General features: G+C 36.4%; 475 protein-coding genes, 11 tRNA genes, 3 rRNA genes, 1 other RNA gene, 10 pseudogenes, 3 riboswitches and 2 other annotated features (1 of these 505 cut by a window edge). Of the genes and pseudogenes, 126 read left to right on the top strand and 374 right to left on the bottom strand.

Features of this window, described 5'->3' with window-relative positions; translation table 11 throughout:
• Nucleotides 1–438: the beginning of an LLM class flavin-dependent oxidoreductase gene (locus QE429_RS12895; RefSeq protein ID WP_307287431.1), read on the bottom strand. The gene continues 612 nt to the left of window position 1, outside the view; only the first 438 of its 1,050 coding nucleotides appear in the window; it begins with the start codon at nucleotides 436–438; its stop codon lies off the left edge, out of view.
• Nucleotides 439–593: 155 nt separating this feature from the next.
• On the opposite strand from QE429_RS12895, the pseudogene QE429_RS24545 reads away from it, so the two are divergent.
• A pseudogene (locus QE429_RS24545) lies at nucleotides 594–1,299 on the top strand (DUF421 domain-containing protein).
• A 197-nt stretch (nucleotides 1,300–1,496) separates the two neighbouring features.
• Entirely contained in the window at nucleotides 1,497–1,697 is a 201-nt protein-coding gene (locus QE429_RS12880; RefSeq protein ID WP_307287426.1) for a hypothetical protein, read from the top strand.
• A gap of 244 nt (nucleotides 1,698–1,941) precedes the next feature.
• On the opposite strand, the gene QE429_RS12875 is transcribed toward QE429_RS12880, so the two are convergent.
• The 11 genes from QE429_RS12875 to QE429_RS12825 all read right to left on the bottom strand — a co-directional run bounded on the left by QE429_RS12875 (nucleotide 1,942) and on the right by QE429_RS12825 (nucleotide 10,439).
• Nucleotides 1,942–3,138, bottom strand: a complete 1,197-nt coding sequence (locus tag QE429_RS12875) for a thiolase family protein (protein WP_307287425.1) — start codon at nucleotides 3,136–3,138, stop codon at nucleotides 1,942–1,944.
• Nucleotides 3,138–3,812: a 3-oxoacid CoA-transferase subunit B gene (locus QE429_RS12870; RefSeq protein WP_307287424.1), complete on the bottom strand. Its 675-nt coding sequence runs from the start codon at nucleotides 3,810–3,812 to the stop codon at nucleotides 3,138–3,140. The genes QE429_RS12875 and QE429_RS12870 overlap by 1 nt, the downstream gene beginning before the upstream one ends.
• Nucleotides 3,809–4,471: a CoA transferase subunit A gene (locus QE429_RS12865; RefSeq protein WP_307287422.1), complete on the bottom strand. Its 663-nt coding sequence runs from the start codon at nucleotides 4,469–4,471 to the stop codon at nucleotides 3,809–3,811. Before QE429_RS12865 ends, QE429_RS12870 begins: the two co-directional genes overlap by 4 nt.
• A 166-nt stretch (nucleotides 4,472–4,637) precedes the next feature.
• Nucleotides 4,638–4,985 (bottom strand): DUF3870 domain-containing protein, encoded by a 348-nt coding sequence (locus QE429_RS12860; RefSeq protein ID WP_307287420.1) that lies wholly within the window; start codon nucleotides 4,983–4,985, stop codon nucleotides 4,638–4,640.
• A gap of 75 nt (nucleotides 4,986–5,060) precedes the next feature.
• Complete coding sequence (locus QE429_RS12855) at nucleotides 5,061–6,284, bottom strand: NAD(P)/FAD-dependent oxidoreductase (RefSeq protein ID WP_307287419.1); 1,224 nt, start codon at nucleotides 6,282–6,284, stop codon at nucleotides 5,061–5,063.
• 27 nt (nucleotides 6,285–6,311) lie between these two features.
• The gene (locus QE429_RS12850) at nucleotides 6,312–6,599 is read right to left on the bottom strand and encodes a (2Fe-2S)-binding protein (protein WP_307287418.1); all 288 of its coding nucleotides are present in this window, start codon (nucleotides 6,597–6,599) and stop codon (nucleotides 6,312–6,314) included.
• Nucleotides 6,596–6,874 carry a (2Fe-2S)-binding protein gene (locus tag QE429_RS12845; RefSeq protein WP_307287417.1) on the bottom strand — a complete coding sequence of 93 codons (279 nt, stop codon included), beginning with the start codon at nucleotides 6,872–6,874 and terminating at the stop codon, nucleotides 6,596–6,598. The genes QE429_RS12850 and QE429_RS12845 overlap by 4 nt, the downstream gene beginning before the upstream one ends.
• Nucleotides 6,867–8,138: an NAD(P)/FAD-dependent oxidoreductase gene (locus QE429_RS12840; RefSeq protein WP_307287416.1), complete on the bottom strand. Its 1,272-nt coding sequence runs from the start codon at nucleotides 8,136–8,138 to the stop codon at nucleotides 6,867–6,869. Before QE429_RS12840 ends, QE429_RS12845 begins: the two co-directional genes overlap by 8 nt.
• 41 nt (nucleotides 8,139–8,179) lie before the next feature.
• Nucleotides 8,180–8,902, bottom strand: a complete 723-nt coding sequence (locus tag QE429_RS12835; protein WP_307290802.1) for an amino acid ABC transporter ATP-binding protein — start codon at nucleotides 8,900–8,902, stop codon at nucleotides 8,180–8,182.
• Between the two features lie 56 nt (nucleotides 8,903–8,958).
• Nucleotides 8,959–9,615: an amino acid ABC transporter permease gene (locus QE429_RS12830; protein ID WP_307287415.1), complete on the bottom strand. Its 657-nt coding sequence runs from the start codon at nucleotides 9,613–9,615 to the stop codon at nucleotides 8,959–8,961.
• An 11-nt stretch (nucleotides 9,616–9,626) separates the two neighbouring features.
• Nucleotides 9,627–10,439, bottom strand: a complete 813-nt coding sequence (locus QE429_RS12825) for an ABC transporter substrate-binding protein (RefSeq protein ID WP_307287413.1) — start codon at nucleotides 10,437–10,439, stop codon at nucleotides 9,627–9,629.
• Between the two features lie 630 nt (nucleotides 10,440–11,069).
• On the opposite strand from QE429_RS12825, the gene QE429_RS12820 reads away from it, so the two are divergent.
• From QE429_RS12820 to QE429_RS12810, 3 genes are read left to right on the top strand one after another with little or no spacing between them, the layout of a single operon-like run.
• Nucleotides 11,070–12,131, top strand: coding sequence for a glycosyltransferase (locus QE429_RS12820; RefSeq protein WP_307287411.1), 1,062 nt, complete (start codon nucleotides 11,070–11,072; stop codon nucleotides 12,129–12,131).
• A gap of 2 nt (nucleotides 12,132–12,133) precedes the next feature.
• Nucleotides 12,134–13,534 carry a hypothetical protein gene (locus QE429_RS12815; protein ID WP_307287410.1) on the top strand — a complete coding sequence of 467 codons (1,401 nt, stop codon included), beginning with the start codon at nucleotides 12,134–12,136 and terminating at the stop codon, nucleotides 13,532–13,534.
• Complete coding sequence (locus tag QE429_RS12810; RefSeq protein ID WP_307287409.1) at nucleotides 13,531–14,541, top strand: NAD-dependent epimerase; 1,011 nt, start codon at nucleotides 13,531–13,533, stop codon at nucleotides 14,539–14,541. The genes QE429_RS12815 and QE429_RS12810 overlap by 4 nt, the downstream gene beginning before the upstream one ends.
• A gap of 66 nt (nucleotides 14,542–14,607) precedes the next feature.
• Here the strand turns inward: QE429_RS12810 and QE429_RS12805 are convergent, their stop codons facing one another.
• Nucleotides 14,608–15,225, bottom strand: a complete 618-nt coding sequence (locus QE429_RS12805; RefSeq protein WP_307287408.1) for an AmiS/UreI family transporter — start codon at nucleotides 15,223–15,225, stop codon at nucleotides 14,608–14,610.
• A gap of 74 nt (nucleotides 15,226–15,299) precedes the next feature.
• Entirely contained in the window at nucleotides 15,300–16,478 is a 1,179-nt protein-coding gene (locus QE429_RS12800) for a NupC/NupG family nucleoside CNT transporter (RefSeq protein WP_307287407.1), read from the bottom strand.
• A gap of 465 nt (nucleotides 16,479–16,943) precedes the next feature.
• Here QE429_RS12800 and serC point away from each other — a divergent pair, with 465 nt between their 5' ends.
• The 4 genes from serC to QE429_RS12780 all read left to right on the top strand — a co-directional run bounded on the left by serC (nucleotide 16,944) and on the right by QE429_RS12780 (nucleotide 20,293).
• A complete protein-coding gene (gene serC / locus QE429_RS12795) occupies nucleotides 16,944–18,041 on the top strand; it encodes a 3-phosphoserine/phosphohydroxythreonine transaminase (protein WP_307287405.1) in 1,098 nt (365 codons plus the stop codon).
• Between the two features lie 186 nt (nucleotides 18,042–18,227).
• Entirely contained in the window at nucleotides 18,228–18,872 is a 645-nt protein-coding gene (locus QE429_RS12790; protein ID WP_307287404.1) for a cell wall hydrolase, read from the top strand.
• A gap of 221 nt (nucleotides 18,873–19,093) precedes the next feature.
• Nucleotides 19,094–19,921: an RMD1 family protein gene (locus QE429_RS12785; protein WP_307287402.1), complete on the top strand. Its 828-nt coding sequence runs from the start codon at nucleotides 19,094–19,096 to the stop codon at nucleotides 19,919–19,921.
• A 144-nt stretch (nucleotides 19,922–20,065) separates the two neighbouring features.
• Nucleotides 20,066–20,293, top strand: coding sequence for a hypothetical protein (locus QE429_RS12780; RefSeq protein ID WP_307287400.1), 228 nt, complete (start codon nucleotides 20,066–20,068; stop codon nucleotides 20,291–20,293).
• 94 nt (nucleotides 20,294–20,387) lie between these two features.
• Here the strand turns inward: QE429_RS12780 and QE429_RS12775 are convergent, their stop codons facing one another.
• Nucleotides 20,388–20,570 carry a DUF2187 family protein gene (locus QE429_RS12775; protein WP_307287399.1) on the bottom strand — a complete coding sequence of 61 codons (183 nt, stop codon included), beginning with the start codon at nucleotides 20,568–20,570 and terminating at the stop codon, nucleotides 20,388–20,390.
• Between the two features lie 132 nt (nucleotides 20,571–20,702).
• On the opposite strand from QE429_RS12775, the gene QE429_RS12770 reads away from it, so the two are divergent.
• The 3 genes from QE429_RS12770 (at nucleotide 20,703) to QE429_RS12760 (ending at nucleotide 24,474) form a co-directional block, all read left to right on the top strand.
• Nucleotides 20,703–21,434, top strand: a complete 732-nt coding sequence (locus tag QE429_RS12770; protein WP_307287398.1) for a GntR family transcriptional regulator — start codon at nucleotides 20,703–20,705, stop codon at nucleotides 21,432–21,434.
• On the top strand, nucleotides 21,427–22,962 hold the full coding sequence (gntK, locus tag QE429_RS12765) for a gluconokinase (protein WP_307287397.1): 1,536 nt from the start codon (nucleotides 21,427–21,429) through the stop codon (nucleotides 22,960–22,962). The genes QE429_RS12770 and gntK overlap by 8 nt, the downstream gene beginning before the upstream one ends.
• Nucleotides 22,963–23,127: 165 nt before the next feature.
• The gene (locus QE429_RS12760; RefSeq protein WP_307287396.1) at nucleotides 23,128–24,474 is read left to right on the top strand and encodes a GntP family permease; all 1,347 of its coding nucleotides are present in this window, start codon (nucleotides 23,128–23,130) and stop codon (nucleotides 24,472–24,474) included.
• Nucleotides 24,475–24,536: 62 nt separating this feature from the next.
• Here QE429_RS12760 and QE429_RS12755 read toward each other — a convergent pair whose 3' ends face one another.
• The 3 genes from QE429_RS12755 to QE429_RS12745 all read right to left on the bottom strand — a co-directional run bounded on the left by QE429_RS12755 (nucleotide 24,537) and on the right by QE429_RS12745 (nucleotide 26,001).
• A complete protein-coding gene (locus QE429_RS12755) occupies nucleotides 24,537–25,538 on the bottom strand; it encodes an LLM class flavin-dependent oxidoreductase (RefSeq protein ID WP_307287395.1) in 1,002 nt (333 codons plus the stop codon).
• A gap of 146 nt (nucleotides 25,539–25,684) precedes the next feature.
• The gene (locus QE429_RS12750) at nucleotides 25,685–25,831 is read right to left on the bottom strand and encodes a hypothetical protein (protein ID WP_307287394.1); all 147 of its coding nucleotides are present in this window, start codon (nucleotides 25,829–25,831) and stop codon (nucleotides 25,685–25,687) included.
• Between the two features lie 35 nt (nucleotides 25,832–25,866).
• Nucleotides 25,867–26,001, bottom strand: a complete 135-nt coding sequence (locus QE429_RS12745) for a hypothetical protein (RefSeq protein WP_307287393.1) — start codon at nucleotides 25,999–26,001, stop codon at nucleotides 25,867–25,869.
• A 195-nt stretch (nucleotides 26,002–26,196) separates the two neighbouring features.
• Here QE429_RS12745 and QE429_RS12740 point away from each other — a divergent pair.
• Nucleotides 26,197–27,184: pseudogene (locus QE429_RS12740) on the top strand (ring-cleaving dioxygenase).
• A gap of 69 nt (nucleotides 27,185–27,253) precedes the next feature.
• On the opposite strand, the gene QE429_RS12735 reads toward QE429_RS12740, so the two are convergent.
• Nucleotides 27,254–27,733 (bottom strand): GNAT family N-acetyltransferase, encoded by a 480-nt coding sequence (locus QE429_RS12735; protein ID WP_307287392.1) that lies wholly within the window; start codon nucleotides 27,731–27,733, stop codon nucleotides 27,254–27,256.
• 96 nt (nucleotides 27,734–27,829) lie between these two features.
• Nucleotides 27,830–28,009: riboswitch (Lysine riboswitch) on the top strand.
• Nucleotides 28,010–28,134: 125 nt separating this feature from the next.
• On the opposite strand from QE429_RS12735, the gene dapA reads away from it, so the two are divergent.
• The 3 genes from dapA (at nucleotide 28,135) to QE429_RS12720 (ending at nucleotide 30,426) form a co-directional block, all read left to right on the top strand.
• Nucleotides 28,135–29,025 (top strand): 4-hydroxy-tetrahydrodipicolinate synthase, encoded by an 891-nt coding sequence (gene dapA / locus QE429_RS12730; RefSeq protein ID WP_307287391.1) that lies wholly within the window; start codon nucleotides 28,135–28,137, stop codon nucleotides 29,023–29,025.
• Nucleotides 29,026–29,168: 143 nt separating this feature from the next.
• Entirely contained in the window at nucleotides 29,169–29,612 is a 444-nt protein-coding gene (locus QE429_RS12725) for a S1 domain-containing RNA-binding protein (RefSeq protein ID WP_307287389.1), read from the top strand.
• Nucleotides 29,613–29,976: 364 nt separating this feature from the next.
• Nucleotides 29,977–30,426, top strand: coding sequence for a S1 domain-containing RNA-binding protein (locus QE429_RS12720; RefSeq protein WP_307287388.1), 450 nt, complete (start codon nucleotides 29,977–29,979; stop codon nucleotides 30,424–30,426).
• A gap of 153 nt (nucleotides 30,427–30,579) precedes the next feature.
• Here QE429_RS12720 and QE429_RS12715 read toward each other — a convergent pair whose 3' ends face one another.
• The gene (locus tag QE429_RS12715) at nucleotides 30,580–31,221 is read right to left on the bottom strand and encodes a glycosyltransferase (protein ID WP_307287387.1); all 642 of its coding nucleotides are present in this window, start codon (nucleotides 31,219–31,221) and stop codon (nucleotides 30,580–30,582) included.
• A 143-nt stretch (nucleotides 31,222–31,364) separates the two neighbouring features.
• Between QE429_RS12715 and QE429_RS12710 the strand changes: the two genes are divergently transcribed.
• Nucleotides 31,365–32,213, top strand: a complete 849-nt coding sequence (locus QE429_RS12710; protein ID WP_307287386.1) for an HAD family hydrolase — start codon at nucleotides 31,365–31,367, stop codon at nucleotides 32,211–32,213.
• Nucleotides 32,214–32,499: 286 nt separating this feature from the next.
• Here QE429_RS12710 and QE429_RS12705 read toward each other — a convergent pair whose 3' ends face one another.
• From QE429_RS12705 to QE429_RS12660, 10 genes are all read right to left on the bottom strand, one after another.
• Nucleotides 32,500–33,387: an NAD(P)-dependent oxidoreductase gene (locus QE429_RS12705; RefSeq protein WP_307287385.1), complete on the bottom strand. Its 888-nt coding sequence runs from the start codon at nucleotides 33,385–33,387 to the stop codon at nucleotides 32,500–32,502.
• 150 nt (nucleotides 33,388–33,537) lie between these two features.
• On the bottom strand, nucleotides 33,538–34,233 hold the full coding sequence (locus QE429_RS12700; RefSeq protein ID WP_307287384.1) for an LrgB family protein: 696 nt from the start codon (nucleotides 34,231–34,233) through the stop codon (nucleotides 33,538–33,540).
• The gene (locus QE429_RS12695; RefSeq protein ID WP_307287383.1) at nucleotides 34,230–34,598 is read right to left on the bottom strand and encodes a CidA/LrgA family protein; all 369 of its coding nucleotides are present in this window, start codon (nucleotides 34,596–34,598) and stop codon (nucleotides 34,230–34,232) included. Before QE429_RS12695 ends, QE429_RS12700 begins: the two co-directional genes overlap by 4 nt.
• A 136-nt stretch (nucleotides 34,599–34,734) precedes the next feature.
• Nucleotides 34,735–35,613: a LysR family transcriptional regulator gene (locus QE429_RS12690; protein ID WP_307287382.1), complete on the bottom strand. Its 879-nt coding sequence runs from the start codon at nucleotides 35,611–35,613 to the stop codon at nucleotides 34,735–34,737.
• Between the two features lie 132 nt (nucleotides 35,614–35,745).
• Nucleotides 35,746–37,101: a branched-chain amino acid transport system II carrier protein gene (brnQ, locus tag QE429_RS12685; RefSeq protein ID WP_307287381.1), complete on the bottom strand. Its 1,356-nt coding sequence runs from the start codon at nucleotides 37,099–37,101 to the stop codon at nucleotides 35,746–35,748.
• A 235-nt stretch (nucleotides 37,102–37,336) separates the two neighbouring features.
• Nucleotides 37,337–38,056, bottom strand: a complete 720-nt coding sequence (locus tag QE429_RS12680; protein WP_307287380.1) for a DUF421 domain-containing protein — start codon at nucleotides 38,054–38,056, stop codon at nucleotides 37,337–37,339.
• 147 nt (nucleotides 38,057–38,203) lie between these two features.
• A complete protein-coding gene (locus QE429_RS12675; protein WP_307287379.1) occupies nucleotides 38,204–42,547 on the bottom strand; it encodes an alpha-amylase family glycosyl hydrolase in 4,344 nt (1,447 codons plus the stop codon).
• A 370-nt stretch (nucleotides 42,548–42,917) separates the two neighbouring features.
• Nucleotides 42,918–43,607, bottom strand: a complete 690-nt coding sequence (locus tag QE429_RS12670) for a BsuPI-related putative proteinase inhibitor (RefSeq protein WP_307287378.1) — start codon at nucleotides 43,605–43,607, stop codon at nucleotides 42,918–42,920.
• A 151-nt stretch (nucleotides 43,608–43,758) separates the two neighbouring features.
• Complete coding sequence (locus tag QE429_RS12665; RefSeq protein ID WP_307287377.1) at nucleotides 43,759–44,985, bottom strand: DUF438 domain-containing protein; 1,227 nt, start codon at nucleotides 44,983–44,985, stop codon at nucleotides 43,759–43,761.
• Between the two features lie 204 nt (nucleotides 44,986–45,189).
• The gene (locus tag QE429_RS12660) at nucleotides 45,190–45,981 is read right to left on the bottom strand and encodes an HAD family hydrolase (protein WP_307287376.1); all 792 of its coding nucleotides are present in this window, start codon (nucleotides 45,979–45,981) and stop codon (nucleotides 45,190–45,192) included.
• Nucleotides 45,982–46,131: 150 nt separating this feature from the next.
• Between QE429_RS12660 and QE429_RS12655 the strand changes: the two genes are divergently transcribed.
• On the top strand, nucleotides 46,132–46,440 hold the full coding sequence (locus QE429_RS12655; protein WP_307287375.1) for a hypothetical protein: 309 nt from the start codon (nucleotides 46,132–46,134) through the stop codon (nucleotides 46,438–46,440).
• A gap of 71 nt (nucleotides 46,441–46,511) precedes the next feature.
• Here the strand turns inward: QE429_RS12655 and QE429_RS12650 are convergent, their stop codons facing one another.
• From QE429_RS12650 to QE429_RS12630, 5 genes are all read right to left on the bottom strand, one after another.
• Nucleotides 46,512–48,668, bottom strand: a complete 2,157-nt coding sequence (locus QE429_RS12650; RefSeq protein ID WP_307287374.1) for a sensor domain-containing protein — start codon at nucleotides 48,666–48,668, stop codon at nucleotides 46,512–46,514.
• Nucleotides 48,669–48,904: 236 nt separating this feature from the next.
• Nucleotides 48,905–49,072 carry a hypothetical protein gene (locus QE429_RS12645; RefSeq protein WP_307287373.1) on the bottom strand — a complete coding sequence of 56 codons (168 nt, stop codon included), beginning with the start codon at nucleotides 49,070–49,072 and terminating at the stop codon, nucleotides 48,905–48,907.
• Nucleotides 49,073–49,130: 58 nt separating this feature from the next.
• Nucleotides 49,131–50,066, bottom strand: a complete 936-nt coding sequence (locus tag QE429_RS12640) for an ABC transporter permease subunit (RefSeq protein ID WP_307287372.1) — start codon at nucleotides 50,064–50,066, stop codon at nucleotides 49,131–49,133.
• Nucleotides 50,067–50,105: 39 nt separating this feature from the next.
• Entirely contained in the window at nucleotides 50,106–51,056 is a 951-nt protein-coding gene (locus QE429_RS12635; protein WP_307287371.1) for an ABC transporter permease subunit, read from the bottom strand.
• Between the two features lies 1 nt (nucleotide 51,057).
• The gene (locus QE429_RS12630; protein ID WP_307287370.1) at nucleotides 51,058–51,948 is read right to left on the bottom strand and encodes an ABC transporter permease subunit; all 891 of its coding nucleotides are present in this window, start codon (nucleotides 51,946–51,948) and stop codon (nucleotides 51,058–51,060) included.
• Between the two features lie 151 nt (nucleotides 51,949–52,099).
• Between QE429_RS12630 and QE429_RS12625 the strand changes: the two genes are divergently transcribed.
• The 4 genes from QE429_RS12625 to QE429_RS12610 all read left to right on the top strand — a co-directional run bounded on the left by QE429_RS12625 (nucleotide 52,100) and on the right by QE429_RS12610 (nucleotide 56,001).
• Entirely contained in the window at nucleotides 52,100–52,978 is an 879-nt protein-coding gene (locus tag QE429_RS12625) for an ABC transporter permease subunit (RefSeq protein WP_307287369.1), read from the top strand.
• Nucleotides 52,975–53,979: a hypothetical protein gene (locus QE429_RS12620; protein ID WP_307287368.1), complete on the top strand. Its 1,005-nt coding sequence runs from the start codon at nucleotides 52,975–52,977 to the stop codon at nucleotides 53,977–53,979. The genes QE429_RS12625 and QE429_RS12620 overlap by 4 nt, the downstream gene beginning before the upstream one ends.
• Nucleotides 53,980–54,109: 130 nt before the next feature.
• A complete protein-coding gene (locus QE429_RS12615) occupies nucleotides 54,110–54,988 on the top strand; it encodes an ABC transporter permease subunit (RefSeq protein ID WP_307287367.1) in 879 nt (292 codons plus the stop codon).
• Nucleotides 54,985–56,001, top strand: coding sequence for a hypothetical protein (locus QE429_RS12610; RefSeq protein ID WP_307287366.1), 1,017 nt, complete (start codon nucleotides 54,985–54,987; stop codon nucleotides 55,999–56,001). The genes QE429_RS12615 and QE429_RS12610 overlap by 4 nt, the downstream gene beginning before the upstream one ends.
• A 24-nt stretch (nucleotides 56,002–56,025) precedes the next feature.
• Here the strand turns inward: QE429_RS12610 and QE429_RS12605 are convergent, their stop codons facing one another.
• From QE429_RS12605 to QE429_RS12595, 4 genes are all read right to left on the bottom strand, one after another.
• Complete coding sequence (locus QE429_RS12605) at nucleotides 56,026–56,298, bottom strand: hypothetical protein (RefSeq protein ID WP_307287365.1); 273 nt, start codon at nucleotides 56,296–56,298, stop codon at nucleotides 56,026–56,028.
• Nucleotides 56,299–56,391: 93 nt separating this feature from the next.
• Nucleotides 56,392–56,502 (bottom strand): hypothetical protein, encoded by a 111-nt coding sequence (locus QE429_RS24455; protein ID WP_373463197.1) that lies wholly within the window; start codon nucleotides 56,500–56,502, stop codon nucleotides 56,392–56,394.
• 17 nt (nucleotides 56,503–56,519) lie between these two features.
• Complete coding sequence (locus QE429_RS12600) at nucleotides 56,520–56,777, bottom strand: class I SAM-dependent methyltransferase (RefSeq protein ID WP_307287364.1); 258 nt, start codon at nucleotides 56,775–56,777, stop codon at nucleotides 56,520–56,522.
• A gap of 138 nt (nucleotides 56,778–56,915) precedes the next feature.
• Nucleotides 56,916–58,007 carry a CotH kinase family protein gene (locus tag QE429_RS12595; RefSeq protein WP_307287363.1) on the bottom strand — a complete coding sequence of 364 codons (1,092 nt, stop codon included), beginning with the start codon at nucleotides 58,005–58,007 and terminating at the stop codon, nucleotides 56,916–56,918.
• A gap of 199 nt (nucleotides 58,008–58,206) precedes the next feature.
• On the opposite strand from QE429_RS12595, the pseudogene QE429_RS24450 reads away from it, so the two are divergent.
• The 5 genes and pseudogenes from QE429_RS24450 to QE429_RS12575 form a co-directional block, all read left to right on the top strand.
• Nucleotides 58,207–58,254 (top strand): annotated as a pseudogene (locus QE429_RS24450) (hypothetical protein); the annotation flags it as partial.
• A gap of 4 nt (nucleotides 58,255–58,258) precedes the next feature.
• Nucleotides 58,259–58,501: a hypothetical protein gene (locus QE429_RS12590; protein WP_307287362.1), complete on the top strand. Its 243-nt coding sequence runs from the start codon at nucleotides 58,259–58,261 to the stop codon at nucleotides 58,499–58,501.
• 357 nt (nucleotides 58,502–58,858) lie between these two features.
• The gene (locus QE429_RS12585; protein ID WP_307287361.1) at nucleotides 58,859–59,416 is read left to right on the top strand and encodes a CPBP family intramembrane glutamic endopeptidase; all 558 of its coding nucleotides are present in this window, start codon (nucleotides 58,859–58,861) and stop codon (nucleotides 59,414–59,416) included.
• Between the two features lie 128 nt (nucleotides 59,417–59,544).
• Nucleotides 59,545–60,240, top strand: coding sequence for an aspartate/glutamate racemase family protein (locus QE429_RS12580; RefSeq protein ID WP_307287360.1), 696 nt, complete (start codon nucleotides 59,545–59,547; stop codon nucleotides 60,238–60,240).
• Nucleotides 60,241–60,290: 50 nt separating this feature from the next.
• Nucleotides 60,291–60,527, top strand: a complete 237-nt coding sequence (locus tag QE429_RS12575; protein ID WP_307287359.1) for a hypothetical protein — start codon at nucleotides 60,291–60,293, stop codon at nucleotides 60,525–60,527.
• 47 nt (nucleotides 60,528–60,574) lie between these two features.
• On the opposite strand, the gene QE429_RS12570 is transcribed toward QE429_RS12575, so the two are convergent.
• From QE429_RS12570 to QE429_RS12490, 17 genes and pseudogenes are all read right to left on the bottom strand, one after another.
• Nucleotides 60,575–62,110 (bottom strand): amino acid permease, encoded by a 1,536-nt coding sequence (locus tag QE429_RS12570; protein ID WP_307287358.1) that lies wholly within the window; start codon nucleotides 62,108–62,110, stop codon nucleotides 60,575–60,577.
• 20 nt (nucleotides 62,111–62,130) lie between these two features.
• Nucleotides 62,131–62,271 carry a hypothetical protein gene (locus QE429_RS12565; RefSeq protein ID WP_307287357.1) on the bottom strand — a complete coding sequence of 47 codons (141 nt, stop codon included), beginning with the start codon at nucleotides 62,269–62,271 and terminating at the stop codon, nucleotides 62,131–62,133.
• Between the two features lie 161 nt (nucleotides 62,272–62,432).
• On the bottom strand, nucleotides 62,433–63,836 hold the full coding sequence (eat, locus tag QE429_RS12560; RefSeq protein WP_307287356.1) for an ethanolamine permease: 1,404 nt from the start codon (nucleotides 63,834–63,836) through the stop codon (nucleotides 62,433–62,435).
• Nucleotides 63,837–63,956: 120 nt separating this feature from the next.
• The gene (mdh, locus tag QE429_RS12555) at nucleotides 63,957–64,898 is read right to left on the bottom strand and encodes a malate dehydrogenase (protein WP_307287355.1); all 942 of its coding nucleotides are present in this window, start codon (nucleotides 64,896–64,898) and stop codon (nucleotides 63,957–63,959) included.
• A 51-nt stretch (nucleotides 64,899–64,949) separates the two neighbouring features.
• Entirely contained in the window at nucleotides 64,950–65,324 is a 375-nt protein-coding gene (locus QE429_RS12550; RefSeq protein ID WP_307287354.1) for a BMC domain-containing protein, read from the bottom strand.
• Entirely contained in the window at nucleotides 65,299–65,601 is a 303-nt protein-coding gene (locus QE429_RS12545; protein WP_307287353.1) for a EutN/CcmL family microcompartment protein, read from the bottom strand. Before QE429_RS12545 ends, QE429_RS12550 begins: the two co-directional genes overlap by 26 nt.
• Nucleotides 65,602–65,841: 240 nt before the next feature.
• Nucleotides 65,842–66,486 (bottom strand): annotated as a pseudogene (locus tag QE429_RS12540) (phosphate propanoyltransferase); the annotation flags it as partial.
• A gap of 31 nt (nucleotides 66,487–66,517) precedes the next feature.
• A complete protein-coding gene (gene eutM, locus QE429_RS12535) occupies nucleotides 66,518–66,811 on the bottom strand; it encodes an ethanolamine utilization microcompartment protein EutM (protein ID WP_307287352.1) in 294 nt (97 codons plus the stop codon).
• Nucleotides 66,812–66,826: 15 nt separating this feature from the next.
• Nucleotides 66,827–68,350 (bottom strand): aldehyde dehydrogenase family protein, encoded by a 1,524-nt coding sequence (locus QE429_RS12530; RefSeq protein WP_307287351.1) that lies wholly within the window; start codon nucleotides 68,348–68,350, stop codon nucleotides 66,827–66,829.
• Nucleotides 68,351–68,386: 36 nt separating this feature from the next.
• Nucleotides 68,387–69,040 (bottom strand): ethanolamine utilization microcompartment protein EutL, encoded by a 654-nt coding sequence (eutL, locus tag QE429_RS12525; RefSeq protein WP_307287350.1) that lies wholly within the window; start codon nucleotides 69,038–69,040, stop codon nucleotides 68,387–68,389.
• Between the two features lie 14 nt (nucleotides 69,041–69,054).
• Nucleotides 69,055–70,017 (bottom strand): ethanolamine ammonia-lyase subunit EutC, encoded by a 963-nt coding sequence (gene eutC / locus QE429_RS12520; protein ID WP_307287349.1) that lies wholly within the window; start codon nucleotides 70,015–70,017, stop codon nucleotides 69,055–69,057.
• 1 nt (nucleotide 70,018) lies between these two features.
• A complete protein-coding gene (locus QE429_RS12515; protein WP_307287348.1) occupies nucleotides 70,019–71,395 on the bottom strand; it encodes an ethanolamine ammonia-lyase subunit EutB in 1,377 nt (458 codons plus the stop codon).
• Nucleotides 71,392–72,858, bottom strand: coding sequence for an ethanolamine ammonia-lyase reactivating factor EutA (locus QE429_RS12510; protein WP_307287347.1), 1,467 nt, complete (start codon nucleotides 72,856–72,858; stop codon nucleotides 71,392–71,394). Before QE429_RS12510 ends, QE429_RS12515 begins: the two co-directional genes overlap by 4 nt.
• A gap of 131 nt (nucleotides 72,859–72,989) precedes the next feature.
• Nucleotides 72,990–73,493: a EutP/PduV family microcompartment system protein gene (locus QE429_RS12505; protein WP_307287346.1), complete on the bottom strand. Its 504-nt coding sequence runs from the start codon at nucleotides 73,491–73,493 to the stop codon at nucleotides 72,990–72,992.
• Between the two features lie 18 nt (nucleotides 73,494–73,511).
• The gene (gene eutS / locus QE429_RS12500; protein ID WP_307287345.1) at nucleotides 73,512–73,853 is read right to left on the bottom strand and encodes an ethanolamine utilization microcompartment protein EutS; all 342 of its coding nucleotides are present in this window, start codon (nucleotides 73,851–73,853) and stop codon (nucleotides 73,512–73,514) included.
• Between the two features lie 121 nt (nucleotides 73,854–73,974).
• Nucleotides 73,975–74,547, bottom strand: a complete 573-nt coding sequence (locus tag QE429_RS12495; protein WP_307287344.1) for an ANTAR domain-containing response regulator — start codon at nucleotides 74,545–74,547, stop codon at nucleotides 73,975–73,977.
• 2 nt (nucleotides 74,548–74,549) lie between these two features.
• Complete coding sequence (locus QE429_RS12490) at nucleotides 74,550–75,980, bottom strand: sensor histidine kinase (protein WP_307287343.1); 1,431 nt, start codon at nucleotides 75,978–75,980, stop codon at nucleotides 74,550–74,552.
• Between the two features lie 202 nt (nucleotides 75,981–76,182).
• On the opposite strand from QE429_RS12490, the gene QE429_RS12485 reads away from it, so the two are divergent.
• Nucleotides 76,183–76,923 carry a hypothetical protein gene (locus QE429_RS12485; protein ID WP_307287342.1) on the top strand — a complete coding sequence of 247 codons (741 nt, stop codon included), beginning with the start codon at nucleotides 76,183–76,185 and terminating at the stop codon, nucleotides 76,921–76,923.
• Between the two features lie 45 nt (nucleotides 76,924–76,968).
• Here the strand turns inward: QE429_RS12485 and QE429_RS12480 are convergent, their stop codons facing one another.
• The 25 genes from QE429_RS12480 to QE429_RS12370 form a co-directional block, all read right to left on the bottom strand.
• Complete coding sequence (locus tag QE429_RS12480; protein ID WP_307287341.1) at nucleotides 76,969–77,691, bottom strand: CBS domain-containing protein; 723 nt, start codon at nucleotides 77,689–77,691, stop codon at nucleotides 76,969–76,971.
• A gap of 158 nt (nucleotides 77,692–77,849) precedes the next feature.
• Entirely contained in the window at nucleotides 77,850–79,280 is a 1,431-nt protein-coding gene (gene dacB / locus QE429_RS12475) for a D-alanyl-D-alanine carboxypeptidase/D-alanyl-D-alanine endopeptidase (protein ID WP_373463251.1), read from the bottom strand.
• Nucleotides 79,281–79,393: 113 nt separating this feature from the next.
• Nucleotides 79,394–80,668 (bottom strand): glycoside hydrolase family 18 protein, encoded by a 1,275-nt coding sequence (locus QE429_RS12470; protein ID WP_307287339.1) that lies wholly within the window; start codon nucleotides 80,666–80,668, stop codon nucleotides 79,394–79,396.
• A gap of 170 nt (nucleotides 80,669–80,838) precedes the next feature.
• Nucleotides 80,839–83,415, bottom strand: coding sequence for a DEAD/DEAH box helicase (locus tag QE429_RS12465; RefSeq protein ID WP_307287338.1), 2,577 nt, complete (start codon nucleotides 83,413–83,415; stop codon nucleotides 80,839–80,841).
• Between the two features lie 191 nt (nucleotides 83,416–83,606).
• A complete protein-coding gene (locus QE429_RS24445) occupies nucleotides 83,607–83,696 on the bottom strand; it encodes a putative holin-like toxin (RefSeq protein ID WP_373463196.1) in 90 nt (29 codons plus the stop codon).
• A gap of 99 nt (nucleotides 83,697–83,795) precedes the next feature.
• The gene (locus QE429_RS12460; RefSeq protein WP_307287337.1) at nucleotides 83,796–83,987 is read right to left on the bottom strand and encodes a YbxH family protein; all 192 of its coding nucleotides are present in this window, start codon (nucleotides 83,985–83,987) and stop codon (nucleotides 83,796–83,798) included.
• A 118-nt stretch (nucleotides 83,988–84,105) separates the two neighbouring features.
• A complete protein-coding gene (gene ppdK / locus QE429_RS12455; protein WP_307287335.1) occupies nucleotides 84,106–86,775 on the bottom strand; it encodes a pyruvate, phosphate dikinase in 2,670 nt (889 codons plus the stop codon).
• Between the two features lie 2 nt (nucleotides 86,776–86,777).
• Nucleotides 86,778–87,593 carry a pyruvate, water dikinase regulatory protein gene (locus tag QE429_RS12450; protein ID WP_307287334.1) on the bottom strand — a complete coding sequence of 272 codons (816 nt, stop codon included), beginning with the start codon at nucleotides 87,591–87,593 and terminating at the stop codon, nucleotides 86,778–86,780.
• Nucleotides 87,594–87,609: 16 nt separating this feature from the next.
• Entirely contained in the window at nucleotides 87,610–88,251 is a 642-nt protein-coding gene (gene ccpN, locus QE429_RS12445; RefSeq protein ID WP_307287332.1) for a transcriptional regulator CcpN, read from the bottom strand.
• 165 nt (nucleotides 88,252–88,416) lie between these two features.
• Nucleotides 88,417–89,226 carry an Fpg/Nei family DNA glycosylase gene (locus QE429_RS12440; RefSeq protein ID WP_307287330.1) on the bottom strand — a complete coding sequence of 270 codons (810 nt, stop codon included), beginning with the start codon at nucleotides 89,224–89,226 and terminating at the stop codon, nucleotides 88,417–88,419.
• A 140-nt stretch (nucleotides 89,227–89,366) separates the two neighbouring features.
• The gene (locus QE429_RS24440; RefSeq protein WP_373463250.1) at nucleotides 89,367–89,573 is read right to left on the bottom strand and encodes a DUF6241 domain-containing protein; all 207 of its coding nucleotides are present in this window, start codon (nucleotides 89,571–89,573) and stop codon (nucleotides 89,367–89,369) included.
• A gap of 944 nt (nucleotides 89,574–90,517) precedes the next feature.
• A tRNA-Trp gene (locus QE429_RS12435) sits at nucleotides 90,518–90,588 on the bottom strand.
• 4 nt (nucleotides 90,589–90,592) lie between these two features.
• Nucleotides 90,593–90,677 (bottom strand) — tRNA-Tyr (locus QE429_RS12430).
• A gap of 21 nt (nucleotides 90,678–90,698) precedes the next feature.
• Nucleotides 90,699–90,791 (bottom strand) — tRNA-Ser (locus QE429_RS12425).
• A gap of 8 nt (nucleotides 90,792–90,799) precedes the next feature.
• Nucleotides 90,800–90,873: transfer RNA gene (locus QE429_RS12420), tRNA-Met, on the bottom strand.
• A gap of 22 nt (nucleotides 90,874–90,895) precedes the next feature.
• Nucleotides 90,896–90,968 (bottom strand) — tRNA-Ala (locus tag QE429_RS12415).
• 11 nt (nucleotides 90,969–90,979) lie between these two features.
• Nucleotides 90,980–91,056: transfer RNA gene (locus QE429_RS12410), tRNA-Pro, on the bottom strand.
• A gap of 11 nt (nucleotides 91,057–91,067) precedes the next feature.
• Nucleotides 91,068–91,156, bottom strand: a tRNA-Leu gene (locus tag QE429_RS12405).
• 8 nt (nucleotides 91,157–91,164) lie between these two features.
• A tRNA-Gly gene (locus tag QE429_RS12400) sits at nucleotides 91,165–91,236 on the bottom strand.
• A 13-nt stretch (nucleotides 91,237–91,249) separates the two neighbouring features.
• A tRNA-Leu gene (locus QE429_RS12395) sits at nucleotides 91,250–91,334 on the bottom strand.
• 68 nt (nucleotides 91,335–91,402) lie between these two features.
• Nucleotides 91,403–91,478: transfer RNA gene (locus QE429_RS12390), tRNA-Thr, on the bottom strand.
• 324 nt (nucleotides 91,479–91,802) lie between these two features.
• Nucleotides 91,803–91,878, bottom strand: a tRNA-Val gene (locus QE429_RS12385).
• A gap of 12 nt (nucleotides 91,879–91,890) precedes the next feature.
• Nucleotides 91,891–92,007: ribosomal RNA gene (gene rrf, locus QE429_RS12380) — 5S ribosomal RNA — on the bottom strand.
• A 203-nt stretch (nucleotides 92,008–92,210) separates the two neighbouring features.
• Nucleotides 92,211–95,149: ribosomal RNA gene (locus QE429_RS12375) — 23S ribosomal RNA — on the bottom strand.
• Between the two features lie 351 nt (nucleotides 95,150–95,500).
• A 16S ribosomal RNA gene (locus QE429_RS12370) occupies nucleotides 95,501–97,038 on the bottom strand.
• The 16S, 23S and 5S rRNA genes sit together here with 11 tRNA genes alongside, the layout of an rRNA operon.
• Before the next feature lie 349 nt (nucleotides 97,039–97,387).
• Here QE429_RS12370 and QE429_RS12365 point away from each other — a divergent pair.
• Entirely contained in the window at nucleotides 97,388–97,525 is a 138-nt protein-coding gene (locus QE429_RS12365) for a hypothetical protein (RefSeq protein WP_307287328.1), read from the top strand.
• A 49-nt stretch (nucleotides 97,526–97,574) separates the two neighbouring features.
• Here QE429_RS12365 and QE429_RS12360 read toward each other — a convergent pair whose 3' ends face one another.
• From QE429_RS12360 to QE429_RS12340, 6 genes are all read right to left on the bottom strand, one after another.
• The gene (locus tag QE429_RS12360) at nucleotides 97,575–98,345 is read right to left on the bottom strand and encodes a class I SAM-dependent methyltransferase (RefSeq protein WP_307287327.1); all 771 of its coding nucleotides are present in this window, start codon (nucleotides 98,343–98,345) and stop codon (nucleotides 97,575–97,577) included.
• Nucleotides 98,346–98,449: 104 nt separating this feature from the next.
• Complete coding sequence (locus QE429_RS12355; protein ID WP_307287326.1) at nucleotides 98,450–99,202, bottom strand: exodeoxyribonuclease III; 753 nt, start codon at nucleotides 99,200–99,202, stop codon at nucleotides 98,450–98,452.
• A 134-nt stretch (nucleotides 99,203–99,336) separates the two neighbouring features.
• On the bottom strand, nucleotides 99,337–100,125 hold the full coding sequence (locus QE429_RS12350) for a divergent polysaccharide deacetylase family protein (protein ID WP_307287324.1): 789 nt from the start codon (nucleotides 100,123–100,125) through the stop codon (nucleotides 99,337–99,339).
• Nucleotides 100,126–100,246: 121 nt separating this feature from the next.
• Entirely contained in the window at nucleotides 100,247–100,687 is a 441-nt protein-coding gene (locus QE429_RS12345; protein WP_307287322.1) for a peptidylprolyl isomerase, read from the bottom strand.
• Between the two features lie 236 nt (nucleotides 100,688–100,923).
• A complete protein-coding gene (locus QE429_RS24435) occupies nucleotides 100,924–101,376 on the bottom strand; it encodes a CBO0543 family protein (RefSeq protein ID WP_373463195.1) in 453 nt (150 codons plus the stop codon).
• A complete protein-coding gene (locus QE429_RS12340; RefSeq protein ID WP_307287321.1) occupies nucleotides 101,303–102,346 on the bottom strand; it encodes a DUF2515 family protein in 1,044 nt (347 codons plus the stop codon). The genes QE429_RS24435 and QE429_RS12340 overlap by 74 nt, the downstream gene beginning before the upstream one ends.
• A 163-nt stretch (nucleotides 102,347–102,509) precedes the next feature.
• On the opposite strand from QE429_RS12340, the gene shc reads away from it, so the two are divergent.
• Nucleotides 102,510–104,375 (top strand): squalene--hopene cyclase, encoded by a 1,866-nt coding sequence (gene shc, locus QE429_RS12335; RefSeq protein ID WP_307287319.1) that lies wholly within the window; start codon nucleotides 102,510–102,512, stop codon nucleotides 104,373–104,375.
• 40 nt (nucleotides 104,376–104,415) lie between these two features.
• Here shc and QE429_RS12330 read toward each other — a convergent pair whose 3' ends face one another.
• From QE429_RS12330 to QE429_RS12220, 23 genes and pseudogenes are all read right to left on the bottom strand, one after another.
• Nucleotides 104,416–104,922 carry a mismatch-specific DNA-glycosylase gene (locus QE429_RS12330; RefSeq protein WP_307287317.1) on the bottom strand — a complete coding sequence of 169 codons (507 nt, stop codon included), beginning with the start codon at nucleotides 104,920–104,922 and terminating at the stop codon, nucleotides 104,416–104,418.
• A 58-nt stretch (nucleotides 104,923–104,980) separates the two neighbouring features.
• Nucleotides 104,981–105,568 carry a YitT family protein gene (locus QE429_RS12325; protein ID WP_307287315.1) on the bottom strand — a complete coding sequence of 196 codons (588 nt, stop codon included), beginning with the start codon at nucleotides 105,566–105,568 and terminating at the stop codon, nucleotides 104,981–104,983.
• A gap of 343 nt (nucleotides 105,569–105,911) precedes the next feature.
• On the bottom strand, nucleotides 105,912–107,237 hold the full coding sequence (locus tag QE429_RS12320) for a Na+/H+ antiporter NhaC family protein (protein WP_307287313.1): 1,326 nt from the start codon (nucleotides 107,235–107,237) through the stop codon (nucleotides 105,912–105,914).
• A gap of 132 nt (nucleotides 107,238–107,369) precedes the next feature.
• Complete coding sequence (gene abc-f, locus QE429_RS12315; RefSeq protein ID WP_307287312.1) at nucleotides 107,370–109,247, bottom strand: ribosomal protection-like ABC-F family protein; 1,878 nt, start codon at nucleotides 109,245–109,247, stop codon at nucleotides 107,370–107,372.
• A gap of 155 nt (nucleotides 109,248–109,402) precedes the next feature.
• Nucleotides 109,403–109,537 (bottom strand): RAxF-45 family protein, encoded by a 135-nt coding sequence (locus tag QE429_RS12310; RefSeq protein ID WP_307287310.1) that lies wholly within the window; start codon nucleotides 109,535–109,537, stop codon nucleotides 109,403–109,405.
• A gap of 96 nt (nucleotides 109,538–109,633) precedes the next feature.
• Nucleotides 109,634–110,047 (bottom strand): hypothetical protein, encoded by a 414-nt coding sequence (locus tag QE429_RS12305; protein ID WP_307287308.1) that lies wholly within the window; start codon nucleotides 110,045–110,047, stop codon nucleotides 109,634–109,636.
• Between the two features lie 45 nt (nucleotides 110,048–110,092).
• Complete coding sequence (locus tag QE429_RS12300; protein ID WP_307287307.1) at nucleotides 110,093–111,538, bottom strand: S1C family serine protease; 1,446 nt, start codon at nucleotides 111,536–111,538, stop codon at nucleotides 110,093–110,095.
• 163 nt (nucleotides 111,539–111,701) lie between these two features.
• On the bottom strand, nucleotides 111,702–113,132 hold the full coding sequence (locus QE429_RS12295; protein WP_307287306.1) for a sensor histidine kinase: 1,431 nt from the start codon (nucleotides 113,130–113,132) through the stop codon (nucleotides 111,702–111,704).
• On the bottom strand, nucleotides 113,104–113,805 hold the full coding sequence (locus QE429_RS12290) for a response regulator transcription factor (RefSeq protein ID WP_307287305.1): 702 nt from the start codon (nucleotides 113,803–113,805) through the stop codon (nucleotides 113,104–113,106). Before QE429_RS12290 ends, QE429_RS12295 begins: the two co-directional genes overlap by 29 nt.
• A gap of 432 nt (nucleotides 113,806–114,237) precedes the next feature.
• Entirely contained in the window at nucleotides 114,238–115,233 is a 996-nt protein-coding gene (locus tag QE429_RS12285; RefSeq protein WP_307287304.1) for a phosphotriesterase family protein, read from the bottom strand.
• 79 nt (nucleotides 115,234–115,312) lie between these two features.
• A pseudogene (locus QE429_RS12280) lies at nucleotides 115,313–116,286 on the bottom strand (quinone oxidoreductase family protein).
• 11 nt (nucleotides 116,287–116,297) lie between these two features.
• Complete coding sequence (locus tag QE429_RS12275; protein WP_307287303.1) at nucleotides 116,298–117,077, bottom strand: enoyl-CoA hydratase/isomerase family protein; 780 nt, start codon at nucleotides 117,075–117,077, stop codon at nucleotides 116,298–116,300.
• 49 nt (nucleotides 117,078–117,126) lie between these two features.
• A complete protein-coding gene (locus QE429_RS12270) occupies nucleotides 117,127–117,900 on the bottom strand; it encodes an SDR family NAD(P)-dependent oxidoreductase (RefSeq protein ID WP_373463194.1) in 774 nt (257 codons plus the stop codon).
• A gap of 38 nt (nucleotides 117,901–117,938) precedes the next feature.
• Complete coding sequence (locus tag QE429_RS12265; RefSeq protein ID WP_307287302.1) at nucleotides 117,939–119,015, bottom strand: phosphotransferase family protein; 1,077 nt, start codon at nucleotides 119,013–119,015, stop codon at nucleotides 117,939–117,941.
• Nucleotides 119,016–119,069: 54 nt separating this feature from the next.
• Nucleotides 119,070–119,471: an acyl-CoA thioesterase gene (locus tag QE429_RS12260; protein ID WP_307287300.1), complete on the bottom strand. Its 402-nt coding sequence runs from the start codon at nucleotides 119,469–119,471 to the stop codon at nucleotides 119,070–119,072.
• Nucleotides 119,472–119,594: 123 nt separating this feature from the next.
• Complete coding sequence (locus tag QE429_RS12255) at nucleotides 119,595–120,161, bottom strand: TetR/AcrR family transcriptional regulator (RefSeq protein ID WP_307287299.1); 567 nt, start codon at nucleotides 120,159–120,161, stop codon at nucleotides 119,595–119,597.
• 117 nt (nucleotides 120,162–120,278) lie between these two features.
• The gene (locus QE429_RS12250) at nucleotides 120,279–121,892 is read right to left on the bottom strand and encodes a long-chain-fatty-acid--CoA ligase (protein WP_307287297.1); all 1,614 of its coding nucleotides are present in this window, start codon (nucleotides 121,890–121,892) and stop codon (nucleotides 120,279–120,281) included.
• A 76-nt stretch (nucleotides 121,893–121,968) separates the two neighbouring features.
• Nucleotides 121,969–122,721, bottom strand: coding sequence for an SDR family NAD(P)-dependent oxidoreductase (locus tag QE429_RS12245; protein WP_307287296.1), 753 nt, complete (start codon nucleotides 122,719–122,721; stop codon nucleotides 121,969–121,971).
• Between the two features lie 52 nt (nucleotides 122,722–122,773).
• Entirely contained in the window at nucleotides 122,774–123,982 is a 1,209-nt protein-coding gene (locus QE429_RS12240; protein WP_307290797.1) for an acyl-CoA dehydrogenase, read from the bottom strand.
• 169 nt (nucleotides 123,983–124,151) lie between these two features.
• Complete coding sequence (locus QE429_RS12235) at nucleotides 124,152–124,346, bottom strand: hypothetical protein (RefSeq protein ID WP_307287294.1); 195 nt, start codon at nucleotides 124,344–124,346, stop codon at nucleotides 124,152–124,154.
• Nucleotides 124,347–124,665: 319 nt separating this feature from the next.
• Nucleotides 124,666–125,745 (bottom strand): cell wall-binding protein, encoded by a 1,080-nt coding sequence (locus QE429_RS12230; protein ID WP_307287292.1) that lies wholly within the window; start codon nucleotides 125,743–125,745, stop codon nucleotides 124,666–124,668.
• A 150-nt stretch (nucleotides 125,746–125,895) separates the two neighbouring features.
• Nucleotides 125,896–126,873 (bottom strand): alpha/beta hydrolase, encoded by a 978-nt coding sequence (locus tag QE429_RS12225; RefSeq protein WP_307287290.1) that lies wholly within the window; start codon nucleotides 126,871–126,873, stop codon nucleotides 125,896–125,898.
• Nucleotides 126,874–126,875: 2 nt separating this feature from the next.
• A complete protein-coding gene (locus tag QE429_RS12220; protein WP_307287289.1) occupies nucleotides 126,876–127,430 on the bottom strand; it encodes a helix-turn-helix domain-containing protein in 555 nt (184 codons plus the stop codon).
• Between the two features lie 183 nt (nucleotides 127,431–127,613).
• On the opposite strand from QE429_RS12220, the gene QE429_RS12215 reads away from it, so the two are divergent.
• Nucleotides 127,614–128,495 (top strand): VanW family protein, encoded by an 882-nt coding sequence (locus QE429_RS12215; protein WP_307287288.1) that lies wholly within the window; start codon nucleotides 127,614–127,616, stop codon nucleotides 128,493–128,495.
• Nucleotides 128,496–128,532: 37 nt separating this feature from the next.
• On the opposite strand, the gene QE429_RS12210 is transcribed toward QE429_RS12215, so the two are convergent.
• Nucleotides 128,533–128,811 carry a hypothetical protein gene (locus tag QE429_RS12210; RefSeq protein WP_307287286.1) on the bottom strand — a complete coding sequence of 93 codons (279 nt, stop codon included), beginning with the start codon at nucleotides 128,809–128,811 and terminating at the stop codon, nucleotides 128,533–128,535.
• A gap of 185 nt (nucleotides 128,812–128,996) precedes the next feature.
• On the opposite strand from QE429_RS12210, the gene QE429_RS12205 reads away from it, so the two are divergent.
• Together QE429_RS12205 and QE429_RS12200 are read left to right on the top strand one after the other, a co-directional pair.
• Complete coding sequence (locus QE429_RS12205) at nucleotides 128,997–129,710, top strand: class I SAM-dependent methyltransferase (protein WP_307287285.1); 714 nt, start codon at nucleotides 128,997–128,999, stop codon at nucleotides 129,708–129,710.
• A 311-nt stretch (nucleotides 129,711–130,021) separates the two neighbouring features.
• Complete coding sequence (locus tag QE429_RS12200; RefSeq protein ID WP_307287283.1) at nucleotides 130,022–130,273, top strand: sigma-G-dependent sporulation-specific acid-soluble spore protein CsgA; 252 nt, start codon at nucleotides 130,022–130,024, stop codon at nucleotides 130,271–130,273.
• Between the two features lie 225 nt (nucleotides 130,274–130,498).
• On the opposite strand, the gene QE429_RS12195 is transcribed toward QE429_RS12200, so the two are convergent.
• Complete coding sequence (locus QE429_RS12195) at nucleotides 130,499–131,416, bottom strand: YitT family protein (RefSeq protein WP_307287282.1); 918 nt, start codon at nucleotides 131,414–131,416, stop codon at nucleotides 130,499–130,501.
• A 583-nt stretch (nucleotides 131,417–131,999) separates the two neighbouring features.
• Between QE429_RS12195 and QE429_RS12190 the strand changes: the two genes are divergently transcribed.
• Complete coding sequence (locus QE429_RS12190) at nucleotides 132,000–132,788, top strand: GNAT family N-acetyltransferase (protein ID WP_307287281.1); 789 nt, start codon at nucleotides 132,000–132,002, stop codon at nucleotides 132,786–132,788.
• A gap of 31 nt (nucleotides 132,789–132,819) precedes the next feature.
• Here QE429_RS12190 and QE429_RS12185 read toward each other — a convergent pair whose 3' ends face one another.
• Together QE429_RS12185 and QE429_RS12180 are read right to left on the bottom strand one after the other, a co-directional pair.
• Nucleotides 132,820–133,422 (bottom strand): hypothetical protein, encoded by a 603-nt coding sequence (locus QE429_RS12185; RefSeq protein ID WP_307287279.1) that lies wholly within the window; start codon nucleotides 133,420–133,422, stop codon nucleotides 132,820–132,822.
• Nucleotides 133,423–133,553: 131 nt separating this feature from the next.
• The gene (locus QE429_RS12180) at nucleotides 133,554–133,892 is read right to left on the bottom strand and encodes a YmaF family protein (protein WP_307287278.1); all 339 of its coding nucleotides are present in this window, start codon (nucleotides 133,890–133,892) and stop codon (nucleotides 133,554–133,556) included.
• 170 nt (nucleotides 133,893–134,062) lie between these two features.
• On the opposite strand from QE429_RS12180, the gene QE429_RS12175 reads away from it, so the two are divergent.
• The 3 genes from QE429_RS12175 to QE429_RS12165 all read left to right on the top strand — a co-directional run bounded on the left by QE429_RS12175 (nucleotide 134,063) and on the right by QE429_RS12165 (nucleotide 135,419).
• On the top strand, nucleotides 134,063–134,266 hold the full coding sequence (locus QE429_RS12175; protein WP_307287277.1) for a DUF1657 domain-containing protein: 204 nt from the start codon (nucleotides 134,063–134,065) through the stop codon (nucleotides 134,264–134,266).
• A 68-nt stretch (nucleotides 134,267–134,334) separates the two neighbouring features.
• Nucleotides 134,335–134,541 carry a DUF1657 domain-containing protein gene (locus QE429_RS12170; RefSeq protein WP_307287276.1) on the top strand — a complete coding sequence of 69 codons (207 nt, stop codon included), beginning with the start codon at nucleotides 134,335–134,337 and terminating at the stop codon, nucleotides 134,539–134,541.
• A gap of 17 nt (nucleotides 134,542–134,558) precedes the next feature.
• Entirely contained in the window at nucleotides 134,559–135,419 is an 861-nt protein-coding gene (locus QE429_RS12165) for a DUF421 domain-containing protein (RefSeq protein WP_373463249.1), read from the top strand.
• A gap of 78 nt (nucleotides 135,420–135,497) precedes the next feature.
• Here the strand turns inward: QE429_RS12165 and QE429_RS12160 are convergent, their stop codons facing one another.
• Complete coding sequence (locus QE429_RS12160; RefSeq protein ID WP_307287274.1) at nucleotides 135,498–136,466, bottom strand: DMT family transporter; 969 nt, start codon at nucleotides 136,464–136,466, stop codon at nucleotides 135,498–135,500.
• 101 nt (nucleotides 136,467–136,567) lie between these two features.
• Nucleotides 136,568–137,800: an MFS transporter gene (locus QE429_RS12155; protein WP_307287273.1), complete on the bottom strand. Its 1,233-nt coding sequence runs from the start codon at nucleotides 137,798–137,800 to the stop codon at nucleotides 136,568–136,570.
• A gap of 252 nt (nucleotides 137,801–138,052) precedes the next feature.
• Here QE429_RS12155 and QE429_RS12150 point away from each other — a divergent pair, with 252 nt between their 5' ends.
• Nucleotides 138,053–138,667, top strand: coding sequence for a PH domain-containing protein (locus QE429_RS12150; protein WP_307287272.1), 615 nt, complete (start codon nucleotides 138,053–138,055; stop codon nucleotides 138,665–138,667).
• A 41-nt stretch (nucleotides 138,668–138,708) separates the two neighbouring features.
• Here QE429_RS12150 and QE429_RS12145 read toward each other — a convergent pair whose 3' ends face one another.
• Nucleotides 138,709–139,524: a YitT family protein gene (locus QE429_RS12145; protein ID WP_307287271.1), complete on the bottom strand. Its 816-nt coding sequence runs from the start codon at nucleotides 139,522–139,524 to the stop codon at nucleotides 138,709–138,711.
• Between the two features lie 223 nt (nucleotides 139,525–139,747).
• Nucleotides 139,748–139,937: riboswitch (Lysine riboswitch) on the top strand.
• 104 nt (nucleotides 139,938–140,041) lie between these two features.
• Between QE429_RS12145 and QE429_RS12140 the strand changes: the two genes are divergently transcribed.
• Complete coding sequence (locus QE429_RS12140) at nucleotides 140,042–141,523, top strand: amino acid permease (RefSeq protein WP_307287270.1); 1,482 nt, start codon at nucleotides 140,042–140,044, stop codon at nucleotides 141,521–141,523.
• Between the two features lie 126 nt (nucleotides 141,524–141,649).
• Here the strand turns inward: QE429_RS12140 and QE429_RS12135 are convergent, their stop codons facing one another.
• A complete protein-coding gene (locus QE429_RS12135) occupies nucleotides 141,650–141,868 on the bottom strand; it encodes a helix-turn-helix domain-containing protein (RefSeq protein ID WP_307287269.1) in 219 nt (72 codons plus the stop codon).
• A 161-nt stretch (nucleotides 141,869–142,029) separates the two neighbouring features.
• On the opposite strand from QE429_RS12135, the gene QE429_RS12130 reads away from it, so the two are divergent.
• Nucleotides 142,030–142,203: a hypothetical protein gene (locus QE429_RS12130; RefSeq protein WP_307287267.1), complete on the top strand. Its 174-nt coding sequence runs from the start codon at nucleotides 142,030–142,032 to the stop codon at nucleotides 142,201–142,203.
• Between the two features lie 56 nt (nucleotides 142,204–142,259).
• Here the strand turns inward: QE429_RS12130 and asnS are convergent, their stop codons facing one another.
• The 4 genes from asnS to QE429_RS12110 all read right to left on the bottom strand — a co-directional run bounded on the left by asnS (nucleotide 142,260) and on the right by QE429_RS12110 (nucleotide 146,671).
• The gene (gene asnS, locus QE429_RS12125; protein WP_307287266.1) at nucleotides 142,260–143,651 is read right to left on the bottom strand and encodes an asparagine--tRNA ligase; all 1,392 of its coding nucleotides are present in this window, start codon (nucleotides 143,649–143,651) and stop codon (nucleotides 142,260–142,262) included.
• A 223-nt stretch (nucleotides 143,652–143,874) separates the two neighbouring features.
• Nucleotides 143,875–144,756 (bottom strand): alpha/beta hydrolase, encoded by an 882-nt coding sequence (locus QE429_RS12120; RefSeq protein WP_307287264.1) that lies wholly within the window; start codon nucleotides 144,754–144,756, stop codon nucleotides 143,875–143,877.
• A 155-nt stretch (nucleotides 144,757–144,911) separates the two neighbouring features.
• Nucleotides 144,912–145,940 carry an S-adenosylmethionine:tRNA ribosyltransferase-isomerase gene (locus QE429_RS12115; RefSeq protein ID WP_307287262.1) on the bottom strand — a complete coding sequence of 343 codons (1,029 nt, stop codon included), beginning with the start codon at nucleotides 145,938–145,940 and terminating at the stop codon, nucleotides 144,912–144,914.
• Nucleotides 145,922–146,671, bottom strand: a complete 750-nt coding sequence (locus tag QE429_RS12110) for an SDR family oxidoreductase (RefSeq protein ID WP_307287260.1) — start codon at nucleotides 146,669–146,671, stop codon at nucleotides 145,922–145,924. Before QE429_RS12110 ends, QE429_RS12115 begins: the two co-directional genes overlap by 19 nt.
• 223 nt (nucleotides 146,672–146,894) lie before the next feature.
• Here QE429_RS12110 and QE429_RS12105 point away from each other — a divergent pair, with 223 nt between their 5' ends.
• Nucleotides 146,895–147,125, top strand: a complete 231-nt coding sequence (locus QE429_RS12105) for a hypothetical protein (RefSeq protein WP_307287258.1) — start codon at nucleotides 146,895–146,897, stop codon at nucleotides 147,123–147,125.
• Here QE429_RS12105 and QE429_RS12100 read toward each other — a convergent pair.
• Nucleotides 147,122–147,613, bottom strand: coding sequence for a GNAT family N-acetyltransferase (locus QE429_RS12100; RefSeq protein WP_307287256.1), 492 nt, complete (start codon nucleotides 147,611–147,613; stop codon nucleotides 147,122–147,124). The two genes, QE429_RS12105 and QE429_RS12100, sit on opposite strands and share 4 nt — an antisense overlap.
• A gap of 140 nt (nucleotides 147,614–147,753) precedes the next feature.
• Here QE429_RS12100 and QE429_RS12095 point away from each other — a divergent pair, with 140 nt between their 5' ends.
• Nucleotides 147,754–147,888: a BA3454 family stress response protein gene (locus QE429_RS12095; protein ID WP_307287254.1), complete on the top strand. Its 135-nt coding sequence runs from the start codon at nucleotides 147,754–147,756 to the stop codon at nucleotides 147,886–147,888.
• A gap of 25 nt (nucleotides 147,889–147,913) precedes the next feature.
• Here QE429_RS12095 and QE429_RS12090 read toward each other — a convergent pair whose 3' ends face one another.
• From QE429_RS12090 to QE429_RS12080, 3 genes are all read right to left on the bottom strand, one after another.
• The gene (locus tag QE429_RS12090) at nucleotides 147,914–148,528 is read right to left on the bottom strand and encodes a DUF2238 domain-containing protein (RefSeq protein WP_307287252.1); all 615 of its coding nucleotides are present in this window, start codon (nucleotides 148,526–148,528) and stop codon (nucleotides 147,914–147,916) included.
• Between the two features lie 85 nt (nucleotides 148,529–148,613).
• Nucleotides 148,614–150,938: an RNA polymerase recycling motor HelD gene (gene helD, locus QE429_RS12085; protein WP_307287250.1), complete on the bottom strand. Its 2,325-nt coding sequence runs from the start codon at nucleotides 150,936–150,938 to the stop codon at nucleotides 148,614–148,616.
• Between the two features lie 201 nt (nucleotides 150,939–151,139).
• Nucleotides 151,140–151,985, bottom strand: coding sequence for a hypothetical protein (locus tag QE429_RS12080; RefSeq protein ID WP_307287248.1), 846 nt, complete (start codon nucleotides 151,983–151,985; stop codon nucleotides 151,140–151,142).
• Nucleotides 151,986–152,153: 168 nt separating this feature from the next.
• Here QE429_RS12080 and QE429_RS12075 point away from each other — a divergent pair, with 168 nt between their 5' ends.
• On the top strand, nucleotides 152,154–152,687 hold the full coding sequence (locus tag QE429_RS12075; protein ID WP_307287246.1) for a YceI family protein: 534 nt from the start codon (nucleotides 152,154–152,156) through the stop codon (nucleotides 152,685–152,687).
• Between the two features lie 57 nt (nucleotides 152,688–152,744).
• Here the strand turns inward: QE429_RS12075 and QE429_RS12070 are convergent, their stop codons facing one another.
• A complete protein-coding gene (locus tag QE429_RS12070) occupies nucleotides 152,745–153,671 on the bottom strand; it encodes an ATP-grasp domain-containing protein (protein ID WP_307287244.1) in 927 nt (308 codons plus the stop codon).
• 426 nt (nucleotides 153,672–154,097) lie between these two features.
• On the opposite strand from QE429_RS12070, the gene QE429_RS12065 reads away from it, so the two are divergent.
• Nucleotides 154,098–156,503, top strand: a complete 2,406-nt coding sequence (locus tag QE429_RS12065; RefSeq protein ID WP_307287242.1) for an immune inhibitor A domain-containing protein — start codon at nucleotides 154,098–154,100, stop codon at nucleotides 156,501–156,503.
• A 147-nt stretch (nucleotides 156,504–156,650) separates the two neighbouring features.
• Nucleotides 156,651–157,886: an MFS transporter gene (locus QE429_RS12060; RefSeq protein ID WP_307287240.1), complete on the top strand. Its 1,236-nt coding sequence runs from the start codon at nucleotides 156,651–156,653 to the stop codon at nucleotides 157,884–157,886.
• Nucleotides 157,887–157,908: 22 nt separating this feature from the next.
• On the opposite strand, the gene QE429_RS12055 is transcribed toward QE429_RS12060, so the two are convergent.
• The 10 genes from QE429_RS12055 to queC all read right to left on the bottom strand — a co-directional run bounded on the left by QE429_RS12055 (nucleotide 157,909) and on the right by queC (nucleotide 166,331).
• Nucleotides 157,909–158,397 carry a L,D-transpeptidase family protein gene (locus tag QE429_RS12055; protein ID WP_307287238.1) on the bottom strand — a complete coding sequence of 163 codons (489 nt, stop codon included), beginning with the start codon at nucleotides 158,395–158,397 and terminating at the stop codon, nucleotides 157,909–157,911.
• 100 nt (nucleotides 158,398–158,497) lie between these two features.
• Entirely contained in the window at nucleotides 158,498–158,761 is a 264-nt protein-coding gene (locus QE429_RS12050) for a metal-sensitive transcriptional regulator (protein ID WP_307287236.1), read from the bottom strand.
• A 61-nt stretch (nucleotides 158,762–158,822) separates the two neighbouring features.
• On the bottom strand, nucleotides 158,823–160,514 hold the full coding sequence (locus tag QE429_RS12045) for a CoA-disulfide reductase (protein ID WP_307287234.1): 1,692 nt from the start codon (nucleotides 160,512–160,514) through the stop codon (nucleotides 158,823–158,825).
• A 131-nt stretch (nucleotides 160,515–160,645) separates the two neighbouring features.
• Nucleotides 160,646–162,148, bottom strand: a complete 1,503-nt coding sequence (locus QE429_RS12040; RefSeq protein WP_307287232.1) for an aminotransferase class V-fold PLP-dependent enzyme — start codon at nucleotides 162,146–162,148, stop codon at nucleotides 160,646–160,648.
• Nucleotides 162,149–162,286: 138 nt separating this feature from the next.
• Nucleotides 162,287–162,634 carry a hypothetical protein gene (locus QE429_RS12035; protein WP_307287230.1) on the bottom strand — a complete coding sequence of 116 codons (348 nt, stop codon included), beginning with the start codon at nucleotides 162,632–162,634 and terminating at the stop codon, nucleotides 162,287–162,289.
• A 144-nt stretch (nucleotides 162,635–162,778) separates the two neighbouring features.
• Nucleotides 162,779–163,600, bottom strand: coding sequence for a DUF2935 domain-containing protein (locus QE429_RS12030; RefSeq protein WP_307287228.1), 822 nt, complete (start codon nucleotides 163,598–163,600; stop codon nucleotides 162,779–162,781).
• A 53-nt stretch (nucleotides 163,601–163,653) separates the two neighbouring features.
• Nucleotides 163,654–164,382, bottom strand: coding sequence for a polysaccharide deacetylase family protein (locus QE429_RS12025; protein ID WP_307287225.1), 729 nt, complete (start codon nucleotides 164,380–164,382; stop codon nucleotides 163,654–163,656).
• 83 nt (nucleotides 164,383–164,465) lie between these two features.
• Nucleotides 164,466–165,194: a 7-carboxy-7-deazaguanine synthase QueE gene (gene queE, locus QE429_RS12020; protein WP_307287223.1), complete on the bottom strand. Its 729-nt coding sequence runs from the start codon at nucleotides 165,192–165,194 to the stop codon at nucleotides 164,466–164,468.
• Entirely contained in the window at nucleotides 165,187–165,669 is a 483-nt protein-coding gene (gene queD / locus QE429_RS12015; protein WP_307287221.1) for a 6-carboxytetrahydropterin synthase QueD, read from the bottom strand. Before queD ends, queE begins: the two co-directional genes overlap by 8 nt.
• Before the next feature lie 2 nt (nucleotides 165,670–165,671).
• The gene (gene queC / locus QE429_RS12010) at nucleotides 165,672–166,331 is read right to left on the bottom strand and encodes a 7-cyano-7-deazaguanine synthase QueC (RefSeq protein ID WP_307287220.1); all 660 of its coding nucleotides are present in this window, start codon (nucleotides 166,329–166,331) and stop codon (nucleotides 165,672–165,674) included.
• Nucleotides 166,332–166,575: 244 nt separating this feature from the next.
• On the opposite strand from queC, the gene QE429_RS12005 reads away from it, so the two are divergent.
• The gene (locus QE429_RS12005) at nucleotides 166,576–167,364 is read left to right on the top strand and encodes a Cof-type HAD-IIB family hydrolase (RefSeq protein ID WP_307287218.1); all 789 of its coding nucleotides are present in this window, start codon (nucleotides 166,576–166,578) and stop codon (nucleotides 167,362–167,364) included.
• 53 nt (nucleotides 167,365–167,417) lie between these two features.
• Here QE429_RS12005 and QE429_RS12000 read toward each other — a convergent pair whose 3' ends face one another.
• Nucleotides 167,418–168,254: a DMT family transporter gene (locus tag QE429_RS12000; RefSeq protein ID WP_307287217.1), complete on the bottom strand. Its 837-nt coding sequence runs from the start codon at nucleotides 168,252–168,254 to the stop codon at nucleotides 167,418–167,420.
• 241 nt (nucleotides 168,255–168,495) lie between these two features.
• Here QE429_RS12000 and QE429_RS11995 point away from each other — a divergent pair, with 241 nt between their 5' ends.
• The gene (locus QE429_RS11995) at nucleotides 168,496–169,431 is read left to right on the top strand and encodes a MerR family transcriptional regulator (RefSeq protein ID WP_307287215.1); all 936 of its coding nucleotides are present in this window, start codon (nucleotides 168,496–168,498) and stop codon (nucleotides 169,429–169,431) included.
• A gap of 103 nt (nucleotides 169,432–169,534) precedes the next feature.
• The gene (locus QE429_RS11990; protein ID WP_307287214.1) at nucleotides 169,535–170,056 is read left to right on the top strand and encodes a MerR family transcriptional regulator; all 522 of its coding nucleotides are present in this window, start codon (nucleotides 169,535–169,537) and stop codon (nucleotides 170,054–170,056) included.
• 43 nt (nucleotides 170,057–170,099) lie between these two features.
• Here QE429_RS11990 and QE429_RS11985 read toward each other — a convergent pair whose 3' ends face one another.
• Together QE429_RS11985 and QE429_RS11980 are read right to left on the bottom strand one after the other, a co-directional pair.
• Nucleotides 170,100–171,107: an acyltransferase family protein gene (locus QE429_RS11985; RefSeq protein ID WP_307287213.1), complete on the bottom strand. Its 1,008-nt coding sequence runs from the start codon at nucleotides 171,105–171,107 to the stop codon at nucleotides 170,100–170,102.
• 244 nt (nucleotides 171,108–171,351) lie between these two features.
• Nucleotides 171,352–172,602 carry a DHH family phosphoesterase gene (locus QE429_RS11980; protein WP_307287212.1) on the bottom strand — a complete coding sequence of 417 codons (1,251 nt, stop codon included), beginning with the start codon at nucleotides 172,600–172,602 and terminating at the stop codon, nucleotides 171,352–171,354.
• A 170-nt stretch (nucleotides 172,603–172,772) separates the two neighbouring features.
• Here QE429_RS11980 and QE429_RS11975 point away from each other — a divergent pair, with 170 nt between their 5' ends.
• The 5 genes from QE429_RS11975 to QE429_RS11955 all read left to right on the top strand — a co-directional run bounded on the left by QE429_RS11975 (nucleotide 172,773) and on the right by QE429_RS11955 (nucleotide 176,805).
• Nucleotides 172,773–173,759: an NAD(P)H-dependent flavin oxidoreductase gene (locus tag QE429_RS11975; RefSeq protein ID WP_307287211.1), complete on the top strand. Its 987-nt coding sequence runs from the start codon at nucleotides 172,773–172,775 to the stop codon at nucleotides 173,757–173,759.
• 74 nt (nucleotides 173,760–173,833) lie between these two features.
• Nucleotides 173,834–173,959 carry a hypothetical protein gene (locus QE429_RS11970; RefSeq protein WP_307287210.1) on the top strand — a complete coding sequence of 42 codons (126 nt, stop codon included), beginning with the start codon at nucleotides 173,834–173,836 and terminating at the stop codon, nucleotides 173,957–173,959.
• Between the two features lie 155 nt (nucleotides 173,960–174,114).
• A complete protein-coding gene (locus tag QE429_RS24540) occupies nucleotides 174,115–174,801 on the top strand; it encodes an ABC transporter ATP-binding protein (RefSeq protein ID WP_307287209.1) in 687 nt (228 codons plus the stop codon).
• Nucleotides 174,764–175,240: a CBS domain-containing protein gene (locus QE429_RS24535; protein WP_307287208.1), complete on the top strand. Its 477-nt coding sequence runs from the start codon at nucleotides 174,764–174,766 to the stop codon at nucleotides 175,238–175,240. The genes QE429_RS24540 and QE429_RS24535 overlap by 38 nt, the downstream gene beginning before the upstream one ends.
• Complete coding sequence (locus QE429_RS11955) at nucleotides 175,240–176,805, top strand: ABC transporter permease/substrate-binding protein (protein ID WP_307287207.1); 1,566 nt, start codon at nucleotides 175,240–175,242, stop codon at nucleotides 176,803–176,805. Before QE429_RS24535 ends, QE429_RS11955 begins: the two co-directional genes overlap by 1 nt.
• Before the next feature lie 54 nt (nucleotides 176,806–176,859).
• Here QE429_RS11955 and QE429_RS11950 read toward each other — a convergent pair whose 3' ends face one another.
• Nucleotides 176,860–177,477, bottom strand: a complete 618-nt coding sequence (locus QE429_RS11950; RefSeq protein ID WP_307287206.1) for a GntR family transcriptional regulator — start codon at nucleotides 177,475–177,477, stop codon at nucleotides 176,860–176,862.
• 150 nt (nucleotides 177,478–177,627) lie between these two features.
• Between QE429_RS11950 and QE429_RS11945 the strand changes: the two genes are divergently transcribed.
• Complete coding sequence (locus QE429_RS11945) at nucleotides 177,628–178,197, top strand: DUF2238 domain-containing protein (RefSeq protein WP_307287205.1); 570 nt, start codon at nucleotides 177,628–177,630, stop codon at nucleotides 178,195–178,197.
• 15 nt (nucleotides 178,198–178,212) lie between these two features.
• Nucleotides 178,213–178,782 carry a DUF2238 domain-containing protein gene (locus tag QE429_RS11940; RefSeq protein ID WP_307287204.1) on the top strand — a complete coding sequence of 190 codons (570 nt, stop codon included), beginning with the start codon at nucleotides 178,213–178,215 and terminating at the stop codon, nucleotides 178,780–178,782.
• Nucleotides 178,783–178,842: 60 nt separating this feature from the next.
• On the opposite strand, the gene QE429_RS11935 is transcribed toward QE429_RS11940, so the two are convergent.
• From QE429_RS11935 to QE429_RS11890, 10 genes are all read right to left on the bottom strand, one after another.
• The gene (locus QE429_RS11935; RefSeq protein WP_307287203.1) at nucleotides 178,843–180,204 is read right to left on the bottom strand and encodes an aspartate kinase; all 1,362 of its coding nucleotides are present in this window, start codon (nucleotides 180,202–180,204) and stop codon (nucleotides 178,843–178,845) included.
• Between the two features lie 366 nt (nucleotides 180,205–180,570).
• Nucleotides 180,571–181,185 (bottom strand): NUDIX hydrolase, encoded by a 615-nt coding sequence (locus QE429_RS11930; RefSeq protein WP_307287202.1) that lies wholly within the window; start codon nucleotides 181,183–181,185, stop codon nucleotides 180,571–180,573.
• Between the two features lie 118 nt (nucleotides 181,186–181,303).
• Nucleotides 181,304–182,461, bottom strand: coding sequence for a homogentisate 1,2-dioxygenase (locus QE429_RS11925; protein WP_307287201.1), 1,158 nt, complete (start codon nucleotides 182,459–182,461; stop codon nucleotides 181,304–181,306).
• A complete protein-coding gene (locus QE429_RS11920) occupies nucleotides 182,461–183,393 on the bottom strand; it encodes a fumarylacetoacetate hydrolase family protein (RefSeq protein WP_307287200.1) in 933 nt (310 codons plus the stop codon). Before QE429_RS11920 ends, QE429_RS11925 begins: the two co-directional genes overlap by 1 nt.
• 17 nt (nucleotides 183,394–183,410) lie before the next feature.
• Nucleotides 183,411–184,019, bottom strand: coding sequence for a flavin reductase family protein (locus tag QE429_RS11915; protein ID WP_307290795.1), 609 nt, complete (start codon nucleotides 184,017–184,019; stop codon nucleotides 183,411–183,413).
• 105 nt (nucleotides 184,020–184,124) lie between these two features.
• Complete coding sequence (gene hppD / locus QE429_RS11910; RefSeq protein ID WP_307287199.1) at nucleotides 184,125–185,240, bottom strand: 4-hydroxyphenylpyruvate dioxygenase; 1,116 nt, start codon at nucleotides 185,238–185,240, stop codon at nucleotides 184,125–184,127.
• A 240-nt stretch (nucleotides 185,241–185,480) separates the two neighbouring features.
• Complete coding sequence (locus QE429_RS11905; protein WP_307287198.1) at nucleotides 185,481–186,275, bottom strand: ABC transporter ATP-binding protein; 795 nt, start codon at nucleotides 186,273–186,275, stop codon at nucleotides 185,481–185,483.
• On the bottom strand, nucleotides 186,250–187,281 hold the full coding sequence (locus QE429_RS11900; RefSeq protein WP_307287197.1) for an ABC transporter permease: 1,032 nt from the start codon (nucleotides 187,279–187,281) through the stop codon (nucleotides 186,250–186,252). Before QE429_RS11900 ends, QE429_RS11905 begins: the two co-directional genes overlap by 26 nt.
• Nucleotides 187,282–187,392: 111 nt before the next feature.
• Nucleotides 187,393–188,385, bottom strand: coding sequence for an ABC transporter substrate-binding protein (locus QE429_RS11895; protein WP_307287196.1), 993 nt, complete (start codon nucleotides 188,383–188,385; stop codon nucleotides 187,393–187,395).
• A 241-nt stretch (nucleotides 188,386–188,626) separates the two neighbouring features.
• A complete protein-coding gene (locus QE429_RS11890) occupies nucleotides 188,627–188,755 on the bottom strand; it encodes a hypothetical protein (RefSeq protein ID WP_307287195.1) in 129 nt (42 codons plus the stop codon).
• 252 nt (nucleotides 188,756–189,007) lie between these two features.
• Between QE429_RS11890 and QE429_RS11885 the strand changes: the two genes are divergently transcribed.
• The gene (locus QE429_RS11885) at nucleotides 189,008–189,544 is read left to right on the top strand and encodes a cupredoxin domain-containing protein (protein ID WP_307287194.1); all 537 of its coding nucleotides are present in this window, start codon (nucleotides 189,008–189,010) and stop codon (nucleotides 189,542–189,544) included.
• Between the two features lies 1 nt (nucleotide 189,545).
• Nucleotides 189,546–191,012: a cbb3-type cytochrome c oxidase subunit I gene (locus tag QE429_RS11880; protein WP_307287193.1), complete on the top strand. Its 1,467-nt coding sequence runs from the start codon at nucleotides 189,546–189,548 to the stop codon at nucleotides 191,010–191,012.
• A 46-nt stretch (nucleotides 191,013–191,058) separates the two neighbouring features.
• Here QE429_RS11880 and QE429_RS11875 read toward each other — a convergent pair whose 3' ends face one another.
• Both QE429_RS11875 and QE429_RS11870 read right to left on the bottom strand, forming a co-directional pair.
• Nucleotides 191,059–192,219 carry a cation:proton antiporter gene (locus QE429_RS11875; protein WP_307287192.1) on the bottom strand — a complete coding sequence of 387 codons (1,161 nt, stop codon included), beginning with the start codon at nucleotides 192,217–192,219 and terminating at the stop codon, nucleotides 191,059–191,061.
• A gap of 190 nt (nucleotides 192,220–192,409) precedes the next feature.
• On the bottom strand, nucleotides 192,410–195,820 hold the full coding sequence (locus QE429_RS11870; protein WP_307287191.1) for a hypothetical protein: 3,411 nt from the start codon (nucleotides 195,818–195,820) through the stop codon (nucleotides 192,410–192,412).
• A gap of 202 nt (nucleotides 195,821–196,022) precedes the next feature.
• Between QE429_RS11870 and QE429_RS11865 the strand changes: the two genes are divergently transcribed.
• Complete coding sequence (locus QE429_RS11865) at nucleotides 196,023–196,505, top strand: hypothetical protein (protein ID WP_307287190.1); 483 nt, start codon at nucleotides 196,023–196,025, stop codon at nucleotides 196,503–196,505.
• 40 nt (nucleotides 196,506–196,545) lie between these two features.
• On the opposite strand, the gene QE429_RS11860 is transcribed toward QE429_RS11865, so the two are convergent.
• Complete coding sequence (locus tag QE429_RS11860) at nucleotides 196,546–197,058, bottom strand: HD domain-containing protein (protein WP_307287189.1); 513 nt, start codon at nucleotides 197,056–197,058, stop codon at nucleotides 196,546–196,548.
• Nucleotides 197,059–197,174: 116 nt separating this feature from the next.
• Nucleotides 197,175–199,133, bottom strand: coding sequence for a lipoteichoic acid synthase (ltaS, locus tag QE429_RS11855; protein WP_373463193.1), 1,959 nt, complete (start codon nucleotides 199,131–199,133; stop codon nucleotides 197,175–197,177).
• Nucleotides 199,134–199,617: 484 nt separating this feature from the next.
• Between ltaS and QE429_RS11850 the strand changes: the two genes are divergently transcribed.
• Both QE429_RS11850 and QE429_RS11845 read left to right on the top strand, forming a co-directional pair.
• A complete protein-coding gene (locus QE429_RS11850; protein ID WP_307287188.1) occupies nucleotides 199,618–199,806 on the top strand; it encodes a hypothetical protein in 189 nt (62 codons plus the stop codon).
• 88 nt (nucleotides 199,807–199,894) lie between these two features.
• A complete protein-coding gene (locus QE429_RS11845; RefSeq protein ID WP_307287187.1) occupies nucleotides 199,895–200,074 on the top strand; it encodes an H-type small acid-soluble spore protein in 180 nt (59 codons plus the stop codon).
• A 44-nt stretch (nucleotides 200,075–200,118) separates the two neighbouring features.
• Here the strand turns inward: QE429_RS11845 and QE429_RS11840 are convergent, their stop codons facing one another.
• The 3 genes from QE429_RS11840 to QE429_RS11830 form a co-directional block, all read right to left on the bottom strand.
• Nucleotides 200,119–201,267: an acyl-CoA dehydrogenase family protein gene (locus QE429_RS11840; RefSeq protein ID WP_373463192.1), complete on the bottom strand. Its 1,149-nt coding sequence runs from the start codon at nucleotides 201,265–201,267 to the stop codon at nucleotides 200,119–200,121.
• A 179-nt stretch (nucleotides 201,268–201,446) separates the two neighbouring features.
• Nucleotides 201,447–201,995, bottom strand: coding sequence for an RNA polymerase sigma factor SigX (sigX, locus tag QE429_RS11835; RefSeq protein ID WP_307287186.1), 549 nt, complete (start codon nucleotides 201,993–201,995; stop codon nucleotides 201,447–201,449).
• 131 nt (nucleotides 201,996–202,126) lie between these two features.
• Nucleotides 202,127–202,780, bottom strand: coding sequence for a potassium channel family protein (locus tag QE429_RS11830; protein ID WP_307287185.1), 654 nt, complete (start codon nucleotides 202,778–202,780; stop codon nucleotides 202,127–202,129).
• A 288-nt stretch (nucleotides 202,781–203,068) separates the two neighbouring features.
• Here QE429_RS11830 and QE429_RS11825 point away from each other — a divergent pair, with 288 nt between their 5' ends.
• Together QE429_RS11825 and QE429_RS11820 are read left to right on the top strand one after the other, a co-directional pair.
• Nucleotides 203,069–204,559, top strand: coding sequence for a nitrate/nitrite transporter (locus tag QE429_RS11825; RefSeq protein WP_307287184.1), 1,491 nt, complete (start codon nucleotides 203,069–203,071; stop codon nucleotides 204,557–204,559).
• 227 nt (nucleotides 204,560–204,786) lie between these two features.
• Nucleotides 204,787–206,091, top strand: a complete 1,305-nt coding sequence (locus QE429_RS11820; RefSeq protein ID WP_307287183.1) for a NarK family nitrate/nitrite MFS transporter — start codon at nucleotides 204,787–204,789, stop codon at nucleotides 206,089–206,091.
• Nucleotides 206,092–206,108: 17 nt separating this feature from the next.
• Here QE429_RS11820 and QE429_RS11815 read toward each other — a convergent pair whose 3' ends face one another.
• The 3 genes from QE429_RS11815 to QE429_RS11800 all read right to left on the bottom strand — a co-directional run bounded on the left by QE429_RS11815 (nucleotide 206,109) and on the right by QE429_RS11800 (nucleotide 211,535).
• On the bottom strand, nucleotides 206,109–206,933 hold the full coding sequence (locus QE429_RS11815; RefSeq protein ID WP_307287182.1) for a LysM peptidoglycan-binding and 3D domain-containing protein: 825 nt from the start codon (nucleotides 206,931–206,933) through the stop codon (nucleotides 206,109–206,111).
• Nucleotides 206,934–207,179: 246 nt separating this feature from the next.
• The gene (gene fdhF, locus QE429_RS11805) at nucleotides 207,180–209,288 is read right to left on the bottom strand and encodes a formate dehydrogenase subunit alpha (protein WP_373463191.1); all 2,109 of its coding nucleotides are present in this window, start codon (nucleotides 209,286–209,288) and stop codon (nucleotides 207,180–207,182) included.
• Nucleotides 209,289–209,381: 93 nt separating this feature from the next.
• Nucleotides 209,382–211,535 (bottom strand): PAS domain S-box protein, encoded by a 2,154-nt coding sequence (locus QE429_RS11800; protein WP_307287181.1) that lies wholly within the window; start codon nucleotides 211,533–211,535, stop codon nucleotides 209,382–209,384.
• 239 nt (nucleotides 211,536–211,774) lie between these two features.
• Between QE429_RS11800 and yhfH the strand changes: the two genes are divergently transcribed.
• From yhfH to QE429_RS11785, 3 genes are all read left to right on the top strand, one after another.
• On the top strand, nucleotides 211,775–211,909 hold the full coding sequence (gene yhfH / locus QE429_RS11795; RefSeq protein WP_307287180.1) for a protein YhfH: 135 nt from the start codon (nucleotides 211,775–211,777) through the stop codon (nucleotides 211,907–211,909).
• 116 nt (nucleotides 211,910–212,025) lie between these two features.
• Nucleotides 212,026–212,190, top strand: coding sequence for a hypothetical protein (locus QE429_RS11790; RefSeq protein ID WP_307287179.1), 165 nt, complete (start codon nucleotides 212,026–212,028; stop codon nucleotides 212,188–212,190).
• Between the two features lie 15 nt (nucleotides 212,191–212,205).
• Nucleotides 212,206–212,457, top strand: coding sequence for a transcriptional regulator SplA domain-containing protein (locus QE429_RS11785; protein ID WP_307287178.1), 252 nt, complete (start codon nucleotides 212,206–212,208; stop codon nucleotides 212,455–212,457).
• A 44-nt stretch (nucleotides 212,458–212,501) separates the two neighbouring features.
• Here QE429_RS11785 and QE429_RS11780 read toward each other — a convergent pair whose 3' ends face one another.
• Nucleotides 212,502–212,687 (bottom strand): cold-inducible protein YdjO-related protein, encoded by a 186-nt coding sequence (locus QE429_RS11780; protein ID WP_307290788.1) that lies wholly within the window; start codon nucleotides 212,685–212,687, stop codon nucleotides 212,502–212,504.
• Nucleotides 212,688–212,772: 85 nt separating this feature from the next.
• On the opposite strand from QE429_RS11780, the gene QE429_RS11775 reads away from it, so the two are divergent.
• A complete protein-coding gene (locus tag QE429_RS11775) occupies nucleotides 212,773–212,919 on the top strand; it encodes a hypothetical protein (RefSeq protein WP_307287177.1) in 147 nt (48 codons plus the stop codon).
• Nucleotides 212,920–213,202: 283 nt separating this feature from the next.
• Nucleotides 213,203–213,373: a XapX domain-containing protein gene (locus tag QE429_RS11770; RefSeq protein WP_307287176.1), complete on the top strand. Its 171-nt coding sequence runs from the start codon at nucleotides 213,203–213,205 to the stop codon at nucleotides 213,371–213,373.
• A gap of 41 nt (nucleotides 213,374–213,414) precedes the next feature.
• Here the strand turns inward: QE429_RS11770 and QE429_RS11765 are convergent, their stop codons facing one another.
• The 3 genes from QE429_RS11765 to QE429_RS11755 all read right to left on the bottom strand — a co-directional run bounded on the left by QE429_RS11765 (nucleotide 213,415) and on the right by QE429_RS11755 (nucleotide 216,781).
• Nucleotides 213,415–215,340 (bottom strand): endonuclease MutS2, encoded by a 1,926-nt coding sequence (locus QE429_RS11765; protein ID WP_307287175.1) that lies wholly within the window; start codon nucleotides 215,338–215,340, stop codon nucleotides 213,415–213,417.
• A 387-nt stretch (nucleotides 215,341–215,727) separates the two neighbouring features.
• The gene (locus QE429_RS11760) at nucleotides 215,728–216,405 is read right to left on the bottom strand and encodes an LrgB family protein (RefSeq protein WP_307287174.1); all 678 of its coding nucleotides are present in this window, start codon (nucleotides 216,403–216,405) and stop codon (nucleotides 215,728–215,730) included.
• Nucleotides 216,392–216,781, bottom strand: a complete 390-nt coding sequence (locus QE429_RS11755; RefSeq protein WP_307287173.1) for a CidA/LrgA family protein — start codon at nucleotides 216,779–216,781, stop codon at nucleotides 216,392–216,394. Before QE429_RS11755 ends, QE429_RS11760 begins: the two co-directional genes overlap by 14 nt.
• Nucleotides 216,782–216,966: 185 nt before the next feature.
• On the opposite strand from QE429_RS11755, the gene QE429_RS11750 reads away from it, so the two are divergent.
• Nucleotides 216,967–217,569: an SCO family protein gene (locus QE429_RS11750; protein ID WP_307287172.1), complete on the top strand. Its 603-nt coding sequence runs from the start codon at nucleotides 216,967–216,969 to the stop codon at nucleotides 217,567–217,569.
• A gap of 80 nt (nucleotides 217,570–217,649) precedes the next feature.
• On the opposite strand, the gene QE429_RS11745 is transcribed toward QE429_RS11750, so the two are convergent.
• Entirely contained in the window at nucleotides 217,650–217,784 is a 135-nt protein-coding gene (locus QE429_RS11745; protein WP_264760442.1) for a hypothetical protein, read from the bottom strand.
• A 177-nt stretch (nucleotides 217,785–217,961) separates the two neighbouring features.
• Here QE429_RS11745 and QE429_RS11740 point away from each other — a divergent pair, with 177 nt between their 5' ends.
• Entirely contained in the window at nucleotides 217,962–219,581 is a 1,620-nt protein-coding gene (locus QE429_RS11740; RefSeq protein ID WP_307287171.1) for an ABC-F family ATP-binding cassette domain-containing protein, read from the top strand.
• Nucleotides 219,582–219,623: 42 nt separating this feature from the next.
• Here the strand turns inward: QE429_RS11740 and QE429_RS11735 are convergent, their stop codons facing one another.
• Nucleotides 219,624–219,764: a YuzL family protein gene (locus QE429_RS11735; protein ID WP_307287170.1), complete on the bottom strand. Its 141-nt coding sequence runs from the start codon at nucleotides 219,762–219,764 to the stop codon at nucleotides 219,624–219,626.
• Between the two features lie 100 nt (nucleotides 219,765–219,864).
• Between QE429_RS11735 and QE429_RS11730 the strand changes: the two genes are divergently transcribed.
• Complete coding sequence (locus tag QE429_RS11730; RefSeq protein WP_307287169.1) at nucleotides 219,865–220,107, top strand: YkuS family protein; 243 nt, start codon at nucleotides 219,865–219,867, stop codon at nucleotides 220,105–220,107.
• Between the two features lie 42 nt (nucleotides 220,108–220,149).
• Here the strand turns inward: QE429_RS11730 and QE429_RS11725 are convergent, their stop codons facing one another.
• Nucleotides 220,150–220,572 (bottom strand): hypothetical protein, encoded by a 423-nt coding sequence (locus QE429_RS11725; protein WP_307287168.1) that lies wholly within the window; start codon nucleotides 220,570–220,572, stop codon nucleotides 220,150–220,152.
• 101 nt (nucleotides 220,573–220,673) lie between these two features.
• A complete protein-coding gene (locus QE429_RS11720) occupies nucleotides 220,674–221,156 on the bottom strand; it encodes an Hsp20/alpha crystallin family protein (RefSeq protein ID WP_307287167.1) in 483 nt (160 codons plus the stop codon).
• A gap of 146 nt (nucleotides 221,157–221,302) precedes the next feature.
• Between QE429_RS11720 and QE429_RS11715 the strand changes: the two genes are divergently transcribed.
• Nucleotides 221,303–221,560: a hypothetical protein gene (locus QE429_RS11715; protein ID WP_307287166.1), complete on the top strand. Its 258-nt coding sequence runs from the start codon at nucleotides 221,303–221,305 to the stop codon at nucleotides 221,558–221,560.
• Between the two features lie 61 nt (nucleotides 221,561–221,621).
• Nucleotides 221,622–222,281 (top strand): molybdate ABC transporter permease subunit, encoded by a 660-nt coding sequence (gene modB / locus QE429_RS11710; RefSeq protein ID WP_307287165.1) that lies wholly within the window; start codon nucleotides 221,622–221,624, stop codon nucleotides 222,279–222,281.
• A gap of 98 nt (nucleotides 222,282–222,379) precedes the next feature.
• Here modB and QE429_RS11705 read toward each other — a convergent pair whose 3' ends face one another.
• Both QE429_RS11705 and mprF read right to left on the bottom strand, forming a co-directional pair.
• Nucleotides 222,380–223,549, bottom strand: coding sequence for a D-alanyl-D-alanine carboxypeptidase family protein (locus tag QE429_RS11705; protein ID WP_307287164.1), 1,170 nt, complete (start codon nucleotides 223,547–223,549; stop codon nucleotides 222,380–222,382).
• 147 nt (nucleotides 223,550–223,696) lie between these two features.
• Entirely contained in the window at nucleotides 223,697–226,219 is a 2,523-nt protein-coding gene (gene mprF, locus QE429_RS11700; RefSeq protein ID WP_307287163.1) for a bifunctional lysylphosphatidylglycerol flippase/synthetase MprF, read from the bottom strand.
• Nucleotides 226,220–226,484: 265 nt separating this feature from the next.
• Here mprF and QE429_RS11695 point away from each other — a divergent pair, with 265 nt between their 5' ends.
• The 3 genes from QE429_RS11695 to pflA all read left to right on the top strand — a co-directional run bounded on the left by QE429_RS11695 (nucleotide 226,485) and on the right by pflA (nucleotide 230,273).
• Complete coding sequence (locus tag QE429_RS11695; RefSeq protein ID WP_307287162.1) at nucleotides 226,485–226,937, top strand: cupredoxin domain-containing protein; 453 nt, start codon at nucleotides 226,485–226,487, stop codon at nucleotides 226,935–226,937.
• 288 nt (nucleotides 226,938–227,225) lie between these two features.
• The gene (gene pflB / locus QE429_RS11690; protein ID WP_307290786.1) at nucleotides 227,226–229,451 is read left to right on the top strand and encodes a formate C-acetyltransferase; all 2,226 of its coding nucleotides are present in this window, start codon (nucleotides 227,226–227,228) and stop codon (nucleotides 229,449–229,451) included.
• Between the two features lie 66 nt (nucleotides 229,452–229,517).
• Nucleotides 229,518–230,273, top strand: a complete 756-nt coding sequence (gene pflA / locus QE429_RS11685) for a pyruvate formate-lyase-activating protein (RefSeq protein WP_307287161.1) — start codon at nucleotides 229,518–229,520, stop codon at nucleotides 230,271–230,273.
• A gap of 54 nt (nucleotides 230,274–230,327) precedes the next feature.
• On the opposite strand, the gene QE429_RS11680 is transcribed toward pflA, so the two are convergent.
• Nucleotides 230,328–231,902: a Na+/H+ antiporter gene (locus QE429_RS11680; RefSeq protein WP_307287160.1), complete on the bottom strand. Its 1,575-nt coding sequence runs from the start codon at nucleotides 231,900–231,902 to the stop codon at nucleotides 230,328–230,330.
• A gap of 216 nt (nucleotides 231,903–232,118) precedes the next feature.
• On the opposite strand from QE429_RS11680, the gene QE429_RS11675 reads away from it, so the two are divergent.
• Nucleotides 232,119–232,415, top strand: a complete 297-nt coding sequence (locus tag QE429_RS11675) for a hypothetical protein (protein ID WP_307287159.1) — start codon at nucleotides 232,119–232,121, stop codon at nucleotides 232,413–232,415.
• 31 nt (nucleotides 232,416–232,446) lie between these two features.
• Entirely contained in the window at nucleotides 232,447–233,238 is a 792-nt protein-coding gene (gene yidC / locus QE429_RS11670; protein WP_307287158.1) for a membrane protein insertase YidC, read from the top strand.
• A gap of 39 nt (nucleotides 233,239–233,277) precedes the next feature.
• Here yidC and QE429_RS11665 read toward each other — a convergent pair whose 3' ends face one another.
• Together QE429_RS11665 and QE429_RS11660 are read right to left on the bottom strand one after the other, a co-directional pair.
• Entirely contained in the window at nucleotides 233,278–233,481 is a 204-nt protein-coding gene (locus QE429_RS11665; RefSeq protein ID WP_307290785.1) for a DUF6501 family protein, read from the bottom strand.
• A 102-nt stretch (nucleotides 233,482–233,583) separates the two neighbouring features.
• Nucleotides 233,584–235,212: an AMP-binding protein gene (locus tag QE429_RS11660; protein ID WP_307290783.1), complete on the bottom strand. Its 1,629-nt coding sequence runs from the start codon at nucleotides 235,210–235,212 to the stop codon at nucleotides 233,584–233,586.
• A 244-nt stretch (nucleotides 235,213–235,456) separates the two neighbouring features.
• On the opposite strand from QE429_RS11660, the gene sda reads away from it, so the two are divergent.
• Nucleotides 235,457–235,582, top strand: coding sequence for a sporulation histidine kinase inhibitor Sda (sda, locus tag QE429_RS11655; protein ID WP_373463248.1), 126 nt, complete (start codon nucleotides 235,457–235,459; stop codon nucleotides 235,580–235,582).
• A 25-nt stretch (nucleotides 235,583–235,607) separates the two neighbouring features.
• Here the strand turns inward: sda and QE429_RS11650 are convergent, their stop codons facing one another.
• The 11 genes from QE429_RS11650 to trpE form a co-directional block, all read right to left on the bottom strand.
• Nucleotides 235,608–237,017: a HAMP domain-containing sensor histidine kinase gene (locus tag QE429_RS11650; protein ID WP_307287156.1), complete on the bottom strand. Its 1,410-nt coding sequence runs from the start codon at nucleotides 237,015–237,017 to the stop codon at nucleotides 235,608–235,610.
• Nucleotides 237,014–237,691 (bottom strand): response regulator transcription factor, encoded by a 678-nt coding sequence (locus QE429_RS11645; protein WP_307287155.1) that lies wholly within the window; start codon nucleotides 237,689–237,691, stop codon nucleotides 237,014–237,016. Before QE429_RS11645 ends, QE429_RS11650 begins: the two co-directional genes overlap by 4 nt.
• Before the next feature lie 29 nt (nucleotides 237,692–237,720).
• Nucleotides 237,721–237,849, bottom strand: a complete 129-nt coding sequence (locus QE429_RS11640; RefSeq protein ID WP_307287154.1) for a hypothetical protein — start codon at nucleotides 237,847–237,849, stop codon at nucleotides 237,721–237,723.
• A gap of 204 nt (nucleotides 237,850–238,053) precedes the next feature.
• On the bottom strand, nucleotides 238,054–239,130 hold the full coding sequence (mnmH, locus tag QE429_RS11635; protein ID WP_307287153.1) for a tRNA 2-selenouridine(34) synthase MnmH: 1,077 nt from the start codon (nucleotides 239,128–239,130) through the stop codon (nucleotides 238,054–238,056).
• 163 nt (nucleotides 239,131–239,293) lie between these two features.
• A complete protein-coding gene (trpA, locus tag QE429_RS11630) occupies nucleotides 239,294–240,079 on the bottom strand; it encodes a tryptophan synthase subunit alpha (RefSeq protein WP_307287152.1) in 786 nt (261 codons plus the stop codon).
• 1 nt (nucleotide 240,080) lies between these two features.
• Entirely contained in the window at nucleotides 240,081–241,280 is a 1,200-nt protein-coding gene (gene trpB / locus QE429_RS11625; RefSeq protein WP_307287151.1) for a tryptophan synthase subunit beta, read from the bottom strand.
• 1 nt (nucleotide 241,281) lies between these two features.
• Nucleotides 241,282–241,902 carry a phosphoribosylanthranilate isomerase gene (locus QE429_RS11620; protein WP_307287150.1) on the bottom strand — a complete coding sequence of 207 codons (621 nt, stop codon included), beginning with the start codon at nucleotides 241,900–241,902 and terminating at the stop codon, nucleotides 241,282–241,284.
• Nucleotides 241,899–242,690: an indole-3-glycerol phosphate synthase TrpC gene (trpC, locus tag QE429_RS11615; RefSeq protein ID WP_307287149.1), complete on the bottom strand. Its 792-nt coding sequence runs from the start codon at nucleotides 242,688–242,690 to the stop codon at nucleotides 241,899–241,901. The genes QE429_RS11620 and trpC overlap by 4 nt, the downstream gene beginning before the upstream one ends.
• Nucleotides 242,691–243,719 carry an anthranilate phosphoribosyltransferase gene (gene trpD / locus QE429_RS11610; protein WP_307287148.1) on the bottom strand — a complete coding sequence of 343 codons (1,029 nt, stop codon included), beginning with the start codon at nucleotides 243,717–243,719 and terminating at the stop codon, nucleotides 242,691–242,693.
• Nucleotides 243,691–244,302, bottom strand: coding sequence for an anthranilate synthase component II (locus QE429_RS11605; protein WP_307287147.1), 612 nt, complete (start codon nucleotides 244,300–244,302; stop codon nucleotides 243,691–243,693). Before QE429_RS11605 ends, trpD begins: the two co-directional genes overlap by 29 nt.
• Nucleotides 244,299–245,690, bottom strand: a complete 1,392-nt coding sequence (trpE, locus tag QE429_RS11600; protein ID WP_307287146.1) for an anthranilate synthase component I — start codon at nucleotides 245,688–245,690, stop codon at nucleotides 244,299–244,301. Before trpE ends, QE429_RS11605 begins: the two co-directional genes overlap by 4 nt.
• 60 nt (nucleotides 245,691–245,750) lie before the next feature.
• Nucleotides 245,751–246,001, bottom strand: a binding site (T-box leader).
• Between the two features lie 118 nt (nucleotides 246,002–246,119).
• Nucleotides 246,120–246,365, bottom strand: a binding site (T-box leader).
• 190 nt (nucleotides 246,366–246,555) lie between these two features.
• Here trpE and bcbE point away from each other — a divergent pair.
• Entirely contained in the window at nucleotides 246,556–247,839 is a 1,284-nt protein-coding gene (gene bcbE / locus QE429_RS11595; RefSeq protein ID WP_307287145.1) for a bacillibactin exporter BcbE, read from the top strand.
• Between the two features lie 42 nt (nucleotides 247,840–247,881).
• On the opposite strand, the pseudogene QE429_RS11590 reads toward bcbE, so the two are convergent.
• From QE429_RS11590 to QE429_RS11580, 3 genes and pseudogenes are all read right to left on the bottom strand, one after another.
• Nucleotides 247,882–249,745, bottom strand: a pseudogene (locus QE429_RS11590) (PTS fructose transporter subunit IIABC).
• 12 nt (nucleotides 249,746–249,757) lie between these two features.
• Complete coding sequence (pfkB, locus tag QE429_RS11585) at nucleotides 249,758–250,672, bottom strand: 1-phosphofructokinase (protein ID WP_307287144.1); 915 nt, start codon at nucleotides 250,670–250,672, stop codon at nucleotides 249,758–249,760.
• Nucleotides 250,669–251,421 carry a DeoR/GlpR family DNA-binding transcription regulator gene (locus QE429_RS11580; protein WP_307290782.1) on the bottom strand — a complete coding sequence of 251 codons (753 nt, stop codon included), beginning with the start codon at nucleotides 251,419–251,421 and terminating at the stop codon, nucleotides 250,669–250,671. The genes pfkB and QE429_RS11580 overlap by 4 nt, the downstream gene beginning before the upstream one ends.
• Before the next feature lie 304 nt (nucleotides 251,422–251,725).
• Here QE429_RS11580 and QE429_RS11575 point away from each other — a divergent pair, with 304 nt between their 5' ends.
• Nucleotides 251,726–252,019 carry a DUF6509 family protein gene (locus tag QE429_RS11575; RefSeq protein ID WP_307287143.1) on the top strand — a complete coding sequence of 98 codons (294 nt, stop codon included), beginning with the start codon at nucleotides 251,726–251,728 and terminating at the stop codon, nucleotides 252,017–252,019.
• Nucleotides 252,020–252,046: 27 nt separating this feature from the next.
• On the opposite strand, the gene QE429_RS11570 is transcribed toward QE429_RS11575, so the two are convergent.
• From QE429_RS11570 to ku, 3 genes are all read right to left on the bottom strand, one after another.
• Entirely contained in the window at nucleotides 252,047–252,937 is an 891-nt protein-coding gene (locus QE429_RS11570; RefSeq protein ID WP_307287142.1) for an NAD-dependent epimerase/dehydratase family protein, read from the bottom strand.
• A 192-nt stretch (nucleotides 252,938–253,129) separates the two neighbouring features.
• On the bottom strand, nucleotides 253,130–254,092 hold the full coding sequence (locus QE429_RS11565) for a nucleoside hydrolase (protein ID WP_307287141.1): 963 nt from the start codon (nucleotides 254,090–254,092) through the stop codon (nucleotides 253,130–253,132).
• A 124-nt stretch (nucleotides 254,093–254,216) separates the two neighbouring features.
• Nucleotides 254,217–255,065, bottom strand: coding sequence for a non-homologous end joining protein Ku (ku, locus tag QE429_RS11560; protein WP_307287140.1), 849 nt, complete (start codon nucleotides 255,063–255,065; stop codon nucleotides 254,217–254,219).
• A 128-nt stretch (nucleotides 255,066–255,193) separates the two neighbouring features.
• Between ku and QE429_RS11555 the strand changes: the two genes are divergently transcribed.
• Nucleotides 255,194–257,038, top strand: coding sequence for a DNA ligase D (locus QE429_RS11555; RefSeq protein WP_307287139.1), 1,845 nt, complete (start codon nucleotides 255,194–255,196; stop codon nucleotides 257,036–257,038).
• Between the two features lie 9 nt (nucleotides 257,039–257,047).
• Here the strand turns inward: QE429_RS11555 and dapF are convergent, their stop codons facing one another.
• From dapF to QE429_RS11520, 7 genes are all read right to left on the bottom strand, one after another.
• Nucleotides 257,048–258,031, bottom strand: coding sequence for a diaminopimelate epimerase (gene dapF / locus QE429_RS11550; protein ID WP_307287138.1), 984 nt, complete (start codon nucleotides 258,029–258,031; stop codon nucleotides 257,048–257,050).
• An 80-nt stretch (nucleotides 258,032–258,111) separates the two neighbouring features.
• A complete protein-coding gene (locus QE429_RS11545; RefSeq protein WP_307287137.1) occupies nucleotides 258,112–258,900 on the bottom strand; it encodes a hypothetical protein in 789 nt (262 codons plus the stop codon).
• Nucleotides 258,901–259,011: 111 nt separating this feature from the next.
• A complete protein-coding gene (locus QE429_RS11540; RefSeq protein WP_307287136.1) occupies nucleotides 259,012–259,866 on the bottom strand; it encodes a patatin-like phospholipase family protein in 855 nt (284 codons plus the stop codon).
• Between the two features lie 124 nt (nucleotides 259,867–259,990).
• Complete coding sequence (locus QE429_RS11535; protein ID WP_307287135.1) at nucleotides 259,991–260,770, bottom strand: ABC transporter permease; 780 nt, start codon at nucleotides 260,768–260,770, stop codon at nucleotides 259,991–259,993.
• Entirely contained in the window at nucleotides 260,767–261,675 is a 909-nt protein-coding gene (locus QE429_RS11530) for an ABC transporter ATP-binding protein (protein WP_307287134.1), read from the bottom strand. Before QE429_RS11530 ends, QE429_RS11535 begins: the two co-directional genes overlap by 4 nt.
• On the bottom strand, nucleotides 261,675–261,872 hold the full coding sequence (locus QE429_RS11525) for a PLDc N-terminal domain-containing protein (RefSeq protein ID WP_307287133.1): 198 nt from the start codon (nucleotides 261,870–261,872) through the stop codon (nucleotides 261,675–261,677). The genes QE429_RS11530 and QE429_RS11525 overlap by 1 nt, the downstream gene beginning before the upstream one ends.
• A 93-nt stretch (nucleotides 261,873–261,965) precedes the next feature.
• Nucleotides 261,966–262,289, bottom strand: a complete 324-nt coding sequence (locus QE429_RS11520; protein ID WP_307287132.1) for a DUF4870 domain-containing protein — start codon at nucleotides 262,287–262,289, stop codon at nucleotides 261,966–261,968.
• Between the two features lie 187 nt (nucleotides 262,290–262,476).
• On the opposite strand from QE429_RS11520, the gene QE429_RS11515 reads away from it, so the two are divergent.
• Together QE429_RS11515 and QE429_RS11510 are read left to right on the top strand one after the other, a co-directional pair.
• Nucleotides 262,477–263,604 (top strand): amidohydrolase, encoded by a 1,128-nt coding sequence (locus QE429_RS11515; RefSeq protein WP_307287131.1) that lies wholly within the window; start codon nucleotides 262,477–262,479, stop codon nucleotides 263,602–263,604.
• A 304-nt stretch (nucleotides 263,605–263,908) separates the two neighbouring features.
• On the top strand, nucleotides 263,909–264,469 hold the full coding sequence (locus QE429_RS11510; RefSeq protein ID WP_307287130.1) for a GNAT family N-acetyltransferase: 561 nt from the start codon (nucleotides 263,909–263,911) through the stop codon (nucleotides 264,467–264,469).
• A gap of 49 nt (nucleotides 264,470–264,518) precedes the next feature.
• On the opposite strand, the gene QE429_RS11505 is transcribed toward QE429_RS11510, so the two are convergent.
• Complete coding sequence (locus QE429_RS11505; RefSeq protein WP_307287129.1) at nucleotides 264,519–264,677, bottom strand: hypothetical protein; 159 nt, start codon at nucleotides 264,675–264,677, stop codon at nucleotides 264,519–264,521.
• 98 nt (nucleotides 264,678–264,775) lie between these two features.
• Entirely contained in the window at nucleotides 264,776–265,543 is a 768-nt protein-coding gene (locus tag QE429_RS11500) for an SDR family oxidoreductase (protein ID WP_307287128.1), read from the bottom strand.
• Between the two features lie 223 nt (nucleotides 265,544–265,766).
• On the opposite strand from QE429_RS11500, the gene QE429_RS11495 reads away from it, so the two are divergent.
• The 4 genes from QE429_RS11495 to QE429_RS11480 all read left to right on the top strand — a co-directional run bounded on the left by QE429_RS11495 (nucleotide 265,767) and on the right by QE429_RS11480 (nucleotide 267,256).
• On the top strand, nucleotides 265,767–266,009 hold the full coding sequence (locus QE429_RS11495) for a spore germination protein (RefSeq protein ID WP_307287127.1): 243 nt from the start codon (nucleotides 265,767–265,769) through the stop codon (nucleotides 266,007–266,009).
• A gap of 15 nt (nucleotides 266,010–266,024) precedes the next feature.
• Nucleotides 266,025–266,267 carry a spore germination protein gene (locus QE429_RS11490; RefSeq protein ID WP_307287126.1) on the top strand — a complete coding sequence of 81 codons (243 nt, stop codon included), beginning with the start codon at nucleotides 266,025–266,027 and terminating at the stop codon, nucleotides 266,265–266,267.
• Nucleotides 266,268–266,289: 22 nt separating this feature from the next.
• The gene (locus QE429_RS11485) at nucleotides 266,290–266,763 is read left to right on the top strand and encodes an Hsp20/alpha crystallin family protein (RefSeq protein ID WP_307287125.1); all 474 of its coding nucleotides are present in this window, start codon (nucleotides 266,290–266,292) and stop codon (nucleotides 266,761–266,763) included.
• 100 nt (nucleotides 266,764–266,863) lie between these two features.
• Complete coding sequence (locus tag QE429_RS11480; RefSeq protein ID WP_307287124.1) at nucleotides 266,864–267,256, top strand: hypothetical protein; 393 nt, start codon at nucleotides 266,864–266,866, stop codon at nucleotides 267,254–267,256.
• A gap of 28 nt (nucleotides 267,257–267,284) precedes the next feature.
• Here the strand turns inward: QE429_RS11480 and QE429_RS11475 are convergent, their stop codons facing one another.
• Together QE429_RS11475 and QE429_RS11470 are read right to left on the bottom strand one after the other, a co-directional pair.
• Entirely contained in the window at nucleotides 267,285–267,752 is a 468-nt protein-coding gene (locus QE429_RS11475) for a FixH family protein (RefSeq protein WP_307287123.1), read from the bottom strand.
• A 10-nt stretch (nucleotides 267,753–267,762) separates the two neighbouring features.
• The gene (locus QE429_RS11470) at nucleotides 267,763–268,038 is read right to left on the bottom strand and encodes a hypothetical protein (protein WP_307287122.1); all 276 of its coding nucleotides are present in this window, start codon (nucleotides 268,036–268,038) and stop codon (nucleotides 267,763–267,765) included.
• A gap of 99 nt (nucleotides 268,039–268,137) precedes the next feature.
• Between QE429_RS11470 and QE429_RS11465 the strand changes: the two genes are divergently transcribed.
• Entirely contained in the window at nucleotides 268,138–268,383 is a 246-nt protein-coding gene (locus QE429_RS11465; RefSeq protein WP_307287121.1) for a DNA alkylation repair protein, read from the top strand.
• 280 nt (nucleotides 268,384–268,663) lie between these two features.
• On the opposite strand, the gene QE429_RS11460 is transcribed toward QE429_RS11465, so the two are convergent.
• The 6 genes and pseudogenes from QE429_RS11460 to deoD all read right to left on the bottom strand — a co-directional run bounded on the left by QE429_RS11460 (nucleotide 268,664) and on the right by deoD (nucleotide 276,158).
• Nucleotides 268,664–269,485, bottom strand: coding sequence for a hypothetical protein (locus tag QE429_RS11460; RefSeq protein WP_307287120.1), 822 nt, complete (start codon nucleotides 269,483–269,485; stop codon nucleotides 268,664–268,666).
• Between the two features lie 78 nt (nucleotides 269,486–269,563).
• Nucleotides 269,564–270,487 carry a CobW family GTP-binding protein gene (locus tag QE429_RS11455; RefSeq protein ID WP_307287119.1) on the bottom strand — a complete coding sequence of 308 codons (924 nt, stop codon included), beginning with the start codon at nucleotides 270,485–270,487 and terminating at the stop codon, nucleotides 269,564–269,566.
• 96 nt (nucleotides 270,488–270,583) lie between these two features.
• Nucleotides 270,584–271,240, bottom strand: a complete 657-nt coding sequence (locus QE429_RS11450; protein WP_307287118.1) for an LCP family protein — start codon at nucleotides 271,238–271,240, stop codon at nucleotides 270,584–270,586.
• A 206-nt stretch (nucleotides 271,241–271,446) separates the two neighbouring features.
• Nucleotides 271,447–272,958, bottom strand: coding sequence for a lmo1851 family serine protease (locus QE429_RS11445; RefSeq protein WP_307287117.1), 1,512 nt, complete (start codon nucleotides 272,956–272,958; stop codon nucleotides 271,447–271,449).
• A gap of 124 nt (nucleotides 272,959–273,082) precedes the next feature.
• Nucleotides 273,083–275,278, bottom strand: a complete 2,196-nt coding sequence (locus tag QE429_RS11440; protein ID WP_307287116.1) for a heavy metal translocating P-type ATPase — start codon at nucleotides 275,276–275,278, stop codon at nucleotides 273,083–273,085.
• A 174-nt stretch (nucleotides 275,279–275,452) separates the two neighbouring features.
• Nucleotides 275,453–276,158: pseudogene (gene deoD / locus QE429_RS11435) on the bottom strand (purine-nucleoside phosphorylase).
• A 152-nt stretch (nucleotides 276,159–276,310) separates the two neighbouring features.
• Here deoD and QE429_RS11430 point away from each other — a divergent pair.
• The gene (locus tag QE429_RS11430; protein ID WP_307287115.1) at nucleotides 276,311–276,439 is read left to right on the top strand and encodes a hypothetical protein; all 129 of its coding nucleotides are present in this window, start codon (nucleotides 276,311–276,313) and stop codon (nucleotides 276,437–276,439) included.
• 47 nt (nucleotides 276,440–276,486) lie between these two features.
• Here the strand turns inward: QE429_RS11430 and QE429_RS11425 are convergent, their stop codons facing one another.
• The 5 genes from QE429_RS11425 to QE429_RS11405 all read right to left on the bottom strand — a co-directional run bounded on the left by QE429_RS11425 (nucleotide 276,487) and on the right by QE429_RS11405 (nucleotide 279,023).
• Nucleotides 276,487–276,798 carry a YodL domain-containing protein gene (locus QE429_RS11425; RefSeq protein ID WP_307287114.1) on the bottom strand — a complete coding sequence of 104 codons (312 nt, stop codon included), beginning with the start codon at nucleotides 276,796–276,798 and terminating at the stop codon, nucleotides 276,487–276,489.
• A 110-nt stretch (nucleotides 276,799–276,908) separates the two neighbouring features.
• On the bottom strand, nucleotides 276,909–277,679 hold the full coding sequence (locus tag QE429_RS11420; RefSeq protein WP_307287113.1) for a sporulation protein: 771 nt from the start codon (nucleotides 277,677–277,679) through the stop codon (nucleotides 276,909–276,911).
• Nucleotides 277,680–277,690: 11 nt separating this feature from the next.
• Complete coding sequence (locus tag QE429_RS11415; protein ID WP_307287112.1) at nucleotides 277,691–278,485, bottom strand: serine/threonine protein kinase; 795 nt, start codon at nucleotides 278,483–278,485, stop codon at nucleotides 277,691–277,693.
• Nucleotides 278,486–278,499: 14 nt separating this feature from the next.
• The gene (locus QE429_RS11410; RefSeq protein ID WP_307287111.1) at nucleotides 278,500–278,673 is read right to left on the bottom strand and encodes a hypothetical protein; all 174 of its coding nucleotides are present in this window, start codon (nucleotides 278,671–278,673) and stop codon (nucleotides 278,500–278,502) included.
• Nucleotides 278,674–278,849: 176 nt separating this feature from the next.
• Entirely contained in the window at nucleotides 278,850–279,023 is a 174-nt protein-coding gene (locus tag QE429_RS11405) for a YozD family protein (protein ID WP_074432829.1), read from the bottom strand.
• Nucleotides 279,024–279,209: 186 nt separating this feature from the next.
• On the opposite strand from QE429_RS11405, the gene QE429_RS11400 reads away from it, so the two are divergent.
• Nucleotides 279,210–279,377, top strand: a complete 168-nt coding sequence (locus QE429_RS11400) for a hypothetical protein (protein ID WP_307287110.1) — start codon at nucleotides 279,210–279,212, stop codon at nucleotides 279,375–279,377.
• 3 nt (nucleotides 279,378–279,380) lie between these two features.
• Here QE429_RS11400 and QE429_RS11395 read toward each other — a convergent pair whose 3' ends face one another.
• Entirely contained in the window at nucleotides 279,381–280,055 is a 675-nt protein-coding gene (locus QE429_RS11395; RefSeq protein ID WP_307287109.1) for a hypothetical protein, read from the bottom strand.
• A gap of 538 nt (nucleotides 280,056–280,593) precedes the next feature.
• On the opposite strand from QE429_RS11395, the gene QE429_RS11390 reads away from it, so the two are divergent.
• The 3 genes from QE429_RS11390 to QE429_RS11380 are packed head-to-tail and all read left to right on the top strand — an operon-like array spanning nucleotide 280,594 to nucleotide 284,394.
• Nucleotides 280,594–282,129: a spore germination protein gene (locus tag QE429_RS11390; protein ID WP_307290781.1), complete on the top strand. Its 1,536-nt coding sequence runs from the start codon at nucleotides 280,594–280,596 to the stop codon at nucleotides 282,127–282,129.
• A 23-nt stretch (nucleotides 282,130–282,152) separates the two neighbouring features.
• Nucleotides 282,153–283,253 (top strand): GerAB/ArcD/ProY family transporter, encoded by a 1,101-nt coding sequence (locus QE429_RS11385; RefSeq protein WP_307287108.1) that lies wholly within the window; start codon nucleotides 282,153–282,155, stop codon nucleotides 283,251–283,253.
• Nucleotides 283,240–284,394 (top strand): Ger(x)C family spore germination protein, encoded by a 1,155-nt coding sequence (locus tag QE429_RS11380; RefSeq protein ID WP_307287107.1) that lies wholly within the window; start codon nucleotides 283,240–283,242, stop codon nucleotides 284,392–284,394. The genes QE429_RS11385 and QE429_RS11380 overlap by 14 nt, the downstream gene beginning before the upstream one ends.
• A gap of 84 nt (nucleotides 284,395–284,478) precedes the next feature.
• On the opposite strand, the gene QE429_RS11375 is transcribed toward QE429_RS11380, so the two are convergent.
• The 13 genes from QE429_RS11375 to QE429_RS11315 form a co-directional block, all read right to left on the bottom strand.
• Nucleotides 284,479–285,954: a recombinase family protein gene (locus QE429_RS11375; protein WP_307287106.1), complete on the bottom strand. Its 1,476-nt coding sequence runs from the start codon at nucleotides 285,952–285,954 to the stop codon at nucleotides 284,479–284,481.
• 8 nt (nucleotides 285,955–285,962) lie between these two features.
• A complete protein-coding gene (locus tag QE429_RS11370; RefSeq protein WP_307287105.1) occupies nucleotides 285,963–286,109 on the bottom strand; it encodes a hypothetical protein in 147 nt (48 codons plus the stop codon).
• A gap of 132 nt (nucleotides 286,110–286,241) precedes the next feature.
• Nucleotides 286,242–286,469: a YozE family protein gene (locus QE429_RS11365; RefSeq protein WP_307287104.1), complete on the bottom strand. Its 228-nt coding sequence runs from the start codon at nucleotides 286,467–286,469 to the stop codon at nucleotides 286,242–286,244.
• A 113-nt stretch (nucleotides 286,470–286,582) separates the two neighbouring features.
• Nucleotides 286,583–286,867 carry a YokU family protein gene (locus tag QE429_RS11360; protein ID WP_307287103.1) on the bottom strand — a complete coding sequence of 95 codons (285 nt, stop codon included), beginning with the start codon at nucleotides 286,865–286,867 and terminating at the stop codon, nucleotides 286,583–286,585.
• A 12-nt stretch (nucleotides 286,868–286,879) separates the two neighbouring features.
• Nucleotides 286,880–288,304 carry a lysine 2,3-aminomutase gene (kamA, locus tag QE429_RS11355; protein ID WP_307287102.1) on the bottom strand — a complete coding sequence of 475 codons (1,425 nt, stop codon included), beginning with the start codon at nucleotides 288,302–288,304 and terminating at the stop codon, nucleotides 286,880–286,882.
• Between the two features lie 146 nt (nucleotides 288,305–288,450).
• On the bottom strand, nucleotides 288,451–289,851 hold the full coding sequence (locus tag QE429_RS11350) for a sigma-54 interaction domain-containing protein (protein WP_307287101.1): 1,401 nt from the start codon (nucleotides 289,849–289,851) through the stop codon (nucleotides 288,451–288,453).
• A gap of 62 nt (nucleotides 289,852–289,913) precedes the next feature.
• Nucleotides 289,914–290,768 (bottom strand): putative beta-lysine N-acetyltransferase, encoded by an 855-nt coding sequence (gene ablB, locus QE429_RS11345; RefSeq protein WP_307287100.1) that lies wholly within the window; start codon nucleotides 290,766–290,768, stop codon nucleotides 289,914–289,916.
• A gap of 93 nt (nucleotides 290,769–290,861) precedes the next feature.
• The gene (locus QE429_RS11340) at nucleotides 290,862–292,283 is read right to left on the bottom strand and encodes an aldehyde dehydrogenase family protein (protein WP_307287099.1); all 1,422 of its coding nucleotides are present in this window, start codon (nucleotides 292,281–292,283) and stop codon (nucleotides 290,862–290,864) included.
• Between the two features lie 43 nt (nucleotides 292,284–292,326).
• A complete protein-coding gene (gabT, locus tag QE429_RS11335) occupies nucleotides 292,327–293,688 on the bottom strand; it encodes a 4-aminobutyrate--2-oxoglutarate transaminase (protein WP_373463189.1) in 1,362 nt (453 codons plus the stop codon).
• Nucleotides 293,689–293,702: 14 nt separating this feature from the next.
• A complete protein-coding gene (locus QE429_RS11330; protein ID WP_307287097.1) occupies nucleotides 293,703–294,971 on the bottom strand; it encodes a peptidase in 1,269 nt (422 codons plus the stop codon).
• A gap of 30 nt (nucleotides 294,972–295,001) precedes the next feature.
• Complete coding sequence (locus QE429_RS11325) at nucleotides 295,002–295,667, bottom strand: 3-oxoacid CoA-transferase subunit B (protein ID WP_307287096.1); 666 nt, start codon at nucleotides 295,665–295,667, stop codon at nucleotides 295,002–295,004.
• On the bottom strand, nucleotides 295,652–296,344 hold the full coding sequence (locus tag QE429_RS11320; RefSeq protein WP_307287095.1) for a CoA transferase subunit A: 693 nt from the start codon (nucleotides 296,342–296,344) through the stop codon (nucleotides 295,652–295,654). The genes QE429_RS11325 and QE429_RS11320 overlap by 16 nt, the downstream gene beginning before the upstream one ends.
• Nucleotides 296,345–297,700: an aspartate aminotransferase family protein gene (locus tag QE429_RS11315; protein ID WP_307290779.1), complete on the bottom strand. Its 1,356-nt coding sequence runs from the start codon at nucleotides 297,698–297,700 to the stop codon at nucleotides 296,345–296,347. It abuts the gene before it with no gap.
• 191 nt (nucleotides 297,701–297,891) lie between these two features.
• On the opposite strand from QE429_RS11315, the gene QE429_RS11310 reads away from it, so the two are divergent.
• Nucleotides 297,892–299,244, top strand: a complete 1,353-nt coding sequence (locus QE429_RS11310) for a TrkH family potassium uptake protein (protein WP_307290777.1) — start codon at nucleotides 297,892–297,894, stop codon at nucleotides 299,242–299,244.
• Nucleotides 299,245–299,303: 59 nt separating this feature from the next.
• Here the strand turns inward: QE429_RS11310 and QE429_RS11305 are convergent, their stop codons facing one another.
• Both QE429_RS11305 and QE429_RS11300 read right to left on the bottom strand, forming a co-directional pair.
• On the bottom strand, nucleotides 299,304–300,770 hold the full coding sequence (locus tag QE429_RS11305; protein WP_307287094.1) for an NAD(P)/FAD-dependent oxidoreductase: 1,467 nt from the start codon (nucleotides 300,768–300,770) through the stop codon (nucleotides 299,304–299,306).
• 189 nt (nucleotides 300,771–300,959) lie between these two features.
• Nucleotides 300,960–301,118 carry a YjcZ family sporulation protein gene (locus QE429_RS11300; protein ID WP_307287093.1) on the bottom strand — a complete coding sequence of 53 codons (159 nt, stop codon included), beginning with the start codon at nucleotides 301,116–301,118 and terminating at the stop codon, nucleotides 300,960–300,962.
• A gap of 120 nt (nucleotides 301,119–301,238) precedes the next feature.
• Between QE429_RS11300 and QE429_RS11295 the strand changes: the two genes are divergently transcribed.
• Nucleotides 301,239–301,835: a DUF502 domain-containing protein gene (locus QE429_RS11295; RefSeq protein ID WP_307287092.1), complete on the top strand. Its 597-nt coding sequence runs from the start codon at nucleotides 301,239–301,241 to the stop codon at nucleotides 301,833–301,835.
• 8 nt (nucleotides 301,836–301,843) lie between these two features.
• Here the strand turns inward: QE429_RS11295 and msrB are convergent, their stop codons facing one another.
• The 3 genes from msrB to rsgA form a co-directional block, all read right to left on the bottom strand.
• Nucleotides 301,844–302,278: a peptide-methionine (R)-S-oxide reductase MsrB gene (gene msrB / locus QE429_RS11290; RefSeq protein ID WP_307287091.1), complete on the bottom strand. Its 435-nt coding sequence runs from the start codon at nucleotides 302,276–302,278 to the stop codon at nucleotides 301,844–301,846.
• Nucleotides 302,268–302,810 carry a peptide-methionine (S)-S-oxide reductase MsrA gene (gene msrA / locus QE429_RS11285; RefSeq protein ID WP_307287090.1) on the bottom strand — a complete coding sequence of 181 codons (543 nt, stop codon included), beginning with the start codon at nucleotides 302,808–302,810 and terminating at the stop codon, nucleotides 302,268–302,270. The genes msrB and msrA overlap by 11 nt, the downstream gene beginning before the upstream one ends.
• A 271-nt stretch (nucleotides 302,811–303,081) precedes the next feature.
• Entirely contained in the window at nucleotides 303,082–304,128 is a 1,047-nt protein-coding gene (gene rsgA / locus QE429_RS11280; protein WP_307290776.1) for a ribosome small subunit-dependent GTPase A, read from the bottom strand.
• Nucleotides 304,129–304,484: 356 nt separating this feature from the next.
• Here rsgA and QE429_RS11275 point away from each other — a divergent pair, with 356 nt between their 5' ends.
• Entirely contained in the window at nucleotides 304,485–305,237 is a 753-nt protein-coding gene (locus tag QE429_RS11275; protein ID WP_307287089.1) for a DUF4397 domain-containing protein, read from the top strand.
• A gap of 25 nt (nucleotides 305,238–305,262) precedes the next feature.
• Here the strand turns inward: QE429_RS11275 and QE429_RS11270 are convergent, their stop codons facing one another.
• The 6 genes from QE429_RS11270 to QE429_RS11245 form a co-directional block, all read right to left on the bottom strand.
• The gene (locus QE429_RS11270; protein ID WP_307287088.1) at nucleotides 305,263–305,841 is read right to left on the bottom strand and encodes a YpmS family protein; all 579 of its coding nucleotides are present in this window, start codon (nucleotides 305,839–305,841) and stop codon (nucleotides 305,263–305,265) included.
• Nucleotides 305,842–305,847: 6 nt separating this feature from the next.
• Complete coding sequence (locus QE429_RS11265) at nucleotides 305,848–306,672, bottom strand: SGNH/GDSL hydrolase family protein (RefSeq protein WP_307287087.1); 825 nt, start codon at nucleotides 306,670–306,672, stop codon at nucleotides 305,848–305,850.
• 111 nt (nucleotides 306,673–306,783) lie between these two features.
• Entirely contained in the window at nucleotides 306,784–307,362 is a 579-nt protein-coding gene (locus tag QE429_RS11260) for an SCO family protein (protein ID WP_307287086.1), read from the bottom strand.
• 76 nt (nucleotides 307,363–307,438) lie between these two features.
• Nucleotides 307,439–308,590 (bottom strand): Ger(x)C family spore germination protein, encoded by a 1,152-nt coding sequence (locus tag QE429_RS11255; RefSeq protein WP_307287085.1) that lies wholly within the window; start codon nucleotides 308,588–308,590, stop codon nucleotides 307,439–307,441.
• Complete coding sequence (locus QE429_RS11250) at nucleotides 308,568–309,695, bottom strand: GerAB/ArcD/ProY family transporter (RefSeq protein ID WP_307287084.1); 1,128 nt, start codon at nucleotides 309,693–309,695, stop codon at nucleotides 308,568–308,570. Before QE429_RS11250 ends, QE429_RS11255 begins: the two co-directional genes overlap by 23 nt.
• 11 nt (nucleotides 309,696–309,706) lie before the next feature.
• The gene (locus QE429_RS11245) at nucleotides 309,707–311,227 is read right to left on the bottom strand and encodes a spore germination protein (RefSeq protein ID WP_307287083.1); all 1,521 of its coding nucleotides are present in this window, start codon (nucleotides 311,225–311,227) and stop codon (nucleotides 309,707–309,709) included.
• A 189-nt stretch (nucleotides 311,228–311,416) separates the two neighbouring features.
• Between QE429_RS11245 and QE429_RS11240 the strand changes: the two genes are divergently transcribed.
• Nucleotides 311,417–312,307, top strand: a complete 891-nt coding sequence (locus tag QE429_RS11240; RefSeq protein ID WP_307287082.1) for an MBL fold metallo-hydrolase — start codon at nucleotides 311,417–311,419, stop codon at nucleotides 312,305–312,307.
• A 37-nt stretch (nucleotides 312,308–312,344) separates the two neighbouring features.
• Here the strand turns inward: QE429_RS11240 and QE429_RS11235 are convergent, their stop codons facing one another.
• The 7 genes from QE429_RS11235 to QE429_RS11205 all read right to left on the bottom strand — a co-directional run bounded on the left by QE429_RS11235 (nucleotide 312,345) and on the right by QE429_RS11205 (nucleotide 317,120).
• A complete protein-coding gene (locus QE429_RS11235; protein WP_307287081.1) occupies nucleotides 312,345–313,187 on the bottom strand; it encodes a DegV family protein in 843 nt (280 codons plus the stop codon).
• A 325-nt stretch (nucleotides 313,188–313,512) separates the two neighbouring features.
• On the bottom strand, nucleotides 313,513–313,764 hold the full coding sequence (locus QE429_RS11230; RefSeq protein WP_307290775.1) for a DUF2535 family protein: 252 nt from the start codon (nucleotides 313,762–313,764) through the stop codon (nucleotides 313,513–313,515).
• A 137-nt stretch (nucleotides 313,765–313,901) separates the two neighbouring features.
• Complete coding sequence (locus tag QE429_RS11225) at nucleotides 313,902–314,132, bottom strand: eL43 family ribosomal protein (protein ID WP_307287080.1); 231 nt, start codon at nucleotides 314,130–314,132, stop codon at nucleotides 313,902–313,904.
• A 99-nt stretch (nucleotides 314,133–314,231) separates the two neighbouring features.
• Complete coding sequence (locus QE429_RS11220) at nucleotides 314,232–314,852, bottom strand: TasA family protein (protein WP_307287079.1); 621 nt, start codon at nucleotides 314,850–314,852, stop codon at nucleotides 314,232–314,234.
• Between the two features lie 36 nt (nucleotides 314,853–314,888).
• Complete coding sequence (gene sipW / locus QE429_RS11215; RefSeq protein WP_307287078.1) at nucleotides 314,889–315,470, bottom strand: signal peptidase I SipW; 582 nt, start codon at nucleotides 315,468–315,470, stop codon at nucleotides 314,889–314,891.
• A 34-nt stretch (nucleotides 315,471–315,504) separates the two neighbouring features.
• Nucleotides 315,505–316,245, bottom strand: a complete 741-nt coding sequence (gene tapA / locus QE429_RS11210) for an amyloid fiber anchoring/assembly protein TapA (protein WP_307287077.1) — start codon at nucleotides 316,243–316,245, stop codon at nucleotides 315,505–315,507.
• Between the two features lie 278 nt (nucleotides 316,246–316,523).
• Nucleotides 316,524–317,120 carry a CalY family protein gene (locus QE429_RS11205; protein WP_307287076.1) on the bottom strand — a complete coding sequence of 199 codons (597 nt, stop codon included), beginning with the start codon at nucleotides 317,118–317,120 and terminating at the stop codon, nucleotides 316,524–316,526.
• 279 nt (nucleotides 317,121–317,399) lie between these two features.
• Between QE429_RS11205 and QE429_RS11200 the strand changes: the two genes are divergently transcribed.
• Nucleotides 317,400–317,747, top strand: a complete 348-nt coding sequence (locus QE429_RS11200) for a helix-turn-helix domain-containing protein (protein WP_307287075.1) — start codon at nucleotides 317,400–317,402, stop codon at nucleotides 317,745–317,747.
• 108 nt (nucleotides 317,748–317,855) lie between these two features.
• On the opposite strand, the gene tatC is transcribed toward QE429_RS11200, so the two are convergent.
• Both tatC and tatA read right to left on the bottom strand, forming a co-directional pair.
• Complete coding sequence (gene tatC, locus QE429_RS11195) at nucleotides 317,856–318,593, bottom strand: twin-arginine translocase subunit TatC (RefSeq protein ID WP_307287074.1); 738 nt, start codon at nucleotides 318,591–318,593, stop codon at nucleotides 317,856–317,858.
• Nucleotides 318,594–318,689: 96 nt separating this feature from the next.
• Entirely contained in the window at nucleotides 318,690–318,884 is a 195-nt protein-coding gene (gene tatA, locus QE429_RS11190) for a twin-arginine translocase TatA/TatE family subunit (protein WP_307287073.1), read from the bottom strand.
• A 311-nt stretch (nucleotides 318,885–319,195) separates the two neighbouring features.
• Between tatA and QE429_RS11185 the strand changes: the two genes are divergently transcribed.
• Nucleotides 319,196–319,429 carry a hypothetical protein gene (locus QE429_RS11185; RefSeq protein ID WP_307287072.1) on the top strand — a complete coding sequence of 78 codons (234 nt, stop codon included), beginning with the start codon at nucleotides 319,196–319,198 and terminating at the stop codon, nucleotides 319,427–319,429.
• A 105-nt stretch (nucleotides 319,430–319,534) separates the two neighbouring features.
• Here the strand turns inward: QE429_RS11185 and QE429_RS11180 are convergent, their stop codons facing one another.
• The 6 genes from QE429_RS11180 to QE429_RS11155 form a co-directional block, all read right to left on the bottom strand.
• On the bottom strand, nucleotides 319,535–320,026 hold the full coding sequence (locus QE429_RS11180) for a dihydrofolate reductase (RefSeq protein ID WP_307287071.1): 492 nt from the start codon (nucleotides 320,024–320,026) through the stop codon (nucleotides 319,535–319,537).
• Nucleotides 320,023–320,817: a thymidylate synthase gene (locus QE429_RS11175; protein WP_307287070.1), complete on the bottom strand. Its 795-nt coding sequence runs from the start codon at nucleotides 320,815–320,817 to the stop codon at nucleotides 320,023–320,025. Before QE429_RS11175 ends, QE429_RS11180 begins: the two co-directional genes overlap by 4 nt.
• 343 nt (nucleotides 320,818–321,160) lie before the next feature.
• A complete protein-coding gene (locus tag QE429_RS11170) occupies nucleotides 321,161–321,739 on the bottom strand; it encodes a TerD family protein (protein ID WP_307287069.1) in 579 nt (192 codons plus the stop codon).
• Nucleotides 321,740–321,772: 33 nt separating this feature from the next.
• Nucleotides 321,773–322,384: a TerD family protein gene (locus tag QE429_RS11165; protein WP_307287068.1), complete on the bottom strand. Its 612-nt coding sequence runs from the start codon at nucleotides 322,382–322,384 to the stop codon at nucleotides 321,773–321,775.
• Nucleotides 322,385–322,424: 40 nt separating this feature from the next.
• Nucleotides 322,425–323,498, bottom strand: a complete 1,074-nt coding sequence (locus QE429_RS11160) for a toxic anion resistance protein (protein ID WP_307290773.1) — start codon at nucleotides 323,496–323,498, stop codon at nucleotides 322,425–322,427.
• A 33-nt stretch (nucleotides 323,499–323,531) separates the two neighbouring features.
• Nucleotides 323,532–325,169 (bottom strand): YceG family protein, encoded by a 1,638-nt coding sequence (locus QE429_RS11155; RefSeq protein WP_307287067.1) that lies wholly within the window; start codon nucleotides 325,167–325,169, stop codon nucleotides 323,532–323,534.
• A gap of 272 nt (nucleotides 325,170–325,441) precedes the next feature.
• Between QE429_RS11155 and QE429_RS11150 the strand changes: the two genes are divergently transcribed.
• Nucleotides 325,442–325,687: a hypothetical protein gene (locus QE429_RS11150; protein WP_307287066.1), complete on the top strand. Its 246-nt coding sequence runs from the start codon at nucleotides 325,442–325,444 to the stop codon at nucleotides 325,685–325,687.
• Here QE429_RS11150 and QE429_RS11145 read toward each other — a convergent pair.
• The 15 genes from QE429_RS11145 to QE429_RS11075 form a co-directional block, all read right to left on the bottom strand.
• The gene (locus QE429_RS11145) at nucleotides 325,684–326,484 is read right to left on the bottom strand and encodes an HAD family hydrolase (RefSeq protein ID WP_307287065.1); all 801 of its coding nucleotides are present in this window, start codon (nucleotides 326,482–326,484) and stop codon (nucleotides 325,684–325,686) included. The genes QE429_RS11150 and QE429_RS11145 overlap by 4 nt on opposite strands.
• Entirely contained in the window at nucleotides 326,481–327,602 is a 1,122-nt protein-coding gene (locus QE429_RS11140) for a cysteine protease StiP family protein (RefSeq protein ID WP_307287064.1), read from the bottom strand. The genes QE429_RS11145 and QE429_RS11140 overlap by 4 nt, the downstream gene beginning before the upstream one ends.
• 11 nt (nucleotides 327,603–327,613) lie before the next feature.
• A complete protein-coding gene (locus tag QE429_RS11135) occupies nucleotides 327,614–328,963 on the bottom strand; it encodes a phosphoribosyltransferase family protein (protein ID WP_307287063.1) in 1,350 nt (449 codons plus the stop codon).
• On the bottom strand, nucleotides 328,914–330,101 hold the full coding sequence (locus QE429_RS11130) for an HpcH/HpaI aldolase/citrate lyase family protein (protein ID WP_307287062.1): 1,188 nt from the start codon (nucleotides 330,099–330,101) through the stop codon (nucleotides 328,914–328,916). The genes QE429_RS11135 and QE429_RS11130 overlap by 50 nt, the downstream gene beginning before the upstream one ends.
• A gap of 80 nt (nucleotides 330,102–330,181) precedes the next feature.
• Nucleotides 330,182–330,952: a TerC family protein gene (locus QE429_RS11125; RefSeq protein WP_307287061.1), complete on the bottom strand. Its 771-nt coding sequence runs from the start codon at nucleotides 330,950–330,952 to the stop codon at nucleotides 330,182–330,184.
• 129 nt (nucleotides 330,953–331,081) lie between these two features.
• A complete protein-coding gene (locus QE429_RS11120; protein ID WP_307287060.1) occupies nucleotides 331,082–331,663 on the bottom strand; it encodes a TerD family protein in 582 nt (193 codons plus the stop codon).
• A 95-nt stretch (nucleotides 331,664–331,758) separates the two neighbouring features.
• Nucleotides 331,759–332,349: a YpjP family protein gene (locus QE429_RS11115; protein WP_307287059.1), complete on the bottom strand. Its 591-nt coding sequence runs from the start codon at nucleotides 332,347–332,349 to the stop codon at nucleotides 331,759–331,761.
• Nucleotides 332,350–332,493: 144 nt separating this feature from the next.
• Nucleotides 332,494–333,231, bottom strand: a complete 738-nt coding sequence (locus tag QE429_RS11110) for a class I SAM-dependent methyltransferase (protein WP_307290772.1) — start codon at nucleotides 333,229–333,231, stop codon at nucleotides 332,494–332,496.
• A 93-nt stretch (nucleotides 333,232–333,324) separates the two neighbouring features.
• Nucleotides 333,325–333,759, bottom strand: coding sequence for a BrxA/BrxB family bacilliredoxin (locus tag QE429_RS11105; RefSeq protein WP_307287058.1), 435 nt, complete (start codon nucleotides 333,757–333,759; stop codon nucleotides 333,325–333,327).
• Nucleotides 333,760–333,831: 72 nt separating this feature from the next.
• Nucleotides 333,832–334,962 carry a conserved virulence factor C family protein gene (locus tag QE429_RS11100; protein ID WP_307287057.1) on the bottom strand — a complete coding sequence of 377 codons (1,131 nt, stop codon included), beginning with the start codon at nucleotides 334,960–334,962 and terminating at the stop codon, nucleotides 333,832–333,834.
• Between the two features lie 10 nt (nucleotides 334,963–334,972).
• Nucleotides 334,973–336,862: a ribosomal protection-like ABC-F family protein gene (gene abc-f / locus QE429_RS11095; RefSeq protein WP_307287056.1), complete on the bottom strand. Its 1,890-nt coding sequence runs from the start codon at nucleotides 336,860–336,862 to the stop codon at nucleotides 334,973–334,975.
• A complete protein-coding gene (locus tag QE429_RS11090; RefSeq protein WP_307287055.1) occupies nucleotides 336,859–337,509 on the bottom strand; it encodes an HD domain-containing protein in 651 nt (216 codons plus the stop codon). Before QE429_RS11090 ends, abc-f (QE429_RS11095) begins: the two co-directional genes overlap by 4 nt.
• 95 nt (nucleotides 337,510–337,604) lie before the next feature.
• The gene (locus QE429_RS11085) at nucleotides 337,605–338,453 is read right to left on the bottom strand and encodes a DegV family protein (protein WP_307287054.1); all 849 of its coding nucleotides are present in this window, start codon (nucleotides 338,451–338,453) and stop codon (nucleotides 337,605–337,607) included.
• A 136-nt stretch (nucleotides 338,454–338,589) separates the two neighbouring features.
• Nucleotides 338,590–339,123, bottom strand: a complete 534-nt coding sequence (locus QE429_RS11080) for a hypothetical protein (protein ID WP_307287053.1) — start codon at nucleotides 339,121–339,123, stop codon at nucleotides 338,590–338,592.
• A gap of 17 nt (nucleotides 339,124–339,140) precedes the next feature.
• Nucleotides 339,141–340,820 (bottom strand): formate--tetrahydrofolate ligase, encoded by a 1,680-nt coding sequence (locus QE429_RS11075; RefSeq protein WP_307287052.1) that lies wholly within the window; start codon nucleotides 340,818–340,820, stop codon nucleotides 339,141–339,143.
• 240 nt (nucleotides 340,821–341,060) lie between these two features.
• Here QE429_RS11075 and metA point away from each other — a divergent pair.
• Both metA and QE429_RS11065 read left to right on the top strand, forming a co-directional pair.
• Nucleotides 341,061–341,970: pseudogene (gene metA / locus QE429_RS11070) on the top strand (homoserine O-acetyltransferase MetA).
• A gap of 118 nt (nucleotides 341,971–342,088) precedes the next feature.
• A complete protein-coding gene (locus QE429_RS11065) occupies nucleotides 342,089–342,301 on the top strand; it encodes a DUF3892 domain-containing protein (RefSeq protein WP_307287051.1) in 213 nt (70 codons plus the stop codon).
• A gap of 265 nt (nucleotides 342,302–342,566) precedes the next feature.
• On the opposite strand, the gene mntR is transcribed toward QE429_RS11065, so the two are convergent.
• The 3 genes from mntR to QE429_RS11050 all read right to left on the bottom strand — a co-directional run bounded on the left by mntR (nucleotide 342,567) and on the right by QE429_RS11050 (nucleotide 345,689).
• Complete coding sequence (gene mntR, locus QE429_RS11060; RefSeq protein ID WP_307287050.1) at nucleotides 342,567–342,992, bottom strand: transcriptional regulator MntR; 426 nt, start codon at nucleotides 342,990–342,992, stop codon at nucleotides 342,567–342,569.
• A 93-nt stretch (nucleotides 342,993–343,085) separates the two neighbouring features.
• Nucleotides 343,086–345,254, bottom strand: coding sequence for a DNA topoisomerase III (locus QE429_RS11055; RefSeq protein ID WP_307287049.1), 2,169 nt, complete (start codon nucleotides 345,252–345,254; stop codon nucleotides 343,086–343,088).
• A 153-nt stretch (nucleotides 345,255–345,407) separates the two neighbouring features.
• Nucleotides 345,408–345,689, bottom strand: a complete 282-nt coding sequence (locus QE429_RS11050; protein WP_307287048.1) for a hypothetical protein — start codon at nucleotides 345,687–345,689, stop codon at nucleotides 345,408–345,410.
• Nucleotides 345,690–345,972: 283 nt separating this feature from the next.
• Here QE429_RS11050 and cspD point away from each other — a divergent pair, with 283 nt between their 5' ends.
• A complete protein-coding gene (gene cspD, locus QE429_RS11045) occupies nucleotides 345,973–346,173 on the top strand; it encodes a cold-shock protein CspD (RefSeq protein WP_026563856.1) in 201 nt (66 codons plus the stop codon).
• 63 nt (nucleotides 346,174–346,236) lie between these two features.
• Here the strand turns inward: cspD and QE429_RS11040 are convergent, their stop codons facing one another.
• Nucleotides 346,237–346,422 (bottom strand): zinc-finger domain-containing protein, encoded by a 186-nt coding sequence (locus QE429_RS11040; protein ID WP_307287047.1) that lies wholly within the window; start codon nucleotides 346,420–346,422, stop codon nucleotides 346,237–346,239.
• Nucleotides 346,423–346,442: 20 nt separating this feature from the next.
• Complete coding sequence (locus QE429_RS11035; RefSeq protein ID WP_307287046.1) at nucleotides 346,443–347,099, bottom strand: reverse transcriptase-like protein; 657 nt, start codon at nucleotides 347,097–347,099, stop codon at nucleotides 346,443–346,445.
• A 166-nt stretch (nucleotides 347,100–347,265) separates the two neighbouring features.
• Here QE429_RS11035 and QE429_RS11030 point away from each other — a divergent pair, with 166 nt between their 5' ends.
• Nucleotides 347,266–347,673, top strand: coding sequence for a reverse transcriptase-like protein (locus QE429_RS11030; protein ID WP_307287045.1), 408 nt, complete (start codon nucleotides 347,266–347,268; stop codon nucleotides 347,671–347,673).
• A gap of 10 nt (nucleotides 347,674–347,683) precedes the next feature.
• Nucleotides 347,684–348,604, top strand: coding sequence for a DMT family transporter (locus QE429_RS11025; protein WP_307287044.1), 921 nt, complete (start codon nucleotides 347,684–347,686; stop codon nucleotides 348,602–348,604).
• 33 nt (nucleotides 348,605–348,637) lie between these two features.
• Here QE429_RS11025 and QE429_RS11020 read toward each other — a convergent pair whose 3' ends face one another.
• Together QE429_RS11020 and QE429_RS11015 are read right to left on the bottom strand one after the other, a co-directional pair.
• The gene (locus QE429_RS11020) at nucleotides 348,638–348,907 is read right to left on the bottom strand and encodes a DUF6123 family protein (protein ID WP_307287043.1); all 270 of its coding nucleotides are present in this window, start codon (nucleotides 348,905–348,907) and stop codon (nucleotides 348,638–348,640) included.
• 40 nt (nucleotides 348,908–348,947) lie between these two features.
• Entirely contained in the window at nucleotides 348,948–349,439 is a 492-nt protein-coding gene (locus tag QE429_RS11015) for a divergent PAP2 family protein (RefSeq protein ID WP_307287042.1), read from the bottom strand.
• Nucleotides 349,440–349,522: 83 nt separating this feature from the next.
• On the opposite strand from QE429_RS11015, the gene sspL reads away from it, so the two are divergent.
• A complete protein-coding gene (gene sspL / locus QE429_RS11010) occupies nucleotides 349,523–349,660 on the top strand; it encodes a small, acid-soluble spore protein L (protein WP_307287041.1) in 138 nt (45 codons plus the stop codon).
• Between the two features lie 56 nt (nucleotides 349,661–349,716).
• Here the strand turns inward: sspL and QE429_RS11005 are convergent, their stop codons facing one another.
• From QE429_RS11005 to QE429_RS10985, 5 genes are all read right to left on the bottom strand, one after another.
• Nucleotides 349,717–350,610 (bottom strand): 5'-3' exonuclease, encoded by an 894-nt coding sequence (locus tag QE429_RS11005; protein WP_307287040.1) that lies wholly within the window; start codon nucleotides 350,608–350,610, stop codon nucleotides 349,717–349,719.
• 112 nt (nucleotides 350,611–350,722) lie between these two features.
• Nucleotides 350,723–351,550, bottom strand: coding sequence for a sulfurtransferase (locus tag QE429_RS11000; RefSeq protein ID WP_307287039.1), 828 nt, complete (start codon nucleotides 351,548–351,550; stop codon nucleotides 350,723–350,725).
• Between the two features lie 26 nt (nucleotides 351,551–351,576).
• Nucleotides 351,577–355,233 (bottom strand): dynamin family protein, encoded by a 3,657-nt coding sequence (locus QE429_RS10995; protein ID WP_307287038.1) that lies wholly within the window; start codon nucleotides 355,231–355,233, stop codon nucleotides 351,577–351,579.
• Between the two features lie 357 nt (nucleotides 355,234–355,590).
• Nucleotides 355,591–356,160 (bottom strand): isoprenylcysteine carboxyl methyltransferase family protein, encoded by a 570-nt coding sequence (locus QE429_RS10990; protein WP_307287037.1) that lies wholly within the window; start codon nucleotides 356,158–356,160, stop codon nucleotides 355,591–355,593.
• The gene (locus QE429_RS10985) at nucleotides 356,160–357,248 is read right to left on the bottom strand and encodes a type III polyketide synthase (protein WP_307287036.1); all 1,089 of its coding nucleotides are present in this window, start codon (nucleotides 357,246–357,248) and stop codon (nucleotides 356,160–356,162) included. The genes QE429_RS10990 and QE429_RS10985 overlap by 1 nt, the downstream gene beginning before the upstream one ends.
• Nucleotides 357,249–357,926: 678 nt before the next feature.
• On the opposite strand from QE429_RS10985, the gene QE429_RS10980 reads away from it, so the two are divergent.
• Genes QE429_RS10980 through QE429_RS10970 form a run of 3 tightly spaced genes read left to right on the top strand, consistent with a single transcriptional unit; the run spans nucleotide 357,927 to nucleotide 360,242 of the window.
• Nucleotides 357,927–358,076: a cytochrome c oxidase subunit 2A gene (locus QE429_RS10980; RefSeq protein WP_307287035.1), complete on the top strand. Its 150-nt coding sequence runs from the start codon at nucleotides 357,927–357,929 to the stop codon at nucleotides 358,074–358,076.
• Between the two features lie 22 nt (nucleotides 358,077–358,098).
• Nucleotides 358,099–358,575, top strand: a complete 477-nt coding sequence (locus QE429_RS10975; RefSeq protein WP_307287034.1) for a cytochrome c oxidase subunit II — start codon at nucleotides 358,099–358,101, stop codon at nucleotides 358,573–358,575.
• Nucleotides 358,575–360,242 (top strand): b(o/a)3-type cytochrome-c oxidase subunit 1, encoded by a 1,668-nt coding sequence (locus QE429_RS10970; protein ID WP_307287033.1) that lies wholly within the window; start codon nucleotides 358,575–358,577, stop codon nucleotides 360,240–360,242. Before QE429_RS10975 ends, QE429_RS10970 begins: the two co-directional genes overlap by 1 nt.
• Nucleotides 360,243–360,490: 248 nt before the next feature.
• On the opposite strand, the gene QE429_RS10965 is transcribed toward QE429_RS10970, so the two are convergent.
• From QE429_RS10965 to QE429_RS10955, 3 genes are all read right to left on the bottom strand, one after another.
• Nucleotides 360,491–361,405: a DMT family transporter gene (locus tag QE429_RS10965; RefSeq protein ID WP_307287032.1), complete on the bottom strand. Its 915-nt coding sequence runs from the start codon at nucleotides 361,403–361,405 to the stop codon at nucleotides 360,491–360,493.
• On the bottom strand, nucleotides 361,402–362,874 hold the full coding sequence (locus QE429_RS10960; protein ID WP_307290771.1) for a carboxypeptidase M32: 1,473 nt from the start codon (nucleotides 362,872–362,874) through the stop codon (nucleotides 361,402–361,404). Before QE429_RS10960 ends, QE429_RS10965 begins: the two co-directional genes overlap by 4 nt.
• Nucleotides 362,875–363,115: 241 nt before the next feature.
• Nucleotides 363,116–363,352, bottom strand: coding sequence for a DUF2249 domain-containing protein (locus tag QE429_RS10955; RefSeq protein ID WP_373463188.1), 237 nt, complete (start codon nucleotides 363,350–363,352; stop codon nucleotides 363,116–363,118).
• A gap of 128 nt (nucleotides 363,353–363,480) precedes the next feature.
• Here QE429_RS10955 and QE429_RS10950 point away from each other — a divergent pair, with 128 nt between their 5' ends.
• Nucleotides 363,481–363,633 (top strand): hypothetical protein, encoded by a 153-nt coding sequence (locus QE429_RS10950; RefSeq protein WP_307287031.1) that lies wholly within the window; start codon nucleotides 363,481–363,483, stop codon nucleotides 363,631–363,633.
• Between the two features lie 18 nt (nucleotides 363,634–363,651).
• Here the strand turns inward: QE429_RS10950 and QE429_RS10945 are convergent.
• Nucleotides 363,652–366,016 (bottom strand): annotated as a pseudogene (locus tag QE429_RS10945) (nitric-oxide reductase large subunit).
• Nucleotides 366,017–366,230: 214 nt separating this feature from the next.
• Here QE429_RS10945 and QE429_RS10940 point away from each other — a divergent pair.
• The 5 genes and pseudogenes from QE429_RS10940 (at nucleotide 366,231) to QE429_RS10920 (ending at nucleotide 369,015) form a co-directional block, all read left to right on the top strand.
• Nucleotides 366,231–366,924 (top strand): annotated as a pseudogene (locus QE429_RS10940) (Crp/Fnr family transcriptional regulator).
• A 38-nt stretch (nucleotides 366,925–366,962) separates the two neighbouring features.
• The gene (locus tag QE429_RS10935; protein WP_307287030.1) at nucleotides 366,963–367,196 is read left to right on the top strand and encodes a DUF2249 domain-containing protein; all 234 of its coding nucleotides are present in this window, start codon (nucleotides 366,963–366,965) and stop codon (nucleotides 367,194–367,196) included.
• A gap of 40 nt (nucleotides 367,197–367,236) precedes the next feature.
• Nucleotides 367,237–367,443, top strand: a complete 207-nt coding sequence (locus tag QE429_RS10930) for a DUF2249 domain-containing protein (RefSeq protein ID WP_307287029.1) — start codon at nucleotides 367,237–367,239, stop codon at nucleotides 367,441–367,443.
• Between the two features lie 14 nt (nucleotides 367,444–367,457).
• Entirely contained in the window at nucleotides 367,458–368,702 is a 1,245-nt protein-coding gene (locus QE429_RS10925; RefSeq protein WP_307287028.1) for a hypothetical protein, read from the top strand.
• Between the two features lie 13 nt (nucleotides 368,703–368,715).
• Nucleotides 368,716–369,015, top strand: coding sequence for a metal-sulfur cluster assembly factor (locus tag QE429_RS10920; protein WP_307287027.1), 300 nt, complete (start codon nucleotides 368,716–368,718; stop codon nucleotides 369,013–369,015).
• A gap of 41 nt (nucleotides 369,016–369,056) precedes the next feature.
• Here QE429_RS10920 and QE429_RS10915 read toward each other — a convergent pair whose 3' ends face one another.
• The 8 genes from QE429_RS10915 to QE429_RS10875 form a co-directional block, all read right to left on the bottom strand.
• On the bottom strand, nucleotides 369,057–370,985 hold the full coding sequence (locus QE429_RS10915) for an ATP-dependent DNA helicase (protein ID WP_307287026.1): 1,929 nt from the start codon (nucleotides 370,983–370,985) through the stop codon (nucleotides 369,057–369,059).
• An 89-nt stretch (nucleotides 370,986–371,074) separates the two neighbouring features.
• Nucleotides 371,075–372,217: a THUMP domain-containing class I SAM-dependent RNA methyltransferase gene (locus tag QE429_RS10910; RefSeq protein WP_307287025.1), complete on the bottom strand. Its 1,143-nt coding sequence runs from the start codon at nucleotides 372,215–372,217 to the stop codon at nucleotides 371,075–371,077.
• Nucleotides 372,218–372,392: 175 nt separating this feature from the next.
• Nucleotides 372,393–372,790: RNase P RNA component class B (gene rnpB, locus QE429_RS10905), an RNA gene on the bottom strand.
• Between the two features lie 81 nt (nucleotides 372,791–372,871).
• Entirely contained in the window at nucleotides 372,872–373,174 is a 303-nt protein-coding gene (gene gpsB, locus QE429_RS10900; RefSeq protein WP_307287024.1) for a cell division regulator GpsB, read from the bottom strand.
• 41 nt (nucleotides 373,175–373,215) lie between these two features.
• Complete coding sequence (locus QE429_RS10895) at nucleotides 373,216–373,785, bottom strand: SLOG family protein (protein ID WP_307290769.1); 570 nt, start codon at nucleotides 373,783–373,785, stop codon at nucleotides 373,216–373,218.
• A gap of 129 nt (nucleotides 373,786–373,914) precedes the next feature.
• Nucleotides 373,915–374,301: a CotD family spore coat protein gene (locus tag QE429_RS10890; RefSeq protein ID WP_307287023.1), complete on the bottom strand. Its 387-nt coding sequence runs from the start codon at nucleotides 374,299–374,301 to the stop codon at nucleotides 373,915–373,917.
• Between the two features lie 425 nt (nucleotides 374,302–374,726).
• Entirely contained in the window at nucleotides 374,727–375,998 is a 1,272-nt protein-coding gene (locus QE429_RS10880; RefSeq protein WP_307287022.1) for a ribonuclease H-like domain-containing protein, read from the bottom strand.
• Entirely contained in the window at nucleotides 375,989–378,292 is a 2,304-nt protein-coding gene (locus QE429_RS10875; RefSeq protein WP_307287021.1) for a DEAD/DEAH box helicase, read from the bottom strand. The genes QE429_RS10880 and QE429_RS10875 overlap by 10 nt, the downstream gene beginning before the upstream one ends.
• A 126-nt stretch (nucleotides 378,293–378,418) precedes the next feature.
• Between QE429_RS10875 and QE429_RS10870 the strand changes: the two genes are divergently transcribed.
• Nucleotides 378,419–379,117: a Crp/Fnr family transcriptional regulator gene (locus tag QE429_RS10870; protein WP_307287020.1), complete on the top strand. Its 699-nt coding sequence runs from the start codon at nucleotides 378,419–378,421 to the stop codon at nucleotides 379,115–379,117.
• 34 nt (nucleotides 379,118–379,151) lie between these two features.
• Here QE429_RS10870 and hcp read toward each other — a convergent pair whose 3' ends face one another.
• Nucleotides 379,152–380,456, bottom strand: coding sequence for a hydroxylamine reductase (hcp, locus tag QE429_RS10865; RefSeq protein WP_307287019.1), 1,305 nt, complete (start codon nucleotides 380,454–380,456; stop codon nucleotides 379,152–379,154).
• A 184-nt stretch (nucleotides 380,457–380,640) separates the two neighbouring features.
• Between hcp and QE429_RS10860 the strand changes: the two genes are divergently transcribed.
• Entirely contained in the window at nucleotides 380,641–381,123 is a 483-nt protein-coding gene (locus QE429_RS10860) for an Hsp20/alpha crystallin family protein (RefSeq protein ID WP_307287018.1), read from the top strand.
• Between the two features lie 223 nt (nucleotides 381,124–381,346).
• Here QE429_RS10860 and QE429_RS10855 read toward each other — a convergent pair whose 3' ends face one another.
• On the bottom strand, nucleotides 381,347–381,907 hold the full coding sequence (locus QE429_RS10855; RefSeq protein ID WP_307287017.1) for a YppG family protein: 561 nt from the start codon (nucleotides 381,905–381,907) through the stop codon (nucleotides 381,347–381,349).
• 187 nt (nucleotides 381,908–382,094) lie between these two features.
• Here QE429_RS10855 and yppF point away from each other — a divergent pair, with 187 nt between their 5' ends.
• The gene (gene yppF / locus QE429_RS10850) at nucleotides 382,095–382,304 is read left to right on the top strand and encodes a YppF family protein (RefSeq protein ID WP_307287016.1); all 210 of its coding nucleotides are present in this window, start codon (nucleotides 382,095–382,097) and stop codon (nucleotides 382,302–382,304) included.
• Nucleotides 382,305–382,322: 18 nt separating this feature from the next.
• Here the strand turns inward: yppF and QE429_RS10845 are convergent, their stop codons facing one another.
• The 3 genes from QE429_RS10845 to QE429_RS10835 all read right to left on the bottom strand — a co-directional run bounded on the left by QE429_RS10845 (nucleotide 382,323) and on the right by QE429_RS10835 (nucleotide 384,376).
• Nucleotides 382,323–382,694, bottom strand: coding sequence for a DUF1798 family protein (locus QE429_RS10845; RefSeq protein ID WP_307287015.1), 372 nt, complete (start codon nucleotides 382,692–382,694; stop codon nucleotides 382,323–382,325).
• Between the two features lie 81 nt (nucleotides 382,695–382,775).
• Nucleotides 382,776–383,054 (bottom strand): hypothetical protein, encoded by a 279-nt coding sequence (locus QE429_RS10840; RefSeq protein ID WP_307287014.1) that lies wholly within the window; start codon nucleotides 383,052–383,054, stop codon nucleotides 382,776–382,778.
• A gap of 338 nt (nucleotides 383,055–383,392) precedes the next feature.
• Entirely contained in the window at nucleotides 383,393–384,376 is a 984-nt protein-coding gene (locus QE429_RS10835; protein ID WP_373463187.1) for a DUF2515 family protein, read from the bottom strand.
• Between the two features lie 191 nt (nucleotides 384,377–384,567).
• On the opposite strand from QE429_RS10835, the gene recU reads away from it, so the two are divergent.
• Together recU and QE429_RS10825 are read left to right on the top strand one after the other, a co-directional pair.
• A complete protein-coding gene (gene recU, locus QE429_RS10830; RefSeq protein WP_307287013.1) occupies nucleotides 384,568–385,170 on the top strand; it encodes a Holliday junction resolvase RecU in 603 nt (200 codons plus the stop codon).
• A 47-nt stretch (nucleotides 385,171–385,217) separates the two neighbouring features.
• The gene (locus tag QE429_RS10825; protein WP_307287012.1) at nucleotides 385,218–387,803 is read left to right on the top strand and encodes a PBP1A family penicillin-binding protein; all 2,586 of its coding nucleotides are present in this window, start codon (nucleotides 385,218–385,220) and stop codon (nucleotides 387,801–387,803) included.
• A 25-nt stretch (nucleotides 387,804–387,828) separates the two neighbouring features.
• On the opposite strand, the gene QE429_RS10820 is transcribed toward QE429_RS10825, so the two are convergent.
• From QE429_RS10820 to QE429_RS10735, 18 genes are all read right to left on the bottom strand, one after another.
• A complete protein-coding gene (locus QE429_RS10820; protein WP_307287011.1) occupies nucleotides 387,829–388,182 on the bottom strand; it encodes a YpoC family protein in 354 nt (117 codons plus the stop codon).
• Nucleotides 388,175–388,837 carry an endonuclease III gene (nth, locus tag QE429_RS10815; protein ID WP_307287010.1) on the bottom strand — a complete coding sequence of 221 codons (663 nt, stop codon included), beginning with the start codon at nucleotides 388,835–388,837 and terminating at the stop codon, nucleotides 388,175–388,177. The genes QE429_RS10820 and nth overlap by 8 nt, the downstream gene beginning before the upstream one ends.
• A 67-nt stretch (nucleotides 388,838–388,904) precedes the next feature.
• Nucleotides 388,905–389,603 (bottom strand): DnaD domain-containing protein, encoded by a 699-nt coding sequence (locus QE429_RS10810; RefSeq protein ID WP_307287009.1) that lies wholly within the window; start codon nucleotides 389,601–389,603, stop codon nucleotides 388,905–388,907.
• Nucleotides 389,604–389,737: 134 nt separating this feature from the next.
• Nucleotides 389,738–390,928, bottom strand: a complete 1,191-nt coding sequence (locus tag QE429_RS10805) for a pyridoxal phosphate-dependent aminotransferase (RefSeq protein ID WP_307287008.1) — start codon at nucleotides 390,926–390,928, stop codon at nucleotides 389,738–389,740.
• 30 nt (nucleotides 390,929–390,958) lie between these two features.
• Entirely contained in the window at nucleotides 390,959–391,432 is a 474-nt protein-coding gene (locus QE429_RS10800) for a cell wall elongation regulator TseB-like domain-containing protein (RefSeq protein ID WP_307287007.1), read from the bottom strand.
• Nucleotides 391,433–391,446: 14 nt separating this feature from the next.
• Nucleotides 391,447–391,617: a YpmA family protein gene (locus tag QE429_RS10795; RefSeq protein ID WP_307287006.1), complete on the bottom strand. Its 171-nt coding sequence runs from the start codon at nucleotides 391,615–391,617 to the stop codon at nucleotides 391,447–391,449.
• A 124-nt stretch (nucleotides 391,618–391,741) separates the two neighbouring features.
• On the bottom strand, nucleotides 391,742–392,584 hold the full coding sequence (locus tag QE429_RS10790) for a ComEC/Rec2 family competence protein (protein ID WP_307287005.1): 843 nt from the start codon (nucleotides 392,582–392,584) through the stop codon (nucleotides 391,742–391,744).
• Nucleotides 392,585–392,661: 77 nt separating this feature from the next.
• Entirely contained in the window at nucleotides 392,662–395,463 is a 2,802-nt protein-coding gene (gene dinG / locus QE429_RS10785; RefSeq protein WP_307287004.1) for an ATP-dependent DNA helicase DinG, read from the bottom strand.
• A gap of 140 nt (nucleotides 395,464–395,603) precedes the next feature.
• Complete coding sequence (panD, locus tag QE429_RS10780) at nucleotides 395,604–395,987, bottom strand: aspartate 1-decarboxylase (protein ID WP_307287003.1); 384 nt, start codon at nucleotides 395,985–395,987, stop codon at nucleotides 395,604–395,606.
• Between the two features lie 31 nt (nucleotides 395,988–396,018).
• Nucleotides 396,019–396,870, bottom strand: coding sequence for a pantoate--beta-alanine ligase (gene panC, locus QE429_RS10775; protein WP_307287002.1), 852 nt, complete (start codon nucleotides 396,868–396,870; stop codon nucleotides 396,019–396,021).
• The gene (gene panB, locus QE429_RS10770; protein WP_307287001.1) at nucleotides 396,867–397,703 is read right to left on the bottom strand and encodes a 3-methyl-2-oxobutanoate hydroxymethyltransferase; all 837 of its coding nucleotides are present in this window, start codon (nucleotides 397,701–397,703) and stop codon (nucleotides 396,867–396,869) included. The genes panC and panB overlap by 4 nt, the downstream gene beginning before the upstream one ends.
• A gap of 257 nt (nucleotides 397,704–397,960) precedes the next feature.
• On the bottom strand, nucleotides 397,961–398,938 hold the full coding sequence (locus QE429_RS10765; protein ID WP_307290767.1) for a biotin--[acetyl-CoA-carboxylase] ligase: 978 nt from the start codon (nucleotides 398,936–398,938) through the stop codon (nucleotides 397,961–397,963).
• Complete coding sequence (locus QE429_RS10760) at nucleotides 398,923–400,122, bottom strand: CCA tRNA nucleotidyltransferase (protein ID WP_307287000.1); 1,200 nt, start codon at nucleotides 400,120–400,122, stop codon at nucleotides 398,923–398,925. The genes QE429_RS10765 and QE429_RS10760 overlap by 16 nt, the downstream gene beginning before the upstream one ends.
• Before the next feature lie 10 nt (nucleotides 400,123–400,132).
• Nucleotides 400,133–401,257: an N-acetyl-alpha-D-glucosaminyl L-malate synthase BshA gene (gene bshA, locus QE429_RS10755; protein ID WP_307286999.1), complete on the bottom strand. Its 1,125-nt coding sequence runs from the start codon at nucleotides 401,255–401,257 to the stop codon at nucleotides 400,133–400,135.
• Complete coding sequence (bshB1, locus tag QE429_RS10750; protein ID WP_307286998.1) at nucleotides 401,257–401,973, bottom strand: bacillithiol biosynthesis deacetylase BshB1; 717 nt, start codon at nucleotides 401,971–401,973, stop codon at nucleotides 401,257–401,259. The genes bshA and bshB1 overlap by 1 nt, the downstream gene beginning before the upstream one ends.
• Entirely contained in the window at nucleotides 401,963–402,382 is a 420-nt protein-coding gene (gene mgsA, locus QE429_RS10745; protein WP_307286997.1) for a methylglyoxal synthase, read from the bottom strand. The genes bshB1 and mgsA overlap by 11 nt, the downstream gene beginning before the upstream one ends.
• Nucleotides 402,383–402,391: 9 nt before the next feature.
• Complete coding sequence (gene dapB, locus QE429_RS10740) at nucleotides 402,392–403,195, bottom strand: 4-hydroxy-tetrahydrodipicolinate reductase (protein WP_307286996.1); 804 nt, start codon at nucleotides 403,193–403,195, stop codon at nucleotides 402,392–402,394.
• Between the two features lie 5 nt (nucleotides 403,196–403,200).
• Entirely contained in the window at nucleotides 403,201–403,542 is a 342-nt protein-coding gene (locus QE429_RS10735) for a nucleotide pyrophosphohydrolase (protein WP_307286995.1), read from the bottom strand.
• A 202-nt stretch (nucleotides 403,543–403,744) separates the two neighbouring features.
• On the opposite strand from QE429_RS10735, the gene QE429_RS10730 reads away from it, so the two are divergent.
• On the top strand, nucleotides 403,745–404,617 hold the full coding sequence (locus tag QE429_RS10730) for a YitT family protein (RefSeq protein ID WP_307286994.1): 873 nt from the start codon (nucleotides 403,745–403,747) through the stop codon (nucleotides 404,615–404,617).
• A gap of 36 nt (nucleotides 404,618–404,653) precedes the next feature.
• On the opposite strand, the gene QE429_RS10725 is transcribed toward QE429_RS10730, so the two are convergent.
• The 29 genes from QE429_RS10725 to QE429_RS10585 form a co-directional block, all read right to left on the bottom strand.
• Entirely contained in the window at nucleotides 404,654–405,334 is a 681-nt protein-coding gene (locus tag QE429_RS10725; RefSeq protein WP_307286993.1) for a zinc metallopeptidase, read from the bottom strand.
• A 58-nt stretch (nucleotides 405,335–405,392) separates the two neighbouring features.
• Complete coding sequence (gene ypjB / locus QE429_RS10720) at nucleotides 405,393–406,181, bottom strand: sporulation protein YpjB (RefSeq protein WP_307290766.1); 789 nt, start codon at nucleotides 406,179–406,181, stop codon at nucleotides 405,393–405,395.
• 72 nt (nucleotides 406,182–406,253) lie between these two features.
• Nucleotides 406,254–406,847 (bottom strand): lipoprotein heptaprenylglyceryl N-acetyltransferase LhaT, encoded by a 594-nt coding sequence (gene lhaT / locus QE429_RS10715; protein ID WP_307286992.1) that lies wholly within the window; start codon nucleotides 406,845–406,847, stop codon nucleotides 406,254–406,256.
• Between the two features lie 78 nt (nucleotides 406,848–406,925).
• Nucleotides 406,926–407,702, bottom strand: coding sequence for a menaquinol-cytochrome c reductase cytochrome b/c subunit (locus QE429_RS10710; protein WP_307286991.1), 777 nt, complete (start codon nucleotides 407,700–407,702; stop codon nucleotides 406,926–406,928).
• 57 nt (nucleotides 407,703–407,759) lie between these two features.
• Nucleotides 407,760–408,434, bottom strand: a complete 675-nt coding sequence (qcrB, locus tag QE429_RS10705; RefSeq protein ID WP_307286990.1) for a menaquinol-cytochrome c reductase cytochrome b subunit — start codon at nucleotides 408,432–408,434, stop codon at nucleotides 407,760–407,762.
• A gap of 3 nt (nucleotides 408,435–408,437) precedes the next feature.
• A complete protein-coding gene (locus QE429_RS10700; protein WP_307286989.1) occupies nucleotides 408,438–408,944 on the bottom strand; it encodes a QcrA and Rieske domain-containing protein in 507 nt (168 codons plus the stop codon).
• A gap of 141 nt (nucleotides 408,945–409,085) precedes the next feature.
• On the bottom strand, nucleotides 409,086–409,550 hold the full coding sequence (locus tag QE429_RS10695; RefSeq protein ID WP_307286988.1) for a YpiF family protein: 465 nt from the start codon (nucleotides 409,548–409,550) through the stop codon (nucleotides 409,086–409,088).
• 88 nt (nucleotides 409,551–409,638) lie between these two features.
• Nucleotides 409,639–410,205, bottom strand: coding sequence for a ReoY family proteolytic degradation factor (locus QE429_RS10690; protein WP_307286987.1), 567 nt, complete (start codon nucleotides 410,203–410,205; stop codon nucleotides 409,639–409,641).
• Between the two features lie 32 nt (nucleotides 410,206–410,237).
• On the bottom strand, nucleotides 410,238–411,503 hold the full coding sequence (locus QE429_RS10685) for a tetratricopeptide repeat protein (RefSeq protein ID WP_307286986.1): 1,266 nt from the start codon (nucleotides 411,501–411,503) through the stop codon (nucleotides 410,238–410,240).
• Nucleotides 411,504–411,533: 30 nt separating this feature from the next.
• Nucleotides 411,534–412,430 (bottom strand): hypothetical protein, encoded by an 897-nt coding sequence (locus QE429_RS10680; RefSeq protein ID WP_307286985.1) that lies wholly within the window; start codon nucleotides 412,428–412,430, stop codon nucleotides 411,534–411,536.
• Nucleotides 412,431–412,534: 104 nt separating this feature from the next.
• Complete coding sequence (gene aroA / locus QE429_RS10675; protein WP_307286984.1) at nucleotides 412,535–413,824, bottom strand: 3-phosphoshikimate 1-carboxyvinyltransferase; 1,290 nt, start codon at nucleotides 413,822–413,824, stop codon at nucleotides 412,535–412,537.
• A gap of 29 nt (nucleotides 413,825–413,853) precedes the next feature.
• Nucleotides 413,854–414,957: a prephenate dehydrogenase gene (locus QE429_RS10670; RefSeq protein ID WP_307286983.1), complete on the bottom strand. Its 1,104-nt coding sequence runs from the start codon at nucleotides 414,955–414,957 to the stop codon at nucleotides 413,854–413,856.
• Between the two features lie 37 nt (nucleotides 414,958–414,994).
• Nucleotides 414,995–416,083, bottom strand: a complete 1,089-nt coding sequence (gene hisC / locus QE429_RS10665; protein ID WP_307286982.1) for a histidinol-phosphate transaminase — start codon at nucleotides 416,081–416,083, stop codon at nucleotides 414,995–414,997.
• A 65-nt stretch (nucleotides 416,084–416,148) separates the two neighbouring features.
• Nucleotides 416,149–416,511 carry a chorismate mutase gene (gene aroH / locus QE429_RS10660; RefSeq protein WP_307286981.1) on the bottom strand — a complete coding sequence of 121 codons (363 nt, stop codon included), beginning with the start codon at nucleotides 416,509–416,511 and terminating at the stop codon, nucleotides 416,149–416,151.
• 16 nt (nucleotides 416,512–416,527) lie between these two features.
• On the bottom strand, nucleotides 416,528–417,607 hold the full coding sequence (gene aroB, locus QE429_RS10655) for a 3-dehydroquinate synthase (protein ID WP_307286980.1): 1,080 nt from the start codon (nucleotides 417,605–417,607) through the stop codon (nucleotides 416,528–416,530).
• Nucleotides 417,607–418,779, bottom strand: coding sequence for a chorismate synthase (gene aroC / locus QE429_RS10650; protein ID WP_307290765.1), 1,173 nt, complete (start codon nucleotides 418,777–418,779; stop codon nucleotides 417,607–417,609). The genes aroB and aroC overlap by 1 nt, the downstream gene beginning before the upstream one ends.
• 168 nt (nucleotides 418,780–418,947) lie before the next feature.
• Nucleotides 418,948–419,394, bottom strand: coding sequence for a nucleoside-diphosphate kinase (gene ndk, locus QE429_RS10645; protein WP_307286979.1), 447 nt, complete (start codon nucleotides 419,392–419,394; stop codon nucleotides 418,948–418,950).
• 114 nt (nucleotides 419,395–419,508) lie between these two features.
• The gene (hepT, locus tag QE429_RS10640) at nucleotides 419,509–420,471 is read right to left on the bottom strand and encodes a heptaprenyl diphosphate synthase component II (RefSeq protein ID WP_307290764.1); all 963 of its coding nucleotides are present in this window, start codon (nucleotides 420,469–420,471) and stop codon (nucleotides 419,509–419,511) included.
• A 42-nt stretch (nucleotides 420,472–420,513) separates the two neighbouring features.
• Nucleotides 420,514–421,218, bottom strand: coding sequence for a demethylmenaquinone methyltransferase (locus QE429_RS10635; protein ID WP_307286978.1), 705 nt, complete (start codon nucleotides 421,216–421,218; stop codon nucleotides 420,514–420,516).
• A 4-nt stretch (nucleotides 421,219–421,222) separates the two neighbouring features.
• Nucleotides 421,223–422,044 (bottom strand): heptaprenyl diphosphate synthase component 1, encoded by an 822-nt coding sequence (locus QE429_RS10630; protein ID WP_307286977.1) that lies wholly within the window; start codon nucleotides 422,042–422,044, stop codon nucleotides 421,223–421,225.
• A 193-nt stretch (nucleotides 422,045–422,237) separates the two neighbouring features.
• On the bottom strand, nucleotides 422,238–422,474 hold the full coding sequence (mtrB, locus tag QE429_RS10625) for a trp RNA-binding attenuation protein MtrB (protein WP_307286976.1): 237 nt from the start codon (nucleotides 422,472–422,474) through the stop codon (nucleotides 422,238–422,240).
• A gap of 218 nt (nucleotides 422,475–422,692) precedes the next feature.
• Nucleotides 422,693–423,259 carry a GTP cyclohydrolase I FolE gene (folE, locus tag QE429_RS10620; protein ID WP_307286975.1) on the bottom strand — a complete coding sequence of 189 codons (567 nt, stop codon included), beginning with the start codon at nucleotides 423,257–423,259 and terminating at the stop codon, nucleotides 422,693–422,695.
• Between the two features lie 179 nt (nucleotides 423,260–423,438).
• Nucleotides 423,439–423,711 carry a non-specific DNA-binding protein Hbs gene (gene hbs, locus QE429_RS10615; RefSeq protein WP_066060959.1) on the bottom strand — a complete coding sequence of 91 codons (273 nt, stop codon included), beginning with the start codon at nucleotides 423,709–423,711 and terminating at the stop codon, nucleotides 423,439–423,441.
• 370 nt (nucleotides 423,712–424,081) lie between these two features.
• Nucleotides 424,082–425,560 (bottom strand): stage IV sporulation protein A, encoded by a 1,479-nt coding sequence (spoIVA, locus tag QE429_RS10610; RefSeq protein ID WP_307286974.1) that lies wholly within the window; start codon nucleotides 425,558–425,560, stop codon nucleotides 424,082–424,084.
• A 321-nt stretch (nucleotides 425,561–425,881) separates the two neighbouring features.
• Nucleotides 425,882–426,592 carry a hypothetical protein gene (locus QE429_RS10605; RefSeq protein ID WP_307286973.1) on the bottom strand — a complete coding sequence of 237 codons (711 nt, stop codon included), beginning with the start codon at nucleotides 426,590–426,592 and terminating at the stop codon, nucleotides 425,882–425,884.
• 31 nt (nucleotides 426,593–426,623) lie between these two features.
• On the bottom strand, nucleotides 426,624–426,809 hold the full coding sequence (locus QE429_RS10600) for a DUF2768 domain-containing protein (RefSeq protein ID WP_307286972.1): 186 nt from the start codon (nucleotides 426,807–426,809) through the stop codon (nucleotides 426,624–426,626).
• Between the two features lie 292 nt (nucleotides 426,810–427,101).
• Nucleotides 427,102–428,151: an NAD(P)H-dependent glycerol-3-phosphate dehydrogenase gene (locus tag QE429_RS10595; RefSeq protein ID WP_307286971.1), complete on the bottom strand. Its 1,050-nt coding sequence runs from the start codon at nucleotides 428,149–428,151 to the stop codon at nucleotides 427,102–427,104.
• 20 nt (nucleotides 428,152–428,171) lie between these two features.
• Nucleotides 428,172–429,482 carry a ribosome biogenesis GTPase Der gene (der, locus tag QE429_RS10590; RefSeq protein ID WP_307286970.1) on the bottom strand — a complete coding sequence of 437 codons (1,311 nt, stop codon included), beginning with the start codon at nucleotides 429,480–429,482 and terminating at the stop codon, nucleotides 428,172–428,174.
• A gap of 173 nt (nucleotides 429,483–429,655) precedes the next feature.
• A complete protein-coding gene (locus tag QE429_RS10585; RefSeq protein ID WP_307286969.1) occupies nucleotides 429,656–430,264 on the bottom strand; it encodes a YphA family membrane protein in 609 nt (202 codons plus the stop codon).
• 108 nt (nucleotides 430,265–430,372) lie between these two features.
• Between QE429_RS10585 and QE429_RS10580 the strand changes: the two genes are divergently transcribed.
• The gene (locus QE429_RS10580) at nucleotides 430,373–430,513 is read left to right on the top strand and encodes a YpzI family protein (protein ID WP_307286968.1); all 141 of its coding nucleotides are present in this window, start codon (nucleotides 430,373–430,375) and stop codon (nucleotides 430,511–430,513) included.
• A 39-nt stretch (nucleotides 430,514–430,552) separates the two neighbouring features.
• On the opposite strand, the gene fni is transcribed toward QE429_RS10580, so the two are convergent.
• From fni to QE429_RS10505, 15 genes are all read right to left on the bottom strand, one after another.
• The gene (gene fni / locus QE429_RS10575) at nucleotides 430,553–431,608 is read right to left on the bottom strand and encodes a type 2 isopentenyl-diphosphate Delta-isomerase (RefSeq protein WP_307286967.1); all 1,056 of its coding nucleotides are present in this window, start codon (nucleotides 431,606–431,608) and stop codon (nucleotides 430,553–430,555) included.
• A 12-nt stretch (nucleotides 431,609–431,620) separates the two neighbouring features.
• Nucleotides 431,621–432,760, bottom strand: coding sequence for a 30S ribosomal protein S1 (gene rpsA / locus QE429_RS10570; RefSeq protein ID WP_307286966.1), 1,140 nt, complete (start codon nucleotides 432,758–432,760; stop codon nucleotides 431,621–431,623).
• 160 nt (nucleotides 432,761–432,920) lie between these two features.
• The gene (locus QE429_RS10565; protein WP_307286965.1) at nucleotides 432,921–433,502 is read right to left on the bottom strand and encodes a lysophospholipid acyltransferase family protein; all 582 of its coding nucleotides are present in this window, start codon (nucleotides 433,500–433,502) and stop codon (nucleotides 432,921–432,923) included.
• A 2-nt stretch (nucleotides 433,503–433,504) separates the two neighbouring features.
• Nucleotides 433,505–434,179, bottom strand: coding sequence for a (d)CMP kinase (cmk, locus tag QE429_RS10560; RefSeq protein WP_307286964.1), 675 nt, complete (start codon nucleotides 434,177–434,179; stop codon nucleotides 433,505–433,507).
• A gap of 327 nt (nucleotides 434,180–434,506) precedes the next feature.
• Nucleotides 434,507–434,686 carry a YpfB family protein gene (locus tag QE429_RS10555; protein WP_307286963.1) on the bottom strand — a complete coding sequence of 60 codons (180 nt, stop codon included), beginning with the start codon at nucleotides 434,684–434,686 and terminating at the stop codon, nucleotides 434,507–434,509.
• 90 nt (nucleotides 434,687–434,776) lie between these two features.
• Entirely contained in the window at nucleotides 434,777–436,126 is a 1,350-nt protein-coding gene (gene ypeB, locus QE429_RS10550) for a germination protein YpeB (protein ID WP_307286962.1), read from the bottom strand.
• Nucleotides 436,127–436,140: 14 nt separating this feature from the next.
• Nucleotides 436,141–436,995: a spore cortex-lytic enzyme gene (gene sleB, locus QE429_RS10545; protein ID WP_307290763.1), complete on the bottom strand. Its 855-nt coding sequence runs from the start codon at nucleotides 436,993–436,995 to the stop codon at nucleotides 436,141–436,143.
• Nucleotides 436,996–437,148: 153 nt separating this feature from the next.
• A complete protein-coding gene (gene prsW / locus QE429_RS10540; protein WP_307286961.1) occupies nucleotides 437,149–437,838 on the bottom strand; it encodes a glutamic-type intramembrane protease PrsW in 690 nt (229 codons plus the stop codon).
• 74 nt (nucleotides 437,839–437,912) lie between these two features.
• Complete coding sequence (locus QE429_RS10535; protein WP_307286960.1) at nucleotides 437,913–438,869, bottom strand: asparaginase; 957 nt, start codon at nucleotides 438,867–438,869, stop codon at nucleotides 437,913–437,915.
• A gap of 6 nt (nucleotides 438,870–438,875) precedes the next feature.
• Nucleotides 438,876–439,847 (bottom strand): YpdA family putative bacillithiol disulfide reductase, encoded by a 972-nt coding sequence (locus QE429_RS10530; protein ID WP_307286959.1) that lies wholly within the window; start codon nucleotides 439,845–439,847, stop codon nucleotides 438,876–438,878.
• 119 nt (nucleotides 439,848–439,966) lie between these two features.
• The gene (locus QE429_RS10525; RefSeq protein WP_307286958.1) at nucleotides 439,967–441,244 is read right to left on the bottom strand and encodes a Glu/Leu/Phe/Val family dehydrogenase; all 1,278 of its coding nucleotides are present in this window, start codon (nucleotides 441,242–441,244) and stop codon (nucleotides 439,967–439,969) included.
• A 245-nt stretch (nucleotides 441,245–441,489) separates the two neighbouring features.
• Complete coding sequence (locus QE429_RS10520) at nucleotides 441,490–442,071, bottom strand: genetic competence negative regulator (RefSeq protein WP_307286957.1); 582 nt, start codon at nucleotides 442,069–442,071, stop codon at nucleotides 441,490–441,492.
• 84 nt (nucleotides 442,072–442,155) lie between these two features.
• Nucleotides 442,156–442,926 (bottom strand): metallophosphoesterase, encoded by a 771-nt coding sequence (locus QE429_RS10515; protein WP_307286956.1) that lies wholly within the window; start codon nucleotides 442,924–442,926, stop codon nucleotides 442,156–442,158.
• Nucleotides 442,927–442,946: 20 nt separating this feature from the next.
• Complete coding sequence (locus tag QE429_RS10510; protein ID WP_307286955.1) at nucleotides 442,947–443,312, bottom strand: hypothetical protein; 366 nt, start codon at nucleotides 443,310–443,312, stop codon at nucleotides 442,947–442,949.
• 59 nt (nucleotides 443,313–443,371) lie between these two features.
• Nucleotides 443,372–444,004: a CBS domain-containing protein gene (locus QE429_RS10505; protein ID WP_307286954.1), complete on the bottom strand. Its 633-nt coding sequence runs from the start codon at nucleotides 444,002–444,004 to the stop codon at nucleotides 443,372–443,374.
• A 144-nt stretch (nucleotides 444,005–444,148) separates the two neighbouring features.
• Between QE429_RS10505 and QE429_RS10500 the strand changes: the two genes are divergently transcribed.
• Genes QE429_RS10500 through cotJC form a run of 3 tightly spaced genes read left to right on the top strand, consistent with a single transcriptional unit; the run spans nucleotide 444,149 to nucleotide 445,237 of the window.
• Nucleotides 444,149–444,379, top strand: a complete 231-nt coding sequence (locus QE429_RS10500) for a spore coat associated protein CotJA (protein ID WP_307286953.1) — start codon at nucleotides 444,149–444,151, stop codon at nucleotides 444,377–444,379.
• Nucleotides 444,376–444,636, top strand: a complete 261-nt coding sequence (locus QE429_RS10495) for a spore coat protein CotJB (protein WP_307286952.1) — start codon at nucleotides 444,376–444,378, stop codon at nucleotides 444,634–444,636. Before QE429_RS10500 ends, QE429_RS10495 begins: the two co-directional genes overlap by 4 nt.
• 31 nt (nucleotides 444,637–444,667) lie before the next feature.
• The gene (gene cotJC / locus QE429_RS10490) at nucleotides 444,668–445,237 is read left to right on the top strand and encodes a spore coat protein CotJC (protein WP_307286951.1); all 570 of its coding nucleotides are present in this window, start codon (nucleotides 444,668–444,670) and stop codon (nucleotides 445,235–445,237) included.
• 30 nt (nucleotides 445,238–445,267) lie between these two features.
• On the opposite strand, the gene QE429_RS10485 is transcribed toward cotJC, so the two are convergent.
• The 5 genes from QE429_RS10485 to QE429_RS10465 form a co-directional block, all read right to left on the bottom strand.
• Nucleotides 445,268–445,723 carry a DUF2663 family protein gene (locus tag QE429_RS10485; protein ID WP_307286950.1) on the bottom strand — a complete coding sequence of 152 codons (456 nt, stop codon included), beginning with the start codon at nucleotides 445,721–445,723 and terminating at the stop codon, nucleotides 445,268–445,270.
• 92 nt (nucleotides 445,724–445,815) lie between these two features.
• Nucleotides 445,816–446,526 carry a LysM peptidoglycan-binding domain-containing protein gene (locus QE429_RS10480; protein WP_307286949.1) on the bottom strand — a complete coding sequence of 237 codons (711 nt, stop codon included), beginning with the start codon at nucleotides 446,524–446,526 and terminating at the stop codon, nucleotides 445,816–445,818.
• 16 nt (nucleotides 446,527–446,542) lie between these two features.
• Nucleotides 446,543–447,127, bottom strand: coding sequence for a CPBP family intramembrane glutamic endopeptidase (locus QE429_RS10475; RefSeq protein WP_307286948.1), 585 nt, complete (start codon nucleotides 447,125–447,127; stop codon nucleotides 446,543–446,545).
• Nucleotides 447,124–448,623, bottom strand: coding sequence for a RecQ family ATP-dependent DNA helicase (locus QE429_RS10470; protein WP_307286947.1), 1,500 nt, complete (start codon nucleotides 448,621–448,623; stop codon nucleotides 447,124–447,126). The genes QE429_RS10475 and QE429_RS10470 overlap by 4 nt, the downstream gene beginning before the upstream one ends.
• Nucleotides 448,614–449,660, bottom strand: coding sequence for a YpbB family protein (locus QE429_RS10465; RefSeq protein WP_307286946.1), 1,047 nt, complete (start codon nucleotides 449,658–449,660; stop codon nucleotides 448,614–448,616). Before QE429_RS10465 ends, QE429_RS10470 begins: the two co-directional genes overlap by 10 nt.
• Nucleotides 449,661–449,916: 256 nt before the next feature.
• Here QE429_RS10465 and QE429_RS10460 point away from each other — a divergent pair, with 256 nt between their 5' ends.
• Nucleotides 449,917–450,165, top strand: coding sequence for a ferredoxin (locus QE429_RS10460; RefSeq protein ID WP_026573327.1), 249 nt, complete (start codon nucleotides 449,917–449,919; stop codon nucleotides 450,163–450,165).
• Between the two features lie 109 nt (nucleotides 450,166–450,274).
• Here QE429_RS10460 and QE429_RS10455 read toward each other — a convergent pair whose 3' ends face one another.
• The 10 genes from QE429_RS10455 to rluB form a co-directional block, all read right to left on the bottom strand.
• Complete coding sequence (locus tag QE429_RS10455) at nucleotides 450,275–450,859, bottom strand: ECF transporter S component (protein ID WP_307286945.1); 585 nt, start codon at nucleotides 450,857–450,859, stop codon at nucleotides 450,275–450,277.
• A 163-nt stretch (nucleotides 450,860–451,022) separates the two neighbouring features.
• A riboswitch (FMN riboswitch) is annotated at nucleotides 451,023–451,154 on the bottom strand.
• Nucleotides 451,155–451,293: 139 nt separating this feature from the next.
• Nucleotides 451,294–452,031, bottom strand: coding sequence for a peptidoglycan DD-metalloendopeptidase family protein (locus QE429_RS10450; protein ID WP_307286944.1), 738 nt, complete (start codon nucleotides 452,029–452,031; stop codon nucleotides 451,294–451,296).
• A 165-nt stretch (nucleotides 452,032–452,196) separates the two neighbouring features.
• On the bottom strand, nucleotides 452,197–453,390 hold the full coding sequence (locus QE429_RS10445; protein ID WP_307286943.1) for a hypothetical protein: 1,194 nt from the start codon (nucleotides 453,388–453,390) through the stop codon (nucleotides 452,197–452,199).
• Nucleotides 453,365–453,916 (bottom strand): RNA polymerase sigma factor SigX, encoded by a 552-nt coding sequence (sigX, locus tag QE429_RS10440; RefSeq protein WP_307286942.1) that lies wholly within the window; start codon nucleotides 453,914–453,916, stop codon nucleotides 453,365–453,367. The genes QE429_RS10445 and sigX (QE429_RS10440) overlap by 26 nt, the downstream gene beginning before the upstream one ends.
• Nucleotides 453,917–454,196: 280 nt before the next feature.
• Complete coding sequence (locus QE429_RS10435; protein ID WP_307286941.1) at nucleotides 454,197–455,975, bottom strand: ATP-binding protein; 1,779 nt, start codon at nucleotides 455,973–455,975, stop codon at nucleotides 454,197–454,199.
• Nucleotides 455,972–456,688 carry a response regulator transcription factor gene (locus QE429_RS10430; protein ID WP_307286940.1) on the bottom strand — a complete coding sequence of 239 codons (717 nt, stop codon included), beginning with the start codon at nucleotides 456,686–456,688 and terminating at the stop codon, nucleotides 455,972–455,974. Before QE429_RS10430 ends, QE429_RS10435 begins: the two co-directional genes overlap by 4 nt.
• A gap of 384 nt (nucleotides 456,689–457,072) precedes the next feature.
• Entirely contained in the window at nucleotides 457,073–458,257 is a 1,185-nt protein-coding gene (gene ccsB, locus QE429_RS10425) for a c-type cytochrome biogenesis protein CcsB (RefSeq protein ID WP_307286939.1), read from the bottom strand.
• A complete protein-coding gene (resB, locus tag QE429_RS10420) occupies nucleotides 458,258–459,880 on the bottom strand; it encodes a cytochrome c biogenesis protein ResB (RefSeq protein WP_307286938.1) in 1,623 nt (540 codons plus the stop codon).
• Between the two features lie 20 nt (nucleotides 459,881–459,900).
• Nucleotides 459,901–460,425 (bottom strand): thiol-disulfide oxidoreductase ResA, encoded by a 525-nt coding sequence (gene resA / locus QE429_RS10415; RefSeq protein WP_307286937.1) that lies wholly within the window; start codon nucleotides 460,423–460,425, stop codon nucleotides 459,901–459,903.
• A gap of 97 nt (nucleotides 460,426–460,522) precedes the next feature.
• Entirely contained in the window at nucleotides 460,523–461,260 is a 738-nt protein-coding gene (rluB, locus tag QE429_RS10410) for a 23S rRNA pseudouridine(2605) synthase RluB (protein ID WP_307286936.1), read from the bottom strand.
• Nucleotides 461,261–461,373 lie beyond the last annotated feature (113 nt).

The raw sequence follows: 461,373 nt of genomic DNA, 5'->3' as shown, positions 1-461,373 counted from the left end.
TGACTCGCGTAATTTCAATAAGAGGTCTACTTTCTCCTCGAATAATTCATCATAATCCCTTAGATTGTAACCAAACAGTGGAAATGATTCAATGAAGGAACCTCTGCCCGCCATGATTTCTGCTCGTCCATTTGAAATGGCATCAAGTGTAGCAAAATCCTGAAATACACGTACCGGATCTGCAGAAGAAAGTACCGTAACGGCACTTGTTAATCGGATCCGCTTCGTTTGTGATGCTGCAGCAGCCAGAACAACTGCAGGAGAAGAAGCTGCATAATCCTTTCGATGATGCTCCCCGACGCCAAACACATCCAATCCAATTTGGTCGGCGAGAACAATTTCTTCAACTACTTCACGTATTCTCTGTGCATGACTTATTACTTCTCCGGTCTGAACGTCCGGTGTGGTTTCTACAAAGGTACTAATTCCTATCTCCAAAGTTCATTCCTCCTATTTTACACTTCTGCTCATTGAGACTATGTAAGTATATACCATTTCGAGTAATATTTTTATTTTTTAGCACTGAATTTAGGTTATTAAAAACATAACAGAGACACAATAAGTTTTAGTATATTGAAAAAAGGGTGCATTAAATGGATTTTTTTCAAAGCCAAGAATCACTTACCTCAATTGAATGGGTTTTACGTGCTGTTGTTGGTTTTTTCTTCTTGGTCATCGTTGGAAAAGTTTTAGGACAGCGTGCCATCTCACAATTAAGACTGCTTGATTTTGTAATCGCTCTAGTTATTGGCAACATTATTGCCCAATCCATTGTCTGACCAACACCTTGGGTTAAAAGGGTCCGTCATTTCCACCATTGTACTAGTAACTTTATATCTTGGAGGTATATTCATCATACTTAAATGGCCCTGGTTAAGAATGGTGATTAACAGTGCACCAATCCCACTCGTAAAGGATGGAGAGATTTTATATAAAGGCCTTAAAAAGGCAAGGATTTCTTTAGATTTGTTATTAGGTGAATTACGTAAGGAAAAAGTAGCAGATGTCAAAAGCGTGGCATTAGCTTTTTGGGAGGCAGATGGGACAATATCCATTTTTCTAGATCCTAAATACCAACCCATTACACCATCGACTATGCAAATAATGACAGAACCATTCGATTTAGCAAGAACGATTATAAAAGAAGGTAAAATAAATTCTAATGAATTACTGCAAATACAAAAGGACGAAGACTGGGTTATATCTAAATTAGAAAACTTTTATCACACTGATATCAAAAACGTCTTACTGGCAACTGTGGATAAGAATGAGAACTTTAAGGTGTTTTTATATAAGTAGTTCTACTAACATTTACTATTTTGTTAAGTATGGTTTTTCACGATTAGAACCAAATTTGAAAGGGAATGTAATAGTAAGAGGTGATCATATTGAAAATTAATTTAACCAAAAACGCATATCTACATTTAAAAATGGTTTTCCCTGAGAAAACTTCTGTTAGGATTATTGCTCAGCAAACTAGTGGTTGAAGCAGCACAATGGTGTATGAACTTGCTCAGGATGAGCAGGTAGAACATGATGAAGTGTATCTATTTGAGGAGATCACTATCCTTGTTAGCCCAGAAGTACAAGCATATCTTGATGGAGATATCGTTATCGACCATACAAAAAATTATGGGTATGTCCTAAAGAATGATTACGAAATCTTAACTTTTGGGATGAAGCTAAAAATGAGTTAAAGAACCCCTGTCATTGCTCTGGAAGCCAAAATACAATGAATTTTTATAAAAAATGTCCTTCATCGCACTGATGAAGGACAAACCTCAAACATTATCGATCAAAATGTCTTTCACCATGCCAATGAACCCCAAATCTCTTACTCAATCAATCTGAAATGTCATTCATTAATCATTAAAGTGAAATTTCTCCATTATTGGTTTACATAATATTTTTATAGTTAATTATTTACTGCTTCTTTAATTTCTACCTTTCTCTCCAACGTTCCACTACCATCGCGATGCCTTGGCCCCCTGCAATACATAAGGTTGCCAGTCCGTAAGTTAACTTGGACTTTTGCAATTCATGAAGAAGGGTAACAAGAATTCTTGCGCCTGAACAACCAAGTGGATGACCTAAAGCAATCCCCCCGCCATTAACATTCACCTTTTTTTGGTCTAGCTCAGGCCAATGTTTTAGACATGCAATTGCTTGTGCAGCAAATGCTTCATTTAATTCAATGAGATCTATATCTTCTATCGTTAATTCTGCTTTTTCTAAAGCTTTCTCACTGGCAGAAACTGGACCTAGGCCCATCTCTTTAGGAGACACACCAGACACGGCCCAAGATTTAACTGTAGCTAGTGGTGTCAGGCCCAATTTTTCCGCTTTTTCTTCACTCATCAGCATTAAGACCGCTGCCCCGTCATTCCGGCCGGACGAATTACCTGCTGTTACTGTGCCCCCTTCTTTAAAGGCAGGCATAAGAGTGGATAATTTTTCTAGAGATGTTCTTCTTGGGTGCTCATCAACTGCGAAGAACATGCTTTCACCCTTGCCAATGGGAACACTTATTGGCACAATTTCAGCTGAAAAACGCTCACTCTCCAACGCCCTTAGTGCTTTTTCTTGACTATCAAGTGCAAAGTGATCTTGTTCTTCTCTGGAAATCTCGAATTTTTCTGCTAACCATTCAGCTGTTTGGCCCATATTAAACGTACCATAGACATCTTGAGGCTGGGAGCATGGTTGGCTGCGGATATTGGAATCAAATAGTGTTAAATCCCCTGGTTTTAATCCCTTCCTATTTCCAACTAAGTAATAGGGTGCTTGAGACATACTTTCTACTCCGCCTGCTAAAACCACCTCTGATTGACCTGTCTTTATGGACATAACTCCATTAATAACAGCTTGAAGACCTGAACCGCATTGCATTTGTACCGTATGCCCAGTCACATTTTCAGGAAATCTGGCTTTTAATGCTGCAACCCTGGCGATATTAGGTGTTTCGGCACTCTGTTTAGTTTGACCTATGATTACTTCATCTACAATAGAAGAATTATAACCAATAGAAGACAAATTATTATTCATTACAGTAGCTAGAAAATCTTCTGGTGGCACAGTCGAAAGCGCACCACCAAATTTTCCGACTGCTGTCCTAAGCGCGCTTACAATAACGACCATTATTGTTTCACTCTCCTATTATTCTCTAAAATTTCCTCACAGCTCAACCCAACCCTGAACCGCGCGTCTGTCTTTGATTTAACAGATTCAATTGTTTGACCGGTTGATAATTCAATTAAGACTAATCCTTCTTCATCCACCTCGAAAACTCCCAGTTCAGTTATGATTAGGTCTACTTTTCTAAGTGAAGTAACTGGGTACTGTAAATCTTTTACTATTTTGGATTCCCCTTCTTTAGTTGTGTGTAAAGTGGTGACAATGACCTTTCTGGAACCCTCTAACAAGTCCATTGCTCCACCCACCCCTAAAACACTTTTACCAGGAACAGCCCAGTTCGCTACCCTGCCATTTTCATCAACCTGAAGGACACCTAAAATAGACACATCAATATGGCCACCACGAATCATCGCAAAAGATGAGGCACTGTCAAAGAAAGAGGCTCCTTGTTCAACGGTAACAGGGAGTTTCCCAGCATTCACCAGGTTTTTATCAACTTCATCCGGTTGAGGTGTTGGTCCAACACCTAAGATCCCATTCTCTGAGTGTAGATAGACTTTTATCCCCTCCGGGACATAATCAGCTACCAATGTTGGTATTCCAATGCCTAGATTAACAATGTCACCATCTTCTAAAGCTAGACCTGCCCTTTTCGCAATCATGTGTTTATTACTCATACGATTTCTTCCTCCTTTATGACGAGATAATCCACGAAGAGATGCGGTGTTACAATTTCCTCAGGTGATAACTCTCCTGTCTTCACAATTTGATCTACTTCAGCAATCACTACCTTAGCAGCAGTTGCCATAATGGGATTAAAATTTCTAGCTGATTTTGTATAAACTAAATTACCTAATTCATCTGCTTTATGTGCTTTTATTATGGCTATGTCAGCCTTTAATGACGACTGCAAAATATATTTCTTGCCTTCAATCTCTCTCTCTTCTTTTCCTTTTGTAATCTCAGTACCAGCACCCACTGGTGTATAAAAGGCTGCAATTCCAGCTCCACCAGCACGAATCGCTTCCGACAGAGTACCTTGTGGCAGCAGTTCAATCTCTAAATCTCCCATTTGGTAGGCTTTGACAACATCTGGATTACTAGTAAAATACGAACCTATCCCTTTTCTAATTCTATTTTCCTTTACAAGCACGCCAAGCCCTTTGCCAGGCTCTCCAAGATTATTACTGATTATTTCTAAGTTTGTTGTTCCTGACTGTTGTAACGAACGCAATATGGATAATGGACAACCCACTAATCCAAATCCTCCAACCATAACCCTATTTCCATCTTTAATAATTGCTGCTGCTTCCATTGCAGAAATTAGTTTATTCATTCTCAATCCCCCAAAATTATTTTCTACTTATTCATTAAGAAAAACAAAAAGCTGAGCAATATTCTAATAAGCTACTAAAATGTTGTACATTTCCGTAGCCTTTCAAATTTGCTCAGCTTTAATAAGACCATGAGAGAGGAAAATCTCTCACTTTATTAAAACTAATCTAGTTTTTATTATTGATTTGATCCCAATATCTTTGTACTGCCGATTGCAGTGCAACAATGATGGCCTGTTGGGAAGGAGCAAAATAATGGTCTTTAATCGTTTGAACTAAAGGATCAATCCCATCTTTCAAACAATATCCTATGAGAATTCTTTCAAAAAATCCTTTAGTTAGACCAGTCACAAAAGTGAAATCCGCATTTTCTATAGTGTGACTCTGATGGTTAATTTCTAGAACAATTCCCGCATGTTTATATAATTCATGCATGGATGTCCCTTGAGGGGCTTTTGCGTAACCCGTAACAATCACTGTATCTAATTGATTAATAACAACCCCTCCTAAAAACAATAATTATTTTCCGATAATAACAAAGATTCAGAATAATTATAGTAAGTAGAAGGATACTTGTCAATAGCTTATCTTTTAAGAAAATACTTCATTTTCCTTCCATAATCTTTCTAATTCCGCTCTTGCTTCAATAACTTTTGGATGAAATTGGACATCTGTAGTAGCTCTAGTACACTCAACATCGCTTATACTTGCTTCTATTTCCGCTACGGTGACAGCCCCTGCATTTAATCGTTTACAAATTGACAATCCAGCCAGTCGGCCTTGTGCCATTGCTACCTTGGCACTTTCAATCCCTGTAATATTCCCAGCTACAAACAGATTGGGTACATTTGTTTGTAGTTCCCTATTATGTAGCGGGACAACACCCGATAACCCATCTAAATGCACAAATTTGCATCCTGCTGTAGCTGCCAACTCATTAAGTGGTGTTAATCCACCAGACAAACAAACACAATCAACTGTAATGTTAACCGCCTTTTCAGTAGGTTTGCCGTTTATATCTATCTTTGCGATAGAAACACTCTCCACTTCTGTCTGACCAATGATTTCATGTAGAGATTGTCGCAAAAAGATTGGTATTCCCCACATTTTTATGCCCATCGGCGGATAAAAACGAGCAGCTAACTTTCTTCCAGTTTTAGATTTTAATAGTTTTCCACTACCTCTTATCCATGCTGAAGGAGCATGGAGGGTTAAATCCTTTAATGCCTTTAATTGAGATGTAGGCGATGCATATGGAGAGAAAGGGTTGTTAGGAAGCATATAGATACCAACTACATCAGCTCCTGCAAGTTTCATTGACCTTGCGATGGTTAATGATAAAATATCTATCCCAGCCACAATTACTCTTTTTCCTGGTAAAACGCCATAAACATTTGTCATTACCTGTGCAGCACCGATTGAAATGACCCCCGGGAGTGTCCAACCAGGTAGGGGAATCGGTTTTTCGACTGCTCCCGTTGCAAGCAAAAGACATTGTGACCTGATGATTAAGGCATCTTCATTTCTTGTAAGATCCGACACATATACCTTCCACCCAATTTCCAATCCCCAAACTTGTTTTCCTGATAAAATTTGTACATTAACTGAACGGGCCCTCTGAATTAAATCATCTGCATGCTCCTTACCTTTCCACCATTTCTTCGCGTTTCCTTCTTCGTGATGTTGACCTATTAATTTCCCCCCCGGTGTTGGATGATCATCAATAACAACGACTTTAACCCCTCTTTTTCCCATTTCAATTGCGGCCGATAATCCAGCAGGCCCAGCACCAACAACCACTACATCAGTTTTCATCACACCCTCCTCCATAAGGCCGTTCTCTTAATCGTGATATGAATAATATTCTTCTCCTTCTTGAATAAGAGTCGTACAGGCCTTAACTAACCCTATATCTTGACGGTAGATTCTACATTCATAGCATTGGCCAATCCCACAGTACATTCCTCTAGGCTCGTTATTTTTTTCACTATGTCGTAATATTTTCACTCCGTTTGCCCACAAGGCGACACCAATCGTATCTCCTTCCATGCCTTTATAAACATTATTATTGAAAGAGAATGAGACTGTCTTTCTTGCCTTTTTTCCGATCAATGGATGGTCAATTCTCACCTTTGCATCTCCCTTGCAACAATTTGAGAAAGTGAAACAGGACGGGTAGGCTGATGAATGGTTAACATACTTGGATGTTCTAAAACCCCCTTCTTATGATTGGAAAATAAGCATTCCAATGCTGTTCTGCAAATCCTACCTTGACAAATACCCATTCCTGCACGGGTAGCCATTTTTAATTCCTGTACAGTACTTGCTCCTTCATTTATTGCTGCTTTCAAGCTTTCTAAAGGTACTTCCTCACAACGACACACCATGTAAGAATGGTTAAACATATTGATTCCCTGCCTTTTGCCCAAACCGTGACACTGAAAAGGTAGACAATATAGATGTTTCAATAGGATTTACCTTTCCAGCTAGATAGTTTGATAAACTTTTTGCCATTAATTTCCCCATTACAGCAGACATTCCGTAACCATGACCGTTATACCCTGCAGATATGAAGGCATTGTCCCAAGAATTGATCCTTCCAAAATAAGGGAGATGATCTTTTGTTAGCTCAACTGTCCCAGCAAAAGCCCTGATTAATTGCATATTCCTATAGCCTGGAAAAATTTCAATGAATCTCTTAGTTAGAAATTCAATTGCAAAGTTAGTATTAGATACATCATATCCATTGGTCTCCCAAGGCCCTCCCCCACCAAAAAGGATATTACCTGCATGAGATTGTCTGAGGTAAATGGAATTACCCGCAACAAATGGATGAATATTTCTCTTTTTCATAATCTCAGTTACAAGAATCTGAGAACGTCTTGGTAAAACGGGTATCTCTTCATTTAATTTTTTGCAAAGCTCTGTGGTCCATGGACCTGCACAGAAAAGGTAGGCGTCGGATTGATAATCCCTATGACGTGTAACAACGCATTCTATTTCATGTTGTTTGGTTTTAAATTCTAAAACGTCGCAATGATCTATTACTTGTGCACCATTTTTTCTGAGATAGGAAATGAGACTTTTAATCGTAGTAAACGGATAACTTTGCGCATCAGCCTCACTAAATAGCCCCATTGTAATTTGAGAGTCTATTTCAGGTAAAATGGTTTTCAATTCATTACTTGAGAGGATCTTTACTTTTAATCCCGAAGCATGATAAAGGTCATGTGCTTGGAGTAGTTGCTGCTTCTCTATTTCATTTCTAGCAAACATCACATTACCTGAACGGACAAATTTAGTATCAATCCCTTCAAGTTCGAGCGCATTCCAGATCTCAATTGCTAAACGAGCAAAGGGAACCTCTCTAAGCTCACGCCCTAACGCCAATACTCCTCCACCGTTCCTTCCAGATGCTGCAGCACCAAACGATTTTCGTTCTAGAATCGTTACACCAAATCCACTTTTTTGAAGGAAGTACGCAGCCATGAGGCCTATAATGCCACCGCCAATTATTGTAATTGTCTTCTTTTTAGCGGTGATTATTGTAGGAGCTGATAAATATTCTTTTAATTGTTCATAGATCTCCTTAGCGTATAAGGCACTACCTATTGATTCTTTTTCAACCTGCAATGAAAGTAAACTAAGCCGGTTCATCTCTTGGTCCATATTTTAACGCCCTTTGTATTCATTTTGGATGAAAAGCTCTATTATTTAACTAATCTTAGAAAAGAACTAAGCCTCTCGCTTTTAGGATTATTTAAGACTTCAAGTGCTTTGCCTTCTTCCTCAATAACCCCATTGTGCATAAAAATAACACGATCAGATACCTCCTTGGCAAATCCAATTTCATGAGTAACGACAACCATCGTCATTCCTTCTAATGCTAATTGCTTCATGACGTGTAAAACCTCGCCAACCAATTCAGGGTCTAAGGCCGATGTTGGCTCATCAAATAGCATGATTTTAGGATTCATCGCTAAAGCTCTTGCAATTGCAACGCGTTGTTGCTGTCCTCCAGAAAGCTTCTTAGGATACACATCCTTCTTATCCAGTAACCCAACCTTTTCTAAAAGTTTGATTCCTTCAGCTTCAGCCTCAGATACATTCTTTTTTAGTACCTCAACTGGACCTACTGTTACATTTTCTAGAACAGTCATATGTGGGAAGAGATTAAATTGCTGAAACACCATTCCTACTTCCTGCCTAATTTTACTAATATTCTTGTCAGAATTATTCAGTGTAATTTCATCAATAATGACTTTTCCATTATTAATCGTTTCGAGTCGATTTAAACAACGGAGCAAGGTACTTTTACCAGAACCACTTGCCCCAATCAATGCAATCACTTCTCCTTTATATACTTGCAGGTTTACTCCTTTTAACACCTCTAATTTATCGAAACTCTTATGAAGATTTTCAACTGAAATAATTGGTTGCGCAGTTTCAATTTCTTTTTGCATGTTTAGGGCTTCCACTCTTTTTCCTCCTAGCGATCACTAATGCTTAGTCGAACTTCCACTTTATTTAAAATAAAGGTGAAAAGTGTCGTCATAATCAGGTAAAACCCAGCAGCAGCAACATAAAATTCAATAAAAGCAAAATTTGTCGAGGCAAATCGTTGTGAAACCATCATTAGTTCAGATACAGTGACTAATGAAGCTAAAGAAGAATCTTTTAACATCATGATAGCCTGATTTCCAAGTGATGGGACACTAACTCGAATAGCCTGAGGAAGAATAATTTTCTTCATAATCGTTGGATATTTCATACCAAGAGACTCTGCTGCTTCTACCTGCCCTCTTGGTATCGATTGAATACCACCTCGGTATATCTCAGCAATATACGCTGCCGAGTTAATTCCTAAAGCAATGACGGAGGATACAAAAGGTGAAAGCTCTATCCCTATTTGCGGTAAACCAAAGTAGACAATAAATAACTGGACAAGCATTGGAGTGCCGCGAATAATCCATAGATAAAAGTCAGCAAAGAGTGACAAAACTTTTATTGGTGAAATTTTCATTAATGCAATGAAAAGACCCAAGATTAAACCAATTAAAATGGATACGACTGAAAGTTCTAATGTAACGATTGTTGCCTTGAGCATAAATGGAATAAATTTTGTTACTAAACTAAAATCAAGCATCAAATCTCCCCTTAACGAATATCCTCACCAAACCATTTCTTACTAATTTCTGCATATGTTCCATCTTCCATCATGGCTTTAAGATGTTTATTGATTTCAGCCTTTAATGCTTCTTCGTTTTTATTTAAGGCAATCCCTGCAGCATCTTTTAGAAGCATATCTCCTACTGGTTTGAATGGATAATTTTGTTCCTTTATTAAACGCGATCCCACAGCTTTATCTGTCAGTACACCATCAACACGTTTATTAGCTAGATCTTGAAATGTTAATAGATCGCTTTTATATGTGGTTACATTTGCACCTAGTTCTGTAGCTTTTTCTTCAAATGTTGTTCCAATTGCCACTCCTATTTTCTTTCCTTTGATGTCTTTTTCAGGGTCCTTTATACCTTTATTATCCTTATTGATAAATAATTGAGCTCCTGTATGATAATATGGTTCTGTAAAATCTACCTTTTGTTTTCTTTCATCTGTGATGGCCATACTAGATAAGATGATGTCATATTTTTTAGTAAGCAATCCACCAATAATGGTATCCCAAGGGGTAGGAACATAATTTGGCTTTACGCCCATTCTTTTGGTTATTTCATTTGCTATATCTACATCAAACCCTATTAACTTATTATCCTTGTCAAAGTAGTTAAAAGGAGGATATACTCCCTCAATCCCAATATCGATTACGCCATCTTCTTTAATTTTTGCTAGTATTCCAGTATCCTCTTGATTTTTCTTGGACTTTTCAACTGAGCCTGAACTTTCATTACTCGTTCCACAACCAGCGAGCATAAAAATCATGGTAATTAAAATGAATAAATACTTTTTCAAATTGTTTCCTCCTCATATATTTTTATAGAATTCTAGAACACTTAACTTGTAAGAGTTCTAAGAAGTGTAACCAAGATAAAAATAAAAAACCGGACAAGACATGAAAACGTAAAATGAACATGACAATCCATGAGCTCATTCGACGTAATCACGGTTGTACGGTTTAATGGAACATGAAAAGAGGTTATCTTTTCACAGCATTATTACCTGACCTTGATTATGTACAAATTATCAATTTGTAAGTTATTGATATTTTCTATTAGTGAATATTATAAATAGTTTGAGTGAACCCGTCAACAAAATTTCAGAATATTATATTAATTAATGTATCTATGTATAAAAATTATGATTCTTATAAGCATGTTGTAAACCCATTTTATTCTTGGAAAAAATTAATGTGTGCTTCTTCCTCTAACTTAACAGGATCTTAACATAAACAAATCTCCAATTTAATCCCAATGTGTTATTCCTGCTCCCCCATTTTCAATTTACACGCTTCATTTAATTATTTACCAATAAAAATACCATACTTTTCGTGAGATTTGTCCAAGCCTCTTCTTTCAACATTGAATAACCTATGATGAAGCCGGCTCGAAAGTCTATAGATGATATTGAAAGGAGACGACATATTTGCCAAAAGCTCTACATTTAAATTTAAGAGTAGATCCGACTCAATATATTTCACAAATACGTGAGGTCCCAGGATATGATTACATTCATCTGGTTCGTCAACCCAAATACATGACCGACATTTCTCTCTTAAATAAAAAAGTCCATTATCTCAATGAAATTTTTTCCCCAAAAGATTACATTAAAAAAAATGATATCTCACTTTTACATGCACACCACGGCCAACTGGGTATTTTGCTCCTTCCTTTTAAGGAAGCAACAAACCTCCCTTTAGTCACCAGTATTCGAGGCCGAGATGCAACCCTAGCAAATCAGCCTGTCGGTTACTTAGAAAATATGAAGATGCTTTTTAATCAAGGAGAGCGTTTTTTTCCAGTTTGCCAATATTTAGCTGATCGGATCATTGCCTGGGGATGTCCTCCAGAAAAAATCAGGGTGTTGTACGGAGGGGTTGACCTCAGTAAATACCATTACCGTCCACCGAGTCCTGAGGGTTCACAAAATATACTTTCTGTAGGTAGATTAGTAGAAAAAAAGGGACATCATATTTTACTAAAAGCCTTTCAAAAAATAAAAGATAAATTTCCTAGTGCTACTTTAACCATTATTGGAGGAGGAGAACTACAGGAAGAACTTATTTCTTTAAGCGAGCAACTAAAACTGGGGGATTCATTTCGTTTATTAAATCAGCTTCATAAAGACAAAGTTAGAGAGTATATGTCAAATGCAGATCTATTCTGCGCTGCTAGTTTAGAAGCGGCTAATGGAGATGTAGAAGGTATTCCGAATACATTAAAGGAAGCAATGGCACTCGGTGTACCAGTACTCTCCACTTTCCACGCAGGCATTCCAGAACTAATCACACATAAGCAAGAAGGATTCTTAGTAAAGGAAAATAATGTGGAGGAGCTAGCCGCTGGCCTTGAGTTTATGCTCACCAATAGACAACTATGGGAAACCTATACAATAGCTGCACGTAAAAAAGTTGAAACCCTCTTTGACTCTAAACAGCAGCTACTTTTACAAGCAAAATATTATGATGAACTACTGATAGGAGGATAGTAATGGCAGATTATAAATCAATAAAAGTAACAAAAGGATTGAAAACTTTAGAAATTGATAACCCAACAGACTATCCACTAATCGGAATGGGTGCTCAAGGTGCTGTTTTCAAAATTTCAGAAGAAAAGTGTGTAAAAATATACACAGATCCTTTGCAAGCAAAGATGGAAGCAGAAGCTCTTAAAGCCGGACAACATTTATCCTTTTTTCCTAGAGTATTTAAAACAGGTTCAAACTTTATCGAAATGGAGTACTTTAATGCCCCAACGTTGAAAGAATACCTTAGAAACTGTACGTATATTCCTGAATCCATCACCAAAAAACTTCTTGATGTGTTAAGAGAAATGAAAAAGACTAAATTTACGATGCTAGATGCACCTTTAAGACATATTTTCGTCCTTGAAAATGAAGAACTGAAATTGATTGATCATGTAAATGCCTTCAAACGAAATCACCCAATTCCACTAAAATTATTGCGAGATTTAAATATTATCTTGTTAAAAGAATCATTTTTATCCCAAGTGAAAAAGCTAGAGCCGGAAACTTTTGAAACATGGCAAAAATACTTCAACGAAAACAGTTTTGACTACAAGAACATTCCTGTTTATTCAGGTGGATCAGGTAAAGGGGTTAAAGTCGAAAGTTCCGTAACCCAAACACTAATTGGTTCAGGGCACCAAGGAGCTGTATACCGTGTTGCTGAAGATAAATGTGTAAAAATTTACGGAAAACCTGAACATGCAAAGCAAGAAAAAGAGGTACTAATGTCTAATCAAAAATTACCGTTCATTCCCAAAGTGTACGAAACAGGTTCCAATTATGTCTTAATGGAATATCTAGTAGGGCCTGATTTAAACACTTTTCTAAAAAAGCAATCTAGTCTTTCAAATGACATAGCTAGAAGACTACTTGACATTTTAACCACCATGAAAAAGAATGGTTTTAAACAAATCGATGCCCCACTTAGGCATATTATTGTAACTAATAATGGATTTAAATTAGTCGATCATGTGTACTCATTCTCAAGAGTACAAGAAAGACCTATTGAGTTATTTCAAAACCTTCATGAAAGAGGTTTCTTGGATTCATTTCTCGAACAAGTAAAAGAAATGGACCCAAAAACACATGAGGAATGGACAAAGTCACCTATCCCACTAATAAATGAACAAGGCACTAACGATAATTTAAGTAATTCAAAGAAAACTCGGAGCAGTAAAAAAGTACACGATCGCAAAAAAGGGCATGATCGTAAAAAGGAGAACAATAAAAAGAAAGACCATGATCATAAAAAAGTGTCTAGTCAAAAAAAGGATTCGAATCGAAAAAAAGATCATGAACGAAAAAAGGGACAAGAGCATAAAAAGGATTTGAAAAGTAAAAAGGGCTCGGATCGAAGAAAATGAATATTTTAGTGACAGGAGCGGCAGGATTTATTGGGTTTCATCTCTCTAAACGTTTGTTGACTGAAAATTATCATGTTATTGGGCTAGATAATCTAAATGAATATTATGATGTGGATTTAAAGAAAAAGCGAATCAAATTATTAGAGAATCATCCCAATTTTACATTCTATAAAATGGACTTAGGAGACCTGGCATCATTAAAACAACTACTTGCAGAACATTCTATCCGAATTGTTTTTAACTTAGCAGCTCAAGCCGGAGTTCGGTATAGCCTTAAGAACCCTCATGCATATGTTCAATCCAATCTCATGGGTTTCTTAAATGTATTAGAGGCTTGCAGAGACTACCCGGTAGACCATTTAATTTATGCCTCGTCAAGTTCCGTTTATGGTGCCAATACAAATATTCCTTTCTCACCGAAAGACTCCGTTGACCATCCTATTAGTATGTATGCTGCTACAAAAAAAGCTAATGAATTAATGGCACATACGTATAGCCATTTATATAATATCCCTACAACTGGGCTCCGCTTTTTTACAGTATACGGGCCTTGGGGTAGACCAGATATGGCATATTACTCTTTTACCAAAAACATTTTCGAAGGAAAGCCAATTAAGGTGTTTAATCAAGGTGACATGAGTAGAGACTTTACTTTTATTGATGATATTGTTGAAGGGATGATTAGACTTATTGATCATCCTCCTAAACCCAATATCTATTGGGATAGAAACAATCCTGACCCAAGCTCCAGCTATGCCCCCTACCGAATATATAACATTGGCAACAATAATCCAGTGAATTTATTGAAATTTGTTCAGATATTAGAGAAGCTTATAGGAAAAAAGGCAAAGGTTGAATTTTTGCCCATAGAACCAGGAGACGTAAAAGTAACCTACGCTGATATTTGTAGCTTGCAGAAAGATGTCGGATTCTCACCCTCTACCCCGCTGGAAAAAGGGTTGGAGCAGTTCGTTGAATGGTATAAGGAATATCATCTAAAAGAATAAATATGCTTATATAGTAAAAAACCGAGAATGAAACCTCGGTTTTTTGCTATTGGGTTTATCGTTAATTTAATTATATTGAGTAATATGTTTATTAATTGTTAATTTAGTTTTGAAAATTCCTAATATGAAAGAGAAAATAGCTATCATTAATACATAAAACCAGATTTGGTTCATTACTGGTGTATCCCAAACACCAAGAAAGTAAAGTATAGCCGGTAAAGTCAATGTTACCCACGATTGAACAAAGGCCACCATACCTATATAATGGTCAATTTTTTTATTAAGAGCATTTGATAAAAAGAACAGAAACCATAAAAATGCCCACATTCCCCAAGTTAAGGCATTGACCACATTATGGAATTGAATTATAGATGTAAAAGTATAGACGACTCCAATTATGGCTACCCATAAACTAAACCATCCAAGACCGCTGCCGTCCATGCCCCTTAATACCGTAACTCCAACGTATAAGTAAGTTAAGCCAAATAAAAAAATGGAAGCTACATTAAAAAGATCCCAATGATTTTGACCAGATATAACCATTAAATAGGTTGGGATTATTATTTGTATCGTTCCTACAAATATATTAAAAATACCCACACTTTTTGCTTCTGCTTTTCCTAATAGCATGAGACTGTTTAAAAATAATACTGCGCCAGAAAGGAACAAACCAACAAAACTCATACACCTTTACCCTCCTTCAAAAAAATGAAAAAGCAATTCCTACACACATCTAGTATAGAAATTGCTTTCTTAAGTTATAAAACAATACTTACAATTACAGATGATAAAATACTTACTAAAGTTGCTCCAAACAATAGCTTTAAGCCAAAACGGGCAACAGCATTTCCTTGTTTTTCATTCAAGCTCTTAACCGCACCAGAAATGATACCGATAGAAGAGAAGTTTGCAAATGAAACTAAGAACACAGAAATAATACCTAACGTCCTTGGCGTAAAGTTTTCCTGTATCTTTGCTAAATCCATCATGGCAACAAATTCATTCGTTACTAACTTCGTCGCCATAATTCCACCCGCACTAACTGCTTCAGATAATGGGACACCCATGATAATTGCCACTGGTGCAAAGATATATCCTAAAATTTCTTGGAAGGAAATCCCGAAAATTAAATCGAAAACGTTATTGATTCCAGCCATTAAAGCAACAAATCCAATTAACATGGCACCAACAATGATGGCAACTTTAAAACCATCAATGATGTACTCCCCTATCATTTCGAAAAAGCTTTGTTTTTCTTCTTGAATAACAAGAATATCTTCACTTTCTGACACCGTATACGGATTAATAATAGATGAAATAATGAATCCGCCAAATAAGTTAATAACTAAGGCAGTAACAACATATCTAGGTTCAATCATTGTCATATAAGCACCGACAATAGACATAGAAACAGTTGACATGGCTGAAGCACATAATGTGTATAAACGATGTGGCTGTAACTGGCCAAGCTGTTTTTTTACAGTAATAAATACTTCAGATTGTCCAACAATTGCAGATGCAACTGCATTATAAGACTCTAATTTCCCCATTCCATTAATCTTGCTTAGCAATAATCCAATTCCTTTCATAATAAAAGGAAGTATTTTGAAATGCTGTAGAATCCCAATTAATACTGAAATAAATACGATTGGCAGCAATACTTCAAGGAAGAACGACATTTCTCCTTTATTTGCTAGTCCGCCAAAGACAAATGAAATTCCGCTGGCCGCATACTCTAATAACTTTGTAAAAATATCTGCAAAGCCTTTTACTAATACTAATCCGAATTTTGTATTTAATAATAGCCAAGCTAATATGATTTGAATAACAACCATTATAATGATAGGCTTAATTTTAATATTTTTTCGGTTATTACTTGCAACATAGGCAAGTGCAAAAACAATTAGTAAACCAATGATAGCAATGATGTATTTCATACTTTCCTCCGTCATGATGTATTTAATCTTGATGAAAAAATGTTGCGCTTACATTTTTAAGAACAGAACTAATATAACATACAGATTGAACAAATGTTAAGTACTAAATGAAAAAATGTAAAATATTTTTTCGAGATGTTTTCATTTTTTTCACATAATAATGTTTTCATGTAATAACATTCACTTTATTTTAAAATTACTGAAATTTTGTAAAGTATATAATGAAAAATTGAAATAATTTTAACTTTTTTCAAAGATCCCCTTAACTCACTAAAAAATATCCATGTTTCAGTTCCTCCTCATTGTATTCAAGTATTAATATTTACCTTTTTGGGAATTTCATTATGAATTAATGCGCATTTATAATATTTATTTACATATTTTCTTTAAAGCGTTAAAATTTTTATTATTTAAATTTTCCAAAAATATGTTATAGTCAAATAAACGAAAAATGGAGTGAGGTAAATGAAATTGCAAGTACACCGTACCTATAATTTTAATGCAGGTCCGTCCGCTTTACCGTTTTCTGTTTTAGAAAAAGCTCAAGCAGAACTGATTGATTTTCGTGGTACAGGGATGTCTGTCATGGAGTTAAGCCATCGAAGCCACACCTATGAAGAAGTACATAATCAAGCAATCAACAGTTTAAAAGAATTGTTATTAATCCCTGATTCCTATGAAGTTCTCTTCCTCCAAGGAGGAGCAAGTCTTCAATTTTCAATGATTCCTATGAACTTTTTAAAGCCTGGGTATAAAGCAAGTTACATTATGACAGGATCTTGGTCTGAAAAGGCCTTCTCAGAGGCTAAGTTATTTGGGGATGTCTATCATGCAGCTTCCACTAAGGAAGGAAATTACCGAAGTATTCCTAACGTTGAACATATAAAATACCATGCTGAGGATTCCTATTTACACCTTACATCCAACAATACTATTTACGGTACACAATGGAAAAACTTCCCTGATAGTGGAAATGTTCCACTAATTGCAGACATGTCGAGTGATATTCTTTCAAAGCCGATTGATGTAAATAAGTTTGCTCTTATCTACGCTGGCGCACAGAAGAATTTGGGTCCTTCAGGCGTAACAGTGGTTATCATTCGAAAAGACCTATTAGAGCAAGCCAATACTTCTATTCCAACGATGTTAAAATATAGTACACACGCTAAAAATAATTCACTATATAACACACCTCCAACTTTTGGGATTTACATGTTAGGAGAGGTGCTTAACTGGGTTCGTCAATTAGGTGGATTAACTGCCATATCAAATCAGAATGAACAAAAAGCAAAATTTATTTATGATGTAATTGACACAAGTAATGGTTTTTATGCTGGTCATGCAGTTCCAGAAAGTCGATCACTAATGAATATAACCTTTAACTTAGAATCAGAAGAACTAGAAATGAAATTTTTAGAACGTGCTAAATCAGAAGGATTTGTTGGAATAAGTGGTCACCGATCAATCGGTGGATGCCGTGTCTCTGCATACAATGCTGTACCAATTGAGGCATGCAAGGCATTCAGTGAGTTTATGATTGATTTCCAAACAAAAAATTCCTAGTAAATATAACCCTCTCACTATTAGAGAGGGTTATTTTTTTGCTTCAATTGAAATCTATTTCTCCTTATTCTATTTCCCTATTTTTTTCTCTTGTTACGAAACTGTAATACTAATCTATTGTTCTTTTTCATAGAAATAGAAACTAATAAGAGAATCATGTGAAATCAACTAGGAGGGAAATGAACGATGAAAAAAATAATCTCAGCACTTACTGTAGTAGCTTCACTCTTATTTGCTTCTCCCACTTTTGCTTACACTGTTAAAAGCGGAGATACTATGACACAAATAGCCAAGGAACATCATCTTAGCTTACAAGAACTTTCACGGCTGAACCCACAAATTAAAAATATTGATTTAATATATGTTGGACAAACTGTTCATACTAGTAAATCTGAGGGAATTACCGAGTCACCTGAAATAGTTTCAGTTGAAAAGGAGAGCCCTTCAGATCAACCTGAAATAACACAAGGTTACTCAAAGCACGAAATTGATTTACTAGCAAGATTAGTAAGAGCAGAAGCAGAAATCGAGCCTTATCAAGGAAAAGTGGCTGTTGCTTGTGTGGTTCTTAATAGAGTAGAGAGCGACAAATTCCCTAACACGATTAAAGACGTCATTTATCAAAAAGGCCAATTTCAGCCCGTCAGTAATGGAGAAATTAATAAACCTGCTGATAAGGACTCCATCAATGCAGTCCAAGAGGCACTAAAGGAGAAGCGAAACGTCGCTGCCGGGTCACTATTCTTCTATAACCCAGCAATAGCTACCAGTCGCTGGCTTGATTCCAGAACAACTACACTAGTGATTGGACACCATGTATTTAAAAAATAGGCTGTGTTAAAGAACATTGTTGATTTTTATTCCCTGTTGATTGGAGCGGAAGGCACGAAGACTCCTGTGGGAGTGCGGATCAGGGGACACCCCGCAGGCGCAAGCGCCGAGGAGGCTCGCCGAAACGCCCACGAACCGCTCGTGCCTGGAGCGCAAATCAACAGACAAGTTTAACAAAGCAAAAAATAAAAGATAAAACTTCGCTGAAAAGAGTGATAACCATGGAAGCTATTACCTTTAAAGCATTTGCTATTACAAACGAGATTGATTTAAACCAAATTGCCATCCATTGCGGGATACCAAAAAAATTCACATGGGAACAACCTTTATTCCTTAGAGAACAAATCTTAGAATCAATCCTCGACAAAAAGATAAATGAAGCACATCAAATGGTACTTATTTTTTCCTTTGGGAGTATTGTATTTATTAATCACTCTGAAGCAGAGGAAATTGCACAAGTACTTAAGTTCCTTTACTCTTTCGAGCCTGACATAGAATTAAAAAATATAGAAAAATATTCGGATGACTACTGTCTCCACATTAATGAAGCACAGTTAGTAGAATTAACTGACGAATATGTGGTTGTTCCTATATTCGAGAGTTTTTATCCCGAATTAATCTCGACAGTACTTGCCAAATCAGTAGCCCTTGAAAAAACAGAGGAGCAATTAGGAAAAATTCACGATAAACTTGAGACAATGATTGACCGTCTAGAAAAAGGCAGGCTTCGCATTGGTAACAAAGAATTAGCTAGGACTACAGCAAAAATTGTCCGTCATGAATATAATACTCTTGCCTATATTATGATTTTAGATAAACCAGATATTACGTGGTCTAGTAGTACAGCCAATGAATTTTATGACCGAATGACAGACTTTTTCGAATTAAATGACCGCTATAAAATTTTGAAAAGTAAAACTGAAATTTTATATAATATTATGGATGGTTTTTCTACCATTAGTCATTCCATCAGGGGATTATTTGTTGAATGGATTATTGTTATTCTGATCTTAGTGGAGATTTTCCTTACTGTTTTAGAGTACATGTAAGTATGTAACGAAAAAATAAGACCCTGGGAAAAATTTGACTTAAATCCTCCCTCGGTCTTTATTTTTTATGCCTGGGCAATCCGCTTAACGTAAATAGTAGCCTTACATATTATATAAGGAAAACTTTAGAAAGAGGTGTAGCTAATGTCATACACAATTACAACCGGCAAACATCCCGGACACCCTGGTGCTTGTTTGGCTCAATATAATCACTCAACTTTAAAACATAGTTCTAATAATCCAAATCACCATAACCCCTCCGCTAATTATCCGCAAGTAATGCCAGTTACTCATTACCCAATGACCACTTATGGTTCTTATGGAAATCCATCCTGGAGACCACCAGGATCTTCCTATCCTTTATATTATTGATGTTACTTGGAAGTACTACACCATAAATACTAATAAAAAGAACTCTGAAAAACCATTTTTCAGAGTTCTTTTTGTGAGGAGACCTCACTCTACTTCATTTAGATTTTTTTACTTTATAATTTTTGTGGTTAACAACTGTTATAAGGGGTTCTCCTTTATCTTTCGAGAAACCGTATTTAACCATTACGGAATTTTCTCTAATAACCGAAACTTCTCCTTCAAAATCTTTACCATCCCGTTTAAAGGAAATCACATCTCCTACTTTTGCGTTAGCCATTCTATCACCTCGACTCTATATTATCCAAAAGCATTTGGAGGTAAACTAAAAAAAATAAAACGCTTGCATTTTTCAAATTCTGTTTTATAATACTTGTATACAAGTATACTTGGTTTATAAGAAGGTGAAATTATGATAGAAGGAACAGAATTACTGTATCCCCAAAAATGGCTCTCAAAAGCTTCTACAGGTGACCGTGTAACATACGAACTCAGAATGCGTATTATTTCTGGTTTGATTGAAAGCGGTACCATATTATCAGAAAATAAGCTAGCTGCTGATTTTAATGTAAGCCGATCTCCTATTCGTGAGGCATTAAAAATACTAGCGTCTGAAAATATCATTCGATTAGAAAGAATGGGTGCAGTGGTCATTGGTTTAACAGAGAAAGAAATTGAAGAAATATATGATGTGCGATTACTGATAGAAACCTTTGTGTTTGAACGACTTGACAAGCAAGACTCAACTGAGTTAGTTAAAGAATTAAGTAAGATCCTTGAAATGATGAAAATCGCAATCAAATACAAGGATGCTGACGAATTCTCCTATCAAGATGTGTTATTCCATGAAACCATCATACGGGCAATCAATCATTCCTATATCATGATGATTTGGAATAATGCAAAACCTGTTATGGAGGCATTCATTCTTTTATCGATGCGCGCACGATTAAAGGAAAAATACGAAGATTTCTCACGCATTATTGAAAATCACCAACTTTATATTGAAGCCATCAAAACTAAGAATAGAGACCTCATGATTCAATCTTTACATCAAAACTTTGATGATGTTCAAGGTAAGGTAGAAGACCTTTGGATGTCGCAACAAATGCTATCTAAAGGAGTAGTGCAAGAAAATGACTAGCTATATGTTAGGTATTGACATCGGTACAACAAGTACTAAAGCAGTATTATTCAGCGAACAAGGCAAAGTTATTCAACAAGAAAATATCGGTTACCCTCTTTATACGCCCGATATTTCAACTGCTGAACAGGATCCGGAAGAGATTTTTGCGGCTGTCCTTACTGCCATGACAAAAATCATGAAAAACCATACTCAGAGAAAGATTTTGTTCATTTCATTTAGCAGTGCAATGCATAGCCTGATAGCCATTGACGAAAATGACCAACCACTGACACCATGCATTACCTGGGCAGATAATCGCAGTGAAGGATGGGCTCATAAAATTAAAGATGAACTAAATGGGCATGAAGTCTATAAACGTACTGGAACCCCTATCCATCCAATGTCTCCATTAAGTAAAATTACTTGGATAGTAAATGATCTTCCGGAAATCGCTGCGAAAACAAAAAAATATATAGGGATTAAAGAATACATTTTTAAGAAGTTCTTTGATCAATATGTGGTTGACTATTCTTTGGCTTCATCTATGGGCATGATGAATTTAAAAAATTTGGATTGGGATGAAGAAGCTTTATCAATTGCGGGCATTACCCGTGACCAACTATCCAAACTCGTACCAACCACTGAGATTTTTACAAATTGTAATCTTGAATTAGCTAAACAAATCGGTATTGATCCACAGACTCCTTTCGTAATTGGTGCTAGTGATGGCGTTCTTTCAAATTTAGGGGTAAATGCGATTGGAAAAGGCGAAATTGCCGTAACAATTGGTACAAGTGGAGCAATCCGTACCATAATTGACCAACCTCAAACGGATGATAAAGGACGAATCTTTTGTTACGCATTAACGGACAAGCATTGGGTAATTGGTGGTCCTGTTAATAATGGCGGAATGGTACTTCGTTGGATAAGAGATGAGTTTGCTGCCTCAGAAGTTGAGACAGCTAAAAGACTAGGAATTGACCCTTACGATGTATTAACCAAGATTGCTGAACGCGTTAGACCTGGGTCTGACGGGTTACTCTTCCACCCATTCCTGGCTGGTGAACGTGCTCCCTTATGGAATCCTGATGTCCGTGGTTCATTTTTCGGATTAACCTTGTCACATAAGAAGGAACATATGATTCGAGCAGCATTAGAAGGTGTTATCTTCAATTTATATACAGTATTTTTGGCTCTAGTTGAGTGTATGGAAGGTCCAGTTACACGTATACAAGCAACTGGTGGATTTGCACGATCAGATGTTTGGCGTCAAATGATGGCAGATATATTCGATTTAGACGTTGTAGTACCAGAGAGTTACGAGAGCTCTTGTTTAGGTGCTTGTATTTTAGGTCTTTATGCCACAGGAAAGATTGATTCATTTGATGTAGCCTCAGAAATGATTGGCAGCACCTTCAAACATACACCAAAAGAGAATGCAGCAACAGAATACAGGAATCTAGTTCCAATCTTCATCAGCCTATCTAGGTCATTAGAAGAGGATTATACAAAACTTGCGAAGTACCAAAGAAGCTTAATAAAGTAAATAAACCTAAGCGGGGATTCACTATTCTCCCCCGCTAACGGTTAAAACAATTTCATTATTTTGACAGCGCTTACCAGAGGTTATTCTGGGAAGACACTATGAATTTGGGTGTTACTACCGCTACCGCGGAAAAAAATAAATTAAACATCATAGGGGGAATTTACAATGCCATTGGTTATTGTAGCAATTGGTATCATTGCTTTACTTATTTTAATCATGGGTTTTAAATTGAACACATTTGTTTCACTTATCATTGTTTCATTCGGTGTCGCTATTGCACTTGGAATGAAATTAGATGAAATCATCGCAACGATTGAGGCTGGATTAGGCGGAACACTAGGACATATAGCATTAATTTTTGGACTTGGTGCAATGCTTGGGAAATTAATTGCTGATTCAGGAGGCGCGCAACGAATTGCGATGACTCTCGTTAATAAATTTGGCGAAAAAAATATTCAATGGGCTGTAGTGGCTGCTTCGTTCATTATTGGAATCGCTTTATTTTTTGAAGTAGGACTTGTTTTATTAATTCCAATCGTATTTGCTATTTCTAAACAATTAAAAGTTTCTATTCTATATCTTGGAATTCCAATGGCTGCAGCTTTATCTGTAACACACGGCTTTTTACCACCACATCCGGGACCAACTACTATTGCAGGTGAATTTGGTGCTGACCTTGGTGAAGTATTACTTTACGGTTTCATTATTGCTATTCCAACTGTTATTATTGCTGGACCTTTATTTACTAAACTTGCTAAAAAAATGGTGCCTGCATCATTTACAAAAACTGGGGATATTGCCTCATTAGGTGAACTGAAAACATTTAAACTAGAAGACACACCTGGATTTGGCATCAGTGTTTTTACTGCAATGCTTCCTGTAATCTTAATGTCAATTGCTACAATTTTAACTTTACTTCAAAAAACTATGGGATTTGCAGATAGTACTTTCCTAGCCATTATCCGTTTTGTTGGTGGTGCATCTCCTGCAATGGTAATCTCTTTATTAGTTGCTATTTATACAATGGGATTGGCAAGAAAAATACCGATCAAAACGGTAATGGACTCTTGTACTGAAGCGATTTCACACATTGGCATGATGCTTTTAATCATTGGGGGCGGCGGTGCCTTCAAACAAGTTTTAATAAATGGTCATGTAGGTGATTATGTAGCCGAATTATTTAAAGGAACTAATATTTCACCAATTCTACTAGCATGGATTATTGCAGCGATCCTACGTATTTCATTAGGTTCTGCAACCGTTGCAGCACTAACAACTGCTGGATTAGTTATTCCGATGTTAGGTCAATCTGATGTAAACTTAGCATTAGTTGTATTAGCAACTGGTGCTGGTAGCTTAATCGCTTCACACGTAAACGACGCTGGGTTCTGGATGTTTAAGGAATACTTTGGACTAAGTATGAAAGAAACCTTCGCAACATGGACACTGCTTGAAACCATCATCTCTGTAAGTGGTCTAGTATTTATCTTATTTATAAGCTTATTCGTATAAATAATTTGGGGACAGTCCCCCGCTGCTTTAAAGCAGCGGGGGACTGTCCCCTTTTTTTATTATTATTTACCATCAACAACTTCTTTTAAAATTTCGTATGACCGTTTTTGTTTTTCTGGGTCATAGATGTATGAAACAGCCATAATTTCATCCACTTCATAGTAATTTTGGAAGGATGTTAATTGATTCCTGATTGTCTCTTTACTACCTAAAAGCGTCACACTAGACATAGAAGCAGCCATTTCTTTTTCCATTGGATTCCAAATCTTATCCATATCTTCAACAGGAGGCTGTAATGGATTTCTCGAACCACGCACCACATTTAGGAAAAATTGCTGCATGGTCGTTGACAACCACTGTGCTTCCTCATCCGTCTCTGCTGCAATCACATTTAAACATACCATCATATATGGTTGATCCAAGTATTCAGAAGGCTGGAATCGACTACGGTAAATCTTAATAGCTTCTTCCATATATCTTGGTGCAAAGTGGGAAGCAAAAACATATGGCAGCCCCAAACTTGCCGCTAAATAAGCCGAATCTGTAGAAGAACCTAATATATAGAGCGGTATATTAGTTCCAACGCCAGGATATGCTTTCACATAACTCTGGATATCTTCTGGACCAAAATAGGTAAGAAGTGCTTTAACATCCTCTGGGAAAGTGTATACAGAGTCATTTTTCGATCGTCTTAATGCATTTGCTGTCATCATATCTGTACCGGGTGCACGGCCTAGACCTAATTCCACACGATTTGGATAGATAGTTGCCAACGTACCGAACTGTTCCGCAACTACTAACGGAGCATGATTTGGAAGCATGATTCCACCAGACCCCACAAGTATGGTATTTGTATGCTCTAATGTATGTTTAATTAAAATCGACGTTGCTGAACTAACTAGAGTAGGTGTGTTGTGATGTTCTGCGATCCAATAGCGTTTATAGCCCAGTTTTTCTACCGCTTGTGCCAAATCTACCATCGAATCAATTGCTTGTTTAGGTGTTTGTCCCTCACGAATTGGTGCTAGATTAAGGACGGAAACGGGTATATGAATTGATGTCATATTAAATTTGTCCTTTCTTATTAAAATATATTACTATACTAGCAATAGTAATTCAGGAAACAAACTTAAATGCTTACCAATCATTAAAAAGAGGAGGCTTCCTCCCCTCCTCTTCCTAAAAATAATTGCAATTTTTCTCTTACATGCTACTTACCTTTATTATTACTTTGCTTCTCAATCGATACATGTTTGGGTCGCGCTGGATATGTTCCCTGCCCATCATCTGGACCAGTAAGATCATTCCTTTGATCCAAGACTTTACCCGTATATTCTATTGGATGTTTTCCCGTCAATTTGTTCACCTCTCAAAAATCACTTGACCTATCCCTTAGTTTTTCCTACTTTGAAATTTCATTTTCCTCTCTGCTTCACTCATATTTGGATTTTTGCTAGCTGTACTCTTATTTAATGCTTTTTTTAATTCAACAGTTGCGTCATCGTTTGTATTATACTTTCCATCCATATTGACTCCCTCCTTTTTGTTAATTATTATAAACGGAATAAATTTGTTCATTCTTACATGATATTGACAGGAAAAAAGGAACATGATATTATTTATCTCGAATTAGAGATAAATTAATTTGAGATAAATTTTATTGATTACTTAATGTTGGAATAATATAGACAAACCTTAAAAGAAATGATTGGAGGACTTTTGATGAACGGATTAAAAGGCATTCACCATGTTACGGCTATTACAAGCAGTGCAGAAAAAAATTATGAATTTTTTCACTTATGTATTAGGAATGCGGTTAGTAAAGAAAACGGTTAATCAGGATGATATCCAGACTTACCATTTATTTTTTGCCGATGATACTGGCAGCCCTGGCACCGATATGACTTTCTTTGATTTCCCTGGTATTCCACAAGGAGTCCATGGGACAAATGAAATTGCGAAAACATCCTTTCGTGTACCAAATGATGCAGCAATAGAGTTCTGGGAAAAACGATTTGATCGATTAAATGTAAAACATAGTGGCATCAAGAAATTATTTGGTAAAAAAACTCTATCCTTCATAGATTTTGATGATCAACAGTACCAATTAATTTCAGACGAAAAAAATACAGGAGTTTCTAGCGGTACACCTTGGCAAAAGGGCCCAATTCCATTAGAATATGCCATTACAGGATTAGGGCCACTCTTTGTTCGCGTAGCTAATTTTGATTACTTTAAAGAAATGATGGAAAAAGTTCTATTATTTAAAGAGATTGACCAAGAAGGAGCTTTACATTTATTTGAAGTAGGTGAAGGTGGTAATGGTGCACAAGTGGTGGTGGAATACAATGCAGTACTGCCCCCATCTCAACAAGGATATGGTACTGTTCATCACGCTGCCTTTCGTGTGGAGGATCGTAAGGTTTTAGAAGAATGGATGAACCGAATTGAGAGTTTTGGCTTTGGTACCTCTGGATTTGTTGATCGCTACTTCTTTGGATCTTTATACGTAAGAGTAGCACCTCAAATCTTATTTGAATTCGCTACAGATGGTCCTGGATTTATGGGTGATGAACAATATGAAAGCCTCGGAGAAAAACTATCCTTACCTCCATTTCTAGAGACAAAACGTAATCAAATCGAAAAACTTGTACGCCCGATCGATACAGTTAGAAGTACAAAGGAAATTGAAAAAGAATATAATCAATAACTTATATCTAAAGGAAGCCTGAGAATGAAGTCATTCTTACGCTTCCTTTTTATTCAAAAAGCACCATCTTTAACCATGATTGTACAAAAGAACATTATTTGTGATAAATTCTTTCCTTTTTACAAATCCAAGATTTTCGTATAGATGAATAGCTCGTTTATTAAAATTGGCAACAGTTAAACGGATAGGACTATGTTTAAAATACTTTTGTAAGTTCCTTAGAATAAATAAACAAAAATCAAATCCTTTCCCCTGTCCAGTTTCTTCTGGTTGCAAACCAATTCCAAAATCGATAAAGCCAGCATCATATACGCCCAGCTGTTTTCCTGCAGGCACTTGCGCAGACTCTCCTATACAATAAAATCCAACCAATTTATTTTGAGGGTCAACTACAGCATAATAACTTCCATTCAATAATTCTTTTAATGAATCTTCTGTACATTCATTATTATAAAATTCATATGGTGGTTGATAGGTCCAATTTAAAATTTCTTTGCCATTATTAGAATCCTCCTCTTTTAAAAGTATATTTAATAATAGACCTTGCACGTCTTTTTCTTATAATTTTCCAAATCACTTGAATTATAGAATAAATTCTGATATATTAACAGTCAATTAAATATTTCTTACTTCAATACCATTTGAAGTGAGGATAGAGGCGCAAAAACCATGAGTACACAATTTAAGGAGAATGAGCTCCCATGACAATTGTGAAAAGGGGAATTTGCCGAAGCGGAAAGAAACTCATTTATCTTGAAGCTGGTTCTGTTATTGAATAAATACAGAACTGTCATATAGGAAACTATATGGAGGGCTATCTCACGCATTGGGAACAATTTTTATTCATGTTTCTTAAGCGGCAACGAACCCTCGTTGCTGCTTTTTTGCGTTGACTGACATAATGCCTTCTCTGCTCTAAATTTTTAAAATATAAAAAAAGGGTGAGAATGATGAATTTTGGCCAAGTATTAACTGCAATGGTGACACCATTTGATCAACATGGAGAAATCGATTTTATTGCAACAAAAGAACTTATCAATTATTTAATCGCAAATGGCTCTGATGGATTAGTAATTGCTGGAACAACAGGAGAATCTCCTACTTTAACGACTGAAGAAAAAGTGGAGCTATTTAAATTTGTAGTTGAAGTTGTTAATCACAGAGTACCAGTCATAGCAGGAACAGGCTCTAATAATACAAGAGCATCAATTAACTTAACAAAACAAGCTGAAAATGCTGGAGTAGATGGAATTATGCTTGTTACCCCATATTACAACAAACCATCTCAGGAAGGATTATATCAACACTTTAAAGCAATTGCCGAATCCACATCTTTACCTGTGATGCTTTATAACATCCCAGGTCGAAGTGTCGTGAATATGACTGTGGAAACAATCGTCCGTTTATCCAAGATAAATAATATTGTTACGGTTAAAGAAGCGAGTGGAAACCTTGATGCAATGGCTGATATTATAAATCAAACCTCTAACGACTTTACACTTTATAGTGGTGACGATGGATTAACGTTGCCTGTATTAGCGATCGGCGGAACGGGTGTAGTATCTGTCGCTTCCCATATTATAGGAAATCAATTACAAGAAATGATCAATCAATTTAAAAATGGTGCTATAAATGAAGCTGCTGAAACTCATCGTAACTTACTTCCAATTATAAGAGCGTTATTTGCTGCACCTAGTCCTTCACCTGTAAAAGCAGCACTAAATATAGTAGGAGTCCATGTGGGAGGGGTTCGTTTCCCACTTGTCCCATTAACGGATGAAGAACAAAAAGCATTACAAGATAACTTGCCAGCCAATCTCCCTAAGGTAAACAGCAAATAAACTTCAACATTTTAAAGGATTTATCATGTTTTTTACCTAAAACACTAAAAAAAGTGGAAAAAATAGCCCCGACTAATTCTATTTCCCTTGAGAATTTGTTATAATAAAGTAGTTTTAACACTATTGAGGGGGAAATAGATTTCATGTCAGTTGAAGTAGGCAGCAAAGTCCAAGGAAAAGTAACAGGAATCACTAATTTTGGAGCATTCGTTGAATTACCAGGAGGTACAACAGGTCTAGTACATATAAGCGAAGTTGCGGAAAGCTATGTAAAAGATATTAATGACCATTTAAAAGTTGGCGACATGGTTGAAGTGAAAGTAATTAGTGAAAAGGATGGTAAAACTGCCCTTTCCATCAAAAAAGCGATAGACAAACCTGAAGCATCATCATATTCACAACGCCCGCCACGCCAAGGAAGATCCGAAAACCGTTCTAAGGACTTCCGTCCAAAAGGCAATTTCAAACCGAAAGAATCGTTTGAAGATAAAATGGCCAAGTTTTTAAAAGCGAGTGAAGAAAACTTGTCTTCTCTTAAAAGAAACACAGAAACAAAACGTGGTGGTCGAGGCGGAAGACGCGGATAACATCAACTTTTTTATAATTTGTTCAAATATAAAGGCAAGCCAGACGATGGCTTGCCTTCTTACCTTTTGTTTAAGAAACAACTGATTTAACATTTTTTCTGAATTCAACCTCTTCATTGCCATCGTCAACCGTAACTTGGTTCCCTACTACCATTAAATACTTCTCTGGTGTTTTGGACGCGATTATTACCCCTTCCTTGATAAATGAAGGCAAAATCAATGATGCGATATTTACCACCAAAGGGTACAGCGGGATTAGTAAATATTTCTTAAATATCTCTATATAAGTAAAAGGATTTTATTCCTTCAAATTATTTGTTATAATAAAGTGGTTTTAACATTATTGAGGGGGAAATATATTTCTATGTCAGTTGAAGTAGGCAGCAAAGTCCAAGGAAAAGTAACAGGAATCACTAATTTTGGAGCATTCGTTGAATTACCTGGAGGCACAACAGGTCTTGTGCATATCAGTGAAGTTGCGGAAAGCTATGTTAAGGATATTAATGACCACCTTAAAGTTGGTGACATGGTTGATGTAAAAGTAATTAGTGAAAAAGACGGAAAAACTGCCTTATCTATTAAAAAAGCAATCGAGAGACCCGAAAGTCAAACCTCTTCTTATTCACAACGCCCAGCAAGGCAAGGAAGATCTGAAAGCCGTTCAAAAGATTTTCGTCCAAAAAGTAATTTCAAACCTAAAGAATCATTTGAAGATAAAATGGCCAAGTTTTTAAAGTCTAGTGAAGAGAACTTATCTTCGCTTAAACGCAACACAGAATCAAAACGTGGCGGTCGAGGCGGAAGACGCGCATAACTACCAGTTTTAATACAATATAAAAAAGACGAGTTGACATGAAAATCGATGTCAACTCGTCTTTTTTTATCAGTTTTCTCAGTGATTACACTTTACAGGGAATGATATTGAATGCACTACATAGCAATGGCTAATTAGTATAAATGATCATCCTTACTTAAATTTGTCAGGGAACTGTTGTACGATTCCTTCGGTTAATATATCACCCATATGAATAAGATGTGCTTCGTTAATATCTGCAGTCTTAATATCGCCAGCCCAGTCTCCTTTTAACCTATCCACGACTTCATCCACTGTTAACTTCAAGTGAGTATAGAACATTTCTGTTAATACTTTTTTAGACCAATTTGGATTTGCACTCGTAAGGAACGCTACAATTTCATCTGCGTTTTGATACCACTCCTTATTAAATTGGTCAATACTTGCTTGATCATTCTTCTTAGCTGCCTCGATAATTTTTCCAGCAATTAAGATATGTTCCTTTAAAAGCACAGTTAGTTTGTTCCCTGCTTCTTGACCATAATATGGTTTGATAATATCTCCTAAATCTTCTTGATTTTTAAGCAATCTTTCCAACACATCATTCCGATCCTTTAAATCAGCTAAATTCGAGACAATGAGCTCCCTGGTCCACCAAGCATGTTCGACCCATAGCTTCTGCATTGGATATTTTAAATTTATGACAGATAATGTAATACAGTTCTTAGCGGGTGTTCTCCCCTGTGCACTAACGGAAGTTACGTTGAGCATAGAAAAGAAGATAATAATACTCCAGGTTATAATTTTCTTTTTCATGGTCATTAACCCCTTTTATTGATGATATTCCCAATAATAGTATCTATTGTATTTTCCTTTTTATGCTACTACATAATAAATCTCCTATAAATTTTGGCAGCACACTTTGTGCATAAATTTTGATATAGTAGTTAATAGAGAAAATGGAAAGGGTTAAAACAACCATGAAATGTATATCAATTGACTTAGACGGTACACTTTTAAATTCAAATCATGAAATATCTAAAGAAAACGTAAAAGCTTTAGCGGATCTACAGGAACAAGGACACTGCATAATTTTAAACACTGGCCGTGCTTACGCAGATGTAATAAAATTAAGAGCGATTCAAAATATGGAACTTCCAATTTTTTGTATCAATGGATCTGTTTTATATTCGGCATCAAGTGAATTGTTATATGAAGCAAGCTTACCTATTTCCACTTATCAAGAAATCTTTACGATTCTAAAAGATTTAGGTGTTGGGATCCTAGTTTATACCAATTATGGCGGCTTCCCCTCTACCTTGCCACCTTTACATGGTAAAAGTAAACAAGAACTAAACAAACTTTTTCAGGAATTCGATTATGATAATATTCTGAATAAGGATAATTTAAAAATCTATAAAGTAATTGCCCTGGTCCACCCAGAGCAACAAGAACGTGTAGAGGAAATAAAGGCTGCATTAGCCGGAAAATTCCCCATCTCGATGGCATCTTCTTTCCCAAATAATGTTGAGATTACCTCAAACGAAGCTCATAAAGGGAAAGCCTTATTACGTTACCAGCAAATGATGAATTTATCGTTTGATGATATTATTGCCTTTGGTGATGGTGGGAATGATTTAGCACAGTTTGAAGTTGCTGACATATCCGTTGCAATGGGAAATGCTCCTCTTCATGTGCAAGAAAAAGCAGATATCATTACAAAAACCAATGATGAAGATGGTTTTGCTTATGCAGTTCGTCATCTTTTAAAATTATTAGAGACTGATACAAAGGCATTAATCTTTTAATATAAGACTCTGTTAAACTTGCCTGTTGATTTCCGCTTCAGGCACTTCGCTTACCGTGGGTGTTTCGGCGAGCCTCCTCGGAGAAACGCGCCTGCGGGGTCTCCCCTGAGCCATACTCCCACAGGAGTCTTCGTGCCTTCCGCTCCAATCAACAGGGGGTAAAAATCAACACTGATCTTTAACACAGCCTAATATAATGAAAACAAGCTACCACAAGTAGCTTGTTTTTACAACAAACAGTTAACATAATTATATTATAATCTACCAGTTAATCCATTTTTTGTTTTTATTCTAATCCTGCCTCTTCCAACGATATTCTAGCTAAGGCTGACCAGTCTTGATTCTCACGGCCCTTCTCGACAGAAGTAAGGAGTCGATTTTGTAGTAAATTAGCAAGTGGCATCGGTGTTTTTGTGGAGTTAGCTTCATCTATGACTAGATTGCAATCCTTTAGACCCAAACCAAGCTGAAAACCCGCAGGTTCAAACAGTTTCTTAGCAATCATCTCACCATATCCTTGATACACCGTACAAGCAAATAATGTTGACGAATAAACTTCTGCAGCCAGCTCTCTGTCAATACCATGTTTCTCTGCTAAATTAAAGGACTCAGCCATTGCCTCCATGGCAGCCATTATCATGAAATTACCACCAAGCTTTATTACATTAGCAGCACCTGGTTCTTCACCAATATCAAAAACCCGCTGACCCATTGCTTCCTGAACGGGCTTTACTCGTTCTTTAGCCTCACTTTGACCTGAGGAGAGAATATTTAATTTTTGTGCAGCAGCTGCCTCAGGACGACCAAAGACTGGAGATGCCACGTAATGGCTGCCATTCTGTTGGTGAAAGGCTGCTAGTTTCTTGGATATTTCTGGAGAAACAGTACTCATTGATAAGTGAATACCACCAGTCCCTAACCTCTCCCCAAAGCCATTCGTTCCTAAAACAATCTCTTCGAGGGACTGATCGTTTGAAACCATTGTTACGACGATTCCACCAGGTGTAACAACATCAGCTAATGTATGTACTTGCTGAGCACCAGCTTTTACTGCAATTGCTGTTTTACTAGGTGTACGGTTATACACCTTCACTTTATATCCTGCTTTTAAAAGATTTAAAACCATTGGCTGTCCCATATTACCAAGTCCGATAAAACCAATTTCTACTGACATATTCACTGCCTCCTATATACTATTCCTATTAAAAACTATGATATAGCTGCCTATTCCCCTATGCAACTGTTGTATACTTAAAGTCCTAAAGAAAGTATAGTTTATTAACAATTGAAAAAAGACCACTTTGGGTCTTTTTAAAAGTATTTATTAAAATAAGTGCGGAATAGTCATTAATGGAGGAATAAGCAAGGCTGCCCAAATTAAAGTAATGAATGCGGCAAAAATCATCGCTAAAGATGAAAAAGTGGCTTCTTGCTCACCGTACTCCAACGCTTTATTTGTCCCCGCTCCATGGGCCCCCATTCCTAAAGCAAGTCCTTTGGCAATGGGAGTTTTAATGGACAGAGATTTAATTACCAATGGACCTACAACTCCGCCAATTACACCTGTTAATATGACAAATACAGTGGTTAAGGTAGGCAATCCACCAATTTCTTTTGACACCTCTATAGCAATTGGAGTGGTAATAGACCTAGGAATAATTGAAGTAACAAAGTCATATTTCAAATGAATTAATTTTGAAAGGCCCAAGGTAGAAAAAATAGCTACGAGTGTCCCTGAGGTAATACTTACTATTATTGTTACAATGTATTTTTTTATGATTGATAAATTTTTATATATTGGTACAGCAAAAGCTACAGTAGCTGGACCCAAAAGATGCGTTAGCAACTTAGACGCTTCTAGATATCGAGTGGCTGAAACGTGGGTAATGGATATTAAGGCTATTAATAAGAGTGGTGCCATCAATAACGGATGAAAGAATGGTAGAGTTAATTTACTATATGTTTTTTTGGCAAACCGATAGATAATATACGTTAAGATTGTAAAAAGAATCATCATCATTGGTGCTCACTCCTATTTCGCCCTGAGATTTTTTCTGCAATCAGAGCAGTCATTCCCATAACAATGACAGTGCTGATAGTAATTAAGACAACGATTTCCGCTCCTTGAAGGCTGATAATTTCATCGTAATTAACAATTCCAACGGCCGATGGGATAAAGAACAGTAAAAGCTCTGCCATTAGCCATCTTGCCCCGTTTTCCACCCATTTCAGTTTAATAACTTTGAAATAAAGTGCAATAAATAGAATACCTAATCCGAACATAGAAGCTGGAATTGGAAGAGGAATCAAATTCTTTAGCACAACACCCAAAAATAGGAAAACATGAATAAATAACACTTGTATCACTATTACTCCTAGTTTCATTATGTACATCCTCCCTAAAATAAAAAAAGGGAGCAAGTATACTCCCCTTCGTTTCCTTGAATTAACTATTAGTAATAGTACATCCATATTCATCATTCGTAAAATACAGATTTAGAATGGTTTTCATAACCAAAAGTTATAATGGATCTTTAAGAATGAAGTCAATAAAGATTCTCCCTGCATTGGAAATATAACGGTCTTTCTTTGTAATGACAGCAAGTCTCCACATAATATCATTCTTAAGCCTGATTATTTTTAGATCAGAATTAAACGCTCTGTTACAAATAGATTGAGGAAGAATGGTAATCCCCAGATTTGCTGCAACCATCTCCGTCATCAGGTCCCATTGTGAACTCTTGAATAAAATTTTCGGTTCAAAGCCTGATGCAATGAAATGGTTCCTCATAATTTGGTTTAAAGCAAATTCCTCATGATAAAAGATAAACTCCTCATCCATTAACTCCTTTAATTCCACTTCTTTACGGGTGGCCAAGTGATGATCTTTGTAAACTAAAAGTCTCATCTCTTCTTCCACAATTGGGTAAACAGAAAATTGCTGCTCATCTAATGGGAGTACAGCGACCCCTAGTTCAAATTCACCCTCTTCTACGCTTTTAACTACGCGGGCCCCACCGTATTCTGTAATGTTCAATTCTATATTGGGGAAGGCCTGATGAAACTTAGCTATAACCCTTGGGAAAAATAAACTACCAATAAACGGTGGCAATCCTATGTTGATTTGCCCTCTAGATAGGTTCGTCAAATCATTTAAAGTCGTTTTCATTTCATCAAGCAGCACTGTCATTCTTAGTGCATATTCAAGGACTACCTTTCCAGCATCTGTTAGATCGCTTGTCTTGTTGGTCCGGATAATTAATATCATACCAAGCTCTTCCTCTAAAGAAATAATGGACTTGCTTAAAGCCGGTTGCGATAAATGCATATTCTCTGCAGCTTTCGTAATACTTTTATGTTTGGCCACTTCAATAAATAATCTTAATTGCCGTAATTCCACAAAAACACCTCAATCTCTTGATACTCATTCTCTTGATATTAGACTTATTATAAAAAAAGACTTTAGAAAATTAAAATATCCCCCATATAAGGGGGATGCAATAAAACTTATAGTGCGCTTTCGGCTTTATTTTTAATATGAACAGTTGTTTGTTTTTTTTGAGCGTACAAACAATGATGATATGATAATTGCAACTATAACAGGAATCAGCCAACCAAGTCCATTGTTATATAGAGGTAAAACACTTTCATACAATGAGACAATTGGTTTCAACCATTCAAAATACCCAATTTCAAGGAGTTGGCATAAAGTCTTAAAACCATCTATTATGCTAATACAAAAGGTAACCACAATTGCGGTAGTATAAACAATGCGCGAATGGTAAAATAGTTTTGATAAAAAGGCCAACAGCATTATGGTAATTGCCAATGGATAAAGAAACATCAATACAGGAATAGAGAAGGTTATAATATTGGATAATCCAAAATTGGCAATAATAAAGGAAACAAATGAGAAAAAGAAAACCCACATCTTATAACTGATCTTTGGAAAAATATTATGAAAGTATTCACCACAAGCTGTCATTAGACCAATACTGGTTGTTAGGCAGGCAAGTATGATAATAATAGATAACATTAGTGTTCCAATTGATCCAAAATAATGGTACGCTGCCTTTCCGAGAACAGGACCACCATTATCAAACAGGCCAAATACTTCTGTACTTGTTGCTCCTAGATATGCAATCCCCACATAAATGATTCCCAGAAACACTACTGCAATAATACCCGATTTTGCTGATGCAAGTAAGATCCCACGGGAGGTTGTTATGCCCATAGAACGAATTGCATTGATAACAATTATGCCAAATACAAGGGAAGCAAGAGCATCCATCGTATTATATCCCTCCATTAAACCTTTCATAAAAGCACCATTGCTATATGAGTGCTGGGGCGCTCCAATCACCCCTACAGGTTTAACAACAATCATAATTAATAACACAAAAATAAGAATAATAATTGCAGGTGATAATATTTTCCCAACATTATCAACAATTCTTGCTGGGTTGAGCGAGAACCAAAGTGTGACTACAAAAAATAATAAGGTAAAAATAATCAAACCAACATGTCCATTGCTATTACTCACAAAAGAGGCAATACCAATATCATATGCAACAGCTCCTGTTCTTGGGGCAGCAAAAAATGGTCCAATTGTAAGGTAAAGTAATGATGTAAACACTACTCCAAAAACTGGATGAATTCGACTAGAAAGATCCTGTAAATTCTTACTTCCTGAAACTCCCATTGCAAGTATTCCAAGGAATGGCAAGCCAATTCCAGTAATTAAAAATCCACTAACTGCCAGCCAAATGTTTGATCCTGCTTTTTGGCCAAGGGATGCCGGAAAGATCAAATTTCCTGCACCGAAGAATAAGGCAAACAACATTACTCCTATGATGAAATACCTTGAAAAATTTAATTTATTTTGCATAAATGTTATTCCCACCTTAGTTGTTCAATACTCATCGTAAATAAATAATTTCATAATAATATTATAACGTGAATAATATTACTACTCGGCAAAGTGAAATTCAACCTATTTTCATGATTTATTTGATTATTTAAAACTGACAAAAGTTTACTATTTTTTAAAACAGGATTATTACTTTTTATATTATTTTAATATAATAAATGCGATATCCTAATAATTTGGTGGTTAATCCTTTTCATTCTACATCCAAAGGAGAATTCAAATGATCATTATATAAATCAATAAAAAGAGTTCCATTTGTTAGTATTACCGCGTATTGAACGTCTTTCAGTTGCAGGTTCTGAGATTCTAATTCCTTTTTTAGCCATGCACTAGAGTACTTGGTAGTAAAATTCTTCTCAACTATCTTTCCATCCATCACTAATTCTATAGGAATGTGTACCTCATTCTTTTGAATAGCTGGAACCACTTCATTCTTCGTTACATTTTGATATTTTGATTTTTTCAAAACAGATAACTTACCACTAACCTCTAATAAGGCAAACTCTACTTCAACTATGTCAAATATTCCTTGTTCTCTTAATTGTTGGTTCAAATCATCAAGTGAATATCTTATTTTCTTCATATTAACATCTAAAAGTTTTCCATTTTCAATGATAACAGTAGGCTCTCCTGAAAGCCAAAGCCTAAAACGTCTACTCTTGCTTGCAAGCAATGAAGTAAAAAAATACATTATAATTAATACAATGAACGATGCGAACATTGGAATTAACTTTAAATATGTATCAAACCCCATATTTGCAATAAAAGAACCTAGCGTTATCGATAATGCAAAATTATAGTGGTTGTTATGAGAATTTACTTGTTTACCTATCCAGATTGAAACTGCCAATAATAATAAATAAGCAAAACCTGTTCTAAGCATAGGAATAATTAATGTTTCCACTATATTCATCCTTTATCTTTTCAACATAAAACTCCCTTGTAATATGACCCATATATGATAGGAATATTAATTATTTATGGATGGTTGCACTATGACAAATTGATTTAGTGGAAGCAAAAAGGCCTCTATCCTAATGAAAGGATAGAAGCCTCCTAGTTATTTCTTATTAATTGTTAAATTAATGGTTTTAGTCGCTTTAGCAATGGCTCCACCATCATCTTTAAAAATCTTTGTTTTACTAACTTCAGATGGTTCAATATGAATACTTACATTATTTTCACCTGCTTTTAGGTTAATCGTGTGAGAGAAAGTCATATCACTATTAATAGTAACAGGCTCACCGTTAATCGAAAGGACCCCGTCCTTAATCGCATTTCCTTGCAAGGTTATACTGTCGCTTGATACTGTTTGTCCATCAGTATGAGATGTCACCACCACAGGTAAATCAATCCAGCGAACAATTTTATCTTGTACCACCATTTGATTACCTCCTTGGTTAGTTACCACTACTGAAAGATCAGTGCCCTGTGCTCCATATCCATAATAGCTGATGTCATCATCTGATGTGTTTGCTGCAGTATGATCGGGTAGACCTTCTTGATCCCAGGTACCATTTTTCACGTATTTGTAAGTTAGTACTTCACCCTCCTGTGCTTCCACCGTATATTCATAATCGTTGGTGACTGCTCCTGCGCGAGTCATCTGCCAAGCACCTGTATTCCAGCCATTTTTACTTCCCGGCATTGTAATATAAATGCCTTGAGGTGTATAGGCGGGTGCATTCACTTTAAACGTTACTTTCACAGTAACTAACTCTGGTTTGATGGTTACTGTATTGGATTTTACTACGTTTCCGGCTTTATCGTATATCCGAACTTCATACGTATACGTTTTTCCGTTAGTTACATTGATATCTCGATAAGCATGTTTTGTAAGGTCAAACAACTGATCAATCATTTCACCGTCACGCACAATTGCCACCAAATATGGGTCATTCTCGCCCACCAAATTCCAAGAAAGGTTGACCTGACCAGATTCTTGTTGTGGCTGTTCAAGAGTTACCTTTTCAGCGGGAGCAATTGTATCGTCTCCCATAGTAAAGTTTACAGTCATCGATTTACTTGTAACCCAACTAAGCCCTAAATCATTTGAGAAAGCAAAACGATACTCATAAGTTCCTACATTAAAAGGAAGGAAGTTGGCACTAAACACATTCGATGTTTCATGCTGATTTACATATACAGCCCTAATTGATGTCCACTTCTCGCTTCCTGGTTGTTTTACTTCAAGCTTCGCTTGCAACCCTTCCATTTGATCTGATTCTGTTTCCCCTTTAACAAAAAAGTTTGCTGTAACCGTTACTGGCTGGGAGAGATCTATAATCCCTGGTACAAGAGATGTCACTTGATCAATCTTATAATTGTTAAAAGTTAACGCCACATGTGGAATAACAGCTGCTTTAGTCTCAACCTTTTCGGATTCATTTCCATTTTTATCAAGGGCTGCCACAGCAAAATAATATTTTCGCCCATTATCTAAACCGTCAATGATCACTGTATTATTAGAAGTTTCTTTTACTTTTTGATAAAAAGCGCCGGAAATTGTTGTTTGGTAAACCGCATACTTTTTCGCATCGCCCTCCCACTTAAGTGTAGCAGTATGATTTCCTTCTACAGCAGATAGGTCTGTTATTACAGCAGGACGCTTTAAGTTTTGTCCCTTATCGGACACAAGCATACGGCCACTCATGGCAGGAATTGTCACGCTCAACTTTCCATCTTTAGAAACAGTAGAATACTTTTTATCAAGTTGGTCTGTGAATTTAATCCCATTAATTATCAAATCTGCCACATTCAAATCTACCGTTTTTTCTTGATTGCTACGGTTTGTAAGCACTAAAGCAACATTCTTTTTATCTGAACGGGAGAATGCAAGCACATCACCTTTGGCATATAGATGCTTTAAGTCTCCATAACTAAATAATTCATGATAATCATTTCTTACTTTTCCTATTGCTTGATAATGTTTAATTAATTCCTTGTTTTCATTACCCCATGGATAAGTACGACGGTCATCTGGATCCTTTGAACCTGTGACACCAGCTTCATCACCATAGTAGATTGTAGGGGCACCTGCATAGCCCATTTGTAAGATGGAAGCGAGCTTTAACCGTTTAATCCCTAGTTCAGGGTTATAGTTCTTATCAAATTCTGCTCTTTCATAGGAGTCTGTTCCATTTCCTAGCACGAACGCTGCACGTGCTGTATCATGAGAGCCCATTAAATTCATAAGGGCATAAAATGCTTCTTTTGGGTAGTCCTCATAGACCGCATTCAGTTGATTTTCAGCACCTTCAGCATTTCCGGACTTTAAATAATCAATCATCGCACCTCGGAAACGGTAATTCATAACCGAATCATATAAATCTCCAAGAAAATATTGTGAAGCATCATCCCAAATTTCACCGAGAATTAAAGGCTCATCTTTTTTACCTGTTTTGAGTTCTTTACGGAATTCACGCCAAAACTCAGGGTCCACTTCATTAGCAACATCTAATCGCCAACCAGAAGAACCATTTTTTATCCATGACTTGGCAACTGAATCTTCATCATACATAATGTAATCCGCAAATGATTTATTATTTAGTTCTGATGGATAATCTACCGCTTTACCAGGCACTGATTTGATTTCCGGGAGCGAATCATAGCCCCACCAGCACTGATATTTATAGACGCCATCCACCTTTTCATTTTGAATATTAAACCAATTTTCAAAACCGTATGGACTAAAAGTTTGTCCATCAGCAATAAATTTCTCTCTTACCTGTTTTTTTGCATCTGCTTCTGAAGCTCCACTATTAACAAGATCGTAAATAGCTGACCAGTACTCATAAGCGCCCACCGTTGGATATTTCCCATATCGATCAAAATAAATGGAATCGTCCCCTACATGGTTAAATACGCCATCTAAAATCAAGTGCATTTTCCGTTTCTTTAATTCTTTGGTAAATGCATTAAATTCTTCCGGTGTACCAAACATTGGATCAACATTTTTGTAATCTGCTGCATCATATTTATGGTTTGATGCTGCCTCTGCAATTGGATTCAAATAGAGTGTGTTAACACCCAGTGACTGGATATAATCTAATTTCTTTTGAATGCCTGAAATATCCCCACCGAAGAAATCATTAGAGAAAATGGCATCACCTTCATACCCTTCTGTCCCATCTAATCGAGGATTATCAGGCAAGTCATTCCACTTTTTATGCTCAATAGGTTCATCACCACGGGCATTTTTCTTTGCTTCGTCATTCTTTTTGTTCCCATTGTTAAAGCGGTCTGGAAAAATCTGATATACAACCGCTTCCTTCATCCAATCTGGTGTTTTAAATGAAGGGTCATATACGGTAAGCTGGAATAAAGATGCGTTTGAATCAGAAGCCGTACCTTTTCCACCTTCCTGAACGTCTTCTCCATACTCTTTTTGTCCTTCGCCGTCTCGGGCAATAAACTTATATCCATATACTCCCTTATCTTCTGGTTTAATGTTTGCTTCCCAAAACTCGACCTGTCTCCCCTTTTGATCCATCCAACCGGCATACTCCATATCTACAGTGATGGTATTACCAGTATTATAGTTTTTTAGCTGCACCTTAGCCCCAGTTAAATCTCCTTTCTTCGCTTGTAGTCGCAGCTTGACTTTGTCACCCACTTTTACAGCACCAAATGGTGAGCGGAATGCTGTATCCCATGTATTATGGTAGAGCTTGTCTCCTTGGACACTGCCGTCAGGTAATCCGGGATCATAATCAGTGTAAACTTCTTTTGTATCATGGTTGTAAAAGAACGTCACCGTTGCCTCCTTTAAGATGTTTAATACAAAGTTATTAGTAGGATAGGCAGGTACCTCCCAGTTGGTTCCAAGGACAATTTTAAATTCATGCTTCCCCTTAGGAACCTTTGCGGTGTAAGTGTATACATTATCATGGTCCTCATCTTGCAATATAGCAGTAGACTCAGCTGGTTTCCATTCTCCTCCTGCATTAAGTTCTGGCTGTATATCGCCTACTATTCTAGGTTTTTGATCATCCGGCAATTCTATCGGTACCGTTACACGATGGGTGCTATCATCATAGAGGAACGTAACCTTCTGTTCCTTATCTAGAGATAGCTTGTAGTTATCTCCCCCAGGAACTCCATTCACTCCATAGTTTTCATCCCATGCACCATTTATAGCAATTTTATACTCATAGCTTCCTGCGGGCAGTGTACCAGTTAACAAGTACTTTCCATTCTCTTGTAGCGTCATTTGTGTCGCAGGATCTGCTGGGTTCCATTCACCTGAACCGCCCAGTTCATCCTGTAGGTTACCGACAAGTGTTATTACTCTTCCGTCAGCCTTCGTAGGCAACGGATGAAAAAAAGTCGTGCCTGCAATCGTTTGCACAATTAACGCTAAAAGTGCTAAATAACTGATTACCTTCCGTGATCTACCTTTCATGCTTTTTCCTCCCCAAAATATGATAAAACAAGGCAAACGTTTGCACAAAATGAAATAGAAAACGCTTACTTAATGCTATTATCTCATCTCCAATATTTCCATAAGAATAGGCCTTTCCTACTTTTTATATCCACTATTCATATGTCTTTAATCCTATTTTTCTGATAATTCAATAATTTGAATAATAATAGGGTCAGACATAATAGGTTTCTGACCCTTTGTACAATTAACTGCGTTCCTCTAATAAGACCTAGATAAATTGTTGCTAATTTATTTTTCAGTAGGAAATCTATGTTAAACTATTCTTCAAATAAAAAAACCACCAAACTCCCTCCATTGTATGTGGGGAATTTGATGGATTAATACTTACCTAATCTTCTATGTTAAACTTTTCAATTGTTTTTTGACCGCTTTCCTTTTCTGAATAGATATACGAAATCTTGTCACCTTCTATTATCGATGTTAATTGTTTGATCGCTTCATCGGATAATTGAAAGGCGGTTTTATTTCCATCAACGTTTACTTCTATTGTATGAGGATCCATTTGTCCTACATACTGACCTGAACCATTAATATAAATAGAATTCTTTACTATAAATTCTGCGTCTGTCTGTGCCTTTTCCTCTTTTGAAGTTAGAAAAACTTCCAATCTATACTGACCATTCAGAAGATCAGATATAGTAAATTTTTGTTCCATTTCTTTTTTATTATCTAAAGTGATTTCTTCCGTAGCTTGTGTTACGGAAACTTCCTCTGAATATTGTTTAACTTTTTTTCCATTCTGATCGTATACAATAAAGTCAGCCTTTATCCCACTAGAAAAAGTTAGTGTCTGTTTTTTGCCGGATATATTTTTAACTGTATATTTGACCATCATGTCATGGTTATCCTCTTTTATTTCAAGTGAAGGAATAAATTTTGCCGTCACTTTTTCTTTCTTTTGATTTTCCGTTTTCGTTCCACCATTGATGCCATTCGTCTTTGTACTTGTTCCACAGCCTGTTAAAAGTCCGAATACTATAGCGGTGCTTATGACAAAATATATTTTTTTGTTTGCCATTTTCTTATCCCCTTATTTATCATGTTTTTTGTTTTCAGCACTATAGTCGCAAAAAACAGGAATAAAGTTACACTTCTACGAACAAATGAGTTTTTACAGACAAAAGGTCCCATCATTATCCGATGAGACCTTTTTTTACTTTCTCCATTTTTTAGGAGAGGATTCTCTTTTCACCTTCAATAGCTTTTATCGGATCAATATTCTGGGTAAATTCTAGTGTACCCATGTAGCTTCCTTTCTCATCCCGTACAGCAAAATAACGTATATATACGTATTTATCTCGGAACTTGATCCAGAAATCCTCACTGTCTTTTATCCCAGCTTTAAAATCTGCCAATAATTCTTCTACCACATGCACACTTCGTGGCGGATGACAATTCTGAACTGTACGTCCGATGACAGCTTTTGTACGGGCGAAAATTCTTTCTTTTCCGTGGGAAAAATAACGGACGACATCTTCATGATCAATAAATGTAATATCAACTGGTAAGTGGTTTAAAAGCAGTTCTAATTGCTTTAAAGATAAAATTCCTGTTTCCATCTTAACATAGCCTTCGGTTATAGCATTCTCGGCTAAGGCTTTTCTCTCTGGTTTCCATTCTTCATCAGGGCCTGTTAAACAAAAGCCTATCTCATCACTTTCATGAGCAATTTTTATCCACTCATCTTCAGATAAATTTTTTAAAGCCATTGGAAAAAGGAGGTTCTCTTCCTTATAAATCATTCCAGTTACTTCTTCGATAACAAAATTCAGGACCCCAAGGATCTCCTGCCTTTCACCTTGATAGCTGGCTAATTTTTGTTTTGCTTCTTTAATAGCATCGCGAATAAAGTCATCAATTCTCCACATATTTGTAGTCGGTCCAAAGATACCGTACTTTTCTAAATAAGGAAATAGTAAGTTCTCTTTACGACTATAGTGCTTATCAATGTCTAATAAGAGGTTCAAATCCTGTAGTAGATGGTAAATGTTTACAGATGAATCGTCTCTTACAAACTCATCCACATGGACTTGAACTTGTTGTTGAAGCAGTTTTTCAATTTCTCTATTTTCCAGTTTAAACGTATGAACCGGATGCCCTGGTAGATCCTCTGGCTTTTTCGAATTATTTTCTATTTCAATTGAACCTTGAAATAGGGCACTATGTTCCTGATAGATACGCATTAACTTATCTTTTGGAATACTTCCCTCTGAACATTCATGTTGGAGCTGTGTGATTTCATCCAATGTAATTTTCCCTATCAACCCATCAAAATGAGCTTTTACTTCATCTAAATTTCTTCCGTTATGAAGGTCTTGGAAGATCCCTTTTAATATGGTAAGACGGTCTGTATTTTTAGACATTAGTTGTTCACGATTATTAATCATTTCACTCATTTCAGGACTCTCCTTCACTGTTGCTAAATACTGTTGTTAAAGGCATCGCATTAATAACTTACCATTTAGATATGAAGCTGAAAGTGATTAACATCATTGTTATAGTTATAAATGTGAAAACTTTAAGAACATAGCTCGTGATTTTCCTGATAATGAAAGACACTGCTCACATATTATGGCAGTGTCCTCTTTAAATACATTTTTTTAGCTTCTTTTTAATTCTTCTAAAATAGGATATAGTTCTTCCAAATGTTTAATTTCAAATGTAGGAATGACTTCATTTCTTTGTTTATCATGCCGGTTAATCCAAACTGTTTTTATCCCTGCACGGTTCGCGCCAAGTATATCGGTCATAAGGTTATCACCAACCATTAGAACTTCGTCCTTTTTCAAAGACATACGTGATAAGGCATGCTCGAAAATTGAAGGATCCGGCTTTCCTCGACCGAAATCACCGGAAATAACAATATGATCAAAATAAGGAATTAACTCAGGTGTTATAGCTAGTTTCGCATTTTGAAGATCAGGGGATCCGTTTGTTAATAGAAGAAGTTGAAAGTTTCCCTTTAATCCATCTAGAATTTTAAACGTTTCATCATAGACAAATGGGTGGTTACGCCGCTCCAGGGGAAAGCGTTCAGCTAACTCAACCCCTAATTCAGAATCATCGATACCCATTGCTGATAATCCTAATGTCCACGCATCTTTTCGATAGGTGGGTACAATTTCTTTCATTTTCTTAAACTCTTCCGTATCATCTAAAAAATCCCCCCATAACCCTTCAAAAGGATTAATCCCAATCATTTGTGTAAACGGAAACGTTTCATAGGAAGAATATAAGTTTCTAGCTGCTTCACGAACAGCTTCCTCAAGTTGATCTGCAGAAATGGCATACCTTTCCACTGCTAATCTACATGTTGCTGCAAAGGCTTCTTTTACACTTTTTTGGTCCCAAAGTAGCGTATCATCTAAATCAAAAAAAATGGCTTTTATCATTTTGTCCTCGCTTCGATTTATGATTTTTTAATAGTTTATCATTAAATCCCTCGCACATGAAGACTAAAGTTTCTGACAACTAAATTCATAAAGAGGAATGAAACACCCTCTACCCTCATATTTTTTTAAGATGGGAAAGGAGGATACAATATGGTCAGCACTGAAGTTAATAAGAAAATTGAGAGTATCACTCATCCGAAGGTACGTAATATTGTAAGAGTTTGCGTGGAACAAGGGTGTATGTTCAGACCACATCCAAGCAACCCTAACTTAGTACATTTATTTGATCCTGAACGTGGGAAAAATATTATTGGTGATATTAACCTATTAAGTCCAAGAGGGTACTTTACACTGGAAGTAGCGGACGGGCGTTTTAAATCCTTTAGAAATGAAATATTGGATTTAGATATTAATCATGCAAACTTTGTAGAAAAAGTACTCAAACGGTTGAGTCAATAATAGAAAAAACAGGAAAAAAGGCAATGATTTCATTACTTAAAATCATTGCCTTTTAGTATGTAGATTTAATCTTACCTTTGATTTTCCGCTATAAAATAAATTTTTTCGAATTCTTCGGTGGAGACTGGTTTGCTGAAAAAATACCCTTGTGCTTCTGTGCATTTTTGTTCAAGTAGAAAATAAACATGTTCTTTTGTTTCCACTCCCTCAGCGATAACCTGTAGTTTTAAGTTATGGGCCATCGCAATGATCGTCTTTACAATAGTCTCATCATTCGGGTCTGTTGTACTATCTCGTATGAAGGATTGGTCTACTTTTAGTTTATCAATTGGAAACCGTTTTAGATAGTTAAGGGAACTATACCCTGTGCCAAAGTCATCCATACTTACTTTTACACCAATTTTTTTTAATTTCACCAGCGTTGTTATGGCACGGTCAACGTCCATCGTCATACTTTCTGTTATTTCAAGCTCTAAATACTTTGCTTCAAGACCTGTTTCAAAAAGTATCTTCTCGACGATTTCAGCTAAGTTTGATTGAAAGAATTGTTTAGCAGATATGTTGACCGCGATCGTAATAGGTGGCAAACCCTCATCCTGCCATTTCTTGTTTTGGTAGCAAGCAGTCCTTAATGCCCATTCACCTAATTGGATGATAAGACCTGTTTCCTCAGCTACTGGGATAAACTCTGCGGGTGAGATCAGCCCCTTTTCTGGGTGTTCCCAACGAATTAACGCTTCCGCTCCTATAATCTGATTGGTATGTAGATTGAATTGCGGCTGGTAGTATAAGATAAACTCATTCCGTTCCAATGCTTTCCTCAACTTGATTTCTAAATCTAACTCGTATTGTGATTGGTCTACTAGATCATCGCTGTAAAATTGAAAGTTATTTTTCCCTAAGCTTTTTGCAAAGTACATTGCTAAGTCTGCATGTTTAATGAGCTTATCATATGTAAACCCGTGGTCAGGAAACATGCTGATTCCTATACTAGGTGTAACAAAGACTTCATGATAATTTAGTTGCAGCGGGTTAGATAAGCTAGTTAAAATACTTTTTGCTACTTCCCTTGCTTGGTCGACATTAGACTGTGGAAGAAGAATCGTAAATTCATCTCCTCCATATCTGGATATAATATCTTTCTCATCTAAGCAATCTCTTAATCTTGCGGAGACCTCAATAAGTAATTTATCGCCTATTTCATGCCCCATTGTATCATTGACGATTTTAAAACGATCTAAATCGAGAAACAATATGGCAAATACGTTATTATTTTCACTTGATTCTCGTATTAATTCATCTACCTTTTCCCTTAACAAATATCGATTGGGAAGGTCGGTTAACTGATCATGGTAAGCCATATGTTTAATCATTTGTTCGGTATTTTTTCGATCAGTGATATCAATAATCGTTCCAATTATTGCATCTTTTCCTTCATATTCAATTTTTGATCCGAATACTTCTAGAGAAACAATTCTTTTATCCTTACAAACTATTCTAAATTGATCAGTCATACTTATCATTTCATTGGTAAACAGCTTTTCAACATTTTCCTGAACTGATGGTAAATCCTCTGGTAAAATTAAGTTTGTTAGATTGAATCCAATGAATTCATTGTACGCATAGCCTGTCATCTCACATAATCGTGGATTCACATATACAATCTTACCGCCTTGTAAAATGTAAACCCCAACTTGTGAATTTTCTACAAGACTCCTATATTTTGCCTCGGCTTCTATAAGATTAATTTGGGCACTATTATGTTCAGTTATGTCTTTTATAATAGAATAGACACCTGTAATTTTTTTACTTAAATAGATGGGTATATTGGTTACGTTTATCTTCCTTTGCTTTCCACTTTTATCAAATACGGAACATTCATAATTAGTAGATTTGCCATTTACCGCTGAATTAAATTGAAATAATGCTTTCTCCAAGTCATTGGGCACAATAAGGGGGACAAATGGTTTATTAATCAAGTCATCAAGTGAATAGCCAAATATGGTAGATACAGCTTTATTCGCACTAATAAACATTCCATTTAAGTCGAAGGTAATCACTACGTCTGGGTTTTGTTCAAACAAAGATTTATAGTACTGTTCATTTAATTGAAGTTGTTTTTTTTGTTTAGAGAACCTTTTGGTGGTAATAATGCAAAAAATAACTACAATACATAATAAGAAAATAAAAAACACATCTAAGATGCCAATGGAAATCTCCTCCATCATTCACAAAAAACCCCCTGTTGCCCAATGGAATACCATGATTTTACAATAATATATCAATAAACTTTTGTATTGGTAACTATGTATAAAATTGTAAGAATAGTTCGGTTTACTAAAGTATAATGAAATTATGCTTATATAACAATAAATTTTTAATAATATTTGCAAAATTTGAGAATAGTTCAAAATACCCACTCTTAAACAAAAAAATAGAGGTATCTTTATTAAGATAACCTCCTTTAATATTTTGTTAACCGCTTCATAATTTCCGTCTTCCTTGCTTTATCTTTGATTCTCGTTAAATCAAGTGCCACCTCATGACCCTTATTTTTTGAACGCAGGATTTCTCTTATGGCTTGTTTCACGCTTTCTTCATCATCCCTCACCACGATAACATTTCGTAGCATTTTCTCACTCCCCTTTTATATAACTTTATTCTCCTCCTTTCCTAATAATCTCCTTTTCTTATCTTTTGTTTACACGAACCATCGCTTTATGTTCGAAATAAGAAGAAATTGATTGATTGATTAGAGCTACACTTATAGCAGTGACAATAAAGAAGCCAATTGGCACTAAAACAATCCAAGGCTGCTGAGAGTAAAGATAACTGATATCTCCTCCAATTACACCAGACCATTCATAGGAGATTGTACGAGGAGGCGTGTCATCATCCGGGTAGTGGGTTCCTCCAAAAAAGAGTTTCATAAATCCAAGATGGACAAGAAGCTGCAATGATTGAATAAATTGTTGACCAAATAAAATAATCCATTTTTCGTACACGTGAGGAATTATATGTTTAAAAAAGATATACCGTTTACTAGAACCAAGTGTTCTTGATACTTCAATAAAATCTTCCTTATCCACCTGCCGCATTTCACTCGATATATGAATAGTTAAGCTCGGAATAGTAATAACTACTAATATAAAAACCTGAAAGGATGCTCGTAACCAAAAGGGAGTATGAAAGCCGTCAAGTGGCATCCATAAAACACTGTACAAAATAAAATAAGCTATAATCGTTTGCGGCACAACCGAAAATGGTTCAAAAATAGTTTTAATGCTGTTATAAATTCGATTATTTGCAGAAAAAATGAAGGATGCTAGCACAATGGAACATACCATCCTAAGAATAACAATTGTGATCGTAATTCCTATAGTCCATTTTGCCCCCTCCACCATCAGATGACCGAGATCATATCCATATCGGTCAGACCCAAATACATATTGGGTAAAAGGTGCATAGGGGGGCGTATCCACAATATTCCCCTTTTCATCTGAATGAAATTTCACCTGTCTGATTTGCCCATCATTCAATAAGGTATTTAGAATACTACCTGTTAACAATGCTAAAAGAAATATAAAACTAATAAGGAACCGTTTTCTTTTTAATAAAAAGACCATGTTGGATATCCTTTCTAATCTGCTTACTTAAACAACCGATTATTGTGCATTTTTCTTTAACCTTAGCAATGTTTTATGTTCAAAATAAACTTGGAGAGATTGATTCATTAGTGCTACACATATGGCTGTGACTATAAAGAACCCAATTGGCACTAGGACTATCCACGAGTGCGGTGAGTAAAGATAACTGATATCTCCGCCAATCACACCAGACCACTCATAGGAAATTGTCCGAGGAGGCATATCCTGATCGGGGTCCCCATAGTGTGTGCCACCAAAAAACAGCTGCATAAATCCTAGATGAGCAAGAAGCTGCAACAATTGAATAAATTGTTGCCCAAATAAAATGATCCATTTTTCGTACACATGAGGAATAATATGCTTAAAAAAGATATAGGGCTTACTTGAACCTAAGGTTTTGGAAACTTCGATAAAATCTTCCCTTTCCACATGTCGCATTTCACTTGATATGTGAATTGTTAAGTTGGGAATGGCAATTGCGACTAAAATAAAGACTTGGAAGAATGCTCGTAACCAAAAGGGAGTATGAAATCCATCAGATGGCATCCACAAAACACTGAATAAAATAAAGTAAGCAATAATCGTTTGCGGCACAACCGAAAATGGTTCAAAGAGAATTTTTATACCGTTATAAACCCTATTGTTTACAGAATAAATGAATGCAGCCAACACTAAGGAACATAACAGCCTGAGTATAACAATTGTAAGAGTTATACCTATCGTCCATTTCGCTCCCTCGACCATCATCTGTCCTAAATCATAGCCAAATACGTCCGAACCAAATAAATATTCAGTAAAAGGTGCATATGGGGGGTGGTCCACAATATTTCCCTTCTCATCTGAATGAAATTTCACCTGCCTGATCTGACCATCATTTAAAATAGTATTCAAAATACTTCCAGTAAATAATGTAATGAGAAACAAAGCACTGATAAGGAATCTTTTCCTTTTCACCAAAAATACCAGCATGTTATTGTGTATCCTTTCTGCTATCAAAACTTACCCATTCATAAATCCGATAAATGAGAAAAAATGGTATGAAAATAAGAATACACCCGATAATAAATGGATCTGTAGCTGTTAACATCACTCGAAGCAAACCATTCATATTAAACAAGTAATCAATGACAAATAGTGTAGAAAGCATAGACCAGAAAATCGTTTTCGATGTCCCAAACATTCCGTCAGCTATATTTCTTAAGACATGGACATTTAGAATATACGAAAAGGTAAATCCCTTTGCCTTCGCCAGCATGACATAATGTTTCTCTAATTCTTCTTCAATGTAATGAATCAGTACTTTTGTTATGTATAAACTAATAGGCACACTTAAACTGATAACAGGCAGAAGAATGGCCTCTTCACTTAGCGTCACAACTCGTGCCAGTTTAATACCTGTTTTTTTATAAACCATGATAACCGCAAATTGCAGTAACAAAATAAGCATTAAATCTGGAATAGACTCGAGGATTTCTAGAAAGCTTTTAATATACTTTATTTTATTTTTGAAGAAAATAAGACCGACATACGCAATAATAAAGGCAATTACGCATGCTACCACAAAACTTAGAGCTAACATCTTCATCGAATCAAAGTATTTATAAAAAATAACAGGAAATACAGAGTTCTTCTGATCCCTCAACATAAAATCCCCAAACGTAAACAGTTTCACATTCAAGTCATAAGCAGCCTGCAGAAATTTTGTTCCATTAAAAGTTAAATTTTTAAATAATTCCGGGAATACAGATATTATTATAAGAACTTCAACCCCTACAAAGCACTGGATCATGAGGAAAAACAATCTTTTAATTATCCTTAACCCTTTCATAACAACATCCTTTGTTAAAGTTTTTAATTTCAAATTCTTTCGCTTTCCTAATAGACGTAAAATCCAAGTAGATAGTTACATGCTTTCAGGCTATATTTATAAAATTTTCAAAATTGTGGAATTCTCTTTTTTTCTAAGATATATTTGTTATTGCGGGAAATCATGAATGAAGGAGTTGAAAACCTTGTATACTAAGAAGATATTTTTACCCATTCGTTTCATAGTGATATTAGTAGGTTTTATTTCTGCTGTGAATTTACCTATCTTATTAACATTTAATCCTTATCAGTTAAAAATTGAATTTAGACTTAGTTTTTTTAAGGAATATGTAGTAAGTAACTTAAGTTGGTTTACACATACAAATGAATATCCTTGGATTTTACAGTACTTTGAAGGAGACGGCATCCATAGATATCTGTATACCATGTCGTTACTAGGTATTGCACTATTGATAGTAATCATTCTCAGTTTGATCATCGCAACAGGCATCATGCTCCTACCATTATCTATCCAAAAGCGGTTTAAAGGTTTTATAGACTTCTCCACGACAGTACCAGATTTGCTTATTATCGCTTTAATACAGTACCTTGTATTCTTTCTATTTAAAACGTACAATTTTAGGCTTTTTCGACTATATGGAGGTGTGGAAACAGAACCATACTTTGTACCAATATTCATAGTGATTTTTGTTCCAACACTTTTTTTATCACAGCTGATTTTAAAAGAATATTCTTCAGAAGAACTTCAAGATTATGTCTTGTTTGCAAAGGCGAAAGGTCTTCCATTAAGAACAATTTATATCAAACATATTTTCAGAAATATTATTCCATTAATTCTCATTCATTTAAAATACATAGTCTGGTTTCTGCTTTCGAGTATTTACGTGATAGAACACATTCTAAATATCAAAGGCTATAGCGCTGCTCTTACATATATGTACGGGACCAGGGTGGTTCTTTTTGTAGTAGGACTTCTCCTTTTCTCCCTACCTCTTGTTATTGTGAGCGCAGTTGGTTATGTAGTAAAACTTATTATGGTCAGAAAGGAAACACCTAGTATATGAAAAAATATAAAAAGACAATTTGGGGTTCATCTTTTTTATTATGTGTACTAATTGTAAGTCTTCTCTATCCTTTATACGGTCCAAGTGATTTCGATAAAATCTATTTCTTGTATGACAATAAAGGAGACCTAGTAGGTGTCCCACCCATACCTCCTTCATCCTATTACCTGTTAGGTACAGACCGAAATGGTGAAAGTATTCTTCTTATGATACTTTACGGTGCGAAATTTACCATTTTAATAGCATTGTGCGTAACCATATTAAGAGTCTTTGTTGGTGGAATATTAGGTATTATATTTTCATTATGGTTTAAACCTCTTTTAATGGTTGTTAAAGATTACCTTTTAGTTTATAAAATAGTACCGCCTATAATTATTACCCTAGTTCTTATGGGTAGGGTCTCTTTCTATATGAAAGATGCAATATATGGTATTATGCTATACCAAATTGTGGTCCTAGCTATTGTAGGAATTCCTTCTGTTATAGTGACTACTTCAGAAATTATCGAGGAACTAAGCAAGAAATCGTTTATCCTTACTTCTTACTTGATGGGCGGAACGCATTTTCATGTATTAAAAAGACAAATCAAACCATTCCTAACGTCTTATGGGGTATTGATCGGTATCCAGCAATTACTGAATACCTTTATCCTTATTATGTACCTTGGAATCTATAAAATTTATATCGGTGGAATTTCTAAAGACAATGTACGTGGATTAGAACTTTTTAATTCAAACTCAAAAGAATGGGCTGGACTTATTGGGCAAAACTTTGATGAGTTTTATCGCACTCCCTACCTGGTCTTTACCCCTTTAATATGTTATTTTATTCTTATTTTAATTGTAACCATGATAAAAAAAGAACTAGAAGAAGCTTGGGATATTAACTCATTAGCTTATAAAACAAAAAAGAAGAAGTTCAAAAAGTCACAAGAAAAACAAGGCTCGAGCAAAACCACAATTGTTGCTGCAGACTTTACCTTACAAAAAGAAATGACTTAGCATATTACTGAACGAGTGTCAGCGTCTCAACAGGGCTGAGACTCTTTTTTTACAATATTGTGGAAATTCGTCGAAAGGTAGTATATATTTATCCTTACAATTAAAAATATTAAGAAAGGAATGAGTGTGTGTGATTAAAAAAATTGCCTATCTTCCAGTTAGATTACTAGCGATGATAGCTGGTTTTATCTTTTTATTAAACATTCCCATTCTATTGGTCTTCAATGTAAATAACAAAAATATTGAATTTCATTTTAGCCAATACAAAGAATATGTGCAAAATAACTTATCCTGGTTGTTCCAATTCGAACAATATCCATACATATTAAGATTTTTTGAAGACGATGGAATGAAAAAATATATTTATACTATGACTATATTGTCTGTTTCCCTTCTGGTAGTAATAGTATTTGGGTTTATCGTGTCCACCACAATTATGTTACTACCTTTAACCGTTCGAAAACGGTTAAGCGGATTTATAGATTTCACTACTACAGCACCTGATTTACTTATCGTCTTCCTATTACAGTATTTAGTCATTTATTTATATAAAACATTTCATATTAAATTATTTCAGCTTTATGGAGGGAATTATACCGAGCCATATTTCATGCCAATTGTTATAGTTAGTTTTGTACCTACTATTTTCTTAGTACAATTTTTATTAAAAGAGTTTGCGAACGAAGAACAACAAGATTATGTACTATTTGCAATAGCAAAAGGTACGCCATTAAGAACAATTTATGTAAAACATATAATCCGGAACGTTCTTCCGTTATTACTCATTCATTTACGAACGATAATTTGGTTCCTTTTATCTAGTATAATAGTAGTGGAATACTTGTTTAACATACACGGGTATGTGGATGTGTTACGCTCTATGTATGGTACAAGAGCCATCTCATTTGTTTTTGGATTTCTCCTTTTTGCTGTACCTGTTATTATCGCTAATATGATTGCTAAGATAGTGATGAGCTCAAGAAATAGAAAAGGAACAAGTACGATATGAAATTTAAAAAATATAAAAAGACCGTTATTGGATTATCCATTCTAAGTATTATTCTATTTGCCAGTTTACTGTATCCATACTATGGCCCTGCGGATTTTAATAAAGTGACCTATCTATATGATAAAAAAGGAAATTTAATAGGGGTACCGCCGATTCCACCATCCTCTCATTACCTCTTAGGCTCTGATCGGAATGGTGCGGATATACTGTATATGATGATATATGGTGCAAAATTTACTTTATTAACTGCTTTTGGTGTTACCCTTTTTCGAGTATTACTTGGCAGCATATTCGGATTATTATTTTCCTTATGGTTCAAACGTTTGCTGCCGCTAGTAAAGGATTTTCTGGTTGTATTCAATTTAGTACCGCCTATTCTTATTACTTTAGTACTTATGTACCCAGTTTCAACTACTTATATTAAAGATTCCATTTATAGTGTAATGATCTATCAGATTATTATTCTAGTCATAATGGGGATTCCTTCCGTTTTGTTTATGACTGTAGATATTGTTGATGAATTAAAAAAGAAAACATTTATCCAATGTTCATATTTAATGGGAGGAGATCATTTTCATGTATTAAAGACCCAGTTTAAACCGTATTTGACTTCATATGGTTTATTGATGGTTATCCAACAGCTTCTAGGAACACTTGTACTTATGATGTATTTAGGAGCCTTTCAGGTATACATTGGGGGAGTTTCAAAGGAAGAAGTTCGTGGCTTACCACTTCTAAATTCCATTTCAAAGGAATGGGCCGGTCTGGTTGGCCAAAATTACCGTGAATTCTACATGTCACCATGGGTTGTACTAATCCCGCTTGCTTGTTATTTTATCTTAATTCTCATTATCAATATGATTAAGAATGAACTTGATGAAGCATTAGACATAAACGCATTAGGAATTATATCCAAAAAGAAAAAAACAAAAAAGAAAAAACAACTGAAAGATCAGAACTTAACATACTCCGTCAAAACAAGTGACTTTACCTTACAAAGAGAACTAAAATAAATAAGGGGACAGTCCCCCGGCGCTTTAGCGCAACGGGGGACTGTCCCCTCTTAATAGATAGAATACATATCCGTAGTAATCAGGATATTTTCTATACAAATCTATTTCGGTTTGAAATTCTGATAAACTGTTTAATATCCCTTGATTATTTTGATACTTTTCCCGGAACAATCTAATTCTTTCCTCTAATGGAGTATAGTAATGATCCCACCAGCCAGACTCCGGCAGGACAAACGTTTCAATAACTTCATAGCCCATCTTTTCCGCTTTTTGCTTATTCTCCTTGATGCCGTCCATCCCAGGATAGGCATTCCTCCAAAACTCTTCCACTTCTTTCGGTAGGTCATTTTTAATCCAGGAAAGCTCTGAAACAACAATTATCCCATTCTCTTAAAGGTATTTCTTCCATTCCCTTAAACCTTTTTCAAATCCGATGATGAAAATAGCTCCCTCTGACCAAATGATATCAAATTGTCCTTCATCATAAGGCAACGACTTCATGTTAGCTTTTTCAATAGTTATTTTTTGTGATAAACCTCTCTTTTTACTACCTCATTTAATCTTTCTAGAAATCCATCATTTACATCAGTTGCCAAGACGCTTCCTTCTGTTAAAGAAGCAAGTTCCATCGTTTGCATTCCTGGACCACAGCCAATGTCTAAAATAAATGGTTTCGACACGTACTTTTCAATAATTTTATATGCTTTCCTAGTTGATTCATTGTTTCCAGGACCTTCTCTAGGAATGTCTCTATGTAATTCATAGAAAATACTCACGACTACTCTCCTTTCAAATCATCTAAACCAGAGAAAAAAACCATCCAGTCATTTGGATGGTTCCAGAAAAAGGATTTCCGTAATAGAAATATATCAACTAAATATAAATTTTTCCAATGTATTAAAAGCTACAATTTTTCACTCTAAACGGACCATCATTCGATTTAGATAATTTCTTCTTTCAATTATATATTCTCTTATAACATCCATTTCATTATCGAATTGTTCCATTTGTTTACTTTTATAAGGGTCTTTTAAGACATATGGTCTAATCAATTGAAGCAATCGTTCCACCTTGGGAACCATATAGTCTAGAGTGAATTGCTGTTTCATTATTTTTTTTAGTATGTTTACATATTGCTTACGAAAGTGATCTACGTTTAAAATTCTTGCCGTTAATGTATTAAAACCATCTATTGGAACATAGTCAGCTTCCATAGTCTTTCCGTTAACATCCCTTCCCCATGTAGCATCATAATCCCACGGAAGAACTTCAAATAAACCCGTATCACTGTTCCTATATAATGCGTAATTATGAACAAAACCATCATAATTCGAAGTAAATATAACTCCAGCAACCCACCGAAGATACTTATTAACATCCACAAAATTTTGTATTTCTTCTTCAAATTCCCTTTGTCCTATGGTATTTATTTTAAAGATAAATTCTTCTAAATAATAATTATCTTGTTGATCTCCCCATTTTCTCTCATAGCCCAAACTTAGTGATTTTTTTGTTTCATTGTCTAATTCACTCATAAGGGAAAAGTTAGCATCACCATCAAGTGCATAAAAAATGCTTCCATTATTTAAGTTTCTTTTTCGTAGGAAATTTTCATCCACAGATTCAATTTCTAAGTATACCCCTTCTGGTCTTCCGTTCTGTGTCAAAAAAACATGTTGAGACCTTGGTGCTAAAACTTGAATATCCGAAAAAAAGTCAAAAGATAGTTTGTTTCGAATGAGTGAGGGGTCTTTATATTCAGCATTTAAATGCACGAGTTTCGATCCTCTATAGGTCGCTGGTTTATAGAAGCCTATCTGGTAGGACTTTTTGGGCAAATTTCGTATATGTGATCCCCGATAACTTAAATCAATTTCAAACCGCTTTCCTTCAATGGTTAACTGAGCTGGAACAGGTTCTTCAATCCAAATGTCCCTTTTTAGTTCCTTTAAGTCATTTGGGTTAATAAAAAGCTTATATTCTGGTACTTTTATAACCTCGCCCATTTTTATTCCTCCTTCCTTTATTCGTATGAATATCCAAGTAAAGTTGTCACGGTTGGATAGGAATTTTTCCTTTGATAGGCCTTTTTCTCATACAAAAATTGCTCCACCAACGTAAATTGGTAAAAGAAGAGTGAGGTTTTTAGGTAAAAGTTTAAATAAAATTCGTACTCCCTTTTCTATCTTTAAAGGAGGTGCTAAAATGAGTGAATTTTCATCAGAAAATATACAAAGGGCAGCTGATGAGGTAAGACATGGTGGTTTTGGGGATTTTATGTTCAGAGGACCAAGCCGTGACAGAGAGACTTCATCCTCTAGTCGAAGAACTACTCGCCATTCAAGTAGACACACAACTAGACGAAATACATCAAGAGATCGCTGTACTACAAGAAGATATCCAACCAAATGCTTTAAAATTAAATCTTGTTGGCAAAACAGTTCTCGTAGCAATCATCAAACGAAAACATATTGGGATAATGGAAACATGTGGCAATTAAGAGTACGCAGACGTTAAAACATCCATTTAGAAAAGAACTGAGGATGAATCCTTGGATGGATTCACCTCTTTATTTTTTTGCCGGAATTCTAAGGGATTAAAGGAATGGAAGAATTGGTTGATTTTACCTTTAAATAGAGTAAAATTAACTAGTTAATTCCTTTTTTATTGGAGGTGTATTCTAATTAAAAACATCCTAAAAGGCTTTATCGGTTTTCTTATATTAGATTTGTATTTTAATTTAATTTCCGTTCAGCTTGGAAATCCATATCTTCAATTTGGATCCATTTTCCTTTTCTTTCCGTTAGCTTTCTATATTTCAAAATGGGTGGGACTAGACGGATTAAAAGGAATCGGAATGCTATTTCAACCTGGATGGAAAAAGAACTTTTTCATCAGCTTTCTGATTGGCTTTGAGTTTTGGTTAATTATGTTCGGTACACAATTTTACATTGGCGACTTAGAGTTAGTAAGCATTCACGGGCCTGTAAATTTAATAATGTCCTTAGTGGAAGTCTTCATTGGTTATTTAGTTGGATCACTAATTATTGATTTAATTGTCAAAGGTTATCTAATCAATCTATTAAAAGGAAAGATTCATATTGTCTGGATCTTTATAATAAGTATTTTAATTTATGCACTTGATGACTATTGGTATGCTGGGTTTAGTCTCAGCAACATGATTTTTTCAATAATTTTAGGACTTTCATTAACTTTCGCATTCTATAGAACTGGGTCAATTTCGGCAGATACAGGGCTTCATTATGGATTAAATATTGCCTACGGTCTTTTCTTTGGTCTAGTTGGTAATTCAAAAGGGCGCTCTTTTTATCGTCAAAGAAACAGGGCACGAAACTGCAGTTTCCAGTCTCCTTCATTATATGGTCCCTGCTATTATGTTTCTATTTATTCTTAATACATTAAAATTCTATGTGAGTCCTGTTTCCAATGTAAAAAATAGAGAAGTACACGTTTCACATTAGCTGAAACTTTATGCTCCTTTCATCGTCATTATAATTATTAAGTATATTAAGGGGGGAACTTATGAAAATTATCGGGTTAATAGGTGGAATGAGTTGGGAATCTTCAGCGGAATACTATCGCCTGATTAACGAGGAAGTGAAGAGGAGATTAGGTGGTTTACATTCAGCTCAATGCCTCCTATACAGTGTCGATTTTGCTGAAATTGAACAGTGCCAATCTGAAGGGAATTGGGCAAAAGCGGGAGAAATATTAGCATATGCTGCAATAGGATTGGAAAAAGGTGGCGCAGACTTTATCTTGATTTGTACGAATACCATGCATAAAGTTATAGATCTCATTAAAGAAAAAATTAATATACCCATTTTACATATTGCAGACGCAACAGCAATCCAAATAAAAAAACATGGTATGAAGACCATTGCCTTGCTAGGAACCAGGTATACGATGGAGCAGGATTTTTACAAATCTCGTCTGAAAGAACAAGGGTTTACAGTACTAATCCCTGACAAGCCGGAAAGAGAAATGATTAATACTATAATATATGAAGAGTTATGCTTAGGGAGAATTCTCCCTTCTTCAAGATCTTCATTTAAAGAAACCATTAATCATCTAATTAGAAACGGTGCAGAAGGAATCATCTTAGGCTGTACTGAAATTGGTTTATTAGTTAAACAAGAAGACTGTAATGTACCGTTATTTGATACAACATCTATTCACGCTCTTGATGCTGTTAACAGAGCACTTGGGACAGATTGAGCCACCCATGTGATAAATGAATATTTACCATCAATGAAAGGAGTGAATAAATGAAGTTTAAGAAATTTCTAGTCGGTTTTACTACATTTGTACTAGGAACAGGTCTATTTTATGCGATTGGACATCTCTTTAAGATTGAATGGTTAATGTTCGAATATCAATATAAGGTTAGCACCAATGGATTATTCGTTAAAACAGGCTCATTAGTTCCATTTATTATTGGGATTTCCCTCAGTTTCATAGCAGAGAAAGTCTATGCTAATAAAAACAAAACACACTTTCATTAAGACAAAGAGCAGTCACCCATACAATTTGGGCACTGCTCTTCTATTTTTTATTGTTTTTCATGTTCGAATTCTTCTTCCAATCTTTTAATTTCTTCAACTGATTTTTCTAACGCAGCTTGAGGACCTTTAAAATGCTTTTTGTAATAACCCAAATCCATGATGATTAGAATGACAAACATGCCTCCTAACGCGTAGGCAGCCATTTGATTTGGAGGAATTACCATGATGATACAAATAAAGAGAATCCAAATTAAACTAATTACATTAATTGGTTTGCTCCATTTTCCTAAACTCCAGGGACCGTAATGTTTAGGTAAGAATATCCCTTTTGATTCAGCCCTTAATTTCAGAAAGATAGGAATGCCGTAAGCTACATATAAACCAACTACACTCACCGCCGTTAAAAACGCGATCGTAGAGTAACCTACGTCTGGATTGATGAACTTTGTGATGTAATCGATTAAGGCTAAGACAAAAGAAAGAATAACTGAGAGCCAAATGGCTTTTGCTGGAGTACGATATTTTCGGCTGATTTCTGCCCAGTGCTTGCTAAACGGCATACCTTTATCCCGCGAAAAAGCATACATCATGCGTGAAAACGAGGTGATTGATGAGAGACCGCAGAAGAACATAGCAAATGTAACGAGCCAAAGAACGATATTTCCAAATGTACCTCCTAATGCTTGGCTGATAACATAGATGAAAGCATTATCAGAGTTAACCGCTCCACTCGCATCATGAATTGAAAGTGTAACAAATGAAAGCATGATAAAACCAAATACAAAAGAAAATGCGACAGAGTTGAAAATACCCCATGGTGCACGTACCCTTGGGTGAACCGTCTCTTCAATCGTATGCGCAGATGCATCATAACCTGTAAAGGTCCATTGTGCTTGCAACAAACCAATTAAAAAGGCTAGAAAATAAGGTTTATCCGAGAATGTTGTTCCCACTTGGAATAAATAATCGATTGGCTGTAGCCCATCTTTTGTAAAAAAGGCAAGACTCACTACTAAAATGGCAACAACAATCATATGATACCAAGCCGAAAAATCATTCAATTTAGCAACAATTTTAATGCCAACATGGTTTAGGATTCCGTGTAAAAGGAGGACGATGCCAAAAACTATTAAGATGGTAGTATCAGTAGAAGAATAGTTGAAAATAGTTGCTAGGAGTGGGTCTGCAAATAAGGCGACAGAATAATCGATTCCTGCTACAATTCCGATTTGGCCAATTAAATTTATCCAGGCGGTATACCAGCCAATTCTCGTGCCCTTTAAAGCAGCAGCCCAGTGATATAAAGCCCCTGCTGTTGGGATTGCTGAAGCGAGTTCAGATAAAGAGGCCGCAATTAACAATACAAAAAGGGCAACGATGGTCCAACCAAATCCCATCATCCCAGGTCCCCCATACAGTAATCCATGGCCGTATAGAGAAACAGCACCTGTTAAAATCGAAATAATGGAAAAAGAAATGGCAAAGTTTGAAAATCCACCCATATCACGAAGTAATTCTTGTGCATATCCATAACGATTGAGCTGCTTTTTGTCTGCCAGCATTTGTTGATCTTTATTTTTCATAGCTTTTTCTCCTTTCGTGCTTAGACTTTTTCATCACTTCCAACGAAAATCTCATGTTCTTCCTCATTAAAAGCTCTAACATTTTTATTTGCTCTCAGACCAATGGCTGAACCAACTACAAGTGTAATGATCACCAAAGCGAATCCAATTACGACTTCCATTCACATTCACCCCCTTCTAAAAGGTTTGAACTAAGACCAAATTGGGTCAAGTTATTACTATGATTATTCCAAAAAAACTAATTATATTCACTATGAATCATAGATTACTAAAAAAGCAGTCCCCCCTAAGGAGACCGCTTAATCTTTTCAATAGTTATATTTTATCTGTTTGCAACATCTTTTAATTCTTCATGTGAAGTGACGTCTTCAATGGAAACGAATTCCTCGGACATTGGTCGTAGGTTTTTAGAACCTACTAAGAAATAGTAGACAAGTGCCACTCCAAAGATTGATAAAATAACATAACCTAAGGGAATTTCTACTCCAAACAATGGTAAAGATGTTGTTAGAACACTGTATTTAACAACACAGAAGAAAGAAAATACACCTAATGTAAGTGCAATTGCTGGTACAACTGGGTAACTTACTTTGAATGGTCTATCCATATTTGGTTCTTTCTTTCTTAATACAAATAATGAAACCATACTTAAACAGTACATAGTAATCGCACCAAATACAGAAAGGATTATGAGTGCGTTGGCGAAATTTGCAGAACCTGCAGCAATAACACCAATTGCACCTGGTACAATTAGACCCCAGTGCGGTACGCCTCTTTTTGAAAGGTTAGAAAGGAATTTTGGTAAGTAACCTGCTCTCGCCAAAGCAAACGTCTGGCGGGAGAAACCAATAATAATTCCGTGTAAACTCGCAATTAAACCGAAGAGACCAATAATTGCAACCGTGATTGGAATAATACTACCTTCACCATAAACACTTGATAAGGCTTGTGGAAGTGGATAATCTGCAGGTTTGCCGGTCCCGCCTCCAAGTCCCGCTGTTACAAATAAAGTTAAAACCGTTGCAATACCAAGTGTTAAAATTCCTGAGATGAATCCTTTCGGGATATCCTTCTTCGGATCACGAACCTCTTCTGCAGCCATGGCGCCTCCTTCGATAGCCAGGAAAAACCAAATTGCAAATGGAATGGCAGCCATAACCCCTGACCAGCCATTTGAGAAGGCCGTTTCATTAAAAATATTAGATGTTTGTACATGTGGTAACCCTGCTACATAATAAATTGCTAAACCAATAAGTGCCATAATGGTAGCTACCAATTCAATAATTGCAGCTCCCTTTACCCCAATGAGGTTGACTAAAATAAACAAAACAAACATTCCGACTGTTGCATAGACGGCATTAATGCTAGGAACTAAGAAATTAATGTATGCACCCACTGAAACAGCAATTGCTGGTGGAGCAAATACAAATTCAAGCAAACAGGCTAACCCTGTTACAAACCCCATAAACGGCCCCATTGCCTTTCTAGCATAAGCCGAAGGACCACCCGCATGTGGAATAGAGGTTGATAACTCAGAGTAACTAAAAATAAACGTCGTATAGAAAACAGTAATTATGAGTGCGGCAATAGCAAGGCCAATGGTACCCCCTTGCTCAAACCCGTAATTCCAACCAAAATACTGACCAGAGATAACCATACCCACTGCTATACCCCATAAATGGATAGGCGTCAGACTTTTATGCAGATGGTTCTTTTCTTTCTCCAATAAGATCGTCCCCTTTTAAGAACATTTTTAAATTTAGAACTTCCACAATTGTTAGGTCTTTTTCTGAAAATTTTTCGTAGGAGAATGTAAACCTTATTTTACAATATTAATAGACTTGAACTACTTGTTAAAAATAGTCATAACATTTCGAACGGATTGTGCAGATTTATCTAATGCAGATTTCTCTTCAGGAGTTAAGGGGATCTCAATAATACTTTCTATTCCATCTCCTCCAAGAATGGTCGGAACCCCTAAATAAAGATCATGATAGCCATATTCACCTTCTAGATAAGCGATGGATGGTAAAATGCGCTTTTTATCCTTAAGTATGGCCTCCGCCATTTGGACCATTGATGCAGCAGGAGCATAATAAGCACTTCCTTGTCCAAGTAAATTGACAATTTCACCGCCGCCCTTACGCGTTCTTTCTACAATTGCTTCAATCCGATGCGGTGGGAGAATTTTGTCCAGTGGGATTCCTCCAGCATAAGAAAAACGCACTAAAGGTACCATATCATCCCCGTGACCACCAAGTACAAACCCAGAAATGTCCTCAACTGATATATTCAATTCCTGTGCTACAAACGTATTAAATCGGGCTGTATCTAACACACCTGATTGACCAATAACACGATTCTTTGGGAACCCAGTAGTTTGATAGCAAACATATGTCATCGCGTCAACTGGATTACTTAGAACTATGATATAACTATCGGGTGCATATTTTTTTACATTTTCTGATACCTGCTCGATAATTTTAGCATTCGTAGAGACTAAATCATCACGGCTCATTCCTGGCTTCCGAGGAATACCTGCAGTAATTAAAACTAAGTCTGCATTTTGAATGTCCTCGTAATTGGAGGTACCGATAATATTTGCATTAAATCCCTGTACTGGGCTTGCTTCTAACATATCAAGTGCTTTCCCTTTGGTTGGATCACTTTGAGATGGAATATCTACTAGAACCAGGTCACCTAATTCTTTCTGAGCAAGCATCAATGCAGCCGTTGCACCGGTAAATCCTGCTCCGATTACTGCAATTTTTCTCCGTTTGAAAGCCAATTTCTTCTCCCCCCATATTCTTTACTCATAGTAGATTTTCAGATTAATCGTTTAGTTGATTGGAGGTTCTTCTTGTGTAGAATCAACTTTAGGTGAAATCGATTTTGCTTTTGTATCCTTTTTATTTGTTTTCGATATTTCTTGATCCTTTTTTGGCTGCTCTGCAAGAATCACTCCTACACCATCATCAGGACGTGGAATCACATGTGCGGAAACCAACACTCCTGCCTTAGCTGCTGCATACTTTCCCGCATCAACGGCAGCTTGCACGGCTCCTACATCGCCTTCCACTAAAACAGCCACAAGGCCTGCATCTACCTTTTCTTTCTTTATGAGCCTGACATCGGCCGCTTTTACCATTGCATCTGCAGCCACGATGGAGGCAATTAACCCTCTCGTTTCAATCATTCCTAATGCCTTTGCCATGCTCGGCACCTCCCGTAACGTCTATCGAATCAATTATACCGATAATAAGGGCATCGATAGGTAGACTAGTCTCTGCTGCCATATTCGTTGCAGCACTACCTAAAGTTACCATCACTTTATCCCCAACACCTGCACCTATTCGGTCTACAGCAATAAAGGGGGTTTGAATTGGCGATCCATCAGGAAGCTCTGGCTGCACAAATAAAAATTTCAATCCAGTTAAATGGTCTTCCTTTCTAGTCGCCCATACATTTCCGATTACTGTACCAACTTGCAAAAAAATCATCTCCCATCGTTAGTCAATTACCTTGATGGTTTTCCCTAACTCTCTTGCGGTATCACGTGCTAAAGGGGTTACGATTGTATGCTTATAAATCGTAATTGTGTGGTCCTTCCATGTTTGTACATCTCTTTGTGATAAAAGCTTATTTTCAAAGACGACTGGTTCATTAAATTGCTCAATAGCAATTTGCTTTTCGGGTAGTTTGACAAAACTTTCCTTCTTCACTTCGTCCATTTCCTCATATTTCTCTAAAATCCCCATATCTCCGCTAGTAATCAGACCTGCATTCGCTTCATCTGTATCAATATGCATCTCCAACTTATATCTAGCTGATACACGGATAAGTACTTTTTCAAAGGATACAGGACGTTCATCGCCCGTTTTAATCCGTACATATTCTCCATTCTCCACTCCAAAATTCAATGCATCTTCAGGTGTCATATGGATGTGTGCCTGGGCTATAATAAGACCTTCTTTTTTAAAAATACTTCCTTTTGGGCCTACTAGTGTAATAGAAGCCGATTCTTTAATATTTCCAGATTCACGAATCGGAGGTTTTACCCCCAATTTAACCGAATCTGTTTTACTTACTTCTACTTGAGTGAGCGAACGGGCAGGACCAAGAATTCTGACCTTTTCAATAGAACCCCTTGGTCCGACAATCATCACCGTTTCATTTGCAGCAAACTGACCTGGTTGTGATAAATCAGCTTTTTTAGTTAATTCAAATCCTTTACCAAATAGCACTTCTATATCGCTTTGACTTACATGACAGTGTCGGGCAGAAACAGCCATCGGAATGTTACGAGTCACCGAATTTTTATTCAAAAATTGCTGAATGACCTCTTCCACGATCATTTGAATGGCCTGTTTATTCATCACTTATGCTCCTAACCTAGTAAGCTAAAGATTAGAGTTCAGCTTCTAATTTTGGTAAAATGCTTTCCAATTCATTGTGTGGACGTGGAATGACGTGTACAGATAAAAGCTCTCCAACACGTTGTGCAGCTGCCGCACCAGCATCTGTTGCTGCCTTTACCGCACCTACGTCCCCGCGAACAAATACAGTTACAAGGCCTCCTCCAACCTGAACTTTTCCAATTAGGTTGACGTTTGCCGCTTTTACCATTGCGTCAGCTGCCTCAATTGATGCCACTAACCCTTTTGTTTCAACCATTCCTAATGCTGTTAACTCTCTTGCCATTGTCCATTCCTCCTATTAGTTCATTTGATATTTTTTTAAAACTTGATTCACCATTTCAGAAATCAATTTTGGGTCTACGTTTCCTGCAAGATTTACTTGTTTTAAAACCTGTTCAACAATTTCTGATACATTTTCCTTTGAGTCTGATTTTGTTTGACTAGGATGATTTCCTGGCTTTGGAATGATCACCTCTTTATTTCCATATGCCATTCTTTTTATATTGATTAAATGCTTGGCAGATACATTGTCTGAAGTAATATTGCCTCCAAAAGAGCCACAGCCAAGTGTCAGTGATGGCACGAGACCAGTTGTAGCACCAACCGCCCCTATCGAGGAGAGCGTGTTTACCATCAACCTTGACACTGGCATTTCTAGGGCAAATTCCCTTGCTACCTTTTCATCATTCGTGTGCAGAGATAAACTATGTCCTCTCCCGCCAAGATTTAGCAAGCTTAAGCATATTTTTTTTGCCTGATGATAACTATCCGCTGTATATAGTGCTAGGATGGGTGAAAGCTTTTCTATAGAGAAAGGTACATCCTTGCCAACTCTTGTTTCTTCAGCCACTAAAATCCTTGTATCTGAAGGAACAGAGATTCCTGCCATTTCCGCAATTTTTAGTGCACTTTGTCCAACAATAGTAGGATTTAATTTTCCAGGAAGCGGTGAAATGACTTTTTCTAATTTGACTTTTTCTTGATCATCCAACAAATATGCGCCATTTTTCTTTAGTTCTCTAATCGCCAACTGCTGGACATTGCGATCAACCACCATGGCTTGTTCTGTTGCGCAAATCGTACCATGGTCAAATGATTTGCTTTCCACAATCATTTTCATAGCTTTTGCTATATCTGCTGATTTTTCAACATATACCGGAACATTGCCAGGACCTACCCCATAAGCTGGTTTTCCTGAGCTATAAGCCGCCCGGACTAAATCTTTTCCACCCGTTGCGAGGATTAAGTCAATGTCACGATGTTTCATTAATTCCGTCGTTGCTGCCATTGTGGGTTTAGAGATCCAGCCGATAATCCCATCAGGTGCTCCTGCCTCTTTAGCGGCCTTCAAGCAAATTTCCAATGCCGCTATCGTACATTTAACTGCTCTAGGGTGTGGGCTAAAAACTATTCCATTTCTTGTTTTCAAGCTAATTAATGCTTTAAAGATAGCCGTCGAGGTTGGATTGGTCGTTGGAATTATACCAGCGATTACTCCAAATGGTGCCGCCACTTCCACTACCTTGTTAGCATGGTCCTCTTTAATAATGCCAACTGTCTTTTCATTCTTGATAGATTGGTATACAGCCATTGAACCGACATCATTTTTCATACGTTTGTGTTCAATAATACCCATTCTAGTTTCTTCAACAGCAAACTTTGCTAATTCCAATGATTTAGCAAAAGCAGCCTCCGCTACCCGCTTCACGATTTCGTCGACTTGCTCTTGTGAAAACGCCATGTACTTCTGTTGCGCTTCCTTTGCTTTTTGAAGGGCATCCCGCATTTCTTGGATTGATTGTAAATCATGGTCAAACTGCACCTGGGATACACACCTTTCTTTAAAAATAGTAGTTAATTACATTTGTCTTGGATTTCTGCTGATATCAAGAATAACCTCACGGAATGCATCGGCTGCTGCCTGACAGGCTGATTGCGAACCGGTCAGAAGTCCCCCTCCAAAGTTCGTTTCTGATGGCGGGCCAAAAAATTTAACTAACTTTACGTCTGCTGCCTTTAACGCTGCATCAATTCCATAAACTGCCTCGAGTGGCGGAGCAATCAAGTAAGCAAGAGCTTCCCCTTGCTTAATTCCAGCTTCTTTCGATAAATAGCTTCCCGTCCTTGCTACAACATGGGCATACAACGCATGGCTTTTATCCTCATTTACCGCTTCGAAAAAAGCATCGTTTACTGCTGTCTGGATGACCGCCTCCATTCCACTTTTCACTTCATCTGGTGTTGGACCAGCTAGGATGCCAATCATTTCACCTGATAATGGTCCAGAGGCATGTGCTGCACCCGCATAGAATGAGCGTGCATAAACTACCTCTACATCCGCTCTTTTTGTAGCCTCATCTAATGCAGTATAACCAACATCATCAATGGTGGAAGTAAAAATGGCCAGGCTACGATGATTGGGCTCTAGTTGGAACTGCTCAGCAAGGGCGGAGTCTACGTTTGGGATAATTCGGACAGCTAATATTTCTGCATGAATTCGCTCTAAGGTCACAAACAAGTCCCCCCTTATTGTTCTTTTTGAACTAGCGAAACTCCACTAGCTTGATATTTTAATACTTTTTGAATGACTGTACCTAGGTAGGCACCGGCTTCAACCGGCGGTATTCCACCTTTATGAATATTTGATACAACCATTCTGTCCGCCTCAATTGTCCCTAAGCGGGGTTCATAGCATAGATAGGCACTAAGAGATTCCGCACTCACAAGACCTGGACGCTCTCCAATCAAGTACACAATCACTTTTGGCTTTAACAGCTCTCCAACATCATCCATGGCAGCTACTCTTCCTTTTTCAATGAAAAAAGGCGTCCCAACATCAAGGCCTAAACCTTGTAGAGCTTGATTAAGAGATAAAAAAACATCCTCTAAGTTTTCATCAATCGCCTTTGAACTTAAACCATCTGATACAATGATTTGAACAGTCGGAGATTTTTTGCATTTTTGTGTAATCAGTTGCTTAGATTCTTCAGAAAGCTTGCGCCCAAAATCAGGCCGTCTTACATACACTTCTTTGTCAGCCACCTTTGTGTTTACTTTAAAAAGCGATAAACTTTCTAATAAACCAGGATTTACATCACCGTACACAGCATCCACTGCAGCTGCATGATCGTATCGAAACTTCAACCAGGTATTCGTTTTAGGTCTTAGTCCCGCTCTCCCCACCCCAATTCTTGCAGGTGTTTTACTAATCAAAGATGCTAATTCATCCTTATCAAATGGAGATTCAATTCCAATAACAGGTTTTGATTCTATGTTAATTTCTTCAATTTCATCTTGTAAGGTTCGATGCATCTTTTCTTTAATTGGTTGACAGTTATTACTCGCTGAAGGGTGTGATTGACTATCTGCATTATGATTCCAAAACTTCACCTCTACTTCTGATGACGTCTGTTCATCGGTCACCACAGTTTGTGATTGTAATTTTTCATATATTAATTTGGTAATTTGTTCAACTAACTCAGGGTTCATTCTAAACACCTCCTACCCTCGAAAAAATAGTTGGATCTCCTGCCTTTTTACTTAACTTACCATTTTCAAAAATCCCCATCTTTTCAAGCCACTCTTCGAACAATGGAGCAGGGCGCTTATTCAATGTTTGTCTTAAGGTTGCCACATCGTGATAACTTAAGGACTGGTAATTCAACATGCAGTCATCACCCATTGGTGCAGCAATGATAAAATTCACTCCCGCAGCAGTTAAAAGCACACCTAAATCCTCAATATCATTTTGATCTGCTTTTATATGGTTTGTATAACAAATATCTACTCCCATCGGAATCCCATGCATTTTACCCATAAAGTGGTCTTCTAGCCCTGCTCGGATTACCTGTTTATTGTTGTACAAATATTCCGGCCCAATAAAGCCAACCACTGTGTTTACGATATAAGGATCAAAGTATCGAGCAAAGCCATAATTACGTGATTCTAAGGTCAATTGATCGATGCCATAATGTGCCTCTGCTGATAACTCAGAGCCTTGGCCCGTTTCAAAATACATACGCTGTGGCCCTGTTCCAGTTCCATATACTTTAGCCATTTCATTGGCTTCTTCTAAAAGGGAAGTAGTAATACCAAATGAACGGTTAGCGGCTTCGGTTCCTGCGATACTTTGGAAAATCATATCTGCAGGAGCTCCTTGCTGGAGTGCTTTCATCTGAGCAGTAACATGGGCTAGCACACAGTTTTGTGTTGGTATTTCCCATTTTTGAATGAAGTCATGGGTAGCATGTAGCAGTCTCTTAACACTCTCTACTGAATCATCCACGGGGTTGATACCAATGACCGCATCACCAATTCCATAAGAAAGACCTTCTTTCATGGATGCCATCATTCCCTCAACATTGTCTGTTGGATGGTTAGGCTGTAGTCTTGAAGCAAGCACCCCTTTTTGACCAATCGTAATATTACATTTTGATAGAATCTCAATCTTGTTTGCTGCATGAACCAAGTCTAAATTGGACATGATTTTCGCAACTGCAGCGATCATCTCACTATTTAAACCTCTGCTTAACCGCTTTAAATCTTCACCAGTGGTTGTATCATTTAGGATATACTCCCTAAGCTCGGAAACGGACCAATTTTTAATCGATTGATAGATTGGTTCATTAATTTGACCTTCAATAATGCGTGAGACCTCATCTTCATCAGGAGATAGTAGCGGGTTCTCCCTAATATCATGAAGTGTTAGGTTGCTTAATACTTCCTTTGCAGCTATTCGCTCTTGTACGGTTTCTGCTGAAAGACCTGCTAAGCGGTCACCTGATTTTTCTTCGTTTGCTTTTGCGAATAAGTCCTTTAATGAGGAAAATTGGTAGACTGTGCCGAAATAATTCGTCTTTAATCTCACCTCAAAGTCCCCCTTTCTTCATTCTGGAATGTTAAAGTTTTTATTATGACCGGAACAACATCCGATTCTAGTACGCGACCAATGTCTAAATAGTCACCATTTTCAACGGTAATTTGATCTATGCAAATGACCGATTGCGAAGAATCTTTCCGATTAATCGTTTGTCCAAGTACTTTTGCATAATCTCTATCTAAAACAAGGACCACAGGCTGCGATTGATTCGGTTTTTGCTTCAGCCCTTGTAGGATGCATTCTGCCCATTCGTCAATTTCTCGAAAGCGTAAATAGGGTAGATTCGAAAAATAAAGGGCAAAATTCTGACCTTCCTTCTGGGGATCATATAGTTCAATTGCTTCTATCAGCTTTTTCGAAATAGAATCCACTACCTCGTTAAAATCTTTGTCAAATCGGATTTGAAAAACCGGCAAATTCTTAAGTGGTAATTGGCTACTATCTACCTCAATGGTCGCCCCGCTGATTTCCGTTGTTTGCAACCCCGCACCTAAGACGGTTGCCCTTACAGTTTCCTCCGGCTTGACCCATGACCATTTATGTAAGACCACATTTTCTTTCAAGGAAGCAGCCAGTACCATGCCTATGTCATCATATTGGGCTGGGTTAGCAGACTCGTCTTCATAACGATAGATACATTCACCAACTCCTCCTGAAAACATAATAGCCTCTACATCTTCCTGCCAATTAGGTTCATGACCTAATAAAAGGAATTGGTCTTCTTTCGTAAGCGACTTTTGTAGCATCCTTCCAATCACATCAGCCATAAAATTAGTAATTCTTTTTATTTCATTTAACCTTATGGATTGTCCCTCATTTATGATTGTCCCCCAATAATTCAGTAGATTCTTCACAGGGGGTGAAATACTTTTGATTTTTGAGTCATGAAATTCTATTAGTCTACCGCCAATATGGAGTGTACAAGTGCCACAAAGTTGCCCTGATTTATAAACTGCTATATTTGCTGTTCCGCCACCGATATCAATATTGGCAGTAACTTTTCCTGATGATTTCGAGTACTCATAGGCACCAGAACCCTTTGCAGCAATGATCCCTTCTAGATCTGGTCCGGCCGTGGCTACCAAAAATTCACCGGCATGATCCGATAGCTGGTGGATCATTACTTCTGCATTTGTCTTCGTTGCTGTTTCTCCCGTGATGATGACAGCCCCGGTTTTAATATCTTTAGGCTCAACCCTTGCTTTTTTATATTCATCTTTTACTAATGCCTCAATTTTTTCGATATCGATTGAAGTTGGAGATAGAAGTGGGGTTCGATAAATGGGACTTCGATAAACGACCTGCTTATCAATAATCTCGATGCGAGGAACATGTGCCCCGCCAGCCATATTCATCAATGTAAACTTACTAATCACTACTTTCGTTGTACTCGTTCCGATATCAATTCCAGCACTGATCATCTCTTCTTTATGTGGGCTAATAAATTTCATATCCCATCTCCCCAAAAACAAAGACGCCCCTTTTAAACCATCTAGAATTAGATCGTTTAAAAGAGGCGCCTTTGCCTGTAAATTCATTTGTAATCATAATATAAATTAATTTCTGAACATTGTAAAGGCTTTCATTTAAAAATAATGAATGGAGAGGGTTGTTTATCAATATATGCCTTCATTTCCTGTACTGTATTCATAGTAACTAGAGCTCTAATTTCATCAATCCCTTCATTATTAAGGGCTGAAGTAATCACAATAGGTCCTTTATTACCTACTACCTTTTTTAATAATTCAACTGCACCTTTAACATCTGCTTGCTCCGAATCACTCTTTGTAACGACCCCAATAGGCACCTTATTAATCCCCATACTAAACCCATGTGGAAAAATCAATTTTTTTTTCGTACTATCTTGCAAATATAGGACATGAGTAACCTCCAATGCAGTTGCCATGATATTTTTGTAAAAAAGAGGATTCTCAGTATATTCGCCAGGCGTATCAACAACCCAATCATAATATAAGAGGGATTGAGTTTTTACAGCTTTTACTTCACGACCAAGTAGTGCGTTAGTTAAAGTAGATTTTCCTGCACCTATTGATCCGATTAACATGGCCCTATTCTTTTTAATCAATTATACCTCTCCTTTTCATTACGATTTGGTAATTTGAGCTGGTGTGTAATGAAGGGTTTCAGACAGAAAGCGATTGATTTCTCTCATAGCCATATCTACTTCTGACACATTCCCCACAATAACTAAGCTACCTGTAAAACGATCCAGAAATCCTAATTTGACATTTGCGGCTTTCGTCGCTAAATCCCCTGCAATAATAACTGTTTCACTCGGAGTTAAAGTAAGAATCCCTAGTGCTCCTGCTTCCTGTATGCCTAATTTCTCAAACATATCAGGATCGGGATTGGCAATTAAATGACTTAATGTTACCTGCTTGCCTGGGACAAATTCTTGTATAAATCGTTTTTTCTCTTCACTCATAAAAAACACCTCTCCATTTTCAATCATTGAGACAAAAAAATGCTTAATAGACTTTATTTTTAAAAAAAATAAAATCTATTAAGCACCTTTGCTCACGATTATTTACTTGTAGTTCATTCGTTTAGCTGGGATATTTCAAGAGAATATATTTTGCTACCTTTTCAATAGGGAGCTGCTTTTTCATACTGATATTTCTCATTTTATTGTAAGCTGTTTCTTCTGGTAAATTCAATTGTTTCATTAAAATTCCTTTTGCTTTTTCAATTAATTTACGATTCTCCAGCTCTTTATTCATTTCTTCTACTTTTTGCTTGAAAAGGTTTGTGGTTTCTGCCTGCCGTAGTGCAATCTCAACTGCAGGAATTAAATTAGCCTCAGAAATAGGTTTTACTAAGTAGCCAAGAATATTGGCTTGTTTTGCTTTTTCAATATATTCCTTTTGACTGTAAGCTGTTAAAAGTATGATTGGAATATTAAATTTATTCGAAATAATCTCACTTGCTTTTAACCCATTCAACTTTGGCAGTTTTATATCCATGATGATTAAATCTGGTTTTAGATTAAATGCTAATTCAACAGCTTTTTCTCCGTCCGCTGCTTCGGCAATTACTTCATAACCTGCATCCTTTAACATGTAGGAAACATCTAATCGAACGAGTGACTCGTCTTCTGCTACCATAATACGTTTTTTCAATGTTAATACTCCCTTTCTAAGGGGAATTCTACTGTGGCAGTCGTTCCCTCACTGGTTCCTACGATAGTAAATTGACCTGATAAATCATGTTCAATCATCATTTTCACAATATCCAAACCTAAGGAATGCTTATTGGAGGAAGGACAACCTATTCCATTGTCCTGTACCTGAACACAAATGTTCGGACCTAGGTGCTCAATGGTCACCTTAATTTTTCCATCAGTTAAACCAGTAAACGCATGTTTCACACAATTTTGAATAAGTTCATTTATGACCAATGCAACAGAAACAGCCAAATTTGACTTAATCAACAGCCTTGGACCTGAATATTCAATTGAAATATGTTTACTATCATGATCATTACTAAAAACCAGCATATTTCCTATTTTTTCAATTAAACTAAAAATCTCCACATCATCAATGCTGGAATTTGATAGGATAATCTCATAAACAGAAGCAATACTTAAAATCCGATTGAGACTTTCAATAAAATGGACTTTGCTTTCTTCAGGAACTCCTCTTCTCATTTGAAGTCGCAAAAGACTGGCGACCGTTTGGAGGTTATTTTTCACACGGTGGTGGATTTCTCGAATTGCTACAGTCTTTACTGTTAGTTCTCGTTCCTTTTCTCTGAGTTCAGTCAAATCACGAAAGATAATGAATGAACCACTGCTTTTATCGTTTTGAACAAGATTAATCTTTTTCATCTGAAAGACTTTATTTTTAATCTTCACCTCTTGAATGACTAATTCATCCGGTAGAATACAAACCTCGCGTAGATCAGGAAAATAGTCAATAAAGGATGTTCCATTTTTATATTCTTTGGAACATATTTCTAATAATAAATTCATGGCGGACGGATTCGCATATTGAATGTGCAAATCAGGGCCAATAATAAACAAAGACTCTTCAATTACTTCAGGAATAAAAGGACTATTTTCAGCCATCCCAAGAAGGAGCTCACTTAGTGTCTCATTCGCTTCTGTTAACGTTTTCATTTTGTTTTGGTTATGCAACTTATCACTTATGTCCTTTTCCATAATTAATGTCCCTATTACCCGGTTATCATTGCCTTCAATTGGGACTACACTCTGCTCTACTTTTTTACCTTCTTGTGTTAATGCATGGTTTAAGAAAATAGGCTTACCTGTTCGAAGTACATAAAAGACAGCAGGTTCAAAAGTTTCATAAGCGAACTTGCCAACTACAGGATTTTTATACACGGATTTCGCTGTTGTTGGTGAAGCTTCAGCTACCACAATCGCATGTTTTCTTTCTCTCGTAGGACAATCAATAAATACATTTGCTTGGTTTAAATCTGCAATCAATGGTAGGTTATGAACCACTTCGTTTATCTTTTGAATATCTTCATCTGTAAGATCTGTATGTATTTTACACAGGGAATACACTGCACTTATTTCGTTTTTCGTCATCCATATCCCCCCTGTATCTATAAATATGCAAATATATTAAATATTTTATATATCATTATATTTAGTGTCAAATAGCAATATTTTGATGATTTACTACAAGTATAAGTCAACAATAAAAAGTTAATTAGGGTCTCATTGTTAAATATATTTTTTAAACTTGGCAATAATAACCTCGATAAAGATTGAAAGGATGGGATGGTTGATGTCATTAGAATGGTTTGACAGAGTATGTGGAGAATTACAGGAGCATCTCGAGTCTATTTGCGAAGAATATGATCAAGTTGGTCAGATGACGATTGAAAGAGCTGCCAAACATCCAAGGATCGAATTTTTCGTCGATACTGCAGATGTTGATACCGAAGAACTTGACCGTGACTTTTTCTGCACTTTGTTTTTTGACCCGCAAAACGAAGAGTTTTATATTGATACCTTCGACGTAGACAGCGGTCATACTGCGAAGATCATCCTTTCAGACATCGAAGAAATTATTCAAGAGGTCCACGAAAGTCTTCATGATTATATGAACGACGAAGATCATTACACTGATGAGGGGATTTTCCTGAATACTTCAGAGGGTTGTGTTGACGAGGAGGAGGAGTTCGAGAGTAAAGTTGTCTATGAAACGATTGACGATGATAACGATGATGAATACTATGAAGCAGAACAACTGAACGAAGACGATATATTTGAAGAAATTGACGTAGAATGGTCCACTCCAGAGGTAACTGCCTTCAAGCATGAAGATGAAGTGGAAGTTACATATCAATTTGGTGTGGTCCAAGAAACCGGAGACGGTGTACTTAGACGTGTAAACCGAATATGGACAACGGATGAAGAATTAATTAAAGATGAATCTCATTTTATTTTTAGTAAAGAAGAAGCAAGTACCATAATTGCAATGATTGCTAGCCACATGGATCAGTTAAGCGAGTTTGATTTTTGATACCTAATACTTGGGGATCATGACAAAATAGTCATGATCCTCTTTTTATTCAACTGTATAATCTATTTCAATAAGGTCCCAGGCGGTGACGATTCCTAGAGGTGCCTCGTCTGCTTCACCATTCTCTGTTATAATGACACCTTCAAGCTTCCGCTTCTTTTTATGGGCTTTTTCGAAAATATTCTCTACATCAAAGATGTTTATATCTTTAGAAACGATTTCAATAGGTTGTTCTTTTTCATATTTCATTATGTCGGAAACATGAATATCGGATAAATTCACCAGATTACTTTCCATATTTTGAGCCATCCATTTTACAATAGATCCTGCAGTTAGGAGACCAATGCATATCTTGTTCTTATAAATTGGAAATTTTGAATAACCATATTTTTTGATGGCTGCAGTTACTTTTAAAATGCTATCCTGATAATTAAAGTAGACAACATTTTTCGTTGCTATAGACAGCGCGTAATTAGGACGGCTAAATACGTTGGCGATTTTTTCGATATGAGAAACCACCTTTGCATTTGGCTCTGCAATATAAAAGCCAACCTCCATTTTTTCATGAACAATGGCGTTTCGAAGTCTAGCATATTGTTCTAAATCTTTTTTATAGGTATCAATCATTTGATATTTTTTAGCGCCAACTTTGACTAAAACTACGAATCTATCATCTTTTATTTGTACAATATCTTTTAGTGCCTCATGTACTTGATTAAACGCTACCTCAAAACGTTCCGATAGTAACGGACCCTGTTTCTTATTCATATAGAATTGCTCTCCCATTTATGTTGCTCGTATATATTTATTTATCCAACATTTTAATTGAAAAATCAATAATTTTCATAAAAAAGCGGTAGCTAACTTGCAACCGCTTCTTCTATTGGATATTTTCACATTCGTCCTTTATTATTTCAAATTTCAAATTATTGATCTGCTAAAATGGTAACAATCTGATCCTCAATTTTCTTTCCCTTTTCATTCTCCACCATATTGTTTAAAAGAATTGAAAAGATAAATGTTTGTCCACTTTTCGTTGGCACATATCCAGAAAGTGAACTTACTGTTGAAATAGTTCCTGTTTTAGCTTTCACTTTCCCTTGGGTACTCGAACCTTTCATACGATTCCTTAATGATCCCCCAATCATTTTGTCAGGAATACCTGCAACGGGTAATGCTTTCTGAAAACTAGGAAACCATTCTTCCTTCTGGACTGAAAATAGGAGTTGAGATAGTTGGTTTGCTGGGATTAAGTCAACATGGGAAACACCAGAGCCATCTCGAATAACTAAAGTTTCCGGATTGACCCCGAATTTCGGCATCTCTGTTTTTAGCACGTCCAACCCTTTTTCCCAGCTGCCCTCTCCTTTTACCACCTTCCCCATTTCCTTCACTAAAGATTCTGCATGACCATTGTTACTTAGCTTCATGAAAGGAACTAGTAATTGAGACAATGGCATAGAATGATGGATGGTTACTATTTTTGCGGTGTCAGGCACCTTACTTGTTTTGATGTTTCCACTCACTGTAATCCCATGTTTTATTAAAGATTGTTTTAGAAGGGAAACAGCATAACGGGTTGGGTCCCAAACCCCTACATACGCTTTTTCTGTCTTTGCTTTTGCAGGAATAGTCCCTTTAATAATAACTATATTTTTAGCATGCTCCCTCTGAATGGTCAGTTTCTTTTTTTCATTCTCTGCAACCGTTTTTGCAAGATTTATTACCTTTACATATTTAGTTTGTGGTGTCATTTTTATATTTGGAGTGTCTCCATCTTTCATTCCAGGCTTCACTTCTATTTTGACTGACCCAGCGTCAAAATCAGATGTAGGTGAAGCTGTTAAGGCAGAAATTTGTGCACCGTAATGTTCAGTTTCGTCACTCCATGGCAAGTCTAATGAATACCGTACGTTATCGTACCACGAATCATCGCCCACCAAATTTCCCTTTATTGTTTTAATTCCCTGCTTTTGAATACCCTCTGCCATTTTATCAAAATCGGATATTAACAGTGTTGGATCTCCTTTTCCTTTTATATATAGATTTCCTTCTAGGGTCTTCTTTTTAACTGGCCCACCTACATACACTTCCGTTGAGAAGGTATAGTCCTGGCCAAGAACATTAAGCGCCGCTGCTGCTGTTAAGAGTTTCATATTGGAAGCAGGCCGTAATCGAACATTGCCTTGATAATCATAGATAATTTGACCAGTTGTTGCAGAGCGAACACTAATTCCAGCAATGGCTCCTTGTAAAGCAGGATCTTTCATAAGTAGTTGATTGAGCTGTACAGTGATGTTTGCAGTGTTGCTCATTGCTTTTACCTGACTAAGAGGAACCGAGGCACCCAGCAACATGATGATTAATAATAAGTATCTTACTCTTTTTATCAAGCTTGGTTCAACCTTCCCTTTTTCCTAGAGTTTGTGCAAAAAGAACCAGTTTTATGTTTAAAAGGAATATTGAACCACTATACTTTCTCCTTCAAAACATTAATATTATTCTTCATATATTGCCAATTCTGTGGTGCAGGCAAACTTATTTGCCAAAAAGTAGTACCGGCTAACTGATACATATCAATTAATCGATATTTCTCTATAAAACTACGAATATCCTCAAACCAAATAATATGCTCCTCCGCTCCCTGATAGTAACGAAACCAGGGGGATTGGCTGACAGCGTCGAAATCAATTATAGAGCCAGTTGAAATGGCTTGATTCTGGGCTGCAAGAACGGAAAGAGCTCGGGTTCGATTAGTTGGAACCATCTTGTCATACCCATAAAGGGGGATAGCAATTTGTAGTTTAGCTGGACCCAACTGTGTAAGAGAGTACTGAATCACCTGTTCCATCCAATTAATCGGAGCAATTGGATCGGGCGGGCCCCCTGGATAACCATAGTCAATCGTCATCACAGCCATAATATCTGCCACTTTCCCAATTGCTGCATAATCATAAGCACCAATTATGCGGTTGGTTGGAATATCCGCTATCTTTGCATGTACATTCACATGCAAAATAAGATCACCCAATGCGAGCTTTAATTCTGTTAAGAAAATATTAAAATCGTTACGTCTGCCAGGTGGAATAAATTCAAAGTCTATACTTACCCCGCCAAATCCTCTTTGTATCGTTAGATTTACTATACTTGCAATCAAATTGGTTCGGTAAACAGGATTACCTAACACCTTCCCCGCCAAATCAGAGCTAAATTCATTGCCCGTATAATTTCTAATCATCAATAACGGAATAATCGCCAACTCCTTACATCGTGTCACAATCTCAGTATCATCTACCTGATTAAAAGCATAACCTTCTTCTGTAAAAGCATAAGCAACAACCGCTACATATGTTAGTTGTCCTGCCAATAAGTTTATGGTCATTGCATTTGCACTTTTTGACGATGGCACCAAGAATCCAAGTGTGGCTATTTCTAATTTTACTTGTGAAGGGATTTTTAACACTTGCCCAATAATAAGACGATTCGGGTCCAAACCGGGATTTGCAGACAAAATACTTGTAATTGTTGTTTTATAATGTTGTGCAAGCTGCCAAATATTATCCCCTGCTTTTATTCTATAGGAACGGTTTGTGAGCAGAGTATCGGGTAAATATAGAGCAAGACCAGGCACAATAGAAGTAGCGGATGGCAGCCCATTAAGCTCTACTATTGTTTCTACCGAAACACCATAAAATGTTGAAATGGTCCACAAGCTTTCGCCAGCAGCTACTACATGAACAGCCATAATATCACTCTCCCTTATTTACCATCATATGGTCATAAAAAGTGAATATACTTTCCTCCAAACAAAAAAACGAACTCGCCACTAGACAAGTTCGTCTTCCTCTAATATTGAATTGTAGGGGCTGTCTTCTTTAGTTTTGAGCCAGCCCCTTCATTTGAAACTACTATTAATTATAAGTTATCACCATACTTATATTTCCTGTATCTTGCAGCATGGCATGCATCACAGGTTGGGAAAGCATGGTCCCATGGAAGCTTTTTACCACAGTTTTTACATTTCTTAACAAACTTTTTTATTTCTGTCTTTAACCGATCTTGGACTCGATCACTCACTTCTTCCCTGAGTCGTTCCCAATAAATTGCCTCAGTTCGTTCACCCAAACGATATAAAAATAAGAGGTGCAATCCGATCGCTTTGTAGCTTAGTTCTAGTTCTTCAAGGCTCCTTTCTTTTACAATCGGTTCTGGAAGTTCCAGTCCATGAATAATGCTATACATAGTATCTTCCCATTGTCTGATAAGGACTTGTTCATTTTTTGAAAAAGGCAAGTGTAAAAATCCATACAAATCCAATAATGAAAGCCTAGCTTCAATTTCGGTTCCTGCAATTAAATGATATAACGCCTTCTCCTCTGAAAGTGAAGCTTTTTTCGTACCTTTCGGACTTTCAAATTTCTCCCATAACTCAAAAAACGTTCCTAAATCATGGTAATAGCGCTGAAATTTTTCAAAAACCGAATTAGTAGGAGCGATGGCAAACGTATGGACAGGTTCATCCTCTTGTAGAAGCAGATTTCTCATTTTTTTTATATCAGCTGTAAATGCCACCTTACCGACATCATAGATTCCTTTTCTACCCGCACGACCAGCAATTTGTTTCACTTCCTGGGAAGTGAGCAGTCGCCTTCTTGTGCCGTCAAATTTTTCATTTTCTAAGAATACAATCCTGCGAATGGGCAGATTTAAACCCATCCCAATGGCATCAGTAGCCACAATGACCTTTGTTCTTCCATTGATAAATTGCTCTATTTGTTTTTTTCTCGTTTCGGGAGGCATACTGCCGTAAATCATACTGACTGAATGGCCATCATTTTGTAATCTTGATGCCGTTTCGAGAACTCGCCTCCTTGAAAAACAAATGAGAGCATCCCCTTTTTTCACATGTTTGATATGAAATTCTTTTTTTTCAACTTCTAATGGGGTATCCCGGGAATACTCATTCACTTCAATGTCCGAATCTCCCAACAGCTGGAGCAACATGGACTTAGAATTCCTGCTCCCTATGATGTGAACTTCCTCAGCATTAGCTTTCGTGATCGCTTTATACCAGGAAAATCCCCTGTCCTTATCCGTAATCATCTGTGCTTCATCGATAACTACTACCTCATAAAACTCTTTTTCATGAAACATTTCTACTGTACAGGATATATGTCTCGCATCAGAGACGATTTTTTCCTCTTCGCCTGTTTTTAAGGAACAAGGTATTCCTTCTGAATTTAACTTATCATATACCTCTAAAGCTAATAACCGAAGTGGTGCTAAATATAGCCCACTACTTGCCTCTTTCATTTTCTCTAGGGCATGATGAGTTTTTCCAGTGTTGGTCTCGCCAATGTGAAGAACATAACGAATATGACGATTCAGTGATGGATCATACTCAGCCCCAAATATATCCTTCATCATCCGCTCTTCTGTTTCTTTTTTCCGTTTAAGCTCCTCCTCTTCTTCTATTTTCTTTTTTTCCCTTGCCTGAATGTCTTTTTCAAGGATTTCCTTGTGTACTGTACTATCAAAAGGAATATCAACAAGTTTGATTAAGTCTGAAAGGTATTCCTCTTGAATGTCTTCTATAAAATAACCTTCAACATCATAAAGCAGCTGTGAAATACTTCCCTTTACAAATGAGGCAGTTAACTGTTCATGGGCGGTATCCAAAAACCTATTTTTTAGTTCTGGTGAGAGCACTTTTAAAACTTCCTGTGGAATTAGCTCTGTTAAATAATCAGATATTAAACTTTCATAAACAAAAAAATAAGTTTGATATTCATAAAAACTTCTGCCCCAATGAAGTGTTTTATGAATATCACCTGTTAATTCTTTAAAGAAAGTAGCTACAGTAGTATAGGAAGCAGGATTAAACCGACCTTCACCGACTAGTTTTTCTTCGAGTGCAAATGTATCAACCTCTTGAAATTTCGTATTGTTTTCAATGTCTGCCCTTAATTGGCGGGCAACAAAGTAACGAATATTTAGGTAGAACCATTCGTAGTTCTGTTCAATAATGTCACTCGCAGCTTCTTCAATTTCCATCCGTATCGCTTGCTTTTCTTCTTCTAGCTGTTTTTGCTCTTGTTGTCTAAAGTAATTTTCTTTTGCATGATGATACCCTTTTTCCCACATTTCTTCCTTTCCAACATATGTTTCTTTAACCCACGCAAGTGCATCGAATGGTTGATACATTCTCATTTCATCTCTAAACAACTTATTTATTAACTTTCGGTCTATCCCTTGTATCTCATAGCCTTTTTCACTTAGATATGATTTTTTTTCATTTTTCGGAACATCATTTGTTGATTTATTTAACCAGACATTCACCCATATCTGTTCAATATAGTGACTTCGTTCAGTTAAATACTGCTCAAAAGACGGCAACAAATCCTTTGTTTCTAAATAACGGTCCATGTCTTCTTGAATCTTTATTTTAGTGTGTTCAATCGCTTGAGGGTAAATTGTAAGTAATTTACTCAATTAGACGCCTCCTCTTTATATTTTGATTTTCCTTTTTTCATAAAGTTATGTATAATGTGAGTATAGATGATCATATAGTAAAAAAGACCGAGAGTCCTGAGACATGCTCGGTCATGCAATAGTTGATTCCCTAAAAGGGGATCGGCATAAGGGCATAATCCACCACTTCTGCTTGCCGGCTCAAGGGTGGGTTATTTTTTTTTGTGGAAAGACAGAACAGTGACAATCAGACTAGCAAAGGAAATAGCTAACGTCAATGCTTGAAAAACTGTCAAAAGCATCACCCCCTTTCAATAGGAGAGTGTGCCGTCCACCCTTGAGAAATCTATACTATTGCATTTTCAATTATATCACTAAACAATATACCGAACAAGCGTTCTTTAAATATTGTGTAAATCACAGTACTTATCGACTAGATCCTCGATTTGATCCAGTTCTGGAAAATTACCCGAGAACTTAAATTGAATTTCTTCAATAAAGTCATTTCTTTTATAAACATGTATGGCCCCATTTTGTTGAATCACACTGTATTCAGGTACAAAGCGATACCCATTCCGCTCAATAGCTCCCATGTTCATACCCCTTTGATTGTATTTTTTATATTATTTGCAAAAACTGTTAGTCTAAACAGCTTTATAGCTTACAAATTAAAAGAGGATGGTGCAGCTGGCACACATCCTCCTCTAAAATTTATGCAGTTGTATACATTTCTTTTTTATTTGATTCATGACGAATGGTTGCTTGTGCAGCAGCTAATCTAGCTAATGGTACACGGTATGGTGAGCAACTGACATAATCTAAGCCTGTTCGGTAGCAGAAATCAATCGAACTCTTTTCACCACCATGTTCACCACAAATACCTGTTTTTAACGAAGGTTTTGTTGCACGGCCTAACTTCACACCCATTTCAACAAGCTTTCCAACTCCATTTTGGTCTAGGACAGCAAATGGATTTTCCGGTAGCACTTTGTTTTCAATATAAGCCTGGAGGAATTTTCCTTCCGCATCATCACGGCTGTATCCGAACGTTGTTTGTGTTAAGTCATTTGTTCCAAACGAGAAGAAATCTGCTTCACCCGCAATTTGATCTGCTGTTAGGGCAGCTCGTGGAATTTCAATCATTGTTCCAATTGTATAGTTGAAATTTTTTCCAGTCTCTTCTTGTACTAGTAATGCTGCTTCTACCACCAACTGACGCATTTGTTGTAACTCATTTACATGACCAACTAATGGAATCATAACCTCAGGTTCGACTACCATTCCCTTTTCTGCTAATGCTGCTGCCGCATAGAAAATTGCTTTAGCCTGCATTTCGTAAATTTCTGGATAGATCATTCCAAGACGACAACCACGATGTCCAAGCATCGGATTAAATTCATCTAATTGGCGAACCTTTTTTAGTAGTTTTTCCTTTTTCTTTAATTCCTCAGATTGAGGATCAATTAGTTGAAGCTTTGTCACATCTACTAAAAGCTCCTCTTTATCTGGCAAAAATTCATGAAGTGGCGGATCAAGTAAACGAATGGTGACTGGGAACCCTTGCATCGCTTCAAAAATCCCTTCAAAATCACCTTGTTGCATTGGTAAAAGATGATTTAATGCTTCCATTCTTTCCCCATAATTATCTGCAAGAATCATTTTTTGAACAATCGGAATACGTTTTAAATCCATAAACATGTGTTCTGTACGGCATAAACCAATACCGCCTGCTCCAAATTCAAATGCTTTCTTAGCATCCTCAGGGTTGTCGGCATTCGCACGAACACCAATTTTCCGCTCTTGGTCAGCCCATGCCAGTAAAAGCTGGAACTCATCTGATAGTTCAGGATCAATCATTGGAATTTCACCGAGCATAATTTCTCCGGTTGAACCATCAATAGTGATAATATCACCATAATTGATAACGGTACTGCCAACTCTAAATTGTTTTGCCTTTAAATCAATCTTTAAGGCTTCACATCCGCAAATACAAGCTTTTCCCATACCACGTGCAACTACGGCTGCATGGCTAGTCATCCCGCCACGGCTGGTTAAAATCGCTTGGGAAGCAACAATTCCATGAATATCATCAGGAGTTGTTTCCGGACGAACGAGAATTACCTTTTTACCATCATTACCTAACTGTTCTGCTTCATCCGCATCAAATACTACTTGACCAGTCGCAGCACCTGGTGAGGCTGGTAGACCTTTAGCTAAGATATTTTTCTCAAACGCATCGTCAATGCGGCGGTGGAGCAATTGGTTTAATTGATCAGGGTCAACACGTAAAAGGGCTGTTTTTTTGTCGATAATACCTTCTTCCACCATTTCAACAGCAATCCGAATCGCAGCCTGTGCTGTCCGTTTACCATTACGAGTTTGTAAGATAAATAGTTTGCCTCGCTCCACGGTAAATTCAATATCCTGCATTTCTTGATAGTGCTGTTCCAATCGTTTACACGTATCGGCGAATTGCTTATAAACTCCTGGCATTTCTTCTTCTAGTGTGGCAATTGCCTGTGGTGTACGGATTCCAGCTACCACATCTTCTCCTTGAGCGTTGATTAGATATTCACCGTAAAGAACATGTTCTCCAGTAGAAGGATTTCGTGTGAATGCCACACCTGTACCGGAATCATTCCCCATATTTCCAAACACCATACTTTGAATGTTAACTGCTGTTCCTAAATGATCAGGTATTTTATTTAAGCGACGGTAAACAATTGCACGTTGATTATTCCAAGAATTAAAGACGGCATTAATGGCAAGGAATAGCTGCTCCTTTGGATCTTGTGGGAAGTCTTTTCTGGTACGTTTTTTAACAATTCCTTTATATCCATTAATAACCTCTTGCCAGTCTTCTGCTGTTAACTCTGGGTCAGAAGAATATCCCTTTTGCTCGCGCGTTTCTTCTAATAATTGTTCAAAGTAATACGTATCAATTTCTAGAACCACATTACTGAACATTTGAATGAATCGACGGTAAGAATCATAGGCAAATCGAGGATTATTCGTAAGCTTTGCCATTCCTACAACTGTTTCATCATTCATACCCAGATTTAGAATTGTATCCATCATTCCAGGCATTGAAAAAACGGAACCAGAACGGACAGAAACAAGGAGAGGATTTTCTGGGTCACCTAATTTTTTTTCCATTTTTTCTTCTAAACGGATAAGAGCTTCTAGTGTTTGTTTCTCTACAATAGTAGGAATGGTTTTACTAGCTTCATAATATGCATTACAAGCCTGTGTGGTAATTGTAAAACCATATGGAACAGGTAAGCCGATTCTAGTCATTTCTGCTAGATTAGCACCCTTACCCCCAAGTAATTCTTTCATATTCCCATTACCTTCATGAAATAAATAAACGAATTTGTCCATTATTAAAAGCTCCTCTCTTTTTTTAAAACTTCTAATATTAAACCTGCAGTTTCTTCAACAGCCTTATTTGATACATCAATAATCGGACAGCCTACACGCTTCATAATTTTTTCCGCATGATCTAGTTCCTCTAAAATTCTTTCAAAGCTAGCATAATTGGCTTGGGAGGCTAGCCCTAAAGCTTTTAGACGTTCTGTCCGGATTTCGTTTAATTTATCAGGTGAAATGATTAATCCAATACAATTTTTTCTTGGAATTTGAAATAATTCATCTGGCGGCGGTACCTCTGGCACTAATGGAACATTTGCCACCTTAAAACGCTGATGTGCTAGGTACATTGATAATGGCGTCTTTGATGTTCGTGATACACCGACTAATACAATATCAGCCTTCGTGATTCCTCTAGGATCACGACCATCATCATATTTAACGGCAAACTCAATAGCTTCAATTTTCCGGAAGTATTCTTCATCCAGTTTTCTCATCAATCCTGGTTGATGATGTGGCTGTTTGTTGAATCTACTAACGAAAGCATTCATCAATGGCCCAAGCAAATCTACTGCTAATATACCCTCTTCTTGCGCTCTGCTATCTATATATGATTTTAAAGTAGGAACAACAATGGTATAGGCAATAACGGAATTAGCCTTTTTCGCTAATAAAATGACATCTTCTATATCTTCAAAATCTTCAACATAGGAGCTTCTGCGAATGTCTACATGTCCTCCGTTAAATTGTGTTGCGACTGCTTTTACTACAAACTCAGCGGTTTCCCCCACTGAGTCAGAAACTACATAAACCACTTCTTTTTGTACCAAAATAACAGCCACTCCCTTAGTCTGTTTTTTCTTCCATTATTTCTAAATATGCTCTTGTAATCGTGGTTTTAGTGATTCTCCCCACTAGCAAATATGTATTCTTTTGTTGATCCTTTTCTTTTACCACAGGTAATGAATCAATATGATTATGAATCATTTTTTTTGCTGCCTCTAGCAAGGTTTCCTCTGGATCTATGGTGATGATATTAGGCATTCTTGTCATAATGACACTAACAGGCAGGTCATGTAAATTTCTATTACCTAGTGAAGCCCTAAGTAAGTCTTTTCGAGAGATTACTCCTGCTAACTGTCCTTCAGAATCTACAGCATAAAGTGTCCCCACATCCTCAAGAAACAGCTGCACGATTGCATCGTAGACAGAAGTTGATTTTTCGACAACAATTGGATGCGCTTTATAATCATTTACTTTTTGGTGAATAAACTTTTTGGCTTGTTGTTTTACTTCAAAATTATCATTAAAGTAATACCCAACACGCGGCCTAGCATCTAAATTTCCCGACATTGTTAAGATGGCAAGATCGGGTCTTAGGGCTGCACGCGTTAGCGACAGCTTCTCTGCAATTTCTTTTCCAGTAATTGGTCCACTTTGTTTCACAATCTGTAGGATTTCATCCTGGCGTTTAGTAAGTTTAATCATTACCACCCCCATTTACACACCAATAAATATGCTATATTTATAACTTAAATTATAAATGTGTTATACTTATTTGTATATAGTATATTACATTTGTGTGAAATACGAAACAATTACTTTCATTTTTTTTGATAAAAATAAAAAACCTGCTTTCATAGCAGGTTTGCTTTACATTTGGCAATTAGGGCAATAGAATGTTTTTCTCGAAGATATTATTTCATTTACTATGTTTGCTCCACACCGGTTACATCTTTTCCCTTCTCGATCATATACCTGACATCTCATATTAAATCCACCCGTTATTGTATCTCCTTTAAATACGGGATTATCCATATAACCACCATACTTTATACCTTCCTGAAGAACAGACCTTAATGAATGATAAAGCCGTATCCGTTCTGGTTCCTTTATGTGATCAATGTCTTTTAAGGGAAGTATTCCTGCATGGAAACAAATTTCCGCTGAATAGCAATTTCCAATCCCAGCAATAAACTCTTGATCAATTAAAGTGGTTTTTAAACGTCCATGCTTATGTTCAATGATTTCTAAAAAGTAATTCAAAGTTAATGAGTTTATCAAGGGTTCTGGACCCAAATGAGAGAGTTTCTCCTCAGCTTCTTGCTCACTATATAAATGTAAATATCCAAGCCGGAGACCAATAAAGTAAAGCTGGAAATCTCCAAAAGAAATTTGTACTTGAATGGTTCGTTTCGGCCTTTCTGACTCCAAACCGAAAAACATCCATCCACCTAACATTAAATGTAACAGGAGTACTTGACCAGTTTGCAACTGGAAAAGAAGATGCTTTCCACGTCTATTAATGCTTATTACTTTTTGTTGAAGCACTTTTCTTTTAAAAATCTCAGGGTTTAGATTAATTGACTTTTCACGGTTGATTTGAATATCTGTAATGTTTTTACCAGCTATTTTTTGATTTAAAAGGATTTTATAATTCTCCATCTCAGGAAGCTCTGGCATAATATCTCCCCTAACTTCTAAATAATTTTGTCCCGTATAGCCTCCCCAAAATAGCGAATAAAAACCATTCCATATATATGAGAGAGTTAATACTTTACAAACAAAAAAACTGACTCAAACGAGTCAGTCTTACTTACCTCTTAATCTATATCTCTGCCAAAATGTTCTAGAATGAATTGGGATTCTTCCTCTGGAGAAGCTTTTCCTTTTGAAAAACCTATACTACCATTTTGCAGCCTCAAGATATAATCGTGGTCACGATCTACAGTACTAAAATCACCTTGCAACCATTTTTCTAAGATTTGAAGTAATTCGGTTCTTGTTTCGAAATCACTTCGATCAACTATTTGAAAAATTTTTATTTACCGTTGATGGAATCATAGGGACCGCTCCCCATTTATCCTTGGCTACAATTTTTTGATAACACATCTGATTCATAGTTGCTAAAACGTCTGCTTCGAGGAATTTATCTTAATATCATAGTCTATTTTATCCACTTTTTTTGCAAAAGCGATTGCTTCTTTTGGATGTTCTTTTACAAACTTCTTTGCCTCATAGCTATATCTATTATCTATAATCATATTCGTTGTGTATCCACCAATGGCAATAACTAAGGCAATTATTGAAGCTATGATCCACTTTTTTTTTTAGATTTTTCTTTGTAAATAGCTTTTTTTCCTCAGTCATAGATGCTAATCCCCCAATATATGTATGTACTCCCATTATATCACTGATATACTTATTCGTGTTTTACTTAATCAAGAAATCCAACAAAATAGTAACAGGTTCTGTTTTGAGGTGCTTTTCTTAAAATACGTGCCGAAATGGCAATCGTATTGGCATCGTTTTTGTAATAGAATAAAGTAAAACTCGTTATAGTAATTGGCGAATAATAAGATGTCTTTTCCATAATTACGTAGGCAGCAAAAGTAAAATAAGCGGAGATTTTCCGCTTATGCAGAGAAAAATTCCCTATTTTCGCACTTTTCGAGTCAATAGGCGGAATTTTCCCCTCTATTTTAGCGTTTTTTACTAATAAATTCTAAATAAGCGGAATTTCTCCGTCTATTTATAAACTCGTTCTTAGCCTGATTCCCCAACCGATTAGTGCGGATCCTCTTTATCATAGATGCGGGAATCCAGCTTTAAAAGATCGATAAAATTGGTACTCAAATCGGTAGTGCAAATGACAGAAGTTTTGACCTTCTATATTAATTGTAAACAAAATAGTTGAAAGGCATTTAAAATAAAAAAATCCAACTAAAAGTTGGATTTACAAAAGTATGTTTTACAGGGGTAGTAGGAATCGAACCCACACCAAAGGTTTTGGAGACCTTCGTTCTACCTTTAAACTATACCCCTAAAATGGTGGAGGGGGACGGATTCGAACCGCCGAACCCAGAGGGAGCGGATTTACAGTCCGCCGCGTTTAGCCACTTCGCTACCCCTCCATGTATGTATAAATGATAAAATGGCGGAGGAAGAGGGATTCGAACCCCCGCGCGGTTTAACCCGCCTGTCGGTTTTCAAGACCGATCCCTTCAGCCGGACTTGGGTATTCCTCCATTTTAAATAGCGGCGGAGGGGATCGAACCCCCGACCTTACGGGTATGAACCGTACGCTCTAGCCAGCTGAGCTACACCGCCATATTGTTTATCAGTTTATAAGTGGAGCCTAGCGGGATCGAACCGCTGACCTCCTGCGTGCAAAGCAGGCGCTCTCCCAGCTGAGCTAAGGCCCCAAAATGAAAAATGGTCGGGAAGACAGGATTCGAACCTGCGACCCCTTGGTCCCAAACCAAGTGCTCTACCAAGCTGAGCTACTTCCCGTAAAATATATATGGTGCCGAGGACCGGAATCGAACCGGTACGGTAGTCACCTACCGCAGGATTTTAAGTCCTGTGCGTCTGCCAGTTCCGCCACCCCGGCAATTTGAGAGCGGAAGACGGGATTCGAACCCGCGACCCCCACCTTGGCAAGGTGGTGTTCTACCACTGAACTACTTCCGCATATTAGATTAAATGGTGCGGGTGAAGGGAGTCGAACCCCCACGCCTTGCGGCGCCAGATCCTAAGTCTGGTGCGTCTGCCAATTCCGCCACACCCGCATAATTAATGAAATGAAGTAAAAAACAACTGGTTTGATATGCTTCACATAAGAAAAATCAATGAAGAATGGTGCCGGCGAGAGGACTTGAACCCCCAACCTACTGATTACAAGTCAGTTGCTCTACCAATTGAGCTACACCGGCAAATAGTTTGGAAAAAAGTATTAGATTGTACACGCTTTCTATGTTATCGTCATCCTGACCTCAGAAAGCTTAATCAAGTAGTAGCTCGGTCAGTATGCTGAAGATTATTCAGGAAGCTTTTTCGGTCGTGCTCTACCAATTGAGCTACACCGGCAAATAGTTTGGAAAAAAATATTAGATTGTACACGCTTTCTATGTTATCGTCATCCTGACCTCAGAAAGCTTAATCAAGTAGTAGCTCGGTCAGTATGCTGAAGATTATTCAGGAAGCTTTTTCGGTCGTGCTCTACCAATTGAGCTACACCGGCAATAGTTAGAAATATATGGTGGAGGATGACGGGATCGAACCGCCGACCCTCTGCTTGTAAGGCAGATGCTCTCCCAGCTGAGCTAATCCTCCATATAAAAGATAGCCTGGCAACGTCCTACTCTCACAGGGACTTTCGTCCCAACTACCATCGGCGCTGAGAAGCTTAACTTCCGTGTTCGGTATGGGAACGGGTGTGACCTTCTCGCCATAGTTACCAGGCCTACTACACTGAATATTCTTCCTTGCGGGCTGCGACGAGCTGAAGATATGCATCTTCGATTATGCTATGGCGCAGGAGCAGACATTCAATGTACTATGATTTATGAAACTAGTTCAATGAACTGTGCTCATTGAGAGTTCATTCCCTCAAAACTAGATAATGTAGAAGAAAATTCAATAAACAATTGAGTTCGCTTTAAAACTTGGTTAAGTCCTCGAACGATTAGTATCAGTCAGCTCCACATGTTACCACGCTTCCACCTCTGACCTATCAACCTGATCATCTTTCAGGGTTCTTACTAGCTTGACGCTATGGGAAATCTCATCTTGAGGGGGGCTTCATGCTTAGATGCTTTCAGCACTTATCCCGTCCGCACATAGCTACCCAGCGATGCCTTTGGCAAGACAACTGGTACACCAGCGGTGCGTCCATCCCGGTCCTCTCGTACTAAGGACAGCTCCTCTCAAATTTCCTGCGCCCACGACGGATAGGGACCGAACTGTCTCACGACGTTCTGAACCCAGCTCGCGTACCGCTTTAATGGGCGAACAGCCCAACCCTTGGGACCGACTACAGCCCCAGGATGCGATGAGCCGACATCGAGGTGCCAAACCTCCCCGTCGATGTGGACTCTTGGGGGAGATAAGCCTGTTATCCCCGGGGTAGCTTTTATCCGTTGAGCGATGGCCCTTCCATGCGGAACCACCGGATCACTAAGCCCGACTTTCGTCCCTGCTCGACTTGTAGGTCTCGCAGTCAAGCTCCCTTGTGCCTTTACACTCTACGAATGATTTCCAACCATTCTGAGGGAACCTTTGGGCGCCTCCGTTACTCTTTAGGAGGCGACCGCCCCAGTCAAACTGCCCACCTGACACTGTCTCCCACCCCGATAAGGGGTGCGGGTTAGAATTTCAATACAGCCAGGGTAGTATCCCACCGACGCCTCCACCGAAGCTAGCGCTCCGGCTTCTACGGCTCCTACCTATCCTGTACAAGCTGTACCAAAATTCAATATCAGGCTACAGTAAAGCTCCACGGGGTCTTTCCGTCCTGTCGCGGGTAACCTGCATCTTCACAGGTACTATAATTTCACCGAGTCTCTCGTTGAGACAGTGCCCAGATCGTTACGCCTTTCGTGCGGGTCGGAACTTACCCGACAAGGAATTTCGCTACCTTAGGACCGTTATAGTTACGGCCGCCGTTTACTGGGGCTTCGATTCAGAGCTTCGCTTTTAAGGCTAACCCCTCCTCTTAACCTTCCAGCACCGGGCAGGCGTCAGCCCCTATACTTCGCCTTGCGGCTTCGCAGAGACCTGTGTTTTTGCTAAACAGTCGCCTGGGCCTATTCACTGCGGCTCTTCGAGGCTATTCACCTCAAAAAGCACCCCTTCTCCCGAAGTTACGGGGTCATTTTGCCGAGTTCCTTAACGAGAGTTCTCTCGCTCACCTTAGGATTCTCTCCTCGCCTACCTGTGTCGGTTTGCGGTACGGGCACCTTTTATCTCGCTAGAGGCTTTTCTTGGCAGTGTGGAATCAGGAACTTCGGTACTAAATTTCCCTCGCTATCACAGCTCAGCCTTTGCGGAAAGCGGATTTTCCTACTTTCCAGCCTAACTGCTTAGACGCGCATATCCAACAGCGCGCTTACCCTATCCTCCTGCGTCCCCCCATCACTCAAACGATAAAGAGGTGGTACAGGAATATCAACCTGTTGTCCATCGCCTACGCCTTTCGGCCTCGGCTTAGGTCCCGACTAACCCTGAGCGGACGAGCCTTCCTCAGGAAACCTTAGGCATACGGTGGATGAGATTCTCACTCATCTTTCGCTACTCATACCGGCATTCTCACTTCTAAGCGCTCCACCAGTCCTTACGGTCTAGCTTCAACGCCCTTAGAACGCTCTCCTACCACTGACATCTACGATGTCAATCCACAGCTTCGGTGTTACGTTTAGCCCCGGTACATTTTCGGCGCAGAGTCACTCGACCAGTGAGCTATTACGCACTCTTTAAATGGTGGCTGCTTCTAAGCCAACATCCTGGTTGTCTAAGCAACTCCACATCCTTTTCCACTTAACGTAAACTTTGGGACCTTAGCTGGTGGTCTGGGCTGTTTCCCTTTTGACTACGGATCTTATCACTCGCAGTCTGACTCCCACGGATAAGTCTTTGGCATTCGGAGTTTGTCTGAATTCGGTAACCCGATGAGGGCCCCTAGTCCAAACAGTGCTCTACCTCCAAGACTCTAACAACGTGAGGCTAGCCCTAAAGCTATTTCGGAGAGAACCAGCTATCTCCAAGTTCGATTGGAATTTCTCCGCTACCCACACCTCATCCCCGCACTTTTCAACGTGCGTGGGTTCGGGCCTCCATCCAGTGTTACCTGGACTTCACCCTGGACATGGGTAGATCACCTGGTTTCGGGTCTACGACCACATACTCATTCGCCCTATTCAGACTCGCTTTCGCTGCGGCTCCGTCTCTTCAACTTAACCTTGCATGGGATCGTAACTCGCCGGTTCATTCTACAAAAGGCACGCTATCACCCATTAACGGGCTCTAACTACTTGTAGGCACACGGTTTCAGGAACTATTTCACTCCCCTTCCGGGGTGCTTTTCACCTTTCCCTCACGGTACTGGTTCACTATCGGTCACTAGGGAGTATTTAGCCTTGGGAGATGGTCCTCCCTGCTTCCGACCGGATTTCACGTGTCCGGCCGTACTCAGGATCCACTCAGGAGGGAACGAAGTTTCGACTACAGGGTTTTTACCTTCTCTGACGGGCCTTTCCAGGCCGCTTCATCTACCCCGTTCCTTTGTAACTCCATGTAGAGTGTCCTACAACCCCAAGAGGCAAGCCTCTTGGTTTGGGCTATGTCCCGTTTCGCTCGCCGCTACTCAGGGAATCGCGTTTGCTTTCTCTTCCTCCGGGTACTTAGATGTTTCAGTTCCCCGGGTATGCCTTCAATACCCTATGTATTCAGGTAAAGATACTGTTCCATTACGAACAGTGGGTTCCCCCATTCGGAAATCTCTGGATCAAAGCTTACTTACAGCTCCCCAAAGCATATCGGTGTTAGTCCCGTCCTTCATCGGCTCCTAGTGCCAAGGCATTCACCGTGCGCCCTTTCTAACTTAACCTAAAAGGTTTATTACTCTATATATAATAGAGAGAAAACTAAAATGGCGATTACTCGATGTTTCTTGACTTTCTTCTTTACGATTATCTAGTTTTCAAAGAACGAGGCTACTGACTTCATTCACATCATGATTGAACATCAGTGCATTTGCATCATGCTGCCTTGCGACGAGCTGAAGAATTACCTCTTCGAATATGCTATGGCGCAGGAGCAAAGCAATTATTAAGACGTTTAAATCTAGTTGTAAAAGACCAACTAGTCAGAGAGAAATTGCACTCTCAAAACTAAACAAACAGAAAACAATCAAACAAACATGTTTTGTCTGGCTCATATGTCCAACTTATATCCTTAGAAAGGAGGTGATCCAGCCGCACCTTCCGATACGGCTACCTTGTTACGACTTCACCCCAATCATCTGTCCCACCTTAGGCGGCTGGCTCCTTACGGTTACCCCACCGACTTCGGGTGTTACAAACTCTCGTGGTGTGACGGGCGGTGTGTACAAGGCCCGGGAACGTATTCACCGCGGCATGCTGATCCGCGATTACTAGCGATTCCGGCTTCATGTAGGCGAGTTGCAGCCTACAATCCGAACTGAGAATGGTTTTATGGGATTGGCTAAACCTCGCGGTCTTGCAGCCCTTTGTACCATCCATTGTAGCACGTGTGTAGCCCAGGTCATAAGGGGCATGATGATTTGACGTCATCCCCACCTTCCTCCGGTTTGTCACCGGCAGTCACCTTAGAGTGCCCAACTGAATGCTGGCAACTAAGATCAAGGGTTGCGCTCGTTGCGGGACTTAACCCAACATCTCACGACACGAGCTGACGACAACCATGCACCACCTGTCACTCTGTCCCCCGAAGGGGAAAGTCCTATCTCTAGGAGTGTCAGAGGATGTCAAGACCTGGTAAGGTTCTTCGCGTTGCTTCGAATTAAACCACATGCTCCACCGCTTGTGCGGGCCCCCGTCAATTCCTTTGAGTTTCAGCCTTGCGGCCGTACTCCCCAGGCGGAGTGCTTAATGCGTTAGCTGCAGCACTAAGGGGCGGAAACCCCCTAACACTTAGCACTCATCGTTTACGGCGTGGACTACCAGGGTATCTAATCCTGTTTGCTCCCCACGCTTTCGCGCCTCAGCGTCAGTTACAGACCAGAAAGCCGCCTTCGCCACTGGTGTTCCTCCACATCTCTACGCATTTCACCGCTACACGTGGAATTCCGCTTTCCTCTTCTGCACTCAAGTCCCCCAGTTTCCAATGACCCTCCACGGTTGAGCCGTGGGCTTTCACATCAGACTTAAAGGACCGCCTGCGCGCGCTTTACGCCCAATAATTCCGGACAACGCTTGCCACCTACGTATTACCGCGGCTGCTGGCACGTAGTTAGCCGTGGCTTTCTGGTTAGGTACCGTCAAGGTACCGGCAGTTACTCCGGTACTTGTTCTTCCCTAACAACAGAGCTTTACGACCCGAAGGCCTTCATCGCTCACGCGGCGTTGCTCCATCAGACTTTCGTCCATTGTGGAAGATTCCCTACTGCTGCCTCCCGTAGGAGTCTGGGCCGTGTCTCAGTCCCAGTGTGGCCGATCACCCTCTCAGGTCGGCTACGCATCGTCGCCTTGGTGAGCCGTTACCTCACCAACTAGCTAATGCGCCGCGGGCCCATCTGTAAGTGTCAGCCGAAACCGACTTTCAGCTTTCCCTCATGTGAGGAAAAGGATTATCCGGTATTAGCACCGGTTTCCCGGTGTTATCCCAGTCTTACAGGCAGGTTGCCCACGTGTTACTCACCCGTCCGCCGCTAACCACCGAAGTGGTTCGCTCGACTTGCATGTATTAGGCACGCCGCCAGCGTTCGTCCTGAGCCAGGATCAAACTCTCCAAGAAAGTTGATTAGCTCATTTTGTTACGTTGGCTAACTTCAATTATGAAGTTAAATGTTATTGTTTGTTGACGTTTTTGTTTGTTTAGTTTTCAAAGGACAATCTCGCTATTTTTCTATCAATCTATAATTCAGCGACATTTATTATATTAACATAATGAATGTCGTAAGTCAACTTCTATCAAACTGTTTTTTAACAAGAAATTATCGTGTTCAACAATTTAAAGCAGCGACAATGACTATAATACTATCCTTGAGTTTATTCGTCAACAAGAAATTTTCTATAATGGTTAGGATATATTTTTTAGGAAAAAATACTTAGTAAATCGTTATCGTAAAGGAGATGTGTAGTTTATGCATAATTATTTATATAAAAAGGACGAAGAAAGCGGAATTACTATTCCAATAAATCAAGAATCACTAGATAGCTCGAGTCAAGGAGAAAAGCTCCCTGAATTTGATGTAATCGGAACAGCACTTAATGATATTTAATCATTTAAAAAGCCCTTTACAAACTTTTTACTTGTAAAGGGCTTCTTCGTTATCTTTTTAATGCCTTCAAAACGATTGCTTCGCCTTGAAATGAAATCACTTGATCGTCCTCTGTCACAATCCGAAATTTCTCTTTAACTTTTGCAGATGCTCCAATAATGTAATCAGATAATTTTTCTTTTTCTTCATTAGATAAATTCATCCGACCGCACCACGTCTCAAAACGAAATGTTTTATCAAAGCGGTGCCATTCATAAATTTCAAAACCAGCTAATTCAAGCATTTGAAGCCATTCGCTTTTCTTCCATGCTCTAAAATGGCTGTAATCTCTCCATTTTTCGATTGTATTATAGAATTCATCAAAGATATCTTCTTCTGGAACAACATTATCATCGAGTAAAAATTGTCCATTTGTTCTTAGTACACGATATACTTCATTAATAAATTGATTTACATTCGGAAAATGATGTGGTGCAATTCGACAGGTTACAATATCAAAGGATTCATCTGAAAACGGTAAATCTTCAGCATCCCCATGTAAAAACTGTACATTTTGGTGCCCGTTTCCTTTAATAAAATTTTCTGCTACAAGCAGCATTTCTGGTGTCAGATCGAACGCAGTAATATTTTTCACAATGGATGCAAAGGCATTAGCAGTGTGTCCACCACCTGTTGCAATATCAAGGAGTACTTCCTCCCCTATTGCGGATACCATTTGCAATAACTTCTGTAAGTCCTTTCCCTCTTTGTGAATAGTACTGTTCACATAAAAGTCTGCACTTCTTCCAAACTGCACCTGTACGTCTTTTTTTACATCCATGTTAATCCCTCCATCATTTTCTTTATACTTTGACTATAAAATAGAAACTTAATAAAGAAAATGACGGTTATTTTATAATTTACGATAAGAAATAATTATTAAGTTTATTTAATTTCTAATACAACAGGACAATGGTCACTTCCCAGGATATCTGAATGAATGTCAGCCATCATTAATTTTTCAATCAATGTTTCTGACACAATAAAATAATCAATCCGCCACCCTATATTCCTTTCACGAACTTTATTCATGTAAGACCACCAAGTATAAGCTCCTTCTTTATCGGGATAAAAATGACGAAAGCTATCTACAAAACCAGCAGAAAGTAAAGCTGCCATTTTGTCACGTTCTTCATACGTGAAACCTGAATTTCCAAGGTTAGATTTTGGATTACGTAAATCAATTTCTTGATGAGCTACATTTAAATCGCCACATAAAATAATCGGCTTCAATTCGTTTAACTCCTTCAAGTATTGCAAAATGCGATCCTCCCAATCCAATCGATAGGAAATTCTCGCTAGGTCTCTTTGTGAGTTAGGCGTATAAACATTCACCAAGAAGAAGTCATTAAATTCCAAAGTTAGAATTCTTCCTTCCCCTTCACTTTCATCCGCTCCCACTCCATATCTTACAGACAGTGGCTTCATTTTAGTGAATACCGCTGTTCCCGAATATCCCTTTTTTATGGCATAATTCCAGAATTGATGGTATCCCTCCAGTTCGAGGTCTATTTGACCTTCTTGAAGTTTTGTTTCCTGTACACAGAAAATATCTGCATCAACCCTTTGAAAATAATCCATAAACCCTTTCTTCACACAAGCTCTTAGCCCGTTTACATTCCAAGAAACTAATTTCATTTCTTCTCCCTCGCTGACATCTTTTATCATTTTTTTGTTTGTAGATGTCATTTTACCAGCTTGGTTATAATAGGGAAAGTACAATGTATTTGGCATAACATATGAAAAAAGGCACCCACAAAGGTGCCTTTCTCTCATGGTACAAAATACTGTTCAGCTAATTTACCAGAAAACAATTCAGAAACAGGAACAATTTTAATATTTCGCTTCTTGAATTCTTCAACAGAACCGAATATACCAATTGAACAAACCTTCCCCGTCACACCTACGTGACCAATGGCAATTCCTTTTCCTTTCATTTCTGTTACCCTTGCAAGACGGATCATTTGTTTATGCACGTACGCGGATGAAGATATATCATCTAGAAATACATCTCTTTTCAGGAGTGGCACTCCCAATTCTTTTGCAATCTCTGGAAATTTTGATTTTGGGCTTGTTCCACTGTCGATGATAAACAGTTTTCTTTCTTTGGCTACCTCAACAATCGCTCGGACAATCTCTTCATTCTCAACAGCAAGTGAACCCATGTGATTATTGAGTCCTACGGCATATGGTACACTTTTTGTCGCTTCTATAACCCTTTTTCGAACCTCTTCTGGTGAGAGATCGACCGTAATTGGTTTAGGGCCAAGCCAAGACCTTTTCCCTCTTTTCGGTTCCATCGGTAAATGAATCATAACTTCAAAACCATTTTTATGAGCCCACTCTGCATGTGCCTTAGAATTTTCAGTAAAAGGCATAACTGCAGCTGTAATAGGAATGTTTCCTTCTAAAAAATCACGAACACCACCGGTGCCCCCGCCAAAATCATCAATAATAATTGAAGCCTTTAATTGTTTTTGTGTTTCAATAATTTTCGCTTCTGCGTTGGACTGAAACATAAATATAATTGTAGTCATAAGAACTAGAACAAGCTTTTTCATAGCAACCCCCATAAATGAACTTTGAGTTTAATTTGCCCGTTCAAACGGTTCCTTACAACACCCTAAATATATTTTGTTAGACAAAAATAAAAAGGGCTATTTCTAGCCCTCCCTCAATCAATTATTCTTCGTCATATACTTTTACTTCTACCATTTTGTCACCATTTCTCATTGCCTTTGCCGTTTCAAGTCCAGATGTCACTTGACCAAATACTGTGTGAACACCGTTTAGATGTGGCTGAGATTCATGAACGATAAAGAACTGGCTTCCGCCTGTATTTCTTCCTGCATGAGCCATTGATAACGCACCAGGAACATGCTTATGAGGATTTCCTTCTGTTTCACAGTTAATTGTATAACCAGGTCCACCCATTCCTGTTCCCGTTGGGTCGCCTCCTTGACTTACGAAACCAGGAATTACTCGGTGAAAGACTACCCCATTGTAAAAGCCTTCATTTGCTAATTTTTCAAAGTTAGCAACTGTTCCAGGAGCTTCATTTGGATAAAATTCAAGCTCCATCTTTTCTCCATTTTCCATCAATATGTATCCTTTTTTAGCCATTAAAAACACTCCTTTATGTGAAAATCATTTTTATCATACACTTTTCGAAAAAGAAAAGAAAGTTTGGAACTTCAATTTTCCATCGCCTATTTATATTTTTACTCGCTTTGTGTTAAAATATATTTACCCCTTCCGAACATTCGCTTGTTGCGGGACACTTAACCACTGTACGGACGGAAGGGGCTGGTGCCATTCGTTGGCATCAGAAAAAGCCGGGACAATTGTTCCGGCTTTTTTTATCCTCTATATTTTTCTAACCAGTAGTTTATGGCAGAACTCATAAGTAATAAAAGGAAATATTCAATAAAAATGTAAAGATGGTTCCAATGTACAGAATGGACAAATACCCCACATACCTCTGCAAATTTTTCAAAAATGGCGACCAACAAACTTAAAAAGAGAATTATACCTATCCTTCCCCATTTATTTACCTGACTTTCTGTCAGAAGAAAAAGGTACACAAGGAGAGGCAGCCCAATGAACGAAGAAAGAATATTGATTGAAAAAGTATCAGACAGTGGTCTAAATGGATATTTATAAAATTCCATTGTAACAAACAAGAAATTAAGTAGATTTCCGAGAAGAGTAACCAATATCACTGGAATAATAATATTTTTACTCAAAAAATTGAATCGCCTTTTTGAAAAGGACTGTAAGCTCAAGTTGCTCAAGTGTTTTACAGTATTCATTTAATATCTCCCCATCTATCTCTTCATTATTTTCAAAAAAATTACTAACCACATTCCAATCTTTAAACCAATCCCCTATCTCTGCTTTTTCATGTGTAACATTTTTCCAGGCATATACTAGGGAGGGACTATAAATTTTGCTTGCTCCTTGTTTAAGTTGACATGATTTTAATTTCAGCTGGTAAGCAGTTCCTGGTGTTCCCTCATTTACATTATTAAAAATATGTGGCCAATAATCTTTTCTTGAACCTGTATGGGGATGATCTTTTGCCCATTCAATTGATTGTGTTAATACTTCCTTCTCTTTAAAGAGAATTTTATAAAGCTTTTTTCCAATTATTATTCGCTTATTTAAGGATTCAAATTGATGAACAGTTAGACCCGACAGATTTTTTTGACCAAGAGGTAAAAGGATTTGATTGTACGAAAGTAAGTCTTGTAATAGGAATTCAAATTTTTTAAAGACTGTATTTTGAAAATACTGATTTTGAACTACCCTGCTTTCTAGATAGTTTTGTTCGTTTATTATTAAGGCTTTTGTCATTATTAAAGGATCTTTACTCCTCCAAAAGTAATCCCATATGGTTACCATAAAAACAGATACTCCGAGAAAAGGTAATAAATAAAACAATGGTTTATTTTGCTTTACACTTTCCTCATAAATGAGCAATTGGGGATAAGCATCTTGAAAAATCAACCAATTACTTCTTTCTAAAAACCTAAAAAAAATATACCTATCATTTTGAGACATCAATCGAGGTAAAAATTCCCCTTGCAAGTCTGTCATATTCCAACCGCCGTTACGTGAAACCATATGAGCAAGAAATGCCCAATGAATTTCAGGATATTGAAGAAAAAAATTAAGATAGGCGTTTGTTCTTATTACATTGTTAATGTTTAATCTTTGAGTATTTTCTTTAACTTTTTCTATAAGAGCTTGATCCCTCCTTCCTAAATTGGAATTGTTCATTATTAACGTTTTTTTCTTTAATTCTTGTATGAGTGTTTCGATTGGTGTTTTCTTTTGATTTTGATTAAATATTTGTCACCAAACCTCCCTTACGAATTCTCCTACCTATGTGAGAATATCTATAGATTAGTAAAAATTTTAGGGAGAGGATTGTGAATTTAGCATGACTGATATAAGAAAAGGTATGGATTGGCTAATAGATCGATTAAGACAAGATCAATCTCCCGATGGTTCTTGGAACTATCCCTTTGAGACGGGCATATCCACAGATGCTTATACCATCATTTTATTACGGACATTGGCATTAAATGATGAGGAATTAATTCAAGGATTGGTAAAAAGAATTTTAAGTAAACAAGAAAAAAGTGGAGCCTGGAAACTTTTTTATGATGAAGGAGACGGGAATCTTACGGCAACCCTTGAGGCTTATTATGCTTTGTTATACTCAGGTTTGCTCACTAAGGAAGATAACCGACTGATAGCAGCAAAAAAATATATTCTATCTAAGGGCGGGTTAGAAGAAGTTAATATGTTTACAAAAGTCATGCTCGCCATAACCGGGCAATATAAGTGGCCATCCTTTTCCCCGCTCCCCATTGAAGTCATCCTACTACCCTTTCACTTTCCAATTAATTTTTATTCATTTTCTATTTTCGGCAGGGCAAATCTTGCACCGATCATGATCTTAGCTGATAAAAAATTCACATTAAAAACACCATTTAGCCCTGACTTATCTCATTTACATTTGAAACGTAACCAAAGTAATCATTGGAGTCCTACCACAGAATATCGTTCCTTGTTCTCTTTTATCGAAGAAGGGGTAAAAAGCTTACTAGGGTTGCCTGAACAGCTTCACCAATTAGCCATTGAGCGAGCAAAAAAATATATGATTGATCGAATTGAACCAGACGGTACTTTTTATAGCTATTACAGCAGTACTTTTTTAATGATATTTGCTTTACTAGCCCTTGGTTATAAAAAGAATGACCCTATAATCATCAAGGCCGTATCCGGTCTGAAGGCAATGAAGTGTGAAATAAACGGAATGCCACATATGCAATATACTACTGCGAATGTATGGAACACCTCATTGATTAGCTATAGCTTGCAATCAGCAGGAATTGATACAAATGACACAATGGTTCTTAAGGCTAATCAATATCTTCTTGAACGCCAGCACCATAAATTCGGAGACTGGGTAATTCATAATCCTAGAACGATGCCGGGAGGATGGGGGTTTTCAGATGTTAACACAATTAATCCTGATGTTGACGATACAACCGCCTCGTTAAGAGCCGTATCGAGAATGGCACAAGGTGAATTAAGTGCCTGGGATCGAGGGGTGAACTGGTGCTTGTCAATGCAAAACGATGACGGCGGATGGCCAGCCTTTGAAAGAAACATCGATTCAAAATTACTTCAATTTCTACCGATAGAAAAAGGAGAATTTCTTATTGCTGACCCTTCAAGCGCTGATCTTACTGGTCGCACTCTTGAATTTTTCGGAGCTTATACAAACCTTTCTAAAGAACAAACCACCATTAAACAAGGAGTACATTGGCTTCTGCGGAATCAGGAAAAAAATGGCTCATGGTATGGAAGATGGGGTATCTGTTACATTTACGGTTCCTGGGCAGCAATCACAGGTTTGCGATCTGCTGGAATATCCTCAAGCCATTCCTCAATTCAAAAAGCGGTTGCATGGTTACACGATATTCAGAATAAGGATGGAGGATGGGGAGAGTCCTGTCTTAGTGATAGTAAAAAGACCTACGTCCCTTTAGACATTAGTACATTAACCCATACTTCTTGGGCATTAGATGCCTTAATTGCCGCTTCAAAAAAAACAACACCAGAGATTCAAAATGGTATCACCTATTTGCTTAAATCATTAGAAAAAGAGGATTGGACTACCGCTTATCCTAAAGGGCAAGGAATGGCGGGAGGGTTTTATATGCACTACCATAGTTATCGTTTTATCTTTCCACTCTTAGCATTATCACATTATCAAAAAAAATTTGAATCCTAAACATAAACCATCGACGGTTAGAGGAAAACGTCGATGGTTTTTAATTAGATATAAATTGATTTACCTGTTTATAGATTTCAACAATCTCATCCATTTTCATTCTAACTAGTCCGCTTGATGATGGTGCGACAAAATCAGTAATCCCAGCTAGAACTGACTCCTCTTGTGCACCCCATGGAATTTCTTTTCGTCCGCTATATTGCTGATAAACACCCTTACCAACAAAGCAGACTAGTTTCGGCTTTAGTTGTTCAATTTTACTTTTTAAGATTTCTCTTCCCTCTTTATATTCATCCTTGGTGATTTCATCAGCTGCTTTCGTCGGCCGTTGGACAATATTGGTGAATCCATATCCTATTTCCAAGAGGTCAGCATCTTCATAGGGATCATATTTACGTGGGGTAATTCCTGCTTCGTACAAAATTCTCCAAAACCGGTTATTTGGATTGGCATAATGATGCCCTACCTCACCGGAACGAATACTTGGATTAAAACCCACAAACAGGATTTTTAATCCTTCCTTAATATGATCATTAATCGGTTTCATAGAAATCTCCTTATACAACTATCTTGATAGTACTCATTTTATCATATTATTTATAATTTTATTTTATGGTATCTGATTGGATACGGGGATATGAAGTAATAATCGTAGCAAGTAGACCTACAATGGTAATGACCAATAAAGAATAAAGAAGTCTAATATCTTGAAGTAGAAAAAGCCCAGTAAGTATAATCATGCCATCCATCATAACCATAATGACACCGACATTAATTCTTGACCATTTAGAGATTAATAGTGCAAGCAAATCCATACCGCCAGGACTAATATGATTTCTTAACATGACCCCAACACCAATCCCGATAATGATTGCCCCAACTATTACACTGCTTAATAGGGGCAAATGAAATCTTCCGTTTAACGGGAGTAAACATTCAATCATAATGCCTGATAGGACCGCACCAAGCAATCCATTAAAAAAATAAGCTCGATTAGTTTTGTAGGCAAACATGTAAATAGGGATGTTTAGAAAAATAAAAATAATTCCTGCTTTAAACCCAAAAATATACTTTATTAATAGGCTAACTCCAAAGAGCCCTCCATTAATTAAATGAAATGGAAGGATGAATCCATTTATACCAATCCCTAACATAGTACTTCCAAATCCAATAATAACCAATTTTTTTAACATAACATCATTCCTTGTCCAAATCCTTTACTAACACTTATATGATTAGTATGAAAGAATCATTCAAAGGAACTTCTGAATTAGAAAAGCACAAGCGCCTTGGTCAGCCCCGACAGGCAAATGTTCTTCGGCAAGAGAAGTCCGCCTTTTGACTTTTCTTGCCGAAGGTTATTTGACCCGAGCTGTAACAATCATCGCTTTATCAAGCCATGATTGTTACAAGATACTCAAGGTAGAATATTCAGGATGAAAACTGGCTAGGTGCTGGAGCTGGACCATTCTCGAAGTCGAAAAATATATTTTAAAATACAATGAAAAAACGAAGCCAAATTGACTCCGTTTTTCTTTACGCTGCTGTAGCGGTTTTTACATTTCTTTTAAGAACTTGTTTTAAAAATGAGATTACGATCGTTAAAAATGGTAACCCCCATAAAAAGAATGCATAGGGAAGGTACTCAATTAAAGGAATTCCCACAATCGTACTGCACATAATAGCAAGCACACTCCAAGGAATCATCCCCGGAAACAGCATAGTGGAATCTCCCATCACTCTAGCTAATTCTTCTTTTCCATACTTTTTTGTCCAATGCGGTAAAAAGGACCTCCCTGTTAATATAATCGGGAGTGTTTGATTTGCAGCAATGACGCTGATTAGTAACGTGGCCAAGAGTGTTCTTAATGTATCACTCATTAAAGAATGGGAAGATTGAAGCCATTTATCTAAATAAGGCTGAATGACATTTAACTTTTCTATTAAGCCATTATAGGCACCGGCCAACACAAGAAATAACAGTAGCTCATAGATATGCACGAATCCTCCACCGAGGCCTTCTACTCCAAACCAAATTCTTGGGATGATTTCTGAAAAAGCTACCCCGTTAACAAAAGCAATCATCACTGCTGATAAAATACTAAATAGGAATGCGTATATGATACTTAACCGACAAACGACCATCCCTATCAACACAAGGGGTGGAATAAATGTAAACACAGAAACCTCGCCCAAAGAAAAGGAATGGTGATGAATGGCTGACTTGTTGGTATGTAAGTAATCTAGTACACCATATAAACTAAAACAAATGACTATAGCAATAATTGATGTCACTAACATAGCCTTCCATTGATTACTCACCGTCACCTCCACCGTATGTGATAATAATTGATGACTGCTTGAAAATGGCGACGTTCGGTCACCAACAAAAGCACCTGAAACCAATGCTCCTGCTACTATTTCCGGCGGAAGTTGAAGGACCACTGCAGTACTTAATATAGGAATTCCAATTGCACTTAATGTTCCAACTGTTGTACCAAGGAGCATCGAGAATGCCATCGCAACTAGAAAGGTAAGGAGAAAGAAATGGTGGGGATGTATTATATAGAGTGCGACCTTCACCATTTGGTCAATTGTCCCAGCTAAGTACCACGAAGGTAGTAAAACACTCACCAAGGATAAAATAATAATAACTACTTTTGTTTTTTGTATTCCCTTCAAACTAAACATAAGGGTTACTTTAAATGAATATTTCTTCTTAAGAGCTAATAGAAATAGAACTAAATAGCCAGGGGAAAAGCCTACAACAAGGGGTTCATGAAAACTTACCGACCAGATAACACCTAAAATAGTAACAAGGAGAAGCGTAAAAACCTGTAGAGAAGAGAATTTTGAAGTCATTTTATTACCCCACCTTCAGAAAAAGAAAATATGACTAATTATAAGAGATATTTCGCTAACCGAAAAGTCCTAATCATATAAAAAGAGCCGTAATATTACGGCTCAAGACATTCCTCTTGGAATTTTAGATATTTAAACCACTTCATCAAGTAAAGAATATAGCTGGTCTCGTTCATTTTCCTTACTTTCAATATCCATATAAATTTTTTGCAGTAAATCAAGCTCAATTTCTTCCTCGAGCTGTCGTTTAAGTTGATGGAGCTCAAATTCTATTTGCTCAATTCTCTCTTCAATGTCATCGACCTTCACCTTTTCTTGTCTGGCCGGTTGTATAAATTGTTTAGAAGCTTTTTGATTGCTAATAGACGTAGAACCTTGTTTCTCTACAAGTTCCCTTAACTTTTCTTTTGCCCAATCGTAGTTTCCATCAAAAAAGTGTATAGTTCCGTTTTGAAGCCAATAGATTTTATGAAACAATTTATTAAGGAAATAACGATCATGAGATACAGCTAAAATGGTTCCATTAAATTGTTCGAGTGCCTCTTCTAGCACTTCACATGAATCAATATCCAAGTGATTTGTTGGCTCATCCAATATCAGCAGATTGATATCTTGATACATCAACTGCGCAAGTCTTAGTCGCATCCGCTCCCCGCCGCTAAGCTGGTTAACTTTACGAAATACAGCTGGCCCGTAAAACAAGAAGCGGGCTAAAATATGCCGGGCATCCCCTTCATTAACCACTACTTCAGACCGAAATACGTCAATTACCGTTTCATCACCAATGTTACTAAATACATGCTGTGATAAGTACCCTACTTTAACATTACTTCCAACTTTAACAATTCCACTGTCAGCTTCCATTTCCATTAAGATCATTTTCAGAAGAGTCGATTTGCCTGTTCCATTTTCACCTACTATTGCCACACGGTCCTTATATTGAACAAGCATATTTACTTGTTCAAATAGAGTTCGATTCCCAAAAGACTTTGATATTTCCTTCAAAACAATTGCATCCTTGCCACTTCGGTCATTAGCTTCAAAATCAATCGCCATTCTTTTCACATCTATTTTTGGACGTTCTAGTTTTTCCATACGATCAAGTGCCCGTTGCATATTAGTTGCACGTTTATGAAGTGCAGCACTTGGAGGATTGGAACGATTAGCCCAAACACGAAGCCGTTTAATGGCTTCTCTCATTTTCTTCATTTTTCGTTGTTGTTCTTGATACTCCTGAAACTCTCTTAATAACCGCTCTTCCCTTTCCCTTACATAACCGCTGAAATTCGTATGATACAATTCAATCTCTCCATCTTCCATTTCAAGAACTTTGGTAACAACCTCATCTAAAAAGTAACGGTCATGAGAGATAAGAACAATCGTTCCTATGAATTCTCTTAAATACGATCCAAGCCATTCAATCGCTTTTAAATCCAAATGATTAGTGGGTTCATCGAGTAAAAGAAGGTCGGGATTGATGAGTAAGCTTAAACCAAGTCCGACCTTAGTTTTTTCTCCACCGCTTAGTGATGAAAAATCTTTATCAAGCAGGTTGTTTATATTTAGACCGTTTGCAATCCGCTCTAGTTGAGCGTCCATTTCGTAACCGCCATTTAACATAAACTCATCCTGCAAGCTTCCGTACTGATCCATTAATCGTTGCAGTTGAACAGGAGTATTTTTCAGGCCCATTTCTACTTCTAGTTGTTTAAGTTTTGCCTCAATGTCTAATAATTTTACAAAAGCAGTTTTTAAAACCTCTTTGCCAGTTAGACCATTAAAATCAGGGATCTGTGCAAGATATCCGATTTTCAAACCTTTTCTCCAATGAATCACCCCTTCATCCACCGTTTCTTGGTTGGCCAACAACTTCATTATCGTTGTTTTACCTCCTCCGTTACGGCCTACAAGACCGATCCTGCTTCCTTCTAAAATCTCAAACGATAAATCCTTAAAAATTTGATTACCACCAAATGATTTTCCTATATGATTAACGCTACAAATTATCATGTTCAATCTCCTTTTAATTAAATCTAGTTGAACACATCCTTTAACAAAAAAAGCCGCGGGAAAATAACCATCCCGCGGCCTTAAAAATAAGCATGAAAAAAAGAGTGCGGGCGATGCACTCTCTAAATACCTAAAATTGGTGGTAAAGAGATGTGTTATCGTTCTACTGTCATTATGCAGTTTCTAAAAAAGGGCAGACTTCCCCCTTTGAAAACTACATCATGAAAAATCGCGCGACAAAAATAAAGCGCTTCAAGCCATTGCACGCGAACAAAAGTAGAACGTTTCATCTCTTACCACCTCCGATTCCAATCAAGTTATTTCCATTTTAATTTTTTTCTTCATGAATTGCAAGCCTATTTATCAGATTATTTCGGAAACATAAATTAGTGAAGGTACTTTTTAGTTGCTCCAAATCTTCTCCGATACACAAATTTTCGTAAATCATCGTCCTTAAGATTATTATCAAAAATTAAAAATAACAATGCTTGGTAATCCGGATACTGTTCTTGTACGAAAAGGGCGAACTCCTTCCGTTCGCCCCATAGCATTTTTTTAAACTCTTCCTGATTGACAATTTCTTTTAACTTTTTCTCATAAAAGGCCTTAGTATCTTCCCATTTTTCTTTTCGATTCTCTAAAATGTCACGGGCAAAAACAGGCAATTTCTCAATAACATAATCGATATAGCCTTCAGACCACATGATCATTTTATCCTTTTCGTCTAGTTCAAACACCATAGTCATTAGTTCTAGGTCATCGACTTCTCCGCTGATGGCGTATTTTCCTACCCTATTCACTTTTCTCACCTCAAGACCATTTGATTGGTCTTATTGTTCCTCTAATTATGCACCACTATTATTGACTAATTTTGCATTCAAAGTAATAAGCTTCCCATCACGATATACTTCAAATTTAATCAAGTCACCTGTTTGAACCTTTGAATAGAGATATTTTCTTAAGTCTGACGAATTCCCAATTGCAGTTCCATTCATTGATACAATAATATCTTTTGGTTGGAACCCAGCCTTTGCAGCTGCAGAATTCGGATCAATATTCATTACAATAACGCCCTTTTTCACATTATCAGGAAGGTTTTGCCAATACATCTGTGGTACTTGGTCTAAATCCGCCAAACCAACACCTAAGTATGGCCGTTCAATCTTTCCATTTTTTATTAATTGATTCACAATAGGAATGAGGTCATTACTTGGTATAGCAAATCCCAAACCTTCGACTCCGCTTTCAGAGATTTTTAAGCTATTAATACCAATGACCTGTCCTTCTGGATTAATTAAGGCACCACCGCTATTCCCAGGATTAATGGCTGCATCTGTCTGAATAACATTTGTATCCCATTTTCCTGCAGAAGTTGAGACGGAAATACTCCTGTTTGTTGCACTCACTATACCTTGTGTAACTGTTCTAGAAAGATCTAAACCAAGTGGATTTCCTATTGCATATACCTGATCACCTGGGCGAAGAGTAGATGAATCTCCAAAATCAGCGGTTGCTGTGACATACTTGGCATCAATTTTTAATACCGCAAGATCGGTAAGGGCATCCGTACCGACCACTTCTGCCGTTGTTTTTTCACCATCAAACAATGATATTTCGAGTTTTGAAGCCCCTTCTACTACGTGATTATTAGTAACGATAAAGGCGGTATCTTTATTTTTTTGAAAAATAACTCCCGATCCAGAACCACTTTCTACACTTTGTGAAGAATTGGAATTTCCGTAGAAATTGTTTTGCTGTTGTTGATAATTGACGATCCCGACAATTGCTTTTGAAATCTTTTCAACTGTATCGGCTATAGAATTTGATGAAGCAGCAGTAGGCTTAGCGGTCACTGGTTTAGCTGCCGAAATAGCTTTTCCATTCTGCGCTGAAGTATTTATCTGTTGATCTTCAACATTAGGATATAGGTTTTTTATATAGTCGGTGTGTGGTAGGACGGCAAGGGTTAAAACCGAACCAATGATTCCTGCAGCTAAAGAAGAAGCAAATCCTTTTACATTGCGTTTTTTATGAGTACCTTTTCCTGTTTGATGGGCTGAACGAGTTTGCTCGTTAACTGTTGGAACAACCTCTTCATCTAACATTTCAGTCTCTGATGTATTATTCTCTGGCATGCCATTTTCTTGTTCGTTTCGTTCTACACCAAATGTTGCATCAACTGCATTCGAGCTATTATCTAAAAGGTTTGACTCACTAGTAATTGAATTCTCAGGCACTTCTGATGTATAAGATCCATTTCTTTCAAACTCATTTTCATTCATACGATCCATATTGTTCGATCTCCTTTACAATTGCTCAATTATTCCTTAACTTGTCTTTACTTTAACCGACAAATCTTAAGAAATTATTAACATTCTGTAACGGGATTTGAAAATTAATAAGAAAAAAAATGAACTCCATTAGAAAAAGCTGCAGATTCAATCTGCAGCCCTTTTAGACTATTTTTTGAAGTCGAATCACGAATTTTGTACCTTTTCCTTTTTCACTAAAAACCTCAATATCCCCGTTATGAAGCAGGACTAATTGCTTAACAATGGAAAGACCTAAACCAAATTGCCCATACGGGTTACTTGTTCTTGAAATATCTGCTTTATAAAAGCGGCGCCAGATGTTTTCTAGTTCCTTCGGATCAATTCCAATTCCAGTGTCCTCTACCTCAATAATAACCCCATTCGAATCTTCTCTGCCTCTTAACCAAATGGACCCATTTGTGGTAAATTGAATACTATTTTTAGTGATATTAATTAAAATTTGAACAAGGCGATCATAATCTGCATTAACCATAATATCTGGATCAACTTCGACAATAAGCTGGTCGTTTTTCTCTTCTGCCTGAAGCATTAATTGCTCCTGAATAATTTCAAGCACTTCTAAAAGCTGAATATCTTCTCTGAATAATTCAATTTGATTGGAGCGAATTTTCTCATAATCTAGGTTTTCATTAACTAACCGGATTAATCTTTTTGCCTCATGACTTACAAGGTTAACTCCTCTTTCTTTGTCTTCCTCGGGAATCATGTTATTTCTCAACCCTTCAATTACACCACTGATGGTTGTTAAAGGAGTCCTCATCTCATGTGAAACATCAGCCATGAATTGTCTTCTCCTATTCTCAAGACTTTCAATCTCTTCCATAGATGTATTAATCTTATCCACCATATGGTTAAAGTCATTTGCTAATTCACCAATTTCATCAAAGTTGGAAGACTGTACATGTACATGATAATTTCCAGAGGATACAAGTGATGTTGCTTCACGCAACCGTTTAATTCGATTGACATGAATTCTTGATAAAAACCAGCTTAATAAGAACGAAACTGCAGATGCAATTAAAATTGTATAAAGTAAGAATTTATTGATTTGATGGATCATGTCACTGGATCCACTGATAGGTGATGTTAATAAAACCCCACCTACAAACCTGTCATCATCAATGTATGGGTAGACAACGAACGTTACCCCCTCTTGCCCAAACCTTTTAAAATCACTTTGTACGATAAGAGTTTGTCCTTCAGTAATTTTCTTCCACTCATTATTCGATAATCCTTTGATAGCTGGGCCGCGTTTTCCTACTAAGTATAGATTTCCATCCTCGTCAAACATGCTAAAACTCATTTTTCGTGCTTCCAAAACCTTGCTGTATTGATTCATAATGTCTTTTGTTGCGTAAGGCGTTTCCTTCATATCTGATACAATCGCTTTTCCATAAGAGATCAGTTCTTCCGCCTTATTTTGGTACACCAAATTTTCTACATAATGAGCAAACAATAGACTAAGAATTAAGAACGCAACAATAATAATGCTAATATAGCTAAAAAATTGCTGATAGAAATATCTAAACTTGATCGGTTTTGATTGATTCATCGAACTTATACCCTACTCCCCACACAGTATGGAAGAATGGCTGTGAAGTGGTTTCTACCTTTTTGCGCAGCCGTTTTATATGAACATCAACCGTTCGTTCATCACCGTAGAATTGATAGCCCCAAACACTTTCGAGCAGTTGCTCTCTAGAAAAAACTTGTCGGGGGTGTTCAACCATAAAGTACAACAAATCAAATTCCTTCGGTGTTAAGTTTGTTATTGGTGTCCCATCAACAATGACTTCCCTAGTATCTTTATTTACTTTAAAATGATCTGTCTGAACGGTGTTCTTTTGCTCTGTTGGGATTTGCGTTTGAAAGCGCCGGGTAACAGCTTTAATTCTCGCCATTAGAGTGAGTGGACTGAAAGGTTTAGTCACATAATCATCTGCACCCATTTCAAGACCTAGTACCTGATCGGATTCACTATCCTTCGCAGTTAACATAATAATCGGAACAGTAAACTTCTCCTCGCGGATTTTCCTGCAAATGGTTACACCATCCATACCTGGTAACATCCAATCAACAATTAGTGCATCCCATGTGCCACTTTTAAATCGGTTATAGCCTTCTATTCCATCATTAACAAACTCACCTTCAATTCCTTCTTTTGCAAAAAACATTTCAATCATCGAGCAGACGCTTTTACTATCTTCAATTACTAAAATTTTCAAAATTATCATCTCCTTACTAGAAAGAAGTACTCTGTTCAGATTCTTCCCCATCTATTGAAGTACAGTACATATTATTAAATAAATGATTCCTACTTTTTAGTTTATCTCAAATTTTAAGCATATCAATATTTAAGACCATTGTTCCCGACTAATTAATACTTTGTTCATATTTTATTAATATTTTCATTTAATAAAAGGCTCTGTTAAAATTGTCTGTTGATTTCCTCTCCAGGCACTTCGCTTTCCGTGGGTGTTTCCGCGAGCCTCCTCGGCGCAAGCGCCTGCGGGGTCTCCCCTGAACCATACTCCCACAGGAGTCTTCGTGCCTTTCGCTCCAATCAACAGAGTTTATAAATCAACACTGTTCTTAAAAAATTGCTTAATAAAAAAAAAGAGGCTTGAATGACAATTCAAGTCTCTTTTCCGATAGGATTATAAAACTTTTGCTGTTGCGCCAGTAAATAATGCCTCTGCGTTCTTACCAAGCATTTTATCAATTTGTGTTTCTGTTACCCCGCTTTCTCTTAACATCGGAAGGATGTTTTCAAAGATATGCCCTGGGTGCCAATTCTCCATGATCTTCGACACTTGCTCATTCATAACTGGAGGCCGTCCTAGCCAAATATTAACGGAATCGTGTGCCAGTAAAATTTGTTTTTCGTAACCAGCATCCAATAAATCCATTAACGTTGCCACTCTTTCTTGATCAAACGGTGCGCCAACCATTCCTTGGATTCCAAAACGGTCAAACCCGATTCTAACTCCTTGATCCATGACTTCCTTATGATATTCAGGGTTAGTATTGCCGCACATATGACCAATAATAATTTTACTCGGATCAGCTCCTAGTTCTATTAACATTTTCGCCTGTTGAGGTCCCATTGTTCCTTCTTGTGTATGGGTTAAAATCACGATGCCAGTTTCCTTTTGAACCCTTGCTGCAGCACGAAAGAACATATTTTCATATGCAGTAATCTGGTCCTTGCTCGATGCAAGCTTAATAATACCTGGCTTTATTCCTGTTCCGGCAATCCCCTCTGTAATCTCCGTTTTAAACATTTCATAGATTTCTTCCTCAGCAGTGCCTAATGCCTGTCTGAACTTGAAGTAAGGAGGAGCACCCTCTCCTTCATAATAATAGCCAGTTGCACAAATAATTTGTAATCCCGTTGCTTCTGACACTTTTTTTAAGAAAAGTGGATTTCTCCCACATTCATTTGGTGTCGGGTCAACAACTGTTTGAACACCGAAACTCTGCATCTGTCTTGCTACAGCAATCGCTTGTTCTAAAAACTCCTCTTCTTTAAAAGGACCTAGTGTCACATCACCTTGGAATCCTGGGTATCCAAAAATAAAGTGTTCATGAATAAGTGTCTTTCCAAGTCTATCTACGGAAATTGGACCTGTAACTGTTTCAACATATTTCATAAATTGGTTCACCCTTTCAATTTTCTATTACAAATGAGAAAAATTTATAGATTCGTATGGTTAGACTAGGTGCTTTTGATTAGGGTTCTAAGATAAGTTTCCCTTGTGTTTGCCGGGATTGTAATAGCGTATGGACCTTAGATGCATCCTCTAATGGAAATACCCCGCCTATAGTGAGTTTTAGTTTTCCTTCACCTAAAAGGGTAAGCAGTTCTACTAAACTCGGCTGTAATAATTCTGGTTTTCTCATAATCTGTGGCAGGAAAAAACCAATGACAGATTGATTTCTTGCCATTAACGTGGATGGATAAAAACGGCTTTGTTCCCCGCATGCTGCCCCGAATATAACAAGTCGGCCAAATGTAGCTAGACATTTGACGGTTTTATTAAAAACTTCGCCGCCTACCATTTCAAGCGCAACATTTACCCCTTTACCGCCTGTTGCCTCAAGTACCTGTTCTACCCAGTCAGGTTCAGTATAGTTTATTAACACATCTGCCCCCATTTCACGTGCTAACCCCAATTTTTCCTCAGAGCTTGCAGTGGCAATTATCTTTCCAGCCCCAAACAGTTTCGCAAGCTGAACAGCAATGGTACCAACCCCCCTGCAGCGGCATGAATAAGGACACTCTCTCCAGGTTCTAACCGGCCCATTGTTTTTAAAATATGATAGGCACTCAAGCCTTGGAGTGGAAGTGCAACAGCGGTATGAAAATCAACTTGTTCAGGAAGTGGGATCAATGCCCGTTCATCTGCTAATGCGAATTCAGCATATCCTCCTGATTCAATCAAAGTCACAATCCTTGTTCCTGGTTTTACCTTTGTTACTTTCTCGCCTACTTCGGCAACAATTCCTGCAATTTCTGCTCCAGGGATGAATGGAAGAGGTGTCTTTACTACATATTGACCTTCCCTTCTTGCTGTATCAGCATAGTTGACACCAATTGCCATAATATCTATTAGTACATCATGACCCGTAGGTACTGGCTTTTCAATATTTACTAGATTTAATACTTCTGGCCCACCATATTCCTTTAATTGAACTGCCTTCATAAACTCATCTCCTACTTCCCTTTAAAAACTGGTTTTCTCTTTTCTTTAAAAGCCGCAATTCCTTCTTGATGGTCCTCTGTTTGTACCATAAGTGTCTGAACCAAGCGCTCCTGCTCAAGAATCTCCTCTAATGTGGAGGTAAAGGCTTGATCAATTAACTTCTTTTGCTTTCCATATGCCCTTCCAGGTCCATGTGCTAACTTAAGGGCAAATTTCGTTGTTTCCTCCTGAAGCTTTTCTGCTGGAACTAGGTAATTAATTACGCCAAGCTGATATAGGCGTTCAGCTGGAATTGGTTCCGCAGTGAAGAAGAACTGCTTTGCTAATTGTGGCCCAATGAGCCTTGGTAGCAAATAAGAACCCCCGCCATCAGAAATTAGCCCTACCTGTGAGAAACTTAAAGCAAATTTACTTTCTTCAGCCGCAACAATTAGATCGCAAGCTAGTGCTAAGTTCACACCCGCACCAGCAGCAAATCCATGAACAGCTGCAATTATTGGCTTCTCCGTTTCTTTCATTAATAAGATTAACTCGTTAAGCCTACCTATATGCTCGTATACTTGCACTCCCTTTGCCTGACCCATTGTTTTAACGTCCCCGCCCGCACTAAAAGAACGGCCGGCACCTGATAGAACAATTACTTGTACGTCATCATCCTGCTGGGCATGCAAAAGTGCATCCTTTAACCCTAAAATCATCTCGGGACTAAACGCATTTAAACTTTCCGGTCGGTTTAAAGTTAAAGACAATATTGGTCCTAATTTATCTACGATTAAATGTTCTTTGCTCATTTTCATCTTCCTTTCGTTTCTGATTCGGTCCTCATTATTTACAATTCTTTTATTTTATTAGCCAGCCCCCGTCTACTAACAAATCCGAGCCCGTCATATACGAGGCTTCAGAAGAAGCAGCAAAGGCTATCACACTAGCAATTTCTTCAGGATTTCCGACACGCTTTAATGCTGTGTTTTTTTGTATTGCTCTTACAAATCTTTCATTTTTCAAACCTAGCTCTGTGAGAGGAGTTTCAACAAAACCAGGTGAGACTGAATTAACTCGAATTCCATAAGGTGCAAATTCTAATGCAAGAGAGCGTGTAAAATTAATTACTCCTGCTTTTGCCGCACTATAATGAGGAATTTCTGCTCCCGCCTGATGGCCGGACAACGAGGCAACATTAACAATTGCACGATTATGTTCCTCACGCTGAGCTCCCTCAATTATGATTTTTCCTAATTCCTTTGATACTAAGAACACACTTTTTAGATTCATATTTTGAACATTGTCCCATTCTTCTTCTGTAACCTCTAAAATCTTTGAATGGCGTGATCCACCTGCGTTATTTATAAGGACATGAAGATCTCCATATTGAAGTTGAACGTACTCAGCTAATTCTGCTACATCCTCTGCATCTGTACAGTCAGCAGTGAATATTTCTGCCATCGGAACTTTACATGTACGATTGATTTCCTCAGCTGTTTTTTCGAGTTTCCCCCTTGTTCTTCCTACTAATATGACTTTGGCTCCTTCGGACACAAGGCGAGTAGCAGCAGCCTTACCAATTCCACTTCCAGCCCCTGTTACTACTGCGATTGTTTGAGAAAACATCAACATTCCCACCTCCCAATGATTAACTTGAGACGAGCAACCGATTAAAGTTTACCTTCAGCCACATGTGCAGCGTGTAGAATAAGATTCTTTACAAAGTGGTTAAAGTTGGCAAACCGAATATCGTGTGTCTGGCCCTTCTTGAAGCGATAATAGATTTGTTGACCGATGACAGCCAGTTTAAAATAAGCAAATGTCAAATAAAAATTAAAATTGGAAATATCACGTCCGCTTTTCTTAGCATACAGCTCAATGAATTGATCTCTTGTGAAAAAGCCGTCATAAACAGCAGTGACAGGCTCTCGTCCTAATCCTTTGATTAGCAAGTCGGAATCATCACTTTGATTCCAATAACTCATGGCAACTCCAAGATCTGCGAGCGGATCGCCAACTGTGGTCATTTCCCAATCAAACAAACCGACCATTTCTGTTAGCTGCGCATTAAACATGGCATTATTGAACTTATAATCATAGTGAATAACCGTCGCTTCATGCTCTTTTGGAATGTGATCTACCAACCATTTCTTCAAGGAATCAACAACAGCTATATCATCTGTTTTCGCCCTTTCATACCTGCCAATCCAACCATGCACCTGTCTTTCAATAAAACCCTCAGGCTTACTAATTAATGATAGGCTCGTTTGTTTATAGTCGATATCATGTAGTTTTACTAGTTTATCAACCATTACTTCAGAAAGGTGTTGACAAAGTTCCTTTGTCACCTTTACTCCATCTGGGAATGAGCTGTCAATTACCACTCCATTTTTTCTTTCCATAAGGAAAAATGGACTTCCCACAATTTCATGATTATTGGAGAATAAATACGGCTTTGGAGCAACTGAAAAAATCGGACTTAACTCGGATAGTATTTTAAATTCTCGCTCCATATCATGTGCTTTCGGTGCAACAGGTCCTAGCGGAGGACGTCGTAAGACTGCTTCCCAATCACCCATTTTTAATTGATAGGTTAAGTTCGAATGCCCAGCTGAAAATTGTAAAATCTCAAGCCGACTAGCTGGTAGACCAACAAACGTTTCATGTAAGAACTTTTCTAATGCAAAAAGATTCAATTCTTCTCCTTTTCGGACAGGAATTATGTCCTTATTCATTTGGCGCGTCATAGGATTCCTCCTTTCATTTCTGAAAATTCCGTCTCTTTATTACATATGAAGCCTTTAAGAGTGAACGAAATAGCTTTTAAGTTCGTTTTTTAAAAAGTCGGGGAGGTGTTGACTTTTTTGTTTTTCAAAGTCATAGTAGACCATTATTGCATTTCCCTTAGCTATTAGTTGGTTAGTTTTTGAACAGATAATATCATGTTCTAATTGAAAACTTTTGTTCCCAATTTTTGAAACAAACGTTCTAATTACTAAGGATTGATCAAAATATCCTTGACTGATAAAGTCACATTTAGTTGATGCAAGAATAAAATTCCAATTACCAACATCCATTTTATAACCTAAAGATTCAATGAAACGGATTCGTGCTTCCTCCAAGTAAATAAAATAACTTGTATTGTTTATATGTCCTAGGGCATCCGTCTCTCCAAATCTTACATTAACCATAATTTGATGCATGATGATCCTTTTCACCTCACTTACTTGTCAATAAAAATACGCTTAATACTAACCGGTTGGTATTCAAAGATTTCTAAAAAAGAGGGGTTCTTTTAGCAAGATTACCCTCTATCAATCTTTTCTTCAATTTTCTTGAATTCCCTTTAAAATCATTTCGACAAAAATCTCTGCGACTTCTTGGTCTGAGACTTTCCCGTTTGGATTAAACCATTGGTAGCTCCAATTGGTAATTCCAAGTATCCCCATGGTCACAATAGACGCATTTAAATCCTGTCGAAACTCCCTTTTAGCTATTCCATCTTTAATTAGTGCTTCAATATTCAAACGAAATTGATCCCGTTTGGGAACAATCAAGGCCAGGCGCTCTGAACTTAAATTTTTCATTTCCCTAAAGAAGATCTTTGCAGCCGCACCTTGCCGTTCGATATTTGTAATAAGCATATGCACTATCTCATATAATTTCTGTTTACAGTTTTTTGATGTATCACTCAAAATTTGTTCCTGATGGACAAGCAGCTCATTTATATACCCAAGATGGATATCCATGAGCAGTTCCTCTTTACTTGAAAAGTAATAGTAAAATGTCCCCTTTGTCACACCAAGAGAATCAACGATATCCTGTATTGAGGTTTCACTAAAACCTTTCTTTTCAAACAACTGGATGCTTTGTCCTGTGATTTTCTCTTTCACCTTTCTGTCCCCGCAATCTGTAAAAAATGTCTAATTGAAATTATACCATACTATCATTCGCTCCTTTATAGAATGAATAAATATTTGTTTTTACTTATCATTCATTCATGAAAATATTTATATCTTTTTCACTTCTTCTCTCAGAGCTCGGCGAAGGATTTTACCTACACCAGTTTTTGGTAACTGATCGCGAAATTCAACTATACGAGGGACCTTATACGTAGCAAGATTTTCCCTGCAATAATGTATTATTTCCGCTTCAGAAGAGGATTTACCTGCCTTTAGAACGATCACTGCTTTTACATCCTCTCCCCTGTATGCGTCAGGAACACCTATACATACAGCCTCTTGAACTGCTGGATGTTCGTACAATACCTCTTCAATGTCTCGAGGATAAATATTGTAGCCACTGGCAATAATCATGTCTTTTTTTCTGTCGACAATATATAGATAACCATCTTCATCTACCTTGGCAATATCTCCCGTATACAGCCAACCATTTCGTAGTGTATTTGCGGTTTCTTCTGGCATATTCCAATATCCTTTCATAATTTGAGGACCTTTAATTATAACTTCACCTAGGTCCCCCACAGGTACCTCTTCAGTGCCAGTGGCTAAATCAACAATTTTATACTCTGTGGAAGGCATACCAATTCCTACACTACCGGGTTTTCTCTCTGCAAAAGGAGGATTACAATGTGTGGTTGGTGAAGCCTCTGACAGACCATAACCCTCTAAAATCTTTGAACCTGTTTTTCTTTCAAAACTACGAAGAAGTTCAACTGGCATAGGTGCACTTCCGCTGTTACATGTTCGAATACTATCAATGCCATATTCCTCTGCCCTAGGGTGGCTTGTTATCGCCACATACATAGTTGGTACACCTGGGAACATAGTAGGCTGTTCATTTTTTATCGTATTTAGTACTTCTTCTAAATCAAAACGCGGAAGCATGATTGATTCCGCTGCTATATAAATGGAAAGATTCATACAAGAACTCATTCCAAAAACATGAAAGAGAGGAATAACGGTTAAACACCTTTCTTTTCCTAATACCATTTCATGTTTAAAAAATTCATAACATTGGATTACATTTGCTAGCACATTTTTATGTGTCAGCATAGCACCTTTGGAGCGTCCTGTGGTACCTCCAGTATATTGGAGGACAGCTACATCATGATCCGATTCAAATTCAACGGGAACGATATTTCCATTCCCTTCCGTTAGGAATTGTTCAAAGCTCCTATCTGGTGTAAAAGTATTCGCTGAAGGCTGTAAACTAACCACAATAATATTTTTCAATCTTGTTATTGACTGAACACTTTTTACTCTTGAGTACAAGGCATCAAGAACTACAATCGTTTCTGTTCCTGAATCGTTCAGGATATATTCAAGCTCACGTTCTACTGACATAGGGTTTATTTGGGTAACAATTGCCCCAGTATTAAGAATTCCATAATAGGCGATGACATATTGCGGGCAGTTTGGAAGCATAATAGCCACCCGATCGCCTTTTTGAACTTGATTTTGTTGGAGTGCCGAAGTGAAGGCGCGGGTTAATGAATATAGTTGACCATACGTAAACTTTTTCCCATAAAAGGATAGAGCATTATGTTTTGGGAATTTGGAGGCTGTTTCTTGAAGAATATGTCCCAAAGGTTTATTGGGAATGATAACATGTTTTTCTATCGTTTCAGGATAATGCGCAAACCAAGCTTTGTTTTCTTTCATTCCTTCTCCTCCATTAAATTTTATTATCCTAGTTGAATTACCTGATTAAACTTACATATTGCATAAAACTAACAAACTAAAAGGTAAGACCGCCACCATCAACTGAAAGTGTGGATCCAGTAATAAAAGAGGCCTCATCTGATGCTAAAAATAAAACCGCATTGGCTACCTCATCTGGAGTACCAATTCTTCCAAGCGCGTTTGCACGAGAGATGATCGGCCACTTTCGCTCATTCTGTCTCCAGCCTTCGATTATTTTTGTATCAATCACACCCGGGGCGATTGCATTTACCCTAATATTATGTTTCCCATACTCCAATGCAGCATTTTGTGTCAAAACCACTACACCTGCTTTAGATGCATTATAGGCTGACATATATTTTTGGCCCTTAAGCCCAAGTAAACTAGAGGTATTAATAATGGCTCCTCCACCTGATTTTGATATTTCTGGAACTGCATATTTAATTCCAAGGAACACACCCTTTAAGTTAATATCGACTACTCGATCCCATTCATCTTCAGAAAGATCCACACTTCTAACCTCGGAATTTCCAATACCTGCATTGTTGAACATAATATGTAAGCTACCGAATGTATTAGATGTGATTTGAATTAATTGTTTGATTTGTTCCGGTTCGGCCACGTCCGTTTGAACAAAAATAGCCTCTCCGCCTTCCTTTTTTATAAGGTTTACAGTCTCTTCCCCAATAATTGGATCAATATCAGCTACCGTAACCCTAGCACCCTCTTTAGCAAAACGGACGGCGGATGCACGTCCGATCCCGCCTCCGCCGCCAGTAACGATAGCAATCTTATTATTTAATCTCATACGTACCAGCCCTTTTCACTTTCTATGTTCATAGAATAAAATTATATTATGTTTACTGATATTTTCTTAATTCGAGCCTTGCAAGCTGGGCGCGATGGACTTCATCTGGACCATCAGCTAACCTCAATGTCCTTGCATTCGCCCATTGAGCTGCCAAGGTAAAATCGTTAGAAACCCCTGCTGCACCTAATGCTTGAATGGCTCGGTCAATGACACGCAAGGCCATGGATGGTGCAACCACCTTAATCATGGCAATTTCAGTTTTTGCTTCTTTATTACCCACAGTATCCATCATGTAAGCAGCTTTTAAGGTAAGCAATCTAGCTTGTTCAATTTCAATCCTAGAATCAGCAATCCACTCCCCAATCACTCCTTGTCGAGAAAGTGGCTTTCCAAAAGCCGTACGAACTTGAACGCGCTTACATAATTCCTCAAGTGCCCGCTCTGCAGCCCCGATTAATCTCATACAGTGGTGGATTCTTCCAGGTCCCAGCCTACCTTGAGCAATTGCAAACCCCTTTCCCTCTCCCCATAGAATATTATCAACCGGAACTCTTACATTGTCATAGGTAATCTCCCCGTGTCCATGTGGGGCATGATCATACCCAAACACTGGCAACATACGTTCAATTTTTACACCGGGGGTATCAAGAGGAACTAGAATCATAGATTGTTGTTCGTGCCGGTTGGCATTTGGATCGGTTTTTCCCATTACAATCGCAATTTTACAGCGAGGATCACCAGCGCCAGATGACCACCATTTCCGTCCGTTTATTACGTATTCATCGCCGTCTCTTTCAATCATAGCTTCAATATTGGTCGCATCCGATGAGGCAACCGCTGGTTCAGTCATGGAGAAGCAAGACCTGATTTCCCCTGCTAGCAGTGGCTTTAACCATTGTTCTTTATGCTGCTCTTTCCCATACCGAACAATAACTTCCATATTCCCTGTATCTGGTGCACTACAATTAAATACTTCTGGTCCAATTAATGAGCGCCCCATTATCTCACAGAGAGGGGCATATTCCATGTTAGTAAGACCCGCACCATATTCACTTTCCGGCAAAAATAAATTCCAAAGACCTTCCGCTTTCGCCTTTTCCTTTAGCTCCTCCATAATTGGCGGAACCGCACTCCAACGGGACTCTTGTTCATTTAATTGCTGTTCATACACACGTTCATTAGGATAAACATGCGCCTCCATGAATGCTGTTAACTTTTCTTGCAGGTCTTTTACCTTTTGAGAATAGGAAAAATCCAATCTCTCCACTCCCTTCCTCATACTAACCAGTTAGTATGTTATGAGTTTAATTATACTCCTAAAACTTAAATATTCAAATTCTTTTCTAAATATTCTAATAAATTTATAAAACATATACAACAATTTAAATTATTTAAAAAAGCCGAGAATTTCTCGACCTTGTTTCGAATCAGTATCTCTTAAACGACCTTTTCTGCTTATTCATCACTTCAAACGATTTCTCAATAATATCAGTTAACACATCACCTTTATAAATTCTGCCAAGCTTCAAGCCTTGTTGATAGTACTCGACAATTTCATCGAGTTTTGCTGAGGTTTCTTTGGTAATTCTTACATTCAATTGTATTCTTTCGTTTTCAGACATGATAGCCACTCCTATAAAACTATTATCACATTGCTAGCAATTATCTATTATCCTTTATCAATGCTACTATACTATATATCTACAAATTTTTCATTACTTTCACAAAATATAAAGAGTACTGGATTTCCAGTACTCTACTTGTTAATAAAGTGGCTAAAAAAGTATTTTGACATTAATAATTACCTATCTCGCTCTCAGGAGATTGAATAATGACTGGATGTTTACCCGGATCAAGCCATTTAAGGATGTTAATAACACTATTTTGTCCCGTACCAGTACAACCTAGTGTATAGTTATTAGCCACGTGGAAAAATATAGCTTAACCCGCCCCTGGAATTCTTTCTACTGTATTGTAATTAATGACGAATCCGTAATTATAGGCAGAAATATTCATTTTTTCCGCACTTGACCAACGCCCAAGATTTTCTGAATCCTTTTGCCAAGTATTATATAAAGTAGATGCAGGATCATCTACCCACACATCATCATTTGTGATTTGCCGATAGGGTAGTTTTGTCCCAGGGTTTGGATAACGTCCGAATGCTGTTCCTATCGTATATTTTCCTCGAGGAGACTTTTTAGCCCCTTCTTTCATTGTTGCAGCAAAGCCTTCTTTCCCAATATACCCTGAGATATTAAGCTTTTCATACCACTTATTATCGAATTTTTCAAAGGTTCGTATCTTAGCATTATAAGTAGAATATCCTAAGGTGGTTACGAGAATTAACTGATTATTATCCTTAATACTTGTAAACTGATCAGCAATAGTGCTTGGAATCCAGCTACCATTTTGATTAAAGTAATACCATTTGTCAATAAAAATCCAACCTATTTGCATGGCTCCCAATTGATTTAGGTAATACCAATGATTATTCTGCAGAATCCAGCCCTTTTGCATATCTCCGTGTATACTCAAAAAATACCACTTACCGTTATCTAGTATCCACCCCTGCTTCATGGAGCCACTATCGGCAAGATAATACCACTTCCCTGCTGAAAAAAGCCAGCCCGTATGCATTTTTCCATCTTGGTCAAGGAAATACCATTTCCCCTCGTTAAACAGCCAGCCAGTTTTCATTGCCCCACTGCTTTCAAGGTAGTACCATTTTCTATCAATATTTAACCATCCACGTTGCATAACCCCATCATTTCTCATAAAATACCATTTGCCATTATCGTATAACCAGCCTGTATGAAGTGTTCCATCAGTCTGATTAAAATAATACCAATTGTTTTCAAGAGTAATCCAGCCTTTTACCAATTGATTATTCTGATAATAGTACTGTTTTCCATTCTCTTCAAACCAACCATTTTTTACACCTTCTTCATTTGCAGATGTAGTTAACGGACTAATGAATATGGTTAGCAAAGTCAATATTAGCAAAATTCTTAATCTCAAATTCTTATTACCCTCCTGATTATAAATTTTAAAACAGTAACTATTATTTTATAGGAATGACCATTATTATTACACCTACGAATATACCATTTTCTTTACATAAAAAACTTGGCTATCTATTCGATAGTCAAGTCTATTTCTTTTCTATTACTAAATGGATAAGGACTGTTTCGGATTAGTGTTTACAAAATGATTTGTGAGCCATGTTTCTAAATGTTGCTTTAATTCTGGATGAAGGGGGAGCTTTCCTTCTGCCACAATATCCTTTTTCATCGTAAACATAGTAGAAGTATACGTGATAAACTTGCAGGAGTGGCCCATGTTTTCAATAACATGATATTGTGCATCTCCTTTAACATAATGAGGCAAATCTTTCAGAACCCCTGGATTTGCTTGAACATCGCGTAAACCCGTAATAGCAAGAACAGGACAGGTTACCTTAGACAAATCCTCTCTAACATTATAATTAAAATGTTCTCGCATCCACTTGGCATTCGTCTTAACAAAGTTTACTTTCATCACGTCATCTGTTGAGTGTAGGATCTTTTCTATAAATTTTTGTGCTTGGGGTTCCACTTTGTTTTGTGTCCTAAACAAACGTAATAAAAACCCTTGAAACCCTTTCGCATTTTTGATATCCTCCACTGCAATATCCCGTTGTCTTTTTAGAGCTTCACTTATTCTTTCAACTGCACCTGATAATAAAATTAAACCCCCGAGATTTTCACGTGCCGCAACAGCTGTTCCAATTGTACTGCCTTCGCTGTGACCAAGAAGGATCACACTTCCAGATTCTACTTCAGGAAGGTTTTTTAAATAACGGATAGCTGCTTGTGCGTCTTCGACTAAGTCCCATACTCCTGTTGTTAAATAGTTACCTTCACTAGCTGCCACACCCCGTTTATCATACCTTAGAGTAATATAGCCTATTGACGTTAGAAATTCAGCCAATTGTCCGTACAGTTTTAAATCTAACTTATTATTTACTTTTCCATTCCGATCTAATTTTCCTGACCCTGCTAATATTAAAATTGCCGGACATTTTTCAGAACGGACTTCAGGTATAGTTAATGTACCCTTTAGAGCTATCTTACTTTGAATCGTAATTTCTTTTTCAATGAATTTCATTGTTAATTCCCCCTATTATCTATTGATTGTTCTGGAATAATAATTGTGGCGACTGTTCTTCTTCGTCGATCTTTTTCCGGTTTAATTTGAGTAAACTTAGAATAAACTCCTACGATTTCTTTTATAAATTGACTAAATTCCTCTTCATTTAAGTACATAGAAGTTTGACGAAAAGATACACCATCGACAACTATATCGAATCTATCTTGATTTAAGTACCGTTCATATTCTCCCATTAAATTCGCCATAAACTTGATAAATAAGCCCATATGTTGATCCTTTGAAAGGGTGTTTACTTCCTCTACCCCCAAAGTCATCTTGCTTGGATTATTGATTGAATATACCTTTTCCACTGTACCGCGAATCGGTATTTCATCAACAATGTGAATGACCTCTGCTTCCACCAGTTTTTTTATATGCCTATACAATGATGCTTGTGGAATATCAGGAAGTAACTCCCTAATCTGCTGTGCTGTAATTTGTTGGTTAATTAAACATTGAATTATTCTCATTCGAACGGGATGTAAAATTACGTCTGCCCTTGATTCATTTTTCATATGAAATACTGCTCCTAATTTTATTATCATTATCAATAATGATAATAAATGATTTTTTTTCAAATGTAAATAGGTTAATGGAAAAATAAAGAAATTATTCCCTATTTTACTTTTAGCTTTTTCCTTGCTTTTTACATGGAATGGCAATTTTCTACTAATATTAAATTGAGGAGGGTTGCGGAAATGATGTTGTCTTGGATATTAGGTGTTTTTTTGGTGGCTCAACAAGGAAATCCCCCAGATCACTTAGGTATTACAAAGGACGGCCACCATGTTACAACAATTAATCGAATGGATTTTTCCAATCCATATATTGACTTGCCAATAATTGATTCCATCAAATACAACCAGTTTTTAGACCAGATGGATAAGCAATTTTCTACACAGCCTAAAGATGCATACATAAATAAACATGGATTAATAATTTCTGAACAAGTTGGATTGCAGATCAATCGACAAGCATTTACGGAACAATTTTATTCCTACTATTTTTCTAGGCGTCAGAGCACATTAGAAATTCCATTTAAACCTATTTATGCAAAAGTAGATAGCGAATTACTTGGAGAAATTCGTAATTTACGTATTGGACGATATGTCACTACTTTTAATCCAGGTAATAAGACGCGAACTACGAATATTAAGCTGGCAGTAGAGTCAATAAATAATACGGTGGTTTTCCCTGGTGAAACCTTTTCTTTTAATAAAGTGGTTGGTAAAAGGACTGTGGCAAAAGGCTATCTACGAGCACCTGTCATTATAAGAGGAGAGTACTCCGAAGACATTGGCGGTGGAATTTGCCAGGTATCATCTACTTTATTTAATGCTGTTGATAATGCAGGTCTAAAAATCGTACAGCGCTTTTCTCACAGCAGAAAAGTCCCTTATATTCCACCTGGCCGTGATGCCACCGTTAGCTGGTATGGACCTGATTTTGAATTTAAAAATCTGTATAACCAACCTATATTAATTCAAGCTCGCACATTGGGGCATTTGTTGGTGATTAAATTATATTCTTCAGAAAATATACAATATACTCCACGTAAAGTACCCCAACCACCCTATTAGAGCATAGAAAAAGTCCGCAAAATAAGCGGACTTTTGTTTATTCCTTTTTATTTAATGCGTTTGAAAGTAACTCCTCAGAGAATTCAGTTAACGCTGCATTATCCATTAAATTAATATTTGCTTTAGGTGAAATGTTTGGCGTAAAGTTCTTTAAAACATTTTGAATTGGACGTGTAATACTTCTTCGTTTGCCACGGGTAACACCTAAAACAGCAGCACTTAATCCTAATCCTAAAAGGGATGCCCACATGGTTCCTTTACTCTTTCGTTTAGGCGTAAACAAGTTGAAAAACGGTAGTCTATTCATTTTTCGCATTATCAGCACTCCTTCAACATGGTATGGAAAGTAAAATCTCCCCTCCATTTGCTTAATTTGTGCTGTTTCTTTTTGATTATGCCTAGGAAACAATTCGTTCTTTGTCATTTCTTGACATGATAAACAAAAGAACCTCTCAACTCCTTTTAACATAGTATGCAAAAAAGATAATTTGGGTGGTGTCTATGGGAGGCTTAACATATTTTGATTTCTTGGCTAAGTTTGGCGTTGGAGGTGCCCACCCAGGTGGAATCCTTTTAACAAAAGATATTCTATCTGGAGAAAATATTACAAAAAACTCAGTAATCCTAGATGCAGGATGCGGTACAGGACAAACGGCTGCCTATTTATGTCAGCAATATCATTCAAAGGTATATGGTTTAGAAATTAACCCCATTATGGTTGAGAAAGCTAAAAACAGGTTTCAAACGTTGCAGCTCCCAGTTCAGTTATTCCAAGGTTCTATTGAAGAAATTCCCTTTGGAGACAATTCTTTTGATTTTATACTGTCTGAATCTGTTTTAGCCTTTGTGAATAAACCTAAAGCTTTAAAAGAATTTTATAGGGTGTTAAAACCTGGCGGCAGATTAATTGCTAATGAAATGACTATTAATTCACAATTAACTCCAAAGGAAGAAACAGAAATAAAGCAATTTTATGCAATTGATAATTTATTATTAGAAGAAGACTGGGAGCATTTATTAAAAGCGGCAAATTTCAAAGATATTACAATGAAATCTCATATGCAGCCGCTTAGCCAAGGGAATCATGCACCTGAGTTTAACTTTTCGAAAAACTTCGAGCCTGAATTATTTCAAATTTTAAATGAACACGGAAATATTGTTATTAAATATCAACAAACATTGAGTTACCGAATTATTACTTGTTCAAAATTTTAAGGAGCATAAAGGACTTCTTTTGATGTTAAATGAGTGGTCCTTTTTTAATTGGCTCTGTTAAAATTGTTTGTTGATTTCCGCTCCAAGCACGAGCGGTTCGTGGGTGTTTCGGCGAGCCTCCTCGGAGAAACGCGCCTGCGGGGTCTCCCCTGAACCATACTCCCACAGGAGTCTTCGTGCCTTCCGCTCCAATCAACTGGGTGTATTAATCAACACTGTCTCTAAACACAGCCTTTTATTTAAATGCCTTTTTTCTAAGGTATATTATTCCCGGAACGTAAAAAAATAAAGCGTGAAGGGATGGATGCCATATGGATCAAACATTAGGATACCTTAGGGAAATCTTATCAAACTACACAGACGATCATTCTGAAGGTAGACAAATATATCGGAAACTGGTTGAGGGAAATTTTCGTTCGGAGGGGTCCTTTGTCCAAAATTTAAATCAAAAGGAGATCGCATTTTTAAATAAAATGCTTCCTAAGGAAATTAACTACGCTAAAGAGGAACAGGATGAAAAAAGAGCCTATCAATTAAACGAAGTATTTGAGCTATTATTTTAACAAGCAAAAAGATGGCAGAAAATTCTGCCATCTTTTTTGGAAATATTTCAATTTTCGCAAAACTATTTCCTAGGTAAGCGCATAGTACGACAAATCTTGATTCTTTAAAAGAATACAATTCCCCAAGAAACGACACAATTTGATTAAAAATTACAATTTTTAACCTCCATTAAGTGTATGCTAATGAAAACTGGCATATTGTGCGATCAGCCTTGTTCTATTCCCTCAGTGGATATCTTTCTTCTTAAAACGCCCGCCTCTAACCTCAGCGATATCAGCAACTGCTAAAAATGCACTATCATCGTTTTCAGTTACAATTTCTTTTAACTTTGCTTCCTCCAAACGATTTATCACACAAAAGATTACCTTTTTGTCGTCTCCAGAATAAGCTCCTTCACCATTGATGTAAGTTACTCCACGTCCAAGTCGATTTAGAATGGCATCACCAATTTGTTTGGCATTGTCACTTATGATCCATACTGATTTTGACTCATCTAAACCAGTAATTGTGATATCAATAGTCTTGTATGCGACAAAATAAGCAATAAGTGAGTACATTGCTCGATCCCAACTGAAGACAAAGCCAGCACTACCTAGAATGAAAAGATTAAAAAACATGATAATTTCGCCAACAGAGAATGGAAGTTTATTATTAAAGAGAATAGCTAATATTTCTGTGCCATCCAAGGAACCTCCGTACCGAATGACCAGACCTATGCCTATCCCAAGTACAATCCCACCAAATACAGTTGCAAGGAGAATATCTTGAGTAAATGCTGGAACCGGATGGAGCAAAGTAGTTCCAATAGAAAGGATAATAATCCCATAAAGAGTGGATAAAGCGAAGGTTTTGCCGATCTGCTTATAGCCTATAAAGAAAAAAGGGATGTTGAGAATAAAAATGAAAACCCCTAGTTTCCATCCTGTAATATACGATAGCATAATGGAAATTCCCGTTATTCCACCATCAATTACATTATTAGGAACTAAAAATATTTCTAGACCAACTGACATTAAAGCAGCACCTAGTGTAATCAATAATATTCTTTGAAAAATCTTTCTTTTTGTTAATTTTCGATGTTCAATTTTCGCTATGATTGCTTCCTGTTGCTCAATGACATTCATTTCTTGAATTCCGGACATTATCTTTCCCCTTTCCAATTTTAACTTCTAATTTATATTATAACGGAACTTCGCCTCTAATTATAATCAAATGCCTATTTTTCTTATCACTTCTATTCGAAGTGAAATAAAAAGAAGCTGCTTCTAGTTTGAAGCAACCTCTTAATTATGATTCTCATCTTAGGAGACCCAACCATGACATCAGCCAATACGTAAACCATTTCGGAATAGTCAGCCAATGTGTGTTTGTTCCGTTGAAGGAATTAATTCACATGGAATTCAATGGAATTCAAACTCCTAAAAAGAAACAAATTTTTCAGTCCGTGAAACCGGAGGGACTCAATTTGAATAAAATATACTCGTTCACACAAGCGGAACGAACACCTATGGTTGAGCCTCCTAAGATGTAACCTTTGTTTTTTTATCTTGTTTTCTTTACAATTTAATTATATCTTATATTTTTTTGAATTTACCGAAATTTTGTTACAAACTAGTGAATCTTTTTAGGGATTCTCCCACTATATTAATAGTTATGAATATTAAAAAAAGTCTTGAAATTTATTATCTATATCATTATTCTAGATAAAAACAAGGGGAAACTAATATGATCAGAAAACTAACCATAAAAGATGAAGAACAGGTCCTCTCCTTTTTAAGCGAGGAGCCTTCAATTAATTTATTTATTCTAGGAGATTTGGAAGCATTTGGGTTCGAAGCTGAATTTCAGGAACTTTGGGGCGAATTTGATGAACAAGGAGTTATAAAGGCCGTTCTACTACGCTTTTACAAGTCTTTTATTCCTTATGCAAAAGGTGAATTCGACGTAAGTGGTTTTGCCACTATAATAAAAAGTTACCATCAGCCTATTTTCCTTTCCGGGAAAACAGAAATAGTTGAAAAGTTTGAGCAGTTTAAGGAACTAGAACTTGGAGAAAAACAAGTAACCTATTTTGCTGAGTGCCGGTCAGATGTGAACCTTACGTTAAATACCGATGAGTTAGAAATAAAAAAGGCTGGTTTGGATGACGTAGATCAAATTATGGATCTTCGCGCTACTATTACTGAGTTTCATATTAGAACTGATGCCCGTGATATGCTTATAAAATCCATGGAAGCTAGTACGGCAAGGACCTATTATACAGAGGAAAATGGAGTGTTTACTTCCTGTGTCTCAACCACTGCTGAAAATTCGAGTTCAGCCATGATAGTAGGTGTATGCACGAGAAATGAACATCGCCGAAAAGGGCTAGCAACTGCAGTAATGAAAAAGCTTTTTACAGATGTGCTAAACGAAGGAAAGGCACTCTGTCTATTTTATGATAACCCAGATGCTGGGCGGATTTACAAGAGACTTGGATTTAAGGATATTGGAACTTGGACAATGCATAGATAAATGAAGAAATCCCCAATTTGGGGATTTTTCTTTAATCTACAATAGGGTGTTTAAAATTATCCTCAACTGGAATTTTGTTACCTTTAATGATTGCATCCAACTTGTACTTATAATCCTCGAGCTTGTCATCAAAAGGAATCGTAACTTTATCGCCATTTTCCATTTCAAAATTGTATTGGAAAAGACTTGTAGTCCCTTGATGATTTCTATAAACAATATGAACTTTATTAATATCTTTCCAACTATACACCGTTTCTTCTAATCCTTTTAATGAATTGTAATGAATCCCAGAGTCATCCAAATAGTAATAATTTGTTAAACTTAAAATAAATGCTGGTATACTAGCAAGTAGTAATATGCCTGTAAGCCATTTTATCTTTACAGATTCCCATCTTTGTTTAAAAATGAGATAGAGAGTAAAAACAATAGCTATGTATAGCATCCCACCCATAAATGTGATATAAGCAGAAAATGGTGTTGAAAAAAACCAATAATCACGTGAAAAGTAAACCGTACTTTGGAATGTAGCTACAAATATAAATGGTAAAATGAAACTACAGATGTATAAAATAATTGTATATGCAACCAGTTTTGCTTGACTTTGTTCTTCATCTTTATTCTTTCTCACTAACAACAACTGAATCCCCCTTTATTTGCTCTATCTTTATCTCACCATTATTATCTGAAAATTTTACATTTTTTTCAAGAAAAATTCGAAAATTTAAAAAACCAATCCATTAAAAGATTGGTTTTGCTTGTTACAATTTATTTCGACCCTGGGGCTGGCTGATCCACCCCTTTTACGTGGTGACTATGGCCATTATCTTCTGATGTATAGAAATCGTAGTAATGAACATGCATCCCATTCCCCACCGGAATTGCTGGACCAGAATATGCACGGTAATGGTGTGTGTGTCCATCCTCAAATAGTACATAACCTTCAGTATAGTGAACATGTCCCCCATCTTGAGTCAAAATAGGCGGAGAAGTAACGTCTAAACATTGATGTACATGGCCAGAACTTACCCCTGTATAGTCAACGGAGCCATGATTATGATTGGCCACAAATCCTTGGATAAAATCGTCTTTGCTATTCTGTCTCACTAAATACACCTCGCATTGTAAATTTTTATTAATGTTAAATCTATATGCACACTAACAGACTCTTTTTCATTAATTGGTAAAATTTTAGGGAGACGAAAAAATACATAAGCAAAAGAAAAATTCACATACTATTTTTGTAATTCCATTAATACACGAAAGAAGGATAAAAAATGACTGTAGGAACGCAAGTTAAACAAGCATTAGCTGGCTTAAAAAGTGCTCAGGCGAGTTTTGAAACCTTTGCCTTAGCTACCGATAATCAAAATGCAAAGCAGCTTTATCAACAAGCCGCACAACAAACACAATCTGTACTGGACAGTCTTGAACCACGTCTTCAAGAGATCTTAGCTGAAGAGCCTCAGTACAATCAATAAGGTAGAATAGGTTGGCAAATGTGCCAACCCCTTTTTCATTTTTTTATTCTTGAAAGGAAGTTGTTAAAGTGACCATTGCTTCAAATGTTAAACAATGTCTTTCAACTATTAAAGGAATTGAAGCGGAATTGTCCTCTTTAGCATTAAATTCGCTTGATAAGCAAGCCCAAGTTATTTTTCATGAATCTACAATAACTATGGGACAGATAAGGAAAGATCTTCAATACCGAGTTTTGGAGCTTGAACGACATGAGCCTCAATACAGCGGCTCCTAAATATGGGGTGATTAATGATGCCAGATTGGGTTTTTATTATAGGACGTTCGTTATTTTTCTTAGCCCTTTTATTTATAACAACAAAAGTTCTAGGAAAGAAACAAATCTCAGAGCTTTCATTCTTTGAATATGTTGCTGGGATTACAATCGGTAGTATTGCAGGCGAAGTTGTAACTGGTCTGGAAAGTAACATGTATCATGGTGTATTAGCTCTTATTGTTTTTGGTTTTGTTACCTTTTTAGTAAATTATTTAGCGATAAAAAGTAAAAAATTTAGTGATTTTGCAGAAGGAAAAGGAACAGTTGTGATTAAGGATGGAAAGATTTTAGAGGAAAATTTAAAAAAAGAGAAATACACTATTGATGAATTATCTGCACTTCTTCGACAGAAGGATATTTTTAAAATTGCTGATGTGGAATTTGCCGTTTTAGAACCAAGAGGAAATTTAAGCACATTATTGAAAAGAGAAAACCGTCCATTGACTCCGAAAGATTTACAAATGAAAATGCCAAATGAGAAAGAGCCCCAAACTGTCATTATGGATGGCAATATTGTTGATGAACCATTAAGATGTGCAGGTAAAGGTAGAGGGTGGTTATATACCGAGTTAGAGAAACTTGGAGTAACCCTTGATAATGTTTTCATTGGACAAGTGGATTCCTATGGAGAACTTACTGTTGATCTCTATGACGATAAAATTCAGGTACCTAATCCTGCACAACGGCCTTTATTACTAGCGACTTTAAAGAAAACCCAGGCAGATTTAGAAATTTTCTCACTTGAAACCGATTGTGAAAATGCAAAGGCGATGTACAAAAAAAATGCAGCGCTTCTACAAGAAACGATTGATAAACTGACTCCTTATCTAAACGGATAATATTAAAACCCCAGAAAAAATCCTTATCAATGCTCATTGATAAGGATAAACATTTTTAGGAAGAACAACATCTTGTTTCTATGCACTTACATTTTGTCTATTTGGTATTTCTCTTTTATTTGATACATAACTGTGAAGCAGCATTCCTCCCATAACCAAAACGATACCAAACCATGACATCGTAGTAGGAGTTGGAGAATTTAAGAGATACACCTCACCAATTATAGCAAATAAAACCTCCATAGATTGTGTGGCTTCGACAGCAGCAAGCATTTGCATATCTCCTCTCACTAGATCTGTTGCCTGAAAAAATAAAACTGTTGCAATAACTCCCGAAGAAATTGCAACTAAACTGGACTGCATAGTTTGCTCCGCGCTAGGGAGCCCACTGTCCATTAAGCCATAAACGGATAACACAACCCATAATGGCAGACTAGCTAATGTCATTCCTAAAACGCGTTGAAAAACATCAAGTCGGCCTTCACACACCTCCATCATTTTCCTATTTCCTAATGGATAGGCAAATGATGCAATTAAAACAGGTACAACTCCAAAGATTACTGCGAGTACTGATAAATGATTTGCTTGATCAATCTGCATAAGAATGATGCCAAGTAAAATTATCATTGACATAAACAACCCTTTATAAGGAATTTTACCTCTTATTTTTAATGGACCATCTTTAGTCAAGGTTGTTTCATAAAAAAGCGGTGCAAGTAATGAACCGGATATGATGGTAACTTGCCAAGTTGCTGCAATTAACCACCCTGGAGCATATGCAGCTGAAAAGCATATGGGCCCATAAAACAATCCAAACCCTACTGTACTCCAAATAACCCATGCACCAGGTCGTCTTTTCATCTCTATAAGCAATGGTCTAAGGTTCTTCCTACCTAAAACAATCATGAAAAGAAAAGGTACCATAAAAAAATACCTAAGGGATGCACTCCATATCCAGCTTCCCCCAGCTAAGTCCATCGATCTGTTTAAAATAAAGGTGAATGCGAAAAAGAAAGCCGCAAAAACTCCTAAAATGATAGGCCGCACTGCTTCTCCCCCCTTTTTACTAAAAATTCAAATAAAATCATATATTGTATTTTCCGATAAAAAACGGAAACCAGCAAGTGATTTCCGTTTTTTTAATAAAATTAAGTCCTATTCTTTTTAATTTCGGCGCCTAGCAGAGCAGATTTATTTAACAATGCTATGATGAATGATGTAAGAAAAAGGATTGTAGCTACAAAAAAAACCGCTCTTACTCCAAACTTTTCAGTCAACCATCCCATTACTAGTGACGAAAGACCAAACGTACCAAATAATAAGGTCCCTCTAGCAGAATAAACTTTTGCTAAGAGCTTCTCCTGCGCATTTTTTTGAATAATAGTTGTTTCAGCAATATCACGAGCCATCTGAGGAAAACCAAACAAAAAGGAAACGAATAAAGCAAACCAAGGAATTGATGTTGTTCCGAACAAAAAGGTTATCCCGGTTAAAGTAAAGGCCGACCACAATATGATTTTGCTTAAAAATCGTTCCACCAAGTAGGAGTAATGGTAAATGAAAAGTCCTCCAACTAACATCCCTGTAAAAAAAGAACCATTAATATACCCCCACCAGTTCTCTCCTTTGTTTAATGCCTCTGAAACGTATACAAACAAGATGGCAGCAATCCATACCCCGTTTGCAAATGTTTCAAGAATGTTCATTAAACTAATAATCCTAAGCTGTTTGGAATGCCAAATTATTGCCCAACCTTCTTTTAACACATTTATTTGAGATTTCTTTTCATGAATTAATTGGTTACTATAATCTCTGATCATTCGCATAAACATGGTTGAAATTAGGAATAAGAAAAAAGTTTGCCAAAGAATAGTTACCGGTCCAAATGACACTAATAAGATACTCCCCATTGGCCAAGTAATAAGTTGGATTATTTGATCAGATATTGAAAGCAAGCTATTTGTTTTAACTAACTTACTTTCCTCCACTAAACTTGGAATCAATGCATTTCTTGCAGGAGACGCCCACCCATCTAAAAAAGATATAAGGGAAATCATAAGATAGACTAAAAACAGCAATTGTTCTTCGAGAATAGGGATACTAATGCACAATAAAAATAAAAAAACTGTTTTCCCGGTTTGAGAATAAGTTAATATCGATTTAAGCTTGAATTTATTTATTATCAATGGTGCCAATAACCCGCTTATCAAAGCAGATATTGTACTAAAAAACGGGACCAGAGACATATAGGTAGCAGATCCGGTTTTGTCATAAATTAACTTTATCAAACTAACTATATACAAAATATCCCCTAGGTTAGCCAAAATTTGCCCATACCAAAGAAATCGGAAAAAAACCTCTTTTCCAACAAATTTAGACATAATCGCAACCTCACTTTTTATTAAATTTTATTATAAAAAAGTTGAGGTGCTTACATTGGACTGCCTCCATTTACAAAGTATCATTTAATTATATCAAACTTCCCATCATATTAATTACATTTTTTAACATACAATAGCCATTAAAGTCATAAAGTATTTTGTCTTTCCTAATTACAGTAAATACACTGAAACTTTATGTGGCTTTGTTCGTACATATGTATGTCAAGATTTTAGAAAAGTGAGGTTGGTAAAATGTTTGGAAAAGTAGCATCTGATATTTTAGGATTAAGTGATGTAGGTTCTGTCATTAAACCAGAAAATTATGACAAAGTTGATGCAGATGATTATGTAATGCATGAAGACAATGAGAAGATATATTTTTTAATTAAATCGAAATCAGATGAATATTGTTTTACAAATAATGCTTTAATCCACTTAGATGGTACAAGTGCTACAAGCAAGAAACGAATGTTACATCGTTATAGTTATGCAACTAATAGAGTTTCAGACGTTAAACTCGAAACTGCGGGAACCGTAGACCTTGATGTGGAGATTAAATTCAAAATTGGCTCACAACCATTTTCCATTGACGTTCATAAAAAGCATATTGAGGAAGTAAAAGATTTGTATAAAGCTTTAATTAAAATTTCCGAAATCTCTCATGAAAATGAGGTAAGCCTTCAATTTGCCAAACAAAGTCTTGATGTTGCCTCTACTACTCTTGGAAGGATAACAAGTCCTGACAGTAATCTAGTTGTCCAGTTTAAGATGTTAAATCAAGCAGCATTTCAATGGCTAGAAGACAGTAAGAAACAGTATTGTGTAAAGGATTATGGATTTGTTTTTGAAAAATACATTAACAATTGAAAAAATGGGCCTGCATATTTTATTATTGCAGGCCCATTTTTTTATGAAGGACTAGGACGATGGAAGAGTCCCATGACTTCAATTGTTTCAGTTATATTTACAAATGCAGCAGGGTCTACTTCAACAATGAGATTCTTTACCTCATTTAATTCATACCGTGAAATGACCGTTATTAAAACATTTCGTTTGTTGTTGGAGTATCCCCCAACTCCGTCCATAATTGTTAATCCTCTATAAAGGTTGGTTAGAAGGTGCGCTCTCATCTCGTCACCTTTATCGGTAATGATCATTATTGTTAGTTTAGCATGGTCTGTATAAATAGCATCCACTACTTTACCTGTTACAAAGATAGACACTAAAGTATTCAAAGCGGCATCCCAATTAAATAAAAATCCGCTAATCACTATAACAACTGCGTTCATGCCAGATAGCAAGGTACCTATTGGAAAATCCTTTTTTCTTGAAACAATCATCCCAATTATATCAAAGCCTCCGGTTGACCCTGAGCTTCGAAAGACAATTCCAACACCAAGACCAGTTAAAGCACCACCAAAAATAGAGCTTAAAATGGTATCGTTCGCTATAGCGATAACAGGTACTAAATAAAGTCCAACTGATATTATGAGTACTGAAAAAATTGAGTTCATAATAAATTTCTTACCCAACATTTTATACCCTATTAACAGTAACGGAAAGTTCAATAGAAAATTTGCCACCCCTGTATTAAGTGGTGAAATCATACCTATAATCATGGAAATTCCACTCAGTCCACTACTTAATACTTCGTGAGGTATCAAAAAAAGGTTAAATGCCAATACAATTATTAGTGATCCAATAATAATTCCAAAAATCCGCATCTTATAATACCTCCGAAAACGCCATCATTTATATTTAAAAATAATACCGATTATCATTTTTAATGTAAATTTAATAGTTTTTTTCCAAAAGAATTAATTATCTGTTAATTCCAAGGTGTATTGGAATCCTGGAATGCTATTCAAGAAAAATTTATTGACAAATATCCAATATAATTTATACTTTATAAATATATTAAATTCATATGCTAAATCCTCATCAAACCGATGAGGTAGAGGTCGCGGTTTTTATTAGTAAAGCGGATGAGATGCAGAGACATCATTGACTCCACTTGAAAGGAAAAACTGCCGAAGTGTGCTTTTATCTCTGACAAAGCATGCTGGGGCTGTCTCCAAACAGGAACAGAACTGTCACGCTTGGCCCTACCAGCCATTCGTGTTGAGCTATCTTTCGGAAGGTATGATGCGGGGTATTGATAATGCCATCGATTCTACTTCGATGGCATTTTTTATTCCAAAACTCCTTCTCGAAAAATGAATACAAAAAGGAGTAAAGACAATGCAAACAGCACGAGTATTAAAACAAAATGATTTTAACGGTGATCAATCACCTAAAAAAGAACCATCCGAGTTAAGAAGAAGCCTAAAATCTCGTCACCTTACTATGATTTCACTTGGAGGTACAATTGGTACAGGTTTATTCCTTGCAAGTGGAGGAGCAATCCATTCTGCAGGACCTGGTGGAGCTATTCTCTCTTATGTTGTTATTGGTTTAATGGTCTACTTTTTAATGCAAGGGTTAGCAGAAATGGGAGCCTATATGCCTGTAGCGGGAAGCTTTAGTACCTATGCAACAAAATTTGTCGACCCTTCCCTAGGTTTTGCGTTAGGGTGGAATTACTGGTATAACTGGGCAATTACAATAGCAGCAGAATTAGCAGCTGTTACGATGATTATGAAATTTTGGTTCCCACATACTCCATCCTTCATATGGAGTGGAATTTTCTTAGTTATTATGTTCCTATTAAACTACCTTTCTGTAAAAGGATTTGGGGAAGCAGAATATTGGTTTTCATTAGTTAAGGTAGTGACAGTTATAATCTTTATCATAACTGGAACACTAATGATTTTCGGCATTATGGGTAATGAAGCGATTGGCTTCAAAAATTTCACAGTTGGAGATGCTCCATTCCACGGCGGTTTCATGGCAATGCTAGGAATCTTTATGGCAGCAGGATTCTCCTTTCAAGGAACTGAACTACTCGGAGTTGCTGCAGGAGAGACTGATAATCCAACAAAATCTATTCCGCGGGCTGTAAAACAAGTGTTTTGGAGGATTCTTTTATTTTATGTATTAGCGATTTTAGTAATCGGTCTTCTCATTCCTTATACAAATGAGAACTTAGCAAACGGCGATGTTACAGTTAGCCCATTTACACTTGTTTTTCAAAAAGCAGGAATTGCATTTGCTGCTTCTATCATGAATGCTGTCATTTTAACAGCTGTATTGTCTGCAGGTAATTCAGGTATGTACGCTTCTACCCGCATGCTTTGGGACTTAGCACGCGAAGGAAAGGCACCTAGGTTCTTAGCTAAACTCAATAAAAATGGTGTGCCAGTCAACGCATTATTTGCAACAACTTTAATTGGTACTCTGGCATTTCTTGCTTCTTTCTTTGGAGATGGTACGGTTTATGTCTGGTTGCTAAATGCATCAGGTATGTCAGGTTTCATAGCATGGCTTGGAATTGCAGTTTGTCACTATCGATTCAGGAAGGCTTTCATTGCACAAGGTAAGGATCTAAGTTTATTACCATATAAATCAAAGTTCTTCCCATTTGGCCCTATTTTCGCCTTTGCTGTCTGTGGTTTCGTTGTTTTAGGACAAAACTACTCAGCTTTTCTCGGTAACCACGTTGATTGGAATGGTGTTTTGGTATCTTATATCGGTTTGCCTCTTTTTTTAATCTTATGGTTGGGATATAAATTTACAAAGAAAACCAAAGTGATTCCATTAGATAAGTGTGATTTAACAAATTAAAACTCAAGGCTCTGTTAGACTTGCCTATTGATTTCCGCTCCAATCAATAGGGTATAATATCACAATTTAACACAGCCAAACACAAAAAAACAGACTCGCTTTGGAGTCTGTTTTTTTACTTTTAAATTAAGCTTCTTCAGCAGTCCATACATACAAATCTTCAATCTTGCAATTTAATTCTTTTGAAATAGTCATTGCAGAATTCAAGCTCATTACTTTCTTAGACATATAGTCATCGAGTTGACTTCTAGGAATCTTAGTATTCCTTTCCAAACCATCCAAATCCATACCGTTTTTAGATAATAATGCCTTGAGGTTACTTTTTTTTGCTCTATAATTTGTCAAAATGACACCTCACTTTTAATCATCATACCATAGCTGTATATAAATTGAAAGGAAAAGGAATTCTTGGTATTTTCCACCTAAAGATAATAGTCTTAATTAAGGACAAATATAATAAATTTATTTGTGTTATACTTAAGATGTAAGATAAAAGGGGTGTAAAAATGAAAAATTCAAATAATCGCTATTCAACCGGTCAAACGGTCAACATTAAAGAAACTGGTGAAATGGTAACCATTTTAAAATGGCAATATGTAAAAAATATGAAGAGATATTCTTATACTGTGAAAGAGCACCCTGGTACATTCTATTTTGAAGAAGAATTACAAGTTTTTTAAAACTCTTTAAATGCAAAAAAAGACCAATTCATTAATAATGAATTGGTCTTTTTTTGTTAAAATTCTGCATTTCCTGGTGTTCTAGGGAATGGGATTACATCTCTAATATTTGTCATACCTGTTAGGTACATAATTAAACGTTCAAATCCTAATCCATATCCTGAATGTTTTGTACCACCGTATTTTCTTAGCTCTAGGTACCACCAGTAATCTTCTTCATTCATTCCAAGCTCATTAATTTTTCCAGCTAAGATATCTTCTCGTTCTTCACGCTGGCTGCCTCCAATTAATTCACCAATGCCTGGTACTAATAAATCTGTTGCTGCAACTGTTTTATTGTCTTCATTTAATCTCATATAGAATGCTTTAATCTCTTTTGGATAATCAGTTACAAAAACAGGTTTTTGGAATACTTTTTCACATAAATAACGTTCATGCTCTGTTTGTAAATCCGCTCCCCATTCAACTGGATATGCGAAATCTTCACCAGATTCTTTCAACAGATTGATTGCTTCTGTATAAGTCACTCTTCCAAAATCTGCTGTAAAGGCATTGTTCAAGCGATCTAATAAACCTTTTTCAACGAAGCTGTTAAAAAAGTTCATTTCTTCAGGAGCTTGTTCTATAACATAGCCAATTACATACTTAACCATTTCTTCAGCAAGATCCATAATATCCGGAAGCTCAGCAAAAGCAACTTCTGGTTCTATCATCCAAAACTCGGCAGCATGTCGAGCTGTGTTCGAATTTTCTGCTCTAAATGTTGGTCCAAATGTATATACATTGCGAAATGCTAACGCAAATGCTTCTGCAGAAAGCTGCCCGCTAACAGTTAGGTTAGACTCTTTACCAAAGAAGTCCTTGGTTGAATCAGTTTCTCCTTCTTCATTTTTCGGAGGATTTTCCATATCAAGCGTGGTTACACGGAACATTTCTCCGGCACCCTCTGTATCGCTTCCTGTGATAATTGGTGAGTGAACATATACATATCCTTTATCCTGGAAGAATTTATGAATAGCATATGCTGCTAATGATCTCACACGAAAAACAGCAGCAAAGGTATTTGTTCGTGGTCTTAAATGTGCGATTGTTCTTAGATACTCAAATGTGTGTCTTTTCTTTTGTAGAGGATAGTCTACATTTGAAGATCCTTCAATAATTATATCTGTTGCTTTAATTTCAAAGGGCTGCTTTGCTTGAGGAGTATAAATAAAATCTCCTTCAATTCTTATGGATGAACTAATAGGAAGCTTTGTAATATCTTTAAAATTACTTAGCTGCTCATCAAAAACAATTTGAACTCCCTTAAAAAAACTACCATCATTTAATTCAATGAACCCAAAGGTTTTGGAATCGCGAACGGTACGAACCCATCCTGATAATTGTACCTTTTGATCCACGTAACTTTCAGTATTTCTGTACAAATCCTTGATTAAGGCCTGTTTCATAGAGGTTCCTCCTAAATCATATGTATAGGGTCGCCAATCAGTTTTGGATTTTGTATTATCCCTCCAACCTGAGTGACGAAATAAAAAACCTCCCATCCCTATTGGGACGAAAGGTAAAATTCACAGTACTATCCTCGTTTTTCTTTTATCCCTTCAATATTATATAAAATACCATTCAATGAAGCAATTATCAACAAAATTCCCGTATGATAACGAATAAATTTTAGTTTTTTGTTGATTCTGTAATCAAACTATCCCGGGATACTCCAATCTGTTCAAATATCCAATCATGCCGGTCTAAAAGTGCATCATCACAATCAGTAAACTCATGATCTGTTTGGTACCAGTTCATTTTTTTGGGCAAGCTTGAAGCGGAATAAAAACCCATAGATAGACTATGATCAACATACTCATCATCATTTGCAAATTGAAAATATATAGAGGCTGGCGCTGCATTTTTCACATAATGAATAGCATCTAATTTACGTAAGTTTGAAATAAAGTGCTCAAATCGTTCTGGGGTTATAAAACTCCGAATTGATAATGCTAGTGGATGTTCACTTTTCATATGCCATTCAGATAATTTCGAAGCCCCGGATATGAAAATAAATGTCTTTATTCGAGTTTCGATCCCTGCTAGAACTCCTCCCCATGTAGCTGAAACTCCATGACCGACATAAGCAATTCGATTGGCATCTACAAACCCTTGTTTACTAAGAAGAGTTATTCCTCTTCTAATATCCATTATCATCTTTATATAATTTTGGATATCCACCAACGGCTCTATTGTTTCAATAAATCTTTTATTTTCCTGTTCAACATCTTGATGATTTACATTCATTAACTGTGTTTCAATAACAAGTGAAACAAAGCCTTTTTTTGTTAACATTTCAGCTTCTTTAAAAAAATTTTTTCTATTGGCCTGTCCAGGATGGATAAAAATTACTGCTGGAAGTTCATGATTATGATTTGGAACATAAAGATAAGCTGATACGATCCCTTTGTAAGGGCTTTCATAAATAATTTCATTTATAGAATATCCTTCTTTTACTATAGATTTCCTGGCCTCAAACCCTGTTAGATTTTCTTCTTTAAAATGAAACATTAGCACCGCCCCCAAGAAGAATCTTTAAAACTAACTTATTTGAATTTTCTGTTAAATAGAATCGCAATTTATTAATTTTATCATTATTATGAAAGAAATAAAAACCTTGACCAGTCTGTCAAGGTTCTGAAAATTTTACCATATGGTACCATCATTCATATTATGAGATTCATATCTCCAAACTCATGCCATAGATACCCTTTATCAAGTGCCTCGATATATGCATTGGATAAAAGATCTTTTTCAATAAAAGCAGAAAGCATATCTAAATGACTCGCTTCTGGTTCATGCATTCCCGTAATAATCCCATTAGCAATCTTTAATTTGGAGGTTGGCTTAATATATAGATTGGTCCACCCTGAAAGGACACCATTCCTTGCGACCGTTTCCATAGCACGAACCACCGTAGTTCCTACAGCAATTACCCTTCTCCCTTCTACCTTCGCGTGTAATATCGTTTCCCACCCCTCTGTAGATATGCGATATTGCTCATAGTTTTCTGTCGGGGAGTGATCCCATTTATCATCTAATAAATAGCTTAGTCCAGTATGAAGCTGAATAAATACAAGCTGGACTCCCTTTTTTTTCAAATTAAATAATAATTCCCAACTGAACGCTCTGCCTGCTGAAGGCATTTCAACTGAACCGGGTTGAGTGGCAAATACAGTTTGGTAGTATTCTAACCCCCACGGTTTATTTATATATTCATAGCGAACAGGTTCTCCAAGTGCGTATATTTCATCAAATAAACTTGCACCCTGTTTTGAAAATAGAATCTTTATAAAGGGACCTTTTGTAGAGATCTCAGATACAATTCCATGAAGGGTTGAAGAGAACTTCAATAAGTCTCCTTCCTTCAATTCTGGAAAATCTGCTAACGCCTCCCATGAATATTCATTTATTCTTCTAGCTAAACGGATTTCGATTTCTTTTTGTATATTGTTGTCCGCTCGGTATACATCTGATTTTAATATGGCAGGAACAGTTTTACTACTATTTAATACGAGCACATCTCCTTTGGATAAATAGGAAGCAAGTTGGAAAAATAAATCATGAGTAATATTTCCAGTTTGTCGGTCAAGAACCATTAATTTTACATGGTCTCTTCTAATGCCTCTCCTTTCAGGCGGCATTTCTGCATTTAATAAAGAAGGGATTTCAAATCTTAATGTTGTTTGGAACATTCTTTATCCTCCCTTCCTGGATATTCCTGTGCTTTAAATCGCTGTCCAGTAACATGTTTGGAAGAATCAGAGGCGAGATACAAAAATACATCCACCACTTCTTTCGGTGCTGCCAGCATATAGTCGCAATCAGGTACAGCTAACCGATGCATTTCCGTATCCATTTCTCCCGGGTCAACCATATTCACTCTGACATTCGTCTCATTTAGCTCATCGGCCCATGTTTCCGTTAGACCTTCAAGCGCAAATTTTGAAATTCCATATGCTCCCCATCCAGCATAACCCGTAAAACCTGCCTCAGAAGTTACATTAATAATCGAACCTTTATCTTGTAAAATCATACCAGGAAGAATCCTCTTAGTGATTAAAAACGGGCTAAATGCATTTACCTTTAATACTTCCATAAAATCTTCCTCAGGATAATCCAACAATAGCGGCATCGGACTTGGGCCAAGAATGGAAGCATTATTAATCAATACGTCTACTTTTCCAAATAATTCTTCTGTCATTGCTACGAATCTTTCTACATCTCTGGAATTCGCTACATCTGCTTTTACTGCCAGCACTTGAGAAGCACCTAGTTTTTCTGCCCTTTTTTTAACTTCTTGTAAAACCTCCTCACTTCTTGCACAAATCGCTAATTTTGCGCCTTTTTGCGCAAATGCGAACGTTAACTCACTTCCAAGGCCCTTTGATGCCCCTGTAATCATAACTACTAGTCTCTGGTCCATATTGAAAACTCCTTAAGATTAATTTTGTTTATATTTATATCTTAAGGATTCTTCGTTATTTTCTCCTCGTAAAGAAGCTTGATTCTTCCTACAACTTTGGTCTGAAATAACACTCGATATAAAATGTCTAAATTTTTGTAATTATCAATAAAATTTTTGCAGGATTCTTTTAGTACTAGGTCGAATGTATTATAATAATCGATTCTTGATTGGAGGTTACAATGTGGACAAGATTACTTGTATCGCCTATCTTCTATACAAGTCATCTAAGAATCAAGACATCAAAGAAAAAGCCATTCAATTATTGAATGGCGAGTTATCTATTCGTGATTTAAAAAGAAACAACTCAATGAAAGCTCATCTAGTCATCGCAGAATCCTTACTTAAGAAGAACAAAATAGATAAAAACGAAGTTCAGTTTTTTGCTGAAAAATTTATGGTTATTGAAGTCTAAGCTTCCGTTAGGAAGTTTTTTTTACCCAATTGCTTTTGATAACATAAAATACCACTACCATTTTCTCTAATAACTGTATTATAATGTATAAATCCTAATGATTCCCAAAAGAGAATTGCTTTTTTATTCTCACGTAAAACGCCCAATCGAATTTGGTCTACACCTCGTTCTAGCATCTCATTTTCATATCGTTCATAAGCCTGCAAACCAAAGCCATAACCCTGATAATCACCATGAATCATTAACAGCCCCAGCCAGGGTAAACGATCTTTTGGATTTTCCATTAGATAATCGATTACTCCAATATAAGTATCATCAAGCTTAATAAATGCACTTATTGTGTGAGGATTTAAAAATTCCTCTTCTATGTCTGCCATTGTCCTTGCCTCTTTACCATTTTCAATCAAATTATATTCTGGATTCGAATTAACCATCTCTAGAACAATATACAGTGTTTCTTTTGTTATTTCTTCAAAATAGATTGACATGATTTCTCTCCCTATAAAACAATATTATTGCAATTATTATATCAAATTAAATTTATGACATATTGCTTTCACAGCAAACATATACTGTTTTTTAAACCAATTTAAACACAAATTTACCAATTAAAGAAAGGTGATAATTGATGGTACAAATTGAAGTAACAATTACGTTCGAAGGGAAAAGTTATTTAACTAATGTCATTACAAACTCTGAAACCTCTCATGAAGAAATACTCAGACTTGCCTATGAACAAGTACAAAAACAATGGAAAAAATAGGAGACTGCCACGCGAGGGCCGTCTCCTACTTTTTCATTCCCATAATCTGTCCTAAATGAATTTTTCTTAGTGTTACATAAGAAGTAACAGATCCAATCAAAGCTAATAACATATCCCATTGCGTATCCCATACATCTCCTTGCGTCCCAAGAAAAGCTTCAGCAGCCTCACCTGTTAATATCGCAACAAAAAATTCTACTAATTCATAAACAGCACTTATCGCTAAACACATAGAAACAACTATCACAGGCAGCCATTTTGAATTTCTTAAAGGAGATGTCCGTATTAGAAGTTCGCGTATAATTATAGCTGGAATAAAACCTTGGGCAAAGTGACCAAGTCGATCATAGTAATTTCTATCCAATCCCCAAATTTCTTTTAGCCAATTGAACAACGGCATTTCAGCATACGTATAATGCCCTCCAATAAATAAAATTGACGAGTGAATAAGAACCAAAAAGTAGACAAGTGTTGTGAAGGTAAAGAGCCGATATGTGAAAAGCAATATGAAAACACCTATTAATGCTGGCATGACCTCTAGCCACCAGGTAAAACGATCGAATGGATGGATTGTTGACCAGACAAGGACTATTGAAAAAAGTAGCAAGAATATAATCAAAGATCGATGCTCCTTTAACATTAAAGAACCCTCCTTCTATTCAATTTCACATTTAGTAAATATAAAAAGCTGTAGGCAATATAAAAGAATCCTACAGCTTCCTTTTTTATTTTAACTCATAAGAATCCTTTGACACTACTTCTACAAGAGGACTAACCTTTCCTGCCGCAAAAATATGAAGCTCATGCATAGCTCGAGTACAAACTGTATAAAACAGTTTCCTTTCAGATTCGCTAATGTACGAGGAACAGTCATAAACAATTACTGCATCAAATTCAATACCTTTTGCTAAATACGAAGGAATCACAAGGATCCCACGCTCATATGAAACTGTCCCTTTTTCAATTAGGTGAAGTGTGATATCTTGCTTCAGTGAGTCAAAAACATCTTTACTTTCTTTTGCTGTCCGACAAATGACTGCAATGGTTCTATGCCCTTCACCCTTCATTTCTTTAATTTTATCAAGAACCAATTGGTTGATACTTCTAGGATTAACCTGTTCAATAACCGGTTTCTTTCCTTTACGGTTAAATGGTATGATATTTTCACCATTCTCAAGCAAACTGCTCGTAAAATGAACAATTTCTCTTGTTGAACGGTACGTTTTGGTTAAATTAAACTTCTCAATATCCTCGTCCTTCATATCTAGGTTTGTTAAAACCGTCTCTGAACCAGTCGCCCCTGAGAAAATTGCCTGATTAAAGTCACCCAAAAGAGTCATTTTACTATAAGGGAAAAGCCTTTGAATAAATGCAAACTGAAATGGAGAATAATCCTGCGCTTCATCAATAAAAATATGGCGAATCGCTGAATTTGACTTCCTTCCCTGTATTAAATCTTGAAGATATACATAAGGTGTTGTATCCTCATATAGAATTTCCATTTGTTTCATTCGATTAATTGTAAGACTACAAATTTCGCTCCAATAACGGGACTCCATTTCAGCTGACACATCCGATTGTTCCAATAATTGCATGTAAATCCCGGGCATATCTATAAATTTAAAGCTTTTCACCTTATAAAATAAAGGCTTAAATTTTTCTTTCACGACCATTTCAGCTAAAAATCTTTGTTCGCGTTCAAAGTCATCAAATGTGTTATCTGAAAAACGGTCCTTTTCCTGCAGACGATTAAAAGCCACCATATAATCTTCTTTATCAAGATATTGTATTTCATCCTCAACCCAGCTTCTAGAACGTTCACGCTTCACTGCTCGTTTTAATTCTTTTACTAACCAATCCTTTACAAGCTGCACTCGGTTAGGGATGGAATAACTATCTGGTAAAGTATAAAAATATTGATGAATTTCTTTCTCGGAAATTATCACATCACCTCTAAATGTTAAATCCTTAAATTTCAAACCCTTTTTTGATAGCTCTATTGCGTATTGATCAATAATTTCCTTGAATTTTAGACTTGCCTTATACCGAATACTCATAACTCTGGTATTATATTCCTTATCTTCAGTCCGCCTAAGTAAATATTCCATTTGCTCAAAAGGGTCCTCTATTTCAAATTCCTTACCTAACCTTTGAGTTAAATATTCCTGGAAGGTCGATTGTTGCATGTTTTCTTCGCCAAGTTCCGGTAAGACTGTTGCTACATAACTATTAAATAACGGGTTAGGTGAGAACAGCATAATGTTTTCAGCATTTAATGTTCCACGGTATCGATAAAGCAGGTAGGCAACACGTTGCAGAGCAGCCGACGTTTTCCCACTTCCCGCTGCCCCTTGAACAATGAGGACTTTACTTCTCTCGTTCCGAATAATTTCATTCTGTTCTCGTTGAATTGTAGCAACGATACTTTTCATTTGAGTACTTGCATTGGTACCAAGGACTTCCTGCAAAATTTCATCACCAATGGTCACACCAGTATCGAACATCCCCTTAATTTCCGACGCTCTTATGATGAACTGCCGTTTTAAAAACATCTCACCATTAATCGTTCCTTCGGGTGTTTTATAATGAACTGGACCAGGTGAATAATCATAATAAATACTTGAGATCGGTGCGCGCCAGTCATAAATTAAAAAATTTTCATCTTTCTCATCCATTAATGAAGTAATCCCCAAATATATTTGATCGGTTAATTTTTCCCCTTCCTCTAAGACATCAATTCGTCCAAAGTAAGGAGAATATTTTAGTTTTTTTAGTGTGTTGAGGTGTTGATTCATTTGTCTGTGAGTCCGTTCTCGTTCCGACAACAATTCAGCCTGTTGTTTAATACTAGCAGCCGTTTCAATCACATCATCTGGTTCATCTAAATTTACAGTTACATCTTCCCAAAAAGCTTTTCGTATTTCTAAAACATCAGATCTAACTGTACTGGTATTGGATAGCAGCCTTGCTATCTTGTGATCGATTTCCTCTACAACTGAGCAAACTCTCTCTTGTTCTAATTCCCAGTCTTTGTTTTGTAAATCGCTCATTTAACCACGCTCCAGAAAAAATATTGTTCATCTTACTTGACAATACACATATTATGTGTTAATGTTATAGTAGGACATTTTTAACATAAGAACAAATTACACTTGCGTTGCATTTTTCATCTTAACATTAACCTATATAATTTACAACAATTTTTTATTCAAAAAGTAAACGCCTAATATGGCGTTTTTTATTTTGCTCTTTTATGTCTCCTCTTCTAAATCTTCGTATACCCAATTCCTGTATTGTCCATAAATAGAAACCATGATAACCCTTTTAAACAAAAAAACCAAAAATCGAAGATTATTCTTTAATATGCCACTCTTCACAAAAAACTGCTTTAAAATCATAGTAAATAAAATTACCCTTATTTTCGCCATAAGAGTATTATGCTTTTTTAACGTAAATGCGGTAAACAACGACATAGAAATTGAATATAAAGGCGAGATAATAAAATGCTCCCTCCATGAATGGTATCTTCCTATTCCAAATCGTAGCTTACGAAATAGGGCTAATAATAAAAATAAATTTGTCTCTGTAACCATGATCATTAAAAAAAATGAAATAAATCGTATCATTTTGTTCTTTTTTTCGAGTAAGAAATACCAAATATCACTCCATTTAAAGTATAACGGAATCAAAATAAGTGTATAAATTGTTTTCCACCCATTATGTTTATATACACCTAATCTTAGGAATATTAACTCAATAATTGCGAAATACATACCTGCAAGGGACTTCTTAAACCAGCCTGAGTTCGATGTAGAAAGAAAAACAGATGTAAAAGGGACAAAAATCGCTTGAGATAAAACCGCTCCAAAAACACTATCGAAGAAATTATTCCTAATAATATTGGGTTTATATTTATAGGCTTTTAACAAATTAAACACAAAGTATTCAAACAAATAAGCAAAGCCAATATTAGACATCAGTAAAATGAAGATATTTTTCCTATTTTTATTTTTATAAAAGGTGATTCCGAGAAGACATGAATGGATCACACATAGTAATAAAAAGGGAAGATTTATTCCTTTTATTTTCCTAGTCAACTTCATTCCCCCATAAATTAGGTATATAAATAGTATTTGATATATTTTGAAAAACATTATAAAAAAAACGATTGACAACCAAATCCATTCCATTTTATAATTTATCTTGAATTAAGTTATTTCAATTTCAAGATATATAATTTCAAAACAAAAAGGGAGAGATTTATAATGACAAAAACTAAATGGGCACTTGATACTGCACACAGCAGCGTTGATTTTTCTGTACGACACATGATGATTGCAAATGTAAAAGGAAGCTTTAATAGCTTTAATGCAACAATTGAAGCAGACCCAACAGATTTAACGACAGCTACAATTGAATTCTCTATCGAAACTGGAAGTGTTGACACGCGTAATCAAGATCGTGACGGACATTTAGTATCAGCTGATTTCTTTGATATAGAAAATCACCCAACAATGGACTTCCGTGCAACAAAGATTGAAAAAGTTGACGAAGGTGAATACAATGTTACAGGTGATTTAACTCTTAGAGGCGTAACAAAACCAGAAACTTTTGTTGTTACATTCGAAGGCCAAGGAAAAGATCCATGGGGCAATGAGAAAGTTGGGTTCAGCGCAACAGGTTCTATTAATCGTTCTGACTACGGATTAGTATGGAATGCAGCGCTTGAAACTGGCGGCGTTTTAGTTGGAGATAAAGTGAAAATTAACTTACAAATCCAAGCTGCAAAAGCTGAATAATAAAAATAAGAGGTAATCCATTGGATTGCCTCTTATTTTATAATTCAATTTGATTAATTATAGTTGGGAATTTAGAAATTTCGCTAGTTCCAACATACCAAATTTCTGGGCCTTTGCTTCTGCATCTGAATTGTAGTTTGTATTTGTATTAATGTCATACGTATAGATGTCACCGGCTGCATTCCTAATAAATTCAATACCAGCGACCTGGATTTGATTAGATGCGAGAACTTGCTCATACTTTTGGATGATCGGATCTGAAAAACTATCAATGATTTCGAATTTTGGTTTCTCCACTTTTTCTTCCCCAACTGGACAGAATAAATCACCTATATGACATGCGTCTGCAGGACATAATTGGAAGCCTTCAGAAGTATCAACCTTAACTGCATATACAAACTTTCCACCCACAAATTCACAACGAGTGATATAGCTTTCAGGTGCCTGTATGTATTCTTGAATTAAAGTAATTCCATCAATTGGCTCTTCAAACATCGGGCTATCAACATAACTCTTTAGACCATCATAAGTTTGAAATAACTGTACCCCAAGCCCCTTCCCCGCACGATTATGTTTAGTAATAAAAGGTGTATCCATAAATTCTGTTGCTGCCTCGAGAATCTGTTCCTTTCCTACCGCAGCTATTGTTCGTGGTGTCTTAATACCAAATTTGTTTAGCTCTAAATATTGCAACACTTTGCTTACTTCCAGTTGCAGGGCTCGTGTTCCATTTAATACGGCACGTCCATGGCCTTCAAGCCATGAAAGGACTTGAGCAGTGAACTCCGGTGCAAAGCGATGGCCCCTTGTATGGGATGATGCACTCATCCGGTTGTAAAACACTCCTTCTGGGGGTTCTTTTGACAGATCAAGACGTCCTTTATCTAAATGCCATTCTTCATATGGTACTCCTATTTCATCAAGCCTATTGGTTAAATGCTGTGTCCATTCACTATTCTCATGGATAATATAAACTTTTTTCAAATGGAAAGTCTCCCCTCGTGCTGAACATTATCAATTAATTATATTTTTAATTTTTCCTGTTCCTATTTATCATTTTAGAATTCTATTGTCGATTTGTGAAGTAGCGAATAGAAGGAATCTTTGATGTATTATTATTTTCTTATTTTTAATTTTTCTAAAAGTTTTGATTCAAATCCTTTTACAGAGCAATGCTTTGCAGTACTTAGATAATTTGTTGTTATAAAAATTTATTATTGTAATTTAAAAATTTCCTTCCTGATAATTTGCTAAATTTTTTCAAAAAAATTAGAAATGCCGTCGATAAATAAGTCAAATTCACTATAATTTGTTTGAATTTACAGAAATTTGGGGAAAAAATCCTATTGTCTTGTCCTAATTTTCAAAATATTATTGAAAAGCAAGCTAATATTTTTAAGGGGGAGTTATATGAAGAAACTATTAAAAACAGGGCTTTCCACTGCAGTCCTAGCTGGAACATTGTTTGCCGGCTTTCCTGGGAATTATGCTAGTACTTCCAGTGATGTCCTAAAAAATCCAACCACAGTTTCACATTCTTACGGTTCACTAGATTTAGCAGTTGTAAATGAAGACAAATTGCTAGAGTCACTAATTAAACGCGGTGTGATTTCCAAAAACTCCTCTACTGCTGAAAAACAAAAAGCTTTACATAATTACTTAGTGGTTAAAGGAAAACAGGATAAGTCTACTAATACAGATCCACTTGCTGCAAAAGCAAAAGCAGGTGATGCAAAAAAACGAAATAAATTTAAAGAGTATAACAAAGGATTTTTAAAAGGCCAAGGAAACAAATATGGACAGATAAAACCTGTTGAAGAGGGAGCATCACCAGGAATTCAGAAAAAAGGAAACCTATTAACATTAACAGTTGAATTCTCTGATTTAGAGCATAATAAAATAAAGCCTGAGGAAACAGATAATTATTATAAGGATTATAATCTTGATCACTATGAAAATATGATTTTTGGGGAAAAAGGTCAATATAAAGGACCTAACGATGAAGATCAAATTTCCCAAAAACAATTCTATGAAGAACAATCCGGTGGAACTTACACAGTTGAAGGTAAAGCATATGGATGGTTAAAAGTCCCTGGTACAGCCGCTTATTATGGCGCGGATGATCCTAAAGGCGGTCATGATAACGTTGCTCCTGGTGGTTCTAAGCAATTAGTAAAAGATGTTTATGCAGCCGCAATCTCAGCTGGAATCCCTCTTAAAGATTATGATTTGGAAGACCCACATGATTTAGATGGTGATGGAAACTATTGGGAACCAGATGGTTTAGTTGATCACTTACAAATTATCCATGCAGGAATGGGACAAGAAGCAGGTGGTGGTGCTCAAGGTGATAATGCAATTTGGTCGCATCGTTCTGCAGCATTTGTCGATGTGGATGGTAGAGTAAATACTGATGGTACACCAAAAGGGGTACCTGGATTCTATGACTATACTATGATGCCTGAAGACGGTGCTACTGGAGTATTCGCTCATGAATATGGACATGACTTAGGCCTTCCAGATGAATATGATACTCAATACACGGGAACTGGTGAAGCAATTGGCTATTGGTCCATCATGGCTAGTGGTTCATGGGCAGGTAAAATTCCTGGTGCTGAACCAACTGGATTCTCTCCATTTGCAAAATCTTATTTCCAATCAACACTAGGTGGAAAGTGGACAGCTCCAGCCGTTATTAACTATGACGATATTACTACGAAAGGAACGCAATTCTTCCTTGATCAAGCTAATTCACCACTTGGAAAAAACAATCAAGCAGTAAGGGTTAACTTGCCACAAAAGAAAAAATTTGTACTTGCACCAAAAGATGGAAAATTCTCTTTCTGGGGCGGTAATGGGGATGAAATAAATAACACAATGACAACGGCGGTTGACCTAACCGGGAAAACATCAGCTACGCTTGACTTTGATGCTTGGTACAAGATTGAAGAAAGTTGGGATTTTGCCTTCGTACAAGTTTCAGATGATGGAGGGAAGACCTGGAAATCGCTTTCTAATGAAAATACAAGATCTGATGTAGTAAATGGAGTATATCCAACAATCCCAGAAAATCTCCCTGGATTCACAGGTAACTCAAATGGTTGGCAACATCAAACTTTCGACTTATCTGCATATGCTGGTAAAAAAATTCAGTTGCAATACCGTTATATTACAGACTGGGGCTATAGCGACACTGGATTATTCGTTGATAATGTTAAGGTTACAGCTGATGGAGGAACTGTCCTAGAAGATGGAGCTGAGGCTTCAACTCCTTCATTTACGCTCAAAGGTTTTAAACAATTTGACGGAAATACCTATTCAGATCATTACTACCTGCTTGAATGGAGAAACCAAAAAGGTGTAGACGAAGGTCTTGCCCATATCGCTCGCGGTAATTCTTTAATGAGCTATGATGGTGGTCTAGTAGTTTGGTATGTAGATGACAGCTTTACTGATAACTGGACTGGTGTTCACCCTGGTGACGGTTTCCTTGGAGTGGTTGATGCTCACCTTGGTAACGACCTTCAATGGTTATTAAATAATGGAGCACCACCTGCAGAGGCAAGTACTCGTTATCATATCGCAGATGCTGCTTTTGGTCTTGATCCTACTTCCGGATTAAATCTTGATTATCCTGGAGTACAAACATTAACAGCTCCAAGCCAACCAGGTGTTCCTGTATTTGATGACAGTAATTCTTTTGTAAATAAATACATGCCTGATGCTGGAAGAAATCTTCCTCATTACGGACTAAAAGTTCGTGTGAATGCAGAAGCAAAAGACAAATCAGTTGGGTCAATTGTAATCTCTAAATAATCATGCAGTCTCACCTTCTTTCGTTTGAAGGTGGGATTTTTTTGTTATTTTAACAAAAAACAGCTTTCATTTTTTGATAACTTCAATTATCATCTAATTAGAAGTGCATCTAATTAGATGATTATCGAAAAACCAAGAGGTGGAGAGATGTTTCAAATTTTAAAAATAGAAAAACCTTATCGAAAATTATTCTTTGCCGGGATTATAAATGGTGTGGGTGACCGCTTTAGTCAGGTAGCGTTACTAGCATTACTCTTGCATATTACCGGTTCTGGACTATCTGTAGGAATTACAATGGCCTTAAGAATGCTCCCCTTCCTCATTTTTGGTCCACTTAGCAGTAAAGTCACAGAAAAGTGGACTCGAAAAAAATTACTAGTCTTTACTGATTTTTCAAGAGCAATCATTGCAATCTCTTTTTTATTTGTTCAATCGGCTGATGATTTATGGATTGTTTATATTGGCTCCTTCCTTCTTGCGTGTGGAGAGGCCTTATACGGGCCTACTAGAAAATCGAGTATACCTGCTATCGTCCAATCAGGTCATCTTAAAGAAATCAATTCTTGGGAACAGGTTTCGCTTGGGTTTGTTTTGATTATTGGAGCACTTAGTGGTGGAATTGTCTCCTATCTATTCGGAGCTAAAGCAGCTTTTTTCGTAAATATTATATCTTTCATACTAGCGGGTTCTATTATTCGTACCATTTCAAATCTTGAGACTACTAAAAATAGGCCAGAAGAGGATCAAGAGAAAAGACCTTCTGCTAAAATGCTTCCTCTAATCATGTCATCCTCTTTCATATTTATGCTCATCTCCTTCGACGTCCTTGTTCCCTTGGTAAATGGCATTGAAAATGTATTGTTGAGTGTCTATGCCGTCAATACCTTCCATGCTGGGGATCTTGGTGTTGGTATTTTATATAGTGTACTTGGAACAGGATTTCTGATTAGCCCAATTTTAACAAGATGGATTTCAGGAAGGTTTCTATCTATCGCATTTATTTGTTTATTAATGGAAGGAGTGGTCCTTTCTAGCATCAGCCAAACAAACACCTTTGTTATGGTTGTTATTTTGTTTGGGATATTAACAATTTTTAGCGGCGTAGGAAATACTCTATTAGATACTGTTGTTATGGAGACGATTCCTTCCAAATACCATGGAGTTTACTTTGGACTATCAGCAACTATTGCTAATACCTGCATCGGGATTTCAATGTTTATGACCGGGGTATTACTCGAGTATATCTCCCCACGAATGATGGGATTAATTGGAGGTTTATTCTACCTTAGTCTTGGGTGTATTTATTTCCTGTGGACTTTACGAATGAATCTTTCCTTTGAAAAAAATAAGCTTGCCATGGTCGTGAGAAATGAAAAAGGCTGATGTGAAATCGGCCTTTTTATGTTTATGGGCGAATTATAACCCGAGTTCCATTAGGTACTATTTCAGCGAGTTGAAGGACGTCCCGATTATACATTCTTACACATCCATGTGAAACAGCTTTTCCGATGGAACTTGGATCATTGGTTCCGTGAATCCCGTAGCCCTGTTTGGATAATGACATCCATAAAACTCCAAATGGCCCCCCTGGATTATACTGGCGATTAACAATTACGTAATCACCTGTTGGGGTCTGTGTTAACATTTTCCCAACGGCAATCGGAAAAAATTTAACAAGCCTTCCATTGTTGAATAAAGTAAGTCTTCGTTTCCCAACAGATATCTGAATAGAGTATGGAATGGTGCTCGGTTCTGGTAACCCGGGTATTTGAATATGTTGCCCCACATGCAATTGCCCTACCCCTGGATTTGCAGCATAAAGTCGGCTGAGATTTACTCGATAATTTGCCGATATCATACTCATTGTTTCACCAGGCTTAACAATATGAATCATGCGATCCCACCTTTCTCCTGATAGCATATGCCCATACCTGTTGGTGGTTGCCTGACTTGTTTAAAATGAAAAACGTCTATCAAATGATAGACGTTTTAACTTACCTGCTTTTTACTAGCATATTAACTGCTTCTTCAACAATCTTAGAAGAATCTTCATTTCCTGTTTCAATGGATTCACGAATGCAATGTTCGAGATTGGAACTAACTATTACCGCAATTGTCCTGTCAACCGCCGATCTTACTGCTGATAGTTGGGTAATCACTTCTTTACATTCCTTACCTTCCTCTATCATTCTCAAGATCCCTTTTATTTGTCCCTCAGCCCGTTTCAAACGATTAATTGCCTTATCATCGTAGATCATTATACTCACCTCTGTTGTATAGATTTTAAGCGATAATCCCACAGAAGTCTATCGAAATACTTCAATATCTTACCATCATTCTTTTGACCTCTTTATTTTTTTGCTTATTATCAAACACACTTAAATAAGTTTTATATCCTCCGTCAAGATTCTTTACTTTATATCCGTTTTGTGAGAGGATCCGTGCTCCTAAATAACCGCGTAGACCAACCTGGCAAGTTAAATAGATGGTTTGATTCTTCGGCAGTTCTTCAATCCGCTCCCTTAATTCTCCAAGAGGAATATTAATAGAGCCTTCAATATAGCCTCTTTCACGTTCAATCGGCTCACGAACGTCGATTAATAAACCACCGTTTTGTACAATTTCATCGATTTCATGCCATTGCACAGTTTCGACTCTTCCTTCAGCAATATTGCTTGCTGCATAGCCAGCCATATTAACGGGGTCTTTAGCTGATGAAAATGGTGGTGCATAAGAAAGTTCTAGGTCAGCCAAATCGAATATCGTTAAACCGCCTTTAATTGCTGTTGCAATCACATCGATTCTTTTGTCTGCCCCATCATAGGAAACAGCTTGGGCACCAAATATTTTTCCAGTATCTTTTTCAAAAATTAGCTTCAGTGCGATTGGAAAGACTCCTGGGTAATAACCAGCATGTGAACCTGGGTGTACATGTACAACCTCATAAGGAAATCCTAAACGTTTTAACGTCTTTTCGTTATTTCCTGTTGAAGCAACTGTCATATCAAAGACCTTTGCTATTGATGTTCCCAGTGTTCCTTTGTAACGTGCTGCAATTCCATTGATATGATCTGCTACAATTCTTCCCTGGCGGTTAGCTGGCCATGCTAATGGAATTTGAGTTGGTTCACCATTGATATAATCCTTCACTTCAATGGCATCCCCAATTGCATATATACTTGGATCTTCTGTTTGAAGGTATTCATTCACCTGAATCCCACCGCGTCCGCCTACTTTTAGACCCGCTCCAACCGCTAACTGATTTTCTGGTTTAACACCTATAGCTATGATAATCATGTCTGTATCCATTTTTTGACCACTAGTTAACTTTACGATTTTACCATTTTGTTCAAATGCTTCTACACCATCTTCTAGGATTAAGTTCACTCCTTTTTCACGAAGATGACCATGTAAAATAGTAGCCATTTCAAAATCAATCGGAGCCATAATTTGGTTTGACATTTCAATTAAGGTTACTTCAATCCCTAAATCCCATAGGTTCTCTGCCATTTCAATTCCGATGAATCCTCCACCGACAACTGTAGCTTTCTTCGGTTTGTTTGTATCAACATAGGACTTAATTTTATCCGTATCTGGAATATTCCTTAAAGTAAAGAGTGATTCCGCTGTCTCAATTCCAGCGATAGGTGGTTTAATAGGGCTTGCGCCTGGTGATAAAACAAGAATGTCGTATGATTCTTCGTATTTTTCGCCCGTTCTTACATGTCTGATATCTACTGTCTTTCTATCTCGATTAATTTTTGTTACTTCACTTAAGTTACGAATATCAAGGTTGAATTTTTTAGACATACCCTCAACTGTTTGAATTAACAGCTTGTCTCTTTCTGAAATCGTTCCACCAATATAATATGGTAAGCCGCAGTTTGCGAAGGAAATATATTCCCCTCTTTCAAACATTACGATTTCCGCTTGCTCATCTAATCTTCTCAATCTTGCTGCTGTTGTTGCTCCCCCTGCTACCCCGCCTACAATAACGATTTTTTTAGCCATCTATCATTACCTTCTTTCGAATGAATTGTTAATGAATCCTATATGTGAAGTATAGCACAATCTTTTATTACATATAGGGGTATGGGTAAAGGTTCAAAAAATGGTCATAAATAGACCATTTTTTGAGCAAATCATTCCATTCGAAAGAAATTTCCCATATCTTCTCTTATGTGGTTAATAAAAAAATAATCATTGCTGTGTGAATCGTAGATATAATCATTCTTCCATTCATTTATGTTTAAAGTGATCTCCTTCACAGCATTTACGAACAGTAATATTTCATCATTAGTCATAATTGGATGTAAGGAAAAACGTACCCACCCAGGTTTATTAGATAAATCTCCAAGATTAATTTTCTGAGTAATCTGTTTTGAGGATTCTTTATCAATCTTAAAAAGGTAATGTCCATAAGTGCCTGCACAAGAGCAACCACCTCGGACTTGAATTCCAAAACGATCATTTAGTAGGCGAACGATTAAATTATAGTGAATTCCTTCAATATAAAATGATACAATCCCCAATCTGTTTACCATATGCTCTTCTAATACATGTAATCCTGGGATTTCAGCTAATTGAGGTAATAATAGGTTTAACTGCTCCTTTTCTCTATTTAGAATATTGGGAATGCCCATTTGATTTTTTAAGTTGATACATAAGGCAGTGCGAATGGCCTGTAAAATTCCAGGTGTCCCCCCATCCTCACGCAGTTCAATGTCTTTATAATATTCATGATTCCCCCATGGATTGGTCCAGGTTACTGTTCCACCACCAGGATGATCGGGAACATGGTTAAAATATAATCTTGTATCAAAGACTAATACCCCACTTGTACCAGGTCCCCCTAAAAATTTATGAGGAGAAAAAAAGACTGCGTCAAGCTTTTCTAATGGATCCTTCGGATGCATATCAATCTTTACATATGGTGCTGAAGCAGCAAAATCTACGAAACAAACTCCGCCATGCTGATGCATGATTTTAGCTAATTGATGGTATGGGGTTTGAATCCCAGTTACATTAGAGCATGCAGTAAACGCACCGATCTTCATCGGTCTATCCTTATAATGATGGAGTAACTTTTTGAGTTGCTGCAAGTCTACTCCCCCATCTTTATCAGGGTTTAATATAACTACCTCGCCAACAGTTTCAAGCCAAGAAGTTTGATTAGAGTGATGTTCCATATGCGTTAGAAAAATAATGGGTCTTTCCTTTTCCGTTAGATTCAAACGGTTCTTCCATTTTTCATGAACTCTAAGGCCTAACAACCGCTGCAGTTTATTGATTACCGAGGTCATCCCAAAACCATCCAGGATGACCGCATCATGTAAATCCCCATTTACATGTTGCTTAATGATTTTTCGCGAATGTTTATAAATACCTGTCATCATTAAACTGGTTATGTTTGATTCAGTATGTGTATTTGCCATAAAGGGTCCAAATATCTCAGAGATTTTTTGCTCAATCGGACGATATAGTCTTCCACTTGCAGTCCAATCTGCATATATAATTTTCTTTTTTCCATAAGGAGCATCAAACTCCTGATCCATTCCAATGACCTGTGAGCGAAATCTTTGAAAATATTTTTCGAGATTGTTGGGTATTCTGTAGGTATTACTTCCAATCGTTGCGGTGATCATTGTTTCACACCTCACAAATATTTCTGTTATTCAATATATGCAAAACACTTTCTCATTTGTTCCATAGCATAAGTGGTAAAAAAAACAACCCAATCAACAAATGATTAGGTTGTTTATGTGTACTAATTTATTTAAATCTTAATAAGTTGTAATTTTAGCAGTCTCTTTTCTAGTCACTTCTTCAATTTTTTGGATAAACATTTGAAAAACTCTTCTTTTTTCCTCTAAATCTTTTATGTATTCTTTTAATTGATTATAACTTTCCTCAAATGGCTTATGATACATTTGACGGATATTCTCTATTATTTCTTCATTTACCGTCGATTGGATTACTTGCTTCGTTATTCCATACTTATAAGAATAAACCTTAAGTTCCTGCGCAACTTCATCATATTCATTAGCAATTTCCGTAAGAACTAATGAGATATCGTCCTTCCATTCTTCAAGTGACTTCTGTAAATAGGACTTCGCAACAGTCTCTTCCATTTCAACACCAACCCATCTAATCTAATCCTGTTTCACCTATTATAATGCTGTTTAGTTACATGGAGATGTCGGAGAGTTTACAAGATTTTATCAAACAAAAAATATGCAGCCTTTTAAAGGTGCATATTTTTATTTTTTATTTTATTAGGTAAATGAGGGTTTTCTTAATGAACATTGAGCACCTTCTGAGTGAAGCTCTGGTGCAAAATCAGCTAGTTTCTTTATAAAGTAACATGTTTCAGGAAAGTGATGTTCAATAAACCTTAAAGTTGTTTTATTTAGTATTCGATCGCCTTTATATTTTTCTACGGAAGATCGGATAAACAAATTCATTTCTATTACTGTTCTTCCTACCTCTAATGCTAGCTCTTTTTGTCGAGGGAAGCCCTGTTTGGTAAAACGTAAATATCCTTTTATATGATGGTTTTGTAAGATAAACATTTGAAACTTTTGGGCAAAGGCAGTTGATTGTCTTTCAACTTCTATTTCAATGGGGTCTAAAACATTTTTTAATAAAATGATATGACCTAACTGGTCTTCTAACCATAAATCTAAGAGTTGATCTAGTCTTAAGGGCAAAGGATTTTGACCATTTACATAATAAGACAATAAACGTAAATATTCTTGGTTTTCATTTAACGTGCCGTTCAAATAAGTAGGAGACAAATTTAAATTTATTTGATTTTGGATTCTAAGACTTTGTAAGTGTCCCTCAAAACGGTAATACTCATAGGCAACTGAATATGCTTGCTTAGCAAAAGTAGTTTGTTCCTCAGATGAAGATTCTATTGCCGGGTGAAGTTGTCTGAGATTATTGAGTATTATCCCAAATGACTGTATAAACCTTTCTGCAATTGATATTTCCTTTTCTTCTTCCACTGACAAATGGTCTCTAACAAAAATCGCATGGTCTTGTAATATTTCCAACCAGAATGAATGATCTTCCCGTACACTAATTGCTGTCATCACTTTCCCCCCTCTCCAAAAGCATATTCATGGCGGTGTTTATCTATTTCCAATTACTTTACTAAATGATCAAATTCATCTAGAGTTGTTGAATATTTAATATAAATTCTAGGTAACACATACAGCTCATTTTGTATCCCTGATGGAGAGTATGCTTCAGGTGTAGTGGTCAGAGCATATCTATAATATTTTTTTGCTTCAGAAATTACTTTGTCATTGGTGTTTCCATATGGATATGAAAGAGCAATTACCGGTTTACCTGTTATTTTCTGAATATCTTCCTTAGAATTTTTCAATTCGGAACTAACATTTTCTACTTTCGTTAAATCCGGGTGTGTAACTGTATGTGATTGAATCGAAAATAATCCAGAGCCAGCCATCATTTTTAAATCGGATTTGGATAAGCGATTGGGCCTGTCAATAAAACCAGAAATAACAAAAACGGTTCCTGTCGGTTTAAACTTGTCCGTTTTCAATCGTTCAAAAATGGATAAAGCATTTAAATTATTCTTGTAGCCATCGTCAAATGTAATAAAAATAGGTTTTGGTACATGCTTAATATCCTGCCACCTTTCAAATGTTAGTAGTGTGAACCCATGGTCACGCAAAAAGGCTGTTTGTTTCTCGAAATTTTCGGGTGTTACATACAGCTCCTTTGACCCTTGCCCATTGTAATTAGCAATAGAATGATAAACTAAGATAGGTACTCTTATCTTTGCAAACCCAATTTCCTTATCACAGAAAAGAAAAAAATATAGAAAGACAATCAGTAACTTTTTCATAGGATTCCTCACCTTGTTATTTTTTCATAGTATTCCAAATGAAAAAAATCCTATAAAAAAAAGCCGCATCAGCGACTTTTTTTTTACACTCCTCTTTTGTTCCCCCACAAGTAAGTATGTAATTGCGGTAATACCCTTACACTAGTAAATTCATGATCTTCCATCACCTTGTTAATCAACCAATTATACTTACTTAAAAGTTTATTTACTAATTCCTGATTATCTGTAGTGATAATATCATCATTTCCTACTTGTAAATAAAAAGGTATCTCCGGGTATCTTGAGTAGACACTTTTCGCATATGCGTAATCACTGTCATCAAAGATCACCACTTTTAAACTTACCCGCTTCGATGGATCATTTCCTTCTAATTTCTTTATAATGCTATCAAGAATAATGAAATCAGTTACCATTGTTGAGCTTGGCGGTTTTGGAGAAAGGGTCAATTCGTCTATTTCTAAAAACCAATCCTGCCACTTACTTCCCTGGGTTTCAAGACAAATTTGGATATTATTCTCTTGTAATAGTGTGATGAGACTAGATAAATTCTTTAATAATGCAGGATTTCCCCCAGAGATAGTGACGTGTGAAAATCCATTTCCACCAAGATTTCTAAGTTCTTCCCATATTTCTTCTGGAAGCATCATCTTTGTGTCATTCTTGCCGGAGCCATCCCATGTAAAAGAGGAATCACACCAGCTACATGAATAATCACAACCTGCTGTTCTTACAAACATCGTTTTTTGACCGATGACCATTCCTTCACCTTGGATAGTTGGACCAAAAATTTCCATTACAGGTATTTTACTCAACTTCCATCCACTCCCTTCTAGCTTCCGCATAGCTAGTCGGCGTTTCAAACAAGCGGACAAACTCCACTCTTGCCCCATGGTATTGCTGCATTCTTGCTTCCTTAAGAAGAGACTCTGACATTTTCTCGTAAATCCATACAACAATGTTCTCTGCTGTTGTATTCATTGGTGGAAGTGTTTCATTTAAATATTTATGATCAAGATATATTTCAATTTCATTTTTCCAGATCTCTTTAATATCGCCAAAGTCCATCATTAATCCACGGTCATCAACAAAGCCACTTAACCCAAAGACTACTTTATAGGTATGACCGTGTAAATTTTTACATTTTCCTTCATAGCAATGTAAATGATGTGCTGAATCAAATGTAAATTCTTTACTAACCAATACTCGCTTATGATGGTATTTAAGCTGTTCTCTGCTTATATCTTCATCAATCTTTTGGAGTTTATCCACAATTCGGAATCCGTACATATTTATAACTCCTTTCTTGATCTTAGATATTCATCCAAGCCTCTTTTTCTTAATTTACAGGCTGGACATTCTCCACATCCATCAGCTATGACTCCGTTATAACATGTTAATGTCTTTTCTCTGACAAAATCTAATGCTCCAAGCTCATCAGCTAATTTCCAGGTTTCTGCTTTATCAATCCACATAAGTGGAGTATGAATGACAAATTGAGAATCCATTGATAGGTTAAGAGTTACATTTAAGGACTTAACAAAAATATCTCTACAGTCTGGATAGCCGCTAAAATCCGTTTCACAAACACCAGTCACAATGTGTTTAGCGCCAATTTGACTCGCTAAAATCCCAGCAAACGTTAAAAACACTAGATTTCTTCCAGGAACAAATGAAGATGGCAATTCACCCTCTTCTCCATCCTTAACATCTATATCATCCCGTGTCAACGCACTAGGAGCTAATTGGTTTAAAAGGGCCATGTCTAAAATATGGTGCCTGACACCAAGTTCATTTGCAATTCTTTTTGCACACTCGATTTCAAGACTATGACGCTGGTTATAATCAAAAGTCACTACCTCAACTTCAGTAAAGTTCTTTAATGCCCAAAATAAACAAGTAGTACTATCCTGACCACCACTAAAGACAACTAAAGCTTTGCTGTTTTTCATATCCTACATTCTCCTTAAATAGGAAAAACAGCACTACTAAGAAAGCAGTGCTGTTTCTCTTAGTTTTTTTTGAGAGGGGTGCTAGAACCTCTTCCGCCAGAAGCGAATTTATTTTATTTTCCGCTACTTACTATACCATAAAATAAAAATTTTCATAGAGAAAAATTTTTCTAACTTTGATAAAATGAAAAATCTTAGGAAAAAGTGGTAAACTAATCCTATATCATAAAAAGGAGCACCCTTCATGACCGACTATAAAGTCTTATTTTTAGATATCGATGGAACACTAGTGACACCTGAAGACACAATTCAAAAGTCAACTAAAGATGCCGTTTCGCAAATTCAGAAAAAAGGTATTGAGGTGTTTTTAGCAACAGGGAGACCACTCCATGAGATTGATGAGATTGCTAAGGAATTGAATATAGAATCTTTTATAGGCTACAACGGGGCATATGCTATTTATCAAGGGAAAGATATCTTTCAAGAGCCTATGAACAGTTTAACTGTGAAAACCTTTCTAAATATTGCAGCGGCTCATAATCATAAAGCTGTTCTGTATACCAATGATAGAAATTACTATACAGATTTTGAGTCACAAATAATGCATCAGTTCATAAAGAAATTTCATTTGCATAAAAATTCTGTCTATTCCCCTTCAATTAACAGTAGTGTGTTAGGTATGACATTAGTAAATCTCCAGGAAAATGATGTTTCACTATATAACAGTGAGGCTGGAATTCATTTATCTCAGGTCAATGTGGAAGGCATGAGGCATTGTTATGATGTGATTAGGGATAGAGTGAACAAAGGCTTTGGGGTACAAATGGTTTTAACGCATCTGGGAGTACAAAAAGAAAGTGCCATTGCTTTTGGGGATGGAATGAATGATAAAGAAATGCTACAAAGTGTAGGCGAGAGCTTTGCTATGGCAAATGGACATCCCGAGCTTTTTCAATTTGCGAAGCATAAAACAACGGATGTGACCAATTCCGGTATATACAATGGATTGAAAAAACTTCAATTAGTGGAATAAATAATAATATTATGTCAAGTCAAGAAGAGGTCGACAGGGGTCAACCTCTTTCTTCATATTTTTGTAAATATAATCCCTATTAATGCTGAACATACGCCTATGATTTGATATCTTTTTAATTTTTCTTTATATAAAAAATATCCGGCAAGCATAACTACTAAACAATTTAGACTTACGATAGGAAAAACAATACTTGCTGTTCCATTTTTTAATGCGAAGAAATAGCAGCTGTAGCCCAAAATACTTATGAGACCCACTAGAGCTCCGACATTAATTTCTAAACTCTTCCACTCATCTTTCAATGCTATACTACTAATTGCTAAGTATATACTGCCTCCGCCATACATGGCTATTAAGATCGCTAGTGAATTTATATGCATATATGAACTTGTTTTCATTAAGATTCCTAGTAAACCAAATGATAATATTGCTAGCCCTACTCGTACGATCCATGGAAGATAACTTATAGATGTTTTTTTATCAGTTGAGTATTGAATAACCATGGCTGACCCAAGCATGATTAAAATTCCTATCCACTGTAGAATAGTAATATGCTCGTGAAAAATAAGCCCGGCACATAGGATAGGAAAAATTGCATTGATTCCTATCAAGGGAGATGTTAAACTTGCGGGTCCTTTTTCAAATGCTTTTGACATTTGAATATTTCCATTCGCATTTAATATTCCTATGAATGCCCCAAGTAAAATGGTGATTAGGTTTAAATGTAGTGATTTATCCATGATTCCATAACTAAGAGTTAATATAAAGGCAACAAAATAGAAAAAGAATTGAATATGTACCTTCGACAACCCTCGTCCTGTACTCCATTTAAAAATAGTGTTATTCATCCCAAAGCTAACCATTGTGATCAAAGCTGCTGCAATCCACATGTTGACCCTTCTCTCTTCATGATATCCACTCCCATCTTAAACCTCTTTTTTTCTCTGCTCAATCATTATTTTTAAAATCTTTACATTCAAACACCCTTTTTGCAAAAATATGTTGTAATTCAGAGATTTCAGTCTTGTTTTGATAGCTTTTGTCATGTGGCAGGAAATTTAGATACTAAATGGTGAATAGTAAATAAAAGAAAAATAATTTCCTAGATACAAATAGAAAGGAAAGATTTAAATGAAAACTTATACTCTAAAAGAAGTGTCTAAAAAGATAAATGTTGCACCTGGTATATTACGACAATGGGAAAAAGATTTCGAAGAATTATTAGAAATTCCACGTTCAAAACAGGGTGCAAGGATTTATAGTGATGAAGAGATTGATTTCTTACTAGAAATAAAACAAATGGCAGCAAAAAAATTAAGTAAAGTCTCTATACGTGAACAATTACTAAAGGGTCCAGAACTTGATATGGAGACACCTAATACTCAAGATTCTGTTAGTAAGGTACACTTCGGAGAAGAAGCAGAACTTGAAAATGTGGCCATTCCAAAAGAGATTCCGTTAGATATTATCTCAGATACCCTTCCGGTTGTAGCGGTAGATAACGAAGTATTTAATAATACAGATCTATTTTTTGAAGCAATGGAAGCCTATAAGAAAAATTTTTTAAGTGAAGTGAAAGAAGAAATTAGAAATGTTGTAAGAAAGGAAGTAGTAGAGGAAGTAAAGAAAGAGATTTACAAAGGAACTTATCATACGGTTAAAGCCCTATCTGACTCCATTTATAAATCTTCAGAATCGACAAAAGCTAATATTCAAGAATTGTCTGATTCACTTGAGAAAGCATCAGATAATACAGCTCAATCATTGCAGTATCTTTCCAAAAGCATTGCAAATGTTTCCATAGATACAACAGAGGAAATTTTCACTCTTTCCAAGCAACTATCTGAAACTACTGAGGAATTAGCGCATTACGTTGACGTAACAAATACGGAAATTTCCACTCTCACTGAAGCAATTACAAAAGACCGGGAATTCTACCTTGAGGAGCGTAACCAATATCGACATGATATTTCACAGAGAGAACTAGCATTCCAGCAAATGTTAACTGGATTTAGAGATGTTGCTGCTGCTAAGGAAAAGAAATGGTGGAAATTTTGGGCTAATTAAGGTTTACGCATTAATAATGTTAAAAGCTCCTTTTATCATAATCGTTATTCTTATCCTTTGTAACTCGTGGTTTAGGGTCATTTAACAATTAGGAGGTTTTGGCATGAATACAAGTGAAGTATCAAAATTATTAGGTGTATCTTCAAGTACCATTCAACGGTGGGTTAAACAACTTGAACTGCCGATGGCAAAAAACGAACGGGGGCATTATTACTTTACTGATGCAGACATTGCTCAACTAAAAAAGATCCATGAACAGCTTCAAAATGGGACGCTTCTACATGAAATTTCGCCAAGTAGAGTAAAGAAAAACCTTCGAAAGGGAATAATAAAGATTGGCGATAATGATGAGAGCCTTGAAAAAGTATGGCAAAAGGTAAATGATTTAGAAAGGACCATTCATACTAAAGCTGATTCAGTTACCTCCTACCAAATCCTCCAACACCGGCGAGAAATAGAAGAATTACAAAGCCAAGTTAGTGAGCTAACACAACAGCTTAGACAACTTCAGGAAAAAATTACACAATCAGAAATACCAACTAAAATAGAAAAGCCAATCGTTTATGATGCAACAAAAGTGAAAAGAAAGAGAAAAAATATGATTAGTTCTTTATTCGGGTTCTAAGCTGTAAAAAAGGAGGTTGACTTCGAGTCGACCTCCTTTTTATTCAACTCCCCCTGCTTTCAAGTGATAGTTCCAATTCAACCAAAGGACGAGTATATTTTTTTATTAAATAGCTACCTAGAATTAAGCAAATGATTAAAGATACAATGATTAGAATAAGGTAATTTCCCAAAATAGGGTTAACATTTTTCTCTGGAATAATTGTTTGAATAGTTTTTATTATAAAACCGTGAAATAGGTATACATATAAAGTTCTTTCACCAATTTTAGTTACCTTAAACTGAACAGAAGGAATTAAAACCATGAAGCTAAAAACAACGATAAGAGTAAGCACGTACTGTATCCCTCGAATCAAACCATCTGAAATATTTTTTCCACCCATGTTAGCATATGAAGTATCTCCCAGGAGCCATGGAACAGCATCTTTTGGGAAAGCTGTTCCAAAGTATATAAGTGTTCCTGCAATAATAATTAATCCTATCGGAAGTGAATACTTTGTACGAATTATACGTTTTAGCTGATCTTCATTCAAAAGAAAGCCTAATAAAAAATAAGGGAAAAATACGAATGTTCTAGATATACTTAAAAAACTTCCCACTTGATCAATATATCCGATAGAAATTCCTAAAATAATTGATAGAGCGAAACCTGCCCATTTTAATTTTGCAAATAGATATAATAACAAGTTCCAACAAAACATGCTTAGTAAAAACCACAGCGTCCAATGGGGATGTAAAAAATCAAAACTAAGCTTCTCTTCTTGTCCATTAAAATAATAGTAAATAGAATAAATTACTTGAAAAATAAAATAGGGTATTAATATTTTCTTAATTGATTTGGCTAAATAGCCTTTCTTGTTATATCCTTTTGCAAAATACCCTGAAATCATGATAAAAGCTGGCATATGGAAAAGAAATATTACACTATATAAAGTAAAAAGAAAACCATCCTGTTCCTTTAATGGACTAATAAGATGTCCAAATACCACCAGAAAGATTAAAATAAACTTTGCATTATCAAAATATTTACTCCTTTTTGATATAGAAGTCATATTATCACCCCGTTGTGTTTTATTGACCCAAACAGGTATACAAAAAGTTTTTTTTAAAAATGTAACCTTAAATTTCATAAACATAATGGTCTAATTATTATACTACCCTGCTTATATTACAGAATTATGATAAGGGATTTACTTTTTGTTGCACATTAATTACAATTCTGAAATAACAATACAAAATACCTACGACATATCTCATGAAATAAAAGAGAGCTTAGTCAAAACTAAGCTCTCTTTCTCATTGTCCAATTACATCCATTATTCTGTTGCTTATTATCTCTTCGAAGTTTTCCTTTATCTCTTCAAGGGATACTCCAAGAGCGTTCGATAGAAATTTTAGATATTCCTGATCATACCAGAGCCAGGATGAATAATTCCGTTTAATATACCTTTCAGCCTCCGCAAATGTAGTAAAGGTTTCCTCTAATTTCTTTCCATTATGTATGATACTAAATTGATTTTCATCTAATGGTATGACATAAGAGCTTTCACCCTGCGAGTTTTGGTAGCTTGTAATGAAAATTGAATTTTTCACATTGTATTCATTTCGATCTGAATCAGGTTTAAGCGGCATGAAATCAAAGACATTCTCAACATAGAGTTTAAAGGCTTCAGCTGTTAATTCTGCCCCTGATGCTTTGGGGTGCCCCCCTCCTCCATATCTTTTAGCGAATTTAGCCACATTAACTTCGTCATGAATGGTTCGAAACCCCATTTTCTTTCCACTAACATTTAATAGTACAATCATGTCCAAATGGGGATACAGATTGTTCAAGGCATTCCCAAGCTCAGATAAATACTGTTCCGCATGAACGATTCCGACGCAGTAATCGTCTACAAAGGTTTGAACGATCTGTCTGCTCTTGGAATGAATGTAGCGATTAATCTTCTGGTCCTCTATATCAAGAAGTAAATTTTCTGTCTCGGTTAACATAAAAGTATCTTTATTTTCCATTAACCTCTTTAACATCTCTTCTTCAAACTTTTCCCGATTCAGAATGTAAAACAAGTCATTTAACCTTTTAGCCAATACATTATTGTTCTGATCCCATTCCCACGTATCATACTGTCGGACTAATTCAATAAACTCCTCTAAAGCTTTAGTACGTTCTATCATTCGATTCTCAATTAGAAAATCATAAAATAAAGATGTTGCACAAGTCAGATTACCAGTGTCATATTCGGGGTTCACATATGCCCATTCATACTGATTAAAATGCATAGCTGTTACATGATGATCAATCATTTGAACATGTTTCCCTTTTTGAAACCGTTCATTAAGTCTTTTCTCAATATCCTCATTAACTGCTAAATCTGTGATAAAAATTTTTTCTTCTGCATTCACCGAATTAGTAATTACTGTCTCTACCCTCTTATTTAAATTTCTATAGGAACAATAGTACACGTTCACCTTTTCTCCAAATGCAATCCTAGCTAGCAGCCCACATCCAAGTCCATCTAAATCAATATCAGTAAATAATTTGACCATACCTACACCTTCCTGTCCTCTTTACACAACATATAGTTTGCAATCTTAAGATTACTCTTATCCAAATAATATTTCAAAATATAAAACCTACTTATATGACCAGGTGATAGTAATCACAGACATAAATACTCCTGAATGATATGATGCATGAGAAGTTCGTATACTATTAAATGAAATGGGGTAATGATTTGAATTTTCCACAACTTAAAATAGGACACATAACACCTAAAGTGCCAATTTTGCAGGGCGGTATGGGCGTTGGTATTTCCCTTAGCAATTTAGCATCTGCAGTTGCGAATGCAGGAGGAATAGGTATTATTTCGGGAACAGGAATCACTGTAAATGAATTACGAACACATATACGACGAGCAAAGGAACTTATTAATGAAACAGGATACATTGGAGTAAATGTTCTATTTGCCATGAATGACTTTGCCGAAAAAATGAAAGCTGCTTTAGAAGAGAAGGTAGATTTTATTATATCGGGTGCAGGTATCTCAAGGGATATGTATACCTGGGGAAAACAAGCTGGGATACCAGTCATTTCAATCGTTTCTTCTGCGAAACTAGCTAGGATTTCAGAACGACTAGGTGCCGCTGCTGTTGTTGTAGAAGGGTTCGAAGCTGGCGGTCATCTTGGAACTGATCGGTCAATGTTGGATATCCTACCAGAAGTTGTTGATGCTGTATCTGTTCCTGTAATTGCAGCTGGTGGGATCATGACAGGATCTGATATTGCTAAAGTACTTTCCATGGGAGCGTCTGGTGTCCAAATGGGTACAAGGTTTGTAGCAAGTAATGAATGTGATGCTCCTTTTGCATTTAAGCAAAAGTATGTGGAAGCACAAAAGGAAGACCTTGTCCTTATTAAAACCACCGTAGGACTACAAGGAAGAGCAATTAACAACGACTTTACCAATTCTATTAGCGGAGCGAAAAAACTAAAAATAGCGAAATGCCACGATTGCTTAAAAAATTGCTCATACCAATTTTGTACACTTGATTCATTGTTAACATCAGTTTCAGGAGATGTGGAAAATGGACTGGTTTTTGCTGGTGCTCGTGTGGATGAAATAAAAGAAATTCTTCCTATTCAAAAAATCATTGACAGCCTCACAGCAGAATATTGTGCAGCAATGAAAGATACACAATTATAACAAATAAATAATTGGAGTAAAAAACAACTCCTTGCCAAAAATAATAATTAAATGCATTGAATGGAGGTGGAATTTTGACCAATCGTAACAATAATCGTGAACGTAAAAACAAATATCCAAACAATAAGAAACAAGACACTGAATTCTCAAAGGAAACCAGTATTCGAAGTGAGATTACAAAAAAAGATTTAGAAAAATAAAGGTTCTTTATGTAGGTTGGCTATAAGAGGGATTCTCTTTATGGTCAACCTCTTTTTTACATCCCAATCTTCGACAACTAACAACTTATATGTTATGATTAAGTTGTTAGTTGTCAGGGTAAATAGAATTAGTAATTAATTAAGGGGGAATGAACTTGATTGAGTTTAAGAACATAGTAAAGAAATACCGCACCAAGACAATCATTAATCCTTTTTCATTAGAAATAGAGGCTGGGCAATTAGTTGTTTTTATAGGCCCGAGTGGTTGTGGAAAAACAACACTGCTTAAAATGATTAATAAATTGATCCAACCAACCTCTGGAAAAATATTTGTAAATGGAACTGATATTTCCACAATGAATCCCATTGAGCTCCGTAGAAATATTGGATATGTTATTCAAAATACGGGGCTTTTTCCACATATGACTATAAAGGAAAATCTAGAATTAATTCCTAAATTAAAGGGAGAAAATCCTGCAAACATAGAAAAAAAGACTATGGAATTGCTAACGTTGGTTGGATTAGACCCAAAAGAATATCTACATCGATTCCCTAAAGAGTTGAGTGGCGGCCAACAGCAAAGGGTTGGTGTAGCAAGAGCCTTCTCAACCAACTCCGATATCATCTTAATGGATGAACCCTTCAGCGCACTAGACCCTGTTACCCGAAGTTCGTTGCAAGATGAGCTATATCAAATGCAAAAGGAACTAAATAAGACGATTATCTTTGTCACACATGATATGGATGAAGCTATTAAAATAGCAGACAAGATTTGTATTTTAAAAGATGGGAATATCCTACAGTTTGATACTCCTGGAAAATATTCTCAAAAATCCTGCTAATGATTTTGTAGAAGATTTTATTGGAAAAAGAAGAGTGTGGAACAATCCTGAATTACTAATGGCTGAGGATATAATGATTCACCAGCCAACAAAAATTCTTGGAATGCGTAACGTTTTACAAGCAATTGAGATTATGAAGGAAAATAAGGTCGACAGTTTAATGGTCACTGATAAAAACAATGTTCTTCAGGGTTTAGTTACTTTGAAAAGTATCCAGTTACTTTCTCGTAACATCCCCATCGAAAATGTCATGGAGAAAAATGTGCTTTCCGTTTCACAGGAAGCAAACTTAATTTCTGTGCTAGCGATGATGAATGAACATAAAATTGGCTATTTACCTGTTGTCAATCATACAAACCAGTTAACTGGTTTAATTACCAGAAGTAGTATTTTATCCGCATTAAGCAGCCAGCTAATTGACTTGGAGGTGGCATTTTAATGAGTAATTTTTTAAACTATGTAACATCGAACTACCACCAAATTCTTGACCTTTTGGTACAGCACCTAAATTTAAGTATTATTTCAGTACTAATAGCTATTATTATCGGTATTCCACTAGGAATTTTAATTTCAAATGAACCAAAACTTTCAAAGCCTATAATTGGAACGACTAATGTAATTCAAGCCGTTCCAAGCTTAGCTTTACTCGGCTTTCTCATTCCATTTATCGGGATTGGAAGTACTCCGGCCATTGTAATGGTTGTCCTATATTCTCTATTACCAATTGTAAAGAACACGTATACAGGATTAACAAATATCGATGGAGACATTCTGGAAGCCGCCAAAGGCATCGGTCTGACAAAGAGCCAAACGATGCGAAAGGTACAATTACCACTAGCCTTCCCGATGATTATGGCGGGTATCAGAATTTCAGCTGTAACAGCTGTTGGACTGATGACAATCGCAGCCTTTGTTGGGGCTGGTGGCCTTGGTTATCTTGTATTCTCGGGTGTACAAACAGTGGATAACAATATGATTTTAGCTGGAGCTATTCCCGCTTGTATTTTAGCACTCTTGATTGACTTTGTAGTCGGGAAGCTCGAATCTTCACTATCATACACAACTAAGCAGAGTTCTTCTAAGTATTTTGCAAAGACGGGCAAAAAAGCAAAAAGAGTCATCATTGGGTTTGCTGCCATACTTTTAGTGGCTGGAGGGGCATTTAAAGTTTATTCTACTGCCAGTGCAGAAGAAAAAATTGTTATCGGTTCAAAAAACTTTAGTGAACAATTAATTTTAGGAAACATGCTTGCCGATTTAATTGAAAATAAAACAGATATCAAAGTAGAAAGAAAGTTGAATCTTGGTGGTAGCCAGGTAGCCTTCAGTGCCCTTAAAAATGGGGATGTTGATTTATATGTTGAATATACCGGTACAGGGTTGGTAAATATTTTAAACCAGACTCCACAAAGCGATCCTGAAAAAGTGTATAATTATGTTCAAAAGGAATTTAAGAGGAAATATAATATTGAATTATTGAAACCGATTGGATTTAATAATACCTATGCCTTGGCAGTGAGACAGGACACAGCAAAACAATATAATTTAAAAACGATCTCCGACCTTGCTAAAGTGAGCAACGGACTAATTATGGGACCAACAATCGAATTTCCAAATCGTGAAGATGGTTTAATCGGACTTTCAAAGACTTATAATATGACATTCAAGGATGTAAAGGCTGTTGACGGAGGATTACGCTATACTGCTCTAAAGAATCATAAGAGTGATGTAATTGATGCTTTTTCAACAGACGGCTTACTTGAAGCTTTTCAATTAAAGGTGTTAAAAGATGATAAGAACTTCTTCCCTCCTTATTATGCAGTTCCTATGGTTAAAGAAGAAACTCTAAAAGAACACCCAGAGCTCAAAAAAGTTTTAAATTCACTGTCTGGAAAATTAACAGATGAAAAAATGCGTGAATTGAACTATAAGGTCGACAGTCTTAAAGAGTCACCAGAAAAAGTTGCCAAGGAATTTTTAGTACAAGAAGGTTTACTTGATTGAGTATAAAAAAGTTAAGGCTGGCTCATTTTGGTTGAGCCAGCCTCTTCTTTATGTTTATTCCTCTATAAAGTGAAGAACACGATCATACGTTTTATCATCCCCTATTACAAGAAGTACATCGCCTTCCATAATTAATGCATAGGGTCCGGGTGAGATAATCAATTCACCCTTTCTTTTCATGCCGATCACCGTTCCACCTGTATTCTGCCAAAATTTCACCTCTGAAATTGTTTTTCCAATATGTATACACCCTGGAAATACCTCTACTTCAATTGGAGCTAATGGATTAGTATGCCGAAGTTTTCCCGAATAATCCATAATTTTTCTTAACGTAGCCAATAACTGCTCATCCAATTTAACTCTTTCAGTTATTAGCGAATTCATTTGCTTTTCAAGGTCTTTAATACTTTCAATATTAGAAAAACGGTGGATATATTTATAAGCATTCTCCCTAGAAGAGATAACAATCCCACTGCCTTTAGTAGATTGAACGATCTCCACATCCTCAAGTATTTTTATCGCTCTGCGAACCGTTTCGGGAGATACTTTGTATTCGCTTGCTAACGTGGACCTTCCATGAATTTTTTCTCCTACTTTAAACTTTCCATCATATATTCTGTTGGCTAAATCTATTGCAATCCGTTCGTATGTTGGTATTTGTGCTTTTTGCATAGAATCCTCCACCTATTCAGTCAATACAATTGTTTCTATCATCAATTTCAATATACCTTTTAATAGATTGGGATGCGAGAATTAAATTAATGATTTCAATTTTTTTTATTGGACATAATTGTAAAGAGTGTTTTATTACGGGGTGAATACATGAAACGAAAATTAATCCTTATCTTAAGTATGGCTTTTATTATTTTTATGATTTCTCTGGTATTGAACTACTTAATTAAAGGGGATTCATCCAGATGGCAGGTAGCTACTGGGGGTATCTTTGTAAGTGCCCTTCCACTTCTATTGTTATTTAAAAAAAACATTCCTTTTAATATCCCCCTTATATTGGGATATTATCTCTTCATTTTTTGTTCCTTGTTTCTAGGATCAATATCAAGTTTTTATCTCCATTATAAATGGTGGGACTCTACCCTTCACTTCTATAAAGGAATATATATTGCTCTTGCCGGCATAACCTTGTATAAAATATGGATTCCAGTTAAAGTACGAGATGAGCTATCGAAGTGGATACTTTCTATTTTTGTTCTTTCTCTAGCAGTTTTAGCAAGTGTGATTTGGGAGGTTTATGAATTTTTAGGAGACCTGACTCCTATTACACACACCATGCAACGTGGAGGAAATACAGATACAATGCTAGACTTGCTCTGTGGGTTAGCTGGTGGTCTAATAGTGGCCATTTATTCGTATGTAAGAAAACCAAATGTATAACGTGAGGTGAATAAAATGAACAGAAAACTGGTCATTATTTTAAGTTTAATTTATGTTCTATTTATGGCTGCATTAGCTGTATATTATTTTTCCAATGGTGTGAGCTTTAAAGGGACCGTTGCTATTGGAGGAATTGTTTGTGGTGCAGTTCCTTTATTTTTAGCGTTATTTACCAAACTTCAATTCAATTTGCCAATTGTGATTTCTTATTTAATATTTTTAGTTGGATCCCAATATTTTGGATCGATATTAGGCTGGTATGGGCTTGGCTGGTGGGATACATTTATGCATTTTGTCAGTGGAGCTATCTTAGCATTTTCAGGTATTGCCTTATATGAACGTTTAATTCACAGAAGTGCAGGAAATGAAATTTCACCGTGGTTTGTGTTCTTGTTCACTTTATCATTTGCAGCACTAGGCGGAGTCTTATGGGAGGTATATGAATTTAGTTCTGATCAATTATTCGACATGACCTTACAAGGTGGGGGCAATAAAGATACCATGACTGATTTAATTGCTGATACAGTGGGTGGACTTGTAATTGCAATTATAGCTGGTATTAGAACTCGTGCTAAGGCAAGGTAAAAAAAGTATCATAACCTGTAGAGACTGACTCTAACGACTGAGTCAGCCTCGCTTACATTATTACACCGTTACAGGCACAAAAAATTCTTCATAAAGTGCTTGAACCGCTCTTTTTTCATCCATTTCCTTAACCCCAAACATCATGCTAACCTCAGATGAACCTTGGTTGATCATTTCTATATTAACACTATATCGTGCCAGTGCCTTAGAAGCTCTGGCCATCGTACCGACATTATGGCGCATACCCTCACCTACAACCATTATGAGAGCAAGGCTATGCACAATTTCTACCTCGTCAGCATGCAGTTCCGTCTTAATTCGATGTATAATTTTTTGTTCAAGGATTTCGTCTAGCTGATTTTCTCTTAGGATGACGGAAATATCATCAATGCCTGAAGGGGTATGTTCATATGAAAGCCCAAAACCCTCTAATACCCCAAGTAACTTCCGGCCAAATCCAATTTCTCTATTCATCAAATACTTACTAACATATATGCTGCAGAACCCTTTATCACTTGCAATTCCAATGACAGGTCCATTAGTATTGTTACGTTCATTTACAATTCTTGTTCCAGGTGCACTTGGATTATTGGTATTTTTAATTTGAACAGGTATCCCCGCTCTAAAGGCCGGGACCAGTGCTTCGTCATGTAATACAGTAAAGCCTGCATATGATAGCTCACGCATCTCACGGTAGGTTAATTCCTTAATTTCCTTAGGTTCCTCTACAATACTCGGGTTAACAGAATAGACAGCATCCACATCTGTAAAGTTTTCATACAAGTCTGCTTTTATAGCATTGGCAAGTATCGAGCCAGTAATGTCAGATCCACTTCGAGAAAATGTAAAAACCTCTCCTTCCTTACTGTAGCCAAAGAATCCCGGAAAAATCAAAATCCCTGACCGATTTCTTAGTAAGTATAATTGGTCATATGCCTCTGGCAATACTTGTGCATTTCCTGGTTCATTACTAACCAGTAATCCAGCTTCACGAGGGTCTACATAATACGATTCGATACCCTTTTTTCTAAAAAAGGCAGCTGTTAATTTAGCTTGGTTATCTTCTCCACTTGCTTTTATTCGGTCCATAAACCGGTCAGGCTTGCTCTTATCACCTTGAAGTCTTAGCATTAAATCCTCTTGAATTTCTTGAATAACAGTATTAGGGAGTAACAATTCTTCAGCAATAGATGCATACCTCTCAATTACAGCATCAAGTTTTTCATTGAAACTATGATTTTGTAATGCTGCAACTGCACATTCAATTAATAAATCTGTTACTTTTTCATCACTTGCAAATCTTTTCCCTGGTGCAGATACTACAACAATTTTTCTTTCCCTGTCCGAAGTAACAATTTGGAATACTTTCTCCATTTGTTTTCCGGATGCCAATGATGAACCGCCAAACTTTACTACTTTCATCGTCCATCTCCCTATCCTCAGAAAATATAATCTTAATTTTATTCCAATTCTGAAAATAATCAAGAACTTTTTTCCGTCCAATATGTACATTTGTCCACACAAGAAAGACAAACATAAAAAAAGTGAGAATTTATCCCACTTTTCTCACTGTATTGAAATCGTTTTTTTAGGCACTGTTAAACGTGCCTGTTGATTTCCGCTCCAGGCACTTCGCTTTCCGTGGGTGTTTCGGCGAGCCTCCTCGGCGCTTGCGCCTGCGGGGTCTCTCCTGAACCATACTCCCACAGGAGTCTTCGTGCCTTCCGCTCCAATCAACAGGGTGTAAAAATTAACACTGTTCTATAACACAGCATTTTTTCTAAAATCTTAGCGTACCATTTCAATAAAATGCACTAATATCTTCGCTGTCAAACCCCATATGACTTTATCATTATAATGATAGAAATATTCCTCAAGGTCTCTTGTTCTCCAATTATAGTTCTTCCCTCCAGCGATTAGATCATAAGGAAAATTTTCTTCTGGCTCAGCTTTAAAGTTTATTTTGTATATATTTGGAGGATGATTAACAAAAAAGGACAACGGGACGGTAAAAATTTCTCCCACCTCTGAAGGATTTGGCTTGACTTTATTAGGTTCAGTAATAAATCCTACAAACGGATATACAATCATCCCATAAGGTGAAATCATATAATCCAGTGGAAAAATGTTTTTTATTGCTTCCCTGCTAATACCTAATTCCTCCACCGTCTCTCGAATAGCTGCACCTTGTTCATTAATATCCTGTGAATCAATTTTTCCTCCTGGGAAACAAATTTCACCAGGCTGCCTCCTTAATTCAAGGGAACGTACTTCGAATAACACATGAATTTCGTTTTCTTTTTGTAGAAGCGGCAACATTATAGCAAATTTCGAAAATTTTTCACTACCTAAAATGGTGGGAGTATGGTTTGTTAACTTCCTTAAGATATTTTCCAGGTTCATGAATTCACCTCATTCTATTTAAATTTATTACTTCTACCATACCATGTTTATAAGTATAAACGCTTATATTCTTAACAAAAAATAGGGATGACCCCATTTAATAGAGTCATCCCCATTATTACTTTTCATACCAAGTATACATATAAGCTGGATCCTCTATTTCTTGAGCATTTTTAACCACTTTCAGAGGATGGAAGGTGTCAATCATAACTGCGAGCTCAAGCGTTTCTTTCTTACCTATGCTAGCTTCCGTTTTCCCTGGATGAGGTCCATGTGGAATACCACTTGGATGTAGAGTAATGGAACCCTCTTGGACTCCTTTACGGCTCATAAAGTTTCCATCCACATAATAAAGGAGTTCGTCACTATTTACATTACTATGGTAATATGGTGCCGGAATAGCTTCAGGATGATAATCATACAATCGAGGGACGAACGAACAAACAACAAAATTATTCCCTTCAAACGTCTGGTGTACAGGAGGCGGCTGATGAACCCTTCCTGTTATGGGTTCAAAATCCTCGATATTAAATGCCCATGGATATAAATATCCATCCCACCCAACTACATCAAGTGGATGGTGTCCTAGAATATGAGAGGAAATCATTCCTCTTGATTTGGTTAATACTTCATATTGACCCTTTTGATTAAATGATACAAGTGTTTCAGGCCCTCGAAAATCTCGTTCACAGAAAGGGCTATGTTCGAGCAGCTGACCATATTCATTCCGATAACGTCTTGGAGTAGTAATCTGACTAAAGGATTCAACAAATAACATGGTTGTCACGTCATTCTCACTTGGAATAACTCGATATATCGTCCCGATTGGAATAATTAGGTAATCTCCTGAACGATAGGTAATGGTACCGAACATGGTCTCTAATTTTCCTGAACCATGATGTATGAAAAGCATCTCATCCCCATCACCGTTGCGATAGTAACTTTGCATCGGCTTGGTTATTTGTGCTGTTCCTATTAATAAGTCAGAATTACCTAAAATATAATTTCGAGCAGTGAGAGCATCCCCCTGTTTTTTGGCCATACTAGTTAAGAAGTGTCGATGCTTTAGTGACTGCTGGTCTTCATATTCCGGCAAATATTTACCAAGCATTTCAGATTTAACAACCTCTGTCGGCATGTACTGATGGTACAAGATAGATTGAGTACCAGAAAATCCTTTCGTCCCCATCACCTGCTCACGATAAAGGCTGCCATCATCTTTTTTAAACATCGTATGTCGTTTATGCGGAATCTTCCCCATTTGTTTGTAATACATTATTTCACCTCATTTCCATCAGAAATTTTATTTCTAAGCGTGCCTAGGTGTTCAACTTCCAATTCCACTTGGTCTCCTGGTAAAAGCCATCGATGGGTCTTTTGGCCAAGTTCTAGGATACAGCCTGTTCCAACAGTTCCTGAACCAATAATTTCTCCAGGGAAAAGTGTAACGCCTGCAGATGCTCTCTCAATCATTTGACCGAAGGAATAATGAAGGTCCTTCATATTTCCATTGGATAAGTGTACGCCATTCACATGCGCTTTCATTGACAGGTCATAACCATTTCTTGTCCTATGGGGTTCCAGTTCGTCCTTTGTAACAATCCACGGACCGATAGAAGTTGAAAAATCCTTCCCCTTAGCAGGGCCAAGGCCCACCTTCATTTCTTTTCTTTGCAGGTCTCTTGCACTCCAATCATTTAATATGCAATAACCAAAAATGTATTCATCTGCTTCCTCTGCCTGAATGTTTATTCCTTGTTTTCCTATGATACATCCAACTTCCAGTTCATAGTCAAGCCATTCACATTCCTTCGGCCTAATGATCTCATCCTCTGGCCCCTTAAACACTAAATGATTAGAAAAATAAAAAACAGGGATTTCATACCACTCTGGAATCATTTCAAGTCCCCGGTTTTCCCTTGCCGTTTTAACATGCTGTTCAAATGCATAAAAATCACGAAAGCTCCTTGGGATAGGAAGAGGTGCTTTTAAACGAGTTTCACTTAATGGATATCTTCCTTTTTGATCACTGGTATTAAAAAAAAGATTTATCGCTATTTTCATATTTTCTTCACTGTTTCCTAGAAAATCTAACAGATTATCAGGTAGTTTACCATCTGATGCTTCATTCATATCAACTACAAAATCACCATCTAACCAGCCAGACTTTATTTTCCTATCATTTCTTTCAAAGGTTACAAATTTCACGGCACTCACCTATTTAACTATTTTCTGATCATTTCAAATGTATTGGCTAACGGGTTAGTAAAGGTACTTCCAGCCATTCTTCCAATCGGCTGTAATTTAGTTGTATCAATTCTTCCATTATCATATAGCTCATCGTTAACATGGACTTGTATTACTTTTCCTATCACTAGACTTCCAGCCCCAGGTTTATCTCCAAAATGTAATACCTGATATAGTTCACATTCTAAATGAACAAGTGATTCTTTGATTCGGGGTACTTTCACCTTTTCACTTGGTTCCTTTGTTAGATTTACTTCTTCTATTTCATCCACAGAAGAAGCAAATTCAATGGCACAATCGTTCATTTGCTCTGCCATTTTCTCACTGACAATATTAATCACAAATTGACCTGTATTCTCAATATTGATGAGTGTGTCCTTCTTTGCTCCATCTTTTCCCCTTCTCATTGGTGAAAAACAAATTAACATTGGATCTGCACAAATAGCTGTGAAAAAACTAAAAGGAGCTGCATTTGCTATGCCATTTTTATCTATTGTTGAAACGAACGCAATGGGACGGGGTAAAATGGAGCCAACTAACAGTTTATATGCATCCTTCCATTCCAATGCTTCAGGTGAAATTTCCAAATTGTTGTCCACCACTCTTTCAGATAACCACATGGTTTGCAAGGGAGTATCCCCCCTTGCAACTGGTTCCTATTTTCCTTACACTATTTTATGAGCTATCTATTATTATAGATTTCCACGTCTTTCTTGTTCACGCTCAATTGATTCAAAGAGTGCTTTAAAGTTTCCTTCACCAAATCCACGTGCACCTTTGCGCTGAATAATTTCGATAAATAATGTTGGACGATCTACAATAGGCTTTGTAAAGATTTGCAAAAGATAACCTTCATCATCACGGTCCACTAGGATATTTAATTCTCTAAGCTTTTCAATCTCTTCATCAATCTTTCCTATACGTTCCCCTAATGATTCATAATAAGCAGCTGGTGTTTTAAGAAACTCAACACCATTCTTTTTTAAAATGGATACAGTGGAAACAATATCTTCTGTTAAAATGGCCAAATGCTGTACACCCGGTCCGTTATAAAACTCTAAGTATTCTTGAATTTGGGATTTTCTTTTCCCCTCTGCTGGTTCATTGATAGGGAACTTAATACGACCACCATTATGCATAACTTTGGACATTAGAGCGGAATATTCTGTTGTAATATCCTTATCAGTGAAATGTTTCATTTCTTTAAAGCCCATTACTTTGGAATAATACTCAACCCATTCTTCCATGCTTTCCACATTTCCAACTACATGATCAATACCAATTAATCCTGCATCCTCAATTGGTAATGCTGCAGAGTATGGTTCAAATCCAGGTAAAAATGCACCTTGGTAATTTTTTCGTTCAATTAACGTATGGATGGTGTCCCCATATGTACCTAGAACGGCTTTCTTGATTACACCTTGATTATCCTTCATTTCAAATGGGGGAGCTACAGCAATCGCTCCTCTGTTTACAGCTTCCTCGAATGCTTTCTCAACATCGTCAACCAGCAAAGCTATGTCTTTCACACCATCACCATGTTTTTTAACAAACTGAGCGACCCTGGTTTCCTCTTTGTAAGAACCAGTTATGACAAGACGGATATTACGTTGTTTTAAACAGTAGGAAACGGTTTCACGATTTCCAGTTTCAAGTCCGGAGTAGGCAACAGGTTGAAAACCAAAGGCCGTACAAAAAAAGTGAGTAGCTTGTTTAGCATTGCCTGTATAGATTTCAATGTAATCTACATCTCTTACAGGAAAAAAATCATCTACAAGTTGGTCTGCTGTTAATCTATTTTCTTTCATTAAGAAACCCCCATTTAATAAAGTAATAATATTCAGAATTAATTCTAAATGAAGAACTGTTGTCCTCTCAAGAGTAGGTAGTAAAGCAATACCGCTTTTTGGTGTTAAAGAAAATTATATAATTTTCGTTATTTCCCAATACAAAAAAAGAAACTACCTAATTAAACAGGTAGTTTGCATCATTTGCAAATTGGAAATAATTTTAAACGAATGAGGTCCGTCAAAAAATATTTTTATTCACTATGATAAAATGGCCCGATCACTTGCCATTTGAAGTCCGCGGATTCTCTTAAACTCACTTAATAAACTTTCGATCGTCAGATTTTTCTTATTTTCCTCGTTCACTTCAAGTATAATTTGACCTTTATCCATCATGATTAAGCGGTTTCCCAAATCAATAGCTTGCTGCATATTATGTGTGACCATAAGAGTGGTGAGTCTATATCTTTCTACAATCTCCTTAGTCAGCGAAGTGATTAATTCTGCTCTTGATGGGTCCAGGGCAGCAGTATGTTCATCGAGAAGCAGAATTGACGGCTCTGTAAATGTAGCCATTAATAAGGATAAGGCCTGTCGTTCCCCACCCGACAATAAACCAACTTTAGCATTGAGACGGTTTTCTAAACCCAAATGCAATGTCTCAAGTACCTCCCGAAAATATTCACGCCTTTTTTTAGTCACACCCCATTTAAGCGTCCTCGTTTTGTTTCGTGAATAAGCCATTGCCAAATTTTCTTCAATCGTCATACTAGGTGCTGTTCCAGCCATCGGATCCTGAAAGACACGGCCTATCATTTTTGAACGATTGAACTCAGACATTTGTGTTACTTTCTGTCCATTGATATGTACTTCTCCAATATCAGGAACTAGTACACCTGAAATGATATTCATTAATGTTGATTTACCTGCCCCATTACTACCAATCACTGTAACAAAATCTCCAGGTTTAAGAGTTAGATTAATATGATCAATGGCAATTTTCTCATCAGGTGTTCCTTCATTAAAAATTTTATGAATCTGACTTAATTGCAGCATGATTCTCCCCCTTTGCCACTACGGAAGCCGTTACCATGTTCATTCTCTCAGCTTTTCTTCTGGCTTTTCTCTTTTTCTCTTTAGACCCCTCTATGATCTTCGGTGCAGTCAATGCAACAATAACAATAAGTGCAGTTATTAACTTCATATCCCCTGGATCTAAGAATTCAACCCGTAAGGCCAATGTAACAACAATACGGTAAATAATCGATCCACCAATAACTGCAAGTGTCGTTCGAGCAATTGTTTTCGTTCCGAACAAGGCCTCACCAATAATAACTGACGCCAATCCAATGACAATCATTCCTATTCCCATACCAACATCAGCAAATCCACCTTGTTGAGCAATCAGTGCACCAGAAAATGCAACTAAAGCATTAGACAAACCTAATCCTAGAACAACCAGTAGATTGGTATTAGCTGAAAGGCTCCGAATCATCCGTTTATTATCACCCGTTGCCCTAACTGCAAGGCCAATCTCTGTTTTTAAAAATAGATCGGTTAGGAACTTAATTAAGAAGGTGGCGATAATCATAAATAGCAATATCCCCCACGTTTCAGGAAGACTGTCCCCTAGTCCCATCGTTGAAAGGATACCGTTAAAAAATGAATCAATTCCCGTCTTTTCAAAAAAACTACTGATTTTTGTAAAAGCAGTATCGGTGTTCAATAAAGGTATATTGGAACGTCCCATAATTCTTAGGTTAATGGAGTAAAGAGCAATCATCATTAGGATACCTGAGAGAAGATTATTAATTCTACCAAACGTGTGAAGTAGTCCTGTCATACAGCCCGCTGCAAAACCTGCAAATAAAGCCATTATGGTTGCTAGAAACGGATTGGCTCCATTTGCAATCATCACTGCTGATATCGCTGCTCCCGTTACAAAACTCCCATCCACTGTAAGATCTGGGAAATCTAAAATGCGAAAGGAAAGATAGACGCCCAGCGCCATAATCGCATAGATGATACCTGCTTCAAAAGATCCAAATATGGCTGTAAACAATAAAATCATCCTTTCTTGAAGGTATTTTCTGTTAAATCACCTTCACCAAATTTAGCATATGTACAAATCAAGGAGAGACCAACTACTGGCCTCCTCCTCGAAAATTACTACTTATTTTCCATCATAAAACTCACCGAGCTTTTTCCAATCTTCTTTAACCTTTAATCCTTGTGCTTCTGCAGCGGATTTGTTAATGACAAGTTTTAAGCTTTTTGGAAGTTGGACTGGAATTTCTGAAGCCTTTTTCTTTCCTGATAAAATATCGGCTGCCATTAATCCGGACTGATATCCAAGGTCATAGTAGCTAAAACCACTTGCAGCCACAGCACCTTTTTTCATTGAATCCAGTTCACCTACAAATAATGGAATCTTTTTACTATTTGCAACAGAAATGACGGAATCAAGAGCAGTAACAACTGTATTATCGGTTGGAATATAAATCGCATCAACACGGCCAACAAGGGATTCAGCTGCCTGTTTTACCTCAGCAGTAGTAGAAACGGATACCTCTACTAGTTTAGCCCCTTTCTCTTCTGCTAATTTCTTTACTTCCTTAACTTGGACAACAGAGTTCTGTTCCCCCGAGTTGTAAATAACCCCCACCTTTTTGGCTTTCACTTCTTCAGTAATAAAATCGATTGTTTTTTTCGTTGCATCCGGATGATTATCAGTTGTTCCGGTAATATTTTTCCCTGGTTTATCAAATGCTTCAACCAATCCAGCTCCCACTGGATCAGTTACTGAAGTGAAAATGATAGGGATTTCCTTAGTTGCATTTAATGCTGCAGTCGCACTAGGAGTGGCATTAGCAAAAATTAAATCTACTTTATCCCCGACAAAATTATTGGCAATCGTTTGAGTGTTATTCATATCAGCTTGTGCATTTTGTTCATCGAATGTAACTTTTATCCCCTTGTCCTTTAAAGCTTTTTTAAAGCCTTCTGTCGCTGCATCTAAAGAAGGATGCGGTGCGAATTGGGAAATTCCTACTTTAAATTCCTTTGATCCATCTTTTTTAGCATCGCCAGCTGATTCCTTACTTCCACACCCTGCAAGCATCAGCATCCCGGCTAGTGCAAAAGAAAGTGCTTGAATTTTTTTCATCTAAATAATCCCCCTTTATGTTGTTAAAACTAATTTTCTAAAAATTTTTTATATTAAAAATTATTCTAGTATCTTTTGAGAGTAAAAGCAATAGAAATAGGAAAAATAATTTTTCGCTTTAAAGCGGCATATCAGACTAGTATATTTGTTATCTAGTTAAAAACAAAAAAGCCTTCTATTTTAATAGAAGGCATTAATGGATATATTTAAGACTATGAGTGGATTAACAAAAATATGTGTTTTACCAATCGCGTGTATTCTCAAGTAATTGATCAATCTCAACATCATGCACTTTATAATTATTTTTCTCAGATGTTAGACCAGATGTAGCTTCTAGTAGTTTGTCGATATCGATAATAACGATTCCCATATCTAACCTCCATAGAATATTTTAAAGTAGAATTGTTTGTTCGTTTACCAAACTATTCGCACCTTCCTTCTTATTCATGGGGGTAGTTTTAAAGTGATAAATCTAAAAATATACGACCATCTTTATAGTTAACTAGTAAAGTATGATAAAATTCACTATTCTTTCACAAAAAGGGGTTTACAATGAGAAATGGAATCGGACAAGTAGTTGGGGGACTACTTGTTTGATATTCAAATTACGGGAGGGGATAGTATGTACCAATCGATCGCGTGGTACGCTACACTATTTTTCGTTTTCCTTATTGCACTCGCTTTTGCATTTGTATATGGGGAATCGAGAAAATTAAAAGAGTATGGACCAATCCAAGAAAAAGGCTACAAAATTCGTAAGTTTTACTTTCTTGGTTTACTGGCTGTAATGGGCTTTGCTTCTGCTATGTCACTAAGCAGGCTCCCTTATCATGATCAACATGTACACGCAAAAGAAAATGGAAAAATTGTTGATGTGACGGGAATGCAGTTTAGCTGGAAATTAAGTAACGAGGACTTTGTAGTTGGTGAACCAGTACAATTTCGTGTAACAAGTCAGGATGTAACACATGGTTTTGGTCTATATGATACTGACCTTAAGCTAATTGCACAAACACAGGCAATGCCTGAGTATACAAACACTGTTTCCATTACTTTTAAAAAACCAGGAACCTATAAAATCCTTTGCTTAGAGTATTGCAGCACAGGCCACCATGCGATGATGAAGGATATTGTTGTTACAGCAAAAGGAGGGAAATAATATGGAAAATATGACTCGAAGTTTTATAAAAAAAGGCGTGTCCTTATCCTTACTTATTACCTCTGTTGTACTGGTACTTATGATGTCCTTTGGTGTTATCATGTTATTAAATCAGGGAAAGGTCATTAAAATATCACCACAATTATTTTATAAAATTATGACGGTCCATGGTACGGGAATGGTCGGTATTGCTGCCTTAGGTGGTAGTGCCATCATGTGGTATTTTCTATCTAAGTACATTTATATCAATCATAAAATATATTTTGCAAACCTCATCTTGTCATTAATTGGTGTTGTCATGATTCTTACTGCCATTTTTGTCTTTAATTTTTCTGATGGATGGACATTTCTTTATCCGCTTCCATCCTTCTCTGCAAAGATTTACGGGACAACTGGAGCTTTATTGTTTCTTTTTGGCCTATTAATTTTAGGTATTGGTTATTTGATTATGTATTTTTACTTAGCAGCACGACTAATTAAGGAGTATGGCGGTTTAGGTAAATCACTCGGTTGGGAATATATATTTAGAGGAAAAAAAGGATATGGACCACCTGCCGCTGTTGTTGCTACAACTATGGTTATTATTGCTAACTCTACTGGGATACTGGCAGGCGCTACAGCTCTAGTAGAATCTATTTTAAATATTTTAAATCCCAATTTAACTTTTGATCCTATGTTAGCAAAACATTTAACATATGCATTTGGGCATATTTTTGCCAACTGTACCATTTATATGGCTGTTATTGCTGTATATGAAATCTTATCAGAATATACAGGCCGACCTTGGAAATCAAATAAAGCATTTCTGATTGCATGGAACTTTTCAACGCTATTTACATTAATGATTTATACTCATCATTTATTAATGGATTTTGCGGTGCCAAGATGGATGTTAATTATTGGACAGGTTTTTTCATATGCAAATGGGCTTCCGGTCATGGTAGTAACAGCGTACGGTGCATTAATGATCGTCTATCGTTCCGCTGTTAGATGGGACTTCACATCAAGCATGATGTTTTTAGCCATGTTCGGTTGGGTAGCTGGTGCGGTTCCGGCGATAATTGATGCGACTATCGTAGTTAACCATGTAATGCATAATACTAAATGGGTCCCTGGACATTTTCACACTTACATGGGTATGGGTGTGGTTGCCATGATTTTCGGATTTATGTTTTACTTTAATAAAACCGAAGGTGCACAAAAACAAACTAATTTAGATAAATTTGCGATATCCGTCTACTTCTTTTTCTTTACGGGTATAGCAGGTTCGTTCCTATATGCAGGAAAGATAAGTGCTCCCAGAAGGTGGGCTGAACATTTACCAGAATGGACAGGTTCAGACCAAGTGGGTGCTATTTGTGGTGTCTTCGTTATTATGTCCTCAATAATTTTCACATTAAGATTTTTCAACGGTATGAAACATGTTGGTAAGCAAAGTGATCATAAAATTGCCAAATACGCTTCATAATTGAGCATAAAAAATCCAGCCTTTCTCTAAAGGCTGGATTTTTTTCTTATGCTGAAGGCTTCATCTCTTTTACCTTAGAACGAGAATTAAAAAAGTATTTCATCATTGGAGGAGTAACAATAGTGGTTACCAGAACAACAATAACTAAGATAGCAAATAACTCCTGACTAATTAATTTCGTTTCAAGGCCAATTGTGGCAATAATTAATGCTACCTCCCCGCGTGAGACCATTGCAGCTCCAATTCCAAGTGAGCTTCTTAAAGGAAAGTTTGCCATTTTTGCTCCTACAGCCGAACCAATCAGTTTAGTTAAAATCGCTAGAACACTAAGCCCTATAATAAGCCCTATATGGTCTGTGATACCATCAAAGCTTGCCTTTACACCGATAGAAGTGAAAAACACTGGTACAAAAATCGAATACCCAATTGTTTCTACCTTTTCAAAAATTTCGTGCTTATAATTAGTTACACTTATCGCTACTCCAGCAATATATGCTCCAATAATAGCCGCAACACCTGTTATTTCTGCTACATAAGCATACAAAAAGCAAATAATCAGTGCAGCTGAAATAAGTGACTCGGTTACCTTTAGTGGGGCAAATTTCTTAAGAATCCATGGAACAACCTTCCAAGCTACTAAAATAGCACCACCAAAGAATAGAACCTTTTTGATAATGACTATGCTTAAGTTCACATCACCACCAGCCATGCTCATTAAAAACGCCAAAGCAATAATAACAAGAACATCATCAATTACTGCAGCCCCTAAAATTGTTGTTCCTTCTTTTGTCTTCATCATATTTAACTCTTTCAGCGCTTGAACTGAGATACTCACACTTGTAGCTGAGAGCAGTAACCCTAAAAACATAGCCTCAATAGTTGTCATATTCATTATAATTCCTGCAATATAACCTACGAACAATGGTACAACGATCCCACTTACACCTACTAATGTCGAAGCTTTCCCAGAGCGTTTAAATTCATCAATATCCGTCTCAAGTCCAGCGATAAACATTAATAAAATAACACCTATTTGACTTATCTCTTCCAATGTTTTTGTTTCTGAAACAAGTCCAAGTACAGCCGGTCCTAAAAGTATTCCAATCAAGAGCTTACCTAAAACCGATGGCTGGCCTAATTTGACACTTATGTCCCCTGCTAATTTAGATGCCAGTAGAATAATAGCTAATTCAAAAATTAATTCCATATTATCACCTTTCCTTTTTCTGAAAATTAAAAAGAGTCTGTTTAATTATAAACAGACTCTTTCTTTATAAACGCAAAAAGGTCTGTCAAACCAAAAGACATAGATATCCCTTGGTGACAGACTCCTCCACTTGAAACAATTATTTTATTAATTTTATTATAACAAACTTTATTGTTTTAATCAACTCACTCTAATCCCAATTCTTAATCTTATTAATTACCCTTTCCTTCAATACACTAATAAATGTGGATTGTCCTTTTTGAACTTTTTGTTTATGCCATTCATTAAAACTTGCGATTGTTATTAATATTAGCCCAGCTATTAGTAAATAGGCCCACCATGGCATATTCCCCCAATACGGTCTAGTTTGCAGAAATACATTTAAGAGTAAAATCCCTGCTCCAACAAAAAAATAAGATTTTATTTGAAGGAACATTCCAGCAATCATCGAAAATAAGGACAGGGAGCCTAATATAATGGCGTCATAGATAGTGTTACTCGCTAACCCATCCTGAATTAATAAACCTGAAACAATAATTAGTACAGCCCACTGAATGGCTTTGGTAACCTCAGAATAACGCCCTTTTAAACTTTTGCGGATGAAAATGATTAATACAATAAACGGCAGAACTCGTACCTCTCGATCCCATAAAGGATATATTTTAAGTTGATTTATTACACCGTAGTATGGCTGGAGCATATAAATCCCTGCGAGAATAGGCATAATGAAGGAAATAGCTCTTGGAACTCTGTTCCGCTGAAGCCATAGCGTTAGTGCAATAAGAATTCCTGGTAAAGCTTGGATCCATATATTTTGCTTCTCAAAAAAGTACATACATCCAAAAAATAAAACCGAGACAATGGTATACCCATCTACTTTTAATTCATGAACCTGTTTTCCATATGCAAATAATTTTTTGTAAACGGTTTGCCCAATTAAAGTTAAGGTAATTCCAAGAACACCCATTAAAAGCATTTTCATCAAGTCATCCATTTCAGATTGGAAGACAAATTCAACTGTTGCAATAAATGCTAAAAATAGTGGTAAAGCCCCTAACAGGTCCCACATGATCCTGTGTAGATAAAACATAACCAAGCAAACATATGCACATGTGATCATAAAAGGTATAAAGTTAAATGGATAGGTGGCAAGCATGCATGCGACACCGATAATCGAGAAAGGAACAAAAAAGTAACTGGCATGCTTTTTATATGAATCACTTGCAAAAATTACAAAAATAATAATCGCTCCACTGGTTATAGGAAATTCAAACATACCAGCATAATGGTCTACAAAATGATTTAATCCTGTTGAAATAACAACATAGAAAGAGAGAAAACAGCCATAAAGAAAGACTTTGATGACCCATCTGCTTGAAGCTTCCTTCGTACTTAGTGCGTATACTATACAAGCTATAATGAAACTAAGCATGGCATCGGTTTGATAAGCAACTAAAGTAAATGTCAGTGCTAGCGGTAGCATTATGTGCCCTGACCAGAAAAAAGCAAAAGCTAGGTTTTGGTCTTTCTTCCTGTAAAGGCAGGCAATTAAAAGTAAGACAACAGCACTTATTGATGGGACTACAGAATCAAGTGAAAAAGAAAAGTTGAGAACATGTTTAATGGATTGAATAATTGAAAAATAGAATAATAATGTGGTAATGCTAATTGAATAAGGAATCCAATTTGTACCCGCCTTTTGATATAAATAGTAATACAAACTAATCCCCAAAAATAATACAAGAGGTTGCACCCATAATTCATTAATGGGACTTATCAATGCTTGCATAATAGCGATGGTATATAAAGCTGACGAGGTATAGAGTGAAATTCTTACTAAATCCTTTTCGCCTGCCTTATTCCAAACAAACCTTGACACCAAAACAAGGAAAGCACCACTGGAAAAGTTAACAGCATAACCGTATTCTTGATAATAAAAAGCTGAGTGGGCACAAAGTTCCTCCCCAAAAGCCACTACCGAAAATCCAAGTGATGCTGGAACGATCCAAAAAGATAGTTCCTTCAAAAATTTTCGTTCTTCCTTTTTAAAAAGGAAATAAGCAGACACTACTAGAAGCAGCAGCATAACCCCTAATTCCCACCAATAAGAGAAAGCAACAGCCGCAAGCATAGCAATACCCATAATGGATAAACCAGCATCCCTAGATGCGGACTGAATGACTAGTAAATACTTAGAAAATTGTCCTAAGCCAAATAATATTAAAAGAATAAATCCTGTAAAAGAAAGTGATAGCACAAAGTTAATGGAATCAAAAAATTGCACGGAAAGTGAAATTGACTCAAAGATGCCCGATGCCAGAAAAACAGAACTTAAATATGGAAATATTTTATTTGTGCTGCTTTTAGATAAATAAAGAAAGTTTGCAGCAATAATAAAATAGGCAAGCATTAGTACAACAGATGGCTCACCAGATCTAAGCAAAAATCCTTCAAAACTAATGTAAATAAAGGCAAAGCCTGAAATAACTGCACTAGTGTATTGAAAAACTTTATCTAATTTAAATGCCCCATCTAAAGCCTTTGGAACGAAAACTACACCAAAACCAACCAATGCATAAATAATTTCTCCAAAATGGTTGAGGATGCTGTGTTCAATTAATTGATACACCCCATAAACAATCATCATACTAAAAATAAAATGATATTCCTTTTTCCCACTGACATACATCATCGATAAATAGATGAGAGCAGTCAACATCAGATTTAAGCTATATACTACTTCATTATCGTAAAGAAACAGCATGAAAAGTGTGCACAGGACCAGATTTACCTGTATATAAAGAATAAATTCATTAATATATAATTTTAAAGACTCTCTTGACTTTAGGCGATGAAAAATAAAGATAAGAGCAGCATTAAAGATCATCATACCTAGATAAAAAAAGTCCATTTTTAAATGTATACCTGCAAATAAAAAGGCAACTCCTGCAGAAAGTGAAACATAAGAAAACCAGACAAATAATCTTGAACCAAGGTTTTTGGCAAAAATCACATAAATAATGATCGGTAGGAAACTACCCAGCATCCCCAGAAGGTATCGACCTTCGCCATTAATTGATAAATAGGATCCCAAAAGTCCAAACCATCCTAGTGAAAGGATAAAGATTGGCAAGAATAAACTTCCTAAAACTATAAAGGCAAAGGCTGTTTTATCTATATGTAGAATTTTCTTTGCTAAATAAGCGATTCCAAAAAAGACTAAAGAAACAATTGCGATAGAACCACTCTTCATTATACTTGTCATTGAAGACCAGTTACTTGTAGCAACAAACAATCCTCCTATTAACAGAAAGATTACACCAATATTGAGTGACCAACTGATATTCCGTTCACGAACTTCTTCTTGTGTTAAGGTTTTTTTTACTTTTTGTGGTTTTGGGGATATAATCCCTTGAGCAGGTTCACTTGTATTGGATACTTCGTTTCGAATTGTCTCAGACTCTAACAAATCCAAATGATATTGATGATGTGCTTTAGCAACTGTTTCCACAATTGTCTCTGATAAATAACCTTCTTCTTTTAATGTAAATAGCTCTTGCCTAAAAATTTTCCTTCGCTCGTTTCTTATATTCGACTCCATTCCTATCCTCCATTTCAACCTACTCATTTTATCTAATCTAATAACCTTATTTTTCTTATAGTGTAATTTTACACTACCCATTGAATATTTTCCAATATTTTCTCTAAAAATAATCGCAGTAGTCTTTTCTTAAAATAATTTTACCTTTGTGTAAATAATCTGTATGATATAAGAAGTGTGATTTTAATAATGGAGGATATGTATGCTCACTTTTAATGAAAAATTAGCAATTATCGAGTCTTTTCCTGAATTAGAAAGAAAGAATGTTTCTTTAGGCCGAATAAATTTTCAATTCCCCGATAGTATCTCTGATAAAAAAAATATTGTTTATCATTTACACCCTAATGGGAATGGCTTTATATACGCAGGACATTTAGATCAGTATGAAACAAATGAAAAAGGCTTAGTTAATATCCGTGATATGACTGCTGATGAGCTTCACCAGTTATTAAGGGACGCCATTCATGGCCTTTCAGCAAATGAGAAAACTGAATTTGCTGAAGCGATTTTAGGAGATTCCAGTGATGAGCAACGTTGGGTAGATAGTGACAACAATCAGTTGATCGTAATTAACGAAAATGATGCATGGAATATTTATTTTGGACTAAATCTTGATAATAGCTTTGATACTTATGAAGAAGCTTTAGAATTCTTAACTGAAGAAGGCTTTACTCGCAAGGAATAATGAATAGAGGCTGAACTCTTAAATGAGAACAGCCTCTTTTTTATTTGTATTCCTTATCAATCATTTCATCTAAGCGGATGATACTTTGTTTAGCTCGTTCATAATTAATTGTACGGTAGTGATGAAGACCACCCTCTTCTTCATCTTTTTCATCTGCCCATTTTACAATTTGCTGTAGCGGTGTTCTTACAATATCGTTTGAAGGTAAAAAGGAGTCGGTATGGAATAAGATTGCAAGCGAAATGGCTTTTGCTTTAATAGGATTTTCGCCAAGTCTGATCAAAAGCTTATGAGCCCTCTCAGCTCCCTTGATGGCATGGATATCATTTTGTTTATATAAATCATAATCCCATTTTCCATTTTTATACCAAGTGTAATGTCCCATATCATGAAGAAGCCCAGCTTTTACGGCAATATCTACATCCTGATGATGCTCCTTTGCTAAATGAAAAGCATGGTAGGCAACAGCAATCGCATGGGCAAGTCCTGAACGATTCAAATACTTTTGTGCGATATGATGGTTAAATATATTTAATAAAGTGACGTCTCTCACATGCGATCCCTCCTTACTTTTGCAATATAGTATATTTTATTTATTATATGATACGCAAGAATTGTTAGTTAATTTAATAAAAAAAGAGAGAGAAGAATAGCTCTTCTCTCTCTACATTAATTACTTTCAGATGTTTTTTCCGATTTATTTCCCTTTGGACCTAAATATTCGTAATCATTTGGATTTATGGATGTGTAGCCCTGCGGCTTATAGAAACGTAAAAGATCTTTATAAACAATTTCATCAGACATTTGAAGTTCAGTATTCACTTTTTCACTAATGTCCTTACATGCATCGTTGTTATCTAGAAGTTCAGCAGTGTCATATGAATAACATTTTTCGTTGATTTGAATTGCATCTGATGAAACAAAGTCTCCATTTCTAAAAGTGGCCCAATTTCGGTGGTCCTTCGATAGAAGATCTGAACCAAATTCCATATAATCCTTAGTGTCTATACCCAATAAATGTAATAGGGTTGGACGTACATCAACTTCTCCACCAATTTGCTTTTGAACTCCACCCTTAACACCTGGGACATGGATGAACAATGGTACACGCTGTAATTTTGCATTAATTGCTGGAGTGATTTCGTCAACTCCAAGTACTTTTGCCATTGCATCATTATGATTCTCAGAAATACCATAGTGATCTCCATACATCACAATAACAGTGTTATCATATAAACCTGATGCTTTTAAATCATTGAAAAACTGCTCAAATGATTGGTCCATGTAGTGTGCAGATTGGAAATATTGGTTAACAACTGTATCTCCGTAATCCCCAGCAGGGAAATCTGTGTCTTCTGGGTCCATTTCAAATGGGAAATGGTTAGATAATGAAATAAACTTTGTATAAAATGGTTGTTTCAAACTTTTAAGAATCGGCATAGATTCCTTAAAGAAAGGCTTATCTTTCATGCCGTAGTTTTTTGTATTTTCTTCTGACATACTGTAATACTCTGCATCGAAAAATTGATCATACCCTAATGCTTTATACATTACATTTCGATTCCAGAATGTCTTGTAATTACCATGGAATACAGCGGAATTATACCCGTAACCTTTTAAAATAGCCGGTGCTGCTTGGAATGTGTTTTGTGCCTTATTTACAAAGACTGCTCCTTGAGCCATTGGATATAAAGAGTTTTCCATTAAGAATTCAGCATCAGAAGTTTTCCCCTGACCTGTTTGATGATAGAAATTCTCAAAATAGAAAGTATTGTTATCATGTGCTAAAGAGTTTAAGAACGGTGTTACTTCTTGACCGTCAGGCATTTTGTAATCAATCATAAAGCTTTGGAACGATTCCATTGAGATATAAATGACATTCATTCCTTTTGCTTTGCCAAAATATTCTGGATTTGGAGCTGCATAGTTTGCTTTTCGATAATTCTCCACCTCAGTAATATCACTACTATCTGCTAGCGCACGCTGAGATGATGATTTAATATTTTGAATCACGTCATAAATCGTAAAGTTGTATGCACCTAAATACTTCACTAAATAGTTACGGTCAAAAGAACGCGTAAGTAATTGTGGACGATCTTTTTCTGCTAAACCTAGGTTAAATAAGAAGGTAGTGATCGAAAATAAAAGGACAATTTTAAATGACTTACGGTTGGAAACTGTTACCTTCTTAAAAACTGTTAATGCAAGTGCAATCAATATAAACATGTCCGTGAAATAAAAAATATCAAATGGGGACATTAATGATAGCGCACTATCACCAAGCTGCCCAGCATTCGTCTTCGTTTGCATAAGTACAGGCACTGTGATGAAATCATTAAAAAAGCGATAATAGGCAATATTAGCGTATAATAAGAAGGACAAAAGGAAGTTAGTGATAATCATGACAAGCTTTGTCCTTTTCTTAAATAAAAGAGCAATCCCAAAGAAGAAAAGTGCAGAACTCAATGGATTTATCAGTAATAAAAACTTTTGAAGGCTATTATCAATTCCTAAGTTAAATTCAATTTGATAAGCTGCATATGTTTTAATCCAAAATAATACTACTGCAATAGCAAAAAAAGTAACATGGTTTTGTTTAACTTTTAAAGGCAGTCTTATTTTATTCATTTCTCTCTCTCCTCTCACTTACCAATTAAGCTCCGGTAAACGAACCTCAATTACTATATCATACTTTCTATAAAAATAAAAACATAAATTATGCCATTATATGTATTATTTAACGCAAAATTTTACATCATTATTTTTATATTTTCGACATTTTTAGGTCTCTGTCTGTCGGTTCCTTCGGTTCCACCTTTTTATCTTTATGTTAGTCTCCTGTTGGACATGACTCTTTTTCATACTCATCATTATAAGACGAATGAAAATGCTATTGGTTTCACTTTTTTTAACTTTTCCTTAAAACAGATCCTTTTTACTTCTTCTTATTAAATGTTTGTACGAGTAAGAGGAATCATTTCTACATATAATAAACCTCGAACGGTTGTGCAGGCAATATGAATTTAGACTTATCTTTTTCAAACCTTTGTTCCTTGTAGTAGCTCTAAATAAAATAATATCATTTCAAAGAATTTCTAAAGGGAGTGTTTAAATGCCCAGAATTAGACCTGAGTTTACAAAAAGTCCTTATTTTGTGGATGAGCCTGGTAATTGGCACTTTAAACCAGGGGCTCCAAAAGGATTGCAGTTGGAACTAGAAAATTACCTTGCCAGTCTAGAAGATGTAGATGAACCCGGGACAATAAATGGCATTCAAATTGACTACCCATATTACAATTAATAACTTATTATTTAGTACCCAGTTTTCACTATTTATAATAGAAGGAAGCAGTTACAAAAAATAAAAATACAATTTAGGAGCGTAATGTATGAATATTAACCGAGTGAAACAAATTTTATCCTCCTCAGCAGATATTGAAGTTAAATATAATGGTGCTTCAGTTTGGATTGATCAACTTAACGAAGATGGTAGAACTGCCACAGTTCATTTAAGAGGGCCTCTTGAGGAAAGAACGATTGTAGAAATTGGGGAATTAGTAGAAGGATAAGAATGTCTCATAAAGTATAGAAAAACCAGCCAATGGCTGGTTTTTTAATGGCTTACTATACTAAATTTTGCAAGCATCTGGATAGTTACATCATCCATAGGCGGATTGTGAATACCGGCTCTAACATCTCGATAATATCGTTGTAACGGATTATTAATGGAAAGACTTCTAGCACCCACAACCCTCATAGCTAAATCAACTACTGAAATAGCCGTATTTGTAACGGTTAGTTTAGCTGCACCTAATGCTGGGCCCATTTTTACTCTTTCCTCTTCAGATGATAGATCCCATTGTTTTGCCACTCCGTATAGAAAATACTCTGCTTGCATTAGCATAAGCTCCATCTCACCTATCTTTTGTTGAACATTTGGTAATTCTATAATTGCTCCACTAATACTATTTGGTGTGTATTCTTTTGCAAACTCAATAGCGTAACGTTTAGCCGCCTTTGCAATTCCAAGATAACATGCAGGGATATGTAGAAGCCATCCGTTCGCTTTTTTTCCTTCCATTACTACCTTTTCAACAAGATACTCTTCAGAAAGAACAACATTATTAAGTATTAAATCATGACTCGCAGTACCTCTAAGTGAAATACTGTCCCAAGTCTCTACAATTTCTACTCCATTTGTGCTCCGTGGAATTAGAAAATTCCCTATTTCTTCAGAGCCTTTAATGGAAGCAGAAACTATGAAATAATCAAGAACTGGTGACATAGTTGTAAATGTTTTTCTACCATTAACTGTCCAATTCCGGCCCTTTTTTTCTGCAATTGTTTCTGGCCTACCTCCACGGGTAGGACTTCCTGTTTTAGGTTCTGTTGCAGCACTATTTATTAATGCACCCTTTTTAACATTTTCAAAAAGGAAATCTAAGATCGATTCATTCCATGAATTTTTTTCTCTAAGATTCAAGATAATTCCCATGTGCCATCCAATAGAAAGCGCTGTAGCACCATCGCCTTCTGCTATTAATTCTTGAAGGCGGATCAGTTCATAAAGAGAAATTCCCTTCCCTTCGTACTTCGTAGGTAACGTTAATGTTGTATAGCCCGTATCTTTTAAATCCTGAATATTTTCAAATGGAAAACTACCATCAATATCCACTTGATGCGCCCTTGTTAAAAATGTTTTTGATAGCTGTCTCATGAATTCGATCCGCTGTTCGATAGTTCCACTCGTTTGAAAGTCCACTTCATTCCCTCCATCCTAAAAACTAAAATGATTTATAATAACATTACCATATAATTCTCAATTAGCCTGTTAGATTGCTATAAAAAGCAAAATAAAAAAGCAATCAAAATAGTTGAATGCTTTCAAAAATACATCTAATACTCTCATAATATGTCACTTAAATTTCATCTTTGCTTTTTCTAAATAATTTTTTGTTCCCCACTATAGTCCTCCTTCCCCATCGTTAATTCATTCATTAACTGTTTTACTTTTTTTAACGCACGATGTTGTGTGGTCTTTACTTTACTCTCAGACCACTCAAGTGCTTTAGCAGTTTCAGAAATTGACATCGAATGGATATATCTCAATATTAAAACCATTCTGTAATCAATCGGACATTTATCTACACAAGTATAAAGCATACTAATTTGCTCATTTTTAAGTGAAATTTCCTCAGGCAGAGGAGAGGAATCCTTCAATTCATTTTTATTCCAGTCAAAGGAACTAATAATTCTTTTTTTCCAACCAGAGTTTTTTCGAAAGGAATCAATGGCAACATGCCGGGCAATCGAGAATAACCATGTTTTTTCACTGCTCTTCCCTCGAAAGGTCCCATAGGATTTAAATATACGTATATAAACTTCCTGTAAAAGGTCTTCTGCTTGTTCACGGTTGTTAACCATATAATATAAAAATGAAAATAGATCCTGATGATATTTATCATAAAGTTCCTCAAATTGACCTGGCATATTATTCGCCTCCTTTCAATCCATAAGGCGAAAAAAAGCCATTAAAAGTTACAACAATAAAAAAAAATTATAAACTTGGCAATTATAACTGATAAAATACCTAATTCGAATCATCATTTCGGTTATTAAGTTTACTCTATATTTGCAAATCTCTCCAAATCACTGTTCTCTCCTATTACTACCAATACATCCCCGTGATTTATGACTTTATCTGGTGAGGGCGAAATGTTAATTTCATCTCCATGACGGATAGCTATCACACTTAAATTAAACTTTGCCCTAATATCAAGTTCTCTTAAAGTTTTTTCATTCATCCGGTCGGGGATTTTCACTTCCTCAACACTATAATTTTTCGAGATTTCTATAAAATTTAATACTTTAGGAGAAATTAACTGATGGGCAACACGGATGCCCATATCTCTCTCTGGAAACACAACCCAATCAGCTCCTACCTTGTCTAATACCTGACCGTGAAGCTTATTTAGTGCTTTAGCAATTACCTTTTTTACACCCAGTTCCTTTAATAGTAAAACACTGAGAATACTGGCTTGTATGTCATTTCCAATTGCAACTACCACTGTATCAAAATTTCTTATCCCGATGGATTTTAATGCCTCTGAATCTGTAGAATCCGCAATAACAGCATGCGTGACGAAAGAATGGGATTCCTCCACTCGTTCTTCATTTACATCAACACCTAACACTTCTTGTCCAGATTCGAATAACTTTTGGGCAATACTAAGCCCAAATCTACCTAAACCAATAACTGCGTATTGATTTGCCATTTTTCAAATTCTCCTTACATCTTCATAATTTAGATGGGTATATATACTACTTTTGCCCTTGGAGGAATAAAATATTTAGTTCCAATCCTATTTGTGTATTTACCAACATCTATTTCAACAAAAAACTTCATAAAAATTCCACCAATTGTGTCGTACCTCACAGTATTATTTGGCAGAGTGTTCTATAATACTGAAGAAAATTTCCAATTTAATCAAAACTATTTGTTAGTATTACTGGAGGTTACTGGTAATAAAAAAAATAATGAATTGGGAGTTAAGGGGGATAAAATGAATCAAGGATCAAAGCAGCTTTTTATTCAAACGGGTAGTCTAGTCGCGGGATTTATGGTTTGGGTGCTTATTTCTTCACTGATGCCTTTTATTAAGGCAGATATACCTTTATCATCCACAGAAATTGCTTGGGCAACAGCTGTACCTGTTATTCTCGGATCCCTACTAAGGGTTCCGATTGGTTATTGGACAAATCGGTATGGAGCAAGAATTCTTTTTACTATTAGCTTCTTACTTTTACTTTTACCCATTTCAATTATTAGTTATGCGAATTCGTTATTCCTGTTAATTCTAGGCGGTTTTATGCTTGGGATCGGAGGAGCTGTATTTTCAATCGGTGTTACATCTCTTCCTAAATACTATGAAAAAACAAAACATGGATTTATAAACGGTATTTATGGTGCAGGAAATATTGGGACAGCTATAACCTCGTTTTCTGCACCTGTATTAGCTAACATGTTCGGATGGAGAAGTACTATTAAAATATTTCTAATCATAGTGTTAATCTTTGCAGTGATAAACTTTTTATTTGGTGACAGGAAGGAAAAGAAAGTAAATAACTCATTATCAACCCAGGTTAAAGATGTTTATAAAAACCCTAAACTTTGGTTTTTATGTTTATTTTATTTTATTACCTTTGGATCTTTTGTAGCGTTCACCATATATTTACCTACCTTCTTAGTTAATCATTTCGAATTAGACAAAGTAGATGCAGGTTTGCGCACAGCAGGTTTCATTGCACTTGCAACCTTCTTTAGACCAGTTGGCGGCTGGCTTGGTGATAAGATCAACCCTTTTCTCATCCTTATGGCTGTATTCTTCAGCTTAACTTTTGCTGGATTTTTACTTTCATTTACACCATCATTGCCTATTTATTCTTTTGGGTGTCTACTAGTAGCTTTCTTTGCAGGCATTGGAAATGGCGCCATTTTCAAGCTTGTACCCTTATATTTTTCAAAGCAGGCAGGTATTGTTAACGGGATTGTTGCTGCTATGGGAGGATTAGGTGGTTTTTTTCCCCCAATTATTCTTACCATACTTTTTAATTGGACTGGTCACTATGCGATTGGTTTTATGTCACTTTCTGAATTTTCACTTGCTAGTTTAGTCATCGTTGTTTGGCTTTACTATCAAGATAAATTAGATATTTCAGCAAAAATAGTTAACCATGCGGTAGACGGAATTTGCGTCACTGATGTTAATGGGATTATTCAGAGTATAAATCCGGCATTTACCAGAATTACAGGATATACTGAGGACGAAGTAGTAGGAAAAACCCCGAGCGTCCTTCAATCTGGAGAACATGATAATGAATTTTATAGACAAATGTGGACTCGCTTGAAATCAGAAGGATTTTGGGAGGGTTATATATGGAATAAACGCAGGAATAATGAGATTTATAAAGAATGGTTAACCATAACAGCGATAAAAGATGATATAGGTGAAACAAAAAATTACGTTGGAATGTTTAACGAAGAAAAAGAATAGGTTTCAGGTGCTTAAAGTAGATCTTCAACTAATGAGGGTCTCTTTTTTTAGGTTTTTAAAAGATAAATATTACAACTTTTTGTCAAACAATCTGAGTTCACAGTTCCTTCACTATTTTTGTGACGTACGTCACAAAAATCATGTTACCATCTGTCTTATAGTAATTACACAAGGAACATTTATAGATTAGTAACTTTAAATACGATTCATATATAGGAGGAAATAACATGGCAAGAATTACTTATTGGAATCCAGAAGACGAAAAGTTTTGGAACGAAGAAGGAAAAAAACACGCAAAAAGGAATTTATGGATTTCTGTCCCATCTTTGATGCTTGCTTTCATTGTTTGGCAAATATGGTCAGTGGTTGCCGTTAGACTTAACGATATTGGGTTTCATTTTACAGAGGAACAACTATTTACACTTGCTGCTATTCCCGGCTTAGTTGGAGCTACACTCCGTTTCGTTTATACTTTTGCTGTTGGTTCTATGGGTGGTAAAAACTGGACAGTTATATCAACAGCGATTTTAGCTATACCTGCAATTGGAATAGGTTTTGCAGTTCAAAATCCCGATACTCCATTTTCCATTATGCTCCTTCTAGCTGCACTTTGCGGACTAGGTGGCGGAAACTTTTCTTCATCATCAGCAAACATCAGCTTTTTCTTTCCTAAAAAGGAAAAAGGAACAGCGCTTGGTATTAACGGTGGTTTAGGAAACATGGGGGTATCCGTAGTACAATTTATTACACCTCTAATTATTACATCTGGAACTTTTGCACTTGTTGGTGATAAACAGGTATTGGCTACTGGCCAGGAAGTTTGGTTACAAAACGCAGCATTCATCTGGGTTATCCCAATTGTTATAATGACACTGCTAGCCATTTTAAAAATGGATAATGTACCTGGTGCAAAGCAATCTGTAGCTGATCAATTTATGGTAGTTAAACGAAAGCATACTTGGATTATGACAGCACTTTACGTTGCAACATTTGGATCATTTATCGGTTATTCAGCTGCATTTCCATTATTATTAAAATCACAATTTCCAGAGCACATTTCATTAGCCTTTCTTGGGGCGTTAGTGGCAGCTGCTGCTAGACCTGTAGGAGGCTGGTTAGCAGATAAACTCGGCGGCGCTAAAGTAACAGCATATGTATTAGTTATTATGGGAATTGGAGCAGCAGGTGTTATTTACTTCTTAAATGGTAAACAATTTACCGGATTCCTAACTGCTTTCTTAGTTCTATTCCTTGCATCTGGGATTGGTTCAGGATCAACTTTCCAAATGATTCCTACCATCTTTATACCAAAAGAGGCAGCACCTGTAATTGGATTTTCTGCAGCGTTTGCAGCGTACGGTTCTTTCTTTATTCCGAAACTATTTGGATGGTCAGTTAAAGCAACTGGTACACCAGTTACTGCATTCTACTTCTTTATCGGGTTTTATTGTATAGCATTTGGCTTGAATTGGTTCTTCTATCAACGAACAGCAATAGCAAATAAAATAGTAACAAAACAAAAACCTGCCTAGTTTGGCAGGTTTTTTTATTAATCCAATATTTTTACCTTTATATCTTTTCTACCCCACTCAAGAGCTTTTTCCTCTGATGGGATAAACACGTCAATCCGGTTTCCTTTAATAGCTCCACCAGTATCAGATGCAATAGCTACACCATATCCTTCTACTTCGACCTTACTTCCAAGTGGAATGACAGATGGGTCAACTGCAATAACCTTAGCATTAGGGTTTGCATTTAGATCAAGTCCTGTTGCCGTAGTTCCGCTGCAGCCTTCACATGAAGCAGTGTAGGCAGTTGCCTTAACTGTAATTTCTTTTGGAGTTTCCTCCGCTTTCGATGTAGGTTGGACTTCTGTTTTGCTTTCAACATTAGTTGCTGCTTCTACTTTTGGCTCCTCGCTGTTTGGTGCAACAGTCTCTTTAGGAGAAACCTCAGATGCTTTTGAGGTTATAGTTGGTGATGTTGGTTTAACCATATTACCAGTAGAAAAATCATTTACTTCATCATAGATTACTAATTGTAACCCTGGATGGATGAGATCTGTATTTAAACTATTCCATTCTTTAATCATAGTAACTGACACTTGATTTTCTTTCGCAATATCCCAAAGCGTATCATCCTTCACCACTGTGTATTTCTTTTCAGTTGCAATAGTTAATACGTCCCCTGGATGAATTAGGTCAGTAGAAAGGTGATTCCACTTTTGAATATTTTCTACAGATGTATGATGTACACGAGAAAGATCCCATAGGGTATCACCTTTCTGTACTGTTAACTCTGCAGCTTGTACATTAGCACCTACAGTTCCTGAGAGTGCAACAACTGCAATAAAAGTTTTCATCTTTTTTATCATTTTTTTACCTCCCATGTTCTTTCGCAGCTAACTTTCATTCATCTTAACATGAATTTTTACGAAACAAAGAACAAAGGCATGTTAATTCGTTTACAAGCATGGCAGTTATATTACAATAACATTTCTGCATTGCTGTATTATAGCATTCAATGAAATTACTTCCTATTCTGGTACTTTTTATACATATTTTAATAAAAAAAATAGTGTAGGAATGATCCTGCACTATCATACAATAATATTACTTATTCAAATTCTAGAAATTGCAACAGCACACGCTTTATATTCAGCTGTTCCAGAAATTGGATCATATTCATTTAAAGTTAACACATTTGTGGGAGTTTCACTCCAGTGGAAGCTCATGAATACAAGACCCGGAACCACTTGATCTGTAATCTTCGCTTTCACCTGAAGTTCTCCTCTTCGTGAACGAACCTGGACTACTTCTCCATCACATATTCCTAGTGCATTCGCATCTTCAGGATGAATATCAACCGTTTCTTCTGTTTGTTTTATTTTCACACCGGATGCGTAATGCCGTGTTTGAGTATGTGTATTATATGACTCATATCTTCGGCCAGTCGTTAACATAAAGGGATAGTCACTATCCGGCAATTCTAATGGTGCTGTATAATCGACAGGAACAAATGGTGCCTTTTTCACTTGTGAATCATTTTGATGAAAACGTTCGTGCATAACGAATGTACCTGGATGCGACATATCAGGACAAGGATAATGAAGACTATACTCTTTTTCAAGTCTTTCGTAAGAAATTCCACCGTACATTTCCCAAGCAAGTTTCCTAACCTCATCCCAGATTTCTACACTATTATTATAGTGCATCGGATATCCCATTAATGTAGAAAGTTCACAAAGAATTACCCAGTCTTCTTTCGTGTTAGGATGTGCCTCAATAGCTTTTCTAACCCGTTGAATTCTTCTATCTGTATTTGTATAAGTTCCATCTACTTCTCCCCATGACCGGGCTGGTAAAACGACATCAGCTAATTTTGCTGTTTCTGTCATGAAAATATCTTGAACAATTAATAAATCAAGCTTCTTAAAAATTTCCTTTGTATGGTTCATATGAACATCTGCAAGGATTGGATTTTCTCCAATAATATAGAGAGCCTTTATTTCACCCATCTCCAACCTGTCAAAAGTTCGTGTCTGGGTATCACCAGCATGTGGGTTAAGGACCACTTTCCACTCCTTCTCAAATCGTGCCCTAAACTCATCATTTGCCAAACTCAATGCTCCAGTCAATTGGTTCGGTAAACACCCCATATCCCCTGCCCCTTGGACATTATTTTGACCTCTAAGCGGCATAATCCCTGCACCTTGTTTACCAATATTCCCTGTTAATAAGGCTAAATTTGCAATATCAAACACATTATTTACTCCACAATGGTGCTCTGTAATACCTAGTGTGTAGGCAATCATTGAACCTTTAGCTGTTGCGTATTCTCTGGCCGTTTCTATAATATCATCTGCTTTTAAACCTGTTATTTGTGCTACATATTCAGGTGTATAAGGTTCTACCCGTTTTTTTAATTTTTCAAAATCAATAGTAAACTGTTCGATAAACGTTGGATTATATAGATTTTCTTTGAGAATCACTCTAATCAATGCATTTATGAGAGCAATATCCGATCCAATATTTATTTGTAAGTGTCGATGAGCTACTTTAACCATATCTATTTTCCTTGGGTCAATCACAATGATCTTAAGTCCGGATTTTGCAGCTTTCTTCATTCGATTAGCAATAATAGGATGAGCTTCTGTGGTGTTTGAACCCATTAAAAGTAATACTTCTGCTTTATCAAAGTCTTCTAATGTGTTTGTAGGGAAACCGCTTCCAAAAATTGTTGCCAGACCGGCAACGCTAGGAGCATGTCACGTTCGGTTGCACCCATCAATATTATTACTATTAATAACGGTTCTCATAAATTTTTGTGTGATAAAATTAGATTCATTAGTACTTCTTGCACAAGCAAACATACTAATGGCGTTTGATCCCCAGGTTGTTTTGATTCGGTTTAAGTTACTTGAAATATATTCGTAGGCCTCTTCCCATGTCGCATCCACAAGCTTACCTGCTTTTCGAATCAGTGGAGTTGTTAACCTGTTTTTTGCATGAACATATTTGTAAGCAAACGCACCTTTAACACATGTCTGTCCTTTATTTACAGGCGCATCTTTGTCACCACGGATTTTCATTATTTGATTATCCTGTACTTCTAGAACTAAGCCACATCCGGTACCACAATAACCGCATATTGTTTTAACAAAATTTGGTTCACCCACGCGCTTTCCTCCCCTGCAAACATAATTACCTATATAATCATAATAATCCATTTATAACATTTTATAGCTTCCTTTTTTGTAAAAGTTATGTCTAATTTTCGAAATAATCCCAGGTAAAAAAAAAACGAGAGGCTTCTCTCGTTTTTAAGCAATTTTTGCTGGTAATAAAATATTAAAAGTTGTTCCTTTATTCGGTTCACTTTCAACAAATACTTTTCCATTATGGCTTTCAATAATCTTAAAACTCACCATTAGACCTAGGCCATTACCATTCTTTTTAGTAGTAAAAAATGGCTCACCTAATTTTTTTAACTTTTCTTTCGATATTCCGACACCTGAGTCTTGAATTGAAATTTGAACATTATTTTCCTGAATGACAGTCCTTACTTGTAGATCTCCACCATTTGGCATTGCTTCAATTCCATTTTTAATAAAATTTAAAAACACCTGCTTTAGTCGATTTTCATCGCATTCAATTTGAATTATTTCATGTTCACAATCAAATGATAAGCGGACATTTTTCTTTCTAGCTTCGAACTCCAGTAAAGAAACTACATTTTTTATAACTGGAATAACATTCTTTTCTTCAAGTTCAACTGCTTTTGGCTTTGCCAACACCATGAAATCCTCTACAATCGTATTCACACGTTCAATTTCATCAAGAATAATATTTAAAAATTCCATTCTATCAGGATCTTTCTCATCCAGTTGTAAAAATTCAGCATAGCCTTTCATAGAAGTAAGTGGGTTTCTAATCTCGTGCGCAACCCCTGCAGCCAATTGACCAACTGCAGCCAACTTATCCTGTCGATGAAGTACTTCTTCCGTTCTCTTTCTCTCCGTAATGTCATTTCGAATCGCAAGGTATTGATATGGTTTTCCTTGATCATTCAAGAAAGGCACAATAGTGGTATCTACCCAATAATAAGTCCCATCCTTTGCTTTATTCCTAATTTCACCTTTCCAAACTTCTCCTTCGCCAATAGTCTTCCATAGCTTTTTAAAAAATTCCTTGGAATGGTATCCGGAGTTGAGAATATTATGGTCTCGGCCAATAATCTCTTCACGATTGTATTTGGATATCTCACAAAACTTATCGTTGACACTTGTGATTTTTCCTCTCGCATCTGTAAAAGCCACAATAGAGGATTGGTCTAGCGCAAATTTGATATCATTAATTTCCTTTATCGTTTCTTTAAGATGGTCCTCCGCTTTTTTTCTATTAGAAATATCCGATCGAATGGCAATATACTGAACTGGTTTCCTCTTGGCATTTAAAAACGGCACAATCGTGGTATCCACCCAATAAAAAGAGCCATCTTTTGCCTTGTTACGAATTTCCCCCCGCCAAATCTGTCCTGATTGGATAGTTTTCCATAAGCTTTTGAAGAATTCCTTAGAATGGTACCCTGAATTTAGTATGCGGTGATTTTTCCCTAGGATTTCTTCCTTTTTGTATTTAGATATCTCTTCAAATTTATCATTAACATAAATAATCGTTCCGTATGGATCTGTAATAGCTACGATGGCTGCAGCATCAAGTGCTGCTTTAATGTCCTTTAGATTCGTATCTGATGTTGCTAATTGCTTACTAATTAATGCACTTGATACAATGAGACCTCCAATAATCAAAACAGCTACAAATAATACTAAATATATAAAAAAAGGACTATCCGCATTCGCACCTTTTACTACTTGATTAGTGATAATAGATGCGCGCTTTAAAAGGAAATGCCCCTGAGCAATAGAAATTGACATGATTATTGCACTTATTGGTTTTAACCAAACTTGATTACCTTGGGTAAAGCTTTTTGACGAGTATAGAATCCAAAATGAAAAGAAAAACAAGGCGAATATTACTATAACCGAAAACAGATATAACAAGAGATTATATTCTATACTTACATTCATTGCATACAAACTAATGATATGAACAGCAAGCACAGCAAACGTTAAAAAAGTACTACCTACAATTAAATGGGGGTATCCAACCGTTTTCCCATAAAACGAAAGAAAGGCCATCCCTGTAAAAGCAATTCCTATAATAATGGAGAGAATGGTAAGTGGAATATGATAGCTAGCAAATCTATTAGTGTCCGCAGAAATGTGACCTATAAAATTCATAATCCAAATGCCAATCCCCATGGAAAATGTTCCACCCAAAAAAAGTAACCTTTTATTTTGGCTAGATGACCTGCTTAAGATAAACATGTCTAAAGCTGTATATGATGCCATTATGGTTAATCCAATGGCGATAATAATAAAATATGGATGAAAGGTTCCAATCATTGCATTCATTAACCAGCATCCCTCCATTTTTGCATTTTATTTCTACTATGATTGTAATGTAAACAATAACGTTATGGAAGCATTAAATGTTGAACCATCAATAAATCTTGTGTGTGATAAAAGACTCATTTTTTATAAATTTTCAATTTTTTTAAAAAAAGCCTACACTTTTTTTTATTTTTTGTTTATACTGTACTATAACAAGGGAAGCAATTAATAAACTGTATTAATAAAGGAGGAGTTTTAAAATGTTAATGAGTCCGGTAGAATTTTTCCGCAACTTACCTAAGAAGGAATGTTCAGAGTGTGGTCAGCATATGGAAGAGCAAGCTGAAAGTTATTTTATGGAATGTGACCACTGCTTAGCAAAAAAAGAAGAATAGACAACAAAAAACTCTCCAATCCTTGGAGAGTTTTTTATTTGTTTCCGTTTAATAAATAATTAGGCAGGGATAATCTTTTTTTAAAGGCAAATGCTTTATGTAAGGAGATGATGGCAATGACTAAAAATGATAATTATTTTACGGCTTCAAAAAATAATGATCCTGTAATTCCCGCCAAAAAATATGTAGCTGGAGATTCGGTAGATAAACACAGCGACTTAGAAGAAGCTAACATCATCTTAACTGGTGATGAAATTCACCAGCAGAATGAAAATCTTTAAAGGAGGGTTATGTATATGAGTATGATTGATATGAATAATGCCAAACCAGGGGATGAGGTTTATGTAATTTACCGGAATCCACATGTTCCCACTGTTGCAAACATTAAATCAGCAGAAATTGTACAGCATCCTAAAGACCCTAATGCCCTTGCTTTATTTCTGAATGAAACGTTTCATGTTATTGAAGATGATGATGCCTTGTTTTCTACATCAGAAGCAGCCCAACAAGCTTATGATGAACATTTCTTGGATTCATTTGATGAATAAAAGACTGTCCTAGCACAGAGACAGTCTTTTTTCCATCAGGGTTTTTAAATTTTTGGAAGCTCTCTCATTTGCTCAATCATTTCATTGCCGCACATTGGACAAAGCAAATCATCAGCAACAAAATCTTTCCTCATCCAGCCAATGCATGAGTCATCTATACAGGAATAGATTTCAGTATCTACCAGTATTGTCTCAATCTCTTCTTCTTTTGCTCTTTTACCGTAAAAAATTGGGACCGCCTCCTTTATTTATAGTATGGACAAAAAAGTACCTTTTCATTTCATAAATATCCCTATTTTAAGGAGTGACTAAACCATGGATGCTCATAATCAGAAACAACATACAATAGTCGGCACTGATATAGAAGAGGTAAAACGTCTAAACAGCCAATCAGGGTTAAGTTATAATGAAGTGAAAAATATACTTGCTAAAAAATATTTTCAAAAAAGTAAAATGAACTGAGCTGACTCAAGTATTGAGTCAGCCAATAATTTTCTTCCTATTTTCAAATGCTACTCCTCTACCAGTATACCAGACTGTATTAACCAAGCATGAAAAAATGATGACGCTCAATAATACTAAAACAACAATGTCCACTGATCATGTATACTTTTTTCTGGTTTTTTCTCTAAATATTCTATAGGAATTCTGAACTGGTGAATTTGCGGAATAAGAAAAAGAAAATAACCCATACTTAGAAAATGAGCTATCGAAGTTCAATAATACTAGGTGATGAGGGAAGTATATGAAAGAGTTAGTCTTGAGTTTGATTGCAGGAATGTCGGTCGGCATATTGTTTCGCTTTTTAAAGCTTCCACTACCAGCTCCTCCCGTATTTTCTGCTGTATTAGGTGTATTTGGTGTTTATTTCGGAGGCGTAGTCGTTGATTGGATTATACAGAATTTTACAAAATAATTTAAAATGAGGCTGACTCGCTAGGAGTTAGCCTCATTTGCTTATTCAATGTAATCAATAGTTATGTTTTCTTGGTGTTCTTTTGAAAGTAATTTACTTTTCTTTCTGTTTTCCTTTGATTGAAAGATAATATCAAAATCATAATCCTCAGGATATAACTCACTAGCTGGAATATATAAATCAATTCTTTTATGATTGATCGACACTTTTTCACCTTTAACCTGAACAAGGTAATTGCCATATTGGTCTGGACCTTTATAAATAATTCCAAACTGATTAGATGGAGAGAGCCTTACATTATCCCCTTGTTGATAGAGTGGAATGTTAATCTCCGTTTTTGGAGCCTTTTTTACAGCACCATGTTTATTTACAATTATTTGCTTTTCTAATTCTCTCAATTTCCAGGAATCTGTGATTTCTGTTTTATACTCTTTTTCATCCTTATAGGTAATTATATGTGCTCTTTCAATAATCTTAGGATGAATGCCAAGTTTTAAGGCAATAGCAAACGCCTGGCTTTCTCCTCCCCTTCCTATAGTAAGGCGATAGGTCGGACTTAAGGTAGCTAAATCAAATTCCATCGATCCGTTCAGAAAACCTTGATGGTTCTCGGCAAAAACTTTAATTTCACTATAATGGGTGGTTGCGAAGATAGTCGCCCCTTTTTCATATAAGGTTTCTAGGATAGCCGTCGCAAGACCCATCCCTTCTCCCGGATCTGTTCCTGAACCAAGTTCATCTAAAAGGACTAATGATCGATTGTTTGTTTCCTTTAAAATATCAATGATATTTACAATTCTTGAACTAAACGTGCTTAAATTATCTGCAATACTTTGCCCATCGCCAATATCAACTAAAATACGTTCGAAAATACAAATATTGCTCTCTTGTGATGCTGGAATATGAAGACCACATTGAACCATTAACGTCAAAAGGCCGACTGTTTTTATTGCGACTGTTTTTCCTCCTGTGTTTGGACCGGTAATAACTAATGCTTGCTTTCCCTTATCCAGTTTGAACGACAACGGAACTGCCTTTTCACCCAATAGTGGATGTCTAGCATGAATCAATTCAATATTCTCCGAAACGTTAATTCCAACCTTCATTCCACCTATAGACCTACAATACTTAGCTTTTGCAAACAAAAAATCATAATGAACCATAGTCTCAATTGCAATAAGAATTTGCTGCTCCTTTTCTTCTACCAACCCTGTCAAATAACTTAGAACCTTTTGGACCTCTACTTCTTCATCTGACAATAACCACGTTAACTGGTCCTGGTAAACGGCAATTTCCTCTGGCTCAATAAAAAGCGTGGAACCTGAAGCAGACGTGTCTAATACAGTACCTTTTAGTTTATTTCTAAACTCCTTTTTAATTGGAATAACATATCTTCCACTCCTCTGGCTAACGACACTCTCTTGCAAGTAGGATTTGTACTTATTTGACCGAATTAGCTGTAAAGTTTTCTCCTTTAATCGCTCTTCATGGATGGTAATCTGCTTTCTTACCTTTAATAACTCTTTACTTGCGTAATCATCCACTCTTCCATTACGGACACAACGGATGATCTCACTGGCGAGTTCAGGAAGTTCCTCAATCCCCTCTACGTAAGCTGACACTCTCGGAGCATAGTACTCCTTATCCTTCATATACCTGCGCATCTTACCACAGCAGTCCAAAAAGTCATAAAGCTTCAATAACTGGTCGGTTCTTAATACTACTCCTTTGTTCATGTTATTGATTAGCAGTTCCATACCTTCTAAACCATGCACAGGAACACTTGCGCTCTTCTTTAATATTTCAACTGCTTCAGACACTTCATCTAGCCAGGCTTCAATTTGTTTTTGATTGGTCGAGGGTGTCAGGCACTCAATTTTTCCTTTCCCTTCTTTTGTTAACGCAAAGTCTGCTATACAACTCTTTATTTTCTCAAATTCTAATACCTGAAAAGTATGTTGGTTCAACTGAGTAACCTCCTAAAAATAAAAATAGCCGCAATGAACAATGTCATTGCGGCTAAGTAAAAAGTAAAGACTTTACTTATTTTACATACTAAAATTTAACCAAAATAAAAACTGTCTACACGAGTGTACACAGCCTACATTGGCAAAAGAATGTATGCTTATGTTTGCCCATTGTTCTTAACTTCACTCCATAACCACACTTAAATAAACCTTTAAATAATACTTAAAAAGAAAAGGTAACAATGGTTAAAATAGAATGAGTGTATCCTATTGATTGGATTAGTTAAGAACGACACCTAACATAAAACATACTCCTTTTTTAAGAAAAAAGTTAATTTCTTCTAAAAGAATATAATAAATGCAATTATTTGTCAATAAGATGAATTTTCAGATGATTAAATCAATAATATACGGAATAATTAAAGAGGTTAATACAGCTGCGATTCCCATAGCTGCACCTGATACAGCACCTTGTATCTCCCCTTCTTTCACTGCTTCTGCTGTTCCTATACCATGAGCAATTGTTCCAATTGACAGGCCACGAGCAAAAGGATGGTTGATTTTAAAAATATTTAAGACTTTAGCACCAAACATAGCTCCAATCATTCCGGTAATAATAACAAAAGCGGCAATTAGTGGCACATTCCCTTTAATAATCCTTCCTATTTCAGTTGCTACGGGTACTGTTACAGATTTTACTGTCAACGCTCTTATAAACATCTCTGATAAGTCAAGTAAACGTGCTAGTAAAATAGCAGAACAGATCGTTGATATAGTACCAACGGATATGCCTATAAAAGCGGCAATAAAATATTTAGTAAATAATTGACGATTTCTATATATTGGAAGTGCAAGAGCAACTGTTGCTGGTCCAAGTAAATATGTTAAGATGTTTTTTGCTGGAAGATAATCATTATAAGATTGCTTAGAAGCAACTAATAACCCAATAATAATAACAGTACTTAGAAAAACAGGATTAGTCAGGGGCATCGGGCATTTTTTCGCAAGTATTCTAGCTAAATAATAGACAGAAATGGTTATAAGAATATTATTAAGCGTGATCATGATGGCTCACTTGATCCTTCTCATTTTTTAATATGACCACTTGCGTAGCTTTTCCAGCTGATATTAGCCCAACAAAAGCACTTACACTAAGTACAAGGAGTAATGGTAATCCATTCTTTACTAGAGTGCTCCCCAATGTCATTAATCCAATTGAAATGGGAATAAAAAAGAAACCAAGATGTTTTAACAGCCAGCCGGCTGCTGTTTCTATTTGTTCAACCTTAATAATACCTAACCAAAGTAGGAAGAAAAGTATAACAATCCCTACCACATTACCAGGGATAGGCAGATGAAATAATCTGACTATAAGATTTCCGAGCTGATAAATTACAATCAAAATCCCCATTTGTATGACAAAATTTAATACTTGTTTCATCACGACTAACACCTATCCTCTACTATTTAACCCATACTCTTAGTTGTCAATAATATACGATGTTAAAGTCCCTAATCATATTAAAGTATAAATGATTATTCGTTTAAGGGCATAAGCTTTTGTTCACAAATTATCCATATCTTTTTTCAACAATCTTCTTTATCTTATTGTTAGGAGGGATAGTTATGAAAAAAATCTATCTCATTTGTGGTCTTGCAATATTTTTAGGGATTGCGGCAGGAATTTCCTATTTTCTAATTCGAGACGCAAATGCGACAATACCAGCAGAAGTTAGTTTGATTAATCAAAATGGCAAAACCTATACCTTTGGGAAGGATCCAACCAAACTTAAACTAATTGAATTTATCTATACTCATTGTCCAGACATTTGTCCTACCACTACACAAAAGATGGTGGCCTTGAAGAAGGATTTAGAAAAAAGCGGAATTTACGGAAAAGAGATTGAATTTGTCACCATTACCATTGATCCATACCGTGACACACCACAAATTTTACAAGAATATATGAAAGGCTTTGGGATTGACAATGATAACCAATGGATATTTTTAACTGGTGAGAAACAAAGAATAAAAGAGGACCAGAAAGAAATTCAAAAGGTGACGGATGCATTACAATTTCAATATAAAGACCCAGGGAATGGTCAATTTGTCCATTCAACCTTTACTTACTTAGTCAATCAAGATAATAAATTCATCGCAAAGTTTCCTATGGGAAATGACTTTAATAAAAAAGATGTATATGAAACAATTATGGATAAGCTTTATTAAAATTTTTTCTTTGTTTTAATCAATAAAAAAAAGCGGTTAGTCCCTAGGATTAATCGCTTTTTAGTTCTAATTTTTCCTATTTAATTCACAGATGAAGGATATTTTTTAATTTGCTGTAAAGATAAAAGGTAATTGGACTTCGGTTTTGTTAAACTCGCTTTGATTCCAGCCTTTTTTAATTTATTTACGAGTTCAGTAAGCTGTTTTTTTGCCATACTTCTCACCTTCTTTAATACTTCTTAATCCAATTCTACAACAAAATTATGAATAAAGTGTGAAAAAGAAAAATTTTTTTAGAAAATTTTTCATTCTAACCGGTGAATGAAAGAATTCGCTCTTCACCTTTTTTAATGGTATAATTAATAGATATTTTGTTTTGGAGGATTTAATTCATGATTACAGTTAGTAATGTAAGTTTAAGATATGGTGACCGAAAATTATTTGAAGATGTAAATATTAAATTCACACCTGGTAATTGCTATGGTTTAATCGGTGCAAACGGTGCTGGGAAGTCCACGTTTTTAAAGATTCTTTCTGGCGAAATTGAATCACAAACAGGAACAGTTCAACTTGGTCCAAATGAAAGAATGGCGGTTTTAAAACAAAACCATTTTGAGTATGAAGAATATGAAGTTCTAAAAACAGTTATCATGGGTCATTCCAGACTTTATGAGGTTATGCAAGAAAAAGACGCAATTTATATGAAGGAAAACTTCACAGACGAAGATGGCATGAAGGCTGCTGAACTTGAAGGTGAATTTGCTGAATTAAACGGATGGGAAGCAGAGCCTGAAGCGGCCATTCTTTTAAAAGGCCTTGGAATTGGGGAAGATCTTCACTATAAGACGATGTCAGAATTAACAGGTTCTGAAAAAGTGAAGGTCCTTCTTGCACAAGCATTGTTTGGCAGACCGGATGTTTTACTACTGGACGAGCCTACTAACCACTTAGATATTAAAGCAATCCAATGGCTAGAAGAGTTCTTAATTAATTTTGAAAATACAGTTATTGTTGTATCCCATGACCGTCACTTCCTAAACAAAGTTTGTACCCATATTGCAGACTTGGACTATGGTAAAATTCAAATTTATGTGGGTAACTACGATTTTTGGTATGAATCAAGCCAGTTAGCATCAAGATTAACCTCTGATGCTAATAAGAAGAAAGAAGAGAAAATAAAGGAATTACAAGCCTTTATTGCCCGATTTAGTGCAAATGCATCAAAATCGAAACAGGCTACCTCTCGTAAGAAGCTACTGGATAAAATAACACTTGATGACATTAAGCCTTCCTCTCGCCGTTATCCATTTGTTGGATTTACACCGGACCGGGAAATCGGGAACGATTTACTAAGAGTTGAAGGATTAACAAAAACGATTGATGGTGTAAAAATCCTGGATAATGTTAGTTTCTTTATGAATAAGAACGATAAAATTGCGCTTGTAGGTACAAATGAGATTGCGAAAACAACTCTATTTAAAATATTGATGGGTGAAATGGAGGCTGACAGTGGTACTTTTAAATGGGGAATTACCACTTCACAAGCTTATTTTCCTAAAGATAACTCCGAGTACTTTGAAAACTCAGACCTTAATTTAGTTGAGTGGTTACGCCAGTTCTCTCCAAAAGATGAAAGCGAAAGCTTCTTAAGAGGCTTCTTGGGTAGAATGCTATTTTCGGGAGAAGAAGTGTTGAAGAAGGCTAGCGTTCTTTCCGGGGGAGAAAAAGTTCGTTGCATGCTATCCAAAATGATGTTAAACGGATCGAACGTACTTCTTTTAGATGAGCCAACGAACCATTTAGACTTAGAATCAATTACTGCTCTAAATAATGGTCTAATTAATTTTAAAGGCTCACTGATCTTCTCTTCACATGACCATCAGTTCATTCAAACTATTGCGAATAGGATTTTTGAATTAACACCAAAAGGTTTAGTTGATAAGCAAATGTCTTATGATGAATATTTGGAGAATGAGGAAGTTCAAAAGCAAGTAGCAGAAATGTATAAATAATTGTTAAGAGGCTGAACCCACAAGGTCAGCCTCTTTCATTTTTTACATTTGTTTTTGTTTTCTTCTTGAAGAAGACTCAGCTCTTGATCCTGTTTCTGTTACCGTTGTTCCTTGTCCCTCAACTTGGGGTGAATTGAGTCCAATTGTGGATGGATCTGCTTTCTTTTTACTACGTTTTCCCATCATTACACCTCCCTTAATAGTTTTTGGAAGGTTAATGCTACTTATACGGAATATTTCCGTTAAACTTTGGCATGATAATCTACAGGAGGAGGTGTTTTGTATGGCAAAAGTTGGTGTAGAGCAATCTCTTACAAATATTCAACAAGTACTACGTGAAAAAGGCTATGACGTAGTTGAATTAAAACAGGAATCCGATGCACAAAACTGTGATTGCTGTGTTGTAACTGGTCTTGATTCAAACGTGATGGGAATGCAGGATACCCTTACAAAAGGCTCTGTAATTGATGCAAACGGGATGTCCGCGGACGAAGTATGTCAACAGGTTGAAAGCAGGCTTCAATAATGATTTCTCAAAAGACTAAAGGTTGTAACCTTAGTCTTTTTTTTAATCTTCTTTTGAATAAAAATTCACTTTAGGACCATTTTGTGGTGATGTAGCTGGTTTTATCCTTTCTTTTTGTCCGGTATTCCTTTCCTCTTCCTCCTCATTTTTATCGAAGTTAGGTTGAAATTCAGTACCATAGGTTGCTCCAATATTTAATTTCCCTTTCAGTTCTTTAATTCCAAGCTGCCCAAAGTTATTGTTTAATTCGTATTTATCTAAAATGATTTTTTCAATATTAATCTTCTCTATAATAATTGGAGGTTCATTATGTTTGCTAGCTTCTTCCGGGGGAGATGATTGTTGGAGGGTTTGCAGCTGCTTTTGTAATTTTTCAATATTCAATTCTAAGGAAGTCAACTTTTTCTTTAATTCCTTTTCGTAATCATTTTTGCTAAAGATTAGGAATAAATCTTTTAATGACATGCTCACAAACGCTCCCTTTTCTTCACTTACTTTCATATATATGGGGATTTCAGTTTAACATGTCCACAATTAAAAAGGACGGTCTAAAATCTTAAACGCGCCTATTCAATTGGAATAATCTCTCCTTTTTCAACGATTCTTTGGTAACTTACGATTAATAATCCATTCCAGAATTTAGCATTTAATTGATTAGGACTTACGGTATCAGGTAACCGTATTTGCCTCTGAAAATCTCCATAAAACCTTTCCGAATAGGTAAGCTTTAATTCAGAATGGTTAAATAAGGCATTCCCTTTTATGGTTAAGGAATTTCCGTTCAGCCCTAATTCAAGGTTCTCTTTTTTCATCCCTGGTACCTCAATTACTACTAAAACTTCACTTTCCCCTTCTAATATGTCAATAGCGGGAAATGGCGGTGTATTTTTTTCTTCTCTTCCAGATTGTTTTGCAGATTGAGGAGCTGCATTGGGTTGTTCATTCATAAATTGCTTAGCGAAATCTTGATCAAAAATATTATTCCAAAAATCTCCTCCATTCATATTTTTGGCCACATCCATCCATTGTTTTAATTTATCCATATCCATTTAATCCCACCTCCCACATTCTAATTCCACAAATTTGTTACTATCATCTTACTAACGATATTTGTTTTTTAATCCTGATATTACACATCTTTCATAAATGTCTCAGACATACATATACTTAAAAACAAGAAAAAGGAGGCGATCTAATGCCGGCCCCAGCCCCTTATATAAACATTAATATATTTATGATTAAAATTAATTCCTTTGAAAATGCTTCAGCCGTAAATATTGGTCAAAACCTTTTAGCAGAATGGCATAATTCTGATAAGAAAAATCAAGGTTTTGGACAAAATTTTGGTGATAAGAGTGACTTTATCGGAACAAGAAGCCTTGTTGATGATAAGGATCAAATTGATTCCCCCTCCTCCTTTAATGCAAAACCATTAAACTATACAAAGGAGTAATTCTATTTTATAATTATTTAGAAATAATCATTTCGGAAATTCAAGTATTGGATTGAGGAATTTGTTACAAAATGAATTTTTGTCACCAATTGTATTATCTTTAAAAGTTGCATCAATTTCAGTAACTATTGTTTTTATTCTTGGAATTATGATAGGTAAGATCTTTGCAAGAAAACAATTCAAAGGCAAGACACTTATAGAAACGATTCTGCTCCTTCCAATTGTTTTACCTCCTACCGTCATAGGTTTTTTATTAATATTCATATTTGGGACAAATAGCCCTTTAGGTCTCTTTATAGAACGACTAATAGCACAACCCATTATTTTTACTTTTACTGCTGCAGTGATTGCATCGACCATTGTTGCATTTCCACTTATGTACCAAACGGTCAAAATCGGCTTTCAAGCAGTCGATATAGGTATTGAGGAAGCCGCCCGTATAGATGGGGCTGGTGAATTGAAAGTATTCCTACATATCACTCTCCCATTATCTATTAAATCAATCATCGCAGGGTTGGTTCTAAGTTTTGCACGATCACTTGGAGAGTTCGGAGCTACATTTATGTTCGCTGGTAATATTCCAGGAAAAACCCAAACTGCACCAACAGCCATTTATATTGCAATGGAATCCGGCAATATGAATTTAGCATGGCTCTTGGTTGCTACTATGGTTATAATCTCGTTCTTTTTCATACTCATCACAACTGTTACACAAAAATAAGCCATGGAGGCAAACATGATCTGCCCCGTAAATGTTAGACACTAACTAACATTTACGGGGCAGATCAACATTACTCTCCACGGCTTTTTTTAACTAGGCTAATAATATCTTGATACTTTCCGTCGTCTTTGTCTCTGTATAAGAGTTCCTGCACCTGTAATTAGGAGTAATCCAATTAAGGTATTTAAAAGAATTAGCGGAGACTCCTTCTTATTCGCTTTCTTACTCTTTATCTCCGCAGATTTTGACTTCGGAGGGTCTTTATATTTCAATTGCACCTTTTGTAGCACTTGGCCATTATTATTTTCAATTGAAAGTAAACCTTCGTCATTAACCGTCTTGATATTACCACTAACGTCCTCAGTGATAACAATATCACTTTCAGGGTAAAATTCTTTGTTGCCCGATTTAAATATTACTCCCTGATTAATTGTTTCATGCTGATAACCCTTAAATCCATAATCGAACAAAACTGCGGTATCTTTGTACTTATCATTTTTTAAATCAGATTTCAATACAACAGCTGTTAATTTTAAATTTCCATTACCAGCAGTCGTGGCTAAAGTTTGTTTCGCTTCAGTGGTGTATCCCGTCTTACCTCCTGAAATTCCCGGATAGGGCAGTTCCCCCTTGAGCATCCGATGATGGGTTAAGATTCTAGTACTCCAGGATTGCCCTTGCCAATCAAGCACCTTTGTCCCGAAAATTTCAGCAAAAGTAGGATTCTTCAATGCATAATTAGTTATTAACGCTAAGTCCATTGCGGTCGTATAATGGTTTTCATCATGCAATCCATTTGGATTGGTAAAATGAGTATTTGTCACACCTATCTTATTTTTTAGATAACTGTTCAAACTTTCAGCAAATGTTTTCACATCTCCATCCAAATACTCAGCAATCGCTACTGCTGCATCGTTTCCTGAGTTTATTAGCATCCCTTGAATAAGCTTCTTTAATGGGACTTGCTCCCCTTCATTTAAATACACCCTTGTTCCGTCCTGTCTAACTGCATTAGCACTCACCGTCACTATTGAATCTAAATTTCCTTTTTCAATCGCATAGATGGCTGTGGCAATTTTGGTTAGGCTGGCTGGATACATTTTTTCATCGGCATTTTTTGCATAGAGAATGGCATTTGTCTCAGAATCTAATAAAACAGCACCCTCGCTTTTCAAATCCAACTGCCGTGCTTCCTCCGCGAACACATTATATTGAAAAGAAAATAGAACAAAAACAGTTACTATGAGGTACAAAAAAATATTCTTCATTACTACACCCTTACTTTTACATTTAATCCCTATTTGATTTTAACAGATTATTTGAATAAATAAATAGTTTTCAAATAAATTGTTATCAATTGGAAGTATTCCTAATATATAATTAAAAACCGGTTGCTTTTTAGCAACCGGAAAAAATTATGCCCTTTTCTTTGAGATCAATAATGTGATTTGAGCCATTATAAATGGTAAAGAAGATTTTCTTCTGTAAGCTAAGTATTTAGGCTCCCAGATATTTGTATACTTTTGTTTAAATTGCCTTAATCCCTGAAAGTGATAAATAAAGTGCCCATGCAAAAATAATTGTGCAGCTATTTTTTCGCTTAAAAAGGCAAATCGAGATAATCCCACATTCGCTAATGGTGCCATACCCATATTAAATCGTCCATACCCTTCCTCTTTCGACCAATCAATTAAGGACAGGAATAGAAAATCAATTATTCCAGCTGGTGCGTCAGGTCTAAACCTCATCAAGTCAACGGAAATTGTTTGTTTGTTATCATATACATACATTATGCTCATAAAACCGAGAATTTTCTTCTCTTCATCTCTTACAATCGCAATGGGTGCCTTATTTAAATATTCCTCATCAAAAAAACCTAACGAGAAACCCTTTTCTTTTCTTCCTTGGAGCCATTCATTGGAAACCTCTCTTAACTCCTCTATAAAACAAGCTGAGAATGGTGGTTTTATTAATTCAAACTCATAACTTTCTCGGTTCAATTTATTTTTTAATGTCCGAAGCGCCTTTTGTTTGTTGCCAGATAAAGAGAATGTTTTTAAATCTACAAACGCCTCTTCACCTAACTTAAAAAAAGCAAAACCATGTCCATGTAAATAAGGAAGCATGTCATCACTTACCTGATAAAACACTGGTGTAAAACCATGTATATCAGCAATTTCTTGAAATTCCTCTATCGCGTTGGAGATTTCAATTTGTTCACCAATGGGATCTCCTAAAATAACTAGTTTGTCCGCATATTTCTGAAAAGGAATTAAAATATTCTTTTTACTGTTCCAGAAAATATACTTATCATGCAAAAAAATTAAATGGGATAATACCTTTCCTTGATACTTTCTTAAATGGTTATATATTTCATTTTCATAATCAATCGATTTCTCTAGTTTCCATTTTTTCGGCAGGCTAATTAAATAGCCAGTTAGTAATATCATCATAGCTATTACTAATCCAATAATTGCACTTGTAAACAAATCACGGTAATCCACAATTACATAAGGCAATAATTTATCTGGAATGGTTAATTTTGAAATAGGCAAATTTAAATATCCAATCAAAATGTACATGGAAGTTATGATTAGTATGACTGTAATATCAAATATAGTTTTACCCCACGTTAAAACATAACTTTCCCGATAGAATTGTCCCTTAGAGATTCTAAGTAAAAGTGCCACAATGATAAGAAAGGTAGCTTCTTCATAATCAATTCCTTTAAAGATTGAAAAAAGTGCTGCAAGTATTAAAGCAAGCATGGTCAACTCATATGTTCTTTTCACCCTGTATTCGATACCGCGTGATAAGCCTAACAGTAAGAACCCAGCGGCGACAGATAATTGATGGGACACATTTATGATTGGAAATGATAGTAACTCCTGAGCGATTCTAAGTCTCGACATAATACCTGGGACACTCGCAGACAAAAGAAGAATTAAGCCTGATATAAACACAAGAATAGTTAGCACCACGTGACTTAACCCTTGGATAATCGCTTTAGGAAGTTGATTCCATGATTGGTTCCATCTCTCCCAGTACAACTTTACGAAAAACACTAAACTAATTAAAAATGGAACAAAGTAATAACCAATACGGTAAAACAGAAGTAAAACAAGTACCTTCTCATCGGGAACGAGCAGCTCTTGCATTCCCCATAAAAAGATTAAATCAAAAGAACCCAGGCCACCTGGAATCATACTTATAATACCTGCACAGGCTGCTACAACATAAACAGGAAATAAGTCTATGCTTGACACAGGTATACCTAGTAGTCTGCTCAATAATAAAATAGCCACGAACACAGCCAACCATTCTATTACTGAAACAATGACTAACTCTATACCCACCTTTGGGGTAATAACCGATTCTTTTTTCGATTTCATCAAATGTACACCTAAAAAGATAGGCAAGTACAATCCAACCCCTAAGACAGCGAAATAAAGCCATTTTGTATCAACAAACAGCGGAAAATGACGAAAACCAATCGTTACAATCCATGAAAGCAGTGAAATTCCTGTTAAATAAAAAAGGGAAACAGATGCAATTACACCAAGAAGCTTCCTTTTATCTTTTTCATGTTTATGAAAAAAGTAGGTTCTTAACATAGCACCTACCAGTCCGCCAAATCCGATTAAATTTGAAAACGAATTAGCAATAAACGATTGTTCTAGGAGCTCATTATTAGGGACTTTTAACTTTAGGATCCGAACAAGGATAACATCATATAGTAACATTGGTAAAACAGCAATAAACGTAATTGCTAAAACCAGCAATAATACCCAGATATTTAACTGATTAATTTCATTCTTTAGTAGCTGTACATTCAAATCCCCAGTAAACCTTTTCATTTCTATAATGGCAAAAATTAATAATAATAGCGGAAAAATAAATTTTACTACTTTTACTATTTTTTCTTTCTTTATCCCCAAAAGTATGACCACCTATTATTTTTTTCCTGACTTAAATATAAACTTTTCAACTGTAAAAACAAAGAAATATATTTAATTTATAGATGTTTATTATCATTTTAGACATTTTATTTTATGTTCAACCGCAATTTTTGTAATTCATTCAATCACTTACTTTTCTCCTACGACCTATTTTAGATAAAACGAAAAGTTAAAAAAGTAGACAAGTTTTTTAACCTGTTACGCATAAGTATGAAATAGGACAATTTTAGGAGGAGGTTTTACGGTGAAATTTTTTGTATTCAAAAAAGAAACCTTGTTATTCTTCTTAGCATTAGCGGCTGTACTTGCCAGTATTTCTGCGTGGTTAATGTTAAAAGCAGGTGACACTACAGTTTTCAATCAACAATCTGATAAGAATATCCGTGAGATTCATATGGTTACAGGAGAATTTAAAACAAAAATGAAGGATGGTAAAGAAATAGAGGCGTATCGTTGGGACCCCGGAACTATCTTAATAGAAAAAGGCGAAAAAGTTAGATTAATAATTAGCGGGATAAACGGTGAGGAACATCCATTTTATATTGAAGGAACAACAATAAAGGGTACAGTAAAAAAAGGGAAAGAAACGGTCATTCCCTTAGACTTTAAAAAAGAAGGAACGTATCGCCTCGTATGTGAAATTCATCCAGATAGAGCACACAATGGCCCTATGATTGCTTATATAGTAGTAGATTAAGAGCAGGAGACTTTTCCCCTGCTCTTCTTCTCTACATGTGACATCTCTTGTATAACAGTTTTTAATATTATTCATTTTTTTATAGTACAGTTTTTACTTTTATGTCTATCTTGTTCATATAAAGTTCATAAACACCCCAAAAAAACCCCTTAAAAACAAGACTTCACAATATCTTAACAATTACCTCTTTTTCAGGTGACTTTTATCACTTTTAAACTGTTATACTGAATGTAAGATAAAAATAGTAAAACAGTTTAGTTTTTTTATTAATCAAAGAGGTGAATAATGATGGAACAATGGCAAGGTTTTACTAAAGGTACTTGGAACAAAGAGGTGAATGTTCGTGATTTTATTCTTAGAAATTATAATCCGTATGAAGGCGATGATTCTTTTTTAGCTAACGCAACTGAAGCTACTAAAATACTATGGGAACAGGTAATGGAGTTAACAAAACAGGAACGTGAAAAAGGTGGAGTCCTAGATATGGACACAGAAACCGTTTCCACTATTACTTCACATGGCCCTGGCTACCTCAACGAAGACCTTGAAAAAGTAGTAGGTGTTCAAACTGATAAACCATTTAATCGTTCTTTACAACCATTCGGCGGAATTAGGATGGCAAAAGGAGCATGTGAGGCTTATGGTTATCAATTAAACCCTGAAATTGAAAGAATCTTTACTGAATTCCGCAAAACACATAACCAAGGTGTCTTTGATGCATACACAGACGAGATGATGTTAGCTCGTAAAGCTGCCATTATTACAGGGCTTCCAGATGCTTATGGACGTGGACGAATCATTGGTGATTATCGCCGTGTAGCATTATATGGTGTTGATTTCCTTATAAAAGAGAAGGAAATAGACAAAAAGAATACTAGTAAAGTAATGACTGAAGATAATATGCGTCTTCGTGAAGAGATTGCTGAACAAATCCGAGCTTTATATGAACTAAAAGAATTAGGTACCAGCTACGGGTTTGACCTATCTCGCCCAGCTAAAAATGCACAAGAAGCTTTTCAATGGCTATATCTTGGATACCTTGCAGCCATAAAAGAACAAAATGGGGCTGCGATGAGTCTTGGACGCGTCTCAACTTTCTTAGATATTTACATTGAAAGAGATTTACAGGCAGGAACATTAACAGAAGAATCAGCTCAAGAAATCGTCGATCACTTTATCATGAAGCTCCGATTAGTAAAATTCGCCCGTACACCTGATTATAATGAATTATTCAGTGGTGACCCTACATGGGTAACGGAATCTATCGGTGGAATGGGACAGGATGGACGATCTCTTGTAACGAAGAACTCATTCCGATTCCTACATTCACTTGATAACCTAGGGCCAGCACCAGAGCCAAATTTAACCGTTCTTTGGTCACCACAGCTTCCTGAAAGATTTAAACAGTACTGTGCTAAGATGTCAATTAAAACAAGCTCCATTCAATATGAAAACGATGATATCATGCGCCCTGAATATGGAGATGATTACGGAATAGCTTGTTGTGTCTCTGCTATGGAAATTGGCAAGCAAATGCAGTTCTTCGGTGCTCGCGCAAATTTAGCAAAAGCCCTTCTTTACTCTATTAACGGAGGCGTTGATGAAAAACTAAAAATCCAAGTTGGCCCACAATATAGACCAATAACTTCAGATGTATTGGATTTTAATGAAGTAATGCAACGTTTTGATCAAATGATGGAATGGCTGGCAGGTTTATATATTAATACATTAAATGTCATTCATTATATGCATGATAAATACAGCTATGAAAGAATCGAAATGGCTTTACATGACACAAATATCCTTCGTACCATGGCAACAGGAATTGCTGGTTTAAGCGTAGTAGCTGACTCATTAAGTGCTATTAAATATGGTACAGTAAAAGTAATTCGTGATGAAAATGGTTTAGCAGTGGACTTCGAAATAAAAGGAGATTTCCCAAAATACGGTAACAACGATGACCGTGTGGATCGTATTGCCGTTGATGTTGTTGAGACATTTATGAAGAAATTACGTAAACACGTAACCTATCGTGATTCCCTTCATACACTTTCCGTTCTAACCATTACATCAAATGTTGTTTACGGAAAGAAAACAGGTAATACACCAGATGGGCGTCGTGCAGGAGAACCTTTTGCTCCTGGTGCAAATCCAATGCACGGCCGGGATACTAAGGGTACTTTAGCCTCACTATCCTCTGTTGCAAAAATTCCATATAGCTATGCAATGGATGGAATCTCAAATACTTTCTCTATCGTGCCAAAAGCATTAGGGAAAGAAGAAGAAAGTCAGATTAGGAACCTTGTTTCAATCTTGGATGGCTACGCAATAAAATCTGGTCACCATCTAAACGTTAACGTTTTTAATAAGGAAACATTATTAGATGCAATGGAACACCCAGAGCTGTATCCACAACTAACGATTCGTGTTTCTGGTTATGCCGTAAACTTTATTAAACTAACCAAAGAACAACAGCTGGACGTTATTAACCGGACTTTCCATGAGTCTTTATAAATAGCTTACTTTGGCTTACTCGAATACAAAGAGAGAGCCTCCTTAATAATGAAAGGGGATATCATCATGATCGGAAATATTCACTCCATTGAAACTTTAGGAACAGTAGACGGGCCTGGAATACGCTATGTGGTTTTTACACAGGGGTGCTTATTACGCTGCCAATTTTGTCATAATGCCGATACATGGGAAATCGGTTCTGGCAGAGAGATAACTGTTTCGGAAATAATGGAAGATTTGATGAGCTATCTCCCCTTCATTCAGGCATCAGGTGGTGGTATTACTGTTAGTGGTGGCGAGCCGCTACTTCAAATTCCTTTCCTCACTGAATTATTTAGGGTTTGTAAAAAGATGGGGATTCACACAACTATAGATTCTTCAGGAGGTTGCTTCTCTCAATCCAAACTTTTTATTGAACAACTCGAAGAACTATTACAATACACTGATCTTGTACTTCTCGACTTGAAGCATATTAACCGGAAAAAACATATTCAGTTAACTGGAATGGCTAACAATCACATTCTTGAATTTGCCAAGTATTTATCTAATAGGAAGATACCTGTATGGATTCGCCATGTTCTTGTTCCAACAGTAACAGATGATTCCTTGGATCTTCAAGAACTTGGAGAGTTTATCGGTACCCTTGAAAATGTTCAAAAGGTTGAAATTCTTCCCTATCATAAAATGGGAGTATATAAGTGGGAAGCACTTGGACATGAATATCCACTAAAGAATATAGAGCCCCCAACAGAGGAAAGTGTCGTGTTTGCCTATCGAATGCTTACAGCCAATTGGAGAAATGGTGAAGGGATCCATTTATAAATAGTATTTTCAACCAGGCTGACACTGAAGTTGTGTCAGCCTAGTTTTTTATATTTATTCTTCATCTAGATTTACAAGTAAATCCATGATTTCTGTTTGTTGGTGATCTGCTATTTCATTTGAAATAACCTCATCTTTATTTAAATGACTAATGGCTTCGTGTTCGGCATAAAGTGCCTGTTTTAAGAGTAGCTTTTTTTGTTTTTCTTTTAATTCCATATGATTCTGATATAATTCCTGTACCTGCTTTTCTACACTTAGCTTCTTTTCTTCATATTCTTTAATAAGTTCATTGGATAGTGGTTCTGTGATAAAAAGTTTCTTCCTTACCCTATGTATTTCTTGTATAGCTGCATCATACTGATAAATCTTAGCTAGTAAATATTCATATTCGCTCGAACCTTCATCTTTAGGGTTTACTCCAAGAAATTTAATTAATGGCTTAACAGATAACCCCTGTACTACCAACGAAAAGAGAACCACGAAAAAAGTTAATACCAATAATTCATCTCTTCCTTCGAAGTCATAAGGCAGGCTTAATGCTAGTGCTATAGATAAAGAACCTTTTAACCCCCCCCAATTAATAATATGCTTCCAGGATTGTGGAAATTTTTTTATGAAGAACAAACTAGCATAGACCGCGGCGCTCCTTGCTATCAAAACGATTAGTATGGCTGCAAAAATCATTCCCCATTTATTAAAAATCCCTATTCTTGTAATTTCTAGCCCAACCATTAAAAAGACAATAGAATTCGCCAAAAGAGCAGCAACATCCCAAAAGTTTCCTATATTTAATTTAGTAGTGGGTGTCATGCCGATTTTCGCACCATAGTTTCCATAAATCATGGCAGCAACAACAACTGCAATGACACCAGAAGCATGGATACTTTCTGCTAATAAATATGATCCATAAAACAATACAATACTAAAAATGATCTCAAGCGGATAATCATCATAGAACTTTGTTAAAATTGAAAAACCGTATCCAAGTGCACCTCCGACGATTAGTCCTAGGAATATGACCTTTACAAAAGTCCATACACCTAAACCCAATCCTGCCCAACCTAAATCAATATAGGATAGTAAATAAAATGCAGAAAGCTGAAAAAGCACCACCGCCATACCGTCATTAAATAAACTTTCCCCTTCAACCACAATTGCAAGTCTTTTATTTACTCCAATACTTTTAAAGATACTTAAAACACTGACTGGGTCTGTTGCACTCATTAATGAACCGAATACAAAAGCTGCGGTGACAGATAACCCCAGAAGGTAATACCCTGAAAATCCAACCAGGAGAAACGACAATAATGTACCACCAAATGCTAGAGCAATAATAGGTATTTTATTGGTCCGCATCTCACGAAAAGGCAGTTTTAATGATGCTTCCCCTAAAAGCGCAGGTAAAAACAAGGTAACAATAACAAAATGGAATACTTCCCCTTGCGTAATAAAATTTTTTAATGGTTCTAATACTGGAAATTTTATCAAACCAATTATCGCACCAATTATTACTAATGCTATTGGGTATGGCTGTTTAAATTTCTTGGCAATAGCTGTAATCCCCGCGGCTAACATCATTAAAAATAGAGCCATGACAAAGATATTATGTAAATCTAATGTTTCCAAATTGCACCACCCTAAGTTAATAAATAATAGACATTATTCATCTTAATATTCACATTACAGCGAAACTTAAACAGCTACTTTCGTTCTTGTTTTAATGCATATACATAATTGTTTAGTAATCTCTTCAAATTCTGGTATTTTGCCATACAATAAATTGATTCTTTAGCCATTCTCCTTTATACTCATATCATTGGCATTTTAAAGAGGTGATTATTTTTGTTTCAATTGCTCATCGACCATTCAGATATACATGCCTTAAACGCACTTTACGTTAGTATATACTTAGGAATTACATTAAAGTTCCTATGGGCATGGGGCGTTGAATATTCATTTATTGGTTCTCAAACTAATCCTGCGGACACAAAAATAATCCAGCCCTTGTTTTTTTACCGAAAAAAAAGCAGTTTAAATGGCAGTTTTATTTTAAATAGAATTATTAAATATATTCGTAGAAAAGAATGTACTAAGGATGATTCTGAAGAACCCATTTCCTTCCTTTTAATACCAGTATAAAAAATCAACCTACACATTTTTAGGAGGAAATATGAAAACGAAACGTTCTTCACTTATCATTATTGCTTTACTTACTTTTACAACATTTCTGTTATCCGCTTGTTCTGCTCAATCTCAAGGCGGAAAAAACGATGGATTTTTCCACACTTATTTTGTGAATCCATTTTCATCTTCAATACATGCAGTTGCCGATTTTTTTGGTGGGAATTATGGCTTAGCGATCATTCTTATTACACTAGTGATTAGACTTGTCTTAATGCCTCTCATGTTAAAGCAATATAAAAATCAAATGGCTATGAAGGAAAAAATGGATGTTTTAAAACCAGAAATGGAAGTTATTCAAAAGAAAATGAAAACTGAAAAAGACCCAAAGAAAAAACAAGAATTACAAGCAGAAATGATGGGGCTTTATCAAAAGCATGGAGTCAATCCGTTAAATATGGGTTGTTTACCTATTCTTATCCAAATGCCGATCTTAACGGGCTTCTATTATGCAATTAGAGGATCTGAAGAGATAAAAACTCATGAGTTTTTATGGTTTAGTCTTGGACATCCTGATATTGTCATTACAATCATTGCAGGTGTTATCTATTACTTACAATTCAAGGTATCGCAATCTAATATGCCGACTCAACAGCAGGAGCAAATGAAATATATGGGCTTGCTCTCCCCATTAATGATCGTTATGTTTTCATTTAATGCACCAGCAGCCCTTCCACTTTATTGGGTTGTAGGTGGAACATTTTTAATTATCCAGACGCTTATTAGTCGAAAGCTTTATCAAACCAATAAGCCTAAAGAAGTACAAGTGAATCAAAAATAAGTAAATAAAAAATGCCTGGTTTTAATACCAGGCATTTTTTTATACATCTTGAAAGTAGTCCTTGTAAAATCCCCCGACTTTACCAGTGTTATCAATGATATAATAAAATTCTTCTGTTTCATTTTTTACATCATAAATTCCACCAGCGGTCAGAGCGTTATTTACTAGGTATTTCTCAGCATCAGTATGAACGCATTTCACTTTTTTAAGTGTTTCACGCTCGCGCCATGTTAAATGAATCATTGTTGCCATCGTTCCTTTCAGTCTTTGTCCAATTATAAGTATAATCAATAAAAGCAATGATACGCAACAATAGACCCTCCTCTGCCAGCGTAAAATTTATTATTACTTCCCAACGACTTGTAGTGAATTTTCCCTCAAACGATATTTCTGTATTTTTCCTGATGCAGTCATTGGAAATGAATCAGTAAACTCAATATATTTTGGAATTTTATGTTTTGAGATCTTTCCAATACAGTATTCTTTAATCTCTTCAGATGTTGCTTTCTCTCCTTCTTTCAATATAATCCAAGCCATAATTTCTTCACCATATACTTCGTCCGGTACACCTATCACTTGAATATCTAGGATTTTGGGATAAGAATAGAGGAACTCTTCAATTTCACGGGGATATATATTTTCTCCACCTCTAATAATCATATCCTTTAAACGCCCTGTGACTTTGCAATATCCATTCTCATCCATGATAGCTAAGTCCCCAGTATGTAGCCAACCATCTTGATCAATGGCCTCATTGGTTGCTGCCATATTTTTATAATATCCCTTCATCACATGGTAACCTCTGGTACAAAGTTCTCCTTGTACACCCATTGCCACTTCTCTGTTTGTTCCTGGTTCTACAATCTTCACCTCAACATTAGGAAGTGCTTTTCCAACTGATTCTACACGTAATTCAATTGGATCATCCGTTCTGGTTTGTGTGATAACTGGTGAAGACTCTGTTTGTCCATATGCAATCGTTATTTCTTTAGCCCCCATTTTTTCAATGACCGCCTTCATGACCTCAATCGGGCAGTTTGATCCTGCCATTATACCGGTTCGCAACGATGAAAGATCATAACTTTCAAAATCTGGTTCATTTAATTCAGCGATAAACATCGTTGGCACACCATGGAGAGCCGTACATTTTTCATCCTGAACCGTTTGCAATACTTTTTTCGGATTAAAATCCTGAACAGGCACCATTGTTGCTCCTACAGAAACACAAGCCATTGTACCCAGCACACATCCAAAGCAATGAAAAAACGGAACAGGGATACAAAGCCTGTCCTCTACAGTTAACTTCATACAGTTGGCTATATTAAATCCATTATTGACAATGTTGTTATGTGTTAACATAACACCTTTTGGAAACCCTGTTGTACCTGAAGTGTATTGCATGTTAATTACATCGTCAGGCTCTAGAGTATTCATTCTTTTATTTAACTCTTCGTCCGTTACCTCTTCACCAAGTTTAATAATATCTTCCCAGGAATAGGTACCAGGATACTTTTTATCCCCAAGGACAATAACATTCTTCAAACATGGAAGCCTGCTGCTTTTTAATTTCCCAGGTTCAGATGTCTTTAACTCAGGAACAATTTCATTAATCATGTCAATATAAGAGGCATCTTTCCAGTTATCCATTATAATAAAAGTGGTAGAATCAGATTGTTTTAATAAATACTCGAGTTCAGCAGTGCGATAATTTGTATTTACAGTAACCAATACAGCTCCCATTTTACCTGTCGCAAATTGAGTAATTAGCCATTCCGGGGTATTACTCGACCAGACTGCAACCTGTTCCCCTTTATCAATACCAAGCTTCATAAAACCTTTTGCAGCATTTCTGCAAATATCATCAAATTTACGATAACTCCAACTTAAATTTCGATCACTATAAATCACAGCTGTATGGTCTGGATGTAATTCTGCTTTTTCTTCTAATAGTTTCCCAATAGTAATACTTAGCAAAGCCGACATATTCTCATCCTCCTCAATACAATTAAACCAACAACAAAGTAAAACGCTTTCAACAGTATGTTACCATATTTATAAGAATATTCAATATTTTTAAAATATAACTTCCAACTTTTTCATGTAAGTAAACATCAAAAAAATGAGAAATAAAGGTTCTCAAAATCCATGAAAACCATTACAATAGTAAAAACTGAATATTCAATCCACTTTCCAAGGAGGCATTCGAAACTTGAAAATTATGAGTAACGAACAATTGGTTGTATCGTATCGGGATGCACTAAAGTCTGGTAAGGAAAAGGAATGGATTAAGATACTAAAAGAGGAAATACAACGCAGGGGACTCAGGCCCTTTAAAAAACGGTAGCAACAAAAGACCGCTGAAAGAACTTTCAGCGGTCTTTTGTATCTACTGGAATTGAAATGCTTACTTTTGTTCCTCTGCCTTCTTTACTCTCCATTAAGATTGAACCATTATACTTCTGCACTAGTTGCTTGGCAATTGAAAGTCCCAAACCCGTACCACCATTTTCACGCACTCGAGCCTTATCAACTCGATAAAATCGGTTAAACACTTCTTGGATATTTTCTTTAGGAATACCAATTCCAATATCAGTAACAGAAACGATAATATTGCTCCCCTTTCGGATTGCAGATATCCAAATTGTTTTATCTTCTCTAGAGTATTTAACTGAATTATCTAATAAGATAATTAATATCCGTTCGAAATGGTGCTCAGCAATAGAACCCATAGGTAAGTTCTTTTCAATTTCTATATTAAATTTAAAATCTGAATGTATAATTTCAAATTTCTTTATTAATTTTTGGACAAGTTGGGAAATGTCTACTTTTTCAGAAGTTAAAATTCTTTGATTTTCCACTCGAGTTAATTCTAGCAGGTCAGTAATCAGTTTTTTCAGCCTCGAAAGCTCCTGTAATGAAGCATCTAAAGATTCTTCTAAAATAATAGGATCCTTTTTTCCCCACCGATTTAATAAAGATAGATGTCCTTCGAGAATAGAAACAGGTGTCCTTAACTCATGTGATGCATCCTCAACAAATTGTTTCTGTGCCAGAAAAGATTTCTCAATTTCGTCCATCATTTCATTAAAAACGTTAGTCAGATCAGTTAAATCATCCTTTTGATCATAGACCTCTACTCTTCCCTGAAAACCATTTTCTTTTATTTTTTTCATTGCTTTTGTTAAGGCTCTAACAGGCTTTAGTAGTTGTTTTGCAAGAATATATCCACTTATAGCACTAAAAAGAATAGCAGCTATTCCAAATATAGACATCACCCAAAAGAGGTTACTCATCATTTTGTGATAGTTATTTAAATGCCGGACAATCTCTAGTGTGCCTCTAAATTCCCCCGAATTAATTGGAAATCTCGCTATAAAGGCTTCCTTTCCTTGAATAGAAATCAAATCCGTAGTACTAGTTGTTACTGGAATTGGTTCAAGAACTGGAAAATCACCGTTTTTATCTGAAACTAGAATATTCCCTTTACTGTCATAAATTCGAATCAATTGATCTTTGTCATTCATATTACGTAAAAAATCTTCGCTATTAATAATATCTATACGGGTTAATGTATTAGCTTTTGCTTTATAAAACGCTGCGATGTCAGTAATAGTCCTATTAATGGCCATTTCCTCACGATTCATCATCCATTTGGAAACTGTATGATACTCTAAGAAACTAAATAAAAAAAACGTAAGAAATATAGCTGCTGATCCACTTAGCACTAATTTTGTTTGCCAGGAGAGTTTATTAACTATAAGCATGATCTTTCTACTCATCTCATTACATATCCTGTACCACGTACTGTGTGAATGTAGCTTCCCTCATTTTGATCGTCTATTTTATTTCTTAAATAACGAACATATACATCCACAACGTTCGTTTCCACACCCGTACTATAACCCCAAACTTTATTCAAGAGAACTTCTCTTGTTAATACAATGTTTATATTGCTCATAAAAATAACCAATAAGTCAAATTCTCTTTTGGTTAACCCAATTACCTCATCAGCTTTTTTAACAATACATGATTCAAGTTCAATGACTAAATCCTTGAAGGTTAAAGTGGTTAAATCATTTGAAGTTAGTGCCTCTACCCTCCGGAACATTGACCTTAATCTGGCCAATAATTCTTCTATAGCAAACGGTTTAACGATATAATCATCTGCACCGCTATCCAGTCCTGAAACACGATCCAATACACTGTCTCTTGCAGTAATCATAATAATTGGAATCGATTTATTCGCCTGTCTAATTCTTCGACATACTTCCATTCCATTTAACTCTGGGAGCATTAAATCGAGTAAAATGGCATCCCAATTTTCTGAAAGGGCCAAATCTAATCCGCGTCTCCCATCGGTCGATACTGTTGTTTGATAGCCTTCATGATTTAATTCAAGCTCAATAAACCTGGCTAAATTCTTTTCATCTTCAATAATTAGTATTTTTTGCATATATCCACGCTCACAATTTGTATTTGCTATTATTTTAACTGATGTTTATCTTTAATAAAATCAATGATTGCATGAAAAATTTCAATGGATTGATACGACATTAACGAAAGTGCACTTATTGAAAAGAATCCAACAATTATTAATCTAACCCATAACATGTTACATTCCTCCTTACTGAGTATTTTTATTTCAAGAATACTGATCATTTGTATGGAAGAAGTAGGTTAATGAAAGGATTTATATAAATATCATATATTGTGGAAAGGAGACCCTGATGAGAAGAAGATTAAAATTTTCTTAAAAAAATAATAAGAAAAGTACACGATATGAAAATGCGTGTACTTCTTCAGATGAATATAAGATTAATCCAATTTATTTGTTTCCAATAGTGAAGAAAAAGAAAGTTCCTTTAGCTTTTCTTCAATTTTTTTAGCTGCTTCAGCTGGATTATTGGCAAAAATATCGTAAAACTCACCTTCGTAATCTTGTCTTGCATGATCATACCGAGGATCATAGTAATATTCTAAAAGAATTTGAATCAAGTCATGATAATTTTTTTCATCAACTAATTCCAATAGCTTTCTTCTTATCTCCATATCCTTCACTCGTTTAAGAACCTTCTCCACATTACTTAAAATCTTATTCTGATACCATGGTTCATCCTGATATGGATGTACATATTCAGAAATAAGGTGGGTGACCCTTTGTTCTAGAGGAGTATGAATATAGATATTTGTTCCTTTAAATTTTATATCCATTAGTTCCTCAGGCTGAACAGCTTTACCGATTCGTTTACTCTCAGCTTCAACAAGAAAATAATCCGCCTTTTGTAATTCCTGAAGACCTTTAAATAAAAGAGAATCAAAGGTTTTTTGATTATGACCATCATTAAGACCAATCGTACCAAAGATCGACCCTCGATGACCCGCCATTTCTTCAAGGTCTAGAATCGGATACATTTTCTGTTTCAATATCTTGAGTACCTCAGTTTTCCCCACGCCGGTCATTCCATGGATTACCACCGCTTGTTGAGGGATCATATTTGGTATTTTTTCAAGTATATGGTGTCGATATGCTTTATAGCCCCCAATTAATCGCCAAGCGTAAATTCCGGCAAACTCTAAAAAGGTGACTACCGCTTTACTCCTCATCCCGCCTCGCCAACAATGAACAACCAATTCTCCATTAGATTGCAGGTCTTTTATTGTGTGAAGCAATTTAGGAATTTTAGGTGATACAAGTTCCATCGCTCTCCACTTGGCAGCTGGTTGACCATCATGCTTATAAATAATACCAATCTCGTGACGTTCTTCATCTGAAAATAACGGAACATTTATAGCTCCCGGAATTGCACCGTCTTTAAACTCAATCGGTGAGCGAATATCAATAATAATTGGATTCTTTATTGTCAAAAACTCTTCTACAGTCATTTCTTTCATTCAAATTGCACTCCCACAAAATAGGTTCATTCATATCATATAGTAGAAACTCTACACTAGCAAGAAAGGTCTACTCTAAAGAAAAGAGTAGACCAATATATTATACCCTCTTTGGTTCTTGTTTAAAGCTGGACATCAGCTCCTCAAGGAGTAGACCAATATATTATACCCTCTTTGGTTCTTGTTTAAAGCTGGACATCAGCTCCTCAAGGGCATCCAAGTTATTTGTTTCAAATAAATCGACAATTTTACTGCCAACAATAACACCATCACAGTATTTGGTTAATTGATAGATTTGGGTTTCATTTGAAATACCAAAACCAGCCAATACTGGAACATGACTTATTTGCTGCACAGTGTTTAGAAAATGATATAATTCTTCATCATAGTCATTTCTTTCACCCGTTATACCCTTTACCGTTACTGCATATAAAAATCCTCTCCCTTTTTGGGATATTACTTTAATTCGTTCCATTGGAGTAGTAGGAGTAACTAAACGAATTAATTCCACTTCAACATTCTCAAGTTCCGGTGCAATGATACCTTCCTCTTCAATAGGAAGATCAGGGATAATACAACCGTCTACACCAGCAGCATGTATATCTTGAACAAATTCATTTATTCCATAAGAATAAATCGGATTTAGGTAGGTCATAAGAATGATAGGTATTGATAATACCAAACGCGCCTTTGCTACCTCTGAAATGATCCCTTTTAAAGTGGTCCCATTTTGAAGAGCCCTAATACCAGCACGCTGTATCGTCGGTCCATCTGCAACTGGATCAGAAAACGGAACACCCAGCTCAATGGCAGTCGCACCAAATTTCTCTAGTAAAACCATTCGCTCGATTAAATTTTCTAAACCCCCATCCCCTGCCATTATGTAGGGCACAAAAGCCTTCTGTTTCGTTCTTTTTAGTGAAGAAAATACAAGTTCTAAACGATTCATTCTATTTCTCTCCCTTGATCCTAGATTTCACAGTATCTACATCCTTATCTCCACGTCCTGATAAACAAACGACCATATTTTGTGTTTCGTCCATGTCAGCTGCGAGTTTTACAGCAAAAGCTACTGCATGAGAGCTCTCAAGCGCGGGAATAATTCCTTCTAACTTCGATAATAATCGGAATGCATCAAGGGCCTCACAATCAGTAATAGACTGATAGTTTGCACGGCCGATGTCCTTTAAATAGCTATGTTCTGGTCCGACACCTGGATAATCGAGTCCAGCAGAAATAGAATGTGCTTCTTGAATCTGACCGTCATTATCTTGTAGTAAATACATTAATGCGCCATGTAAGATACCTGGTTTTCCTTTCGTTAAAGAAGCAGCATGAAAGTCTGTATTAACTCCCTGTCCAGCCGCTTCTACTCCATAAAGGCTGACATTTTCATCCTCGATAAAAGGATAGAACATTCCGGCAGCATTACTTCCACCACCAATACATGCTACCACTGCATCAGGAAGGACTCCTTCAGCATGTAAAAACTGTTCCCGTGTTTCCTTGCCAATAACACTTTGGAAGTCCCTTACCATTTGAGGAAACGGATGAGGTCCCATCACAGAACCTAATAAATAGTGGGTATCATCAACATTTGCCACCCAATATCGAAGTGCTTCATTAACAGCATCCTTAAGTGTTGCACTTCCAGAAGTTACACTAACAACCTTTGCACCAAGTAATTCCATCCGGAAAACATTTAGTGCTTGCCTTTTGATATCTTCCTCACCCATAAAAATAATACAATCTAGATTCAATAGCGCACACACTGTAGCTGTCGCCACACCATGTTGGCCAGCTCCCGTTTCCGCAACAATTTTCCTTTTCCCCATTCGAACAGCTAAAAGTGCCTGACCAATGGCATTGTTAATTTTGTGCGCCCCCGTATGGTTTAAATCTTCTCTTTTCAAGTAAATTTTTGCCCCACCTGCATGTTTAGTAAGGTTCTCAGCAAAGTATAGCGGTGTTTCCCTGCCAACATAGTTTTTCAATAATCTATTAAAATCTGATTTAAACCCAGGATCATCTTTTATACTTTTATATGCCTCGTCGAGTTCGATTACTGCTTTCATAAGTGTTTCTGGTACAAATCTTCCTCCAAATTTCCCAAAATGGCCGTTTTCATTCGGTAATGTATATGTGTTCAACTTAATTTCCTCCTTTTTTACTACCCTTCACTATTTCAATAAATGATTTAATTTTAGTTAAATCTTTGATTCCATTCGTTTCAACGCCTGAGCTTACATCTACCATGTACGGTTTGATTATTTTGATTGCCTGCTCTACATTCTCATTATTTAGCCCACCGGCAAGTATTACTTTTTTATGGCCTAATAGGTTTAGATCTACATCTAACCAATTAAATACTGTTCCATTCCCACCTCTGTATTTACCTTTTGGACTGTCAAGTAATATAAATTCACTAGCTAAATTTGTACATATTTTTAAAGAGTCATTGCCTTGGAAACTGATTGCTTTAATGACGGGCAAGGAAAGTGACCGGCAAAAATCAGCAGTTTCATCCCCATGTAATTGAATATGCGTAAGTCCCACTAATGAAGCAATTCTTTCAATTTCTTCCTTTGTTTCATTCACAAACACGCCCACTTTATAGACTGCTTTAGGTAATCTCTGGATAATCTCTTTTGCTTTTTCTACTGATACTCTTCTTTTACTTTCAGCAAATACCAATCCTATTGCATCTGCTCCATATTGGACCGCTGCGATTCCTGTAATTACATCTGTTATCCCACAAATCTTTACTTTCATCTTTTTACCCCATTGGATAAAGGTAAACGAAAATTCAAAAAAGGTTGAGTCACATCTTGACTTTTCATTAACGCTTCTCCTACTAGGATGCCATTTGCCCCTACGTTTCTTACTCTCTCTACATCCTCTTGCTGAAAGATACCACTTTCACTGATTAAATATGCGCCTGCATTCCGAACATGAACTGCTAAACTCTCAGTGATCTCTAGGGATACATGAAATGTCTTAAGGTCCCGATTATTTATCCCAATAAGTTTTGCACCAGTCTTTAGTGCTTTTTCTAATTCCAATTGGTTATGAACCTCTACCAAGACCTCTAATCCTAATCCTTTAGCATATTGATAAAGCTCTACGAGTCTTACCTCACTTAAAGCAGCAACAATTAATAAAATTAGATCCGCACCATTTGCAAAAGCATAATCAATTTGCAAAGGATCAATGATAAAGTCCTTACATAGAATTGGGAGGTCCACTGTTTGACGGACTATTTTTAAATCGGAAAAAGAACCTTTGAAAAACGTTTGATCTGTTAATACCGAAATGGCAGAAGCACCATATTTCTCATATAATCGCGCCTGGTCTGATGGATTAATAGTGTTATTGATAATTCCTTTAGATGGCGACGCACGTTTAAATTCAGCAATAACTAATATTTCATCCGCTTTTTGCAATTTTTTTATGAGGGATCTTTTCTTTTTTTCTGGATCCCGAATTGGAAGATTTTTTTCACGGAGAACAAGTATTTCTTTCTTTTTTTGTTCAATAATCTTATCTAAAATTGTTTCCATTTAAATCGCCTCTTTCTGTCCTGCAGCTTGGGTCTTTGCAATTAAATTTGTTAATTTTTCAAATGCCGCACCAGAATCAAGCAACTCTTTGGCTATCTCAATTCCCTTATTGATGGTACTTGCCTTCCCTGCTGTAAAGATTCCAATGCCTGAATTAAGGACAACCGTATCACGATGTGCACCCTGTTCTCCTTTTAACACTTTCATTAGCAGTTCTGCATTCTCCTTTGAATCTCCACCCTTAATACAACTATTATCATATTGTGGAAGGTTAACATCTTCAGGAGTGAAGGTTTGATTAGTGATGGTTCCATCCTCTAAAATTGTGATGTAATTCTCACCTTGAAGGGACGCTTCATCCATAAATCCTGCACCATTTATAACGGATGCACGCTTACGCCCCAATTTATTAAGAACTTCCGCGAACACTGGCAGTAAATCCCTTCGATAGACGCCTAATAATTGATAGTCTAATTCCATTGGGTTTGTGAGAGGTCCAATAAAATTAAAAACCGTTGGGATTTTTAATTGCTTTCTAACAGTCATAACTTTTTTCAATTTTGGATGTACATTTGGTGCAAATAAAAACGATACTCCAATTTCCTGAAGGATTTCTTCGGTTCTTTCTGGTGACAAATTTAAGTTCACTCCAAGATACTCAAGGACATCCGCACTACCGGTCTTACTGGAAACACTTCTATTCCCATGCTTAGCCACCGGAATCCCTGCACTTGCAATGACAAAAGCAGAAGTTGTACTGATATTGAAGCTTGAGGATCCATCGCCCCCTGTTCCACAATTATCTAGTACACCTGTGAATTTTTTTTTAAACATCAAGGTATTGGCCTTCATAGCTTTTACTATGCCGGTAATTTCTTCGACTGTTTCACCTTTAGATTTTAAACCCATTAAGAAGGCTGCAATTTCTGATTCGGAAACTTCTTCACCTAAGATGAAGTCTACAGCCTCTTGCATTTGATTTTCTGAGAATGACTCCCTTTCAGCTAATTGGAGTAAGTAGTTTTTCATTTTCATTCACCCTTTCAATTTCATGTAAGAAGTTTCTTAATATTTGTTTTCCTGATGGTGTTCCAATCGATTCCGGATGAAATTGTAATCCGTAAACCGGAAATTGTTTATGCTTTATCGCCATAACTTGCATATCGTCGTTTGATTGTGCAATAGATTGAAGCGGTTCAGGAAGACTGTCCTGATCTATGATTAATGAATGATACCTCATGACTTCTATAGAATTCGGAAGATTGTGAAACAGTTCCCCACCATTATGTGTAACAATGGATGATTTCCCGTGTTTAATAACATCGGCTCTCTGAATAGTTCCACCGAAAGCGACTCCGATGGCTTGGTGCCCAAGACAAATACCTAAGATTGGAATCTTTTTGAAAAAGTTTTGTATAATCTCGACACAAATTCCTGCATCCTCTGGCTTTCCCGGTCCAGGGGATATAATGATCGCTTTTGGGTTTAATTCAATGATTTGTTCAATGCTCAGCTGATTATTTCTGTATACTTCAATCTCCTCACCTAACTCACCTAGGTACTGATAAAGATTAAAAGTGAATGAATCGAAGTTATCTATCAATAAAATCATTTTTCACCCTCCAAAAAGGAATTTAGTTTATTTAATGTTTCTTGATACTCAGATTCTGGAATGGAGTCGAAAACAATTCCTGCACCTGCTTGGATATAGGCCGTTCCTTCTTTTAGAATCATGGTTCTAATGGCAAGGGCAAAATCCATATTTCCATTTGCCGAAATATAACCAACAGCTCCTGAGTAAAGGCCACGTTTTGATTTTTCTAAGTTATTAATTATTTCCATTGCTCTGACTTTAGGTGCACCTGATACAGTACCTGCCGGAATACATGCAGCTAGTGCATCAATAGCCGTTTTATTAGGAAGCAGTTTACCACTCACTTCAGAGACCAAATGCATGACATGACGATATTTTTCAACTGCCATATATTTATCCACTAGAATTGAACCAAATTCACAGATTTTCCCTAAATCATTTCTACCTAAATCAACAAGCATCTTATGCTCCGCAAGTTCTTTTTCATCTTTCCGTAATTCTTTTTCAATTAATTGATCTTCTTGACTATTACTTCCCCGTTTTTTTGTACCTGCGATGGGATTAGAAATAACCTTATTGCCATTTGTTTTTATCAGGCTTTCTGGTGAAGAACCAATTACTGTATATCCTTCAAAGTCAATATAGAACATATAGGGTGTTGGATTATTTGCACGATGCTTACGATAAAGTGTCAATGGGTTTCCGCTAAAGCTAGACTTCATTCGTCTTGATAATACGACTTGAAAAATGTCACCATTAAGGATATGTTCTTTTGCAATTTCAACATTCTTGATGTAGCTCTCTTTTGATGTTTCCGAAATAAATTCAGACAAATGATATGGCTCGTGTTCTTGATAAAAGGTAGGTTGCTTTATTTCTTCCATTCTTTTCTCTATCCTTTTTAGTAATAGCGATTCAGTAGTATCGGAGGATAGTGGGAAGCCGCAAATTAATACCTTGTCTTCAAGATGATCAAACACGATAATCTCTTCATAAAACATTAAATGGACATCTGGCATTTCCATTCCGTTTGAATACTCCTCACCAATTATTTCAAACTGTCTGATGATGTCGTACCCGATATACCCCACACCTCCTCCAATAAATGGAAATGGGAATTCTTCCTTAGAAGCTTTTGCCGGTATTAAATCCTTTAAAACTTGTAGAGGGTTTCCACTTATAACCTCTTTTTTCCCATTTCTTCGGGTTATTTCGTTATGCTGTCCACTTGAAACAAGTTCATATGCTGGATCTACACCAATAAAGGAGTATCGCCCCTCGTCATTGTACTTATGTGAACTCTCTAATAAGAATTTCTTATTACCGCTTAATTTTTGTAAGATGGATATTGGTGTAAGGGTGTCCCCCTTGATTTCTTTTATGATAAGATTGCTTATGGTTTTCATACTAAACTCCTTTCAAATAATAAAAAAAATCGTCCTCTATATGCATAATGAATTACGCATATAGAGGACGATCCTTTGACCGCGGTGCCACCTCCATTGAAGTAGATATACTTATCCACTTCCTCTTTTCAGGTACAGAATTACTATTCGATACCCTATCCTTTTAACGGTGGAACTCCGTTCATCCCTACTTATGTTCAAGATGTCTCTTACAAGTCCATTCCACAAATCCATTCTTATCGGGCTCACACCTACCCCCGACTCTCTGAAAAGAATAAAACATGTGTACTACTCTTGCTCAACGATTTACATTATTTATTTTTGTTCTGTTAAATCTTCTGTTGATTTCCGCTCCAATCAACAGGGTATAATTATCAAGAATCTTCTTTTACAAAGCTTATTTTTATATACAAAAAGAGCCCTCCATCCAAAAAGGACGGAAGACCCGTGGTGCCACCTTCATTAGCTAAAATTAGCTCACTTTACCGATATCGAAGCATAGTGCTTGAATATCTGTCTCTTGTAACGATGAGATTTTCGCCAAAGCCTACTACCTCAGGGAGTTCGGTTTGGAAGCTCAGAAGTCCATTCACTAATACGTCAACACTGATTTGCACCAACCATCAGCTCTCTTAAGAATCCGTAAAAGTTACTACTCTTCGTCAATGCCTTTACTTCATTTTATTGTTTATTATCTTATTACAGCTATACATCTTTGTCAACAACATTTATAAAAAATTTTCGAAATAAATAATATATTTTCCCTCGTATCACTTCCATTAAAAGGATTTTTGAAAAGAGTGTTTTTAATTTGAAAGTGAGAATATTAACTGTAGAAAATAATTTAAGGCGGGATAGATGATTAATGGAACATATAGAACATTTATGCCAAAATCCAAAGGCTGATAAAAACAAAAAGGCAGCTGCTGGAAAAAAGGGATCCAGTGAGATTTCTAACCAAAAGTGGGCTATCATCTCATTGTCGTCTATTCCTTTGGTTATGACCTTAGGAAATTCAATGTTGATTCCTGTTTTACCTTCTATGGAAGAAAAATTATCCATTTCTTCCTTCCAAACCAGTATGATCATTACTGTCTATTCTATTGTGGCAATTTTTTTAATTCCAGTTGCAGGCTATTTATCGGATCATATCGGAAGAAAAAAAGTAATCATTCCAAGTCTAATTATTGCAGGAATTGGAGGAATTATTTCTGGGTGGGCCGCATGGAAACTAGATTCGGCATATTGGTTAATTTTACTTGGCAGAGCACTCCAAGGAGTGGGGGCTGCTGGAGCTGCACCAATTGTTCTCCCTCTTGTTGGAGATATGTTTAAAAACGATGACGACGTAAGCTGTTGTTTAGGCTTGATTGAAACCGCAAATACTTTTGGTAAAGTATTAAGTCCTATTTTAGGAGCGTTTCTTGCAGGTTTTATTTGGTTTTTACCATTCTTCTCCTTCCCTGTTTTTTGTGCTATTTCTGTCATTATGATGTTGTTACTTGTTAAATGTCCAAAAACGACTGAAAAGCCTATACCTTTCAACCAATTTTTTATAAATGTTAAAAATACCTTTACCGAAAAAGGGCGTTGGCTTTATGCCATCTTTTTTATTGGAGGCATTCTTATGCTCGTTCTTTTCGGAATCTTGTTTTATCTCTCTGAAATTTTTGAAAAGGAACATAATATTAAAGATCTTAAAAAAGGCTTCTTCCTGGCGTTGCCGCTTGGGGCATTGTGTCTGTCTTCATTCATCAGCGGTAAAGTAATTAAAAAGAACAAAGTTTTAATGAAGTGGCTCACATTTGCGGGAATTATTTCTGCTGCGCTATCTATTGGAGCATTATGGTTTTCCATTAAGCTTTGGTATATGCTTTCTATGTTCTTAATTAGCGGCATAGGAATCGGCCTTAGTCTTCCATGCCTGGATGCACTAATTACAGAAGGAGTCGAAAAAGAAGAAAGAGGTACGATTACTTCAATTTACAGTTCCATGAGATTTATTGGCGTTGCAGCAGGACCTCCAATTATTGCTCTATTGTTAAAACAATCCAGCCATTGGATTTTTATTTTATTGAGCAGTTTAAGTATTATAGCTGCCATTGTGGCAATGATCTTTATTAAGCCTCAATCAGAATCAACTAATTAATCTTAAAGAGGCAGACTCTAAATGAGTTTGCCTCTTTAATCATTATTTAACGGGTTTTTTTAGGAAGCCTATTAATAGTGCAGATACGATAGAACCAATTAATATGGCAAGTGCATAAAACCATGCGCCACCTTCAACCAACGGTACAACGAATATTCCTCCGTGTGGTGCACGTAGACCTATACCAAAAGCCATAGAAAGGGCACCGGAAATGGCGGAACCAACCATAACTGATGGGATGACTCGAATAGGGTCTGCAGCTGCAAATGGAATTGCACCTTCTGTGATAAAAGATAATCCCATAACATAGCATGCTTTTCCTGCATCTCTGTCTTGCTCATTGAATTTATTTTTAAACAATGTTGTTGCAATTGCTATTGCTAATGGTGGTACCATACCTGCCGCCATAATAGCAGCCATTGGCTCATAAACACCACTTGCCAATAATCCAGTCCCAAATACGTATGCTGCTTTATTTACCGGGCCACCCATATCAAAGGACATCATAAGCCCGAGTACAATCCCTAATAATACAGCATTTCCCGTTCCCAAACCTGTTAGCCAATCAGCAATCGTTCCATTTAACCATGCAACCGGTTTGTTAACGACATATAACATGATAAATCCTGTAATCGCAATACCGAAAAGCGGGTAAAGCAGAATACTCTTTATTCCTTCTAGTGAACGTGGCAAACCAGTTAATAATTTCTTCAGAAGGAGAACCACATAACCTGCTAGAAAACCAGCCACTAATCCACCCAAGAAGCCTGCCCCGCCACTTGCGGCCATCATACCGCCAACCATACCTGGTGCAAATCCAGGACGATCCGCAATACTCAGTGCTATAAACCCTGCAAGAACTGGAACAATTAGTCCAAATGCGTTTCCTCCACCTATCGTCATTAATGCTTCAGAGATTGGGTTATAAGTTGGATCACCAGGCTTAAAGGAGTTATATCCAAACATAAAACAAATGGCGATTAAAATACCTCCACCTACTACACAACGGAAGCATATTTGAAACACCGTTCATTAAATGCTTGTAAAAGCCTGTGCGTGACCCCTTCTTCTCAGTCTCTTGAACACCTTTGTTTCCATTTCCATTATAGATGGGAGCATCCTGTTTTAACGCCTGTTCAATTAATTGCTGTGGACGACGAATTCCCTCAGCAACAGCTGCTTGGATAACATGCTTTCCCTTAAAGCGTTCCATTTCTACGTTGATATCTGCTGCAATAATAACCGCAGTAGCTTTATCGATTTCTTCCTTAGTTAGAACGTTTTTTGCTCCACCTGAACCATTGGTTTCAACTTTTATATCGACGCCCATTTCTACTGCTTTTGCTTTTAAAGAGTCTGCAGCCATGTAAGTATGGGCAATACCCGTTGGACAACCAGTAACTGCAACGATGAAATCTTTTTTCTTAGTACTAACAGGTTCTTGTTTTTCCTCTTTATCATAACGATTAATTATCTCAATAATTTCTTCAGGTGTGATTGCCTTTAAAAGTTCATAACGTACTTCTGCTTTCATTAACAGGCCAGAAAGCCTTGCTAATGCTTCTAAGTGAGTATTATTTGCACCTTCTGGGGCAGCTATCATAAAAAACAAATGTGCTGGTTTCCCATCTAACGATTCGTAATTCACCCCAGTTGCAGACTTACCAAATACAATGGCTGCTTCCTTTACAGCCTTGGTTTTAGCATGTGGGATTGCGATTCCGTCTCCAATCCCTGTAGTACTCTGCTCTTCACGCTTTAAAATAGCTGCCTTAAATTCAGACCGGTCAGATATCTTATCAGCATGATGTAAAATATCAACAAGTTGGTTAATTGCTTCTTCTTTTTGATTCCCCTGAATATTTAATAGAATCGTATTTTTTGATAGCAATTCTGTAATTTTCATGATTGCTCCCCCTTACTTGATCTCCCTAATACGAACTTGTGGTAATAGTTCCTCTATTTTTTCTCTTGTGCATAGTCCTAATGAAAAAGCAGTAGCACTCCCAGAAGCAACACTATATTGAAATGCCTCAGCAATAGTAGATGTCGTTTGATAAGCGGCTACAAATCCCGCCACCATGGAATCACCGGCACCAACAGAGTTCTTTACTACACCTTTTGGAACTTCAGCAAATAAAACAATTTCCTTATTAATTAAAACTGCTCCGTCTCCTGCAAGAGATACAATGACATTCTTTGCACCCATCTCCACAAGTTTTTGAGCATAGGGTATGACTTCCTCTACACAGGTAATAGTCGTATCAAATAACTCCCCTAGCTCGTGATGATTCGGTTTAATAAGAAAGGGTTCATAGGATAGGACCTTTTTCAAAAGCTCTCCTTCCGCATCAACAACAAATGGAGTTCCATTTTCTTTACAGATTTTAACAAGTTCTTCATATGTGGTTTTGGGTAATGAGGAAGGGATGCTTCCAGCCAATACCAATAAATCCTTCGCATCTAATTTTCCAATCTGAGACTTTAGTCGCTTGAAATCATCTTCAGAAATTTTTGGTCCTTTCGCATTTATTTCTGATTCTGTTCCTGTTTTAAGCTTGATATTTATACGGGTATCTTCTGACACAGCTACAAAATTTGTCTCAATATTCTCATTTTGAAGAAATTGTTCAATGTATGAGCCAGTAAAACCGCCAATAAACCCAAGAGCTTTACTCTTTGCTCCGAATTGCTTTAAAACCCTTGATACATTGATGCCCTTACCTCCAGGAAACTTTGTTTCACTGACTGTACGATTTAATTCACCTAATTGAAAGCTATCGAGTTGAACAATATAATCAACTGATGGATTTAAAGTTAATGTGTAGATCATGATGTCACTACCTTTATTGATGTTTTAGTGCGATATTGCTCCGCGATTTCTTTCTCTAATTCATTCGTTAATATGGTTGCTTCATGAAGGTCGGCAATTCTTGCAAATGATATTTCAGCGAACTTTGAGTTATCTGCTAAAACATAAGCCTCTCTAGAAAGAGATATCGCTTTTTGTTTTACCATTGCCTCTTCTTGATCAGGTGTAGTAAAGCCAAGTTGTGAATGTATACCATTGACCCCCATAAAACACTTATCAAACCGATATAAATCAAGACTCTCTAAAGCACCTCTACCAATGAAAGCATTGGTGTTTGGCTTTATTAATCCACCAATCAAGTAGGTGGTGATTCTTTTATTTAATAAAGGTTCTACATGCATCAAACCATTGGTAACCACAACAATATCTTTATTTGGCAAGAATTCGATCATTTCTAGTAATGTTGAACCTGCATCTAAATAAATTGTATCTCCCTCATCAACTAATTCAGCAGCATATTTTGCTATTAACCTTTTTTCTTGAAGGTTTTTGGTAGATTTCTCAATCATACTTGGCTCTTGAAGTTTGCCTTGTAATCTGGAGGCTCCCCCGTGAATCCTCTTTAAAAACCTTTGCTCCTCTAGCTGGGAAAAATCTCTCCGAATCGTTGATTCTGAGGAATTCGTAAGCTCCATTACCTCATGAATCTTTACTATACTTTTTTCTTTCAATAATTGAAGAATAATTCGATGCCTTTCTGGTGTTAACACATAATCACCTTCAACTTCTATATTTGTTTCTATCATACTGAAAACGATTCCAAAAATCAATCATTTTCTTTCAAAAACATTTAAATTTTGACTGTTTTTGAACGTTTTTTCAAATATAAGTACCGATATTAGCTTCTAATCAGACTCTATTTTCCCCAAAGCAATCTATTTCCATAAAAAAACAACGCCAGAAATACTGACGTTGTTTCAAATACCTTTGAGTAGATAGAATTTTAAATTACCAGTATTTTTTCTGTTATGACGAAAAATGTGTATAATATAAAGGTCTAATAAAAAGAAAAGGATGATCACCTTGAATATTACTGGTCATGAAGTAGAAAAGCTAGAAGATCCGTTCGGTTTACTTTCGGGTGAACGATATGAATTTTTCCTAGAGCTTGAAATTGATGAAGAGGACGAACTTTATTCCGAGAATGGCATCGGATTAAAAGTTATTTACGTTACGGATGAAAACGAAGATAAGATTACAAACTACTATTTTTATGAACGCGGCAGTGAAAAAGTTCTTGATTTTGCTTTAGAAGTTGACGAAGAAGCTTTGGTTTTATCCTACTGTAAAGAAAACGCTGTTGATTAGAAAGCAGGGAATATTTCTCCCTGCTTTTTACACTTTTACGCTCATATAATACTGTATTAATTTATCTAATACCTCCTTTAATTCACTAAATTGATAGCCTAAATGGTTCACTTTATCTGTATTAATAGACCAAGAACCATCCATACCATATGGTGAAGCATTTTCTTTTGATAATTCTTTCGTGATGATGGAGGAGCGTCCTATTTTTTCTTCGATTCTTCCAAGCAAATCCCTTAAAGAGATATCCTCTTTACACCCAGGGTTTATGGTCCCTATAAAAGCATCACTGCCCATACTCAGTAAAAATTCCGCGGCTTCATCAGAGGTAATAAAACTATATCTTGCATCCGGAAATTTAATGCCTATAGGATTATTGCTTAAGATTCTGTCTACATGAAACTTTAATCTATTTGTATAATCATCTTTGCCAATTACAAGTGGAAAACGTACGGCCACTACATCGAAATCTGTTTCTTGAAATAAATAAGCTTCAGCTGCCCTCTTTGCCTCTTGGTATCCTAAATAACCAGGATACTCCCCTCTAGTTTTAAATTGAAAACTAAAGTTGAATGGGTCAAAGTTGTCTTCTTTATGCTTTTCACCATAATCATAAACAGCCATAGTTGAAGTAAATATATACCTCTTAACCTTTCCCTTTAATGATACTGCCGCATCTTTTGCTTCTTGTGGTGAAAGGCAAGATTGATCATAAACAACATCCCAACTTTTCCCTTCAAAGGCACGTTGCAGTGAAGTTCGGTCCTCACGGTCAATAATTAATCTTTCTACTTTATCACCAAAAGGATCCTTTGAGTTTCCTCGAGTAGCTATAGTTACAGCAATGTTTGCGTTAATTAATTTTCCAACAAGCGACTTACCAAAAAATTGTGTTCCTCCTAATACTAGTACCTGTTTCATTGTCTTTTCCTCCCCTTTCCATACCTAGTAATAATTCACCATTTCATATTTAAATCCTTTTTTATTTTAGTCATTGCTTTGATAAAATTGTCTGTTGATTTCCTCTCCAGGCGCTTCAATCAACAGGGTATAAAATTCAACAATGTTCTTAAACATAGCCTAAATCAAAAAAAATAAACCCCAAAAGGAGTTTCATTGTTTATTAAAATCACCACGTAAAAAGGTATCTTTAAAATCCTGGGTGAATTTTTGAATATCCGCTTCCATACCAATATAATCTAAGCTTTCAAGAGGCTCTTTGTCAGGTCTTGGTCGAAAATCTGCAATACTTTTTCCCTTTGCGTCTCCAAATTGCTCTACTCTAACACGCCTAGGGATATATTTTACTAATTCTGGGTCAGTCAACGCCATTAATGGGACAACATCGTGAAGAGGGGCTCCTTTAATACCAGGAACATTCGTTTGATAAGCTCTATAATAATAATCAAAAGCAGGTTTAATTAATGGTTTAAAAGGCGTGGGACTTCTTTCTGCAAGCTGACTGATCAATTCGGGTGTAACAATTGCTTTATTTGTAATATTTAATGGATGTAAATAAATATTATGTGCTTTCTCCATAACAGTGTATGCTGCTATTGGGTCAACATAAAAATTCGCTTCCGCTTCTGCGCTAATATTTCCAGGAACTAAGAATGCTCCGCCCATAATATAAAAAGCCGTTACATCTTTCAATGCATGATCTCCATATATTATAAACATTAAAGATAACTCTGTTAATCGACCAACTGAAACAATCACGATATTTCCTTTATACTGATTGACAATTTCAAGAATCTTGTTAAAATCAAACACCTTTACGTTTTGTAACGTATCAGGCGGTTTAATTGGACCTAAACCTTCCTTTCCATGAATTTCTGGATAATATTGGACGAGTTCTCCTGATAATGGTCCTGCTGCCCCCGCAATAATTGGGATATCCTCTCTCCCAGCCAAACTTAATAGATATGCGGTATTTCTTATGGACTGTTCTTTTGGCGTATTCCCATATCCGCTTACAATTCCTACTAAATTGATTTTCGGATTCAGTAAAGCATACATGATTGCAAATGAATCATCTATACCTGGATCTGCAAACAAAAGTACATTGTAAGCCATAACCTCTCCTCCAGTAAGCTGTCGATTTATTTAACACTATGCACAAAACAGGGCTGAAAGAACTGGGATACATATATAAAAAACCGACTCTAACAAAGAGTCAGCTTTTTATGTATTCCTTAGGTTATGCTTCTTTCTTCACTTTTGTAACTTTTGTTGCTTTTGTAGCTGTTTTTTTCTTTGGTGTCACAACTTTTGAAGGTTTCGTGCGATCAATTGATGCTTGCAACGCTGCCATTAAGTCAGTCACATTTGATGGAACATCCTTGGATGCAGCAGTGACTGTCTCTTTACCTGTTCGTTTTGATTCAATTAATTCAAGGAGAGCAGTACGATAATCATCTGTATATTTTTCTGGTTCAAATTCACTTGTTAACTGATCGATTAACAAAATAGCTGTGTCTAATTCTTTTTGACTAACTTTGTCCTCTGAGGGAACATTCGGAACGTCACCTGCTTTACGGACCTCATCAGGGTAATGAATGGTCTCCATCACCAATGTATTCTCATACACTCGGATAACAGCAAGTTGTTCTTTAGAACGGATAATAATTTTTGCCAGGCCTACTTTTTGGGATTCCTGTAATGCTTTTCGTAACAATGAGTAAGCCTTTCCACCACCTTCATTAGGAGACATATAATAGCTTCTATCAAAGTAAATGGGGTCAATCTCTTGGATTTTAACAAAATCAATTATCTCTACTGCCTTTTCTTCATTCTCTTTTCTTAATTTTTCAAGCTCATCTTGATCAAGAACAACAAACTTTCCCTTCGTATATTCATATGCCTTAACGATATCTTCCGGCTTCACTTCTTCTTCACAAACCGAGCAAATCTTTTCATATTTAATTGGCGCATGACATTTATTATGCAAGGTACGAAGCTTAATATCCTTATCTTCTGTTGCAGTATGAAGCTTGATGGGAATATTCACTAGTCCAAAACTGATACTTCCCTTCCACATCGTATGCATAAACAATTCTCCAATCTTTTTTATTTTTATTTTGCGTTCCTTGTTGGTTCACATTCGTAAAAACAATTGGAAAAGGATGAACACAGTAAAAATGTAACAAAATAATAAAAAAGAAGGGACAAATTGATATGAAGCCGATGCTGCCTAGTTTAACTTTCGAACTTCCCGTTCGTCACGATTGGCTTTACGAAGTTAAATATGATGGATTTCGTGCCATTTTAGATTGGAACTCTAATGGGATAGAACTCACAAGTAGAAATGGGAAAACTCTTTTACCGCAATTTCCAGAGATCGAAACTTTTTTAATGAATTATGAAGAGGAATTTAAACCCTATCTTCCTCTTAGATTAGATGGCGAACTAGTTTTACTTGAAAATACTCACAAAGCAAATTTCTCCGCAATTCAGGTTCGTGGGCGTTTAAGATCAGAGAAAAAAATATTTGACCAATCTTTCCACCACCCTTGTCGACTTATGGTATTCGATTTACTAGTCCTTGGCGGGAAACCTCTCAACAACCAGCCTTTTCTTAAACGAAAAGAAGAACTACGAAAATTGTTTAATAAAGTCAGTTTTGACTTAAATACAGACCCTAACAATGACCAATTAATACAATATGTTTTAGAACATGAAAACTTCCATGACTTATGGGAAAAAGTAGTCCTCTATGATGGTGAAGGAATTATTGCGAAGTTTAAACAAAGCCTTTGGGAGGAAGGTAAACGTTCATTACATTGGCTAAAATATAAAAATTGGAAATACGTCAGCTGTTTTATTATTTCCTTCGATAAAACAAACGGCTATTTTTTTGTTGGGGTATATAAGGAGGATTCGATTTATTGTATTGGTCAAGTACTCTTTGGGTTTAAACCGGAAGAAAAACAGGCACTTCAACAAACAATAAAGCAAAACATGATTCGAGAAGATACACAATATATTTATGTTGAGCCCGCAATCTGTCTTGAAGTAAAATATTTGGAGTTATACGAAAATCAGCTTCGAGAACCACATTTTGACCGATTCCGCTTTGATTTGAATCCGTCTGTTTGCACATATGAACGATTTATTTATGCACAAAAAAACTTACCTGCCGACTTGGAAATAACCCATCCAGAAAAACCGCTTTGGGAGAAACTTTCGATCAAAAAAGCCGACTATATCTTATATTTAAGGGAAATTTCCCCATACATGCTACCTTTTTTAAAGGATCGACTACTAACAGTAATACGATATCCCCATGGTATGTTTGGTGAAGCCTTTTATCAAAAGAATTGTCCTGACTATGCACCAGAGTTTGTACACACCTATACCTCAGAAGGGATTGATTTTGTCCTTTGCAACAATTTAAAAACCCTGGTTTGGCTCGGAAACCAACTTGCTATAGAATTCCATATTCCTTTTCAAACCATCCACAGCAAGGGGCCAAGTGAAATCGTTTTTGATTTAGATCCGCCTTCTAGAGAGTATTTCCATTTAGCCATTAAAGCTGCACTATATATAAAAGAAGTACTAGACCAATTAAATTTAATTGGGTTTATTAAGACTTCCGGGAATAAGGGGTTGCAAATATACATTCCATTACAGGACAACCTTTATTCTTATGAGGATACACGGCTCTTTACCAGCTTTATTGCAGAATATTTAATATCAAAAGACTCGGATTCATTTACTATTGAAAGAATGAAAAAAAATCGTGGAAATCGGCTCTATGTTGACTATGTACAACATAGTGAAGGAAAGACCATTATTGCTCCTTATTCTATGAGAGGCAACGAATATGCTGGAGTGGCCACTCCTCTTTACTGGGAGGAAGTGGAAGAAAATTTAAATCTTGCAATTTTCACTATAGAAAATGCCATAAAACGGATTCAGAAACAGGGTGATCCTTTTGCTGGTTATTTTCAAGCCAAACAGCTACAACCTTTTGAACCTGTTCTCGATTTTTTAAAGCAGCGCACAGTAAAAAAAGGATAAGGTCTGTCCTTATCCTTTCATTGCTTGCTCTAGCAATTGTTGTGCCTGTGCTTGGAGTTTCTCATAAGTTTGTTGTTCGGAGAAAACACTCTTTTTATTGGACGTAAATGTACGTTCGTCAGCATCAATTGAAACATCTGTTTTGAATAAATAGGTGGCGTTTCCAATGAGGTCAATAGTGTATTTCCCTTCCTGTTCATGAACGACACATTGTACTTTTCCTCCATTATTATAAACTTGAATCACTTCTTCAAGTTTATTTATGCCTAATAGACAAGTAACTAGAGAAGAAGCAGACATAGCTGTACCACAAGCATTAGTAAAACCGACACCGCGTTCGAAGGTTCTGACATAAATGGAACCGGGTTGTAATGATTTTACAAAACTCACATTTACTCCATCTGGAAACAATTCATTCGGGCTATTTACATACTCACTTAGCCTTTTTTGTGTATCCCCTAGAATTTGTTCAGCTTCAACAATTGAAATTAAATGCGGATTAGGAACAGCCAGTGCAGTAAATCTTAGGTCCTCCGATAATTCTTCCACTCGTTCATTAAATAATGTAGGCTTATTAAGGTTTAATGGTAAAGCAGATAGATTAAATAATACCGGTGAAATTTCTACTTGGTAGGTATGGATGTTTGGGTATAGGTCTTTTTGTTTACTGATCTTTAAATTCGCCTTCATTGTTTCAATTACTGCTTCATTAACCCCAAGCATTTCACAAATATATCTCGCTACTAACCTTAATCCGTTTCCACACATGGAGGCTTCAGAACCATCCGCGTTAAATACACGCATTCTTCCATCTGAATGTTCACTTTTCATTACGAAAAGAATGCCATCTGCACCTAAATCGCTATTTCGATTGCATAACAATTGTGCCAATTTGGTTCTGTCACTTTCGGAAAATGAATAATCATTCGTTATTTCATCGATAATCAAGAAATCATTTCCAGAACCATGTCCTTTTATTACTTCGATTTGCACTGTAAATCCCCCACTTGAAGTTGTAAATTGTTTTATATATCATATCAAACATTGGTTAGGAGGGAAACTATCCATTCTCTTTATCTTTCAATAAAATATTCATTAATTAATAAAGACATATTTAGCAGCTTTTCCTTTTCGGATGGATTCTGTACCATAAATGATAGAACAGGGGTGTTGGGCTCTGGGAAAAATGTGCTCCACTCTACTGGCATCCAGCCCTTTCGAAGCCTCCCTAGTTGATGATGAGTATCGCTTAGGACTACTTCGTCCATAAAAGCTTTCGATCCACGGATAAATCCAATAGAATTTCCATCTTCGTCAATTAATTCTTTTCTATACTTCTTAAAACCTTTACTTTCGCGAACAAAGCAGCCTAGGTAATTCATTAAATTATTATACACTTCGATTTTCAACACTCTCCTACCCTTAACCTTAAAATAGGCAATAGGTTCCTCCTCAGAATTGTATAGAATATACATCTTTCTTAGCCTTAGTCGGTCCAACCACTTTACTTTATGTCTTTTAAGAATAGCAGCCAAGTGTCCATCCGGAAAATATAGATGCAAATGCGCAACAGGGGTACACATGTATAATACTAAAAGATTACTTGCAGACTCAATAGAATAAGAACTATTCTTGGAAACTCCCATATTTTTGCGAATTGATATTGATTGCCTTAACCTATACAAATAAAATTGAAAAGTAATTAAACTATAAATCAAAAACGGGAGGGTCAAAAGCATGATTTCCTTACTCTTTACAATAGAAAGATTCCCTGCCATAAGCATAATTGCCGGTATTAAAGCTGCAATACTACCATTTAAGTTTATATTTGCTGCATCTCGGTAATATTCATGTATTTTCATCAAAGATAACTCCTTATCATTTCTCTTATACTAGTTTATTTACTAGACTGAAAAAAATGATAGAAGTTTTTTGTATAACTAAAAAGAGAAGAGACAATAATGCCTCTCCTCTTACATATTAATATATTCACGGATAGATGACATTGATGCTTTTGCATCTTCATACCCTTGGTTATATAACTCTTCTAACCTCTTAGGATTTCTTTCCATTCTACCTACTTTTAGTGGCTGTACAGGACGAATAATAAATACGTTTCCCGCTTTTTCTTCCTCTTCTAAGTAGGTTAAAGTATCATTATATGTTTGATAACGATTCCTTAATGCCTGTTGCAACCCTTTGTATTCCGGATACTTTCGATCAACAAGAAAATGAAATTTTGAAGGTTTCTTGATATATCCTTCATTCCTTGTTAGAACGACAATATTTTTTTGGAACCCATCCTGTTGTGCTTTTTTAATTGGAATAGGATCACTTATTCCTCCATCAAGCAAGATTCTTTCCTGAAATTGTACTTCTGGAGCAATAAAGGGTAATGAGCTAGATGCTCTTAGAACAGAAAGTAAATCATTCCCATATTCCTTCTTGTTAAAATAAACCGGCTCACCAGTATGGCAGTCAGTTGTTCCCACTACAAATTCAGTAGGGTTGTTATAAAATTCATCATAATGATATGGAACATGTTTATTTGGAATCTCATCAAATATAAAGTCCATTCCAAAAAACTGGCGGTTCTTAAAATAATTTTTCCAAGATATATACCTTGGGTCAGAAGCATACTTTACTGTAACGGTCTTATTTCTTCCTTTTTGTTTTGACAAATAAGAGGCTGCATTACAAGCACCTGCTGAAACACCAATAACATACGGGAAAAATAAATCCTGATCTAAAAAATATTCAAGGATTCCAGCGGTATAAACTCCACGCATCCCGCCCCCCTCTAAAACCAAGCCAACTTGATTTAACATGGTTGCTTCGTCCCTTCTTTCTACCAATGCAAATTCCAATAATAGTCATTATAGACCATGAAAGAAATTTTGCCTAACGAAAAGACTTTTATTAAAAGCGTTCTATTCCTACCACTTTCCACCTTTAGACAGCGAGCTCTTTTTTCCTAAACGCATACACACTTAGGAATAAAAGAATAATTATGCAAACAACAGCGGTTAGACTTGCAGGCAAAATATAGTCTGAAATCCCTTGTTTAATCAGTAGTTCATTAGCGTAGCCGGTTAGTTGTGCAGGGCTCCATTGGAGGCGATTAGATAGAGTGCTACTCACCAAACTAAAAACAATAACAACTGCCAATGAACTAAATGCAGCAATCCCCGGTGTTAAAAGTAATGCACTGAAGAAAATAGTTATGGTTAAGACAACCGTTAGCCATAGAGCATATAGTAAAAACGATTGGATGAACTCATTAAATGAAATCCAATCAAACAGAATACCAGTGTAATACCATGTAGCTAAGTAACCCACAAAAAAAGAGAACCATACTAACATGATAGCACCCATCCATTTGGCAGTTACAAAAGAAAGATAGGAAACAGGTTTTACTAGAATCATAGCTGCTACACCACTTTTCCTTTCTGCAGCAATAATTCCCATTGTCGATAGAACTATGATTAAAATTCCTAGAGAAGTATATTCTGATAGACTTTGAACTAAGACCTCCGCAGCAGATGGTTTAGGGATGACAATTTTAGCCCCTTCAGGAAGATTGCCAAACGAGTCTAAAATATCCTCCATATAATATGAGGTTAATGGCTTCTGAACACCTAATAAAATAAAGGTAATTGGCACCCAAATCCATTTAAAGTTTCTCCACATTTCCAAGAGTTCTTTGCGAAGCAAGATCATCCATTGATTCATTTCCCCACCACCTTCATAAACACATCTTCAAGGCTCATACTGCTAATTTCAAATTTCTCAAGCGGCAGGTTTTGTTCAGAAATTAACTTCAGAAAAGTCGACCTGGCAAGATCTATATCTGTTACATATAGGCTCATCTTATTTCCTTCATTCATTATAGAAAGTGTTAACTCCTGGTTTGAAAAGATGGAAGAATATTCATCCGCCTTACCCCTAAAATATAAATCTATTTTAGCTTGCTGATAACGATCACGTAATTCTGCCATAGTACCTGCTTCGACAATTTCCCCTTTATGTAAAAACAGAATTTCGTCACACACCTCTTCAGCATCGCTTAAAATATGTGTTGAGAATAGAATGGTTGTATCCTTCCTTATTGCCTCAAGAAGATCCAATACTTCTCTTCTTCCAATTGGATCTAATGCAGAAACTGGTTCATCCAGCATGATGAGCTGTGGACGGTGGATCAAAGCCTGAGCAATGCCTAATCTTTGCTTCATTCCGCCGGAGTATTTTCCAATCCTTCTATTTTTTGCATCAATAATTCCAACAAGCTCTAGTAGTTCTATTGATCGTTCCTTTGCTCTTTTGGCAGTTAATCCAGCCAATCTACCAGTATAAGATAAAAACTCATATCCGGTCATCCAATCGTAAAACACTGGAAATTGCGGAAGATAGCCAATTAAGTGCCGTATGTCTTTCCCTTTTCTAGCTTCACTAAAGATAATGGTTCCCTCTGTAGGTCCCATTAACCCAGATAGCATTCTTAGTGTAGTAGTTTTACCTGCACCATTTGGACCTAAAAGGGCGATACATTTCCCTTTTTCTAATGTAAAGTTCAGGCCTTTTATCACTTCCGTCCCTTGGAAATTCTTTTTTAATCCACGTATTTGAACAAGAGACATTAGTTATTTCTCCTTCCAATCACAAAGTATAAAATTGGTCCAATTATATTTATGAATAGGATGATAATGACCCATAACCATTTCGGCCCATTGGTTTTCTCAATCCTAACTAAATCGATAATGGCAACAACAATTAAAATAAGCTGGATAATAAGGATTGGTGCAATAATGGGAAGATTACTTACGATAGAATCCATTCTTATTCCTCCTTCCATTGTTTTTTTATTCCTGTGACTATTGTACTATAAAAAGAAGTTACCCCGACAAAAATCTTGTCGGGTAATACATAATTATTTGATTATCCTGAATATTAAAGGGAATCGATAATCATTACCTTCATACGCTTTTACTGCGGCAATTATTGTAAATACAAGCAGCATGACCCCTAGGATAGGTGTAGTAATGAATCCAATTAGAACAATCATTAATAATCCGCTAATAATGAAATACACTGTATACGAAATGAAAAAGTTAAAATATTCTTTACCGTGATAATCAATAAATGATGATTGCTCTCTCTTCAGCAACCAAATGATTAATGGAGCCAATACTGGAAAAAATAAGCTTAGTACATAAATCCCAGCTGCATACAGTCTTTCATCACTTTTTGCCATTTTCATTTCCCCCAATTAAATATTAATTTGAACCTTGTTATTTATTTACGCTCTACCCTACAAAATGTTTCAAAAATCTAAAGAAATCAAAAAAATATAATTATACAAACAATTTCATGCTTTTCCTTAGGCACATCTGTTGCTAAAATAGATAAAATACATTATCAACGATAAGAAAGGTTTTATTATGACAAAAATATTATTAACAAATGCCACCATTTATCCGATTACCTCTAATCCTATTCAATCTGGTGATGTTCTGATTGAAAATGGAATAATTAAAGATGTGGGTACAAGTCTTGATGTCGATTCCAATATTAAAGTGATTGACTGTCAACAGCAGTATCTTTTCCCTGGATTTATTGATGTACACACCCATTTAGGTCTTTATGATGAAGGAACTGGTTGGGCAGGAAATGATGCAAATGAAACAGCAGAAGCTTTAACCCCTCATATTCGGGCTATGGATGGAGTATATCCATTAGATCAAGGATTTAATGATGCTATAAGAAGCGGTATCACCACAGTACACATTATGCCAGGAAGTGCGAACGTCATTGGCGGGACGACCTCTGTCATCAAAACCACAGGAAAAAATATCAAGAAGATGATTGTCCAGGAGATCGCAGGACTAAAGATCGCTTTAGGGGAAAATCCTAAACGGATACACAGTCATGGGAATAGCGATTCAATTACAAGAATGGGGATTATGGGAATGCTGAGAGAAGCTTTTTATAAAGCAATTCATACAGATACTCCTGAAGATCTTCGTATAGCCCCAATTGTTATGGCACTTAATCGGGAAATCCCTGTTAGAATACATGCCCACAGGGCTGATGATATTATTTCTGCTCTGCGCTTTGCAGAGGAATTTGATTTGGACTTACGAATAGAACACTGTACAGAGGGTCACTTAATTGCTAATGAACTTTCCGGATTAAATTTAAAGGTATCTGTAGGACCGACTTTAACACGTAGATCTAAGGTCGAGTTAAAGAATAAGACTTGGAAAACGTATCAAGAGCTTACTAATCATGGTGTAGAAGTATCCATTACGACAGACCATCCCTATACACCTATTCAATATTTAAATATCTGTGCCGGTATTGCTGTACGGGAAGGATTATCTGAGCAAAAAGCCTTAGAAGGGATTACTATTCTCCCCGCTAAAAATTTGAAAATCGACAAAAATGTTGGCAGTATTGAAACAGGCAAAAATGCTGATTTAGTACTTTGGAGTCATCACCCCTTCCATTACTTAGCGAAGACACGATGGACGATGATTGGTGGAGAAATGGTGTATATGGAAACGTAGAATTTTGTTGAAAATTGGTAAAAAATATTATCGAAATTCCACCAAAAAAACTATTTCTTTTTTTCATTTTTTCTTGTATCATACTCTAAGTGAGACCGTTTAGGAATCAACTAATTTGGGGGTTTACACATAAATCCATTAACAAAAAAATGATATAGGGAAGGCAAATGGTGCGCCACCAGTTTCACTGGTTCTAGTGGGTTCGATTCCCACCCCGAAATTTTTTAAGTAACTATATAAAAAATTTCGAGGGTGGGCCGCTTCTTTTGACATGGGATCGGTATGCCCTAATGGAGGGATATTCATGCTTAAGAAACGTGATCTTCATGACAGCCACACTTTATACGAACTAATGACGCATCCAGATGTCTTCCCTTTCGTACGTCATAAAGCGGATTCTTATGAAGAATTCATATTTATTACAAAACAAACCATTGAAGCCGAAGAGCGCGGTGAATTAATTTCTAGAACCATTCTTGATGAATGGGGATCTCCTATTGGAACGATTAATTTATTCGACATTGAAGATAATGCGGGATTTTTAGGGACATGGCTTGGTAAGCCATACCATGGCAAAGGTTACAATAGCCCAGCTAAAGACGCCTTTTTTAAAGAGCTTTTTTATGAAATGGGAATTGAAACTGTCTTTATGCGTATTCGAAAAGTAAACATACGTTCAATTAAAGCAGCAGAAAAACTTCCCTATGTAGTGAAAGCCAATGATACGAGAAAAAATATTTATGACCAGTTAAATATGAATGATGAAATATATGATATATATGAAATTCCAAAAGACTTATACACTCTCTATCTGTTACGAAATGGAATATCACAAACAGACGACCAGCAGCTCCTGGAAGCATAAAAATAAAGCAATCGGTTCATACCGATTGCTTTTTCTATTAGTAGTCATATTAGTCCGTTACATTTTGTTCTAAACTTTCATTGACATCAGTGATTCCCATTTGGAGCAAAAAATCATCTAATTCCTCATTTGTTAACGTTTCAAAACGACCATCATGAAAAAAAACTTGTGTTTGATTAGGATTAATTCTGTTGATATTAAAACTCATATTCTTTGCTCCTTTCATGGATGATTACTTTCTATTATCCACAAAAGGAGTTGTTTTCATTCGGGAAAATCAAATTGTTCAAAAAATTGGGCCATAAACTAAGATTTTTTTATCTTTCCCAAAACATCTACCCCACCGGTAACAGGTATTATACTTCCTGTCATATAGTCGGATTTTTCATCTGTTAAAAAGGCAATTACTCTCGCAATGTCCTCTCCTGTTCCTTGCCTTCCTATCGAGCCATGCATAGCACCAATGGCCTCTTCAATATTTTTTTCCTTCCATTCACTTGTTATATCTCCTGGACAGACCATATTAACCGTGATTCCGAATTCTGCTTCCTCCATTGCCATTGTTCTTGTTAATGAAGCTAATCCAGCTTTTGCTGCTGCAAAAGCAGACCGATAAACCCACCCAGGTGCAGTTTCCACCCGATCATAACCTAGTGTAATAATTCTTCCCCAATTCTGTTTACGCATTGTTGGAATAATTAATTTAGATAAATAAAAAACTGCTGTTAAGTTCCCATTTAATAGATAATTCCATTCCTCAAACGAATATTCAGTCAGCTTTTTTCTTTCATGTATGTAGGGTCCAGCATTATGTATTAAAACATCAATGGTTGAAAAGGCTGAGAATGCATCCCTTACAATTCGATCACAATCCTCCTCTATAGCTATATCTCCCTGAACCGCTATACTTTTTGTCCCATAGTATTCTTTCAATTGTTTTACTAAGGAAAGTGCCTCTGATTCACTATTTCGGTAGTTGATCACAAGTTGATATCCTTTTTCTGCTAGATGGATTGCTGTTTTTTTACCAATGCCAGAAGCTCCACCTGTAATCAAAGCCGTTTTTTTATTCACAAACATTACCTCTCTATGATTAGAATCCTTCTCTATACTATATGTTAAAAAGAATCAAATATATATGCAAATATTAAACTTTAATCAATTGTGCCCAGTAGTGAAAATGGGATTATCTTAATAAGTAATAACGGATGGGCAATGAACTGCATAGTATGAGGTAACACCATCGGAGCCTTATGCCCAGGGGCTTCGATGGAATATTAATAAAGGATGTGACAGGATGCAGACTGTAATAAATATTTTTAGCCTAAAAATAAACAGTGTTTCTAACAACGGGTCTGTCAACATCGGAGAAGCCCTTCATAATGCACATACTGCCAATCAAAAATCACAAGGACAAAATGCGTCCTTTGGAGACTTTGCTCCACCAACTGCTGCTATGGAGAATGTGTTTATTGATCCAGATGTAAATGACATGGGAGATATTGCTAATCCAGCAAACGTTGTTTCCAATCAAATGTAAAAGGACTGAAAATCCATGCCTTTTCAAATAAATATTTTTAATATCAAAACTAATTCCATAGCCAATAATGCCAATATTTCTTTAGGCCCTGCGGTCCACAATAGCCATACTGCAAACACAAAATGGGTAGGCACAAATATGGCTCTTGGAGATTTATCCCCAAGTTCTTCCTTCTCGACTAATGGTGTCGCCGATACGGATATAAGTGATCAGGACCAAATTGCAAATCCATCTGCCCCAATTGTTAATCAATTTTAATGCATTGAAAGGATGAATAGTCATGTTTCCCTGGAATATTTTCCCTTTTAATAAGGATATGAAAGATAAGATGCAAAAAATGAAACCTGAGGAAATTGATAAATATGTTCAGGATTTATTGGGGAAAATCATGCCTTCAAATATGTCTGGTATGAATCCTCAAGATTTTTTCAATGGCTTCCAGTCACAAGTAACTCAACAAAAAACAGGAACAGGTGGGTTGAACTCTTCTGCATTTGAAACACATGATTTTGTCTTTGTTCGCATACCGGTTAAACATGAAGATTGGATTAAAAATCTTCGTATTTATCATACAACCAATCAGCTCATTGTTGAACATGTCCCCAATCATGATGATAAACATATTATTACCCTACCAGCTATTGTAAAAAAGAAAGGTGCAACTGCAAACTATAAGGACAATATGCTTGAAGTAAGAATTCCTAAAAATATTGATATGCAATATTCACAAATTGACGTGACAGAAATTTTGTAAACGTCTTTTTTTTTGCATGTTTCAGATAATGTTAAATATGATGAAAGTAGGTATCCTTCATAAACTCTTCATTATGCCAATTCTGAATAGAGGGTTTTTTATGCGATTACTCTTTCGCTTTTTTAACATCAATAAACTGTTGTCGAATAAAATAGTGGAATTGGAGAAAAAAATTAGTATCCTAGAAGCCAAGATAAATATTGTTCAGAATAGTGCCGAAAAAGAAAACTGTCTTCATACAAACTCAAAAGAGAAGGAAAGCACTCCAACCATCCTAATTGAACAATTAAAGGTCGAGCAAATAGTCATACATCATGTAGATTATGCCAATAATTTTGGTCAATTAGGAATTAAAGAATTAACTGGAAAGTTAAATATCGGTACAAACTATGAGGGGGAATTTTCTGATATAATCAACGCAAAAGTCAATGCAAAACTAACTGAAAAACTAGGAAAAGCAAAGGTCAATTTCAGACCAAAAGACGATGAATAAAAAATAACAGCCTTTTCGGCTGTCACTTTTATTCACCTTCGCTTTTTGGGTCCATGTTCATTCCGTCCATTGAGTTTTTTGTATTGGCATCCTCTGGTTCACTTGGTGTACCAATAACAAATTCCTTTTTGGGCATATTATGCATGTCCCTAGCAGTCACATGAGAAATGATGTAATATGTACCTTCTTGTTGAAATGTCTTTTCTAGGCTATAAACTCCATCTTTTGATTTTTTAATCTCCACTTTTTCATGTTTACCATCTTGTGAACGCCAAATTTCAAAAATCACCTCATCTGCATCATTTACCTTTTCTTTTCCTTGGGTTACTTTTGCTTTAAATGTGATTGGTTCATTTATCTGCCCTTTTTCAGGGGTAATAGATAAGTCAACGTCAAGCATTTGAGGCTGATCCTCATGAACCTTATGTTGATTCCCACATGCTGCCGTCAGGCTTAAAAATAATACGGTAATAAAGATAAACATTATTTTTTTCATATTCCCACTCCTAATCGATCGTTTCCATAACTTCCATATGAATTTTTATCAAAGATAATTTTGTGTTTTCCGGGATTGAAGAAGTAATAATCCTTTTTATTGCTAGAAAATATTTTTCATACTTAGTTTTCCTGATTCGCGGGTGAGAATTTTCATCAAGTAATTCTCGTTTTATCGCATCCGTTAATACTTCTTTGCTGTTAGACTCTCCTTTTACTAATAATCGGTTATTCCAAATGGAACGATATTGTTCTAATAATTGTTCAAATTCCTCTGCCGCTTGCATCTTTACCATTCCTCCTTTATCCATCAATTGCATTGTTACATATTTACTAACATTATTGCAAAAAATAGATTTTAACAATTTATTGAAAGGAGATAACCCATGTCAACACCTTATAAATGCCCTAATTGCAAAACAAATCGAAGCAGATTTAATATTATTCAGCAAGTGCCTCATTCTGTTAAGCTTGATCCTCAGTCCGGAGAAGTCGTTCGTGAGTATATTGAAGGTAATCTAGAACCTTTTCATATCCCATACAACGGACCCGAATATCGAGTGCAGTGTGGTGCCTGCGGATTAATAGAAGATGAACGGACCTTTATTAAGTTTGGAGAACAGCAAATGTAATATCTCTAAGTAAAAACACCTTTATTTGAGGGTATCCTCATATAAAGGTGTTTTTTTATATACATCCTGTTGATTGGAGCGGAAGGCACGAAGACTCCTCGAAAATGCTATCGCATTTCCTTCGTGCGTGGGCGAATTCAAGATGTAATTCAATGTCCTGTGGGAGTATGGTTCAGGGGAGACCCCACAGTCGCTTGCGTCGAGGAGGCTCGCCGAAACACCCACGAACCGCTCGTGCCTGGAGCGGAAATCAAAAGGTAAGTTTAAAAGAGCCTTGTTTTTAGGGAAGAGTATTTTTCTTTAAAAAGTGCTTTGAATCCACTTTCCAAACACCAACAGGTGAAAAACGAACTAAATGAATAGTTTCATGATAGGTTTGTCTTCCCCTGTTTTTAATATACCAATCAATATCTACAGGTACATCTAAACTAATTTCACTAGTTAAATCCTCTGCCGGTAGTCGTTCCATTCGTGTTAAACGAATATTTTCCACTACTTTAAATACAGGCTTCCAATTATTTTTTTGCAAAGAAACCAAAGAAGTAATTTTGGAATCCTGTTGTTTAATACCTGCTATATAAGCGTCTATTACTTCGTAAGGATTTGCCTTGCTTAAGTATTCATTAAGTTTTCCAGATGCCTTTAAAACCATCAGCATATGTGATAAGTCCATAGAATTTGTTCGATGTGTTGTACTTCCATAAAAGTGAATACAAAAATGACCTGGAAAGTTATTCTTAAGTGCACCTGCACCATGGGGCATCCCATGCATGGAAGCTGCAATCCATTGATTCTTATGGACGACAATAATGGCCCGTCGTTTCCAGCTCCAATTTCCCCCGTATATTTTTTTCATAATTTTTGTATCCTTTGGGGTTAATGGCTGAACATCTGCATGGTGACTACCAGCCCGTCTTTGCACGTTAAATCGTTTTCCAGTTTCTACATCCAGGACAATAAATTTTGAGTACTTTGGTAAGATATGATTGACTTCATTCCAATTCAACATTTCGATTTTATAGTCAATGTCAGATCCAGCAAGAACACATTGTCCATTAAAGAGGATATAGGTTAACACTAATATGCATGCGGCCTTCTTCAAATTAATCCCCCTTTTAATGGTTTTTTACTACATTAAAAGAGTTACCTGAAGAGACATTAATCATTCACTTTCATTTCATTATTCAATGTTTTTTTCAAGATGCACTAATTGTTGCTGAATCTCATTCCAATCGATGTTTTCTCCAATGAATACAAGGTTTAAGGGTAAATTCATATTTTCTTTCATATATAAAGGCATCCCATAGGAAAACTGAAACAAATATGGAAGATCCGAGGAAGAAAATTTAACATACCCTTTAATTCGGTAAATAGTATCAGGTAGTTTCTTTAAGAATGTTTCAAATTCTACATGGTTAATCGCGTTTTGAAACTGATGAACAAATGTTGTTAGGTTTAATTTAATTTGCTGCGAATTTTTTCTTAACGCCTCATCAAACGATACTGAAAGCTTTCTAAGGTCCCCTATTGAGACTTGTGAGTAATTTGTAAGTAAGCATCTTGCATTGGAATTTATGGACTGAATTTCAAAGGTAATACTTGCTTGCTCTTTCTCTTCCAATTCGCTAATTTTATTTACGATAATAAAATCTGCGTGCCTAACCTGCTCTAAAATTAACTGTTGAAGTTGTGGACTCATTGCTTTTCTATTCTTCCACCTTGTTCCATCTATTGTAGTGATAATTCCTTTAATATGGAGCTTCTCTGCAAATAATGGAGAGAGTATCGCATCTAATACTTCTACTGGATGTGCGGCTCCAGTTGTCTCTATGTAAATGACATCAGGTTTTTCTACTACTAGCAACCCTTGGAGCTGTGCCTCAAGCTTATCTTGAATTGAGCAGCAAATACATCCACCAAGCAGTTCTTTCAATTCGACATCATCATCAACTACGTTAGAATCAATAGACACTTGACCCAGTTCATTCATCATTACTGCAACTTTTCTGCCTAACCTGCGTTCATCCTCTAATAATCTTTTTAATAAGGTAGTTTTTCCACTCCCTAAGAAACCGGATAAAATATAAATATCTGCTTTTTTCATCTTACTGTCCCTTCTTTTTCATGTTCACTTTATTATATATGAATGTATATACGGTTTACATCAATTGAAAGTAAAAAAGCGAATGTTTCCATCCGCTTAATTTACCATTGGTTTTTGCTTGTTATCTTCCATATCTAAGTTAACTGTTTGTGAAGGGTTACCGTTGATTTGAATTGGTTCAAATTTAGTTATAGGGTTAATCATAGCGGAAAGCCCCAACTGAAATAACTCTCCGGAATCTAAGTCTGTCTTTATACTATGCCGTACCTCATTTAGGAGTGAAGGAAGCATGGATAACCATTGATTTGAAGCATTATTCTCTTCTAATCCATTGATCATTTGTTGTATTTTAGCAATACCAGATGAACCAATGATAAAACAATGGTCAATTGGTATCTGATAATTTTTTTCAACCGTTTTTTTTAACTGATCAAAATCCACATCATTATTTACAACTGGTAGAGGTACCGTTCCATAAGTAACCTTATTGTTAGCTGTATCACGAGTAATAATCATCCCTATGTTCATTTCTTGACTATTGTTGTTTCCCTTGTTTTCAGTTATCAAAAAGGATTCCAACTTCGGCCCATCTGCACTAAGCGGATTTGAATCCGCTGTCCCCTTCAGTTTTTGGAAGACCGTGTTTCCGTTCTCTTGGTTCCCATCTGTTTTAACATTCTTGTGAAAATATGATTCAAGGGGACCAAAGCCTAAAAATGAAAACAAAATAACTGCAATACAAAGCTTTCTCATCTTAAAAACCACCCTTACACTTCGTTTACTGTCCATTGTTGGAAATAAGGATGATAAATATACAATTGACATTATACTTTTTACAAAATCTCTATTAAAATTGACTGTTGGTTTCCGCTCCATTCAACAGGAGATAATTATACAGCAATGTTCCTTAACATAGCCTCTGCAAAAAAAATCAACCCAGCCTAAGCTGAGTTGATTTTTTATTTCATTCTACCTTTTAACACTTCAATTGCTTTTTGCAATTGGGTGTCACTTGTTTTAATTTTATCTCTTAAAAGTTCCATCAATTTTAAGGTTGAATCACCTTTTAACACACCATCAGCAGAAAGCTTTTGTGCCTTTTGGAAAGCAATTACAGCCTGTTTTGTTTTCTCATCGAAAAATCCATCTTCACGTCCTGGGTCGTATCCAATAGCTTTTAACATTTTCTGAGCTGTTTGAATTTCTGTGGATGAGTTTGAAATCGACAGTTCTTTCTCAGGATCAATGATCGGTAGTGTCGCATAATCCGGAAGTGCTACCGCTACATCTGGCTCAATTCCTTTTTTATGAATCCAGTTACCATTCGGAGTTAACCATTTAGCAATCGTATATTTTAGGTTAGAACCATCTTTAAAATCTTCAGCAGTTTGAACGGTTCCTTTTCCGAACGATTTCTCTCCAACAAGCGGAATTCCTGCTGATTCTTTAACAGCAGCAGCAAAGATTTCAGATGCACTTGCACTTCCCTTATCAATTAAAACTACTAACGGTAAGTCAGGGTTTCCTTGATTTTGAGAAGCAATTTCTTTAATCTTTCCGTTTCGATCTTCCTCTTTAACAATAATTTTTCCTTTAGGGACAAACATGCTAGTAATACTAACTGCTTGATCTAATAATCCACCCGGATTCTGCCTTAAATCTAATACTAAACCTTTCATACCCTTCTTTTGTAAATCATTTAGGGTAGTAACAAGTTCTTTTGAAGTATTACTTGAGAAGCTTGTAATTTGAACTTTTGCTATAGTATCGTCAACCATTTCACCATAAACTGTCTCAATTGGAATCGTATCCCGAATAATTGGAACAGTCATTGGAGCTTCTGTTCCAGGTCTTTGTATGGTTAATTCAACCTTTGTGCCTTTCTTTCCTCTGATTAAAGTGACAGCTTGAGTAGAGTTCATTCCCTGTAAACTTTTGCCATCGACTGAAATAATCATATCATTTGGTTTTAAGCCTGCTTTTTCAGCTGGAGACCCTTTAATTGGAGAAACAATGACAATATGTCCATCCTTTTCTTGAATTTCAGCACCAATTCCTTCAAAAGAAGAGGAAATACTGCTATGAAAACTTTTTGCTTCTTCGTTACTCATATAATCTGAATATGGGTCATCAAGGGATTCTACCATTCCATTGATCGCACCGTTAATTAACTTCTTTTGATCTACATCCTTATAATAACCATTTTTCAAGGTATCAAATGCTTCATATAGTTTATTGAATTCCGGTCTATCTGCTCCAACTGTTACTACTTTTTCCTTACCAAACGCAAAGGCAATTGTTGTTATCCCAGCAGATAAGAAAACCAATAAGAATAAAAGCATGATAAACTGAAACTTCTTTAGCCGAATATATCCTGATTTGTTCTCAGATAATAGATCCTGTTCAACTTTTTCTCCCTCAATTTTTTCTTGATCATTATTCTTTTCTTCCAAAGCTTTCACCACTTTCATTACCATAAAAATAAGTATGTACTAGTTAGTTTAAACTAATGTCACTTTAAAAAGTAAACCCTTAGTGATTAGAATAACATCTTTTTATTAAAATTAACAAAGAAAAGTTAATGAATTTAATTATTTATATCTTTACTCGCTTTAATCGGAGTGAATTGGTTACAACTGAAACTGAACTAAAGGCCATAGCTGCTCCAGCCACCCATGGTGCTAATAATCCTAAGGCAGCAATCGGAATTCCTCCCGAATTGTAGATTAGAGCCCAAAATAGGTTTTGACGGATATTTTGCATTGTTCTTTTACTAAGTGCAATTGCCTTTGGAATTAATGTCAGTTCCCCAGCAAGTATGGTGATATCTGCTGCTTCAATAGCAACGTCTGTTCCTGAACCAATTGCTATTCCAATATCTGCAACAGCAAGTGCCGGTGCATCATTAATACCATCCCCTACCATCGCAACTTTCCTTCCTTGATGCTGTAATTCTTTTATGTGATTTGCTTTTTCATCAGGAAGTACTTCAGCGATTACATTTGTAATACCTACCTGTGAAGCAATCGCCTTAGCTGTCCGTTCATTATCACCCGTGAGCATATATACTTCAATTCCTAATTCACTTAGCTGAGTAACCGCAAGCCTTGCGGTCTCTTTTACTATGTCAGCAACTGCAACCAGCCCCATTATGCTTGAATTAATCGAAATATACATAGCCGTTTTACCTTCATTTTCAAAGAGGAGTAAATCTTTTTCTATTTCTGAGTAAGAAATATTTTTTAAATCCATAAGTTTTCGCGTGCCTACATAGATTTCATCTTCGCCAATTTTGGCTTCAATTCCATAACCAGGAATCGCTTTAAAACGTTTTACCGGAAGTGTGCAGGTTCTTCTTTCTACACCATACTTAACAATCGCTTCGGCAAGAGGATGTTCTGAAGATTTTTCTACAGAAACTAAATATTGAAGAACTTTTTTCTCTTCTTTATATGCAATGAAATCAGTAACAACCGGTTGACCTTTTGTAAGAGTTCCCGTTTTATCTAGGACAATGGCATTTATTCTGTGTGCTGTTTCTAAATGCTCCCCACCTTTAAAAAGTATGCCCATTTCTGCACCTTTTCCAGTTCCCACCATTATGGATGTAGGCGTTGCTAGCCCAAGTGCACAAGGACAGGCAATCACAAGAACAGCAATTGCAGTTTCTAAAGCCGTTGGAAAATCACCGGGGTTCACAAATAAATACCTAATTAAGAAAGTAATTATTGAAATAATAACAACCACAGGAACAAAGTAGCCAGAAATGGTATCCGCAATACGTTGAATCGGTGCTTTTGATCCTTGTGCTTCCTCAACAATTTTTATGATTCCAGCTAGAGCGGTATCTTTTCCAACTTTTGTTGCTTTGATTGTCAGATTTCCGTTTTTATTGATCGTTGAACCAATTACTAGATCTCCTACTGATTTCTCTGCCGGCATTGATTCACCGGTTATCATCGACTCATCAACAGAAGATTGACCTAATAGAACTTGTCCATCTACCGGAATTTTTTCACCTGGCTTCACGACCAACCGGTCCGATACCCTCACTTCTTCTATAGGTAATTGGAGTTCTCTTCCATCTCTAATAACCGTCGCTACCCTTGCTTGAAGACTTAGCAATTTAGAAATAGCGATTTTCGTTCTTCCTTTTGCTAGAGTTTCAAATAATTTTCCCAGCAAAATTAAAGTAATAAGTACGGCACTTGTTTCGAAATAAAGATGCGGCATATAAGAAGGATGGCCAATTGTTTTGATTCCTTCTAAAAGACTGTAGAAATAGGCAGCTGAGGTTCCTAAAGCAACTAGTACGTCCATATTTGCACTATTATTTTTTAGTGCTTTATAAGCGGCAATATAAAATGGCCCTCCAATATAAAATTGGACAGGTGTTGCTAATAATAATTGAAACCATGGATTCATCATAACCTTTGGCATAGGCAATCCCACATCAAATGGAAAATGGGCAAGCATAGTGTACAACAGTGGTAATGACAATACAACAGAAAGTGAGAACATGCGTTTTTTTTGCTTAATTTCCTCTTCCTTATTTTGTTGTTTTATGGCTCTTTGTTGATCTGCTATTTGTGCACTATAACCGAGATTCTCAATTTTTGTAATAATATCATCGCTTGAAACTAATTCCTTATCATAGAATACGGAAGCGTTTTCCATTGCCAAATTAACATTCGCTTCAACACCATTCAATTTGTTTAATACTTTTTCAATTCTCGTGGAACAAGCTGCACATGTCATACCTGAAATATCAAGTTTGAGTTTTTCTTTCATTTTCGTTCACCTCATTTCGCACTATACCCCTGCCCCCTATGTATTTCAATACAAAAGGTCCTTTAGTCACATAGTTGCTTTATTTATATTTACATTCTATTTCTCCATTCTGTTACAAAGTTCCTTTGTGATAAAAAAGAAAACCTCTTCCAAGAGGAAGAGGCAATAAATTCATTATTCCTTGATAGCAGCTTCTAATGCTACCTCAATCATATCATTAAAAGTTAGTTGTCTTTCTTCTGCAGTTGTCTCTTCACCTGTTAAGATATGGTCACTTACAGTTAAAACAGAAAGCGCCTTACGGTTAAATTTAGCCGCTAAGGTATATAGAGCTGTTGTTTCCATTTCAATCGCCAGGATTTGATATTTAGCCCACTTTTCAAGCTCTGCATTATCATTATAGAAAGAATCAGCTGTAAAAATGTTTCCTACTTTTAAGTTTAATCCTTTTGTTACTCCAGCATCATATGCCTTTTTTAGTAAGTTAAAATCAGCACAAGGAGCAAAATCGACATGTCCAAATGTGAGACGGTTCATATTTGAATCTGTAGAGCTTGTCATTGCCCAAAATTACATCACGTACTTTTACATCTTTTTGAATGGCTCCGCACGTACCTACTCTTATCAAATTTTGAACATTATAGCTTTGAATTAACTCATTTACATAAATCGAAATAGACGGAACACCCATTCCAGTTCCTTGAACCGAAATTCTTTTTCCTTTATACGTTCCTGTGTAACCAAACATGTTTCTTACTTCATTATAGCATTTAGCATCTTCTAAAAAAGTTTCTGCAATATATTTTGCCCTAAGCGGATCTCCTGGAAGTAGGACCGTTTCAGCAATCTCATTTTCTTTTGCACCGATATGTACACTCATAAATTACCCTCCAATCAAGATAAGTACAGTTAGACTCCGTACCATAGTCAATATATCATAAACCGTTTTTATTGAAAAACCCTGTTGAGAAATAGTCATGATTTTTTTTATTTGTGGAAAGCTATTCTTAGATGGTAAAGGAGGAATTGATAATGGGTAAAAAGCATAGAAACCGCATAAATGGGCAAAAGAAAAACAATCACATACCAGCCGAGGCGATTGTAGCAGAACACGAGGCGCACGCGAAAGAAAATAGAGCTGACGGCGGAAGAAAACGATAACAACATACAAAAATAAAGTAAACCTAAGGAAATTATCCTTAGGTTTTTTAGCGTATCAGGATTCTATTTACAGGAGCCCATCCACCGGTCTTTAACTGATAATAGTGTTGGCCACCACGACCCTCATCTATTAATACAATATCACCTGTAGAAAGGAATCTCCCTTTATAACTAGAGGGTATTCTGTCAGTGACATTAAAACGGCTAAATGTTTCTTGTAAGCATTGTTCACGATTAGCAGCAGGAATGATTGTTCTATATACCTGCTTATAGCCTTTATATTCCCGGTACTTTGGAGTCTGAAAGATCGTCACATCATATTGAATACATAGCTTTTTCGTTAACACTCTGATCATCATATACCCCCAATTATTAGAATTTATTTTCTATTCTAATAATTAGATAGAGACTATGTCGAATCCTCTGTAGAATACTAACTTTTTTTGTCGATATTACACTTTTTTGCTAATTACGAATATCTTTGTATCACATTTTGAATTTTTTGTTGTAAATTTGGAAGATCAGCATTTGAAACTGTTAACCTTACGTTTGTCTCATCCATACCCATCGCTTCTGAGAATATCCCTGACAGCCCCCTTGCGCGTCGGTCTACCTGGAACATCATATCCAGAGTACCATTTTCAGAGGACAGGAAAACTACTTCTAATTCATCTAATTTACCGCGAAAAGGCCCAGACGTTGGTACAAATTCAAATTCCTGTACAAACGGTAAGCGGCCTCTTATACGGCGTGGTGCTTCTTCACAGTCCGCTTCTCTAATTCTAAAACCTAAGTTATCAACGGCATTAAAAACCGCTGTCATCAATTGGTTGGGAATTACCTTTAAATAATCCTTATCACTTGGGTCAACCCCACCTTTAATATCCAGGCCAGTTGTTACCCATACTTTTGATCTCCCAATGGATAACGGTGTGTCATACGGAAGCTGGAAGGTAAATGGAATTTCTTTTTTTTCATTTGTCATAATTGTAAACGGAGTAGTTAACCGAAACCGTTCGATAGTTGCGGTTACATTGTATTTGCGATCATCTGACTCTTTTAAATATGTAGTATTTAGGGACAGATAAATATCTTCAATCTGCTGATCTACTTTTCCACCTTTAATTTCTACAACACCTTGAACAGTTTCTCCAGGCATGTATGTGTCCTTTTCGAGCTTTGTATCTACTGATGCTGCCCCAATTCCTACGCTTGCAAATACTTTGTTAAAGAAAGACATGTTTTCTCCTCCTAATTGAAGTGTAATTTTTTTATATCAGCTCTTATTTCAGCGCAATGATTATATGCAGGTTCAATCTGTAAGAGCCTTTTAATGATTTTCTTTGCTTCCGTTGATATTTCCAGTTCTTCTTCCCAGCTTTTTTCTTCCATGTAATCATCGAATGAAAAGTTTGAATAGAGGAGAAACAAAAGAAAATGTCCCAGTCCGTAAAAATCGGCTTGATAGGTAATTTCCTTTCTTAAGTCTGGACCTCTTATTTCATCTATATTTTTCTTATTGAGATATCTCCCCAATCCTAAATCAATGAGACGAATATTAGTCCCATCATAAATAACATTAGGTATACGTATATCCCTATGAATAATATTTTGACAGTGTAAAAATTCAATAGAATGTAATAATTCTTCTGCTATTTTAAAAACTTCTTTTTCAGAAATTTTTTTACCCTCTTGAAATATAATTTGTTCAAAATTTTGTCCATTGATATATTCCATTGTATAATAGGGAATTTTATTAAATGACCCTTCCTCATAATATTTAGGAAACCCTGGATGATTAATTGAAAGTAATAATTTTTGTTCTAATGCAAATCCAATCCGTCCAGATTTGGTGATTCTTTTATGAAAACGAAGGGATTTTAACACTTTCCTTTGCTTACTTAAAAGATCAAAAACTAAATAACTGTGTCCGTAACTTCCTCTACCAAGATACTCCATTACCTTATACCGTTCAGCAATAACCTTATCAGTTGGTATAGGCTTCTCAATTAGATTGGAGATAAGTAATGTAATTTTCTTAAGCATATTTGCATACCTTGTTAGCTGCTAAAGAAACTAGAAAAAGAACTTCTGCTTTTATATTTCTTTTTATAGTGATGATGTCCTAAGTGACTGTGCTTATGATGCTTATGCTTCTTCCACGCGTCACTTGAAGAACCATATTTATGAGTCATTTGACTTTTTAAGATTGACTTAAGGATTTTCTTTAACATGAAATCCTCCTCCTTTTCTTCGTACTCATTAATACGAAGAAGCAATTGTAAGGTTTCATCCTTACAGAAATTTTCCCAAAGAACCTGAAAAAACAAAAAGCGAGCACCAAATGCTCGGCTTTCGTCTTTATTTATTTTAAAGGGAGAAGCATGTCTCTTCTTCCTCAACTGTTTTACTAGTCATCCTGTACTTCCTCATCGATAATACTTTTTTCAATTAAATATTCGAAAGTAATATCGGCTAATTCCTCTAATTCCTCTTCACTAGGAACGTATCCCCTTTTAACAAGCTCATGAAAGAAAAATTCGGCAATTTCTTCAGTATCAATAAACACTTCAATTTCTCTCATAGCATCGCCCCCTTTTTACAGAATGTATGATGTACATGGCCTTTTCATGCTATTTACTTTAGAGTGACATATCTTTGATTCATTTTTTCATATAAAAATCTGTTTAATAATTTCATATAAAAAAACAAGTCTTTTTTCAATTGGACAAGCATAGGATGAGTAAAAAGAACGCGATGAGGTGAGACAATGCCTAAATTACAAGTGAAATTAGAGGCATGGGTTGAAGATGTTAATCAGGAGGATGGTTTTACCCTCCAGTTATTCGAGAAAATAGTAGAAACGATGTTTAATCTGATTAAATGGACTGGGATCCCTTTTGTTTTGTATTTATTATTTGAAATGGCAAGATTGTAGTTTTTAAACAGGACTTTTTCCATCGTTATTAACAAGACTCTCTAATTTTCTAAGAATAACCCTCATGACTTGGTAGTATTCTTGGTCATGAAATAATTCGTATAATATTCTGTAATCATTAAAGATATCCAAGAGATTATCAATGAGTTCTTTCTTTTCTTTTTTTCGTTCGATTTCCTCAAACTCTGCTTTTCTTATTATTTTCTGTACGTTTGGATTTTTCACAGTTTGATCCTGTTTATTAACTAAGTATAAGAGTCCTAGCTTTTGTATAAATGTGTCCGCACTTTCAGCGTCTGCCACAAGTGTAAGTTCCTCTTCGCCTGCCTCCAGCCATTCCCCATCACTTACTCTCGATAGCTCGTAAATGACATCTTCCCAAGCATCTTCTTTATAACGCCAAATTTCTGTCCTAAAACCCACTATTTTAAATAAATCGGAACCATAACCACTTACTTGAACCAAATCACCGAAAAAAAACTTATATTCAATATCAATTTGCTCTTGTTCAACGACAGTTCCATCGTATTCTGAGAGCATTTGTAAGGCAGATTCCAGAAATAAACCATCACTCTTATTCACTTCATAAACATATTTCCCATCTAGCCATTTAACATCTATTATTCTTCTAAATTTACTGGATACATAATCCTTTGTTGTTAGATAGAAAAAGCACATATACCTTTATAGGTACATGTGCTTAGATAACGTTATCAATTTCTTTTTTTTTGATCATCTTGTTTTTTAACTTTATTTGTCAATTGAATAAGCCCTCTAGCCGCTTTTTCCGCGTCAAAAGTTCCTCTTTCTGCATATTTCACCTTCATGATGAAATCACCTCATAGTAAAATATGCTTTTAGTGAATATTTGGTATCTTGTCTGTTATAAATTTTTGATTAGTGGTTATTGACAATATTCCATTTAATAAAAGAGATAATTATTCCAAAACGCTTCCAATAATCGGTTAATTTTAAATTAAAAAGTAAATAATACAATCAATGTAATCTGAATCTTACTAAAAAAGATCATCAGAGGATGTATAGGAGAGGTCTAATGTTCAAGAATATTCTTTCTCTAATACCTGAATATAGCGTTTTCGTACAAGCATTTATTACATTTTTAGTTCCGGTTGGATTTTTAAAATTTTTTAAATGGATAAATTCATTAGAGAAAGAGTGATGAATAGTGAGACATAAGCAGCTAGACAAAACTCAAATGAATATTGAAGAATCTGAAAAAAAAGGCAAAGAAAATAAACAACCAATAAATGAACTTAAAATGGAAATGACCGGTAATCTTACGACAAATTTGATTCTAATTCGCAAAGAGATTGGGCATAATTCAGATGTGAAATTTCGTGAGTTTCAAATGAGTAATTCAGGAATTCGCATCGCCATTATTTTTATAGATGGGTTTGCAGATACGGATGTAATAAATAATCATATTTTGGTTGATTTCATGTCAGCTTCACCAAAAGAAACGGAGCATTCACTAAAAGAAAACACCTTAAAAGAGTATATAAAAAATCATGCTCTTTCTGTATGCGACTTAAATGAAGTTCGTACTCTTAAAGACATTACCTCTGGAGTAATGTTTGGGTCAATTGCGATTTTGGTCGATGGTCTAGAAGACGTTTTCCTGGTTGGGGCTGCTAAAGCTAAAACAAGAAATATTGAAGAGCCTCCTACTGAGCCTTTGGTACGTGGACCTAGGGTAGGTTTTATAGAAAATTTAAAGGATAATACAGCTCTTTTAAGGCGATATGGCAAAGATCAAAACTTATCTATATTAAGCTTTCAGGTAGGTGAGAGATCAAAAAAAGAACTTGTCATTACCTATATGAAAGATATTGTGGATCCTCAATTATTACAAGAGGTTACGCAACGGATTAATAAAATAAAAATTGATGATGTACATGACTCAAGTTATATTGAACAACTAATCGAAGATAATTTTTTAAGTCCATTCCCACAAGTACAAAGTACAGAACGACTTGATCGTGTTATGAGTGCTTTGATGGAAGGAAGGATTGCTTTACTTTTAGACGGCTCACCATTTGCGTTAATTGTTCCTGTTACCTTCCATATGTTGTTGCAGTCGCCTGAAGACTATTACGAAAGATGGATGGCTGCGACATTAATTCGTATATTACGTTATTTTGCAGCATTTATTGCTTTATTTGTTCCTTCTTTATATATTGCTTTTATTTCCTTTCATCCGGGATTAATTCCAACCAAGTTGGTTTTTTCAATTTCAGGTAGCAGAGAGGGAGTTCCTTTCCCCCCTCTAATTGAGGCTCTCATAATGGAAGTTTCCATAGAAGTATTAAGAGAAGCCGGACTTCGTTTACCAAAACCAATTGGACAATCACTAGGGATCGTGGGGGGGTTAATCATTGGAGAAGCAGCAGTCCAAGCAGGAATAGTTAGTCCTATCATGGTCATCGTAGTTGCAGTCACGGCCATTTCCTCATTCACGCTTCCTCAATATAATGTAGGGATAGCCCTAAGAATGCTTCGTTTTGCCTCAATGCTATTTGCTAGTGTTTTTGGATTATACGGAGTCGTTCTGTTCTTCCTATTGCTATGCAGCCATTTGGTCAGGCTTAAAAGTTTTGGGATTCCCTATGTTAGTCCTGCCGTATCATTTCGAATGATTGATTGGAAGGACTTCATGGTACGGCTCCCCCTATTCCTGATGAAACGGCGTCCAAAACTGTTGCATCCAAGAGATTCAGTAAGAAAACGATAACGCTTGGAAAGTAGTGACTTATTATGACTTCCAGTCCTTTAGATCGAATAACTGCCCATCAAGCAGTAATGTTTATCTCAAATTTTATTCTCGGTGCCGGGATTTTAACACTTCCCAGAACCACGACAGAGAAAATCAAAACCCCCGATTCCTGGATCACAGTAATTGTTAGTGGATTAATAATTACTCTTTTAGCCGTAATAATATTAAAACTATGCCAAAGATACCCGAACGAAACCTTCTATCAATTTAACCAAAAACTTCTTGGGAAATGGATAGGATCGCTGCTAAGTTTAACAGTTATCTGCTATTATATTGCGTTATCTGCATATGAGGTTCGAACAATGGCAGAAACTACACGATTATTCTTACTTCAGGGAACTCCAACATGGGCTATTATAATGCCATTTATGTGGATTGGACTATACTTAGTTCATGGCGGGGTAAATGCCATTGCTCGGTTATTAGAAATTATTTTTCCAATTACCGTTCTTTTTTTCCTTTTGGTTATGTTTTTAGGCATCGAATTATTTGAGGTTGATAACTTACGTCCGTTGTTAGGATCGGGGGTTATGCCCGTCCTAAAGGGGTTAACCACCTCCTCCCTTTCCTTTGCAGGCTTCGAAATACTCCTCTTCATTTATATGTTTATGAATGAAAAAAACAAGGTTATAAAAGTTCCATTATTTGGAGTTGGAATACCCTTTATCTTTTATACCATTATAGTGGTAATCGTAATTGGCTCCCTTTCAATAGACGCAGTGGTGTCACAAACATGGCCAGTACTTACATTTATTCGAAGCTTTGAAATCAAAGGTCTTTTAGTTGAACGGTTCGATTCCCTCATTCTTGTCATTTGGATTATGCAAATATTCGCAACGAATGTTATTGCATTATTTATTGCTAATCTTGGATTACAGCAGATTTTTTCAAAAAGTACTCCCGCATTTATTTACAGTTTAATACCGCTCATTTATTTAGTTTCAATGATACCAAAAAATATAAATGAGGTATTTAAGATGGCAGATATGATTGGTAATTTCGCCTTTTATTTATTTTTTATTATGCCGTTGGTCCTTTTCATTATTTCAAAGGTGAAGGAAGCAATATATGAAGAAATGTAAATCTATACTTAAAAAATGTTTTGTATTCATGCTTTCACTTTTACTACTGTCAGGTTGCTGGAGCAGCAAGCCTATTGAAGAATTAAATATCGCCGTTGGCACAGCTGTAGATAAAGCAAAGGATGGAAAAATCCGATCAACTCTTCAATATGTAATACCAAGTGCAATCGGTAATTCAAGTAACAAGTCACCACAACAAAAACCTTATATTAATGTCTCTGCTTCAGGAATTTCACTAGAACCAATCGGATGGGAAACGACCTTACGAAGAGAGGGGCCTATATCAGGGGCACATGAAAAAGTAGTGATTATTGGGCAAGATCTTGCCCGTAAAGAGCCAATTAGAGAAATAACAGATTTGTTTTTTCGGGATATCGATATAAGAGGAAGTACCTTAATTTTTATTGCTAAAGGAGAGGCTGCACGAACTCTCGAATCAAAGGAAGCAGGCGTTATTCCTGCATTACGATTGTTAGAAATTGCAGAACAGGAACTTACAACAAGAACATTAAGGCACCTCTCCTTAATGAAGATTTGGGGTAAATCGAACTCTCAGACCAGCTTCCTATTGCAGCTAATTGATTTAAAAAAGGGAGAAATTGACTTTAATGGAGCGGCCGTAATAAAAGGAAAAACAAACAAGATGATAGGGGTTCTTAATAAGGAAGAGATTGAAGGCATAAATTGGATAACAGGAGAAGGTAAAAGCGGGGCGGTAAAAGCTTTCCAAAATGAGTCGGATAAACCCACATATTATCAGATTCAGTCAATGAAAAGCAAAATTAAGCCGCATGTAACAGGTGATAAAATTTCGTTTGATGTAAAAATTGAGTCAGAAGGGAGAATCGCTGAATATTGGAATCCTCACTTTAAACCAGCTTTTAAGAATAAAACTATTAAACACATTGAAAATGCGGTAGAGAAAGAAGTAATGCGCTTAGTTGAGAATTCCACAAAAAAAATGCAAAAAGGAATCGGAGTAGATGTTGGGGGATTTGGCAACCAATTGCGAATACAACATCCTGATGTTTGGAGAAATGTGAAGGGTAATTGGGATGAAAAGTTTAGTGAAATTCCCATCAATTATGAAGTATCAATAACTATAAAGGATTACGGAATGATTGGATCAAAGAAAAAATAAAGGTCTGAACCTATGTTCAGACCCTCGTATTCTTTCTCCCAGAGATTCACAATTTATATCTAATTTTCCCAACATTAATCATATTTAAAGCCATTCAATTTCAATTGTAATTTCAGAAACTTCTTTTTTTGTATTATGATCTGTTATGGTATTGGATGAGAACCATATTTTTTTTATAAATGTTTTAAGGAAAGTATTACATTCTTCAGGTTCAAGTAATCCAATCTTATTTAAGGTTTCAATGCTTTGTTCAAAACGATGTCGGTCTTCGTTACTATTACCATTATTTTCCAATTGGATATTTATTATTTCTATTTGCTGCTTTATCTGTTTTATTTTCTCATCGTTAACCTCGCTCAATTCCAAATATTCGGTTTTAGAAATTTCATTGTCCATTCTCATAATTTTCAAATTTTTTTGTCTATTAATAAACTTTTCTAATTGTTTCTCAAGAGATTTCCTTTCAACAATAAATTTTTTTACCTCAACTTGGGTGTCAAGGTCTTTCAATTTGTCTAATGCATCTTCAAAATCTATCTTTCTCTCCTTTACTTTTTGTAATACATATAATTCTACAGGCAGATACTTGTGGCCCCTATCTTTGCAGGTATTATTACTAATCTTATATGAACAAGACTTAATAAAATCTGTCCCACTACCATCCATTTGAATATATCGTTTTCTTCCGCAGCAATTACAATACAGTAGGTTTTGAAGTCTTCTTGTTGCTTTCTTTTTATTAAAATAACTGCCTTTATTGCTTTCCTTTAATATTTGTTGAACTTCCAAAAAAGTTTGTTTACTAACTATAGGTTCATGTGCTTTTTCGACGAATACCTCATCAACTACTTTTCCATTAACTCTCCTGCAAGCTTTTACTACTCCATAATAAACAACATTTTTTCGCGCGGAAGAAATATGAGAAGTGGTTATTACTTTACCGTTCCTACTCCTCCACCCCAGCGTATCTAATTGTTTAGCTATTTCATTTGCACTACATCTTTCTAATGTTTTTTCGAAAATATGTCTTATTATTTTTGCTTCCTTTTCAACAACCACTAACTTTTGATTCTTATCCTTTTCATATCCTAAAGGTGCTTTATTACTCATCACCCATTTACCTTGCTCTGCAGATGCTAATCGACCTCTAGCTAAACGTTTACGGATTTGTTTATATTCAAAATTAGCCAACATTGCATGAAATGAGAAAAGCATTTCATTACTTTCTTGTGTTAAATCAATGGTACCCTGAGGTGTTAAAATTTTAATATCATGAGCAATCAGTAACGCTTTGATTTGTTCAGCGTATGCATTATCTCGAGAAATACGGTCAATGTCCATTACCAGTAAATAATCATATTCGTCTAGCTTGCTCAATAGAAGATTCAATTGTGGCCTTTCCGTATTCACCCCACTAGAGATCTCTTGATAAATGTCGTATGTTAAATTATGTTGATTCGCAATTCTTTTTAAAGTATTTCGATGATTTGTTAATATTTCCTCAATATCTAATTGTTCCTCATTTCTTGATAAGCGCAAGTAAATAGCTGATATTGACATCGATATTTTTATCGCTCCTTTAATATAAATAAATCAGACCGTATTTTATCGATTAAAATTAGAAAATCAATATCTGTTACCCTTCCCACAGTCCCATATATAGTAATCACGACCGTATCACCGATCTTATACTTCGGTTTTCTCCTTTTTGTCATGTCCTCCCATCCCCTCAAATGTTAAGTCGTGAATTTTGATTACAATAGTATATGCATCGATATGAATATCGCGCATAACATTTAGAAAATGAAAAAAACGCCGCTTTGTCCAAAAAGGCGTTTTTTCATTTTCTAACTTTTACTTTCTGCATTAATATATTGCTGCCATGCCTCATCAAAAATGGACATCGAATCTAAATATTGCCCATTTAATTCTAAGTAAGAACTCAATTCGTCGTAATCCTTTGATGTTTTAGGGAAGCTATGATCCATATAAGCATGGTTAGCAAATAAACTAATAGAATCCTTTGGTGCTGGATGTCTGTATTTCATTAAAAAATGATAAAAGGATTTACTCATACAATACACGCCTTCCTTCATGAATCACTTATAGCGTCTATGATAACGAATACCTTTCATATCGTCCAGCACAAATAAAGACTAGCCCCGATATAAAGGAGCCAGCCTCAGTATTAAGAGGAAAAATCAAAGTAATTTTTCTTTAATAACCTTGGTATTTTCATCAAGTCTTCAAAGGAAATCACCTTTGTTACCTGCTTACAATCAATTAAAAACAACTGATCTTCTATTTCCTTAACAATTAGTTCACTTTGGTAAGTCATGGAACAATCGCGACAAAAATAGGTAGGTGTTTCTGAAATTTCAATTGCTCTGGTCCCATCAGGTAATTCCCAATATACAGAGTCTACAATTCTGTCCACGTTTGGGCTAGAGCACCATTCACATTGGATATTCATAAATACACCTCTTTATTCCTTAATAGCATCTACACTTGCTTTTGTTTCATGGCTTTCTTTTTCGGTGACCGCTTTAAATTTTTTCTCTTTCAATTCATCTCGCTTACTTCGCTTATCTTTTAGAGACGAATGAGCAGGATCCTGATTGTAATTTTCCCGACGATTTAGTCTTGTTAAGTCTTTTGGAACGAGATTAAAATGCTTGTCATTCATAATTCCTGCAATTCCTGCTACAGACCTTTTCTCTTCCATGTCAGGATAAATTTCACTAAAATAGCCTTCTGCTCTTCCTGGTGTATAGTTTTCAGGTTCCGGATAAGAAGTTATAACTCCTTCGAAATTACGCAGAACAACTTTATCAGGGCTTTGAGAAATCAAATAATTAGGTTGTAGGGCAATTTTACCGCCTCCACCAGGTGCATCAACAACAAAGGTTGGTACAGCGTAACCCGAAGTATGTCCACGCAGTCCCTCAATAATTTCAAGGCCTTTAGAGACTGGGGCTCTGAAGTGCCCAATCCCTTCAGAAAGGTCACATTGATAAATATAGTATGGCCGCACACGAATCTTAACAAGATCATGCATTAGCCTTTTCATAATTGGAACACTGTCATTAATACCCGCTAAAATGACGGATTGGTTCCCTACTGGCACACCCGCATTAGCGAGCATTTCACAAGCTCTTTTTGAATCCTCTGTAATTTCAATAGATGTATTAAAATGGGTATTCAACCAGATTGGGTGGTACTTCTTTAGAATATTGCAAAGGTTTTCAGTAATACGTTGTGGGAAAACAACAGGTGCACGGGTACCAATTCTAATTATTTCTACGTGATCAATTTCCCGTAAATTTTTTAGGATATATTCTAAAATATTATCATTTATTAGTAGTCCATCACCGCCGGAAATTAGTACATCACGTACCTCTGGTGTTTGCCTAATGTATTGAATGGCTGCATCTAATTGCTTTTTTGGAACACCCATTCCAATTTGGCCGGAGAAGCGTCTTCTTGTACAGTACCGGCAATACATAGAACATTGATTGGTAACAAGGAAAAGAACCCGATCAGGATAGCGGTGAGTCAATCCTGGTACAGGAGAATCTTCATCTTCATGCAATGGATCTTCAAGATCATATTTTGTTTTATAGATTTCTTTTGAGATCGGTACAGATTGCATTCTGATTGGACAACGTGGGTCATCTGGATTCATTAAAGATGCATAATATGGTGTAATATTTAAAGGAATCGTTTTCGTTGAGATCCGAACACCTTCTTCTTCGTCAGGTGTTAAATTGATTACCTTCTTTAAATCATCTAAAGTACGAATGGTATTGGTTAATTGCCATAGCCAATCGTTCCATTGCTCTTCTGTTACATCTTTCCAAAGTTCTATATCTTTCCAATGCCTGTTTGGTTTATATAAGTATTGCTTCATTTTCATTCCCCCATTCTGGCTTTACTTAATCATATGCAAGATTTGTGCCAACGCCATTAAACAGCTTAGGGAGTGTGTTTTTTCTAAAATTTCATAAATTTCAGTCTTTATCATAAGAAAAAGTGCCGAAAAATCGGCACCGCTTATCAATCATCTATCCACTTTTTCATCTTGTATTGCAATGTTTGTCTAGGAATCTCTAAAAGCTTCGCAGCTTGGTTCACATTCCCATTACTTAAATTAAGCGCGTTAATTATTAGGTTTTTTTCTAATTCTTCAATGTTTTTTCTTAAAGATAAATGCTCAAATTGATGAGTACTTTTACATTGTAACTGAGTAACATGATGCCTTATTATTATAGGTAAATCTTCAACTTGAAGCTGATTCCCTTCACACACATTCATCATGTATTCAAGTGTATGTTTCAGCTCTCGGACATTTCCAGGCCATGGATATTCCTTAAAAAACACCCTCAGCCTTTCATCCATACCTTGAACCTTTTTTCCAAGTTTACGATTGAAACCCTCTAAGAAAAAGTCTGTTAAAAATAAAATATCATCTTTGCGCTCCCTTAATGGAAGAAGGGAAAAAGTAAATACATTCAGACGATAGTAGAGATCTGACCGAAGCTTTTGGTCTTGAAGCGCTTGAGTGGGATGTACATTCATGGCCGCAATTACACGTACATTCACAGAAACGTTTTGCGAACTTCCCACACGCCTAACAATACCATCCTCTAAAACCCTTAACAGTTTTGCTTGGAGTTCAATAGGCATTGTATGTAATTCATCAAGAAATAAAGTTCCACCATCCGCCAACTCAAATAGCCCCTTACGCTCAACCGCACCTGTATAACTCCCTTTTGCTGTACCAAATAGAATACTTTCTAACAAAGTTTCGGGAATAGCAGCACAGTTTTGTGCTATAAATGCTCCCTCAGATCGGAGAGATTCATGATGAATACCTTGAACAAATAATTCTTTTCCCGTTCCAGATTCTCCATATACAAGGATAGGAGAATCTGATTTTGCAAGTTTCCTGGCCTCATCCTTTGTACTATTAAAGATGGGATTTACCGTTATTAGATCCCCCAATGTATACTTTACCTGCTTCATAACTTTTTTCTTAGGATTCTTATTTACCCCTTTTTGTAAATCTAAAAGTCTTTCAGAAAGGAGTTTCATCCGCGAATAGTCTTTAGCAATCTCAACAGCACCAATAATTTCTTCCCCTAAAAAAATGGGCAGGGTAGTATTAATCGTATCTATACTTGTCCCATGGACATTTAGATACACCTGTGCTTGATTATATATTGGCTTACCCGTTTTAATCACTTTTAATAATGTACTAGATTCTTCAGTCAGGGAGGGAAAGGCATCAATTAAGTGCTTCCCCTGTACTTCTTTTACTTCCATTCCATCATGTTTGGCAGCTACTTCATTGTAAAAAATTGTTTTTCCTTCCGTATTAACAACATGTATACCTTCATCTATACTTTTAAGAATTGCTGATAAGACTTCCTGTGTTAAAGCCGTCAATTGAACCATTCCATCACCTTCTTTATTGCTTTTGTTGAGGTGCCAAAAATTCGGCATATGCAGCCGAATTTTTAGCAAGTTGCCAGATTTTTCACCCACATATTCATATTTTCTAACTTATCATAAATATAGCAATTATTCATTAATCTTCCACGATAGGAATAACCAAGCTGAAATAAAACGGCATTCATGCCGAATGACAACGATCTCGCAATCGAATACGAACAAAAGATCCCTCTACTTTTCAACTCTCTTTCCAGCTCTTTCAGAATAATTTTCATTAATCCATACTTTCTGTGTTCAGTTAAGGTAGCACAATCTGTTATTTCTGCATTCTTATAAAATGAATTAATTTCTGCAGAAGCAGCACTGACAATTTTCCCCTGATAAAAGTATACGTAGTATATTGTCCCATCTTTCATCGTCTTTTTTACATACTCAGGGTCATGCAATGGTGTTGGATATACTTGAAAGACTTGGCGATACAATGCTGATAGTTCAGCTGCACAATTCTCATCTGCTATCTTTAACTCATATTCCTTAGGGGGTGAATTTTTTTCAATGATAGGTGCTAACTGGTAAATACTATGAATCATCCTATCCTCAGTTACCCAGTGCTCATTTTTTTTTCGGTCAATTGTATAAAATTTTGAAAAGAATAATGCATCCGATCCTAAAAAATAACGTTCTACAACGGCCTCTGGCTGGAGCCCATTCTCCATTAAAGCCAAAAAGTCATTTCTTCTGCCCTTTATAATAAGCTTTTCAGCTTGTTGCTGCTCAACCAAATTTTCTATTCTTCCAAGAATTTGTTGTACATTCCCCCGATAATCATCAACCCGAATCCTTTTATTAAAAGGATCCAAAAAAACATCGATAAAATAGCTTCTTTCCTCAAGATAAATAGTGGATGCTGTTTGATTCATAAAACCTCTCCCCTTCACCACAAATATCTCTTCATAAATCAGAACAATCCATTTAAAAAAATGTCTGGCTGAGGAAGTAGCCAGACAGATTATTTACTCCATTTTAAAGCTTATTAGCTTTAATTCGGTCATTTCTTCAACTGCATATTTAATTCCTTCACGTCCCATACCACTTAACTTCACACCGCCATACGGCATTTGGTCCACTCGGAAGGTTGGGATTTCATTAATCATAACCCCCCCTACGTCTAGTTTTTTTGCTGCATTTAATCCATGATGAATATCACGCGTAAAAATTCCTGCTTGAAGACCGTATTTAGAATCATTCACAAGGTTAATTGCTTCCTCCATTGATTCAAACCCATTAATATGAACAACAGGAGCAAAGATTTCTTCACAAGAAACTTTCTCGCCTACTGGAACATCCACCAGAACAGTCGGCTGAAAAACTCCATCAATATAACTTCCACCTGTTTTTAGATTTGCTCCATTTGTAATAGCCTCATCAACCCACTCTTTAGTCCGGCGAACATCTGCACGGCTAATAAGTGCAGATACATCTGTATCTTCAACAAGTGGATTTCCCACTTTTAATTTTTTTGTCTCTTTAATAAACTGTTCGACAAATTGCTCTTTAATCCTCTCATGTACAAAGATTCGCTGGATGCTTATACAAACTTGACCTTGATAAGAAAATGATCCTGTAACAATTCTTGGAACGAGATTTTCTAAATTTACGCCGTCATCAACAATAACTGCTGAGTTGGACCCTAATTCGAGTGTGACTCTTTTAAGACCAGAATTTTCACGTATATACTTACCCACCTCGGGGCTGCCGGTAAAAGTAATCATCTTAATTCTTTCGTCTTTCATCAATAAATCTCCAACCATTTGACCGCTTCCTGTAACTACATTTAATGCACCCGAGGGTAAGCCGGCCCTGTGAAAATATTCTGCAATTTTATAAGCAGATAATGGAGTTTGTGTAGCTGGTTTTAGGAATACCGTATTCCCTGCAGCAATGGCCGGACCTACTTTATGAGCCACAAGGTTCATAGGAAAGTTAAATGGTGTAATAGCTGCAATAACTCCTAGTGGTTCCCTAATAGTAAATGCAAGCCTTCCCTCCCCACCTGGTGCTGCATCCATCGGAACTGTTTCTCCATGAATTCTCCTGGCCTCATGTGAAGCAAAAGTATAAGTCATGATGGTACGATCTACTTCCGCCCTGGCGGCTTTTAGTGGCTTTGCTGCTTCTTGAGAAATTAACTTTGCACATTCTTCTCTTTCATTTTTTAGATATCCTGCTACTTTTTCTAATATTTCTGCACGTTTATAGGCAGGCATTTCTCGCATTTCAACCGTTGCTGATTGCGCAGCTGTAATCGCTGCTTTAACATCTTCCTGCTCTGCAACAGCTATGTCAGCTATGTGTTCCAAGTTATATGGATTTTTTAATTTATTATAGGAAGGGGTTGGTCGATTTTCACCGCCAATCCATAATGATTGTTTCAAAAAAAATCCTCCAATCCTTTACATTTAAAACAATTATATCAATTCAATTAGGAATAAGGGTATCATTTGGTTTTACTCGACAGCATTCATGGATGGCGTGTTCCAAAACGTCAAGTCCTTCCTTCAATTGGTCATCCGTGATGACTAGTGGGGTTAGCAGTCGTATGATGTTGCCGTAAAGTCCCGCCGTCATGATAAGTAGACCATTTTGGTGTGCCATTTGAATAATTTGTTGAACTAATTCCTTATTGGGTTTTTTCGACCTTGAGTCAGTGACAAACTCAATTGCACACATAGCTCCAAGATGCCGTACTTCACCAATTTGTTGATATTGGTCTTTTAATGGTAAAAACCGTTCAAGAAATACTTCACCTATTATTTCAGCACGATGCAATAAATCCCCGTTTTCAAATGCTTTTATTACTTCCAGTGCTGCAACACAACCGAGTGGACTGCCACCATAGGTCCCGCCAATTTCTCCTACGTTTGGTGAGTCCATAATTTCTGCCCTTCCTGTTACTGCACTTATTGGTAGACCTGCCCCCATTGATTTCGACATCGTCATTAAATCAGGAACAACATCGAAATGTTCTATAGCAAACATTTTTCCTGTTCTGCCAAAACCCGTTTGGACCTCATCGGCGATAAATAAGATGCCATGTTTATCACATAATTCCTTAACCCCTCTTACAAATTGTTTGGAGGGAATAACAAAACCTCCTTCACCTTGAACAGGTTCCATAATCACCGCTGCTATCTCTTCAGGTGGAACCTCACTTTGAAAAAAGGTTTCAAAACGTTGTAACAGATTTGTATCCGTCTTCTCCGTTGTGTCAAATTCAGACCGGTAATAATACGGATATGCCCATTTATAGGTTTCTGGTACAAAAGGTCCAAACTCGTATTTATAAGGTTTCACTTTACTTGTCAAAGACATTGCCATATAAGTACGACCATGAAAACCTCTTTCAAAAGAGATAACCGCTTTTCGTCCTGTATATTTGCGTGCAATTTTCACTGCATTCTCAACAGCCTCTGCACCACTGTTTAGGAAGAAAGTTTTCTTTTTATGGTTTCCCGGTGAAATTCGATTAAGGGTTTCTGCTAATTCAATATATGGTTCATACATCATGACATGGAAGCAAGGATGAAGATAGGAATCAATTTGTTGATGCAGTGCTGCAACTACACCTGGTGGGCAGTGTCCCACATTTAATGACCCAATTGCTCCTGCGAAATCAATAAATGTATTATCATCAACATCTGTTAGTAACGCCCCTTCTCCCTTACTAGCAAACGTATGAATGGTATTAAATGGGCCTTTCGGAACATTCAATGCTTTTCTAGCTAGCAACTCAATCGCTTTAGGACCTGGAATTTTTGTTCTTAGTTGAATCGATCCCATTTGCATACCTCCTCTTATTCGCTAACTTCACACCATCTCAGTAAGGTTAGGGCAATAATCTCGCTAGAAGTAAATAAATCTTCCAAGTCAATATGTTCATTAGCATCGTGGGCCGTTTCTGTAATTCCTGGCCCAAAAACAATAACTGGCGTATCACCAACAGTCGAAAGAATACCCCCATCCGTTCCCCAAGGACTAGCTTCAATAATTGGGGTTTCCTTTTTCACATCTATAAAACTCTGTGTAAGTGCAGTCATTAAGGGGTGATCACTTTCTAAGCTTCCTGGAAGCCACCTGCCACCAAACCACTCAATTTGAAGAGGATTGTCATGGAACCATACATCCTTTTCATTCAATTCCTGTAGGCATGCCTCCATCTCTAACTTGGCAGATTGGATTTTTTCTTCTGGGGAAACCCCCATTCTTCCCTCAATAATAGCAGTATCAGGTACTGAAGATGGCCATTCACCACTATTGATCTTTCCTATATTAATCGGAATAGGGATGGGGATATTTTTAAAGAGAGGATCATTGATTTTAGCGTTTCTATCTTTCTCTAATTGTTGTAATCTTTGAATGACAAGCAATGATTTTTCAATCGCACTAACTCCTTCATATCTTGTTCCACCATGCGCAGCCCGGCCTTTAACCGTTATTCTAAACCACATGGAGCCTTGTTGTTTTGGAAAAAACTTCATATTGGTAGGCTCTGGTATTATCGCTCCATCCGCACTGTATCCTCTTAGGACGGCTGCTAGTGTACCTGCTCCTCCACTTTCTTCTTCAATGACACTTTGAAAAATAACATCTCCTTTTAATTTAATCCCATTAGCAATAAGTGACTCCATAGCCATTAAAAGTGCCACATTTCCTCCTTTCATATCTGTTGCTCCTCTACCATAAAGCTTGCCGCACTTAATCATTCCACTAAATGGTTCAAGTTCCCAGTTTGCTTCATCCCCAACAGGTACTACATCAATATGACCGTTCAATATAATTGATTTCCCACCACCAGATCCTTTTAAAATGGCAACTAGGTTGGGATTTCCATCGAAGCTTTGACGATCACAACAGTATGCTGGATGTTTTTTTAATTCTTCACCTCCAATTTCCCATATATCAAGGGCTAAACCCATCTGTCGGCATTTTTCAATTACAATTGCCTGTGCACCGCTTTCATTTCCTCTAGTGCTATTTTCTTGTACTAAGATTTGTAAAAGCCTGGCCCCTCTTGCTCGATTTTCCTTTAACCACTGCTTAATACGGCCTTCATAGTTTTTCATATGAATTCACTCCTTCAGACCTGCTCCGGATTAATACGGGATATGACGAATTTGTTCTTGTATTTTAAAATGACATCCGGTTCTATTTTTCACATCCGCCAAACTGTATGGTTCAAAAAGCTCTGTCAAAAGCAACCCCTCTTCATTTACCATGAATACCGCTAGTTCCGTGATAATTAGGTCTACACATCGTGCTGAAGTTAGTGGTAAGGAGCATGTGTCAACAATTTTTGGTTTTCCATTTTTATCACAATGATTCATTACTACAATGACCTTTCTGGCTTTTTGTGCAAGTTCCATTGCACCGCCCATCCCCGGTACCTTCTTACCAGGCACAATCCAGTTTGCCAGGTCTCCAGATTGACTTACTTGAAGAGATCCAAGAATAGTAATATCCACTCTCCCTCTACGAATCATTCCAAAAGCTATGGTACTATCACAGTACGAACCACCTTTATTTAAAGTAACGGGAAACCCTCCAGCGTTACAAAGATTTTCATCTTCATCCCCTTTATTCGGGCTTGGTCCCATTCCAGTAATCCCATTTTCCGCATGAAACATGACCATTGTTTCCTTTGACAAATGGTTTGGGACCAACGAAGGGATACCGATTCCTAGATTAACGACCATCCCATTTTGGATTTCCTCAGCCGCTCTTTTAGCAAGTTTGTTCCTTATATCTATTCCCAAGCCCATTTCCAATTCACCCCCTTGGATTGAATCACATAATCTACAAACACTCCCGGGGTTATAATTTCATCCGGATTAAGACTTCCCATTGGGACAATTTCTTCTACCTCGGCAATCGTTAAATCTCCTGCCATTGCAACCATTGGATTTGTATTTCGTGCACTTTTGTCGTAGATTAAATTTCCATATTCATCGGATTTCTTAGCATAAATGATTGAAACCTCTGCGGTTAAGGCAGACTCTAATAAATAGTCTTTACCGTTTAGATGAATCCGGGGTTTGTTTTTAGAAACCATTTCATTATCCATTCCTATATCAGATAAAAAAGCTGCCAACCCCACACCTCCAGCCCGGATCCTTTCTGCCAAAATACCTTGTGGCGAAAATTCCACTTCCAGCTTACCTTCTTGCATGAGTTCTCCGGCTATAGGGTTAGAACCTATATGGGAAGCGATTACCTTTTTAGCTCTACCACGGCTAACAATTTTTCCTATTCCAATATGAGGGAAACCCGTATCGTTACCAATCAAGGTGAGTTCACGAATCTCCTTTTCCAAGATTCCATCAATTAGTGTTGGAGGGGACCCTACACCACCAAATCCACCAAACATAATGCTCATCCCATCATGAAAAAATCGCATAACCGCTTCTAATGATGTCACTTTTCCGAATGGATTATGCACCTAAACATCACCTGCCATTTCCACATCTCTTTCATTTAAAAAAGCTTGGAACGTATCCTTAAGTATTAAAACAATCTCTTCAATCTCTCTTTTTGAAATGATTAATGGCGGTGAAATAATAATCGAGTCTCCATTCATCCCATCGATTCCTGCCCCAGCAGGATATACAATTAATCCTCTTTCCTTAGCTAGAGCAATCATTTTTTGAGTGACTAGTTCATTTCTTGGAAATGGTGTTTTGTCTCTTTGATTCATGACAAATTCTATACCTAGAAGCAGCCCTTTGCCGCGCACATCCCCGATAAATGGATATTGATTTTTTAGTTTTTCTAGCTGGTTTTTCAAGTAAGTGCCCTTATTTTCCACATCGCTAATAATCTTATATTTTTCAAGATATTCAAGAACGGCTAATGAAACAGCACATGATTGGGGGTTTGCACTTAATGTATGTCCGCTCATCACAGATTTCGATCCAGCCATTATAGGTTCCATCACCTTTTCACTCGCTACAGCTGCAGCAATTGGGGCGTACCCCGCTCCCATTCCTTTCCCAAAAGCAACAATATCAGGAATCACATCCCAATGTTCACATGCCAACATGGTTCCTGTACGTCCAAATCCGGTCATCACTTCATCAGCAATAAATAGGATGTCAAATTTGTCACATATTTTTTTTATCGTTTTAAAATAGTCCTTTGGAGGTGCAATGGCTCCCCCTGCTGCACCTATTACTGGTTCTGCTATAAATGCAGCGATTTGTTCAGGCCCTATCCTCCTTATGGCAGTTTCTAACTCTTCGGCACACATATAATTACACGTTGGGGCTTCAAGATTATAAGGGCAGCGATAACAATAAGGGGGATTGATTACTGGAAATTCCTCCAATAGAGGTACAAATCTTGCTCTTCGCCCTGTATGTCCAGACATGGATAGTGCTCCTAATGTAATCCCATGATAGCTAACCCATCTTGAAATCACCTTCGTTTTTGTTTGAACGCCTTTTTCCTGCCAGTATTGAATTGCCATTTTCATTGCTGTTTCAGTAGCCTCAGAGCCACTATTTACAAAAAAACTCCAGTTCAGGTCACCTGGTATTAATTCTGCTATTTTTTTGGCCAGCTTTTCTGCTGGTTCGCTTGTGAATTGAGAGCGATAGACAAACGAAACTTTCTTGGCTTGCTCTTGCATGGCTTCAATGATTTCTTCCGTGCCATGACCAATATTGGCAGTTACTGCCCCTGAAGCGGCATCTAAATATTTTTTCCCTTCCATATCAAATAGATAAACGCCCTTGCCATAATTAATGACAGGGTATATTTCACCCATCATTGGTTTGATAAGAAATGAATTTTCCACCATGACACCACTTTCCTTATCGAAATAAGTTAACTACTTATATAATTGTATGAAGTGATTTTTCATTCTATCTCCATGTGTTAAATTCACTCAAACAAAAAACAGGCTTTGAAGCCTGTCTTTTACTTTTTTATGGTAATATTATAGAATTACACTTAGACTGCATTAAGGAATTGATTAAAATGAATACAATAAAAAAAATTAAATTAAAATCCAAAGAAATTTCCACTATTCAATTAATCGTCATTTTTTATTTATCAGCGTTGATTGTGTCTACCTTATTATTAAAAATTCCTTTTGCTCACAGAGAGAATGTTTCCTTAAGTTTTATTGATGCAATGTTTACATCTGCAAGTGCTATAAGCGTGACAGGACTAAGTGTCATTTCAATTAAAGAGACCTTTAATAACTTTGGAATATTTATCCTATGCGTAATTCTCCAATTAGGGGGATTAGGTGTCATGTCATTAAGTACCTTCCTATGGATCATGCTTGGGAAAAAAGTAGGCCTTAAAGAAAGACAACTAATTATGATTGATCAAAACCAATCCAACTTATCAGGATTAGTTCAGTTGGCAAAAAGGATATTTATTATTATTGTTTCTTTTGAATTTATTGGTGGAATTATTTTAGGTATCCGATTTTTAAAGTATTTCGATAACCCGCTATCTGCATTTAAACACGGATTTTTCGCTTCCATTAGCGCAACAACCAATGCGGGATTTGATATCACAGGTGAATCACTTAATCCTTTTAATCAAGACTACTTTATTCAGGCAATCATTATTCTTTTAATGATTGTTGGAGCAATTGGTTTTCCAGTAATTGTTGAGGTTTTGGAATTCTTTTTATCTCGTAAAGAGAAAAAAAAGTTTCATTTTACTCTTTTCACCAAGTTAACAACGGTCACATTTATCATTCTGACCATCGTAGGCGCCCTATTCATCTACCTGTTTGATAGTCGAAACTTCTTTATGGGTAAAGAATGGCATCAAGTTTTTTTCAACTCACTCTTCCATTCAACGACAACCAAAAGTGCAGGTTTGGCTACCTTGAATATCAATGAATTAACCCCAAGTAATCAGCTTATCCTGTCTATTTTGATGTTTATTGGCGGTTCACCAAGTAGCGCTAGTGGGGGAATTCGAACAACAACCTTTGCTATAGTCATATTAGCCATTATTTTTTACGCTCAAGGAAAAAGTTCAGTTAAGATTTTCAGAAGGGAATTACATAGTGAGGATATACTTAAATCATTTATTGTAATTACAACAGGTGCTCTGCTATGTTTATTTTCCGTTTTAGTTCTTACGATTACAGAGCAAGGTACCGTGATGGAGGTCATTTTTGAAGTCTCTTCAGCCTTTGGTACGAACGGTTTATCTATGGGATTAACACCCCGATTGTCTACATTTGGTGAGATCTTAATCATCATATTAATGTTTGTAGGAAGAGTTGGAATTGTTACATGTTTGCTTATTTTACGAGGAAAAGGAAGCAAGGAAAAGTTCAACTATCCGAAGGAAAAGGTTACGATTGGCTAGACAATGTATAAAAAGAGGAGGGCGTAAACACCTCCTCTTTCCTATATATAGTGTTAAGGCTAAGCCATAATAGTTACTCGCTTTTGTTCCGTTGCTGTTTTTTCGATAATGTCCCTTGCAATCCAAACTCCACATGCGCTAGCTTGAGCTAACCCGCGTGTAATTCCTGCTCCGTCTCCACCTACATAAAGACCGCTAATTTCAGATTCAAACCGATCATTTAACTTTGGTCTAGCAGAATAAAATTTAGCTTCCACGCCGTAGAATAAAGTGTGCTCTGATGCAAGTCCAGGAGTCACCTTATTAAGAGCTTCTGTCATCTCGATTAAGCTTTTTAAAGTATTATATGGTAGGACTAAGCCCAGATCACCAGGTACTGCTTCTTTAAGTGTAGGCTCAAGGAATCCTTCTTTTATCCTTTTTTCTGTCGATCTTCTTCCCTTTAAGATATCTCCGTACTTTTGAACAATTAGGCCTCCGTTGGAAAGAGTATTGGCGAGACGTGAAATTTCATGTGCATATTCATTCGGCTTATCAAAGGGTTCTGAAAAAGTATGCGAAACAAGTAAGGCAAAATTCGTATTCGCGCTTCCTAGCTTTGGATCTTTATAGGCATGACCGTTAGCCAGCATGATACCCGAATGATTTTCCACCACCACATGACCAGAAGGATTACTACAGAAAGTTCGCACTCTCGTTCCTACCGACGTGTTAAACACAAATTTCCCCTCATATAAATGCTCGTTTATTTCCTGCATAACAATATTGGAGGTTTCCACTCGAACACCTATATCTACTTGGTTACTACTCATTCGTAATCTTCGGGATTTTAAAAGATCCGAAAGCCACTTTGATCCATCACGTCCAGGGGTAATTACCACCTTATCTGCATAAATATTTTGGTCGGCCTTCAGTTTAATTCCTTTTACCACATGTCCATTAGCTGACCTTTCAGTAATTAAATCCTCTACCTCCGTCTTAAAGGACATATCGATTTTTGTTGCTAAATATTCAAAAATACTTTTTAAGATTTCTAGATTTTGCTCCGTTCCTAGGTGACGTACTTGGGCACGTAACAATTTAAGCCCCGCAGCATAGCCACGTCGTTCAATATCCCTTACTTCATCTGTTAATGGATCAGTAATACTTTCAGTTGCACCATGCTTTAAATTAATCTCATCAACGTAACGAATTAATTCCACTACTTGAGAATCTGAAAGATAATCAGTCATCCAACCACCAAATTCACTGGTAATATTAAACTTCCCATCAGAGTACGCACCGGCACCACCAAATCCATTGGTAATGGAGCAAGCTGGCAAACAGCCCGCAAATTCTTTTCTTCCTGCAGCTGGAGGGCATTTTTCTATTTTTTTCTGTAAAATCGGGCAATTTCTTCGATATATATCATGTCCTTTATCCACTAATAGCACCTTTGCGTTCGGCATTTTTAGCGTAAGTTCATAGCAGGTAAAAATCCCTGCAGGGCCAGCACCCACTACAATCACATCATATTTCGTATTCATTGTCCAATACCTCCAAAGTCATTTTACATATCCACAGGTAAATATATCAGACACAGAAGACTCCGTCAACATTAAAAGCGAACTATTAATCTAATTTTTTATTTAATGTTCGTATTTTGTCTCTTTTTCAGAAAATAAACAATAAAAAAACTGACTCACTTATTATCCGTGAGTCAGCCCTTATTATATTTAGCAGAAGTTCCAGCTTGCACCAATGATGATTAACAAAATAAACAATACTACGATTAAAGCAAATCCTCCAAAACCAAAGCCAACTCCACATCCAGCTGCAGGGTATGCAGGATATCCACAGCACCCATCAAAACCACCATATCCGTATCCGTACATAAACATTCACTCCTCAATAATTTGTTTCTTTTCCCTTTTACTTTATGAACTAGATACTTGACCTGTATGTGCATTCGCCTATATTATGAAAGACAATGATGAAAATAGAAGGTGAAAATTTTGAAAACCATTATAAAAAGCTTTATCAATGGGATTTTAACAATAGTCCCAATTATTCTCGTTTTCTATGTCATTTTTAAAACCTTTATCTTTTTAGATAGTCTGCTTGGCAACAGCTTGAAACCCTATTTAAAAGAGGATTATATTCCAGGTTTCGGTTTACTAACCACCATTATTTTAATTACCCTTCTAGGATGGCTGTCAACAAAATTTATTACAAGTAAAATTATCAAACTGATTGATCTTCTCCTTGAAAGAATCCCGATTGTGAAGACCATTTATTCAGTTATAAAGGACACAGTACAATCCTTTCTTGGTGATAAGAAATCTTTTTCCAAAGTTGCTCTTGTAAACATTCCCGGAACTGAGATGCGGAGTATGGGGTTTATAACTTCTGAACAAGTAGAAGAGTTTTACAGCCCACTCAAAGACCATGTAGCCATTTATATTCCGCAAACCTTTCAGGTTGCAGGCTTTACCTTTTTAATACCCAAGGAACAAGTGGAAATTATTGATGTAAAGCCGGAGGATGCAATGAAATTTATCCTTTCTGGTGGAATGACCTCAACGTCTTCAAAACAAAAAAAGCCGCTCTAAGCGGCTTTTTATTTAGCATTAAATAGTTTTACGAATTCCCCGTATCCACTCTCTTCCAATTGTTCCTTTGGAATAAAGCGTAATGCGGCTGAGTTAATACAATACCGCAAACCTGTAGGATTAGGGCCATCATCAAATACGTGCCCTAAATGGGAATCAGCTGTTTTACTTCTTACTTCCGTACGAACCATGAAATGGCTGAAGTCAGCCTTTTCAATGACTTCTTCCTCTTGAATGGGTTTTGTATAACTTGGCCAGCCACACCCGGCGTCAAATTTATCTAGTGAGCTAAATAAAGGTTTGCCTGAGATAATATCCACATAAATTCCCTCTCTGGTTTCGTTCCAAAATTCATTTCTAAATGGTGGCTCTGTCCCATTATTTTGAGTTACTTCATATTGAATCGGTGTCAGTTCCTGTTTTAGCTGCTCCTTATTTTTCATTTTGATCTCTCCAATGCTTTTGGATAAAACCTGCCCTCCCTGAGCCTGTATGATAAGACTCATAATGAACACGGTTTTTCTTATAATATTGCTGATGGTAATCTTCAGCTGGATAAAAAGGTTTTGCAGGTAAAATAGGGGTAACAATTGGATTATTGAATCTGCCACTTTCTTGCAATGACTTCTTGGATTCTTCTGCTAGTCTTTTTTGTGTGTCGTTATGATAAAAAATTGCTGTTTGATAAGATTGGCCACGGTCATAGAATTGGCCACCAGGATCTGTTGGATCAATTTGCTGCCAAAATAATTCAAGTAATTTTTCATATAGAAAAACCTCAGGATCATAGGTAATTTGTACAGCTTCATAATGACCTGTGGTATCAGTGCATACTTGCTGATACGTAGGATTTTCAACTGTTCCTCCTGTATAACCGGAAATAACGCTTATTATTCCAGGCTGTTCATCAAAGGGTTTGACCATACACCAAAAACAGCCTCCAGCAAATGTGGCAAGTTCGTATCTAGCTTCCATTCATCCCACCCCTTCTATGGCTTGTTAGTTGTATATCAAGTATATAGAAAGTAAATGTAAAAATAAAATTTGCTGTTTGATATAAGAAAAGCGCAAGCGCCTTGCTCAGCCCCGACAGGCAAATGTTCTTCGGCAATAAAAGGCCGCCTTTTGACTTTAATTGCCGAAGGTTATTTGACCCGAGGGGTTAGGCGTTGGAGCTGGACAATTTCCAAAGATTTATATCCTTTCTTAGTATACAAAAAGAGGCTGATTCTCAGCCTCTTCGTTTTTATCTGTTCTTTCGTTGTTTGATTTGTTTATTAATGTTTTTCCATTGTTTTCGTACTTCTGCCTGAGCACGTTTATCCGTTTTTCTTTCAATATATGCTAACTCTTTTTGCAGCTTTATATAGCTTGTTAATCTTTCAATCGAAACTAAACCCTCTTCAATTGCCCTTACTACAGCACAACCTGGTTCATCCTTATGCTGACAATCACGAAAACGGCATTCTGCAGCCAATTTCTCAATTTCCGTAAAGGTTTCTGTTAATCCTTCCGAACTTTCCCAAAGCTGTAACTCTCGCATTCCTGGAGTATCAATTAATATACTGCCATTCGGCAAGAGAATCATCTCTCTATGGGTAGTTGTATGTCGTCCTTTATCATCGCTAAGCCTAATCTCCTGTACAAGCTGCTTTTCTATCCCAAGTAACCTATTAGTTAAGGTCGATTTCCCTACACCTGATGACCCCAGCAAAGCAATTGTCTTACCAGGCATTAAATAGGGTTGTAAATTATCTAAACCACTCATTGTTTCTGAACTGATTGGAATAACAGGAACTGCACCAAATGTTATTCCTTCCACTTCTTTAAGTTTTCCATTCATGTCTGGGCAAAGATCGGCTTTACTTAAGACAATTACAGGTGTTGCACCACTTTCCCAAGCAAGCAACAAATACCGTTCTATTCTTCTTAAATTCAGATCATCATTTAACGAATTAACTAAAAATACTGTGTCTACATTTGTTGCAACAATTTGTTCTTCAGCAGTTTCACCTGCTGATTTTCTAGAGAATTTACTTTTTCGGGGCATTATTGTCATAATTGTCCCCTTTTCTTCAGCGTATCTTGGTTTGACAGACACCCAATCTCCTACAGCAGGGAAATCTTCCCGATTTTGAGCCTGAAAACTAAATTTCCCTGAAACTTCACATAGTAACTCTCCTTGTTCAGTCCATACGCGATACATATGTTTATGTTCAAGTGCTACTCGGCCAATAACCAAATCTTTATTTGTGTTTAAAGCTTCGAAATCATTTTTTAGCTTGTCGGTCATACCTATTAAATTCACCTTTTTTTCCCCCAGCATGAGTATTTTTTTCATAATAAAAAACCATAGGCATACACAGCCCATGGTTTACTCACGTAGTGGAATAAAAGGATATAAATCCCCTTAAAATATACCTCTCCGGGCTGTGCAAACAATATTCAGATTTATCATTGCTTTAATCTTCTCAATTAACATTGCACTCACCCACTTTCAAATCGTAATTATTTTAAGTATATGTTGCATTTATCCATTTGTAAACAAAAAAAAGAAAATATTCCAATATTCATGATAAGAAGGTAGACACCTACCTAATTAAGCATGAATAAATTATCATGTAAACCACTAGATAGGAGTTGAATCGAATGTCTGAAGAAAGAACCCATACCGAATATCTCCAAAGAGCGGCAATGTATGATTTGTTAGCACAATACTATAAATATTCACTCCCAAACCTCCACATGCACTATTATGTCAAACATCTAAAATACATGGATAAGGCTATGCAGAGCATACGCACTCACCAGCCTACATCTCATGCAGAAGCTAAAGTCCGCATCCTTCATACCTCTCCAGACGCACCTAACGTTGATATCTACATTAACGGCAAACGAGTCATACGAGATTTGTCATTTAAACAGGTAAGTAATGAGCTATCATTAAAACCAGGGAAATACCATGTAGATATTTATCCGGCAGGCAATATGGTAGATAGTGTCTTGAATAAAAAAATTACAGTTGTACCTGGGAAGTCCTATACCTTAGCAGCCATTGACTCTGTCAAAAAATTACGATTGCTAGTCTTTCAAAACGAACCAACTCCCCCATTAAATGAAGCTAAGGTTCGCTTTATCCATTTAGCACCAAATGCCCCATCGCTGGATATAGCAGTAAAAGATAGGGATGTAGTATTTCCAAAAGTATCTTATAAACAAGCAACAGAATATTTAGGGTTAACACCCATGACAGTGGACCTTGAAGCTAGAGAGGCTGGCAGTAAAGAAGTGATTTTGCCTATGCCAAAAGTTACCTTCCAACCAAATGAAAGCTATACAATCGTTTTTCTAGGATTAATAAATGGTGAACCTAGTTTTCAATTTATTAGTATTAAAGAATAAAAATAGAGGCTGACTTTACGTCAGCCTATTTAACAGGAACTAATATAGTAAATGCTATATCATCTTTCTTTAAATCAAATTTGTCCGCTTCGATTTTTAAATCACTTTTTAGTTTTAATTGTTGCATATGGACATAAACCAAGTGGTCACCCGGACGAATATCGACTCCTTTTGGGAGCTTATAATTGTCACTTATGAAAGATAATACGTATGAAATAGGTAGATGTAAGCGGCCAATTGACATAGTTTTTTGTTTAAGTACCAAATCTCCATTTTTCATTGCTTCTGGTACAAACGTAAGCTTCAGGTTTAACTCTTCACTAAAAATAGGTAAGGTCCCATATAGCTCCACTTCTTCCCCCAGAACTACTTGATAATCTATTGGCGAATCTGCCGCTTCCTCCTTTAGATAATGATTGATGAGCTTATTAAGATCATTCTTATTTGATTTAACATGAAAGGACACGTGGTCCCCCGAAGGAATTTTTTGTTTCATACTTTCCTTATTACTCGCAGGCATCATTATTAGTGATATCATAATGATTACGACTAATAAGTTGATTCCCAACAAGAGAAGGAACCCTAACTTCCACTTGTTTTTCATAAATTTCTAATTCTCCTCTGTCGTGACTGTGTAAGATTTTTTCTCCAAATCAGGTAATACACTCTCGCTCATTGTCTGATTTAATCTTTCAGCGATCAGTTCATATCCTTTGTCATTTGGATGAAAATTATCTTTATACAAAAGATCTTCAGCCGTATTTAAAAATAAATCCTCAATAGAAACAAAATACGCATTAGCATAACTTGAAATAATCCTTTGACCTGCTTGATTCCACTCTGAAACAATTTGGTCCATCTCTTTAATATCAGAAAACCATTTTGAGAATGGATTGTATAGTCCAACCAAGACAATAGATGCATTTGGATTTTCTTGGACAATAGCCTCCATTATTTGAGATAAATGTTCTTTATAATTTTCTTTTTCCTTTACAAAATCTGAAACCTCCAGATTGTAGAAGTTATCCTTTACTACTTTCATAATGTCGTTTCCGCCAATCGTAAGAATAACCAAATCTGCTTTTTGAATGGCCGTTTTCAATTCTGGAGATTGAAGTCTCTTTAATAGTTGAGTGGTTCGATTCCCTTTCACGCCATAATTAAGGAAATTAACTTCTTGTATCCCTTTTTCCTCTTCAAGCATAGATTTTAAATAAGGTAGATACCCTCCATTACCGGTACTGTCCCCCACACCTTTTGTTAATGAATCGCCTACCGAAACAACGGTTAGTTTTCGGGGAAAAAAATCTGCAGGAATTTGTTTAAACACTTGTGCTGCTACTTTCTTTTCCTGATGGAATTCTAAAGGATTTGATTGACTGCATGAGCATAAAAATAATGACGAGAGAATTAGAGCGGTGAAAAACTTTTTCATCTTAATTCACCTGCTTTCTAAACTAATTTTATTATACCACGACCAAAATCATTCAAAACAAATATACACTATATCCTATTCTTGGTAAAAAAAATAGACCATTTCATTGGTCTATTGTAACGATTTTATATCCGAAATAATCTCCTCATATGGGACATTTTTAAACCCGTTATATGACTTTTTAATATTTCCTTTTTGATCAACTAAATAAAGAGAAGTACCATGAATCACTTGATTTCCTTCTTGCGGTTTCTTTACAAGAGCCTTATAGTTTTTCAAGGCAAATTGCTCAATAAACTCCTGGGAATACCCAGTAAGTAAGGTCCAGTTTTTGAGATCCGCTCCAAACTGCGTTGCATAGTTTTTTAATGCTTCTGGCGTATCTACTGTTGGATCGACGCTAAAGGAAACAAATTCAACATTTGTTAACCCTTCATCTTTTACTTTCTTTTGTAGTTTTGCCATATTAGCTGTCATTGGTGGACATACATCCGCACAGCTAGTAAAAATAAAATCTGAAATCCAAACCTTTCCTTGCAAATCCTTTAGACCAATCGTCTCATTTTCCTGACTGGTTGCAGTGAAATCATTAATCGGCCATGTAACGGCATTTTCTATTTCTTTTTTTCCACATCCAGCGATAAGGAGCATACTTACAAGAATTCCAAACAATATTATTCGAGTTTTCATCTAATCACCTGCAACCTTTTCTTTTCATTCGTGAATAGTTTAACAAAGAAACGGACAAGTGAAAAGAAAAACTCTTTTAATCAATAACCCCTGTTTTCTCAATCCTATTTTTTACATGTACATCAAACTCAGCCTTTTTGTATAATTCTCTCCACTTCTCTTTGGAAATTTGTGTGCCTCTATTGTGAACCTCGTATTCGTTTCCTATACCTATTGGGTCAATATCAAGATCTCTTAGATGATAGAGTAGATCTTCTACTTCTTTCTCCATCGTTTTATTCATTTTTCCCTCTAATTGCTTTACCGTGTCTGGTTTTGTTAAATCCAATGGCTCTGTCATTTCTAATAACCTAGAATCTAATTTTATTTCCACTTTAAAACGAAGGTTTTTTTTGTCAATCAGTTTAATCTTAGATTTGCTTCTAATGTTATCAATTGTAAGATAGATTTTATGATAAAAAGGATTTGGCACTACGTTTTTTAAAATAAGACCTTCTAATTCCTTCTTATTAAATCCCATTTCAAGTGTCCCTGCTTTATATTTATCAACCAAAATTTTAAGAAAGAAAAGCTTCGCTTGTTTCAGTTCATCCACCAGGCGGTCTTCCCTAAAAAGTCCCACCCCTGAAATAACCACATCTCCGCCTTGCATTTCTAATATGGGAAGAACGGGATCTTTACCAATATCATAATAATTATGATTAAATTCCTGTAAGGTAGGGGAAATGATTTGCTCACCCTCTACATTTTGTTTAATTAAATTATAAATATAAGTGCCAAGGTTGATGTTTGTTTTACTTTGTTCAATTTTCATGATTTCTTCTGCTGATTGATCTGCTATCGTTAAGTAGACCATATTCCCTATAGCTGCATCACGATTTAAGGTATCAACTAATTGGATAATTCCCTTTTCGGCAAGCTCTCTACTATATACAACCGAACGAAGCTGACCCGATACTAGCTTTTGATTTGACTTTAGGTTTTCCGCTTGTCTTAATCCTTTACTTGTTTTTGCAATGGCGCTAATCACTTTTGTAGCAGATTGTGCCATTGGGTCAAATTTTTGGACAACTACAATTCCTTTTATTTTATCCTCCCCTACTAAGTCATAACCTGCTGTGGTAATAATTCCTAACTTTTCAAGTTGTTTTTGCTCCACGCACCCTGTAATCATCACCATGCAAAAAGCTAGCAATACAATGCATTTACTTTTGCGATACTTCTGCATTGGACTTTTTCCTCCTTTGGAACCACTTTTTTACCAAAACAATCACGGAAAGGAGTATTGGATAACAAAACGCAGCAACAAATCCAATCTTTGCTGTGTAATCGGTTACCACATTCATTTGGTATCTTGCTTTAATAAAAAAGGTCCCAACCCAAATACATAATGCTAAAAACCAGATTCCTTTCTTCTGTTTAAATTGAAACAATCGATTCATACCTTTAGATGCTGCCCATAAATAACCGCACATGTTAGGCAAAACAATTAACATCCAAAAGGAGACAGCAATGAATTCAAAGCGCTCCAAATTAGGTAATTTAACAATTTTAAACATCGATAAAACAGGCCAAATCGTCCGGGCTAAACCGTTCTCAGAAAAAAAAGCAATACATACAAGTGTGACTAATGTAAAGATAAAGGTTGTATAAAGGTTTCCAATCTGTGAATACAACAGTATTTTCTTTTTGTTGTTCACATAGGGATATACAAACATAATTAATTCAAAGCCCATAAGTGAGAGAGTAGTTTTGTACATGCCCCTCACCAAATGAATAATATCTATATTCATAATAGGCAGAAGATGTTTGTAGTCGGAATATTTCATAGGAACTAAAATGAAAAAATTTAGCCAAAAGGTCCCTAACACAGATAGGAAGGCAACTCCAATTATTACACGTATGCCTCCTGTGACAGCATAAATTGTTAATAGGATTAAAACTAAAGAAATTTGCCAGGTAGGAAGGTCAGGAAAAATCCAAACCTGAACAATCTCAATATAATTCATTAAAATAATAAAATAACTCAGGCTTAGATAAAGCATATACAAAATGCTTAATGTGTTTCCCATCCATTTCCCAAACACATCCATATGAATTCCATATAAATCTGCACTTTCATATTTCCCCAGCATATGGACCATCATGAATAGAACAAACGCAGTAAATATGCCTCCCAAAATAACAGAAATCCAGGCATCATGTCTCGCTTCCATGTAAACAACTCGTGGAAGCCCCACTAAACCTACTCCTGTTTGAACCGCATGTACGATGAATAAGACAAGAAATGCGTCAAATAAGAGACCTTTTTTGGGCTGTAAATTCACTTTCATCTTGATCGCTCCTATTCGTCTACATCCTTCTTTTCCATTGCTTTTTTCTCTTTAAATCGAGTACTATCTACTGGGTGATTAGCTACAGGCCTAAAGGGTAGATACTGAACAGGAAATTTAATGATACTGTACCCTAAGTCTCTCCACCGAAACGGATACAAGGGACTAAAATACGGTCTCCCTAAGGATGTCAATTTCAATAAATGGATCAGAAAAAAGCAAAAGGAAAGCATGATCCCAATCCCCCCCCATATCCCAGCTAACAAGATAATAGGGAACCGAATCATTCGAATGGCTGTACCCATAATGTAGCTAGGCGATGTAAACGATCCTAGTGCACTAAGGGCAATAATAATAATTAAGATATTACTCGTAAAACCTGCTTGAACTGCTGCCTGTCCAATAACGATACCACCAACGATACCCATGGTTTGACCAACCTTCGTTGGCAATCTTGCGCCTGCTTCTCTTAAAAGCTCAATTACAAATTCAAGCAGTAACGCTTCAAATACTGGAGGGAACGGGACATTTGCTCTTGATTGCCCTAATGATACAAGCAAGGCAGAAGGAATAACTTCATAATGGTAGGTTAAAACTGCCACATATGCAGGTGTTAATAAAACTGATAAAAATATTGCTACAATCCGCAGCATCCTTAAAAAAAGCCCCATATTCCAGCGCATATATATGTCTTCAGTGGATTCAAAAAAACTAAAAAACGGTGTTGGACCATAAATGGCTGCAGGTGATCGATCCATTAATATAGCTACCTTTCCTCTCATCAATGAAAGAGAGACACGGTCTGGAAGCTCAGATGACATAATCTGTGGAAAAACAGTCCAACTATTATCCTCAATCAACTGCCCAAGTACAGTAGTGTCTGGTATATAATCAAACTCTAAATCATTAATTCTCTGCTTAAATGTATTTATATTATCTTCCTCAGCAATATCTCTTATATAAACAATCTTTCCAGGTGTCTTTACCCTGCTTCCAATGGTTATGTCTTCCATACAGAGCTCAGTGTCTTTAAGGTTACTCCTTATAATATTTAGATTTCCAATTAAAGACTCTGTAAAAGAAATCTTCGGACCATAGACTAATGATTCCGTTTCCGCTTTTTCTAACGATCTCTCTACTGTTTTACCAATATTTGCGAGGATTCCGAATGGCTCCCCTTCAAGATAGATATATGCGTTGCCCTCAATTAAAGAAGAGATGACTTCCTTCAATTGATTGGCTGCATGGAGTTCAGCAATGGGTAAAATTTGTGCTAAATTTTCTGTCGTCCATTCCATTGAATTATTTTGCTGTTGAATGGGTGATAAAATAAACTGATCCATGCTTGTTTTATCAATTAAGCTGCTTAGAAAGCAAAAAAGAATTCTCTTTCCATCTTTTTTTATGGTGCGAAAGTTAATATCTGAGCAAGATCCGAGTTTACTATTTAACTGTTCTTTTAGTTCATCTACATCTAAACTATGCGCTTTTAATTCTTCTGATTGTTGATTTTTTGATTTACGCTTAAACATTGGCAGCACCTTTAATCGAACTATTTTTTATAGGTTTACCAAAAATTCTATTTTTACCCAAGACAAATAGGAAACCAGTATTTGCATAGTGGTTTATATACAAAGGCCAATATGGTATCATGAATGAGTATTCATTCATTATTTACATCGAATTTTCATACAAATTACTAATTTTGAGAGGTGATTAGAATGGAGCGAATAGGTCCAATTATGATTTTGGAGGGCCCAAATTATAGTAAGGTTCCTTTTTCAAGAAGTCTTTTTATCGATTGTACCGAAAAAGTTCTCATCGATAGTGGTGCAGATGCTAACCAGTTGTTGGAACTTGACCGGGAATATGGAGTAGAGCTAATTATTAACACTCACTACCACCCTGACCATACTCTCCATAATCATTTGTTTAGGGATGCTACAAAACTTATTAATCCCATTGAGTATGAAACCTCATTAACCATTGAAGGGGTAGCAAGTGTCAATGGAGTCTATCAGGAATGGGGCCCTGAAGGTGTTGAGCAATGGAAAAAGACTCTTCCAGAGGAGTGGGTCAAAAACTTAGGTGAGATTTCTGGAACTTATGAATATGAGTCAAACTACTCTCTTGGGGATGTCAAAGTACAGTTCCTACATACTCCCGGTCACACCCGTGGGCTAGCTTGCCCATACTTTCCCGAACTAGGTGTTGTCTTTGCAGGTGATTATGACATGACATCTTTTGGTCCATGGTATAACGGAAGTGATGGAAATATAGAAGATTTTATTGCCTCTGGTCAACGCTTACTTTCACTTGATGCTGATACGTATATAACAGGTCATCAAAAAGGAATTTTTACTAAAAAGGAATTTACAAGTGCAATGGAGACCTTCCTTGCCATAATTGACCGAAGAGATCAAGTAATTGACCAATATGCAAAACAAGGCATGAACTTTGAGGAATTGACAAATGTCGGGATCTTTTATCCAAAGAAATTGCTTCAAAACTCTATACTTAAAACTTGGGAACGTGGAGGAATTCGGAAGCATTTGGAACGCCTAGGCTATACCATAGAAGATTCGTCTATTGATTTAGTTATGAAAAAATAACAGGGTGGTTTTAGGAACCACCCTGTATTTACTATTATTATTCGTAATAATACATTAATGCAAAAGCACCTGGCCCTGTGTGGGTACTAACTATAGGACTTGTATAATCAATCTCAACATCTTGGAACCCAGTTAATTCATAAATACTATCCTTAATCCTTGATGCAAGCTCAAAGGCCTCAGCATGGGCAATCCCTACAGCTTTAATGGTTTTCCCCTCTACATCCTCCAAAAACTGCTTGGCCATAAATTTTACAACCTGAGAATGACTGCGGACCTTTGTGACCGGGGTATATTCTGCCCCTTCTAGGGAAGCAATTGGTTTAATATTTAACAGCGACCCAATAAACGCCTTCCCTTTTCCTATCCTTCCGCCCTTAACGAGATTTTCTAATGTATCAACCATAATATAAAGCTTTGAATTCTCCCGGATGGTTTCTAATCGATGAAGGATTTCTTCCATACCCATCCCCTGCTTAGCCATTTTGGCAGCTTCTTTCACCTGAAATGCCAACGCCTTTGAAATAAACATTGAATCTATGACAGTAACCTTCGTCTCTGTCATTTGAGCTGCACTTTCTGCTGAACGCACAGTACCACTCATTTTCCCAGTCATATGTATGGATAATACTTCATAGCCTTCCTTCCCAAGCTGGTCATAGACTTCCAAAAAGGAACCAGCAGCCGGTTGAGAGCTTTTAGGCAATTCACTTGTTTTAGTCATCTTTTGGATAAATTCATCCGGTTGAATGTCCACCCGGTCTAAATAAGTTTCACCGTTTATTGTTACTGATAACGGCACAACTATAATGCCTAGCTGTTTAGCCATATCTTGTGAAATATCTAAGGTTGAATCTGTTACAACTTTAATCTTGCTCATTGAATCACATCCTTACACTTACTGGTTAGTATTATACAGGTTTCTATTATTGAAAGGAATAATAACTAGACCTTTTCTTCTATGTATTACCGAATATCTTTAAAGGCTTTGTAAAATTTGTCTGTTGATTTCCGCTCCAGGAGTGAGCGGTTCGTGGGTGTTTCGGCGAGCCTCCTCGGCGAAACTCGCCTGCGGGGTCTCCCCTAAACCATACTCCCACAGGAGTATTCGCTCCTTCCGCTCCAATCAAGAGGTAACAATATTGATCAATGTTATTTAACACAGCTTAAAATAAAAGAGCATCGTTACCGATGCTCGAATGGAACTATGCATTATTCTTTAATTCTGTAACTTTAAAAAGCTGTTCATAATCTGGCCACTTCATGACCTTTTTCAGATAATCTTTAAAGGAGTAGCATCTTTTCGGGTTGCTTTCCTGATTAATAGACGTTAAAAACGTCTGTAAACGGACTTGGATCATAAATTTATAAGTACTATCTTCCTCCAATACAGGAATTTCCATGACTTTAACCTTCTGTCCAACAACATTTTTGAACTCTAGGCTTTTGAATAACAAAATATCAATCCTCTTTTTCACCCGTTTGATTATATTATACACTTTTTCCACCTCGAAAAGTGTCTAATTATGCTTACTATATAAAAAATATTTGTGAAAGTTTATAGAAAAAAACAGGACTATTTTTATATCCTGTTTTAGTCAAATGATTCAAAAGTGAAAGGTTTAATCTTGGAATTCAGTTGTGGGTTTTCCTGAAGATCATCGTTTTTAATAAGGAATAATCGTGGTTTACTTTGTTTGCGATTCTCTGCATCTTGAGGAATAATATGTGTAAGATTGTTATTACAGGTTGGGCAAGTCCATGGACCTGTATCACAGCTGCTGAACGATGGTTTGTGGCATTTTGGACAGGTTTTTTTGTACATAATGGGCAACTCCTGTTTATAGGATTATAATATTAATAGTTATGTAGTTAGCTTATAAAAATAGACCTCGATTTACGAATTCTACAAATCAAGGTCTTGTTATACACGCCTCTCCATACTTTTTCGCTTTCTACTAAATAAGAATTGTAGAATGGATCCAGTTAAGAGTAGAACTGCACCAGCTACTATAATATTGAACATGTTTGTTCCTGTTTCAGGTAGTTTGGGACCATTTACAGGCAATGTTCCACCGAGAGTTCCTTCTACGTAAAATTTGAATTGAACCTCACATCCTAGTCCTTGAAACTCATTGCCTAACTCTTCAGGTACTTTGACCATGAAAAATAATTTTTCACTTTTATCCTTTGCAATGAACCTAGAATCAAGTTTATTAAAATCTTTCATTTTCCCTTCAAATAGAACCGTATTCTCATCAGAAATCTTTAACAAAAGTTCATTATAAAATTTTTCCGAGCCCTCTTTTAGCTTACTAGAAGAAAGATAATTAAAATCCTGTTTTCCACTATTTTGAACTTCCAAAGTACGTTCTGCCCAGTCACCTGGTTTAAAATTGGTTATATCAAAAAGTATTTTTTCAGGTGATGTGGCAATATCTATTTCTTGTTTTTTTGACGCAGCACTCGTTTTTATTATTGAAGAAGAGAATATGAGACCAAAGGCAAAAACACCAATCAATAATGAACTAATTAATTTTTTCATAGGTCCCCCCTTGGTTATGGCATTTCCAACATATGTTCATGTATTTTTATTTGAGGACTCAACTTCAATTGATTTATTCATTTTACCTTCAAGCTGTGAAATCGTTTTCCAAATTGAAAATCCAGCATATCCTAGCAGAATTAAACCCGGTAGCAATAATAATAAAGCCCCACCAGTCTTTGATTTAGTATAATCGGCAAAATACCCAAGGTAAGGAATTGTAAATCCTGTGTATTCTGCGATTACATTATTAGAAAGGACTGGATTTAAATCTTCAGTTTTATTATTATCTCCTTTTGTTTTGTAACTGATTTGATCGCCATTTTTTAATACCTTATCAATTCTATGAGTAACAATGACATTATCTTCGGACTTAAAAGTTATTACGTCACCATTTTTAAATCTTGTCATGTCTCCACCAGGTTTCACAGCAATAATAGATCCTGTTTTTATTCCTGGCTCCATGGATCCCGAAAGAACAGTCTTTAATTGATATCCAAATGCTTGTGGTTCACCACCAGAAGCCTTAGAGGAAATTACAACAAAGATCATTACGATTAATAATATGAATAATATTGTGGTTACAATATTACTAGCCCATTTTTTTACAGTTTTCATTTTCAATTTAATCACCTTTCATTTTTAAAATTTTTTAAGGACTTTCTATTGTTGTATCAGTATTATCATCAGCATCAGTTGAAGTTGAATTAACTTCTGATAAATCAGTACTTGTTTGTGTAGCTTCATTACCTGTAGTTTCTAAAGTCTCTTTACTGGTATTATTAGTATCTTGAGATGGTTGGGATTGAACTTCTGTACTATTTTTCTGGTTTTGCTCAGAATCAATAGATGTATTGTTGTTATTACATGTAATGGTAATGGTTTCACTCCATAAATCTTGTCTTTCAGGTTTAAAAGCATGATTAGGTCGTTGGAATGCTCTGAATTTATAATTACCAGATTTAGTTGCTGTAAATTTTAAGACAACTGACTTACTTGCTAAAATAGGAGCTATTATGCCCTCTCCTACCTTTTCATCATCTTTGGGATTTCCTTTGACTATGTAATATACCTCATATTGTGATGGACCTTTCATATCGTTTCCGGAATTTACTATCATCGTTGAAATTTCTTTAGTGGTACAACTTTCAAATAGCTGGTCCTTACTACTAGTGAACTTTAGTGAACTTCTATCCCAGTCATTTTCCCACGTACCTGCTTGAAACTTTCCAGATACAAGAGAATCATCATTGTAATATGCACCTGTGTTTGAACTTAAATAAGTTACTCCAAGTATCAACAAGTAACAAATTGTAATAAGTTTAGCAGTTAAATTTTTAATATAGTTTTTCTTTGTAAATTTCCTTACCCTGTTATATCTAATTTTGATCACTCCCCTCATCTCCAAATTTGCTCTTAGAAAGTTAAAAAGAGAATGTACATGTAACACCTATCTCCTTTGATGATTGAATGTTAGTTTAACAACGACTAGGAACTACCTCTGTTTACAATTCAGCAACAGTATCTTTTACAAAAATCAGAAGTGAGGAACGTAATTCTTATCACCTTAGATAAAGATCTAGATCTTTATCTAAGGTGATAAGAAAAAGAGTCCTTTTTCTATTAAAAGAAGAGTGGGTAATTTCCCACCCCTCTTTTTGAATATATATACTATTTATTTTCACCTGCTGTTTGATAACCTTTAAATGTCCATTTTAGCTCTAAAGAATCTCCTTGGAATTGGTTTTGATCTTTGCCATTATCAACAAACTCATACTGAACATATAAAGTATCAGCAGTACCAGCTTTAAGTAAATGACCCTTTTCGAATCCAAAAATTGGACCAAAAACATTTCCCGCAATTGCATCAGGAGTCATATTCTTTAATTGATCTAAAGTTGTATACCAAACAACGTCATCAGCTTTATCACCATTTAGGAGGAAATTAACCCTAATGTGCTTCCCGAAATCTTCACTGTTATTATTTTTTGCATCTACTACAGTATAGCTTGTAGTTAAATCAATTTTGCTAATGTCCAATGAACCATCATTTTTCAATTTAAATGAACGTAACATTTTGTCACCAGGTTTAATGTCTTTAACATCAATAATTGTTGTTGGTTCGGCATTTAGATCAAGTGTACCAGCTGCAAATTTTGCAGAAGTATCAACACTATCACTAAAGAATGCATATGTACCTCCACCAATTAATGCTAACCCCATTGCAGCTGAAGCAATTCCTAATCCTAATTTCTTTTTAATACTCATTCTGTTTCCTCCTCATAACCCTATATATTTTATATAAGTTCGTTATCAGTATTCGTTCTCATTAACGAACTTATAAGTCGAGTATATGTCAAAATACCCAACTTGAAAAATCCCATATTCCTCCATTTTTTCGCAATAAAGAACGTTTTTGTACGTTTTTCTCGTATTATCTCTTATTTCCTTACTATTTCGTATTTTATAAAGAATGATATATTCTTTATAATGCACATATAGACACCTTAGATTGGTATTGAATTTTAGTAGAAGGGGTTTGAAAGTATGATTGGGAAAAAGATTAAGGAGATGAGGCTCAGGAAGGGATATTCATTAGGTCAATTAGCCATGCGTGCTGATGTTTCAAAATCATATTTAAGCCAGATCGAACGGGGATTACAGTCCAATCCTTCACTCCAGTTTTTAAAAAAGATTTCTATGCCATTAGGTACCAATATTGATTTCTTTTTAGGTGAGGAGTATTACAATAAGGAGAACTATTATGAATTGGATGACGAATGGAAATCACTGATAAAAGAAGCAGTGGAAGATGGTTTACAAAAAGAGGACTTCAAAGAGTATTTAAATTATATAAAGTTTCAAACTTGGCTGAAAGAACAGAATAAGGAGTAATAAACAGCTCAAATGTAAACTATTCTTTTTTGCATTTCTAAACTTGTTATCATTTACCAAACAAAAAAGACCTTAAGAGAATTCATCCCTTAAGGTCTTCACATTTTCCTATGCTTCTATTAATTCATCTTCTTGTTGTTTCTTCAACCGTTTTCGGTAAACGAACTTCGAAAGATTAATACTGATTTCGTATAATAGCAGCAATGGCAGGGTAACAACAAAGTCAGACATAAAGTCAGGCGGTGTAATTACCACTGCAATGATAATAAGTACAAAGTATGCATACTTTCGAATTTTTGCTAAGACAAACGGATTAATAATTCCGAGTGAGGTTAAAAACATAACTACAACTGGAAGTTCAAACAACACCCCAAATGGAAGTGTCATATTCATAATAAAACTAAAATAGCGGTCGGCGGTAAAATTGGTAACAAACATATCGCCACCAATATTCACTAAAAACTTAAGAACCATTGGAAAAATGACAAAATAACCAAATGATAGACCAATTAAAAACAAAAAGAATAAGGCTGGGACGTATGAAAGCGTGATTCTTCTTTCTACTGGTCTTAAAGCGGGTTTTACAAACAACCATATTTGCAATGCGAGAACGGGTATCGTCCCAGCAACTGCTACAACAGTTGCTAACATAAAATAAATCCAAATAATGTCACTTGGTCCAAGTACCATTAATTTCACTTCAAGATCACGAACGAACCATTTATAAATATCATCCACATATATAAAACCGATGGCAAAAAAGACAATAAAAGCAAGTGCGGAAATGATAATCCGCTTTCGAAGTTCTTCCAAGTGATCAACTAAATTTAATTCTTTATCTTCCATGTATTTCCCCTACTGTAATTAATAAGTATAAGATTTCACGCATCAATCTAGTTTAATATCCGAGAAGAAAAGGTGCAAGACACGAAATCTTACACCTTATTTTGTCAAGTTTTTCTTTTCTTCGTCAATATCCTTCATTACATCGTCAGTAAGTTCGCGTGTCGACTTTTTAAATTCTTTTAATGTTTGACCAAATGCTTTCCCTATTTCAGGGAGCTTCTTCGGTCCGAAAATAATAAGTGCAAGTGTTAAGATCAAAATAAGTCCAGGTACTCCGATATTTGAAAACATGGATTTACATCCCCTTCAATTGTTGTATATTTCTACTATGATTATAGTATTGAAAAATCCATTTGCGTTAATTATCCAAAATAATTCATAGTAAATTCACAAAATCAAGAAAAAAACAGCAAAATGTTTTTTAGCATTTGCATCTTTGTTTAGTAACACTATAGACAATTTAACAATTACCACTATTTAAGTCAATGACCATTTTTATAATAGAATTTTTAAAATATTTTGACAACTATAGTTTTTTTGCATATAATTTGAAACATAAGGACATATACTAATGGAAATTATATGGATTGGATGTGATGAGGATGGAATTTTCACTTTGCAGTTTTGATGGAGCTCTCCCAGTTGAAGTAACAATTGACGACGATAATGGAAGATACACCATTCGTAAAAGTGATCGTAGTGGCGAATATTTTAATAGTCCAAACGAGCTAATTGCTTGGGTGAAAACTCATTTTAATGAAGAAGAATTTTGCCATCCACATGAATTTAGAGGTATGCTTGCTAAGTTAGCTGAATACGAAATAAATGGCTTCTAATTTTAATAGAGAATAAAAAGCACCAGCAAGAATTTTGCTGGTGCTTATTTTATGGGAATCTCTAACCATTAAATATAAACGTAATTATTGCTGGAACCCTAATTTTCAATATACCTTCCTTTTATAAACCCTAAATTCATAGTCAAAAGGATTTTTTTCATTTCGCGGTCCTTTTTCACACGATGTAAGCTCCCATTGACTTAAGTCAAATTCAGGAAAGTATGTGTCTCCGACAAATGTTTCATGGATTAGTGTAAGGTACAAACAGTCAACAAAGGGGAATGTTTCGCGAAAAATTTCTGCGCCTCCTATTACGAATACTTCATCGTTTACTTCTTTGCTATATTTTACAAAATCATCAACCGAGTAAAACACAGTGCATCCATCACTTTGATACCCTTCCTGACGGGTAATTACTATGTTCTCCCTGCCTGGTAATGCACGTCCTATGGATTCATGTGTTTTTCTTCCCATTGCGATAGGATGTCCCATGGTCACTTTCTTAAAAAATTTTAAGTCCTCAGGCAAATGCCAGGGTAATTGATTTTCTTTCCCAATCGTTCTATTCTCGTCCATTGCTACTATAAAGGAAATCATACACTGACAACTCCTTTGATGTGTGGATGGGCTTCATACCCTTCTAATGTAAAATCTTCATATTCAAATGAGAAAATATCTTTGACATTTGGATTAATTTTCATTGTTGGAAGCTTCTTCGGTTCTCTTCCTAATTGAAGTTTAACTTGTTCTAGATGGTTTTGATAGATATGAACATCTCCAAATGTGTGAACAAATTCGCCAGGCTGTAACTCACACACTTGTGCAATCATTAATGTCAAAAGTGCATAGGAAGCAATATTAAATGGGACCCCAAGAAATACATCTGCTGAACGCTGGTATAACTGACAAGATAATTTACCATCAGCCACATAAAATTGAAACATACAATGACACGGTGGCAGTGCCATCTGATCAATTTCGGCTACATTCCAGGCGTTAACCAATAATCTTCTAGAGTTTGGACTTGTTTTTATTTGGGTAATAAGCTCACTAATTTGGTCAACTGTTTTCCCGTCTGCACCAGTCCATGAACGCCACTGATGACCATATACAGGACCTAACTCTCCATTTTCATCTGCCCATTCGTTCCATATCCGTACTCCATTTTCCTGCAAATAGCGCACATTGGTTTCACCTTTTAAAAACCAAAGTAATTCATATATTATCGATTTAAGATGTAGTTTTTTTGTAGTTATTAGTGGAAATCCATCCTCTAAATTAAACCTCATTTGATAACCAAAGGTACTGATCGTTCCAGTTCCTGTTCTGTCCCCTTTTACGGTGCCATTTTTTAGTACGTGTTCACATAGCTCTAAATATTGCTTCACTTTGTCCACTCCCCTTAAATGCCATTTCATATTTTTTCATTTTAACATAAAAATTCTCAGGAAGTTTAATGATGGTGGCCAAATTAATAGAAATGTTTTCGATGCTCTTTATGAAAAGGCTTTGTTCGTCTTGTCTGTTGATCTCCGTTCCAGGCGCGAGCGGTTCGTGTGTGTTTCGGCGAGCCTCCTCGGCCCTAAGGCCTGCGGGGTCTCCCCTGAAACATAACCCCACAGGAGTCTTCGCGCCTTCCGCTCCAATCAACAGGGAATAAAAATCAACACTGTTCTTTTACATTGCCTAAGAAAAAGAGGCTAGCCCATGGGCAGCCTCTAGTTTCTATAGTTAAACTTCTAATCCAAAATTTTTGCAGAGAGCAGCCAACCCGCCAGCAAAGCCACTACCTACAGCGTTGAATTTCCAATCACCATTGTGTCGGTAAAGCTCGCAAATGACGACGGCTGTTTCTACTGAGAAGTCTTCACCAAGATCAAAACGCAAGACCTCTCGATTACTTTCTTCATCCACAACCCTGGCAAACGCATTTGAAACTTGCCCAAAATTTTGGTTTCTCGCTTCTGCGTCATGAATCGTTACTGTAATCGCAATCCGGTGAACATGGGGGGGAACTTTACTAAAATCAATTTTGATTTGTTCATCATCCCCATCTCCTTCCCCCGTACGATTATCTCCGGTATGCTCAACCGCACCAGAAGTATGAACAAGGTTATTGTAAAAAATAAAGTCCGTATCATGGATGACTCTACTATTTTCATCTGTCAAAAAAGCTGACGCATCGAGGTCAAAATCATGCCCCCCATGGTAGCGGTTAGTATCCCACCCTAGTCCAATAATTACTTTAGTTAAGCCTGGATTGGTTTTGGTTAAATCAATTCTTTGGCCCTTTGATAAATTAATCCCCAATTCAATCACCTCTTAAGAGCATTTTTATCTTCGTTAACTATAAGAGCGAACTACTTCGCTTAAGCTTGCAGCTGTTGTACCGCTTCCGATCGCCGCAAACTTCCAGTCGTTTCCATGGCGATAGATTTCACCCGTTACTAAACAAGTTAAACCGCTATAATTGTCAGTAAGATTGTAGTGGATTAACTCCAGATTGTTAGATGGATTAACTACTCTTATGAATGCATTTCGAATCATACCAAAGTGTTGTTTTCTCTTTACACAGTCATAGATATTGACAACAAAAACTAGCTTCTGAATATTTCCAGGGACTCTGCTCAGATCAATCATAATTTGCTCGTCATCGCCGTCACCGTCACCTGTCAGGTTATCTCCAGAGTGCTGTACGCTGCCATCATTACTTTTTAAATTTCCAAAATAGATCACATCTTTATTATTTTGAAGCTTATCATTTGCCCCTAGCATAATTACAGATGCATCGCAGTCAACGTTAGGAGCCCCACCTCCACCGAATAGACCACCAAAGAGGCCGCCACCGCCTCCACTTTGAACAGGATCCCAGCCTAATCCTACCAAGACCTTTGTAAGTCCAGGGTTCCCTTTCGTTAAATCTACACGTTGACCTTTTTGTAAGTTAATAGCCATTTCATTCACCCCTATTAAAATTTAGATATTTCAATAATATTTAAGCTTGTTTTATTTTCTTAAAGTTTTCCTGTAGCTGTTCTAAGCGTTTTGTCCCTTCAGCACGTAACCGCTTATTTTCTTCTTCAATTGCTTTTGTTTCCTGCATGCCCTTGATGATAATATTCCAGCTCTCTTCAATTGTCTCAATTTTTATACTTGGACCACCTGCGAGCCTAGCTATATCCGTACTTTGCTGTGAAATATTTTGAGCATTTTTAAGAAGCATTTCATTCGTTCTTCGATCAAGTTCACTCATGGAATCCGCAACAAGTTTTTGGCGCTTCGCAGCAACTGCCTGAATCAATCCATTTTTAAAGATTGGGATTGTCGTAACAAAGGCGGAATTAATTTTTCCAATCAGCTTGGTGTTCCCTCGTTGCAATAGACGGATTTGCGGTGCAGTTTGTAAAGCTACCATTTTCGCCATTTCTAAGTCATAGATTCTTTGCTCTAATAGCTCAATCACATTTTTTAATGAATCCAACTGCATTGAAGCAAGTTGGTCACCAGAAGAAACCCGTGATTCTAGCTGTGGAAGCTGATTGTTCTTTAGCTCCTCTACTTTCATCTCTCCTGCAACAACGTACTTTTCAAGTGTCAAATAATATTGATAGTTTTGCTCATACATTTGTTCAAGCGTATTCGTTGAGTCAACCATCTCATGTTGGTATTTCGAAATTTCCACATAAATTTTGTCTATCTCAGAGCCCATCGTCTGATATTTTCCAAAAAGCTTCTCTACCATTTTTTCGCCCTTTTTAAAAAGCTTTCCAAAAATACCACCGGATGTTTTTTGGAAATCCTTCGCATCAAATTTATCCATGATGCGTCCCAGCTGTTTAAGTAATTCTCCAGAATCCTCTACCTTGGTTGTTCGCATATTGCTTAAAATCTGATCAGAAAAACGTGAAATTTGTACGGCAGGTTCTTTCCCAAATTCCAAGACCTGAATTTGATCACGTTCATCAATCGTACGGGCTAAATTCTGCACTTCTGGTTCTTTACGGAGTGCAAGCTTAATATCAGAAGCTTTAGTTTCGGATAGCTTGTCATTGTCGCTTATTGGCATCATGCCGCTAGATTGATTGGAAGGTACATTCACTTCTTAATCTCCCCTTAAGTTTTTTAATATTCCTTGCAATAGCCCCTTTTTAAATACAGATGGTTCCTTGTATTCCAAATCAAACACCATCTCTTCAAGCCAATGTTTATCAAATAATCGTTCATCAATATAATTTTCTATGTCATTATGGCCTGGTGGATTATAGAGGATGATATCAATCCCAAATCGATTTAAAAGCAAAAGTAATGCTGCATCCGATCTTGAAAGCATACCGGATAACTCATTATTATAAATAATCAATTTAGGAACATGCTGGGAATAGTCAAATCTCTCAAGCAATTGTGTGATTCTCTTTGGCATAAACAATGCCTGAGTAAATAAATACATTTTTACATCTTCTAAACTTTCCATGTGTAGTGGTTTTAAGCCTGGATTCTCACAAATTTTTCGAATAGCATGAGCAATTCCTTTTTGAAGACCCGATGCCAAAAAGGAATAGGGCCAATAGTGTGCCTGCATCATTTTTTCAGGGTCAAGTAAACCATCTCTGCCTAGGGCATTTCGATAGTGGAATCGGAAATCACTGTTACTTTGCATGGTAAATGGTAAATTGCGAATAAGATAGCTGTGCTCCAATTGACTAAGTGATTGAAGACGGTCCCAATATTCTTTACGATTCTTACTTACACCTTGTACTTTTGCAAATATTGAGGGTATTTTCACTTGCCCCCCACCCACCTCAAAATCAGGTCGTATCATCGCTATTTCTTTACAAAGGATAAATAGCTCATCATATGTAGTTTTTAACGTAATAGATGACGGAGTATATTCTCTTAATTGCCACGGTTTATACAGGCCTGAACCTTCTTGATTTAAGATGGTTTCAATTTCTTTTGAAGCTCGATAGGCAATGGTTGATTTCCTGTTCCGTTTTTCCTTAGGAAAAGGATCGGCAGGAAGCTGATTAGGAAAGTGATGTGTAAAAACTACCTCAGGGATGATCTCAGCTAAAATATCTTTAGCCTCAGGGTGAAATACAACCACATCACATCCGAGTTTGATTAGGTAATATAAGAAATATTGATGACTTTTCTTAAAATTGCCATACCACAAAAACTTAGGCATAGACCTCTCTGGATCTGCATCTTCTAATTGCGGCTGTAGGTGGTTAATTGACCACTTTACCATATCAACGAGTACCCTGCGAAGTTCGTGATTATTTAACCCATCCTTCTCAATGGTTGCGAATAATTCAAGGGTTGAAATCATCGCTTCCCTTAACTTCCGGTGAATAACTGGGACATTGGACTTTAACAAGAGTTGCTCACCATCAAGAAAAGCTGTAAAGCGATTAATAGAAAGTCTCTGTTCTTGATTAAGATTAATCACTTTTTGAATGGACTTAAAGTGCGAATTATTAATCGTCTTGTCAAGCGAATCTTCACTTAACAACTGAATGCCCCATTCCTCCGTGTTTACATAATCAAATAACTGGTTGTAATATTCATCTGTGTCAATTGGTATCCCCAAAAATTCCCCTAGTACTTGACCGATATGGATTGTTCCATTGTCTATTGAATAATTAGGTCGTTCTGGTAATGGTTTATTTAACAGATCTAGCCAATTTTCATATGTTAGGGATACAGGATGGACGTTTAATTGATTTAATGGTGGATACATTCATAATCCCTTCCCTCTAAAAGCGAAAGCATATTTTCAAAAAAAAGAGCTATATATTTTGTCCATCTCTTGGACGAACGCACTTTCGCCATAATATTAGAAAATTATGTAAGGTTTCCTTATCATCATATCACAGTTATTTAATTCGTTCATTTGTTTATACGAATGACACATTTAAAATGTTTCGTTTAATTAGCTAATCTCCACATTTTTCACCTTTTTCCTTGTCCCTACATACTATTTGAGTACTCATACTAAAGTAGGTGACTCGAATGAGATTCATTTATAAACGGCCAAGGATGGAACAAATACATGATGATTTAAATACCGTTATGGAAGTAATGGTGTCTGACGTATTTATTTGTATGGATTTATTCATATTCAGTATCATTTTCACCCTTCTATTATCCCCAGTTATACAGTCAATCGTCATATCCATTCTATTATTTATTGTGTTCTATAGTCTTTTTGTCAGCCTTTATTTTTTAGTATTTAATAGAATCATGAAAAAAAGTTAAGCTTTACTCGGCAACAATTTTAAAAACTGTTGGAGAATTTCTTCACCAGCACATATACCGCGATTTTTTGTATAATTAATGTTACCTGTATCTGTCACCTTTACAAGTTCACCGTGAATAGGAACGAAGCGGTAATGACAATCACGGAGAAAATCCCAGTCTAAAATGGAGTCCCCCGCACCAGCCATTGCTTTGTCTCCTTCTTTTTGACAGATATATTCTAGTGCACTACCTTTACTAATCGCTAATGGAATGAAGTAGAGTTTTCTTCCCTGTAAGGAAATTCTCCAACCCACCTTATTTACCAGGTCACTGATTAATAGCAACTCTGTTTCAGATGGAAGACTATTTAAGATAAAATAAAAAAATAGCTTCCCTGCTTGCTTCTTTTGACCATCAAGACGAAGCCCCTCTTTTAAAAATAAGGAAAGCACTTCCTCTTCTACGGCAGATTCTAGCCGCAGACGGTTTTGCACATAATTCGACCATTCCTCAACTGGATTCCCACAATGTAAAATAACGGCCCCATTAGAAGTAACCGCATATTGAATGTCAATTTCATTTTCAAAAATGAAAACTCGCTTGAACTGCTCTGTTGTTCTCGTTGTTACAGGAATAAACAAACTCTGCTGTGAAAGCTGTTTTAAGGTGAAAAAGGCTGCTTCTGTCATATAGGCAACCCACTTGCCATCCTTAATTTCAACTGGCATTATCCTCTGTTTTGGTACTTTCTCTAGGTCGTCCATTGCTCTTTTTGAATAAATGAGCGTACGGTCAAGATCAGAGGCAAAAATCATTTTTTATTCTCCTTCAGCGATTTAATTAAACCGCAGCACAAATATCGCAGGTTAGGATATTCCACCACTTCAACCCCTTTTTCTTCTGCAAGCATGATGATATGCTTTACAAATGGGCTGGAAGCGTCTCGCATCAGAATTTTCCATGGCACCCTGCGCATAAGAACCCTAGTTGTTTCTCCTACTCCCGGCTTAATATAGTGTGTACTCTCAATGGAAAATTCTTCTTGAATTTTTTTTACATCCATCATCCCTAAAAAACCAGTTTCAATTTCTTCCTGTACCTTTTTTGCTGCAATTGCAGCGGCTTCCTTATAAATAAATGAAAATTCATTAGAAATGAGTTGGATAAATTCATTTGACAGATCGACTGGAAGCAAGTCACGGTAAAATTTTGCTCCATGAAAATCATTTTTGCCAATATATTTTTCATTTAATACGGTCCGACTCACAAGACCAGAAACAGTAGAATTTAAACATGCACTAGGAATTAAGAAATCTTCTCTCGTACCAAATAGTGTTGTACAATAGCCTGGATCAGCTAAAACAGCCAGTGTATCATCAAGACATGTGCCATATTTCCGTTGGTATTCTTGACATGCCTTTGTTAACTCTATCGAAATAGCCCCTTTTCCTGTCCAACCATCAACAAATTGAATCACACCTTTTGGATGTTCATTCATAATATATTGAATGGCATTTTCGTCAATCCCGCGATCTCTAATAATAGAGACGCTATAATGCGGTAATGACACATTGTAGCGCATTCTTAGGTATCTTTTAATTAAGATTCCAACGGGGGTACCGGCTCTTGCTAAAGAGACGATGACCGTTTTATGACCTTTTGCTTGATAGATTTGTTCTGCCACAATTCCTATACACAGGGCTATCTTCTGCTTATAATCATTCAGCGTTTTCCAAAATAAATTCACATATTCTTCTGGAGGCTGGTACTCCATCGGCAATGACTCACTATAATGAATTCCTGATTGAACCTTTTTTTCGCGATTGGCAGTTGTGTCCTCAAGGGTTACCTCACTTAAATCCTTTAATAGGAATTGCACATCTTCTTCTTGGTAAGTCCCCATTTTTGCCGGTTTATTAATCATTCTTTGCATTACTTTCACCTCTAACATTTTGAAAAAAAGACAATTTTTATCGACTGAATTCCTGTTTTTTTAAGTTCCTCCAGTAATGGTCGCAGTCTATCTAACTCTACTTCTCTTTCGAAAAAAATAAATAGTTCATCATAAAACCCTGGTGGGATATTATAAACATAATTGGTAACTGATTCATCATCAGGATTCGGAAATTTCATACCAAATCTGGCACCATATCCTACTTCATTTTCAATATGTATGGGACTTCTTGTGGTAGATTGGTAATACACTTCCTCTCCCATTTCGGAAGCCAATTTCATTGGAAGATACATGAACTCACCAGTTCCTAAACAAAGTGTGCTCTTACCTGTCCTTTTCTGAATTAGTAAGCTTGCTGCTTTTCTTACTTTTTCTTGAAAAGAGTTTCTTTGACTTTGGAGACCAAAACGTCCCGTTTCTTTGATATATGGTGTCTTGTTCCCATTTGCCTTGGAAGAATACGAGACAGGTGTGAACAATGAGGACAACTGAACTACCTCAACTTTCTGCTTTTCTTCCAAATTACCTTCTTCATTTCCATAATAGTGACTGATTACATCCTTATGTTGAATTACTTGTACCTTTCCAGACACAAGACTTACCACATGAATCTTTATTCCAAGTTTGTTCTCGAGCTGTTCGAAGTCATCTTTATTTCCTTGTGAACGCCAATCTAATATTGAAACAACCGTATATTCCTTTCTAGGATAATAGGAGTGAATAGATTGGATAATATTTAATGCAGTTTTTCCCGTTGTTATTTCATCATCAACAAGAATGATTTCCTTGTTGTTATTTATCATTTCACTTAGAATGTAACAGCGGTGAGCAGTTGCATGAGAGTGCTCTTCTTCAAATGTAATGTTTGGCTCTTTCTCTACCATTTCTTCTCTTGTAGTATGGAAGAAATCGGCAGAATGGAAACAATCAAAAAAAGCATGACCAAGTGCAGTCGCTGTTTCAGCAAAACCAATTATTATAGGGTTAATTTCCTTGGGCACAAAGGGAGAATGTTGAAAAGAATCTCCCTTACTTGTAAATAAAGATATTAACTTTTCTTTTTCCACACACGGTAGTCCCTGAACAGATTCCATGTATTTTGCTGCTAATAATGCCGCCGTCAACATCCCCTTTTCCGGAAGAATGGGTAAGTGTTTTCCTAAAACCTTACTGACGAATAAGAATGAGCGCTTTTTATTAATACGAGCAGCCATCGTGAAAAGATCATTAATAGGTAGATTATACATATTTTCAACTACTTCTATTTCCGTTTCAATTGCACCAAGAATATTAAACGTAAACTTCTTTTTTGATAAGGTCAATGTTTGTGAATTCTTCATGTAACACCCCGTAAAGCTGTGATTTTAGTATGATTTTCTTTGCCCAATAATAATGAGGCTTTATTTCATTCATTTTGTTAGCAAAGTCACTTTTCATAACACCAATATCGCCGGTTGCCGCCTCAATGATATTCTTCGCATCAATATATTCCTCATAGGAAACAACATTAAGAGATTGGACAATTTTTATGTGAGATGGATGAATAATTGTTTTTCCTGTTAAACCGTTTGTAATATCCATAAGAATCTCCCGAATGAATCCATCTGTATTTTCATCAATTAATTTAGCTCTCCACTTCAGCCCTTCGTCACCATACCTTTCACGGAAAGGGGTTTGTCTAAGCTGTGGCTTTAACATTCTTTGCTTTGATGAAAAATATTCCCATACAGGACCTGACACAACATAAGGACAATCAAACCGCTGAAACACGTTGATAATATCTGAAATACAGTCTCTTAATACTGCAATTTCATATACAGTGGTGTCCGCGTTCCTTCTGATTCCATAAAGCCCACAAAAATCAGTTGCACCAATCCGAACATTCAGAATATTTTCCCGGAATCTATCTAGCAATTTCTTAATATTCATTAATTCTTTCATTCTAGTTTCCTTTTGAATTACTTTTGGGGACTCAAGGATTGGCATAGCATAAAAAGGATGCTCTGTTGAATGAATTTTTAAAACCTCTTCTAATAATTCTATACCGGTGTCAGCAGTGAACTTCGGTAGAACCACACCTGTTAATAGCTTGGTGGCATCACCCAATTGTTCATTTATTCTTCTTAATTGCTCAACATCTCGAATCCTAATAAACATTAACGGTAAATCTACAAAGCTTAAAAAACCTTTATTCACTTCACCATATAATTTAAGCAATTCCATAATGAGCATAGTTTCTGCTCCATCCACTTCATTGTCACCCACAGCATCCTCTAAATCGATCACAAGCGAAGTCAAACCCTCATGCTTCTTCGAGAGAATTTCCTGATGGATATTTGGACGTGTTGCAGGCATGTAAAGGGTTGCCCCTAAACCATAGGACAAGAGCTCACGATCAGAGTATTTATTAAACGCCAGAGGTTTTTTATAAAAGAATCGATCTAGTTCTTCTCCATAAAAATAAGTAAAAAAATTCATAATTTTTTCTCCTTGTTCAAGGTAAAAAATAAAGGAAACGGACTTTCGTCTGCTCCCCTTTAAATATAATTATAAAATTATTAATTCCCTTTACTCTCTTCTTTCTTTTTATTCATAAAGTGAACAACGAAGGTAGCTCCGAAAGTCACTAATAGAATAATGAAGAATGTTAAATGTCCCATATCTATATGGAAAACAGCAAGAAGCATTTTTAAGGCAATAATTAGGATTAAAATATATGCTGTAGTTTCAAGTTCAGGAACGCGGTCAATCAATGTTAAGAACACGCCTGCCACTCCACGCATCATTAAGACACCAAGCATACCTCCAACTAATAAGACCCATACCTGCTCACTTACACCGAATGCAGCAAGAACACTGTCAACAGAGAAGGCGATATCCATTAATTCTACCGCTACGACTGTTCCCCAGAATGTTCCGAATAAGCGGATAAGTAAGCCGCTTTGGTTCAAGCCTTCTGACTCTTCATCGCCCTCTTCAGATCCTTTACGTTTATCAAGAAAGTATTTGATTGATAACCATGCAAGGTATCCTGCACCCAATATTTTTACCCACCAAAGTTTGATAAGGAAAACACCAATTCCAATTGCGATGAAACGGAAAGCATACGCACCTAATAATCCATAGAATAAAGCCTTCTTTCGTTTTTCAGGCGGCAGGTGCTTTACCATTACTGCTAGAACAAGCGCATTATCAGCAGATAGTAACCCCTCTAAGATAACTAGTGTACCAATCAAACCCCAGCTTACAGGATTTGTTAATACTTCTGCCCACATACTCCAATTAAAAAATTGGGAATACGTGTCTAAGATATGATTTAACACTGACATTAAAAAAATTCCTCCCAAAGTTGAAAAGCACAAGCGCCTTGAATCAGATGATTTTAGGCGCTTTAGCTTTTTAATAAAATTACATTTTGTAAAAAGACCCAATTATTCCTGGGTCTTCTACTCGTATAACTAACCTACGGATAGACCAAAATCAGTAGCAAGGGCAGCTAATCCGCCTTGATATCCACTTCCGATTGCACTAAATTTCCATTCACCATTATGACGATATAACTCACCGACAACAATTGCTGTCTCAATTGAGAAATCTTCACCTAAGTCATAACGAATCAACTCTTCTCCTGTTGCCTCATTAAAAATACGAGCATAGGAATTAGAAACTTGGCCAAAGTTTTGATTTCTGCTGTCAGCATCATGAATTGTAATTGTAAAAGCAATGCGTTGAATATTCGCAGGAATCGTTGTTAGATTAATTTTCACCTGTTCATCATCACCATCACCAGCACCTGTACGATTGTCACCAGTATGTACTACAGCACCATTTGCACCTTGAGGATTGTTATAGAAAACGAAATCCGTTTCATTAGTCACCTTACCGTTTTCCCCCAAAAGAAAAACAGATGAATCTAAATCGAAATCATTTCCTCCGTCATACTTGTTTGTATCCCAGCCAAGTCCTACTACTACATTTGTTAGCCCAGGATTTGTTTTTGTTAAATCAACCTTTTGACCTTTTGATAAACTTACTGCCATTTTTCATTCCTCCATTTTAAGTAATAGTCTATTTACGAGTTTCTCTAAAAAAGGTTTCATTTATTATAATAAATTTTTTTATCCCATTTCATTACTTAACTCATCCACTTAGGCGGCGTGTTTTTAGCCCAGAAAATAGTCCCTAATTCATGATGACTTTGATACTCGTCATAAATGGTATGATAATGAAAATTAAACCAGTAACCAGCTTTTGGTGGATTATCACGTCTCACATGAAAACGTAAAATATCTTTACCAGTTACACTATCTTTAATATTAAATATCTTTTCTGAAAGACCTGATCCTGGTTGCTCCGTGATTGTAAGGTTTTTTAAATCCTCTTCGGGAAATTGATTAGCAGTTTGTGCTATAGCCATTTCAATTTTTGGTAGAATAATTTCACGAAATTCATCTTCGATTACAGGCTTAATTTTTGTGCCAAACTTTTGATAGGACTGTATTTCTGCCTGTTTTATTAATTCTTCCATAAATTCTTCCCGGTTAAACTCTGATTCTTGATAAAATCCATTTTGCTGTGTAAAGTTTCTATCTGCAGTCGCTTCAAAAGCATCTCTATCTTTAAAATTATCTGCATTGACGGAGTTCATTAACTGCGTCGGCGTTACCAGGCCAAAGGTTAAAATAGAAATCAATACAAATAACGGTTTACGAAGCCACTTGCTCATACTAGTTCACACCTTATTCTATCGAAGTTGGTTTTGCTAGAATTTTTACTATCTTAAAAGTTATTATACTTCTTTTTTTTGAAAAATGGAAAAATCAGTTCTTAAATTCATAAAAAAAACTAAAAGCTTAAATGCCTTTAGTTTCTACTTAATTATTACACCAAAATGAAATTTAGATGTTTTTCTCTTAACTACATCAAATCCATACTTTTCAAACCGACTACTTTTATAATGATCCTTTAAAATAACTTTAGATTTTGCCACTCTTTTAGCTTCCTGTAGCGTTTCTTCGGTTAAATCATCATACACTGCAAATTTGCCAAGCGCTTTTATTCCATCTGATTCAAGGACACTCTCTTCAAACATGGGATCGAAATACACACAATCTACAGATGCATTTGGCTGCATTTTTAAATAGTCAAGTGCATGTGTATGAATCACATCAATTCTTTTCATTGCCTTATTCATTATTTCGAGACCGGAATTCCAAGTTTGAAGCCCATTTTTTACAACAAAGGCTAAGTATTTTTGACCCTCTAAACCTATTACTTTCCCTTCTCTTCCAACAAGAAAGCTTGCAACAATAGCATCAGAAGAAAGTCCAAGAGTACAATCAAGAATAGACATCCCTCTAGACAGCTGGGATATATCTGCAAATGGATCGTTCTCTCCCCGAAGCAGACGCTTAATCCTAAACATAGCTGAATTTGGATGAAAGAAGAAGGGCTGGTTTCCACCGTATTCAAAAAGCTCCAACCTTTCTTTCCCTACAACAATGCAAGAACTGTCCCATTTTTGCTGTAAGTGCGAGATGGATTTCTTAATTCTTTCCACATATGGAACTTCTAGCTTTTGTGCAATTAAAATTGCCTGATTAACCATGTCCTGATTAGTTCTACCCGCAGTAGTTACGAATAAATTGTCCACCTAAGTTACTCCTCCAAAAAGAAAAGGACGTCATATGACATCCTCAAATTAGCAATGATCCTCTAATGCACCCAGTAGATTTTGCATAACCATTTCCATTGGCATTCCTTCGATATCATGTCTTGGAATAAAATGAACGACTTTTTTATCTTTCAGAAGAGCCATAGATGGAGAAGAAGGCTCAATTCCTTCAAAGTACTCGCGCATTTTAGCAGTTGCTTCCTTATCCTGTCCCGCAAAAACAGTTACAAGATGGGCTGGTTTCTTTTCACTACTTAGAACAGCTTGAGTTGCTGCAGGTCGAGCTAATCCAGCTGCGCATCCACAAACTGAATTAACTACTACAAGCGTAGTGCCTTCTACATTTTCCATAAATTTTTCCACGTCTTCAGCTGATTGAAGTTCTTCAAAGCCTGCTCGTGTTAACTCTTGGCGCATTGGTAATACCATTTGCTTCATATATTCTTCATATGCATTTGTCACAATGAATCACTCCGTTTCTCATTATCGATATAAGAATACTATACTCAATCGAGAGTTTGCAATTTAATATAACTAGTCCTCTGTTTTTCTCGCTTCTGTCATCTGTTTCCAAACAGAACCAGTCGCTTTTTCTCCACCTGCAATTCGTTCAATCGCCATTTTAACTTGCATACTCACTTCAAATTCCGGGTCATTTTCCGCAGCCTTTAAGCCAGGAAGGGCCTTTTCATCCCCAACTTCGAATAAAAACATGGCAGCACGCCAGCGAACAAGTTTACTTTGGTCTCTCAATGCCTCTACCATCTCATCTTGTGCCTCAGTGAAGCCCAAATCAGACAAGCAGTCACCCGCTGTTCGTCTAACTGTTACGGTTTTATCTTTTAGAGCCTTGTAGAGAAGCGGTAAAACGTCCTTCTCTTTTATCATCCCAAGGTATACTGTTGCTAATCTGCGAATAGATGGCTTCTCATCTGACAAGGCTTTTTCTAAAATTGGCAGATCACTTAATTCTGGGTCGTCCATTTGTTCAAGAGCCTTAAAACGAACCTGCCAATCAGGATTACTTATATCATCCAATGTTACTTTCTTCCTCAGGGGTCGAATCTTTTGATCGATTGAAGATTCATTTTCTTGAGCTTTCTCAACTAATTCTTCTAATCTTTCCATTGGATAGGCTGCAATTAACTCTTCGACAACATCTTGTCCAATTTGCTCGAAATCACCATATCGAACACCCTGACTTTTCCATTTGCGCAACAAAATATAATTATCTTCCGGAAGCTGGGCATGCTCTCTTGCTTTTAAGAAATACTCTGGCATACCGAATCTTCTTTCAGTAGAACCATCTGTAAGTTTCACTTGAAGAGGAATATCTTTAAATATTTGGATTTCAACTTTAATCTCACCAAAATGATCTAATTTTCTCGTTTCATTCCTTACTACTTCCTGCTCACCAAATGCATTGCGAACCTTTGGCAATAATTCCTTCCAATCAAATCTTGCATTCCTTTCAACCGCAAGGAAATCTGCCACATGGTAGACACCCTTGATCCCTTCAATCTTTAAGATATCTTGAATGATGGACGGTGCATCTTGTACACTATCTTTTTTATAATTATGACTTTTCCCCATTGGGAGTTCTTGGTTTAAAATTATCTTCATAGTATTTGGACTTGGCGTCGGTTCAATCGCCTTTATTTTCAACACAATCACCTCATTCATTTTCTGCAAGATCAGAGAGGTACGACCAGCGCTCAATTAATTCTTCTAGCTTTTCGTTTAATTCTGTTTCCAACTTCATTAATTCTTGTGCTTTTGTAAAATCACTTCCAATATTCGCCATTTGGTCAGCTACCTCTTCTAAACGGGCTTCTGTTTTTGCGATGACCACATCAATTTCTTCCCACTCTTTTTTCTCCATGTAAGTCATTTTTTTCTTTTTTTCTTTTTCTTGTGCTTTAGACGGTTGGTTTGTTATCGTAACCGTTTTTTTTGCTTCGAAGGCATTTTCTTTTTCAATATAATCAGTGTAATTTCCGTAAAAAGAATCAATTATACCTTCACCTCGTAAAACAAGAAGCTGTTCAGCCACCTTATCGAGGAAGTAACGATCATGCGAAACGGTAATAACCACTCCCGGAAATTCTTCTAAATAATCTTCTAATACTGTTAATGTTTGAGTGTCTAAATCATTGGTCGGCTCATCAAGTAAGAGAACATTGGGTGCTGTCATTAATAACTTCAAAAGGTATAGGCGGCGCTTTTCTCCACCAGAAAGCTTTCGGATTAGTGTTCCATGGGAATATGGTGCGAATAGGAACCGTTCGAGCATTTGGGTTGCAGATATCGTCTTTCCATCAGAAGTTTCAACAATTTCTGCCGTTTCTTTAATATATTCTATCATCCGCTTGTTTTCATCCATATCTTCGCTTTCTTGTGTGTAATAAGCGATTTTAACTGTTTGACCCATGATGAAATCTCCTTCATCAAGCGGAATTCTTTTAGCTAGAATATTTAACAATGTAGATTTCCCAGCACCATTTTGGCCGATAATTCCAATTCTGTCGCCCGGTTTAACCAGTAGGTCAAAGTGATTCAAGATTGTTTTGTCCGAATATCGCTTGGAAGCGTCTTTTAGTTCAAACACTTGTTTCCCTAGTCTGCTTCCATGTAAAGAGATATCGAGCTTTTCTGCGGAAGGCTTCCCACCAGTAAGCTTATCATCTAGTTCCTCAAAGCGTTGAATTCTAGCCTTTTGTTTAGTGGTCCTAGCCTTTGCACCTCGTCTCATCCATTCTAGTTCTCGCCTAAAAAGATTCTTTCTTTTCTCAAAGGTTGCCGCTTCATTTTCTTCCCGAATAGCCTGCGCCTCTAAAAACGCAGCATAGTTCCCCTTGTAGCTATAAAGATTTCCACCATCTAATTCAAACATTCTATTAGCAACACGGTCTAGAAAGTAACGATCATGGGTAACAAGTAAGATAGAACCGCTATATCTACTTAAATAATCTTCCAGCCATTTTACTGAGTCAAAATCGAGATGGTTAGTTGGTTCGTCTAAAATTAATAAATCTGGCTCTTCGATTAATACTTGAGCTAACGCAACACGCTTTTTTTGACCGCCGGACAGCTCCCCAACTATCTTTGTGAAGTCTGCAATTCCTAATTTCGTCAAGATGGACTTCGCATTCGTACTGGCATCCCATGCATCTAGGGCATCCATTTGCTTCTGTAATCGAAATAGTTCTTCCTGTACAGACGTATTATTTGGGTCAGTATCAAGCAACAAAAGAGTGCTTTCGTATTCACGCATGAGCTTCAATATGGGCGCTTCACCATGAAAGACTTGTTCAAGGACAGTTTTACTTACATCCAAGTCCGGTTGTTGACTTAAAAAGGAGATCGAATAATCTTTACCGGAAATAATTTTCCCTGAATCAGCTTGGTCCACACCAGCGATAATTTTTAATAATGAGGATTTACCTGTTCCATTGATGCCGATTAAACCTACACGCTCTTTTTCACTAATAGTGAAAGAAATATTATTAAAGAGTTGTTTCTCCCCATACGTTTTCGAAACATTTTCTACTGTGAGCATTTTCATTCTTGTCCCTCCCACTCTCGGTAAAATTGCTCTAAAAACAGGACCATCGATTGGTGACGGGATTCTGCCATCCTTTTAGCAACATCAGTATTTAACAAATCCTTTAATTTTAACAGTTTTTCATAAAAATGATGAATGCTGGTCGATTTTCCTTTGCGATATTCTATCTCGCTCATTTCTTTTCTAACTTGAATGTTTGGGTCATATATTAGTTGACCTTTTTTTCCTCCGTAAGCAAATGTCCTTGCTATACCGATTGCCCCAATTGCATCTAAGCGGTCAGCATCTTGGACAATTTTTGCTTCAACAGACTCAAGTTCTTTTTTTCTGCCGCCTTTATAGGAAATCGAGTTGATGATTTGGATAATATGCGACTGTTCTTCATTAGAAAGCATAATCGTTTGAAGAAATGTATCCAGTTTCGCTTTTCCTTTTTCGACAGTTTCATTTAGTTTTTCATCTGGTATATCATGAAGAAGGGCAGCAATTTCAATTATAAATGGATCTCCCTTTTTTTCCTCCTTGCAAATATGTAAAGCATTCATTCGAACACGATTTACATGGAACCAATCATGACCGGTAGCATCGTCTCCTAATTCATTTCGAACAAATGCTTCTGTTTTCTCTATGATTTGTTTTTTCATCATCGGCACCTACTTTCACCCTAGCTATTTTACCACGAAAAATGGCGAAAAAATAACCCCTAGGGTTAGGAGTTACTTTTCAAAACTATTCTTACAATTTATATCAATGCATTATGCCAGCTTATTCCAAGTGTATTTTCTCCGGCATGCACGCCAATAACAGCACCTAATGGACAACAAATCACTGTTAATGACGGAAACTGTTGCTCTAACTCAGCCTTCCAACTAATTGCCTGATCTTCATGTAAACCGTATAATATATAAACTTCTCTGAATTGATACTTTTCGTGAGATGCCCTCAAATAATCAAGGATTTTTTCTTTAGCCTTTTTCTCACTTCGTACTTTTTCCTTTGCATGTAGTACTCCATCTTCAATTGAGATGATGGGTTTAACATTTAGCAAACTACCTAAGAAAAATTGTACTCCATTCATCCTTCCGCCGCGGTGAAGCTGTTCTAAACTACCAACAAGGACATAAGTCTCATTGGTATCCCTTATCTTTTCCATCCGATCAAGAACTGCTTCTAGGGTGTTGCCGCTATTAAGAAGTTTCATTCCCTCTTTTAGTATGGCAGTCATTGGATAGGTCAGTATTTTTGAATCAAAAGTGATTACAGGGATATCAACAAGCTTTGCTGCCTGCTCACTCGAAGAAACTGTTCCACTAAGTTTACCAGATAGAAGAACCGTTACAATTTGGTCATAGTCTTTTGCAAGCCGCTCATATAATTCTTGAAACGCACCAACAGAAGGCTGTGAAGTTTTAGGAGGAGAGTTCAAATGCTTTAATCGCTCAAACAATTCAGATGGAGATAAGTCAATGCCATCTGAATATTCCTCCCCGTCTAGCATTATATTTAGTGGGATTGTATATAAATCTGGATGATTTTTACATTCTTCATCTAAAAATGCAGTACTATCAGTTACCCAAGCCGTTTTGACCAATGTGATCTCCCCTTAAAAATTAGTATGAGGTCATATTATCTAGGTAATGATATCGTACCTTTAAATTTGAATATTGTAAATATTTAAAACAAAAAAGGGCTGTCTCAATTGAGACAGCCTTATTTTGAATTTCTTCCTATTTAGTTAGATAATCGGTTATTTTTTGTAGTGTGGTAATCATTACATCTATCATTTCAACTAAATCATCCATCTGATCTTCTGTTATTATTCGCTCAAAGTCCACTGTAATACTCCCCGTTTTCTTACTATTAGGGTTTAGTGGCTGTTGTTGAATGGAGAGAGTAATTTTCCGAGAAGTGCCCCATAATTCACTGAAAATAGTATGAAGTCTCAAGTAATCTAGTTCAGTTTCCTCTACTTCAAAAGTAAAATAAGGCTTTACGAAACATCCGGTAAGGTGTTTCGTTTCTGAGCCTGGAATAAGCTCTGATGATAAATGCACAAGCATTGACTCCAATTCCATTTTCGCTGAGACCTCTTTTCCCTTTACATGAGGAAAGGAAAAGCAAATATTAAAATGACGGGACATTTTGGCCATGTTGATCATGTCATTACGATCAGTTATAATGATCTCTCCATCAAGGTCCCTATCATATAATGCGCCTTCAATAATTACCTTCATATTATCAAAGGCTGTTGGATCAAACATCTATGTTTCGACTCCTTTTAGAAAAGCCCTAGTGCCTTTCCGTTTTCATCAACATCCATATTTAATGCAGCTGGTTTTTTAGGTAGTCCAGGCATGGTCATTACCTCTCCTGTCAACGCAACAATAAATCCAGCCCCAATTGATGGTTTAAATTCTCTTACCGTAACGGTAAAGTCTGTTGGTCTTCCAAGCTTTGTAGGATCATCAGATAATGAATATTGTGATTTAGCCATACAAATAGCAAGGTTGGACCAACCGAACTTATCAAAATCCAGCAACTGTTTTTTGGCTTTTTGGGAAAACTCTACGTCCTTGCCTCCGTAAACTTTTTGAACAATAGTTCTTACCTTTTGTTCAAGAGGATCAGACAAGTCATATAAAGGATGGAAATTGTTCTCTTGGTGTTCAATGACGGACAGAAGCTTTTTAGCAAGCTCTACTCCGCCTTCTCCACCCTTTTCCCAAACTTCAGTTAATGCTACCGCAACATTTTCTCTTTCGCACCATTCTAATAATGTTTTTACCTCTAACTCGGTGTCAGTGATAAATTTATTAATGGCAACGACAACTGGTAATCCAAAACTTTTTATAGTCTCAATGTGCTTTTGGAGATTAGCAAATCCAAGTGTTAATGAAGCCACATTCTCTTTAGCTAGTTCCGTTTTCTCAACTCCTCCATGCATTTTCAGAGCACGAATAGTTGCAACGATAACAACAGCCTCTGGTTTAATTCCAGCACTTCTTGATTTAATATGTAGGAATTTTTCCGCTCCTAAATCAGCCCCGAAACCGCCTTCTGTGATGACATAGTCAGCTAACTTGGCTGCTGCAGTAGTAGCAATCACACTGTTACAACCGTGTGCAATATTAGCAAATGGCCCGCCATGAATCAACGCTGGGGTATGTTCAATCGTTTGAACTAAATTGGGCTTAATCGCCTCTTTTAATAACAAAGTTAATGCACCTTCAACCCCTAGGTCACCCACTGTAACAGGTTCCTTATTGTAATTATAGGCAACGACCATCTTTGATAATCGTAATTTTAAGTCCTTTAAATCAGTTGCTAAACATAATACTGCCATAATCTCAGAGGCTACAGTAATATCAAAACCATCTTCACGAGGAACACCTTGAAGCGGTCCCCCTAGCCCAATAATTACTTTCCTTAAGGCACGATCATTTAAATCAACAGCCCGTTTCCAAACAATACGACGCTGATCAATTTTTAATTCATTCCCCTGTTGAATATGGTTATCGATTAATGCTGCGAGGGCATTGTTTGCAGTCGTAATCGCATGTAAATCTCCTGTAAAGTGAAGGTTAATATCTTCCATTGGTAGTACTTGAGAAAATCCTCCACCCGTCGCTCCTCCTTTAATTCCCATGGTAGGTCCTAAAGAAGGCTCTCGCATCGCAATCATTGCTTTTTTTCCAATGCGGTTGAATGCATCCCCTAATCCCACAGTAACCGTCGATTTTCCTTCTCCTGCAGGCGTTGGATTAATCGAAGTAACAAGGATGATTTTACCGTTTTCTTTCGTTTTTATCTTGGATAGTGCTTCGTTGGAGATTTTTGCTTTATATTTTCCGTAGAGTTCAAGATCATCTTCTACTAAACCAATTTTTTCAGCGATTTCAACAATCGGCTTCATTTTTGATTCTTGTGCAATTTCAATGTCTGACTTTACTTTTGTCATAACCAAATTAATCCCCCGCATTCAACAAATTGTTTAAGACTACCCTCTCATTGTATCAAATAAGGGGTTTCATTCCGATATGATTTTATGAACAAAATATTATCTTTTCTGAAATTATAATAATGTTTATAATTTAAATATCGAATTTTTCAAATATTCATTGACATGTGTTACATACCGTTGTATTAATGGATTACGTATAAAAGTACAAATGGACTATAATAAAAAGGGGATGGTCACTTGCCTATTAACATTCCAAAGCTCTTACCTGCACGAGAGGTCCTCGAGCAGGAGAATATTTTCATCATGGATAACGAACGTGCAACCACTCAGGATATCCGGCCATTAAATATTCTCATATTAAATCTGATGCCCGAAAAAGAAAGAGCGGAGACACAGCTTTTACGATTACTTGGAAATACTCCATTACAGATTAACGTAAATTTTTTAAAAACAATTTCTTATGAATCAACCCATACCAGTAAACAACATTTAGAACAGTTTTATACTACTTTCTCTCAAAATAAAAAATCAAAAGTTTGATGGTATGATCATTACAGGTGCTCCTGTGGAACTTTTAGAATTTGATCAAGTAAAGTACTGGCCTGAACTAAAGGAAATTATGGAATGGACCAACAAAAATGTCACTTCAACCCTACATATTTGCTGGGGAGCACAGGCAGCACTTTATTATCATTATGAAATTGGTAAATTTGAACTGGAACGAAAATGCTCAGGCATTTATGCACACCAAATTTTTGAGCAAAATGACATTTTATTACGTGGATTCGATGATATTTTTTATGCTCCCCATTCTCGTTACACAGATGTATCAATTGAAGCAATTAAAAATAATCCTAAATTAAAGTTACTGGCTGCTTCAGAAAATGCTGGTGCATTATTAATCGCATCATGTGATAGAAAGCAAGTAATGATAACTGGTCATTTAGAATATGAATCTGATTCCTTAGCACAGGAATATTCTAGAGATCTTAACAAAGGGCTTGAGATACATATGCCAGAAAACTATTTTCCTAACAACGATCCGACACAGCCGCCAATCAACCGCTGGAGGTCACATGGTCATTTATTTTTTTCGAATTGGCTTAATTATTATGTTTATCAAGAAACTCCATATTCATGGGAATAGAAGTCAAAACATCAAACCAGGACTGGAAAATATCCAGTCCTGGTTTTTTCATTTATCTTTAATTAGAGTTTATTATTCCTATTTTTTAGAAACAATAGTGCGGAAGGGGGAAATTCTTGTGGAATCGATTGTTGCACTTCACAGAAATCATTTAGGCGAAATCATCAGCTTTGTGACATCTGAGGGACGTATTATTTCCTATCGAAAAGCTTTGGTGGAAGCTGAAAATGGTTTAATACAAGGGATACAAGCCATCGAGGATTCGGAAGGAAAAATTTCCTTGCTACCCGATAACGATCAGTCCTTTGACCATTATCCAGATTTATTCTAAGAAAAGCTTAAGCGCCTTGGTCAGCCCCGACAGGCAAATGTTCTTCGGCAAGAAAAGTCCGCCTTTTGACTTTTATTGCCGAAGGTTATTTGACCCGCGCTGTAACAATCATCGCTTTATCAAGCCATGATTGTTACAAGATACTCAAGGAAGAATATTCAGGATGAGAACTGGCTAGGCGCTGGAGCTGGACAATTCTCGAAGTCAGATTTTTATACATTCTTGTTGTCAAAAGAGGTTGACCCATTATGAGTCAACCTCTTCTTTAATCAGCTTGTTCATTTTGTTTTTGGATTTCTTTTAATGCTTCCACTCTGCACTGGTCTTCCTCAAAAAATTGAACCAGATCCCCGATTCGGTCAATGGAATCCCAACTCAAATGGTGTTCAATTCCTTCAACATCCACATATATATTCTCGTCTTTAACACCTATAATTTTTAAGAATTGTTCAAGTAATTCATGTCTAAAAACTAGGCGCTTGCCTATTTTATTACCTTTAGTGGTCAATCTAAGACCTCGATACTTTTCATAGACTAAATATTCATCTTTATCTAATTTTTGTACCATTTTTGTTACTGAGGAGGGATGTACAGACAGCGCTTCGGCAATATCCGATACCCGAGCGTATCCTTTTTCTTCAATTAATATATATATTTGTTCGATATAATCTTCCATACTAGGTGTTGGCATCCCGTACCCTCCATTGATAAGAATCATTAAAAGTTTACTATAGAAAAAATTAAGTGACAAGGTTCTTTATCACTTAAATAAAACAATCTTGTATTATTTTGGTACTGGTTCGTTAAACAAAAATCTTATTTTACTCTCCTTCTCATCAAGAAAAAGCCTAGCATTAAAGGTTTTGTCTTTATTTTTAAAACCATCTATCAGCTCAGTTTTCCCTTCTGAAAGGAGAAGTTTAATATTTTTTTGTGTTATTGTTTTCCCAAGAATCTTTTTCGAGATGGTAAAATTGCATTGGTTTTTTTGATAATTAGAACATCCGTAAAAGCTTCCCTTATCAACTATAGATCCATCACATTTTTTACAAGTTCCAAGTTTCGTATAAGTTTGCCTTTTGTTTTTTTGTTTTCCAGGAGTAAATTGATCGCGTAGGTCATCCGAAAAGGACCACTTTTGTTCCTGCTCTAGACTAGATGAAATTAAATGTATAACCATCTTCTTTGTTTGATCCATAAATTGCTTCGGTACAGCCGAGCCTTCAGAAATTTCTTTTAACTTCTGCTCCCATTTAGCAGTCATTTCCGGTGATGCAAGGATTTCTGAACCAATAGCATCGATTAATATTTTTGCCTTTGCAGTTGCGTACACTACGTTCTTTTTTACTTCAATGTATAATCGATCCTTTAGCATAGTAATAATGCCTGCTCTTGTGGCCTCTGTTCCAAGGCCTTCCGTTTTTGATAATACTTTCTCAAGCTCCTTATCATCTATATGCCTACCAGCCGTTTTCATTAACGTAATCAGTTGCCCTTCCGTATATCTCTTTGGTGGCTGTGTTTGACTTTCTTTCACTTCTACCTTCTCAGTTATTCCTTGTTCTCCTTTTATCAAAGACGGGAGTGCAGGTTCATCTTCCCGATCTTTTGATTTTATTACCTTTTTCCAACCTTCTTCTATTTGAACTTTCCCTTTTGAAATAAATGCAGCCCTTCCATCTACTAAAGTGGTCACCGTCGTATATTCAGCAATCGATTTATTATAGTGTGCCGCAATTAAGCTAGTAACCACTAAATCATAGATTTTCCGCTCATCTGGGCTTAGTTTTTCTACATTGGGTATTTGTTCTGTTGGAATAATTGCGTAGTGATCCGTAACCTTTTTTTCATTTACATATCGCTTATTTTCAATTATGGATTGATTGGGTAATGGAAAAAAAGCAGCATAGTCTTTAATATGACTTAATTTTTTCAGTATATCCGGGAAAGTAATGGCTTCTTCTTTGGTTACATACCGAGAGTCTGAGCGTGGATAGGAAACATTTCCTTTTTGGTAGAGCTTTTGCATGATATCTAGTGTTTTTTTAGGCGAAAATTTAAAACGTTTATTTGCTTCTGCTTGAAGTGCAGATAAATTATATAGTAAAGGTGGCAAAAATTCCTTTTTCTCTGATTGTACTTCACTAACCTCAGCAGGTTTTTCTCGACAAAATGCGGCTACTTTTTCAGCTAATTCTTTTGTTTTCACTCTTGTTTCTCCGTCATTTTGCCATTTGCCACTATATTTCTTACCATTGACTTTAAAGTGAGCAAGAACCTCCCAAAATGGTTCAGATTTAAAATTCTCTATTTCTAATTCTCTTTTCACTATTAAGGCCAACGTTGGCGTTTGCACTCTTCCAACGGAAAAAACATCAGAAAAACCCTGTTTTTGAAGTAACAAACTGTATAGTCTTGATGCATTCATACCAACTACCCAATCAGCACATGCTCTTGTATACGCTTCAAAATATAGATTTCTTGTATCTTTTTCTTCTAGCAGTTTTTTAAATCCGTCTTTAATAGCATTTGCTGTTAACGAAGAAATCCATAATCTTCTCATCGGTTTCTTACATTTAGTTAATCTAAGAATATTACGAATGATGAGTTCGCCTTCACGCCCTGCATCCCCGGCATGGATAATTTCTGTTACTGCCGGATTCTCAATTAGTTTTTGGATAACCTGATATTGTTTAGCTTTATCTTTAGTTACTTCATATTCAAATTGCTCAGGTATAATTGGCAGATTTTCTAATGACCATTTTTTCCAGCCAGACTGATACTTTTCTGGAGCTACCAATTGACAAATATGTCCAATAGCCCAAGTCACATAAGCACCTTTTGGAAAAATATCATTGGGGAAAATTTCAATAAATCCATTTTGCTTTTTATGCTTAAAAATTGACGCTAATGTTGATCCTTGATCAGGTTTCTCGGCAATAATTAATTTCATTTCAATTGCTCCCTTTTTACAAAGCATCCATGATTTCATTTTCCCATTAAATTCATTAACCGTAAAGTTTGAAAAATCTAGAGAAATTTTTATAACAAAAAAACTTAAAGAGGGTCGCCTGTGATAGGCGACCCTAAAAATATTAGACGATTTCTACTTTAATTTATTTAAAGGTATGTCTTGTAAATACCAGTTTTCTTCAGGAATAATATTGGAAACAGTTAAAATAAGGGAGGGAATTCTTTCAACATCAAAAACTATGGCACCAATTTTCTTTGCAAACATAATAAACGCATTTCCATGAGAAAAATCAGCTAATTCCTCACCAATATGAAGCAACGACATCAAGATGGCCTGTTTTTCTGCCGCATCAATAAAAACTTGTGGTGAGAATCGTAGGATCCAATCCTCCCCTGCAATTGAAAATCGAAACATGATATCCCCGCCTCTATAACAAAATATTATTAATTTAACATATGAGGCGGGAGGAATTTTATGTTAGACGAACATTAAAATTCTATTTATGTTAAATTTGGAGGAATGTTGATAAAATAACCAAAAAAACGTTTGCATTTCTTGACTGTATTATTTCCTTATTGTATATTTAAAGCATCATGTACCAATTAAATAATGCACATAAAGTTGCTGTTTTTTTATTACATGATAATATTTATCTTTGACACCAGGGTGTCTTGAAAGGCTTAGGAGGAAGAAGTACATGCAAAACGGTAAAGTTAAATGGTTTAACAATGAAAAAGGTTTCGGTTTTATCGAAGTTGAAGGCGGAGACGATGTATTCGTACACTTCAGCGCTATCACTGGTGAAGGCTTCAAATCATTAGAAGAAGGCCAAGAAGTTTCTTTCGAAATCGTTGAAGGAAACCGCGGACCACAAGCTGCTAACGTAGTAAAACTTTAATCTTATAATTATAACCACTCAAAGGCTGACGTTACTCGTCAGCCTTTTTATACGTATTCATCCTTACTTTAGTTTTTTCCCATATTCCTGCAATTTTTCACCAACTGTACATTGGCTTATACAAAATCGATGTGCTGCTCTTCGTCCATTTTCTTTTTTTATATGCTGGTGTAAAAAACAGCCCTCACAGTAATGAATCATTAAGTTTTCCATATGACTTAACAATTCCCTTCTACATACTTGTTCCATTAAGTAAACGCACCCTTCGATTATAGAATTAATGTTTTTGCGAATATTTCTTTACCTTCTAAAGCCTGGGTGGCTAACCGATCTGCCTCTTTGTTTTCTTTTCTAGAAATGACAGTATACTTAGGTACGAGACCGAGTGCTTTAAGTTTTTCCTCAATCCGATCTAGCCAGCGATTTAGTGTTTCTTCATAGCATGGCCATTCCCCTTCAAGTTGTTTTAATATACCTTGAGAGTCACCTTTGAACTCGCAGGATAATTGCTGAACACCTAAATCCTCTAAAATATTCAGAGCATAGTAAAAAGCTGCATATTCGGCTTCATTGTTGTTCTCCAATTGTTCTAGACGCTCATTAGCCCTAATACGGTATTTCTTTTTGCCCTGTTTAAAAAATATTACAGCTCCTAATCCCGCTAAATTTGAATCCTTTTGATACCCTCCATCAAAATAAACGGTAATATCATGAGGTTCTTCCTCAATTTCAGTGAGCAGTTTTTTCATTTCTTTTAAAATCCAAGATGTCCCTTTTTCATCATAAAAATACAATTCAGATACTTTTCCTGTCGCTTCAAGCTCCTCACCAATCTGTATGGCAACTTCTCCAGAAACGTACTCTGATGAAAAATGCACTTTTTCGTTACTCTTCAATTTATATTTCCACTCTAATTTATAATTCATTTTATTCAGCCTCTCATGAATGATTTCAAGTTATAATTGAATTTAAAAACCTGCTTCTGCTTATTTATATGATTATCATACCCACTTAAGCAAAAGAAAATATTTTCCTGCATTACTGTGTTAAAATATGATAAACTTGAATAATTAATTAATTGGAGGAAAAAGCATGATTGAAGTCTATATTGATGGAGCTAGTGCTGGTAATCCTGGACTAAGCGGAGCTGGGATTTTCATTAAGGCTAACGGCACAGCTGAAGAATATTCTATACCTCTTGGTCCAATGACAAATCATGAAGCTGAATTTCATGCTTTTATCCACGCATTAAAAATATGTTTAGACAAAGGATACATTCACTCAGTTGTGTCGTTTCGTACTGATTCTGAACTAATTAATAGGGCGATGGAAAAAGAATTTGTAAAAAACAAACAATATTTGCCATTACTTGAAGAAGCTTTAACCTTATCAAGGAAAATGGAATTATTCTTTATGAAATGGATTCCTAGTGCCGAGAACAAAGTAGCGGATAAATTAGCAAGACTTGCCATTCAAAAAAACACTAGTGAAGGAGCCTAGTTCGTTTAACATGAAAAGACCGTTATTTGCAGATTTGAGTTTGCTTCTTGTTACGTTGATTTGGGGAACTACTTTTGTTATAGTTCAAAATGCTATTGATTTTCTAGAGCCTTTTGCTTTTAATGGTATTCGTTTTGCAATTGCGGCTCTATTATTGATGATTTGTCTCGTTTCTTTTGAAAGGAAACAATTACAAAAACTAAACTTAAAATTGCTAGCCTCAGGTATCTTTATTGGGTTTTGGCTTTATCTAGGATATGTAACCCAAACCATTGGTCTTCTCTATACAACTACATCCAAAGCCGGATTTATTACGGGATTAAGCGTTGTTTTAGTCCCTTTATTTTCAATGCTCTTACTAAAACAATACCCAAGCAAGAATGCGGTTGTTGGTGTGTTAACTGCTACTGTCGGCCTGTTCTTACTCACTATGACGGATGTAACATCCTTAAATATTGGTGATGGTTTTGTGCTTGTTTGTGCAATTAGTTTTGCACTTCATATTATATTAACAGGAAAATTTAGCAGTAAATATCCTACATTATTATTAACGGTTATACAAATTTCGACTGTTGCATTATTATCAATGGTATCCTCTTTTATATTTGAGGATTGGAAAAAGTCATTTCAACTGGACATTCTTTTGTCACAAGATGTTATTTTTGCCCTTATTGTTACTAGCATCTTTGCAACTGCTGTGGCATTCTTTATCCAAACAAATTTCCAAAGGTACACTTCCGCAACTAGAGTTGCTTTAATTTTCGCAATGGAACCAGTCTTCGCTGCCATTGCCGGATACACATGGGCAAATGAAAGGTTATCCTCCAGTGCTCTCTTAGGGTGCGTTTTGATTTTTATGGGGATGATTTTTGCTGAAGTTCCAATGAAAAAAGTTCCTCCACTAAAAAAAAATAAAACCATTGAGGGATGAAAAGAGGTTGACTAAGTCAACCTCTTTCATCATTTAAATTGCTATTAATTCTTTTTCTTTAATAAATCTGATTGCATCTTTTCTACTGTCTATTTCGTTCGATATAAGCGTTTCCAATAAGGAAACATAAAAACTGCCATCAAAGCATTTTTGCGCTTTCAATGTTAGCTCTATCGCAGTATTGATCATCTCATCGGAAGCATTTGTATAGTGTTTTCCGAAGAAAATAAATCCAATTGCATCTTCTTGAAAATGAAAGCCTTTACCTTTCAAGTAGTGCAAATACTCTTCCACTGTTCGCACTGACTTAACCAATCCTCTCCGAAAATCTTTAACCATCCCTTTAAAATCTTACCCTAAAAATAGATGATTTTCTATTCTTTTTTGTACACAAATGCCCGATAACGCCCACTAAAACACCGAGGATTGCACCACCAATTACTTCTTCTGGTTGGTGCCCTAACATTTCCTTCAGTCTTTTCGGTGATTCCTGTTCAAACTCAACACTTTCATCTTTGTGGATTTTCTCTATCAAATCGTTCATTGAGTTCACCTTTAATGTTAGCTCACCTGTTTGCCTTCGGACACCTTGTGCATCGTACATAACAATTAGTCCATAGACGAGGGAAAGAGCAAAATCGAACGTCGGTAATCCCCTTTGTAAAGCAATATACGTGGTAAGTGTAGAAACCCCTGCTGAATGTGAACTCGGCATTCCGCCTGTTCCAAAAAAAAGCTCAGGACGCCATTCATTCTTTTTAAAATAATGGATAGGAATTTTCATCCCTTGAGCTAGTCCAATGCTAAAAAGTGCTAAATAAACACCTTTATTCATTAAATCACCTCTACCATTATTGTTAGAAATCCAAATTTTTTTATTCTCTGTGGAAATACTAACTAAATGGGAGGTGAACATTAATGAGTAAAAAACATAATGCTAACCGCGGGGTTAAAGCACCTGGAGTGAATCCTCAAGGATATGGACAAGACGCAGAATTCGCAGAAGAACCTAAGAGCAAACTTGAAAATGCTGCGAAAAAGAAAAATACCAAGTAATTGGCCAATGAAAAAACTGGCTGTACTTTAAGGTAACAGCCAGTTTTTAAATTTATTTAAGAAATAACGGCTTCATTCAGTGGCAGCAGTCTCTGTAATCCACGAAGCTCGACTTCCAATAATTTATTTAACGCTTTTTCTTTTTCAATTTGAAGACCTGTTTCTTCAAAGTTATATGTCACAGGGACATCGCATTTTATTTCCGCAAGCATTCTAGATAGATGCAACATTTCCAAATCCTGTTCAATCTTTGTTTTATTCGATTTTGATAAACGATCCAGGTTAGAGATGATTCCCTCAATATGATGATACTCTTGTAAAAGCTTTAACGCTGTTTTCTCACCAATTCCTTTAACTCCTGGATAATTATCACTAGGGTCACCCATAAGTGCTTTTAAATCAATCATTTGCTTTGGAGTGATACCTTTATCTTCAAAAAAGCTTTGAGGCGTGTGAACAAGATAGTTTCCGTATCCCTTTTTCATCAGAATGACGGAAATACGATCATCCAGTAACTGAAGAATATCTTGATCTCCCGTGAGTATTGAAACATGCGCGAATTCCTTTGCATGCCTAGCAACTGTACCGATGCAATCATCTGCTTCAAAGCCTTCTAATCCTATATTGGGTATATCAAAAGCAGCCACTACTTCCTTGACTAAATCAAATTGAGGGATAAGCTCAATTGGTGCTTCGCCTCTATTTCCTTTGTAGTCTGGGAACAACTCTGTCCGAAAGGTTTTGCTCCCCATATCCCAACATACTGCCAAATGAGTTGGTTTAAACGAGGAAACAGCTGTAAACAAGTGTTTCACAAAACCATGAATTCCATTAGTAGGAATACCCTTTGAATTGATCATAAATTGTCCTGTTACTGCAGTTGCATAAAATGCACGGAATAATAATGCCATCCCATCGACTAGCATTAATGAAGGCTTTTGACTATTCAATTTCTAATCCCCCTATATATAAGATAAGCGGCAGCACCATTAAGGTGCCGAAACGCTAATCCTGGTATTTTATTCACATGCTCCCCATTATACCATAGGTTTGATTAGTCAATTATACGATATTATTTCCATCGTACGAAATCCAATCACTGAAGCTTCCAACATATAGCTTTACCTTTTCATATCCAGCTTCCTTTAAAGCTAAAAAATTGGGGACAGCTGTTACTCCAGAGCCGCAGTATACAATAATCTGGTTCTCTAAATCAATATTGGCAAACCTTTGTCTTTGTTCATCAACTGTTTTATATCGACATTCACTTAAGCCTTCCATCCAAGGCTTATTTAGTGCACCTGGAATATGTCCTGCTTTTTTATCGATTGGTTCTTCTAATCCAAGAAATCTTCTCGCTTCTCTTGAATCAATTAATATACTATCTTTTGACTGATTTTCCACTACTTGTTTGACTTCCTCTGTTGTAGCAAGAATATCCGGGTTTAGTTCTACATGCATTTTTGCAGTTTTGATCGAAGGAATTTCTACTGTTACAGGACCATTAGCTTCCAGCCAGCCTTTATACCCTCCATCAAGGACATAGACATTTCTATGGCCAAGGTACTTAAGAAGCCACCAAAATCGGGCTGCATATGCTCCTTCTCCAAAATCATAAGCAATAATTGTTGTTTCGTTGGTAATTCCAGAATTTTCGAGTTTCCTAACTAGTTCATCAATATTTGGTAATGGATGCCTTCCTCCATGCTCTTTAACAGGTCCAGACAAGTCCTGTTCCAAGTCAAAGAAGATTGCACCTGGAATATGACTTTTAAGATAATCCTTTTTCCCTTTATTGGGATCCATTAAGGAAAAGCGGCAGTCGACAATTTTCAAAGTACTATCATCCAACTTTTTGATAAGCCATTCTCTGTCTCTTACATACTTCATCTAAGTTCTCCCCTTTTTAAGCCCTTCTATTTTGGAAGCTTTTGTTGAAGATCCATTAATTCAATAATAGATACACCACCATCTAATGTTGAAAGAATACTTAAGTAATAATCATCTGCTTGTTCATTCAATTTCGATAGTAATTGTTCCGTTTCTACCATTAATTGTTTTCCATAATGGAAGCACAAACGCTCACCTTCATGTTTTAAATAATCATCAGCTAACCCGCTTACAATTTGGTTCAGTTCTTCCATCATATATTGTTTCTCGTTCTTTTCAAAAAAGGATTTTGGCGTTTTAAAGTGACTCATAGCTTTGGTAAATAGCTGGTTATCTACATCTTTAAATGCTATCGGGAAATCAATTTCTTCAAAGTTCGGCTTTTCATAGGCAGAAAAAGAAAGATCACGATTGACTTCAAGTAGATTTCTGATAAGTTGTGCATGATAGTCTGTAAGGAGCTTTTCAATAAATCTATCTATTCTTACGGTAGTCGCTCTTAATTCCTGTGCAAAATCAAAACCAAAGCTTTCTAAAAATTCATCGAGCCCTGACTGCAACGCCTTTTTTAAATTACGTCCATCATCTCGTAGGGTTGATGGATTAAATGCCTCCTTAAAGAAATCACCATATCGAAGAAATACCCTTTGCTTAATGTAGTAAATTAATTCATCTGCTTCTTGGAGTAAACGGTTTCGTAGGTTTTCTCCAGTTTGTTTTTCTAGTAATTTCTTGATGTCAGCTTTTTCTTTTTCGAATTCCACTTTCTTCATTTCTTTAATGCTTTCATCTTCCTGTGAACTTTTTATTAATTTATCTACTAAATCCCAAATACGCTGTAATTCGTTCTCTGCAGAAGATATAGCCATTTCCGTTAAATCATTGGAAATAAATTGATAAAAAGCCTTTTCAAAATGGTTCATCCCTGATAATGGAATTTGGTTTCTATTTTGCTTCTCATTTAACGCAATCAAGCTTGATAAAGAATAAAGATGCGGATTTCGGATTCCATATTTTAGTAATTGTTCCCCAACATATTCGGCTACAAGATTCTTTTCCTCATCATTTTCAGCAAGGTCAATAGCGTTAATAACAAAGAACATTTTATCCATTTGGAAGGAGTCCTTTACGCGCCCCAGCTGAATTAGAAATTCCCTGTCTGCCTTTGAAAAAGCATGGTTATAGTACGTAACAAATAAAATAGCGTCAGAGTTCTTAATATAATCAAACGCAACCCCTGTATGACGAGCATTAATACTGTCAGCCCCTGGTGTATCAACAAGCGTAATCCCTTTTCTAGTTAACTCACAATCATAATATAGTTCGATCCATTCTACATAACATGATTTTTCCTCGTTTGCTACAAACTCATTAAAATCACTGAGTTCTGTTACTTTAGTAGTTCCAAGGAGAGATACTAAAGAGTTAAAACCTTTTTTAAATGCCTGTAAAAAAGCAAAATGAGTTTTCTCTAATATCCCTTCCTGCCCCTTTTCAAGCATAATTTGATCAATTACTTTTACCGCTTCAGTTAGCTCCATTACATGTAAATCAAAAACCTTTAAAGATCGATTAATATCATCAAGCATTGTTACGTAATCTTTAAACTTCACCAGTACTGTTCCGTGTGGATATTCAGATGTTACCGGCTTAATCTTATTAATGGCAGCAGTAGTTGGGTTAGGCGAAACGGGTAAAATTCTTTCACCCATTAATGCATTGGCAAACGAAGACTTCCCGGCGCTAAATGCTCCAAATAACGCAACAGTGAAACCTTTATTTTCTAATCTAGATGCCTTATCTTCAAGTTCTTTTGAGAGCTTTTTGAAACCAGGTAAACCTTCAATCAAATTGGATGTAAGATGCAGTCGTTCAACTGTTTTCTTTAACTGATTGTCTTCCTGTTTAAACTGCTCCTTTTCATTCTGAAGAATTATATCTATATTTTCCGTGTGTAAAGATAACTTTTCCTCAGTGTTTACGACATTTATTTCTTTTTGAGTTTTAATTACTTCGTATTCTTCTTCCTCCTGAATAAAAAGAGGAGCTTCCTCTCGAAGTATTTCATGTTGTTCAAACAATTGATCAACCATTTTTTCTTTATTGAATATATTCAGTTCTGACTCTTTCAGTGTTGTTAAGGCTTTTACATACCTTTCCATTCTACTGAACTCTGCTTCGTATTGTTTCTGTAATTTCGCCGTTTGGATTGATAGACAATCCAAATATTTATATTTAAATTCTGAAAGTAGATTTCTAGTCAATCTTTTTATCTCATTGACAACATCTTCGGTATAACGAAGTACATAATCCCCCGTTACACGGGCTCCTGATTTAACAGTATCCACTAATAATTTTATTGGAACCTGGATGGTAAACGATTGGGCTAAGCCTTGCAGTTCAATATTTTCAATTTTTTCGTCCTTTATACAACGCAATAAAAACTCTCGTATATGCCACTCCAATTGCGATTTTATTTTATCTTGTAAATCTTGATAAAAATTTTCTAATCTCTTATTTTTCTCTTCTACTGTTTTTTGCTTTGAGAACAAGAAACCTACTTTAAATTCAGGTTGGGATGCTTCTAAATAACTCTCCGCTAATGATCTTGTTTGAAAAGGCATAAGATATGCATTTTTTAGGATTTTTGAAAGCTCATTTTCAAAAACTATTTCCTTCTCTTTAGTCCCTTCATTTATTTTTTTTAGGTCTGAAGTGATTTTATTAAAAGAGGTTTCTAAGTCATGTTTCTCTTTATCTGATAACTCATTTAATATGTCTAGAACAGGAGCGAGAGCTTCATCTGCTGTCTTATGGGACTGTTCGATATGATCTTGAGCAATTTTTCTTAATGAATGAGAAACAGATGGCACCAATAATTGATCCTTTTCGTTTAACTTTGATTGCATAAACTGCTGGAGTTCATTAAATTCATTAAAAGGATGATCTTCAACTTTTAATGAAGTATAAAAAATCCTTTCAGGTCTTACTCCCCAAGATGCAAATGAGTCAACAACACTTTTCTGAAAATCCGAAAAACTCAACTCGTCATTTTTGTGCTTATCAATTTGATTAATGACTAAATAAATTTCCTTACCAGCTTCCGTTAATTCTTTGGTGAATAGGAAATTTAATTCAGCTTGAACATGGTTATAATCCATTACGTAAAAAATTAGATCTGCAAGATGCAGGGCTGACTCAGTGGCTATCCGGTGGGCATCATCTGCTGAATCAATTCCTGGTGTATCCATAATCACCGTATTCTCAGGTAAACGAGACTCACTATGGCTGATTTCGATCTCTTCAATCTGATCTCCATCTTTACAATAATTTTTGACTAATCGATAGTCGTATGGAGCTAGATACAATCTTGATTTTTCATTTTTGAAATATACCTTTGCGTATTCTTCCCCCGCTTTAACTCTTACAAGGTTTGCACTTGTTGGAATCGGGCTTGATGGTAGTAAATTTTCCCCCACTACTTGATTGATCATCGTTGATTTTCCTGCAGAAAAATGCCCGCAAAAGGCAATAAGAAACTCTCTATTCGATAATTTCCGAGCAAGCTGCTTTACTTTTTCTGCCTGTTCAATATCATTTTCTTCTTTTAATAAATTATATAAAGATACCATTTTATATTTTAGTGTTTCAATCGTTTCATTCTGTCTAGCAGTTTTAACCATCTCAAATTCCCCTTAACAACGTAGTAATATTATTTATTTTATACGATAATTCAAACATTTCCTATCTTGACACCACTTTTATACAACAAAATTTAAATTTTTCGGTTTCACGCAAAAAAAAGCCTAGGATTTCTCCCCGGCTTTTTAAAAACAGTTAATTTATCTTTACTTATTATTGAGTTACATTTCGTAAGACGTGCTTCATGACAAATGCGTAAACTACAATTGTTCCTCCTACAAAAGCAAGAGCCATATGTAACACCTTCCTTATCAACCTTAATGAGAATGATTTTCATCGTTAAGGTCAGTTTAACATAGCTGATAATCATTTTCAATAACCTTTTTAAACTGTCACAATTATTTAACAACCCTAGGTAGAAAACGTTTACAATTTTCAAAAGCAGAAACATATTCTGTTAAATTCTGAAGGGCTCTCTCTTCCTCAGAAATGCGAATGGAAATAATCATGGCGTTTAATAGTGTAAATAACCCAGCCGTAATATAGCAAGAAAACAATAATGGAACAACTAGTAACTCTATTGCTACCACCAAATAATTGGGATGTTTTATATAACGATACGGTCCCTTTTTGATCACCTTCGCATTCTCAAGGACTAGAATCTTTGTATTCCAATACTCTCCTAAAGAAGCTATTACCCAAATACGCACTATTTGTGCCACGATAAACACGAGAAGTAAAAGTAACCACATTGGTGATATTACACGATTCAACCCAATTTTTTCGACAAAAAAAGAAATAAAAAATAGGACATGCATGCTTACCATAAACTTATAGTGCTTTTCACCAAACTCAATAGCCCCTTTTTGCTTCATCCATCTCTCATTTCTTTTAGCAATAAAAAGCTCAACCATTCTTTGTAAAGTGATGATACAAAATAAAACAAGAAAGGGAAAAAGATTATTCATTATGTCCACCTCATCAGTAGAAGTTCTGAACTAAAGCCAGGACCGAGTGCAGTACCTAGACCAAATGTATCCTTAGGAATGTTCCTTTCCATCATTCGTCTTAGTACATAAAGAATAGTAACTGAGGACATATTACCGAATTGCTTTAATACTTCTAGAGAAACATCAGTCATTGAAGCAGGTATATCTAATGACTTAATATAGGCATCCAAAACCTTTTTTCCTCCTGGATGTGCAATAAAATAGTCAATCTCACTAAGGTTCATTTGATATTGATCTAGAAACTCTTTGACATTAGGTTTTAGCCAGTCTTCAATAATACGTGGAATATCTCGAGAGAATACAACAAATAAACCCGTATTTTTTATATCCCACCCCATAACATCCAATGAGTCTGGCATTAGTGTAGATTGAGTACCAACAATTGATGGATAGGTTATCTTTTTTCTATATCTCTTTGTATCAGATAAGTCTCCGCAAACCAATGCACAGGCGATTCCATCTGCAAAAAGAGAGACCCCGATTAAATTACTTTTGGATAAATCATTATGCTGAAAGGTGAGACTGCAAAGCTCAACAGATAGGACAAGAACTTTGGCTTCAGGAAAGGCCAAGCAGTATTCAAATGCTCTTGATAGCCCTACAGCTCCACCTGCACAGCCTAGGCCCCAAATCGGAATACGTTTTGTGTGGGAATGAAATGGCAAACGATTCATTATCCTGGCATCAATACTAGGAGTTGCGACACCAGTGGTGGATATAAAAAAAATTGCGTCTATTTCCTCAAAAGGAAGTTGTGCTTCAAGAAAGATTGTATTACTTAAACATTTGACAATTGCCTCGCTGCCCAATTTTACAGCCTCTTCTATATATGCATCATTTTTTTCTTCAAACGTATGGTGAGACTTAAACCACTCTATCCCTTTTACAAAATGTCGCTTTTCAATTTGTCCGTTTTGAAATGCTTTAAGGAGTCTTTCAATATCCCTAAATGATTCGGCAAAAAGATCCCGAGCGAACTCGACTGCTTGTTTTTGTGTTATCTCGTGAGGTGGAATAACCTCAGATACAGAAAGAATTGCTGGCATAAAACATTCTCCTTCATCCTTTGTACGGGTATTTTTTCCAATCAAAAGAAAATTATTCCGAAGTTTTAGCCTTAAAATGGGCAAAAAAAAACGCCTCCCTTTGATAGGGAAGCAAACGTTTTGAAGGTTGTTGTTGTTGTGCACTTAAATTATAACGTGATTTCGATTTCTCATCATTACATAATCTTTTCCAATTTAAATAGCTTACTGTTTTTCGGGTTGAGACTGAACTTCAATCTTTATTTTTTTATTAGCCAATGATCCGCAAATCCCACAAGGCTGTTCTGCGTTATATAGAATTCGACATTGTTCACAATAATATTTTTCCAAAGTAATACCTCACTTCCTAATAAAATAACTCGTGATGATTTATCTTATTTTCCATTTTCAGGAACGTGTGACTTTGATGAGCGTAAACTGAGAATTTTATTTGTGAAACATTATTCAATTACTTTTATCACAGTCAAAGTGTGATGATTCACATTTATGTCACAATTACCCGTGGGTTAATGTGACATAAATCACTGTTACATCAAGTTTTTAACATTAACATAGTAGATAACTAAGGAATGAACAATTTGTGAACTTCCAAAATTTATATTTTACTTTCACATTTGTTTTGTATTATGAAAGAGAACTTATTATTTAATTTTACTTTTCTGAAGGGAGTGCAAAGGGATGGCAAAAACGGAATTAAAAACAAAACAAAAAACAGAGATCGAAGATAGCTCTTCTCTCAAAGGAACATTAGCGTCCGTTTTCTTTTTGGGACTTTTCATTGTGGTCACTTGGGTAGGTGTCTATTACCTATTTGTCGAACGTTTTTAATGATTGAAGGGGGAAAAAGGTTATGCATATGCATAAATTCGAAAAAATTTGGCTTGCTTTTGGAGTAGGTGCCCTTGTTGTTTTCTTGGTCACCATTGGAGTCAGTGCTTTTTATCTAGGTAACAAACCACCTAGTTGTTTAACTACTATTAATCCTGAGAAGGTCAATCAAACAAAACCATTTACAGAGCCTGGCCTTCACAAAGTTGAAGGGAAAGATTGGGACTATGAATTAGTGTATGTGGCTTCAGCCTTCTCATTTAATCCTGTGCAAGTAAAAGTGCCACTAGGTGCTAAAGTAAAAGTCATTGCAACAACAACAGATGTTGTTCATGGATTCGAAGTAGCTGGAACTAATATTAATATGATGCTTGAACCTGGTTATGTCAGTGAATATACGACAACCTTTGATAAGACTGGCGAATATCTAATTGTGTGTAATGAATATTGTGGTGCTGGACACCATTTAATGAGTTCAAAGATTGAGGTGGTAAAATAATGGTTAACAATACAGCTATAAAAGTAAAAGTTGACCCACGTGATGCAAAGCTTTCGATGGCACACTTTTTTGTCGCCTTCTCCGCTCTTGCTCTTGGCGGCTTAATGGGCCTATTACAAACCCTAGTTCGTTCAGGTAAATGGGAACTTCCTTGGGGAATCGATTATTATCAAGTTTTAACAGTCCATGGAGTATTAATGGGACTCGTTTTAACCACTTTCTTTATCATGGGATTTCAATATGCAGCTGTAAGTAGAACAACTGGTGGACATTCCGCCGGAGCAAGGCGTACCGGCTGGGTTGGCTTTTGGGTTATGTTGGCCGGTACAATAATGGCTGCAACAATGGTCTTGCTTAAAGAAGCGTCTGTTCTTTATACATTCTATGCTCCACTAAAGGCACACTGGATTTTTTATTTGGGTTTAACCTTTGTAGTTGTGGGAAGTTGGATTGACGGCTCTGCACAGATTTTGACCTACGCTAAATGGCGCAAGAATAACCCAGGACAACCAAGTCCTTTATTAAGCTTTATGGCTGTTGTTAATACTGTACTTTGGATCGTCGCTACATTGGGTGTTGCTGCTACCGTATTATTCCAATTACTGCCTTGGTCACTTGGTTTAGTAGATACTGTGGATGTACTAGTCAGCCGAACATTGTTCTGGTATTTTGGTCACCCATTGGTTTATTTTTGGTTATTACCAGCTTATATGTGTTGGTATGCTATAATCCCAAAAATTATCGGGGGCAAAATTTTCTCAGATTCATTAGCTCGTTTGTCTTTTATTTTGTTCTTGCTCTTCTCTATTCCGGTTGGGTTTCACCACCAATTAACCGAACCTGGAATTGATCCAGCATGGAAGTTTTTACAGGTTATCTTGACTTTCATGGTTATCATTCCTTCATTAATGACAGCCTTCTCTTTATTTGCAACCTTTGAGAGATATGGCCGTTCAAAAGGCGCAACTGGTCTTTTTGGCTGGTTCAGAGTTCTACCATGGGGTGATGCTCGTTTTATCGTTCCATTCATCGGTATGGCCGTTTTTATCCCAGCTGGTGCTGGTGGTATTATTAACGCTTCAAACCAGATGGACCAGGTAGTTCATAATACTATATGGGTAACAGGCCATTTCCATCTAACGGTAGCAACATCTGTTGCGTTAACATTCTTCGGTATTTCTTATTGGCTGGTACCACATTTAACAGGTAGAAAATTAACAAAAGCAATGAATAAACTAGGCATTATTCAAGGCTGGGTATGGACTATTGGAATGGCCTTCATGTCAACTTCCATGCATGCACAAGGTTTACTTGGTGGCCCACGACGCTCTTCCTTCTCAACCTATGGTGGTGCGAAGCAAGCGGCAGAGTGGATCCCTTACCAAATTGCTCAAGCAGTTGGTGGCTCCATCCTTTTCTTAGGTATTATCTTAGTACTAATTATCTTTATCAATCTAGCATTCTTTGCTCCAAAGGGAGAAGAAGAATTCCCAGTTGGTGACGCAGAACGTCCAGAAGAAAAAGCACCTATGGTATTTGAAAACTGGAAGTTATGGCTTGGTATTACTGCCGCCCTTATTCTTTTCGCTTACACCATACCATTTATTGATATTATTCAAAATGCACCACCTGGCTCAAAAGGATTCCAAACTTGGAGTAAATGGTAGTAAGAAAAGTGCAAGCGCCTTAGTCATCCCCGACAGGCAAATGTTCTTCTGCGAGAAAATTCGCTCTTTGACTTTACTTGCAGAAGGTTATTTGACCCGAACTGTAACAATCATCGCTTTAACAAGCCATGATTGTTACAAGATACTCAAGGTAGAATATTCAGGATGAAAACTGGCTAGGCGCTGGAGCTGGACAATTCTCGAAGTTGAATTTTATATATACTATTTTCTTAAAGTAAAGGCTTCAATCAATTGATTGAAGCCTTTTCTGGATATTTCTCATTAAAACTGTTTTTTGGTCGACTGATTAGCAAGACAGACAATAGAATAAAGAGTGTACCAATTCCTTGTGTAACTCCAAATTCTTCTCGATATAGAAAAACACTTAATATAGTTGCTACTACAGGTTCAACTGTTGCAATTATAGCAGCTTTGCTGCTATCTATTTTTTCAAGACCTTTCGTATAAAATAAATAAGCCATAACTGTTGGAAAAAGTCCCAACCCTACTCCGTATATTAGTACCTCGCTATTTAAAAGCAAGTGACCCTTTTTCCATAAACCTGTTAAAGGCAGTAAGGTTAAAGAGGCGATTACAAATGTATAAAAGGTGACCGTAAATGGTTGGTATTTTTTTAATGCAAACTTTCCAAAAATGGTATATAAGGCATAGCCAAAACCAGCACCAAGTCCCGTTAGAATGCCAAGAAAACTAATACTTGTAGCAGCATTAAAATTTACCCCCACAACCAATACACACCCTAGAATCGTACCTAGGACTGATAATAATTTCACCTTATCCATTTTTTCCTTTAAAAGGAAAAAGGATAACGCAGTGACAAAAACAGGTGCCGTATATAATAAAATAACGGCAATTGATAAACTCATTTGATTGATTGCGGAAAAATAACACCAATTAAATAGCACAATACTACATATACCTGTTCCAATAAACAGTCTAATATCAAGCGGTTTTATTTTCATTTGAGAAGAGTATTTACTCATTCCAAGGATCCCAAGCAATACGGCAGCAGTAACCACCCTTACTGTTACAATTTCCATTGGAGAGAAACCTAAATCACTTAACTTCCTTACGAATATGGCAATAATCCCCCACAACGCTGCACTGCTAGAAATTAAAAGAATGGGAATAATCTTTTTCACTGTATTAGATATACCTTTTGATACTTATCTACTAGATACTCAATTAAGTAATCTGCATTTAAGCCCTCACCTGTCACATCTTTTAAGATTTCTAGCGGTTTCTTTAATTTCCCGTATTGATGAATATGATTTGTCAACCACTCTTTAATCGGAAGTAAATTTCCTTCTTCTAATAATTGATCGAAATGAGGCAACTCCTTCAGCATCTGATGCTTGAATTGTGCCGCATACATATAACCTAGTGCGTAAGATGGAAAATAACCAAAGCTTCCTCCCGCCCAGTGAACATCCTGTAGGATACCTTCTGCATCATTGGTCGGTTTGATTCCCAGATATTGTTCATACATTTCATTCCAAATCATAGGAAGATCCTTTACCTGCATGGAACCATCAAATAAGCCTTTTTCAATTTCGTAGCGAATCATTATATGAAGCGGATAGGTTAATTCATCGGCTTCTATTCTAATAAAAGATGGTTTTGATTCATTAATTGCCCGGTAAAAGCTTTCAATATCTACACCATCAAATTGACCATTTGCATATTTCTTTAGGTGTTCAAAATTATTTTTCCAAAATGGAAGGCTCCTGCCAACAATATTTTCATAAAAAAGAGATTGGGATTCATGAATTCCCATAGAGGAAGCAGAACACAAAGGTGTACCAATCAATTCTTTTGAAAAATTTTGTTCGTATAAGGCATGGCCCCCTTCATGGATGGTTCCAAAAACAGCCGTCCTGAAATCATTTTCATCATATTTAGTTGTTACACGTACATCACCAGGATTTAACCCAATCGCAAAGGGATGAACCGTTTCATCCAATCTACCAGCTTGAAAGTTATACCCCATTTTTTCCAGTATATCTAAACTGAATCCTCGTTGATTTTCTTTTTTAAAGGTCTTAAATAAAAAGTCTGTATTTGGCTTATTCGTTGCTTCAGTAATTTGTTTGACTAAAGGAACGATTCTTTCTCTTAATTTTGCAAATACATCATCTAGTACCGTTGTTGTCATCCCTGGTTCATACATATCTAATAAGACATCATATTTCTTTTCTCTAGAACCCCAGTAACCAATGAACCTTCTTGTTGTCTCTACCAACTTTTCTAAATAGGGACTAAACATAGAAAAATCAGCCTTCTCCTTTGCTTCCTCCCAAATACTCTCAGCCTTTGATTGAAGGATTACAAACTTTTTGTACTCCTCTGCAGGTATTTTCTTGTTTCGTTCATATTCCTTTTTACATTCTTCGAGTACTTTTCCTGTCGATTCATCCAGTTCCATCTTAGATAAATTTGCTATGTATGCAGCCATTTCCTCAGATGTAGACATTTTAAATACTTCGGAAGATAGCATGCCTATTACTTCTGATCTTTGTTCTACCCCCTGCTTAGGAGCCCCTGTTCTTAAATCCCAATACAAAACACCAAGCGCCTCATGGTAAGCAGTCATTTTTTTCACATATTCCATAAACTCTTTTTCTAATTGAACAGCCTTTGTACTCAAGGCAATGCCCCCTTTCATAACGCTTAAATTTTACCATATAATTCTGAAAAGTAGGGATTTTAAGATTAATAAGGATAAAAAAAACAACAGAAAGAATTTTCTGTTGTAAAATATATTTATATAGGGAAAAACCGGAAAACAATATTCACGTAAAATGTTTAGCAAGAGTTAGTAGCCTGATATTTTAAAAATCACTTATTAAAAACTACTTTTTACTGATTGCAACCTTCCAGGTTTCAGGACCTTCTTCGAGATACTCCCAAGAGAATTTCTCAGGTCGCTCCATCATGAACTGATATAAAAGCGGCCTTGGATCATGGTCATTCACTATCATCATTGTTTTGCCTGATTCTAATTCATCAAACCCGTTGAAAATGGTTGGATGTTTTTCACGTGGTGGATAATCAGGTACATGGATTACTTTTGCATAAGTTTGCAACATTATCACTCCTTTTATTTTGTTTACTTTCTACTTTATTATAAGAAATCTTCTTCTCACTATTTGTGCGACTTATCACACCTGAGAAATGATTTTCTTAATACTTTTTATCTAGAAAGGAGGAGAAGAAATTGAAAGAATTAGTAGGTACTTGTAAATGCTGCAGTAAAAGCATCTACTGTTTGGAAGGCTTTTTTAATGGAGTCCATACAGAAGAGAATGAAATATACTGCTTTGACTGTTTCGAAACCATACTGACCAAAAATGAAAATCCGCAAGGTTAAACCTTACGGATTTTTTCATTACTCTTCATCGATAGCAAGGTCTTTCACAGGAAGCTTTTCTTCTTCCTTATGAGTTGGTTTACGTAAGTTAAAGAGTGCTTTTATACAGAATAATACTAGTATTAATACCCCAATTAGAAAAATGGTGTCAGGCACTGCACGCCAGGTTAGCAATGTTTGCACCATATCCTTTTGAAGGAATGAAGCGGAACGGCTTGCTGCATAACCATGATAGAATGCTTCTTTAATTTGCATGAAACCAACTGGTAGTAATGATAGGAATACCATTCCTGCAAGACCGATATTTAACAAAATACAACTAATTTTAATCCATTTATCATTCCAAGCCTCTGGTTTTACAATATTTCTTAATGAATAAAGTAGAACAGCGACTGCAAACATTCCGTATACGCCCATCATTGAAGCATGGCCGTGTGTTGGTGTTAAGAATTGTCCGTGTTCGAAATAGCTTACTGCCGGTAAGTTGATTAAGAATCCAAGTACACCAGCACCCACTAAGTTCCAAATTGCTACAGAGATTAAGAACCAGAATGTGCCTTTGTAAGGGAAATTAACTCCCCCCTCACGCATCATCTTGTATTGTTCATATGCTTCTAGGATTAACAATGTTAACGGAATGACTTCTAAAGCTGAGAACACAGCACCAAGCCCTAACCATACTTCTGCAGAACCATTATAATAATAGTGGTGACCAATACCGATTACCCCGCTGCCTAAAAGCAGGATTAATTGGAAATATAATTGTCTTACAGTTGATTTTTTTGTTACTAAACCTAATTGAACCATTAAGAAACCAATAACTACAACTGCAAATACTTCGAAAATACCTTCTACCCATAAATGGATGATCCACCAGCGCCAATAATCAGCGAATGTGAAACTAGTACCAGGGTTGATGAATAATGCAAAGATATAGAATGCTGGTACAGCTATTGCTGAGTAGAATAATAGGTGGATAAGTCCTCCACGATCTGACTCACGTTTTAAACCGGCTTTCACTCCTCTAAATACGATGAACAACCAAATTAACATACCTACAATTAGGATAAGCTGCCATACGCGTCCTAGTTCAATGTATTCCCAGCCTGTGTGACCGAATAAGAACCATTGATTTCCTAAATATCCATTTGCTCCAAGCCATTCGCCAACCATACTTCCGCCCACTAGGACCACTAATGCCCAGAATAATATGTCTACCAATAGGCCTTGTTTCTTTGGCTCATAACCACCTACTAATGGAGCTACATAAATTCCCATTCCTAACCATGCTGTTGCGATCCAGAAAATAGCAAGCTGTAAGTGATAACCCTTTGAAATATTAAATGGAAGGATGTCATGTATCCACTTAATTCCAAAGAAACTATCTGGTTCAATATAATAGTGAGCAAGCAATGCTCCAAACATACACTGAACGAAGAATAGTACAGATACAATCGTAAAATACTTACCTGATTTTACTTGTGAATTTGTCACTGGCATTTTCCGTAAATCAATATGAGGAAACTTGCCTTCCTTATATGCTTCTTGCATTCCGAACTGATAACGATAGAAGAAGTAAAGAATTACACCAATCATTAAGATAAGAATGGTAATACTTGCACCGCTCCACCAAATCGCAGAGAAGGATAATTGATTTCCCGCGTCTTCATAGTATGGCCAGTTATTGGTATAGGTGATTTTATCACCTTCACGTACTGTACTTGACAGCCAAGCCGTCCAGAAGAAGAAATCTGAAATCTGTGTAATCTGGTCGCCATTTGCAACATAGGCACGATCCTTAGCAGGCATATCCTTTTCTTTAATCAAGTTTGCCTTTAATCCCCAGCCGTCCCCTTTTGTAAAGATATCCTTATAAAATGCTCTTACTTTCTCAAGGCCAAAAGCTTGTGCATTTGTAAGCTGCATTGTATCTTTGCTGCTATCATATCTATTCTTCCGCATTTCCTTAATTACTTTATTTTTAATGATTACTTTTTCATCGGCATTTAGTTTAGAATAGTCATTTCCATATTCCTCATTCGCTTTAAAATCCTGCATACCTTCTGTATAGATTTTTAATGCTTCTGCTGTATAATCTGGACCCATGTAAGAACCATGCCCTAAAACAGTACCATAATCCATTAACCCATACTTCTGGAAAACTGCTTGACCTCCCATGATGGAGTCTTTTGTGAATAATACCTCTCCTTTTTTCATTAGTCACCTCTAATGGTCGAGGAGCTTGTTCCTTAAATATCCAATAGCCACCAGCTAATAAGACAGTGAAGCTTAGTAAAATGGTAATGATTAAAGTAGATTTTAACAAAGCATTTCTGTTTGCCTTGACCACTTTTTTTGTGGGTGTTCCCCGCTGAATTTCCATGCCCTTTCATCCTCTCATGTTTCTTTACACTCGTATTGTAACTTTGATAGCAACCACACAAAGTGAAGCGCCTCATCCTACCCCTGTGATATTTATCACGCAATCGAGAATTATTTTCAAAAAGGACTCGGGCTATGATGGAGGTCACATATTCAGTTAGAAATCATTGCTACAATGTAGCTAAGTTGAATTAATAATATGAAGGTGATGTTAAATGAAGCAAGCGGATATTATCAAAAGACTTTCAGCGGTACCGATCTTTAAAGAATTATCGACAGCAGAACTTGATCCAATTGTTCAAATTGCTCAGACCCGTTTCTATAAACACAAAATGTATGTTTTCATGCAAGAGGATCCTCTTGATAGAGTCTTCTTTATTCATAGCGGGAAAATAAAAATTTATAAAACAGATCAATCAGGTAAAGAACAAATCATTTCTGTTCTTGAACCAGGTGAAATGTTTCCACATGCAGGATTTTTTAGGAAAGGAAATTTCCCTGCACACGCAGAGGTCATGGAAAATGCCCATTTAGTGGTCATACCTATAGACAAGTTTGAAGAGATTTTAATCTCATATCCGGAACTTTGCATTAAGCTTTTTAAAGTGTTAGGAGAGAAAATTGTAGACCTTCAAGGAAGATTAGAAGCACAAGTCCTCCATAATACGTATGAACAAATCATCTTATTACTTATCAGACTATGTAAATCTAACGGGGAAAAAATGGGAGACCGATATCGGCTTACCACTCAGTTTACAAATCGTGAATTAGCCAACATGATCGGTACTTCAAGAGAAACTGTTAGCAGAACAATTAATCAAGTGAAAAAAGAAAGAATACGTACTCCAGGATGAAGATGGATTTTACTTAATCGACAGAGAGGCTCTTCAACAGGAATTATTCTATTAATGCAATTGTTTTAACTAGATAAATAGGAGTTGTCATATATGGAAAAAAGAATTATTGAACTTGATGTACGTGAGGATTTAAAAAATAAAATTGAGCCTTTTCAAAAGATTATGGAGGCAGTTAAGGAATGTAAAACAAATGACGTCTTTATTCTACATGCCCCATTTAAACCTGTTCCTCTTTTCAGTGTATTAAAGGCAAAAGGTTTTACTCATAAAGAAGAAGAAATTGATAAAAAGCATTGGAAAGTAACCTTTATCAAAACAATATAACGATAACCTTAATGGAGTAAAAACAGGAAGGTGATTTTGAGTGATATTAGACAATCGGGGATTAGAACCTCCTCAGCCAATGATGCGAACACTCGCTGCCTTAGAAACATTAGGTAAAAATGAGGTTTTAACTATTATTAATGATAGAAGACCTATGTTTCTTTATGAACAACTTGAAGAATTAGGATACAAACAACGAACAGAACCACAACAAGATGGAAGTTTCAAAATTGAAATATTCCGGTAAGAAGGTGAATAAATATGCTTCCTCAAACAATGGGAAGTGAAACGAATATAAAGCTTCCTTTTTCTTTTATCATTTTTAGTTTGATTGCATTAGTGCTTTCTCAAATACTGCTTTTAATAAATGGGCAATTGTTTACTTCTGGAATCTTTAGGATACCATCCATTTGGTCATCCGCTCATTTATTAGTGTTAGGATGGGCATTGATGGCCGCAATGGGAGCTATGTATCAGTTAGTACCTGTAGCTTTTCTAACGAAGATTTGGAATGAAAAGTTCGGATTTATTCAGTTTTTTATTACAGCAACTGGTATATTATCCTTTTCTAATATGTTATATTGGGCTCCACAAAAGGCCATCATTCCTGGCTGTCTTACTTTACTGGGAATTGTCATGTTCTTAGTTCAAATGGTAATGACACTTAAAAAACAAGCAAAACCCAATATATTAACTGCTTTTGTTGGTACTGCTCTATTCTGTTTATTAAGTACGATCATTTTAGGCATCACAATGATTTATAGCTTAAAAACAGGGTTTGGTGCGGGAAATTACCAATCTATTTTTAAAAGCCATTTATTAATGGGAGTCACAGGTTGGTTTACATTATTAATCTTTGGGTTTTCTTACAAAATGGTACCCATGTTCTCCCTTTCACATGGATTTCCAATGGTACATGCTCGTTTTGTTTATGGTCTTTACACTATGGGGCTTGTCACTGTATTATTTTCTTTCTTCATGGATAATAGCATCCTTTTAAAGCTAGGTTTCTTTTTACTACTTGCAGGATTTTCTGTTTTTAGTTGGCATATAAGTATTATCATAAAAAAAAGGTTGAAAAAGAGGCTTGATAAGCCGTTTACTTTCGGACTCGTTGCTATCGGGCTTGGAAATATCATTCATTTAGCAGCATTTATCCTATTATGGACAAAAGACATCACTGCTTTAGCGGGGCCACTCATTTATCTCTATATATTCTTATGGGTTGTCCTAAGTATTTCAGGTTATCTTTATAAAATAGTTCCTTTTTTATGGTGGACTTATAAATATAGTAAGGAAATTGGGAAAAGTGCTGTACCAACATTAAAAGACATGATGAATGAAAAGGTAGTTGTTCCGCTCTTTTTATTATTCATTCTATCGACCCTAACTGTCTTTGTTTCATTAGTATTGAAAGTCACCATTCTTTTTAATATCGGCCAATTATTTTTATCAGTGATATTCATCCTGATGGCTTGTAGCATTTTAAACGTTTTAAAAAAATAGTGAGGTGTAAATCATGATTCTAAAAGAAAAAATCCTAGAAGCATTAAAAAGTGTTTATGATCCTGAATTAAATATCAATGTGGTTGACCTTGGGTTAATTTACAATATAGACGTTTCTGATCAATCTGATGTGACAATTACTATGACACTAACCACGCCAGGATGCCCATTACACGATAGCATAACAACGGGCGTTCGCTATTGTGTCCAAGGACTTGAAGAAACAAAAAATGTAGAGGTGAATCTAGTTTGGGAACCAGCCTGGTCCCCAGAAAAAATGACACCAGAAGCATTGAAACTATTAGGTAGATAAAATAATAACGGAAGCGGCCTCATGGCAGCTTCCGTTGTTTTTTATTGTTCTTTAGCCTCGTCGGTTGGTAACGCCGCTTTAACCTTCTTTAAAACCTCAGAGTCGATGTCATCATCTAATAGAATGTGAACCAATCCCTCGTCCATTTCGCTTCTGATTAAGCGGCCAACCCCTTGACGCAGTCGAAGCAACATATAAGGTAAATCCACTTCTTCGAACGGATCTGCAACCCCTTCTTTTTTTGCAGTAAAAACCGGATCATTAGGAGGGTATGGCAGTGAAAAAATAAACACGTTTTCAAGTGATCTACCAGGAATATCCAATCCTTCCCAAAGATGAATAGAACATAGAATAGAGTGCTCTTCATTCTGGAACTTGGATACTAGGGTACTTATTTCTTCATCCCCTTCGAAATAAACAGGAAATGGAACCGCATTTAGTAGTCTACTTTTTAAGAAGGACATTTCATTTTTATTATTTAATAGGATCAGTGCTCTGCCTTCTGTCTTATTAATCATTTTAATCAGATACTCTGTTTTTTCAGCTAGGTTCTCCTTTGAGAACCTAGGAAGATGTATTTCCATCTTATCATCATAATCGAATGGAGAAGAGACAGAAAAAGATAGATACTCCTCCACGCCTATACTTTTGGCAATATAGTCGAACGACTTCTGATTAGCCATTGTTGCTGATGAGAAAATAAACGGTTTCTTCTGAGAAAACACTTCTTCTCTCATCACTTCTTCCACCATTTTTGGCATGATCACAAGTGTCCGTTCTCCCCTGTTTTCTTCAAACCAGGTAATTCCATTTAACTCTTGTAGAAAAAGTGATAATGAATACGTAATTTGTTCTAAATACTCTTCGACAATTCTTAAATCATATTCATTAATTACATATAATTCACTTTCAAAAACAAGCTCTTCCTCTAGAGATTGAAGAGTCGATAGTAGTTTTCTACAAGATTTCATTACTAAAGGATGTTTTGTGATCATATGTTTCTCAGAGCCAGTTGATTGAGAGGAAAATTGTTCAATCGTGTTAAAAAATGCTTCATTCTCTAATAAAGCTTCATCGATTGTATACAATGTCTTCTCACGTACTTCATTTTCCATTAATCTTGTTAACAATGTCTCTAAAGTGTAATCAGTAAAACGATAGCTCAATGCCTTTTGTGCAGCATATTCAAGTAAATGCCCCTCATCAAAAACAACAGAGGAATGTTCAGGTAATAGTGGTAGCTGCCCTTCCCGCTTTCGAGATTCTTTTGTCCAAACATGTTCCATATAAAAATCATGTGAACAGATTATTAAATCTGTAGAATGACGATAATAATCACGGTGTAATGTGAGACCACACCGATGGCGTTTTTCACAAGAAAAACAATCCTGAAGGGAGTCCCAATTTATATTGCTCCATTTTTCATCGGACAGGTTGGGAAAATCCCTTCTGTCACCATATTTCTCGAACGCTTGCATCGAACTTCCCGAGTGAACAAAATCAGGTAATTTATTATAGATTTCAGATATATCATCTGAAAAGTCAGTATTCCTCACCTGATCAAATTTCTTTAAACACAAGTATTGATCCCTCGATTTTGCCAACCGAACATCGATGTTTAATCCAAGAACTTTTTCTAGTTTGGCAATGTCGCCTTCTTTTTTTACGAGCTGCTCAATTAACGTTTCATCTGCGCAAGCAATGATTGCAGGTCTATTTGTGTAACGGGCATACATGATGGAGTAAAGTAAATAAACGATCGTTTTTCCTGTTCCAACGCCAGCTTCAGCAAACATGACTTTTTTGTCTTTAAATGCTTTTTCAAGCTGGAAAGCCATAAAAATTTGTTCATCCCTTAGCTCAAAACCTGCTTCGGGCAGGATATCGTAGAACAAATCGCCAATCCATTCACTTAATTTGTCATAAAAGGATTCAGTCTTGGATATCTCAAACGGCATCCGATTTTGCATAATAACCCTCCAAAAAAAGAAGAGCGCCTCAATATAGAGACTCTCGTCTTAAAAATCAAAATTATTTTGTTTGTACTATCCAATTTTCTCTAGTTTTCTTGTCTTGGTGGACGTTTTCCCCAGTACTGATATAAATCTGTTCTAATAAAACCATTAAATAGTTTTCTTTTCTTTGTGGCTGGTTTTCCGTAAAATTGTTCAAACTCTTCATTAGAAGTCATAATGTAAATCGACCACGTATCTAACTTACTGAATGCTTGGCCCATTTCCTTATACATATGTTCAACAGCCGTCTTCTCTCCTAGTCTTTCACCATAAGGAGGATTTCCAACTATTACACCGTATTCCTTCGATGTTGAAATATCTTTTACCTGCATTTGCTTAAAGGAAATCAGGTCCCCAAAACCCGCCTCAAAGGAGTTTTCTTGTGCGATTTTAACCATGCGATGGTCAATATCTGTACCTAAAATATCCAGAGGTTGATCGTAGTTCGCCAAGTCCTCAGCTTCAATTCGCGCCTCATCCCATACCGTTTGGGGAATCCAATTCCAGCCTTCAGAAGCAAATTCTCTATTGAAACCTGGTGCAATATTTTGACCAATCATTGCAGCTTCGATTGGTATCGTTCCTGAACCGCAAAATGGGTCTATGAATGGTTTGTCAGCCTTCCAATTTGTAAGCATAACTAGAGCCGCCGCAAGGGTTTCCTTTAATGGTGCTTCCCCTTGATCAATTCGATATCCACGTTTATGAAGCCCTTGCCCGCTTGCATCTATTGTTATGGTAGCAACATCTTTCAGCAAGGCGACTTCTATACGGTACAAAGCCCCATTCTCTTCAAACCAAGTGCTTCGTTTATAATGATTCTTTAGTCGTTCAACAACTGCTTTTTTGACAATAGCTTGGCAGTCAGAAACGCTAAATAACTTGGATTTCACAGATTTACCAATAACAGGGAATTCAGCATCTTCTGGTAAAAATTTTTCCCAAGGGAGTGCCTTTGTCTTCTCAAATAATTCGTCAAAGGTAAATGCTTTAAATTCCCCGACCTTAATCTTTATTCTGTCCGCTGTTCTAAGCCATAAATTACTCCTTACAATAGCAGATTCGTCTCCGGTATAAATTACCTTTCCATTTTCAACCACACAGTCGTAACCTAGTGATCTAACCTCTTTTGCGACTAGTGCTTCAAGTCCCATCGCCGCTGTTGCAATTATTTGATATTTTCCCATTTTTTCACCCTTAACTAATTACATATATGTACTGTTTACTTTACAGGATTGAGCTAATATTCGCTATCATTATGGACAAAAACTACAAAAGGAATGCAATCCCCTTATAAAATAATAAAAAAGCTCCCCATCTCAGGAGAGCCGTTATATCCAGCATACTTTCCCATTAATAACGTTCTGTAAGCCATGTTCTGTACCAGTGTACTACAAACGACTGTTAGTCTCGTACTTAGGTGGTAATCATCTATCTACAGATTCAATATGAATCTGTCCTTCTCCTCGTTCAATTCCTCAGAGAAAGCGCCCCTACCATAATTTGGGTTTCTCGCTCGTGGGGTTTACCCGTTCCACCCTTTCCATTTCTGGAAAGGCTACGTCACTGTGGCACTTTTATAGGTATTCATACCATATCCCAAAGGACTTAGGTATTTTCCCGGCCGTCAACTGAATGCTAGATCCAGTTGCCCTAGCTTATGAATTCACTAGGCACGAACACTACGAGCATCTCAGCTCGTGCGAGCATGGACTTTCCTCTACAGTTGCATAAAACACCTGCAGCGATTACCCGAACGTCATTAATGAAGACATTTATTATTATATGTAATTCCTGCTGGTTATTCAATGGTTATTATTAGGAAATCTCAAAACAAACTCTTATTCGTAGAGTTTATTTCCAAAAACATGTTTTTCTAAGTTAGATAATCGCTTTAAGATATCGAAGTTTGTTGTACCAGCTGGTTGGGCTACCGGCTGTCTCTTGGAGCTTTCATCTAATTGTTTACGCAGTCTAAGATTTTCTTGCTGTAAATCCTCAATTTCCTGATGAAAGGTTTCATAATCTTTAATAATTAGATCTAAAAATTTATCAACATCTTCTTGCTTATAACCACGTACACCTGTTTTAAATTCTTTTTCTAAAATATCCTTAGCTGTTAACTTAACTTTATCAGATAGCATTTAAATCACCTCAGTATCGCCAATCATTACCTATTATTTTTTCAAAAATAAGTACTTTTGTCAATTTCTTTTAATTGTTCTTCCTCCACAATCATTTGCAGATCGTAAAATGTTATTAATTCTACTGGATAATCATGTTTATTTTGATATTCCATAGCCATTTCATATAAGTATTTAGGGCTTCCTTCTTTCTCATGATCAAAGAAAAGTAGTAATCCATCACTTTTTTCGATAAAGAATTGATTCTTTATCCTAAATTGCCATGGTTTTTCATAACCTTTTTTCGTAACAGAGTCAATAAAGTCTGCCTGGGCAAGAACGGACTCATACCATTCCTTATTATTTTCATTCCATGATGCTTGCTGGTCAAGGAATGGCGTAATAACTGCAAGTTTCAGCTCTGGGTTTTCGAACTGTAACTCAAAAAGAACTTCTGCAGCCCATAATTCTGCTCCCAATTGTCCGCTAATTAATACCCATTCCAAGCCTTCTTCTATCAAAGGCAATAGTGCTTTCTTAAAAGCCAATTTAATAAATTGAACAGATGGATGATCTTTCTTAAAAATTCCTAATTCAAATGGTTTATATCCTGAAATTGCAAGGACTTTAATCAAAGAACGTTCTCCTCAAAATAAAATTTTTAAAAAATAGGACAAACATTTTTATAAGGAAAGCATATAATATTGTAACAATAAATAAAAAAACAAGGGCTAAAAGCCCTTGCAATTGCCACTTTTTTCTTATGGGCGAGGTCCCATAAATGGACCTGGTCCAAAGCCTGGGGCACCTGGTCCAAAGCCTGGGGCACCTGGCGCAAATCCAGGTCCTCCTGGCGCAAATCCTGGAGCACCCATACCAGGCATCATATTTGGCACTGCATTCGGTGCAGGCATTGCTGCTGGCATAACTGGTGCACAAGGATTACAGCAGTTAATATGCTGATTACATTCCTCTTCGCAACATGATGCTGTTTGTGGGCAGAAGTGTTTATGTTGGTACATATGGTGATTTACCGTTGTAGTGTGTACTGGATGAATATGTGGCACCACCGTTGTTGAGAATGTGTGGTTCACAATTTGTTGTGTCGGATGAATGACTGGCGGCGCAAAATTAGTTCCTAAATACATATATTAATATCTCCCTTCAAATATTCTGTTTACATTAACAGCCTATGTTGAAGGGATTACTCTTGTACTAAGGAAAACACCTATTTTTTACAAAATAGAATGACCTTGAAGTAATCTTTTCATTTTATTTCGTGGACAAGCAATCTATAGCATTGAATAAAAGCTGTCTTTCAAGCTTGTAAAAACAACAGCAGTCAAACAAACGACAATAAAAAATAAGAATAAAATCGCTTTATACATGTTACCAGCTCCGTATGATTTATAGTCGTTTTTTTCTCAATCCAATTTCACATTTTACTCTTTTCAACTACATTAGACAATACAGAAATGCTGGTTTTTTTAATAAATTTGTTAAGATTTTGTGGGAATAATTCGAGAAATGCCGAAAATCTCCACTTATTCAGTTTATTTGACGAATTTTGCGCTTACCTGGGAAATTTCGCAATTTTACGCTCTAATCTTATTAACCTTTTTTCAAGTTCCTCCAATGAAAATTGCCCCTTCCCAACAGCATTGCTTTTTGACTGGGTTAATACTCCGATAGCTTTAAGGCAATAATTTATTGCACACCGATAGTCTCTTTTTTTATGTTCAAAAATTTTTGCTAGCTCAACAGCTGCAGATATCATCATCATATCATCACCAGATTCGACAACATCCTCGAACAAATTCTGAGCATATTCCCAATCACCTTCTTTTTTCTTTTGAAACGCAAGCGTAAACTTTGCCTTAAGGGATGTAGCATCTTGCTCTGTTGTAAGCTTTGTCAGTACTTTCTCAGCCTCATAATTCTCGCCTAAACTAGAAAACCAACGTCCCACCTCGAATGACTCTTTCCTTGATTGTCTTTGATCTATTCCACACAATTGAAAGGTTAAATGCGTGTATAAAGTAATTAGTGACAGGATATCAATTTCATTATGTCTTAAAATACCAAGCATACCTTCAGGTTGTTTACTTTCGATAAAATCAAAATAGATCATCGGTGCTAAAAATCCCGGAATATCATCTATTCTTTCAACACCTAGCACCTCTTTTTCTACAATAGACAACTTCAATCTATCTAACTTGTGCTTCCAAAGCCTCCTTGCTGCATGGAATAAATCAAAATGACCAAACTTAGGCAGCTTTGGCACATGCTCCCTAACAAGCATATGCCTTGTTTTTACTTGGGGCCAATCAAACGATTTACCATTGTAGGTAACTAATGTTTTGTAATTTACTCTTTCTAGAAAGCTTTGATATAAAGGTACTTCAGCTCCTGGATGCGGAAGTATATGCTGCCTCAAAATGAGCTCATCTCCAGCAACACTTGCATATCCAAGTAAAAAGATGGCATTCCCCACTCCGCCGCCAAGTCCTGTTGTTTCCGTGTCAAAGAAGAATAACTCTTCAGCCTGATGTCCTTTTGCTGACAAAGGATGCATTATTGAATGGTTGTTCCAAACCTCAACGGCGGTAAGGAAATCTCTGAAACGGTATTGTCCATGCCGCTGAGAAAGTGGATATTTCACTTCTCTAATTAGACAATAATCCTGATCCATAAAATAGGGGTATACCCCTTCTTGCTTCCATCGATCCTGATGCGGTATTTCTTTCGTTGAAACTTTAGCAAGTTGATGCTCTTTATCCTCTTCCGTTGTTCCCACTGAAGAAATGTGGGGTTTAAGTCGATTCAATTTTGCCTTTAAAGACATGATTCCACATCCTTGTCTGTAACGGAAACTTGAAGAAACGCTTCAAGAATGTTTAATGTATCCTTTTTAGCTGTTTCACTTACCGTATCCGTTCCAATACATGAGGGACATCCAGCTTCACATTGACAGCGATTGATCATGTTCTTTGTTTCTAAGAAAACATGTGTCATGCCTGTATATAGCTTTTCACTTAAACCAATACCACCGGGATAACGATCATAGAAAAAAATAGTTGGTTTTTCATTATGATCTGCCTTTACTTGTGGAATGACATGAATGTCTTGCGGATCAGCCATCACAAATAATGGTGCGATAGACCTTAGCGCATGAGCAGTTCCAATCAATCCTTGTTCGAGCCGTTCGTGGCCCATTTCGGCAATTGAGTTATTTAATGAAATCCAGGCAGCGTTTGTATGAAGTTCCTCTTCTGGGAGATGGATAGGACCTGATCCAATATTTTCGTGTGTTTCAAATTTGATTTTTTTAAAGATTGTGGCCATCGCTCTTACACTAACATCACCAAAACCAATCTCCGCATCCTCTAGAGGCTGAAGTTTGTCTACTTCTAAAACTTTTAATTGGACAGCTAAATTCGCATCTGTAAAATAATCAACGTCTACTTCCCTTACAAACGCCTTCTTTTCATCCCAGTCCAATTTTTCCACTTGAAATTGGGTACCTTGATGTAAATAAATCGCCTCATCATGGAGAAGCGTCATTGCAGAGAACCGATCCATTTCACCAATTACTCTAACATTCGCAACATCCGATTGATCAACTATAATGACATTCTCTTGTGAAGCTGAACGCAAGCTGATGTTATGTGCTGGGAAAGAATCATTCATCCAGAACCACTTATCTCCATTCCGATATAAGACTCTTTCCTCTGTTAAATATTCCAATAGCTCTTCTGTTCCCACAGATCCAAATTGCTCTCCTGATTTAAATGGAAGTTCATAGGCGGCACATTTCATATGGTCAATCAAAATGATTAGGTTATCCGGATTTATTCTCGCTGTTTCAGGGCTCTTTGTTAAAAAATATTCTGGGTTTTGAATGATATACTGATCCAGAGGACTAGAACTTGCCACCATAATAACAAGCGCCTCTCCATGACGCCTCCCGGCTCTTCCCGCCTGCTGCCATGCACTCGAGATTGTCCCTGGATATCCGGTCATTATGCAAACTTGGAGCTGTCCAATATCGACCCCTAATTCAAGAGCATTTGTGCTAACAACACCGTATATATCCCCAGAACGTAGACCCTTCTCTATTTTTCTTCTTTCTGTTGGGAGATAGCCTCCTCGATAGCCCATAATGGACTTGTCTCCCAACTGATTTTTCACAAGCTCCTGCAGATAGGTTAGGATAATTTCAACTCTTACTCTACTTCTTGCAAAAACAATCGTTTGTATTTTATTTTTTAATAGTTCCCCTGCTATTTTCCTAACCTCAAGAGTTGCGCTTCGTCGAATATTTAAGGGCTTATTGACAATTGGTGGATTATAAAAGACAAAATGCTTTCTTCCACTTGGAGCACCATTATTGTCAATTAGATACATTTTTTCTTCTGTCAATTTTTCCGCAAGTTCTAAAGGGTTTGCAATGGTTGCAGAGGTACAAATAAACACCGGACTACTTCCATAGTATCGGCAAATTCTCTTCAACCTTCTAATTACATTGGCCACATGGCTTCCAAACACCCCCCGATACGTGTGGAGTTCATCAATGACGATATATTTCAAGTTTTCAAAAAGTGAAACCCATTTTGTATGATGTGGAAGTATGGCAGAATGAAGCATATCAGGATTTGTAATTACTACATGTCCAGCCTGTCTCACCCTTTGACGAATATTAGCAGGTGTATCGCCATCATACGTATAACTATTTATATTTACACCGGCTGCTTGAATAATTTCATTAATTTCACTTTTTTGGTCCTGCGCGAGTGCTTTAGTAGGAAAAATATATAATGCTCTTGAATTGGAGTTTTGTAGGATCGTTTGCAAGACAGGCAGGTTATAGCATAGAGTTTTACCAGATGCTGTTGGAGTAACGGCGACAATACTGCTCCCTGTCATTGTTTTTTCATAAGCTGATTTTTGATGAGTATAAAGCTGCTCGATCCCTTTCGTTTTAAGTGATTGTATTAACACCGGATGCAATTCATCTGGAAGTGGAACAGACTGTGCTTGCTTTTCCGGAATAGTATGCCATGTAACAATATTTTCTTTAAAATCTTCCTTTAGCTTCAATTCTACTAACATTTCTTGAAGGTTTTTCTTACTATACATGCTATTCACCTCGTTATTTCTATTTCAGCGAATGAACGTTCGTAAAAAAAGTATATCATAAAAATAAACTATTGATGGAATTTTTGTTACAATAGAAGGTATCTGAAAAAACATGTAGGTGATTGTATGAAAATAGAAGCTATTAAGAAGGTTCTTTCTGAGTTCTCCCTCTTTAAAGAATTAAATGATATGGAATTAACCAAGATAACTGATATCGCCATTGCCCGAGATTGGAAAAAACAGAGTCATGTTTTCCTACAAGGGGACCCACTTGAAAATGTCTATTTTATTTATGATGGTAGAATTAAAATTTACAAAAGTGATATTAACGGGAAAGAACAAATTGTTGCAATAGCCAAAAAAGGTGAGATGTTTCCGCATGTAGGCTTTTTCAGAAAAGGAGATTATCCTGCCTATGCGGAAGTTCTTGAGCCGTCTACGCTGGTTGCTGTCCCTATTTCAAAATTCGAAGCAGTACTAATCGAAAATCCTGAGTTGTGTATTAAAGTATTTAAAGTGCTGGGTGAAAAAATTGTAGATTTACAGAATCGGTTAGAAGAACAAATCCTTAATAACACATATGAACAGATCATCAAGTTAATCATTAGACTTGCACAAAAGCATGGTCAAGACCAAGGCGATGGAACAATTCTTTTAAAATCAGAATTCACCAACAAAGATTTGGCTAATATGATTGGTACCACACGCGAAACAATTAGCCGCACCCTTACAAAAATGAAAAAGGATGAATTAATCGAAGTAGATGACGAAGGTAATATGATCGTTGATATAGAAATTCTTATGGAAGAAATACACTTAATTTAATTGTAGAAACCCGCCATTTCTGACGGGTTTTTTGTTATTTCACTGATAGCTGAAGCATTTCTTCCATATCTTCTTTTGCTGTATTAATCAATTTTAAATTAAATGTTTCTTGGAGAACTTGTAAAACTCCTTCAGAAATAAATTCAGGCGGTTTAGGTCCAATTCGTATATCTTTGATACCTAAACTAAAGAGCCCTAACAAAATGGCAACTGCTTTTTGCTCAAACCATGATAAGACAATGCTTACTGGAAGTTTATTAACATCACATTCAAAGGCATCAGCCAATGCTATCGCAATCTTTACAGTAGAGCCAGAATTGTTACATTGTCCGAGATCGATGTATCGTGGAATATTTGTCCCAGGAACAACGCCATAGTCTACGTCATTAAAGCGGAATTTTCCACAAGAAGTGGTTAAAATAACTGTTTCAGGTGGCAATGAAGTTGCAAGTTCTCGATAATACTCCCCACCATGCCCTGGTGCATCACAGCCAGCAATGACAAAGAAACGCTTAATTTTACCAGCTTTTACTGCTTCTATTACTTCAGGTGCTAAGCCAAGAACCGTTTCATGATGAAAGCCAGTTAATAGTGTTTCACTAGATTCAATGGCTGCTTCAGGTAGCTCTAATGCTCTTTCAATTAATGGAGAAAAATCATCGTTCACAATTTTTTCTACGTTTTCTAGACCTGCCACTTCGTATGTAAACATTCTATCCGCATAGGACCCTTTAATGGGCATTACACAGTTAGTTGTTGCTAAAATTGCGCCTGGAAAGGTTTCAAACAGACGACGCTGATCATACCAAGCTTTACCGATATTTCCTTTTAAATGAGCAAATTTCTTTAATGCCGGATAACCATGTGCAGGCAGCATTTCAGAGTGAGTATAAATATTTATACCCTTTCCTTCCGTTTGTTTAAGCAATTCTTCTAATGCAAAAAGATTATGTCCAGTAACAACAATGCACTTGCCTTCTATTTTATTTTGGCTGACTCGGATTGGTTCAGGTATACCTAAACGTTTTGTATGTGCTTCATCAAGCATCCCCATTACTCGAACAGCTGCCTGACCTACTTTCATAGCCATATCGATATGTTCCTGCACATTAAAGTTAGAATTGGTTAATGTAAGATATAATGCTTCGTGTGTTGTTGCATCTACAAAGGAATCTGTATATCCCAGTTGATTAGCATGTGTGCGATAGGCCGCAATTCCCTTCAATCCAAAAATAATTGTATCTTGTAAACTTGAAATCGTTTCATCTTTCCCACATACTCCAATAACCTTACACCCACCTGTTGGGGTTTGCTCACATTGATAACAGAACATAAACATTTCCTCACTTTCCTTAAACTACTGCATAGCATACAAACAATCACACATTATTAATGTGATATATATCACAGAAATTCAGGTTGTAAAAAATCGTTCAAATTTTTATAACAATATTATGGCGGCACCTCCCTAGTTTTAACTGCATATTATAGGAAGTGAATTATTGGAAAGAGGAGGAACCATCATGACATCTATGCCGCCGGAGGATCATAATAACGGGAAGAAACCATTGCCAGAGCCATTTCGTGAATTATTTAAATCAATGAATGATTTCTTCACTGAAAAACCAGTAAGGGGATTTTTACAATCGATCGATGATTTCTTTAAAACTCCTTTTCCAGTTGGATCTGGTTTTCATGTAGAAACAGTTGAAACAGGAAATGATTATCTTATTACAGCTGAACTTCCTGGGGTAAAAAAGGAGCAAATCCATTTGAATATTTCGGGGAATTATGTAACCATTTCAGTTGAGAATAAAGAGCTAGAAACAGAGGAAGACGATATAAATAAAACATTCCGCCAAAGATTTACTCGACATCAATCGTCACGGACCATAACACTCCCCCATACAATCAACGAAAAAATGGTAAAAGCCTCCTATAGGGACGGCTTACTTCAAATTAGAATTCCTCAGGAAAAAGGGAAATTAATTGACATCGAAGATTAATAACATAAAAACAAAATGAGGCTGACTCACTTGAGTCAGCCTCTTCCCTTATACTTTGGCTCTGTTAAAATCTTCTATTGATTTCCGCTCCAGGCACTTCGCTTTCCGTGGGTGTTTCGGCGAGCCTCCACGGAGAAAAGCGCCTGCGGGGTCTCTCCTGAACCATACTCCCACAGGAGTCTTCGTGCCTTCCGCTCCAATCAACACTGTTATTTAACACAGCCTATACTTTAAATATACCACCAAATCCTTTTACAAGCGATGATACTTGATTTACCGCATTCATCATTTGTCCTGCCGTGTTAACCATCTTCGTAAAATCTACTGATCCATCTTGTGACTTAAACGAATTTAATAATGATTGCACTCCTCCAGGTTGTTTAGGAATCATATTTGATTTTGGATAAGGATTCATCATCGGATAACCTGTCATCGGCATGTAAGATTGGGGAAGATTCGGTTCCTCCTTTGGCTGCAACGGATTTTGGAAAAGAAATTGCGAATCCTTTTGGGAATTTGGTTGATTCTGGTATGGCGCATTTTGTGGCACATAGCCTGGTTGATAGTTTTGATTATATGGCTGATAAGCTTGTGAATAGTATGAATTTTGTTGTTGATAAGGATTCCATTCATAATTTTGAAGTTGGGTTTGGGTTTGGTAAGGATATGGCTGATTTCGATGCATAGTTGGTTGATACAATTGAGTACTTAACGGACCTTGGTGCATCATTTGCCCCGAGTATCCATAATTAAAGAATTGATTTGGTCTATTTCCACCAATCATGGGCAAACATCTCCTCTGTGACTTTCTCTATTACACAGTTTATGAAGATATGATGGAAAGGTGATTATTTTATTGGAAGGGACATTGTCTAATTAAGAGGAATTTTGTCTAAAGTTTAAATATTTTAAAAACTAGGAATCCTTTCTTTTCGTGTTACGATAAGAAAAAGGATGAAGGAGGAGCTAACATGGACATTCATGAATTAAAAAGCAGATTTAATCAAAGTCGGGACTATCAAACAGATGACGTTAATGCATTAATGGATTTTGCTAAGAAAGCGTATATTCATAACGAAATTACCATTAAAGAATATCGCCTTCTTGTCCGTGAACTTGAAAATCAAGGTGCGGAAATACCTGAGACTGAAAGCGAAAACTCCCTCATCGAAAATTCATAATACCAATCAAAGAGATGCCTAAGCATCTCTTTTCTCTTTATTTACTTCCTTCAATACTTCCTGCAAGAAAAATTCTACCGTTCGATGAGCATTTAAAAATCTAGTTCTACTAGTTTCAGGAAAAAAGGCTTGAATAGATAATTGTTCTATATGTTCTGAAGTTGTATCGATACGCTTTAAATGGAGATGCTTATGATTAGAAAGGGCCAGCCAGTTTTTCATTGCCTTCTTCCATTCACCATTAATAGATCTTACTTGGTCAGAGAATGGTTTAATTACATCGTGAAAATCATAATTAACTCCTGTTTCCCTTCCTTCTTGATAGTATTTCATAAATAATTGGTTATATCTTAAGAGTTGTTCTGTTAAATGTTCAATTTCTTCTAACATTGTTATTCCTTTCTACAACAAAATAAAAAAGTAGCAGATTCCTATTGCTACTTTAGCATATATGATCATTTTTAGCTGTATTTAGAACCCTAATTCAAGTTTTAAAGGTGTTGCTACTGGGTTGTTCTTTTCCCCGTACACATCTGTCTCCATCTGTAAACCATTTTGGTCTTCTAATTTATTTTCTATCACTGTAAGTTTTTGCATAGGTTTAGTTAATTTTTCCTGTTCTTGCCGGTTTAAATTGGAGCGAAGGTCGGAGAATGATGCCTCAAGAACAGATTCCAATTCTTCTAATTGATCGTATATTTCTGTCAGCATAGTAAGCAATTTTTCCTTTTCGGACCGTGGCTTATTCATAAATAAATTCCTCCTCGCGTTATTCTTCTTGGTATAATTCTCCTTCTTTTTTAAGCTTCCTTCACGCATGACAAAACTAGAAGCAATTCGTCAAAGAAAGTGGCAATCCAGCACTCTAGTCTATTCATTTCGACAACTTTTAAATTCGAATGAAAAATAAAAAACCGCACAAGCTAATACAGGAGGTGTTTTTAAAATGGCAAAAAAGAAAAACCAAACGAATAAACAACCACAATCTCAAGAAGCAAAAAGAACAGGCTATGGTGACAAAAAGCTTGAAGGCCCTAATCGACCAGCAGAATAGGTAAAAGAAAAAAGCAAGGGGACCCTTGCTTTTTCTACTTCCATTTATTTAATTGTAATACTTGGTGTAATGAGAGCATTAATTGAAGTTGGTGAGATTTTTTAAAGTACCAATCCGTAAGATGAATAGGATGACGATGTCGGGCAGGAAAGTATAACCAAACAGGTGAAACCCGTCTTTCTACACTCCAGTCAGAGTATGTCCGCTGATGATGGTCAATAACCGGAAAAATAGCTCGAAGTATGGGTGTTCTTCTAACTGCCTTGCTTTTAAAATATTGTTCATAGTCATATCTTGATCCTGTATGTGGCGTTTTCTCCGCAAACTCAAAAAAATATGGAAACAATCTAGGATGAAAAAGAATATTTGCTAATCTCTTGCCTAAATTGATTCGATTGGAAAGTGACTTAAACCCATTTACACTAGCACCATAGACCTCTCCACCGCAGGTTGGAAAAAGGACACAACTAAAATGAAGCCAGTCTTGAAAGGAAAAAACCATCGATTGGAAGACCTTTTTCTTATATACAGGATGCTCAATAACTGGGGTATGGATCACATTTTGTTCATTAATAATTAAAGCCCTGGTGAGCCTTTCCTTATCATTATTTATCCAGTATTTTTGCCACTCTTTTTGTATAAAGGAAGAAACATAAAAATAAGGTAGTAAATGAAACATTGGTCGATTTAATTTCGTCGAATATTGATAGAGCAATAATTGAGGATAAACATCATGGAAGATAAGCCAATTTGCTCGCTCGTATGTTAGAAAAAGCTGTTTTCTTACATGATCCGCTAAAAGATGCGGGAATATCGTACCTTCTAGGTCACACATATTCCACCCTCCGTTTCTTGATACCATACTTGCAAGAAACGACCAAATAATATCTGGGTTTTTTTTAAAATACGCAAAATAAGCATCTGTTCTCGAAATATTATCCACGTTTTTTTTATTTGTTTCAGTTAGAATTTGACGAATGATTGATTGTTCCTGTATCGTTAGGTGATTCATATTCATTGTTCATCTTCCTTTTTATTTTTAATAGAGTTAGAGTTCTGTGGATTTTCTTCTTCTAAGAAAAATGAATCATGATTATGTATAACATTCACGGTACAATTATTATTAGAGTGTGTTAACAAGAATATTTTATACACCTCAATTACTCTAAGATTTGGTATGATAGGGAATAGCTTGAGAGGTGCATATATATGAATTTTAACTATCCTAATGGAAAAAGGTACAAACCTAAGGATCACCCACCGGAATCAAAAACTAAGAATATGAAAAATAGTTCCTACAGTAATCGAGGAATGACTCTAGAGGAAGATTTAAACGAAACGAATGAATTTTATCGTGCTAGAAAAATTGCAGTGATTCATAAAAAACCTACACCTGTTCAAATCGTACAAGTTGATTATCCATCTCGAAGTGCTGCTGTTATTAAGGAAGCATATTTTAAGATTGCGTCAACAACCGACTATAATGGGGTATATAAAGGGAAATATATTGATTTTGAAGCAAAGGAAACTCAAAACCCTACCTCATTTCCACTAAAAAACTTCCACCAGCATCAAATACAGCACATGGAAGAGGTAATTGAACATGGAGGTATATGTTTCGTAATTCTTCGTTTCACCAAATTTGAACAAGTGTACCTGCTAGAGGCTAAACATTTGTTAATGTATTGGGAACGAATGATGAGCGGTGGAAGAAAGTCCATTACGAAAGAAGAAATTGAAGAAAAAGGTCATCGCATTCCACTTGGATTTCAACCTAGAATTGACTATATTAAAGTAATAGAAAGACTGTAGCTTTCTACAAGTGGAAAAGTGCAAGTTAGAAAGGAAGGAATCAAAACATGTCTGAAAAATATCAATCAAGAGAGGAGCGCCGAAAGCAACTCCAATCCAAAGGTAAACCCAAAGCCAAGAAGAAGTCTGGCGGACTTTTCAAAAAAATATTTTTAAGTCTTGTTGTACTTGGCATCGTAGGTATTATTGCTGGAGTGGGAACTTTCGCTTATTTGGTAAAAGATGCTCCCAAACTTGACCCAAAACTATTAAAAGATCCAATCCCTTCTAAGATTTTAGATAAAGATGGAAAGCAGATTACTGAAGTTGGTGCTGTAAAACGAGAGTATGTTAACTATAAAGACATACCAAAGCAAGTTGAAAATGCTATTTTAGCTACTGAAGATTATCGCTTTTACAAGCATCACGGTATTGACCCTATTCGCCTTGGAGGAGCCGTTTTAGCAAACTTACAACACGGGTTTGGTGCCGAAGGTGGTAGTACTATTACCCAACAGGTAGTTAAAAACTCATTTTTAACACATGAAAAAACTTTAAAGAGGAAAGTCCAGGAAGCATGGCTATCTTATAAGCTTGAACAGCAATACACAAAACACCAGATTTTTGAAATGTATGTAAATAAGGTGTTTGTTTCTGAAAACAGTCACGGTATTGCTACCGCTGCAAAAATTTACTATGGCAAAGAATTAAAAGATTTAACATTATCTGAAGCTGCACAAATTGCAGGTATGCCACAAAGTCCTAATAACTATAATCCATTTAACCATCCTGACTTAGCACAGAAGAGACGGGACATTGTCCTAACATTGATGCATCAGCATGGATATATTACTAAGCAGCAAATGGAAGAGGCTAAAAAGGTTTCTGTTGCATCAACCGTTTTACCACCAGAAAAACGTAATGTGGATAAAGATCCATATGATTCATTTGTCGATGCAGTTATTGACGAAGTAAAAGAATCGACTGATTTTGATATTTTTACTGATGGTCTTACTATTTATACAACTTTAGATACGAATGCCCAAGATTATGTAGAAAAAATACTCAATTCAAAAGAAGGGATTATTAATTACCCAGATGACGATTTCCAAGCTGGTATTGCCCTTTTAGATACAAAAACAGGAGAAATTCGTGCAATTGGAGGCGGACGGAATCAACAAGTAAAACGCGGATTTAACTACGCGATCGATACTAAGCGTCAGCCAGGTTCGACAATCAAGCCAGTCCTTGATTACGGTCCAGCGATTGAATATTTAAATTGGGGAACCTATGAAATGATTGAGGATAAACCAATAACGTATTCTACTGGTAAAAAGTTTGGAAACTGGGACCAAAAGTATAAAGGCCCAATGACAATCAGAACTGCCCTGCAATTATCAAGAAATACCCCAGCCGTCCAGGCACTACAACAAGTGGGATTAGATAAAGCAATGGACTTTGCATTAGGTCTTGGAATACCTTTAAAAGAAATTTATGAATCCTATGCCATTGGAGGATTTGGTGGAAAGACTGTAGGTGTCTCCCCTCTTGAAATGGCTGGTGCCTATAGTGCATTCGGAAATAATGGGATGTACACTAAACCACATGCTATTAAGAAGATAAAATTGCGTGATGGTACAATGATTAGCTCAGAACCTAAACCAAAGCTAGTCATGAAGGATTCAACCGCTTTTATGATTACAGACATGTTAAAAAGTGTTCTCGTTTCACCTGGAACAGGAACTAGAGCGAAAGTACCAGGACTCCCAATCGCCGGCAAAACGGGAACAACAAATTATACAGATGAAGAGATGCAACGTTGGAATATTAAAAGTAGTAGCTCCGTACCAGATGCCTGGTTTACTGGATATACGACTAATTACACCGCATCAATCTGGACAGGATACAAGGATCGCTCAACACCAATTAAAGCCGTGGGAGACAATCAAAGGATTGCACAGCTCATCTTTAAAAATCTAATGGCTTACGTTTCAAAAGATATTGAAACACCTGATTTTAGTATGCCAAGTAGCGTTCAAAAGGTTAGAATTGAAAAAGGATCTATGCCGCCAGTACTTGCTAGTGAATTTACACCAGATAGTGAAATTACTACAGAATATGCGGTAAAAGGGCATGCACCAAAAAAGGTTTCACAAAAATACACTAAACTTGAGGCGCCAACAAACGCATCTGCAAAATATGATGATACGACAAAAAATATTACATTATCCTGGAATTACAGCAATCCTAAAAACTTGCCAGTAACATTCGAAATTACTGTCAATGATGGTTCTGCTCAAAAGAAATACACTCAAACAGAAACATCAGTAATGATACCAGCAACCCCAGGTGCTAAATATACCTTCTCAATTATCGCAATTGTAGAAGATAAAAAGAGTGATCCTGCATCTACTACGATTGAAGTTCCTAATCCTGAAATTGACCAAGGAAATGGCAATGGAAATAATGGTGAAGGAAATGGCAATGGAAACGATGGAAACGGGAATGGGAATGGTAACGGGAATGGTAACAATAATGGAGGAAACAACGGAAATGAAGGTGGAGATGGTGGAGGCCAAGGAGGAACCACTCCTCCAGCTACACTCCCTGGTACCCCTTCAAGTGGCCAAGGTTCCGGATCCCGTCAACCATAAATATGAATCTAAAAAAACGTCTAGGCTAATGGCCTAGACGTTTTTTTATTAGTTTCTTGGCATAAATCTTTTGTTGTTCTACCATTAGTTCAGACAACTGACGATACGAATGAAATAACGTTGGCCTTGATTGGATAAACTCCAACCTTTCTACAGCATTTACCGGCTTATACTGTAATTGTTGGTAGGGTATTGACCCTTGGTTAATATAGACAGAATCATTTGAGACCATTAAGAATTGAAGAAATAAGATAATCCCTTTTTCCATCCATTCTTTAGTGCTTTTGGGGTCACGTTCAGAAAATAGTTTTTCAAGCTGTCTTTCTATTTGCTCCCAATCATTCCGAATGGTAGTGACTACATCGCTTTGGCTATCCATGATTTTCGACCTTCCCCTTCATCCTCTTCCTTCCTTCTCTGCACAGCTCTAACAACGGGCAGCTAGGACATTGTGGATTTTGGGCTTTGCAATGATAGCGGCCAAAAAAGATTAAACGATGATGTGTAACTCCCCATTCCTCTTTTGGAACTTTTTTCATCAGCGTTTTTTCCACTTCCAAAACAGAATCTTTCCAACGACAGATTCCTAAACGTTTACTTACTCTTTCTACATGAGTATCAACTGCAATCGCAGGAATGTTAAAAGCGACTGAGACAACTACATTTGCCGTTTTTCTTCCTACCCCTGGAAGGTTGGTTAACTCATCTCTATCCATAGGTATTTGTCCACCGTATTCGTTTAAAACCATCCGGCAAAGATTTTGAATATTTTTCGCCTTATTTCTGTATAGGCCAATTGAACGGATGTCATTCTGCAATTCTTCAAGTGGAACACTTAAATAATCTTCTGGTGTTTTGTATTTCTTAAACAATTCTCTTGTCACTTTGTTTACAAGGGCATCTGTACATTGTGCGGAAAGTGCAACTGCAATAACCAATTCAAAGGGATTGGAGTGGTTTAATTCACAATGTGCATCGGGAAACATTGCTCCCATTTGGTCTAAACAAAAACGAATCTGTGTATTATTTAGCAAAGAAATCACCTAACTTGTAATTTTAAAATAATGAAATAAAAACGAGAGAAGGTTCCCTCGTTTGTGATTATTGTTCTAACCAGTTATAAAATGGTACGGACGGCTGATGTGGTTCTTCCTTTAGGTTACTTTTTTGTGCTTGCTTTTGTCTAAATTTTTGTCCGTGGTTTTTCGCTTGGTCAATAGTTCTAATTCCGTTTTTCTTCCACTCAAATAGAATTCTATCTATATAGCGAAAGTTTAATTTCCCAGACATTACTGCTTCCCTAAGTGCTGCTTTAATTATGACAGGATCATGGTGATCGTCATCCATCCACATTCCAAGAGACTCACATTCGAACGGTGATAACGGACGTCCAAATTCCTTCTCAAAGCAGGTATATAAATCGGTTTCCTCCGCTTTTTTCTCCACTTTGTTGACCATTGTTTTATTCAATAAAAACTGGTCAACTAGCTTTTCCCACAATGGGTTCACAGAGTATTTTTCAAACCGAATGCCATCAGTTGAAATGGAATCAATAATTTCAATAAACCCACGTTGAATCAATCGCCTAAGCATTTCATTACATTCAGCAATGGTGATAGTCATACGAGAGGAAAGTTCTTCTGGAGTAGGAAATTCATTTCCTTTTTCTAAAAAGGTAAGTATATTTAATAAAAGAACGAGTTCTGTTTCACTAAGATTAAGATTTCGATATTCTGAAAATAATAATTGCGGAACTGTTAATGTTCCTTCTTGAAGCCATGCTAAAATATTTGTTTTCATCTTTGGACACCTCCTGAATAGTATACCACGAACGTTCTTTCCTAGTAAGAGTATTAGGTATCCAGCTTTGGAAAGGACAAGCAAAAAGCCTGCAAATTGCAGACTTTTATATAAAATATTTTAATAGTAATTGGTTATTTCACTTGAATATTTGCTTCAACAAACTGCTTCATTCTATTAACTGCTTTTTCTAATTGCTCTAGTGAAGTGGCATAAGATAATCGAATATTATCAGGCGTTCCAAAACCTGACCCTGGGATCACGGCAACTTTTGCATCTACTAGTAATGCTTCTACAAAATCATCCACATGACTAAATCCAGTCATTTCAGCGGCCTTTCTGACATTTGGATATAGGTAAAAGGCACCTTGTGGTTTTACACATGTGAAACCAGGTATTGCAGTTAGCTTATTAAAAATAATTTCCAATCTCTCTTCAAAGGCTTTACGCATTTCTTCAACTGGTTCTTGTGGTCCATTATACGCTGCAATGGCTGCATATTGGGCTGTTGTAGTGGGATTAGAAGTACTGTGACTAGCTAGATTAGTCATAGCTTCAATGATCTCCTTATTCCCCGCCGCATAGCCAATTCTCCACCCTGTCATTGAGTGCGATTTAGACACACCATTAATAATAATTGTTTGCTCTTTAAGTTCTGGAGAAAGTTCTGCAATAGAAACATGCTTATGATTTCCGTAAACAAGCTTCTCATAAATTTCATCAGAGACAATTAGAATGTCTTTTTCAATGCAGACCTTACCCAATTCTAGGAGTTCCTCAGCCGTATATAACATACCTGTAGGATTGCTTGGGGAATTGATAATTACAGCTTTTGTTCTGCTCGTAATACTGTTTTTCAATTGCTCTGGCGTAATTTTAAATTGATTTTGTTCTAAACCATCAATATAAACAGGTACCCCACCTGCCAACTTTACCTGTTCAGGGTAGCTTACCCAATATGGTGTTGGGATAATAACCTCATCCCCATCATTTAATAGAACTTGAAATAACGTATATAGGGCATGTTTGGCTCCATTCCCTACAATAATTTCATTCGGTTTATAAGTTAAACCTTGGTCTATTTCAAACTTTTTAATGATTGCTTGTTTTAAAGCAGGCAAACCTGCTGAAGGTGTGTATTTCGTAAACCCTTCATTCATTGAAGATAGTGCTGCATCTAAAATATGCTGTGGAGTATTAAAATCAGGCTCCCCCGCTCCTAATCCGATGACATCTTCCCCTTTTTCCTTTAACTCCTTAGCCTTAGCTGTAATCGCTAATGTTGTAGAAGGAGTAAGAGCTAAAACCCGCTGTGCTAATTCCATTATCAATACTTCCTCCAATCCCATCCCTTTTTATAGGTTTTCAATTTTCTTTAACCACTCACCAGTTTCAAAGTGAACATAATAATAATTTATTAAATTATTTTCAGAACGATAATAAATTTCCCATAAAGGAATATTTTTTTCCATTCCTAAACGAACGGAAATAATTTTCTTCGGATCCTTTTCCTGTAACAGTTTTTGAACAGCTTCTTCCTTTGATAATCCATTTTTAGCTTTTTTCACAAAAACCTTTTTACTTTTTTCAGGAATCCAAACAATAATTTTTTCACCTTTTTTATTTTTCCCCTCAATGATATTGATGGTTTCTAAGCCATTGTATAGATGAAAATCATTTACTTCACTCAATTGTACCTTTTTACTTGCAAGTGACAGTGCTTTTTTTTCAGCAGCGTTCACTGGGTTAACAGAAGTCAAATACAGCTTTATCGAAATTCCAATTAGAACTACAAAAAATATTACTAGTGAAAGAATCCATTTTTTCATTTTATATCACTTCTTTATGTACGGTATATTGTAAAAATCGCTTTATTTTGATCCTCTTGATCAAGTGCCAGTCCAAACATAAGATCTTTTTGTTTTAAGGTTCGGTTTAAGGCATCAACTATTTTGTATAAATCAGAGCTGTACTGCACCTTTACTGTTGATAATACTTCTATTTTGCTTTCCATCCATATTTCTCCTTTATCCATTAAAGCTATGTTTGTGAAGAATCTTTCTAACTATTATAACAGGATAAACTGAACCCGTGTTATGATTAGTAATTAAAATCATTGAATTTTTTCATTAAACCGGTTATTCATCTTTCATTATTGGAATTGTAATAACTTCATAATTTTTTTCTGTAAGTTTAACTGTAACTGTTCCGTGTTTTTTTGTGAAATAAACTTCTGACCAAGTCTCGTTTAAATCACGAAGGATTTTTGAATCAGGCGAATCCTCACCTTCTAATAAAATGGATATTTCAGGATTTAGGTATTGTATTAGTTGCTCTGATAAGGAATCGTCCGTATTGGTATTTGGTATTTTAAAGACGTTAATATTTTTTAGATTCTTCCGCATAAGTATTTGTTCTGCACGGGAACTTTTGGAGTTCATCAAGAAAATAGTATGGTTAAAAAATTGTAATTTCAAGTCCATACTTTCATTTAATTCATTACCTACAAATTCTACTTCTGCTGTTAACTCAGGGAGGATTTCCTCCTTTTCTCCTGCACTCCACGTAATGACCTTTATATGATTCAATGTTTCCACATTGATTATTTGTGTTGATATGTCAGAAGTAGTGATGATTTCTTTTATATTATGGGCAGTAACCAAGTTTTCGAGCTTTTCTAAAGATGTCCCTTCCAAATTTGTTAGAAAAAGAGTCGAAATTTCTTTTACATCGTAAAGTTTAAGCCATTTTTCTAATTCTTCCCTTGTTCCCTTACCACCCATATTAAACAATATATTTTTCCCATTTGCTGCTTGAAGCAGAATCGCTTCACCTTCAGAAATGTCAAAAAAAGTGAGAGCTGCTTCATGTTCTTTCAAATGTAAATCGATATTTTCCACTTGACTGTCAATCGGATTTTCGGCCTTTGAGATTGAAGAAAATGGAATAAAAAGGATTACTAAAATGAGTAGTGTTCTCATACACATTCCTCCCATTATGGATAGGATGTGTATATTTCCAATATTTATGCTGTATAATCGTGGAATGGGCGTATATTTCAATGTATCCACGGTTGTATTTTTTGAATTAACTCATCTATGGACCCTTTCCTTATAGGAACCGAAGGTATAGATTGCAAAAACGATTTCCCATATATTGTCGTGGTAATTCTTTTGTCAAAAACAAATATAATACCACGGTCATTCTCGGTTCGAATCAAGCGGCCAAATCCCTGTTTAAACCTTAATATGGCTTCAGGAAGAGAATACTCAGAAAATGGGTTGCCCCCCTCTTGTTTAATTAACTGACATTTCGCTTCTGTTAGCGGATCGTCAGGTGGGCTAAACGGTAGTCTTACAATGACAAGGCAAGATAAATCCTCACCAGGAATATCTACTCCTTCCCAAAAACTACTCGTCCCTAACAAAATCGCCTTATCATATCGTTGAAAGTTCCTGGTTAATCGGGTTCGACTGCCGCTCGTAATTCCTTGTGCAATTATAACAAATTCGTCTAAAAAGCCACTTTCCTTAATTAATTCATAAGTTTTCTTAAGCATATCATAGGCTGTGAAAAGGATGAGCATTCTCCCTTTTGTTGCCTCTGCAATAGTAATAATGTGCTCGGTTATTGCTATCACATAATCTTCTAATGGTACGGTATTAACTTCAGGCAAGTCTTCTGGAATAAATAGCTGAACCTGTTTTTTATATTCAAACGGCGATGGAATGGTTACTTGAATAGGTGAAGAGCTATCCAAGCCAATTTCCTTCATTATATAATTAAAAGAATCGTTAACAGTTAAGGTCGCAGATGTAATGACCACTGACTTTTTCTCTTGAAAAAGATACTTATTAAGCGATGAAGCTACTGTGGCAGGTTGTGCAATAAAAGTTGTAACGTTTTGCGGAGAACGTGTATCAATTTCGATCCACTTTACATCCTTTGAATCTTTTATAAAACAGTTCATAATAGTATCTCTAAGTTCAATTAATTCTGTAAGGAAAACATATATTTCTTCTAATTTATTTTCTTGTTTTGTTGTCATAGGTGTATTAACATTTTGAATTACGTCAAGACGATCGCTAATTCTATTTTGTAAATCTTTCAGTAAGAAAGAAACTCTTTCCGCACTATGTAGCAACGCCTTGCTTTCTTTTCCGACCTCTGAATTAGCAAATCGAACCTTTACCCTATTGAACCCTTTTTTGTTAGAAAGCTTAGTTTTTGCAAACAAAGCAATCATCTTGAAAAACTCATCCATTTCATAGGTAGTATCAATAACGAGTTGATTCAAATCAGATGTTTGGCAATTTAATTTCTTACCATCCAATTCAGGAAGTAATTTCTCCATCTCATAGAACAGCTGTTTTTGTTCATAAACTCCAAATTGCCCCAAAAGCAGCCTTGTAGATAAATAATCCAACGAATGCCCTAAAAATTGACCAGCGACCTTTTCAAGGTGATGCCCTTCATCAATTACAGCATACTCAAACTTAGGTAATATTGAACCATTCCCTTTAATATCACTCAATAATAAAGAATGATTGGTAATAATAAGATCAGCTTCATGTGCTGTATTTTTTGCTTTTAAGTAAAAATCCTTTTCTTTCCATTTATCATTACGAGTATAAGCCGTTGCTTCATTCTTTACCTTATTCCAATATATAAGACCACCACTAGAAAGATTTAATTCATCTTTGTCACCAGTTTCTGTTTCAGTCAGCCATACAAGAATTTGCATCTTAGTTAAGGTCGTATCATAATTATCGTTTTCATCCATTAAGGTTAGATAAAACTTTTCCAAACTTAGATAATGATTCCTACCTTTTAAAAGCACAGAACGAAACTTAAATGGAAGAATGGAAGACAAAAGTGGAATTTCCTTTTTAAGTAATTGTTCTTGAAGTTGAACCGTATGAGTACTAACAACAATAGGAAGCTTATTTAATTTTGAAAAATAGGCCATCGGTAAAAGGTAACCAAGAGACTTTCCAACACCCGTTCCCGCTTCAATCAAGGCATGACTTTGTGTTTGAAAGGCTTGGTACACAGTATCCATCATTTGAAACTGGCCAGATCTTTTTTCAAAGTTTTCAAAACCCTGTTTCACTATTTTAATTTTTTCCTCTTCACTAAAAGGAAAGGAGTTCTCCTTAATATCTGTTTCCTTTTGTTCTTCTAGATGAATTTTCCTCAACGCAAGATCATGAAAAATTTCTACCGTTTCTGGAAGTTGTTCTTCACTCTTATCTTTTTGTATTAAAAGGTCATCCAAAAGTTGTTGTAGATCACTCTTTAACCCACCTGAGAGATGAGTAATCTGTCTTAGTGTAAGCAATGGCAGAGATACCAAACGATTCAATAGAATAAGAAATAACTCTGCGGTTACCTGAGCATCACTGTCTGCTTGATGTGGGCGGTCATGACTTAAGTTCTCTTTTTCGGCTAAATCAGACAGCTTGTACCCATCAGCCGTAGGATAGAGGAATCTTGCCATTTCAACAGTGTCAAGAACCGGCCCATAAAAACCCTCATGGCCAGCTTGAATGAGTTCTTCTTGTAGGAATGATAAATCAAATAAAACATTATGAGCTACAAAATACGCACCATCTAATAGTCGCAGAACATTTTCCGTTATTTCATTAAATAAGGGAGCATCCTTGACCATGGCATCATTGATCCCCGTTAATTCTTCTATAAAAGCAGGTATGGATCTTTCTGGATTAACAAGTGATGAGAATTGCTCAGTGATAGTTCCGTCCTCAATGACTACTGCAGCAAATTGTATAATTTTATCGCCTTTTTTTGGAAGATTTCCTGTAGTCTCCAAATCAATTACGACGAATTTATTTAACATGTACTAAACACCCCAAACCTTCGTTCATTAAACGGTATCACAAAAATACTAAAAAATAAACAATTCTACATGATACAACACATCTATACTCTTAATTTTATTATTCTTTTTTTAAATAGAAAAATCCCCAAAACGGGGATTTACATGACTGTTAGAGCAGGTTCTGCATGAATTAGTTCTTTAATGTGATTGTTTTCATCCATAATTACAACTCTTGGTGTATGAGTCTTAACCTTTTCTTCCGGGACAATAGCATATGATATAATAATAACAATATCACCCACCTGGACAAGTCGCGCGGCAGCGCCATTTAAACAAATAACGCCACTTCCTCTTTCTCCAGGAATGATATACGTTTCAAGTCGCGCACCATTATTATTATTAACAATTTGTACCTTTTCATTTGCTGTCATTCCTGCAGCATCTAGAATATCTTCATCTATAGTTATACTTCCTACATAATTCAAATTTGCTTCCGTTACTGTTGCTCGATGGATTTTGCCACTCATCATGGTACGAAACATGTTATTCCTCCTATGGATTCGTTTATAAGGTCTAATCTAATAAGTGAATGATGGAATTATCTATTAAGCGAACCTTAGAGAATTTTACTGCAAGTGCAATAATTATGGTACCCTCTAATTTTTCCAAAGGCTTTAATTGTGGATAAGAATAAATCTCAACATAATCAATCTGTCCTTTAGACTCACTGGTAATCATTTCTGAGATTTCATTAATTAATTTAACTGGATTACGTTCGCCTTCTGATATCGCTTTTTTCGCAGCCAAAAGACTTTTATTTAGGACGGTTGCTTGTTTTCTTTCATCTGGTAATAGGTTTACATTTCGAGAACTTTTTGCAAGCCCGTCCTCCTCGCGGACAATGTCCACAGGAATTAATTCAATTGGAAAATTAAAATCAGCAATTAACCCCTCAACGACTGCTACTTGCTGAGCATCCTTAATACCAAAATAGGCCCTTGTTGGCATCACAGTATTAAACAGTTTTGTTAGCACTGTTGCTACCCCATCAAAATGACCTGGACGGGTTTTTCCACATAACATATCCGTCCGTTCTTGTACAACTACTCTTACAGAAAGGGAATGAGGGTACATTTCCTCTACAGATGGGTAAAAAATATAATCAACTAGTTCTCCTTCTGCTAAAGCACGGTCACGCTCAAAATCTCTTGGATAGGTTGAAAAATCCTCTTTAGGACCGAACTGTAATGGGTTGACAAAAATACTTACGACGACAACCTCATTTTCTTCTCTCGCTTGCTTGATTAGTGTTAAATGCCCTTCATGCAGGAACCCCATGGTCGGAACAAAGCCTACTGATTTCCCTAGACTTTTCTGATTCAATATTTCTGCCTGCATGTCCTTAATGGTTGTAATGACCTTCATTCCTTACCTCCATAGAGAACCTTAAGTTCATGTTCTTTCATAGTAAATGAGTGTTTATCTTCAGGAAACTGTATATTCTTCACATCTGACACATACGCTTGAATCGATTCAATGATAAATGGATTGACGGAATGGTATTGTTTCACAAATTTAGGTACACGGTCTACACCATATCCTAAAATATCATGGTAAACAAGTACTTGACCATCGACATTCATTCCTGCTCCTATCCCAATAACCGGAATCGTAATTGATTTTGAGACTTCTTCGGCAATTTGTTTAGGTACACATTCAAGTACAAGAGCAAAGGCACCTGCCTCTTCTACTTTTTTTGCATCTTCGATTAACTTTCTTGCAGCTTGTGCATCTTTTCCTTGAACTTTATACCCGCCTAACACACCAACCGATTGCGGTGTAAGGCCTAAATGTCCACAAACCGGTATACCTGCTCGTGTTAGTACAGAAATTTTTTCTATCACCTCATCTGCCCCTTCAAGCTTAACGGCATGTGCACCTGCTTCTTGCATAAGTCTTCCAGCATTCAGCAAAGTATCTTTTACAGATAAATGATAGGTTAAAAACGGCATATCTGTCACGATAAATGTGTCTTTAGCTCCTCTTTTCACAGCTTTCGTATGATGGATCATGTCTTCAATCGTCACCGGAATCGTAGAATCATAACCTAGTACAACCATTCCTAGAGAATCGCCGACTAAAATAACATCTACTCCCCCTTGTTCCGCTTGTTTAGCAGATGGATAATCATAAGCGGTAAGCATGACAATCTTCTCATGGTTTTCCTTCATTTTTAAGAAATCTGTTGTTTGCTTCATCCTAATTCCCTCCTTTTAAGTATGGGAGAGGCGATAAAACGAGTTTGAAGAGCAAATAAAAAGACCCTTCTGAAGGCAGAGGATCCCGTTACTCTTTTAATGTTCCATCCCTCTGTCCCGGTCCGTTACACGGATCTAGGCAGAAACCTTTTTAATTGTTAGTCAAAAGACATTCTCGGTGCAGTTCACATGGATACTGCCCAATAAATTTATCATACAAAAAGACTAAAATTAGCGCAAGTATTATCTTGCAGCCATTATAGTTCAATATCTGCAGAATAAATGTGGTGGACGATACCTGTCTCGTCCTCCAATTTTAATACCCCTTCATCTGTTATCCCAAGAGCTCTTCCCTCAATAGTTGTGGTTAACGTTCGTGCCCTAAGGATCCTTCCAATACTAACGGCATAACTCTCCCATAGTACCTTAATAGGAAAAAATCCCTGATCTAAGTAGAGAAGGTAAAGTTTTTCGAAGTGTTTAAAGAAGCTTCTAATCAAGCCTGCTCTAGAAACGATTTCCCCTTCCTGAATAAAAAGAGAACTGGCAGTTTCTCGTAAGTCTTCTGGAAAGTCTTCCATCTTTTGATTCACATTTATGCCAATACCAATAATGATGGAATGAATTCTGTCTGCTTCAGCCTGCAATTCAGTTAATATTCCCGTAATTTTTTTTCCATTTAGAAGGATATCATTTGGCCATTTAATTTCCGGATTAAGTCCCGTCATTTCTTCAATAGCCTGAACTACGGCAACTGCCGTTAAGAGCGTTAATTGTGGAGCTTTTGTCAGTGGAATATTAGGTCGAAGAATGAGACTCATCCACACACCAGTATATTTAGGGGAATGCCATTTTCTATTCATTCGCCCTTTCCCCGCTTTTTGTTCTTCCGCAATAATTACTGTTCCTTCCGGTAAATCATCTGCAGCCAAGCGATGAGCAATCTTTTGAGTTGACTCAACACTCTCTTCATAATGGATGTTCCGGCCAATGAATTCTGTGGTTAAACCCAATCTTATTTCATCAGCTGTAATTTTTTCAGGTGTTTTAATAATTCGATAGCCTTTCTTTCTAACAGCTTCCAATTCGAATCCTTCTTTTCTTAACTCCTCAATATGTTTCCATACAGCAGTTCTAGAGCAGCCAATTAATTCAGCTAACTGTTGACCAGACAAAAAATCTTCCCCTGCATTCGTAAAGGCATCTAGTAATTCTTTTCTTATTTCTGACTGCACTTCATTAGCCACTCCTTAATCTCCTGTTTATCATTGGGCACAATTTCTTCTAAAATGGCATTTTCAATCTTGGTTAATGTTTCTTTTAACCAAGGTCCACCACTCTTATTAAACCAGTCCATAATGTCACTTCCCGTAACGTCAACTTCTGATTTTTCTTTAATGGGAAGTTTTTCATACCTGTCTACCCAGTAATTTATTGCCTCATCTCTCTTAATGTTAGATATTGTTTGGTATAGTTTTTCAACAGAAATAATAATGTTTCTTCCTGCTGTAAATAAATGAGGTAGGGTCCATTCCTGTACCAATCTTAATCTGGTAAATTGTAAGATGAGTTGTATTTCCTTAATTTCTTTTAGGGGAAGTCTCCAATTTCTTAAAAAAGACTCGACTCCTTTCCCCTCAAGTTTCAAACAATAAATTAATAGTACCCACATCTCTTTATTATCCAAATGTTCCATTGGATATTTCAGTAAGTCTTCAAGATTCTTTTGATGTTTACTCATTTCTGGTAAGTATTTGTACAAAGCGGTATCAAGCATGAGACGAAGCGCGAATTTTCTATCATTTCCCTTTAATAATTTTTCGAACTCTACTCTTTTTCGTTCCACAGCGATGTGTGCTAGCAAATGATTATGTTTTTTTAGTGCGTTCAATGTTGTTTTTTCAATAGTAAATGAAAGCTGGCTAACAAAGCGAACTGCTCTCATCATCCTTAATGCGTCCTCACGGAACCGCTCCTCTGCTTTTCCCACTGTCTGTATTACTTTTTGCTGTATGTCAGATTGTCCTCCAAAGGGGTCAATTAAAATTCCATCTCTATCCATCGCAATCGCATTCATTGTGAAATCTCTTCGCTGAAGATCTTCTTTTAAATTGCGGATAAAAGAAACCTCGGAAGGTCTTCGAAAATCCTGATACTCTGCTTCCGAACGAAATGTGGTAATCTCATATGCCCCACCATTAAATAGGACAAGAACAGTTCCATGTTCAATTCCTACATCAACAGTTTTTGTGAAGATTTTTTTTACTTCTTCGGGTGTTGCAGAAGTAGCAATATCCACATCACTGATTTCTTTATTTAAAAGGTAATCCCTTACCGAACCGCCAACAAAATAAGCTTCAAATCCCGCAATCTCCAGCTTATTTAATATAGGAATAGCAGATAAAAAAGGCTCTATCATAAACTTCACCTTAATTCATTAATTTAAAATATATTTGTTCGTATTGTTTAACGATTGTATCTGCCCTAAATTTTGTTTTCACCGTTTCCATAGCGTTACTAGAAAATTCATGATGCAACTTGCGGTCACTTAATAATTCAATCGCTTTAGAAGAAATATCCTCAATATCTCCTACTTCACAAATATAACCATTCTGCCCATGTTGAATGACCTCAGGAATACCACCAACATTCGTCCCAATACACGGAACCCCGCAAGCCATTGCCTCTAAAGCCACGAGACCGAAGCTTTCCTTTTCAGACAATAATAATTTCAAGTCACTAATTGAATATAATTCTTCAAGATTTTCCTGTTTTCCAAGAAGAATAACTTGATCTTCAAGCGCTAACTGTTTTACAAGCTTACAGACGATGGATATTTCAGGCCCATCACCTACTAATAAAAGTTTAGCAGGCATAACTGAAGATATTTTTGCAAAAGTTTTAACCACATCCTGCACTCGCTTTACAGAACGAAAATTTGAAACATGGATGACCACCTTTTCATCCTCGTTAATTTCAAATTCAGTTTTTAGCGAGGAAGAGTCTGTTTTTTTGTAAACTCGCTCATCTACACAGTTATAGACTGTTTCTATTTGTTTATCTGGATGTATAAGTTCATATGTTTGTTTGACTAACGCGTTAGAAACAGCGGTGACAATATCAGATTTCTCTATTCCAAATTTTATCGCATCCGTTAAAGATGGGTCATATCCTAACACCGTAATATCTGTACCGTGTAAGGTTGTGACAATTTTTATATCTCTATTACACATTTGTTTTGCAAGAATAGCACAAACAGCATGTGGAATTGCATAATGAACATGAAGAATATCCAGTTTCTCCCGATTAGCAACCTCCGCCATTTTACTAGCTAAAGCAATATCATAAGGAGGGTACTGAAAAACTGAGTATTGATTAACTTCCACCTGATGATAATAAATATTGTGATACATTTTGTTTAGCCTGAATGGCATACTGGAAGAAATGAAATGAATTTCATGTCCCTTTTCAGCTAACATCTTCCCCAACTCTGTTGCAACAACTCCTGAACCCCCAACAGTTGGGTAGCATGTAATTCCTATCTTAAGTTTCATTATTGTGAGTCTCCTATCAAATCACGATCCAATAGTACTGGAACTTTTGTTTTAAATCCTTCCGCAAAGCTTACTCCCACCATTTTCCCAAACATTCTTTCCCTGGCTTCAACTGTTTCAATATATCCATTGACAAGTGGTGTATCAATGCTTGCTTCCGTTTGTTCAAACTGACTTCGATAGGCACGTAAGGCAGAGAGTTTTTTATTAATATAAAGTGAGATATCAATAGTAAAATCCGGTTTATGGAACCCATTAATCATATAAAAATATACTTTCTCTACTCTATGTGGTTCGATTTCTTCACCTGTTTGATATTTTTTAATTCCTGCAGAAAAAACCGCCTCTTCAACTAGACGGGCACAATTACCATGATCAGGATGGCGATCTTCGAAATAGGGAGCAAACACGATCTTGGGTCTATGTGTTCTAATAACATTTACAATCTTTTTTATGTACTCCTCTTTTAAATATAAACCTCTATCAGGTATAGCAAGTGTTGTCCTGTACGAAACTCCTAGAATGTCAGCCGCATGTGAAGCTTCTTCTTTTCTTAATACAACATTTCCATTTGAAGAAAGGTCAGCATCTGTTAAATCGCAAATACCAATCCGACATCCTTCAGAGGAAAGTTTTGCAATTGTACCACCCATGCCTATTTCAACATCATCGGCATGGGCTCCAAAAGCAAGGATATGTAAATTATTACCGTTCATTTTTGTCACCATTCTTTTGTACTATATTTCTCCAATCCATTAACCCTTCCTCTAAACCTCTTATCAGCAATTCAGCCGTACCCATATTCGTAGCAAGAGGGATAGAATAGACATCACATAACCTAACGAGAGCAGTTACATCTGGTTCATGCGGCTGTGCAGTTAGTGGATCACGGAAAAAGAAAATTGCATCCATTTTATTTTTTGCAATCATTGCTCCTATTTGTTGATCCCCACCTAGAGGTCCAGATTGAAAGCGTGTCACGGTTAAGCCTGTTGCCTCACTGATCCTTGATCCTGTGGTTCCTGTAGCAAATAATGAATGCTTCTCAAAAATCACTTGGTATGCTGTGACAAATTGTACTAAATCATTCTTTTTATTATCATGTGCAATTAATGCAATGTTCATAGGTCACCTCTAGTCCAAGATATTTTCAAGGCCGTATACAAATTTTGGATGATTCATTACAGTTTCTACTGCTACTTTTACACCAGACATAAACGAGCTGCGATTATAAGAATCATGACGAATGGTTAATGTCTGTCCATCGGAACCAAATAAAACCTGTTGATGCGCAATCAATCCGGGTAAACGGACCGAATGGATATGCATGCCATCATACTCAGCACCACGGGCACCAGCTAATGTTTCTTTTTCATTTGGGTGGCCCTGCCGCTTCGCTTCTCTAACAACAGAGATCATTTCAGCAGTCTTTACAGCTGTACCAGAAGGTGCATCTAGTTTTTGATCATGATGCATTTCAATAATCTCTACATCACTAAAGTATTTGGCAGCCATTTGTGAAAACTTCATCATTAAAACGGCTCCGATCGCAAAATTTGGTGCAATAATACACCCTAAATTTTTTTCTTCACAAATTCGTTGTAACTCTGCTAAGTTTTCCTTTGTAAAACCTGTTGTTCCAACGACAGGACGAACTTTAAATTCCAATGCTGTCTTGGCATGATACATACCAACCTCTGGTGTAGTTAAATCAATTAATACATCTGCTTCTACACTTTCTAGACATTTAACAATATCAGTATAAACGGGCACATTAGAGGTCCATTGAAACCCCTCAATATCACTAAGCATCATGCCATCAAATTTATGATCTAAGACTGCTACTAATTCAAATTGATTTGTATTTGTTACTAATTTTACTGCCTCTCTACCCATACGTCCACGCGGACCAGCAATGATAATTTTAATCATAGTCATTATTTTCACTCCATATTATCTTGATTAATCCTTGTCCATCGATCCTTATCCCTTGTGTTAAATTTGTTCATGACCATATCATGAGCCTCTTCCAAGTTAATATTTAAGGAATTAGCTAAACAAATAATCACAAATAGAAGATCTCCCAATTCTTCCTCAATCGCCTTTTCCGTTTCACTAGATTTCTTGGGTTTCTCACCATAATAATGATTAATTTCTCTTGCTAATTCCCCAAGTTCTTCAGTCAATCTAGCAAGCATTGCTAAGGGACTAAAATAACCTTCCTTAAATTGCCCAATATATGTATCAACTTCTTGCTGAAGTTCCTTCATGGTTTTTGCAACCATTTACTTTCACCTCTTTTCAAAATCCAACAAACCTTACTTTATTACTATATATATCTTTTTTTATGTTAGCTAAATTGAAGCCGTTTTACAAATATTTTCGTTTCAAACGGTGACTTTTCGCCTTCGCATTGCTCTTACATTATTAATTCGCTATAATAAGAACCGCCATATGAGAGAAATATATGGAAGAGGGGGAATGTTAATGATTTTTGGTCTTAAAATAAAAAATATTTTGTTTATACTATTAGGAACGGCCATTTTTTCATTCGGATTAGTTAATTTTAATATGCAGAATAAACTCGCAGAAGGTGGCTTTACTGGAATCACTTTGTTGCTTTACTTCTTGTTTAAATGGAATCCATCCTATACGAACCTAATACTTAATATCCCATTATTTTTTGTAGGATGGAAATTACTTGGCCGTAATTCATTCATATATACAATCATCGGAACAGTTGGCGTATCCATTTTTCTTTGGGTGCTTCAGCGACATCCAGTAAATATGCCTCTTCAAAGTGATCTAACACTTGCTGCATTATTTGCTGGTGTCTTTGCCGGGATTGGTTTGGGGATTATTTTTCGCTTTGGTGGTACAACTGGAGGAGTTGATATTATTGCTCGACTTGCCCAAAAGTTTTTTGGATGGGGAATGGGCAAAACGATGTTTCTATTTGATGCTTGTGTCATTACTCTTTCATTAATAACCTATTTAAATTATAAAGAAGCGATGTATACCTTAGTGGCTGTTTTTGTCGGAGCACGAGTGATTGACTTTATGCAGGAAGGTGCGTATTCCGCACGGGGTGCAATGATTATTTCTGAAAAAAATGATGAAATCGCGAATAAAATTTTGGAAGGAATGGACCGCGGAGTTACCGCTCTAAAAGGGTACGGTTCCTACACAAAAAATGAACGTGATGTTTTATATTGTGTTGTGGCAAAAAATGAACTAATTCGTTTAAAAAATATAATTACTTCGGTTGACCCACACGCATTTATTTCTATTTCTGTTGTACATGATGTACATGGAGAAGGATTTACGTTAGATGAGAATAAAATGCCTATAGGAGATTAAAAAAAGGCTGACACGAGTCAGCCTTTTTTTATTGGATTAGTCCTCACTTCTATTCATTCCTGTAAAGATAAGTACCAACCTTAAAAGTTCAAGGACAGCCACAGCTGCTGCAGCTACATAAGTTAAAGCAGCTGCATTTAAAACTTTTCTTGCCTCTCGTTCTTCTCTATTCCCTACTAAACCAAGAGAAACAACTTGATTCATTGCTCTGCTTGAAGCATTGAACTCAACTGGCAAAGTAATGATTTGGAAGAGAACAGCTGCTGCCATAAAAATTATTCCAAGTAGTAACATTCCACTCAAGTGGGCAAAAACCCCAATCATAATTAAAACCCAAGAGACATTTGAACCTAAATTGGCAACTGGTACTAATGCATGTCTGAACCGTAAGAAAGCATAGCCTTCTGAGTCTTGGATCGCATGTCCACATTCGTGTGCAGCAACAGCAGCTGCCGCTATCGAATGTCCATGATAATTTTCAGGTGACAAACGGACTGTCTTTGTTCTGGGATCATAGTGGTCACTTAAAAAACCTCTTCCTTCTTCGACAGCTACATTGAAGAGGCCGTTGGCGTTTAAAATTTGTCTGGCTACCTCCGCTCCCCTAACATAGGTGGATGAGGGTACCCGAGAATACTTTGAGAATGTATTTTTCACTTTCATTTGTGCCCAAAGTGGAATGAGTATAATAAAAGCAAAGTAAACTAGGTAAAACATATAGATCCTCCCAATCAGCTCTTGATGCTTTTCATTTTAGTAAAGCCGATTAGACACGTCAATCTTTTTGATCTCTTGAACGATTTTTCTTCAAACCTTTATCACCTTGATATTTGCGCCAGCCAACATATGATAATGTCATGATTATGATGCTGCCAGTAGAAATGATAACCCACCATAGTGAAGGATCCGCTTCATCTTCTTCCATGTTAGTAAAAAGATTTTTCAAATCTGTATCAAGGGAACTTAGTTCTTGCTGACTATCTGAATTAGTTAGAACCTGGGAACGATATTCATTAATAAAATTAATTCGTGCATCTAATCTCTGTATATTTTCTACTGGTACATCAATTTTCATACTTGGATAGATGACATTATATAATGACAAAAAGGTATTAAAATTCGAATGAAATTTTGCAGTATCACCATTTAAGGCTGCATCCTTTGCTTGATGAAAAGCCGTCATAATTTGGTCTTCCATTTCTGTCCACAAGGGTTGGTGACGAGTAGCTATCGCATCTATCACCAGACGGAACTTTGTTAGTTTATTTAGTCTTTCCTCATATTTCATATTTGGACTAACAGCAGCTTCCATCGCTTCATCATGGGAGGTGTTAACAATTCTAACCTCATCCATCGTTAAGGGCTTTTCATTTCCAGTAATGCTAATAAACTGATCAGAAAAGTAATCGAGCAATTTTTTTGCATCTTCATATCTATGAAACTTCACCATTTGGAGAGCTTCATCAGATATATCATCCAGCTTCTCCATGGGCGATTGCTGTTTAGCATTTACAGTTATGGGAGTGAGCATTATGACAATTGCAACTATAAGTAACCATTTCATTTTCAAACCTTGTCCCCCCTTTCATTACTATTAAAATGTATGAAAGGGGGGACAAGGTTAGACCATCTTTGATTATTTTATTTCAAGTTTATATCTTCCCGGACGAATACCAAAATAATAGGCTAATCCTATTGAAAAAATAGAGAGCCAAAAGGTAAAATAACCAATTTGCGGTGTATACTGATCAAGCATATGATAGCTAGGAAGCATAAAAAATACGTAATCAATGACATCATTATGTAAGGTCCAAATGGCTGTAACAATAAGATGCCACCATTTTATCCGGTAAAATGGGGCATACAATATTCCTTGAACAGCCATGGCAAAATGAGAACCTATGAGCATGTATCCAATCCAATCTAGTTCCCCTTGTACAAAATACACTAGAATATTCATTACAACAGCCCAAATCCCATATTTAAAGAGCGTTACAATGGCAAGAGCTTCTATTAATGGCCAATTTTTTTTAAACAAAAAAGCAAGGAGGACAAATACAAAAAATAAGCTAGCAGTAGGACTATCTGGGACAAATAGTAAGAATATTGTTGGCGTTTCCTTTAGTTGCCAACCATACCAATAATATCCGTAAATAGTTCCTACTATATTAATAACAAGCAGGATTTTAAGAATCGACCGATTAGCTAAAAGTGGATAAACCCAACGCACAATAACTCCCCATTTCAATCTTCTTTTTATTGAATATGAATAAAAAAGCTGACGATACCCGTCAGCTTTTTTATTACTTTATTCTTTACCTAAACCAGAAATAAATTCTGATAGTTTCTTCAACTCTTCATCAGAACCTTTAAAGATTCCTGGTGGCATTTTTCCACCTTTACCTTGCTTAGCAATCTTAGCTACTTCTTCTGCTGATAAGCCAGTTCCGATAAGGCTCGGAGCACCAGCACCACCTTGAAGATTTTCACCGTGACAAGTTATACAAGTGTTCTTACTAGCTATTTGATAGCCTTCACTTGACTTATCAATTTCAACTTTAGGAACAATTTTCCCTTGACGTTCTGCAGCAGCCCAGTCATGTGTAGCAACAGATTCCCAAGTTAAAAATACGATAGCAGCTAATGATAATAGCATAAATCCTGTAGCAAGCGGACGTTTCGTTGGACGGCGTTCAGGTCCGCGATCTAGGAACGGAGCCAATAATAAACCTCCAAAAGCAAGTCCAGGAATAATCATTGCACCGATAACAGTATATGGACCAGATGCAAATGAATATTTTAATAATTGGTACAAGAACAAGAAATACCAGTCAGGTAATGGAATATATCCTGTATCAGTTGGGTCAGCAATCCTTTCAAGTGGAGCTGGATGTGCAATTGTTAAACATAGATAACCGACAAGGAATACAGCCCCTACCATCCATTCTTTCAAAAGGAAGTTCGGCCAGAAAGCTTCTGTTTTACCAGGGTATTCTGAATAATCTTTAGGAAGCATCTGTTTACGTGCTTCAGGTGCTAACACACGAGAATCACCAACGAACTTCATACCTTTACCTTTATGCATCGAGAAATCCCCTCCTTTTTCCGTAGTGATAGAAAAATATACTATGTCATATTGATTTTATAGTGGGCCAGAAATACCTTGTTTACGAATCATGATAAAGTGGGCTCCCATTAAGCCAAGTAATACTCCCGGTAAGAAGAATACGTGGATTGCAAAGAATCGAGTTAATGTTTGTGCACCAACAATGTGTTCATGGCCTGCAAGTAAAACCTTCACATAACTTCCAATGAATGGAGTAGCCTCAGCAATTTGAAGACCTACTTTTGTTGCAAATAACGCTTTCATATCCCAAGGTAATAAATAACCTGTAAAGCCTAAACCAAGCATGACGAAGAAAATAAGTACTCCGACAATCCAGTTCAATTCACGAGGTTTTTTATATGCACCTTGGAAAAATACGCGAAGTGTATGTAAAAACATCATGACAAGTACTAAACTTGCACCCCAGTGATGCATTCCACGAACGATTTGTCCAAAAGCAACTTCATTTTGAAGATAATATACAGATTCCCAAGCATTTTTAATATCTGGTACATAGTACATTGTTAAGAACATACCAGATAAAATTTGAATAACTGTTACGAAGAATGTTAGACCGCCAAAACAATAAACAAACGCTGAAAAATGATGCGCTGGATTCACATGCTCTGGTACTTCATGGTCTGCGATATCGCGCCACAAAGGCGTAATATCTAAACGTTCATCTACCCAATCGTAAATTTTGTTTAACAATGATTACGCCTCCTTCCGCGGTTGAGCTTTTCCTAAATAAAGGTAACCGTCTTTTTCCTTGTACGGATAAAGATCAAGTGGTGCTAACGGTGGTGTGCCTGGTATGTTTTTACCGTTTTTCTCATATCGACCATAATGGCATGGACAGAAGAATTGGTTTGGATATTTCTTATCAGTATTCCAGCCTACCGTACAGCCTAGATGCTTACAAGTAGGTGATAAAGCAACTATTTTACCATTATCATCCTTGTAAACCCATGCAGTATTTGTTACTTCAGACTCGTACCAAGCATCCTTTTGCTTGAAGGTAAAGTCCACACGAACTGGTTCATCAGTAATTTCAGAAACTTTTTGTTTTGTTGCAATAAAGTCTCCGCCTTCTTCAGCCTTTAATACAGGATCTACTGCAAAACGAACCATTGGCATTAACATTCCGGCTGCCATGAAACCGCCTACACCAGTTAATGTGTAGCTTAAAAATTGACGTCTTGAAACGCGCTCTTTACTCATGATTATCCCCCCTCTATTCACGAAGTTAAGTCCAGCGGACAATAAATTAAACACATATAAAACTAGGACATAACAATGATATATCAATCTGCAAGCAAGGTCAATATCATACTATTTTAAAAACATATAATATGAATAGTTTTACTCATTTTCATGCCATTTTTGCGTAAAAAGAACAAAAAGTTGCTTTGCTTGACTATCAATCATCTCCATTTTTTGAGAATCAGTCATGTGTTCAAGCGGCAGAGTCGGCAGCCAAATCATGGATCCCTTTAACTCCCCTTCTCTAGAACGCCATTCTAAGTCTGATGTTATATAAAACACATATTTCATTGAGCCTTGAAAAACGCTTTTCTCCCACTCCTGTAAAGCAGCTAAACTGATCTCCCCTTCTTCTTTTTTGAGATACGTAAAAGGAGGAAACAACAATACTCTTCCTGTAAACTGTCTTTCTAGATGATTTGTTAGTAATGTAATAAACTCAGCTGCTGCTGCTGATTGCTTCATATCCTCTCCAACTGAAACAGAATAAAGCGGTATAATAGCAGTATCTACGTATTCCTTTGCAGTTATGTAAGTTTCAATATCTTTTGGGACCCATTTCATCTCTTTTGCACCAACCTTTTTGATTCACTAGTCCTATCATATCATTATTTTTTACTAGGACAAAAGCAAAATAAAAAAAAGAAGTTGCTTAACGCAAACTTCCTTTTTGTTCTGTCACCATTAGTTTATTTAATTTTTCCGTTAACATTTCAAAAGCTTTACGGTCTTGTTTGTCGAGTGCTTCATCAATCATTTGTAGCAGCTTCTCACGTTGAAAACGTTGAATACTACTTTGTAAGAGTTGTTCTGCAATCATTCCATCCTTTTCATTCACTTGTAAGTGTTTAGGAACAAATGGGTTTTCTTCTAAAACCGCAGCATACTGATGTGCCTGATTGGATGCATGAAAGTTTAACTGAATAAAAATATCCTCATCCCGATTAAGTCTGATATCATGAAAGGATTTTTCAGCATCAGTAGTCATTACGTTTTCTTTATAGAACCTAAATGGAACCTTATCCACACAATGTGTAGACATAATCAATCCTCGTGGGCAATACTGTGCCTGTTCAACAAAATGAACCTTTTCCATTAACTGATCGTGGCTCATTAAATAGTTTAATATCCAGACACATTCTCTTCTCTTTAATTGATAGTGATTTAAAAACCAGCGAATAAAGTCCTTCTTCTCGTTGACAGAAACAGGGGTTGCCATGATAGTTTCCCTCCTCTGCATAGTCAGCATTCTTAATTTTGTACTTCGGTTAAACGCTCGAGTAAATCAAGGTATTCCTCATTTGTTGGATCTTCTTTTAGTAGTTGTTTAAAAATTTCGGCGGCTCGATCGTTTTTTCCTTCCTCAATTAGAAAATATCCAAAATCAAGTAAAAAGGCTTCATTATTCTTAAAGAAATTATATGCATTTTCATATTTGTCTAATGCGTATGAATATTCTTCAAGCTTATCAAATGCAAGGGCTGCATCCCATAAAAGCTGAGGTTCTTCATCTTCAATAAATTCAAGTTGTGAAATCAGCTCCACTACATCTTCATACCGCTCTTGTTGGAAGAAAAGTTTATTTAATGTAAGTGCCGCTTCTGTAAATCCGGGGTCCAGGGCAAGAGATTCTCTAATGTATTGCTCTGCCTCTTCTACCATTCCAAGCTTGAGTGCAATCTTTCCACCGTAGAAAAATAATTCTTTATTAAATTCGTCTTGTTTAATCCCTTCTTTTACAGCCTCAAGACTATTTTCTAATTCCTCTTCACTTTCATAGGCCTTAGCAAGGTGTAAATAAAGTGAATGGTACTCAGGGTCAAGTCCTTTTAGTTCATTAAATTTCTCAATAGCAGTGCGATTGTATCCCGCTTGAAGAGCAGTAAATGCATACCCAAATAATGTGTTAATTTCTAACTTTTCATCAAGTGCTTTGTCATAATAAATCAAGGCATCTTCAAAGGCTCCAGAAGAGCTTAATAGATCAGCCATTCGTTGGTGTATATTAACACCAGCAATTTCGGATTCTTCCTTTAAAACCATTTCATAAGCATTCATAGCCTTTGTTACTTCACCTTGTTCACTAAAGAGTTCACCTAAAGCAAAGTCGATAATTACTTCATTTGGTAAAATTTCTTTTGCTTTTAACAGCTTTCTTTCACATACCTCATAAAGTCCTTGGATTTGATAAAGGTCAGCCAACAAAAGTAATGACTGTCCATAATTTGCATCTTGTTCAGAAATTTGTTCTAGAACAAGAATTGCTTCTTCTTCTTGCCCTGCCTCCACTAATATTTCGCCTAATAGTACAAGAAGTTCCCCCTCTTCGGGGTAAATTTTCAATAAATCTTCAATTAAGGCTTTAGCTTCATCCAGGAAACCATATTGGTACAATTCTTCTCCAAGCAGATATTTCTCTTCAGGCAATCCGCTGTTTAATACAACATTATATTCACTTAAGGCCTCTTTATGTTGGCCATTTTCTAACAAGCTAATAATTTTATTTACTCTGTCCATTGGATAATTACCTCTTCTCCCCCTTGAATATTACAAAGAAAAATAAGATGGGGTTCGCACCTTAACATGCTCTCCATTTCCAGGTTTAAATACAACGTTCCCAGCTGAACGGATCACCTTTCCTTTGTGGACTGTAACTACAAGTCTATCACCATGATAATGAAATAATCCCACTTCATCAACCTTATTGATTTCCTTGCCCTTTAAATATAAGTTATAGCTTAACTCCGTTCCGCTCATCAAGCTTGCTTTATGAGGGTATAGTCCAACTTTATTTAATAATGGAACAGATAAAGGTTGATTTTCCTCTACTTCCTCAAAAATTGCAGGAATTTTCTCTTTTAACATGATACCTTTCCATTTCGACAATACCGTCTTTTGTTCCTTCTTTATTGAAGGAGAAATTATTGGAATTAGCGGGCAGTTGAATGGAAATAAGGCTTCCCGAATCCACCCCCAGGGAATTTCTTCTAATTCATCTTGATCAGTTAGTTCAACGAAAATGGCCGGAACCTTATATTTCTTACAATTCCTCATAAAATTTGGTGTTAAAAGCCGGGTCGCGATTCTCACCCCAATTAGAAAATCAAGTGGACTATTTATTAACGAGGTTTTCACTTCATTTATTTTTGCCGCTAATTCTGCTTCAAATGAAACATTTGCGTAGGTAAATATGATAGTACAACCCTTTAACAAGAATTGTTCTGTTATAGATTTTTTCATATCTTTGAAAGAGCTTATTTTTGGAAGTATTGAATTTAAAAGGACGAAAGTAGGGGTCATAATAAATGATTCGATATTCATTTTCATTAGACGATTTTGAGATAGACTAGTTTGGATATTGGTTATTCGGTCCTCTGAGACCATTATTGACCGGTTTGTAACACGCTCACCTTTAAGGATATTGGCATTTTCAATGATATACAAATAGAATCCACCTGCTTTCCTCTTTAAGACAAGCTATGCACAAAATTCGATTTTCATTCCTTTTAGAATTCCACTGCAAAAAAAAGCTGCAATGGTATGCAGCTTTATTGAATAAGACTATTTAGATGGTCAAAGAAGTTTGGATATGAAACTGAAATTGCTTCTGGTTTTTCTAATAGTACCTCTTTCTTACATAGAAGCGCAGCTACTGCTAACATCATACCAATACGATGATCCCCATGGCTCGAAACGGTTCCACCACGGAGTGTGGATTGACCGTGAATAACCATCCCATCTTCTGTTGCTTCAATTGAAGCCCCTAATTTTTTTAGCTCTTGCACAACTGTATCAATCCGATTGGTCTCTTTAACTTTTAGCTCTTCGGCATCTTTAATAATTGTTGTCCCTTCGGCTTGGGTAGCCATAAGAGCAATAATAGGAATCTCATCAATTAATTTTGGGATTAAATCGCCTTCAATCACTGTCCCTTTTAGATTAGACGTTTTAATAATAAGGTCTCCGGTAGGTTCAAACCTATTTTCGTTGTTTTCAATAATTTCGAGGTCTGCACCCATTTTTTGTAAAACCTCAACAATTCCCGTCCTAGTTGGGTTTAAACCCACATTTTTAAGATGGATTTCGCTTTCTTTCAAAATCGCTCCTGCGACTAAGAAAAAGGCTGCTGAAGAAATATCACCAGGAACATGAATGGAAGCCGCTGTTAGTTGCTGTCCGCCCCTCACAGTGATTGCTTTGTTTTCCTTTTGAATTTCGCCGCCAAATCTTTGAATCATTCTCTCAGTATGGTCTCGAGTTTCAGCCGGCTCGATGATAACACTTTCCCCATCGGCTTGTAAACCTGCCAGAATAAGCGCAGATTTAACCTGTGCACTCGCAACAGGAAGTGTATAACTAATGGGCTTTAATGATCCACCTCGAATAGAAAGGGGAGTAAAGGAGCCATTAGATCTTCCATCAATACTTGCTCCCATCTGTGATAATGGATTCGTTACTCTTGTCATTGGTCTCTTAGCAATTGACTCATCACCAATTAATGACGAAAAAAAGGGTCTTCCCGCCAAGATACCCATTAATAACCTGATTGTGGTACCAGAGTTACCTACATCCAATAGTTCCTTCGGTTCTTCTAAGCCTTCAAAACCGTTTCCAAATATACGTAACTGTTCTCCATTTTCCTCAATTTTCACACCCAGTTTTCTAAAGCATGAGATGGTACTTAAACAATCATCACCTTTTAGAAAATTAGACACTGTCGTCTCACCATGAGCAATCGAACCGAACATAACTGATCGATGGGAGATGGATTTATCTCCAGGGATAGTAACCTCACCAATCAAACGGCCAATATTAGACTTTAATGTTAATGCCGCCATAAAATCACCTTATTTTCAATCATTTTTTGTTAGGAACCAATGGAGGTTGCATAGTTTGAGTAGAAACCGATACACCGTTCTGCCTTTTGCCGGTCCTCTTCGGACTGAAAACTAATAACTAATACTCCATTAATATCTTCCCTTGTTTCTAGGATTCTAATGTTTGTGATACTGATATTTTCTTTTGCCAAATATCCAGTTATTTCAGAAATGACCCCTGGATAATCTGGTACATCAACAAATAAATCATAAAAGGCAGGAATTGCTCCTTTTTCTTTCTGTGGCAAGCCATCGCGGAAATCCTTTGCAGATTTAAAATAATGTAAAATGCCCGAGCTATCTTCTGATTCTAACAATGTTTTTATTCCAATCATTTCTTCCTGCCAATGGTCAAGCAAATCAATGATTATTTCTCGATTGTTCAGTAAAATATCTTTCCACATCTGAGGGCTACTTGATGCAATACGGGTTATATCCCTAAAACCCCCAGCCGTCAACCTTGGAATTAGACTCTCTGACTCTGCTAATTTTTCTGTTTGGCGAACAATCGATGCTGCGATAATATGTGGAAAATGGCTAACAATTCCGGTTAAATAATCATGTGTATCCGGAGTAATTATTAAAAATTTTGCATTTGTCCCTTTTAACCATTGCTTTAATTGTTCTACCTTTTTTTCTTCTATATGCGTTTCAGGAGTTAGCAGGTAAAATGCATTTTCAAATAGAATTTCTTTCGCAGCAGAAACCCCGCTTTTATGGGAGCCAGCCATTGGATGGCCTCCGATAAAAGTGAGCCCCTGGTCCTTTAAGCCTAAGGCACTATCTACTATTTTCCTTTTTGTACTACCTGTATCTGTTACGATCACGTTTGGATTTAACGGAATCTCAGCAAGCAGTTGTATAATCTGCTTCGTCTCATTTACAGGTGCTGCAATGATGATTAAATCCGCATTCTCAGCACCATCAGTAATACTTTCAGCCACTTCATCAATAACACCTAGCATCTTAGCAAGACGGGCTTGTTCACTGTTAATATCAAAACCAATAATCGTGGCTTTATGCTCTTTTTGAATACATAATGCCAAAGATCCTCCAATCAATCCTAAACCAATAACAAAAACCCGGCCTTCCAATGGTTTATCCCCCTATAATGAAAAAAGCAAGTACAGTTTACTTTTCAGCTAAAAATTCGCTTAATGCGTTTAAAACACCTTCGTTTTGTTCAACCGAACCGACAGTAATTCTAACAGCCGTTGGAAAGCCAAGAGGCTTACCAGAGCGCACTATATATCCTTTTGTTTGTAAATATTGAAAAACCTTATCACCGTCTGTTTTACAATCTATTAATATGAAATTAGTCTGAGTTGAATAATAGCTTAGTTTATTCTTTTCACAAAATGAATAAAACAGTTCAAGGCCTTGCCTATTTTTATTTTTACATTCTTCAACAAATTCCTGGTCCTTTATAGCCGCTGAAGCTGCTAATTGACCTAAGGTATTTAGATTAAATGGTTCTCTAACAGGTTCTAGCGCTTTGATAATTGCACGATTTGCAACCCCATAGCCTACTCTTAAGGCAGCTAGTCCATATACCTTTGAAAAGGTTCTAAGGACAATTAGATTTTCGTACTTACGTGTTAAATTAATGGAATTATAGTAATCATCAGCCACTACATATTCATAGTATGCTTCATCAAGAACGACAAGAATATGTCCGGGTACCTTGTCAAGGAATGGAATCAATTTATGCTCTGGTATATATGTACCTGTAGGGTTATTGGGACTGCACACCCATATGACATTCGTCTGCTCATCAATAGCTTCAAGCATCGAATCTAAATCATGTTCCCCTTCAACTAGCGGAATTTCTTTAATAACTGCTCCTTCAATGACAGCATTATGCTTGTATTGTGAAAAGGTAGGTGTTGCCATAATTGTACTAGCATTAGGATGTAAAAGTGCTCTTGAAATGATTTGGATCAGGTTGTCTGAACCATTTCCTAATATTAGTTCTTCCTCATCAACCTTTAAAAAAGAAGCAAGAGTCTCTCTTAAATGTGTCGCATAACCGTCTGGATAGATGGCCAAGCTTGTTTGATAGGCTTGAATTGCTTCTATGGCTAGTTTAGAACATCCAAATGGATTTTCATTTGAAGCCAATTTAACAATATGGTCTAATTTAAATTCTTTTTTTACAGCCTCTATTGATTTTCCTGGTTGATAAGGAGTCAGTGTTAATAATTGTTCTTTCCATCTCATTTTCCCCACTCCAATCGTCTTTATTTTGTAACTTTCTATCAATTAGATTCTCTAATAAAGGAAAACTACCTGTCAAGGTCAGGCCTTAACGATTTTGCGTCTTTTAAATATACGTGATGGATTTCTGCCTGACCCTGTGTTGTATTCCAATGCATCATAACCCTGACACACATACTTAAGGAATTGATGACTGGAATTTCGCGCATACACATAACAGGAACGAATGTCCATCCATCAAATCTCCGCAAAGCCTTTGCGGGGAATGCTGTATTTAAATCTTCTGTTGTGGAAATGAAAATGGACGCAACGGTATCGGGATGAATTTCATTCATTTCTATCATTTTAGCAAGAAGCTCTTCCGTGGCAGAAACAATTACTTCTTCTGTATTTTCTGTAACAGTTGTAGCTCCTCTTACCCCTCTGATCATGAAGTATCCCCCTTTTTTATATCCTTTTTAATTCTTCTAATACTTCTAATAAAACATTCTCTGAAACTTCTAGTAATTTTGGCTCCCCGATTTTTTGTAATAACACAAATCGATAGGAATTTCCAACAGCCTTCTTATCCTGCTTCATTTTACTCAGTAAACGGTCAGAGGATAATTGATTCGGTAGATTTGTCTCATACCCAAGTGATGACACCCATTGAATAAATTCGTCAACATTAAACGAGAGACCAAACAGTTGGTTACTAAGTCTTAATGCATACACCATTCCTATCATTACTGCTTCACCATGGGTGATTTTCCCATATCCTAATTCTGATTCTATTGCATGTCCTAAAGTATGACCAAAATTTAAATAGGCACGTACCCCTGTCTCTCTTTCGTCCTGAGATACAAAACTATTCTTAATTTGAATCCCCTTAATTAAGGAATCAGCTAATAGGATTGGTTCCATCCCTTGTAGGTCGTGAATATTTTCTGATAGCCACTTATAGAAATCAGCGTCAGATATAAGTGCATGTTTAATTAATTCAGCAAACCCGGAGCGAATTTCCTGTATCGGTAGCGTTTTTAACCACTCTAGATCGTAAAAAACTGCTTCTGGCTGATAAAATGCCCCAATCATATTTTTTCCGATAGGGTGATTAATCGCAACCTTTCCACCTACTGCACTATCATGGGCTAATATGGTAGTAGGGATTTGGATAAATGGAATCCCCCTCATATAGGAGGCCGCTACAAATCCCGCTAAATCACCTACTGCTCCACCGCCAAATGAAAGGATAACTGATTTTCGATCTAATCCAAATTCTAGTGCAGTTGTAAGAGCATTATAAAAAACTTCGAAGGTTTTTGCTGCTTCACCACTTGGTGCAGTAAAAACAATAGGGTCCCACGACTTGAGAACATTTTGCAATTCTTGTAGATGTAGTTTGCCAACTGTTTCATCTGTAATAATTAATATTCTTGTAAGTCCTGGAAGATGATTCGTTAAAAAATCATTCAACTCATTTCTTACGCCTTCCCCAACAAAGACCGGGTAACTTTTCGACTCTGTTTGGATTTGAATGGTTTCCATTAAAATTCCCTCGCATATTCTCGTTGCCTCTTAATTTCATCCACAAATGTATCAAAACGGTCACTATAAAATTGTTCAACAAGTGAATTTGCAAGTTCCCAAGCAACTACATGTTCAGCTACAACGGCAGCAGCTGGAACTGCACAGCTATCTGAGCGTTCAATACTTGCAGCAAATGGCTCTTTCGTTTCTATATCAACGCTCATTAGCGGCTTATATAAGGTCGGTATTGGCTTCATTACACCTCTAACAACAATCGGCATTCCGGTTGTCATACCACCTTCAAAACCTCCGAGGCGGTTGGTCTTTCGGTAATAACCTTCTTCTTTCTCCCAAGCTATTTCATCATGTACTTCACTCCCAGGCTTTCTGGCAGCCTCAAAACCGATTCCAAATTCAACACCTTTAAATGCATTGATACTAACTATTGCAGCAGCTAGCTTTGCGTCTAATTTTCTGTCATAGTGAACATAGCTTCCTATTCCAGCAGGCATACCTGTAGCTATAACTTCTACGATTCCACCTATTGAATCTCCATTTTTCTTTGCATCATCTATGGCTGTCATCATTTCTAATTCGACATTTTGGTCTGCCACACGAACTGGTGATTTTTCAGCTCTTTCCTTTAAAGAATCAATGGACAATGCTGGGTTAACCTGGGCTCTGACACCCCCAATTTCTACAACATGTGCAACTACCTCAATACCAACCAAGGATAACAATTTTTTTGCAACAGCACCTGCTGCCACTCTTACAGTAGTTTCGCGAGCGGATGAACGTTCAAGAACATTCCTCATATCACGATGGCCATATTTTATCGCTCCATTTAAATCTGCATGGCCTGGTCGTGCACGTGTTATTTTCCGTTTGATTTCGTCTTCCTGACCTTCACTTAATGGATCGGCACCCATAATATTAGTCCAATGCTTAAAGTCATTATTTTTAACAACAAGGGCAATTGGAGAGCCAAGAGTTTGACCATGGCGAACACCTGATACAATTTCTGCAGTATCCTTTTCAATTTGCATTCTTCTACCACGTCCATGGCCTTTTTGACGTCTTGCCAACCCCTCATTAATATCTTCAGCTACTAATGGCATCCCAGCAGGAAAGCCTTCCAAAATAGTCGTTAGCTGTGGGCCGTGAGACTCTCCAGCTGTTAAGTATCTAATCCCCATTCTCTTTCCCCCTTCAACTCATTAAAGAATTATGTATCAATATACCATATCGTGTGAAATAAACCTAGTATAACTATTCAGAAAATAAGCAAAAAATTTGTAATCGTATACAAAAAAAAGCACTCGTATAATGACTATACAAGTGCCTCTTATTTATTTAAATTAGTAGATCCATTCGTTCACTAATTTAGTGTACTCTTCTACTCCATTATCCTTAAAGAATAGGCCAATCTCGCGTTCTGCACTAGCTGGGGAATCAGAACCATGAATAACATTTTTACCAACAGTTAATCCAAAATCACCACGGATTGTTCCTGGTGCAGCATCCTTCGGATTAGTAGATCCCATCATTTGGCGAGCGGTAGCGATTACATTTTCACCTTGCCATACCATTGCGAAAACAGGACCAGAAGTAATAAAATCTACTAATTCGCCAAAGAAAGGACGTTCCTTATGCTCGCCATAATGCTCCTCTGCAAGCTCAGTTGGGATAGTCATTAATTTTGCTCCAACCAATTGGAAGCCCTTTCTTTCAAATCGTGCAACGATTTCCCCAATTAAATTACGTTGTACTCCGTCAGGCTTTACCATTAAAAATGTTTTTTCCATGAATTCCACTCCTAAAATAATTATGTATATTGATTGTTAGTCGTAAACAATCCATGAAAAATGGTACCATTTATTCGAATATTTCGCAAGTTACTTTTGAAAACTATAGGGCAATTAAAACTTCCTTCTGCCAATAAATTTCGCAATGTCACGTAATGTTTTTTGTGTTTTGTTTGCAGGTAGCTCTTTGAGGACAGCTAGAGCTTTATCTAAGTAAAAATCGCTAAGTGCCACAGATTTCTCAATGGCTCCTGATTGTTTTATTAATGTTATTATTTTAGTAATTTCTACTGAATCCATTTCAGCATGAACCTTTAAGATTTCATGTCGAATTGCCTCATTTTCCATAGCATAAAGGACTGGTGCAGTGATGTTGCCCTGAAGTAGATCGCTGCCTGCCGGCTTACCAAGCTCCTTTTCAGTTCCAGTAAAATCCAGAATATCATCCGTAATCTGGAACGACATCCCTACATAGTACCCAAAGCGATAAAGCCTTTTATGAACCGATTCTTCTACACCTGCAGCAATTGCACCCAATTGGCAGCTGACAGCTATTAACAGGGCCGTCTTTCTCTTAATTCTACGAAGATAATCTCTAAGATTTTGATTAAAACGATATTTATCCTTAATTTGCTGTATTTCCCCTACAGTCACTTCTACGATTGTATTAGCTAATATTTTATGGGCAACAGGTTTATTAATATGAGTCATTAATTCTAACGCGAGTGCAAAAACAAAATCACCCGTGTACATAGCGATTTTATTATCCCATTTGGATTTGACAGTTGGTTGACCACGCCTAAGGTCAGCATCGTCAATCACATCATCATGAACAAGTGATGCCATATGAATAAGCTCTAAGGCAACAGCAACATTTTTCATTACATGAATATCATAATTTCCAAATTTACCTGCAAGCAAAACAAAAACAGGACGAATCCTTTTTCCTCCGGCTTGTAGTGTATGCATAGAAGCTTGTTTAAGTAAACGAGAGTCTGTTTGTATGGTCTCTTCAAGCTTTTTTTCAATTAAGTTAATATCCGAATTCAAAAATGAATACATCATTTTTAATTTCATTGTATTCACCCTGCTTTTCATCCTGTCTTCAATTACAATCAGTTATTTTTTTTTGCCAATATGAACTGCTGCTGCTCCACCACTATAAGGTTTATATTTCACCTCAGCTAAGCCTGCTTGTTCAAACATACGCGCAAGCTCTTTCATTCCTGGAAAATCTCGTGCAGACTCATGAAGCCAAGCATATTCGTTATAGCTCTTGGCCAGTAGTTTACCAAACATCGGCATTATGAAACGGAAGTAAAAATAGTAAAGCTGTTTATATCCAAACAAAGTTGGCTGGGATGTCTCTAGGCAAACAACGATACCACCTGGTTTAACTACTCTGTTCATTTCCTTTAAAACTTGCAGGTAATCAGGTACATTCCTTAAACCAAAACCAATAGTCACATAATCAAAGGTATTATCTGGGAAAGGTAACTCCATTGCATTACCATGAATTAGTTCCACCTGTTTTAATCCTAGTTCTTTAACCTTTTCCACGCCTACTTTTAGCATGTTTTTACTAAAATCAAGGCCTACAACTTTGCCATTCGGGCCAACAGCATCTGCTAAGGCAATCGTCCAATCAGCAGTTCCACAACAAACATCCAGAGCTTTTGAACCGGGCTGTACATTCATTCTTTTCATGGTGTCTTTTCGCCACTTGACATGTTGCTGAAAACTAATGACAGAGTTCATTTTATCGTAGTTATCAGAAATTTTCTCAAACACATGATGAACTCGCTGTTCTTTCGATTGCTGCATGTTTTTACCCTTCTTCCACAAAAGTTTTTGCATATGGTTTATATTCTTTTAATAACAAATAAATCCTGTTCTCTAGGAAATCGTTCAAATATGGTAATTGTTTTAATCCTTTTTCAATAATCTGTATAGATAATTCAATGTATTGATCACAAATAAGCAATAAATGATTCTGCTGTTCACTAGATATTTCTTTTTCTCTACATTCGTTAATGGGAAAGACAATTTTTTTTAATGCGTCAAATACTACTGAATTTCTCGTCTGAATATATTGGTTCTTTTCTTTTAATAATCGTTTAAACAAGAATAAGTGCGATAAGAAATCGTTCCATAACTCTATTTTAAAGAACTCTGAGAGTTTAACAAGAAGAGCACTTTCAATCATTTTCACACTAGTCATTAGTTTCTCGATACTATCAGATTCTCTTTGATATACTAAGATTTTCTGTTCATTTATTTCCTTGATTCCTTCAGAAAGAACCTTAATCAACTGTATATCATCCGAATCAGCAAGGAGCTTGTAATATAGTCCGCTAAAATAATCTCCAGCCAAAACCGTTAATTGACGGCTTTTTTCATCCTTGGAAGCATTTGATATATGTTCATGAGTGTCAAGGGCAATTTGAATTAGCATGGTTGACATTGCATAATTTTGCATTTGACTAAAAGATAACTCGATTCGCTCCATGATGGAAATAAGAATGAGAAGCTTATCTTCATCAATGATGGGCGTTTCAATATATTCGAGCAAGTAAGAGTCAAAAATCTTTTTTTCGACCTGCTCTCTAATATCCGTAAATTTTTGTCGAATGTCGTGCAAACTAATCACCCTTGTTTCCCCGAAGTAATGTATTTATGTATTCTTATTTCCTAATTGAGAAAGAAAATTCATGCCCATAAAATAAAGAAAATCATAACAATATCTTTAAAAAACAAGGCAGACACCATTATATCATAAAAGGTATCTTATGGGCAGGAATTCACAAAATAATCATTTAATCGATATTTAATAGTAGATCCATTTATTTCTTCATTTCACTTTCAACTTCACCATATTGTGTAAGTATTTTTGCATTGCCTCTAATCTTAATAGCCGATGTATGCTCCGTAAATTGGGCAATAAGGACTTCTCCCTTGTCCAGCTTTTCAGAATGATGAAATCTAGTATCGGTTCCTCTAGTTAATCCAATGACATTTACCCCATCATCAATCGCTTTTATAACCACATACTCATTATTTTGCGAGTTGCGCTTTTCCACGTTCTTCACTCCAAATTGAAATTCTTATTAAAATTTTGGCTCTGTTAAATATGCCTGTTGATTTCCGCTCCAGGAGCTTCGCTTTCCGTGGGTGTTTCGGCGTGCCTCCTCGGCGCTAGCGCCTCCGGGGTCTCCCCTGAACCATACTCCCACAGAAGTCTTCGCTCCTTCCGCTACAATCAACAGGATGTAAAAATCAACAATGTTCTTTAACAAAGCTAATACTTTATTAAGGAAAGCACTTCAGCTCGAGCGACTGCATCATCAGCAAGAGTTCCACGAACAGCAGTGGTAACAGTTTTCGAACCTGGTTTTTTCACACCACGCATCGTCATACACATGTGTTCTGCTTCAACCACAACCATAACACCATGAGGTTCTAGCTTTTCCATCATGCTATCAGCTACTGTTGAAGTAATTCGTTCTTGTAATTGAGGTCTTTTAGCCACCGCTTCTACTGCTCTTGCTAATTTACTTAATCCAGTGACCCGGCCATTTTTTGGAATATAAGCAACATGCGCTTTCCCATAGAAAGGAACGAGATGGTGTTCACACATTGAATAAAATGGGATATCTTTTACTAATACCAATTCCTCGTGGTCCTCACTAAAAATTGTCTCAAAATGCTGTTTTGGATCTTCATTTATTCCGCTAAAAACCTCTTCATACATTTTAGCCACACGTTTAGGTGTATCTAAAACACCCTCACGGTTTGGGTTATCGCCAATTGCTTCTAATATTAAACGTACCGCCTCTTCAATCTGGGCACGATTTACTTGTGACATTCTGAATTCCTCCTATATGTATATCTGTTAAGTATATATGACAAATACATATTAGCACAATTTTCAGTTCAAGCAAAAATAAAGTATTCCAAGTCATACTGTAAGAAAAGAAAAAAGGTCATGGTGTTTACCATGACCTTTTTGCTTTAGCGTTCGCTTAAAGCAATACAATTATGTAATTATTTCACTGCATCTTTAAGCGCTTTACCTGGTTTAAAAGCTGGAACTTTGCTTGCACCGATTTCGATCTCTTCACCAGTTTGTGGGTTACGACCTTTACGTGCTGCACGCTCACGTACTTCAAAGTTTCCAAAGCCGATTAATTGCACTTTATCACCGTTTTTCAAAGCATCTAAAATCGCATCAAAAACAGCATCAACTGCTTTAGTAGCGTCCTTTTTAGAAAGCTCGCTAGCTTCAGCAACTGCATTAATAAGTTCTGTCTTGTTCATGCCTTTCACCTCCTCCCAAAGAAATTATCAAGATTCGTAAATAAGATTACTTATCTACATTTCTAAACAATTTTTCTAATTTCTATACGTCATAGCGCGGTTTTATTAGGTTTTATTACTAAAATAATACAAATTGACCAATTTAGTAACTTCAATCTATTTTCACAGAAAAACCCTATAAAATAAAGGGTTTCAGCACAATAACGTAATTCTGTTAAAAGATTATCATAATCATTTCAGCATATCAAGAAGAATTCATGAAATTATGGTAATCTTTTCTTTGGTTCAACAAAATTCTACTATATTGGACTTTTTTTCCTTACAAATTTTGAAAAAAACAAAAAAAGACTCCAAAAGTGGAGTCCATTGCCTAAAGGATGATGGCAATCAAGCCGCCTGACCCTTCGTTTATTATTCTCTCTAATGTTTCTTTTAATTTGTATCTCGCATTTTCTGGCATTAAGGAAAGTTTTGCTTGGATTCCTTCTCGAACAATGGAACTCAAGCTTCGTCCAAAGATATCAGAGTTCCATATAGATAACGGATCATCCTCGAAATCTTGCATTAAATAGCGTACAAGTTCTTCACTTTGTTTTTCAGTTCCGATAATTGGCGCAAACTCAGATTCAACATCTACCTTGATCATATGGATAGATGGTGCAACAGCACGTAATCTTACTCCAAATCTAGCACCTTGGCGAATGATTTCCGGCTCCTCTAGGCTCATGTCGGAAAGTGTTGGTGAAGCAATACCATAGCCTGTTTGTTTTACCATCTTTAACGCATCTGAAATGTGATCATATTCAGCTTTTGCATGTGCAAAATCCTGCATTAACTCAAGTAGATGATCCTTGCCTCTTATTTCTACACCCACAATTTCTTTTAAAATATCATCGTACAGTTCATCTGGGGCAAATAAATCAATTTCAGCCACCCCTGAACCCATTTCAATGCCAGCTAAACCAGCTTTATCAATGAAGTCAAAGTCACTGAATTGTTGTACGACTCGGTCAACATCTCTTAATCTCTTGATATCCTTAACCGTTTCCTTTACAGCTTCTTGATAGCTTTCACGAAGCCAGTGATTTTCTCGTAACACCATTACCCAGCTTGGTAGATTTACGTTAACTTCAAGAACTGGGAATTCGTAAAGTGCTTCACGAAGGACATTTAAAACATCACTATCGCGCATACTTTCTACACTCATAGCAAGTACAGGAATATCATATTTTTCTGCTAAACTTGATCTAAGTGTTTCTGTGCTTGGATGGTATGGTTGTGCACTATTTACAACCATTATAAAAGGTTTCCCAACTTCTTTTAGTTCGTTAATTACTCTTTCTTCTGCTTCAATATAGTTACTTCTAGGAATTTCGCCAATCGTTCCATCCGTTGTCACGACTACTCCAATTGTTGAATGCTCCTGAATAACTTTTCTTGTACCAATTTCCGCAGCTTCATGGAAAGGAATTGGTTCTTCGTACCAAGGAGTAGTAATCATTCTTGGTCCATTTTCATCCTCGTACCCTTTAGCACCTGGCACTGTATAACCCACACAGTCCACAAGCCTAATATTGACGTTTAAGCCCTCATCGACATGAACAGTCGCAGCCTGGTTTGGAACGAATTTAGGTTCTGTCGTCATGATTGTTTTACCTGCTGCACTCTGTGGCAGCTCGTCTTGCGCCCGTGATCTTTCTGCTTCACTGTTTATATTCGGTAAGACAACAAGCTCCATGAATTTCTTTATAAATGTTGATTTTCCTGTTCTAACTGCTCCTACTACTCCTAAATAAATATCGCCTCCAGTTCTCTCGGCAATATCTTTAAAAATATCTACCTTTTCCAAGTGATCCCCTCCCGATCATAGAGTAAAGTGGGATAATAACATCCATATTAGGTATTTTTGGACAGTATATGTTTATGACGTTGTCCTACATTCTTATGACACTTTTCTAAAATTTTTTACCCCCTTATTAAAAATTCACTAGATGTACTGATATCTGCAAGTCTCTGAATGTTCGATGATATGGAGGGTTTCTAACTATGGTCACGGATATGGAAGTTCGCATCCATATCACGATAGAATTTTTCAGCAAAAAAACCCTTCTCCTACAATATATTTCATAGGAAAAGGGTTATGACTAAAATATATAAGCAATATCAGCAATTATTCCTCTAAGAAGATAGGTTCTTTTGTTTTTTCGTCGATTGTATATGGTAAGGAATACGCAGGAACGAACATAGAATCCTTGACCAAGATAGAACGAATGTCCTCCCCTGGTTTCACCTCTATTTTACTATTTTTTAACTTTTGATATAGATCAGGTCGATAATCAATATATACCTCTGCACTTCCCGTTACTACTAAGGAGAGGTTTTGATTGGTGTATGGGCTTGCAACAAACGGAGCCGTTTTATACCCAAGCTTTTTGTAATCGATTGTAAATACATTTTTGGCAATCTGTTCTTTGTAAGGTGGGTATCCCTTTGTTTTCATTCTTAGTTTAAGTTCACGTATCGTTTCAGTCATCCTTAAATCAATCAGCTTTACAGTTGGATTGGTTTCCACATCAACAAGCACATATTGAAATATCCCGCCACTTTCATAGGCATTGCCGGGTGGCTCTGCAATATATTTTGGGGAAATCTGTTTAAACTCAATCGGATATTTTTGATAAATTGGTGTTTCAGCTTCCTTCGTTTTAATGGGAAGAATGCCACCATTATCTTTTTTGAACTCATTGACTGCCGTTTGCACAGCCTCAATTTGATCTTTATATGGTACTTTATTTTGGGATAACTCCTCGTTAGGATACATACATCCAGATAGTAGAATAGCAGTTAAAACAAAGAATAAGCCAAGCATTTTTATTTTCATAAAATCACCTTTACATTATGTAATTGGATAGTTAAGTAAAGAAAACAATTAGTAAAGTTAAACCCGCAATAATCATAAATAAATATGCAAAAATTGCAGTTATGACTCGAAGGATACCTTTTAATTTATACCTGCTTAAATATATGGTAATAATTGCAAGGAACATTAGGCCCATTCCTCCAATTGAAATCCACATTTTTATCATTGCTGGTGACAATTCTCATTCCCCCTTTTTTCAAAAACTAATTATATCATACCTTGTCCCTTTCTAAATAAAAAAAACTGAAGTAAAGAGGGGCGAATTCTTTACTTCAGCCATTTGGACTAAATAACCCATACTCCAGCGTCATTCTACCAGGTTGCTTCGTTGCATTGTATGCAAACTAAAGAAAAAGCGTATCATCGAACGCCTATTTTCTTGATAAAAATGCACATTTTTCCTCAAAAAAATATATCTTATTTTTCTAGACAACTTCTGCTATGACTTTTAGAAAATTCATTAACTGAATTTAGATATTCCGCTCATCTAACACATTAACTAAATCTTCCATTTCATGAGTCTTCCCACGAGCCATCAAGACATCTACTGCATCTTTTGCATTCTTCCCATTAAAAAGGACATCATATAAGGCAGCAGTAATCGGCATATTAACCTCATACTTCTTTGCTAACTGATGAGCAGCTTTAGTTGTCCTAACCCCCTCTACAACCATTCCCATGTTATCAAGAACTTCATCTAGGGTTTTTCCTTTACCCAACAAATTTCCAGCTCTCCAGTTTCTAGAGTGAACACTTGTACAAGTAACAATAAGATCTCCAATTCCAGTTAAGCCAGAGAACGTTAATGGGTTTGCACCCATCTTAGTCCCAAGACGGGCTATTTCTGCCAATCCTCGGGTGATTAACGCGGCTTTAGCATTATCTCCATAACCTAAGCCATCTGTGATTCCAGCTGCTAAGGCAATGATATTCTTTAATGCTCCACCAATTTCAACTCCGATTACATCAGAATTTGTATATACTCGGAAATTATGGTTGATAAATAAATCCTGAATTTTTTCGGCTGCAACCATATTCTCAGAGGAAACAGTAACCGTTGTGGGGTGTCTTAGACTAACCTCTTCGGCATGACTAGGACCAGAAAGGACAACAACATCCTGTAATAAATCATTAGGCATTTCCTCTTTAATCATTTCTGATATACGTAAAAGTGTATCGGGTTCAATCCCTTTACTCACATGTGCAATGGTAATAGGTCTTGATAATACCTCACGAACTTTCCCTAACACTTCACGAATAGCCTTTGTTGGAACTGCCAAAATCACAGTTTCAACTCCCAGTAATGCATCGTGTAACGATGCATACCCAACGATTAATTCTGGGAGAACAATTCCAGGTAAATATTTTTCATTCGTATGGCATTCATTAATTTCCTTCACCTGGTCTTCCTTATGGCTCCATAAACGCACTTCATGAGAATTATCGGCTAACACCATCGCTAGTGCTGTGCCCCAGCTTCCTGCGCCTACAACAGCTACTGCTGCTTTCTGATCCAGCATATGTTACACCCACCTTATCTTTATTTTCTTTCTCTAGCGTAAATTTTGATAGGGGTTCCCTCAAAACCAAAAGCATCCCTAATTCTGTTTTCTAGGAAACGTTCATAGGAGAAATGCAATAATTCGGGTTCATTGACAAAGACAACAAAAGTAGGAGGCTTTACTGCTACTTGAGTTGCGTAATAAATCTTCAAGCGTTTACCTTTGTCAGTTGGTGTCGGATTCATAGCAACCGCGTCCATAATCACATCATTCAACACACTTGTTTCTACACGCATGGAGTGGTTCTCACTCGCTGTGTTAATCATCGGAAGGAGAGTATGAATTCGCTTCTTCGTTTTTGCAGAAAGGAATACAATTGGAGCATAACTAAGAAATAAGAAATGTTCTCTAATCTTTTGTTCTAGCTCTCTCATGGTCTTTTCATCTTTTTCGACTGCGTCCCATTTATTAACGACAATAACTACAGCTCGTCCAGCCTCATGTGCATATCCAGCAATTTTTTTGTCTTGCTCAATAATACCTTCTTCAGCATTAATAACCACCAAGACTACGTCCGAACGCTCAATCGCTCTAAGTGCCCGAAGTACACTGTACTTCTCCGTACTTTCATAAACTTTTCCCTTTTTTCGTATCCCTGCAGTATCAATTATGACATATTTATCTCCATTATACGTATATGGAGAATCGACGGCATCACGAGTAGTACCTGCAATATTACTTACTATGACTCGCTCTTCACCTAGGATTGCATTAACAAGGGACGACTTCCCTACATTTGGGCGTCCAATCAAGGAAAACTTGATCACATCATCATCATAGTCTGCTTGTTTATTTTTCGGAAAATGTTTTGCTGCTTCATCTAATAAATCTCCAAGCCCTAGTCCATGAGATCCGGATACTGGAATCGGCTCACCAAATCCAAGTGCATAAAAATCATAGATTTGCTCACGCATCTCTGGATTATCAATTTTGTTTACACCTAATACAATCGGCTTTTTAGATTTATAAAGTATTTTCGCTACTTCTTCATCCGCAGCAGTTACTCCTTCTCGTCCATTGGTAAGAAAGATAATAACATCTGCTTCATCAATAGCCACTTCTGCTTGCTGACGAATTTGTTCCAAAAACGGTTCGTCACCGATATCAATACCACCCGTATCAATAACATTAAAGTCGTGTGTTAACCATTCACCAGAACTATAAATCCGATCTCTTGTTACTCCTGGAATATCCTCGACGATTGACACTCGTTCACCAACAATTCGATTAAAAATCGTTGATTTCCCAACGTTCGGTCGCCCAACAATGGCAATAACAGGTTTAACCATTATGATCGCCACCCTTTCTTTTTCATATATTAAAAATATATATTATTATGTTAGCAACATTTATAGAGTTCTTATTAAGTAAAGAAACCCTTCTTTCTATAGAAGGGCCTAACTTTATTATTTTAACAAATGTTAATCCTTTCCCGCAATGGAAAGCTTAACATGAAATCAATTCATGACGATTTTTGTTTCCCTTTTTCAAAAAAATGAAATTGATTTTGTAAAAAAGCACCAGCATTTTCAATAATACTCCAACCAACCAGTAAAGCAGAGATTAATGCACATACATCCAAATATTGAAATGCACCGATCTCATATGGAAACTGATATTTACTTAGGATATATGCGTATAAAAATTCCCCCTGCATGGTCCCAGCTAAAATAATTATTAATCGACCTTTTAGTGTTTTTTGCAGCAAAATCGCTAAATAGCCAAAGCATATACCCATCATCCACTCTTTTTTAAAGATGATCCAAATGGGATCAAAAATCTCAAACAAATGAAAGGTCACATACGCCATTGAAACAATAAATGAACAGATAAAATAATAGAAAATAGCTCCTATTTTTTCCTGACTGATCAAGGCATAAGATATGATTAATAAATAAAAACCGCTTAAATAAAATTCAACTTCAGCAAAAGAAAAATGAAAATTGGAAGATATGATTAAAAGTAGAATAAATACTGAAAGCTTTAATCGATATGGATGATGTCTCTCTAAAATAAACGTTAGGTACACCCAAAATGACCAACAAATCCAATAAAACATTGCCCCTTCCATTTCCACACACCTCCTATTATTTTCATTATTGGTAATCTTTATGTACTTTCATACTTCCTCGAATAATATTTCCAATGTGTATCATCTTATTAAGAGGAGGTGTGAATCATGGGAAAAGACCGCCAAGAAAAAAAATTAAAAGCAAGTAGAAGAGTGGAATCAGATCGTGACCAGGCATTACACTACCCAGGTGCAACAAAGCTATCCACTCCTGAAGAAGCACGTGGATTAAACGACGGTAAAAGATAATCAAAAGAAAGAGAAAAAGCTCTCGCGGTTGCGAGAGCTTTATTTTATCGAACGCTGGCTAAAATGTTTCGTTTCTATTCCCCTTTGGCTAAGCCAATGGAAGGTTTCACCTGAAATCATGAGAGGTGCTTTTTGTAGGTCTGTAATGGACTTTGCCCCTAAAGCAGTCATAATCAATTTTAATTCATGGTGGAGGGATTCTATTTCATTTTGCAAGGCTTCGATTCCATTTTCTACTAGGATTCGTAAAAAATGGCCTGCAAACCCGATAGCATTTGCACCTATCGCTAATCCCTTAGCCAAATCAATAGAATTTAAAAATCCCCCCGAGCCAATGATTGCAGCATTCTTGATAGAAGCAGCTTCAATAATAGATATGGATGTAGGAATGCCCCATTGGTGAAAGAATGGGAGTGCTTTTTCACGGCGTTTGCTTTCAATTTCCGCAAAATTTGTCCCTCCAGAACCACCGACGTCAACCGCCGCTACACCTATAGAGAAAAGAGATTCGACAGTTTCTTTAGCCATCCCGAAACCAACCTCTTTGACAATTACCGGAACTCCCACAAATTTATTAATGGCTTCAATTCTTTTTAATGCACCCGAAAAATCTCGATCTCCTTCAGGCATTGTAAGTTCCTGGATAACATTTAAATGGATTTGCAATGCATCTGCCTCAAGCATATTGACTGCGGTTTTAGCATTTTCTACTGTTGCTTCACTGCCTAGATTTGCGAAGACTATCCCTTTTGGGTTTTCTTTCCTCACAATTTCATATGTATAACGCTCGCTTTTATCTTTGATTGCAGACATTTGCGAACCAACTGCTATTGCCACCCCGGTATGATTAGCTACCATTGCCAGTTCTTTGTTTATCCGATAGGTTTTATCCCCACCGCCACCAGTCATCGCATTGATAAAAATTGGCGAACTTAAAGAAAGTTCGCCAATTGAGTGGTCTAATCGAACATCGGACACACGGATATCCGGTAAGCTTTGATGAATAAATTTAATATCATCAAAAAGAGATAAATTGTTTTGTCCTTTTTGCAAAGCAAAGCGAATGTGATCCCATTTTCTTTCCGATCTAGACACTTTATATCACCATTATTTTCCTAGATTCTTTAATTTGTCGCCAATTACTTCACCTAATTGGAAGCCTTTTGACTCTTCTGGAAGTTCATAATCAAGGTTTTCCTCAACTTCTTTTTCAAGCAGTTCTTTAATGCTTAGTGATAGTCTTTGATCCTGTTCATTTGTATCAAGGACTTTTACTTTCACTTCTTGACCTTCTTTTAATACCTCGTGTGGTGTACCAATATGTTTATGAGCAATTTGGGAAATGTGAACAAGACCTTCTACGCCAGGGAACACCTCTACGAAAGCTCCATAAGAAACTAATCTCTTTACTACCCCATCTAAAGTACTTCCTTTTGGTGCCTTCTCGGAAATATTTGACCATGGTCCAGGTAAAGTCTCTTTGATGGAAAGGGAAATTCTTTCATTGTCTCGATCTACACTTAAGACTTTCACTTCAACTTTTTGACCCTCATGAACAACATCAGTTGGCTTATCCACGTGTTCGTACGATAATTGAGAAATATGAACAAGACCATCAATTCCACCAATATCTACGAATGCTCCAAAATCTGTAATCCTTTGAACAGTACCTTCAATCACTTGACCAACTTGCAATGAGCTAATACGATCTTGCTTTTGTTTTCCCTTTTCTTCCTCTATAACAGCACGATGAGAGAGAATTAAGCGATTCTTTTCTTTATCAAGTTCAACAATTTTAAACGTTAACTTTCGTCCTTTATAATCGCTGAAATCCTCTACAAAGTGTGCCTCCACTAATGACGCAGGGACGAATCCACGAACTCCAAGATCTACGACAAGACCGCCTTTTACAACGTCCTTCACTTCTGTTTCAAATACTTCGCCACTTTGAAATTGTTTTTCTAATTGTTCCCATGCTTTCTCTGCATCTACTTTTCTTTTTGAAAGGATTAATGCCTCTTCCTCAACCTTTAAAACTTCTAATTCTAATTCTTCACCTTCTGCCACTGCATCAGTTGCTTTTTCAATATGCAGGCTAGAGAGTTCACTAATCGGAATAATTCCATCAAGCTTACTTCCTTGAATAGCTACTAACACCTGTTTTTCTTCCACTTTAGTAACTTGTCCTGTTACTTTTTCTCCAACTTCAAAGCTTTTCACTTCTACTTGATTTAGTTCTTCAGCCATTATGTATTCCTCCTTAATCCATTTACTGAAAAGTCTATATATGATCTGGTGAATACCACACAGTAATCACCACATATAAAACAACGCAAAAGAAAAGAATATTCAAAAAAAATCCCTTTTTATTAACTTCTTACAAATAGGCTATTTTGTCAAGCAGAACCTATTGATGCTCATCTAATAGCTTTTGAATTTCTGACATAATTAATTCAGTCACTTTATCAGCTGAAGCTTTAGTAGCTCTCATCTCACTAATATCAATTGGTTTACCATATACTACCTTCAATTTATTAAAACTTTTATATGGACCAATTACTGCACATGGTAACACAAAAGCATCAGACCTTAAAGCAAAAAAGCCTGCACCAGAAAGTCCTTTTCTTAGTTCCCCGGTTTTACTCCTTGTCCCCTCAGGAAAAAGGCCGAATACATTCCCTTCTTTTAAAACTTTTAATCCTGCGCGCAATGCCTCTCGATCGCCAAAACCTCTTTTTACAGGAAAAGCATTACATTTACGAACAACGTTTCCTAAAACAGGGACACGGAAGATCTCTTCTTTCGCCATATAGTGAACAGGACGTGGGGCCATAATACCTACCACAATAGGATCAAAATTATGAATATGATTGGAGCAAAGTAGAACTCCCCCTTCTTTAGGAAAGTTCTCTACCCCAATAGCTTCAATTCTATACCAAGGTTTAAAAACCCCGGAAACTACCGACTTTGCAAAATCATAAAACGTCACAATTAACCAATCCTTTCGTGCACCAGAGCCATAATTTTTTCTACTACATCAGGGATGGTCAAAGAGGTTGTGTCAATTTCGATTGCATCATCAGCTTTTTTCAAAGGTGCTACTTCTCTCTCTGAGTCAATCTTATCTCTTAGTGCAATTTCTTCCTTCAATTTTTCTAAGTCTGAGGGGTACCCCTTTTGCATGTTTTCATTGTGACGACGTATTGCTCTTTCCTCAACACTTGCAAGCAGGAATACTTTTAATTCTGCATTTGGCAGTACATGAGTTCCGATATCACGTCCATCCATCACTACACCACCACCGACAGCAAATTCTTGCTGCCTTCTAACCATTTCTTTACGAACTTGCTCATGAATTGCAACATATGAAACAGAATTAGTCACTTCTGCAGAGCGAATTTCATCTGTAACATTCATATTATCTAAATACACTAATTGCCCTGTTTCAGAGGGTTGTAAATCAATGGTAGATGATAATAGCGTGTCCAATAAGGAAACCTCATCTTCTAAGTTAACATGGTTCATTAGAGCTTTATATGTTAATGACCGGTACATAGCACCAGTATCAATATAAATATAAGAAAGCTTTTCCGCTACAATTTTTGCTACTGTACTTTTTCCGGCTGCAGCAGGGCCGTCAATTGCTATTGATAATTTCTTTTCCATAAATCCTCCTAATATGGCCATCATGATCGTCTAGATTTCTCTTCTACTTATTTTACCACAAGATGAAGAAATGCCTCTTTTTTTTACAATTTAAAAATGGATAAATTTCATATAAAAATGGCTTTATTAAAATAAAGTATTGATTTATACACCCTGTTGATTGGAGCGGAAGGCACGAAGACTCCTGTGGGAGTATGGTTCAGGGGAGACTCCGCAGGCGCGTTTCTCCGAGGAGGCTCGCCGAAATACCCACGAACCGCTCGTGCCTGGAGCGGAAATCAACAGGCAAGTTTAACATGCAAAAAAAAAAAGCAGTTGCCTGCTTTTTTATTTTCCTTGAAAGGTTTGGAGAATATCTGTAAATGTATTCTCATTTACACCTTCATATTTAGTTAATTGCTTAATTTCCGGAAAGATATCCATTTGATGAAAAAATAGTTGTGATAAAAATAGGAATATGAACTGAATAATAACCACTTTCATTAATAATTGCTCAACTTTTTTCATTCACACCACTCCAGTACCTGTATAAATATAGTATTGGAGCGATTCAATTTTTTTATTCTTATAGAAAATGAGGAAAAGCAAAGCTTTTCCTCATAGAACATCCTCGTAGACTGCCTCCGCATTATTTAACTTTTCTACTTCTTCTTCTACCCCACTCTTTGCATTTATAAAAATCCGATACGTATCGTTTCCAAGTGTTCCAAGGAACTCATAGCACAACACTTCCTGATTAAGGTCATTGACAATCATAGCCTGCCTGTCTTCCATAACCTTTAAATTTGGATTTACCTTGCTGCGGGCTTGTTCCATTGTTATAGATGGTTTCTCAATTTTCCTGGTTTGGAATGACTTTAAATATTCATCGGCAGATACACCAATGATATCGCCATTGTCCAAGGCAACTTTTATCTTTACAGCCTCAGGGTAAATTCTAACCCCATTAATATTTGTCACAAAGTTTAATACACCAATATTATCATATTGAGTACTTTCAAATACCTCTAGATTTTCAAACCCGGTTTCCTTTAAAAAAGCAGCCGCTTTATTACCAGCATCATTCAAACTTATAACTTGCTTTTTAATGTCCCTGTTATTAATAAACCAAATTGGATGCCCAGCCTTTTTAGTAATATCCATACTAGATTCTTGACCGGTTTGTTTATTTTTTATAGAAACACTGTAAAAACCATAATTCGAGCCTTTCCCGTTCTCAGTTACCTTAACAACTGCATTCCCATCAAATTTCATATACTTTTTGGCTATTTTCACTGCCTCATCACGTGTAATAGTTTTACCTTTTATTTTCTTAAAATTTTCATCCTTTAGTTGCATGTTAGCAAAGGAAGGCCCTAGATCTGATTCATCATATCCTGTTACAGTTTTTTCAACCGCTTTAAATCCATCAATAATCGTATTATCGGTCTTTTCTTTTCCAGAAGCCAATGCTAGTTCAACATCCATCCAACGAAGATTGTTTTTCAAAACCATGTGCTGAACACTTCTAAGTTCGTCTTGAATATCACCTGACTGTTTATACAACTTCTTTAGAGTATTATATTCCTCATTCGACAAAGGTTCCTTATCCAAATCTCTTACGGCTGTTCGATAACTAAAATCGCCGATTTTCGCTAAGAATTCTTCTGTTTTATTAAACGGAAGTAAGGTTAACGGAAGTTGACCAACATCACTATGTGCTTCTGAAGTTATTCTCCATACATCTGCTAATGACGGGGAGAGAGAATTTCTAGAATTCATAGCTAAAGTCGTTCCGATTTTATCATGCAATAAGTCAACTTGATAGGTAAGTTCGTGAAATGCTCGTTGATAGTTATTTTCTGCATTTAAAAGAATTGCATTTTTCTCTTGATGCTCTTGGTACCCCCAATATGCTGTTCCCGCTACTCCTATGACGAGTATTCCTATTAAAATTCCTCTAATCAATTCTATTCACCTCTCTACTTACAGAAAATATGTTTCCCGATTCGCTTAATTTGAGGTCTCCCCCAAATCCATCCACTCGTAGCCGTGTCTGGGTTAAAATAGTATAACGCTTCACCCGTTGGGTCCCATCCATTTATTGCATCCATAACAGCTTTCTTCGAACTTTCATTTGGAGTTAACCAAATTTGCCCATCAGCTACGGCAGTGAATGCCCCTGGCTCAAATATCACACCAGAAACAGTGTTTGGGAATGTTGAACTATTGACCCTGTTTAGGATTACAGCCGCTACAGCAACTTGACCGATGTAAGGCTCTCCCCTTGATTCTCCGTGTACAGCATTCGCCATTAACCTAATATCGTTTTGTGAAAAGCCATTTGGCGTATTGGCTGCAGTAGGTTTTTTAGGTGCCGCTGCCTTGGGTGCTGCCGCTTTAGGTGCAGGTGCCTTAGATGTTGCATTATTTGTTGGGGCCTTAGCAGGTGTTTTGTTTGCTGGAGCCTTTTTTGTCGGTGCGTTTGAATTTGGTGCTTTTTGCTTACTTAAATCCACTCCACCATAATGGGAAAACTTTTTCCCACTGTTGATTTGCTTCTTAACAAATTGCTCATTGTATTTACTAGCTTTAGCAAGTTTGACTTTGGTTTCAGCTCCAGCCAACCCATCAATTGGTAACCCGAATTCATATTGAAAGTTTCTTAAAGCCCAATATGTACTCCATCCAAATACCCCATCAATTTTCCCATTATAGTAGCCAATATATTGAAGCCTGGATTGCAACTCAATGACATCATCTCCAACAGCTCCTTTTTGAATAACCTGATTGGAAAAAGCCTGGACCCTCTGATTAACCATAATTGAAAATGGCATTGTAAAGAAAAAGATAACTAGGAAGCATTTGATCAGGTTTTTTTTCTTTAACATGGAATAATAACCCCCATTTTGAATCTTTTTAGCAGTAACCCTATTTTTTGTTTTCTTGGTGTTTTTATTCCAATTAACGCAAATAAAATAAAAAACCCTTCAGGGATGAAGGGTTTTCTGAACTGAATATTGTTTTTTCATATGTGTAGCACTTAGAATTTTTGCTTTTTTCACTTTCCTTAATCCAAACCACCATAGGAAAATCATGAATGGAAAAATAATAAACAGCCAATGTTCTTGAGAAATTAAAATAAAATCGTAAGATCCATGAAGAAGAAAAGGCAATAATAGCGACAGAATCACCCATTTTACTTTATTTCCTTCTGTAAACTTGGCCTTCCCAATATAAAAGCCCATAATAACCCCAAAAAGAGCATGACTAGAAACTGGAAGAAGAGCACGGGTGACTGCATGCTCAATCCCGTTTGCCAAAAGATAGAAAATATTTTCTACGGTAGCAAATCCTAGAGAAACGGCAACACCATAAACAATCCCATCAAACGGTTCGTCAAATTCGACATGTTGGTATACTGCATAAAAAATGATGAACCATTTAAAAAATTCTTCAAGTAGACTTGAACTTAAAAAGGCATTAATTAAATCAGATTTTAATAAGTGCTCTGTTTCAAGCACATGTTGAATAAACATAATAGGAAACACAAGAAGTGCTCCATATAAAAAAGTCCGAAGAACAAACGAGATCGGCTCTGAGTCGTATTCATCTTTTAAATAAAAATAACTTAGTAAGGCCAGTCCGGGTGCAATCCCGGCTGATAATATTCCAAGCATGATGAACCTCTTTTCAAATCCGTTTTCTTTATCGTAACATGGAACCTATATAAAGAAAATGAAAGAATCATTTTTTAAAAATGAATATCTTTCAATCCACTTGCCATGGCGACTGCCAATTTAATTCTTGCCTTTTTCGAATCATTGTCACTGCCAAGGATTACTCCTTTTTTATAAAGGTCATAGGCACTACCTTCATAATCATAAGTGGTATACACTGCGCCTTCTTCTGCACTTGTTGTAATCACTAACTTAATACCCTCTGCAATTGATTTTTCTATTTCTTCCATCATCTGTGGGGCCACTTGACCACGTCCTACTCCTTCAAGGACAATTCCCGCAACCCCTGCTTCTCGCGCAGCCTTAATAAACTTCCCATCTGCTCCAATGTAGCATTTAATGATTTCAACCTGAGGAACAGCGGATTGAATATTAAAATATTCTCGCTTAATTGGTTTTTGGAACACATGAACTTGATCATTATCAATGATTCCTAAATAACCAAAACCAAATGCATTGAATCCTTGAATATTTGATGCATGTTCTTTCTTTACATATCTCGCTGCAAAAATTCGTTCATTAAAAACTACAACAGTTCCTGCATCATGTAAATCATGGGAACAAGCAGTATAAATAGCGTGCCTCATATTAATATATACATCGCTTCCTAAGTCCTCAGGAGAACGCTGTGACCCGGTTACAACAACAGACCTGGAATCATCAATGGTTAAATCAAGGAAATAGGCTGTTTCTTCCATTGTATCCGTTCCATGTGTAACGACTACACCAGAAACTGTTTCATCTTTAAAATATTCCTCAATTTTATTCTTTAGGACAATTAAATCGTCAAAAGTAATATGAATACTAGCTTTTTGGAAGACAGACTCTACTATCACCTCAATATCATTTGGTAAATTACACATCGAAGCTAGTTCTTCACCTGTAATTGCACCTGAAGCTAATTTTCCTGAATCCTTATTTGGCTTACTTGCAATTGTCCCACCAGTTGTTAATAAAACCACCTTTTTCATTCGCACTCACCCTTTGGCTTCTTTTTCTACAATTGAACTTGCAATTTGACCTCCATGAAATCTACCATTTTCAATAAAGATTTCATTGGCATTATTTCCTGCAGCAATAACACCTGCGATATAGATCCCATCAATATTTGTTTCCATTGTTTCTTGATTAATGATTGGACGACCAGTTTCCTCATCAATTTGAACACCCATTTTCTTCAAGAATAGATGGTCTGGATGATATCCTGTCATAGCAAATACAAAATCATTAGGAATTGTATTTTCCTTAACATCCTTTATATAAACAAGATGATTCTCCGAAATTTCTTTCACATGAGCCTGAAACTCCATCTTAACGATACCGTTTTTAACTAAAGATTCAAATTCAGGAAGAATCCATGGTTTAATACTTGGAGAGTAACTCTCTCCTCGGTATAAAACAGTAACCCTTGCACCTGCTTTTACTAGCTCGATTGCAGCGTCAACACTGGAGTTTTTCCCTCCAATAACACATACATCTTTGTCATAGTATGGATGTGCTTCCTTAAAATAATGAAAAACCTTTGGAAGGTCTTCACCTGGTACATTCATATAATTCGGATGGTCATAATAACCTGTTGCTACGACGACGTAACGCGCACTGTACGTCGCTTTACTTGTTTCAACTTGAAAAAATTCTCCATCCTTTAAAACTTTAGTGACGGTCTCAAATGAATGAATCCGTAATTGTTTCCGCTTGGCAACCTCCCGATAGTATACAAGCGCTTGATTTCTTTTGGGCTTATAGGTGTCCGTTACGAAGGGGACTTCACCAATCTCTAATTTTTCACTTGTACTAAAAAAGGTTTGATGTGTCGGGTAATGATAAATGGAATTGACTAGATTCCCCTTTTCAATGATTAATGGTTTTTTCCCAATTTCTTGAAGGGAGATAGCAGCAGCTAATCCACATGGGCCTCCACCAATAATAATGATGTCTTCTAATTCCAACTTAGTACATCTCCTTAAAAAAACAAATTATATGCAAAAAAGTAATAATAAATTAAAAAATCTCCTACCGTATAATGATAGGAGATTTCTTTATGTCTTTCAAGAATAAATGGTTTAATTTAGATCCAACCTCTGAAGCGGCTTGCTTCAGCCATTTTTCGAACCCCAACCATATAAGCGGCAAGACGCATATCTACACGACGGGTTTGAGCTGTATCATAAATACTTTTAAAGGATTTAACCATAACTTTTTCAAGTTTTTCTTCTACTTCTTCCTCTGACCAGTAATATCCTTGGTTATTTTGAACCCACTCAAAGTAAGAGACTGTTACACCACCTGCTGATGCAAGGACGTCAGGGACAAGTAAAATTCCACGTTCGGTAAGAATTTCCGTAGCTTCCAGAGTCGTTGGACCGTTTGCAGCTTCTACTACAATGCCTGCACGGATGTTATGAGCATTTTCAGCAGTAATTTGATTTTCGATAGCAGCCGGAACAAGGATATCACATTCAAGCTCAAGCAATTCTTTATTTGTTATGGTATTATTGAATAATTTTGTAACCGTACCAAAGCTATCGCGTCTATCTAAGAGATAATCTATATCCAAACCATTTGGATCGTATAATGCTCCATAAGCATCAGAAATACCAACTACAAGGGCTCCGGCATCATGCATGAATTTTGCCAGGTAACTTCCAGCATTTCCAAAACCTTGGACAACTACCTTAGCACCTTCAATTTGGATACCTTTCTTTTTAGCCGCCTCACGTATACAAATAGTAACCCCTTTTGCAGTTGCAGATTCACGTCCATGTGATCCACCTAGTACAAGCGGTTTACCTGTAATAAAACCAGGGGAGTTAAATTCATCGATTCGGCTGTATTCATCCATCATCCAAGCCATAATTTGCGAATTCGTAAACACGTCTGGAGCTGGAATATCTTTTGTTGGCCCAACAATTTGGCTGATTGCTCGTACATATCCACGGCTTAATCTTTCAAGTTCTCTGAAGGACATATCACGTGGATCACAAACGATACCACCCTTACCTCCACCATATGGAAGGTCAACTATTCCACATTTTAAACTCATCCAAATGGAAAGGGCTTTCACCTCTGTTTCAGTTACTCCAGGATGAAATCGAATCCCACCTTTGGTTGGTCCAACTGCATCATTATGCTGTGCACGATAGCCAGTAAATATTTTAATAGAACCGTCGTCCATTCTAACTGGAATTTTTACTGTCATCATGCGCAACGGTTCTTTCAAGAGTTCATATACTTCTTCAGGATAACCTAACTTTTCAAGGGCCTTATGTATAACCGTCTGAGTTGATTTTAAAACATCATGATTTCCCTCTTGATTAGTTTTTTCATTAGCTTTCTCAGCTACCATTTGTAATCCTCCTAAGAAATCGCTTTTACGAATGTTGTCCGCTTTCAGAGACAAGTATACACGTTTAAATGATTTATGCAAGATGAAAAATGTACATTTAATATAATTTATTTTTCAAACATGTAAACGCTGTCATTATTATTTTAATAGGGATTCTCAAAAAATTCTACTCCCATTTTAGATAATCTTAAAGTCCATAAATACAGGAAGGGGCCTGAGCCCCTAGAAAAAATATCAATATAATGTTATTTAAAATAGTGGATTATAGTTTCCACAGCTGTATCTTCAATGATTTGTTTTCCATACTCGGCCAACACATGTGTACTTACGATAGAGGGATTCCCAAATTCTGATAATATGCAGGCTGCAATTTCTTTCTTCGGTGCCTCCACCTGGTCCATTACTAGATAATAACGGTTATGCCATGCATATAGGCTTCCTCCCTTAATATCTGCAAGGGCTAATCTTTGTGTAAGACCAATTATATCCTCAAATTCTTTAAACTCATATAATAGGTCCTCACAGCCTTCCAGCCGAACCTGCATTTCTATATACCCGTCATATAATAAATCATCATCATCTTTTACCTCATCAACAGTAATAATCAATATCATACCTTGAGCCTGAAGGGAGAAAATCTCTACTGCTACAGAGCCTTGTATATCCACATCAAACTCCTCACTTGCTTCTTCCAGCATATCGTGGAAGAGTTGATTCCATTTGCTTGAGTCCTTCCATATGTCTTCTTTTGAAAGACCTCTTTCGAATAAATCGTCAGAGGTTAAAAAAATCTTTATTTTATTGGCCGTTAAGCGTTCTAAGCGCATGCTTTTGCCCCCTGCCGTGACATAACTCTTATTTTCAATGTATGCCCCGTGGGTTTATTGGTGAATTGTCTACATTAATCCAATTTAATTACCTTTACTTAATGTAATAAGATGAGTCTCAGCAGGCGCTCCTAATCTTAATGGCAAAGCAGTCGTTCCATAACCGTTACTTATGAAGAGTGTGGTATGCCCAAACTGTTTAATGCCGCCTTTTTCGTATGGACTATATCCTAATATATGTATTTGCCCCCCATGGGTATGCCCACATAACACTAACCTAATACCATACTCAGGAAGGAGCTTCTCGATGATATTTGGATAATGACAAGCTAATATTTTAAAACTATTTTCATCTGCATCCTGAAGAGCGTAATCTAACCGGTCTCTATTTTGATTAAGATCATCAACACCCAATAGACACAACTTCTCTCCTAATCTTGATTCAAAAGTGACAGCAGTATTATCTAACACTTTAATACCTACATCTAACAGAATCGCATCTAATTCATGGTAATCCACTTCATAATCATTATTACCCCAAACAAAATATACTGGCCCTAGTTGCTTTAACTTCAAAAGGTTAGCTTTTACCCTATCAAAAGGAACTCCTTTTTCTGTTAAGTCACCACCAATTACCACAAAATCTGCTTTTCCCATAACCTCTTTAATAATAGAGTCTGAGATCGTTCTCTTGTGTATATCCGAAATAAAAAAGAGTGAAACCTTTCCTAAGGATTCTGGAAAGTCTTGAAAATACAATTCGTGCCTCAAAACTCTGTTTTGAAAAGCTTCCCGTACCATATATGCAAGCAGGCATGCCCCTAGGGTACCTAGGGCAACCAAAGAAATAATCATTATTTTTCCCCATTTCTGTCTTATTGTTTTACGGAAATAATACCATAAACAATACTTAAACTAAAAAAAACAAGTGTCTGTTCCCAGCCCAAGTGAAACAGGAAAAAGAAAATTACGAAAAGCCCGATAAATTCAGGATAAAGAATCAATCTTAAATATTTATGTTGTTTCCCCATTCTTTTCGTTGCAAGAATTAGTCGAATTTGCCTTCCTGAAATAATGACACCAATAAATAGAGATATCGATGCAAGGAAAAACTTCAGCGGATTAACAACAAGACCCACTAAAAAATCTGATACGACAAAAGGATGTGTGATAGTAGTCCATTGAATTATTAGGTAACCGCATAAAAACGAAATCAGCATCATTCCTGCCTTAGAAAACATGAAAATCCCTCCCATATAAAATGTATGAGAGGGAATAGGATTCTTTACTTATTAATGAATTAGATTTCTTGGATACTTAAAATTCTGAAGCCATGTTCCTCGAGCTTCTTCGTAAACTTATCAATGTTATCCTTCTTTTCAATTTTCATTACGATTCTTCTCACTAGTTTATCTGTTTCATCAAACGTTACGAGTGAAATGATATGTTCATGGAAGTGATGGGCAATTTCAGATAGTCTCGCAATTCGTCCTTCAGTCTCCACTGAGGTAAATGCAATTCTAACACCAGGACGATTTACACCAAAAGCACTTTCAAATGAACTTATAACATCAGAACGTGTAACCACACCGAGAAACTTTTTATTTAGATCCACTACTGCCATCAAAGGGAAGTCCTTAAGATCAATTAGAGTTTTCTCATAGATTTCTCCACCTTGTAGAAATTTACCTTGATGGGATAGAACATCTTTCACACAAGTTGTGTTTAAATACTCTTCTTTATCTTTATTTGATAGGAAGTAGCTTTCATAGATATTATATCGAGTCGTAACTCCTAAATATTCATCCCCACGTAAAACGGGTAAACCGTCAATTTGATGCGTTTCTAACATTTCCAGAGCATCTTTCAATGTCACATCTTCCTGTGCAGTAAAACACTCATGCTTTGGTATCATTATATTTTTTACGAACAATTCCCATCACCTCAAAATAATTATCCATTCTTCTTAATATTTCTACATACATCTAATAAATCCCTTTTTATATCTTAAGTTTTATGTCATGAATCAATAATTAATTCATAAGATTAAGTGATGTTAAATATAGGGAGGGCCACAATGAATACTCATTTTAAAACTTACCATCCTTACGCGAGTCCTTATGACCCTTGCAATCCAATACTTGAAAAAACCTATTCCACCCCACCTCATTTATATATGGGATTCCAACCACCAAATCTTCCACAATTTTCTCCACTAGAAGCACTTAGAGCTGGAACCTTATGGAAAGATCTTTATGACCCTTACTTTAATGCAAGAGAAAAAGAGCAAGGGGGTTTACCAACATGACCCAGTTGCCTGCTGAATATTATCAATTAATGGAACAACTCCAAGCAGTTGACTTTGTTTTAGTCGAACTAACCCTTTACTTAGACACACATAATGACGACCTTGAAGCAATTAACCAATTTAATCATTACGCTAAAGAAAGAAAACGATTGAAAAAAGCTTTTGAAAGTCAATTTGGTCCACTATTACAATACGGAAACAGTTACTCAGCCTATCCATGGAATTGGGACGATACACCATGGCCTTGGCAAGTATAAAAGCGGAAGATAAAAGGAGGGTGAGAATTTAATGTGGATTTACGAAAAAAAACTGCAATATCCTGTTCGTGTCAGTACGTGTAACCCAACATTAGCAAAATATTTAATTGAGCAGTATGGAGGTGCAGATGGAGAACTTGCAGCTGCACTCCGGTATTTAAACCAAAGATATACAATTCCTGATAAGGTAATTGGGCTCCTTACTGATATCGGCACGGAAGAATTCGCTCACCTCGAGATGATTGCCACTATGGTTTATAAATTAACAAAAGATGCAACTCCAGAACAATTAAAAGCAGCTGGATTAGGTGAACATTATGTGGACCATGACAGCGCTTTATACTATCATAATGCAGCAGGAGTACCATGGACAGCAACTTATATTACAGCAAAAGGTGACCCTATTGCAGACCTGTATGAGGATATTGCTGCAGAAGAAAAAGCTCGCGCTACTTATCAATGGCTAATAAATATTAGCGACGATCCTGATATTAATGATAGTCTTCGTTTTTTACGAGAACGTGAGATTGTTCATTCCCTTCGTTTCCGTGAAGCTGTGGAAATACTAAAAGAAGAACGCGACAAGAAAAAATTCTTTTAATTCAACTAGGAGCAGATGTTGCTCTGCTCCTTATTTTTTTTCGTGATATAGATTAATATCGTATTTCTTTTTCATCATTTCAAACACTACATGACGATTCTTCCATTCCTCTTCTTTTTTCCATAAGTCCTTGCTCCGATCCACAATCTCACATCTTAGCTCCTGATATTCCTTTTCCTTTTTATCTTTTTGCTGTTTCAACAAATTCATCGCCCCAAGTCCAATGAGCACAATTGATAAGAGATACACACTATATGTATCATTTATTGTTGCAGATAATACAGCTAAAAACGAGTAAGAAAAATGCTCATATATGGTCATATAAAAATAAGTAATAAAAATTAATGCAAAGGTAAGGGTTAAATATATCGAAAAATAATGCCAGCGTTTCGTATCATCAAACTTTTTTTTCCGCTTTCTTACGTTTTCTAACATTTGTTTGGTTGCTTGGTCAGTATGTTCTATGACTTGGATCGGAGAATCCATTCTTATCCCCCCATTTCTCCCTATATACTTATGAACTTGTCCCTCAAAATATGATTTTTTAGTAGCAAAAAACCGACCATCGGTATGGTCGGTTAGTTGTTTAAAGGAATTTTTAAGACTTGACCAGCATAAAGATTTTCACTAGTTAAATGATTTGCCTTCTTTATTATTTCAATGCCTTCTTGAGAGTGGTAATAATTCATTGAAATTCGGTACAAGCCCTCTCCAGCTTTAACCTTATGATATATAATTTTTGTGGTAGGTTCTGTTTTTTTAGTCTCTATTGGAGTACTACTGTTTTTATCGGTTTGTTGCTGTTCAGTCGAAACTGAATTTGTACTAGCAGGCTGACTTGGAGTATTTGTCTGGCTGTTTTGATTATAAGTTTCTCCAACGACAGAATCCTCACCTTTCTCCTCCGTACTATTTACATTAGTATCCACTTGTTTACTTTCTTCTAGCTTTTTGGATTCATTATTACTATCATCATTTTCATTATTTTTAAGATTAATCGTTTCATACCCAACGGATTCAGTAGTAGCTTTTTCTGACCCCATTATTTTTTTACCGTTATCACGGTTGGATATAACGCTGAAGATGATTATTGGTAAGAGGATAAAGCAAACAACCAAAAGACGAATGACTGGAAATCTAAGCTTCCACTTGGTTTTTTTCTTCTTTTGACGATGGACCTGCTCTCTAGGCGGTAAGTCATCACCAAATTCTTCTACTGTTTCATTTATTTTTTGAATACGCTGTTTTAACCTTTCCGCTTGGTCCCTGTATGGTTCTTCTTTATTCATGGTGAGCCCCCTCTTGTTAGTCATCGATTGGTGAACGTCTATATTTGATATATACACCCAAGAGAAAATCAATGACAAAATGCATCATAATAGTCACAGCTAAGTTATTCGTATAGTCATAAATAATTCCTATTAAAAAACTAAGAACGACAATATTTAAAAATAAAAACCAATTAAAAAGGTAACGGTAATGGATAATAGCAAATATAACACTTGCCATTAATAGGCCCACTTTTGTTTGGATTATTCCTCTAAATAGTAACTCTTCACTAAAAGCCACAATTGCTGCAATCAGGAAGATATGAAGAATCGATTTATTTTTAAAGATTCTTTCATTTAGTCCCCCATCATCATAATAGGACGACGGTAAGGTTCTCATTAAGAAAAGGTCAATGACAACAACAGCTACGCCAGCAGGTATACCTATTAGAAATATGTTATTGTCTCTTAGAACGAGAGTATTTAAAAATGAGAAATGGTCAAATAACAGAAACCCTAAAATGAGAGAAATGACTAATAGTATAATTTGGGTTAAATATAAATGGTGAAGCAATTCTCTATCTGTTAAACTCGCAATTAATTCATGATATTTCTTTTTCATTGACTCATCTCACAATTAATTAATATTTGGGCTAAATAATCCTTCCAGTGGACATCACAAGGTACCTGTAGCGATGGTTTATGGGTTATTTCGTAAGGGTCTAGATTAAGCCCACACCTGTCACAACATAAGGAAACCTCAGTTGTCATTATTTCATCAAAATATTGCATGACCATTTCACGTCTACATGATATCGATGCAATCCATTTCTTCATTTGAAATATATTCGTTTTTTTAACCGTTAACCTTTCATTAACAAACTCTTTCATTCTTTCACGTAAAGACTCTTTGCTTAAATTCTGATGGTTTGGCTGATTAACAAACTCCTCTACTATTCGCCACTGAATCTCAGAAAAGCCGCCAAAATCTCTCAAGTTCTCGTTTAATTCGAGTTTGTCACTATGTCCGGTTTGAACTTGCTGAAATAACCAATCAATTTGTTGGGGGGAAGGGAGTTCTCCCTCTGATAGCTGGATAGGTAGCTGTTCATCGCCCGGTGAGTATAGCAGAATCGCAATACTGGAGCCGCCATCACGTCCTGCTCTTCCAATCTCCTGAAGATATGACTCCATTTGCATTGGCATGTGGTAATGAATGATAAAACGAATATTTTCCTTGTTTACGCCCATTCCAAAGGCACTTGTTGCACATATCACATCAAGTTGACCATGAATAAATTGTTGTTGGATTAGAATTCTAGTGTTTTGTTCCAATCCCCCATGATAGGCCATAGCCTGGCAGATACCTTTTTCGCCAAGTATAGATGCCATTTGTTCGGCAGCTTTTTTACTTGAAAAATAAATAATTCCAGGTTTTTGCAATTTAGATACAAGGTCAACAATTCTTTTCTGCTTTTCACGATAGTCAGCTAATTCTTCAACATAGAATGCAATATTTGGTCGATCAATGGTTGATACAATTTTATTGACTTCGTCTAACGCTAATGAAGAAATAATATCTTCTCGCACCTTCTTCGTAGCAGTCGCTGTAAGTGCTAACGTTAAAGGGTTGCCTAACCTATGGCGTATCTCTCCAAGCTTGGAGTAATCTGGTCGAAAATCGTACCCCCACTGCGATATACAATGAGCCTCATCCACCACGAATAATGAAATAGTAAGTTGTTGAAGCCTTCCTAGTATATTTGAAATCCCCAGCATCTCTGGGGAAATAAAAATAAATTTAAATTTGTTCAACTGATGTATTGCCTTGTTTCTCTCTTCTATAGGAAGAAACGAATTCAAGGCTACAACCCTTTTTTCACCGAACCGATTCATTTGCTCCACTTGATCCTGCATTAGAGATAGCAGAGGAGAAATGATCAAGATCTGACCTTTTAAAATATAACCTGGCAACTGGTAACACAATGATTTTCCCGTTCCTGTTGGCAGCATGGCCAAGGTGTGCTTTCCTTCAAGTAAAGATGTAATAACTTCTTTTTGACCCGTTTTAAACGAAGTATATCCAAAATATTTTTTCAAGAGAATCTCTAGTTCCATGATTCACCACCAAATTTCGCTAAAACTAATCTTATTTGAAAGTATGAAGCTATTCTTATCTTGTCCCTGATCAACTTTAATTGTCTCGTATCTTCTTTTCTAGAAATGAACAAAATCTCATCCTGCAGCTCTTTGCTTACGTATGAATCAATAGAAAAATCCTTAACATGTAAAGCAAATTCAACAAAATGATCTTCAATTGTACTTAATTTTAAATGTCTAAGAGCTGCGATTTGCTCAGGAGAATATCCCTGTGCTAAAAGATTCCATGTTTTCCTAGATGAAAGAGTTAATTCATCTATATGCTTAAAGTCTCTTATCAGCAATGGTAAGATCCTTAATTGATCTGAATCTTGGTTAACCTTATGAATTAAGTAATGTAGTACATGAATAAATCGAATGTGGTAATCATGTATTTCCATATTTAACTTTTTTGCAGCCTGTTGTTGAGTTAAACCAATTTGTTGAAAACCTGTTAACCGAAAAACTAAAATTGCCGGGTCCACTTCCTTACTATTTTCAAAGCAATGGACTAATTCAGAAAATACAGCGTTCCCCATTTCTTGCTTAGGCACATTAATCTCCCTGACAATCGTTTTCAACCATTGGTGAACGTCTTTATTTTTTTGTATGGGAGTATATTTTGTCTCACCATATACAAAATTAGATGTAACCTGAATAAATAAAGAAAGTCTTTCCCAAAACAAATTAGTGAACGACTGATAATTCCACCCATCCATAAATGAAGGTGGAGGGTTGTTCCTTAGAAGCGTCTCACCTTCAGTGGTCAAGCAATAGCGCTGGTCACCACAAATAAAGATCTTGTTCTCGTTAACCAAAAATTTAAGTTCTTCTTCAAAATGGTCTCTAGACAGTGATTCATATACACCAAAAAAGTTTTTTAAAGAAAATAAATGAGCATCTTGTATCGTTTGTGAGGACTTTTTTCCATTAAGCAAATGAAAGATGGAATAAACTGTCCGTTCTCTATTTAACTGCCTTAAGCAATGTAGAATAATGGATTCTAACTGATTCATTCCACCCCACCACTTTTTCTTGTATTATTCGACAAATTACCCATTTTTTCTATTTTTATTTTATCACGAAATGTTGGATCATGTTGCTGAAAAATGAGTAAGTTTAAGAATTTCGCCTAAACTATGCAAAGCTGTAATAGCATTTTTCTATTGAAAAGTTGACCATACAGTTTTACAATAGATATGAGTAATGCGTTTCCAATTATAATGGAAATCAGCAAGAATATTTTTGTTAATTTACTGGGAGGTTTTTTTCATGGCAAAGTACACTATTGTTGACAAGGAAACATGTATCGCTTGTGGTGCATGTGGCGCAGCAGCACCTGATATCTATGATTATGATGATGAAGGCATTGCATTTGTAACTCTTGATGATAACGAAGGTATCGTTGAGATTCCAGATGTACTCATCGATGATATGATGGATGCATTCGAAGGTTGCCCAACAGATTCAATTAAAGTTGCAGAAGAACCATTTGACGGTAATCCAACTAAATTTGAATAAATTTTGCTAAAAAGATATTCTTAAGCTACTACCCCTCCCACATCGGAGGGGTTTTCCTTTCGGAATAATAATAAAAAACAAAGGTCCTAAACAGGACCTTTGTTTTTTATTATGCACCTTTAATGACAGAAAATTTATTAATCCATGCCTGCATTCTGACAAACAATAACATAAAGATAAACGACATCATAATACCTTTTAATAAATTAAAAGGAAGTATAGCAGGTACTACTAGATTACGCATATCAGGGAATCCCATTAGGACAGTATAGGCGGGTAAAATAATTACATAATTTAAGATACTCATCACAACAGCCATTATTACAGTGCCCGCGATAAGTGCTAATGTCATACCCTTTTTCGTTTTTAGTCTGTTATATACATAGTAGGTTGGTAAAACAAACACAATTCCCGCTAGGAAATTAGCAATATGACCAACAGGAATTCCTGTTTGGCTTCCCGTCGCAAGATAATTAAGAACGTTTTTAAATAACTCAACTAATATTCCCGCAACCGGCCCAAATATTAACGCTGCAATCAAGGCAGGAATATCACTGAAATCAACAAATAAAAAGTTTGGAAATAGCGGTAATGGGAAATTTAATAGCATTAACAAGTAAGCTATACTACTTAACATCCCAATTGAAACATACGCCTTTACATTAATTTTCTTTGTTTTCTTCATTTTTACCATCTTCCTCTCTCCTTTTTGATCCATCACGTTAGGAAGAGAGGTTCAGCAAAGAGACGACCTCAAGAAATAAAAACACCCTCAAGTTTATTTACTTGAGGGAGATTTACAAAGGCACGCTTAATAAACGTCCAATGAATGTATATTTTTTGAACGTCCGCAGAACCTCCATCTTCTCCCATCCAGACTATACTGTCGGCTTTGGACTCGCACCAAATCCTGCCTATAAAGGCTCGCGGGCTTAGAGCAATTGCTCAATACCGCCGATCGGGAATTTCACCCTGCCCCGAAGATAGATCGATATTAAATTACAAATTTAATTATAAAGGAGGAAGAAGCATTTGTTAAGTAAAAGGATTCTTATTTAGTATTTTTGTAACATAATTAAAAAAAGGCTGGCTCAAATGAATCTTTTGGTTTGAGTCAGCCTAATTAAGTTATTGAATAATTAATACTTGTTTAGGTCGTATCAAATCTGTTGTTAACTGATTTAATTCTTTTATTTTTTCTACTGATGTATTCCTTTCCTTAGATATCGAAAACAGGGTATCACCTTGTTTAACGATATAAGTATCATTATTTTTCTGTCCAGAAGTTGGATGGTAATGTGAACTCACCTCTAAAACATCACCTATACTAGCTACCCCGGCTTGCACCGATTCACCAACATCCGCTTTTCCTAGGAGAACTTCCGGGTCCAGTGCAAATTTCTTGTCATATCTCCATTCTATTTCGTGTGTTTCAAAATGAAGGTGAGGACCTGTAGCTTGTCCTGTTTTCCCCATTCTGCCGATTATTTGACCCTGCTTAATCTTTTGACCAGCTATCACATTTCTATTGTTAAGATGGGCATAAACGGTAACAAAGTTACTTGGGTGTTTAATAAAAACTACATTACCATATGTAGTAGAAAAATAGGATTTTACAACCACCCCATCCTCAACGGAGAGAATTGGGGTACCCACTTTTCCAGCAATATCTATTCCTTTATGTTTTCCCTTTCGTGTACCATACGTATCGGATATTACTCCATCAGAAGGCCAAATCCAGTGCTCCTTTGCTCCAGTTGTTTCAGGTGCACCTGCTGCCTCAGTATGCCTTCCACCTAAAAACAATAAACTGACACATAGCCCCATAATTATGGCAATAAGAAACCTTTTTATGTAGTCACGCATTCCTTACATTTCCTCCTTAAACTGATCCTCTGCTCAACAATATGTAATAACCATTGTATTTAGACCATATTGCTTTTGAAGAGGTAATTACACATACTTGTTATAATATGGAGGAATCCGAAATTTTATACAAAAAAAATCAACCAAAAAGTGGTTGATTTTTCTTTATTGTAATACACGCATATTTGGTGCTAACGGCACCTGGTTTTCTTTTGTTAAATCAAATGGCCCTAGTGCTTTTAGTGATGAGTCCTTAACCAAAACTTTTTCTAACCCAAAATCCTTTGCAGTTAACAATAATGCCTCAAATGCATAGACAGTCTCTTGGTTATCCTGCAGAACTGTATTCCCTTTAAATGATACAACTAAGGTTTTATCCATAATAGAAACATCACTTATCGGTAATAATGATGGAAGCGAAGCCGTTAATCCCAAATCTGCTTGATCCGCCTTCATAGCTTCAAAAGCCGTATTAATATCAGAATACGTTGTGATCGAAGGTGTTAAGAAAGGAATTTTACTTCCTTCTGGATAGTAAAAGAAAAAGGCATGATTCTTACCTGCACTTATATTGAGTTCTGTTTTAACCCCATAATTCCCCAACTCAATTCCTGGTTCACCGTTCGTTGAAAATTTTACTTTTTTAATATCGCTGTTTGACGAAATATCTTTATTGATTACATTGATAAAACTTGTTTCATTGGTTGATCCTTGTCCGTATTGATGATTAGCTGGAAGATCCACTTGAAGTGTTGAATTATCCGAATTTAGACTCATCGTTATATTTAAAGGATAGTAGTCGGTAAGACCCCATTCTTCCTCATTTAAGTTTGCCATTTTTTCATTAAAAATCGTCAGCCATGATTTGTTATTAGATGCCTCTACTACTGTAGAAATAGGAATGAGGATTTGAGCTTGTTGATCCGGAATCCAGTAGGTCAATACCTTTCCGGTTCCCACATCTTCAGTATAGATCGCTGTTTTATCAGCACTTGCTGACATGACTTCGTTTTTAGCCGTTCCTGACATGGACTTTTCATTTGGAGAAGATTCCTCTTTTTTTAAGGCAACGGTAGAATGATCCTTTTGAGCAGAATCCTTTTGCTCTGATTCTATTTTCGACATTCCCACTTGTTTATCAGAAGAGGAATTTGTACCCACCATTAATTTAGGGACCAAAATGAAAAAAAGTAGTATTGCAGCTGCAGTAGCCAAACTTGGCAACACCCATGTCTTCGTTCTCCGCTTTTTTAGAGAAATATTTTGATAAATGTCACGAGGATTCCGATGGTCCTTTATTTTAGGCATTTGCATCAAAAGCTCTTCAATTTCTCTATCGCTCCACTCTGACTTTTTCACTAGACAATCCCTCCTTTTCATAAAACATTTCCATATGCCTTTTTAAAATCTTTAAGGAGCGGTGTTGTGTTGTTTTTACCTTACTTTCGGTCCAACCCAATGCCTGGGCCGTTTCTGTGATAGATAAATCCTGTAAATAGCGTAAAATAATGACTGCCCTTTGGTCCATAGTGCAGTATTGCAGGCATCTGTACACCCATTTAATTTCTTCACGCTGTACAGTCATTTCTTCTGGAATAGGATACTCATCCTTCACTTGATTGGTTGACCAATCAAATTTTTCTAGTATTCTTTCCTTCCAGCCTTTTTGTTTACGAAAAAAGTCGATAGCAACGTTTCTTGCAATCGAATACAGCCACGTCTTTTCACTACTCTTTCCTTCAAAACGATCATAAGACTTAAATACCCGAATATAGACTTCTTGGACAAGATCTTCTGCGTGTTCTTTATTTCTGACCATATAAAATAGAAATTGAAAAACGTCATGATGATATTTTTGATAAAGTTCATCGAAAACGGAGTCCATCAATTCCCCTCCCCGTTCATTAATAATAGTCGATAGATATGTATAAAAGGTTACACCCTATACCAGATTCAGCTACTTCTTTATTAAATATAGACCTTTTTCTGTCAAAAAGGAAGGTATTTACTGGAAGTAATTCCCCATAATAATTTGTTTATCAAATTCAATTTGATAAAAAAAGCCCATCCAAATCGAATGGGCTTTCCATAAAATAGCAACTCACCTTCTTGCCTCTGTAATGTTTCTCGTGAATCAAGAAGAATCGGCAAGATATTTGGAAATCTTACTTTTTTCGAGGAATTAGGAAGGAAAATGTCGTTCCTATACCGATTTTACTTTGGACGGAGATATGCCCGCGATGGGCATCAATAATATTTTTTGCAATAGCTAAGCCAAGACCGGTTCCAGCTCTTCCTCTTGTTCTCGCTTTATCTGCTTTATAAAAACGTTCAAAAACAAATGGTAAATCTTCTTCTGGAATTCCAGACCCAGAATCTTTAACTTCTATTTTTATTGCATGATCATCATTTGAAACATTTAATTTAACTAAACCGCCTCTAGGGGTATGCCTAATGGCATTATCAATTAAATTGGTTAAGACCTGTTCAATTCTATCAGGGTCAAATGATACAGTGGAAATACCCTCAACTATTTCTACCATCAGTTGAATTTCATTATCCTTTGCTAAGCCTTGGAATTTATGGATAATGCGATTGATAAAAGAAGAAAGTTCCACTTCTTCCATTGTTAATTGAAGGTGTCCTGCTTCCATTCGCGCAAGATCAAGCAGTTCGTTAACAAGGCGCCCCATTCTTAACGATTCATCATAAATGACCTTCGCCATTTCTTTTTTCTCTTCTTGAGACTCTGCAATATCATCTACTATTGCTTCACTATACCCTTGCAACATAGAAATAGGCGTTCTAAGTTCATGAGAGACGTTAGCAATAAAGTCTTTCCTCATCTTATCTAACTGCCGTTCCTCAGTCATATCCCTTAACACAGCAACGGCACCACGGATAAATTGGTTACTGTAAAGCGGACTCACTAAAATAACCCAATGACGCCCTTGAAGTGAGATTTCCCCCACCTGTTCCTTTTCAGTATCCACAGCTTTTTGGAAGAGGTTCATTACCTGGGATGGAATTGCTTCCACCTCTGACGGAATTCCGCCTTTTTCATAGTACCAATATTGAAGGAATCGGTCAGCCGGTGGATTCGTTATCAAGATTGTACCGTCCCGATTAAAAGTAATAACTCCATCAGCCATACTACTTAAAATACTTGCAAGCTGCTCTTTCTCCTGACTCAATGCATTCATATTAAACTTTAATTGTCTGCCCATTTGATTAAAGGCAGTTGCCAGTTCTCCAATTTCATCATGGGTAAGGATGGGAACCTTCGTATCGAATTTTCCTCTCGCCACTTCAAAAGCTGCTTCTCTCATTTTCCTTAATGGAGCTGTTATTCTCGTTGAAAGGAAAAAAGCAAATATGGTTGTTAATATGATAGCAACTCCCGCGACAAGCAAGATAAATTTTGTTGTCGAGCGAGTTGTTTCCTGCATTACCCTAAGTGACTGATAAATAAACACAGCACCTTGTTTGTCTCCCGGCAAATGCAACGGAACACCAATTATTGAATAATTTGATTCCTTTTTTCCATTATTCATTGAAAGGTCAGAAACTTTTTCAACTGATTTATTTTGAAAAACCTTTACTAACTCTTTATCACTTTTTATATCTGACAAAGTTAATTTTTTTTCATTTTCCGTATTCGGAGAGTAGTAGATTTCATTTTCATTTTTTATAATGACCACTTTAGTAACATCATCAATAATTTCCCATGATATTTCCAAGCCAAGTGGAAATTTCTCATTTGGATGTTCTTCCAAAACATGTGCAATCTTCTCAGCCGTATTCGTAAGATTACTTTTAGTCTCATGAATGTTGTTGTTTTGGAAAAATTCTAGGAGCATGACGGTTAAGATAAATAAAACAAATGAGACCAATAAAAGAATGGTAAACCAAAGTTTACCTACTACGCTTCGTAAAAAGGTCATTCATTAACTACCTCAAATTTGTAGCCCACTCCCCAAACGGTTACAATCATTCTTGCTGCTTGCTCTGATACTTTACTTAATTTTTCTCGAAGTCGTTTTACATGAGTATCTACAGTACGTAGATCTCCAAAGAATTCGTAGTGCCAAACTTCTTTAAGTAATTGTTCACGGTCAAAAACCTTATCAGGTGCTTTTGATAAATAGTAAAGCAGTTCATATTCCTTTGGTGTTAAGCTTACTTCCTTACCATCAGCAGTGACTCGGTGAGCGTCATTATCAATAGTTAGGTGCGGAAATACAATGACATCTTTTGTTGTGGTTTCAGTCTGAAGATATGTCGTTTGTGATGATCTTCTAAGCAGGGCCTTTACACGCAGAACTACTTCCCTAGGGCTGAAGGGTTTGACAATATAATCATCTGTGCCGACTTCAAATCCTTGAACACGATTTATTTCCTCACCTTTTGCTGTCAGCATGATAACAGGAGTTGCCTTTTTCTCCCTCAATTCCCGGCAGACTTCGATTCCATCCTTACCAGGCATCATTAAATCTAGCAGAATGACATCATAATCGTTTGTAAGAGCCTTGGTCAAAGCCTCATTTCCATCCTCAGCTTCATCTATTGTATAATCTTCACGCTCAAGATACATTTTTAATAAGCGGCGAATTCTTTCTTCATCATCAACTACTAAAATTTTAACGTCTTTATCCATTATTAATCCCCCCATGGAGTTTATTTTACAAAATGGTACCGCAATTTGCTATCTTTTCGTAGTAAATACTCCTATAAATGTGTCAATTATTTGACAATTGGTCTTACTTTTAGTATCGACAAAAGATTTTTATTTTAGGCTTTCTTTATTTTGTCTGTAGATTTCCACTCCAGGCGCTTCGCTTTCCGTGGGTGTTTCGGCGAGCCTCCTCGGAGAAAAGCGCCTGCGGGGTCTCTCCTGAACCATACTCCCACAGGAGTCTTCGCGCCTTGTGCTCCAATCAACAGAGCTTAAAAATTAACAAAGTATCTTAACATATGCAAATTTAAAAAAAGCCCTCACTATAATAGTGAAGGCTATAAAATTTATGGTTTTTCAGTTTATTTATCCTGCATATGAATGGAGTCCTGCGATGACTAAGTTTACAGCAACTAGGTTAAACATAATGATGACAAACCCAATAACTGCAAGCCATGCTGATTTTTCTCCATGCCATCCCTTCGACAAGCGAAGGTGTAAAAATGCCGCATAAAACAGCCATGTGATTAAAGCCCATACCTCTTTTGGATCCCAGCCCCAGAAACGAGACCAGGCCATCTGAGCCCATATCATGGCAAAAATTAGTGCACCAAGAGTAAACACAGGGAAGCCTATTAACACAGAACGATAGCTAATTTCATCCACAAAATCTAGCTTAATATTTTTTACAAGTGGCTTTAGCGAGGCTGCAATTCTCTTTCTTAATATTAGTCTCAATAAGCTATATAGCAACAAACCGCCGAATAATGACCAAATAACTGTATTTAATTTTTTTGCGTTGATGAATGCTGGCACTTCAAGCAATGGCTTAAATCCATTTTTAGTTACTAATTCACCTTCATGTGGACCGACAAGAGCAGGCATAGTATACTCAACTACTACCTCATTATCATGTTTATCTATCCAATTAAATTTCTCATGATAACCCATACCTGAGAATATAGATGATACGGCAACAAAGCCAAGCACTGTAACTAAAGCAAACATAACTATTTCAAGCCAAAAGGTTTGCTTATTAGATTTAGTTTGGTCAATTGCCTTAACTAAATAAATTAAACCAGCTGCAAAGCTAATTGCCAGAATGGCTTCCCCAATTGCTGCTGTGGTCACATGAATATGCAGCCAATAGCTTTGAAGTGCTGGAATTAGCGGAGTAATGTCTCTTGGAAACATACTAGCGTAAGCAATAACTAGTAGTGCTACAGGCATGGTAAATAATCCAAGTAGTGTTGTTCGATAAATATAATAAATAACAATAAATGCACCAACAAGAGCCATACCAAAAAATGTAGTAAACTCAAACATATTACTAACTGGAGCATGTCCAGCAGCAATCCATCTAGTGATAAAATAACCAAGTTGTGAAATAAAACCAACTATTGTTAAAAAGACTGCGATTCGTCCCCATCTGTTGGTTCCCTTCTTATCATCAATATCCTTCTTCGATTTAATAGAGCCGCCGAAGAACAACGTCGCTATTAAGTAAAGAATAAAAGAAACAAATAATAAGTTACTACTTAGTGTTGCCATCTAGACTCCCTCCTTATCTAGATTTTCCTTTTGAAGTTGGTCCTCTGGAATACCGAGTTTGGTATCTGCTAAAATTGTTTCTATTTCCTTCTTTAACCCATACCAATTTTTATTTGTGTGAGCGGCAACCCAAACCTGTCCATTCTTATGTTGTACCCAGATTCGACGATGGTTCCAGTAGGATCCTTGTATAACACCAATCATAAAAATAATTCCACCTAAAATTATGGCCCATAACGATGAATCTTTTCTAACAATAAATCCTGAGACATTTTTTGTTTCTATGCCTGCAAAAGCAATCTTATACGTGTTATCACCAAATGGTTCAATATTTTGTCTTATGGCAATAAAACTTGTTTCTCCCTTTGGTTTATCAGGAGTGATCATACGAAATACGAAAGCAGGGTTATTTGGTACTCGTGATTTGGTAGTCGGCTCCCCATTTTTATCAAATTCAAAATCAGGAAAATAGTTAAGAATTTCTACCGAATACCCCTTACCTAAATCATATTTATCTTTGGGATCTTGGAGGTCCACTCTAAGATTACCAAACGATTGATTGTTTTTTTTATTTATTAAGGAAAATGACATTGCACTCATTTCAGAGCGAAACGAAGACTGAAAAATGGAGTAGCCCTTATAGGATAAAGGTTTATTTACTTGTATTTTATAATCTTCAACTTTCTTAAGCTCCGGTTTCTCACCTGGTAGATTCTTTCCTACCCGTTCATAAAGCACAACGTTTGATTGGTAATTTTTCACCACTTCTCCGGCACGATTTATGGCTTTTTCAAACGTTTTATCTTTATTTTTATCATAGTGTTCTAGAATGAATTGATTGTTTTTAATAAAGTATTGACCATTTGTTTCAGGTACTACAGCGGTTTCACCTTCTCTAACCCAAAGGTCCTCATTCACATAAAAACCGGGAATAAACCGCAGCATTCCACCAAACAAAAATATAATTAACCCAATGTGGTTAATATATGGACCCCATCGTGAAAAACGATTTTTTTCAGCTAACAAATCTCCATTTTCTTCACGAACCTGGTAGCGTCTATCCTTTAGATGCTTTTTAATGGTAGATAGATCGTTTGGATCACTATGTTGGTTCACACCAAAAATTCGCTGACGCTTCAAAAAACCTTCATGTCTTGTCACTCTTTGTGCTTTTAATGCTTTGTATAATGGAACAACTCTATCAAGACTACAAATGACAAGAGAGATTCCAATCATAGCTATTAATAGTAGATACCACCACGAACCATACAAGTCATCGAAGCCTAACTGGTAATATAACTTCCCAAACCAGCCATACTCCTGTTCATAATAGACTTCTGGCGGCAGATTAATATACATTTTCTGCGGTAGAATGGTTCCAAGTGTGGAAGCAATCAAGGTAATTATGATAAGCCAAACGCCAACCTTTACAGATGAGAAGAAATTCCAAATTTTATCAATAAAGGTTTTGTTATATGTTTGTGAGCGGCGTGCACTTCCTTCATATCGCATGTCAAGTAGCTGTTTGTCATTTTCTTGTTCATTCAGCACTTTTCCACAGGCTTCACATAGCACCGTCCCATGTGGATTCACATGCCCGCATTCACATTTAACATCTTTCATTGTAAAAACTCCCTATAACCTTAAGGTTTTATTTTCTCCATAAACTCTTTAACTTTATATTCAGTCAGTTCCCCAGTATGGTACTTAACTACCTTGCCATTTTTATCAATCAGGAAGGTTGCCGGCAGTAGATCAATACCGTATGTAGTCATAACTTCTTTATCTGTGTCAATCATAATTGGAAAATCAAGCTTAAGGCGCTCTGCAAATTGTTGAACAGCGAGTTCCGGCTCTTGAATGTCTACAGTCAAAACCTGAACACCCTGGTCCTTATATTGATGGTATTGATTATTAATATATGGCATTTCCTTTTTACATGGTGGACACCATGTTCCCCAGAAATTCAAAAACACTCCCTGTCCTCGATACTCAGATAAGCGGTGTTTATTTCCTTGCATGTCTACCAATGCAAAATCAGGAGCCATATCCCCAACTGCCACTTTCTGTTTGTTATCCTTGGTTAAGTTTGCATACAGTGAATAGGCAACGGCAGCACCTAGTACAAGTAAAATTATGGACCTCATCACTAATCGCCGTTTCTTCATAAAAAAACCTCCAGTAACTCCATGACACAGTTTGTCTAAATTATAACATTTACCAACACTAACATAGTGCTAACATAAGAAAGTAAATGTGACGAATTTATGAATTTTTCTTAGATGAATCCATCGCAAATGCTCTTAACTGCTTTACCTCATGCGGAGTTAATTCTCTTGCGTCTCCAGCTCTTAATCCGTGTAATGTTAAAAATGCATATCGTTCGCGCTTTAGCTTTAATACTTCATGGCCAATCGCTTCAAACATTCGTCTAACCTGCCTGTTCCGTCCTTCATGAATCGTAATCTCAACAATAGCCGTTTGTTTTTTCTTGTCACCAGATAGAAATTTCACTTTTGCTGGTGCAGTTTTCCCATCTTCCAATTGAATTCCTTTTTCCAATTTCCTTAGGTTTTCTCTTAGAGGAATTCCCTTTACTTTTGCTACATAAACCTTATCAATTTCATTTTTTGGATGGGTGAGCAGATTGGAGAATTCTCCATCATTTGTAATTAATAGAAGTCCAGATGTATCATAATCCAGACGCCCTACTGGAAAAATTCTTTCTTTTAGCATAGGGAAGAAATCGGTGACCACTTTTCTACCTTTATCATCACTTACACTGGATATTACTCCCCTTGGTTTATATAAAAGGAAATAAACCGGTTCTTCTTTCTCAATTTGAATTTCATTTACTTCTACTCGATCAGAAGAAGAAACCTTTAGGCCAAGTTCAGTTACTACCTTCCCATTTACTTTTACTCTGCCTTCTTTAATTAATTCTTCAGATTTTCTTCTTGAAGCTATGCCGGCACGGGCAATAACTTTTTGTAATCTTTCCATTTTTCCACCTCATATTTCTCAATCCAAAATCCATCTTAATGAATTATGACACAATTTCTCTACTTTTCAAAGTAAGGGATTTTTTTATAGTAAAAGAAAAATAAAAAAGCATG

Source organism: Bacillus sp. SORGH_AS_0510 (assembly GCF_030818775.1).
In the GTDB taxonomy this organism is placed as follows: domain Bacteria; phylum Bacillota; class Bacilli; order Bacillales; family Cytobacillaceae; genus Neobacillus.
Note: the sequence above shows the minus strand (reverse complement) of the source record. Positions and strands in the feature narration are given on the sequence as shown.

Bases quoted from the DNA above. Each gene is read 5' to 3' on its own strand.
- QE429_RS12880 (WP_307287426.1), top strand. From the start codon at position 1,497: ATGGTGTATGAACTTGCTCAGGATGAGCAGGTAGAACATGATGAAGTG.
- QE429_RS12875 (WP_307287425.1), bottom strand. From the start codon at position 3,138: ATGGTCGTTATTGTAAGCGCGCTTAGGACAGCAGTCGGAAAATTTGGT.
- QE429_RS12870 (WP_307287424.1), bottom strand. From the start codon at position 3,812: ATGAGTAATAAACACATGATTGCGAAAAGGGCAGGTCTAGCTTTAGAA.
- QE429_RS12865 (WP_307287422.1), bottom strand. From the start codon at position 4,471: ATGAATAAACTAATTTCTGCAATGGAAGCAGCAGCAATTATTAAAGAT.
- QE429_RS12855 (WP_307287419.1), bottom strand. From the start codon at position 6,284: ATGAAAACTGATGTAGTGGTTGTTGGTGCTGGGCCTGCTGGATTATCG.
- QE429_RS12845 (WP_307287417.1), bottom strand. From the start codon at position 6,874: ATGTTTAACCATTCTTACATGGTGTGTCGTTGTGAGGAAGTACCTTTA.
- QE429_RS12840 (WP_307287416.1), bottom strand. From the start codon at position 8,138: ATGGACCAAGAGATGAACCGGCTTAGTTTACTTTCATTGCAGGTTGAA.
- QE429_RS12830 (WP_307287415.1), bottom strand. From the start codon at position 9,615: ATGCTTGATTTTAGTTTAGTAACAAAATTTATTCCATTTATGCTCAAG.
- QE429_RS12815 (WP_307287410.1), top strand. From the start codon at position 12,134: ATGGCAGATTATAAATCAATAAAAGTAACAAAAGGATTGAAAACTTTA.
- QE429_RS12810 (WP_307287409.1), top strand. From the start codon at position 13,531: ATGAATATTTTAGTGACAGGAGCGGCAGGATTTATTGGGTTTCATCTC.
- QE429_RS12805 (WP_307287408.1), bottom strand. From the start codon at position 15,225: ATGAGTTTTGTTGGTTTGTTCCTTTCTGGCGCAGTATTATTTTTAAAC.
- QE429_RS12800 (WP_307287407.1), bottom strand. From the start codon at position 16,478: ATGAAATACATCATTGCTATCATTGGTTTACTAATTGTTTTTGCACTT.
- serC (WP_307287405.1), top strand. From the start codon at position 16,944: ATGAAATTGCAAGTACACCGTACCTATAATTTTAATGCAGGTCCGTCC.
- QE429_RS12790 (WP_307287404.1), top strand. From the start codon at position 18,228: ATGAAAAAAATAATCTCAGCACTTACTGTAGTAGCTTCACTCTTATTT.
- QE429_RS12785 (WP_307287402.1), top strand. From the start codon at position 19,094: ATGGAAGCTATTACCTTTAAAGCATTTGCTATTACAAACGAGATTGAT.
- QE429_RS12780 (WP_307287400.1), top strand. From the start codon at position 20,066: ATGTCATACACAATTACAACCGGCAAACATCCCGGACACCCTGGTGCT.
- QE429_RS12775 (WP_307287399.1), bottom strand. From the start codon at position 20,570: ATGGCTAACGCAAAAGTAGGAGATGTGATTTCCTTTAAACGGGATGGT.
- QE429_RS12770 (WP_307287398.1), top strand. From the start codon at position 20,703: ATGATAGAAGGAACAGAATTACTGTATCCCCAAAAATGGCTCTCAAAA.
- gntK (WP_307287397.1), top strand. From the start codon at position 21,427: ATGACTAGCTATATGTTAGGTATTGACATCGGTACAACAAGTACTAAA.
- QE429_RS12760 (WP_307287396.1), top strand. From the start codon at position 23,128: ATGCCATTGGTTATTGTAGCAATTGGTATCATTGCTTTACTTATTTTA.
- QE429_RS12755 (WP_307287395.1), bottom strand. From the start codon at position 25,538: ATGACATCAATTCATATACCCGTTTCCGTCCTTAATCTAGCACCAATT.
- QE429_RS12745 (WP_307287393.1), bottom strand. From the start codon at position 26,001: ATGGATGGAAAGTATAATACAAACGATGACGCAACTGTTGAATTAAAA.
- dapA (WP_307287391.1), top strand. From the start codon at position 28,135: ATGAATTTTGGCCAAGTATTAACTGCAATGGTGACACCATTTGATCAA.
- QE429_RS12725 (WP_307287389.1), top strand. From the start codon at position 29,169: ATGTCAGTTGAAGTAGGCAGCAAAGTCCAAGGAAAAGTAACAGGAATC.
- QE429_RS12720 (WP_307287388.1), top strand. From the start codon at position 29,977: ATGTCAGTTGAAGTAGGCAGCAAAGTCCAAGGAAAAGTAACAGGAATC.
- QE429_RS12715 (WP_307287387.1), bottom strand. From the start codon at position 31,221: ATGAAAAAGAAAATTATAACCTGGAGTATTATTATCTTCTTTTCTATG.
- QE429_RS12710 (WP_307287386.1), top strand. From the start codon at position 31,365: ATGGAAAGGGTTAAAACAACCATGAAATGTATATCAATTGACTTAGAC.
- QE429_RS12705 (WP_307287385.1), bottom strand. From the start codon at position 33,387: ATGTCAGTAGAAATTGGTTTTATCGGACTTGGTAATATGGGACAGCCA.
- QE429_RS12700 (WP_307287384.1), bottom strand. From the start codon at position 34,233: ATGATGATGATTCTTTTTACAATCTTAACGTATATTATCTATCGGTTT.
- QE429_RS12695 (WP_307287383.1), bottom strand. From the start codon at position 34,598: ATGAAACTAGGAGTAATAGTGATACAAGTGTTATTTATTCATGTTTTC.
- brnQ (WP_307287381.1), bottom strand. From the start codon at position 37,101: ATGCAAAATAAATTAAATTTTTCAAGGTATTTCATCATAGGAGTAATG.
- QE429_RS12680 (WP_307287380.1), bottom strand. From the start codon at position 38,056: ATGAATATAGTGGAAACATTAATTATTCCTATGCTTAGAACAGGTTTT.
- QE429_RS12675 (WP_307287379.1), bottom strand. From the start codon at position 42,547: ATGAAAGGTAGATCACGGAAGGTAATCAGTTATTTAGCACTTTTAGCG.
- QE429_RS12670 (WP_307287378.1), bottom strand. From the start codon at position 43,607: ATGGCAAACAAAAAAATATATTTTGTCATAAGCACCGCTATAGTATTC.
- QE429_RS12665 (WP_307287377.1), bottom strand. From the start codon at position 44,985: ATGAGTGAAATGATTAATAATCGTGAACAACTAATGTCTAAAAATACA.
- QE429_RS12660 (WP_307287376.1), bottom strand. From the start codon at position 45,981: ATGATAAAAGCCATTTTTTTTGATTTAGATGATACGCTACTTTGGGAC.
- QE429_RS12655 (WP_307287375.1), top strand. From the start codon at position 46,132: ATGGTCAGCACTGAAGTTAATAAGAAAATTGAGAGTATCACTCATCCG.
- QE429_RS12650 (WP_307287374.1), bottom strand. From the start codon at position 48,668: ATGATGGAGGAGATTTCCATTGGCATCTTAGATGTGTTTTTTATTTTC.
- QE429_RS12645 (WP_307287373.1), bottom strand. From the start codon at position 49,072: ATGCTACGAAATGTTATCGTGGTGAGGGATGATGAAGAAAGCGTGAAA.
- QE429_RS12640 (WP_307287372.1), bottom strand. From the start codon at position 50,066: ATGGTCTTTTTATTAAAAAGAAAACGGTTCCTTATTAGTTTTATATTT.
- QE429_RS12635 (WP_307287371.1), bottom strand. From the start codon at position 51,056: ATGCTGGTATTTTTGGTGAAAAGGAAAAGATTCCTTATCAGTGCTTTG.
- QE429_RS12620 (WP_307287368.1), top strand. From the start codon at position 52,975: ATGAAAAAATATAAAAAGACAATTTGGGGTTCATCTTTTTTATTATGT.
- QE429_RS12610 (WP_307287366.1), top strand. From the start codon at position 54,985: ATGAAATTTAAAAAATATAAAAAGACCGTTATTGGATTATCCATTCTA.
- QE429_RS12605 (WP_307287365.1), bottom strand. From the start codon at position 56,298: ATGGACGGCATCAAGGAGAATAAGCAAAAAGCGGAAAAGATGGGCTAT.
- QE429_RS24455 (WP_373463197.1), bottom strand. From the start codon at position 56,502: ATGAAGTCGTTGCCTTATGATGAAGGACAATTTGATATCATTTGGTCA.
- QE429_RS12595 (WP_307287363.1), bottom strand. From the start codon at position 58,007: ATGGGCGAGGTTATAAAAGTACCAGAATATAAGCTTTTTATTAACCCA.
- QE429_RS12590 (WP_307287362.1), top strand. From the start codon at position 58,259: ATGGTGGTTTTGGGGATTTTATGTTCAGAGGACCAAGCCGTGACAGAG.
- QE429_RS12585 (WP_307287361.1), top strand. From the start codon at position 58,859: ATGCTATTTCAACCTGGATGGAAAAAGAACTTTTTCATCAGCTTTCTG.
- QE429_RS12580 (WP_307287360.1), top strand. From the start codon at position 59,545: ATGAAAATTATCGGGTTAATAGGTGGAATGAGTTGGGAATCTTCAGCG.
- QE429_RS12575 (WP_307287359.1), top strand. From the start codon at position 60,291: ATGAAGTTTAAGAAATTTCTAGTCGGTTTTACTACATTTGTACTAGGA.
- QE429_RS12570 (WP_307287358.1), bottom strand. From the start codon at position 62,110: ATGAAAAATAAAGATCAACAAATGCTGGCAGACAAAAAGCAGCTCAAT.
- QE429_RS12565 (WP_307287357.1), bottom strand. From the start codon at position 62,271: ATGGAAGTCGTAATTGGATTCGCTTTGGTGATCATTACACTTGTAGTT.
- QE429_RS12550 (WP_307287354.1), bottom strand. From the start codon at position 65,324: ATGGCAAAGGCATTAGGAATGATTGAAACGAGAGGGTTAATTGCCTCC.
- eutM (WP_307287352.1), bottom strand. From the start codon at position 66,811: ATGGCAAGAGAGTTAACAGCATTAGGAATGGTTGAAACAAAAGGGTTA.
- eutC (WP_307287349.1), bottom strand. From the start codon at position 70,017: ATGAACCCTGAGTTAGTTGAACAAATTACCAAATTAATATATGAAAAA.
- QE429_RS12510 (WP_307287347.1), bottom strand. From the start codon at position 72,858: ATGAAATTTATTAGCCCACATAAAGAAGAGATGATCAGTGCTGGAATT.
- eutS (WP_307287345.1), bottom strand. From the start codon at position 73,853: ATGAGTGAAGAGAAAAAACGATTTATACAAGAATTTGTCCCAGGCAAG.
- QE429_RS12490 (WP_307287343.1), bottom strand. From the start codon at position 75,980: ATGACGAAAAACGAAATAAGTGCAGTGTATTCCCTGTGTAAAATACAT.
- QE429_RS12485 (WP_307287342.1), top strand. From the start codon at position 76,183: ATGTCATTAGAATGGTTTGACAGAGTATGTGGAGAATTACAGGAGCAT.
- QE429_RS12480 (WP_307287341.1), bottom strand. From the start codon at position 77,691: ATGAATAAGAAACAGGGTCCGTTACTATCGGAACGTTTTGAGGTAGCG.
- dacB (WP_373463251.1), bottom strand. From the start codon at position 79,280: ATGTTGCTGGGTGCCTCGGTTCCTCTTAGTCAGGTAAAAGCAATGAGC.
- QE429_RS12470 (WP_307287339.1), bottom strand. From the start codon at position 80,668: ATGGCTGTTCATGTAGTAGCTGCTGGCGAAAGCTTGTGGACCATTTCA.
- QE429_RS24445 (WP_373463196.1), bottom strand. From the start codon at position 83,696: ATGCTTTTGACAGTTTTTCAAGCATTGACGTTAGCTATTTCCTTTGCT.
- QE429_RS12460 (WP_307287337.1), bottom strand. From the start codon at position 83,987: ATGGGAGCTATTGAGCGGAATGGGTATCGCTTTGTACCTGAATACAGT.
- ppdK (WP_307287335.1), bottom strand. From the start codon at position 86,775: ATGGACAAATTCGTTTATTTATTTCATGAAGGTAATGGGAATATGAAA.
- ccpN (WP_307287332.1), bottom strand. From the start codon at position 88,251: ATGATTAAACTTACTAAACGCCAGGATGAAATCCTACAGATTGTGAAA.
- QE429_RS12440 (WP_307287330.1), bottom strand. From the start codon at position 89,226: ATGCCAGAGCTTCCTGAGATGGAGAATTATAAAATCCTTTTAAATCAA.
- QE429_RS12365 (WP_307287328.1), top strand. From the start codon at position 97,388: ATGCATAATTATTTATATAAAAAGGACGAAGAAAGCGGAATTACTATT.
- QE429_RS12360 (WP_307287327.1), bottom strand. From the start codon at position 98,345: ATGGATGTAAAAAAAGACGTACAGGTGCAGTTTGGAAGAAGTGCAGAC.
- QE429_RS12355 (WP_307287326.1), bottom strand. From the start codon at position 99,202: ATGAAATTAGTTTCTTGGAATGTAAACGGGCTAAGAGCTTGTGTGAAG.
- QE429_RS12350 (WP_307287324.1), bottom strand. From the start codon at position 100,125: ATGAAAAAGCTTGTTCTAGTTCTTATGACTACAATTATATTTATGTTT.
- QE429_RS12345 (WP_307287322.1), bottom strand. From the start codon at position 100,687: ATGGCTAAAAAAGGATACATATTGATGGAAAATGGAGAAAAGATGGAG.
- QE429_RS24435 (WP_373463195.1), bottom strand. From the start codon at position 101,376: ATGAATACTGTAAAACACTTGAGCAACTTGAGCTTACAGTCCTTTTCA.
- QE429_RS12340 (WP_307287321.1), bottom strand. From the start codon at position 102,346: ATGAACAATTCCAATTTAGGAAGGAGGGATCAAGCTCTTATAGAAAAA.
- shc (WP_307287319.1), top strand. From the start codon at position 102,510: ATGACTGATATAAGAAAAGGTATGGATTGGCTAATAGATCGATTAAGA.
- QE429_RS12330 (WP_307287317.1), bottom strand. From the start codon at position 104,922: ATGAAACCGATTAATGATCATATTAAGGAAGGATTAAAAATCCTGTTT.
- QE429_RS12325 (WP_307287315.1), bottom strand. From the start codon at position 105,568: ATGTTAAAAAAATTGGTTATTATTGGATTTGGAAGTACTATGTTAGGG.
- QE429_RS12320 (WP_307287313.1), bottom strand. From the start codon at position 107,237: ATGACTTCAAAATTCTCTTCTCTACAGGTTTTTACGCTTCTCCTTGTT.
- abc-f (WP_307287312.1), bottom strand. From the start codon at position 109,247: ATGATAATTTGTAGCGTTAATCATATAGGAAAATCATTTGGTGGTAAT.
- QE429_RS12310 (WP_307287310.1), bottom strand. From the start codon at position 109,537: ATGAAACGTTCTACTTTTGTTCGCGTGCAATGGCTTGAAGCGCTTTAT.
- QE429_RS12300 (WP_307287307.1), bottom strand. From the start codon at position 111,538: ATGGATCGTATGAATGAAAATGAGTTTGAAAGAAATGGATCTTATACA.
- QE429_RS12295 (WP_307287306.1), bottom strand. From the start codon at position 113,132: ATGAATCAATCAAAACCGATCAAGTTTAGATATTTCTATCAGCAATTT.
- QE429_RS12285 (WP_307287304.1), bottom strand. From the start codon at position 115,233: ATGAAATATGTTGAAACAGTTACAGGTCCAATTTCCGTAGATAGACTT.
- QE429_RS12275 (WP_307287303.1), bottom strand. From the start codon at position 117,077: ATGAGCAAAGAACATTTAATCGTAGATAAATTAGGACCAATATTGTCT.
- QE429_RS12270 (WP_373463194.1), bottom strand. From the start codon at position 117,900: ATGTTGATGTTTTCTCAAACAATCGCAGTAGTAACAGGGGCTGGAAGT.
- QE429_RS12265 (WP_307287302.1), bottom strand. From the start codon at position 119,015: ATGACGCGCCAAATGAATAAGGACATAATTCCTGTCCGAAAAGGAGAA.
- QE429_RS12260 (WP_307287300.1), bottom strand. From the start codon at position 119,471: ATGCATCAAATTATGGTTAATGTAAGATTTGGAGAGACGGATGCCCTA.
- QE429_RS12250 (WP_307287297.1), bottom strand. From the start codon at position 121,892: ATGAAAGAAAACAAAGCTTGGTTTGCGCATTATCCTGAAACGATAGAA.
- QE429_RS12245 (WP_307287296.1), bottom strand. From the start codon at position 122,721: ATGAGATTAAATAATAAGATTGCTATCGTTACTGGCGGCGGAGGCGGG.
- QE429_RS12235 (WP_307287294.1), bottom strand. From the start codon at position 124,346: ATGTCTGAAAACGAAAGAATACAATTGAATGTAAGAATTACCAAAGAA.
- QE429_RS12225 (WP_307287290.1), bottom strand. From the start codon at position 126,873: ATGAAATTCATTGAAAAAGAAATTACGATTCAAAGTAAGATAGCTCTA.
- QE429_RS12220 (WP_307287289.1), bottom strand. From the start codon at position 127,430: ATGAAAAATGAATCAAGGGCAGACGTAATTTTACATCCCGTTCGAATG.
- QE429_RS12215 (WP_307287288.1), top strand. From the start codon at position 127,614: ATGATGTTGTCTTGGATATTAGGTGTTTTTTTGGTGGCTCAACAAGGA.
- QE429_RS12210 (WP_307287286.1), bottom strand. From the start codon at position 128,811: ATGCGAAAAATGAATAGACTACCGTTTTTCAACTTGTTTACGCCTAAA.
- QE429_RS12205 (WP_307287285.1), top strand. From the start codon at position 128,997: ATGGGAGGCTTAACATATTTTGATTTCTTGGCTAAGTTTGGCGTTGGA.
- QE429_RS12200 (WP_307287283.1), top strand. From the start codon at position 130,022: ATGGATCAAACATTAGGATACCTTAGGGAAATCTTATCAAACTACACA.
- QE429_RS12195 (WP_307287282.1), bottom strand. From the start codon at position 131,416: ATGTCCGGAATTCAAGAAATGAATGTCATTGAGCAACAGGAAGCAATC.
- QE429_RS12190 (WP_307287281.1), top strand. From the start codon at position 132,000: ATGATCAGAAAACTAACCATAAAAGATGAAGAACAGGTCCTCTCCTTT.
- QE429_RS12175 (WP_307287277.1), top strand. From the start codon at position 134,063: ATGACTGTAGGAACGCAAGTTAAACAAGCATTAGCTGGCTTAAAAAGT.
- QE429_RS12165 (WP_373463249.1), top strand. From the start codon at position 134,559: ATGCCAGATTGGGTTTTTATTATAGGACGTTCGTTATTTTTCTTAGCC.
- QE429_RS12155 (WP_307287273.1), bottom strand. From the start codon at position 137,800: ATGTCTAAATTTGTTGGAAAAGAGGTTTTTTTCCGATTTCTTTGGTAT.
- QE429_RS12150 (WP_307287272.1), top strand. From the start codon at position 138,053: ATGTTTGGAAAAGTAGCATCTGATATTTTAGGATTAAGTGATGTAGGT.
- QE429_RS12145 (WP_307287271.1), bottom strand. From the start codon at position 139,524: ATGCGGATTTTTGGAATTATTATTGGATCACTAATAATTGTATTGGCA.
- QE429_RS12140 (WP_307287270.1), top strand. From the start codon at position 140,042: ATGCAAACAGCACGAGTATTAAAACAAAATGATTTTAACGGTGATCAA.
- QE429_RS12130 (WP_307287267.1), top strand. From the start codon at position 142,030: ATGAAAAATTCAAATAATCGCTATTCAACCGGTCAAACGGTCAACATT.
- asnS (WP_307287266.1), bottom strand. From the start codon at position 143,651: ATGAAACAGGCCTTAATCAAGGATTTGTACAGAAATACTGAAAGTTAC.
- QE429_RS12120 (WP_307287264.1), bottom strand. From the start codon at position 144,756: ATGTTTCATTTTAAAGAAGAAAATCTAACAGGGTTTGAGGCCAGGAAA.
- QE429_RS12115 (WP_307287262.1), bottom strand. From the start codon at position 145,940: ATGTTCCAAACAACATTAAGATTTGAAATCCCTTCTTTATTAAATGCA.
- QE429_RS12110 (WP_307287260.1), bottom strand. From the start codon at position 146,671: ATGGACCAGAGACTAGTAGTTATGATTACAGGGGCATCAAAGGGCCTT.
- QE429_RS12100 (WP_307287256.1), bottom strand. From the start codon at position 147,613: ATGTCAATCTATTTTGAAGAAATAACAAAAGAAACACTGTATATTGTT.
- QE429_RS12095 (WP_307287254.1), top strand. From the start codon at position 147,754: ATGGTACAAATTGAAGTAACAATTACGTTCGAAGGGAAAAGTTATTTA.
- QE429_RS12090 (WP_307287252.1), bottom strand. From the start codon at position 148,528: ATGTTAAAGGAGCATCGATCTTTGATTATATTCTTGCTACTTTTTTCA.
- helD (WP_307287250.1), bottom strand. From the start codon at position 150,938: ATGAGCGATTTACAAAACAAAGACTGGGAATTAGAACAAGAGAGAGTT.
- QE429_RS12075 (WP_307287246.1), top strand. From the start codon at position 152,154: ATGACAAAAACTAAATGGGCACTTGATACTGCACACAGCAGCGTTGAT.
- QE429_RS12065 (WP_307287242.1), top strand. From the start codon at position 154,098: ATGAAGAAACTATTAAAAACAGGGCTTTCCACTGCAGTCCTAGCTGGA.
- QE429_RS12060 (WP_307287240.1), top strand. From the start codon at position 156,651: ATGTTTCAAATTTTAAAAATAGAAAAACCTTATCGAAAATTATTCTTT.
- QE429_RS12055 (WP_307287238.1), bottom strand. From the start codon at position 158,397: ATGATTCATATTGTTAAGCCTGGTGAAACAATGAGTATGATATCGGCA.
- QE429_RS12050 (WP_307287236.1), bottom strand. From the start codon at position 158,761: ATGATCTACGATGATAAGGCAATTAATCGTTTGAAACGGGCTGAGGGA.
- QE429_RS12045 (WP_307287234.1), bottom strand. From the start codon at position 160,514: ATGGCTAAAAAAATCGTTATTGTAGGCGGGGTAGCAGGGGGAGCAACA.
- QE429_RS12040 (WP_307287232.1), bottom strand. From the start codon at position 162,148: ATGATCACCGCAACGATTGGAAGTAATACCTACAGAATACCCAACAAT.
- QE429_RS12035 (WP_307287230.1), bottom strand. From the start codon at position 162,634: ATGGAAGAGACTGTTGCGAAGTCCTATTTACAGAAGTCACTTGAAGAA.
- QE429_RS12030 (WP_307287228.1), bottom strand. From the start codon at position 163,600: ATGACAGCAATTAGTGTACGGGAAGATCATTCATTCTGGTTGGAAATA.
- QE429_RS12025 (WP_307287225.1), bottom strand. From the start codon at position 164,382: ATGAAAAAGTTACTGATTGTCTTTCTATATTTTTTTCTTTTCTGTGAT.
- queD (WP_307287221.1), bottom strand. From the start codon at position 165,669: ATGTACGGATTCCGAATTGTGGATAAACTCCAAAAGATTGATGAAGAT.
- queC (WP_307287220.1), bottom strand. From the start codon at position 166,331: ATGAAAAACAGCAAAGCTTTAGTTGTCTTTAGTGGTGGTCAGGATAGT.
- QE429_RS12005 (WP_307287218.1), top strand. From the start codon at position 166,576: ATGACCGACTATAAAGTCTTATTTTTAGATATCGATGGAACACTAGTG.
- QE429_RS12000 (WP_307287217.1), bottom strand. From the start codon at position 168,254: ATGTGGATTGCAGCAGCTTTGATCACAATGGTTAGCTTTGGGATGAAT.
- QE429_RS11995 (WP_307287215.1), top strand. From the start codon at position 168,496: ATGAAAACTTATACTCTAAAAGAAGTGTCTAAAAAGATAAATGTTGCA.
- QE429_RS11990 (WP_307287214.1), top strand. From the start codon at position 169,535: ATGAATACAAGTGAAGTATCAAAATTATTAGGTGTATCTTCAAGTACC.
- QE429_RS11985 (WP_307287213.1), bottom strand. From the start codon at position 171,107: ATGACTTCTATATCAAAAAGGAGTAAATATTTTGATAATGCAAAGTTT.
- QE429_RS11980 (WP_307287212.1), bottom strand. From the start codon at position 172,602: ATGGTCAAATTATTTACTGATATTGATTTAGATGGACTTGGATGTGGG.
- QE429_RS11975 (WP_307287211.1), top strand. From the start codon at position 172,773: ATGAAATGGGGTAATGATTTGAATTTTCCACAACTTAAAATAGGACAC.
- QE429_RS11955 (WP_307287207.1), top strand. From the start codon at position 175,240: ATGAGTAATTTTTTAAACTATGTAACATCGAACTACCACCAAATTCTT.
- QE429_RS11950 (WP_307287206.1), bottom strand. From the start codon at position 177,477: ATGCAAAAAGCACAAATACCAACATACGAACGGATTGCAATAGATTTA.
- QE429_RS11945 (WP_307287205.1), top strand. From the start codon at position 177,628: ATGAAACGAAAATTAATCCTTATCTTAAGTATGGCTTTTATTATTTTT.
- QE429_RS11940 (WP_307287204.1), top strand. From the start codon at position 178,213: ATGAACAGAAAACTGGTCATTATTTTAAGTTTAATTTATGTTCTATTT.
- QE429_RS11935 (WP_307287203.1), bottom strand. From the start codon at position 180,204: ATGAAAGTAGTAAAGTTTGGCGGTTCATCATTGGCATCCGGAAAACAA.
- QE429_RS11930 (WP_307287202.1), bottom strand. From the start codon at position 181,185: ATGAACCTGGAAAATATCTTAAGGAAGTTAACAAACCATACTCCCACC.
- QE429_RS11925 (WP_307287201.1), bottom strand. From the start codon at position 182,461: ATGTATTACAAACAAATGGGGAAGATTCCGCATAAACGACATACGATG.
- hppD (WP_307287199.1), bottom strand. From the start codon at position 185,240: ATGAAAGAAAATAGATTAACAGCAGACCAACTTGTAGATGATTTTTTT.
- QE429_RS11905 (WP_307287198.1), bottom strand. From the start codon at position 186,275: ATGCTGCAATTAAGTCAGATTCATAAAATTTTTAATGAAGGAACACCT.
- QE429_RS11895 (WP_307287196.1), bottom strand. From the start codon at position 188,385: ATGAAAAAAATTCAAGCACTTTCTTTTGCACTAGCCGGGATGCTGATG.
- QE429_RS11890 (WP_307287195.1), bottom strand. From the start codon at position 188,755: ATGGGAATCGTTATTATCGATATCGACAAACTACTAGAAGCTACATCT.
- QE429_RS11885 (WP_307287194.1), top strand. From the start codon at position 189,008: ATGTACCAATCGATCGCGTGGTACGCTACACTATTTTTCGTTTTCCTT.
- QE429_RS11880 (WP_307287193.1), top strand. From the start codon at position 189,546: ATGGAAAATATGACTCGAAGTTTTATAAAAAAAGGCGTGTCCTTATCC.
- QE429_RS11875 (WP_307287192.1), bottom strand. From the start codon at position 192,219: ATGGAATTAATTTTTGAATTAGCTATTATTCTACTGGCATCTAAATTA.
- QE429_RS11870 (WP_307287191.1), bottom strand. From the start codon at position 195,820: ATGGAGTCGAATATAAGAAACGAGCGAAGGAAAATTTTTAGGCAAGAG.
- QE429_RS11865 (WP_307287190.1), top strand. From the start codon at position 196,023: ATGCTCACTTTTAATGAAAAATTAGCAATTATCGAGTCTTTTCCTGAA.
- ltaS (WP_373463193.1), bottom strand. From the start codon at position 199,133: ATGAATAAAATAAGACTGCCTTTAAAAGTTAAACAAAACCATGTTACT.
- QE429_RS11850 (WP_307287188.1), top strand. From the start codon at position 199,618: ATGCCCAGAATTAGACCTGAGTTTACAAAAAGTCCTTATTTTGTGGAT.
- QE429_RS11845 (WP_307287187.1), top strand. From the start codon at position 199,895: ATGAATATTAACCGAGTGAAACAAATTTTATCCTCCTCAGCAGATATT.
- sigX (WP_307287186.1), bottom strand. From the start codon at position 201,995: ATGCCAGGTCAATTTGAGGAACTTTATGATAAATATCATCAGGATCTA.
- QE429_RS11830 (WP_307287185.1), bottom strand. From the start codon at position 202,780: ATGGCAAATCAATACGCAGTTATTGGTTTAGGTAGATTTGGGCTTAGT.
- QE429_RS11825 (WP_307287184.1), top strand. From the start codon at position 203,069: ATGAATCAAGGATCAAAGCAGCTTTTTATTCAAACGGGTAGTCTAGTC.
- QE429_RS11820 (WP_307287183.1), top strand. From the start codon at position 204,787: ATGGCAAGAATTACTTATTGGAATCCAGAAGACGAAAAGTTTTGGAAC.
- QE429_RS11815 (WP_307287182.1), bottom strand. From the start codon at position 206,933: ATGATAAAAAAGATGAAAACTTTTATTGCAGTTGTTGCACTCTCAGGA.
- QE429_RS11800 (WP_307287181.1), bottom strand. From the start codon at position 211,535: ATGAATGCAATGATTGGAACCTTTCATCCATATTTTATTATTATCGCC.
- yhfH (WP_307287180.1), top strand. From the start codon at position 211,775: ATGTTAATGAGTCCGGTAGAATTTTTCCGCAACTTACCTAAGAAGGAA.
- QE429_RS11790 (WP_307287179.1), top strand. From the start codon at position 212,026: ATGACTAAAAATGATAATTATTTTACGGCTTCAAAAAATAATGATCCT.
- QE429_RS11785 (WP_307287178.1), top strand. From the start codon at position 212,206: ATGAGTATGATTGATATGAATAATGCCAAACCAGGGGATGAGGTTTAT.
- QE429_RS11775 (WP_307287177.1), top strand. From the start codon at position 212,773: ATGGATGCTCATAATCAGAAACAACATACAATAGTCGGCACTGATATA.
- QE429_RS11770 (WP_307287176.1), top strand. From the start codon at position 213,203: ATGAAAGAGTTAGTCTTGAGTTTGATTGCAGGAATGTCGGTCGGCATA.
- QE429_RS11760 (WP_307287174.1), bottom strand. From the start codon at position 216,405: ATGATCACGCTTAATAATATTCTTATAACCATTTCTGTCTATTATTTA.
- QE429_RS11755 (WP_307287173.1), bottom strand. From the start codon at position 216,781: ATGAAACAAGTATTAAATTTTGTCATACAAATGGGGATTTTGATTGTA.
- QE429_RS11750 (WP_307287172.1), top strand. From the start codon at position 216,967: ATGAAAAAAATCTATCTCATTTGTGGTCTTGCAATATTTTTAGGGATT.
- QE429_RS11745 (WP_264760442.1), bottom strand. From the start codon at position 217,784: ATGGCAAAAAAACAGCTTACTGAACTCGTAAATAAATTAAAAAAGGCT.
- QE429_RS11740 (WP_307287171.1), top strand. From the start codon at position 217,962: ATGATTACAGTTAGTAATGTAAGTTTAAGATATGGTGACCGAAAATTA.
- QE429_RS11735 (WP_307287170.1), bottom strand. From the start codon at position 219,764: ATGGGAAAACGTAGTAAAAAGAAAGCAGATCCATCCACAATTGGACTC.
- QE429_RS11730 (WP_307287169.1), top strand. From the start codon at position 219,865: ATGGCAAAAGTTGGTGTAGAGCAATCTCTTACAAATATTCAACAAGTA.
- QE429_RS11725 (WP_307287168.1), bottom strand. From the start codon at position 220,572: ATGTCATTAAAAGATTTATTCCTAATCTTTAGCAAAAATGATTACGAA.
- QE429_RS11720 (WP_307287167.1), bottom strand. From the start codon at position 221,156: ATGGATATGGATAAATTAAAACAATGGATGGATGTGGCCAAAAATATG.
- QE429_RS11715 (WP_307287166.1), top strand. From the start codon at position 221,303: ATGCCGGCCCCAGCCCCTTATATAAACATTAATATATTTATGATTAAA.
- QE429_RS11705 (WP_307287164.1), bottom strand. From the start codon at position 223,549: ATGAAGAATATTTTTTTGTACCTCATAGTAACTGTTTTTGTTCTATTT.
- pflB (WP_307290786.1), top strand. From the start codon at position 227,226: ATGGAACAATGGCAAGGTTTTACTAAAGGTACTTGGAACAAAGAGGTG.
- pflA (WP_307287161.1), top strand. From the start codon at position 229,518: ATGATCGGAAATATTCACTCCATTGAAACTTTAGGAACAGTAGACGGG.
- yidC (WP_307287158.1), top strand. From the start codon at position 232,447: ATGAAAACGAAACGTTCTTCACTTATCATTATTGCTTTACTTACTTTT.
- QE429_RS11665 (WP_307290785.1), bottom strand. From the start codon at position 233,481: ATGATTCATTTAACATGGCGCGAGCGTGAAACACTTAAAAAAGTGAAA.
- sda (WP_373463248.1), top strand. From the start codon at position 235,457: ATGAGTAACGAACAATTGGTTGTATCGTATCGGGATGCACTAAAGTCT.
- QE429_RS11650 (WP_307287156.1), bottom strand. From the start codon at position 237,017: ATGAGTAGAAAGATCATGCTTATAGTTAATAAACTCTCCTGGCAAACA.
- QE429_RS11645 (WP_307287155.1), bottom strand. From the start codon at position 237,691: ATGCAAAAAATACTAATTATTGAAGATGAAAAGAATTTAGCCAGGTTT.
- QE429_RS11640 (WP_307287154.1), bottom strand. From the start codon at position 237,849: ATGTTATGGGTTAGATTAATAATTGTTGGATTCTTTTCAATAAGTGCA.
- mnmH (WP_307287153.1), bottom strand. From the start codon at position 239,130: ATGAAAGAAATGACTGTAGAAGAGTTTTTGACAATAAAGAATCCAATT.
- trpA (WP_307287152.1), bottom strand. From the start codon at position 240,079: ATGAATCGTTTAGAACTTGTATTTTCTTCACTAAAAAGAACGAAACAG.
- QE429_RS11620 (WP_307287150.1), bottom strand. From the start codon at position 241,902: ATGAAAGTAAAGATTTGTGGGATAACAGATGTAATTACAGGAATCGCA.
- trpC (WP_307287149.1), bottom strand. From the start codon at position 242,690: ATGGAAACAATTTTAGATAAGATTATTGAACAAAAAAAGAAAGAAATA.
- trpD (WP_307287148.1), bottom strand. From the start codon at position 243,719: ATGAAAAACTACTTACTCCAATTAGCTGAAAGGGAGTCATTCTCAGAA.
- QE429_RS11605 (WP_307287147.1), bottom strand. From the start codon at position 244,302: ATGATTTTATTGATAGATAACTTCGATTCATTCACTTTTAATCTTTAT.
- trpE (WP_307287146.1), bottom strand. From the start codon at position 245,690: ATGAAAACCATAAGCAATCTTATCATAAAAGAAATCAAGGGGGACACC.
- bcbE (WP_307287145.1), top strand. From the start codon at position 246,556: ATGGAACATATAGAACATTTATGCCAAAATCCAAAGGCTGATAAAAAC.
- pfkB (WP_307287144.1), bottom strand. From the start codon at position 250,672: ATGATCTACACATTAACTTTAAATCCATCAGTTGATTATATTGTTCAA.
- QE429_RS11575 (WP_307287143.1), top strand. From the start codon at position 251,726: ATGATCACCTTGAATATTACTGGTCATGAAGTAGAAAAGCTAGAAGAT.
- QE429_RS11570 (WP_307287142.1), bottom strand. From the start codon at position 252,937: ATGAAACAGGTACTAGTATTAGGAGGAACACAATTTTTTGGTAAGTCG.
- QE429_RS11565 (WP_307287141.1), bottom strand. From the start codon at position 254,092: ATGGCTTACAATGTACTTTTGTTTGCAGATCCAGGTATAGATGATTCA.
- ku (WP_307287140.1), bottom strand. From the start codon at position 255,065: ATGCATACGATGTGGAAGGGAAGTATCAGTTTTGGACTAGTGAATATT.
- QE429_RS11555 (WP_307287139.1), top strand. From the start codon at position 255,194: ATGAAGCCGATGCTGCCTAGTTTAACTTTCGAACTTCCCGTTCGTCAC.
- QE429_RS11545 (WP_307287137.1), bottom strand. From the start codon at position 258,900: ATGAAAATACATGAATATTACCGAGATGCAGCAAATATAAACTTAAAT.
- QE429_RS11540 (WP_307287136.1), bottom strand. From the start codon at position 259,866: ATGTTAAATCAAGTTGGCTTGGTTTTAGAGGGGGGCGGGATGCGTGGA.
- QE429_RS11535 (WP_307287135.1), bottom strand. From the start codon at position 260,770: ATGAATCAATGGATGATCTTGCTTCGCAAAGAACTCTTGGAAATGTGG.
- QE429_RS11530 (WP_307287134.1), bottom strand. From the start codon at position 261,675: ATGTCTCTTGTTCAAATACGTGGATTAAAAAAGAATTTCCAAGGGACG.
- QE429_RS11525 (WP_307287133.1), bottom strand. From the start codon at position 261,872: ATGGATTCTATCGTAAGTAATCTTCCCATTATTGCACCAATCCTTATT.
- QE429_RS11520 (WP_307287132.1), bottom strand. From the start codon at position 262,289: ATGGCAAAAAGTGATGAAAGACTGTATGCAGCTGGGATTTATGTACTA.
- QE429_RS11515 (WP_307287131.1), top strand. From the start codon at position 262,477: ATGACAAAAATATTATTAACAAATGCCACCATTTATCCGATTACCTCT.
- QE429_RS11510 (WP_307287130.1), top strand. From the start codon at position 263,909: ATGCTTAAGAAACGTGATCTTCATGACAGCCACACTTTATACGAACTA.
- QE429_RS11505 (WP_307287129.1), bottom strand. From the start codon at position 264,677: ATGAGTTTTAATATCAACAGAATTAATCCTAATCAAACACAAGTTTTT.
- QE429_RS11495 (WP_307287127.1), top strand. From the start codon at position 265,767: ATGCAGACTGTAATAAATATTTTTAGCCTAAAAATAAACAGTGTTTCT.
- QE429_RS11490 (WP_307287126.1), top strand. From the start codon at position 266,025: ATGCCTTTTCAAATAAATATTTTTAATATCAAAACTAATTCCATAGCC.
- QE429_RS11485 (WP_307287125.1), top strand. From the start codon at position 266,290: ATGTTTCCCTGGAATATTTTCCCTTTTAATAAGGATATGAAAGATAAG.
- QE429_RS11480 (WP_307287124.1), top strand. From the start codon at position 266,864: ATGCGATTACTCTTTCGCTTTTTTAACATCAATAAACTGTTGTCGAAT.
- QE429_RS11475 (WP_307287123.1), bottom strand. From the start codon at position 267,752: ATGAAAAAAATAATGTTTATCTTTATTACCGTATTATTTTTAAGCCTG.
- QE429_RS11470 (WP_307287122.1), bottom strand. From the start codon at position 268,038: ATGCAAGCGGCAGAGGAATTTGAACAATTATTAGAACAATATCGTTCC.
- QE429_RS11465 (WP_307287121.1), top strand. From the start codon at position 268,138: ATGTCAACACCTTATAAATGCCCTAATTGCAAAACAAATCGAAGCAGA.
- QE429_RS11455 (WP_307287119.1), bottom strand. From the start codon at position 270,487: ATGAAAAAAGCAGATATTTATATTTTATCCGGTTTCTTAGGGAGTGGA.
- QE429_RS11450 (WP_307287118.1), bottom strand. From the start codon at position 271,240: ATGAGAAAGCTTTGTATTGCAGTTATTTTGTTTTCATTTTTAGGCTTT.
- QE429_RS11445 (WP_307287117.1), bottom strand. From the start codon at position 272,958: ATGAAAGTGGTGAAAGCTTTGGAAGAAAAGAATAATGATCAAGAAAAA.
- QE429_RS11440 (WP_307287116.1), bottom strand. From the start codon at position 275,278: ATGAAAGAAAAACTCAAACTTGATATTTCAGGTATGACATGTGCAGCT.
- QE429_RS11430 (WP_307287115.1), top strand. From the start codon at position 276,311: ATGGGTAAAAAGCATAGAAACCGCATAAATGGGCAAAAGAAAAACAAT.
- QE429_RS11425 (WP_307287114.1), bottom strand. From the start codon at position 276,798: ATGATGATCAGAGTGTTAACGAAAAAGCTATGTATTCAATATGATGTG.
- QE429_RS11420 (WP_307287113.1), bottom strand. From the start codon at position 277,679: ATGTCTTTCTTTAACAAAGTATTTGCAAGCGTAGGAATTGGGGCAGCA.
- QE429_RS11415 (WP_307287112.1), bottom strand. From the start codon at position 278,485: ATGCTTAAGAAAATTACATTACTTATCTCCAATCTAATTGAGAAGCCT.
- QE429_RS11410 (WP_307287111.1), bottom strand. From the start codon at position 278,673: ATGTTAAAGAAAATCCTTAAGTCAATCTTAAAAAGTCAAATGACTCAT.
- QE429_RS11405 (WP_074432829.1), bottom strand. From the start codon at position 279,023: ATGAGAGAAATTGAAGTGTTTATTGATACTGAAGAAATTGCCGAATTT.
- QE429_RS11400 (WP_307287110.1), top strand. From the start codon at position 279,210: ATGCCTAAATTACAAGTGAAATTAGAGGCATGGGTTGAAGATGTTAAT.
- QE429_RS11395 (WP_307287109.1), bottom strand. From the start codon at position 280,055: ATGTGCTTTTTCTATCTAACAACAAAGGATTATGTATCCAGTAAATTT.
- QE429_RS11390 (WP_307290781.1), top strand. From the start codon at position 280,594: ATGAATATTGAAGAATCTGAAAAAAAAGGCAAAGAAAATAAACAACCA.
- QE429_RS11385 (WP_307287108.1), top strand. From the start codon at position 282,153: ATGACTTCCAGTCCTTTAGATCGAATAACTGCCCATCAAGCAGTAATG.
- QE429_RS11380 (WP_307287107.1), top strand. From the start codon at position 283,240: ATGAAGAAATGTAAATCTATACTTAAAAAATGTTTTGTATTCATGCTT.
- QE429_RS11375 (WP_307287106.1), bottom strand. From the start codon at position 285,954: ATGTCAATATCAGCTATTTACTTGCGCTTATCAAGAAATGAGGAACAA.
- QE429_RS11370 (WP_307287105.1), bottom strand. From the start codon at position 286,109: ATGACAAAAAGGAGAAAACCGAAGTATAAGATCGGTGATACGGTCGTG.
- QE429_RS11365 (WP_307287104.1), bottom strand. From the start codon at position 286,469: ATGAGTAAATCCTTTTATCATTTTTTAATGAAATACAGACATCCAGCA.
- QE429_RS11360 (WP_307287103.1), bottom strand. From the start codon at position 286,867: ATGAATATCCAATGTGAATGGTGCTCTAGCCCAAACGTGGACAGAATT.
- kamA (WP_307287102.1), bottom strand. From the start codon at position 288,304: ATGAAGCAATACTTATATAAACCAAACAGGCATTGGAAAGATATAGAA.
- QE429_RS11350 (WP_307287101.1), bottom strand. From the start codon at position 289,851: ATGGTTCAATTGACGGCTTTAACACAGGAAGTCTTATCAGCAATTCTT.
- ablB (WP_307287100.1), bottom strand. From the start codon at position 290,768: ATGAATCAAACAGCATCCACTATTTATCTTGAGGAAAGAAGCTATTTT.
- gabT (WP_373463189.1), bottom strand. From the start codon at position 293,688: ATGGGATCGATTCAACTAAGAACAAAAATTCCAGGTCCTAAAGCGATT.
- QE429_RS11330 (WP_307287097.1), bottom strand. From the start codon at position 294,971: ATGAAAAACTATGAAGGCCGTATTAAGCAGTGGTTAAAGGAAAATCGA.
- QE429_RS11325 (WP_307287096.1), bottom strand. From the start codon at position 295,667: ATGGGCTTGGGAATAGATATAAGGAACAAACTTGCTAAAAGAGCGGCT.
- QE429_RS11305 (WP_307287094.1), bottom strand. From the start codon at position 300,770: ATGAATACGAAATATGATGTGATTGTAGTGGGTGCTGGCCCTGCAGGG.
- QE429_RS11300 (WP_307287093.1), bottom strand. From the start codon at position 301,118: ATGTACGGATACGGATATGGTGGTTTTGATGGGTGCTGTGGATATCCT.
- msrB (WP_307287091.1), bottom strand. From the start codon at position 302,278: ATGAAAAATAAGGAGCAGCTAAAACAGGAACTGACACCGATTCAATAT.
- msrA (WP_307287090.1), bottom strand. From the start codon at position 302,810: ATGGAAGCTAGATACGAACTTGCCACATTTGCTGGAGGCTGTTTTTGG.
- rsgA (WP_307290776.1), bottom strand. From the start codon at position 304,128: ATGACCGACAAGCTAAAAAATGATTTCGAAGCTTTAAACACAAATAAA.
- QE429_RS11275 (WP_307287089.1), top strand. From the start codon at position 304,485: ATGTCTGAAGAAAGAACCCATACCGAATATCTCCAAAGAGCGGCAATG.
- QE429_RS11270 (WP_307287088.1), bottom strand. From the start codon at position 305,841: ATGAAAAACAAGTGGAAGTTAGGGTTCCTTCTCTTGTTGGGAATCAAC.
- QE429_RS11265 (WP_307287087.1), bottom strand. From the start codon at position 306,672: ATGAAAAAGTTTTTCACCGCTCTAATTCTCTCGTCATTATTTTTATGC.
- QE429_RS11260 (WP_307287086.1), bottom strand. From the start codon at position 307,362: ATGAAAACTCGAATAATATTGTTTGGAATTCTTGTAAGTATGCTCCTT.
- QE429_RS11255 (WP_307287085.1), bottom strand. From the start codon at position 308,590: ATGCAGAAGTATCGCAAAAGTAAATGCATTGTATTGCTAGCTTTTTGC.
- QE429_RS11250 (WP_307287084.1), bottom strand. From the start codon at position 309,695: ATGAAAGTGAATTTACAGCCCAAAAAAGGTCTCTTATTTGACGCATTT.
- QE429_RS11245 (WP_307287083.1), bottom strand. From the start codon at position 311,227: ATGTTTAAGCGTAAATCAAAAAATCAACAATCAGAAGAATTAAAAGCG.
- QE429_RS11240 (WP_307287082.1), top strand. From the start codon at position 311,417: ATGGAGCGAATAGGTCCAATTATGATTTTGGAGGGCCCAAATTATAGT.
- QE429_RS11235 (WP_307287081.1), bottom strand. From the start codon at position 313,187: ATGAGCAAGATTAAAGTTGTAACAGATTCAACCTTAGATATTTCACAA.
- QE429_RS11225 (WP_307287080.1), bottom strand. From the start codon at position 314,132: ATGTACAAAAAAACCTGTCCAAAATGCCACAAACCATCGTTCAGCAGC.
- QE429_RS11220 (WP_307287079.1), bottom strand. From the start codon at position 314,852: ATGAAAAAATTAATTAGTTCATTATTGATTGGTGTTTTTGCCTTTGGT.
- sipW (WP_307287078.1), bottom strand. From the start codon at position 315,470: ATGAAAACTGTAAAAAAATGGGCTAGTAATATTGTAACCACAATATTA.
- QE429_RS11205 (WP_307287076.1), bottom strand. From the start codon at position 317,120: ATGAGTATTAAAAAGAAATTAGGATTAGGAATTGCTTCAGCTGCAATG.
- QE429_RS11200 (WP_307287075.1), top strand. From the start codon at position 317,400: ATGATTGGGAAAAAGATTAAGGAGATGAGGCTCAGGAAGGGATATTCA.
- tatC (WP_307287074.1), bottom strand. From the start codon at position 318,593: ATGGAAGATAAAGAATTAAATTTAGTTGATCACTTGGAAGAACTTCGA.
- tatA (WP_307287073.1), bottom strand. From the start codon at position 318,884: ATGTTTTCAAATATCGGAGTACCTGGACTTATTTTGATCTTAACACTT.
- QE429_RS11185 (WP_307287072.1), top strand. From the start codon at position 319,196: ATGGAATTTTCACTTTGCAGTTTTGATGGAGCTCTCCCAGTTGAAGTA.
- QE429_RS11180 (WP_307287071.1), bottom strand. From the start codon at position 320,026: ATGATTTCCTTTATAGTAGCAATGGACGAGAATAGAACGATTGGGAAA.
- QE429_RS11165 (WP_307287068.1), bottom strand. From the start codon at position 322,384: ATGGCTATTAACTTACAAAAAGGTCAACGTGTAGATTTAACGAAAGGG.
- QE429_RS11160 (WP_307290773.1), bottom strand. From the start codon at position 323,498: ATGATGCCAATAAGCGACAATGACAAGCTATCCGAAACTAAAGCTTCT.
- QE429_RS11155 (WP_307287067.1), bottom strand. From the start codon at position 325,169: ATGTATCCACCATTAAATCAATTAAACGTCCATCCTGTATCCCTAACA.
- QE429_RS11150 (WP_307287066.1), top strand. From the start codon at position 325,442: ATGAGATTCATTTATAAACGGCCAAGGATGGAACAAATACATGATGAT.
- QE429_RS11145 (WP_307287065.1), bottom strand. From the start codon at position 326,484: ATGATTTTTGCCTCTGATCTTGACCGTACGCTCATTTATTCAAAAAGA.
- QE429_RS11140 (WP_307287064.1), bottom strand. From the start codon at position 327,602: ATGCAAAGAATGATTAATAAACCGGCAAAAATGGGGACTTACCAAGAA.
- QE429_RS11135 (WP_307287063.1), bottom strand. From the start codon at position 328,963: ATGAAGAATTCACAAACATTGACCTTATCAAAAAAGAAGTTTACGTTT.
- QE429_RS11130 (WP_307287062.1), bottom strand. From the start codon at position 330,101: ATGAATTTTTTTACTTATTTTTATGGAGAAGAACTAGATCGATTCTTT.
- QE429_RS11125 (WP_307287061.1), bottom strand. From the start codon at position 330,952: ATGTCAGTGTTAAATCATATCTTAGACACGTATTCCCAATTTTTTAAT.
- QE429_RS11120 (WP_307287060.1), bottom strand. From the start codon at position 331,663: ATGGCAGTAAGTTTATCAAAAGGTCAAAAGGTTGATTTAACAAAAACA.
- QE429_RS11115 (WP_307287059.1), bottom strand. From the start codon at position 332,349: ATGAGCAAGTGGCTTCGTAAACCGTTATTTGTATTGATTTCTATTTTA.
- QE429_RS11110 (WP_307290772.1), bottom strand. From the start codon at position 333,231: ATGGTTAATCAGGCAATTTTAATTGCACAAAAGCTAGAAGTTCCATAT.
- abc-f (WP_307287056.1), bottom strand. From the start codon at position 336,862: ATGAAAATGCTCACAGTAGAAAATGTTTCGAAAACGTATGGGGAGAAA.
- QE429_RS11090 (WP_307287055.1), bottom strand. From the start codon at position 337,509: ATGATGAAAAAACAAATCATAGAGAAAACAGAAGCATTTGTTCGAAAT.
- QE429_RS11080 (WP_307287053.1), bottom strand. From the start codon at position 339,123: ATGTTTGATCCAACAGCCTTTGATAATATGAAGGTAATTATTGAAGGC.
- QE429_RS11075 (WP_307287052.1), bottom strand. From the start codon at position 340,820: ATGACAAAAGTAAAGTCAGACATTGAAATTGCACAAGAATCAAAAATG.
- mntR (WP_307287050.1), bottom strand. From the start codon at position 342,992: ATGCCAACACCTAGTATGGAAGATTATATCGAACAAATATATATATTA.
- QE429_RS11055 (WP_307287049.1), bottom strand. From the start codon at position 345,254: ATGAAATTAATTATTGCCGAGAAACCTGATCAAGGATCAACATTAGCG.
- QE429_RS11050 (WP_307287048.1), bottom strand. From the start codon at position 345,689: ATGTTTCGATTTTCAATTGCAGGGGAGGATTGGATCCTACGATTCTCA.
- cspD (WP_026563856.1), top strand. From the start codon at position 345,973: ATGCAAAACGGTAAAGTTAAATGGTTTAACAATGAAAAAGGTTTCGGT.
- QE429_RS11040 (WP_307287047.1), bottom strand. From the start codon at position 346,422: ATGGAACAAGTATGTAGAAGGGAATTGTTAAGTCATATGGAAAACTTA.
- QE429_RS11035 (WP_307287046.1), bottom strand. From the start codon at position 347,099: ATGAATTATAAATTAGAGTGGAAATATAAATTGAAGAGTAACGAAAAA.
- QE429_RS11030 (WP_307287045.1), top strand. From the start codon at position 347,266: ATGATTGAAGTCTATATTGATGGAGCTAGTGCTGGTAATCCTGGACTA.
- QE429_RS11025 (WP_307287044.1), top strand. From the start codon at position 347,684: ATGAAAAGACCGTTATTTGCAGATTTGAGTTTGCTTCTTGTTACGTTG.
- QE429_RS11015 (WP_307287042.1), bottom strand. From the start codon at position 349,439: ATGAATAAAGGTGTTTATTTAGCACTTTTTAGCATTGGACTAGCTCAA.
- sspL (WP_307287041.1), top strand. From the start codon at position 349,523: ATGAGTAAAAAACATAATGCTAACCGCGGGGTTAAAGCACCTGGAGTG.
- QE429_RS11000 (WP_307287039.1), bottom strand. From the start codon at position 351,550: ATGAAGTATGTAAGAGACAGAGAATGGCTTATCAAAAAGTTGGATGAT.
- QE429_RS10995 (WP_307287038.1), bottom strand. From the start codon at position 355,233: ATGGTTAAAACTGCTAGACAGAATGAAACGATTGAAACACTAAAATAT.
- QE429_RS10990 (WP_307287037.1), bottom strand. From the start codon at position 356,160: ATGAATAATCTTTTTCCCTTTCTTGTTTTATTTTGTATCATCACTTTA.
- QE429_RS10985 (WP_307287036.1), bottom strand. From the start codon at position 357,248: ATGCCAGCAATTCTTTCTGTATCTGAGGTTATTCCACCTCACGAGATA.
- QE429_RS10980 (WP_307287035.1), top strand. From the start codon at position 357,927: ATGGCAAAAACGGAATTAAAAACAAAACAAAAAACAGAGATCGAAGAT.
- QE429_RS10975 (WP_307287034.1), top strand. From the start codon at position 358,099: ATGCATATGCATAAATTCGAAAAAATTTGGCTTGCTTTTGGAGTAGGT.
- QE429_RS10970 (WP_307287033.1), top strand. From the start codon at position 358,575: ATGGTTAACAATACAGCTATAAAAGTAAAAGTTGACCCACGTGATGCA.
- QE429_RS10960 (WP_307290771.1), bottom strand. From the start codon at position 362,874: ATGGAATATGTGAAAAAAATGACTGCTTACCATGAGGCGCTTGGTGTT.
- QE429_RS10955 (WP_373463188.1), bottom strand. From the start codon at position 363,352: ATGTTGCAAACTTATGCAAAAGTAATCCATGTACCTGATTATCCACCA.
- QE429_RS10935 (WP_307287030.1), top strand. From the start codon at position 366,963: ATGGAAAAAAGAATTATTGAACTTGATGTACGTGAGGATTTAAAAAAT.
- QE429_RS10925 (WP_307287028.1), top strand. From the start codon at position 367,458: ATGCTTCCTCAAACAATGGGAAGTGAAACGAATATAAAGCTTCCTTTT.
- QE429_RS10920 (WP_307287027.1), top strand. From the start codon at position 368,716: ATGATTCTAAAAGAAAAAATCCTAGAAGCATTAAAAAGTGTTTATGAT.
- QE429_RS10915 (WP_307287026.1), bottom strand. From the start codon at position 370,985: ATGCAAAATCGGATGCCGTTTGAGATATCCAAGACTGAATCCTTTTAT.
- QE429_RS10910 (WP_307287025.1), bottom strand. From the start codon at position 372,217: ATGGGAAAATATCAAATAATTGCAACAGCGGCGATGGGACTTGAAGCA.
- gpsB (WP_307287024.1), bottom strand. From the start codon at position 373,174: ATGCTATCTGATAAAGTTAAGTTAACAGCTAAGGATATTTTAGAAAAA.
- QE429_RS10890 (WP_307287023.1), bottom strand. From the start codon at position 374,301: ATGTATTTAGGAACTAATTTTGCGCCGCCAGTCATTCATCCGACACAA.
- QE429_RS10880 (WP_307287022.1), bottom strand. From the start codon at position 375,998: ATGTCTTTAAAGGCAAAATTGAATCGACTTAAACCCCACATTTCTTCA.
- QE429_RS10875 (WP_307287021.1), bottom strand. From the start codon at position 378,292: ATGTATAGTAAGAAAAACCTTCAAGAAATGTTAGTAGAATTGAAGCTA.
- QE429_RS10870 (WP_307287020.1), top strand. From the start codon at position 378,419: ATGAAAATAGAAGCTATTAAGAAGGTTCTTTCTGAGTTCTCCCTCTTT.
- hcp (WP_307287019.1), bottom strand. From the start codon at position 380,456: ATGTTTATGTTCTGTTATCAATGTGAGCAAACCCCAACAGGTGGGTGT.
- QE429_RS10860 (WP_307287018.1), top strand. From the start codon at position 380,641: ATGACATCTATGCCGCCGGAGGATCATAATAACGGGAAGAAACCATTG.
- QE429_RS10855 (WP_307287017.1), bottom strand. From the start codon at position 381,907: ATGATTGGTGGAAATAGACCAAATCAATTCTTTAATTATGGATACTCG.
- yppF (WP_307287016.1), top strand. From the start codon at position 382,095: ATGGACATTCATGAATTAAAAAGCAGATTTAATCAAAGTCGGGACTAT.
- QE429_RS10845 (WP_307287015.1), bottom strand. From the start codon at position 382,694: ATGTTAGAAGAAATTGAACATTTAACAGAACAACTCTTAAGATATAAC.
- QE429_RS10840 (WP_307287014.1), bottom strand. From the start codon at position 383,054: ATGAATAAGCCACGGTCCGAAAAGGAAAAATTGCTTACTATGCTGACA.
- QE429_RS10835 (WP_373463187.1), bottom strand. From the start codon at position 384,376: ATGAATATGAATCACCTAACGATACAGGAACAATCAATCATTCGTCAA.
- recU (WP_307287013.1), top strand. From the start codon at position 384,568: ATGAATTTTAACTATCCTAATGGAAAAAGGTACAAACCTAAGGATCAC.
- QE429_RS10825 (WP_307287012.1), top strand. From the start codon at position 385,218: ATGTCTGAAAAATATCAATCAAGAGAGGAGCGCCGAAAGCAACTCCAA.
- QE429_RS10820 (WP_307287011.1), bottom strand. From the start codon at position 388,182: ATGGATAGCCAAAGCGATGTAGTCACTACCATTCGGAATGATTGGGAG.
- QE429_RS10810 (WP_307287009.1), bottom strand. From the start codon at position 389,603: ATGAAAACAAATATTTTAGCATGGCTTCAAGAAGGAACATTAACAGTT.
- QE429_RS10805 (WP_307287008.1), bottom strand. From the start codon at position 390,928: ATGGAATTAGCACAGCGGGTTTTAGCTCTTACTCCTTCTACAACATTA.
- QE429_RS10800 (WP_307287007.1), bottom strand. From the start codon at position 391,432: ATGAAAAAATGGATTCTTTCACTAGTAATATTTTTTGTAGTTCTAATT.
- QE429_RS10795 (WP_307287006.1), bottom strand. From the start codon at position 391,617: ATGGAAAGCAAAATAGAAGTATTATCAACAGTAAAGGTGCAGTACAGC.
- QE429_RS10790 (WP_307287005.1), bottom strand. From the start codon at position 392,584: ATGAGAACACTACTCATTTTAGTAATCCTTTTTATTCCATTTTCTTCA.
- dinG (WP_307287004.1), bottom strand. From the start codon at position 395,463: ATGTTAAATAAATTCGTCGTAATTGATTTGGAGACTACAGGAAATCTT.
- panD (WP_307287003.1), bottom strand. From the start codon at position 395,987: ATGTTTCGTACCATGATGAGTGGCAAAATCCATCGAGCAACAGTAACG.
- panC (WP_307287002.1), bottom strand. From the start codon at position 396,870: ATGAAGGTCATTACAACCATTAAGGACATGCAGGCAGAAATATTGAAT.
- panB (WP_307287001.1), bottom strand. From the start codon at position 397,703: ATGAAGCAAACAACAGATTTCTTAAAAATGAAGGAAAACCATGAGAAG.
- QE429_RS10760 (WP_307287000.1), bottom strand. From the start codon at position 400,122: ATGATAGAGCCTTTTTTATCTGCTATTCCTATATTAAATAAGCTGGAG.
- bshA (WP_307286999.1), bottom strand. From the start codon at position 401,257: ATGAAACTTAAGATAGGAATTACATGCTACCCAACTGTTGGGGGTTCA.
- bshB1 (WP_307286998.1), bottom strand. From the start codon at position 401,973: ATGAACGGTAATAATTTACATATCCTTGCTTTTGGAGCCCATGCCGAT.
- mgsA (WP_307286997.1), bottom strand. From the start codon at position 402,382: ATGAACATTGCATTAATTGCACATGATAATAAAAAGAATGATTTAGTA.
- dapB (WP_307286996.1), bottom strand. From the start codon at position 403,195: ATGACTATGATTAAAATTATCATTGCTGGTCCGCGTGGACGTATGGGT.
- QE429_RS10735 (WP_307286995.1), bottom strand. From the start codon at position 403,542: ATGGTTGCAAAAACCATGAAGGAACTTCAGCAAGAAGTTGATACATAT.
- QE429_RS10730 (WP_307286994.1), top strand. From the start codon at position 403,745: ATGATTTTTGGTCTTAAAATAAAAAATATTTTGTTTATACTATTAGGA.
- QE429_RS10725 (WP_307286993.1), bottom strand. From the start codon at position 405,334: ATGTTTTACCTAGTTTACTTTGCTTTTATTATACTCATTCCACTTTGG.
- ypjB (WP_307290766.1), bottom strand. From the start codon at position 406,181: ATGAAATGGTTACTTATAGTTGCAATTGTCATAATGCTCACTCCCATA.
- QE429_RS10710 (WP_307286991.1), bottom strand. From the start codon at position 407,702: ATGCATAAAGGTAAAGGTATGAAGTTCGTTGGTGATTCTCGTGTGTTA.
- QE429_RS10700 (WP_307286989.1), bottom strand. From the start codon at position 408,944: ATGAGTAAAGAGCGCGTTTCAAGACGTCAATTTTTAAGCTACACATTA.
- QE429_RS10695 (WP_307286988.1), bottom strand. From the start codon at position 409,550: ATGAAATGGGTCCCAAAAGATATTGAAACTTACATAACTGCAAAGGAA.
- QE429_RS10690 (WP_307286987.1), bottom strand. From the start codon at position 410,205: ATGGCAACCCCTGTTTCTGTCAACGAGAAGAAGGACTTTATTCGCTGG.
- QE429_RS10685 (WP_307286986.1), bottom strand. From the start codon at position 411,503: ATGGACAGAGTAAATAAAATTATTAGCTTGTTAGAAAATGGCCAACAT.
- aroA (WP_307286984.1), bottom strand. From the start codon at position 413,824: ATGGCGGCATTAACATTAAAGTCTAATATTGGCCGTTTGATTGGTGAG.
- hisC (WP_307286982.1), bottom strand. From the start codon at position 416,083: ATGAGATGGAAAGAACAATTATTAACACTGACTCCTTATCAACCAGGA.
- aroH (WP_307286981.1), bottom strand. From the start codon at position 416,511: ATGATCAGAGGGGTAAGAGGAGCTACAACTGTTACAGAAAATACAGAA.
- aroB (WP_307286980.1), bottom strand. From the start codon at position 417,607: ATGGAAACCATTCAAATCCAAACAGAGTCGAAAAGTTACCCGGTCTTT.
- ndk (WP_307286979.1), bottom strand. From the start codon at position 419,394: ATGGAAAAAACATTTTTAATGGTAAAGCCTGACGGAGTACAACGTAAT.
- hepT (WP_307290764.1), bottom strand. From the start codon at position 420,471: ATGAAATTAAAAATGATGTATTCATTTTTGAATTCGGATATTAACTTA.
- QE429_RS10635 (WP_307286978.1), bottom strand. From the start codon at position 421,218: ATGCAGCAATCGAAAGAACAGCGAGTTCATCATGTGTTTGAGAAAATT.
- folE (WP_307286975.1), bottom strand. From the start codon at position 423,259: ATGTCACAAGTAAATCGTGCCCAGATTGAAGAGGCGGTACGTTTAATA.
- hbs (WP_066060959.1), bottom strand. From the start codon at position 423,711: ATGAACAAGACAGAACTTATTAATGCAGTTGCTGAAGCTAGCGAGCTT.
- QE429_RS10605 (WP_307286973.1), bottom strand. From the start codon at position 426,592: ATGAAAATAAAAATGCTTGGCTTATTCTTTGTTTTAACTGCTATTCTA.
- QE429_RS10595 (WP_307286971.1), bottom strand. From the start codon at position 428,151: ATGCTGGATCAGAAAGCAGCAGTAGCTGTTGTAGGCGCAGGAAGCTGG.
- der (WP_307286970.1), bottom strand. From the start codon at position 429,482: ATGGTTAAACCTGTTATTGCCATTGTTGGGCGACCGAACGTTGGGAAA.
- QE429_RS10585 (WP_307286969.1), bottom strand. From the start codon at position 430,264: ATGGAAGGGGCAATGTTTTATTGGATTTGTTGGTCATTTTGGGTGTAC.
- QE429_RS10580 (WP_307286968.1), top strand. From the start codon at position 430,373: ATGGGAAAAGACCGCCAAGAAAAAAAATTAAAAGCAAGTAGAAGAGTG.
- rpsA (WP_307286966.1), bottom strand. From the start codon at position 432,760: ATGGCTGAAGAACTAAATCAAGTAGAAGTGAAAAGCTTTGAAGTTGGA.
- cmk (WP_307286964.1), bottom strand. From the start codon at position 434,179: ATGGAAAAGAAATTATCAATAGCAATTGACGGCCCTGCTGCAGCCGGA.
- QE429_RS10555 (WP_307286963.1), bottom strand. From the start codon at position 434,686: ATGAAAAAAGTTGAGCAATTATTAATGAAAGTGGTTATTATTCAGTTC.
- sleB (WP_307290763.1), bottom strand. From the start codon at position 436,995: ATGCCATTTTCAATTATGGTTAATCAGAGGGTCCAGGCTTTTTCCAAT.
- prsW (WP_307286961.1), bottom strand. From the start codon at position 437,838: ATGCTTGGAATATTATCAGCCGGGATTGCACCCGGACTGGCCTTACTA.
- QE429_RS10535 (WP_307286960.1), bottom strand. From the start codon at position 438,869: ATGAAAAAGGTGGTTTTATTAACAACTGGTGGGACAATTGCAAGTAAG.
- QE429_RS10525 (WP_307286958.1), bottom strand. From the start codon at position 441,244: ATGGTAGCTGAGAAAGCTAATGAAAAAACTAATCAAGAGGGAAATCAT.
- QE429_RS10520 (WP_307286957.1), bottom strand. From the start codon at position 442,071: ATGCGCTTAGAACGCTTAACGGCCAATAAAATAAAGATTTTTTTAACC.
- QE429_RS10515 (WP_307286956.1), bottom strand. From the start codon at position 442,926: ATGATTATTTCTTTGGTTGCCCTAGGTACCCTAGGGGCATGCCTGCTT.
- QE429_RS10510 (WP_307286955.1), bottom strand. From the start codon at position 443,312: ATGTTTTCTAAGGCAGGAATGATGCTGATTTCGTTTTTATGCGGTTAC.
- QE429_RS10500 (WP_307286953.1), top strand. From the start codon at position 444,149: ATGAATACTCATTTTAAAACTTACCATCCTTACGCGAGTCCTTATGAC.
- QE429_RS10495 (WP_307286952.1), top strand. From the start codon at position 444,376: ATGACCCAGTTGCCTGCTGAATATTATCAATTAATGGAACAACTCCAA.
- cotJC (WP_307286951.1), top strand. From the start codon at position 444,668: ATGTGGATTTACGAAAAAAAACTGCAATATCCTGTTCGTGTCAGTACG.
- QE429_RS10485 (WP_307286950.1), bottom strand. From the start codon at position 445,723: ATGGATTCTCCGATCCAAGTCATAGAACATACTGACCAAGCAACCAAA.
- QE429_RS10480 (WP_307286949.1), bottom strand. From the start codon at position 446,526: ATGAATAAAGAAGAACCATACAGGGACCAAGCGGAAAGGTTAAAACAG.
- QE429_RS10475 (WP_307286948.1), bottom strand. From the start codon at position 447,127: ATGAAAAAGAAATATCATGAATTAATTGCGAGTTTAACAGATAGAGAA.
- QE429_RS10470 (WP_307286947.1), bottom strand. From the start codon at position 448,623: ATGGAACTAGAGATTCTCTTGAAAAAATATTTTGGATATACTTCGTTT.
- QE429_RS10465 (WP_307286946.1), bottom strand. From the start codon at position 449,660: ATGAATCAGTTAGAATCCATTATTCTACATTGCTTAAGGCAGTTAAAT.
- QE429_RS10460 (WP_026573327.1), top strand. From the start codon at position 449,917: ATGGCAAAGTACACTATTGTTGACAAGGAAACATGTATCGCTTGTGGT.
- QE429_RS10455 (WP_307286945.1), bottom strand. From the start codon at position 450,859: ATGGTAAAAATGAAGAAAACAAAGAAAATTAATGTAAAGGCGTATGTT.
- QE429_RS10450 (WP_307286944.1), bottom strand. From the start codon at position 452,031: ATGCGTGACTACATAAAAAGGTTTCTTATTGCCATAATTATGGGGCTA.
- sigX (WP_307286942.1), bottom strand. From the start codon at position 453,916: ATGGACTCCGTTTTCGATGAACTTTATCAAAAATATCATCATGACGTT.
- QE429_RS10435 (WP_307286941.1), bottom strand. From the start codon at position 455,975: ATGACCTTTTTACGAAGCGTAGTAGGTAAACTTTGGTTTACCATTCTT.
- QE429_RS10430 (WP_307286940.1), bottom strand. From the start codon at position 456,688: ATGGATAAAGACGTTAAAATTTTAGTAGTTGATGATGAAGAAAGAATT.
- ccsB (WP_307286939.1), bottom strand. From the start codon at position 458,257: ATGGCAACACTAAGTAGTAACTTATTATTTGTTTCTTTTATTCTTTAC.
- resB (WP_307286938.1), bottom strand. From the start codon at position 459,880: ATGAAAGATGTTAAATGTGAATGCGGGCATGTGAATCCACATGGGACG.
- resA (WP_307286937.1), bottom strand. From the start codon at position 460,425: ATGAAGAAACGGCGATTAGTGATGAGGTCCATAATTTTACTTGTACTA.
- rluB (WP_307286936.1), bottom strand. From the start codon at position 461,260: ATGGAAAGATTACAAAAAGTTATTGCCCGTGCCGGCATAGCTTCAAGA.